492 protein-coding genes and 6 tRNA genes (2 of these 498 cut by a window edge) are annotated in these 436541 nt (G+C 64.3%); 255 read left to right on the forward strand and 243 right to left on the reverse strand.

The features are described 5' to 3' along the window. From ligA to NMP98_RS03690, 3 genes are all read right to left on the reverse strand, one after another. On the reverse strand, nt 1-1009 hold the 5' portion of the coding sequence (gene ligA / locus NMP98_RS03680; protein ID WP_254860207.1) for an ATP-dependent DNA ligase LigA. It extends 638 nt beyond the left edge of the window; only the first 1009 of its 1647 coding nucleotides appear in the window; the start codon lies at nt 1007-1009; the stop codon falls past the left edge of the window. 110 nt (nt 1010-1119) lie between these two features. After that, nucleotides 1120-1839 (reverse strand): archaeal proteasome endopeptidase complex subunit beta, encoded by a 720-nt coding sequence (psmB, locus tag NMP98_RS03685; protein WP_254860208.1) that lies wholly within the window; start codon nt 1837-1839, stop codon nt 1120-1122. 40 nt (nt 1840-1879) lie between these two features. Then, nucleotides 1880-2056, reverse strand: a complete 177-nt coding sequence (locus NMP98_RS03690; protein ID WP_254860209.1) for a hypothetical protein — start codon at nt 2054-2056, stop codon at nt 1880-1882. A gap of 305 nt (nt 2057-2361) precedes the next feature. Here NMP98_RS03690 and NMP98_RS03695 point away from each other — a divergent pair, with 305 nt between their 5' ends. After that, on the forward strand, nt 2362-2724 hold the full coding sequence (locus NMP98_RS03695) for a DUF555 domain-containing protein (protein WP_178917338.1): 363 nt from the start codon (nt 2362-2364) through the stop codon (nt 2722-2724). On the opposite strand, the gene NMP98_RS03700 is transcribed toward NMP98_RS03695, so the two are convergent. The 5 genes from NMP98_RS03700 to NMP98_RS03720 form a co-directional block, all read right to left on the reverse strand. Continuing rightward, the gene (locus NMP98_RS03700; protein ID WP_156708170.1) at nt 2721-3269 is read right to left on the reverse strand and encodes a CBS domain-containing protein; all 549 of its coding nucleotides are present in this window, start codon (nt 3267-3269) and stop codon (nt 2721-2723) included. The genes NMP98_RS03695 and NMP98_RS03700 overlap by 4 nt on opposite strands. A 173-nt stretch (nt 3270-3442) precedes the next feature. Beyond that, nucleotides 3443-4417 (reverse strand): phosphoribosylformylglycinamidine cyclo-ligase, encoded by a 975-nt coding sequence (purM, locus tag NMP98_RS03705; RefSeq protein WP_254860210.1) that lies wholly within the window; start codon nt 4415-4417, stop codon nt 3443-3445. A 43-nt stretch (nt 4418-4460) separates the two neighbouring features. Next, nucleotides 4461-5552 (reverse strand): sensor histidine kinase, encoded by a 1092-nt coding sequence (locus tag NMP98_RS03710; protein WP_254860211.1) that lies wholly within the window; start codon nt 5550-5552, stop codon nt 4461-4463. Between the two features lie 60 nt (nt 5553-5612). Beyond that, on the reverse strand, nt 5613-6260 hold the full coding sequence (locus NMP98_RS03715; RefSeq protein ID WP_254860212.1) for a zinc metalloprotease: 648 nt from the start codon (nt 6258-6260) through the stop codon (nt 5613-5615). Beyond that, nucleotides 6257-7759 carry a TraB/GumN family protein gene (locus NMP98_RS03720; protein WP_254860213.1) on the reverse strand — a complete coding sequence of 501 codons (1503 nt, stop codon included), beginning with the start codon at nt 7757-7759 and terminating at the stop codon, nt 6257-6259. Before NMP98_RS03720 ends, NMP98_RS03715 begins: the two co-directional genes overlap by 4 nt. Nucleotides 7760-7878: 119 nt before the next feature. On the opposite strand from NMP98_RS03720, the gene NMP98_RS03725 reads away from it, so the two are divergent. Next, the gene (locus NMP98_RS03725; RefSeq protein ID WP_254860214.1) at nt 7879-8319 is read left to right on the forward strand and encodes an acyl-CoA thioesterase; all 441 of its coding nucleotides are present in this window, start codon (nt 7879-7881) and stop codon (nt 8317-8319) included. Here NMP98_RS03725 and NMP98_RS03730 read toward each other — a convergent pair. Beyond that, nucleotides 8316-8741: a universal stress protein gene (locus NMP98_RS03730; RefSeq protein WP_254861291.1), complete on the reverse strand. Its 426-nt coding sequence runs from the start codon at nt 8739-8741 to the stop codon at nt 8316-8318. The two genes, NMP98_RS03725 and NMP98_RS03730, sit on opposite strands and share 4 nt — an antisense overlap. A 99-nt stretch (nt 8742-8840) precedes the next feature. Here NMP98_RS03730 and NMP98_RS03735 point away from each other — a divergent pair, with 99 nt between their 5' ends. Further along, nucleotides 8841-9293 carry a DUF7992 family protein gene (locus tag NMP98_RS03735; RefSeq protein ID WP_254860215.1) on the forward strand — a complete coding sequence of 151 codons (453 nt, stop codon included), beginning with the start codon at nt 8841-8843 and terminating at the stop codon, nt 9291-9293. Here the strand turns inward: NMP98_RS03735 and NMP98_RS03740 are convergent. Beyond that, nucleotides 9290-9847 carry a YbhB/YbcL family Raf kinase inhibitor-like protein gene (locus NMP98_RS03740; RefSeq protein ID WP_254860216.1) on the reverse strand — a complete coding sequence of 186 codons (558 nt, stop codon included), beginning with the start codon at nt 9845-9847 and terminating at the stop codon, nt 9290-9292. The genes NMP98_RS03735 and NMP98_RS03740 overlap by 4 nt on opposite strands. Nucleotides 9848-9945: 98 nt before the next feature. Here NMP98_RS03740 and NMP98_RS03745 point away from each other — a divergent pair, with 98 nt between their 5' ends. From NMP98_RS03745 to katG, 3 genes are all read left to right on the forward strand, one after another. Continuing rightward, nucleotides 9946-10152: an HEWD family protein gene (locus NMP98_RS03745; RefSeq protein ID WP_254860217.1), complete on the forward strand. Its 207-nt coding sequence runs from the start codon at nt 9946-9948 to the stop codon at nt 10150-10152. Continuing rightward, entirely contained in the window at nt 10152-10463 is a 312-nt protein-coding gene (cutA, locus tag NMP98_RS03750) for a divalent-cation tolerance protein CutA (protein ID WP_254860218.1), read from the forward strand. The genes NMP98_RS03745 and cutA overlap by 1 nt, the downstream gene beginning before the upstream one ends. Nucleotides 10464-10544: 81 nt before the next feature. After that, nucleotides 10545-12716: a catalase/peroxidase HPI gene (katG, locus tag NMP98_RS03755; RefSeq protein ID WP_254860219.1), complete on the forward strand. Its 2172-nt coding sequence runs from the start codon at nt 10545-10547 to the stop codon at nt 12714-12716. A 23-nt stretch (nt 12717-12739) separates the two neighbouring features. Here the strand turns inward: katG and NMP98_RS03760 are convergent, their stop codons facing one another. From NMP98_RS03760 to NMP98_RS03790, 7 genes are all read right to left on the reverse strand, one after another. Next, nucleotides 12740-13234 carry a FlaD/FlaE family flagellar protein gene (locus tag NMP98_RS03760; protein ID WP_254860220.1) on the reverse strand — a complete coding sequence of 165 codons (495 nt, stop codon included), beginning with the start codon at nt 13232-13234 and terminating at the stop codon, nt 12740-12742. Between the two features lie 63 nt (nt 13235-13297). Beyond that, complete coding sequence (gene arlJ, locus NMP98_RS03765; protein WP_254860221.1) at nt 13298-15019, reverse strand: archaellar assembly protein ArlJ/FlaJ; 1722 nt, start codon at nt 15017-15019, stop codon at nt 13298-13300. Between the two features lie 18 nt (nt 15020-15037). Then, the gene (flaI, locus tag NMP98_RS03770; RefSeq protein WP_254860222.1) at nt 15038-16723 is read right to left on the reverse strand and encodes an archaellum flagellar ATPase motor FlaI; all 1686 of its coding nucleotides are present in this window, start codon (nt 16721-16723) and stop codon (nt 15038-15040) included. Then, the gene (gene arlH / locus NMP98_RS03775) at nt 16720-17460 is read right to left on the reverse strand and encodes an archaellum protein ArlH (RefSeq protein ID WP_254860223.1); all 741 of its coding nucleotides are present in this window, start codon (nt 17458-17460) and stop codon (nt 16720-16722) included. The genes flaI and arlH overlap by 4 nt, the downstream gene beginning before the upstream one ends. Continuing rightward, nucleotides 17457-17921: an archaellum stator protein ArlG gene (arlG, locus tag NMP98_RS03780; RefSeq protein WP_254860224.1), complete on the reverse strand. Its 465-nt coding sequence runs from the start codon at nt 17919-17921 to the stop codon at nt 17457-17459. The genes arlH and arlG overlap by 4 nt, the downstream gene beginning before the upstream one ends. After that, complete coding sequence (gene arlF / locus NMP98_RS03785; RefSeq protein WP_254860225.1) at nt 17922-18365, reverse strand: archaellum stator protein ArlF; 444 nt, start codon at nt 18363-18365, stop codon at nt 17922-17924. Next, nucleotides 18365-19219 (reverse strand): FlaD/FlaE family flagellar protein, encoded by an 855-nt coding sequence (locus NMP98_RS03790; RefSeq protein WP_254860226.1) that lies wholly within the window; start codon nt 19217-19219, stop codon nt 18365-18367. Before NMP98_RS03790 ends, arlF begins: the two co-directional genes overlap by 1 nt. A gap of 214 nt (nt 19220-19433) precedes the next feature. Here NMP98_RS03790 and NMP98_RS03795 point away from each other — a divergent pair, with 214 nt between their 5' ends. The 5 genes from NMP98_RS03795 to NMP98_RS03815 are packed head-to-tail and all read left to right on the forward strand — an operon-like array spanning nt 19434 to nt 23559. Continuing rightward, entirely contained in the window at nt 19434-20108 is a 675-nt protein-coding gene (locus NMP98_RS03795; RefSeq protein ID WP_254860227.1) for a flagellin, read from the forward strand. A gap of 3 nt (nt 20109-20111) precedes the next feature. Further along, on the forward strand, nt 20112-20699 hold the full coding sequence (locus NMP98_RS03800; RefSeq protein ID WP_254860228.1) for a flagellin: 588 nt from the start codon (nt 20112-20114) through the stop codon (nt 20697-20699). Between the two features lie 6 nt (nt 20700-20705). Continuing rightward, nucleotides 20706-21158, forward strand: coding sequence for a hypothetical protein (locus NMP98_RS03805; RefSeq protein WP_254860229.1), 453 nt, complete (start codon nt 20706-20708; stop codon nt 21156-21158). Further along, a complete protein-coding gene (locus NMP98_RS03810) occupies nt 21155-23116 on the forward strand; it encodes a glycosyltransferase family protein (RefSeq protein WP_254860230.1) in 1962 nt (653 codons plus the stop codon). The genes NMP98_RS03805 and NMP98_RS03810 overlap by 4 nt, the downstream gene beginning before the upstream one ends. Continuing rightward, nucleotides 23113-23559 carry a DUF7500 family protein gene (locus tag NMP98_RS03815; RefSeq protein WP_254860231.1) on the forward strand — a complete coding sequence of 149 codons (447 nt, stop codon included), beginning with the start codon at nt 23113-23115 and terminating at the stop codon, nt 23557-23559. The genes NMP98_RS03810 and NMP98_RS03815 overlap by 4 nt, the downstream gene beginning before the upstream one ends. 16 nt (nt 23560-23575) lie before the next feature. Here the strand turns inward: NMP98_RS03815 and NMP98_RS03820 are convergent, their stop codons facing one another. Further along, nucleotides 23576-24040 carry a PadR family transcriptional regulator gene (locus NMP98_RS03820; protein ID WP_254860232.1) on the reverse strand — a complete coding sequence of 155 codons (465 nt, stop codon included), beginning with the start codon at nt 24038-24040 and terminating at the stop codon, nt 23576-23578. A gap of 135 nt (nt 24041-24175) precedes the next feature. Continuing rightward, complete coding sequence (locus NMP98_RS03825) at nt 24176-25072, reverse strand: NAD-dependent epimerase/dehydratase family protein (protein ID WP_254860233.1); 897 nt, start codon at nt 25070-25072, stop codon at nt 24176-24178. 134 nt (nt 25073-25206) lie between these two features. Between NMP98_RS03825 and NMP98_RS03830 the strand changes: the two genes are divergently transcribed. The 3 genes from NMP98_RS03830 to NMP98_RS03840 are packed head-to-tail and all read left to right on the forward strand — an operon-like array spanning nt 25207 to nt 26359. Next, nucleotides 25207-25365: a hypothetical protein gene (locus NMP98_RS03830; protein ID WP_254860234.1), complete on the forward strand. Its 159-nt coding sequence runs from the start codon at nt 25207-25209 to the stop codon at nt 25363-25365. A gap of 35 nt (nt 25366-25400) precedes the next feature. Further along, entirely contained in the window at nt 25401-26099 is a 699-nt protein-coding gene (locus tag NMP98_RS03835; RefSeq protein WP_254860235.1) for a sugar phosphate nucleotidyltransferase, read from the forward strand. Then, entirely contained in the window at nt 26096-26359 is a 264-nt protein-coding gene (locus NMP98_RS03840; protein WP_254860236.1) for a DUF8152 family protein, read from the forward strand. Before NMP98_RS03835 ends, NMP98_RS03840 begins: the two co-directional genes overlap by 4 nt. Here the strand turns inward: NMP98_RS03840 and NMP98_RS03845 are convergent. Continuing rightward, nucleotides 26331-27755: a M48 family metalloprotease gene (locus NMP98_RS03845; RefSeq protein ID WP_254860237.1), complete on the reverse strand. Its 1425-nt coding sequence runs from the start codon at nt 27753-27755 to the stop codon at nt 26331-26333. The genes NMP98_RS03840 and NMP98_RS03845 overlap by 29 nt on opposite strands. 3 nt (nt 27756-27758) lie before the next feature. Continuing rightward, nucleotides 27759-28220 carry a hypothetical protein gene (locus tag NMP98_RS03850; RefSeq protein ID WP_254860238.1) on the reverse strand — a complete coding sequence of 154 codons (462 nt, stop codon included), beginning with the start codon at nt 28218-28220 and terminating at the stop codon, nt 27759-27761. Between the two features lie 166 nt (nt 28221-28386). On the opposite strand from NMP98_RS03850, the gene NMP98_RS03855 reads away from it, so the two are divergent. Beyond that, a complete protein-coding gene (locus tag NMP98_RS03855) occupies nt 28387-28842 on the forward strand; it encodes a type IV pilin domain-containing protein (protein ID WP_254860239.1) in 456 nt (151 codons plus the stop codon). A 6-nt stretch (nt 28843-28848) separates the two neighbouring features. Here NMP98_RS03855 and NMP98_RS03860 read toward each other — a convergent pair whose 3' ends face one another. After that, on the reverse strand, nt 28849-29844 hold the full coding sequence (locus NMP98_RS03860) for a TIGR04024 family LLM class F420-dependent oxidoreductase (RefSeq protein ID WP_411911609.1): 996 nt from the start codon (nt 29842-29844) through the stop codon (nt 28849-28851). A gap of 79 nt (nt 29845-29923) precedes the next feature. On the opposite strand from NMP98_RS03860, the gene NMP98_RS03865 reads away from it, so the two are divergent. Beyond that, complete coding sequence (locus tag NMP98_RS03865) at nt 29924-30958, forward strand: saccharopine dehydrogenase family protein (protein ID WP_254860241.1); 1035 nt, start codon at nt 29924-29926, stop codon at nt 30956-30958. A gap of 54 nt (nt 30959-31012) precedes the next feature. Next, complete coding sequence (locus NMP98_RS03870) at nt 31013-31666, forward strand: winged helix-turn-helix transcriptional regulator (RefSeq protein ID WP_254860242.1); 654 nt, start codon at nt 31013-31015, stop codon at nt 31664-31666. Here the strand turns inward: NMP98_RS03870 and glpK are convergent, their stop codons facing one another. After that, entirely contained in the window at nt 31667-33184 is a 1518-nt protein-coding gene (glpK, locus tag NMP98_RS03875; protein ID WP_254860243.1) for a glycerol kinase GlpK, read from the reverse strand. A gap of 79 nt (nt 33185-33263) precedes the next feature. Here glpK and thiC point away from each other — a divergent pair, with 79 nt between their 5' ends. Further along, entirely contained in the window at nt 33264-34691 is a 1428-nt protein-coding gene (thiC, locus tag NMP98_RS03880; RefSeq protein WP_254860244.1) for a phosphomethylpyrimidine synthase ThiC, read from the forward strand. 40 nt (nt 34692-34731) lie between these two features. Then, nucleotides 34732-35601, forward strand: coding sequence for a pyridoxamine 5'-phosphate oxidase family protein (locus NMP98_RS03885; protein WP_254860245.1), 870 nt, complete (start codon nt 34732-34734; stop codon nt 35599-35601). Here NMP98_RS03885 and NMP98_RS03890 read toward each other — a convergent pair. Next, a complete protein-coding gene (locus NMP98_RS03890) occupies nt 35598-36095 on the reverse strand; it encodes a gamma carbonic anhydrase family protein (RefSeq protein ID WP_254860246.1) in 498 nt (165 codons plus the stop codon). The two genes, NMP98_RS03885 and NMP98_RS03890, sit on opposite strands and share 4 nt — an antisense overlap. 446 nt (nt 36096-36541) lie before the next feature. Here NMP98_RS03890 and NMP98_RS03895 point away from each other — a divergent pair, with 446 nt between their 5' ends. The 8 genes from NMP98_RS03895 to NMP98_RS03930 all read left to right on the forward strand — a co-directional run bounded on the left by NMP98_RS03895 (nt 36542) and on the right by NMP98_RS03930 (nt 44693). Then, on the forward strand, nt 36542-37741 hold the full coding sequence (locus NMP98_RS03895) for a LeuA family protein (protein WP_254861292.1): 1200 nt from the start codon (nt 36542-36544) through the stop codon (nt 37739-37741). Nucleotides 37742-38054: 313 nt separating this feature from the next. After that, on the forward strand, nt 38055-39800 hold the full coding sequence (gene ilvB / locus NMP98_RS03900) for a biosynthetic-type acetolactate synthase large subunit (protein WP_254860247.1): 1746 nt from the start codon (nt 38055-38057) through the stop codon (nt 39798-39800). Beyond that, nucleotides 39797-40429 carry an acetolactate synthase small subunit gene (gene ilvN, locus NMP98_RS03905; RefSeq protein WP_254860248.1) on the forward strand — a complete coding sequence of 211 codons (633 nt, stop codon included), beginning with the start codon at nt 39797-39799 and terminating at the stop codon, nt 40427-40429. Before ilvB ends, ilvN begins: the two co-directional genes overlap by 4 nt. Continuing rightward, entirely contained in the window at nt 40426-41421 is a 996-nt protein-coding gene (gene ilvC / locus NMP98_RS03910; RefSeq protein ID WP_254860249.1) for a ketol-acid reductoisomerase, read from the forward strand. The genes ilvN and ilvC overlap by 4 nt, the downstream gene beginning before the upstream one ends. Nucleotides 41422-41440: 19 nt before the next feature. Next, nucleotides 41441-41671 (forward strand): DUF7989 family protein, encoded by a 231-nt coding sequence (locus NMP98_RS03915; RefSeq protein WP_178917281.1) that lies wholly within the window; start codon nt 41441-41443, stop codon nt 41669-41671. Next, nucleotides 41664-43088 (forward strand): 3-isopropylmalate dehydratase large subunit, encoded by a 1425-nt coding sequence (gene leuC / locus NMP98_RS03920; RefSeq protein ID WP_254860250.1) that lies wholly within the window; start codon nt 41664-41666, stop codon nt 43086-43088. The genes NMP98_RS03915 and leuC overlap by 8 nt, the downstream gene beginning before the upstream one ends. Then, on the forward strand, nt 43085-43723 hold the full coding sequence (gene leuD, locus NMP98_RS03925) for a 3-isopropylmalate dehydratase small subunit (RefSeq protein ID WP_254860251.1): 639 nt from the start codon (nt 43085-43087) through the stop codon (nt 43721-43723). Before leuC ends, leuD begins: the two co-directional genes overlap by 4 nt. Beyond that, nucleotides 43716-44693 (forward strand): isocitrate/isopropylmalate family dehydrogenase, encoded by a 978-nt coding sequence (locus NMP98_RS03930; protein ID WP_254860252.1) that lies wholly within the window; start codon nt 43716-43718, stop codon nt 44691-44693. The genes leuD and NMP98_RS03930 overlap by 8 nt, the downstream gene beginning before the upstream one ends. On the opposite strand, the gene NMP98_RS03935 is transcribed toward NMP98_RS03930, so the two are convergent. Then, nucleotides 44694-45152, reverse strand: a complete 459-nt coding sequence (locus tag NMP98_RS03935; RefSeq protein WP_254860253.1) for a DUF5799 family protein — start codon at nt 45150-45152, stop codon at nt 44694-44696. It abuts the gene before it with no gap. 77 nt (nt 45153-45229) lie between these two features. Further along, nucleotides 45230-45634, reverse strand: a complete 405-nt coding sequence (locus tag NMP98_RS03940) for a translation initiation factor IF-2 subunit beta (RefSeq protein ID WP_254860254.1) — start codon at nt 45632-45634, stop codon at nt 45230-45232. Nucleotides 45635-45799: 165 nt separating this feature from the next. On the opposite strand from NMP98_RS03940, the gene NMP98_RS03945 reads away from it, so the two are divergent. Further along, nucleotides 45800-46036: a UPF0058 family protein gene (locus tag NMP98_RS03945; protein WP_156708981.1), complete on the forward strand. Its 237-nt coding sequence runs from the start codon at nt 45800-45802 to the stop codon at nt 46034-46036. A 52-nt stretch (nt 46037-46088) separates the two neighbouring features. On the opposite strand, the gene NMP98_RS03950 is transcribed toward NMP98_RS03945, so the two are convergent. After that, nucleotides 46089-46580, reverse strand: coding sequence for a DUF555 domain-containing protein (locus NMP98_RS03950; RefSeq protein WP_254860255.1), 492 nt, complete (start codon nt 46578-46580; stop codon nt 46089-46091). A 110-nt stretch (nt 46581-46690) separates the two neighbouring features. Here NMP98_RS03950 and NMP98_RS03955 point away from each other — a divergent pair, with 110 nt between their 5' ends. The 5 genes from NMP98_RS03955 to moaC are packed head-to-tail and all read left to right on the forward strand — an operon-like array spanning nt 46691 to nt 50315. Further along, nucleotides 46691-47608 carry a DNA-3-methyladenine glycosylase family protein gene (locus tag NMP98_RS03955; protein WP_254860256.1) on the forward strand — a complete coding sequence of 306 codons (918 nt, stop codon included), beginning with the start codon at nt 46691-46693 and terminating at the stop codon, nt 47606-47608. A gap of 42 nt (nt 47609-47650) precedes the next feature. Further along, entirely contained in the window at nt 47651-47992 is a 342-nt protein-coding gene (locus NMP98_RS03960) for a hypothetical protein (RefSeq protein ID WP_254860257.1), read from the forward strand. Nucleotides 47993-48028: 36 nt separating this feature from the next. Further along, entirely contained in the window at nt 48029-48307 is a 279-nt protein-coding gene (locus NMP98_RS03965) for an acylphosphatase (RefSeq protein ID WP_254860258.1), read from the forward strand. 40 nt (nt 48308-48347) lie between these two features. Next, on the forward strand, nt 48348-49781 hold the full coding sequence (locus NMP98_RS03970) for an NAD(P)H-hydrate dehydratase (RefSeq protein ID WP_254860259.1): 1434 nt from the start codon (nt 48348-48350) through the stop codon (nt 49779-49781). Between the two features lie 42 nt (nt 49782-49823). Further along, the gene (moaC, locus tag NMP98_RS03975) at nt 49824-50315 is read left to right on the forward strand and encodes a cyclic pyranopterin monophosphate synthase MoaC (RefSeq protein WP_254860260.1); all 492 of its coding nucleotides are present in this window, start codon (nt 49824-49826) and stop codon (nt 50313-50315) included. Between the two features lie 131 nt (nt 50316-50446). On the opposite strand, the gene hflX is transcribed toward moaC, so the two are convergent. The 4 genes from hflX to NMP98_RS03995 form a co-directional block, all read right to left on the reverse strand. Then, entirely contained in the window at nt 50447-51754 is a 1308-nt protein-coding gene (hflX, locus tag NMP98_RS03980) for a GTPase HflX (RefSeq protein WP_254860261.1), read from the reverse strand. Nucleotides 51755-51826: 72 nt separating this feature from the next. After that, nucleotides 51827-52552, reverse strand: a complete 726-nt coding sequence (locus tag NMP98_RS03985; protein WP_254860262.1) for a ribosome assembly factor SBDS — start codon at nt 52550-52552, stop codon at nt 51827-51829. An 81-nt stretch (nt 52553-52633) separates the two neighbouring features. Then, on the reverse strand, nt 52634-53386 hold the full coding sequence (psmA, locus tag NMP98_RS03990) for an archaeal proteasome endopeptidase complex subunit alpha (RefSeq protein WP_254860263.1): 753 nt from the start codon (nt 53384-53386) through the stop codon (nt 52634-52636). 2 nt (nt 53387-53388) lie between these two features. Further along, complete coding sequence (locus tag NMP98_RS03995) at nt 53389-53874, reverse strand: Rpp14/Pop5 family protein (protein WP_178917266.1); 486 nt, start codon at nt 53872-53874, stop codon at nt 53389-53391. A 168-nt stretch (nt 53875-54042) separates the two neighbouring features. On the opposite strand from NMP98_RS03995, the gene NMP98_RS04000 reads away from it, so the two are divergent. Then, the gene (locus NMP98_RS04000; RefSeq protein WP_254860264.1) at nt 54043-54411 is read left to right on the forward strand and encodes a HEPN domain-containing protein; all 369 of its coding nucleotides are present in this window, start codon (nt 54043-54045) and stop codon (nt 54409-54411) included. A 6-nt stretch (nt 54412-54417) separates the two neighbouring features. Here NMP98_RS04000 and NMP98_RS04005 read toward each other — a convergent pair whose 3' ends face one another. The 3 genes from NMP98_RS04005 to NMP98_RS04015 are packed head-to-tail and all read right to left on the reverse strand — an operon-like array spanning nt 54418 to nt 56736. Beyond that, nucleotides 54418-55023: a class I SAM-dependent methyltransferase gene (locus NMP98_RS04005; RefSeq protein ID WP_254860265.1), complete on the reverse strand. Its 606-nt coding sequence runs from the start codon at nt 55021-55023 to the stop codon at nt 54418-54420. Continuing rightward, a complete protein-coding gene (locus NMP98_RS04010) occupies nt 55007-55702 on the reverse strand; it encodes an RNase P subunit p30 family protein (protein WP_254860266.1) in 696 nt (231 codons plus the stop codon). Before NMP98_RS04010 ends, NMP98_RS04005 begins: the two co-directional genes overlap by 17 nt. 44 nt (nt 55703-55746) lie before the next feature. Beyond that, a complete protein-coding gene (locus tag NMP98_RS04015; RefSeq protein WP_254860267.1) occupies nt 55747-56736 on the reverse strand; it encodes a PLP-dependent cysteine synthase family protein in 990 nt (329 codons plus the stop codon). 78 nt (nt 56737-56814) lie between these two features. On the opposite strand from NMP98_RS04015, the gene NMP98_RS04020 reads away from it, so the two are divergent. Then, nucleotides 56815-58005 carry an FAD-dependent oxidoreductase gene (locus NMP98_RS04020; protein ID WP_254860268.1) on the forward strand — a complete coding sequence of 397 codons (1191 nt, stop codon included), beginning with the start codon at nt 56815-56817 and terminating at the stop codon, nt 58003-58005. A gap of 3 nt (nt 58006-58008) precedes the next feature. Here the strand turns inward: NMP98_RS04020 and NMP98_RS04025 are convergent, their stop codons facing one another. From NMP98_RS04025 to NMP98_RS04040, 4 genes are read right to left on the reverse strand one after another with little or no spacing between them, the layout of a single operon-like run. Continuing rightward, nucleotides 58009-58236 carry a DUF8028 family protein gene (locus NMP98_RS04025; RefSeq protein ID WP_254860269.1) on the reverse strand — a complete coding sequence of 76 codons (228 nt, stop codon included), beginning with the start codon at nt 58234-58236 and terminating at the stop codon, nt 58009-58011. Nucleotides 58237-58268: 32 nt separating this feature from the next. After that, the gene (locus NMP98_RS04030; RefSeq protein WP_254860270.1) at nt 58269-58856 is read right to left on the reverse strand and encodes a rhomboid family intramembrane serine protease; all 588 of its coding nucleotides are present in this window, start codon (nt 58854-58856) and stop codon (nt 58269-58271) included. 25 nt (nt 58857-58881) lie between these two features. Next, a complete protein-coding gene (locus NMP98_RS04035; protein ID WP_254860271.1) occupies nt 58882-59826 on the reverse strand; it encodes a DUF368 domain-containing protein in 945 nt (314 codons plus the stop codon). Beyond that, nucleotides 59827-62637: an oligosaccharyl transferase, archaeosortase A system-associated gene (locus tag NMP98_RS04040; protein WP_254860272.1), complete on the reverse strand. Its 2811-nt coding sequence runs from the start codon at nt 62635-62637 to the stop codon at nt 59827-59829. A gap of 119 nt (nt 62638-62756) precedes the next feature. Between NMP98_RS04040 and aglJ the strand changes: the two genes are divergently transcribed. Then, nucleotides 62757-63692, forward strand: coding sequence for an S-layer glycoprotein N-glycosyltransferase AglJ (gene aglJ / locus NMP98_RS04045; protein ID WP_254860273.1), 936 nt, complete (start codon nt 62757-62759; stop codon nt 63690-63692). Here the strand turns inward: aglJ and NMP98_RS04050 are convergent. Beyond that, nucleotides 63689-64018, reverse strand: coding sequence for a DUF5789 family protein (locus NMP98_RS04050; RefSeq protein WP_254860274.1), 330 nt, complete (start codon nt 64016-64018; stop codon nt 63689-63691). The two genes, aglJ and NMP98_RS04050, sit on opposite strands and share 4 nt — an antisense overlap. Before the next feature lie 95 nt (nt 64019-64113). On the opposite strand from NMP98_RS04050, the gene NMP98_RS04055 reads away from it, so the two are divergent. Beyond that, nucleotides 64114-64323 carry a ribbon-helix-helix domain-containing protein gene (locus NMP98_RS04055; RefSeq protein WP_254860275.1) on the forward strand — a complete coding sequence of 70 codons (210 nt, stop codon included), beginning with the start codon at nt 64114-64116 and terminating at the stop codon, nt 64321-64323. Here NMP98_RS04055 and NMP98_RS04060 read toward each other — a convergent pair. Further along, nucleotides 64311-64724, reverse strand: coding sequence for a JAB/MPN domain protein-containing protein (locus tag NMP98_RS04060; RefSeq protein WP_254860276.1), 414 nt, complete (start codon nt 64722-64724; stop codon nt 64311-64313). The genes NMP98_RS04055 and NMP98_RS04060 overlap by 13 nt on opposite strands. 234 nt (nt 64725-64958) lie before the next feature. Here NMP98_RS04060 and NMP98_RS04065 point away from each other — a divergent pair, with 234 nt between their 5' ends. Then, nucleotides 64959-65108, forward strand: a complete 150-nt coding sequence (locus NMP98_RS04065; RefSeq protein ID WP_254860277.1) for a DUF7503 family protein — start codon at nt 64959-64961, stop codon at nt 65106-65108. 8 nt (nt 65109-65116) lie between these two features. On the opposite strand, the gene NMP98_RS04070 is transcribed toward NMP98_RS04065, so the two are convergent. Next, a complete protein-coding gene (locus NMP98_RS04070) occupies nt 65117-67243 on the reverse strand; it encodes a CHAT domain-containing protein (protein WP_254860278.1) in 2127 nt (708 codons plus the stop codon). Between the two features lie 46 nt (nt 67244-67289). Next, the gene (locus tag NMP98_RS04075) at nt 67290-67955 is read right to left on the reverse strand and encodes a hypothetical protein (RefSeq protein WP_254860279.1); all 666 of its coding nucleotides are present in this window, start codon (nt 67953-67955) and stop codon (nt 67290-67292) included. 106 nt (nt 67956-68061) lie between these two features. Between NMP98_RS04075 and NMP98_RS04080 the strand changes: the two genes are divergently transcribed. Beyond that, nucleotides 68062-68760 (forward strand): VOC family protein, encoded by a 699-nt coding sequence (locus tag NMP98_RS04080; protein ID WP_254860280.1) that lies wholly within the window; start codon nt 68062-68064, stop codon nt 68758-68760. On the opposite strand, the gene NMP98_RS04085 is transcribed toward NMP98_RS04080, so the two are convergent. Continuing rightward, nucleotides 68753-69043, reverse strand: coding sequence for a DUF5779 family protein (locus NMP98_RS04085; protein ID WP_254860281.1), 291 nt, complete (start codon nt 69041-69043; stop codon nt 68753-68755). The two genes, NMP98_RS04080 and NMP98_RS04085, sit on opposite strands and share 8 nt — an antisense overlap. 57 nt (nt 69044-69100) lie before the next feature. Continuing rightward, nucleotides 69101-69364, reverse strand: coding sequence for a hypothetical protein (locus NMP98_RS04090; protein WP_254860282.1), 264 nt, complete (start codon nt 69362-69364; stop codon nt 69101-69103). Nucleotides 69365-69483: 119 nt separating this feature from the next. On the opposite strand from NMP98_RS04090, the gene NMP98_RS04095 reads away from it, so the two are divergent. Genes NMP98_RS04095 through NMP98_RS04105 form a run of 3 tightly spaced genes read left to right on the forward strand, consistent with a single transcriptional unit; the run spans nt 69484 to nt 72231 of the window. After that, entirely contained in the window at nt 69484-69729 is a 246-nt protein-coding gene (locus NMP98_RS04095; RefSeq protein WP_254860283.1) for an Rdx family protein, read from the forward strand. Nucleotides 69730-69788: 59 nt separating this feature from the next. Further along, entirely contained in the window at nt 69789-71675 is a 1887-nt protein-coding gene (locus NMP98_RS04100; RefSeq protein WP_254860284.1) for a DEAD/DEAH box helicase, read from the forward strand. A gap of 31 nt (nt 71676-71706) precedes the next feature. Further along, nucleotides 71707-72231, forward strand: a complete 525-nt coding sequence (locus NMP98_RS04105) for an acyltransferase (protein WP_254860285.1) — start codon at nt 71707-71709, stop codon at nt 72229-72231. A 16-nt stretch (nt 72232-72247) separates the two neighbouring features. On the opposite strand, the gene NMP98_RS04110 is transcribed toward NMP98_RS04105, so the two are convergent. The 3 genes from NMP98_RS04110 to dacZ are packed head-to-tail and all read right to left on the reverse strand — an operon-like array spanning nt 72248 to nt 74416. Continuing rightward, on the reverse strand, nt 72248-72754 hold the full coding sequence (locus NMP98_RS04110; RefSeq protein WP_254860286.1) for a redoxin domain-containing protein: 507 nt from the start codon (nt 72752-72754) through the stop codon (nt 72248-72250). A 58-nt stretch (nt 72755-72812) separates the two neighbouring features. Then, nucleotides 72813-73607: a mechanosensitive ion channel domain-containing protein gene (locus NMP98_RS04115; protein WP_254860287.1), complete on the reverse strand. Its 795-nt coding sequence runs from the start codon at nt 73605-73607 to the stop codon at nt 72813-72815. Then, nucleotides 73607-74416, reverse strand: coding sequence for a diadenylate cyclase DacZ (gene dacZ / locus NMP98_RS04120; protein ID WP_254860288.1), 810 nt, complete (start codon nt 74414-74416; stop codon nt 73607-73609). Before dacZ ends, NMP98_RS04115 begins: the two co-directional genes overlap by 1 nt. A gap of 138 nt (nt 74417-74554) precedes the next feature. Between dacZ and NMP98_RS04125 the strand changes: the two genes are divergently transcribed. Next, a complete protein-coding gene (locus NMP98_RS04125) occupies nt 74555-75367 on the forward strand; it encodes an alpha/beta fold hydrolase (protein ID WP_254860289.1) in 813 nt (270 codons plus the stop codon). Nucleotides 75368-75377: 10 nt separating this feature from the next. On the opposite strand, the gene NMP98_RS04130 is transcribed toward NMP98_RS04125, so the two are convergent. Further along, nucleotides 75378-76799 carry a DUF7289 family protein gene (locus NMP98_RS04130; protein WP_254860290.1) on the reverse strand — a complete coding sequence of 474 codons (1422 nt, stop codon included), beginning with the start codon at nt 76797-76799 and terminating at the stop codon, nt 75378-75380. 145 nt (nt 76800-76944) lie between these two features. Here NMP98_RS04130 and NMP98_RS04135 point away from each other — a divergent pair, with 145 nt between their 5' ends. Further along, nucleotides 76945-78366, forward strand: a complete 1422-nt coding sequence (locus NMP98_RS04135) for an NAD(P)/FAD-dependent oxidoreductase (protein WP_326494476.1) — start codon at nt 76945-76947, stop codon at nt 78364-78366. Between the two features lie 185 nt (nt 78367-78551). Here NMP98_RS04135 and NMP98_RS04140 read toward each other — a convergent pair whose 3' ends face one another. Beyond that, nucleotides 78552-79706, reverse strand: a complete 1155-nt coding sequence (locus NMP98_RS04140) for an acyl-CoA dehydrogenase family protein (RefSeq protein WP_254860291.1) — start codon at nt 79704-79706, stop codon at nt 78552-78554. A gap of 135 nt (nt 79707-79841) precedes the next feature. On the opposite strand from NMP98_RS04140, the gene NMP98_RS04145 reads away from it, so the two are divergent. Both NMP98_RS04145 and NMP98_RS04150 read left to right on the forward strand, forming a co-directional pair. Further along, complete coding sequence (locus NMP98_RS04145; RefSeq protein WP_254860292.1) at nt 79842-81809, forward strand: 3-hydroxyacyl-CoA dehydrogenase/enoyl-CoA hydratase family protein; 1968 nt, start codon at nt 79842-79844, stop codon at nt 81807-81809. Between the two features lie 90 nt (nt 81810-81899). Further along, nucleotides 81900-82166, forward strand: a complete 267-nt coding sequence (locus NMP98_RS04150; protein ID WP_254860293.1) for a hypothetical protein — start codon at nt 81900-81902, stop codon at nt 82164-82166. Here the strand turns inward: NMP98_RS04150 and NMP98_RS04155 are convergent. Beyond that, nucleotides 82160-83368, reverse strand: a complete 1209-nt coding sequence (locus tag NMP98_RS04155) for an AI-2E family transporter (protein WP_254860294.1) — start codon at nt 83366-83368, stop codon at nt 82160-82162. The two genes, NMP98_RS04150 and NMP98_RS04155, sit on opposite strands and share 7 nt — an antisense overlap. A gap of 76 nt (nt 83369-83444) precedes the next feature. Between NMP98_RS04155 and NMP98_RS04160 the strand changes: the two genes are divergently transcribed. Both NMP98_RS04160 and NMP98_RS04165 read left to right on the forward strand, forming a co-directional pair. Next, a complete protein-coding gene (locus NMP98_RS04160) occupies nt 83445-84707 on the forward strand; it encodes an MgtC/SapB family protein (protein ID WP_254860295.1) in 1263 nt (420 codons plus the stop codon). A 45-nt stretch (nt 84708-84752) separates the two neighbouring features. After that, nucleotides 84753-86087: a class-III pyridoxal-phosphate-dependent aminotransferase gene (locus NMP98_RS04165; protein WP_254860296.1), complete on the forward strand. Its 1335-nt coding sequence runs from the start codon at nt 84753-84755 to the stop codon at nt 86085-86087. A 9-nt stretch (nt 86088-86096) separates the two neighbouring features. Here NMP98_RS04165 and NMP98_RS04170 read toward each other — a convergent pair whose 3' ends face one another. Then, on the reverse strand, nt 86097-86438 hold the full coding sequence (locus tag NMP98_RS04170; protein WP_254860297.1) for a ribbon-helix-helix protein: 342 nt from the start codon (nt 86436-86438) through the stop codon (nt 86097-86099). A gap of 110 nt (nt 86439-86548) precedes the next feature. Between NMP98_RS04170 and NMP98_RS04175 the strand changes: the two genes are divergently transcribed. Then, the gene (locus NMP98_RS04175) at nt 86549-87466 is read left to right on the forward strand and encodes an HhH-GPD family protein (protein WP_254860298.1); all 918 of its coding nucleotides are present in this window, start codon (nt 86549-86551) and stop codon (nt 87464-87466) included. 37 nt (nt 87467-87503) lie between these two features. Continuing rightward, complete coding sequence (locus NMP98_RS04180) at nt 87504-88085, forward strand: NADPH-dependent FMN reductase (RefSeq protein WP_254860299.1); 582 nt, start codon at nt 87504-87506, stop codon at nt 88083-88085. Nucleotide 88086: 1 nt separating this feature from the next. On the opposite strand, the gene NMP98_RS04185 is transcribed toward NMP98_RS04180, so the two are convergent. Then, nucleotides 88087-88995 (reverse strand): type IV pilin domain-containing protein, encoded by a 909-nt coding sequence (locus NMP98_RS04185; RefSeq protein WP_254860300.1) that lies wholly within the window; start codon nt 88993-88995, stop codon nt 88087-88089. 97 nt (nt 88996-89092) lie between these two features. Here NMP98_RS04185 and NMP98_RS04190 point away from each other — a divergent pair, with 97 nt between their 5' ends. The 7 genes from NMP98_RS04190 (at nt 89093) to NMP98_RS04220 (ending at nt 97330) form a co-directional block, all read left to right on the forward strand. Beyond that, nucleotides 89093-89722 carry a YIP1 family protein gene (locus NMP98_RS04190; RefSeq protein WP_254860301.1) on the forward strand — a complete coding sequence of 210 codons (630 nt, stop codon included), beginning with the start codon at nt 89093-89095 and terminating at the stop codon, nt 89720-89722. 49 nt (nt 89723-89771) lie between these two features. Beyond that, entirely contained in the window at nt 89772-91922 is a 2151-nt protein-coding gene (locus NMP98_RS04195; protein WP_254860302.1) for an OB-fold nucleic acid binding domain-containing protein, read from the forward strand. Between the two features lie 82 nt (nt 91923-92004). Next, the gene (locus tag NMP98_RS04200) at nt 92005-92919 is read left to right on the forward strand and encodes a hypothetical protein (RefSeq protein ID WP_254860303.1); all 915 of its coding nucleotides are present in this window, start codon (nt 92005-92007) and stop codon (nt 92917-92919) included. A 35-nt stretch (nt 92920-92954) separates the two neighbouring features. Then, nucleotides 92955-94616, forward strand: coding sequence for a tRNA uridine(34) 5-carboxymethylaminomethyl modification radical SAM/GNAT enzyme Elp3 (locus tag NMP98_RS04205; RefSeq protein ID WP_254860304.1), 1662 nt, complete (start codon nt 92955-92957; stop codon nt 94614-94616). Between the two features lie 190 nt (nt 94617-94806). Then, entirely contained in the window at nt 94807-95505 is a 699-nt protein-coding gene (locus tag NMP98_RS04210; RefSeq protein ID WP_254860305.1) for a DUF4013 domain-containing protein, read from the forward strand. Between the two features lie 77 nt (nt 95506-95582). Continuing rightward, nucleotides 95583-96260, forward strand: coding sequence for an MBL fold metallo-hydrolase (locus NMP98_RS04215; RefSeq protein WP_254860306.1), 678 nt, complete (start codon nt 95583-95585; stop codon nt 96258-96260). A 41-nt stretch (nt 96261-96301) separates the two neighbouring features. Next, complete coding sequence (locus NMP98_RS04220; RefSeq protein ID WP_254860307.1) at nt 96302-97330, forward strand: NAD(P)/FAD-dependent oxidoreductase; 1029 nt, start codon at nt 96302-96304, stop codon at nt 97328-97330. Between the two features lie 12 nt (nt 97331-97342). Here the strand turns inward: NMP98_RS04220 and NMP98_RS04225 are convergent, their stop codons facing one another. The 4 genes from NMP98_RS04225 to NMP98_RS04240 all read right to left on the reverse strand — a co-directional run bounded on the left by NMP98_RS04225 (nt 97343) and on the right by NMP98_RS04240 (nt 100943). Then, nucleotides 97343-98371 carry a lysylphosphatidylglycerol synthase transmembrane domain-containing protein gene (locus NMP98_RS04225; RefSeq protein WP_254860308.1) on the reverse strand — a complete coding sequence of 343 codons (1029 nt, stop codon included), beginning with the start codon at nt 98369-98371 and terminating at the stop codon, nt 97343-97345. Nucleotides 98372-98482: 111 nt separating this feature from the next. Continuing rightward, complete coding sequence (locus NMP98_RS04230; protein WP_254860309.1) at nt 98483-99769, reverse strand: glycosyltransferase family 2 protein; 1287 nt, start codon at nt 99767-99769, stop codon at nt 98483-98485. Nucleotides 99770-99931: 162 nt separating this feature from the next. Then, nucleotides 99932-100540, reverse strand: coding sequence for an MBL fold metallo-hydrolase (locus NMP98_RS04235; RefSeq protein WP_254860310.1), 609 nt, complete (start codon nt 100538-100540; stop codon nt 99932-99934). Nucleotides 100541-100586: 46 nt separating this feature from the next. After that, nucleotides 100587-100943, reverse strand: coding sequence for a hypothetical protein (locus tag NMP98_RS04240; RefSeq protein ID WP_254860311.1), 357 nt, complete (start codon nt 100941-100943; stop codon nt 100587-100589). 94 nt (nt 100944-101037) lie between these two features. Here NMP98_RS04240 and rqcH point away from each other — a divergent pair, with 94 nt between their 5' ends. The 3 genes from rqcH (at nt 101038) to NMP98_RS04255 (ending at nt 105170) form a co-directional block, all read left to right on the forward strand. Continuing rightward, a complete protein-coding gene (gene rqcH, locus NMP98_RS04245; RefSeq protein WP_254860312.1) occupies nt 101038-103152 on the forward strand; it encodes a ribosome rescue protein RqcH in 2115 nt (704 codons plus the stop codon). 61 nt (nt 103153-103213) lie between these two features. Continuing rightward, a complete protein-coding gene (locus tag NMP98_RS04250) occupies nt 103214-104047 on the forward strand; it encodes a DUF4013 domain-containing protein (RefSeq protein WP_254860313.1) in 834 nt (277 codons plus the stop codon). 55 nt (nt 104048-104102) lie between these two features. After that, nucleotides 104103-105170 carry an mRNA surveillance protein pelota gene (locus NMP98_RS04255; protein ID WP_254860314.1) on the forward strand — a complete coding sequence of 356 codons (1068 nt, stop codon included), beginning with the start codon at nt 104103-104105 and terminating at the stop codon, nt 105168-105170. On the opposite strand, the gene NMP98_RS04260 is transcribed toward NMP98_RS04255, so the two are convergent. Then, entirely contained in the window at nt 105167-106693 is a 1527-nt protein-coding gene (locus tag NMP98_RS04260; protein WP_254860315.1) for an ATP-binding protein, read from the reverse strand. The two genes, NMP98_RS04255 and NMP98_RS04260, sit on opposite strands and share 4 nt — an antisense overlap. Before the next feature lie 61 nt (nt 106694-106754). After that, nucleotides 106755-107513 carry an MBL fold metallo-hydrolase gene (locus NMP98_RS04265; RefSeq protein WP_254860316.1) on the reverse strand — a complete coding sequence of 253 codons (759 nt, stop codon included), beginning with the start codon at nt 107511-107513 and terminating at the stop codon, nt 106755-106757. A 98-nt stretch (nt 107514-107611) separates the two neighbouring features. Between NMP98_RS04265 and NMP98_RS04270 the strand changes: the two genes are divergently transcribed. Continuing rightward, entirely contained in the window at nt 107612-110392 is a 2781-nt protein-coding gene (locus tag NMP98_RS04270; RefSeq protein WP_254860317.1) for an ATP-dependent helicase, read from the forward strand. 3 nt (nt 110393-110395) lie between these two features. Here NMP98_RS04270 and NMP98_RS04275 read toward each other — a convergent pair whose 3' ends face one another. Genes NMP98_RS04275 through NMP98_RS04285 form a run of 3 tightly spaced genes read right to left on the reverse strand, consistent with a single transcriptional unit; the run spans nt 110396 to nt 114102 of the window. After that, nucleotides 110396-111622, reverse strand: a complete 1227-nt coding sequence (locus NMP98_RS04275; protein WP_254860318.1) for a lactate racemase domain-containing protein — start codon at nt 111620-111622, stop codon at nt 110396-110398. Continuing rightward, nucleotides 111622-113079: an RtcB family protein gene (locus NMP98_RS04280; protein ID WP_254860319.1), complete on the reverse strand. Its 1458-nt coding sequence runs from the start codon at nt 113077-113079 to the stop codon at nt 111622-111624. The genes NMP98_RS04275 and NMP98_RS04280 overlap by 1 nt, the downstream gene beginning before the upstream one ends. A gap of 60 nt (nt 113080-113139) precedes the next feature. After that, nucleotides 113140-114102, reverse strand: coding sequence for a ferritin family protein (locus NMP98_RS04285; protein WP_254860320.1), 963 nt, complete (start codon nt 114100-114102; stop codon nt 113140-113142). A gap of 137 nt (nt 114103-114239) precedes the next feature. Between NMP98_RS04285 and NMP98_RS04290 the strand changes: the two genes are divergently transcribed. Together NMP98_RS04290 and NMP98_RS04295 are read left to right on the forward strand one after the other, a co-directional pair. After that, nucleotides 114240-115277, forward strand: coding sequence for an NAD(P)/FAD-dependent oxidoreductase (locus NMP98_RS04290; RefSeq protein ID WP_254860321.1), 1038 nt, complete (start codon nt 114240-114242; stop codon nt 115275-115277). A gap of 69 nt (nt 115278-115346) precedes the next feature. Further along, nucleotides 115347-115631, forward strand: a complete 285-nt coding sequence (locus NMP98_RS04295; RefSeq protein WP_156708551.1) for a DUF7545 family protein — start codon at nt 115347-115349, stop codon at nt 115629-115631. Between the two features lie 26 nt (nt 115632-115657). Here NMP98_RS04295 and NMP98_RS04300 read toward each other — a convergent pair whose 3' ends face one another. Then, nucleotides 115658-116317, reverse strand: coding sequence for a 2,5-diamino-6-(ribosylamino)-4(3H)-pyrimidinone 5'-phosphate reductase (locus NMP98_RS04300; RefSeq protein WP_254860322.1), 660 nt, complete (start codon nt 116315-116317; stop codon nt 115658-115660). Nucleotides 116318-116371: 54 nt separating this feature from the next. Further along, nucleotides 116372-118942, reverse strand: a complete 2571-nt coding sequence (locus NMP98_RS04305; protein ID WP_254860323.1) for a heavy metal translocating P-type ATPase — start codon at nt 118940-118942, stop codon at nt 116372-116374. Nucleotides 118943-119093: 151 nt separating this feature from the next. Here NMP98_RS04305 and NMP98_RS04310 point away from each other — a divergent pair, with 151 nt between their 5' ends. Next, a complete protein-coding gene (locus NMP98_RS04310) occupies nt 119094-119291 on the forward strand; it encodes a heavy-metal-associated domain-containing protein (protein WP_254860324.1) in 198 nt (65 codons plus the stop codon). Here NMP98_RS04310 and NMP98_RS04315 read toward each other — a convergent pair. The 3 genes from NMP98_RS04315 to NMP98_RS04325 are packed head-to-tail and all read right to left on the reverse strand — an operon-like array spanning nt 119288 to nt 120859. After that, entirely contained in the window at nt 119288-119878 is a 591-nt protein-coding gene (locus NMP98_RS04315; RefSeq protein ID WP_254860325.1) for an AsnC family transcriptional regulator, read from the reverse strand. The two genes, NMP98_RS04310 and NMP98_RS04315, sit on opposite strands and share 4 nt — an antisense overlap. A gap of 42 nt (nt 119879-119920) precedes the next feature. Further along, complete coding sequence (locus tag NMP98_RS04320; RefSeq protein WP_254860326.1) at nt 119921-120400, reverse strand: DUF309 domain-containing protein; 480 nt, start codon at nt 120398-120400, stop codon at nt 119921-119923. Between the two features lie 9 nt (nt 120401-120409). Continuing rightward, nucleotides 120410-120859, reverse strand: coding sequence for a hypothetical protein (locus NMP98_RS04325; RefSeq protein ID WP_254860327.1), 450 nt, complete (start codon nt 120857-120859; stop codon nt 120410-120412). Between the two features lie 91 nt (nt 120860-120950). On the opposite strand from NMP98_RS04325, the gene NMP98_RS04330 reads away from it, so the two are divergent. Continuing rightward, nucleotides 120951-121034 (forward strand) — tRNA-Leu (locus NMP98_RS04330). A 126-nt stretch (nt 121035-121160) separates the two neighbouring features. Here the strand turns inward: NMP98_RS04330 and NMP98_RS04335 are convergent. Both NMP98_RS04335 and NMP98_RS04340 read right to left on the reverse strand, forming a co-directional pair. Further along, entirely contained in the window at nt 121161-121475 is a 315-nt protein-coding gene (locus NMP98_RS04335) for a DUF3006 domain-containing protein (protein ID WP_254860328.1), read from the reverse strand. Nucleotides 121476-121515: 40 nt separating this feature from the next. Further along, nucleotides 121516-121779 carry a DUF8072 family protein gene (locus tag NMP98_RS04340; RefSeq protein ID WP_254860329.1) on the reverse strand — a complete coding sequence of 88 codons (264 nt, stop codon included), beginning with the start codon at nt 121777-121779 and terminating at the stop codon, nt 121516-121518. 65 nt (nt 121780-121844) lie between these two features. Between NMP98_RS04340 and NMP98_RS04345 the strand changes: the two genes are divergently transcribed. Next, nucleotides 121845-122636 (forward strand): inositol monophosphatase family protein, encoded by a 792-nt coding sequence (locus NMP98_RS04345; RefSeq protein WP_254860330.1) that lies wholly within the window; start codon nt 121845-121847, stop codon nt 122634-122636. 67 nt (nt 122637-122703) lie between these two features. Then, nucleotides 122704-123837 carry a DUF63 family protein gene (locus NMP98_RS04350; RefSeq protein WP_254860331.1) on the forward strand — a complete coding sequence of 378 codons (1134 nt, stop codon included), beginning with the start codon at nt 122704-122706 and terminating at the stop codon, nt 123835-123837. Between the two features lie 153 nt (nt 123838-123990). Here NMP98_RS04350 and NMP98_RS04355 read toward each other — a convergent pair. Then, nucleotides 123991-124075: transfer RNA gene (locus NMP98_RS04355), tRNA-Leu, on the reverse strand. 39 nt (nt 124076-124114) lie between these two features. Beyond that, entirely contained in the window at nt 124115-124624 is a 510-nt protein-coding gene (locus NMP98_RS04360; RefSeq protein WP_254860332.1) for an MOSC domain-containing protein, read from the reverse strand. Between the two features lie 53 nt (nt 124625-124677). Between NMP98_RS04360 and NMP98_RS04365 the strand changes: the two genes are divergently transcribed. Further along, nucleotides 124678-124986, forward strand: coding sequence for a transcription initiation factor IIB family protein (locus NMP98_RS04365; protein ID WP_254860333.1), 309 nt, complete (start codon nt 124678-124680; stop codon nt 124984-124986). On the opposite strand, the gene NMP98_RS04370 is transcribed toward NMP98_RS04365, so the two are convergent. From NMP98_RS04370 to NMP98_RS04395, 6 genes are all read right to left on the reverse strand, one after another. Then, nucleotides 124987-125478: a phosphopantetheine adenylyltransferase gene (locus NMP98_RS04370; RefSeq protein WP_254860334.1), complete on the reverse strand. Its 492-nt coding sequence runs from the start codon at nt 125476-125478 to the stop codon at nt 124987-124989. Between the two features lie 54 nt (nt 125479-125532). Further along, complete coding sequence (locus NMP98_RS04375; protein ID WP_254860335.1) at nt 125533-126069, reverse strand: winged helix-turn-helix domain-containing protein; 537 nt, start codon at nt 126067-126069, stop codon at nt 125533-125535. Between the two features lie 55 nt (nt 126070-126124). Continuing rightward, nucleotides 126125-127201 (reverse strand): glutamate--cysteine ligase, encoded by a 1077-nt coding sequence (locus tag NMP98_RS04380; protein WP_254860336.1) that lies wholly within the window; start codon nt 127199-127201, stop codon nt 126125-126127. Nucleotides 127202-127295: 94 nt separating this feature from the next. Next, nucleotides 127296-127733: a MaoC/PaaZ C-terminal domain-containing protein gene (locus tag NMP98_RS04385; protein WP_254860337.1), complete on the reverse strand. Its 438-nt coding sequence runs from the start codon at nt 127731-127733 to the stop codon at nt 127296-127298. A 51-nt stretch (nt 127734-127784) separates the two neighbouring features. After that, entirely contained in the window at nt 127785-128414 is a 630-nt protein-coding gene (locus NMP98_RS04390; RefSeq protein WP_254860338.1) for a fibrillarin-like rRNA/tRNA 2'-O-methyltransferase, read from the reverse strand. Further along, on the reverse strand, nt 128407-129246 hold the full coding sequence (locus NMP98_RS04395; RefSeq protein ID WP_254860339.1) for an NOP5/NOP56 family protein: 840 nt from the start codon (nt 129244-129246) through the stop codon (nt 128407-128409). The genes NMP98_RS04390 and NMP98_RS04395 overlap by 8 nt, the downstream gene beginning before the upstream one ends. A gap of 273 nt (nt 129247-129519) precedes the next feature. On the opposite strand from NMP98_RS04395, the gene NMP98_RS04400 reads away from it, so the two are divergent. After that, complete coding sequence (locus NMP98_RS04400; RefSeq protein ID WP_254860340.1) at nt 129520-129990, forward strand: FKBP-type peptidyl-prolyl cis-trans isomerase; 471 nt, start codon at nt 129520-129522, stop codon at nt 129988-129990. A gap of 88 nt (nt 129991-130078) precedes the next feature. Next, a complete protein-coding gene (locus NMP98_RS04405) occupies nt 130079-130477 on the forward strand; it encodes an alpha/beta fold hydrolase (protein WP_254860341.1) in 399 nt (132 codons plus the stop codon). 15 nt (nt 130478-130492) lie between these two features. Here NMP98_RS04405 and NMP98_RS19535 read toward each other — a convergent pair whose 3' ends face one another. Continuing rightward, nucleotides 130493-130624: a hypothetical protein gene (locus NMP98_RS19535; RefSeq protein ID WP_367997260.1), complete on the reverse strand. Its 132-nt coding sequence runs from the start codon at nt 130622-130624 to the stop codon at nt 130493-130495. A 220-nt stretch (nt 130625-130844) separates the two neighbouring features. Between NMP98_RS19535 and NMP98_RS04410 the strand changes: the two genes are divergently transcribed. Further along, on the forward strand, nt 130845-132089 hold the full coding sequence (locus NMP98_RS04410; protein ID WP_254860342.1) for an inorganic phosphate transporter: 1245 nt from the start codon (nt 130845-130847) through the stop codon (nt 132087-132089). A 114-nt stretch (nt 132090-132203) separates the two neighbouring features. Continuing rightward, a complete protein-coding gene (locus NMP98_RS04415; RefSeq protein WP_254860343.1) occupies nt 132204-132638 on the forward strand; it encodes a DUF1810 domain-containing protein in 435 nt (144 codons plus the stop codon). A 104-nt stretch (nt 132639-132742) separates the two neighbouring features. Here the strand turns inward: NMP98_RS04415 and NMP98_RS04420 are convergent, their stop codons facing one another. From NMP98_RS04420 to NMP98_RS04430, 3 genes are all read right to left on the reverse strand, one after another. Next, complete coding sequence (locus tag NMP98_RS04420) at nt 132743-133324, reverse strand: hypothetical protein (protein WP_254860344.1); 582 nt, start codon at nt 133322-133324, stop codon at nt 132743-132745. 145 nt (nt 133325-133469) lie between these two features. Further along, on the reverse strand, nt 133470-134096 hold the full coding sequence (locus NMP98_RS04425) for a ferritin family protein (RefSeq protein WP_254860345.1): 627 nt from the start codon (nt 134094-134096) through the stop codon (nt 133470-133472). A gap of 107 nt (nt 134097-134203) precedes the next feature. After that, nucleotides 134204-135064: a sulfurtransferase gene (locus NMP98_RS04430; RefSeq protein WP_254860346.1), complete on the reverse strand. Its 861-nt coding sequence runs from the start codon at nt 135062-135064 to the stop codon at nt 134204-134206. 252 nt (nt 135065-135316) lie between these two features. Between NMP98_RS04430 and NMP98_RS04435 the strand changes: the two genes are divergently transcribed. After that, the gene (locus tag NMP98_RS04435; RefSeq protein WP_254860347.1) at nt 135317-136102 is read left to right on the forward strand and encodes a sulfurtransferase; all 786 of its coding nucleotides are present in this window, start codon (nt 135317-135319) and stop codon (nt 136100-136102) included. 1 nt (nt 136103) lies between these two features. Here the strand turns inward: NMP98_RS04435 and NMP98_RS04440 are convergent, their stop codons facing one another. Beyond that, entirely contained in the window at nt 136104-136613 is a 510-nt protein-coding gene (locus NMP98_RS04440; protein WP_254860348.1) for a hypothetical protein, read from the reverse strand. Between the two features lie 133 nt (nt 136614-136746). Between NMP98_RS04440 and NMP98_RS04445 the strand changes: the two genes are divergently transcribed. Continuing rightward, nucleotides 136747-137676 (forward strand): twin-arginine translocation signal domain-containing protein, encoded by a 930-nt coding sequence (locus NMP98_RS04445; RefSeq protein ID WP_254860349.1) that lies wholly within the window; start codon nt 136747-136749, stop codon nt 137674-137676. Between the two features lie 19 nt (nt 137677-137695). Here the strand turns inward: NMP98_RS04445 and paaE are convergent, their stop codons facing one another. The 5 genes from paaE to paaA are packed head-to-tail and all read right to left on the reverse strand — an operon-like array spanning nt 137696 to nt 140396. Beyond that, a complete protein-coding gene (gene paaE / locus NMP98_RS04450; RefSeq protein ID WP_254860350.1) occupies nt 137696-137866 on the reverse strand; it encodes a 1,2-phenylacetyl-CoA epoxidase subunit PaaE in 171 nt (56 codons plus the stop codon). Then, on the reverse strand, nt 137863-138297 hold the full coding sequence (gene paaD, locus NMP98_RS04455) for a 1,2-phenylacetyl-CoA epoxidase subunit PaaD (RefSeq protein WP_254860351.1): 435 nt from the start codon (nt 138295-138297) through the stop codon (nt 137863-137865). The genes paaE and paaD overlap by 4 nt, the downstream gene beginning before the upstream one ends. Further along, nucleotides 138290-139123: a 1,2-phenylacetyl-CoA epoxidase subunit PaaC gene (gene paaC / locus NMP98_RS04460; protein WP_254860352.1), complete on the reverse strand. Its 834-nt coding sequence runs from the start codon at nt 139121-139123 to the stop codon at nt 138290-138292. Before paaC ends, paaD begins: the two co-directional genes overlap by 8 nt. Beyond that, a complete protein-coding gene (locus NMP98_RS04465; protein WP_254860353.1) occupies nt 139123-139452 on the reverse strand; it encodes a phenylacetic acid degradation protein PaaB in 330 nt (109 codons plus the stop codon). The genes paaC and NMP98_RS04465 overlap by 1 nt, the downstream gene beginning before the upstream one ends. Before the next feature lie 2 nt (nt 139453-139454). Beyond that, nucleotides 139455-140396: a 1,2-phenylacetyl-CoA epoxidase subunit PaaA gene (gene paaA / locus NMP98_RS04470; protein ID WP_254860354.1), complete on the reverse strand. Its 942-nt coding sequence runs from the start codon at nt 140394-140396 to the stop codon at nt 139455-139457. Between the two features lie 85 nt (nt 140397-140481). Between paaA and NMP98_RS04475 the strand changes: the two genes are divergently transcribed. The 3 genes from NMP98_RS04475 to NMP98_RS04485 all read left to right on the forward strand — a co-directional run bounded on the left by NMP98_RS04475 (nt 140482) and on the right by NMP98_RS04485 (nt 144739). Then, nucleotides 140482-141117: a helix-turn-helix domain-containing protein gene (locus NMP98_RS04475; RefSeq protein WP_254860355.1), complete on the forward strand. Its 636-nt coding sequence runs from the start codon at nt 140482-140484 to the stop codon at nt 141115-141117. Nucleotides 141118-141172: 55 nt separating this feature from the next. Next, nucleotides 141173-144214, forward strand: coding sequence for a sensor histidine kinase (locus tag NMP98_RS04480; protein ID WP_254860356.1), 3042 nt, complete (start codon nt 141173-141175; stop codon nt 144212-144214). Between the two features lie 135 nt (nt 144215-144349). Then, on the forward strand, nt 144350-144739 hold the full coding sequence (locus NMP98_RS04485) for a MaoC/PaaZ C-terminal domain-containing protein (RefSeq protein ID WP_254860357.1): 390 nt from the start codon (nt 144350-144352) through the stop codon (nt 144737-144739). A 17-nt stretch (nt 144740-144756) separates the two neighbouring features. On the opposite strand, the gene aroA is transcribed toward NMP98_RS04485, so the two are convergent. After that, complete coding sequence (gene aroA / locus NMP98_RS04490) at nt 144757-146067, reverse strand: 3-phosphoshikimate 1-carboxyvinyltransferase (RefSeq protein ID WP_254860358.1); 1311 nt, start codon at nt 146065-146067, stop codon at nt 144757-144759. A gap of 78 nt (nt 146068-146145) precedes the next feature. On the opposite strand from aroA, the gene NMP98_RS04495 reads away from it, so the two are divergent. From NMP98_RS04495 to NMP98_RS04535, 9 genes are all read left to right on the forward strand, one after another. Next, complete coding sequence (locus NMP98_RS04495; RefSeq protein WP_254860359.1) at nt 146146-147315, forward strand: M24 family metallopeptidase; 1170 nt, start codon at nt 146146-146148, stop codon at nt 147313-147315. A 183-nt stretch (nt 147316-147498) separates the two neighbouring features. Continuing rightward, entirely contained in the window at nt 147499-148230 is a 732-nt protein-coding gene (locus NMP98_RS04500) for a prephenate dehydrogenase (protein WP_254860360.1), read from the forward strand. Further along, entirely contained in the window at nt 148227-149648 is a 1422-nt protein-coding gene (locus NMP98_RS04505) for a small ribosomal subunit Rsm22 family protein (protein ID WP_254860361.1), read from the forward strand. The genes NMP98_RS04500 and NMP98_RS04505 overlap by 4 nt, the downstream gene beginning before the upstream one ends. A 56-nt stretch (nt 149649-149704) precedes the next feature. Further along, entirely contained in the window at nt 149705-150481 is a 777-nt protein-coding gene (surE, locus tag NMP98_RS04510; RefSeq protein WP_254860362.1) for a 5'/3'-nucleotidase SurE, read from the forward strand. A gap of 144 nt (nt 150482-150625) precedes the next feature. Further along, the gene (locus NMP98_RS04515) at nt 150626-151501 is read left to right on the forward strand and encodes a DUF4382 domain-containing protein (RefSeq protein WP_254860363.1); all 876 of its coding nucleotides are present in this window, start codon (nt 150626-150628) and stop codon (nt 151499-151501) included. 119 nt (nt 151502-151620) lie between these two features. Beyond that, the gene (locus NMP98_RS04520) at nt 151621-152550 is read left to right on the forward strand and encodes an ABC transporter substrate-binding protein (protein ID WP_254860364.1); all 930 of its coding nucleotides are present in this window, start codon (nt 151621-151623) and stop codon (nt 152548-152550) included. A gap of 2 nt (nt 152551-152552) precedes the next feature. Beyond that, on the forward strand, nt 152553-153263 hold the full coding sequence (locus NMP98_RS04525) for an ABC transporter permease (protein WP_254860365.1): 711 nt from the start codon (nt 152553-152555) through the stop codon (nt 153261-153263). Then, nucleotides 153263-154027, forward strand: coding sequence for an ABC transporter ATP-binding protein (locus NMP98_RS04530; protein WP_156708513.1), 765 nt, complete (start codon nt 153263-153265; stop codon nt 154025-154027). The genes NMP98_RS04525 and NMP98_RS04530 overlap by 1 nt, the downstream gene beginning before the upstream one ends. Before the next feature lie 37 nt (nt 154028-154064). Further along, the gene (locus NMP98_RS04535) at nt 154065-154754 is read left to right on the forward strand and encodes a TOBE domain-containing protein (RefSeq protein WP_254860366.1); all 690 of its coding nucleotides are present in this window, start codon (nt 154065-154067) and stop codon (nt 154752-154754) included. Nucleotides 154755-154757: 3 nt separating this feature from the next. Here the strand turns inward: NMP98_RS04535 and NMP98_RS04540 are convergent, their stop codons facing one another. After that, nucleotides 154758-155606, reverse strand: coding sequence for a hypothetical protein (locus tag NMP98_RS04540; protein ID WP_254860367.1), 849 nt, complete (start codon nt 155604-155606; stop codon nt 154758-154760). 139 nt (nt 155607-155745) lie between these two features. On the opposite strand from NMP98_RS04540, the gene NMP98_RS04545 reads away from it, so the two are divergent. The 5 genes from NMP98_RS04545 to NMP98_RS04565 all read left to right on the forward strand — a co-directional run bounded on the left by NMP98_RS04545 (nt 155746) and on the right by NMP98_RS04565 (nt 159672). Next, nucleotides 155746-156138 carry a CopG family ribbon-helix-helix protein gene (locus NMP98_RS04545; RefSeq protein ID WP_254860368.1) on the forward strand — a complete coding sequence of 131 codons (393 nt, stop codon included), beginning with the start codon at nt 155746-155748 and terminating at the stop codon, nt 156136-156138. 57 nt (nt 156139-156195) lie between these two features. Beyond that, nucleotides 156196-156876, forward strand: a complete 681-nt coding sequence (locus NMP98_RS04550; RefSeq protein WP_254860369.1) for a carbonic anhydrase — start codon at nt 156196-156198, stop codon at nt 156874-156876. 324 nt (nt 156877-157200) lie between these two features. Continuing rightward, on the forward strand, nt 157201-158886 hold the full coding sequence (locus NMP98_RS04555) for a hypothetical protein (RefSeq protein ID WP_254860370.1): 1686 nt from the start codon (nt 157201-157203) through the stop codon (nt 158884-158886). A gap of 196 nt (nt 158887-159082) precedes the next feature. Further along, nucleotides 159083-159322: a hypothetical protein gene (locus NMP98_RS04560; protein WP_156708507.1), complete on the forward strand. Its 240-nt coding sequence runs from the start codon at nt 159083-159085 to the stop codon at nt 159320-159322. Next, nucleotides 159319-159672, forward strand: coding sequence for a type II toxin-antitoxin system PemK/MazF family toxin (locus tag NMP98_RS04565; protein WP_254860371.1), 354 nt, complete (start codon nt 159319-159321; stop codon nt 159670-159672). Before NMP98_RS04560 ends, NMP98_RS04565 begins: the two co-directional genes overlap by 4 nt. An 82-nt stretch (nt 159673-159754) precedes the next feature. Here NMP98_RS04565 and NMP98_RS04570 read toward each other — a convergent pair whose 3' ends face one another. From NMP98_RS04570 to NMP98_RS04590, 5 genes are all read right to left on the reverse strand, one after another. Beyond that, on the reverse strand, nt 159755-160039 hold the full coding sequence (locus tag NMP98_RS04570; protein WP_254860372.1) for a ribbon-helix-helix domain-containing protein: 285 nt from the start codon (nt 160037-160039) through the stop codon (nt 159755-159757). Between the two features lie 153 nt (nt 160040-160192). Beyond that, nucleotides 160193-160588 carry a hypothetical protein gene (locus tag NMP98_RS04575; RefSeq protein WP_254860373.1) on the reverse strand — a complete coding sequence of 132 codons (396 nt, stop codon included), beginning with the start codon at nt 160586-160588 and terminating at the stop codon, nt 160193-160195. Nucleotides 160589-160830: 242 nt separating this feature from the next. After that, nucleotides 160831-161181, reverse strand: coding sequence for a chorismate mutase (locus NMP98_RS04580; protein ID WP_411911607.1), 351 nt, complete (start codon nt 161179-161181; stop codon nt 160831-160833). Beyond that, a complete protein-coding gene (locus tag NMP98_RS04585; RefSeq protein WP_254860374.1) occupies nt 161139-161981 on the reverse strand; it encodes a shikimate kinase in 843 nt (280 codons plus the stop codon). Before NMP98_RS04585 ends, NMP98_RS04580 begins: the two co-directional genes overlap by 43 nt. A gap of 55 nt (nt 161982-162036) precedes the next feature. Further along, entirely contained in the window at nt 162037-162453 is a 417-nt protein-coding gene (locus NMP98_RS04590) for a VOC family protein (RefSeq protein WP_254860375.1), read from the reverse strand. Nucleotides 162454-162531: 78 nt separating this feature from the next. Between NMP98_RS04590 and NMP98_RS04595 the strand changes: the two genes are divergently transcribed. From NMP98_RS04595 to NMP98_RS04605, 3 genes are all read left to right on the forward strand, one after another. Continuing rightward, complete coding sequence (locus NMP98_RS04595; RefSeq protein ID WP_254860376.1) at nt 162532-163326, forward strand: aldo/keto reductase; 795 nt, start codon at nt 162532-162534, stop codon at nt 163324-163326. Between the two features lie 119 nt (nt 163327-163445). Next, nucleotides 163446-163925 carry a DUF5796 family protein gene (locus NMP98_RS04600; RefSeq protein WP_254860377.1) on the forward strand — a complete coding sequence of 160 codons (480 nt, stop codon included), beginning with the start codon at nt 163446-163448 and terminating at the stop codon, nt 163923-163925. Further along, the gene (locus NMP98_RS04605) at nt 163925-164167 is read left to right on the forward strand and encodes a DUF7508 domain-containing protein (RefSeq protein WP_254860378.1); all 243 of its coding nucleotides are present in this window, start codon (nt 163925-163927) and stop codon (nt 164165-164167) included. The genes NMP98_RS04600 and NMP98_RS04605 overlap by 1 nt, the downstream gene beginning before the upstream one ends. A 9-nt stretch (nt 164168-164176) precedes the next feature. Here the strand turns inward: NMP98_RS04605 and NMP98_RS04610 are convergent, their stop codons facing one another. The 4 genes from NMP98_RS04610 to NMP98_RS04625 all read right to left on the reverse strand — a co-directional run bounded on the left by NMP98_RS04610 (nt 164177) and on the right by NMP98_RS04625 (nt 166413). Then, on the reverse strand, nt 164177-164521 hold the full coding sequence (locus tag NMP98_RS04610) for a hypothetical protein (protein ID WP_254860379.1): 345 nt from the start codon (nt 164519-164521) through the stop codon (nt 164177-164179). Between the two features lie 163 nt (nt 164522-164684). Then, the gene (locus NMP98_RS04615) at nt 164685-165845 is read right to left on the reverse strand and encodes a sensor histidine kinase (RefSeq protein ID WP_254860380.1); all 1161 of its coding nucleotides are present in this window, start codon (nt 165843-165845) and stop codon (nt 164685-164687) included. Between the two features lie 77 nt (nt 165846-165922). Further along, entirely contained in the window at nt 165923-166108 is a 186-nt protein-coding gene (locus tag NMP98_RS04620; protein ID WP_254860381.1) for a hypothetical protein, read from the reverse strand. Further along, nucleotides 166108-166413, reverse strand: coding sequence for a hypothetical protein (locus tag NMP98_RS04625; protein WP_254860382.1), 306 nt, complete (start codon nt 166411-166413; stop codon nt 166108-166110). The genes NMP98_RS04620 and NMP98_RS04625 overlap by 1 nt, the downstream gene beginning before the upstream one ends. A gap of 85 nt (nt 166414-166498) precedes the next feature. Here NMP98_RS04625 and NMP98_RS04630 point away from each other — a divergent pair, with 85 nt between their 5' ends. Both NMP98_RS04630 and NMP98_RS04635 read left to right on the forward strand, forming a co-directional pair. After that, nucleotides 166499-168118 carry an FAD-binding oxidoreductase gene (locus tag NMP98_RS04630; protein WP_254860383.1) on the forward strand — a complete coding sequence of 540 codons (1620 nt, stop codon included), beginning with the start codon at nt 166499-166501 and terminating at the stop codon, nt 168116-168118. A gap of 66 nt (nt 168119-168184) precedes the next feature. Further along, nucleotides 168185-168457, forward strand: a complete 273-nt coding sequence (locus NMP98_RS04635) for a hypothetical protein (RefSeq protein ID WP_254860384.1) — start codon at nt 168185-168187, stop codon at nt 168455-168457. Here the strand turns inward: NMP98_RS04635 and NMP98_RS04640 are convergent, their stop codons facing one another. After that, complete coding sequence (locus NMP98_RS04640) at nt 168458-169075, reverse strand: DUF2391 domain-containing protein (protein WP_254860385.1); 618 nt, start codon at nt 169073-169075, stop codon at nt 168458-168460. A gap of 299 nt (nt 169076-169374) precedes the next feature. On the opposite strand from NMP98_RS04640, the gene NMP98_RS04645 reads away from it, so the two are divergent. The 9 genes from NMP98_RS04645 (at nt 169375) to NMP98_RS04685 (ending at nt 177092) form a co-directional block, all read left to right on the forward strand. After that, on the forward strand, nt 169375-170460 hold the full coding sequence (locus tag NMP98_RS04645; protein ID WP_254860386.1) for an SMP-30/gluconolactonase/LRE family protein: 1086 nt from the start codon (nt 169375-169377) through the stop codon (nt 170458-170460). Nucleotides 170461-170523: 63 nt separating this feature from the next. Further along, nucleotides 170524-171738, forward strand: a complete 1215-nt coding sequence (gene dinB, locus NMP98_RS04650; RefSeq protein ID WP_254860387.1) for a DNA polymerase IV — start codon at nt 170524-170526, stop codon at nt 171736-171738. Nucleotides 171739-171777: 39 nt separating this feature from the next. Continuing rightward, nucleotides 171778-172053, forward strand: coding sequence for a hypothetical protein (locus NMP98_RS04655; RefSeq protein ID WP_178917133.1), 276 nt, complete (start codon nt 171778-171780; stop codon nt 172051-172053). Nucleotides 172054-172146: 93 nt separating this feature from the next. Continuing rightward, nucleotides 172147-173367 carry an outer membrane protein assembly factor BamB family protein gene (locus tag NMP98_RS04660; protein ID WP_254860388.1) on the forward strand — a complete coding sequence of 407 codons (1221 nt, stop codon included), beginning with the start codon at nt 172147-172149 and terminating at the stop codon, nt 173365-173367. Further along, on the forward strand, nt 173364-173798 hold the full coding sequence (locus tag NMP98_RS04665) for an acyltransferase (protein WP_254860389.1): 435 nt from the start codon (nt 173364-173366) through the stop codon (nt 173796-173798). Before NMP98_RS04660 ends, NMP98_RS04665 begins: the two co-directional genes overlap by 4 nt. 66 nt (nt 173799-173864) lie before the next feature. Beyond that, nucleotides 173865-175751, forward strand: a complete 1887-nt coding sequence (locus NMP98_RS04670) for a helicase HerA domain-containing protein (RefSeq protein ID WP_254860390.1) — start codon at nt 173865-173867, stop codon at nt 175749-175751. Between the two features lie 103 nt (nt 175752-175854). After that, nucleotides 175855-176469 (forward strand): HTH domain-containing protein, encoded by a 615-nt coding sequence (locus tag NMP98_RS04675; RefSeq protein WP_254860391.1) that lies wholly within the window; start codon nt 175855-175857, stop codon nt 176467-176469. A 145-nt stretch (nt 176470-176614) separates the two neighbouring features. Next, the gene (locus NMP98_RS04680; protein WP_254860392.1) at nt 176615-176779 is read left to right on the forward strand and encodes a hypothetical protein; all 165 of its coding nucleotides are present in this window, start codon (nt 176615-176617) and stop codon (nt 176777-176779) included. Then, nucleotides 176769-177092: an HTH domain-containing protein gene (locus NMP98_RS04685; RefSeq protein ID WP_254860393.1), complete on the forward strand. Its 324-nt coding sequence runs from the start codon at nt 176769-176771 to the stop codon at nt 177090-177092. Before NMP98_RS04680 ends, NMP98_RS04685 begins: the two co-directional genes overlap by 11 nt. Before the next feature lie 6 nt (nt 177093-177098). On the opposite strand, the gene tpiA is transcribed toward NMP98_RS04685, so the two are convergent. From tpiA to NMP98_RS04720, 7 genes are all read right to left on the reverse strand, one after another. Next, nucleotides 177099-177743 (reverse strand): triose-phosphate isomerase, encoded by a 645-nt coding sequence (tpiA, locus tag NMP98_RS04690; protein WP_254860394.1) that lies wholly within the window; start codon nt 177741-177743, stop codon nt 177099-177101. A gap of 48 nt (nt 177744-177791) precedes the next feature. Then, nucleotides 177792-178004: a DUF7511 domain-containing protein gene (locus NMP98_RS04695; protein ID WP_254860395.1), complete on the reverse strand. Its 213-nt coding sequence runs from the start codon at nt 178002-178004 to the stop codon at nt 177792-177794. A 73-nt stretch (nt 178005-178077) separates the two neighbouring features. Continuing rightward, nucleotides 178078-178749 carry a DUF47 family protein gene (locus tag NMP98_RS04700; protein ID WP_254860396.1) on the reverse strand — a complete coding sequence of 224 codons (672 nt, stop codon included), beginning with the start codon at nt 178747-178749 and terminating at the stop codon, nt 178078-178080. A 97-nt stretch (nt 178750-178846) separates the two neighbouring features. Further along, nucleotides 178847-179143, reverse strand: a complete 297-nt coding sequence (locus tag NMP98_RS04705; RefSeq protein WP_156708484.1) for a DUF8036 family membrane protein — start codon at nt 179141-179143, stop codon at nt 178847-178849. Nucleotides 179144-179145: 2 nt separating this feature from the next. Continuing rightward, nucleotides 179146-179424: a winged helix-turn-helix domain-containing protein gene (locus NMP98_RS04710; RefSeq protein ID WP_254860397.1), complete on the reverse strand. Its 279-nt coding sequence runs from the start codon at nt 179422-179424 to the stop codon at nt 179146-179148. Between the two features lie 46 nt (nt 179425-179470). Then, nucleotides 179471-180973, reverse strand: a complete 1503-nt coding sequence (locus NMP98_RS04715) for a molybdopterin-dependent oxidoreductase (RefSeq protein WP_254860398.1) — start codon at nt 180971-180973, stop codon at nt 179471-179473. Between the two features lie 24 nt (nt 180974-180997). Further along, a complete protein-coding gene (locus tag NMP98_RS04720) occupies nt 180998-181813 on the reverse strand; it encodes a spondin domain-containing protein (RefSeq protein WP_254860399.1) in 816 nt (271 codons plus the stop codon). A 171-nt stretch (nt 181814-181984) separates the two neighbouring features. Here NMP98_RS04720 and NMP98_RS04725 point away from each other — a divergent pair, with 171 nt between their 5' ends. Then, complete coding sequence (locus NMP98_RS04725) at nt 181985-182173, forward strand: hypothetical protein (RefSeq protein ID WP_254860400.1); 189 nt, start codon at nt 181985-181987, stop codon at nt 182171-182173. Nucleotide 182174: 1 nt separating this feature from the next. Continuing rightward, a complete protein-coding gene (locus NMP98_RS04730) occupies nt 182175-182981 on the forward strand; it encodes an alpha/beta fold hydrolase (RefSeq protein ID WP_254860401.1) in 807 nt (268 codons plus the stop codon). Here NMP98_RS04730 and NMP98_RS04735 read toward each other — a convergent pair. Genes NMP98_RS04735 through hisC form a run of 4 tightly spaced genes read right to left on the reverse strand, consistent with a single transcriptional unit; the run spans nt 182965 to nt 185733 of the window. Next, a complete protein-coding gene (locus NMP98_RS04735) occupies nt 182965-183498 on the reverse strand; it encodes a multiprotein bridging factor aMBF1 (protein WP_254860402.1) in 534 nt (177 codons plus the stop codon). The two genes, NMP98_RS04730 and NMP98_RS04735, sit on opposite strands and share 17 nt — an antisense overlap. A gap of 38 nt (nt 183499-183536) precedes the next feature. Beyond that, the gene (locus NMP98_RS04740) at nt 183537-184166 is read right to left on the reverse strand and encodes a CDP-alcohol phosphatidyltransferase family protein (RefSeq protein WP_254860403.1); all 630 of its coding nucleotides are present in this window, start codon (nt 184164-184166) and stop codon (nt 183537-183539) included. Beyond that, a complete protein-coding gene (locus NMP98_RS04745; protein WP_254860404.1) occupies nt 184163-184669 on the reverse strand; it encodes an adenylate kinase family protein in 507 nt (168 codons plus the stop codon). The genes NMP98_RS04740 and NMP98_RS04745 overlap by 4 nt, the downstream gene beginning before the upstream one ends. Then, complete coding sequence (gene hisC, locus NMP98_RS04750) at nt 184666-185733, reverse strand: histidinol-phosphate transaminase (RefSeq protein ID WP_254860405.1); 1068 nt, start codon at nt 185731-185733, stop codon at nt 184666-184668. Before hisC ends, NMP98_RS04745 begins: the two co-directional genes overlap by 4 nt. A gap of 99 nt (nt 185734-185832) precedes the next feature. Here hisC and NMP98_RS04755 point away from each other — a divergent pair, with 99 nt between their 5' ends. The 5 genes from NMP98_RS04755 to NMP98_RS04775 are packed head-to-tail and all read left to right on the forward strand — an operon-like array spanning nt 185833 to nt 192487. Beyond that, entirely contained in the window at nt 185833-187305 is a 1473-nt protein-coding gene (locus NMP98_RS04755) for an NADH-ubiquinone oxidoreductase-F iron-sulfur binding region domain-containing protein (protein WP_254860406.1), read from the forward strand. Further along, nucleotides 187302-190460 (forward strand): formate dehydrogenase subunit alpha, encoded by a 3159-nt coding sequence (gene fdhF / locus NMP98_RS04760; RefSeq protein ID WP_254860407.1) that lies wholly within the window; start codon nt 187302-187304, stop codon nt 190458-190460. Before NMP98_RS04755 ends, fdhF begins: the two co-directional genes overlap by 4 nt. Then, entirely contained in the window at nt 190453-191067 is a 615-nt protein-coding gene (gene mobA, locus NMP98_RS04765; RefSeq protein ID WP_254860408.1) for a molybdenum cofactor guanylyltransferase, read from the forward strand. The genes fdhF and mobA overlap by 8 nt, the downstream gene beginning before the upstream one ends. Nucleotides 191068-191104: 37 nt before the next feature. Beyond that, nucleotides 191105-191815 (forward strand): SDR family NAD(P)-dependent oxidoreductase, encoded by a 711-nt coding sequence (locus NMP98_RS04770; protein ID WP_254860409.1) that lies wholly within the window; start codon nt 191105-191107, stop codon nt 191813-191815. Between the two features lie 42 nt (nt 191816-191857). Continuing rightward, nucleotides 191858-192487 (forward strand): SIMPL domain-containing protein, encoded by a 630-nt coding sequence (locus NMP98_RS04775; protein WP_254860410.1) that lies wholly within the window; start codon nt 191858-191860, stop codon nt 192485-192487. Between the two features lies 1 nt (nt 192488). On the opposite strand, the gene yqeC is transcribed toward NMP98_RS04775, so the two are convergent. Then, entirely contained in the window at nt 192489-193220 is a 732-nt protein-coding gene (yqeC, locus tag NMP98_RS04780) for a selenium cofactor biosynthesis protein YqeC (RefSeq protein WP_254860411.1), read from the reverse strand. A gap of 79 nt (nt 193221-193299) precedes the next feature. On the opposite strand from yqeC, the gene NMP98_RS04785 reads away from it, so the two are divergent. Next, complete coding sequence (locus tag NMP98_RS04785) at nt 193300-193767, forward strand: transporter (protein ID WP_254860412.1); 468 nt, start codon at nt 193300-193302, stop codon at nt 193765-193767. Here NMP98_RS04785 and NMP98_RS04790 read toward each other — a convergent pair. Next, nucleotides 193764-194534 carry a fumarylacetoacetate hydrolase family protein gene (locus NMP98_RS04790; RefSeq protein ID WP_254860413.1) on the reverse strand — a complete coding sequence of 257 codons (771 nt, stop codon included), beginning with the start codon at nt 194532-194534 and terminating at the stop codon, nt 193764-193766. The two genes, NMP98_RS04785 and NMP98_RS04790, sit on opposite strands and share 4 nt — an antisense overlap. Nucleotides 194535-194621: 87 nt before the next feature. On the opposite strand from NMP98_RS04790, the gene NMP98_RS04795 reads away from it, so the two are divergent. Next, entirely contained in the window at nt 194622-195584 is a 963-nt protein-coding gene (locus NMP98_RS04795) for a TIGR03557 family F420-dependent LLM class oxidoreductase (protein WP_254860414.1), read from the forward strand. Between the two features lie 97 nt (nt 195585-195681). On the opposite strand, the gene NMP98_RS04800 is transcribed toward NMP98_RS04795, so the two are convergent. Next, complete coding sequence (locus NMP98_RS04800) at nt 195682-196107, reverse strand: GNAT family N-acetyltransferase (protein WP_254860415.1); 426 nt, start codon at nt 196105-196107, stop codon at nt 195682-195684. Between the two features lie 102 nt (nt 196108-196209). Between NMP98_RS04800 and NMP98_RS04805 the strand changes: the two genes are divergently transcribed. After that, nucleotides 196210-196929 (forward strand): metal-dependent hydrolase, encoded by a 720-nt coding sequence (locus NMP98_RS04805; protein WP_254860416.1) that lies wholly within the window; start codon nt 196210-196212, stop codon nt 196927-196929. 54 nt (nt 196930-196983) lie between these two features. Then, complete coding sequence (locus NMP98_RS04810; RefSeq protein WP_254860417.1) at nt 196984-197382, forward strand: OsmC family protein; 399 nt, start codon at nt 196984-196986, stop codon at nt 197380-197382. Nucleotides 197383-197403: 21 nt separating this feature from the next. Here the strand turns inward: NMP98_RS04810 and NMP98_RS04815 are convergent, their stop codons facing one another. The 9 genes from NMP98_RS04815 to NMP98_RS04855 all read right to left on the reverse strand — a co-directional run bounded on the left by NMP98_RS04815 (nt 197404) and on the right by NMP98_RS04855 (nt 205250). Next, entirely contained in the window at nt 197404-197577 is a 174-nt protein-coding gene (locus NMP98_RS04815; RefSeq protein ID WP_178917107.1) for a DUF7836 family putative zinc-binding protein, read from the reverse strand. Nucleotides 197578-197620: 43 nt separating this feature from the next. Continuing rightward, on the reverse strand, nt 197621-198025 hold the full coding sequence (locus NMP98_RS04820; protein WP_254860418.1) for a DUF8159 domain-containing protein: 405 nt from the start codon (nt 198023-198025) through the stop codon (nt 197621-197623). Nucleotides 198026-198103: 78 nt separating this feature from the next. Then, nucleotides 198104-199087 carry a transcription initiation factor IIB gene (locus NMP98_RS04825; protein WP_254860419.1) on the reverse strand — a complete coding sequence of 328 codons (984 nt, stop codon included), beginning with the start codon at nt 199085-199087 and terminating at the stop codon, nt 198104-198106. A 292-nt stretch (nt 199088-199379) separates the two neighbouring features. Continuing rightward, nucleotides 199380-201740 (reverse strand): DUF7282 domain-containing protein, encoded by a 2361-nt coding sequence (locus tag NMP98_RS04830; protein WP_254860420.1) that lies wholly within the window; start codon nt 201738-201740, stop codon nt 199380-199382. A 193-nt stretch (nt 201741-201933) separates the two neighbouring features. After that, entirely contained in the window at nt 201934-202239 is a 306-nt protein-coding gene (locus NMP98_RS04835) for a DUF8036 family membrane protein (RefSeq protein WP_254860421.1), read from the reverse strand. Between the two features lie 56 nt (nt 202240-202295). Next, a complete protein-coding gene (locus tag NMP98_RS04840; RefSeq protein ID WP_178917104.1) occupies nt 202296-202571 on the reverse strand; it encodes an ArsR/SmtB family transcription factor in 276 nt (91 codons plus the stop codon). A 53-nt stretch (nt 202572-202624) separates the two neighbouring features. Next, a complete protein-coding gene (locus NMP98_RS04845; protein ID WP_254860422.1) occupies nt 202625-202909 on the reverse strand; it encodes a DUF357 domain-containing protein in 285 nt (94 codons plus the stop codon). A 66-nt stretch (nt 202910-202975) separates the two neighbouring features. Next, entirely contained in the window at nt 202976-204649 is a 1674-nt protein-coding gene (locus NMP98_RS04850; RefSeq protein WP_254860423.1) for a class I adenylate-forming enzyme family protein, read from the reverse strand. A gap of 118 nt (nt 204650-204767) precedes the next feature. Further along, the gene (locus NMP98_RS04855; protein ID WP_254860424.1) at nt 204768-205250 is read right to left on the reverse strand and encodes a metal-dependent hydrolase; all 483 of its coding nucleotides are present in this window, start codon (nt 205248-205250) and stop codon (nt 204768-204770) included. A 59-nt stretch (nt 205251-205309) separates the two neighbouring features. Between NMP98_RS04855 and NMP98_RS19420 the strand changes: the two genes are divergently transcribed. The 3 genes from NMP98_RS19420 to NMP98_RS04865 are packed head-to-tail and all read left to right on the forward strand — an operon-like array spanning nt 205310 to nt 206958. Continuing rightward, a complete protein-coding gene (locus NMP98_RS19420) occupies nt 205310-205438 on the forward strand; it encodes a hypothetical protein (protein ID WP_268105255.1) in 129 nt (42 codons plus the stop codon). Nucleotides 205439-205489: 51 nt separating this feature from the next. Next, the gene (locus NMP98_RS04860) at nt 205490-206056 is read left to right on the forward strand and encodes a peroxidase-related enzyme (protein ID WP_254860425.1); all 567 of its coding nucleotides are present in this window, start codon (nt 205490-205492) and stop codon (nt 206054-206056) included. Nucleotides 206057-206106: 50 nt separating this feature from the next. Then, complete coding sequence (locus tag NMP98_RS04865; protein ID WP_254860426.1) at nt 206107-206958, forward strand: M14 family metallopeptidase; 852 nt, start codon at nt 206107-206109, stop codon at nt 206956-206958. On the opposite strand, the gene NMP98_RS04870 is transcribed toward NMP98_RS04865, so the two are convergent. From NMP98_RS04870 to NMP98_RS04880, 3 genes are read right to left on the reverse strand one after another with little or no spacing between them, the layout of a single operon-like run. After that, the gene (locus NMP98_RS04870) at nt 206959-207729 is read right to left on the reverse strand and encodes an SDR family NAD(P)-dependent oxidoreductase (RefSeq protein WP_254860427.1); all 771 of its coding nucleotides are present in this window, start codon (nt 207727-207729) and stop codon (nt 206959-206961) included. A 37-nt stretch (nt 207730-207766) separates the two neighbouring features. Beyond that, nucleotides 207767-208213: a UPF0179 family protein gene (locus NMP98_RS04875; protein WP_254860428.1), complete on the reverse strand. Its 447-nt coding sequence runs from the start codon at nt 208211-208213 to the stop codon at nt 207767-207769. A gap of 41 nt (nt 208214-208254) precedes the next feature. Further along, nucleotides 208255-208647 carry a DUF5820 family protein gene (locus tag NMP98_RS04880; protein WP_254860429.1) on the reverse strand — a complete coding sequence of 131 codons (393 nt, stop codon included), beginning with the start codon at nt 208645-208647 and terminating at the stop codon, nt 208255-208257. 356 nt (nt 208648-209003) lie between these two features. On the opposite strand from NMP98_RS04880, the gene NMP98_RS04885 reads away from it, so the two are divergent. Genes NMP98_RS04885 through NMP98_RS04900 form a run of 4 tightly spaced genes read left to right on the forward strand, consistent with a single transcriptional unit; the run spans nt 209004 to nt 216653 of the window. Further along, on the forward strand, nt 209004-211079 hold the full coding sequence (locus NMP98_RS04885) for a PrkA family serine protein kinase (RefSeq protein ID WP_254860430.1): 2076 nt from the start codon (nt 209004-209006) through the stop codon (nt 211077-211079). After that, nucleotides 211076-213352, forward strand: a complete 2277-nt coding sequence (locus NMP98_RS04890; protein ID WP_254860431.1) for a PrkA family serine protein kinase — start codon at nt 211076-211078, stop codon at nt 213350-213352. Before NMP98_RS04885 ends, NMP98_RS04890 begins: the two co-directional genes overlap by 4 nt. After that, entirely contained in the window at nt 213343-214671 is a 1329-nt protein-coding gene (locus tag NMP98_RS04895) for a YeaH/YhbH family protein (RefSeq protein WP_254860432.1), read from the forward strand. Before NMP98_RS04890 ends, NMP98_RS04895 begins: the two co-directional genes overlap by 10 nt. After that, on the forward strand, nt 214668-216653 hold the full coding sequence (locus tag NMP98_RS04900) for a SpoVR family protein (RefSeq protein WP_254860433.1): 1986 nt from the start codon (nt 214668-214670) through the stop codon (nt 216651-216653). Before NMP98_RS04895 ends, NMP98_RS04900 begins: the two co-directional genes overlap by 4 nt. Here the strand turns inward: NMP98_RS04900 and NMP98_RS04905 are convergent. Further along, nucleotides 216623-217873 (reverse strand): sensor histidine kinase, encoded by a 1251-nt coding sequence (locus NMP98_RS04905; RefSeq protein ID WP_254860434.1) that lies wholly within the window; start codon nt 217871-217873, stop codon nt 216623-216625. The two genes, NMP98_RS04900 and NMP98_RS04905, sit on opposite strands and share 31 nt — an antisense overlap. 113 nt (nt 217874-217986) lie before the next feature. Between NMP98_RS04905 and NMP98_RS04910 the strand changes: the two genes are divergently transcribed. The 4 genes from NMP98_RS04910 (at nt 217987) to NMP98_RS04925 (ending at nt 221157) form a co-directional block, all read left to right on the forward strand. Then, on the forward strand, nt 217987-218535 hold the full coding sequence (locus NMP98_RS04910) for a DUF7344 domain-containing protein (protein WP_254860435.1): 549 nt from the start codon (nt 217987-217989) through the stop codon (nt 218533-218535). Then, nucleotides 218532-218912, forward strand: a complete 381-nt coding sequence (locus tag NMP98_RS04915) for a secondary thiamine-phosphate synthase enzyme YjbQ (RefSeq protein WP_254860436.1) — start codon at nt 218532-218534, stop codon at nt 218910-218912. The genes NMP98_RS04910 and NMP98_RS04915 overlap by 4 nt, the downstream gene beginning before the upstream one ends. Nucleotides 218913-218963: 51 nt before the next feature. Further along, nucleotides 218964-220391, forward strand: a complete 1428-nt coding sequence (locus NMP98_RS04920; RefSeq protein ID WP_254860437.1) for a DASH family cryptochrome — start codon at nt 218964-218966, stop codon at nt 220389-220391. A 112-nt stretch (nt 220392-220503) separates the two neighbouring features. Beyond that, nucleotides 220504-221157: a helix-turn-helix domain-containing protein gene (locus NMP98_RS04925; protein WP_254860438.1), complete on the forward strand. Its 654-nt coding sequence runs from the start codon at nt 220504-220506 to the stop codon at nt 221155-221157. Nucleotides 221158-221347: 190 nt separating this feature from the next. Here NMP98_RS04925 and NMP98_RS04930 read toward each other — a convergent pair whose 3' ends face one another. Further along, entirely contained in the window at nt 221348-223045 is a 1698-nt protein-coding gene (locus NMP98_RS04930; RefSeq protein ID WP_254860439.1) for an acyl-CoA carboxylase subunit beta, read from the reverse strand. Nucleotides 223046-223228: 183 nt separating this feature from the next. Here NMP98_RS04930 and NMP98_RS04935 point away from each other — a divergent pair, with 183 nt between their 5' ends. Then, the gene (locus NMP98_RS04935; RefSeq protein WP_254860440.1) at nt 223229-224395 is read left to right on the forward strand and encodes an acyl-CoA dehydrogenase family protein; all 1167 of its coding nucleotides are present in this window, start codon (nt 223229-223231) and stop codon (nt 224393-224395) included. Between the two features lie 71 nt (nt 224396-224466). Further along, entirely contained in the window at nt 224467-224676 is a 210-nt protein-coding gene (locus NMP98_RS04940) for a hypothetical protein (RefSeq protein WP_254860441.1), read from the forward strand. Between the two features lie 10 nt (nt 224677-224686). Here the strand turns inward: NMP98_RS04940 and NMP98_RS04945 are convergent, their stop codons facing one another. Then, nucleotides 224687-224980 (reverse strand): DUF7969 family protein, encoded by a 294-nt coding sequence (locus NMP98_RS04945; protein ID WP_156709250.1) that lies wholly within the window; start codon nt 224978-224980, stop codon nt 224687-224689. Nucleotides 224981-225060: 80 nt separating this feature from the next. Between NMP98_RS04945 and NMP98_RS04950 the strand changes: the two genes are divergently transcribed. Beyond that, nucleotides 225061-225915 (forward strand): eIF2B alpha/beta/delta subunit family protein, encoded by an 855-nt coding sequence (locus NMP98_RS04950; RefSeq protein ID WP_254860442.1) that lies wholly within the window; start codon nt 225061-225063, stop codon nt 225913-225915. On the opposite strand, the gene NMP98_RS04955 is transcribed toward NMP98_RS04950, so the two are convergent. From NMP98_RS04955 to NMP98_RS04965, 3 genes are all read right to left on the reverse strand, one after another. Beyond that, a complete protein-coding gene (locus NMP98_RS04955; RefSeq protein ID WP_254860443.1) occupies nt 225871-226155 on the reverse strand; it encodes a DUF8106 domain-containing protein in 285 nt (94 codons plus the stop codon). The two genes, NMP98_RS04950 and NMP98_RS04955, sit on opposite strands and share 45 nt — an antisense overlap. Nucleotides 226156-226256: 101 nt before the next feature. Then, nucleotides 226257-228524 (reverse strand): CDC48 family AAA ATPase, encoded by a 2268-nt coding sequence (locus NMP98_RS04960; protein ID WP_254860444.1) that lies wholly within the window; start codon nt 228522-228524, stop codon nt 226257-226259. A gap of 3 nt (nt 228525-228527) precedes the next feature. Further along, a complete protein-coding gene (locus tag NMP98_RS04965; protein ID WP_254860445.1) occupies nt 228528-228764 on the reverse strand; it encodes a DUF7127 family protein in 237 nt (78 codons plus the stop codon). Between the two features lie 177 nt (nt 228765-228941). Between NMP98_RS04965 and NMP98_RS04970 the strand changes: the two genes are divergently transcribed. Beyond that, nucleotides 228942-229703: an alpha/beta fold hydrolase gene (locus NMP98_RS04970; protein WP_254860446.1), complete on the forward strand. Its 762-nt coding sequence runs from the start codon at nt 228942-228944 to the stop codon at nt 229701-229703. On the opposite strand, the gene NMP98_RS04975 is transcribed toward NMP98_RS04970, so the two are convergent. The 3 genes from NMP98_RS04975 to NMP98_RS04985 are packed head-to-tail and all read right to left on the reverse strand — an operon-like array spanning nt 229695 to nt 232391. Then, complete coding sequence (locus NMP98_RS04975) at nt 229695-230681, reverse strand: DNA replication complex subunit Gins51 (RefSeq protein ID WP_254860447.1); 987 nt, start codon at nt 230679-230681, stop codon at nt 229695-229697. The genes NMP98_RS04970 and NMP98_RS04975 overlap by 9 nt on opposite strands. Then, the gene (priS, locus tag NMP98_RS04980) at nt 230678-231862 is read right to left on the reverse strand and encodes a DNA primase small subunit PriS (protein ID WP_254860448.1); all 1185 of its coding nucleotides are present in this window, start codon (nt 231860-231862) and stop codon (nt 230678-230680) included. The genes NMP98_RS04975 and priS overlap by 4 nt, the downstream gene beginning before the upstream one ends. Before the next feature lie 40 nt (nt 231863-231902). Beyond that, nucleotides 231903-232391, reverse strand: coding sequence for a GNAT family N-acetyltransferase (locus NMP98_RS04985; protein WP_254860449.1), 489 nt, complete (start codon nt 232389-232391; stop codon nt 231903-231905). Nucleotides 232392-232510: 119 nt separating this feature from the next. On the opposite strand from NMP98_RS04985, the gene NMP98_RS04990 reads away from it, so the two are divergent. The 3 genes from NMP98_RS04990 to NMP98_RS05000 all read left to right on the forward strand — a co-directional run bounded on the left by NMP98_RS04990 (nt 232511) and on the right by NMP98_RS05000 (nt 233917). Next, the gene (locus NMP98_RS04990; RefSeq protein ID WP_254860450.1) at nt 232511-233302 is read left to right on the forward strand and encodes a DUF502 domain-containing protein; all 792 of its coding nucleotides are present in this window, start codon (nt 232511-232513) and stop codon (nt 233300-233302) included. Further along, a complete protein-coding gene (locus NMP98_RS04995; protein WP_254860451.1) occupies nt 233299-233709 on the forward strand; it encodes an archease in 411 nt (136 codons plus the stop codon). Before NMP98_RS04990 ends, NMP98_RS04995 begins: the two co-directional genes overlap by 4 nt. Nucleotides 233710-233807: 98 nt before the next feature. Then, nucleotides 233808-233917, forward strand: a tRNA-Glu gene (locus NMP98_RS05000). A gap of 14 nt (nt 233918-233931) precedes the next feature. Here NMP98_RS05000 and NMP98_RS05005 read toward each other — a convergent pair. Next, nucleotides 233932-234597: a hypothetical protein gene (locus tag NMP98_RS05005; RefSeq protein ID WP_254860452.1), complete on the reverse strand. Its 666-nt coding sequence runs from the start codon at nt 234595-234597 to the stop codon at nt 233932-233934. Nucleotides 234598-234637: 40 nt separating this feature from the next. After that, on the reverse strand, nt 234638-235237 hold the full coding sequence (locus NMP98_RS05010; protein WP_254860453.1) for a protein sorting system archaetidylserine decarboxylase: 600 nt from the start codon (nt 235235-235237) through the stop codon (nt 234638-234640). A gap of 129 nt (nt 235238-235366) precedes the next feature. On the opposite strand from NMP98_RS05010, the gene NMP98_RS05015 reads away from it, so the two are divergent. The 4 genes from NMP98_RS05015 (at nt 235367) to NMP98_RS05030 (ending at nt 239299) form a co-directional block, all read left to right on the forward strand. Further along, nucleotides 235367-235759 (forward strand): Hsp20/alpha crystallin family protein, encoded by a 393-nt coding sequence (locus tag NMP98_RS05015; protein WP_254860454.1) that lies wholly within the window; start codon nt 235367-235369, stop codon nt 235757-235759. Between the two features lie 173 nt (nt 235760-235932). Then, a complete protein-coding gene (locus tag NMP98_RS05020) occupies nt 235933-237888 on the forward strand; it encodes an AMP-dependent synthetase/ligase (protein ID WP_254860455.1) in 1956 nt (651 codons plus the stop codon). Nucleotides 237889-238105: 217 nt separating this feature from the next. Then, the gene (gene cysE / locus NMP98_RS05025) at nt 238106-238660 is read left to right on the forward strand and encodes a serine O-acetyltransferase (protein WP_254860456.1); all 555 of its coding nucleotides are present in this window, start codon (nt 238106-238108) and stop codon (nt 238658-238660) included. Nucleotides 238661-238690: 30 nt separating this feature from the next. Beyond that, on the forward strand, nt 238691-239299 hold the full coding sequence (locus NMP98_RS05030; protein ID WP_254860457.1) for a DNA-3-methyladenine glycosylase family protein: 609 nt from the start codon (nt 238691-238693) through the stop codon (nt 239297-239299). A 3-nt stretch (nt 239300-239302) separates the two neighbouring features. Here the strand turns inward: NMP98_RS05030 and NMP98_RS05035 are convergent, their stop codons facing one another. After that, complete coding sequence (locus NMP98_RS05035; protein ID WP_254860458.1) at nt 239303-240934, reverse strand: hypothetical protein; 1632 nt, start codon at nt 240932-240934, stop codon at nt 239303-239305. Between the two features lie 105 nt (nt 240935-241039). Between NMP98_RS05035 and NMP98_RS05040 the strand changes: the two genes are divergently transcribed. Next, nucleotides 241040-241243, forward strand: coding sequence for a XapX domain-containing protein (locus NMP98_RS05040; RefSeq protein WP_254860459.1), 204 nt, complete (start codon nt 241040-241042; stop codon nt 241241-241243). 28 nt (nt 241244-241271) lie between these two features. Here the strand turns inward: NMP98_RS05040 and NMP98_RS05045 are convergent, their stop codons facing one another. The 5 genes from NMP98_RS05045 to NMP98_RS05065 all read right to left on the reverse strand — a co-directional run bounded on the left by NMP98_RS05045 (nt 241272) and on the right by NMP98_RS05065 (nt 245868). Continuing rightward, a complete protein-coding gene (locus NMP98_RS05045; RefSeq protein ID WP_254860460.1) occupies nt 241272-243107 on the reverse strand; it encodes an FAD-binding protein in 1836 nt (611 codons plus the stop codon). A 37-nt stretch (nt 243108-243144) separates the two neighbouring features. Continuing rightward, nucleotides 243145-244008: a succinate dehydrogenase/fumarate reductase iron-sulfur subunit gene (locus NMP98_RS05050; protein WP_254860461.1), complete on the reverse strand. Its 864-nt coding sequence runs from the start codon at nt 244006-244008 to the stop codon at nt 243145-243147. 1 nt (nt 244009) lies between these two features. Then, entirely contained in the window at nt 244010-244375 is a 366-nt protein-coding gene (locus NMP98_RS05055) for a succinate dehydrogenase/fumarate reductase transmembrane subunit (RefSeq protein WP_254860462.1), read from the reverse strand. Between the two features lies 1 nt (nt 244376). After that, entirely contained in the window at nt 244377-244769 is a 393-nt protein-coding gene (sdhC, locus tag NMP98_RS05060) for a succinate dehydrogenase, cytochrome b556 subunit (protein ID WP_254860463.1), read from the reverse strand. An 88-nt stretch (nt 244770-244857) separates the two neighbouring features. After that, nucleotides 244858-245868 (reverse strand): succinylglutamate desuccinylase/aspartoacylase family protein, encoded by a 1011-nt coding sequence (locus tag NMP98_RS05065; RefSeq protein WP_254860464.1) that lies wholly within the window; start codon nt 245866-245868, stop codon nt 244858-244860. Between the two features lie 91 nt (nt 245869-245959). Between NMP98_RS05065 and NMP98_RS05070 the strand changes: the two genes are divergently transcribed. From NMP98_RS05070 to NMP98_RS05095, 6 genes are all read left to right on the forward strand, one after another. After that, nucleotides 245960-247306, forward strand: coding sequence for a RimK family alpha-L-glutamate ligase (locus tag NMP98_RS05070; RefSeq protein ID WP_254860465.1), 1347 nt, complete (start codon nt 245960-245962; stop codon nt 247304-247306). A gap of 50 nt (nt 247307-247356) precedes the next feature. After that, nucleotides 247357-248538: a bifunctional sugar-1-phosphate nucleotidylyltransferase/acetyltransferase gene (glmU, locus tag NMP98_RS05075; protein WP_254860466.1), complete on the forward strand. Its 1182-nt coding sequence runs from the start codon at nt 247357-247359 to the stop codon at nt 248536-248538. Between the two features lie 78 nt (nt 248539-248616). Further along, nucleotides 248617-249480 carry an SDR family oxidoreductase gene (locus NMP98_RS05080; RefSeq protein WP_254860467.1) on the forward strand — a complete coding sequence of 288 codons (864 nt, stop codon included), beginning with the start codon at nt 248617-248619 and terminating at the stop codon, nt 249478-249480. Between the two features lie 68 nt (nt 249481-249548). Continuing rightward, nucleotides 249549-249731 carry a DUF7576 family protein gene (locus tag NMP98_RS05085; protein WP_254860468.1) on the forward strand — a complete coding sequence of 61 codons (183 nt, stop codon included), beginning with the start codon at nt 249549-249551 and terminating at the stop codon, nt 249729-249731. 72 nt (nt 249732-249803) lie between these two features. Next, the gene (locus tag NMP98_RS05090) at nt 249804-250238 is read left to right on the forward strand and encodes a CBS domain-containing protein (RefSeq protein WP_254860469.1); all 435 of its coding nucleotides are present in this window, start codon (nt 249804-249806) and stop codon (nt 250236-250238) included. 57 nt (nt 250239-250295) lie between these two features. Further along, nucleotides 250296-251441, forward strand: coding sequence for an acyl-CoA dehydrogenase family protein (locus NMP98_RS05095; RefSeq protein WP_254860470.1), 1146 nt, complete (start codon nt 250296-250298; stop codon nt 251439-251441). Between the two features lie 139 nt (nt 251442-251580). On the opposite strand, the gene NMP98_RS05100 is transcribed toward NMP98_RS05095, so the two are convergent. Both NMP98_RS05100 and panB read right to left on the reverse strand, forming a co-directional pair. Further along, nucleotides 251581-252132, reverse strand: a complete 552-nt coding sequence (locus NMP98_RS05100; protein ID WP_254860471.1) for a hypothetical protein — start codon at nt 252130-252132, stop codon at nt 251581-251583. A 99-nt stretch (nt 252133-252231) separates the two neighbouring features. Then, the gene (gene panB / locus NMP98_RS05105) at nt 252232-253038 is read right to left on the reverse strand and encodes a 3-methyl-2-oxobutanoate hydroxymethyltransferase (RefSeq protein ID WP_254860472.1); all 807 of its coding nucleotides are present in this window, start codon (nt 253036-253038) and stop codon (nt 252232-252234) included. Nucleotides 253039-253130: 92 nt separating this feature from the next. On the opposite strand from panB, the gene NMP98_RS05110 reads away from it, so the two are divergent. Next, on the forward strand, nt 253131-253367 hold the full coding sequence (locus NMP98_RS05110) for a DUF5822 domain-containing protein (RefSeq protein ID WP_156708710.1): 237 nt from the start codon (nt 253131-253133) through the stop codon (nt 253365-253367). On the opposite strand, the gene NMP98_RS05115 is transcribed toward NMP98_RS05110, so the two are convergent. From NMP98_RS05115 to NMP98_RS05130, 4 genes are read right to left on the reverse strand one after another with little or no spacing between them, the layout of a single operon-like run. Continuing rightward, nucleotides 253340-253867 (reverse strand): HAD family hydrolase, encoded by a 528-nt coding sequence (locus tag NMP98_RS05115; protein ID WP_254860473.1) that lies wholly within the window; start codon nt 253865-253867, stop codon nt 253340-253342. The two genes, NMP98_RS05110 and NMP98_RS05115, sit on opposite strands and share 28 nt — an antisense overlap. Further along, the gene (locus tag NMP98_RS05120) at nt 253864-254991 is read right to left on the reverse strand and encodes an acyl-CoA dehydrogenase family protein (protein ID WP_254860474.1); all 1128 of its coding nucleotides are present in this window, start codon (nt 254989-254991) and stop codon (nt 253864-253866) included. The genes NMP98_RS05115 and NMP98_RS05120 overlap by 4 nt, the downstream gene beginning before the upstream one ends. Nucleotides 254992-255031: 40 nt before the next feature. Continuing rightward, nucleotides 255032-256204, reverse strand: coding sequence for an alanyl-tRNA editing protein (locus tag NMP98_RS05125; RefSeq protein ID WP_254860475.1), 1173 nt, complete (start codon nt 256202-256204; stop codon nt 255032-255034). A gap of 47 nt (nt 256205-256251) precedes the next feature. Then, nucleotides 256252-256752: a helix-turn-helix domain-containing protein gene (locus NMP98_RS05130; protein WP_254860476.1), complete on the reverse strand. Its 501-nt coding sequence runs from the start codon at nt 256750-256752 to the stop codon at nt 256252-256254. 124 nt (nt 256753-256876) lie between these two features. Here NMP98_RS05130 and NMP98_RS05135 point away from each other — a divergent pair. Beyond that, nucleotides 256877-256961 (forward strand) — tRNA-Leu (locus NMP98_RS05135). 108 nt (nt 256962-257069) lie between these two features. Here NMP98_RS05135 and NMP98_RS05140 read toward each other — a convergent pair. Further along, on the reverse strand, nt 257070-257204 hold the full coding sequence (locus NMP98_RS05140; RefSeq protein WP_254860477.1) for a rubrerythrin-like domain-containing protein: 135 nt from the start codon (nt 257202-257204) through the stop codon (nt 257070-257072). Nucleotides 257205-257298: 94 nt separating this feature from the next. On the opposite strand from NMP98_RS05140, the gene NMP98_RS05145 reads away from it, so the two are divergent. After that, a complete protein-coding gene (locus tag NMP98_RS05145; RefSeq protein ID WP_254860478.1) occupies nt 257299-257862 on the forward strand; it encodes a DUF420 domain-containing protein in 564 nt (187 codons plus the stop codon). 9 nt (nt 257863-257871) lie between these two features. Here NMP98_RS05145 and purF read toward each other — a convergent pair whose 3' ends face one another. From purF to NMP98_RS05170, 5 genes are all read right to left on the reverse strand, one after another. Then, on the reverse strand, nt 257872-259350 hold the full coding sequence (gene purF / locus NMP98_RS05150) for an amidophosphoribosyltransferase (protein WP_254860479.1): 1479 nt from the start codon (nt 259348-259350) through the stop codon (nt 257872-257874). A 236-nt stretch (nt 259351-259586) separates the two neighbouring features. Beyond that, nucleotides 259587-259760 (reverse strand): 50S ribosomal protein L37e, encoded by a 174-nt coding sequence (locus tag NMP98_RS05155; protein ID WP_254860480.1) that lies wholly within the window; start codon nt 259758-259760, stop codon nt 259587-259589. Further along, on the reverse strand, nt 259757-259942 hold the full coding sequence (locus NMP98_RS05160) for an LSM domain-containing protein (protein ID WP_156708702.1): 186 nt from the start codon (nt 259940-259942) through the stop codon (nt 259757-259759). Before NMP98_RS05160 ends, NMP98_RS05155 begins: the two co-directional genes overlap by 4 nt. A gap of 72 nt (nt 259943-260014) precedes the next feature. Then, a complete protein-coding gene (locus NMP98_RS05165) occupies nt 260015-260473 on the reverse strand; it encodes a hypothetical protein (protein ID WP_254860481.1) in 459 nt (152 codons plus the stop codon). A 59-nt stretch (nt 260474-260532) separates the two neighbouring features. Beyond that, nucleotides 260533-261597 (reverse strand): M20/M25/M40 family metallo-hydrolase, encoded by a 1065-nt coding sequence (locus NMP98_RS05170; protein ID WP_254860482.1) that lies wholly within the window; start codon nt 261595-261597, stop codon nt 260533-260535. A gap of 82 nt (nt 261598-261679) precedes the next feature. Here NMP98_RS05170 and NMP98_RS05175 point away from each other — a divergent pair, with 82 nt between their 5' ends. Next, nucleotides 261680-261949 carry a hypothetical protein gene (locus tag NMP98_RS05175; RefSeq protein ID WP_254860483.1) on the forward strand — a complete coding sequence of 90 codons (270 nt, stop codon included), beginning with the start codon at nt 261680-261682 and terminating at the stop codon, nt 261947-261949. A 4-nt stretch (nt 261950-261953) separates the two neighbouring features. On the opposite strand, the gene NMP98_RS05180 is transcribed toward NMP98_RS05175, so the two are convergent. The 4 genes from NMP98_RS05180 to NMP98_RS05195 all read right to left on the reverse strand — a co-directional run bounded on the left by NMP98_RS05180 (nt 261954) and on the right by NMP98_RS05195 (nt 265311). Further along, nucleotides 261954-262883, reverse strand: a complete 930-nt coding sequence (locus NMP98_RS05180) for a ring-cleaving dioxygenase (protein WP_254860484.1) — start codon at nt 262881-262883, stop codon at nt 261954-261956. Nucleotides 262884-262975: 92 nt separating this feature from the next. Beyond that, complete coding sequence (locus NMP98_RS05185) at nt 262976-263818, reverse strand: beta-keto acid cleavage family enzyme (RefSeq protein WP_254860485.1); 843 nt, start codon at nt 263816-263818, stop codon at nt 262976-262978. Next, nucleotides 263815-263994, reverse strand: a complete 180-nt coding sequence (locus NMP98_RS05190) for a hypothetical protein (protein WP_254860486.1) — start codon at nt 263992-263994, stop codon at nt 263815-263817. The genes NMP98_RS05185 and NMP98_RS05190 overlap by 4 nt, the downstream gene beginning before the upstream one ends. A 60-nt stretch (nt 263995-264054) precedes the next feature. Beyond that, nucleotides 264055-265311 carry a hypothetical protein gene (locus tag NMP98_RS05195; protein ID WP_254860487.1) on the reverse strand — a complete coding sequence of 419 codons (1257 nt, stop codon included), beginning with the start codon at nt 265309-265311 and terminating at the stop codon, nt 264055-264057. A gap of 147 nt (nt 265312-265458) precedes the next feature. Here NMP98_RS05195 and NMP98_RS05200 point away from each other — a divergent pair, with 147 nt between their 5' ends. The 3 genes from NMP98_RS05200 (at nt 265459) to NMP98_RS05210 (ending at nt 267497) form a co-directional block, all read left to right on the forward strand. After that, on the forward strand, nt 265459-266157 hold the full coding sequence (locus NMP98_RS05200) for a helix-turn-helix domain-containing protein (RefSeq protein ID WP_254860488.1): 699 nt from the start codon (nt 265459-265461) through the stop codon (nt 266155-266157). Nucleotides 266158-266195: 38 nt separating this feature from the next. Further along, entirely contained in the window at nt 266196-267140 is a 945-nt protein-coding gene (locus NMP98_RS05205; protein WP_254860489.1) for a zinc-dependent metalloprotease, read from the forward strand. A 66-nt stretch (nt 267141-267206) separates the two neighbouring features. Beyond that, a complete protein-coding gene (locus tag NMP98_RS05210; RefSeq protein WP_254860490.1) occupies nt 267207-267497 on the forward strand; it encodes a zinc ribbon domain-containing protein in 291 nt (96 codons plus the stop codon). Between the two features lie 6 nt (nt 267498-267503). Here the strand turns inward: NMP98_RS05210 and NMP98_RS05215 are convergent, their stop codons facing one another. The 4 genes from NMP98_RS05215 to NMP98_RS05230 are packed head-to-tail and all read right to left on the reverse strand — an operon-like array spanning nt 267504 to nt 269719. After that, nucleotides 267504-267872, reverse strand: a complete 369-nt coding sequence (locus NMP98_RS05215; RefSeq protein WP_254860491.1) for a Zn-ribbon domain-containing OB-fold protein — start codon at nt 267870-267872, stop codon at nt 267504-267506. Then, the gene (locus NMP98_RS05220; RefSeq protein ID WP_254860492.1) at nt 267869-269035 is read right to left on the reverse strand and encodes a thiolase C-terminal domain-containing protein; all 1167 of its coding nucleotides are present in this window, start codon (nt 269033-269035) and stop codon (nt 267869-267871) included. Before NMP98_RS05220 ends, NMP98_RS05215 begins: the two co-directional genes overlap by 4 nt. A 49-nt stretch (nt 269036-269084) precedes the next feature. Next, the gene (locus NMP98_RS05225) at nt 269085-269324 is read right to left on the reverse strand and encodes a DUF8527 family protein (RefSeq protein WP_254860493.1); all 240 of its coding nucleotides are present in this window, start codon (nt 269322-269324) and stop codon (nt 269085-269087) included. Further along, entirely contained in the window at nt 269324-269719 is a 396-nt protein-coding gene (locus NMP98_RS05230) for a nuclear transport factor 2 family protein (protein ID WP_254860494.1), read from the reverse strand. Before NMP98_RS05230 ends, NMP98_RS05225 begins: the two co-directional genes overlap by 1 nt. 306 nt (nt 269720-270025) lie before the next feature. Between NMP98_RS05230 and NMP98_RS19425 the strand changes: the two genes are divergently transcribed. Then, complete coding sequence (locus tag NMP98_RS19425) at nt 270026-270151, forward strand: hypothetical protein (protein WP_268105254.1); 126 nt, start codon at nt 270026-270028, stop codon at nt 270149-270151. A gap of 69 nt (nt 270152-270220) precedes the next feature. Here NMP98_RS19425 and NMP98_RS05235 read toward each other — a convergent pair whose 3' ends face one another. Beyond that, complete coding sequence (locus NMP98_RS05235; RefSeq protein WP_254860495.1) at nt 270221-271996, reverse strand: acyl-CoA dehydrogenase family protein; 1776 nt, start codon at nt 271994-271996, stop codon at nt 270221-270223. Nucleotides 271997-272139: 143 nt separating this feature from the next. Between NMP98_RS05235 and NMP98_RS05240 the strand changes: the two genes are divergently transcribed. The 4 genes from NMP98_RS05240 to NMP98_RS05255 are packed head-to-tail and all read left to right on the forward strand — an operon-like array spanning nt 272140 to nt 276256. Further along, nucleotides 272140-272958 (forward strand): enoyl-CoA hydratase/isomerase family protein, encoded by an 819-nt coding sequence (locus NMP98_RS05240; protein ID WP_254860496.1) that lies wholly within the window; start codon nt 272140-272142, stop codon nt 272956-272958. A 34-nt stretch (nt 272959-272992) separates the two neighbouring features. Beyond that, nucleotides 272993-273883, forward strand: coding sequence for a beta-keto acid cleavage family enzyme (locus NMP98_RS05245; RefSeq protein WP_254860497.1), 891 nt, complete (start codon nt 272993-272995; stop codon nt 273881-273883). A gap of 49 nt (nt 273884-273932) precedes the next feature. Continuing rightward, nucleotides 273933-274667 (forward strand): ABC transporter ATP-binding protein, encoded by a 735-nt coding sequence (locus NMP98_RS05250; RefSeq protein WP_254860498.1) that lies wholly within the window; start codon nt 273933-273935, stop codon nt 274665-274667. Then, on the forward strand, nt 274658-276256 hold the full coding sequence (locus NMP98_RS05255) for a hypothetical protein (protein WP_254860499.1): 1599 nt from the start codon (nt 274658-274660) through the stop codon (nt 276254-276256). The genes NMP98_RS05250 and NMP98_RS05255 overlap by 10 nt, the downstream gene beginning before the upstream one ends. Nucleotides 276257-276265: 9 nt before the next feature. On the opposite strand, the gene NMP98_RS05260 is transcribed toward NMP98_RS05255, so the two are convergent. Continuing rightward, a complete protein-coding gene (locus NMP98_RS05260; protein WP_254860500.1) occupies nt 276266-278920 on the reverse strand; it encodes an AAA domain-containing protein in 2655 nt (884 codons plus the stop codon). A gap of 84 nt (nt 278921-279004) precedes the next feature. Between NMP98_RS05260 and NMP98_RS05265 the strand changes: the two genes are divergently transcribed. Then, nucleotides 279005-279556, forward strand: coding sequence for a hypothetical protein (locus NMP98_RS05265; RefSeq protein ID WP_254860501.1), 552 nt, complete (start codon nt 279005-279007; stop codon nt 279554-279556). Nucleotides 279557-279572: 16 nt separating this feature from the next. Here the strand turns inward: NMP98_RS05265 and rbcL are convergent, their stop codons facing one another. Further along, nucleotides 279573-280826: a type III ribulose-bisphosphate carboxylase gene (gene rbcL / locus NMP98_RS05270; RefSeq protein ID WP_254860502.1), complete on the reverse strand. Its 1254-nt coding sequence runs from the start codon at nt 280824-280826 to the stop codon at nt 279573-279575. Nucleotides 280827-280994: 168 nt separating this feature from the next. Continuing rightward, nucleotides 280995-281150, reverse strand: coding sequence for a hypothetical protein (locus NMP98_RS05275; protein WP_254860503.1), 156 nt, complete (start codon nt 281148-281150; stop codon nt 280995-280997). A gap of 161 nt (nt 281151-281311) precedes the next feature. Here NMP98_RS05275 and NMP98_RS05280 point away from each other — a divergent pair, with 161 nt between their 5' ends. Both NMP98_RS05280 and NMP98_RS05285 read left to right on the forward strand, forming a co-directional pair. Next, nucleotides 281312-283288, forward strand: a complete 1977-nt coding sequence (locus tag NMP98_RS05280) for a penicillin acylase family protein (protein WP_254860504.1) — start codon at nt 281312-281314, stop codon at nt 283286-283288. Nucleotides 283289-283294: 6 nt separating this feature from the next. Further along, nucleotides 283295-284143: a hypothetical protein gene (locus NMP98_RS05285; protein ID WP_254860505.1), complete on the forward strand. Its 849-nt coding sequence runs from the start codon at nt 283295-283297 to the stop codon at nt 284141-284143. Between the two features lie 3 nt (nt 284144-284146). Here NMP98_RS05285 and NMP98_RS05290 read toward each other — a convergent pair whose 3' ends face one another. The 6 genes from NMP98_RS05290 to NMP98_RS05315 are packed head-to-tail and all read right to left on the reverse strand — an operon-like array spanning nt 284147 to nt 289740. After that, a complete protein-coding gene (locus tag NMP98_RS05290) occupies nt 284147-284929 on the reverse strand; it encodes an HAD-IIA family hydrolase (RefSeq protein ID WP_254860506.1) in 783 nt (260 codons plus the stop codon). Between the two features lie 24 nt (nt 284930-284953). Beyond that, entirely contained in the window at nt 284954-285310 is a 357-nt protein-coding gene (locus tag NMP98_RS05295; protein ID WP_254860507.1) for a hypothetical protein, read from the reverse strand. Beyond that, nucleotides 285307-287730, reverse strand: coding sequence for a penicillin acylase family protein (locus NMP98_RS05300; protein ID WP_254860508.1), 2424 nt, complete (start codon nt 287728-287730; stop codon nt 285307-285309). The genes NMP98_RS05295 and NMP98_RS05300 overlap by 4 nt, the downstream gene beginning before the upstream one ends. 40 nt (nt 287731-287770) lie before the next feature. Beyond that, nucleotides 287771-288001 carry a CDGSH iron-sulfur domain-containing protein gene (locus tag NMP98_RS05305; protein ID WP_254860509.1) on the reverse strand — a complete coding sequence of 77 codons (231 nt, stop codon included), beginning with the start codon at nt 287999-288001 and terminating at the stop codon, nt 287771-287773. After that, on the reverse strand, nt 287998-288903 hold the full coding sequence (locus tag NMP98_RS05310; protein ID WP_254860510.1) for a hypothetical protein: 906 nt from the start codon (nt 288901-288903) through the stop codon (nt 287998-288000). The genes NMP98_RS05305 and NMP98_RS05310 overlap by 4 nt, the downstream gene beginning before the upstream one ends. A gap of 42 nt (nt 288904-288945) precedes the next feature. After that, nucleotides 288946-289740, reverse strand: coding sequence for a DUF7537 family lipoprotein (locus NMP98_RS05315; RefSeq protein ID WP_254860511.1), 795 nt, complete (start codon nt 289738-289740; stop codon nt 288946-288948). 50 nt (nt 289741-289790) lie between these two features. Between NMP98_RS05315 and NMP98_RS05320 the strand changes: the two genes are divergently transcribed. Beyond that, complete coding sequence (locus tag NMP98_RS05320; protein WP_254860512.1) at nt 289791-290123, forward strand: VOC family protein; 333 nt, start codon at nt 289791-289793, stop codon at nt 290121-290123. Here NMP98_RS05320 and NMP98_RS05325 read toward each other — a convergent pair whose 3' ends face one another. The 4 genes from NMP98_RS05325 to NMP98_RS05340 form a co-directional block, all read right to left on the reverse strand. Then, entirely contained in the window at nt 290124-291596 is a 1473-nt protein-coding gene (locus tag NMP98_RS05325; RefSeq protein WP_254860513.1) for a PH domain-containing protein, read from the reverse strand. Further along, nucleotides 291596-292006, reverse strand: coding sequence for a PH domain-containing protein (locus tag NMP98_RS05330; RefSeq protein WP_411911608.1), 411 nt, complete (start codon nt 292004-292006; stop codon nt 291596-291598). Before NMP98_RS05330 ends, NMP98_RS05325 begins: the two co-directional genes overlap by 1 nt. A gap of 247 nt (nt 292007-292253) precedes the next feature. Continuing rightward, nucleotides 292254-292949: a YqjF family protein gene (locus NMP98_RS05335; RefSeq protein WP_254860515.1), complete on the reverse strand. Its 696-nt coding sequence runs from the start codon at nt 292947-292949 to the stop codon at nt 292254-292256. Nucleotides 292950-292996: 47 nt separating this feature from the next. Next, on the reverse strand, nt 292997-293401 hold the full coding sequence (locus NMP98_RS05340) for a DUF7522 family protein (protein ID WP_254860516.1): 405 nt from the start codon (nt 293399-293401) through the stop codon (nt 292997-292999). Between the two features lie 104 nt (nt 293402-293505). On the opposite strand from NMP98_RS05340, the gene NMP98_RS05345 reads away from it, so the two are divergent. Then, entirely contained in the window at nt 293506-294018 is a 513-nt protein-coding gene (locus NMP98_RS05345; protein ID WP_254860517.1) for a macro domain-containing protein, read from the forward strand. Nucleotides 294019-294092: 74 nt separating this feature from the next. Beyond that, nucleotides 294093-294641, forward strand: coding sequence for a hypothetical protein (locus NMP98_RS05350; RefSeq protein ID WP_254860518.1), 549 nt, complete (start codon nt 294093-294095; stop codon nt 294639-294641). Between the two features lie 13 nt (nt 294642-294654). Here the strand turns inward: NMP98_RS05350 and NMP98_RS05355 are convergent, their stop codons facing one another. Continuing rightward, on the reverse strand, nt 294655-295302 hold the full coding sequence (locus NMP98_RS05355; protein ID WP_254860519.1) for a helix-turn-helix domain-containing protein: 648 nt from the start codon (nt 295300-295302) through the stop codon (nt 294655-294657). Nucleotides 295303-295419: 117 nt separating this feature from the next. On the opposite strand from NMP98_RS05355, the gene NMP98_RS05360 reads away from it, so the two are divergent. Beyond that, entirely contained in the window at nt 295420-296379 is a 960-nt protein-coding gene (locus NMP98_RS05360; protein ID WP_254860520.1) for a PGF-CTERM sorting domain-containing protein, read from the forward strand. Nucleotides 296380-296387: 8 nt separating this feature from the next. On the opposite strand, the gene NMP98_RS05365 is transcribed toward NMP98_RS05360, so the two are convergent. Genes NMP98_RS05365 through NMP98_RS05380 form a run of 4 tightly spaced genes read right to left on the reverse strand, consistent with a single transcriptional unit; the run spans nt 296388 to nt 301164 of the window. Continuing rightward, on the reverse strand, nt 296388-297362 hold the full coding sequence (locus tag NMP98_RS05365) for an aldo/keto reductase (RefSeq protein WP_254860521.1): 975 nt from the start codon (nt 297360-297362) through the stop codon (nt 296388-296390). Nucleotides 297363-297393: 31 nt separating this feature from the next. Next, nucleotides 297394-298437 (reverse strand): ABC transporter permease, encoded by a 1044-nt coding sequence (locus tag NMP98_RS05370; protein WP_254860522.1) that lies wholly within the window; start codon nt 298435-298437, stop codon nt 297394-297396. Beyond that, on the reverse strand, nt 298430-300277 hold the full coding sequence (locus tag NMP98_RS05375; protein ID WP_254860523.1) for an ABC transporter permease: 1848 nt from the start codon (nt 300275-300277) through the stop codon (nt 298430-298432). Before NMP98_RS05375 ends, NMP98_RS05370 begins: the two co-directional genes overlap by 8 nt. Beyond that, entirely contained in the window at nt 300277-301164 is an 888-nt protein-coding gene (locus NMP98_RS05380) for an ABC transporter ATP-binding protein (protein WP_254860524.1), read from the reverse strand. The genes NMP98_RS05375 and NMP98_RS05380 overlap by 1 nt, the downstream gene beginning before the upstream one ends. Before the next feature lie 52 nt (nt 301165-301216). Between NMP98_RS05380 and NMP98_RS05385 the strand changes: the two genes are divergently transcribed. Then, nucleotides 301217-301621 carry an SRPBCC family protein gene (locus NMP98_RS05385; RefSeq protein ID WP_254860525.1) on the forward strand — a complete coding sequence of 135 codons (405 nt, stop codon included), beginning with the start codon at nt 301217-301219 and terminating at the stop codon, nt 301619-301621. A gap of 34 nt (nt 301622-301655) precedes the next feature. Here the strand turns inward: NMP98_RS05385 and NMP98_RS05390 are convergent, their stop codons facing one another. The 3 genes from NMP98_RS05390 to NMP98_RS05400 all read right to left on the reverse strand — a co-directional run bounded on the left by NMP98_RS05390 (nt 301656) and on the right by NMP98_RS05400 (nt 303074). Then, nucleotides 301656-301898: a transcriptional regulator gene (locus NMP98_RS05390; RefSeq protein ID WP_254860526.1), complete on the reverse strand. Its 243-nt coding sequence runs from the start codon at nt 301896-301898 to the stop codon at nt 301656-301658. Nucleotides 301899-302042: 144 nt separating this feature from the next. After that, nucleotides 302043-302612, reverse strand: a complete 570-nt coding sequence (locus tag NMP98_RS05395) for a flavin reductase family protein (RefSeq protein WP_254860527.1) — start codon at nt 302610-302612, stop codon at nt 302043-302045. A 48-nt stretch (nt 302613-302660) separates the two neighbouring features. Then, nucleotides 302661-303074 (reverse strand): DoxX family protein, encoded by a 414-nt coding sequence (locus NMP98_RS05400; protein WP_254860528.1) that lies wholly within the window; start codon nt 303072-303074, stop codon nt 302661-302663. Nucleotides 303075-303255: 181 nt separating this feature from the next. Here NMP98_RS05400 and NMP98_RS05405 point away from each other — a divergent pair, with 181 nt between their 5' ends. Further along, the gene (locus NMP98_RS05405) at nt 303256-304035 is read left to right on the forward strand and encodes a hypothetical protein (protein WP_254860529.1); all 780 of its coding nucleotides are present in this window, start codon (nt 303256-303258) and stop codon (nt 304033-304035) included. 88 nt (nt 304036-304123) lie between these two features. Next, nucleotides 304124-304459 (forward strand): winged helix-turn-helix transcriptional regulator, encoded by a 336-nt coding sequence (locus NMP98_RS05410; RefSeq protein ID WP_254860530.1) that lies wholly within the window; start codon nt 304124-304126, stop codon nt 304457-304459. Nucleotides 304460-304465: 6 nt separating this feature from the next. On the opposite strand, the gene NMP98_RS05415 is transcribed toward NMP98_RS05410, so the two are convergent. Next, a complete protein-coding gene (locus tag NMP98_RS05415) occupies nt 304466-305503 on the reverse strand; it encodes a tyrosine--tRNA ligase (protein ID WP_254860531.1) in 1038 nt (345 codons plus the stop codon). A gap of 140 nt (nt 305504-305643) precedes the next feature. Between NMP98_RS05415 and NMP98_RS05420 the strand changes: the two genes are divergently transcribed. The 5 genes from NMP98_RS05420 to NMP98_RS05440 all read left to right on the forward strand — a co-directional run bounded on the left by NMP98_RS05420 (nt 305644) and on the right by NMP98_RS05440 (nt 310200). Further along, the gene (locus NMP98_RS05420; RefSeq protein WP_254860532.1) at nt 305644-306099 is read left to right on the forward strand and encodes a DUF7960 family protein; all 456 of its coding nucleotides are present in this window, start codon (nt 305644-305646) and stop codon (nt 306097-306099) included. 70 nt (nt 306100-306169) lie between these two features. After that, a complete protein-coding gene (locus NMP98_RS05425; protein WP_254860533.1) occupies nt 306170-306754 on the forward strand; it encodes a response regulator in 585 nt (194 codons plus the stop codon). Between the two features lie 266 nt (nt 306755-307020). Continuing rightward, nucleotides 307021-308520, forward strand: coding sequence for a PKD domain-containing protein (locus NMP98_RS05430; protein ID WP_254860534.1), 1500 nt, complete (start codon nt 307021-307023; stop codon nt 308518-308520). Further along, entirely contained in the window at nt 308517-309539 is a 1023-nt protein-coding gene (locus tag NMP98_RS05435) for an SPX domain-containing protein (RefSeq protein ID WP_254860535.1), read from the forward strand. Before NMP98_RS05430 ends, NMP98_RS05435 begins: the two co-directional genes overlap by 4 nt. A gap of 55 nt (nt 309540-309594) precedes the next feature. Then, nucleotides 309595-310200, forward strand: a complete 606-nt coding sequence (locus NMP98_RS05440; RefSeq protein ID WP_254860536.1) for a CAP domain-containing protein — start codon at nt 309595-309597, stop codon at nt 310198-310200. Here NMP98_RS05440 and moaA read toward each other — a convergent pair. Beyond that, nucleotides 310197-311153, reverse strand: a complete 957-nt coding sequence (gene moaA, locus NMP98_RS05445; protein ID WP_254861293.1) for a GTP 3',8-cyclase MoaA — start codon at nt 311151-311153, stop codon at nt 310197-310199. The genes NMP98_RS05440 and moaA overlap by 4 nt on opposite strands. A gap of 156 nt (nt 311154-311309) precedes the next feature. Here moaA and NMP98_RS05450 point away from each other — a divergent pair, with 156 nt between their 5' ends. The 15 genes from NMP98_RS05450 to rpsB all read left to right on the forward strand — a co-directional run bounded on the left by NMP98_RS05450 (nt 311310) and on the right by rpsB (nt 318861). Then, complete coding sequence (locus tag NMP98_RS05450) at nt 311310-312353, forward strand: Mrp/NBP35 family ATP-binding protein (RefSeq protein ID WP_254860537.1); 1044 nt, start codon at nt 311310-311312, stop codon at nt 312351-312353. Nucleotides 312354-312355: 2 nt separating this feature from the next. Next, a complete protein-coding gene (locus tag NMP98_RS05455; protein WP_254860538.1) occupies nt 312356-312595 on the forward strand; it encodes a DUF7976 family protein in 240 nt (79 codons plus the stop codon). A 136-nt stretch (nt 312596-312731) separates the two neighbouring features. Next, a tRNA-Ser gene (locus NMP98_RS05460) sits at nt 312732-312816 on the forward strand. 16 nt (nt 312817-312832) lie between these two features. Beyond that, nucleotides 312833-313348, forward strand: coding sequence for a 30S ribosomal protein S13 (locus NMP98_RS05465; protein ID WP_254860539.1), 516 nt, complete (start codon nt 312833-312835; stop codon nt 313346-313348). After that, nucleotides 313348-313872, forward strand: a complete 525-nt coding sequence (locus tag NMP98_RS05470; protein ID WP_254860540.1) for a 30S ribosomal protein S4 — start codon at nt 313348-313350, stop codon at nt 313870-313872. The genes NMP98_RS05465 and NMP98_RS05470 overlap by 1 nt, the downstream gene beginning before the upstream one ends. Next, nucleotides 313873-314256 (forward strand): 30S ribosomal protein S11, encoded by a 384-nt coding sequence (locus NMP98_RS05475; RefSeq protein WP_156708647.1) that lies wholly within the window; start codon nt 313873-313875, stop codon nt 314254-314256. Between the two features lies 1 nt (nt 314257). Next, the gene (locus tag NMP98_RS05480) at nt 314258-315001 is read left to right on the forward strand and encodes a DNA-directed RNA polymerase subunit D (RefSeq protein WP_156708646.1); all 744 of its coding nucleotides are present in this window, start codon (nt 314258-314260) and stop codon (nt 314999-315001) included. 158 nt (nt 315002-315159) lie between these two features. Next, nucleotides 315160-315244, forward strand: a tRNA-Leu gene (locus NMP98_RS05485). A 24-nt stretch (nt 315245-315268) separates the two neighbouring features. Then, entirely contained in the window at nt 315269-315622 is a 354-nt protein-coding gene (locus NMP98_RS05490; RefSeq protein WP_156708645.1) for a 50S ribosomal protein L18e, read from the forward strand. Next, the gene (locus tag NMP98_RS05495) at nt 315619-316053 is read left to right on the forward strand and encodes a 50S ribosomal protein L13 (protein WP_178916997.1); all 435 of its coding nucleotides are present in this window, start codon (nt 315619-315621) and stop codon (nt 316051-316053) included. The genes NMP98_RS05490 and NMP98_RS05495 overlap by 4 nt, the downstream gene beginning before the upstream one ends. Beyond that, nucleotides 316047-316445 carry a 30S ribosomal protein S9 gene (locus NMP98_RS05500; protein WP_254860541.1) on the forward strand — a complete coding sequence of 133 codons (399 nt, stop codon included), beginning with the start codon at nt 316047-316049 and terminating at the stop codon, nt 316443-316445. Before NMP98_RS05495 ends, NMP98_RS05500 begins: the two co-directional genes overlap by 7 nt. Before the next feature lie 12 nt (nt 316446-316457). Next, on the forward strand, nt 316458-316652 hold the full coding sequence (locus NMP98_RS05505) for a DNA-directed RNA polymerase subunit N (RefSeq protein WP_156708642.1): 195 nt from the start codon (nt 316458-316460) through the stop codon (nt 316650-316652). Continuing rightward, nucleotides 316649-316822 carry a DNA-directed RNA polymerase subunit K gene (locus NMP98_RS05510; protein WP_156708641.1) on the forward strand — a complete coding sequence of 58 codons (174 nt, stop codon included), beginning with the start codon at nt 316649-316651 and terminating at the stop codon, nt 316820-316822. The genes NMP98_RS05505 and NMP98_RS05510 overlap by 4 nt, the downstream gene beginning before the upstream one ends. Beyond that, nucleotides 316823-318025: a phosphopyruvate hydratase gene (eno, locus tag NMP98_RS05515; RefSeq protein WP_254860542.1), complete on the forward strand. Its 1203-nt coding sequence runs from the start codon at nt 316823-316825 to the stop codon at nt 318023-318025. Further along, nucleotides 318022-318861: a 30S ribosomal protein S2 gene (rpsB, locus tag NMP98_RS05520; protein WP_254860543.1), complete on the forward strand. Its 840-nt coding sequence runs from the start codon at nt 318022-318024 to the stop codon at nt 318859-318861. The genes eno and rpsB overlap by 4 nt, the downstream gene beginning before the upstream one ends. 21 nt (nt 318862-318882) lie before the next feature. Here the strand turns inward: rpsB and NMP98_RS05525 are convergent, their stop codons facing one another. Beyond that, complete coding sequence (locus tag NMP98_RS05525; protein ID WP_254860544.1) at nt 318883-319410, reverse strand: NUDIX hydrolase; 528 nt, start codon at nt 319408-319410, stop codon at nt 318883-318885. Between the two features lie 102 nt (nt 319411-319512). Between NMP98_RS05525 and NMP98_RS05530 the strand changes: the two genes are divergently transcribed. The 3 genes from NMP98_RS05530 to NMP98_RS05540 all read left to right on the forward strand — a co-directional run bounded on the left by NMP98_RS05530 (nt 319513) and on the right by NMP98_RS05540 (nt 322188). After that, nucleotides 319513-320388: a hypothetical protein gene (locus tag NMP98_RS05530; RefSeq protein ID WP_254860545.1), complete on the forward strand. Its 876-nt coding sequence runs from the start codon at nt 319513-319515 to the stop codon at nt 320386-320388. 79 nt (nt 320389-320467) lie between these two features. Beyond that, nucleotides 320468-321463, forward strand: a complete 996-nt coding sequence (gene mvk / locus NMP98_RS05535; RefSeq protein WP_254860546.1) for a mevalonate kinase — start codon at nt 320468-320470, stop codon at nt 321461-321463. Continuing rightward, nucleotides 321460-322188, forward strand: a complete 729-nt coding sequence (locus tag NMP98_RS05540) for an isopentenyl phosphate kinase (RefSeq protein WP_254860547.1) — start codon at nt 321460-321462, stop codon at nt 322186-322188. Before mvk ends, NMP98_RS05540 begins: the two co-directional genes overlap by 4 nt. A 109-nt stretch (nt 322189-322297) precedes the next feature. Here the strand turns inward: NMP98_RS05540 and NMP98_RS05545 are convergent, their stop codons facing one another. Continuing rightward, nucleotides 322298-323797 (reverse strand): class I adenylate-forming enzyme family protein, encoded by a 1500-nt coding sequence (locus tag NMP98_RS05545; RefSeq protein WP_254860548.1) that lies wholly within the window; start codon nt 323795-323797, stop codon nt 322298-322300. An 83-nt stretch (nt 323798-323880) separates the two neighbouring features. Between NMP98_RS05545 and NMP98_RS05550 the strand changes: the two genes are divergently transcribed. After that, the gene (locus NMP98_RS05550; protein ID WP_254860549.1) at nt 323881-324786 is read left to right on the forward strand and encodes an MBL fold metallo-hydrolase; all 906 of its coding nucleotides are present in this window, start codon (nt 323881-323883) and stop codon (nt 324784-324786) included. Here NMP98_RS05550 and NMP98_RS05555 read toward each other — a convergent pair whose 3' ends face one another. Beyond that, the gene (locus NMP98_RS05555) at nt 324787-325923 is read right to left on the reverse strand and encodes an acyl-CoA dehydrogenase family protein (protein WP_254860550.1); all 1137 of its coding nucleotides are present in this window, start codon (nt 325921-325923) and stop codon (nt 324787-324789) included. Nucleotides 325924-326030: 107 nt separating this feature from the next. On the opposite strand from NMP98_RS05555, the gene NMP98_RS05560 reads away from it, so the two are divergent. The 14 genes from NMP98_RS05560 to arsN2 all read left to right on the forward strand — a co-directional run bounded on the left by NMP98_RS05560 (nt 326031) and on the right by arsN2 (nt 341916). Further along, nucleotides 326031-327533 (forward strand): class I adenylate-forming enzyme family protein, encoded by a 1503-nt coding sequence (locus NMP98_RS05560; RefSeq protein WP_254860551.1) that lies wholly within the window; start codon nt 326031-326033, stop codon nt 327531-327533. A gap of 68 nt (nt 327534-327601) precedes the next feature. Then, a complete protein-coding gene (locus NMP98_RS05565; RefSeq protein ID WP_254860552.1) occupies nt 327602-328411 on the forward strand; it encodes an SDR family oxidoreductase in 810 nt (269 codons plus the stop codon). A gap of 59 nt (nt 328412-328470) precedes the next feature. Beyond that, entirely contained in the window at nt 328471-329259 is a 789-nt protein-coding gene (locus NMP98_RS05570; RefSeq protein WP_254860553.1) for a GIDE domain-containing protein, read from the forward strand. A 296-nt stretch (nt 329260-329555) separates the two neighbouring features. Continuing rightward, a complete protein-coding gene (locus tag NMP98_RS05575) occupies nt 329556-330902 on the forward strand; it encodes a ribonuclease J (RefSeq protein WP_254860554.1) in 1347 nt (448 codons plus the stop codon). After that, the gene (idsA3, locus tag NMP98_RS05580; protein ID WP_254860555.1) at nt 330899-331924 is read left to right on the forward strand and encodes a geranylfarnesyl diphosphate synthase; all 1026 of its coding nucleotides are present in this window, start codon (nt 330899-330901) and stop codon (nt 331922-331924) included. The genes NMP98_RS05575 and idsA3 overlap by 4 nt, the downstream gene beginning before the upstream one ends. 256 nt (nt 331925-332180) lie before the next feature. Next, nucleotides 332181-333782 (forward strand): long-chain-fatty-acid--CoA ligase, encoded by a 1602-nt coding sequence (locus NMP98_RS05585; protein ID WP_254860556.1) that lies wholly within the window; start codon nt 332181-332183, stop codon nt 333780-333782. Between the two features lie 75 nt (nt 333783-333857). Then, complete coding sequence (locus NMP98_RS05590; RefSeq protein ID WP_254860557.1) at nt 333858-335573, forward strand: glutamate--tRNA ligase; 1716 nt, start codon at nt 333858-333860, stop codon at nt 335571-335573. A gap of 46 nt (nt 335574-335619) precedes the next feature. Next, nucleotides 335620-335949: a 4Fe-4S dicluster domain-containing protein gene (locus tag NMP98_RS05595; RefSeq protein ID WP_178916980.1), complete on the forward strand. Its 330-nt coding sequence runs from the start codon at nt 335620-335622 to the stop codon at nt 335947-335949. 123 nt (nt 335950-336072) lie between these two features. Next, nucleotides 336073-336927, forward strand: a complete 855-nt coding sequence (locus NMP98_RS05600; protein ID WP_254860558.1) for an electron transfer flavoprotein subunit beta/FixA family protein — start codon at nt 336073-336075, stop codon at nt 336925-336927. A gap of 2 nt (nt 336928-336929) precedes the next feature. Beyond that, a complete protein-coding gene (locus tag NMP98_RS05605) occupies nt 336930-338558 on the forward strand; it encodes an electron transfer flavoprotein subunit alpha/FixB family protein (protein ID WP_254860559.1) in 1629 nt (542 codons plus the stop codon). Next, a complete protein-coding gene (locus tag NMP98_RS05610; protein ID WP_254860560.1) occupies nt 338551-340212 on the forward strand; it encodes an FAD-dependent monooxygenase in 1662 nt (553 codons plus the stop codon). The genes NMP98_RS05605 and NMP98_RS05610 overlap by 8 nt, the downstream gene beginning before the upstream one ends. After that, entirely contained in the window at nt 340213-340617 is a 405-nt protein-coding gene (locus NMP98_RS05615) for a DUF8055 family protein (protein ID WP_254860561.1), read from the forward strand. It begins immediately after the preceding gene. Nucleotides 340618-340669: 52 nt separating this feature from the next. Further along, entirely contained in the window at nt 340670-341404 is a 735-nt protein-coding gene (locus tag NMP98_RS05620; RefSeq protein ID WP_254860562.1) for a GNAT family N-acetyltransferase, read from the forward strand. A gap of 68 nt (nt 341405-341472) precedes the next feature. Further along, nucleotides 341473-341916 carry an arsenic resistance N-acetyltransferase ArsN2 gene (arsN2, locus tag NMP98_RS05625; RefSeq protein ID WP_254860563.1) on the forward strand — a complete coding sequence of 148 codons (444 nt, stop codon included), beginning with the start codon at nt 341473-341475 and terminating at the stop codon, nt 341914-341916. A 15-nt stretch (nt 341917-341931) separates the two neighbouring features. Here arsN2 and NMP98_RS05630 read toward each other — a convergent pair whose 3' ends face one another. The 4 genes from NMP98_RS05630 to tmcA are packed head-to-tail and all read right to left on the reverse strand — an operon-like array spanning nt 341932 to nt 345360. Further along, the gene (locus tag NMP98_RS05630) at nt 341932-342093 is read right to left on the reverse strand and encodes a DUF8014 family protein (RefSeq protein ID WP_254860564.1); all 162 of its coding nucleotides are present in this window, start codon (nt 342091-342093) and stop codon (nt 341932-341934) included. A 37-nt stretch (nt 342094-342130) separates the two neighbouring features. Then, nucleotides 342131-342610 carry a DUF456 domain-containing protein gene (locus NMP98_RS05635; protein ID WP_254860565.1) on the reverse strand — a complete coding sequence of 160 codons (480 nt, stop codon included), beginning with the start codon at nt 342608-342610 and terminating at the stop codon, nt 342131-342133. 43 nt (nt 342611-342653) lie between these two features. Continuing rightward, nucleotides 342654-343067, reverse strand: coding sequence for a VOC family protein (locus tag NMP98_RS05640; RefSeq protein WP_254860566.1), 414 nt, complete (start codon nt 343065-343067; stop codon nt 342654-342656). A gap of 31 nt (nt 343068-343098) precedes the next feature. Further along, nucleotides 343099-345360, reverse strand: coding sequence for a tRNA(Met) cytidine acetyltransferase TmcA (tmcA, locus tag NMP98_RS05645; RefSeq protein ID WP_254861294.1), 2262 nt, complete (start codon nt 345358-345360; stop codon nt 343099-343101). Nucleotides 345361-345438: 78 nt separating this feature from the next. Between tmcA and NMP98_RS05650 the strand changes: the two genes are divergently transcribed. From NMP98_RS05650 to NMP98_RS05705, 12 genes are all read left to right on the forward strand, one after another. Then, nucleotides 345439-346452: an NADP-dependent oxidoreductase gene (locus NMP98_RS05650; protein ID WP_254860567.1), complete on the forward strand. Its 1014-nt coding sequence runs from the start codon at nt 345439-345441 to the stop codon at nt 346450-346452. A 1-nt stretch (nt 346453) separates the two neighbouring features. Continuing rightward, entirely contained in the window at nt 346454-347062 is a 609-nt protein-coding gene (locus NMP98_RS05655) for a class I SAM-dependent methyltransferase (protein ID WP_254860568.1), read from the forward strand. A 53-nt stretch (nt 347063-347115) separates the two neighbouring features. Then, the gene (locus tag NMP98_RS05660; RefSeq protein WP_156709403.1) at nt 347116-347298 is read left to right on the forward strand and encodes an HVO_2753 family zinc finger protein; all 183 of its coding nucleotides are present in this window, start codon (nt 347116-347118) and stop codon (nt 347296-347298) included. A gap of 2 nt (nt 347299-347300) precedes the next feature. Beyond that, nucleotides 347301-347567 carry an elongation factor 1-beta gene (locus NMP98_RS05665; protein WP_156709404.1) on the forward strand — a complete coding sequence of 89 codons (267 nt, stop codon included), beginning with the start codon at nt 347301-347303 and terminating at the stop codon, nt 347565-347567. A 120-nt stretch (nt 347568-347687) separates the two neighbouring features. Continuing rightward, on the forward strand, nt 347688-347981 hold the full coding sequence (locus NMP98_RS05670) for a 50S ribosomal protein L21e (RefSeq protein WP_254860569.1): 294 nt from the start codon (nt 347688-347690) through the stop codon (nt 347979-347981). Continuing rightward, on the forward strand, nt 347978-348334 hold the full coding sequence (locus NMP98_RS05675) for an RNA polymerase Rpb4 family protein (protein ID WP_254860570.1): 357 nt from the start codon (nt 347978-347980) through the stop codon (nt 348332-348334). The genes NMP98_RS05670 and NMP98_RS05675 overlap by 4 nt, the downstream gene beginning before the upstream one ends. Before the next feature lie 46 nt (nt 348335-348380). Then, a complete protein-coding gene (locus NMP98_RS05680; RefSeq protein ID WP_254860571.1) occupies nt 348381-348959 on the forward strand; it encodes a DUF655 domain-containing protein in 579 nt (192 codons plus the stop codon). 58 nt (nt 348960-349017) lie between these two features. Then, nucleotides 349018-349854, forward strand: a complete 837-nt coding sequence (locus tag NMP98_RS05685) for a 16S ribosomal RNA methyltransferase A (RefSeq protein WP_254860572.1) — start codon at nt 349018-349020, stop codon at nt 349852-349854. Continuing rightward, complete coding sequence (locus NMP98_RS05690; protein ID WP_254860573.1) at nt 349851-351293, forward strand: mechanosensitive ion channel family protein; 1443 nt, start codon at nt 349851-349853, stop codon at nt 351291-351293. Before NMP98_RS05685 ends, NMP98_RS05690 begins: the two co-directional genes overlap by 4 nt. After that, nucleotides 351290-351871, forward strand: coding sequence for a HemK2/MTQ2 family protein methyltransferase (locus tag NMP98_RS05695; RefSeq protein WP_254860574.1), 582 nt, complete (start codon nt 351290-351292; stop codon nt 351869-351871). The genes NMP98_RS05690 and NMP98_RS05695 overlap by 4 nt, the downstream gene beginning before the upstream one ends. Nucleotides 351872-351906: 35 nt before the next feature. After that, a complete protein-coding gene (locus tag NMP98_RS05700; RefSeq protein ID WP_254860575.1) occupies nt 351907-352884 on the forward strand; it encodes a methionine synthase in 978 nt (325 codons plus the stop codon). Continuing rightward, complete coding sequence (locus NMP98_RS05705; RefSeq protein WP_254860576.1) at nt 352881-353951, forward strand: methionine synthase; 1071 nt, start codon at nt 352881-352883, stop codon at nt 353949-353951. Before NMP98_RS05700 ends, NMP98_RS05705 begins: the two co-directional genes overlap by 4 nt. Here NMP98_RS05705 and NMP98_RS05710 read toward each other — a convergent pair. Further along, nucleotides 353948-354130 (reverse strand): hypothetical protein, encoded by a 183-nt coding sequence (locus NMP98_RS05710; protein ID WP_254860577.1) that lies wholly within the window; start codon nt 354128-354130, stop codon nt 353948-353950. The two genes, NMP98_RS05705 and NMP98_RS05710, sit on opposite strands and share 4 nt — an antisense overlap. Before the next feature lie 77 nt (nt 354131-354207). Here NMP98_RS05710 and NMP98_RS05715 point away from each other — a divergent pair, with 77 nt between their 5' ends. Beyond that, complete coding sequence (locus tag NMP98_RS05715) at nt 354208-354609, forward strand: hypothetical protein (RefSeq protein WP_156709414.1); 402 nt, start codon at nt 354208-354210, stop codon at nt 354607-354609. 17 nt (nt 354610-354626) lie between these two features. Here NMP98_RS05715 and NMP98_RS05720 read toward each other — a convergent pair whose 3' ends face one another. From NMP98_RS05720 to NMP98_RS05735, 4 genes are read right to left on the reverse strand one after another with little or no spacing between them, the layout of a single operon-like run. Further along, nucleotides 354627-355640: a cytochrome b/b6 domain-containing protein gene (locus tag NMP98_RS05720; protein WP_254860578.1), complete on the reverse strand. Its 1014-nt coding sequence runs from the start codon at nt 355638-355640 to the stop codon at nt 354627-354629. Beyond that, nucleotides 355637-356026 carry a hypothetical protein gene (locus tag NMP98_RS05725; RefSeq protein WP_254860579.1) on the reverse strand — a complete coding sequence of 130 codons (390 nt, stop codon included), beginning with the start codon at nt 356024-356026 and terminating at the stop codon, nt 355637-355639. The genes NMP98_RS05720 and NMP98_RS05725 overlap by 4 nt, the downstream gene beginning before the upstream one ends. After that, complete coding sequence (locus tag NMP98_RS05730; protein WP_254860580.1) at nt 356023-356679, reverse strand: 4Fe-4S dicluster domain-containing protein; 657 nt, start codon at nt 356677-356679, stop codon at nt 356023-356025. Before NMP98_RS05730 ends, NMP98_RS05725 begins: the two co-directional genes overlap by 4 nt. Before the next feature lie 11 nt (nt 356680-356690). Beyond that, entirely contained in the window at nt 356691-360080 is a 3390-nt protein-coding gene (locus tag NMP98_RS05735; RefSeq protein ID WP_254860581.1) for a molybdopterin-dependent oxidoreductase, read from the reverse strand. 200 nt (nt 360081-360280) lie between these two features. Between NMP98_RS05735 and NMP98_RS05740 the strand changes: the two genes are divergently transcribed. After that, complete coding sequence (locus tag NMP98_RS05740) at nt 360281-362428, forward strand: 4Fe-4S dicluster domain-containing protein (protein WP_254860582.1); 2148 nt, start codon at nt 360281-360283, stop codon at nt 362426-362428. After that, the gene (locus NMP98_RS05745) at nt 362428-363075 is read left to right on the forward strand and encodes a TorD/DmsD family molecular chaperone (protein ID WP_254860583.1); all 648 of its coding nucleotides are present in this window, start codon (nt 362428-362430) and stop codon (nt 363073-363075) included. Before NMP98_RS05740 ends, NMP98_RS05745 begins: the two co-directional genes overlap by 1 nt. Here NMP98_RS05745 and NMP98_RS05750 read toward each other — a convergent pair. From NMP98_RS05750 to NMP98_RS19430, 3 genes are read right to left on the reverse strand one after another with little or no spacing between them, the layout of a single operon-like run. After that, nucleotides 363068-363286 carry a hypothetical protein gene (locus NMP98_RS05750; protein WP_254860584.1) on the reverse strand — a complete coding sequence of 73 codons (219 nt, stop codon included), beginning with the start codon at nt 363284-363286 and terminating at the stop codon, nt 363068-363070. The two genes, NMP98_RS05745 and NMP98_RS05750, sit on opposite strands and share 8 nt — an antisense overlap. Next, complete coding sequence (locus NMP98_RS05755; RefSeq protein WP_254860585.1) at nt 363279-363557, reverse strand: hypothetical protein; 279 nt, start codon at nt 363555-363557, stop codon at nt 363279-363281. Before NMP98_RS05755 ends, NMP98_RS05750 begins: the two co-directional genes overlap by 8 nt. A gap of 2 nt (nt 363558-363559) precedes the next feature. Next, nucleotides 363560-363688, reverse strand: a complete 129-nt coding sequence (locus tag NMP98_RS19430; RefSeq protein WP_268105253.1) for a hypothetical protein — start codon at nt 363686-363688, stop codon at nt 363560-363562. A 124-nt stretch (nt 363689-363812) separates the two neighbouring features. Here NMP98_RS19430 and NMP98_RS05760 point away from each other — a divergent pair, with 124 nt between their 5' ends. After that, nucleotides 363813-365045 carry a DUF7405 family protein gene (locus tag NMP98_RS05760; RefSeq protein ID WP_254860586.1) on the forward strand — a complete coding sequence of 411 codons (1233 nt, stop codon included), beginning with the start codon at nt 363813-363815 and terminating at the stop codon, nt 365043-365045. A gap of 3 nt (nt 365046-365048) precedes the next feature. Here NMP98_RS05760 and NMP98_RS05765 read toward each other — a convergent pair whose 3' ends face one another. The 10 genes from NMP98_RS05765 to rpl7ae form a co-directional block, all read right to left on the reverse strand. Then, a complete protein-coding gene (locus NMP98_RS05765) occupies nt 365049-365186 on the reverse strand; it encodes a hypothetical protein (RefSeq protein ID WP_178916950.1) in 138 nt (45 codons plus the stop codon). Nucleotides 365187-365240: 54 nt separating this feature from the next. Beyond that, a complete protein-coding gene (locus NMP98_RS05770; RefSeq protein WP_156709422.1) occupies nt 365241-365576 on the reverse strand; it encodes a hypothetical protein in 336 nt (111 codons plus the stop codon). Beyond that, nucleotides 365573-365719, reverse strand: coding sequence for a hypothetical protein (locus tag NMP98_RS05775; protein WP_178916949.1), 147 nt, complete (start codon nt 365717-365719; stop codon nt 365573-365575). The genes NMP98_RS05770 and NMP98_RS05775 overlap by 4 nt, the downstream gene beginning before the upstream one ends. Beyond that, nucleotides 365716-365970, reverse strand: a complete 255-nt coding sequence (locus tag NMP98_RS05780; RefSeq protein WP_156709423.1) for a hypothetical protein — start codon at nt 365968-365970, stop codon at nt 365716-365718. Before NMP98_RS05780 ends, NMP98_RS05775 begins: the two co-directional genes overlap by 4 nt. A gap of 43 nt (nt 365971-366013) precedes the next feature. Continuing rightward, nucleotides 366014-366727 (reverse strand): DUF7124 domain-containing protein, encoded by a 714-nt coding sequence (locus NMP98_RS05785; protein ID WP_254860587.1) that lies wholly within the window; start codon nt 366725-366727, stop codon nt 366014-366016. Beyond that, nucleotides 366720-368459: an aldehyde ferredoxin oxidoreductase family protein gene (locus NMP98_RS05790; RefSeq protein WP_254860588.1), complete on the reverse strand. Its 1740-nt coding sequence runs from the start codon at nt 368457-368459 to the stop codon at nt 366720-366722. The genes NMP98_RS05785 and NMP98_RS05790 overlap by 8 nt, the downstream gene beginning before the upstream one ends. 156 nt (nt 368460-368615) lie before the next feature. Continuing rightward, the gene (gene ndk / locus NMP98_RS05795; RefSeq protein WP_156710289.1) at nt 368616-369077 is read right to left on the reverse strand and encodes a nucleoside-diphosphate kinase; all 462 of its coding nucleotides are present in this window, start codon (nt 369075-369077) and stop codon (nt 368616-368618) included. Beyond that, nucleotides 369078-369452, reverse strand: coding sequence for a 50S ribosomal protein L24e (locus tag NMP98_RS05800; RefSeq protein WP_254860589.1), 375 nt, complete (start codon nt 369450-369452; stop codon nt 369078-369080). It lies immediately after the preceding gene. A 3-nt stretch (nt 369453-369455) separates the two neighbouring features. Beyond that, nucleotides 369456-369680 (reverse strand): 30S ribosomal protein S28e, encoded by a 225-nt coding sequence (locus NMP98_RS05805; protein WP_156710291.1) that lies wholly within the window; start codon nt 369678-369680, stop codon nt 369456-369458. Between the two features lie 10 nt (nt 369681-369690). After that, on the reverse strand, nt 369691-370053 hold the full coding sequence (gene rpl7ae, locus NMP98_RS05810; RefSeq protein ID WP_156710292.1) for a 50S ribosomal protein L7Ae: 363 nt from the start codon (nt 370051-370053) through the stop codon (nt 369691-369693). Nucleotides 370054-370407: 354 nt separating this feature from the next. Here rpl7ae and dpsA point away from each other — a divergent pair, with 354 nt between their 5' ends. Continuing rightward, nucleotides 370408-370953, forward strand: a complete 546-nt coding sequence (gene dpsA / locus NMP98_RS05815) for a DNA starvation/stationary phase protection protein DpsA (protein WP_254860590.1) — start codon at nt 370408-370410, stop codon at nt 370951-370953. A 13-nt stretch (nt 370954-370966) separates the two neighbouring features. On the opposite strand, the gene NMP98_RS05820 is transcribed toward dpsA, so the two are convergent. From NMP98_RS05820 to NMP98_RS05830, 3 genes are all read right to left on the reverse strand, one after another. Then, on the reverse strand, nt 370967-371107 hold the full coding sequence (locus NMP98_RS05820; RefSeq protein WP_254860591.1) for a hypothetical protein: 141 nt from the start codon (nt 371105-371107) through the stop codon (nt 370967-370969). A gap of 49 nt (nt 371108-371156) precedes the next feature. Then, entirely contained in the window at nt 371157-371762 is a 606-nt protein-coding gene (locus NMP98_RS05825; protein ID WP_254860592.1) for a DUF7504 family protein, read from the reverse strand. A 65-nt stretch (nt 371763-371827) separates the two neighbouring features. Beyond that, nucleotides 371828-372463, reverse strand: a complete 636-nt coding sequence (locus tag NMP98_RS05830; protein ID WP_254859312.1) for an IS6 family transposase — start codon at nt 372461-372463, stop codon at nt 371828-371830. 149 nt (nt 372464-372612) lie between these two features. On the opposite strand from NMP98_RS05830, the gene NMP98_RS05835 reads away from it, so the two are divergent. Further along, nucleotides 372613-373242, forward strand: coding sequence for a DUF7547 family protein (locus tag NMP98_RS05835; protein WP_254860593.1), 630 nt, complete (start codon nt 372613-372615; stop codon nt 373240-373242). On the opposite strand, the gene NMP98_RS05840 is transcribed toward NMP98_RS05835, so the two are convergent. The 3 genes from NMP98_RS05840 to NMP98_RS05850 all read right to left on the reverse strand — a co-directional run bounded on the left by NMP98_RS05840 (nt 373221) and on the right by NMP98_RS05850 (nt 375547). Next, nucleotides 373221-373580, reverse strand: coding sequence for an OB-fold domain-containing protein (locus NMP98_RS05840; protein ID WP_254860594.1), 360 nt, complete (start codon nt 373578-373580; stop codon nt 373221-373223). The genes NMP98_RS05835 and NMP98_RS05840 overlap by 22 nt on opposite strands. Further along, entirely contained in the window at nt 373577-374731 is a 1155-nt protein-coding gene (locus NMP98_RS05845; protein ID WP_254860595.1) for a thiolase family protein, read from the reverse strand. Before NMP98_RS05845 ends, NMP98_RS05840 begins: the two co-directional genes overlap by 4 nt. Nucleotides 374732-374803: 72 nt before the next feature. Beyond that, entirely contained in the window at nt 374804-375547 is a 744-nt protein-coding gene (locus NMP98_RS05850; protein WP_254860596.1) for a beta-ketoacyl-ACP reductase, read from the reverse strand. Between the two features lie 300 nt (nt 375548-375847). On the opposite strand from NMP98_RS05850, the gene NMP98_RS05855 reads away from it, so the two are divergent. After that, nucleotides 375848-377008 carry an ABC transporter ATP-binding protein gene (locus tag NMP98_RS05855; RefSeq protein ID WP_254860597.1) on the forward strand — a complete coding sequence of 387 codons (1161 nt, stop codon included), beginning with the start codon at nt 375848-375850 and terminating at the stop codon, nt 377006-377008. A 67-nt stretch (nt 377009-377075) separates the two neighbouring features. Here the strand turns inward: NMP98_RS05855 and NMP98_RS05860 are convergent, their stop codons facing one another. Then, on the reverse strand, nt 377076-377270 hold the full coding sequence (locus NMP98_RS05860; RefSeq protein ID WP_254860598.1) for a hypothetical protein: 195 nt from the start codon (nt 377268-377270) through the stop codon (nt 377076-377078). A 186-nt stretch (nt 377271-377456) separates the two neighbouring features. Between NMP98_RS05860 and NMP98_RS05865 the strand changes: the two genes are divergently transcribed. The 3 genes from NMP98_RS05865 (at nt 377457) to NMP98_RS05875 (ending at nt 379913) form a co-directional block, all read left to right on the forward strand. Next, nucleotides 377457-377846, forward strand: coding sequence for a DUF7124 domain-containing protein (locus tag NMP98_RS05865; RefSeq protein ID WP_254860599.1), 390 nt, complete (start codon nt 377457-377459; stop codon nt 377844-377846). A gap of 617 nt (nt 377847-378463) precedes the next feature. Further along, nucleotides 378464-378883, forward strand: a complete 420-nt coding sequence (locus NMP98_RS05870; RefSeq protein WP_254860600.1) for a DUF5805 domain-containing protein — start codon at nt 378464-378466, stop codon at nt 378881-378883. Then, nucleotides 378873-379913 (forward strand): tyrosine-type recombinase/integrase, encoded by a 1041-nt coding sequence (locus NMP98_RS05875; protein WP_254860601.1) that lies wholly within the window; start codon nt 378873-378875, stop codon nt 379911-379913. Before NMP98_RS05870 ends, NMP98_RS05875 begins: the two co-directional genes overlap by 11 nt. Nucleotides 379914-380194: 281 nt before the next feature. Here NMP98_RS05875 and NMP98_RS05880 read toward each other — a convergent pair whose 3' ends face one another. Next, nucleotides 380195-382504, reverse strand: coding sequence for a DEAD/DEAH box helicase (locus tag NMP98_RS05880; protein ID WP_254860602.1), 2310 nt, complete (start codon nt 382502-382504; stop codon nt 380195-380197). 135 nt (nt 382505-382639) lie between these two features. Here NMP98_RS05880 and NMP98_RS05885 point away from each other — a divergent pair, with 135 nt between their 5' ends. After that, complete coding sequence (locus tag NMP98_RS05885; RefSeq protein ID WP_254860603.1) at nt 382640-383305, forward strand: helix-turn-helix domain-containing protein; 666 nt, start codon at nt 382640-382642, stop codon at nt 383303-383305. Nucleotides 383306-383310: 5 nt separating this feature from the next. On the opposite strand, the gene NMP98_RS05890 is transcribed toward NMP98_RS05885, so the two are convergent. From NMP98_RS05890 to NMP98_RS05905, 4 genes are all read right to left on the reverse strand, one after another. After that, complete coding sequence (locus NMP98_RS05890) at nt 383311-384180, reverse strand: phosphoribosyltransferase HisG-related protein (RefSeq protein WP_254860604.1); 870 nt, start codon at nt 384178-384180, stop codon at nt 383311-383313. Nucleotides 384181-384243: 63 nt separating this feature from the next. Next, entirely contained in the window at nt 384244-385437 is a 1194-nt protein-coding gene (locus NMP98_RS05895; RefSeq protein WP_254860605.1) for a hypothetical protein, read from the reverse strand. Between the two features lie 66 nt (nt 385438-385503). After that, nucleotides 385504-386331, reverse strand: coding sequence for an MBL fold metallo-hydrolase (locus NMP98_RS05900; RefSeq protein ID WP_254860606.1), 828 nt, complete (start codon nt 386329-386331; stop codon nt 385504-385506). A 169-nt stretch (nt 386332-386500) separates the two neighbouring features. After that, nucleotides 386501-386899, reverse strand: coding sequence for a YlbF/YmcA family competence regulator (locus tag NMP98_RS05905; protein WP_254860607.1), 399 nt, complete (start codon nt 386897-386899; stop codon nt 386501-386503). Between the two features lie 121 nt (nt 386900-387020). Here NMP98_RS05905 and dph2 point away from each other — a divergent pair, with 121 nt between their 5' ends. From dph2 to NMP98_RS05925, 4 genes are all read left to right on the forward strand, one after another. Beyond that, nucleotides 387021-388076 carry a diphthamide biosynthesis enzyme Dph2 gene (dph2, locus tag NMP98_RS05910; protein ID WP_254860608.1) on the forward strand — a complete coding sequence of 352 codons (1056 nt, stop codon included), beginning with the start codon at nt 387021-387023 and terminating at the stop codon, nt 388074-388076. Between the two features lie 78 nt (nt 388077-388154). Further along, nucleotides 388155-389009, forward strand: a complete 855-nt coding sequence (locus NMP98_RS05915) for a DUF8173 domain-containing protein (RefSeq protein WP_254860609.1) — start codon at nt 388155-388157, stop codon at nt 389007-389009. A 38-nt stretch (nt 389010-389047) separates the two neighbouring features. Then, on the forward strand, nt 389048-390382 hold the full coding sequence (locus NMP98_RS05920; protein WP_254860610.1) for a hypothetical protein: 1335 nt from the start codon (nt 389048-389050) through the stop codon (nt 390380-390382). Between the two features lie 72 nt (nt 390383-390454). Then, entirely contained in the window at nt 390455-391096 is a 642-nt protein-coding gene (locus NMP98_RS05925; protein ID WP_254860611.1) for an METTL5 family protein, read from the forward strand. A 9-nt stretch (nt 391097-391105) separates the two neighbouring features. On the opposite strand, the gene NMP98_RS05930 is transcribed toward NMP98_RS05925, so the two are convergent. The 5 genes from NMP98_RS05930 to NMP98_RS05950 all read right to left on the reverse strand — a co-directional run bounded on the left by NMP98_RS05930 (nt 391106) and on the right by NMP98_RS05950 (nt 396701). Then, nucleotides 391106-392740, reverse strand: a complete 1635-nt coding sequence (locus tag NMP98_RS05930) for a rhomboid family intramembrane serine protease (RefSeq protein ID WP_254860612.1) — start codon at nt 392738-392740, stop codon at nt 391106-391108. 64 nt (nt 392741-392804) lie between these two features. Continuing rightward, on the reverse strand, nt 392805-393815 hold the full coding sequence (locus tag NMP98_RS05935; protein ID WP_254860613.1) for an alcohol dehydrogenase catalytic domain-containing protein: 1011 nt from the start codon (nt 393813-393815) through the stop codon (nt 392805-392807). Nucleotides 393816-393867: 52 nt separating this feature from the next. Continuing rightward, a complete protein-coding gene (locus NMP98_RS05940; protein WP_254860614.1) occupies nt 393868-394824 on the reverse strand; it encodes a YndJ family protein in 957 nt (318 codons plus the stop codon). After that, nucleotides 394821-395492, reverse strand: coding sequence for a DUF4166 domain-containing protein (locus tag NMP98_RS05945; RefSeq protein ID WP_254860615.1), 672 nt, complete (start codon nt 395490-395492; stop codon nt 394821-394823). Before NMP98_RS05945 ends, NMP98_RS05940 begins: the two co-directional genes overlap by 4 nt. Nucleotides 395493-395618: 126 nt before the next feature. Next, nucleotides 395619-396701 (reverse strand): phosphotransferase family protein, encoded by a 1083-nt coding sequence (locus NMP98_RS05950; RefSeq protein WP_254860616.1) that lies wholly within the window; start codon nt 396699-396701, stop codon nt 395619-395621. Nucleotides 396702-396838: 137 nt separating this feature from the next. Here NMP98_RS05950 and NMP98_RS05955 point away from each other — a divergent pair, with 137 nt between their 5' ends. Beyond that, a complete protein-coding gene (locus NMP98_RS05955) occupies nt 396839-398053 on the forward strand; it encodes an acyl-CoA dehydrogenase family protein (RefSeq protein WP_254860617.1) in 1215 nt (404 codons plus the stop codon). 438 nt (nt 398054-398491) lie between these two features. On the opposite strand, the gene NMP98_RS05960 is transcribed toward NMP98_RS05955, so the two are convergent. The 3 genes from NMP98_RS05960 to NMP98_RS05970 form a co-directional block, all read right to left on the reverse strand. Further along, nucleotides 398492-399271 carry an SDR family NAD(P)-dependent oxidoreductase gene (locus NMP98_RS05960; RefSeq protein WP_254860618.1) on the reverse strand — a complete coding sequence of 260 codons (780 nt, stop codon included), beginning with the start codon at nt 399269-399271 and terminating at the stop codon, nt 398492-398494. A gap of 93 nt (nt 399272-399364) precedes the next feature. Continuing rightward, nucleotides 399365-400054, reverse strand: a complete 690-nt coding sequence (locus NMP98_RS05965; RefSeq protein WP_254860619.1) for an HAD family hydrolase — start codon at nt 400052-400054, stop codon at nt 399365-399367. Then, on the reverse strand, nt 400051-401013 hold the full coding sequence (locus NMP98_RS05970) for an MBL fold metallo-hydrolase (protein WP_254860620.1): 963 nt from the start codon (nt 401011-401013) through the stop codon (nt 400051-400053). Before NMP98_RS05970 ends, NMP98_RS05965 begins: the two co-directional genes overlap by 4 nt. A 174-nt stretch (nt 401014-401187) precedes the next feature. Here NMP98_RS05970 and NMP98_RS05975 point away from each other — a divergent pair, with 174 nt between their 5' ends. The 6 genes from NMP98_RS05975 (at nt 401188) to NMP98_RS06000 (ending at nt 409164) form a co-directional block, all read left to right on the forward strand. Further along, entirely contained in the window at nt 401188-401964 is a 777-nt protein-coding gene (locus NMP98_RS05975; protein ID WP_254860621.1) for an SDR family NAD(P)-dependent oxidoreductase, read from the forward strand. 7 nt (nt 401965-401971) lie between these two features. Then, entirely contained in the window at nt 401972-402973 is a 1002-nt protein-coding gene (locus tag NMP98_RS05980; RefSeq protein WP_254860622.1) for a TIGR04024 family LLM class F420-dependent oxidoreductase, read from the forward strand. A 159-nt stretch (nt 402974-403132) separates the two neighbouring features. Beyond that, the gene (locus NMP98_RS05985; protein ID WP_254860623.1) at nt 403133-404218 is read left to right on the forward strand and encodes a TAXI family TRAP transporter solute-binding subunit; all 1086 of its coding nucleotides are present in this window, start codon (nt 403133-403135) and stop codon (nt 404216-404218) included. Between the two features lie 3 nt (nt 404219-404221). Next, entirely contained in the window at nt 404222-406255 is a 2034-nt protein-coding gene (locus NMP98_RS05990; protein WP_254860624.1) for a TRAP transporter permease, read from the forward strand. An 82-nt stretch (nt 406256-406337) separates the two neighbouring features. Further along, nucleotides 406338-408032: a thiamine pyrophosphate-binding protein gene (locus NMP98_RS05995; protein ID WP_254860625.1), complete on the forward strand. Its 1695-nt coding sequence runs from the start codon at nt 406338-406340 to the stop codon at nt 408030-408032. Nucleotides 408033-408261: 229 nt separating this feature from the next. Further along, nucleotides 408262-409164, forward strand: coding sequence for a DMT family transporter (locus tag NMP98_RS06000; protein ID WP_254860626.1), 903 nt, complete (start codon nt 408262-408264; stop codon nt 409162-409164). Between the two features lie 24 nt (nt 409165-409188). On the opposite strand, the gene NMP98_RS06005 is transcribed toward NMP98_RS06000, so the two are convergent. The 3 genes from NMP98_RS06005 to NMP98_RS06015 are packed head-to-tail and all read right to left on the reverse strand — an operon-like array spanning nt 409189 to nt 410803. Beyond that, complete coding sequence (locus tag NMP98_RS06005) at nt 409189-409392, reverse strand: hypothetical protein (protein WP_178916907.1); 204 nt, start codon at nt 409390-409392, stop codon at nt 409189-409191. A 1-nt stretch (nt 409393) separates the two neighbouring features. Beyond that, nucleotides 409394-409582: a hypothetical protein gene (locus NMP98_RS06010; protein WP_178916906.1), complete on the reverse strand. Its 189-nt coding sequence runs from the start codon at nt 409580-409582 to the stop codon at nt 409394-409396. A gap of 51 nt (nt 409583-409633) precedes the next feature. Next, on the reverse strand, nt 409634-410803 hold the full coding sequence (locus NMP98_RS06015; protein ID WP_254860627.1) for a CaiB/BaiF CoA transferase family protein: 1170 nt from the start codon (nt 410801-410803) through the stop codon (nt 409634-409636). A 125-nt stretch (nt 410804-410928) separates the two neighbouring features. Between NMP98_RS06015 and NMP98_RS06020 the strand changes: the two genes are divergently transcribed. Next, entirely contained in the window at nt 410929-412152 is a 1224-nt protein-coding gene (locus tag NMP98_RS06020; protein ID WP_254860628.1) for an acyl-CoA dehydrogenase family protein, read from the forward strand. A gap of 177 nt (nt 412153-412329) precedes the next feature. Here the strand turns inward: NMP98_RS06020 and NMP98_RS06025 are convergent, their stop codons facing one another. Continuing rightward, nucleotides 412330-412806: a redoxin domain-containing protein gene (locus tag NMP98_RS06025; protein ID WP_254860629.1), complete on the reverse strand. Its 477-nt coding sequence runs from the start codon at nt 412804-412806 to the stop codon at nt 412330-412332. Nucleotides 412807-412895: 89 nt separating this feature from the next. Between NMP98_RS06025 and NMP98_RS06030 the strand changes: the two genes are divergently transcribed. Both NMP98_RS06030 and NMP98_RS06035 read left to right on the forward strand, forming a co-directional pair. Beyond that, nucleotides 412896-413171 carry a glutaredoxin family protein gene (locus NMP98_RS06030; protein WP_254860630.1) on the forward strand — a complete coding sequence of 92 codons (276 nt, stop codon included), beginning with the start codon at nt 412896-412898 and terminating at the stop codon, nt 413169-413171. Nucleotides 413172-413173: 2 nt separating this feature from the next. After that, nucleotides 413174-413530, forward strand: coding sequence for a hypothetical protein (locus NMP98_RS06035; RefSeq protein ID WP_254860631.1), 357 nt, complete (start codon nt 413174-413176; stop codon nt 413528-413530). Here the strand turns inward: NMP98_RS06035 and NMP98_RS06040 are convergent, their stop codons facing one another. The 3 genes from NMP98_RS06040 to NMP98_RS06050 are packed head-to-tail and all read right to left on the reverse strand — an operon-like array spanning nt 413531 to nt 415968. Then, entirely contained in the window at nt 413531-413932 is a 402-nt protein-coding gene (locus NMP98_RS06040) for a cupin domain-containing protein (RefSeq protein WP_254860632.1), read from the reverse strand. 48 nt (nt 413933-413980) lie between these two features. After that, on the reverse strand, nt 413981-414739 hold the full coding sequence (locus NMP98_RS06045) for an SIR2 family NAD-dependent protein deacylase (protein ID WP_254860633.1): 759 nt from the start codon (nt 414737-414739) through the stop codon (nt 413981-413983). 41 nt (nt 414740-414780) lie between these two features. Continuing rightward, the gene (locus tag NMP98_RS06050) at nt 414781-415968 is read right to left on the reverse strand and encodes an acyl-CoA dehydrogenase family protein (protein WP_254860634.1); all 1188 of its coding nucleotides are present in this window, start codon (nt 415966-415968) and stop codon (nt 414781-414783) included. Between the two features lie 218 nt (nt 415969-416186). On the opposite strand from NMP98_RS06050, the gene NMP98_RS06055 reads away from it, so the two are divergent. Next, the gene (locus NMP98_RS06055) at nt 416187-417251 is read left to right on the forward strand and encodes a PGF-CTERM sorting domain-containing protein (RefSeq protein WP_254860635.1); all 1065 of its coding nucleotides are present in this window, start codon (nt 416187-416189) and stop codon (nt 417249-417251) included. A 28-nt stretch (nt 417252-417279) separates the two neighbouring features. On the opposite strand, the gene NMP98_RS06060 is transcribed toward NMP98_RS06055, so the two are convergent. Continuing rightward, nucleotides 417280-418692, reverse strand: coding sequence for an FAD-binding oxidoreductase (locus tag NMP98_RS06060; protein ID WP_254860636.1), 1413 nt, complete (start codon nt 418690-418692; stop codon nt 417280-417282). Between the two features lie 278 nt (nt 418693-418970). On the opposite strand from NMP98_RS06060, the gene NMP98_RS06065 reads away from it, so the two are divergent. From NMP98_RS06065 to NMP98_RS06075, 3 genes are all read left to right on the forward strand, one after another. After that, the gene (locus NMP98_RS06065) at nt 418971-419843 is read left to right on the forward strand and encodes an NAD+ synthase (protein WP_254860637.1); all 873 of its coding nucleotides are present in this window, start codon (nt 418971-418973) and stop codon (nt 419841-419843) included. A 116-nt stretch (nt 419844-419959) separates the two neighbouring features. Beyond that, nucleotides 419960-420931, forward strand: coding sequence for a quinone oxidoreductase family protein (locus NMP98_RS06070; RefSeq protein ID WP_254860638.1), 972 nt, complete (start codon nt 419960-419962; stop codon nt 420929-420931). Between the two features lie 62 nt (nt 420932-420993). After that, the gene (locus NMP98_RS06075; protein ID WP_254860639.1) at nt 420994-421278 is read left to right on the forward strand and encodes an archaellin/type IV pilin N-terminal domain-containing protein; all 285 of its coding nucleotides are present in this window, start codon (nt 420994-420996) and stop codon (nt 421276-421278) included. A 293-nt stretch (nt 421279-421571) separates the two neighbouring features. Here NMP98_RS06075 and NMP98_RS06080 read toward each other — a convergent pair whose 3' ends face one another. Next, the gene (locus NMP98_RS06080) at nt 421572-422855 is read right to left on the reverse strand and encodes an RNA-guided endonuclease InsQ/TnpB family protein (protein WP_254860640.1); all 1284 of its coding nucleotides are present in this window, start codon (nt 422853-422855) and stop codon (nt 421572-421574) included. A 164-nt stretch (nt 422856-423019) separates the two neighbouring features. On the opposite strand from NMP98_RS06080, the gene NMP98_RS19435 reads away from it, so the two are divergent. Continuing rightward, nucleotides 423020-423154 (forward strand): hypothetical protein, encoded by a 135-nt coding sequence (locus NMP98_RS19435; protein WP_268105433.1) that lies wholly within the window; start codon nt 423020-423022, stop codon nt 423152-423154. A 35-nt stretch (nt 423155-423189) separates the two neighbouring features. Here NMP98_RS19435 and NMP98_RS06085 read toward each other — a convergent pair whose 3' ends face one another. After that, on the reverse strand, nt 423190-423426 hold the full coding sequence (locus NMP98_RS06085; protein WP_254860641.1) for a DUF7542 family protein: 237 nt from the start codon (nt 423424-423426) through the stop codon (nt 423190-423192). A 312-nt stretch (nt 423427-423738) separates the two neighbouring features. Between NMP98_RS06085 and NMP98_RS06090 the strand changes: the two genes are divergently transcribed. The 8 genes from NMP98_RS06090 to NMP98_RS06125 all read left to right on the forward strand — a co-directional run bounded on the left by NMP98_RS06090 (nt 423739) and on the right by NMP98_RS06125 (nt 434251). Further along, nucleotides 423739-424233, forward strand: a complete 495-nt coding sequence (locus NMP98_RS06090; RefSeq protein WP_254860642.1) for a ubiD operon protein — start codon at nt 423739-423741, stop codon at nt 424231-424233. Further along, a complete protein-coding gene (locus NMP98_RS06095; protein ID WP_254860644.1) occupies nt 424233-425735 on the forward strand; it encodes a UbiD family decarboxylase in 1503 nt (500 codons plus the stop codon). The genes NMP98_RS06090 and NMP98_RS06095 overlap by 1 nt, the downstream gene beginning before the upstream one ends. Then, a complete protein-coding gene (locus NMP98_RS06100; RefSeq protein WP_254860645.1) occupies nt 425732-427159 on the forward strand; it encodes a UbiD family decarboxylase in 1428 nt (475 codons plus the stop codon). Before NMP98_RS06095 ends, NMP98_RS06100 begins: the two co-directional genes overlap by 4 nt. Before the next feature lie 174 nt (nt 427160-427333). Then, the gene (locus tag NMP98_RS06105; protein WP_254860646.1) at nt 427334-429016 is read left to right on the forward strand and encodes an acetate--CoA ligase; all 1683 of its coding nucleotides are present in this window, start codon (nt 427334-427336) and stop codon (nt 429014-429016) included. A 78-nt stretch (nt 429017-429094) separates the two neighbouring features. Continuing rightward, a complete protein-coding gene (locus NMP98_RS06110; RefSeq protein ID WP_254860647.1) occupies nt 429095-430261 on the forward strand; it encodes an acyl-CoA dehydrogenase family protein in 1167 nt (388 codons plus the stop codon). Between the two features lie 2 nt (nt 430262-430263). Beyond that, nucleotides 430264-432039: an acetyl/propionyl/methylcrotonyl-CoA carboxylase subunit alpha gene (locus NMP98_RS06115; protein ID WP_254860648.1), complete on the forward strand. Its 1776-nt coding sequence runs from the start codon at nt 430264-430266 to the stop codon at nt 432037-432039. A 5-nt stretch (nt 432040-432044) separates the two neighbouring features. Beyond that, nucleotides 432045-433772, forward strand: a complete 1728-nt coding sequence (locus NMP98_RS06120) for an acyl-CoA carboxylase subunit beta (RefSeq protein ID WP_254860649.1) — start codon at nt 432045-432047, stop codon at nt 433770-433772. Nucleotides 433773-433774: 2 nt separating this feature from the next. Beyond that, nucleotides 433775-434251 carry a MaoC family dehydratase gene (locus NMP98_RS06125; protein ID WP_254860650.1) on the forward strand — a complete coding sequence of 159 codons (477 nt, stop codon included), beginning with the start codon at nt 433775-433777 and terminating at the stop codon, nt 434249-434251. A gap of 67 nt (nt 434252-434318) precedes the next feature. Here the strand turns inward: NMP98_RS06125 and NMP98_RS06130 are convergent, their stop codons facing one another. The 3 genes from NMP98_RS06130 to folP all read right to left on the reverse strand — a co-directional run. Beyond that, complete coding sequence (locus NMP98_RS06130) at nt 434319-435278, reverse strand: MBL fold metallo-hydrolase (RefSeq protein WP_254860651.1); 960 nt, start codon at nt 435276-435278, stop codon at nt 434319-434321. 58 nt (nt 435279-435336) lie between these two features. Next, nucleotides 435337-436032, reverse strand: coding sequence for a 6-hydroxymethylpterin diphosphokinase MptE-like protein (locus tag NMP98_RS06135; protein ID WP_254860652.1), 696 nt, complete (start codon nt 436030-436032; stop codon nt 435337-435339). Between the two features lie 145 nt (nt 436033-436177). Next, a protein-coding gene (folP, locus tag NMP98_RS06140; RefSeq protein ID WP_254860653.1) for a dihydropteroate synthase crosses the window boundary here: on the reverse strand, nt 436178-436541 show its end. Its footprint extends 764 nt past the window's final position; 364 of the gene's 1128 nt are visible here — the last part of the coding sequence; the start codon falls outside the window, past its right edge — the gene reads right to left on this strand; the stop codon is at nt 436178-436180.

Here is a 436541-nt window from a genome sequence, read left to right on the forward strand (position 1 = left end):
CGGCGACGCTCTCGCGTGTCGCGGCCACGTCGTGTTTGCGGCGGAACCGGCGGAGGACCTCTTGGAAGGGTAGGGGTTCGCCGGCCTCGTCGACGGCGACGACTTCGCCGTCGAGGATGGCCGGTACATCCAGTTGTTGGTCGACGGACTCGACGACCTCCGGCAGCGAGTCGGTCACGTCCTCGAGGTTTCGGGAGAACAGCCGCGTCGTCTCGCCGTCGTGGTGGACCTGCACCCGCGCTCCGTCGAACTTCGTCTCGACGGCCGCTCGTTCCCATTCGTCCAGTGCGTCGACGGCGGTGCCGGCCTGTGCGAGCATGGCTTTCACGGGGCGGCCGACTTGGAGGTGTACGTCCTCAAGGCCCGCCTTGCCATCTTCGCGGGCGGTTTCGGCGACGAGTCCGCAGTCGTTGGAGACCTGAATGGCGCGTGCGACCGCTTCGACGGGGACTTCGAATCCGTCGGCGATGGCGTCCCGGACGGTTCCCTCGCCGACGCCGATGCGCATCTCGCCCAACACGAGGCGAGCGAGAAAGCGCGCTTCGAGGTCGTCGGCGCGGTTGAACAGTCCGAACAGCGTGTCGAGTTTCGTGTCGGTACTGCCCGACCCTTCGGCGGCCGCAAGCGACCGGAGTTGGTCGTCCACCTCCGAAACGATGAGCGTATCGCCGCCACCGGCCCCGAACGCCGAAAGCCCCTGTTGGCCGCCCAAATCGAGGGTTTCGGCGACGGCGCCGATTTCGCCGACTTCTGCCAGTCGGTCCTCGATGTCGGCGACCGAAACGTTCGTTCCGGCGGCCTTCGCCAGCGCCGCGTAACACAGCGACGGCCCGATGTCGAGTTTCGTTCCGTCGTGGGCGGGGAACACACGGCCCTGCACGAAGCGAGCGACCGTGTCGAGTTCGTCGCCGGTCTCGGCGAACAACTCGGCCACGAGTGTGACCGTTTCGAGGTCCGCAGGCTCGGCTTCCATCTCGGCGGCGCGGTCGGCGAAGGCGGCGAACTCCATCGCTGTCGGCTTGGCAGGTGCCGGGATTAAATGATGTGACTCCGGTCGAACGTCGTAGGCTATGGACTGCCGGCAGACCGAAAAACAGCCGAAGAGTGAGAACTACGGCGTTACAGTACGTCGTCGAAGTCCTTGTGGCCCTTGATGTCGACACCCTCCTCGGTGACGGTGGCGAGGAAGACGCCGTTGCCGGAGCCGGTGTCGCGCTCGACGGCGGACTTGATACCCGAGGCGGCGACGCGCTTTGCCTCTTCGTTGCTCATTCCCTCCTCGTACTCGCGTTCGAGGGTCCCGTAGGCGACGGTCATCCCGGAGCCGGTGATGGTGTAGTCGTCGGCCATCACGCCGCCTGCGGGGTCAATGGAGTAGACGTGGTGGCCGTCGTCGTCGACGCCGCCCAGAATGGGATTGATGGCGAAGAACGGGCCGCCACGGGCGAAGTTCCCCGCGAGAGTGGCCAAAGCCTCGATGGAGATGTCCTCGCCGCGACGGGCCTCATAGAGGTTGACTTCCGCTCGGAGCGAGCGGATAAAGGACTGGGCGCCGCCGACCGAGCCGACGAGCGTCAGGGCAGCGGTCGGGTGAATCTGCTCGACCTTCTGGACGTCCTTGTTGGAGACGAATCGGCCGCCGAGGGAGGCGCGCATGTCGGTCGCGATGACGACGCCTTCGGATGTCGTGATGCCGATGGTGGTCGTTCCCGTCTTGTTGACGCCCTCCAAATCGTCCGCGGAGAGGTCGTTCGACGGCACCTCGCCGAGTTCGGGTTCGTACGGCGAGAGGGTGTGGTCCTGACCGGTGCGGGGCAGGGAGGTGTCTGGTTGTCGCATTGCACTGCGGTAGAAACCGACCGCAGATAAAACCTTCCGGTCAGGCCGCCGATTCCGCTTTCTCGTGGGCCTCACCGAGCCGCTCGACGAGTCGCCCGATGGGGAACGGGATACCCGCTCGCTTGGCTACGAGCGCGACGGGGAGCAGGGTGATGCCGAGGACGATGCTGAACTGGTACAGAGCGAACACGACCGCCCGGTACGCCTGGGATTCCATCTCGGTCGTGGCAATCAGGTAGGTGGGTATAAGCTTTCCTCTCGTGTCGGCGGGCCGGATGATAAATTATGCAGAACAACGGCGCCGCAGTAATGCGGTTCCAGTCGAATTGTATTTCGACGAACTGCGGTTGCGTAATCGTCGCCGTCGTCGGATTACCCGCGTATCCGGTCGGCGCCATCGCCATAACTTATGAGAACGATGGTGGTGACGTGCGCGGCGCGATTCGACGGTCGACTCACGGGAATGCGGGCCGGCGCTCGTGAAACAATAGGGCTATCCGTCGGGGGCCGCAGGGTTCGAGTATGAGCAACTACCTCGTCGCGATGGAGGCCGCGTGGCTGGTGCGTGATGTCGAGGAGATAGACGACGCCATCGGGGTGGCCGTCAGCGAAGCCGGCAAACGGCTCAACAGCGAAGAGATGGATTACGTCGAAGTCGAGGTCGGAGCGACGCCCTGTCCGGCCTGTGGCGAGGCGTTCGACTCGGCCTTCATCGCCGCCGACACCGCGTTGGTCGGGCTCTTACTCGAAATGAAAGTGTTCAACGCCGACAGCAAACAGCACGCCTCCCGCATCGCGAAGAGCGAAGTCGGCGGCGCGCTCCGAGACGTTCCGCTGAAAGTCATCGAAGTATTCGAAACCGACGACGCAGACGACGACAACTAGGACATGTGGGCCGCGACGTCGGCCTCGGTGATGATACCCTCCAGTTGCCCGTCTCTGACGACCATTACGGCGTCCTGGTGGTTGAGGTGGGCGTTGACCTCGTCGAGGGTGGCATCGGGTTCGACCGTCGTAATCGCCTCTCGCATCACGTCTGCGACGGGGAGTTCGCCGGCGTTTTCGTCGTCCAGTTGCCTGATATCCGAGTTCGAGATGATTCCCTGCGGTCGGCCGTCCCGGACGACTGGGAGTTGTGAGTAACCTTCCTTCACCATCAGGTCGATAGCCTCGCGGACGCTGTCGTCCGGTGCGACGCTGATGACGCCTTCGTGCATGATGTCGTCGGCGTGCATCACCGCGCTTTCGGCCTCGTCGAGCGCCCCCACGATGCGCCGGAGCGTCGAGAGTCGCGGGTCGACGTCGCCTCCCTCGATGCGTGCGATGAGCGGCTGTGACACGTCCGCGCGGTCGGCCAGTTCGCTCTGGGTCAACTCCAGACTCGTCCGCCGCTCACGGAGGTCCGCCGGCGTCGGCAGGTCGGTTCCCATACGAACCAATAACTAACAGTTATACAAAAAGCCACCGGCCCTGTTACGGTCGGTCCGAGGGTTCAAGTACCGAAACGGGACCACCCGGCGTATGCGCCGTGCATCGGCGGTCAGTCCCCAAGGCGGGAGCGTGGGGCAGGGCTGGCCGATACCGTCTCGCCCCGCCTGTTCGCCTACAACTCCAGACCGCGAATCTCGACGCTATCCCCGGATTCGACGCTGCCGATGATCCGTGCATCGTCGAGTTCGTTGACGACTGCGTCGGCGTCGTCTTCGGGCAACGCCGCGACGAAGCCGGTTCCCATATTGAACGTTCGGTGCATCTCCTCGTCGCTCACGTCTCCTTCCTCCTGAACGAACTCGAAGACCGGCTGGACCTCGAAGGGGTCGTCGATGTCGTAGCGGAACTCGCCCATCCGTGAGAGGTTCGTCCATCCGCCTCCCGTGACGTGGGCTGCCGCGTGTGTCTCGACGGCGTGGAGCGGTTCGAGCACCTCCCGATAGATACGCGTCGGTTCGAGCAACGCCTCGCCGACAGTTCGGTCATCGTAGGGGAACGGGTCGGTGTACTCGTGGTTCAGCGTCGCTGCTTCCCGTGCCAGCGTCAGCCCGTTGGAATGAATCCCCGAGGACGGAAGTCCGACGAGGGCGTCACCGGTCTGTGCCTCACCGTCGAACAGTTCCCCCTCGGTCGCCAGTCCAGCGCAGGCGCCGGCAAGGTCCAATCCCTTGATGACGTCGGGCATCACGGCCGTCTCGCCACCGACGAGAGCGATTTCGGCGCGTTCCGCACCCGCCGAGAGCCCCTCGCCGACCGCCTCGGAGGTGTCGTCATCGGGAGTGTCGACTGCAAGGTAGTCGACGAACGCGACGGGCGTCACTCCCGTCGCGATGAGGTCGTTGACGTTCATCGCGATGCAGTCGATGCCGATTGTCGAGTAGTCGTCGAGCGCCTCGGCGACGAGCAGTTTCGTCCCGACGCCGTCCGTCGCAAGGGCGAGATACCGGTCGCCGATGTCGACCAAGCCGGCATAGTCGCCCTCGAACTCGCCGACGGCACCGATGAGTGCCGCAGTAGCGGCCTCGCTCGCGTCGATGTCGACGCCCGTATCCGCGTAAGTGAGTCCCTCGTCGTTCTCGTCGGTCATATCCAATGGGCGGTCCGACCGGAGCAAAAGCGCGTCGGTTGGCTCACGCCGCTGGGAGTCGAACAGTCACGACAGTGCCACGTGGCTCGTTGTCCTCTATGGTCACCTCGCCGTTGTATCGGGAGACCAGAGTCCTGACGAGATACAGCCCAAACCCCTCGCCGTCGCTGTCCGGAGTTCGGGTTCCAGGCTGGAAGTAACTCTCCCGTTTCTCCGGCGGAATGCTCGGCCCGTCGTCCGCGATTCGCACGACGACTTCACCGACGGCGCGCTCTGCAGTCACCGTCACCGTCGGGGTTCCGTCGTGGTGCTCGACCGCATTCGACAGCAGGTTCTCGAATATCGTATCGATAAGGCTATCGGCGCGAACCGACAGTCCGTCCTCGATGTCGGTTCGAAACGTCGCATCCGGCGACGCCTCTGCTCTCGCCTCAACGACGCATCGCAAGGTCGCCGAAATGTCCGTCGACGTGAGGTACAACCCTCCGGAGAGCGATTCGGTCAGCGTCTGTGCTTCGTCAATGACCGTGTTGAGGTGGCGTGCCCGGTCGGCAATGAGTTCCGAGTGGCGGGCGACGGTGTCGTCGGCGGTTTCGTTCTCGACGAGGTCGGCGTACGACTGGATGACTTGAATGCTGTTTCGGACGTTATGTCGCAGCAGTCGGTTGACGAACACGAGTCCGTCACGCTGGCGTTCGGCTGCCTCGTCTGAGGTCATCGAATCGACGGTCGAAACGCCGATGAGCAAGCCGGCAACCGACCCGGCCGTCCCTGCGAGCAACAACTCGCCCAACATCACCGTCGGATTCATCGACTGATGCAGCGACCGCCACCCCTGGGCGAGGGCGACGACGGCGACGATGCCGGCGAACCCGAGCAGCGTCCAGAGACTGGCCCACCACCGCTTTTGCGTATCGAGTTGGGTTCGGGCGAGCCGCAGGCTCGCATAGAGAAGTGCTCCGGAAGCGACGACGACGAGCGCGAAGACGAACCCGATGACGACTGCCGTCGAGGGGACGGTGGGTTGATGCTGCCACAGGTAGAGTGCGGCTGCGACGAGCAGCGTCACCCCCAACCCACCGATAAGCACGACCGGGGTCGTCCTGACGACAGTCTCCCGATACGTGTAGCTCACGAGTTGAGATGCGGTGTTCCGGTATAAATACCCACCAACGGTTTCAAAGTTTGAAGGTGGTCAGTACGGGAAGCCGACGAAGAGGAACGCACCGACGGCGAGCAAAACGGTGCCGGCGAAGACGACCGCGAAGACGGCTTTGCTCCACGAGACCACCTTTTTGCCATCTAGGGGTCCGAACGGAATCATATTGAACGCCGCGAGGACGGCGTTTATCGTGACACCCAACTGCCCGAGTTCGCCGACAAACCCGCCGAAAAAGACCAACGGGAGGAACACGGCGACGAGTACGACGTTCGTCAGCGGGCCGGCAACCGAGACCAGTCCGTTCTGGCGTTCGGTGATTCGTCCACGGTGATACACCGCTCCCGGTGCGGCGAAGAGGAATCCGGCGAAGGCGGCTCCGACACACAGCGCGAGCATGGCGTAGTCGGCTTTGAACGCCGCAATTTGGCCGAACCTGACCGCGACGACCTTGTGGGCCAACTCGTGGAGGAGAAATCCGACCCCGACGGTCAGCACGCTGAGAGCGAACACGCGAACGAAAAGCGGCGACGTGACGGCACCCGCGATGTCGGGGAACACCTGCCGCCCGGTCGAAACGAAGATGAACAGCGTAAACGCCAGTCCCAATGCGCCCCACGCAATCGCCAAATCCCGGATTTCGTCCGGGTAGAACCGAACGTCCGCGAGCGTGAGGCCGCTCATGCGACCGCCCCCGTGAGCAGGTCGACGCTGTTTCGAGCGGCCTCGAGCATCAGCCGAGCGATGCCGTCGGCACCCTCGATACCCGACCCGGCGAACACGTACGGCAGGAACACCGTCGCGAAGAGTACGCTTCCGACGAAGCTCCCGACGTTCGTCAGCGCGACTATCATGATGAGCCGGAACAGCGGCACACCCCTGAGATTTCGCCAGAGGTCTCGAATCGGAGCATCCTCGTCTGAGAGGATTTCGTTGAGCGTCGAGATGTCGCTGACGTTCACGTCGAGATACCGCAGTTCGACGTAGCCGGCGAACCATCCCGGTGCGAGCAACGGGTTGACGCTCGTCAGCCACGCGATGCCGCCGCCGACGCCCGCAGAGCGCCAGTGGGCACCAGCGAGTTTGGCGAGGCCGAACGCCAACACACCGTTGACGAGGAACCATGCCGCGAACAGCCGGAACAGCAGTTCGCTCGAGGCGCCCTCGACGCCCGTGTACGTCGCGATGGCCAGCAGGACGAAGAAGACCAGAAAGCCGAGCGTGAACAGGTAGCCGAACAGTTTGTACAGCGAGAATCGACTGCCGGAGGTTCGGCCGCTCAACTCCGCCATCGGCGGCAACAGCGACGGTTTCTCGAGGTAGCGTTCGATTCCCTCGCGGTGGCCGGCGCCGACGATGGCGACGACGTGTTTACCCTGGTCGCGCAACGCGACGAGTTGGTGGGCAATGTAGGCGTCCCGCTCGTCGATGAGCGCTTCCGCACCGCCCGGAGAGAACCGCCGGAACTCCTCCATCATCGCACCGACAACGTCGGTGTCAGTCATCTGCTCGATGTCTATGTCGTCGATGTCTTCTTCGGGGACCATCCGTTCGAGGAGGACGGTCAGCACTATCCCGAGGCCGAGGCCGACCGCCAATGCCACGAGGAGCGTGTCCGCGATACCCACGAGGATGCCCGGTCCAACCCCGGCGGGCACGACGAACGGCCCCGCGAGGGCGCCGGCGAGTATCGAGATGACAAACCCGACCCCGATGCCGATGCCCATGCCGACTTCGACGGGCGTTCCGAACCCGATAGAGAGGCTCCCGACGAGTTTCAGTTTCTCCAGAAACGAGAGTCGTGCCCAGAAGCGCTGAATCGTCACTTGGATGTCCCGGTCGACGAGCGCCACGTCGATACCCAATCCCTCTGAGGTGTCGATGGCGGCTTTCATGTCGGCGCCGGGTTCGATGTCGAGACGGTCGCCGAGACGCGCCTGCACGTAGGAGAGCATCCAGTAGGCGAGGAACTGATAGACGGTGTTGCCGCGCAACAGGTCGCCGGCATCGAGGTCGTCGGGCGTTTCGCCTTTCATCTGGCGGTACCGACCCTCGTCGAGTTCGACGGCGACCACATCCGGTCGCTCCTCTTCGATGACGTCCTCGACCTCTTCGACACTCGCCTCGGAGACGTGCGCCGTCCCGACGACTTGGACGGAGCCCTCCTCGACGTCTTCGCTCATTGTCGGGTTCAGTCGGGCGAGCGGCTTACGTGTGTCGGGACGGACCCGAGGAGCGCCCCCGGCTGAGACTTCCAGCGAACCGACTGGTCTTTTCACGCCGGCCCTCGGATACACCGGAGATGCCGGACCTACTGGATACGCTCATCGAAAACAGGTGGATAGTCCAACCGAACCACGCGAACAACCTCGACACCGCCCATGGGGGGAACGTGATGAAGTGGATGGACGAAGCCGGTGCGATGAGCGCGATGCACTTCTCCGGGGAGACCTGCGTGACGGCCCACATGGACGAAGTGAATTTCAAGCGGCCAATCGAGGTCGGCGACGTCGCGCTCGTCAAGTCCTACGTCTACCGGGCGGGAACGAGCAGCATTCACATCAGAACTCGTGTGTTCCGGGAGAACCCCGGGCGGGACCCGACCGAACTCACCACCGAGTCCTACATGGTGTTCGTGGCGATAGACGAGAATCGAACGCCCATGACGGTGCCCGAACTGACCGTCTCCTCGGAGCGGGGCGAGGAACTTCTGGAGGAAGCGCTCGACGACGCACCCCGCTAGCGAACGACGGTAACGGGAACTGGCGACCGCCGGACAACCGTCTCCGCGACGCTGCCGAGAAGAACCCGGGAGACGCCGCTGCGGCCGTGACTTCCGATGACGACGGCGTCGACGGCGTTGTCCTCGACGTACTCGACGATTGCCCGCTCCGGGCGGCCGACGGCGGATTCGGTCTCAAGGTCGATGTCGACGCGTGCTTGGGCTTCTTCGAACAACTGTTCGGCTTCGGCTTGGGCGTCCTCGTACCACTCCTTCCAGTAGCCCGGCAGTGCCGCTCCGGGTGAGGCCTCGTACCCCGCCGCGACGAAGTCCTGAACGTACAGGAGGACGATTTCGCCGTCGCCGTAGCGCTCGACCGCGTGGTCGAGCGCCTTGCGAGCCTGCTCGGAGCCGTCGTATGGGACTACGACACGCATGTTCAGGAGTACTCCGTCATCGGTGTTAAACGTGGGTGGGGTGTGCCGACACCCCAGCCAGGACTCGTCGGAGGTGGTTTTACCCCTCGGCGACGTACGTCCACCATGGGACTGAACGTCGATACGCCCGCACCGCCCGAACTGCCGGAGGTCGACACCGGCGAGTACGACGACGTGGACGTACAGGGGACGGAGTACCGTCGCGAGGAACTCGAAGAGTTGCTCGCCGAGGGCGCCTGGGCCGACGCTTTCGAGAAGTGGGCGGCACACACCGACCTTGACGCCGAGGAGTTCGCCGTCGCCGAGGAACTCGGACTGTTCGCCGAATTCGATTTCTTCTGGGACGACTTCGCCGACCGGGTCGGCTACCACGCCCCCGGCATCCCCGAAGACTGGCGTGAACAGGAGCTTCACCCCGAACTGAACTCCTGGGAGACGGTGTCGGGTATCAACGCGGCGCTGGCTGAGTTCGGCGACACGGTCAGCCGGACGCTGAAAGAGGAATACATCGACTGGGAAGCCGAATACGAGGCCCCCGACGACCTTCCGGACTTCTAGAACCGCTCGTAAACCGCGGTGAGAGTCGTACTGGAGCGAACTGCTCCTTCGAGGGCCTCATCGAAGACGTCGCGGTCGGCGCCGCCCTCGATGGAGAGCGGTTCATCCAGGGCGTAGACGTTGAACCGGTACTCGTTTTGACCCGGTGTTTCGTGACACGGCGAGCGGTAGCCGACGAACCCCTCGTCGTTGGTTCCCTGTCTGGCCCCATCGACCACCTCGACGCGCGGACCGTTGGGGATGTCCGCCGGGAGTTCCAGCCGGCCCTCTACCGGGAGGTTCCACAGCAGCCAGATTGTGGCGGAACCGTAACTGCGGAGCCACTCGCCGACGATGGCGAGCGATTCAGAGCCGTCCGGAACGCCCTCGACGACCAGCGGCGGCGAGACGTCCTCACCATCGCAGGTGAACCGCTTGGGTATCCGTCCCTCATCGAAGGCCGGAGCGGACAGCGTCAGGTCGTCCGGTTCGGGGGGTTCACCACCGACGGTACAGCCGGCGACCGCCGAAAGCCCGACTGCCGGAAGTCCCGCCAGTAACTCGCGCCGTCGCATACCCGTCTTTCGTGCTCAGCGTTAATGACCCCACCGGGACGGATTCGCCGGACCGTTCGAGCGGTCCCTTGATTATGCAGGCCATCGTTCCTTCGAGTATGACGGACGAAATCGTTCCCCCGACGGAGCGCCAGTGTGAGTTGTGCGGCCGGACCGACCGTTGGGACGCCGACACGCAGAACTGGGTCATCGCCGTCGAGGACGGCGAGCGACAGGTCGGCAACAAACACTGCATTCACGAGTGGGACATCAACGGTCGGTACAACCCCATAGAGGGCAAGCCGAACGTCGACGCCGACGCCTGATGCCGACGGTTTACATCACGGCTCCGCCGGAGGCCGCCACCGAACTGGCCGAGGCGCTCGTCGAAGAACGCCTCGCAGCGTGTGTCAACCGATTCGACTGCCGCTCGACGTTCCGCTGGGATGGGGATGTCGTCTCCGAGGAGGAAGTCGTCCTCCTCGCGAAGACGACCGACGACGCCTACGACCGACTGGCGTCCCGCATCGAGGAACTGCACCCCTACGACGTTCCCTGCATCGAGCGGTTCGACGAGGAAGCCCTCTGGCCCTCGTTCGGTGAGTGGGTCGCCGAAAGCGTCGATTCGGAAAAATAATCTGTCTCTTTCGAAAGGGAACCTTTCCGTTTTACAATCCAAACTTTTGTATCCGCGTTCCTCCAAGAGGTACGTACCGCGATGAACGACGACACCCCTGCCTCCGAGATGGGTACAGGCCGAAAGTCTACCAAGGACTGGTGGCCGAACCAGTTGAACCTGAATATTCTCGACCAAAACGCACGAAGCGTCGGCCCGATGGACGAGGACTTCGACTACGCCGAAGCGTTCGAGTCACTCGATTTCGAAGCCGTCAAACAAGACCTCGAGGAGGTGATGACGACCTCCCAAGACTGGTGGCCCGCTGATTACGGTCACTACGGTCCGCTGTTCATTCGAATGGCGTGGCACAGCGCCGGTACCTACCGCACCACGGACGGCCGCGGCGGGGCCTCCGGCGGCACACAGCGCTTTGCACCCGTCAACAGCTGGCCCGACAACGCAAACCTCGACAAGGCGCGCCGACTCCTCTGGCCCGTCAAACAGAAGTACGGCCGCAAACTCTCGTGGGCCGACTTGATCGTCCTCGCTGGCAACGTCGCCATGGAGTCGATGGGCTTCGAGACCTACGGCTTCGCTGGCGGCCGAGAAGACGCCTGGGCGCCCGACAAGGGCGTCGACTGGGGGCCCGAAGAGGAGATGATGGCGGACAAGCGCCACGACGAAGAGGGCAACCTCGAGGGTGACCTCGCCGCCGACCACATGGGCCTCATCTACGTCAACCCCGAGGGGCCGGGCGGTGAACCCGACCCCGAAGAGTCCGCGAAGTACATCCGTCAGTCCTTCGACCGCATGGCGATGAACGACGAAGAGACCGTCGCGCTCATCGCCGGTGGCCACACGTTCGGTAAGGTCCACGGCGCCGACTCCGACGACCACCTCGGTCCGGAGCCCGAAGCGGCCCCCATCGAGAATCAGGGGCTCGGCTGGGAGAACGACTACGGCGAGGGCAAAGGTCCCGACACGATTACGAGCGGCATCGAGGGCCCATGGACGCAGTCGCCCACCGACTGGGACATGGACTTCCTCAACAACCTGCTCGACTACGAATGGGAACCCGAGAAGGGCCCCGGCGGTGCGTGGCAGTGGACGCCGGTCGACGAGGAACTCCACGAGTCTGCACAGGACGCCCACGACCCCTCCGAGAAGGTCACTCCCATGATGCTGACCACGGACGTCGCCCTCAAGCGAGACCCGGACTACCGGGAAATCGTCGAACGCTTCCAAGAGAACCCCATGGAGTTCGGGATGACCTTCGCGAAGGCCTGGTACAAGCTCATCCACCGCGACATGGGCCCGCCGGAGCGGTTCCTCGGGCCGGAGGTCCCCGACGAGGAGATGATTTGGCAGGACCCCGTCCCCGACGCAGATTACGGCCTGATCGGCGACGAGGAAATCGACGCGCTTAAAGAGGAAATTCTCGAGTCGGACCTGTCGGTCTCCCAGTTGGTCAAGACCGCCTGGGCGGCGGCGGCGACGTACCGCGACAGCGACAAGCGCGGTGGCGCCAATGGCGCGCGTATCCGGCTTGAACCCCAGCGGAGCTGGGAGGTGAACGAGCCCGAAGCGCTGGAGACGGTGCTGGGGACCCTCGAAGGGATTCAAGAGGAGTTCAACAGTTCCCGGTCCGACGGGACGAGAGTCTCGCTGGCCGACCTCATCGTTTTGGGCGGCAACGCGGCCGTTGAGCAGGCGGCCGCGGAGGCCGGATACGACGTGGAGGTCCCGTTCGAGCCCGGACGCACGGACGCCTCACAGGAGCAGACCGATGTCGAATCCTTCCAGGCGCTCCGACCCAAGGCAGACGGGTTCCGGAACTACATCGACGAGGAGGAAGCCGACCGCAAGCCAGAAGAGCTACTGGTCGACAGGGCGGACCTCCTGACACTGACGGCACCCGAGATGACGGTTCTGGTCGGCGGCATGCGCACGCTGGACGCGAACTATCAGGACACGGACCTCGGCGTCTTCACCGACCAGCCGGAGACGCTGACCAACGACTTCTTCGAGAACGTGCTCGACATGAGCTACGAGTGGGAGCAGGTCTCGGAGAACGTCTACGAGCTACGCGACCGTGACACGGGCGAAGTCGAGTGGAAGGGCTCCCGCGTGGACCTCGTCTTCGGTTCGAACTCGCGGCTTCGGGCCATCGCAGAGGCCTACGCGGCCGACGACGGCGAAGAGCAGTTCGTCCAGGACTTCGTCGACACCTGGAGCAAAGTGATGAAACTCGACCGCTTCGACCTCGAGTGAACTGACAATCGGGGTTCCCGACGCTATTTTTCGCCGTCGAACATCGAATCGTCGAACGGGACGCGCCGTTCGGTGTTACCGCCGTCGGCAACCGCATCGGTGTGTGCCGAGCTGGGTTGCCACCCCGACTTGCCGTCGGGTTTCGCGCGCTGTTCGGCCATCGATGCCAACAGAAGTTCGGCTTCGAGGTCGTCGCCCGCGATGGCGGCGACGTACTCCAGCGACCGGGCGTGGGCGCCGAACGGCGTCCCGGACAGTGACGCCAGCGGCCCTTCGAGCGTGCCGGGCTCGTCGTACTTCTTGTTGTGGAGTTCGTCCATGCCGAGACCACGCAGGTAATCGAGCAGTCCTTCGCGGGCTTGGGGCGTTATCCATCCGAGTCGTTCGTAGTACTCCAAGGCGTTGAGTGCGCCCGAGGTACCGAAGGTGGTTCCAAGGTACTCCATCCACTCGATGACCGCTTTCACCCGGCCGGGTTCGGGGTCGATAGTTTCGAGGTACGGCTTCTGTGGGCTCATGACCCGGCGTACGTCAGGGATTCGCTTTAAATGGCATACGGTTTCGAAGAGTGAGTTCTCGCCCTACGCGATGAGGCCACCGACAACGTACTCAGTGAGGACGCTGACGAGCGCGCCGACCCACGTCAGCAACACGAAGTGGAGGAACCCGGAGATGGGGTGGCCGCGGTCCATCAGCCGGATCATCAGCGACGACAGCAAGGCGTTCAGGAGGATGACGAACAGCAGCAGGAACTCGATGAGGTCGATGTCGTAGAGGTCGGGGTTGAACAGCATCGTCGCGATTTGGCTGTCGCTTTCGGTCAGTCCCTCCGCGATGGTGAGCATCTGCCCGGCAATTTCCAACCCGATGAACGACGAGAAGATGGCGGCTGCCGTGATGCCGTAGACGACGCCGATGAACGTCGTCGTCGCCTGCTCTCGCTGTTCGCGGACCCGCAACACTTCGTGGAAGTTCTTCGAGATGACCTGCCCGAGCTGTTTCGGGTCGCCACCCATCCGCCGGCCGACGACGTACATGTCGCCGAACTTCTGGATGAGATACGACCCCGATTCGATGGCGAACAGTCGCCACGACCGGGCGGTGTCGATGCGAGTGTTCAGCCGCTTGTAGAGGGCGTCGACGTTCGGTGTGAGCGCGCCGAAATCCTTGGTACGGAGCGTCCGAAGCACCGACGCCGTCGAGGACTGTTTGACGCTCTCGACGCTCCCGAGCGCACGGATGAAGGACGGAAACCCCTGGTCGCGGTCCTTTACGCGCTGTTCTTCCCGACGCATCGCCAGCCCCGGGATGGCAAGCGGGGTAACACAGACGCCCATCCAAATCGCCAGCGGTACGGTATCGCCCGCAAGCGGCCCGTATCCCAACGAGGAGAGCAACGCCACGGCGAGTGCAACGCCAGTTAACAGGAGGCCGACGCCGAGATACGGCCACGTTCGACGTATCGGCGACCGCCCCTCGTTGGCGTGAAACCAGACGGGGTCCTGTGGGGCCACGGTGTGGATGATGAAGAGGAACCCACCTTGGACGAAGACGAACATGACGATGACGCCGCCGACCAGAAGCGTCGGCGGCACGGCGATGAGCAACGGCAGCACCGTCGCGAAGACGAGGACGAACGTCGTCGATAGCATCATCGAGAGGTACAACTCCTTCAGTACGTCGAGTTTCTGGAGGTCCGATTCGTACCGAATGACGAACTGCTGGATGATGCTGTCCTGTTCGTCGACGAGGAACTCGCTCATGTTCTGTCCAGCGCCGACGGTGTAGGCCAACCGTTCGAAGAAGTCCTCCAGTAACTCCGAGGGGACCTGCTTCGAACGCCGCCGGCAGGCGTCGTCGAGGCTCTGATTCCACGTGTCGACCAACGCGACGACGCGGCCCATCTCCTCGGCGAGGGCGCCGTACTCCTCGACGTGTGAGAGTCGGCGGAACACCTCCACGCGGTCGATGTTCGTCATCGAAAGCACCGTGATGTGTGTCAGAAACAGGTGGAACCGCTCGCGAATCTGTTTGCGTTTGCGGTCCTGAACCACCTTCGGGTAGGCGACGGCGCCGAGAAACGACAACGCACCGAGCAGCGACAGCGGCAACGAAATGGCAAGCGGCGCACCGGCGATCACCGCTCCGATTGGGAGGCCGATGGCCAACACGGTAGCGGGGAGCAACACGAACAGCGCGTACTGCTCTAGGGGCATTTCCATGTACCGATAGGAGTCCGCCACCGAGAGGACGATGTCCCGAAAATCGACCTCGAAGGAGTCTTCGTCGTCAGCAGTCGCCACCGGTGTTCACCTCCCACATTAGGGTCTCGCCTCCTCTGAGAGGCCCGCGATGTCGATGGGTAGTGCCTCGACGCCGTCGCGCTGGAACGTCTCGATGGCGTCGTTGACCTCGTGATAGCCGAGGATGTCGGCGTCGATGAGCCGCCGGAGGACCTCTGCACGGCGCTCCAGTTCGTCGTAAATCTTTCTCGTATCGCGGTAGCCGAGCAGCGTCGCGATTTGCTCTTCGAGGACGTAGGAGTTGTTCTGTCCCTTGAATACGACTTCGTCGTCGCGGGGGTCCCAACCGAACGCCTCACGGGTGACGACGCCGCCCTCGTGGTCGGAGTAGCCCTCGATTTCCTGCACCGAGGTGACCCGTCGGAGGATGTCGTCGCCCTGTTTGACGCGGTTCTGGAACAGCGCCACGTCGCAGTTGTCCATGAACGTCTCGGGGACGTTGATAGGGTTGGACGTAAAGCGCTGAATCATCGAGACGATGTCGGAGGCGTGGAAGGTGATGAGGACGGGGTGGCCGGTCTGGGCGGCCTGAAACGCCATCTGTGCCTCTGCGCCTCGAACCTCCCCGACACAGATGTAATCGGGGCGGGAGCGCAGCGCCGCCGCCACCAAATCGAACATGTCCACGTCCGCGGAGCCGTCGCCCTGTCCTTCCCGGGTCAGCAGTTGCTGCCAGTTCTCGTGCGGTGGTTTCACTTCGGCGGTGTCCTCTGCCGTGTAGATTTTGTGGTCCCGTGGGATAAACGAGAACATCGAGTTCAGCGTCGTCGTCTTCCCGGAAGCCGTCTCGCCGACGACGAAGACAGTCTGTTCGTTCTCCATACAGAGCCACAGATACGCCGCCAGTTCCGGTGAGAGCGTCCCCCACTTCGTAATCTGGAGGATGGACAGCGGCACGTCCTCGCCCTGTCGGATGGTCAGAGAGGGCCCCTTGATGGAGACGTCGTCGGAGTAGATGATGTTGATACGCGAGCCGTTCGGGAGCGTCGAGTCGATGATTGGCTGGGAGTCGGAGACTGGGTGGTTCATCCGTTCGCCCATGTTGCGAATCCAGGACTCGAACTCCCGTGGGGTGCCGAAGTCGACAGTGGTTTCCAGCATACCGAAGGTGCCGTGGTCGACGTAGCAGTTCGAGGGACCGATGACGTGGATGTCCTCGTTTTCGGGGTCGGTCATCACGGGGTCCAGTGGGCCGAGTCCCGCGATGTCTCGCTGGAGGCGATAGCGGAGTCGGTCGTACGTCTCTTTGCCGACGGTCATGCGGTCGCCGACGAACTGCTCGCGGAGACCCGTCAGCGCCGTCGCATCGCCGTTGACGACCAGCGTCTCCTCGATGAGCGAATCGAGGAATTCGGTGAACTCGGCATCCGTCGACGGTGCCTGTCGGGTCACCGAGAGGTCCAACACCCGGCTTCGAAGCCGCTCGTAGCGCTGTTCGTCGGCCTCCCCGTCCAGCGCCGGTTCGATGCAGTAGTACATCGTCTCGACGCCGGTGTCGCCGTAAACGTGGGCGAAGACTGGCGGTTCGGTGGCGTAGATGATGTTCGGGCGCTGGGTGTCGTGTTCGTCGTCCGGTTCCTCGACGAGAAGCGGATACTCGCCGGTACGGTCGTTGAACGTCTCCAGGTGGTCGGCGAGGTGTGGGTACTCCTTGACGTACGCTCGCAGTTCGTCGCCCATCCGGAGTGTTCCGTGGTCGCTCATGCGATGGTCCTCGATTCGATGACGACGCCGCGGCCCTGCTGGACCGCGAAGCCGATGGTGTCGTCGACGGGATTTTTCATGCCGGCGAACCGTCGAACGACGGCTTTCTGTCTGATTTCCTGTCCGACTGTCGATGTTTCGAGTTGGAGGTACACGTCAGAGACGTCCCGGAGAGGCTGGAGGGCGCGGTCCGTGACTGTTGCCGGGTTGACCGTCAACACGACCGTCCGGTCGTCGGCGGTCCGCTGTCGGAGCGCGCTGACGATGCGCTGCATCGCGTGGTCCTCTTCGCCGCGTTCGGTGACGGCGTCGAAGCGCGGGTCGTTCCGCAACATCGCATCGAAGCCGTCGACGACGAGAACGTCGCCGGACCAGAGCGGACTCGGCGAGAACAGCCGCGAGATGAGTCTGCGCGTGCCACGTTCGCGGCCGCCGGCCTCGACGTGGGTGTCGACGTTCGCGTGGAAAAACAACAACCGGTCGGCAAGCAGGTGGTCGACCACGTCGTAGGACAGCGAGTTCATCTGTCCGATATACTCACTCGCCGTGAGTTCCGTCGAGACGACGGCGGTCGAGGTACCCTCTTCGACGAGTCCGTAGGCGATTCGTTGGGTGAGGACGCTTTTGCCGGCGCCGTCGCGCCCTTCGAGGAGACACACCGACCCCGATGGAAGTCCGCCGCCGATGGCGTGGTTCACCCGGTCGCGGTCGGTCAGTCCGATGGAGTAGTGACTCATACGTAGAAGCGCAACACCTCCTCGTCGCCGTCGACGATGACCGTCGCCCGGTGTTCGCCGGTAGCGAGACTCCCATCGAGATCGATGACGAGTTCGATTACCTCCCCTTCCTTCCACGTGCCGGTGTTGGTACTCACCACGTCGATAGTGGTCGACGACGGGACGACGTACTCGCCGTCGAACACCACGTCGACGAGGTCGGGGTCCGTCGGTAACGGGCGAGCGCCGGTGTTCTTCACGAGGACGGTCACCGTGTCGTTGGTGCCGTCGTAAATCGCGTCGCTCCCGGTGTCGCTGATAATCGTGATGTCCGTCTCGAGTTGCTCCTCGACGGAGTCGCCGTGGGTAGTTATCGACTCGGAGATGCCGCCGACGCTGTCGACCATGACGCCGGAGACGCCAGCGGCGATGCCAATCGCCGCGATGAACAGGATGAGACTAGACGCGGAGAGGCTCGCCATTCAGTTCACCCCCGTCACGGTCACGTTCGTCGCGACCTGGACACCCGGTCGCGTCGCGACATGGACGCGGTCCGGCGCCGTGGTCGTGTCGTGGGTAAATACGAGTCGCGTGCCGGGAGACCACAGCGACCGCGTGCCGTCGCCGTCGACGGTCGTGGAGGGGCCGACGTACTCACCGTCGACGAGGAGGTCCGTCTCCTCGGCGTCGAGCGTCGTCGTCCCGGTGTTGTCGAGGCGGACGACGAGTCTCTCTTCGGTGTCGTTGTACACGGCGTCCACGACCTCGATGTCGGTGTTGCGTTGTTCGAGCATCCTGTCGTCTCGTTCCGTCAGTCCGTCGCGCTGTGCCTCGCGTGCGTCCTGCACCGCCGGTACGAGCGTCGCGGCGCTCACCAACAGCCCGATGAATATCACCGCCGTCGCGCCGCTCGCACTGAACCCCATTAGATGTCCATCGCCGCCAGCGCCCCGAGTCGTCGAACGTAGCCGTGACTGTCGGCGTGGTCGCCCGCCGAGAGTTCGGAGGGCTCTCCGGGGTCGACGTGGGCATCGAGATGTGGCCCACTGAGAACCGCTTCGAGTTCACGCCGGACCGACGGGGATATCCAGCCGACGGACTCGTAGTAATCAAGCGCTTTCAGCGTGCTCGCGGGCCCGGACGCACACACGAGTTCCGAGAGCCACTCGAAGACCAGTAAGTCCGCTGCATACCCGCCCTCTATCTCGGAGAGTTCCGCGGTGGCCTCCGCTGGGACTGCCGTCCGTTCCTCGGAGCCTCGTTCTTCGGTGTACTCTTCGGCGTCGTGGTCGTCGACGGCCGACTGCTCCTCGTCCCACAGGAACTCCTCGTCGTCGACGGGGTCGATATTGGCGTCGGTTTCGCCGTCAGTCAGGTCCTCGAAGGTCACGACCTCCTCGTCGGCGTCTTGGTGAGGGTCCTCAGCGTGGGCGTCGTCAGTCGAAGCGTCAGTGTCACTGTCCTCGCCGTCGGGCGTCTCGACGACTCCGAATCCGTTTCCAGAACTTCCATCCTCGAAGGGGTTCGATTCGGCGGTCAACTGGTCGTACACTCCGAGCAACTGCCGGACGGTGTCGTTGACCTCCTCTATGTCCTCGGAGAGTTCAGACTGCTGGCTCCGAATCGCCTTCAGCGACGACTCCGTCTGTTCGAGACTCGACTCCAAATCGCCGACTCGGACATCGAGGTCACGAAGCGCTCGCTCGTCGTCGTGGGGCTCGGCGTCCGGCTCGGGTTGGTCGGTGTCGATAGTCGATTCCTCGGGTTCGGCATCGCTCATACTCCGTTCCCCTCCGCCGAACAGCTGTTCGAAGATGTCCATGGTTCGTCTCTCCTCACCCGCGGGTGACCCGCGCATGTTCGTGGCACGCGAGGGACTACTTCATCGACCCCCTTTACCCGCCGTTCGCTATCGGAGGGCGTTACGACGGGTGTATCGAATCTCGAAACGCAGGTCGATACGCCGTGTGAATCGTTGCCGACTTCTTTTTTATATGGAGTCTTCCGAGGCAGTAGGGGTTGTGCCCCGTTCGGCCCGTGCCGGAACGGCCGGCAACGGGTCGGGACACAGGAGACAACAAATGATACCAAAACCAACGGACGACGACCGCGGTCAGGTCGGTATCGGGACATTAATCATATTCATTGCGCTCGTTCTCGTGGCGGCAGTCGCGGCGGGCGTGCTCGTACAGACCTCCGGCCTGTTGCAGGCGCAAGCCGAAAACACCGGACAGGACGCACAGTCCGAAGTCGGAAATCAGATTTCAGTCGTGAGTGCAACGGGTCATGTCGATACCGGAAACACCCACGTTGAACAGGTTGACCTCGTTGTGAAGAAATCCGCGGGGTCGGACCCGCTTGACCTCAGCCAAGCCACCATCGAGTATACTAGTGCCAGTAACTCTGCGACGCTCACCCATACTTCTGCAGGAGGTGCCGAGACATTTAGCACGAGCGGGATATCGGGCGGTAGCGACACGGTTATGTCAAACAACGGTGACCGCATTCAGGTCACTATTGACACGTCATCCGTTGACACAGATGGTAACGGAATTCCGGCTGGGCAAGAGGCTACTCTCCGCATTGTCGACCAGTCGGGTGCGTCGACTATCTACGGCGTTAACGTCCCTGACTCGCTCGGCGACAGTAAAAAGTACGTCACGGTGTAATTAATGTTCGAGAAATTCACCTCTGAGGACGACCGCGGTCAGGTCGGTATCGGGACATTAATCATATTCATTGCGCTCGTACTCGTGGCGGCAGTTGCGGCGGGCGTACTCGTACAGACCTCTGGGCTCCTGCAAGCGCAGGCCGAGAACACCGGACAGGACGCACAGTCCGAAGTTGGCAACCAGATTTCGGTCGTGAGTGCAACGGGAACGGTCAACGATGGGGCTGTCGATCAGGTTGACTTGGTCGTCAAGAAGTCGGCCGGTTCAGACCCACTTGACCTCAGTGATGCGACCATAGAATACACAAGTGACACTGCGACCCAGACCCTGACCCAAGGTAGTGCTGGGTCCGATGCTTTCGGGACAAGTAGCGTCGGGAGCGGGAGCGATACGGTTATGTCGGACAATGGTGACCGAATTACAGTTACCATCGACACAAGCAACATTGAGGGCGATGGCACGGCCGGAAGTGGCCTCGCAGCTGGTGAGGAAGCCACCCTCCGAATTGTCGACCAGTCCGGTGCGACGACCATCTACGGCGTCAACGTCCCCGACTCCCTCGGTGGCCGCGACTACGTTACGGTCTAACACCGAATGAACGCGACGCGACTCTCGGTACTCGGCCTCTGTGTGCTTGTTGCCGCGACGGCGGTGGTCGCGGGCCCCTTCGTCCCGGGAGCCGCACTCGCCGAATCGGACGAACCGACCCAACTGTACACTGGCTTCGATGCGGGCACGGACGGCCTCGACGCCGACCGCCGCTTCTCGTCGGGCCCGATTTCGACGACGACCGAACGCGGAGACGGCTCCGCGACGGTCGTGGTTTCTTTTTCGGTCGAGACAGGTGACTCGCCAGCGACGCTGATCGCACGCCTCGACTCCGAGAACGCCACCGATTCGGTGGTCGTTTCACCCGGAGAGACGCGTTCGGTCGAGTTGTCACCGGCGGTCGCCCTCGATGGAGAAGAGACGGCGACGCTAGTCGTCGAAGCGACTGTTGACGGGGAGACGTACGTGCTGGACCGCAAAGAGGTGAACGTGGAGTGAGCACGAAAACGCCGAGAAAGCGGCTCCTCGCGGCTCGTGACCGTGGCTGGGAACGGCTGGATTCGGTGCGTGAGACCGTGTTTCGGGTGGCGTTCGGCGACCGAATCGGATGGACGCTGTTCCTCGGTTCGCTCGTGTTCTACGCGCTGTACTGGCGCGTCGACGTGTTCATCATCGACACGTTCGCCATCGTGAACGCACTCGTGAGTGTCGCCGATGGGAGCCTCGCCATCCAGACGGTTGCGTTCGGCCCCGACCACGGGGCGACGCCGGGCGTGTACGTCTCGGATGGGTCCCTCTATGGCCGGAACTACGGTCAAATCGTGCTGTCGTTGCCCGCGTTGGTGGTGCTGGAGGCCATCTCGGCGTTTGCGGATCTCCGAATCGCACTCACTGGACTGTGGTGTGTCGGGGTTGCTGGCGTCTCGCGAAACCTCGGCGGACTGCTCGGCCGTGAGCGAGTCGGGACGCTGGTCGGCTGTTCGATCGCGGCGCTGCTGTTCGTCGCCGGCGTTCTCTCGGCGACACAACTGCCGACGGGTGTCGAGCCGCTGTTGGCGCTGCAGTTCACGACGATGGTCGCTGCGGCGTTGTGCCCCGTTGTCGTCTACCGGCTGTTGACGCGGTTTCACGACCGACGAATCGGAGCGGCCGCAGGCGTGTCGACGCTAGGTCTCGCCACCGTGGCGTTCTGGGCGCCGATACCGAAACGACACGCCTTCGTTGCCCTGTTCGCGCTCGTCGCCGCGTACTGCTTCGCCCGGGCGCGGGAGAGGCCAGTGGGACTCGAACGACGCTGGCGCGCAGCGTCGTATGCTGCTGTTGGGGCATTGGCATGGGTGAGCGCTCCCGATGCGCTCGCTCTGTTCGTCGTACTGGCGCCACTGGATTTGCTGTTCGCGCGTCGGAACCGTCCCCTCGACCTCGCAGTCATCGGCGGCGTGTTCACGCTCTCGCTCGTCCCATTCTTCGTCACGAACGCCGTGATTTCGGGGAACCCGCTCGTGCCGCCGCGGATGCTCCAGTCGGCTGACGCGGCCGGCGTGACTGCTGATGCTGTCCTCGGTGGCGGAGAGGGTGGAAGCGCCGGTAGCGGAAGCGAGACGGTGGCGAGCGATTCCGGAGGAGGGTCGGGAACCGGCGGTTCAACGAGTGAGTCAAAGCAAGGGACGACCACCGGCGAATCGGCGCCGGACCGACTCGCAGTCGTCGTGCGTTTGGTTGCAGGTGTGGTGTCCTCTGTGACGGCGGCGTTCGGCGTTCTACTCGACCAGTTCACGAGAGCAGTCGAGACGTTGAACGCGGAGCGCCTCTGGCACGTGTTCGTTCGAAGCGGCACGATTCCGGGCGTCGACTACAGTCAGACCGGCGGCGAGACGGTCGAACTGACGCTGCTGGAATCGGCACCGCTGCTCGCGGCGTTGTTCGCGGCTCCAGTCGCGCTCGCGCGCCGTCTCGCTGCCGGCCTCGACCACCGAGGCCCACGGGCCGGTGTCGACTGCCTCGCAGTCGGGTTCGGCATTGTGCTGACGCTTCTGTACCTCCCTCGACTCCCGTTGCACTCGACGATTACCGTTCGGTATCTGGCACCCATGACGCCGCTGGCCGTATACGGCGTGTTCAGGTTGGCGGTCGTCAGACGGGCGGTATCGATGCACCCGGAGCGCTTCGTCGGAGGGCTCTCCGCCGGAACCGTCGGGGGACTCACCTTCGCAGCCGTCGGTCTCACAGGAGTGACGGCCGGAACTGGAATGCAGACCCACGCGGTGGTAAACCTCGCTGTGGCCGTCGCTCTTGGATGCTGGGCGCTTCTCGCAAGTAGCCACCCCGAGGGAGGCTACGACCGACACGGCGCGATACTTCTCGGCGTCGCCGTCGCCGCGATGGTCGTGTTGGTACTGACCTCCGGACTGGCGTACTTCGCGACCGAACGACTGTTCGTTCTACCATACAAATGACACGAAAGCGAAACAACACCGACGACCCGGAGCGAGAACCGGACGACGGACAGGCGGGCGACCGACTCGACGAGACTCCGGAAGGCGTTCTCAGCCCCGCCGAGTTGGGGCCACCCGATGAGGTGACGGAGTTGGCGGAAAACCGGTTCGTGGTCGCTCCCGACGGCGACTCTTCGCCGAACGCGGCCGGTGAGGAAGCGGCGATAGCCGCCACCTCGGAGAACGACGATACGGACGAAGCGCCGCTACCGAGCGGCGCCTACGCCGCGGCAGTAACGATGCGAACGCCGGAGGGGACTCGGGCAACCCAGGTGTCGACGAACGACGTTCGGGAACTGTTCGACGAACTGTTGGTGTGGTACGTCGAGGGGATGGCCCCGACCGCCGACCCGGAGGAGGCGCTGTCGGTTCTGGTGAGGGAGTCGTCGCTGTCGCTCGAGTAAGGGAGAAAGAGCCGAGTTACAGTTCGTCGAGCGCCGAGTAGAACACGAACCCGAGCGCGAGGTGCTGTCGCATCGCGGTTTCGATGTGCGAGCGTGCGTCGCTGTCGTCCTCGAGTCGGTACTCCTTGGTTCGGACCAGTTCGTGCATCTCGAGGAGGTTGTCCGCTTCGAGGTCGTGGAGCCGCGGGTAGACGGTTCCCGGACTCAGTCGTGCGTCGAAGACCTGCGAGAGGTCTTCCATCAGTCCTTTGCCGTGGGTGTCACCGTCTCGCAGCGCCACTAACACGAGGAGGAGTTCGTCGAGTGAGTTCTTGACGAGTCGCTCGTCGAAACTGAACGAGCGGCCGGGAAACAGTTGGTCGGTCACCGCACCGACGACTTCCCCCGACCGACTTCCTGAGGTATCGGCGACCGGGTCGGCATCCGTCAACTCACGGTACAGTTGCTCGACGGAGACGCCTTGCTGGCCGTTCGCGCTCATCGTCTCACCTTGGGTAGGATGACCATACTCCCCGTCATCCGGCTATCAATATAATTGGGGTTTAGTGTTTTCATCCGCTGAAAAAGCCCGGGCGGAAACGGATTGGAGTCGGCTTGGGGGTCGAAACGGGGGCGATTAGCGCCCGTCGACGAGCGTACGGAGGCCCGCTTCGAGGTCGACGGTCGGTTCGTAGCCGAGTGCCGAACGCGCGCGGCCGATATCGGCACAGCTGTGTTGGATGTCGCCGGGACGCGGGTCGGTGTGGACGATTTCGGAGTCGCTGCCGACGGCGTCGCGAATCAGTTCGGCGAGTTCACGAATCGTAACCGACTCTCCGGTGCCGACGTTGTAGGCCCGGCCGACTGCGTCGGTTTCGGCGGCCAGCAGGTTCGCACGAACAACGTCGTCGATGTGGACGAAATCTCGGGTTTGGGTGCCGTCGCCGTGGACCGTAATCGGCTCGCCGTTTCGGGCTTGCTGGAGGAACACGGTTATCACGCCGGCGTAGTCGCCGCCGGTCTGTCCCGGGCCGTAGACGTTGAAGTAGCGGAGAGCAACGGTATCGAGTCCGTAGAGGTCCTCGTACAGTCGGGCGTAATGGTCGGAGGCGAGTTTATCGAGGCCGTACGGCGAGGTCGGTTCGAGTCGCTGGCCTTCGTCGATTGGCGTCTCCTCGGGGTCGCCGTACACCGCAGCGCTGGAGGCGATGACCACTCGGGCGTCGTGTTTCCGTGCGGCCTCCAAGACGTTGAGTGTCCCCGTCGCGTTGATGGCGTGGCTCTCGGTCGGTCGTTCGACCGATTCGGCGACGCTGACGAGTGCGGCCTCGTGGAACACCACATCGACGCCCTCAACCGCGGCGTCGACAGTCGCTTCGTCGCGGATATCCCCGTGGATGGCTGTCACCCCGTTCGGGTGGTCGCCCGCGGCGGTGTCGAGAACCGCCACGTCGTTGTCTGCCGACAGTGTCTCGACGATGTGGCCGCCGATAAACCCCGACCCTCCGGTGACGAGAGCCGATTTGTCTTCCATCGTCCGTGATAGAGGCGGCCGAGGTGTTATAACGACCGGTGGCACCGTCGACGGCGCCGAGACGCCGTCCCACACTTTCACTTTCACTCCGGACTAGGCTGACCCCTTTATTGCTGTCGCCGGTAGGAATCTGTATGTCCACGAACACCCAGTCGACGGCTGAAACGACTCACAACGGCGTCTTGGAGGTCAGCGACCTGCCGGCGACGCGGGTCCAGCGGTACGCCCGCGAGGCCGACGACGTGTACTTCGAGCGGAAGGGCGGCCGGACGTTCCTCGTCGCCGAGCGGTAGGCGGACTTTTTCCCGCGGCGACCCCAACGGCCAGTATGCAAGGTGTCGTCCCCGCCGCCGGTCGTGGCACGCGGCTCCGTCCACACACCGACGACCGACCCAAGGCGCTCATCGATGTGGATGGGAAACCCCTGCTCACACACGTTTTCGGGACGCTGGCTCCATACGTCGAGGAGTACGTGGTCGTCGTCGGCTATCTCGGCAAGCAAATTCGGGACCACTACGGCTCAGTGTATCGCGGGACGCCGATAACGTACGTCGACCAACCGGAACGGGATGGACTCGCAGACGCAGTACTACGGGCCGAATCGGCGGTCGGTGGGCCCTTTCTCCAGTTGAACGGCGACAACGTACTTCGTGGGAACGTCGGCGCTGTCGCCCGACGGCATCGTGAGACGAACGCCGATGCGACGCTGCTCGTCGACCGCGTTTCACCGGAGCGAGCGCGACGTGGCGGCGTCCTCGAACTCGAAGACGACGAGGTGGTCGGCATCGTCGAAAAGCCGGACGACCCGCCGTCGCGGTTGGCGACTACGGGCTGTTTTGCGTTCTCCGAACGCGTCTTCGAGGCATGTCGCGCAATCGAGCCATCGGAGTGGGGCGAGTTCGAACTCGCAGACGCAATCGAGTGGCTCCTGGCCGACGGCGGCCGTGTCGAGACGGTTCGTCTCGACGGCTGGCGCGTCAATGTCAATACGGTCGAAGACATCGAGCGAGCGGAGGCGTCCTTGTGAGCGATACCACCGACCCCACGGCGCTGTACGAACATCTCGCCGCGACGGCGGAACTCCCCGTCGACCGAAGCGCCAGCCGACTCCTCGGCGAAGCAGAGGCGGTCGCCGACGACCTGCGGGACTGCAGCCCCGAGGTGCGAACACAACGTGCGGCCGTCGTCCTCGAACTGCTCGAAAAAATCGAGGAGACGGGCCACCCGGACGCCGACGACCACGTCGAGCGCGCCCGGGCTATCGCCGCCCGTCTGGCGGAGGAGTAACGGCCGCGATGCGGTCCTCTAGGGATCGATAGGTTGCGGTGTCGATTATCGGTCCATAGAATAGCGCGTACGGAGCGGTCAGTGGGTTGCGGTCCCGACCAGCGGTTTTACCCGAACTCGGACCGCCGAGTCGTCGAAGCGCCCGGACGAGCGGCCCCGGGCCGGCAGTGTCGGCGGCGTGTCGGTCGGCAGCCCGTTCGCGAGCTGGATAATCGAGAAATGCCGTCAGCGCGTTCCGACCGACGGGTGCTGCCACGAGTGTCGCCAGCGTTGCGGCCAGTCGGTCACGCGCCCGGAGATGGTGTCGTTCGTGGGCGATGACGGCCATGAGTTCTTCCCGGGAGAGCCTCTCGACGACTGACCGGGTGACGACCACACACTGTGGAAACGGTACTGCCCGGACGTGTGTCCCCGGAGCGTTGACGACGAGGAGTGTCACACCGTCGATGTCTCGACGGTCGCCGTGATGGAGTATCCGCGAGCGAGCGAGTAGGGTTCCACCGGTGTCGGCCAGCCATCCGCCGACCGGAAGCCCGAACGGCGACAGGGCCGTCACCACGACGGGCCACGGTGCCGTGGTGAGAACTCGGCCCGTCAACCGGAACGCGGTGAGACAGAGGACACCGACGACGAGCAAGTAGCCGAGGAACGCGACGGCCCGAAACCGCCCGGATGCGAAGGGTTCGAACGACGCCTCGGCGACGGCGTCGTAGACGAGCAGGCAGTAGGCGACGACCAGAAGGAACGAGAAGATCGCGAAGCCGACCGACGCGAGGACGGCGCCCATCGATGTGGCATCCCCGAACAACGCGGCGGCGACAGCGAGGTTCGATACCGACGCGACCGCCGGAAGGAGTCCGGCAACAGCCAGCCAGAGGGCGGACACCGATTCGATTCGCCAGCCCGCTGCAACCACGTAACAGCCGGTACCGATAGCCAACAGGGAACCACAGAGTACCGTCGCCACACCACCGAGTTCCGGGCGAATCCCTACCCAGAGCAGACCAACGATGGCGACGAACGCCGGTGCCGAAACTCCGGTGAGTCGTCGCGACCGGACGCGGCCGACCGACGGACGGGCGTCGAGCGGCGGCAAGAGGTGTGCCATCGGTCCCGCGACGGCGAGCGCACAAAACCACAGTACCGGGATTCTGATGGACGGGTAGAACACGGCGGCGATGGCCACCACCGCCGCGACGGCGGCGAGGACGCCGGCACCAGGTGTTCGAACCGTTGTCACGACCGCGCCGTCGGTTTCGTCGATTCGAATGTCGGTCCGAAAGAGGCCACGGCAGCGAGTCTCGGTCCGCTCGCGTCGCTCGCTGTCCTCGAACAATCGTCTCGCGACGATGTCCGGCGGCCACTCCAGCGGTCGACGCTCGCGGTAGACCCGCATCGTTCAGGCCGGCATGAAGCCGGGGGCCCGAAGCAACGCCGACGCGATGTCGTCTGTGCTTGCGCTCTCGCAGTCGGTCGACTCCGGCAGTAGGCCGAGTAACTGCCCGGCCGACAGCAGATAGACGGCCGGGTTCTCGCCGAGGGTTTCCTCGTGGGCGAGATACGTCACTCGTTCGTCGGGGAGAAAGCCGGACCGGACGACCTCGTCGAGCGCGTCCGGGGGACGAATACGCGCACGCTCCTCGTCGCCGTCGTACACCTTGTACCGCCCCACGTCGACGTAGTTGGGTTTCGACAACGGTTCCCCCGAGAGGATCGCGAAGTTCGAATGTCGCTCGTAGTTCCAGTGGACACACTCGCCGTCGAGTGGATGCTCCCGCGTGACAACTGCTCGCACCTCTGCCGGGAGCGGGACGTAACAGTTCTGTCCGACGGTCTCCTGAATCGCGAAGGTCCACTCCATATCACGAAAAATATCTTCCAGCTACGTAACAGTTCCCCGCCTCGGAAATCGGAAGCGATTCCGACAGCGGAACTGGTTTCGAACCGGTCGGCAGGTATCACGCCGGAACCGTCTCCAGTTCAGTAGAGAAATCGGTTCTAAAGGCACAGAGCGTCTGTCTTCGTGTATGGAGATACGACGGCTGGGAGACGAGCGCGCGGTCTCGCCCGTCATCGGTGTGATACTGATGGTCGCAATCACCGTCATCCTCGCGGCGGTCATCGGGACGTTCGTGCTCGGTTTGGGTGGCGAGATAGGAGAGTCACCACCGAACTCGAACATCGATTTCGCGTTCGACGGCGACGCGGCGGCCGTCGGTGGCGACTGTGATCTGACCGACGCCGGGAGTTCGGGCGTCCTCACCATCACACACGAAGGCGGCGACACCATCGATGCCGACCGTGTCGATTTGACGACTGCGGGCGGAACGGCCGATTGGCCGGACTGTTCGAGTGCGGGAACGACAATCAGCGCCGGCGACAGCGCCGAAGTCGATGTCGACGATGACGGAGCGCTTCGGGTCGTCTGGACCGCCAAAGGCGGTGGCCAGAGTTCAACACTCGCCACTTGGAACGGTGCCTGACGTCGGTTACGCCGACGGCGACAACACGTCGACGGTTCGGCGGCGCTGTTCGGGCGTCATCTCACCGAAGAAGCCGACTCGAACCGCATCGACACCGTCGACGGCCTCGAAGCGGGCGACCGTCTCTCGGACTTCTTGGGGTGTGCCGGCAGCGACCAACTCCTCGACCATCTCGTCGGTGACCGCGCCGACCGCCGCCCCGCGGTCGCCGTCGGTCCACGCCCCGTGTATCGCGTCGGTCTCGGCGTCGAAGCCCTGCCGGGAAATCGATTTTCGGTAGTAGGGGCCGTAGGCACCGACCATGAACGCGAGTTGTCGGCGTGCGATGTCTCGGGCGACCTCGCCATCGTCGAGCGCACACGACCGGACGGTTACTGAGACGCGGATGTCGGCGGGGTCCCGGTCACCGAGATCTGCCCCTCGGCGGAGGTCGTCCATCCGCTCTTCGAGGGCGTCGGTGGTGAACAACTGCGGGACCCACCCATCGCCGAAGCGGCCCGCCAACTCGACGGCTTTCGGGCCGAGGGCGGCCACGTCGATAGGGACTTCGGCGGGGTCGACACCGCGTAACTTCAGCCCGCCGCCGTCGAAGAACTCGCCGTCGTAATCGACGCGTTCGCCGCGAGACACCTGCTTGACGATATCGATGGTCTCTCTGAGTCGGCGGAGCGGTCGTTCGTAGGTTTCGAGGTGCCACTTCTCGGTGAGGTCCGGCGAGGAGGTGCTCAATCCCATCCGGTAGCGGCCGTCGCTTGCCTCCTGTAGCGTGACGCCGGTCTGTCCCAGCAGGGCCGGCGAGCGACCGTACGGCGAGAACACGTCGTTCGAGAGGCCGATATCGTCGGTTCGTTCGGCCAGCGTCGCCAGAAGCGTCACGCCGTCGCGTCCGGTCACCTCCGGCAGCGAGATGCGGTCGTAACCGCGCTGTTCGGCATGTGTTGCCACCTCGACGATGTCGTCTATGGATTCGAGACCGCCCGGTAGCACGATGTCGCGTGTCATGTTGGTCGCTGCGTCGGCGGAGGGCTTGTAGCCTGCGGCGTCAACGGGGTTTTTGGGTTCGCCCGTCGTCTCGGTCGATATGACGCTGCTCATCTACGGTGCCTACGGATATACGGGCGAACTCATCGCCGAGGAGGCCGTCGACCGCGGTATCGACACCGTCATCGCCGGTCGCAACGAGGTCAAAACCGACCATCTCGCAGTCCGGTTGGACTGTGAGGGCCGCTCCTTCGGCGTCGACACCGCCGAGGCGTATCTCGACGACGTCGACGTACTGCTCAACTGCGCCGGCCCGTTCGTCGACACCTACGAACCGCTCGTGGAGGCGTGTCTGGAGACCGAGACGGACTACCTCGACATCACCGGCGAGCTGTCCGTCTTCGAAGCCATCGCCGAACGCGACCGGGAAGCCGAGAAGGCGGGCGTCTGTCTGCTCCCCGGCGTCGGCTTCGACGTGGTGCCGACGGACTGTTTGGCCGGCCATCTCCACGACCGTCTCCCCGAAGCCAACGAACTCCGACTCGGCTTCGACCCCTCGGGAACCATCTCCCGAGGGACGCTCGCGTCCGTCATCGAACACCTCGACGAGGGCGGGAAAGTGCGACGGGGCGGCGAGGTGATTGATGTGCCGCCGGCCCACGCTAGCCGACGAATCGACTTCGGACGGGGGTCGCACAACGCCGTCACCATCCCGTGGGGCGACGTCTCGACCGCCTACTACACGACGGGCATCGAGAACATCGAGGTGTACACCGCGGTGCCGCCGATGACGGGTACCGCGATGAAGGTCGGCCGTTTCGCCACACCGGTTCTGGGTTTCCCGCCGGTCAAGAAGTCGCTGCAGACGCTCGTCCGTGCGACGATGACCGGGCCGAGCGAGCGCCAACGCGAGGCGGGCGCCTGTTACGTGTGGGGGGAGGCGACCGACGGCGAGACGACCGTGACCTCGCGACTCAAGACACCCGAAACGTACGCATTGACCGTCGACGCCGCGACGACGGCCGCTGAACGAACGATGGAGGAGGATCTCACAGGTTTCGAGACGCCAGCGGCGGCGTTCACCCCCGAGTTCGTTCTCGGCCTCGATGGTGTCGAGGGCTTCTTCGACGATTAACCCCTTCGACGCGCTCGCCAGAAAATATACACGTCGGGCAGGCCGACCCCCGGTATGGTTCGTCGGGTCCTCGCGACGGTTCTGGTCGCCGCGTTGTTCGTCGGGTTGGTGGCACCGGGAGCAGTGGGAACGGCGACACCGTCGGCCGACGGGACGACACTCTCCGTCGGTGACGGTGTCGATGCGCCGTTACTCGACCGTCTGCGACCGGCCGCGAGTTCGAGCGGCCTCAGCCGCGCCGACACCGACGGCGTCCTCGAGCAACCGACGCGGTCGGCCGTCTACGGCGCCATCGAGTCCTCGCCGGGGACCGACCTCGGAAGCATCGCCGCGAGCGTCGACGTCACGAAGTCGACCGTCCGGTATCACGTCGGCGTCCTTCGTGAGGCAGGCCTCGTCGACGCTTCCGAAGTCGCCGGGTCGTTACGGTTCGCCCCCGCGGAGGTCGACGCCGAACTCGCTGGCGTCCTCGGCGCCGACGGAACGGGGACGGTACTCGCCGCTGTCGCCGCGAACGAACCGGCATCGGTGACGGTCGTCGCCGAAGCGACCGACCGCGCGCCGTCGACGGTGTCGTATCACCTCTCGGCGCTCGAAGACCGCGGCTTCGTCGACCGCGAACGGACCGGCGAAGCGGTCGTGACGACGCTGACGGAGTCGACGCGGTCGGCGATAGCTGACGGCGCCCCGGAGCCGTCGAGTGACTGATTACTCCGTGGCCCAATCCAGCGACCGCTCGACGGCCTCGCTCCACCGGTCGTATCGTTGCTCGATGTCGACGTCGGCGTCCGGTTCGAACTCGCGGTCGATACGCCAGTTCTCTCGGAGTTCCGAAAGCGAGTCCCAGTAGCCGACGGCGAGTCCGGCGGCGTAGGCGGCGCCGAGTGCGGTCGTCTCGTCGACTTCCGGGCGGACGATTTCGGTGTCGAGGATGTCTGCCTGCAGTCCACAGAGGAAGTTGTTCTTGACGGCGCCGCCGTCGACGCGGAGGCTCTGTAACTCGAGGCCGCTGTCTTCGACCATCGCCTCGACGACGTCCCGCGTCTGGAAGGCGATGGCCTCCAGCGTCGCCCGGACGATGTGCTCCTTGCGGGTGCCACGGGTCACTCCGAGGAGGATCCCGCGGGCGCGCTGGTCCCAGTGGGGTGCGCCCAACCCGGTGAAGGCGGGGACGAAGTAGACGCCGTCGGTCGAGTCGACACCGCGGGCGAGGCGCTCGGTGTCGGCAGCGTCGTCGATGAGGTCGACGTCTGAGAGCCACTCTATCGCGGCGCCGGTGGCGAAAATCGAGCCTTCGAGTGCGTACTGCGGTGGTTCGCCGGAGCGCTGGAACCCCACCGTGGTCAACAAACCGTGGTCGGAATCGACCGGCTCCGGACCGGTGTTGAGAAGCAGAAACGACCCGGTGCCGTAGGTGTTCTTTGCGTCGCCGGACTCGAAGCAGGTCTGTCCGAACAGCGCGGCCTGCTGGTCGCCCAGCGCGCCCGCGACCGGTACTTCGGCACCCAGGGTTTCGGCGTCGGTGTAGCCGTACACGTTGGCATCACTGGAGGGTCGCACTTCCGGGAGGACGGCCTTCGGAACGGAGAACTCCGCGAGTAGTTCGTCGTCCCACGCCAGGTCGTGGATGTCGAACAGCAGCGTCCGGGAGGCGTTGGTCACGTCGGTGACGTGGGATTCGGTGAGGTTCCAGATGAGCCACGAATCGACGGTGCCGAACCGCAACTCGCCCGCCTCGGCGCGTTCCCACACGTCGCCGCTGCCGCCGCGGTCCGGCGCGATGGGGTCGGCGTTGTCCAACAGCCATTCCAGTTTCGTCGCCGAGAAGTACGCATCGGGCTGAAGTCCCGTCTTCCGACGGATTTCGGCGGCTTTCCCCTCGGCTTCCAGCCGTTCGATTCGGTCCGTGGTTCGGCGGTCCTGCCAGACGATGGCGTTGTGGACCGGTTCGCCCGTTTCAGCGTCCCACAGCACCGTCGTCTCCCGTTGGTTCGTCACGCCGATGGCTGCGAGGTCGCTCGCCTCGACATCCGCGTCGGAGAGCGCGTCTCGAAGCGTCCGCTTCGTGTTGTCCCATAGTTCATCGGGGTCGTGTTCGACCCACCCGGGCTCGGGGTAGTACTGCTCGTGGGTCTCGTAGGCAGCGCCGTGGACTCGGCCCTCACGGTCGAACACCATACTCCGGGTGCCCGTCGTCCCCTGGTCGATGGCCGCGACGTACTCCATGCGGACTCCCCGAGCGCTGGGGGCAAATACTGACCGGCGGGGGTAATGTTTATGACTTAGTTGTATTACTAGATTATACATGCCGACACAGCTACAGCGCGCACGGGACGGCGAGGTTACGCCGGCGATGGAGCGGGTCGCCGAACGGGAGAACCGAGACGCTGAATTCGTCCGCCAACAAATCGCAGAGGGGCAGGCCGTCATTCCGAGCAACCACGCCCACGAGAGCCTTGATCCGATGATAATCGGCCGAGAGTTCGCCACGAAGGTCAACGCCAACATCGGCAACAGTGAGACGACGAGCGGTCTCGAGGCGGAGTTAGAGAAGCTCCACACCGCGGTTCACTACGGCGCCGACACAGTGATGGACCTCTCGACGGGCGCGAACCTCGACGAGATCCGGGCAGCGAACGTCGGCCACTCACCGGTTCCCATCGGGACGGTACCCATCTACGAGGCTGTCACGAAGGTCGACGACGTGGCCGAGTTGACGCCGGAACTGCTGCTTTCGGTCATCGAGAAACAGGCCGAACAGGGCGTCGACTACATGACCATCCATGCAGGGGTGTTGGCCGAACATCTGCCGCTGACTGACGGCCGGACGACCGGTATCGTCTCCCGTGGCGGGTCGATTCTCGCCCAGTGGATGGAAGAACACGGGGAGCAGAACCCGCTTTTCACGCACTTCGAGGACATCTGTGAGATATTCGCCCGCCACGACGTGACGTTCAGCCTCGGCGACGGCCTCCGGCCGGGGTCGCTGGCGGACGCCTCCGACGACGCGCAGTTCGCCGAACTCGACACGCTCGGCGAACTGACACGGCTGGCGTGGGACCACGGCGTTCAGGTGATGGTCGAAGGGCCGGGCCACGTCCCACTAGACGAAATCGAGGCCAACATGGAGCGCCAACAGGAGGTCTGCGACGGCGCGCCGTTCTACGTGTTGGGACCGCTCGTCACGGACGTTGCGCCGGGGTACGACCACATCACGAGCGCCATCGGCGCGACGGAAGCCGCTCGCCACGGCGCTGCGATGTTGTGTTACGTCACGCCCAAGGAACACCTCGGACTGCCGGAGGCCGAGGATGTCCGCGAGGGACTGGCGGCGTACCGCATCGCCGCCCATTCCGCCGATGTGGCAAACGGACTGCCGGGCGCCCGCGACTGGGACGACGCGCTCTCGGAGGCCCGCTACAACTTCGATTGGCGCCGGCAGTTCGACCTGGCCCTGGACCCCGAACGCGCACAGTCGTATCACGACCAGACGCTTCCCGGTGACAACTACAAGGAAGCGCGATTCTGCTCGATGTGTGGTGTCGACTTCTGTTCGATGCGCATCGACCAAGACGCCCGCGACGCCGACGGCGAGATGGACAGCATCGACGGGAACACCGACCTCGAAACCTCGCCGGCCGCCGAGGTGAACCTGCCGCCGACCGGCACCCACGACGCCGACGGTCTCGAAGACGTGCCCGCTCCCGAGGGGACGGCCGCGGACGACGACTGACGGGGGATAGTATAAGTTACCAGCAGGCGCTGGAACTGCTATGACAGACCCCTCCCTCGCCGAGGGTGGCCTCTCGTCGTCCGAAGTGAAGCGAGTACGGCAAGCCGTCCACGATTCGGCGGCCGCGGAAGTCGCGACCGCCAACGGCGACCGCCCTCAGACATTCCCGCTGAGTCCGTTCTACGACGAGTCGACCGAATCCGTTATCGTCACCTCCCCGCCGGCGTTCGCCGGAAAGGTCGACGCGGTCCGGGAGAATCCGAAGCTCTCACTTCTGTTCTACGACGCCGAGGATCCGTTCGTCCTCTACGGACGCGGGACAGTTCGTGACGACGACCTCGAAGCCAACGCCGAGTACGTCAGCGAACTCATCGAGGACGAACCGCCGTCACCGAAGCGAGAGGGGTTCTCGAAGACGACCGACGTGTTGGAGTCACGCATCGGCCGGTTCCTACTCGGGTGGTACGCCCTCCGCATCGTCGTCGAAATCGAGCCGGTGCGCATCGAACCGGTCGAAACCGACGTCGGCGAGTTTCCGCCGTGGCCCGCAACCGACCTCGACGGAAACGAGGCGGAATCCTACGACCGGCTGGCGTTCACCGTCGTCGACGAGGACGGCTGGCCGACGACACGGTCGGTCGAGGGCGTCGAGATTCGGGACAAGGTGGCGCTCCTCGACGTGCCGCTGTCCGTCGAGGACGGCAGTCCGGCGTGTCTGCTGTGTCACTGGCATTCGTCGGGGTTGGACGAACTCGGACAGCGGCTGTACCGCGGACAGTGTCGAAACGAGGGCGACCGCGTGGTGTTCGACCCGGCGAGTTCGTTTTCGATGCGCAACGAGACGCTGTGGGACCGCCTGAAGTTCATCGTACAGGGAAAGTGGCGAACGCGGCAGTACTTCCGGGATTAATCCAGAATCTCGCTTTCCATGTGTTCGCGGGAGAGTTCGACGTAACGGTCGCCGGCGTAGGCCCACGGCGAGTCCTCGACCTCCTTGATTTTCTCGGCGGGCGTACCCGCGTACAGCGTGTTCGGCTCGATGTCGGTATCCTCGGTGACGAGGCTGTTCGCGCCGACCATCGCGCGCTCGCCGACCGTCGAGCGGTCGAGAACCGTCGCACTCATTCCAACGAGGGCGCGCTCCTCGACCGTCGAGTTGTGGACGATGGCGGTGTGACCGACAGTCGCGTACGGCCCGATTTCCGCGCCCTCGTGTAGCACTGCGTTGTCTTGGACGTTGGCGCCTTCCCGGAGCGTAATCGGACCGTGGTCGCCGCGCAACGTCACGTTCGGCCAGACGCTCGCTTCGGCTTCGATGGTCACGTCGCCGATGACGACCGCGGCGGGGTCGACGTAAGCGCTGTCGTGGATGTCGGGTTCCATCCCGTCGAAACTGCGTAGCATATCCGATTTTCCGCGGGCGGCGAGTTAAACGTACGCCTCCGGCGGAACGGCCTTCAGTTGTTGTCGGCCCGCCCTATCGTATCGGTCTGGAGAGTCCTACTGAAGGGAGGATACCACCGTCGAACACGACTGACTGATGTGGAGTGTACGACGGAACCGATGTGGATATCCGTCCGGTTACACGGCGCGCGCGAACTTGGTAATTGGTTGTTTCTTAAAATATATCTCGGAATAATCTACCACACGATTATTTAAACGCGGGTTTTCGACGATGCGGTGCTGAACGATGCAAGACGGGATAATCCCGTATTAGGCGTTTACATCCGGTGGTTTGGGAGTTCCGGAAGTCCGCGAGGGGGAATGACCGACACCGGCTATCGCCAGCCGCAAAGGTAGATTTAAATATCTGCAAGACACTCCATCAGTTGCTATGACACAGCACGAGGATACGTCGCCTTCGGCGGCGGATCGAGTTCTTCCAGGGCACGCTAGATAGTACCTCGGAGATAAGCGAGGCCCGAATTTTCGACACGACGCTGCGCGACGGCGAACAGTCCCCACGAACCTCGTTCAGTTACGAGGACAAACGCGAAATCGCAGCCATCCTCGACGACATGGGCACCCACGTCATCGAGGCTGGCTTCCCCGTGAACTCCGATGCGGAGTTCGAAGCGGTTCAGGACATCGCCGAAGCCACGTCGTCCACGGTTTGCGGGTTAGCCCGTGTCGTGGACAAAGACATCGACGCCGCACTGGAATCCGGCGTCGGCATGGTACACGTGTTCTGTTCGACGAGCGACGTACAACTGCAGGATTCGATGCACACCAGCCGAGAGGAGGCGCTGGAACGGTCCATCGAGGCCGTCGAGCGCGTCACAGACGCCGGTGTCACCTGCATGTACTCGCCGATGGACGCCACGCGTACCGACGAATCGTTCCTGATTGATGTCATCGAGGGCGTCTCCGACGCGGGGACGGACTGGATAAACATTCCCGACACGTGTGGGGTTGCGACGCCACGGCGGTTCTACGACATGGTCGAGACCGTCTGTGCGCACACGGACGCCGACATCGACGTCCACACCCACGACGACTTCGGACTGGCGGCGGCCAACGCGCTGTCCGGCTACGAAGCCGGGGCCAAGCAGGCGCAGGTGTCGGTCAACGGTATCGGCGAACGCGCCGGCAACGCGGCCTACGAAGAGGTCGTGATGGCGCTGGAGTCGCTGTACAATGTCGACACCGGCATCAAAACCGAGCGCATCACGGAACTGGCACGTCTCGTCGAGGGGAAAAGCGACATCGCCATCCCGGCGAACAAGCCCATCGTGGGCGACAACGCCTTCTCCCACGAGTCCGGTATCCACGCGGCCGGCATCATCGAGAACGCCGACACGTTCGAGCCGGGCGTGATGACGCCGCAGATGGTCGGTGCGACACGCGAGTTGGTGCTCGGCAAACACACCGGCACCCACTCCGTCCGCCAACGGCTGGAAGAAGCCGGGTTCGACCCGAGCGACGCCGAGGTCCGCGAAGTGACCCGGATGGTCAAGGACCGCGGCGCGGCCGACGAGAAGGTCACCTTCGAGACGCTCAAGGAGTTGGCCCGCGAGGTAGGCGTCCGACGCGAGGAGGTTCGCGCATAGGGATGCCCCCCGCGGACGGTTTCGCCCCGTGGCAGCGACCGGTGAGCGGCCGCGCCGGCGGACCGTCGGGCAACGCTCGCGCGACACGGAATCCTTATGTCGGTTCACGGCACAACATCGACTGTAATGAATGCGACCGCTGGAACCGGCACGCTCGCGCTTGCCCCCAGCGTCGCGACGATTATTGTAGGGGCGGCCTAGCCCCTACACACCCTTCTTCCCGACGCAGTTCGCATCGCTTTCAGCCGATTACAGACAGGACAATGTACACACGACACAGCAATCGACGGTATCGCACGCGAGGTGACGCCTCATGAGCGGTGAACAGGCACAGGCACCACAGGACATCGAGACGACCGATGCGGCCACCGAGGACATCGAAACGGGCGCGGATGCGGTCGTCCGTGCACTCGAAAACGCCGGGGTCGAACACCTCTTCGGCGTGCAGGGAGGGGCCATCATGCCCGTCTACGACGCCCTGTATCACTCCGAAATGGAGCACATCACGATGGCTCACGAACAGGGCGCCGCCCACGCTGCCGACGCCTACGGTATCGTCTCCGGCGACCCGGGCGTCTGCATGGCGACCTCGGGGCCGGGGGCGACGAACCTCGTCACCGGCATCGCCGACGCCAACATGGACTCTGACCCCCTCATCGCGCTGACCGGACAGGTCCCCACGGAGTTCGTCGGCAACGACGCCTTCCAAGAGACCGACACCATCGGCGTCACCAGCCCCATCACGAAGGCCAACGTCTTCGCCAACGATTCGGAGACGGTCGGCACCGATGTCGGAACCGCCTTCGCGCTCGCCAAACGCGGTCGACAGGGGCCGACGCTGGTCGACCTGCCGAAGGACGTGACGAAAGGCGTCGCAAGTGAGGACCCCGGCACACCGGAGACTCCGGACACGTACAACCCGCCGGAGACGGCCGACCCCGAGGCCGTCGCCGAAGCCGCCGATGTGCTCGCCGAGGCGGACCAACCCGTCATCCTCGCTGGCGGTGGCGTTATCAAGGCCGAAGCCTCCGAGGAAATCCGGGCGTTCGCGAAGGAACACGAGATTCCGGTCATCACGACCATGCCCGGCATCGGCTCGTTCCCTGAAGACCACGAACTCTCCCTGGAAATGGCCGGCATGCATGGAACCGGCTACGCGAACATGGCAATCACGCTGACTGACTGCATGCTCGCAGTCGGAACGCGCTTCGACGACCGCCTTACGGGCGGCTTGGAGACGTTCGCTCCCGACGCGGAGGTCATCCACGTCGAAATCGACCCCGCCGAGGTTTCGAAGAACGTCGAGGCTGACTACCCGCTCATCGGCGATGCCAAAGCCGTCACCAAGCAACTGGCTACCGCGATGCCGCGCTCGCCGGCCTGCGACGAGTGGCGCGAGCAAGTCCAGGTGTGGAAAGAGGAGTACCCGATGGACTACGCTGCGCCCGAAGACGACCCGGTCAAACCGCAGTACGTCGTCGAGGCATTCGACAACGCCACCGACGACGACGCCATCGTCACCACCGGCGTCGGCCAACACCAGATGTGGGCCTGCCAGTACTGGACGTACAAAGAGCCTCGCACGTGGGTGTCCTCTCATGGCCTCGGTGCGATGGGCTACGGCGTTCCCGCCACCATCGGCGCGAAACTGGCCGCTCCCGACAAGGACGTGGTCTGTTTCGACGGCGACGGGTCGTTCCTGATGACGTGTCAGGGGCTTTCGGTCGCGGTCCGGGAGAACCTCGATGTCACCATCGTCGTGCTGAACAACGCGGCGATCGGGATGGTCCGGCAGTGGCAGGACGCCTTCTTCGGCGAGCGCCACATGGCCTCGGAGTACCCCTGGATTCCGGACTTCGACACCCTCGCTGAGGCCTTCGGCGCCCGCGGCTTCCGCATCGACACCTACGACGAGGTCGAGGAGGTCGTCGAGGAGGCGTTGGACTACGACGGGCCGAGCGTCGTCGACGCCCACATCGACCCCGGCGAGAACGTCTACCCGATGGTTCCCAGCGGCGGCGACAACGGGCAGTTCGCACTCTCGGAGGACCAGCTATGAGCCGCAATCAGGACCTCCACCGGAACGGGCTGGAAGGCCCGGCCCCCGAAGAACGTACCCGACCGGTCGGGCGACGAAACAAACAGGGCATCCGCGTCGACCCCGACGTGGAGGCCGAACACGAGCCGCGGCGGACCATCATCTCGGCGTACGTCAAGGACGAACCCGGCGTGCTCGCACGCGTCTCGGGGTTGTTCCACCGCCGGCAGTTCAACATCGAGTCGCTGACTGTCGGGCCGACGCAAAACGAGGGCTACTCCCGCATCACGCTGGTCATCGAAGAACCCGAACCCGGCATCGATCAGGCGAAAAAGCAGTTGAACAAACTGCTGCCCGTGGTCCACGTCCGTGAGTTGGACGCCGAACCCGTCGCCCGCGAGTTGGTCATCCTGAAGGTCAACGGCGACGAGCCGGACAAGGTCCAGGCCATCACGGAGATGTACGGCGGCGAGACGCTCGACGCCGGCCCCCGAACGATTACGGTCCAGATTACCGGCGACGAGGGGAAGATAGACGACGCTATCGACGCCTACGAGCAGTTCGGAATCCGGGAAATCGCCCGGACCGGACAGGCGGCGCTGGCACGAGGCGAAGAGGAAACCGCACGAGTTGACGAGACCCATACATGACTGACGCAACTATCTACTACGACGACGACGCAGACAGCACCGTACTCGACGACAAGACCGTGGCCGTTCTCGGCTACGGCAGCCAAGGCCACGCCCACGCACAGAACCTCGACGAGTCCGGCGTGGACGTTGTGGTGGGCCTCCGTGAGGACTCGTCCTCCCGAAGCGCCGCCGAATCCGACGGCCTCGACGTGGCCACGCCGCGGAACGCGGCCGAACAGGCCGACCTCGTTTCGGTCCTCGTCCCCGACACGGTCCAGCCGGCCGTCTACGAGGAGATTCAGGACGTGCTGACGCCCGGCGATACGCTGCAGTTCGCCCACGGCTTCAACATCCATTACGGCCAAATCGAGCCGAAGGAGTCGGTCAACGTCACGATGGTCGCGCCGAAATCGCCCGGCCACCTCGTTCGGCGGAACTACGAGAACGACGAGGGGACCCCCGGACTGCTGGCCGTCTATCAGGACCCCACCGGCGAAGCCCACGACATCGGACTGGCCTACGCGAAGGCCATCGGCTGTACGCGGGCGGGCGTCGTCGAGACCTCCTTCCGCGAGGAGACCGAAACCGACCTCTTCGGCGAGCAGGCCGTCCTCTGTGGCGGCGTCACCTCCCTGGTCAAGCAGGGCTACGAGACGCTCGTCGAAGCCGGCTACTCCCGGGAGATGGCGTACTTCGAGTGCCTGAACGAACTGAAACTGATTGTCGACCTCATGTACGAGGGCGGCAACAGCGAGATGTGGGATTCGGTCTCCGACACCGCCGAGTACGGCGGGTTGACTCGCGGCGACCGCGTGGTCGACGAACACGCCCGCGAGCGGATGGAGGAGGTCCTCGAAGAGGTTCAGGACGGCACCTTCGCAAAGGAGTGGATTACCGAAAATCAGGCCGGCCGCCCGAGTTACAAGCAGTTGCGGGCCGCCGAGAAGAACCACGACATCGAGGACGTGGGCGAGGACCTGCGCGCGCTGTTCGCGTGGGGAGAGGAGTGAGATGATCGAGGACACCGACATGACAGACGACAATGACACACTGGGCGAAATGAGCCACACCAACCCCATCACGGGCGAGGTGTTCGGCAGCACACAGACGTACAGCCGTGGGCAGACCATTGCCGCCGACGGCGGCGCCGCGGAGGCAGTCCCCGAGAAAACCGAAACGCTGGGCGACGTGAGCCACACGCCGCCGGGCGATAGTGACGGCGCACAACGCGCCTACGACCGTGGTGTAAACGATGAGTGAAGGGACGCTGTACGATAAGGTCTGGGACAATCACAAGGTGACGACCCTGCCGAACGGCCAGGACCAACTGTTCGTCGGACTCCATCTCATCCACGAGGTGACCAGTCCGCAGGCCTTCGGGATGCTCCGAGAGCGCGACATCGAAGTCGCTCGACCGGACCTGACTCACGCCACCGTCGACCACATCGTCCCGACCGGCGACCAATCGCGGCCACTCGATAACGAGGCCGCAGAGGAGATGATGGCGGAACTCGAAGAGAACGTCCGCGAGGCGGGCATCGAGTTAGACGACCCGACGACCGGCGACCAAGGTATCGTCCACGTCATCGGGCCGGAGCAGGGACTGACCCAACCCGGCATGACAATCGTCTGTGGCGACAGCCACACCTCCACACACGGCGCTTTCGGTGCCTTAGCGTTCGGCATCGGAACCTCCCAAATTCGGGACGTGCTGGCGACCCAGACGGTCGCGATGGAGAAAAAGAAGGTCCGCAAAATCGAGGTCACCGGCGAACTCGGTGAGGGCGTCACCGCCAAGGACATCATCCTGACCATCATCCGACGGCTCGGCACCGACGGCGGCGTCGGCTACGTCTACGAGTACGCCGGCGAGGCAATCGAGAGCCTCGGCATGGAGGGTCGAATGAGCATCTGTAACATGTCCATCGAGGGCGGCGCTCGCGCGGGCTACGTCAACCCCGACGAGACCACCTACGAGTGGCTGGCGGAGACGGACGAGTTCAAGGACGACCCCGAGCGCTTCGAGGAACTGAAGTCCTACTGGGAGTCCATCACGTCCGACGACGACGCCGAATACGACGACGTGGTCACCATCGACGGCTCGGAAATCGAACCCGTCGTCACGTGGGGAACCACCCCCGGACAGGGCATCGGCATCTCCGAGGAGATTCCGGCACCGGAGGACCTGCCCGCCGACAAACAGGACACCGCACGACGCGCCCAAGAGCACATGCGCGTCGAACCCGGCAAGACGATGGAAGGGTACAACATCGACGTGGCGTTCCTCGGTTCCTGTACGAACGCCCGACTGCCTGACCTGCGAGCAGCAGCGGAAATCGTCAAAGGCCGAGAGGTCGACGACTCCGTCCGTGGGATGGTCGTCCCCGGCAGCCAGCGCGTGAAGGCCGCCGCCGAGGCCGAGGGTCTCGACGAGGTCTTCAAAGAGGCCGGCTTCGACTGGCGTGAAGCCGGCTGTTCGATGTGTCTCGGCATGAACGACGACCAACTGGAGGGCGACGAGGCGTGTGCCTCCTCCTCGAACCGGAACTTCGTCGGCCGACAGGGCTCGAAGGACGGCCGGACCGTCCTGATGAGTCCCGAGATGGTCGCCGCCGCGGCGGTCACCGGCGAAGTGACCGACGTGCGTGAACTGCCGAAGACGGAGGTGGAAGCATGAGCGAGGAGATTCCGAGCGTCGACTACGTCGAGGGAACCGGCATTCCGGTTCGCGGCAACGACATCGACACCGACCAGATAATCCCGGCGCGGTTCATGAAGGTCGTCACCTTCGACGGCCTCGGCGAGTTCGCCTTCTTCGACCAGCGCTTCGACGACGAGGACAACGAGAAGGACCACCCGTTCAACGAAGACCAGTATCAGGACGCCAACGTCTTGGTCGTCAACTCCAACTTCGGCTGTGGCTCCTCCCGTGAGCACGCCCCGCAGGCGCTGCAGCGGTGGGGCATCGACGCCATCATCGGCGAGTCCTTCGCCGAGATTTTCGCGGGCAACTGCCTCGCGTTGGGCGTTCCGACCGTCACTGCCGACACCGAGACCATCGAAGAACTGCAGGACTACGTCGAGAAATACCCCGACGCCGACATCGAAATCGATGTCGAAGCAGAAACCGTCTCCTACGACGACCGAGTCATCGAGGTGACCGTCGACGACGCCCAACGGAAGGCTCTCGTCGAGGGCATCTGGGACACGACGGCGCTGATGAAGTCCAACACGAACGCCATCGAGGAGACGGCGAAGTCGCTGCCGTACGTCGGGGACTCAGAACCCCGGAAAGGCCACGCCGATGACTGAGGAGATAGTCGTCATCCCCGGCGACGGCATCGGTCAAGAGGTCGTCCCCGCCGCCGTTGAGGTACTCGATGCGGTCGCGGATTTTGAGTTTATCCAGGCGGAAGCGGGCGACCACGTGTTAGAGTCGAGCGGCGAGGCGCTCCCCGAAGAGACCTACGACCTCGCGGCCGGCGCGGACGCGACGCTGTTCGGCGCCGCCGGCGAATCCGCCGCCGACGTGATTCTCCCGCTTCGGGAGGCCGTCGGCTCGTTCGCCAACATCCGCCCCGCCCGTGCGTATCCGGGCGTCGACGCGCTCCGGCCCGAGACGGACCTCGTGTTCGTCCGGGAGAACACCGAAGGCGTCTACTCCGGCATCGAGTCGGAAATCGCCGACGGCGTGACGACGCTCACCCGCGTCATCACCGAAGACGCCTCTCGGCGCATCGCCGAGTACGGCTTCGAGTACGCCGACGCGAACGGCTACGACGACGTGACGCTCGCCCACAAGGCGAACGTGATGCGGACGACCGACGGCCAGTTCCTCGACGCAGCGCGCGCGGTCGGTGACGAGCGCGGCGCCGACTACGACGAGGCGCTGATGGACGCCCTCGCCATGCACCTCCTGCTTCGGCCGGAGGAGTACGGCGTCGTCATCTGCCCGAACCTCGCGGGTGACATGCTCTCGGACCTCGCGGCGGGTCTCGTCGGCGGTCTCGGCTTGCTTCCGAGCGCCAACGTCGGCGACGACAACGCGCTGTTCGAGCCGGTTCACGGCTCGGCACCCGACATCGCCGGTGAGGGCATCGCAAACCCCGCAGCGACGGTTCTGTCGGGGGCGATGCTGTTGGAACACCTCGGCTACGGCGACGAGGCCGCGGCGGTACGCGGCGCAGTCGAAGGCGTGTTAGAATCCGGTCCGCGGACGCCGGACCTCGGTGGGTCGGCCTCCACCGAGGACGTCACCGCGGCTATCGTCGACGAACTGTAACTACTCCGTGCGTTCCGCGGCCGCGGTGGCCCGGACTTCTCCCCATCGCCCTTCGGCTTCGAGGTGGGCCTGCAGTTCTTCGGCGTAGGCCGCGACGAGTTCCTCTGCGGCCTGCAGCTTCTCCTCGTCGATTTCGTCGCCGTCGTCGCCTCCACTCCCAAGACCGATGGCGCCGAACACCGAATCGAGGAGTCCGCCACCGGTGTCGTCGCTCGGTTGCTGTCCCATTGGACCCATGTTCGCGACGTTCTCCAGTTCCGGCATCACCGTCGGAAGTTCGGAGGTGTCGGCGACGATTCGAGCGGCCGCCTCGTCGTCGGCGTTCTCGATTTCGAAGGACGTCGCCGTCATGATGAGACCCCACTCCTGTCGGGAGAAGGGAGAGTTATCGATTCGGGGGGCGAACTCGCTGTCGACGTTCATTCGGTCGCCGACGACCATATCGCGCCATTCGCTCATAGACTGCGGTACGGCCTCGGGGCTCTTAGGTGGCGTGGACGGGACGGCCCGACGCACCGCCGACCGGAGCGTCCGCGTCACTCCCCGGTCGCCGACCGGGCACCGCAGGCTTCACACCGCAGGATTTCCGCGCCGTTTTCCGTCTCGATGCGCGTGTCGGGGAGGCCACACTCCGAACAGAGAACGTAGTCGTCGGCGTACTCCTCCATCGCCTCCCGGACGCGCGTCTGGCGGAACTCACCTTTGAGGCGCAGGCGACCGCGGTCGTCGATGTTCGCACTCGTCCCGAGTTCGTTTTGGAGGTACTTCATCACGTGGTCGGCGTCGCGGTCGAGCGTGTTCAGCGTCGACTGGAAGTTCTCGTAGACGGACGCCGAACCCTCCTGTCGAATCTCCGGGTCTGGCAGCGAGAACCGACTCGACGTACCCTCGATGTCGGGAGTCTCCTCGATTGCGCGGTCGAGTTGCTTCTCGTAATCCATACCGGACGGTACGACCGCCGACCCGAAAAGTCTTACAGGTACATTCTCATTCGACCCAAAATCCGAAACCATTGGTAACGTTACGCACGGGGGCTGAGACGGCGGTGCGTGTTAACCAGTGTCAGGATAGTTCTATATGCCCCGAGTCGCTACCCGCAATTGACCATGAAGAAGCAGGAGCTCATTCATCTCCACGGCCTGCTTGCGGAGGTTTGTAACCACTACGAGCAGATGGTAGAGTGTGAAGTCGACCACGTCAAGTACAGCGAACTCGGTGTCCGACCGACATCGATTCACAAATCGAAAACCGACCACAAAGCAGCCGTCTTCGCGCTCGCGGACGGCATCACCGAAGAAATGGAGAGCGAAACCGAACAGCCCGTTTCTGCGACCGCGGATTAATTCGGCCAACGCGACGCGGATTCTCATATCCAGCCACCGGCAAGCGGCCGCGCTACTCGTCGATTAACTCCTCGAACTCCGGCAGTACGTCGTCGTCTTCGTCCGCCATCTCTTCGCTTTCGGTGTCGCGGCCCTCCGGTGAATCGTCCAATTCAGTTGTCTCGTTGTCGTCGGGTTCCTCTTCTTCGCCCGACTCTTCATCATCGGATTCGATGACCTCGACTTCGAGTACCTCAAGCGGGATGTTGTCGAGTCGTTGGCCGATTTCCTTGCGAGCGATGCGGGCGGCGTGTTGGTCGCGCTCGACGTTGAAGACAGTCATCTCCAACTCGAGGGCCACTAACCCCTCGTCGGCAGCGATGAACGCCGGTTCGAGTGACTCCTCGCAGTGCGGACAGGCGCGACTCCCCATGTTGATTTCGACGTAGTTGAGGTCGGGATTCAACATCGCGCCCGTCTTCGAGATGGCGATTCGCACCGCCTCGTCCGCCGTGGCTACGTCGTACACCGGCACTGCGGCTTCGACGACGACTCGGCAGTCCATGGTATGTTATTGCACCCCCATCGCAAAGAACCTTCGCCCACACCGGAATACGGGGGAGAGAACCGGCCGGGACTCGAAAGGTCGAAGCCCTCCCGTCGCGTGAAATGCACATGGACACGGGGGACATTTCCGTCGACGAACTCGACGGAGGTTTCGATTTACAGGCGACCGTCGAGAGCGGACAGTCGTACCTGTGGCGACGCGAGGACGGTCGGATGTACGACCGAACCGACGCCCACGGTGGCGATGCGTGGTACTACACTGTGCTTCCCTCGACGGAGACCGAAACGAACGAGCCGGAGGTCCTCCGCGCGCGACAGACCGACGGTCGACTCGAGTGGGTGGCCTCGACGCCGAACGCCTACGCACACCTCGAAGCACTCCTCCGGTTGGACGACGACCTCGACGCCATCATCGGGTCGACGCCGGAAGACGACCTCGTCGAACGCGCCTACGACGCCTACCGCGGAATGCGACTCGTCCGGGACCCCTCCTTTGCGTGTCTCGTCTCGTTCATCTGTTCGGCCCAGATGCGGGTCGCCCGCATCCACGGCATGCAGACGGCGCTGGCCGAAACCTACGGTGAGTCGGTGGCCTTCGACGGCGAGACCTACGCCGCCTTCCCGACCGCCGAGGCGTTGGCGGCGGCGACTGAAGCGGAACTCCGGGACATCTCGTTGGGGTACCGCGCACCCTACGTCCAGCGCACCGCCGAGATGGTCGCAAACGGCGAGGCCCTCCCCGAGGAGGCGCGTGGACTCGACTACGAGGCCGCCCGTGAGTCGTTGACTCGGTTCGTCGGCGTCGGCGATAAGGTCGCCGACTGCGTGTTGTTGTTCTCGCTGGAGTATCTGGAAGCCGTCCCCCTAGACACGTGGATTCGGACCGCCATCGAAGACCACTACCCGGACTGTGAGCAGGGCAACTACACCGATACATCGAGGGCCATCCGCGAACAGTTCGGCGGACAGTACGCCGGATACGCCCAAACGTACGTATTTCACTACCTCCGTGCTGGCGGGGAGTAACCGCCGAAGGTTTATCTACTGAAACGCGGGCAACCGTACTCGATGGACGCCCAATCCGACGACAGTTGGCCGGTTTCGCTGACCGTCGAACGCGACCTCGACGGAACCCATCGCGCACCGGTGGCCGACGACGCGGTCGTCGTCTGTCCCGACGATGACCTTCCGGGGTCGTTCGGAGCGACCGACGTGACTCTCGCCCCACTGTGTGCGACGAAGGCGCTCGGCCGTGGTCCGAACTATCTCGTCTGTCGGCGCGTGGATTCGACAGAGTCGGAAGGTACGGACGCAGGCGCTGATGCGAGTAACGACGGGACTGACCGTCTCGATGCGACCGAGCCATCCCGAATCGGACGGCGAAACGACCTCCTCGTGAGGCGACCGTGATGGACGTTTTTGACGGTCGGTCACGAATCGTCTCTCATGGACGACCGCACCCGAGCGCACGTCTTCGTCACCGGCAAGGTACAGGGCGTCTACTACCGGGCGACCACCCGCGACACCGCAAACGAGGTCGGCGTCGATGGCTGGGTCCGCAATCTCGACGACGGCCGCGTCGAAACGGTCTTCGAAGGCGAACAGGCGGCCGTCGAGGAGTTAGTCGAGTGGTGCCACACGGGCAGTCCGCGCGCCCGTGTCGACGATGTCGAGGTCGAGTACGAGAAGCCCGAGGGGCTCACAGGCTTCGAGGTTCGCTGGTAGCCCCACAACAGTTACCGCCGGAGCGGTCGAAGCGGAGAGTATGATTACCAGCGAGGAAATGGCCGTCGTCGACGCGAACGCGGAGGCGTTGGGGGTCCCCCGGAAACAGTTGATGGAATCGTCGGGCAACGCCGTCGCCCGCGTCGTCCGCGAAACGGCCGACTCCGACGACGAAGTGGCTCTCATCTGCGGCCGAGGCAACAACGGTGGCGACGCGTTCGTCGCCGCGCGGTTCCTTGACGACTACGACGTGTCGGTACACCTGTTCGGCCGTGCAGAGACGATTACGACCGACATCGCCGCGGAAAACTGGGCCGCTCTCAAGCGGGCCGAACTGAATGCCGAGGAAGTTCGAGACGCCGCCGACCTCGATTTCGGTTCTCCGGACGTCATCGTCGACGCGATGCTCGGGACAGGCGTGACCGGCGCGTTACGGGAACCGGAAGCGACCGCCGCCGAGACCATCAACGACGCTGACGCCACGGTCGTCACAGTCGACGTGCCCTCGGGCGTCGACGCCGACACTGGGGAGGCCGTCGGCACCGCAGTCGACGCCGACCACGTGGTCACCTTCCACGACGACAAACCCGGACTGTCAAACGTCGACGCGGAGGTGACCGTCGCCGACATCGGCATCCCCGATGCGGCCGAGCGGTTCGTCGAACGCGGTGACCTCCTCCGATTGTCGCGGGACCCGACCGCTCACAAGGGCGATTTCGGGAGCGTCCTCGTCGTCGGTGGCGGCCCCTACACCGGCGCGCCGGCGCTGGCCGCCCAGTCGTCGCTCCGTGCCGGCGCTGACCTCGCCTTTGTCGCCTGTCCCTCGGACGTCGCCCGCGAGATTCAGGGGTATAGCGAGAACCTCATCGTTCGCCCCTTCGACGGCGAGCATCTCACGCCCGAGCACGTCGATTCGCTGCTGGCGGAGGCCGAGGGACACGACACGGTCGTCTTCGGTCCCGGTCTCGGCAGTCACGACGAGACGCTTTCGGCCGTCGAATCGTTCCTCGAATCCTTCTCGGGAACCGCAGTCGTCGACGCCGATGCCCTGCAGGTCGTCCCGTCGGTCGACACCGACGCCACGCTCGTCTGTACGCCACATCAGGGCGAACTCGAGAAGATGGGCGGAGAGACGGCCGACGACTGGGACGAACGGGCCGACCTCGTCGAGTCCTTCGCCGACGACCTCGGCCACACGCTGCTCGTGAAAGGTGCCTACGACGTGATTTCCGACGGCGAGACGACGCGGGTCAACCGCACCGGCAACCCCGGCATGACCGTCGGCGGGACCGGCGACGTACTCGCGGGTGTCACGGGCGCGCTCGTCTGTGTTCTTGACCCGCTGTCGGCCGGCGCAGTCGGCGCCTACGCCAACGGTCGGTCCGGCGACATCGTCGTCGACGAACAGGGGTACGGCCTCGTGGCGACGGACCTACTCGATTCGCTCCCGCGGGCGCTGTGGCCCGACGCCTGATTCGTCGGTGGGTTCTTCGCCCTGCCGATTGGAAGGGAGGATATGAGCGACGGTTCGGACCTCACGCACGTCACCGACGACGGCGACGCACAGATGGTCGACGTGGGCGAAAAGCCCGACACGGCGCGTCGAGCGGTCGCGCGTGGACATATTCGTCTTCAAGAAACGACTATCGATGCGATTCGGGAGAACGGCATCGCGAAGGGCGACGTACTTGCTGTCGCTCGCGTCGGCGCGATTCAGGCGGTCAAGCACACCTGGGAGACGATTCCGATGTGTCACCAGATTCCGATTACGAACGTCGACACGTCCTTCGACGTAACCGACGACCGGGTAACGCTTGAGGTGGCCGTCGAGACCACGGGGAAAACCGGCTGTGAGATGGAGGCACTGGAGGGCGTCACGACGGGCCTCAACGTGGTCTGGGACATGGTGAAAGCCGCCGAAAAGGATGCCGAGGGACAGTACCCCGGAACACGGATTTCGGACGTAGAGGTGGTTTCGAAGGAGAAACGCAGGCTCGAAGACGCATAACGGCAGTCGCGTCGAGTTCCGAGGTTCGGTTTTCAGCCCGGATTGTGGCTGCCTGATACGACCGTCCGATTCGACGCACCAACGGCTGTGACGACGCCCCAATCATCCCCTGATGACAAAAATTAAAACGGTTACTCCGCCGGCGCGGCCGTGAGGTCGCTGGCCTTCGCACGGGCCTGTTCGATTATCGCCGGTCGAGCCTCGAAGTCGACGATTACCTCGTCGCCGTAATCGACCTCCTCGACGTGGGCGTGGTCGTGGACCCACGAGACGAGGCTCATCGTGTCGTCGGTCATCGGGACGACGAGTCGCTCACGGCGCCAGTCCGGCAGTTCGCGGTCGATGCGCTCCCGGAGTTCGTCGATGTTCTCGCCCTCCTTCGCGCTGATGGCGACCGGCGTCGGTGCCAGCGCTGACAGCGCCTCCTTCTTCCGTTCGAGTTCCTCCTCGTCGACCGCGTCGGTTTTGTTCAACACGGTGACGATGGGTGCCTCGTTGCGCTCATAGAGGGTGTCGTGACACGTCACCAGTTTCTCCCGTATCTCCTCGATTGGGTCGGATACGTCGACGACGAGCAACACGAGGTCGGCCCGGTACACCTCTGAGAGCGTCGATTTGAACGATTCGACGAGCCAGTGGGGCAAATCGGAGATGAACCCGACGGTGTCGGTGACGAGTACGTCGCGTCGGTCGAACTCCGCCCGTCGCGTCGTCGTCCCGAGCGTCGTGAACAGTCGGTTTTCCGATTCGGCGGTCGAATCGAGGTCCGGATGAAGCCCCTCGTTTTCGTCGATGTCGAGGTCCGCGGCCAGTCGGCGCAACAGCGTCGACTTCCCGGCGTTGGTGTAGCCCGCAAGCGCCACGAGGTCGAACCCCGACTCGCGGCGCTGTTCGCGCCGGTGCTGTTCGGTCTGTTCGATGCGCTCCAGTTCGTCGCTGATGCGGCTAATCTGGGCTTTGATGTCGCGTTCGCGCGACTCGTCGTACTCACCGAGTCCCATGAAGCCCGGCCGCTCGTCGCGTTTCGCGAGTGAGGCCTTCGCCTCCGCTCGTGGGAGTTCGTAGCGCAACTCCGCGAGTTCGACCTGCAGTTGGGCCTTCTTGGTCTGGGCACGCTGACCGAAGATGTCGAGGATGAGTTTGAATCGGTCGACCACCTCGACGCCCTCGGGCAGTTCGTTGCCGAGATTGTACGTCTGATACGGCCCGAGACGGTTGTCGAAGACGACCGTCGTCGCGTCGGTTTCCGCGACGAGAGCCGCCAACTCCTCGACTTTCCCCTCTCCGAGACAGAGCGCGGGGTCTTCGGTTCTCGTTTGGGTCACCTCACCGGCGACCGTGTAACCGGCCGCACGCGTGAGGTCCCGTATCTCCTCGGTGTCGGGTGTGCCGTCGTCGACTCGCTTCGCGACGATGGCCGTTCCGTTAGTCCCTGTCACTCACCGTGGTGTACGCGACGAGGATATTTAAGGGCCGGGTAATCGTGTTACTGGATGACAGACGAACGTGGTTTAGCGGGTTCCGATTTCATCTTCGTCTTTGACGATTCGGGTTTCGGCTTCCCCGCTGGTGTGTTCGTTGACGAGGTCATAGAAGTCGTTCTGGAGGCCGGCGGGGAACTTCAGGACGCCGACCCACGAGCCGTCGGATTGCCACTCTTCGCGTTGCAGTTCGCCGAACTGGCGAATCTGTGCCTGGGCGCTGCCGGCGTAGTCAGCCGGGACCTGTACGGCGACGATGACTTCGTCGAACCGAATCGGGATGACTGGTCGAAGTTCGTCGAGAGCGTCGTCGACCTGATTTTCCACCGGTTCCATCGGGTCGACCTGAAACCCCGCCTCCTCTAGGGCCCGTTCGATTCGCTCCGGTGGATGTGGAGCGTCGTCCATCTGCGGGTTGACCGCGTTGCGGGCGATTTGATTGATGAGCTGTTTGTGTTTCTGTTCCTGCATCTCCCGTCGCTGTTCGGCCGTAATCTGAATCTCACCGCGTTTGATGACTTCCGGGATGATTTCGAGGGGGTCCGTGGTTTCGAACACCTCTTCGAGGGAACTCTCCGGCGGCCGGTCGCCGGAAGCAGCGTCCTCGAAAACGTCTTCGGCGGCGATTACCTCCTCGAGTTCGCCGTCGAACTCGTCGCGTTTTATCTCCAGCGCCGCGTCGGGGTCGACGAGCACTTCGAACCGCTGGCCGTGGGATTCGAGCCGTGCGGTCACCGCCTCGTCAAGGGATATCATATGTCCCGGTACGCGCGGCCCGGGCTAAAAGGTGTTTGCTACGCCTGCCATCGAAAACGAGTGCGGTCGGTCCCGAGGGAGTTACTCTTCGTCGTCGTCTTCGGCGGCGAGCAGGCCGTGTTCGGAGAGGTGGACTTCGGTCTCCTCGTCGGAGAGTTCCTGGAACTGTTCGTCGCCGACCGAGATGGTCGCGACGCCGATCCCTTCCGGCGCCAATTCGCCGTCGTTGACCGACGCCAGCGCTTCCAACGCGAGGGCGACGCCGTCGTCGACGGACATCTCCTCGCTGTAGTGTTCTTCGAGGTAGTCCTCGATTTCGCCGCGGTCGGCACCGACCGCCAGCGCCTGCCACTCGTAGGGCGTCCCGGAGGGGTCCGTCTCGTAGAGGCGGGGTTCGCCGTCCTCGATGCCGCCGATGATGAGCGCGACGCCGAAGGGGCGGGCGCCGCCGACCTGCGTGTACTGCTGGATGTGGTCGGTGACGGCCTTCGTCAGCGTCTCGACGCCGATGGGTTCGCCGTATCGGAGCGTGTTCACCTGCGCCTGTCGGCGGGCGAAGTCGATGAGTTGGCGAGCGTCGGCGACGTGGCCGGCGCTCGCGATACCGATGTGGTCGTCGGCCTTGTGAATCTTCTCGACGCTCGTCCGCTCCATCAACGGACTGCGGATGCGCTTGTCGACCGCCAGCACGACCCCGTCGGCCGTCCGAATCCCGATGGACGCCGTGCCTCGTTTGACCGCCTCTCGCGCGTACTCGACTTGGTACAGGCGGCCGTCCGGGGAGAAGATGGTAATCCCCCGGTCGTACGCCTGCTGCTGCGATTGTCCCTGCATTGTTAGTTGTCGCGGATATCGAGTGCTGTCGCGCCCACGTTGCCGCCGGAGAGTTCCACGTCGACCCGGTCGTTCCGGACGACTGCGGGCCGGTCGGCGTCGGCGAACGCGACGGTTCTCTCTTCGATTTCTTCCCCCGGGCGTCCTATATACTTTTCCTCACACGCACGGACCGTCCCGCTGACGCCCCGGACGAACACCCCGAGCGGCTGGCCGTCGATTTCGTCGACGGTCGCCAACACCGCCCGGAGCTGTTCGACTTCGTCCCGTCGAGCCCGGATGACCGCTTCGCCGTCGCCGTCCTCGAAGTGGAAGTGCAGCACCGACCCATCGAGGTCGGCGCTTCCGGCGTCACCGATGAGGTTCTGGGCGGCGAACCACAGCTCCCGCTGGAACGACCGCCGGTCGAGGTCGGCCTCGGGCCACGACTCCAACCCGACCGCCAGATACCGCCACCGCGGACGCAGGTGCTTCGGGAGGTGTTTCACGGAATCACGTTCGTCACGGACCGACAAAGAGTCGGCGGTCACCGCCGACAACAACCGCGGGATTGATTACGGAAACTGTTCATCGAATACACATGTGTCACGAGACACGAACGAACGAGTCGGGACGTTCCGAACACGACACCGAGACCACGACGGACGGGGGAAGCCATGTCTGAACACGTCGACGCCGAACTGGAGAAAGCCCGCGAAGCACTCGCGGACGCCCGAATACTCAACGAGAACGACGGCTCGACTGCCGGCGTCGTCAACCGCGTCTACTACGCGGCGTTTCACGCTGCACAGGCCGTCCTCTCCGAGCGTGGGAACCTCCCCGAAGACGAAGACCACGTCCCCTCACACTTCGCCGAAGACGTGGTCATGGTCGAAGAGATTCCGATGGAGGAGGCCCAGTTCCTCAACAGCATGCGGGCCTACCGCAAGAAGGCCGACTACGAACACGAGACCGTCGAACTGGACCTCGATGCGAAAATCGTCCGGGCCGAGCGGTTCGTCGACGAGATGGCCGATTTCTGTTGAGTCGCCTTACGCGGTCCGTTCGGCGACCAGCACACCGACCTGTTCGTGGACCATCTCGACGGCCGTCAGCGAAAACCCGCTGTCGGTGAGTGCGTCCGCGAGGACACCGACAGTGGCAGGGTCGTCCACTTCGGGGCTGTAGAAGGGTTCCTCCGGGTCGGGTTCGCCGAAGAACATCACGTCGCCGAGGACGAACCGTCGCGGACCGAGGTCGGCGATGACCTCGATTGCCGCCCGTTTCTCCTCGTCGGAGAGGTGATGCATCGCGAAGTTCGAGACGACGATGTCGACCGACCCCTCGACGTTCGGCTCTCGGAACGTCCCCGCTTCGATAGAGACGTTGTCGAGGCCCCGTGCTGCGGCTTTCTCCCGGGCTTCTGCCATCATCCCCTCGCTGATGTCCCGCCCGAGAACGCGACGGGCATCCTCGGCGAGGGCCAACCCGATGGCGCCGGTTCCACAGCCCAAATCGAGAACGGTGTCCTCGGCAGTCGGGTCGGCGTACTCGACGACGAGCGAGACACAGGCGCGGTACTCCTCGGTCTTGTCGTCGTCGTACTCCGGTGCCACGTCGTCGAACCGCGCTGCGTGTTCCTCAAGCGTCTTCTTCATGCTCTTCGATACGGACGCCCGGCTCTATGAACGTCTCGGAGCGCCGCTGTCGGTTCGTTGTGACGATGTCGCCCCACGCGGACAGCCCGACTTCGATGGCCTCCCTGTCGAAGCCGACGGTCGCCCCGACCGCGAGTAACTCCCGCGGACCGCGCAGGCCGAGATGCGAGGAGGCGTCCGCGGAGACGACGTACGGCACGTCGTACTGGTCGACGAGTTCCCGGAGTTTTCGAAGCCCTTGAATCGCCTGTACCCGGGGACCGCCGTCGTCCCGAAGCACTCGCCCGAAGTTGAACTCGAGGTGGACGCCGTTCTCGGCGGCCGCCTTCGCGAGGACGTGGTTTACGTCGCCATCCCGCATCGGATGGGTGAGGACGTCGACTTTCGCCTGCTCGACGGCGAATCGGTTGAGGTCGCCGCCGTGGACACAGACGACATCGCGCTTCGAGCGATAGTTCCCGATGAGGCCGCTGGCCTGTCCGGCGTCGTCGGTCCGAATTTCGATGCCGGATGCCACGTCGATGCCGTAGGCCGATTCGATTCGGTCGGGGTCGTAGGTGGCCTGGGCGTCGCCGTGGTTCCGAACCACCACGCCGTCGTACCCGTACTCCGCGGCCGTCCGCGCGAGTCGCGCAACGGTCGCTTCGCCGTCCGGGTGTGCGTGGACGCCCTCGTACATACGACGAACTGTGACCGGCGCGCTCTTTGGTGTTGTGTCTTCCCTCAGAGGTACGCCGACCACAGCTCCCGGTCGGGGTAGCGGTCTCCACGGTCGGCGAGCGGAATCACGACGGTCTCGTCTGTGCCGATTACTCCCCGCCGCGTCAACCGCTCGACCAACGCGGCAGCCCCACCGCTGGAGGGACCGACGAGGAACTCGCCGTCGACGCGGAGGTACTCTCGAACGGCCTCGACCGACCACTGCCCGGTGTCGCGAATCGGTATCTCCGTCGCTTCGTGCCGTTCCCGAAGTCTCCGAGCGTACCCGTGGGCCGCATCGGTTTCGACGGCGTGTCGCGAATCGAGGGCCTCGAACTCGACTGTGTCGGGGACGAACGTTTCGGGTGAACTCATCCGCTTGAGACCGGCGATGTCGTGGTCAGTGCTGGCCGGTTCGAAGCCGTGGACCGAAACGCCGCGGTCGGCCAGCGCGTGTGCAACGCCCGTGATAGTTCCGCCGGTACCGGCGCCCGCAACGAAATGGTCTACCTCGCCGTCGGTACCGCGGTACAGTTCCGGCCCCGTCATCGCGGCGTGGACCGCCGGATTCGCGGGGTTTTGGTACTGGTTCGGCCAGTAATACCGACCAGGAGAGTCCTCGTACCGCCGGCGAGCGACTTCGACGAACCCGTCGTACCCACGGTCCCCGTCGACGAAATGAACCGAGGCGCCCGCGCCCCGAATCGCGTCGACCTTGCCACGGCCGGCGTGTTCCGGGACGACGATTTCGACATCGTACCCCCGTTCGGCACCGAATCGCGCGACTGCGGTACCGGTGTTGCCGCTCGAGGCCTCCAGTATCGTTTTCCCCTCGGCGATGCTGTCCGGTGACGCTTCCGCGGCGTCAAGCATTGCCCTCCCGATGCGGGTCTTTATCGACCCACCGCCGTGGTCTCGGCCCGCGGCGTTGAACCACTCGACTTTCCCGTACACGTCCGGCCCGATACCGAGGTCGAGTTCGACGAGCGGCGTCTCACCGACTGCGCCGTTCATACACCTCACGTCGCCAGCCAACAGGAAAAGCGGTGCGGCGACGAACACACTGAAGCAGCCACCCCTCGAAGCGACGATATGACCGAGACGGATGTCGTCGTCATCGGCGGTGGTGCGACAGGAGTCGGCATCGCCCGCGACCTCGCGATGCGCGGCGTCGATGTGGTGCTGTGTGAGCGCGGCGGCCTCGGGGCTGGAACGACTGGTCGGTCCCACGGGCTGTTGCACAGCGGCGCCCGGTACGCGACGGCCGACCCTGAGGGCGCTGCCGAGTGTATCCGTGAGAGTCGCGTGCTTCGAGATATCGCCGGGAAAGCGGTCGAACGAACCGACGGACTGTTCGTCCAACTGCCGGACGACGACCCCGCCGCGTTCGACGCTCGCATCGAGGCCTGCCACGACGTTGGAATACCGACGGAAACGCTATCTACCGACGCCGTCCGCGACATTGAGCCGGAACTCACTTCGGACGTGACGCGCGCCTTCCGCGTTCCCGACGGCGTCATCTACCCCTCCCGACTCCTCGCGGCGACTGCCGAAAGCGCCCGACAGCACGGCGCCGAAATACGGCCGAACGCCCCGGTGACCGACATCGTCGTCGCTGACGGAACTGTCACGGCCATCGAAACCGACGACGAACGAATCGCGGCCGACCACGTCGTCAACGCCGGGGGGGCGTGGGCTGGCCGCATCGCCGAACTCGCCGGCGTCGAAGTTCCGATGGCACCGACGACGGGCGTCATGGTCGCCGTCGACGTTGAGGGCGTCGACTCGGTTATCAACCGCTGTCGGCCGCCGGGCGACGGGGACATCGTCGTCCCACACGAGGACCGCGTCGTCCTCGGGACGACCAGCACGCCGGTCGAAGACCCCGACGACTTCCCGACCGACGAGGACGCCGTCGTGGCGATGCTGATGGAGGGTACCGCGATGGTTCCTTCCGTCGCCGCCGCCGACGTGGTCGACGTGTACTGGGGCGTCCGCCCACTGTATGGGGGCGACGACGGCGGACGCGGCCGGGACGCCTCTCGGGGGTTTCAGGTACACGACCACGACGTAGCGGGGCTGACGACGGTTACTGGCGGAAAACTGACGACGTATCGGCTGATGGCCGAAGCAGTCTCCGACGCCGTCTGTGAGCGATTGAGCGTCTCCGAACCGTGTCGGACCGCTGATGCGGAACTACCGGCCGAAGACGCCGAGGAACTCGATGCGCTCGTCGAGACGTTCGATGCTGTCGGGCCGGCAGATACCGACATCGTCGGCTGAACGTCACGACCGACCGTATCGGTGGCCGACCGCGAGGACGATGAGATGCAAGGCGACGAGCGACGTGAACAACCCGGCCCCTTGGAGGCCGCCGATGCCGTCGGCGAGCACCGGAACGTAGGCGACGGGAAGGAGGACGGCTGCCCAGAACGCAGTGGCTTCGATGGGTTTCCGAACTCGGGTGAGACCGTTCAGTGAGCCGTCTTCGCGATTCCGTCCCCATCTGACCATACGGGTGAGTTCCGTTAGGCCCATATCAGCGTTTACCCAATTTCGAGCCGACTGTGGCCCACGTGGAGCACTCGGAGTCGACCACAGAGGGACCCGAGAAGGAAGCCGACAAAGTGTGCGACCACGGCAACGCCGGGAGCAGCCGTCGCCAGCGTGACGCCGACCGCCAAGAGCAGAAACACCACGAGACGGCCACGGCGACCGAGAGGCACCCACGACAACACTCGCTCCGAAGCCCGGTTGCCGACGAGGAGGTAGCCGAACAGCGCAAAAATCGCACCGCTGGCGCCGAGTACTGCCGTTGGAGCGAACGCTGCAGTGACGACGACATGGGTGACGCCCGCTAACGCCCCTGCAGTGAGAAAGAACGCGTGAAAGCGTGGCGGTGTCGTCACACGTGCGACGAGCGGCCCCACGACTGCGAGTGCGACAGCGTTCACGGCGAGATGCATGAGGTCACCGTGGGCGTACACGCTCACGACGAGCGTCCACGGATGACGTTCGAGCGGCAACGCGAGGGTGAACGCCCACGACCCGACGCCGACCGCACCGGCGACAGTTTGGGTAACGAAGACGACCCCGAACAGAGATAGCGTCGTCAGCGTCGGACGGTCGGCCATGGACCGCCTTCGGACGCCGTGGTAATCAGTATTCGAGGTCGTCGGTGTGGCGGTCGAGGAAGAGCACCGCGACGATGCCGACGGCCGCCGGCACGACCACCGAGAGTACCGAGAGTGCCGTAATCTCGCCGACGTTCACGAGAACCTCCGTCGCCGGCAGTCGGAGGGCACCGACCATGAGACTGATGAGGAACGTCAGCGTCGCCTCGCGATACCGTCGGAGTGCCGCTCGCACGGCGTAAGCGACCGAGAACACGCCGACGATAGCACCGGCCATGAACGCCGCAAACGGTGCGAGCGCGTCGAGAAGCGGCGCGGTGTTGCCCCTGATGGCCTCTAGGATACCCGAGAGAATCGCCCGCGGGATGCCGCTGACGAACTCGTATTGGCCGAGCACCAACAGCAGGAACGCCCCGGAGACGCCCGGCAACACCATCGCGGAGATGGCGATGGCACCGGCGACGAACAGCACGGGCAGCGTCGACGGCGTCGACCCGCTCAGCGAGGGGTCGGTGACGAGAAACGCGAGGACGATGCCGATTGCGGCGACCACGATGCGGCGTGGTGTCCCCACGTCGACGTACCGGTAGAGAACGACCGCCGACGCAGCGATGAGGCCGAAAAAGAAGGCGTAGGTTGGCGCGCGGTACAGTTGAAGCGCGGCGTTCATCGCCGTCGCAATGGTCGCCGCCGCCGAAAGCAGGCCCGCCCCGAGGACGAGCAAAAAGGGAACGTCCATCCGGACGAGTTCCTCCGCGACCGCGGACCGTCCCTCCGCCGTGTGGATGCGGGCAAGAAGCCGAAGCGACGACGGGTCGAAGGAGGTCAGCGCCGTGATGAGCCGTTCGTAGATACCGACGATGACGGCGATGGTTCCCCCGGAGACGCCGGGGACAGTGTCTGCGGCACCCATACAGGCGCCCTTGAGGTACACCGCCAGCCATCCACGGAAGCCGGCGGAGTCCGACATCTATGCTGGCGGGGCGTACGCCGTCTGTTGGTTAGTCGTTTCGTTAGTACTCCCGTCACTGGTACCGTCCTGTTGGGCACCTTCGGGCTGTTGGGCCTGTTCGAGTTCGACCTGCACAGCCGTCTCGTCCTCGCCAAGTACCTGCCCTTCGGTCACGTCCGCCGTACCGGTCCAGCCGACGAGGTCATCCTCGCCGAAGCCGATGAACTGATACGAACTGTTCGCACGCACGGAGACGTTCGTATATCCGGCCTCGGTCCCGTATTCGTCGTATCCGGTCGTCGAGTAGGGAACCGTCATCTCGAAGTTTCCGTTCTCGTCGGTCTGGGCGAACTGGTTGTAGAAGAACGTCTCGCCGGTGCTCGGAACCACCATCTCGACGCTGGCTTCCACCTCGCTGTTCGCCGGGCCGGTACCCTCAATGGTGGCGCCGTCGACGCGCTCGAAGGTCTTGACCCACGAATCGGGCTGGGTCTGTTGGCCGGTCGCGCGCTCGAACGGCGAGCGCGCGGCGGCCTGACTGCCGTGGACCAGTCGGAAGTGTTCCAGCGCCTCGACGCGTTCACTCGGTTGGCCCATCACGCCGCCGTGAATCGCGTTGGGGTTCTGCTGGGCCGCCTCACGGGCCTCCTCGCTGCTGTTGTACGAGCGAATGAGTGACCCTTCTTCGGGCGGGGTCGCGACGCCGTTTTCGGGGTCGTACTGTCCGAACCGGGTGACGAACCGCGCCGGTTCGATGGCCGACCCGTGGTGTTGGTACAGCCGAACGCGCATGCTCTCGTAGGCGCGTTGAGTGTGGACGCCATAGATTGGCTGTCTGTTCTGGTTGATGACTGTCACGCCAACGTCACTCGATGAAACGTCGTGACGCGACTCGAAAGCCGTGGGGGCGTTGTACTTCGTCGTGCCCGCGTAGCCGAGTTGGTAGTCGACCATAACGTAGCGGACGCCCTCGGCCTCACCGCTGTCTTCTTCGAGGATGTTCAGCGACTCGGTCTCGTTGTCCGCCAGTAGGAAGTCGGCGGACTCGGTGGCGTGCTGCTGGAAGGGGTTCGCCACCGGCGCACGGTCGCCAGCGACGGTAATCCAGTGGCCGTAGTCCCACCACGCCAACACGCCGTACTCTCCGCTCTGGTACTCGAAGTCGTCCGTTCTGTCGTAGGTACCGTACGGTTCCAGTCGGGGCTCATCGCCCGTCGAGTACGACCCCATCTGGGGCGTCTCCTCGGAGAGCCAATCGAGGCTCCCCTCCCAGTTCTGTACCCCACCGGGGCCGACGTTCTCAGTTGCGGCGACCGGGGCCTGTATCACGAGGAGCGGCCCGGCGACGATGGCGAGCAGTGCAACCACGACGAGCACTTGGTACGGCTGGATGTTGGTGACGTCCTTTCGAACCGCTTTGAGGTCGACGAAGCCGAACACCCAGTGGACGACGTAGGCGTTGAGAACGGCCACCGAGATGACGAAGTAGTAGTCGAATCGTCGCTGGGTCAGCGTCGCCAGCAACATGAACACGGTAAACACTAGGATGAGGGAGTCCTCACCCTTCGGTCGCTCGGAGAACGCAAGCCGGTACGCGAGGAGTCCAAACCCGAACAGCGCAGTGAAGATGGCGAAGCCGTAGGAACTGTAGAAGAACTGTCCGGGGTTGGTTACGGCCTGTGCCTCGCCAACCGTCGCGGCCGTGTCGGAAGTCGTGAGCCCGGCGACACGGGTGAGTTGCGTGACCAGGAAATCGAAGACATCCGGAAGTACCACAGCGATGATGCCGAGTCCGACGACGCCGATGCCGACGATGGTAACCGGGTACAGCCGCGCCGAAAGGTCACGTCGGTCCCACTGCCGGGCGAGACCAGCCATGAACAGGACGCCGACACCGACGGTGAGTGCAATGAGCGGTTGGACAGGCGAGTAGTCCGTCGCCGAGAGCGATGTCGTCTGGATGAACAGCAGCATAAGCACCGCGACGACAACCATCGAGACGGCCGCCGGAATGGCGACGTGGTCGGGGCTGTGGCCCTTCAGGTACTCCAGCGTGAGATGAACGAGGAAGACGAACCCGAGGATACCAACGAGGAAGATGCCGGGCGACCAAACCAAGATGTAGGCGGTCATCGCGAGGCCGGCGACGATGGCCCATCCGAGCGGTCGTTTGAGTTCCTCGAACTCGCGGGCGGGAATGAACTCGTAGATGGGCTGGTCACGCTGAGCCGCCGTGAGCATCCCGATAATCGCCAACAGCGAGATGGAGATGAACAGGGTTTCGGCGACGTGGTGGTCGGTGAAGCCGGCGGTACTCCGTGAGAGGAAGGCTCCCGGCGTCAGTGCAAGGAGGGCGACGGCGACGATACCGCCGAAGCGACCGCCGAAGCGCTTTCCGAGGAAATACAGCGGAATCGCACACAGGACGCCAAAGACGGCCGGCGCGAGGATGAACACGGTATCGATGGTTCCCTGTGAGGGGTCACCCAGGCCGACGACGAGGATGGCCGTGGCGATGAGTTGGTCGTAGAGGGTCCCGAACTGTCCGGCTGCGGTACCGGTGTCGAACCCCGTCCACACGTCGTAGGGCATGGTGAACGGGTAGTTTTCGAGGACGTAGTTCGTCGACCGGTAGTGGTACCACGCGTCGTTGCCGGCGAACAGCGCGCCGTCGTCGGTGAGGAAGCGCTCCCAGTTGCGCACCCGGACCCACAACATGAACGCCATGAGGGCCACGATGACGGGGATGTGGTACAGCCGGTAGATGATGTCGAGTTGCGACTCGTACTCGTCGAGTCGCTCCTCTAGTTGGTCGAACCGCTGACTCATTGCCCTGACCCACTGTCAAAACGCGCATAAGCCTTTTCCATTGGTCCTCGAAAAGGTGGCTCACTCGGGGGGCGCCGAAAGCTTGGTCTTTTTATCCTTCGGTGTTCCAGACGGCGGTAATGCCCGACCTCGCGGACGTGTGTGTCCTCCTGCCGACGCTGAACGAGGCTGAGACCATCGGCGACGTCATCGATGGGTTCCGTGCCGAGGGGTTCGAACACGTTCTCGTCGTCGACGGCGACTCCACGGACGGAACGCGCGACATCGCTCGCGAGCACGGAGCGCGTGTCCTCACCCAGTCGGGGTCGGGGAAGGGACAGGCCGTCCGAGAGGGCGTCGAGCACGTCGAGGAACCGTACGTGTTGATGGCCGACGGCGACGGGACGTATCGGCCAGAAGACGCGGAAGCGATGCTCGAACCGCTGTTCGATGGACGGACCGAACACGTCATCGGGAATCGATTCGCCGACATGGAAGACGGCGCGATGAGTCGCCTGAACACCGTCGGCAACCGACTCATCAATCGGCTGTTCGCCGCCGTCCACGGCCGGAACCTCCGTGACATCCTCTCGGGGTATCGGGCCTTTACGCGGTCGTCGTTCGAGCGGTTCCAACTCGACGCCGACGGGTTCGGCATCGAGACGGAACTCGCCGTCGAATGCATCAGACAGGGCGTCTCGACGGAAGTCGTACCGATTCGCTACGAGGCCCGTCCCGGCGGTTCCGAGACGAACCTCCACCCGCTGAAGGACGGCGGCCGAATCGTCCTCACGCTGTACACGCTGACGAAGACGAACAATCCCATCTTCTATTTCGGGAGCGTCGCCGTCGCCGGAACCGCACTCGGGACTGTTCTGGCCGCCTACGTCGGCTACGACTACTTCGTCCGCGGCATTTCACACGAAGTTATCGCCCTGTTGTCGGTGTTCTTCATTCTCCTGTCGATGCAGTTGCTGATGTTCGGCGTACTATCGGACATCATCGTCTCGGTGAACCGAGAGCAGACGCGGCGGCTCGAAGAGATATCAGACCGGCTGCGGGAACTGGAAGATTAAAACGGCAACAGGGAGCGCAGTTGCCCGACGAGACTTCCGTTGGCCGCCTGTCGCCGGGCCTCGAAGACGGGATGCAGGGCGTTCATCAGGTTCTGTTTTGTCTCGAAGTTGCTGACGTGGGTGTTGTCGAGTGCCTCCGACAGGGACATCGTGTTGCCTGTCGCGTCGTAGGGGATTTCCGGGTCACCAAGCGCATCGAGCAGTTCCTGCTGGGTCGCAGGAAACTGAATCTCCGCCCGGTCGAGGTGCTCATCGAGCGCGGCGATACCGAAAGCGACTGTGTCGGGGGGTTCATCGTCCCCTTGCTGTGGTGGCCGGACTCCCATTACACCGAGGTTCGAGCCTCATCACTGTAAACCCTCACTTCTCGTGACAACACGGATGGACAACGCCTATCCGGTCCGGCGCCGTCTCGGGGGACATGACCGACTACACGACGGTTTCGATTCCGAAGGACCTCGCAGAGCGCATCGAGGAGACCATCGAGGGAACCAGCTTTTCGTCGACGAGCGACCTCGTTCGGTTTCTGCTCCGGAGTATCGTCATCCAGCACCAACAGCGCGGCGAACTCACCGAGGCTGAGTTCGAAGAGATAACCGACCAGCTACAGGACCTCGGTTACCTGGAGTAGTCCTCGAGTTCTCCGGGCGGCGGGGCGGCATCGACGACCTCGAGACCGTATTCGTCGCCGGAGCGGTCGAAGGCGGCGACGCAGTCCTCCTCGTACGGCGGCACCGCGACGAAGACGACTTCGTGTAGGTCGTCGGCTTTCGTCAGCGCCAACACGCCGTCCGGATGTGAGATGAACCGCCCGGCCGTGCCGGGCGTCGAGAGGTCCATCCCGAAGACTGCGGTGACAGACCCGCCGGTGTCGGGGAGGTACATGTCGGTGAACACCGACGCCTCGGACGGAAGTCCGGCATCGAGTTCCGACGCCGGTGTCACCGCTAAGGCGACGGTCACCGACGAGGGGTCGCGGTCCGTCGCCAACTCCAACAGCGCGGTCAGCAGTCCCTGCGTGATGTAGACCACGGGTGGAGTACGACGAACAGCGGTAAATGTCCGTCGGACGGTTGAATTTTCACGTTCTGAGACGGCCCGTCGGTAGAACTAACAGCTCATTAGCCGTATCGTGGGGGAAGTTAACACGTAATTATAAATAACCCGTGCGGGCGAGCGCTGAGACGGCAGACGGATGGCATACGTTAATTTTATCTTTAAATTGACAAAAACTTTATATATATGGCGCTCATCGGGTGAACTGTAATGTCCGCAAGCACCACCCCCGAGTCGGAGTCGAGTTCGATCAAGGCGTTCCTCGCAGAGCACCCCCGAATGGCCGGCGTCCTGTTCACCGCCCTGCTGCTGCTGAGCCAAGCTGGAATGGTCGCTGGTGGCGGGTACGCTGGACCGTAGAGACCCAGTTACAACAAGTCGCTCAACGAGAGCGTGTCAGACCAGCCGAACGTTCCATCGAACAGTACCGGGAGTACAGCCAACGAGAGGTATTCTTCGAGCACCTGCTCGGATACGTTGAACGTCGGTAACGTTCCGGGACACAGATAGACCTCTTTGATGCCCTGAATCGGCGGGCGGTATTGCGTTCCCATACCGAATCCGCTCGTGGCGTACGTCGTGAGCGTAACGTCGTACTCATCCGACTCCGCGTCAACTCTCGCAAGAACTGGCACGTTGCCCTGATGTTGGGCGATATCGGCGTTCCCATCGCCGATAACCAGATACTGGGTCCCGACGATGCTCCGTTCGCGCGCGATGTTCAGCGCCGACCGCAGCGGGAACCCGTAGTTGAGCAGTTTTGCCAGCGTCTTTCCGATTCGGACAGCACCGCTGTTTATCACGTCATCGAGCGTCACGACGCCCGAAATCGCACCTTTTTCGATGAGTCGCCGGCCCTGCCGATAGGAGCGACAGGCATTTAAAAAGAAGATGTCGAGGTTGATGTCGCCGACGGAATCGACATCGAGCAGGCCGTCGGAGCACTCGAATCCCCCCTCGTCGACGTGGCCGATGTAGTGAAAGAAGTCCACGTCGGATTCGAGGACGAGCGCGAGGCGGTCGGTGGTCAAATCCTCGTAGAACGTCACGTCGATGGGGAACTCCTCGCGAGAGCCGTACACCTCCGCGGCGACGTCGCGTTCCTCCAGCATCTCCTCGTCGTTGCAGACGACGACGATTTCGATATCGCCCTCACGGGGGTCTCGGTCCAGTCGGTTCCGGAACGCTTCCGGGATGGCCTTGCTGGCTCCGAGCGGCGTCCCCTCTCCAACCCAGGTCTGTTCGAGGGAATCCGCCTGGTCGGGTTGGACGTGTTGGGTCGGGGTCGCCGGGGACTCGGATGGAGAGCGAGTCGTCGAGCGGACGAACTCGCCGTCGTCGGGTGTCGACGCCTCGAAGGGGCCGTCGTTTTCGACGAACGGGTCGTCGTTCTCCACTGAGAGCTGTGACGGAGAGCGAACGACCGCGAGGTCGTCGACGAGGAACGGCAGCACCTCGAGGCTCGACCCGACTGGGTCGACGTGGGCAGTGAGTTTCCACGTCGGGACGAACGACGAAATCGAATCGTAATCGACGGTGTTGTACGCCGCAAGGCGCTCGGCGCCGGACCGTCCGTACAAGTCGCTCAGGTCGACATCGAGCGACGACGCGACGGCGCGGCGCTCGTACAGCGGGACTGACCGGGGACCTGCCGTCCGAACCACGCAGTCCAGAAAAAAGGTCCGCTTGAGCGTCCGCTCGACGGTCCGCTCGAAGCCCCCATCTCCTTCCAGGGAGAACGGTTCTCCGTCGACGACGAGTTGCGGTTCGGACCCCGGGACGACCTCGGCACCGAGATAGTACGCCAGCGGTGCGACGGCCAGCGGCTCGAACAGCGACTCCGGGACTTCGATGTGAACGTCCGTCTCGGGGGGCTGTAGGCCGTCGGGGACGGACAGCGACGACCCCCGCTGGAGCGCGGGCGGGTGCCCGCGGAGCGTCGGATACGACCGCTCGCTCGCGGTCGTCTTCATCGCACTGCCGAACGTCGACACCGCGGCCATCACGTCCGTCGGGTCGTCGGTCGTGGTGACAGTCGCCGCCGGTTGTTCGTGATACGAGCGCGCACCGATTCGGACAGAAGCGGCCTCCGAGAGTGTAACATCCATCTCGGAGACGGTCGTCTGAACGTCTATCGCGCCTTCGAGTTCGACGTAGAGTTTCACCGGACCCGACAGTTCGAGGGTGTAGTGGCCGTCGTCGAACGACACCGATTCGAAGTACTCCACCTCGGTAACGTCCGTGCCGTCGTGGACGAAGGTTCGCGAAAACCCTTCGAACGTAAGTCGCCCAGCCGTGAGTTCGACAGCCGTGTCGACGGGGTAGTTGAACTGACTGTCGTCGGCGGGCGTCGGGTCGGACGGACGGTCCGTCCGAATCTCACAGTGGCGCCGTTGGATACGGTCGTCGATGCGAATCCCGCACTCGCCGTCGAGGGAGCGTACCGATACACGGTTGATGTGTTTGCCCTCCTCTCCGCTCGTGCCGGAACCCATTCCTGCCGGGGGTTCTCCTGTCACGAGCAAAAGCCTATCGACGGTGTCAGAAACCCAAAAACTGCTTGAAGCTCTTGAGATACATACTGGGTGCCTTCGAGCGGGAGCCCTTGATTGCCGTCCTGATGTGTTCGTTCACGCCTTCGAAGACGCCGGGTCCGTGCCCGACGAGTAGTCGCTCGGCGTCGTACTCCCGTAGCGACCGCGGGGGAATCATCCGCAACATGGGGTGGACGCCGAGGGACTCACTGGATGCCCGGAAGTAGTCGACAGTGCCCAGCGCTTCGGGGACGACGAGCGTCTCGCCGTCGTACAGGACTGCTTCCTGCCAAAGTGGATTGTCGACGAGTGCGTCGACCCTGAAGTCGGCCAACTGGCCGCCGAACCGCTCGGTAGGTGCATCGAGGGCGTTGGCGACCCCGTTCATCCACTCGGGGACGAAGACGGGTACGTCGTGACGGTTGGCGATAGCTGCACAGTCCCGCTTGTGTCGGTCTAAGAGCGTGACGACGCCGGCCACCTCGCCGAACTCCGCCAGGAGTTCGTCGACACCCTCGGCGTCGACGGGGTCGAGGACCCACAACTCGTCGTCGCTGACGACGGCGTGGGAGGCACGCTGCATCGTCTCCTCGGGGTGGGCAATCCAGCCGACACCGTCGTCGAAGCGGTCTACGACTTCCATCTCCGCATCCCCAGATGCTTTAATCGGCATACCGACAGGAACGGCCCGACGCGGTATAAATCTCGGAGTGCCGGCAGTCGCCACCACCCCATCGACCGCCCCCGGGGTTTATCGACGTGGCGGCCACATCTCCTGTATGCTCGGTGCGTGTCGCTGGCTGACGTTGGAGGTCAAGTATCTCGACCCAATCGTCGAGTTCTACCGCACGCACCTCGACGTTCCGGTCGTGTCCGAATCCGACCGGGAAGTCACCCTCGGCGTCGGTGGCAACTCCGAACTCCGCCTGCGTCGTCCCGACGGCATCCCACGGGGCGGACTTCACACCCACTACGCCTTCGCCTGCCCGGAAGACGACTACGATGCGTGGTGGGACCGCCTCGAAGACGACTTCGAACTACAGGAGGTCGACTTCGGCGGGATGCGCTCGCTGTACTTCTACGACCCCGAGGGCAACTGCGTCGAAATCGGAACGGCGGGCGAGAGCACCGACGGCGACAGTCCGGCACTTTCGGGGATTTTCGAAGTCGTCTTCGAGGTCGAAGACCTCCCGAGCGCGGAGGCGTTCTACACCGACCTCGGGTTCGAAATCGTCGACCAAGGCGACAACAGACGACGGACGCGGCTGACGACGGGACCGTTCGACATCGAGTTGTGGGAGCCGCATCTGGGACTGGCCGACGCCCGTGGCGGCGTCCACGTCGACGTGGGGGTGGACTCACAGGACCCAGAACGCGTAGCCGATTCCGTGGCTGCACGCGTGACGAAACGGGAGTCGGTCGACGGCGGCGTCCGGGTTCGGGACCCCGACGGCCACTACCTGACGTTTCTCAGTTGAGGCGGTCGGTGTCGATGTCTCGGTCGGGCGGGGCGACGACGAGGAAGTCCCGGAAGTGCATCAACTCCCCGCCCATGTCCCGAATCTCGCGGGCGAACCCGGCTGCGAGTTCGTTGAGGTCACCATCGACGTTCAACACGAGCACGTCCCCGCTTTCGACGTGGGCAATCCACTCCTCGGGGTCCGTCGTTCCGTCGAGGACGCCGAGGACGACCTGCCCGCCCGTTTCGGGGTCGTCGAGTTCTCCCTCCGCCGTCTGCAAGTCCAGGTCGAAGTCGCTCATACCCGATGCATCGAGCGCTGAAGAAAAAGCCTGCCGGCCTCACTTGCGGGCCGGAGTTCACTCGAATACCGCGCTTTCCTCCCGAAGCGCGTCGATGTCGTCTGCCACCGCGGCGGCTTGCTCGGGGTCGAGAGCTATCTGTACCTCGTTGCCCTCCGCATCGGTGGCGACGATTTTCACCCGTCGGTCACCGAATGCACGCCCCTCGACGTCGGTGGCGTCGAACAGTTTGGCGGTCGCCGACTTGTCGGTTGGTCCGACGTTCTTGACGCTTCCGTCCTTGAACTCGACCATGAACGAATCGAGGTTGAGGTTGAGCATATCCTCGCTGGGCGTCGAGGAGGCATAACCGTTCTCCGTTCCGGGAGTCGAACGTGTGTCTTCTGGCAACGCCTGCCACCAACACCTGTCATTAAATTATCTGCGTGTTGTCCGTTGATATGGTACGAATCGCTATCGAGTACTGTGCCCCGTGTCGACTCGGGGCCGAGGCGGTCGCGACACAGCGGGTTCTCTCTGATTATCTCCGTGACTACGACGAAGTCGACGGTGTCACGCTGGACCCCAGCGGCGAGGAGGTGTTCTGCGTCCACGTCGACGACGAACCCGTGTGGTCGGTCGACCCCGACGGCCGCGTCGACCCGATGGAGGCTGTCGCCGCCGTCCGTTCTCGATTGGCCGTCTGACCCACTCGTCGCATCGGTGACACGGGCCGCTTTTGTCCACTCGACTCCTACGGCCGTCAGTGACCGACGAGTCCGCCACATCCGACGAACCAGACGACCCGGCGGTCGACGTTCGGACGTTCTTCGACGCCCTCGAACGCCACGAGCGGCCGGTCGTCACCGCCAGCGAGGTTGCCCGCCTCGTCGACTGTTCGCAGTCGGCCGCCGTCGATGCCCTCGAATCCCTCGTCGAGACCGGCGACCTCCAGCGACTCGACGTCGAGGCCGACCCGGTCGTCTGGTTCCCGAACGACTACCGTGAAACCGCCGCTCGCGAACGCATTACGGTGTTCCCGAAGCGCCGCGAAATCGTCGCGGACAACCCGACGCAGTTCACCCGCGCACGACTCTCCCAGTTCGCACATCTCCGGGATACGAACCGCGATCAGGGGTACATCTACGAAGTCCGCGAACAGGACATCTGGAACGTTCCACACGACGACTACGAGGACCTCCGAACGACCATCCGCACGGCGCTCGGTGGCCGCTACGACGCCTTAGAGGAATGGGTCGAGGGCCAATGGGTTCGTGCCCACAGGTTCCGACTGGCGACCCACGAGGACGGCTACGTCGTCCTCGAAGCACAGAGCGCGGACCTACTCGGCAACGTCGCCGAACAGCACCTCGACGACGGCGTCCTCCGGGCCCGCATCGGCGACGAGACGGCGTGGGTCGCTGAAGAGAAAACCGCCGACCTCAAGCGGACGCTGTACGAGGCCGGCTACCCGGTACAGGACGACCGCCAGCTCGATTTGGGCGACGACCTCCCACTCGAACTCGAACTCGACTTGCGGCCGTATCAGGCCGACTGGGTCGCTCGCTTTGCCGACGCGAAGTCGGGCGTCCTCGTCGGCCCGCCGGGGTCCGGCAAGACCGTCGCCGCCCTCGGCATCATGGCTGACATCGAGGGGGAAACCCTGATTTTGGTCCCCTCTCGGGAGTTGGCCGCCCAGTGGCGCGAGCGAATCCTCGAAGACACGTCCCTCACTCCCGAACAGGTCGGGGAGTACCACGGCGGCGAAAAGGAGATTCGTCCCGTCACCATCGCCACCTACCAGACGGCGGGGATGGACCGCCACCGAATGTTGTTCGACTCCCGGAAGTGGGGTCTCATCGTCTACGACGAGGTCCACCACATCCCGGCGCCGATAAGCCGGCGCAGCGCCGACTTGCAGACGAAACATCGACTCGGGCTGTCGGCGACGCCCATCCGGGAAGACGACAAGGAGCGAGACATCTACACGCTCGTCGGCCCGCCCATCGGCACCGACTGGGACGCGCTGTTCGACGCCGGCTACGTCGCCGAACCCGAAGTCGAGATACGATATCTACCGTGGGCCTCCGAGACCCACCGCAACGAGTACGGCTCCAGCGAGGGCCACGAAAAGCGGCAACTCGCGGCGACCAACCCCGCCAAGATACAGGAAATCGAGGCGATTCTCCGCGACCACCGCGGTTCGAAAGCCATCGTCTTCGTGGAGTTCATCGAACAGGGCGACGCGATAGCGGAGGCCCTCGGCGTGCCCTTCATCAGCGGCGAGACGCCACACGCCCGCCGAAGTCGGCTGTTCGACCGGTTCCGAACCGGCCCACTCGACACCATCGTCGTCTCCCGGGTCGGCGACGAAGGTATCGACTTGCCCGACACGGAGGTCGCTATCGCCGCCTCGGGACTCGGTGGGTCGCGCCGTCAGGGTGCCCAACGGGCCGGCCGGACGATGCGCCCCGTCGGCAAAGCGAGAATGTACGTCCTCGCGACGCGAGGAACGCGCGAGGAGGATTTCGCACGCAAGCGCACCCAACACCTCGCATCGCGGGGCGTCCGCGTTCGGGAGGCCGACCCCATCGCCTTCGGCGGCGGACGGGTGGCCGGCGACGATTCCTCGGCTCCCGCCGGCGAGGAGTAGGTTCAAATCGGTCCCCCGCGATTGTCGACTCGTGACAGACGGCTCCGAGGCGGACGGCCAGCCCCGCCACGAGCGACTCGCTCGCCACTCGACGCCCGGACCCCGGAACTCCTTACAATCGTGGACGGACGCGAAACACCCCTTCCGCGTCGCGTTCAACTACGCGTTCATCGTCGCGGCACGACACTCTCCGAGTCTGCGTCTGAAAAACTGGCTGCTGCGCCGTATCGGCGTCGACGTCGGAACCGGGGTCTCGTGGGGGTTGGAGTCGACGCCCGACGTGTTCTGGCCCGAACTCATCACCGTCGGCGACGACGCCATCATCGGCTACGACGCGACGCTGCTGTGCCACGAGTTCCTCCAAGAGGAGTACCGAACCGGAGAGGTACACGTCGGCGAGCGAGCGATGATAGGCGCCGGTACCGTCGTGTTGCCGGGCGTCGAAATCGGCGCCGGAGCGCAGGTCGCCGCCAACTCGCTTGTCGCCGACGACGTGCCACCGGGAGAGACGTGGGCCGGCGTTCCCGCCGAGCCAATTGACGGCAACGAGGAGTAAGTCGAGTCCCTGCCGTTCAGGAGCCTGCGGCGACCAATTCGTCGACAACCGCTTCGATGTCGGGGTCGACCCAGGGGTCATCCGATTGCCAGGCGTACTCGATAGTCAGGTCCGGTGCGAGGACGTACAGGGTCCGCTTGGCCAGTCCTGCTTCGACGCCGTCCCCCGCGTCCTCCTCGTGGATGGCGTCGTAGGCTGCACAGACGTCCCCTTCGACATCGCTCAAAAGCGGGAAATCGATGTCGTGGTCGTAGGCGAACGCCTCGTGCGTGAAGAGGCTGTCCCGGGAGATACCGTAGACATCTCGGGACGTGTCGATGGACGAAAGGGCGATATCGCGCAGCGAACAGAGTTCGTCGGTACAGACGGGGCTGAAATCGCCGGGGTAAAACGCGAGAAGTGTCGGAGAGCCGCGAGCGAACTCCTCGAGGTGGTATTCGGTCATCCCCCGTTCGTCGGCGTCGTTCGGCAGTCCGAGTCCAGAGAGTGTAAAGTCGGGCGCGGTCGTCCCTTCCGAGAGCATATGATCCCTTCGTCGGTTCGAGGCAAAATTCTGTGGGTCACCGAAGCCGCGAGCGCAATCAGGTCTCCCGAACCCGCATCGCGCCCTCTCGGAGTACCGTCCGGTTCGGTATCATGTACTCCTCGCCGTCGTCTTCGACGTAGGTGACGAACACGTCCATCTCCTGGACGATACCGCGGTTGTCCGCGATTTCGACCTCGTCACCGATGGTGTACGGTTCGGTCAAAAGCAGGTAGATGCCGGCTGCGGCCGAGGACAGAAGGTCCTTGAACGCCAATCCACCGAGAAAGAAGACGCCGAAGGCGTAGGCCGCGAGCAGGACCAACAGCGCACCGGTCGCGACGCCGAGTTGCGACAGCGCGATGAGCACCGCGACGTACAGCACCGACACCTTCACCAGCGTCGGAATCAGCGTCACTTCGGGCAGTTTGATGCTTCGGAGTTGTTCGCCGACGACGAGTTCGGCCTTGTCGGCGGCGATGAGTCCGACCATCACGACGAGCACCGCGATGAACACCCGTGGGAGGAAATCAACCAACTCCTGTATGAACAGTTCCGAGGGCAGCACTCCGAGCGTTCGGAGCGCGTACAGCGCCGCGACGGTGAAGACGAACAGACCACACAGTTGTGCGAGCAGGCGGACGCTGGAACTGCCGAGTTGCTGGGCGGTTCGCTCGAACGGCGTCCCCTCGACGGCATCGTCGACGCTGAGCGCGACGAGGACGCGATGAACGACCCACGCGGTCACCGCACCGAGTATCAGGCCACCGACGACGACTCCGACGGCGACGGCGAGGTTCTGTTCGGCCGCCGTGAGGTCGGCGTACCACCCGCGTGCGGTGACCAGTGCCATCAGTACTCCTCCGGGTCGAGTTCGAGGACGATTTCACCGCCGGAGAAGGCGCGAACCAGTCCGTCTGACTCCGAGAGGACGACCGCAACGGCGTTGGTGTCGCGGGTGATCGCGCCGGCGGCCATGTGTCGGGCGCCGAGTCCCTTCGGGATGTCGACCCCTTCGGCGGAGGGTTCGAGGTACCGGTACGCCGAAACGATTTTTCCGGCGTCGCTGATGACGAAGGCACCGTCGAGTCGAGAGAACTCCTTGAGCATCACGTCGACGATTGGGTCACCGACGTGGACGTGACTCTTCTCGAAGGGGTTGTAGGAGAGCGGACGGGATTTGTTCATCACCTTGCCGGCGTCGCCGACGACGAACAGCGCGCCGACGCGTTTGCCTTTCTGTCCTTTCTTCCCCAACTCGATTGCGACTTCGAGGACGTTCCGGATGACGTTGGGGTCGGCACGGCTGTTGACGAAGAGGTCGTACACTCCGGAATGTTCGAAGTCACCCGCGCGGACGCGAGAAATCGTGTCGATGTCGTCGGCGAACAGTTTCGTCGCACACGCGACCTGGTCGCCCTCTTCGAGGTACTCGTTGTCGAGGCCGCCCTCGATGCCGAACCGTATCCGCTCTCTGAGGTCCCGAAATTCCAAGGGAAGTTCGACGTAGTTGTCGGCGTCGACGTCGTTTTCCGGACCGACGACCACCAGCGGCGTCTCGGAGTCGGCGAACCGCTCGAAAAGCGATGCGCTCGGGGAAAACAGGAACACGCTATCCACGTCGGCTACGATATCATCCAACAGGTCCCCGAGTTCACTCATCATTTGCCTATCGAATCAGACAGGAAAAAAGATTGCGGGCAGTACGACGCCTGACTGACGAGCGTTACCACGCCATTACGTCGTAGGGACTCGTGGATTCGCACACAGTTATAAGTCCGTGGCACTCGCCCACGTGTCATGGCATCATCTGACGATCCCTCGGTCGAACGCTATCGGAGACGCCCGGAAACGGTCGCCACGGACCGCGGTGACGGACCACCGCTCGTGTTGTGTCACGGAACGCTCATGGACCGGACGATGTTTGCACCCCAAATCGAGGCCCTCGAAGACGACTACCGCGTCGTCGCCTACGACACCCGGGCGCGAACCGACCGCTACGACGGCCCCTACGACCTGTACGACCTCGCCGACGACTGCGCCGCGTTGATGGACGCGAAAGGTATCGACTCCTGTGTTCTCGGCGGCATGTCGATGGGTGGGTTCATGGCGCTGCGGTTCGCCGAGCGCTACCCCGACCGCGTCGACGGTCTCGTCATGATAGACACCACCGCCGGCACACACGACGACGACGAAATCGAGCGCTACACCGAAATGATAGAGACGGCCCGCCAGACGGGCGAGGTTCCCGAACAGTTGGCCGGGGTCATCCAGCACATCCTCTTCGGGGCGACGACAAACGCGGACAACGCCGACCTCGCCGAGAGGTGGGTCGACCGCTGGCGGACCTACCCCGGCGAATCGGTGTATCACGAGGTGAACTCGTGGCTCGAACGCCCCGACTTCACCGACGAACTCGACGACATCGACGTGCCTACGCTCGTCGTCCACGGCGAGGAGGACGTGGCGTTGGAACCCGAGCGCTCCGAGTCGCTCCTCAAGCGACTGGACGCCGAACGCGTGATGGTTCCCGAGGCCGGCCACTCCTCGAACCTCGAAAACCCCGACCCCGTCAACGACGCACTCGCCGCGTTCCTCGACGGCGTGTACTGACCGCTGCCCGCTAATCGGCTCGTTCGATGTCGATTCTGTTTTCCGAAACGTGGAGGAACGTAATCTGGTTCTCCGTGTTGTTCAACTCCAACTCGTGGGTCATCGGTTCGTAAGCGAGTTTTCCGTTCCCATCGGCCTCGAAGGACTCTGCGACGACGCCGCCGACGATGTTGTCGTCTACCGCCCCGCCGCCGTTGATTTCGATTGTCGACCCCGGCGCGTAGACTGCACCGGTGAACTGCGCTGTGCCGCTGAACGACAGAGTATTGCTCTGGTTCGTATGAATCAAGACGAGCAAATCAGATGGGTTCCCGTTCGTGTTCGTCAGCGGATTGCCAGTGGCATCCAGCGTCCCGTTTACGTACACCGTGACAGTGCCGCCGCCCGTTATCTCTTGGTCGACGCTGTGGGGTCCGCCCTGTCCTTTCAGGGTGAGGTCGCCGTCGACGACGATGTCGATGTCACCGTCGCTGGTGTCGAACGTCGTTCCGGAATCGATGGTGACCGACTCGTCGGCGTAGTGGACTCCGTTTTTGATGACTTCGTTCTCGACGGTTCCGTCGAGACTGGCGCAACTACCGGTTTCACAGTCGTCGATACGCGCTTCGATTTCGGAACTCGGAGAGGGTCGGTCGACGCCGTCGATGGTCGGCCCCTCGACCGCCCCCTCGTCGATTCCGCCGATGGTCGTCGCCGCGACGGCGTGGTCGAACGTCTCCTCGAAGGGGACGGTCAGGTCGGCGACGACCGTCCGATTGTCGGGGAAGTGCTGGACGTTACCCTCGGCACGACTCGCGAAGAACGTCGCCCATCCGTCGTGGTAGTCGCTTTGGACCTCCACGTACACCGTGCCGTTATCGAGCGGGTTCCCCAACCCCCCATCAGGAAACACGATTTCCGTTCCGTTGTCGCCCATCGTCCCCCGAACCGTCCCGGAGTCAGACCACGGCTGACCGGTCATTCGGACCAGCGGGAACGTCAGCGTCCGTCCACGATAGTGGTACTCCGGCGGCGAAACCATGACGCCACCGTCGGCATCGCCACGCCAGACGCCACCGCCCTGATAGGCCACTTCTTCATCGCCGACGGAGTAGACGAGGGAACCAAACGAGGCGTTGAGAATTTCTGTTTCACCGCTCCCGTAATCGTGATACACCCGGACTGACCCGGCGTTCGGCCGGAACGAAACGGTCCCGTCAGCCCCATCGAGACGGAACTGCTGCCGAGGGGACCCGCCCAAGCCGACCTGACTACCGCCTGCGCTTATTTGTGAGACGGCCTGTTCTGCGCTCTGCATCTGTGCGTCGGCTTTCGTGTCGACGAATGCAGCCCCACCGATGACCACGATAGTCGCCGCCGCAGTGAGTACGAAGCCCAAAATGAGCACGTTCCCGATGACCCCTGACTGCGCCCGCTCACCGACGGTTTTCATTGTCGTTCGTTTCGAACTCTTCGAAGCTTATTAATGGGAGAGGATATTCGAGTTTCGAAATCGAGACTGTTCAAAAAACCACAGAGCGAACGGAGGACGATGACACACCCAGAGGGACTATGAGTTCGCCGCGCCTACGAAGGGTATGCGCGTTGCTGTATTCGGCGCTGGTTACGCCGGTCTAACCGTCGCACGACGACTCGAACGGTGGCTCCCGGAGGCGGTCGACATAGTCGTCGTCGACGAGTCGCCCTCACATCTCGTCCAACACGAACTGCATCGAGCCATTCGCTACCCGGACCTCGCAGATACGATTACTGTGCCGCTGGAGGACGTACTCACTCGGGCAACGGTTCGGCAGGCACGTGTCACCCAACTCGACCCCGAGGCGGGCGTCGCGACGCTCGATGTAGACGGCGAGACGGAGTCCTTGGAGTACGACTTCGCCGCGGTGTGTCTCGGCGCTGAGACGGCGTTTTACGACTTACCGGGCGTCGAGGAGCACGCCACGCCCCTGAAACGGCTGAATCACGCCGAAACCATCCGCAGCGACGCGTTCGATTCCGCCGGCGGCAACGCAGTCGTCGGTGGCGCCGGCCTCTCCGGGATTCAGGTCGCCGGGGAACTCGCGGCGCTTTCCGATAGCGAGGGGCTCGACCTCGACGTGACCGTCGTCGAGATGGCCGACCGCGTCGCACCGTCGTTCGACGAGAGTTTCGCCCGCGCCGTCAGGCGGGAACTCGACGCCCGGGGGATAGCCGCCGAGACGGGAGCGACCGTCGAGCGCGCCGACGAAGACGGTATCGACCTCGCCGACGGCCGAACGCTCGCCGCCGACTTCCTCGTCTGGACCGGCGGCATCCGCGGCCCCGACGCCCTCGGCGGCGAGCGACGCCCCGTCAACGCCGACCTCGCAGTCGGTGACGGGACCTTCGTCGTCGGCGACGCCGGCGCAGTCACCGACGAGTGGGGCGACCCCGTTCCGGCAAGCGCCCAGACAGCCGTCCGTGAGGCGCGAATCGCCGCAAAGAACATCGACCGACTCGTCAGGGAACGCCGCGACGACGACGAACACGCCCGACTCGCGACGTACAGTTTCGACTCCCCCGGGTGGGTCGTGAGCATCGGCGACGGCGCAGTGGCTCAAATCGGTCCCGTCGTCTGCAGCGGCGACCCCGCGAAGGCAGCGAAAGCCGCCATCGGCGCCGGCCACCTCAGCTCGGTTGGAGCCATCGAACGCGCTTCGGAACTCGTCCACGAGGAGTTGGGATGGCCCGATGCATCCGCCTTCGATTTCTCAGCGGAGTTGGCCCGGCTCGTCGAGCGCTACGAATTCACCGCCCAAACCGACCCGGCGACGCCGAGTGAACTCGAAGTGCCGTTCCTCGACACCACGCTCGCCTTCGCTGAAACGATGGTCCCCGGCGGCACCGTAGACGTGACCCGGGCCACCAGACTGGCGGACCGTTCACATCCCGGAAGCCCCGCGAACGTCTTCGAAGACCTCGTCTTCGGGGCGTTGGGTGGCATGTTCGGTTCGAAGCGGACCGAGAACGACGAGGAGTAAAACAGCGTTCGCCGGGGAGGAAGACGGAATCGTAAGTATCCGCGGGCGCCGTAGGCGCTCGCGGTTCTCCGGACGCGACCGTAGGGAGCGTCCGCGTCGTTTTTCCCCAAGTTTTTGCGACCGAGTGGTGCCCGCAGCACGCCGGAGGCGCGCGAGGAAACCCCTCCTCGAAAAAGTGGGTGTTCCTAGAAGCCCTTACCCTGCAGTTCGCGGGCGATAATCATCTTCTGGATTTCGGTAGTACCCTCGTAGATTTGGGTGATTTTGGCGTCGCGGTAGAACCGTTCGGCGTCGAAGTCGTCGACGTACCCCGACCCACCGTGAATCTGGACGCACTCGTTGGCTGCGTCGACGGCGATACGGGAGGCGAACTCCTTGGCCATCGAGGCGAGCATCGTGTTCGGCTGGCCGCCGGAGTCGACTTCCCAGGCGGATTTGTAGGTGAGGTTGCGTGCGGCTTCGGTTTCGGTGTGCATGTCGGCGAGTTTGTGCTGGATAGCCTGGAAGTCGCCGATGGGACGGCCGAACTGCTCTCGTTCCTGTGCGTATTCGAGAGCGCGCTCGGCGGCACCTTTCGCAATCCCAATACCCTGTGCGGCGACGCCGGTTCGAGTGGCGTCGAAGAAGTTCATCTGCTGGAGGAAGCCGGCACCTTCCGCACCGACGAGGTTTTCCTCGGGGACACGCACGTTATCGAGGATGAGTTCGGCGGTGTCGGAGGCGCGGATGCCCATCTTGCCCGTGATTTTGTCGGCTTCGAAGCCGTCGCGGTCGGATTCGACGATAATCTGGGAGAAGCCGTTGTAGCGGCCGTCGGCATCCGGGTCCGTTTTACACAACACGACGAAGAAGTCACCAACGCTGCCGTTGGTAATCCACATCTTGTTGCCGTTGATAACCCACTCGTCGCCGTCCTTCTCCGCCCGCGTCGACACCGACGACACGTCAGACCCCGTGTCAGGCTCGGAGATTGCGGCTCCGGAGATGGCATCGCCCCTCGCGACGGGTTCGAGGTACTCCTCTTTCTGCTCTTCGGTGCCGTATTCGAGGATTGCCTCGGTGCCGAAACTCGTGGCGAGAATCGACAGCGCGATACCGGGGTCGGCCGCGAACAGTTCCTCGGCGATGAGAACCGAGTCGACGGCCCCGTAGCCGGCGCCACCGTACTCGATGGGAATCGTCGCTCCACAGAGACCCATCTCGGCGGCCTCGTCGACGATGTCGTGGGGGAACTTCTCTTCGCGGTCGTACTCCTGTGCGTTCGGTCGGACTTCGTTGTCGGCGAAGCGCTTGACCTCTTCTTTGAGTTGTTGTTGCTCGTCGGAGAGCCCAAAGTCCATGATTCTTCAACAGGATTGCCACCACATAACACTTCTCAATTGGCCCAACCGGTTGGGTGGCCGACGCTTCAGTACGAAAACAAGCCGAGAAGGAAACGTTGAAACACGTTCCGAGTGTGGTCTCGCCTGCTAACAATGGAATTCGACGATATCGAGACCATCGCGGTGCTCGGGGCCGGTAACATGGGCCACGGCATCGCGGAGGTCGCCGCCCTCGCGGGATACGACGTGAACCTGCGGGACATCAAAGAGGAGTTCGTCCAGAACGGCTACGAGCAGATAGAGTGGTCGCTTGAGAAACTCGCCGAGAAAGAACAGATTTCCGAGGAGGAATCCGAGAACGCCATCGACCGCGTGACGCCGTACGTCGACGTTGAAGACGCCGTCGGCGAGGCCGACTTCGTCATCGAGGCCGTCCCCGAGAAGATGGACATCAAGAAGGACGTCTACGGTGACGTCGAGGAACACCTCCCCGAAGACGCCATCATCACCTCCAACACGTCTTCGCTTTCGATTACGGACTTGTCGGAAGTCACCGAGCGGCCCGAGCAGTTCTGCGGGATGCACTTCTTCAACCCGCCGGTCCGGATGCAACTCGTCGAGGTCATATCCGGTGCACACACCGCCGATGAGACCCTCGATGCGACCGAGGAACTCGCCGAGGCGTTCGGCAAAACGCCCGTCCGCGTCCGCAAGGACTCCCCCGGCTTCATCGTCAACCGTATCCTCGTTCCCCTGATGAACGAGGCCTGCTGGATGGTCTCGGAGGACGCCGCCACGAAGGAGGAAATCGACTCGACGACGAAGTTCGACATGGGCCTGCCGATGGGGTCGTTCGAACTCGGCGACCAAGTCGGCAACGACGTGACCTACCACGTCCTGGAGTACATGCACGAGGTATTGGGCGAACCCTACGAGCCCGCACCGTACCTCGAGGAAATCGTCGAAGCGGAGCGCTTCGGCAAGAAGACCGGCAAGGGCTTCTACGACTACGAGGACGGCGACGGACCGGACATCCCGACCGACGCCGGTAGCGAGGACATCGCCAACCGACTGGTCGCCGTGATGGCCAACGAAGTCGGTAACCTCGTCGGCAACGACGTCTCGAACCCCGCCGACATCGACGAGGCAGTCATGCTCGGTGCCGGCTTCCCGGACGGCCCGGCGAAACTCGCCGACGACGTTGGCCTCGATACGCTCGTCGAGACGCTCGAAGAACTGGGCGAGGAGACGGGCCACCCGCGCTTCGAAGTCTCCGACGGTCTGCAGGAAGCCGCCGAGGCCGGCGGTTTCCACGGCGGCGACGACGACGGCGAAGTCGAGTTCACCAACATCGAGATTCGCCACCCCGGCGACATGGTCGGTCAAATCGTCCTCGACCGCGAGGCTCGGATGAACACCATCAACCCGGACCTTCTGGACGAACTCGCCGAAGCCATCGACCTGATGGAGGACGACGACGAGGTCCGTGCCCTCCTCATCACGGGCAAGGGCGACCGCGCGTTCTCCGCCGGCGCCGACGTGACCTCGATGGCCTCCAACGCCGAACCGCTGGAAGCCATCGAACTCTCCCGGAAGGGCCAACAGACCTTCGGCAAGCTCGAAGACTGCGACATGCCGGTCGTCGCCGGCATCGACGGCTTCGCGCTGGGCGGCGGCTTCGAGCTGTCGCTGTGCTGTGACTTCCGCATCGCCTCCGAGCGGTCGGAACTCGGCACGCCCGAGCACAACCTCGGTCTGCTCCCCGGCTGGGGTGGCACTCAGCGTCTCGGCCGTATCGCCGGCCTCGGCCGCGCCAAGGAAATCGTCTTCACCGCCGAGCGGTACGACCCCGAGACGATGTACGACTACGACGTGGTCAACGAAGTCGTCGAGAACGACGAGTTCGACGAGCGCGTCCACGAGTTCGCCGCCGACCTCGCCGCCGGTCCGCCGGTCTCCCAAAAACTGACCAAGCGCGCGATGCACCGTGGCTTCGAGGACGTCGAAGCCGGCCTCGAACTCGAAGCCCAGGCGTTCGGTCACCTCATCGGCACGGACGACCTCATGGAGGGCATCACGGCCTTCATGGGCGACACCGAACCCGAGTTCGAAGGCAAGTAACGTCGATTCCACCCGATTTTGATTTTTTCCGACGCCCGATAGCAGCCCGCTCCGAAACCGACAACCGACAGCCGCGTCTACCCGGACGTGATGGTCGGCTCCAGAACCCTGACGGCGCTGGTGGGACTCCTCGGCAGCCTCGCTGTCAGTGCAGCGCTGTACTGGTATACGGGGTCGGTGCTGTTCTTCCTGTTCGTCCCCTTCGTTCCGTTCCTGTTCGGCTCAGGCGGCCTCACCGACGAGTCGGGGCGACAGCCGAAACGATGTGGCAGGTGTGGGTTCAGGACGACCGAGGAATCCTACGACTACTGTCCGCGGGACGGAAGCCGACTGGTCGAGACGGACGGCGATTACTGAGTGTCCTCACGTTTGTCGTCTCCCGCATCCTCTTCGACCGGTTCGGACTCGGTGGAGTCAGTCACGTCGGACTCGGCCGCCACCGACTCCGCTGCAGTGGGACTGCTATGGTGTGACTGCCGCAGCGCGGCGGGTGAGACAACTATCGGCTGAATCGGCGTGCCGTCGAGCAGTTCCGGGAGGACGAAGCGGGCGAAGTGAAACACCAACACGAGCAACAGCGGTCCAAGGAACAGCCCGTACCAGCCGAACAACAGTGGTCCGAGGATGTAGGCCACCATCACGAGCCCGACGTGGAGATTCCGGCCGGAGACGTACGGGCGCAGGAGGAGGTCCGGAATGAAATCGATGAGAATCCCCGAGATGACGAAGAACACCACGGGAAACCACAGTGGGTCGCCCCGGAGCAGCGCCTGTCCGAACAGCAATCCGCCGACCGGGACGTACACCAGTTTCATTCCGACCACTGGAACGAGACTGGTGACGCCGACGAGAATGCCCAACAGCGCCGGGTATGGGACTGCGAGCCCGGGCGGGGCGACGAGGTTCAGCAGGCTGTAGGTGATGGTGCCGATGACGGCCGCGATGACGGCGTTGAGGATGTTACCGAAGTAGACGCTCTTGAGGTCGCGGTCGACCGCCGTGCCGTAGGCGTCGAGGACACCCGCCTCGTCGCCGAAAACGTCGCGCACCCAGCCGGCGAGTTTCGGCCCGTCACGGAGCAGGTAGAACGTGAGCGCGAGCGCGACGAACAGGTGCAGGAGCACCGAGACGACGAAGGGAAGGTAGTCGTAAATCCCGTCGAAGACGACGAGAAGTGCGTCGACGACGTCGGGGTTTTGGAACAGCGTCGCCGGGTCTTCGACGAGCGCCGACACGTCGAAGTACGGCGAGACGATGCTCTGGACCGGACCCAAGTCGACGGTTTGAGCGAGCGTTCTGAGTTCCTGTAGCGCGACCGCGGTCGTGTACGCCAACAGGAGAATGACTGGGACGGAAAGACAGAGGAGCGATGCTGCGGCGGCGAACGTCGGGCGGAGGTGTCCACGCAGGTGGCGGTACAGCGGCCGCGAGACGTAGTACAGAAACAGGGCCGTGACGACCGTCCCAACGAAGGCGTAGAACGTCGCGGCGACGACGATGGCGAAAGCGAGACCGACGCCCCACCACGCCAGTCGGCCACGGGAGGATTCGCTGACCATACCCCACCCCGGACCCCGACGATTAAAAATCCGACCCGCCGATGGCCTTACCACCTCCGCCCGCCAACGGCCGTCGATGAGTTCCCTGGGCCCGGTGGTGTTGGACGACAGCGTGGTCGCGCTCGTGTTGGCGGCGGCGCTGGGGCTGTTTCTCGGCCTCGAACGCGAGTGGTCCGAGAAGACCGCCGGCATCCGGACCTTCTCGCTCGTCAGCCTCTCTGCGGCGGTGTTCACCATCCTCGAGGAACCGCTGTTGCTCGTCGCCGGGGCGTTGCTGGTCGTCGCGTTGGGCGTCGTCCTCGGCGTGCAGGGACTGCTCGGACAGGTCGATACGCTCTCGCTTACGACCTCGGCGTCGCTGCTGGTCGCCTACGGCGTCGGCGCGTTGGTCGCCGCGGGGTTCGTCGTCGAGGGGGTGACGGTCGCGGTCGTCTCCTCGTTCGTCCTCGTGTTGCGAGAGGAACTGCACGGCATCGCCGAGGCCCTCTCGCGAGAGGAGGTCCGCTCCGGAACCGAGTTCGCCATCCTCGCGTTCGTCGTCTACCCCCTGTTGCCGACCGGCGAACAGAGCCTCTCGGTCGCCACACTCTCGGTGTCCTTCGAACCGCGGGTCGTCTGGTTGATGGTCGTGTTCGTCGCCGGTATCGGCATCGTTAACTACGCCATCGTCAGGATGTACGGCGGTCGCGGCATCGTCGTCACGGGGTTTTTCGGCGGGTTGGCCTCCTCGACGGCCGTCGTCGGGGCGATACTCGACCACGTCGGCCAGAGCCGGGAGGTGACCGACTACGGCGTGGCGGCGGTGCTGTTGGCGAACGCCTCGATGGCGCTCCGGAACCTCGCTATCGCCGTCGTGTTCACGCTCGGTGCTGGGGTTCTCTACGAACCACTGATTCCCCTCGGGGCGGTCATCGTGGGTGCGGTCGTCGTCGCGGCGACCACGGCCGACTGGTCTTCGACTATCGAAATGGAACTGGACACGCCGTTTACGCTTCGGTACGCCCTCGGTGTCGGCGCCCTGTTCCTCGCGGTGCTGTTGGGCGGCGGCTTCGCGGAAGCGCAGTTCGGCACCGGCGGACTGTACGTCGCCGCGCTGCTCGCCGGGTTGGTCTCCAGTGCGGGCGCGACCGCCTCTGCGGTCGTTCTCTACTCCAACGGGAGCGTCACTGCCCCGGAGGCGACGATTGCCATTCTGCTGGCGACGGCCGCCAGCATCGCCGTCAAGGCGGGGTTGAGCGCGATGTCGCCGAACCGGGCGTTCGCTCGGAGCGTTCTCCTCCGAAGCGCCGCGGTGCTGGGCGTCGCTGCCGTCGTGACTGCACTGGTCTTCATCGCCTGAACAGGCAGTGTGAACTATTAACACGCGACTCGACCAATATCGTGTATGGACCGCGAGACGACCTCGCCGCAGGTCGACGAGATACCCGGACCGAACGCCCGAGAGCGGGTCGATTTCCATCGGTCGCTTGCCGCCCCGAGTACGTACGTCTACGAGTTCGTCTGGGACGTGACCGAACCCGCAATCGGACCGTTCTGTACGGACGCCGATGGCAACGTCCTCATGGACTTCACCGGCCACGTCCCCGCCGCGCCGCTGGGGTACAACAACCCCGAACTGCTCGAACGGATGGACGCCTTCGACATGATAGACCCGGTGAAGATAGCCGGACAGGATTTTTACTCGACGGCCGGTGACCCCGCTGACGTGGATTTTCCGGGGCCGCCGGAGTTGATGGAGCGTCTAGTCGACGCCTCTCCGGAACGCTTCGATACGGTCTTTCTCTCGAACTCCGGCGCCGAAGCCGTCGAAAACGGCCTGAAAATCAGCTACGACCGGACCGGCGGGAAATACGCCATCACCTTCGAGGGGGCCTTCCACGGCCGGACGCTGGGGACGCTGTCGTTGAACCGCTCGAAGGAGATCTACCGCCGTGAGTTCCCCGAAATCGGCCCCGTCCACGACGTGCCGTTCTGTCGGGACGGGAGTTGTACGGCGGCGACGTGTGAGTGTGGGTTCTTCGCGGGCGACACCACGAAACTCCGGCGGATGTTGGACCCCGAGACGGGGTACGTCAACGCCGAGGAGGTGGCGTATCTCATCCTCGAACCGATACAGGGCGAAGGCGGGTACCACGTCCCCAGCGACGCGTTCATGCGAGAGGTCGCCGACATCTGTGAGCGCCACGACATCGTGCTCATCGCCGACGAAATCCAATCCGGGATGGGACGTACCGGCGACTTCTGGGCCTCCGACGGCTTCCCAATCGAACCCGACATCATCTGTGCGGCGAAGGGCGCCCGCGTCGGTGCGACCATCGCCAACGAGTCGATTTTTCCCGAGGAGGAGTCACGGCTCTCCTCGACGTGGGGGGCCGGTGACATCGTCGACTCCATGCAGGGCGCGCTCACCATCGACGTGATTCACGAGGAAAACTTACTCGACAACGCCGTCACTCGGGGCGAGCAGGCGACCGCGGAACTCGACGACGCGACCCTTCCGGGAGCCATCGACATCAGGGGTCGGGGGCTGATGCTCGCCGTCGAGTTCGACACCAAAGAACGCCGCGACGACGTACAGGACGAGGCGATGAAACGCGGCCTGTTGACGCTCGGCTGTGGCTACAAGACGCTCCGGCTACTGCCGCCGCTGGACGTTCGGGAACGCGAAATCACGATGGCAATCGGGTTGCTGTCGGACGCTGCGGAAGCGGCCGCCTGACCCCGTATCTCAGAACTGATATCGGCGTGCGTTGTCGTCCTGCGGTGGGTACTGCTCGCTCACGCCGCCGGCACCGCCGGTCATCTCCTCGAACGTCATCCCCGAGAGATACTCGTCGTAGGTCACGTCGTAGCCGCTCCGGAGGTGGAAATCGAGGTTTCCGGTCTCGACAGCACCCTGAAACAGGGTGTGAACCGCACGCCGGAGGAGTTCGTCCACGTCGTCGGGGTCGTACGCGCTGGCCAACATCGCGAGTTCGTTTCGCGTCTCGGCGTCCAACTCGACGGTGAGTTCCTCGCCCAACTCGGCGTAGGTCGCTTCGATGTCCTCCGAAAGGTCGTCCAATCCCATACTGGTCGGTCGGTCCGGGCCGGGGAAGTGGGTTTCGTTCGGCAAAACGTTCGACTCCGATACCGCCGGAACCGTCACACACAAACGCCGGGCGGGGAAATCGAGGGGTGATGACCGACGCCGCCGAGTTCCTCCCCGAAGACCCCGATGCGGTGCAGTCGGCGCTCGTCGAGTGGTACGAGGCCGACCACCGCGAGTACCCCTGGCGGCAGACGACGGACCCCTACGAGATTCTGGTCTCCGAGGTTATGAGCCAGCAGACCCAACTCGACCGCGTGGTCGATGCGTGGACCGATTTCCTCGAGGAGTGGCCCACCGTCGAGGCGCTGGCGGCCGCCGACCGCGCCGACGTGGTCGGCTTCTGGACCGACCACTCGCTGGGGTACAACAACCGCGCGAAGTACCTTCACGAGGCCGCAACCGAAGTCCTCGAAGAACACGGCGGCGAGTTTCCAGAAATACCGGAGGGACTACAGGAGTTGATGGGCGTCGGTCCCTACACCGCAAACGCCGTCGCCTCATTCGCGTTCAACAACGGCGACGCGGTGGTCGATACGAACGTCAAGCGCGTGCTGTATCGGGCCTTCGACGTGCCCGATGACGACGACGCCTTCGCTGTCGTGGCGTCGGAACTGCTGCCCGACGGAGCGTCGCGGGTCTGGAACAACGCGATAATGGAGTTGGGCGGCGTCGCCTGCGAAAAGCAGCCGAACTGCGACGAGGCCGGCTGTCCGTGGCGAGCGTGGTGTCACGCCTACGAGAGCGGCGACTTCACGGCACCCGACGTACCGACACAACCCGAATTCGAGGGGTCGCGTCGGCAGATGCGGGGTCGCGTCGTCGCGACGCTCCGGGAGTTCGATGAACTCACCCTCGACGAACTCGGGCCACGCGTCCGCGTCGACTACTCGCCAGACGGTGAGTACGGCCGTGAGTGGCTCCGTGGACTGCTCGAGGACCTCGAAGCCGACGGATTGGTCGAACTCGACGGCGAGGACGAAGAGCCAGTCGCAGGACTGCAGAAGTGACCACATCCCATTTATTCCCACCACGCCAACGCGCGGTATGACCGATGTACGAGTCGCCGCCCTCGTGGGCAGCCTCCGCGACGACAGTTACACGCGGTTGGCCTGCGAGGAGGCGCTTGACGCTGCCGGCGAGTTCGACGGCGTCGAGACGGACTGTATCGACCTTCGAACGTTCGACCTCCCGGTGTACGACGCCGACGAAGACGGCGCTGGTGATGCCGAAGTGCTCAGAGAGCGCGTGACGGCTGCGGACTCGGTGATTCTCGGCACACCCGTGTATCACGCCTCCTACTCCTCGGCGCTGAAGAACGCACTCGATTACTGCGGCTTCGACGAGTTCGACGAGACTACCGTCGGCTTGCTGTGTGTCGCCGGTGGGTCGTTCCCGACGACGACGCTGGACCACCTGCGGTCGGTCGGCCGGTCGGTCAACGCGTGGGTCGTCCCCCATCAGGTCGCACTTCCACGCGTCAAAAACGCCTTCGAGGACGGCGTACTGACCGACGACGACGCCCGAAAGCGCATCCACACTCTCGGCCGACGGATGGTCGAGTACGCCAACATCGAGCCAGACCCGCGGACGATGGAGGCCGAACAGAACGTCGGCGCCGACGATTGAGTCAGGCCTCGGGACCCTCCCATCTGGCGAGGACGGCACCGGAGTCGCCGCTTTCGGCCTCCCAGATGACCCTGACGACGGCGTTCGGTGGTGCGTCGACGGCAACGGAATCGCCGGCTGTCACTTCTCCCTCGAAGGGACTTGTCGTCGTCTTGTCGGCGGTGGTTACCACGACTTCGAGTTGGGCACCTCGGACGGTGTCACCGCCCTCGTGGGTGATGGTGACTTCTTCGGCGGCGCTGTCGTAGTCGAAGTCCCAAGCCACGTTCGGGGCGGGGGATGAGGTACCACCGCTGGAGCCGTTCGTGAGGATGACGCCAGTCAATTCCTCGCCTCCGTTTTGAGCCTCCTCAGGCGGGGCGTCGATGAGGCCGGCCGTCCCCGCGTCGATTGGCCCGATGATGAATCGTGAGACGCCGTTTTCGACGGGTTCGAACGACGCTCTTCCGGTTTCGGTCGGGTCGTTCGACGGCCCAGAGACGTAGTACCAGTCGGCGTATTCGAGAAACGCCTCGTTGGCGAAGACGTGATATTCGAACGCCTCGGCGTCGCCGTCGTAGACTGGGGCGATGAACGCCGCCATCGTCTCCCCGGAGAGGTCCCTGCTCACGCGGAGTTGGGAGGGGTCGTCGGTGTCACCCTCGTAGGCGTACTGGAACGTGAACGTCGCTTCGGGGTCCTGGTAGGTAATCTCGCGTTCGTCACCGGAGACCGAGGCGTTGCCGTCGACCATCCCGGGGTAGTCGACGACAGCGCCGTCTCGGAGCACGCCGGCGGCGTTGCTACCGCCGTTACCACCGTCACCGTTTCCGTCGGTCGGCAGAGAGGAGTCGTCAATACAGCCGGCAGCCGTGACCGCTGCGGTCGAACCGAGGAGTGCGAGCAAGCGTCGTCGTTGGAGGGCGGACATACGCCGGGGTGTGGTCGCCACTCACTAAATACCCCGGTGATAACGCGCCGTGTTCCGTCCCGGAACCCTCATACAGCGACCCCACCAACGTCGATGCGTGACGCAGTGGGTCGAAAACCCGAGCGGCGGGCGTGCCCGCGGGCCGCGCGGACTCGCGCGGGCGTGGGTAGAGGTACTACTTCGACCGAGACGGTTCTTCGAGAACGGGGTCGCACCCGGCGACCAAGCGCCGGGGTTGACCTTCGCCATCGCCGTCGCAATCGCCTACGTTGGCGGTCGACTCCTCGTAGCCCCCGAGACGCTGTCGGGGTACGGTCGCATCGCTGCGGCGACGGGAAGCGTCTACCTCTCGGCGGCGGTCGTCCTCGTTGCAGCCTGCTTTCTCGTCGCACCGCTGGTGTTGCACCTCGCGGCCGCTGTCGGAACGCTGGCGTTGATTCCCGTCGCGAAGAACCGCGGCGGCGTCAGCGAGACGGTTCAGGTTATCGCCTACGCGGCGGCCCCCGGCGCGTTCGTGGCGATTCCGGTCCCGGCGATACAGGCCCTCGCCGCGCTGTACGGCTGTATCCTGCTGGTCGTCGGAATCAGCGTCGTCCACGAGACGCCGATGCCGCGGGCAGTCCTCGCCGCCAGCGTGCCCGCCCTGTTCGTCTTTGGGTTCGCCTTCGGTGGCATCGGGGCGTTCGAAGCCGCCGTCGGCATCGACATCACGCCGGACCCGCGGTAGCGGATAGAATCCGACAACCGTTTTAAGCCCCGACTGTACGTTCACAGTAATGCCCGACTGTATCATTTGCGGCACGTCTTCCGACGGGCCGATTTGCGATGTCCACCAGGAGGACGTCGTCTTCGAGTTCAGAGGCGACCAGCCCTCCCAACTGACCCCGGGCCGTTTCTACCGGGGAACCGTCGACGGCTACGCCGAATTCGGCGTGTTCATCAACATCGGCAACGTCACCGGCCTGCTCCACCGGAGCAAACTCGACCGCCGACTCGAGAGCCTCGACTGGGAGGTCGGCGACGACGTGTTCGTGCAGGTGAACAACATCCGAGACAACGGCGACATCGACCTCGGTTGGTCCATTCGCCAGTCCGAACGAGAGTTCCGCGGCGTTCTCGTCGATTCGCCCGACGGCGACTACCTCGCCGACGAGTACGGCGAGAGCGACGAAGCGGAATCCGAGGAGAGCGACACCGACGCATCGACCGAGGAGTCCGCTGCCGAGCCGGAATCAGGACGGGAACCGGAGACGGCCACCGAGGAGGCGACGGAGGACGAGCCGGCCGAAGCGGAACCGACCGAGGCGAAAGCCGACGAACAGACCGGTGGCAATCCGAGCGACGAGGAACTCGCAGACATCGCAGCCGAAGACGAACCGGTCACCGAGGAGAGCGACACCGACGAAGCCGAATCGGACGCCGAGGAGCCGGTCGAAGGCGACATCGACCGCGTGCCGGTGGAGACGCTCCGAGAGCACGTCGGCGACGTGGTCCGACTCGAAGGCGAAGTCGTCTCTGCACGACAGACGTCCGGCCCCACGGTGTTCGAACTCCGCGATGAGACCGGCGTCGTCGACTGTGCGGCCTTCGTCGAGGCCGGCGTTCGCGCCTACCCCGACATCGAGGCCGACGACTACGTCCGCCTCGACGGCGAGGTTCGACTCCGACGCGACGAGATTCAGGTCGAAACCGAATCCCTCGTCGAACTGGAAGCCGACGCCAAAGCGGAGGTCGAACAGCGGATGGACGCCGCCCTCGACGACCAGGCCAGTGCGGACTCCGTCGAGTCGCTGGCCGACGACGACGCCATCGAAGCCATCACCGAGGACATCACCGACGCGGCGACGACCATCCGCCGTGCGGTGCTGGAATCCCGACCCGTTGTCGTCCGCCACGACGCGACGACCGACGGCTACGTCGCCGGCGCCGCCGTCGAGCGAGCGATTCTCCCGCTCGTCGAGGAACAGCACGCCACCGCCGACGCCGTCTACCACTACTTCGACCGGCGACCGCTCGAAGACGGCGTCTACGACATGAACGACGCGACGAAGGACGTGACCCGGATGCTCGGCGACCGCGAGCGCCACGACGAGAAACTCCCGCTTTTCGTCTTCGCCGCCGCCGGTTCGACCGCCGCCTCCACGGACGGTCTCGAGTTGCTCGACATCTACGGCGCCCCGCGGGTCGTCCTCGACGGTCGACCCGCCGACAGCGAAGTTGTCGACGAAATCGACTCGCTCGTCACCGTCGCCGAACGGACCGCGACGACCGTCGCGGCCAACGTCGCCGCTGCCGTCAACGGCGACGTTCGCGACGACCTCACTCACCTGCCGGCTATCAGCTACTGGGACGACACGCCCGAGGCGTACGTCGAGTTGGCCGCCGAGGCCGGTGTCAACGACGACACCGCCCGGCAACTCCGAGAGGCAATCGCGCTGGAGGCGTTCTATCAGTCCTACGAGGACAAGCGCGAACTCATCGTCGACCTCCTGTTCGAGAAGCGCACTGGTCTCGCAGAGCAGGTTTCCGAGCAGTTCGGCCGAAAACTGGAAGACGAACTCGAGACCGCGACCGCGAACCTCGACGAACGGAGCGTCGACGGTGCGACGGTGGCCGTCCTCGACACCGACGCCTACACCCACACCTACGACTTCCCGCCGACCCGACTCCTGTTGGACGAACTCGCCCGACGCCTCGACGTCGACGCCGTCGTCGGTGTGGCGACCGACGAACTCCACATCCGCTCCGACGCGGCGCTGGACTTGGAGGCCATCGTCGCCTCGCTGCAACTCGAAGCGCCGGAGGCCGGCGTCGCCAACCCCGGCGCACGCCAGCCAAAACTCGAGTTCCTCGCCGGCGAGCGTGACGCCGTCCTCGACGAACTCATCGACGCACTCGCCGAACAGGTCGTCACCGCCTCGGCCTGAGCGGCCGTCTCGTTTCTGCTGTTCGATACGAATCGACCAACAGCGTCGGTTGGGTTTTACCCCCGGCGTCCCAACGAGAGGTATGCGCCGACGGACCGTCCTCGCGGCTCTCGCGGCGGGACTCGCCGGCTGTAGCGGTGGCCGGGAGTCGGAGTCGACGCCGACAGTGACACCCGTAGGAGTTCCGGAGGACACCGGCGGCGACAACGGTCCGCTGTCGCCGACGGACTCGCGCTTCGACGCCGACACCCCGACGCCCGAGGGTGTTCGGTTGTTCCACCAACTGTCCGGCGACGAACGGATGGCCGTAGAGCCGAACAGAGAGCTGTTCACGGCCGAGCGGAGTAGCGCACAGATACGGCTGCGGAACGACCGTGATACGGCGCTGTACGTCTCGTCGGGGTGGGGCCTGCGGAAGTACACCGGCTCGCGGTGGGTCCGAATCCTCGCGCCACACATCAACCGCGGTGGACTCACGTCGGTCGACCCGAACAGCGTGTGGCGTCGCCGTCACAACATCACGAACGTGTTCAGCCTCCCGGTGTTGGGGCCGGGGCTGTACGCTCGCATCGAGGACGTTCGCGTCGATAACGGGGAAATCGGTGGCGAGAGCGTTCGGCTCGGCGCGCTGTTCGAGGTATCCGGAACCGACTACGAGGTGCGACCCGCCGGGTCGCCGCGAATCGACGGCGACGTAGCCACGCTGGTCCGGAGTCCACTCGCCGAACGGACGGTCGTCTTCGAGCGCGTCGACGACGACCCGGAGAGCGCGGTCCCCGTGGTTCCGGAGGTCATCGGCGCGATACCGATGTTCCGGGATACGATTCCGCTGCTGTCGGAGGTCCGTTCGGTTCGAATCAACACGGCGTCGGCGCCGCTGGTGTTTCAGTACCTCTCGGAGGCCCCCGTCAGAGCCGTCGACGTGGGACCGGAGACGCGACTCGAACACGACGGGACCGTCTTCACCGTCCGAACCGTCGACAGCGAGGACCGCTAGCCACTTACCGTCGCGCCCCGTTGTCCCGGCAACGAATGAGCGCGGACACGGAACCGGACCCTGCGGAGACGGAGGCCTTCGAGCGCGTCTGTGAGTCGCTGGTGGCTGACATCCTCGCCGGCGACATCGACCGCGAGAACCTCGAAGCCGCCAAGATGGACGCCTGCCGAGAGTACTCTTCTCCGAAGGTGCCGAAGAACACCGAGTTGCTCGATTACGCCCCCGACGAGCGCCGCGATGAGCTAGAGCCGATTCTCCAGCGCAAGCCCGTCCGCACGGCATCCGGCGTCTCGCCGGTCGCCATCATGACCTCCCCGCACACCTGCCCCCACGGGAAGTGTCTGTACTGCCCCGGCGGGCCGGCCTCGGAGTTCTCCTCCTCACAGAGCTACACGGGCGAGGAACCGGCCGCGGCCCGCGGCGTCCAGAACGACTACGACCCCTACGGACAGGTGACGCTTCGGCTCCACCAGCTCCGGAACATCGGCCACCCCGTCGACAAGGTCGAACTCATCCTGATGGGCGGGACGATGACCGCCCGCTCCCACGACTATCAGGAGTGGTTCGTCAAGCGGGCACTCGAAGCGATGAACGACTACGACCTCGACAGCGAGCCGAACCCGAGCGAGGAGGAGTCGTTCAAACCGGACCCCTCCGAAGTCGATTTCCAGTATCTAGAGGATGTCATCGCCGAAAACGAGACCGGCGAGATACGCAACATCGGCACCACCTTCGAGACCAAACCCGACTGGTGTGACCCCGAACAGATAGACCGCATGCTGGATTTGGGCGGCACGAAGGTCGAAGTCGGCGTCCAGACCACCTACGAGCGCGTCAACCGGGAGATGCACCGCGGCCACGGAGTGCAGGCCAGCCTCGACGCCAACCGTCGCCTCCGAGATTCGGCGTTCAAGGTCGGCTTCCATATGATGCCTGGCCAACCCGGCATGTCCAAAGAGATGTGTCTGGAGGACTTCCGGGAGTTGTTCGAGAGCCCCGACTGGCGGCCCGACTACCTGAAAATCTACCCGACGCTCGTCGTCCGCGACACCATCACCTACGACATGTGGCGCAACGAGGAGTACGACCCGCTCACGAACGAGGAAGCCGCCGAGTTGGTCGCCGAAATCAAGTCGATGATTCCGCGCTACACCCGCCTCCAGCGCGTCCAGCGCGACATCCCCGCGGACTTCATCGACGCCGGTGTCTGGAAGTCCAACCTCCGGCAGTTGGCCCGAAAACGGATGGAGGAACACGGCTGGGAGTGTGACTGCATCCGGTGTCGAGAAGTCGGCATGAACGACGAAGCCCCCGAAAACGTCGAGATGGACGTGTTGACCTACGAGGTCGCCGGCGGGACGGAACACTTCGTCTCTTTCGAGGACTTCGAGAAGGACCTGCTCGTGGGCTTTTGCCGGTTGCGGTTCCCGAACGACCCGGTTCGGCGCGAACTCGACAACGCCGCCCTCATCCGAGAACTGCACGTCTACGGCAACGAGGTCGGCGTCGGCCAACAGTCCGGTGACGACCACCAACACAAAGGCTACGGTCGCCGACTGCTGGAGAAAGCCGAACACATGGCCGCGGATGCCGGCTACGACAAACTCTCGGTCATCTCCGGCATCGGCGTCCGCGAGTACTACCGCGAGAAGTTGGACTACTATCAGGACGGGCCGTACGTCTCCACGCGCCTCTGAGCCGCTTTCGCCGTGTAATCCCTGCTTATTGGAGGATACGCTACGAATAGCTATATACCCGGACAGCGTATTCGATTCGACCGCAATGCGGTGTAATCATGTACTCAGAACGTCCGGAAGCACTGTCGTATCGTCGTAGAACCACCGGTAACGAGTCGACTCGGCTCGCGATAGCGGGGGGTGAGGACCGATGATAGAGGACGCGTTCAACTACCCACGGGAGAGCGACGATGTCGTCAAGACGGTCGTCATTGGTGGATTGTGTCTGCTGTTCGCGTGGCTCCTCGTGCCGGGGTTCCTCGCATTGGGCTACATCCTTCGGGTCATCGACCGCACCGCCGAGGGTGACGACGAACCGCCGGTGTTCGACGACCACGAGGCGATGATAGTCGACGGCGCGAAGGCGTTCGTGATTCTCTTCGCGTACAGCCTGCTGCCGGCCATCGTGGCGTTTCTCGCCATCGGCGTCGGCGCCCTCGGCGTCGCGGGTGGCGAGAACACGGCTGCACTCGGGGGGCTGGCACTCGCCGCCGGCCTCCTCGTGGCGTTCGCGCTCAACCTCGTCGTCGCGTACGTGACGCCGGCCGCCCTGGCGAACTACACCGAGACGCGCCGCATCGGTTCGGGGTTCGAGTTCAGCACGCTCCGAGGGGTCCTCTTCGACCGACGATACGCCGTCGGCTGGCTGACCGCCTTCGTGATGATTCTCATCGGCGGGGTCATCGCCGGCGTGTTGAACGTTGTTCCCGTGTTGGGTTCCATCGTCGGCGTGTTCGTGTCGTTTTACTTCGTGGTCTCGGCGTACTACGTCATCGGACACACCTGGAGCGACGTTCGGTCGAGTGACCCGCCGGAACCCGACGCCGTCGGTGGCGGCACCGAAGCCTGACTGTCCGACCCGCTGACGCCTTCCCTCCCCGCGCCCGACGCACTGGGTTGATACCGCCGGCGCTCCAACGTCCGAATATGGCGCGACCCGTTGCCGACGGCGTGTACCTGCTCGCGGTGAGTTGGCCCGAGCCGGTCGGCTCGAACGCCTACCTCGTCGACGACGGCGACGTGACGCTCGTCGACGCCGGGTTGCCGATACCGCGCCGCCCCCTCGAGGGCGAACTCCGCGACGCCGGCTACGAGGCCGCCGACCTCGACCGTATCTTGGTGACCCACTACGACATCGACCACGTGGGCGGTCTGGCCCGACTCGACGTCGACGCCCCCGTCTACATCGGGGCGGCCGACGCCGACCTCGTCCGCCGTCGGTGGTCGCCACCATGGAACCACCACAAGGGAGCGTTCCACCGCCTCGTCAGGCGACTGTACTCGCTCGGAAAACTCGACCTCCGGACCGTCGAAGACGGCGACCGAATCGGTGGGTTTCGGGCGGTTCACACGCCCGGTCACAACCCCGGCCACATCGTGTACCTCAACGACGCCCTCAACACTGGATTGCTCGGCGACCTCGTCTGGGAGACCGACGGTCGGTTCGTCGCCCCGCCGTGGCTGGATTCCTACGACACCGACTGCATCGACGAAAGCATCCGCCGGGTCGCAGGGGAGTCGTTCGAACACGCCTGCGTCGGCCACGGCCGGCCCGTCTCGCCGGGTGGGAGCGACAGGCTTCGGGAACTCGCGGCAGAGTTGTAGGGCGAGCGCGCGCTTTTGAGGGCGTCGGCCCTACCCGGAGTATGAACCTCGCTATCGTCGGCGCCGGCGCGTCGGGCGCGGCGGCCGCCTACCGCCTCCGGAGGACGGATTGGAACGTGACCGTCTTCGAGAAGTCCCGGGGCGTCTGTGGCCGTGCCGCGACCCGCCGGAAACACGGCTGTACCTACGACCACGGCGCCAACTACGTCAAATCAGGCTCCGACCGCGTGGACCGACTGCTCACCGAAACGTTGTCGTCCGATGGATTGGCCGACATCGAGGCGCCGGTCTGGACGTTCGGCGCCGACGGCGACATCGGCCCCGGCGAGGACCGGGACGAACACAAATGGACCTACGAGGCCGGCATCACACAACTCGCAAAGCGACTGTTCGCCGAGACCGACGCCGAGATACGATTCGAGACGCGGGTGGGCCGCCTCGACCGCGATGACACAATCTGGCGACTCAACGACACCGACGGTGAGGAACTCGGCGCCTTCGATGCGGTACTTCTCACGCCGCCGGCACCACAGACCGCCGACCTCCTCGCGGCGTCCTCGTGGGACGACGCCCGACTCGGTGAACTACACGACGCCGTCGATGCCGTCCCGTTCCGAACTATATACACGGTCGTGTTGAACTACGATTTCGAACTCGAATATCCCTGGTACGCGCTGCTCGACACCGACCGGGAACACGAGGTGGGGTGGCTCGCACGCGAGGAACTGAAGCCCGGCCACGTCCCCGCCGGCCAGACACTTTTGGTCGCACAGATGTCGCCGGCGTGGTCCAGCGAGCGCTACGACGACCCGAGTGAGGAGGTGAAGGCCGACGCCGCCCGTCTCGTCGCGGACCTCCTCGGGGACGACCGACTGGCCGACCCCGAATGGACCGACCGGCAGGGGTGGCGCTACGCGCTCCCTGACGACGGCGGGGACGCCGAGGTGCTTCGGGTTGCCGAGGGTGCCGGGCTGTACGTCGCCGGCGACTGGACCGTAGGCGAGGGCCGCGTCCACCGCGCGGTCGAAACCGGACTCGACGTGGCCGAGCGCATCGCAAATGTCGAGTGACGGCGCCGGCGCCTACACCCGAGCGAGCACCCAAAACGTCGCGATGCCGCCGACGCCGACGACGAACCAGTAGCTCGTCAGTCGATAGACGGTCGTCACGGCCAGCGCCTCGTCGGCGGTAAACGCCAACAGCGCCGTGAGGAGCACAACGAGCGAGCCCTCGATGGCCGCCAACCCGCCCGGGAGGGGCGTCGACCCCGCGATGACCGTCACGGGGACGAGAAACGCCACCAACAACAGCGATATCTCGAGTCCAAGCGCCAGCCCCGAGAAGTACAGCGGCAGCGCGAACAGCACCCATCCGACGTAGGCGAAGGCGACTGCGACGAGCAAATCCCACGGCGACTCCGCGATGAGGTCTATCGACTCGTACAGTCGGTCGATGCGCTTTCGAACTCCCTCGACGGTGAATCGGTCGGTGCGCGTTGCGAGTGGAGCGAACAGCCTCACGACCGCACGCTGGACGGCGTCTCGGTACCGCCACGCAAGGACGATACCGACCGGGAGGGTGATAGCGAGGCCGAGCAGTAGCGCCGCGAACTGTTCGGTCCCTTCCGGGAGTTGAGACTGAAGCAACAGGTAGCCGAGACCGACCAACCCGACGTTGAAGAACGGCAACATTCGCAACAGGTCGGCAGTGACGACGCTCGCGAGGCTCTGCTCGTAGTTCGCCTCGGTATCTCGCGAGAGGATGTACGCGATGAAGGGTTCACCTCCGGCCTGTCCCATCGGTGTGATGTAGTTGGCGAACGTCGCCGCGTAGAACGTCACGACGAGTTTGCGAAACGGGACGTTGACACCGGCGGCCCCCAACACGACCTGCCACGTCTTCGTCCACGCGAGGAGACACAGAAGCGTCGACACGCAGGCGACCCCGACCCAGTAGAGGTCGGCCGTTCGCAACCGCTCGATGGTTCGGTCCCAGCCGATGACGGCACCGAGGAGGTAGACGAGAACCAGAGCAACCGCGAACCCCACGAGGAGTTTCAGCGTGGTGCCGCGGTCCATCGGCCACGCCATCCCCCCATCGCTTCCGGTCACGACGCTCCCTCGTCGTCCTCGAAGGCCCGTGGCGAGGCCCCTGTGGGTCTGACGGTGGCTCGATTCCGAACTGGGGTCGTCATCTGGACGAAGTGTTCGTCATAGATGCCCTCACGCCTCGGTTTTCGTCACCTGATACCACTCCCCGTCCCACGTCAGGTAGTACTCGAGGAACGCTTTGACGGTGAGCACGCCGTGTCCGAGGTACACGAGCGGGACGAGAGAGACGGCCCACGTCGGGCGAACGACGCGACCCTCAAGGACGTCCTTGAGCCAGACGGAGCCGACGACGGCCAAAACGAGGCCGTACGGAACGAAGAAGGCGGATTCGACGTCTTGGGCGACGAGGAAGGGAATCTGTGCGACGACGATGAGCATTAGCGCACCGGCGACCATACTGCCGGCCGCCCGACCGATAGAGAGAACGTCGCTGAGTCCGAGGTCACCGTCGAGGGCTTCACGGGCGCGAGCGTCGGCGACTTCGACGTGGCCGATGCGCCAGCGTTTCCGCTGTCCCCAGAGGTCCCGAATCGTGTGCGGGGCCTCCATCGTCGTGGTGCAGCGTCGGTTCTGTCGGACGGTCAAATCCGCCCGATACACCTTATGCGAGAAGTCGATGTCCTCGGTGAGTTTGTCGTCGTACCCGCCGACGGTTTCGAACGCCTCGCGGGTGAACGCAGTCGAGGAACTCTGACAGTGGGTGAAGCCGCCCAACTCACCCAGGGCGTAGCCGGTCTGGACTGCGATGCGCTCGCAGTACGCCAGCGTCTCGACGACGCCGTTCGGACGGGGGATGCGTCGACCCTGAAACACGTCGGCGTCGCCGAGGAGTTCCGTCATCGCCAGCGGGACGAACTCCGGAGAGACGCGCTCGTCGGCGTCGAAGACGGTGAAGTAGTCTGCGTCGCTCCACTCGACAGCGTAGTTGATGGCGCCGGCCTTCGACCCGGGATTGCCGTTGACGAGGCAGGTGACCGACTCGTGTTCCTCTGCGAGTTCGCGGGCCTTCGCCCGCGTCCGGGGGTCGTCCGGCTCTGTGACGACGGCGACCGACAGGGTGTCGTACTCGCTGTCGAGGAGGCTCTCGACGCTGACACCGACGATTTCGGCGTCGTTGTACGCCGGCACGATGGCACACACGTCCGGTCCCGAGAGGACTTTCTCGTCGGTGTCGGGGTCGCGCCACACGTCACGGACGACGAAGGCGCCGCCAGTGACCATGATTGCGGTGGCGATGAACACCGAGACCGCCCCACCGAAGAAGTCGAAGGTGACCGAGAGGGACTCGATGGTGATGGTCACGAGTTCGACACCGAAGACGATTCCAAGGACCAGCAGTCCGCCGATCCCACAGACCGTTCCCGCGAGTTCGGAGACACGGCGTGGTGACGGAAGCATGTCGGTTACAACGAACGCATCGGATTATCAACGTTGTGTATTATTCTGACCATGAAAGACAACCGCAAAACAGGTCGCTGAGGGCCTTTCGGAGCGGTTTTCGGGAGAACTGATATGAAATACTATGAAAAACCGTCAGACATCTCGGGGTGATGTCCCGGCTCACCGATAGACGTACGCTGCTAGCTTTTCGCTCGCGCCCGACCGAACTGACGACCCGTGGTAGACGAGTCCGGCGTCGAACTCGTAGTCGAGCAGTCGCTTTAGGGACCGCTCGGCCTCGCCAAGGTCGTCGGTGAACGTCTCCGGCGGCAGGTGGAAGTACCCCTCCGGGAGGCCACGTTGGTCGGCCCCCGAGAGGGAATCGGCCAGCACCGCGACGCCGCGGTCCTCGTCGACGAGGGCGTGTTGGTGGTCGCGGTGTCCGGGGACGTGGACGGCCTCGAAGGGGCCGATTTCGTCGCCGTCGCCGTAACGGTGGTCGGGGTCAAACTCGGTGTCCAGTTCCGCACCTTCCGGGACGTAGGTTTCGACCCAGAGGTCACGAACGACGGCGTCGAAGCCGCCGACGTGGTCGGCGTCGGCGTGGGTGATGACGAGGCGTTCCACGTCGATTCCCGTCTGGGCGATGCCGTCCAGCAGCGTATCGGCCGTGTTCGGAAGCCCGCAGTCGACGAGCGTGCCGTCCTCGAAGCAGAACGCCCGTATCCGTCCGGACTCGGTCCGGGCACAGGTGATGTCGTAGACGCCGGGGAGGATTTCGATGGACATACACCGGCTACGACTGTGGGGAACCTAAATCTCAGCGTCCACGTAGTCACTTCGCGCGCGAGGCGACGACGGTTCGGTAGGCGCCGGTCCCCACAAGGGCGCAGGCGACCAACGCGAGCCAGAACACGCCGCCGAATCGCAGCGAACCCGGCGAGAACGCGGCTAAAAGTAACGTCACCGCACCGACGGCCGTCGCCGCCCGCAGCGCGAGGTGGTCGAGTCCCTTCGAAAGAGCGAGTCCACCCGCAGCAGTCAACAACACTCCGGTTACGACGACGAAGGCGCCCGTCGCGAAGGGGTCGAACGGCGGCGGCGCTCCGGCCGAGAGATACCGGACTGCGCCGAGGGCGGCGACGGAAACGCCGACGGCGACGGCGACGAGGGCAGTGAAACGGCTGTCCATACTCGCCGTCGGGCCACCGGCGGTTAATGGGTTGTGGACCACGCTGGGCGACCCAACCCGTCAGGCATTTCTCCGCGCCGACGGAGACGGGAGTATGGACAGAAAGCGGGCGATGACGAGCGTCGACCTCGCCGCGTTGGTCGGCGAGTTGCGCGGCTACACCGGTGCCATCGTCGACAAAGCCTACCTCTACGGCGACGACCTCGTGCGGTTGAAGATGCGAGACTACGACCGCGGCCGCATCGAACTCATCGTCGAGGTGGGCGACCCCAAACGCGCCCACGTCGCCGCGCCCGAACACGTCCCCGACGCGCCGGGACGACCGCCCAACTTCGCGATGATGATGCGCAACCGTATCGCCGGGGCGAACTTCGAGGGCGTCGAGCAGTACGGCTTCGACCGCATCCTCACGTTCCGCTTCGAGCGCGAGGACCAGACGACGCTGATAGTAGCCGAACTGTTCGGCGAGGGCAACGTCGCCGTCCTCAACGAGGACCACGAGGTCATCGACTGTCTCGACACCGTTCGCCTACGCTCTCGAACCGTCGCGCCCGGATCGCAGTACGGCTACCCCGACGAGCGATTCAGTCCGCTGGACTGTGATTACGACACCTTCGCCGCCCGAATGGCGGAATCCGACACCGACCTCGTCCGGACGCTCGCGACCCAGTTGAACTTCGGTGGACTGTACGCCGAGGAGCTGTGTACCCGCGCCGGCGTCGAGAAAACGCTCGCAATCGAAGAGTCGGACGAGGAGCAGTACGAAGCGCTGTTCGGCGCACTCGAACGCCTCCGGGAGCCGATACTGGAGGGTCGAACCGAGCCGCGACTGTACGAGAACGACGAGGGAGAGGTCGTCGACGCGACGCCGCTACCGCTCGAAGAACACGAGGCCGAGGGATACGTCGCGACGGCCTTTGACAGTTTCAACGGCGCCATCGACGAGTACTTCCGCCGGCTGGAACTGGAAGACGAGGAAGTCCACGAAGAACCGGGTAGCGACCGGCCGGACTTCGAAGGCGAGATAGCCAAATACGAACGCATCATCGAACAGCAGGAAGGCGCAATCGAGGACTTCGAGGCCCAAGCGGAGGCCGAACAGCAGAAGGCGGAACTGCTGTACGGCAACTACGACCTCGTCGACGACATCTGTTCTACGATTCGGGCGGCCCGCGAAGAAGGCGTCCCGTGGGCGGACATCGAGGAGACGTTCGCGGAGGGGGCCGAACGCGGCATCGACGAAGCCGAGGCCGTCGTCGGCATCAACGAAGCCGAAGGCACCGTCACCATCGAACTCGACGGCACCGACATCGAGGTCGACCCCTCGATGGGCGTCGAGAAGAACGCCGACCGACTGTACACCGAGGCAAAGCGAATCCGCGGAAAGAAGGAGGGCGCACAGGCGGCCATCGAGGACACCCGCGAGGACCTCGAAGCCGTCAAACAGCGCCGCGAACAGTGGGAGGAAGCCGACGAGTCGGACGACGACGAGGACGACGACGGTGAGCAGTTCGAACGCGACTACCTCTCGATGGGGTCGGTACCCGTTCGCTACGACGAGAAGTGGTACGAGCGGTTCCGGTGGTTCCGGACCAGCGACGGCTTTCTCGTGTTGGGCGGGCGCAACGCCGACCAAAACGAGGAGTTGGTCAAGAAGTACATGGAGCCCTCCGACCGGTTCTTCCACGCACAGGCCCACGGCGCGCCCGTCACGGTGCTGAAGGCGACCGAACCGGACGAGGCCGCCCGTGAGGTCGACATCCCCGAATCGAGCAAGGAGGAGGCGGCCCAGTTCGCCGTCTCCTACTCGTCGGTATGGAAGGACGGCAAGTTCGAGGGCGACGCCTACGAGGTCGACCCCGACCAGGTGTCGAAGACTCCCGAGAGCGGTGAGTACATCGAGAAAGGCAGTTTCGTCATCCGCGGTGACCGAACTTACCACCGGGACGTGCCCGTCGGCGTCTCAATCGGCATCAAATGCGAACCCGACACGCGCGTCGTCGGCGGTCCGCCGGCGGCCATCGAGTCCCGCGTCGAAACCTCGGTCCGTCTCGAACCCGGGCAGTACGCCCAAAACGACATCGCCAAGCGCATCTACCGGACGTTCCGAGAACGGTTCGAGGATACGAGTTTCGTCCGCAAAATCGCCAGTGCAGACCGGGTTCAGGAGTTCTGTCCGAACGGTGGCAGTCGGATGGTCGATAACTGACTGCCGACTGAGAACCCACCGCTTTCCCGAGATATAAAGCCGGTCCGTGCGTCTTTCAGGTATGTTCCGCGATGCGCTGGACTACCCGACCAGACCGCCGATAGGTGGCCGGTCGGTTCTGGTCGGCGGCGCGCTGTTGCTCTTCGTCGGCATCCCAATCGCAATCGCGGGAATCGGTATCGAATATGCGCCGGTCGGCCTCGTCGCCGTGCTGCCGTGGCTCCTCGTCCGCGGTTACTACGTCCGCGTGGTTCGGACGACCGCTGGGCGTACCTATCCGACGCCACCACGTTTCGGCGACGTCGACCGACTGTTCGCCGACGGTATCCGAGCGGTCGCCATCGCCGCCCTCTATCTGCTTCCGGGCGTCGTCGTCCTCGGGCCGCTCGTCGTCGCCCGGACGACAGGCGTCGAGTTGCCGACGCTGTTCGCCCGAGTCGGGCTTCCAGCGGCGCTTTCGAACGCTGCGCTCTCGGTGACGGGACTGCTTGCGCTGTTCGCACTGTTGTATCTCATCGGCGCGCTGTACGCCCTTCCCGTGGCTGTCGCCAACTTCGCTTACACCGACCGCTTCGCCGCGGCGTTCGACCTCCGGACGGTTCTCGGTGGCTCCCTCACCGAAGACTACGCCGTCGCGTGGGTCGTTTCGGTGGTGATTCAGGCGCTTTTGATTCCGGTCGCCTACCCACTCAGGGCGGTTCTCGTCGGGTTCTTCCTGCATTTCTTCGCTGCGGTCGCCGTCCGCTACTGTTACGGACAGGGCGTCGGCGCCGCCCTCGGGTGGGAACCGGTCGGCACCACGCCCGACGAGGAATCGCGGGACGGTGCTGGCGAGGTCACCGCCGCCATCAGGCACATCGACGGCGAGTGGGAGGAATCGAAGACACGACGCTGAGACGAAGCCACGGTCGAACAGTACGCACTTAGGGGCCCCGCCCGGAGGAGTCGGTATGCGCATCGCCGACCGGACACGCACGGAGGGCGGCCGCGAGCGGATTTCGGTGGTCCCCGAGAGCCTCGACGACCTCTGGCATCTCACCTACGTCTTGGAACCGGGCGACCACGTCGACGGCGACACGACGCGTCGCATCCAGCGGGACGACGACAAGACCCGCGACACCGGCGGCCAACGCGAACCGATGTGGGTGAAAATCGAGGTGTCGGACGTGGAGTTCGCGAAGTTCGCAAACCGCCTCCGGGTCGGCGGGGAGATAATCGAGTGTTCCCGAGAGGACCAACTCGGCTTCCACCACACGCTCAACATCGAGGAACACGACGAGTTGACAATCGAGAAGGTCTGGCAGGTCGACCAACTCGAACGGCTTCAGGAGGCCGTCGAGGCCGCCGAGAACCCGGAGGTCGCGATCGCGACCGTCGAGGAGGGAGAAGCCCACGTCCACACCGTCGCCCAGTACGGCGTCGACGAGCGGGCCTCGATTACCGGAACGACGGGAAAAGGCGAGTACGCCCGCGGCCGCGACGAACTGTTCGCGGAGTTGACCGAGGTGCTCAAGCGGATGGACGTTTCCGCCATCATCCTCGCGGGCCCCGGCTTCACGAAACAGGACGCCCTCGAATACATCGAAGACGAGACCCCGGAAGTCACGGAGAAGATACAGACCGTCGACACCGCATCCGTCGGTGACCGTGGTGTCCACGAAGTGCTGAAGCGCGGCGCCGTCGACCGCGTCCAGACGGAGACCCGAATCTCCAAGGAGGCCGAACTAATCGACGAGTTGATGACACAGATTGGGGAGGGCGCGAAAGCAGCCTACGGTATCGACGAAGTGATGAAGGCCGCAGACTACGGCGCCGTCGAGACCCTCCTGTTGCTCGACGAGCGTCTCCGTGAGGAACGGGCCGGCGAGGGCGAGTGGGACGTCGACGCCAACGAACTCGTCGAAACCGTCGAGCGGCAGGGCGGTGACGTGACCGTCTTCTCTCACGAGTTCGACCCCGGCAAGCAACTCTCGAATCTCGGTGGCGTCGCCGCGCTGTTGCGCTATCGTCTCGATTAAAACTGGGTCTGAAGCCGGATTTCGAACCGTGCGCCGCCGTCGGCACTCTCCATCACTTCGATTTCCCAGCCGTGAGCCCGGACGATTCGCTCGACGATGGCGAGGCCGAGGCCCGTCCCGCTTTCGCTTGTGGTGTACCCCTCCTGAAACACTGCTTCCCGAGTTTCGGCAGGGATTCCGACACCGTCGTCCTCGACGTAGAACCCTTTCTCGAGGGGCCCGACCTCGATGGTGAGTTCGGCGTCGTCGGACCCTATCCGACTGTCCGTGGAACCGTGTTCCACGCTGTCCTGACGAGTGTGCGAGTCAGGGCACGTCGGGCCGTGCTCGACGGCATTTCGAAAGAGGTTCTCAAGGAGCGTCTGTAGTCGGGTCTCGTCGGCCTGAAGCGTCGGCAGCGAGTCGATTGACAGCACCGCACCGTCGGTTCGGACGGACCGCCACGCGTCGTCGACGACCGACTCGAGGTCGACCCGTTCCGCATCGGTCACGAGTTCGCCCTGTCGTGCGGTTTCGAGCATGTTGTCGATGAGCCTCTCCTGGCGTTCCAGCGCCTCCAAAGCGGTGTCGATACGCTCGTCGTCGAGGTCCTCGGCCAGCAGTTCGAGGTTCCCGCTCGCGACGGTCAGGGGGTTCCGTAGGTCGTGGCTCACGGTCGACGTGAACTCCTCGAGTCGCTCGTTCTGCCGTCGGAGTCGCAGTTCCCGTTGCTTCCGTTCGATTTCGTAGCCCGCCCAGCGAGCCAGCAGGTCGACGATGGCCCGGTCCGTCTCGGTGAAGTTCCCTTCGCGGGGGTCGGTGTCGGCGAAACACAGGGTGCCGTAGGTGGAGTCGTCGACGTACACCTTCGAGCCGATGTAACAGCCGAGACCGAACGTCCGGTAAGCGATGTCGTCTTCCCACCCCTCTTCGAGGGCGTCTTCGACCACCATCGCGCCCTCGGTGTCGAGGGTTCGCCGGCAGTAGGTGGTGGCCAACGGCGCGGTCGCACCCTCGGTGAGACGGTCGTGGTCGCCGAGGGCGGCGACGACTTCGAAGGTGTCGTCTATCATCGAGAGGAAGGCGATTTCGAGGTCGAACCGCTCAAGGCCGACCGCAAGCATCGCCTCGATTTTTTCGTCCAACTCTCGGCTGCCGTCCGACGATATCTCGTGGAGTCGCCGGAGGTCACGCTGGGTTCTGAAGTGGTTGGTAACGTCGTACAGCGCGACCTGTCCCCAAGCCCTGTCGCCGTCGTGAGGGAGCCACTCGATGTCGACGTATCGCTCGGTGTCGAGAACGCGGAACGACTCCCCTCGCCGCGGCGCTTCACCGGTGAGGGCGGCCGCGAGACGTGTTCTGACTCCTTCCCGAGCGTCGGGAGCGAACAACTCGGCGAACTCTCGGCCGACGAGTGAGTCGGGGGCGGCGTCGAACAGCGTCGCGGCGGCGGCGTTACAGCGGGTGATGCACCCGTCGCTGTCGAAGACTACCGTCGGTGCCGGCAGTGAGTCAAACGAGACAGTGTCTCCCGCCGTAGTCATACCGTCCGTTATCGGTCAGAATAGATAAATAGCCGGGGAAAAGCGGTGTTGTATTCAAATATCACGTTCGCTCGACCGAGACGGTGAGACCGTCCCGTGCCATCCGCACGTCGCCGTCGAAGCGCTCACGAACCGACTCCAGCATCTCGTCGTGGTGGCCGTCCGTGTGGGGATAGAGGTGCGTCAGATACACCCGTCCAACGTCACGCCCGGCGAGGCTCTCGCCCAGTTGGGACGGCGTTGGGTGGTTGTCAACGTCGATGTCGTCGGGAAACGAGCAGTCGTGAGCGAGGATGGCCGACCCCTCGGCCAGCTCCGAGACGGCATCGCAGGCTTCGGTGTCCGCCGAGAACGTGAACGTCGCACCGGCACTCTCGAAGCGATAGGCGAGACAGTACATCGAGTGAATCGTCTCGACAGCCTCGATGTCGTAGCCAGCCACAGAGAACGTCCCCGGTTCGACCTCTCGGAACGTGAGTTCGAAGCGATCCTCCATGTAGTCGTGAGCCGTCAGCAGGTCCTCGACGAGGGCTTGGGTCCCCTCGGGACCGACGATTTCGAGGTCGGTTTCGCCGGCCAGCCAGCGGGCCTTCAACAGCGGTATGAGGTCGGAGACGTGGTCGAGGTGGTGGTGGGTCAGCAGGACGGTCCCGATATCGGCGTAGCCTACGTCGGTGCGGGCGAGGCCGTGAAGGGCGCCGCTGCCGCAGTCGACGAGAAGCGGGTCGGCCTCGCCGTCCGGGTCTTCCAGCAACAGGCCGGTCTGGAACCGCTCGCCGGTCGGCATCGCGGCGCCGGTTCCGAGGAAGGTCACGCGCATACCGACGCCTCGGCGGCGAGGGGCAAGTGCCCTGCGGTCGGTTCACTTTCACTCCGGTGTCGGAACCCACTTGCCGCTCGGAGACGTAGCCGGCGTCGATGGAGGGTGGCCCGTCGGAGGAAGCCGAGGCCGTCGCCCGGGAGGCACTCGACCACCACGGGATCGACGCGGCGTCGGTCGAGATAGACGATGCCGACGCGTTCGCCCGCCTCGACCCCGCCGTCCGGGAGTGGTGGGTCGAGCAGTTCGGCGCGTTCGTCCCCGACAACGGCGGGTTCTTCACCCCACCGCAGAAGGAGGCCGTCCCGCTCATCGACGAGGGTCGGAACTGTCTGGTCGCGGCACCGACGGGGTCGGGCAAGACCCTCGCCTCCTTCACCGCCATCATCGACGACCTCTTCGAGCGTGCGCGGACCGACGACGGTCTCGACAACAGCGTCTACTGTCTGTACGTCTCGCCGCTGAAATCGCTGGCCAACGACATCCACCGCAATCTCGCGGAGCCGCTGGACGGTATCACCGAGAAGCTCGACGCACGTGGGGAGTCCGTCGAGTTGCGGCACGCGATTCGGCACGGCGACACCTCCGATAGCGACCGACAGGCGATGCTTGAGGAGACGCCGCACATTCTCAACACGACGCCGGAGACGCTCGCAATCCTCCTCAACAGCCCGAAGTTCAAGGAGAAACTCGAAACCGTCGAGTACGTCGTCGTCGACGAGATTCACTCCCTCGCGGACAACAAACGCGGGACACACCTCTCGGTGTCGCTGGAGCGACTCGAACGCCTGTGTGAGACCTCGCCGACACGCATCGGCTGTTCGGCGACGGTCGAACCGCTCGATGCGATGGCCGATTTTCTGGTCGGTGGCGACCCCGACGATGACGGGACGTGGCACGCTCGCGACTGCCAAATCGTCGACGCGCGGTTCGTTCGCGAGTTCGACATGGAGCTTCGCTGTCCGACGGACGACCTCATCAACACGCCACACGGCGTGGTGACGGAGCGGTTCTACCGGGAACTAGACGAACTCGTCGCAGACCACACGAACACTTTGGTGTTCACGAACACGCGGTCGGGCGCCGAACGCGTTCTCAACAACCTCCGGGAACGTGGCGACTACGACGAGTCGAACTCCGGTTGTCACCACGGCTCGCTGTCGAAGGACCGGCGGCAGGAAATCGAGGCGGGGCTGAAATCGGGGACGCTCGACGTGGTGACGACCTCGACCTCACTGGAGTTGGGCATCGACATGCCGCACATCGACCTCGTGGTGCAGGTCGGGTCCCCGAAATCCGTCGCCTCGCTGCTCCAGCGGGTCGGACGGGCCGGCCACCAGTTGGGCGAGACGGTCAAGGGTCGGGTGTTCGCCTTGGACCGCGACGAACTCATCGAGTGTGCCGTGATGTTGAAGAAGGCCGAAGAGGGATTCGTCGACCGCGTGTTCGTCCCCGAGAACGCACACGACGTGGCCGTCCAACAGGTCTACGGAATGGCCATCAACGGGCCGCTTCCGGAATCCGAACTGCTGTCGACGCTCCAGTCTGCCTACCCGTTTCGGAACTACGACGAGGACGACATCGAGTCGCTGTTCCGGTATCTCACGGCCGACTACGAGGGGATGGAGGACAAGAACGTCTACGCGAAGGTGTGGCGCGACGAGAACGACCCACCCGGCGGCGAACACCACTACGAGGCGTTCGACCCCGGGACGCCGCTCGTCGGCAAACGCGGTCGTCTCGCCCGCGTCATCTACATGACGAACATCGGCACGATTCCGGACTCCTTCGATTGTGACGTGTTCACCCGGTCGAGCGAGGAGTGGGTCGGACAGTTGGACGAGTCGTATCTCGATACGCTCGAATCCGGCGACGTGTTCGTGTTGGGCGGACAGAACTACGAGTACAGTTACCGACGGGGGTCGAAGGTGTACGTCGACCCGACGAGCGCCCGAGCGACGGTTCCATCGTGGTACTCCGAGCGCCTGCCGCTGTCCTACGACCTCGGCCGAGAGGTGTTGACCTTCCAGCGAGAGTTGTGCGACCGGCTCGAATCCGGCGGGCCGCCCGAGGTCCGCCGGTGGCTCCGGGAGTTCCCGCTGGACGAAAGTACCGTCCGGGCGATAACGCGGATGTTCGACGCGCAAGTTCGCTACGCCGGCGTCGAGAGCGTCTCGACGGACCGACGACTCGCCGTCGAAATCGAACTCGACCGCGAGGCCTACCGCCGGAACTACCACGTCCACGCCAACTACGGCCGGCGGTTCAACGACGGACTCTCGCGACTGCTGGCCTACCGGTGTGCCCAGCAGGCCAACGCCAACGTGAAAGTCGCCGTCGCCGACCACGGGTTTACGCTGTCGATGCCGCTCAATCGCAAGGTCGACATCGACGGTATCATCGCCGACATCGAACCGTGGGAGGTGCGTGGCGACTTGCGGGCCGCACTGGACGGAACCGACCTCCTGAAGCGGTACTTCCGCATCAACGCCACCCGCGCGCTGATGATTCTGAAGCGCTACAAGGGCTACGAAAAGTCGGCGAGCCAACAGCAGGTTTCCAGTGAAATGCTCATCGGCTTCGCCCGCGAAAAGGAGGATTTCGCCGTGATGGAAGAGACCTATCGCGAGATACTGGCGGACAAACTCGACGTGGACGCCGTCGAGACGTTCGTCGCCGGGGTGGCCTCCGGCGACATCGACGTCTGCGTCCAGACGGTCGACTCACCGACACCACGGGCGTTCGGGCTGGCGACGTTGATGGCCAGCGACGTGGTGCTCGCCGAGGACGAATCCGCCGTCCTCCAGGAGTTCCACGACCGTGTGATGGCCGAAATCGGCGACGATGGCGACGGAGTCACCGTCGGGACTGACGATTGAGGGTTACACGAGAAGCGTGTTCAGGGCGTCCGGAACGACCAGCACGTCGCTTTCCGGTTCGATGGCCTCGTCGACGGAGTCGCAGGCGGACATCAGACACTCCTCGACGATGTCCGGTGATTCGCTGTTCGTGATGTACACGTCGTGGTCACGAAGCGCACGAGCGACGACGAAGGCCCGCTGGGCGCCGGCCTCGTACCCGCCCCGCATCGTCTCGTACAGTTCCTCGGCACTTTCGGCTCCCGAGAGCCACTCGTAGAAGCGTTGTTCGCCGCGCCCTTCGCCGGCACCCTCCTGAAGGAGGGCGGGGAGGACGACCCGCCCGTCGTCGCGGAGTGGGTTGTTCGCGCCCAACAGGATGTACGTCGCCGCCCGTGTCGTCTGATAGAGGTTGGCGTCCTTCGGCGCGCCGACGCCGCCGACGACGGCGTCGTACTCGCCGTCGACGCTCACCGATAGGGCCGTCTTTGCGCTGTCGGCCAGCGACCGCACGACGCGTTTCGGCTCGCCCGCCGCAACGTCGAGAATCCCCGGTGGGCCGTGGGTGACGTTGAGACAGAACTCGACGCCGCAGGCCTCACCGGCGGCGTCGATGGCGTCTCTGAAGGGGTTGCCATCGATGCTTCCGAGGCGGACGCCGTCCTCGGAGAGCATATCGGGGCCGTGGGTGTAGCCGATGAGCGATTCGCCGCCGGCACCGATGGCGACCGTCTTCCCGCCGCCCGAGAAGCCGGCGTACTGGTGGGGTTCGACCATCCCCGTCGCGAGCACGCGGTCGGCGCGGGCGACGGTGCGGTTGAGTTCGACGGGCGTTCCGTCGACCGACCCCACCTCGACGGTATCGTCTGGGTCGTGGTTGACCGCGAGGTCGGCGTGCTCACCGAGCATCTCCGTGAGTTCGTCGTCGGTCATCGGCCGGTGGAGGCCCAATCCGACGACGACGGTCACCTGCTCGCGGTAGACGCCGGCGCGTTCGAGTTCCGACAGCAGGATGTCGACGAGGACGCCGTCTGGGGTCGCACGGGTGATGTCGGTGACGACGACGGCGACGGTGTCGTCGGGGTCGACGAGCGTCGTAAGGTCGGGGCCGAGGGGGTCGGCGAGCGCCGCCTCCGCGGCCAGTCGGACCTCGACCGCCTTTCCACCGGCCGGTTCGGCGACGGTCACCGAACACTCCGGAAAGTCGACCGACACGGTTCCGTCGCCGAACGAGAGTTCGACGGCCGACATCAGCCCTTGATGTTGCAGACCGGGTAGACGCGGGCGACCTTGTCACCGATGCCGAGTTCGTCGCTGACGCGAACCACCTCGTCTACGTCCTTGTACACGCCCGGTGCCTCCTCGGCGATTGTCGCGCCGCTCTGGGCTTTAACGTACACTTGCTGGTCGCGGAGGTCGTCCTGTACGTCGCCGCCCCAGAACTCGCTTTTCGCCTGCGTCCGACTCATCAGGCGACCGGCGCCGTGGGCCGTCGAGCCGAAGGAGAGACCCATCGACTCCGACCCGCCACAGAGGACGTACGACCCAGCACCCATGCTGCCGGGAATGATGACCGGCTGTCCCACGTCGCGGTAGGCCTTCGGCACCTCGCTCCGGCCCGCCGGGAACGCCCGGGTTGCGCCCTTGCGGTGGACGAACAACTCACGGTCCTCGCCCTCGATTTCGTGGACTTCCTTCTTGGCGATGTTGTGGGAAACGTCGTACAGCAACTCCATATCCAACTCCTCCCACGGGCGGCCGAACACGTCGGCAAACACCTCCCGGGTCTGGTGGGTGATGAGTTGGCGGTTCACCCACGCGAAGTTGATGGCCGCACACATCGCGTCGTAGTAGTCCTCTGCGAGTTGGGACCCGGCGGGTGCCGCCGCGAGTTCCTTGTCGGGCAACTGTGACAGCAGGCCGCTGTGGGCCTGTTCGATGTCTCGGAGGTAGTCGTTGCATACCTGATGGCCTAGCCCCCGGGAACCACAGTGAATGAGGACGACGATTTGGTCCTCTTCGAGCCCGTAGGCGTCGGCTATCTCCTCGTCGAAGATGTCGGTGACGCGCTGGACTTCGAGGAAGTGATTCCCCGACCCCAGCGAGCCGAGTTGGTTGCGCCCGCGGTCCTTGGCTTTCTTCGAGACCGCGGCGGCGTCGGCATCGTGGCGGACGCCCTCGTCTTCGCAGTGGGCGAGGTCGTCGGCCGTGGCATACCCCTCCTCGTGGGCCCAGTCCATTCCGCGTTCGAGGACGGCTTCGACGGTGCCGGAATCGCCCTCGACGACGCCACCGCCGCCGAGTCCGGAGGGAACCGCCTCGAACAGCGCGTCGACGAGTTCCTCCTCGTTGCCTTCGAGGTCGTCGTAGGTGAGGTTCGTCTTCACCATTCGGACGCCGCAGTTGATGTCGTAGCCGACCGCTCCGGGGGATATACAGCCGTCTTCGGCGTCGATGGCGGCGACCCCACCCACCGGGAAGCCGTACCCCTGGTGGCCGTCGGGCATACAGAGGGCGTACTTTTGGACGCCCGGGAGATGCGTCGTGTTCTTCAGTTGTTCGAGGGTCTTGTCCTCCGAAATCTCTTCGAGGAGTTCCTCGCTGGCCAGCACCCGCGCCGGAACGCGCATGCCGCCCTCGGGTGGAATCTCCCAGACGTAGTCGCGGACCTTGTGCAGCGTCACGTCGCCCGCGTCGAACGTGGTCATACCCGGGGTTCGACGCGAGCGGCCCAATAAGTTACGACCGGTGGGCGTCTTGGGCGGCGCTCAGTCGTCGGCAGGTGCCGGGTCGTCGGCGCCTTCGATTTTCACGAGTTCCTCGACGGGTGGCAATTCGGCGTCGGCGTCGGTGATGATTTCGATGCGCTTCGAGAGTTTCTCTTGGGCGTACTCGATGAGCGGTGCGGGGTCGGCGCCGGTGTCGAACTCCGTCTGGACGGTGCCGGCGACGAGCGGCAGGAGGTCCGTGAGAATCCCCTGGACGATGTCGGGGTCGACGCCCTCCTCGGCGATGAGGTGCTGAACCTTGTGCATCCCGAAGCCGACGTGGCGGCCCTCATCGGAACGGATGCGCGTGATGCCCTCGATGAGGCCGTCGAGGTAGATGTCTTCGGTGTCGGCCTCCTCGCCCCAGTCGTCTGGGCCGGCGTCGCTGAACGTCGCCTGGAAGCCGTAGTAGCCGGTCTGAGCCAGTACGGACTCGACGACGAGGTGGTAGTGACAGAACGCCTTCGCCCGGTTTTCGGGAGTATCCTCCTCCAGCAGTCGGTGCATCGCTTCCTCGGTACGGTCGAACAACTCGACGTACTCCTCGGGGAAGTACCGCTGGTCGGTTGGCGGGGTGACTTCCCACCCCTTGGCCTCGGCGACTGGGTCGATGACGGTCCGCCAGTAGCGGTCGAAGAACTGGGTGTGTTTGGCCTCCTCGTAAATCTGGCTGGAGACGAACATCTGGTCGTTGATGTCCGAAAGCGTGAGCATCAGCGGCGCGAGGTCCTCCGTGACCGCCTCCTCCCCGGCGCCGAACTTCGCGACGCTTGCGCGGAACGCCTCGAACTGCTCGAAGTCCATATCGGAGTCGACGAGTCGCCGCCGGTCCTGCTGGAGCAACTCTTCGGCGATGTCCTCGTAGGGGTCCCAGTGTCGGTAGACGGCGTTCCGGAAGTAGCCGCCGGCGAAGGAGTCGGGGTCGATACGCATCTCACGACCGGTGTCTCGTATCTGAGTCATACCCCATGATAGATGCACACATACAAACCGCTTCCCCCTGCATACGACGCCAGTTTAACAAGCGGGCGACGGCGGGACGTGTGCGGTCGACACCCCACAGCACAACTTACATACCCCACGGAAGGCAACGTTCTGGCATGACCGAGGACGCCGAACACCGTCGACTCGTCATCGCTGGCTCCGGTATCGCAGGACTCACGGCGGCGATTTACGCCGCACGCTCGAACAACGACCCGCTCGTGTTGGAGGGGCCCGAACCCGGCGGTCAACTCACCCTGACGACCGACGTGGCGAACTACCCCGGCTTCCCCGACGGCATCGGCGGACCGGACCTCGTCAACAACATGAAAGAGCAGGCCGAGCAGTTCGGCACCGAAATCGACCACGGCGTCATCGTCGACGTAGAGCCCGGCCAACCCCACCGCATCGAAATGCGCGACGGCACCGTCTACACCGCCGACGCCTTCATCGCCGCCTCGGGCGCCTCCGCGCGCACTCTCGGCGTCCCCGGCGAAGACGAGTTGATGGGCTACGGCGTCTCCACCTGTGCCACCTGCGATGGCGCGTTCTTCCGCGGCGAGGACATGCTCGTCGTCGGGGGCGGCGACGCCGCCTGCGAGGAGGCCGCCTTCCTCACGAAGTTCGCCGACACCGTCTACATCGCCCACCGCCGCGAGGAGTTCCGAGCGGAAGACTACTGGACCGATCGCATCCGCGAACTCGAAGACGAGGGTGCCGTCGAGGTGATGACCAACACCGAACTCCTCGAAATCGAGGGCACCGCCGAGGAGGGCATCGAAAGCGTCCGCCTCGCGCGCAACCCCGAGGGGTACCCGAAGGAGAAACTCGACGACCCCGACACCGAGGAGTTCGACCTCCCCGTCGGCGCCGTGTTCATGGCCATCGGCCACACGCCGAACACCGACTACCTCGAAGACACCGGCGTCGAGATGGACGACACCGGCTACATCCAGACCGTCGGCGGTTCCGGCGGCGGGCAGACGAAGACGGACGTTTCCGGCATCTTCGGCGCCGGCGACGTGGTCGACTATCACTACCAGCAGGCCATCACGGCCGGTGGGATGGGATGTAAGGCCGCCATCGACGCCGACGAGTATCTCGAAGAACTGGAGCGCGCCGAGAAGACGGCTGACGCCGCGGCGGCCGACGACTGACGCGACCGCGCTGGCAGCAGCGACGCATCCGACCGGAAATTCCTTTTGTGGGCACGCGGTAAGTCACCTATGGCAGACGAAACCGTTACCCTACACATCGACGGCCCCGACGGCGACGACGAAGTGACCCTTCCCACCGAGATGCTGGATTTGATGCGCGAAAACGACGAGTCCAACGCCGAAATCGTCGGCGACCTCGCGCTGTTCTCCTGTGCCCAGCGCATCCACGCGACCGTCCACCACGCCGAGGGCGGCGACACCGAGGAGTACGAGGCCATCGAGGAACAGACGATGGACCTGTTCGAGGACCGCTTCGGCGCCTCCTACGCCGAGTTGACCGGCCACCAGCACTAAGCGGCTAACTGTACTTCTCGCGTAGACTACGGCACCGTCCAGTGGAGGACGACGCCGTCGTCGACTCGTTCCACTTCTTCGAGTTCCAACTCAGGGAAGTCGTCGACGAACCCCTCGCCGTCGGCCAGCGTCGGCGCCTCACGGCCGCCGATAACGAGGTTCCCGACGTACACCGAACACTCATCGACGAGGCCGGCCTCGAACAGCGAGAAGATGAGTTCACCGCCGCCTTCGACCATGAGGCGCTCGATGCCCTCGGCTTCGAGAGCGTCGAACGCTCGCGGAAGGTCGACCCGCTCCGTCCCCGCGACGACGAGGGTGGCGCCCGCGGCTTCGAGACAGTCACGTCGGTCGGTCGGCGCCGCCTCGCTCGTCAACACGTACGTCTCGCGGTCGCCATCGAGTACGGCAGCGTCAGCGGCCGTTCGGCATCGGGAATCCGCGACGACGCAAACAGGCGGGTCGGAATCGGCGCCCCGAACATCTCTGCGGTGGCTCTCGTCGTAGCGGACCAAGGAAGGGTCATCGGCCAACACGGTTCCGACGCCGACCATCACGGCATCGGCTTCCGCCCGCAGGCGGTCGACGCGTGCGAAATCGGCCTCGCCGCTGATGGCGATTTGCTCGCGCCGCCGAGAGGAGAGTTTGCCGTCGGCGCTGACCGCGGCGTTGACGAACACGTCCATACCACGTCTCCGATGGCCGACGACAAAAGGGCTGTAGTCCGACCCGGCGCCGACTTACCGTCGGAGCGCCGCGAGGGGCCGCAACGGCAGCGGGACGTAGTCGTGGTCGGGCGTGTATCGGGCGAACGCGAGGCTGTTGGACATCACCGAGACGCTGGAGGCGGCCATCGCCGCGCCCGCAAGCGCCGGGTTCAGCAGGCCGAGCGAGGCAACCGGAATGAGCGCCGCGTTGTAGCCGAGCGCCCAAAACAGGTTCTGCCACACCTTCGAGATGGTAGCCTGCGAAACCCGGATGGCCTTCAGAACGTCGGCGGGGTCCGACCGCATCAGTGTCACGTCTGCGGCCTCCATCGCCACGTCGGTTCCCGACCCGATGGCGACGCCGATGTGGGCGGTCGTCAGCGCGGGGGCGTCGTTGACGCCGTCACCGACCATCATCGCCCGGATGCCGTCCGACTGGATGGCCTCGATTTCGTCGGCCTTCTCCTCGGGGAGGACGCCCGCGTGGACGTTCTCGGCGAGGATACCGACCTCCTCGGCGACGGCACGGGCCGTCCGCTCGTTGTCACCGGTAATCATGTACACGTCGTAGTCGCGTTCGGTCAGCGCCGCGACCGTCTCCTTGGCGGTCGGGCGAACGGTGTCGGCGGTGGCGACGACGCCGACGACTGACCCGCCGACGGCCACCAACATCGCCGTCTTGCCCTCGCGTTCGAGCCGTTCCATCGCCTCGTCGGCGGGGTCGGTGTCGATGCCCGATTCGGCGAGTAGCGCCCGGTTGCCGACCAGCACCTCGCCGTACTCCGTGGTCGCTCGGACGCCCTTCCCGGGGACGTTCTCGAAGGACTCGACCGACTGGAGGTCGATGTCCCGTTCCTCGGCGCCGTCGACGATGGCCTCTCCGAGTGGGTGTTCCGACCCGGATTCGGCGCTGGCGGCGACTTCGAGGACGAACGACTCGTCGATTTCGGGTTCCAGCATCGCGCCACCGTCGGTTCGGGTGGCGTCGACTCCCTCAACGGCGACGACGTCGGTCAGAGACATCTCGCCCTCGGTGAGCGTGCCGGTCTTGTCGAAGACGACCGCGTCGACCTCCCGGACCTGTTCGAGCACGTCGCCGCCCTTGAACAGGACGCCGTTCTTCGCGGAGATGGTCGAACCGACCATCGTCGCCGCGGGGGTCGCAAGCCCCAGCGCACAGGGACAGGCGATGAGCACCGCCGAAGCGAACACAATCATCGAGAACTCGAACAGCGGGACGCCGCCCACGACCGGGCCACCGCCGACCTGCCCGAACGGGAGCAGTTCGACGAGTCCGTACAGTTGTCCGGGGAACAGATACCACAGCGTCGCCCAGAGGACGGCATTAGCCAACACCGCGGGGACGAAGTAGGCGCTGACGGTGTCCGCCACCCGCTGGATGTCGGGCTGTCGCGACTGGGCTTCCTTCACCCGACGGACGATTTGTTGGATGGTGGTGTCCGAACCCACTTTCGTCGCCTCGACGACGAGGGCGCCGTTTTCGTTGACCGTCGACCCGACGACCTCGTCTCCGGGCGATTTCTCGACAGGGACGGACTCGCCGGTGAGCATCGATTCGTCGACGGCCGATTGGCCGTCACGGACGACGCCGTCGGTCGGGATTCGCTCACCCGGACGGACCTTCATCCGGTCGCCGACCTCGACCTCGGACAGCGGGACGGTGACCTCCTTTCCATCGCGAATGACCGTCGCCTCCTCGGCTTCCATCTGCAACAGCTCTTTGAGGGCATCGGAAGCCTGGGCTTTCGAGCGGGCCTCCAGCCAGTTGCCGACGGTGATGAACCAGAGGATGAACGCGACCGCTTCGAAGTACAGGCCGGCGGGGAGTTCGAAGACGAGAACGGCCGTGCTGAACAGGTACCCCGAACTGGTGCCGACGGCGACCAGTGTGTCCATGTTCGCGGTACGATTGCGGGTGGCTTTGTAGGCGCCGACGAGGAATTCACGGCCCAGCGTCGCCATCAGCGCCGTCGCGATGGCGAACTCGACAATCCCGAAGTCGACGCCGAACAGCGATTCCGGCCGCGGAAGCGGCGTTACCATCGTCGCCATCAGGTAGATGAACGGCGCGGTGAGAACGGCCCCGCCGACCACGAGGCGGCGCTGTTTCCGGAGTTCTCGCTCGGCGGGCGACTCGCCGTCTTCATCCGTCGACCCTTCGTCGTCGGCCCGGACGGGTTCGTAGCCCGCATCCTCGATGGCCTCGTAGACGGCGTCCAGCGAGAACGATTCGGGGTTGTACTCGATGGTTGCCTCGTCGGTCGCGTAGTTCACGTCCGCACGGACGACCCCCGGAACCCCGTCGAGTGCGTTCTCGACGGTCTCCGAGCAGTTCGTACAGTGCATGCCGACGACTTCGACCGTTCGGCGTTCGATGGTGGGGTCGTAGCCCGCATCCTCGATGGCCTCGTAGATGGCCGACAGCGACACTTCTTCGGGGTCGTACTCGACGGTTGTATCGTCGGTCGCGTAGTTCGCCGACGCCGCAACGACTCCATCGAGTACTTCGACTGCGTCGGCGATGGTTTCCGAACACGTCGCACAGTGCATCCCGCCAACACCGATGCGTTCTCGTCTGGTCATGGAGATACATACGGGCCCCTCGTTGATGCGGTTTGTCCCTTGAACACCGACCACTACAACGTCGCAAACCTTCGAAACCAAACTCAAAAACCGGATCTGTTTGGGTTATAAAAGAGAAAACGGCAATAACGTGGGTCCCATATGAGTGAATATGCAAACGACACTGAACGTCGACGACATGGCGTGTGATGGGTGCGAAGCGAACGTCGAGGAAGCGATTCGTGGCGTCGCGGGCGTCACCGGCGTCGAAGCCGACCACGAGTCCGGGACCGTCGTCGTCGAGGGCGAGGCTGACACCGACGCGCTGGTCGCGGCCGTCGACGATGCCGGATACGAGGCGTCGGCCTAAGCCCCTTCTTTCAGTTCCTCGTAGCGCTCGACGAACCGCGCTTCACAGGAGCCACAGCAGAACTCGTAGCGTTCGCCGTCGAGCGTCGCGGTGACGCCCTCGCTGGTCACGGTGTTGCCGCACTCGGCACACTCCATGCCGAGCGTCGCCTCGCCCAACGCCGGGTGCCAGTCGGCGGCCACGAGCGGTGACGCCGACACCGCCTCGATTGCGCCGGTGTCGAACGCCGCCGCGAGGTGGCGCTCTACGTCGCCGTCGGGAACCGACGCGACGACGAACAGTCGGCTATCGGCGGTCGCAAAGACGTGTTCGACGCCGTCGACGGAGCCGAGCGCCTCCCGGGCCGTCGTCGTTTCGCCGGGCGTCACATCGAGCGTCACGGCGACACGAACCCCATCGCTGAGTCGGGACCGGTCGATGTCGACGGTAAAACGCTCGACGATTCCCAACTCCCGAAGTCGGTCGATGCGGTCGCTCACGGCCGGCGCCGACAGCCCCACCTCCTCGGCCAAGTCGCTGTACGGTCGTCGCCCGTCGTCGAGTAGCAATCGAAGCAATCGCCTGTCGGTTTCGTCGAGGTCGCGCATACCGGCGATTCGGTGGCGGGCCACAAACGGCTTGCGCCGCCGTCAGTCGACGCGTTCGGCGTAGCGGAAATCCGCTTCGCGTGCTTCGGGGAACGTCTCGTCGAAGCGTATCTGCCACCCCTCCAGTACGGTCGGGTCTCCAAGCGCGTTCGTCAACCGCGTCCGAACGTCAAGCACGTCGACGCCGTAGAAATCGTTCGGCACGCCCTGAAAGTACTGCAGTGCCGTCCGAAACAGCGAGCGCATCCCGTCGTCGTCCTCGAAGTCGAAGTGCTTGTAGGCGCCGGCGGCGACTTGGACCATCCCGTGAAGGAACTTGCTCTCGGTGGTGCCGCGACCGTAGTTGTACCACTCCGCCTCGAAACAGTCGTGTGACTCGTGGAACGCCGTCGAGTTGTACAGGCGGACGCCGTGTTCGGTCGCCCGGCGGAGCGTGGCGTGTTCCCACCGCCCGTCGGAGCGCCAGCCCGTCGGATTGCCGGCCGGCGGGTCGACGCTCGAATCACGGGTGTGGTCGTCCATCGTCGGAACCTACAGGTCCTTCGCGATGCCGCGCAGGTCGTTCATTCGCTCGCGTTTGCTTCGGATGTCTTCGGGCGACATGACCGTCGACAACGAGCTCTCGCGGACGTGTTCTTCGACGGTATCGACGGCGTGTTGGTCGATTTCGACGCTCGTGAGGTACTCCGCAAGTCGCTGGAGTTCCGCCTCCGAGGCGCGTTTGCCGCCATCGGCACCGGTTATCGACCACGCCAACTCCCGGGCGTCGGTCTTCTCGTCGTAGAGGTACGCGCCGCCGCCGAGGGCCAGCGTCTTCGTCGTGACCCACGGAACGACGTCGCGGTTGCCGTAGCCGAGGTCGTCGACGAGCATCGTCATCGCGCGATCCGACAGCGCGAACTGCCGGCGGCCGGACTGTCCGACCGAGACGTCGAGTTTCAGTTCGCCGTCTTCCTCGACGAGGTGTGGAGCGGTGGCCATACCGGACCTTGCGGCTCCGGGTACTTCGGTCGCGCGGTTCGACCGAAAGACGCAACGCTTTACCCGACGCCTCTCTCAGAAACGGTTGCGTGCGAGGGTAGCCAAGCCCGGAAACGGCGGCGGACTCAAGATCCGCTCCTGTAGAGGTCCGAGGGTTCAAATCCCTTCCCTCGCATGGCGAGGCGCCACGCGCCTCGGGAAGTCGAGCGGCCTCGTGCCGCGAGACGCAACATGCGGAAGACCGCTCTTGGAGCGGCCTTCCCTCGCAAGATTCCTCACGAAACCGCCCACATAGCCGCGGCTACAGGTCCTCGGACAGTTCGTCGAAGCGGTTCTGGGCGGCCTCGTATCGCCGCTCGGTCTCGGCGGCGTCGTAGGTCCACTCGCCGTCGACGCGCTGTAGGACGGCGTTTTCGTGGCGACCCTCTTCGGGCAGGTCGGTCGTCTCGACGAGTCGGCCCTCCTGTTGGCCGCCCTCTTCGACGAAAATCAGTGCGTACTCCTCGCCGACCTGGTCGACGACGGCGGTATCACCACCGTCGGCGGCGACCACCGACCCGGAAACGAGCGTCATCGAAAGCAGTGCGACCACCAACAGCGCAAGTATCGAGCGCATCGCGGCAAGGTGGCCGCGTTTCGGTACATAAACTCGAGGGTCAGTCTTCGGCCGCTTCGACGGCGGCGACTTCGCCGACCGAGGCCCACCCGTCGTCTGTCTCGCGGCCGGCGACGAGGGGGTCGTCCTCGCCGTCGGTGACTAGCCGGTAGGTCGTTCCCTCGCTATCGACGCCCTCGGCCTGAAACGCCTCTTGGAAGAACTCCGCCGAGCGCATCTTCAAGACGACCGTCGCATCGTCTTCGAACGTCAGTCGAACGTCACGGGGCGTGATGTTGTGGATGCGCTTTGCGAGGGTGTTCATATCGGATACAGCGAATTGGGTCGGCAAATCGGTGGCGCTTTCCGCGCCGCTTTCGGAGTTCCGGTATGAGCGAGCGTGCGGACTGTGCCTTGCGGGCGGCCGAGGCGGGCGCGGCGGTGGCCTCGGGGTCGTTCCGGGAAGGCATCGCCGTCGAGACGAAGGGACAGAAGACGGACGTGGTGACCCAAGCCGACCACGACGCTCAGGCGCAGGTCGTCTCGACGATTCGGGACCACTACGCCGACGACCCTATCGTCGGCGAAGAGGACGAAGAACTCGGTGCCGTTCCCGACAGGGGTTCGGCGTGGGTCGTCGACCCAATCGACGGGACGAACAACTTCGTTCGGGGGATACGGACGTGGGCGACGAGCGTCGCGGCGACGGTCGACGGCGAACCACACGCGGGGGCGACCGTCTGTCCCGCGCTGGAGGATACCTACCTGCTCGATTCGGGAACTGCACACCGAAACGGCGAGGAACTGTCGGTCAGCGACCGAACCGACCCCGAGGAGTTCGTCGTCGTGCCGACGGTGTGGTGGGAGTTCGACCGCCGCGAGGAGTACGCTGCCGCCTGTGCGGGCATCGTCGAACGGTTCGGCGACATGCGCCGGTTCGGCTCGGCCCAACTCGAACTCGCGCTGTGTGCGGCCGGTGCCATCGACGGCGTGATTACGAACGTCCGCGTGAGCCCGTGGGATAGCCTCGTCGGCGTCGGACTGGTCGAAGCCGCAGGCGGCGTCGTCACCGACATCGACGGTGACCCGTGGCGCCACGACAGCCGTGGACTGGTCGCCTCCAACGGCCAAGCCCACGACGCGGTGCTGGCGGCGGCCCGAGAAGCAGAGAGCGTTCGATAACCCCGGCCGTGTACGACCCTCGCCAGCGACCGGAAGGGTGAAAACACCACAAGCCGGGCATTCGGGCATGGAGTTGTCCGACGGACTCGACCTCGAACGCGCGTGGCTGGCGACGTTCCTCGGCGGCATCGCCGCCCTCGTCGTTGGCTCGCTGGCGTTTCCCCAACGCGTCTACGACGGGTTCCTGTGGCGGTACTTCTGGGGCCCGGTCGACGCGGACGCCCACGGCGCGACGTGTGCCGTCCGTGACGGCGGCGTGACCGAACGGCTGTACGGACAAACCGCTTGTGCCGGCGCCGACGGCATCGTCGCCACCCCAGGCTACACCACCGTTTCGACGGTGAGTTACGCTATCGTCCTCGTGTTCATGCTCGTGGGTGTGCTGCTGTTGCTCCGCCGACTCGACATTCGAATGTCCAAGCGGTTCTACTTCGCGCTGTTCCCGTTCATGCTGTTCGGCGGCGCACTTCGGGTCGTAGAGGACGTCAACGCCACGTTCGTCCGGGAGGGCGTCGGGATGCTTATCCCGTTTCCTACTGTCGGCCTCATTATCAGTCCGTTCATCTACTTCACGATGTTCGGCATCACGCTCGCCGCCCTCGTCGGTACCATCTCGCTGTCGAAGCGAGGCGTCATCGACGAGTTCGAAACCGTACTCGGTGGCGTCGGCGCAGTCGCACTCGCGGCCACCCTCGCCGTCCTTCTGTACGTCTCCGCGACCTCCGACATCGTCGGCTTCTACCCCGCCGTCGCCGTCATCGTTCTCGTCGGCGCGACGCTCACCGCGGCGGCGTTTTGGGTGCTCTCGGAGCGATACGCACCGCGAATCAACGCCGGCACCGGAGCGATGGGGCCACTCGTCGTCTGGGGGCACTCCGTCGACGGCATCGCCAACGTGTTGAGCCTCGATTGGCACGAGGAACTCGGTCTCCCCGTCGAGTACGGCTCGAAACACGTCGTCAATGCCGCTGTCGACCGCTACACCGGTATCATTCAACCCGAGTGGCTCACCGACGCCATCGGCACCGTCTGGCCGTTCCTCCTCATCAAAGTCTTCGCCGCGGTCGCCGTCGTCTGGGTGTTCGACCGGGAAATCTTCGAGGAAAGCCCCCGGTATGCCTACCTGCTCCTCATCGCCATCCTCGCGGTCGGACTCGGCCCCGGAACCCGAGACATGATTCGGGCGACGCTGGGTATCTGAGAGCCATCTCGTTGTCTTTCTTCAGTCGTAGCTCGTGATACAGTCAGTCGATAAATCCAGCTCTGCTCTTCCTCACGTTCGTTCAGTGCTCTCACGGCTCGCTTCGCTCGCCGTTCGAGTTCTCGAGGTGCTCACTCCGTTCGCACCTCGCTATGCGCGGGACCGGATTTGAACCGGCGGACCCCTACGGGACAGCGTCCTAAGCGCTGCGCCTTTGGCCTGGCTCGGCAACCCGCGCGCACGCTTCCGTACCGCCGTCACCCAAAAATACCTGTCGCTACCGCCCGACGCGGTCCCGGATGCTCGCAACCATCCCCTCGAAGTTGCCCATCTCCTCGATGCCCTCGATTTTGTCGCCGACGGCGATTTCGCCCGGCTCGTCGACCCGCGCACAGATACCACCGCGACCCTCACCAAGTGCGCGCATCAGCCCATCTTCGTCGTTCAACTGTTCGATATAGCGACAGGGCGGTCGGGGGCGCGTCCCTTCGAAGGTCGCCTCTCCGAGTCGGAACCGGCTGTTCAATAGGTCGTGGACATCGCCGCCCCGGACGACGAGATTGCGGCGGTGTTGACCGTCCGAGAGGTCGATGCCCGTGGTCCGTTCGATTTCTTCGAGCGCTTCGGCCTGTACGAACGTCACCTCACAGACGTCGAACGGCGAGTAGTGGCCGCGGCCGGTGCAGTAGCGGTCGTTGTCCAGTCCTCCCGCGACGGCGTCGATGCGCTGTCGGGACTGCATCGGTTCGCCTCCGGCCTCCGTGACGTAGATGTCCTCCAGACGCATGGCTTCGGTTAGAGCGGCAACCGTTTATATGCCTGCGTGCCGGAACTGGTCACATGTACCGGGCGCGGGACCACGTCGAAAACGAGGAGTGGCTGGCCGCCATCGACGACGCCGCCGAACGGCTGGACCTCGGCACGGCGGCCCGCTCGCGTGCGACGGACCTCTTTCTGTCGACGGTGCCGGAGGCTGACCGCTCGAAGCGGGCGACCGTCGCGGCGAGTCTGTACGCGGGCGCGCTCATCGCAGGTGAGCGTCGCTCCCAATCGGACGTGGCCGACGCCGCCGGTGTCTCGCGGTTGACCGTCCAGAAACGTTGGAAGGAGTTGATGGCCGAGGCGGGACTGGAACCACCGAAGTGGTAGTTACTCCCGAGCGGGCGGGCGGCCGTCGGAATCCGGCGTGAGGTTGCCGTGTTCGTCGATTTCTCCGGAGACCACTCGCGTCGAGGAGATGACCGCTCCGTCTTCGGCGTAGACGTGGTCGACGACTTCGATGTCGAGTTCGTCGAGACCCTTCTCTCGCCGGACCTCGTTGACGGCGTGGCCGCCGTCTTCGGTCTCCGGGGAGACGATGAGCACGTCGAAGCCGGGTTCGGTCGCGACGCCGGTCGGCTCTTCGAGCGTCCGGATGTGGAACTCGCGGTCGTACTCCTCGGCGAAGTTCGATAGTTCGGCTTCGAGGTCCGCCCGACGCTCCTCGAAGGAGCGGACGTAACGGTCGACGCTGCGCGTCCGGGGTGCGAGCTCGTCGCTGGTGAGGCCGACGGTCACGTCACCGAGTTCGAACGCTCGTTCGAACAGCGCCCGATGGCCGTCGTGAATCGGGTCGAAGGTCCCACCCAAAACGACGTTCATGACGACGGCAACGCAGGGACCGGGTTTAGTGGCTTCGATGCGAAAACGGGGTGGTCAGTCGTCCGTATCGTCGGCCCCGTCCGCCGACTCGGTGTCGTCGGAGTTCTCGGACCCGTCTTCGACGGTGATGTCGACGGGGTCGACGCTCTCTCGGTTGCCGATACCGAGGTGTGAATCGAGGTTGAACACGGTGTTCAACTCCTCTTGGAGGTCATCGACGATGGTGCCGACGAGGTCGCTCGGCGCCATCGCCGTGTACTCGTAGGGGTTGTTGCCCGCGCCGCTGGACTCCCGCTTGCTCCGGTCGAGTTTCTCCTCTTCATGGAGTGCGGCGAGTGCTTCCCGGACGGTACTCGGATACAGCCCAGTGCCCTCGGCGACCTCTTCGCTCGTGCTGCCGGGGTTCTGTCGGAGATACACGTAGATTCGCGCCCGGGTTTCGGTGTCGAGCACCCACGCCAACAGGTCGACGATGCCCTCATCGAACTGTTCGGCTGCCCGCTCGGCCTCCTGTTCGAGTTTCTCCCGGACGCCCTCTTCGCTCTCCCCAATCTCGGATTCCCCCTCCTTGGAACTGTCGTCAGTAGACATGCGTCGTAATCAATCGGACACAAGGAATACCCGTATATAAATCCAATGCTGAACGTCACTCGAGAAGCAGGTCCGCACAGACGGCATCGAGACCGTCGCTGTCGTGGAGTCGTCGCTGGCGCTCGGCGCCGCTTTCGGCGTCGTACATCTCGCGGATACCATCCACCCCGAGCCGACTGCTCTCGCGGTCGACGAGTTCGCCGAGCGGGAGAGCCTCCGAGAAGTCCTTCGAGAGCAGTTCGGCGTCGTGGCCGTAGCGCAAAGCCCGCCACTTGTTCTCGTCGAGCGGTTCCCGGCGGTGGCGGCGTCCATTCTCACCGTCCTCGTAGCGGGCGGCGAGGTCCTCGACGAGCGCCTTCGTGTACTCGACGAACGCCAACACCCGCTCGGGGTCGGCCTGGCCGTCCGGCGTCCGCACCTCGACGGTGCCGTGTTCGGAGTGAGGGCGCACGTCGTACCACAGTTCGCCACGGTCGTTTATCGACCCGTTTTCGACCATCATCCGCTCGAAGGACTGGAACGCCTCGAAGTCCTCGAAGGTGGTGGGCATCCCGGTGTTGGGAAGCGCTTCGAAAATCTTCGCACGAGCCGAGGCCAACCCGGTGTCGAACCCATTCCAGAACGGCGAGTTCGCCGAAAGCGCGAGCATAATCGGGAGATACCAGCGCATCTCGTTTGCGACCCAGACGGCCTTGTCGGCGTCGTCGACGCCGACGTGGACGTGGAGTCCGGCCGTCGTGTTTCGGTGCTGTGGGTACTGAATCCGGTCGAGTTGTGCGCGATACCGTGGCTTCTCTGCGTGTTCGAGTTCGCGCCACTTCGCCGCCGGGTGGAGGCCCGCCGCCGCGATGCCGAACCCCTGACCCTCGGCGTGGTCGACTACCGCCTCCCGAACGTTGGCGAGGGCATCACGGGCGGCCGACAGCGACCCGATGGTCGGCGTCTGGGTTTCGATGACACATTTGAACAGTTCGTGGTCGAGTCGCCCGTCCAGTATCTCCGGTGGGTCGGACTCGTAGACGAGTTCGTCCGTGCCGGCGGTGGGGCGCCCGGTCTCGTCGACGACGAAGAACTCCTCTTCGATGCCGAGCGTTCCCATCCGGTCGAAGGCATCCCGCGAGCCCAGTTCCATCGACGACACCTTGGCCGGGGCGGATTAAATACCATTTGACCTGCTGTGACCGGACCGCACAGCCGTCCCCGGCCCAGTCGCCGAATCGACGGACTCATCGCGTCCAAATCGTCCGATTCACGAGCGCGAACACCACCTCGCCGTCGACGGTCGCCTCCCGGTTGGTCGTGACGATGCCGCGTTGTTCGTTGCGCTTCGAGCGTCGCTTGTCCGCGATTTCGAGCGTGACAGCCATCGTGTCGCCGGGTCGGAGCGGCGCCGGCAGTCGCATCTCCTCGATGTGGCCGGCGGCGACGAGGTCCGAATCGCCGTAGAAGTGCTCGACGACCGGTCGCTGGGTCAGCGCGAAGGTGTGGATGCCGCTTGCGATGATGTCGCCGAACGGCGAGTCGGCGGCGGCCGCTTCGTCGGTGTGGATGCCGAGCGGGTCGTACTCCTCGGCGAAGGCGACGATTTCCTCGCGGCTCACCGACCGTGTCCCGCAGTCGATGGTTTCGCCGACAGTCAACCCCTCGAAGGTACGATGGCTCATTATCGAACGAAGAATCACCGAGCGCATAGTGATTGCGCCCGACGGTTGTCGTTACTCCGGTCGGGCGACGACCGCGAGGTGGTCGTCGTGGAACGGCTCCAGCGACCGCGTCTCAAGTATCTCGTAGCCGTCTTTCAGCGCCGTCAGCGTCTCCTCGAACACCGCATCGGGGTCCCGAGCCACGTCCTCACTTCGGGCCTTCACGGCCAACAGGAGTCGGCCGTCGTCGTCGAGGAACCGTCGATTCGCGAGCGCCACCTTCGCCTGTCCGCGCGTGGCCACGTCCTGAATCAGGACGTCGACCGGTTCGACGACGTGGGCGTACGTCTCCGGCTTTCGGGCGTCCTTCAACAGCGGGAAGAGGTTCTTTCGCGGTTCGGCGGCATCGAGTAAGTCCCTCGCCGGCCGCGCCGCGAACTCGACGGCGTAGGTCGGCCCCGAGAAGTCGGCGACGTGGCTAACCGTCGTCCCCGCCGCCGCGCCGAGATACAGCACCGTCTCGCCGCCGGCGAGGTTCGTGTCCATTCCCTTCTCCAACATCGCGCCGAGTTTCGAGCGACGAACGTCCCACTTCCGCCAGCCGTCGACGGTCGGCTCGCCGTACACCGACTCTCCCTCCGTCGCCAGCGACTCGCGGCCGTCGAAGGCGCGGCGCTCGACGCCCGCCGGCAGGTCACTCATCGACATCACGCGCCTGGATGCGCTCGATGCGTTCGGCGAGTTCGGCGTCGAGTTCCGGTTTCCGCTCCCCGGAGTAGTGGTCGACGCGAGCGGCGATGGAGAGTTTGCCCGCCAGCGCACGCGCCGCCGAGCCCCGGTTGTCGGGGTGAGTTCCCTGAACCGCCTCGTGGACGAAGATGACGCCGTGTTTCGGCGACGGCGCCCGCCCTCGGAGGTGGGCGAACAGCGCCTCCTCGGCGCCCAGCACCTGAACCGTCCCGGCGGGCTTGCGGGCGAGTTGCTTCAGTCCGCCGGCGAGTGCGATGAGTCGGGCCGCCAACACGGGCCCGGCCAGCGCCGAGAGGTTCGGCGCCACCTCCGGCGCCGTCCGCTCGACGTGTGCCCTGAGTGCGTCCGCCTCGTCGTCGAGGTCACGGACCCGACGCGAAAGCGAGACGAGCGGGTCATCGTCGTCGGTCTCTGCTAACTCTCGGGCGTATTCGACCCCCGTCTCCGCATCCTCGTGTCTGCTCCCGGCCCACTCGGCGACGCGTTCGGCGAGTTCGTTGGCAACGCGCTCACAGTCGTCCATCGCCCGAATGCTATGCATCAACTGTTTGTCATCGGAGCGTTCTGCCTCCTGTACGGCCTCTCGCGTCGCTCGCACCGTCGCATCGTGTAGAATTTCGTAGTACTCGTCTCGTTCGTCGGCAAACCCCGACTCGACTGCGCGCTCCGGCCACGCCGCCGGCGATTCGGCACTGCCCGTCCGAATCGCCTCGGTGACCGATTCGGCGTCCTCGCGGTCGACGTTCTCGAACCACCCCCCGGACGAGGGGTCGGCTTCGTTCATGGTATCCCGTTTCGGAGTCGGTCACATAGGTGTCCCGGTGTCACTCGTTTGTCGGCACCGAGGGCCGAGAAGCTCGGTTAGAGGTTCGCTACTGCTCTCTGTAACAGCTGTCCAGCTATCGCCCTGATGTCGGCGAAATGGACCTCATCGAAAACACCCTTCCGAGGAGGTTGTATTTCACCGCCACTCCGTGAGTCGGAGTCGAGTTCGGCAACGTCTTCGCTGTAATCTCTTGATGCAATGGCTTTTCCGCGTGTCGCTCCTCGATTACCCATGACGATTGCTACTGGCGATTCTGTAACGCTGGAATACACGGGTCGACTGGACGACGACACGGTCTTCGACACCTCACGGGAGGCCGTCGCCGAAGAAGCAGGACTGGCCGAAGCCCAACCGGACCGAGAGTACGCACCGCTGACCGTCGACGTCGGTGCCGAACAGGTCATCGAAGGCATGGAAGAGGGACTTATCGGGCTGGAAGCCGGCGAGACGACGACGCTGACGATTCCCCCGGAGAAGGCCTACGGCGAGCCGAGCGAGGAGAATATCCAGGAGTTCGAGACCGACGAACTTCGGGAGATGCTCGGCGGCCAGTTGCCCGAAGAAGGCGATTATCTCGAAGCACAGAACGGCCAACCCGGCGAGGTCATCCACGTCGGCGAGGATGTCGTCCGGGTGGACTTCAATCCGCGACTCGCCGGCGAAACGCTCACCTTCGAAATCGAGATTATCGACATCAACTAACCCCGACGCTGGGGTTTCTTGGCCTGATTGCGGACCCCCGAACGAAGTTTCAATACCGCCGCCGAACTGGAACTACGTACAAAAGACCATGAGCGACACTCGTTCAGCTACCGATGTCTTTCGACCTCGTGCTGACGATACTCGGGTCGCTATTCTTCGCGCTGTCGCTGTTGCCCAACACGACCTTGAACGGGTTGGGTCGGGGGCTACTGAGGACATCGCACGAATCAACCGTGCTATCGAGCAGTACAGTCTCCCGGACTCACTCGATATTGACGCGCCGGTGCTTTTGCTGACCAGGACTGAGGGGCCACCCCACCTCCAAGACGGTGTCCGTGCAGTGGATGCCGCCCTCTCGAACAGTCAACTGGTCGAGTTCGAGAGCGTCGGTCACGGCGGTCCGACAGAAGCGCCGGACCGCGTCATGGCTGCGGTGCGCGATTTCATCGACGAAACGGAGACGCCAGTTCCGGAGAGCGGCAACTGACTCCGCCTCAACTGATTATTTTGTAGCGGAACGATCGTTGTAATGCCGTACACGCCGTGGCTCTGTGTTTCGTGGATGATTTGCAGCAGTACTCTTCGAACAGCCTATTACCTCGACGATATCTCGGACGCTCGTTTGCCGAGGGATTTCGTAGTATCATGACTGCGCGTTCTCGTTTGCGAACGGTGACCGAAGTGTGCCGTGGGCAAGCGGAGGGCGGCAGCACCGAACGGAGCCGTAAGTCGAACACCAAACCTTCGATATGGGTATGTGTTGGTTCCGTCGTAAACCCTGACCAACACCAACTCGGGGCTGGCTCCCGGAGTTATATATGGAAGTCAGGCAATGTTGACTCAAGCTTGATACGATGGTGTTGGTACTAACCGTCGTTGGTATCGCTGTCGCCGTATTCGTGGGGTTCAATATCGGAGGCTCGTCGACGGGCGTAGCGTTCGGTCCGGCAGTCGGCTCACGCTTGATTCGGAAGCCGACTGCCGGCGCCTTGTTCGTCGGCTTCGGCTTTTTGGGTGCGTGGACCGTCGGCCGGAACGTCATCGAGACGATGAGCAGCAGTATCGTGCCTGCGGCTCAGTTCACGCCCATTGCAAGCGTCGCTGTCTTATTTTTCACAGGCGCGTCGTTGTTGATTTCGAATCTCTATGGCGTTCCAGCCTCGACCTCGATGACGGCTGTCGGTGCCATCGTCGGCTTGGGTCTTGCATCCGGCACCCTCAATCGGGCACTCATGTTCGTCATCGTCTCGGCGTGGATTGTCGCACCGCTTTTGTGCTTCGTCATCGGCGTCGTAGTCGGGCGGTACATCTACCCATATCTCGACCGCTACATCGCGTTCACGAAGTTCGACCTCCATTTCATCCAACTCGACCGCTCGGGGGCGATTCCACGCCCGTATCTAAATGTAAACGCATCACCACAGGACGTCGTCGGGTCTCTCTTGGTGATTCTCATCGCCTGCTATATGGCGTTCTCTGCGGGAGCGTCGAACGCGGCGAACGCTGTGGCTCCCCTCGTCGGCGAGGGGGGTTCGCTCACCGTCAATCAGGGCGTCCTGCTCGCGGTGGCGGCTTTCGGTTTGGGCAGTTTCACCATCGCCCGTCGCACGCTGGAGACGGTTGGTGACAATATTACGGAGCTGCCGATTCTCGCGTCACTGATTGTCTCCGTGGTCGGTGGTACAGTTATCACGATGCTCTCCTATTTCGGCATTCCCGCGAGTCTCGCGGTAAGTACGACATCGACGATTATTGGGCTCGGGTGGGGCCGGGCGAGTCGGGCAGCGACACTAGCGGAGTTAGCGACGCCAGCACCCGAGCGTCCGGATTTAGAAGTCGCGACAGGGGCATTGGTTACCTCACGCGTCGAGGAGGCCCCTGCTGGCCCGACCATCGGAGATATCGCTCGACAAGAGAAACCCGCAGAAAAGCCGGAGGAGATTCCGGACGTACCGGGCGTCGGCGCGGAGGGACCGGCCGACCTCGACGAGCGGAGTCTCTTTGACCCGAGAGCGGCCAAGCGTATCGTGACGATGTGGGTGTTGACGCCGTCGCTGGCGATTGTCACCTCTTACCCGGTGTTCGCGTTTCTGCTGTGAGTGCCGGCCACTCGAACGAATCCTACATCGACCACATCCAAGTCAAATATGCAATGTGAGTTCAATGGAGCCAACCAAGAGTATATCCGACAACCTAGCATACACTCCGTGGTAATGGCTGGCTCGGGTGGTCGGTACGATTTGCAGCGCTTCGTTGAGGCACAAAACCCGGTGATTTCGCAGGTGAAACAGGAACTCAACTCGGGCCAGAAGCGTACTCATTGGATGTGGTATATCTTCCCGCAAGTGGCTGGCCTCGGCAGTAGTCGGAAGGCACAGCGATATGGGATCTCCTCACGCGAAGAGGCCGAAGCCTATCTGGAGCATCCGATATTGGGTCCTCGGTTGCGCGAATGCACGGAAACCGTCAATGGCATCGATGGACGCTCTGCGAACGATGTTTTCGGGTCACCGGATGACCTGAAGTTTCAGTCATCCATGACGCTCTTCGAGACAGTCGCAGATGATGCAACCCCGTTCAGAACGGCTTTAGAGAAGTATTACGACGGTGAGCGCGACGAAAGAACCTTGGAGTTCATCTCGGAATAATCGCCCTCTGTTTCTGGATGCCGTGAGTGTGTCCGTCCACGGCGTCCCGCAGTGGCTCAGATTTGCGCGTCGGTGGGGGCTCGACGCAAGCCAGAACGGAACTTTCAGACGTTGCGAACGGCGTAAATCACCGCGCCGGGAACCGCGAGCAGCGCGAAAATCGCTGCCAGTTCCAGCCGGTGACCGAAGACGACGTAGGTGTCGCTCAATTTGCCCGCTTCGGTCCCGTAGACGAACAGCGTTCCACTCACGCCACCCAACCCGACGCCCCGCTTGCCGCCGACCGCGCGGGAGAGGCGCTCAAATCGGGACACGCCGAACCACGGGAGCCGTTCGGTAAATTCACGGTGCGGCAGGCGCTTGGCGAGGCGGCCGGCGAACGGTATCGATGCGACCGCTGGCAGCGCCGGCAGGCCGACGCCAAGCGAGAGGCCGCCGACGGCGAGGCCCTTCAGTACGGTTCGTTTGAGTTTGCGGAGTATGACGCGAACGAGCAACCGCCCGAGTGCAACCCCGAGAATCAGCAATCCGACCTCGAGAACCGACATGCGAACACCGGCGACCCCGAACCGCCACGCGAGCGTCTCGGTGAACAGTCCGGCCGCCAACACGAACAGGCCGGTGGAGACGAGGTACTTCCCGCTCGTGCCTTTCTGTCTGTCCCGACGGAGCCTATCGACGACCACCGGAAACCGACCTCCGTGTGCGACTCATTGGACGAGGGGACTCGATGAGTCGACAAAAACCAACTGGCCGATGAGCGTGCGATGGCAGCGCAAGAACAGTGGGTGGCCCTCACACGGGTGGCCCTCACACGCCGCTCCGTCTCTCTCAGCAGACCGGTTTGGGGTTGACGCCCATCGACTCCAGCCGTTCGGTGTACTCCTCGTAGGCCGTTTGAATCGCCTCGGAGGCGGCCTCCTCGGCGCGTTCCCAGCAGTCCTCGTCGTCGCCACAGTGGGCTTCGAGGAGCGTGATTGCGCGTTCGAGTTGCGCATCGAGGTCGTCTCCCATCCCGCGGAACAGACTCGCCGTCTGTGGGTCGGCCTTGCCGACGAAGAAGCCGGTCATCTGTTCTTTGGACTTTTCGGCCGCCAGCGTCCGGCCGACGAACCCACCGAGACGCTCGATGTCGTCGTCGAGGCCGCGGAGGTACGACTGGATGGCGGGCACCTCGCCGGGGTCGTGGTCATCCAGTTCGCCGACGACGGTGTCGTAGTGGTCCCGTTCCTCTTCGGCCGTCTCGGCGAAGGCATCGGCCACGTCCCCGTCGACGGTCTCGACCCACGTCTCGTAGGTCTCGGCGGCGTGATGTTCGGCCGTCGCGGCGGCCCGAAGCACCTCATCGATGTCCATCTCGCCCATCGTGTCGGCGTACAGCGACTTCGAGGAGCCGAGCCGCGAGAGCGCGGTGTTGTTTGCCTCCCGAACCGACTCGACGAACTCCGAATCTGTCATGTGCCGGTGTAAGTTCGGTGAGCGCTTGTAACCAGCGGTCCGAGGTAGGGTCGATACCGACGGCTGCGGGGCTATCGGCCGTGAAAAATGCGAGAACCGATGTCGGCTCAGTTGCCGGTCTCGATTTCGGCGCCGACGAGGTTGCCCCACTCCGTCCACGAACCGTCGTAGTTGGAGGTGTCCTCGTAGCCCAGCAGTTCGTGCAGCGCAAACCACGCAACCGACGAGCGCTCGGCGATACGGCAGTAGGCGATGGTCGTCTCGCCGCCGTCGATGCCGTACTCGGCGTAGAGCTCTTCGAGTTCGTCGCGGGTCTTGAACGTGCCGTCGTCGTTGGTCACGTCGGCCCACGAGATGTTCTCCGCGCCGGGGACGTGGCCGCCACGCTGGGCGGTCTCCTGCAGTCCCGGCGGCGCGAGAATCTCACCGGAGTACTCCTCGGGGGAGCGAACGTCGACGAGCGGCAGGCCCTTGTCGATGGCCTTCTCGACGTCCTCGCGGTAGGCACGGATGGATTCTTTGGGGCCGCTTGCGGCGTACTCAGTCGATGGGTACTCCGGCACCTCGTCGGTGAGCGGGTAGTCGTTTTCGACCCAGTAGTCGCGGCCGCCGTCCATCAGGCGCACGTCGTCGTGGCCGTAGTACTTGAACTCCCAGTAGGTGTAGGCCGCGAACCAGTTGGCGTTGTCACCGTAGAGAACGACGGTGGTGTCCTCGGTGATGCCGAGTCGTTCCATCAGGGCCTCGAAGTCCTCCTTCGAGAGCAGGTCCCGCTGGACCTGGTCGCGGAGGTCTCGCTCCCAGTCGAGGCCGATTGCGCCGGGAACGTGGCCCTCCTCGTCGTACACTTCCGTGTCAACGTCGACTTCGAGGATGCGATAGTCCGGGTCGTCGCTCTGGAAGGCGTCGAGGTGGTCCTCCACCCAGTCCGCCGAGACAAGTACGTCAGGATTCGCGTAGTCGCTCATGTTACAACCCCTATTACTCCAACCACGACCATAACAGTACGACTCTCGGCACGTTCAGCCACGCCTCCCATCTACCAGCAACAGTTGCCGCTACTGTCGCGCCGTTTCTCGACGACCCCCGACGCTGGAGAGTCGTCGGGAGACGGATCGGAGTGGCGAGTGGCCTGCGGGACACGTACCAGCAAAATAATCCGCTATCTCCGAGCGCCGCCGAGTGAACGGATTGAAGCCGTCGTAGCCGGAGAAACGGATATGAGCGACGTAGTGGTGTCGGCGGCGTGGTTGGCCGACCGACTCGAGGAGGTGCACGTGGTCGACGTTCGGGACGCCTGGGAGTACGACGGCATCGGTCACATCGCCGGGGCGGTGAACGTCCCCTTCGAGACGTTCCGGTCCGAAGACGACGGCGAGGCCGGCATGCTTCCCGGCGCCGAGGCCTTCGCCGAGTTGTTGGGCGATGTCGGTATCGGAACCGACGACGAAATCGTCGCCTACGACGACATGCACGGCGTCTTCGCCGCGCGGCTGCTCGTGACCGCCGAACTGTACGGCCACGACCCCGAGAGACTCCACCTGCTGGACGGCGATTACTCCGCGTGGAGCCTCGAACACCCCGTCAGCGAGACGACACCGCCAACCGAATCGGCCGACTACGAGGCGTCGTTCCGGACCGACGGCCCCCTCGTGGGACTCGACGCCGTCGAGTCAGCCATCGACGATGCCGACACCGTCATCGTCGACACCCGCGAGGAATGGGAGTACGAGGAGGGCCACATTCCCGGAGCGGTCCGCCTCGATTGGCGCGAACTCGTCGACGACGACAGTCGAGGAATCAACCCGGAATCCGAGATTCGGAGCCTCCTCGAAGAACGGGGCATCACGCCGGGAAAGCGCGTCCTCCTGTACTGCAACACCGCCCGTCGCATCAGCCACACCTACACAGTCCTCCGGCATCTCGGCTATCCGAACCTCGCCTTCTACGAGGGGAGCCTCACGGAGTGGGAAGCCGAGGGAGGCGAGTTGGAAACCGCCGACTAGCTCACCAACACTCCATCGTCTTCGCATCCTCCAGCGTCAGTTCGGCGTCGTGGCGCTCCCCCGCTGCCCGCAGGAGTCTGTCATCCGCGAGGAGATAGTGAACTCGGAAGTACGGACTGTCGGTGTGGACCTCCCCGCGGTCGGTATCCTCCTCGTAATAGAAGTTCGTCCGCATCTCGACGCGGTAGCCGCGTTCGACCTCCCGTATCGATTCGAGCGATTCGCTGTGGCCGTAGGCCGTCGTGTTCTCCGAGAGAATCAGGTGCTGACGGTACGCGCTCTCGTACGCCCGGAGATACGATTCGACGGTCTCGTCGGTCCTTTCTTCGGGACGCTCGGGGAGTTCTCGCGGCTCCATCTGGCCGCCGGGGTCGACGGGGGCTCTCCGGTCGACCGTACACGGGTCCGGTTTCTTCGAATCGCCGTAGTTCAACGGGTCGAGGCCGACGAGACAGCCGGAGAGGGCGACGGTACTCGAGCCGACGGCAGCGAGGAGGGCACGACGCTTCATGAGTCGAACTACTGGGCGTACCGATAAGGGCCTTCAGGAGACTCAAACGGACTTTTGAGTCACCCGTGTAGGTTTCGACGTACAGGATGGAACACCCGGCATATTTATTCGAACAAATGACGTGTTCTATGACATGAATACCCCTCCATCGGTTGCCGCTCCGGACCGACGCTGGAGTCGACGGTCCATACTCAAGGGGACGAGCGCACTCACAGCGACGGGGCTGACTGCCGCACTCGCCGGCTGTTCGATACTCGGCGCCGACCACGCCACCTACTGGTCCGACAGCGGACAGTTCGAGGTCGACTACGACGCCGTGATGGCGGCGGCTCGCGAAGCCGGCTACGACGTTGAGGAGCCGTACTACGTCAACGCCGAGGAACCCAGAGGAGTCCACCCCGACGGACTCACCGACCTCGACGAGCAGTTCGGCCCGGACTATCGGGTGTTTGGGTTCGCCCGCTACCACACCGAGACGGTGTTTCTGGAAGTCTCACTCACCGGCGAGCAGCCGTCGGCATCGCTGTTCGACGACCGAGGTACAGTCGAGGGGATTCCGGTCGATTCCGTGCCGCCGGAGACGTGGCTCACGAAGCAGTTCACGCTGGCGTTCGACGTTTCCGAGACGGATGCCCGGGAGTACGCCGCGGCGTTGCGCGAGCAGGCCGCCGAAGGGACTGACATCCCTCGAATCGAGGTGAGCGAGGCGCTCGATTTTCCCGCCTTCTACGGAGCGATCGAGTCGGAACGAACGGACGTTCTCGGCTCCGAGACAGGCGGCGACGGCTGGTACAACGAGACATCTCTCTTGGACGGCCAGCGGTTTGCAACCGTCTCTTTCATCGTCCAGAGTATGGCTATCGTCCACCGCGATGGCTCTCGGACGTACCGGCTCAAACTCGACCGACTCGGTGGATTCAATCTGGAGGTTCGGCTGCCGGTCGGTGAGGAGATTCCCGAAGAGGAGTATCGTGACGTGTTCCGACAGATGTTCGAAGACGTTGGCCTCCCGCCGGAGACGGTCGACGGCCTGACCTTCGAGTACTCGCCATCGGTGTGGTAGCGTCCCGCTCTCGTCGCAGTCAGCCGAACGCCTCGAAGGGTTCCCCACAGTCCCGACAGTAGTGCATCGACCGACACAGCGACGGCCCCTTCGGGTGTTCTCGGTCGGTGTTCTCCGACCCGCAGTAGGGGCAAGTCGCCGCCTCGCCGCCGGCATCGGTGTCCGTCGAGGGGTCCGGTCGCCGTCTCATACCGACACCCCGAACTCACGGAGGTCGGCTTTGCCGTCGTCGGTGACCATCTCGACGTTCCACTCGGGGCTCCAGACCAACTCGACGGTGGCCGTCTCGACGCCCTCCGCGGCCGCGGCCGCCCGCCGTACGTCCTCTTGAAGGTAATCACGCGCCGGACAGCCGGTGTATGTGAGCGTCATCGTCACCGTCGCGTGGCCCCCCTCGACGGTCAGGCCGTAGATGAGTCCCAAATCGACCACCGAGATCGGCATTTCGGGGTCTTCGACCTCGTGGAGTCGCCTCCAGACCGCCGCCTCGACGCCGGTGGCCCCCTCGCCGGTCGCCGGCAACCCGTCCGCGGCGTCGCCGGCCTCGTAGTCGGTGTACGCACAGTACTCCGGGCCGCCCTCGAAGAGGTCCGGGTCCGGTTGCTCGGGCGGCTCAGACATCGACATCGGCCTCCTCGGGGGCAGGCATCAGCGACGGCGCCTCGCTCCGCCCCAGTTGTCGGTAGGTGAACGTGAACTCGTCGTACAGCGACCGCCAGGCCTCGGTGTGGATGCCGTTTCGGCCGCGAGCCTCGGGAAGCAGTTCCTCGGCTGACTCGACCGGTACCTCGACACCGAGACCAGCGAGGAACCCGGAGACGATATCACGCCACTCCACTCGGAGGTCCGCGATTGGTTCCGGTCGAACACCGGTGTCGACGATGGCCTCCTCGTGGTCGGTCCGCTCGAACAGCGTTAGCGCGTGAGGGAACAGTCGGTCGACGGCCCCCTGGACACGCTCGCGTCCCTCTCGACTCTCGGCCAACCGTTCAAGCCAGTTTTGGGCGTGCTCGCGGTGGTAGTGTTCCTCGCCGCGGACCTTCCCCACTCGGTCGGCGATGGGTACGTAGGCACTGTCTTCGAGCGCCTGCAGACGCAGGTGTTCGTGGGTGTCGTAGAGGTAGCCGCGGACGACGCAGTCGGCCCAGTCACCGTCCTCGAACGGCAACTCGACGAGCGTCGTGTGACGAAAGTCGTCGGGGTCGCGCTCCCAGATGAGGTCGACCTGGTCGTAGCCGAACGCCTCCAGTAGGTCGTACCACAGGCGGGCGTGCCCCAACTCGTCTTGGGCGATGTTCGCGATGGCGATATCGGCCTCCAGCGTCGGCCCGCGAACCTGCCACTCGGTGTAGCGTTCGGCGACGACGAACTCGTCGTCGGCCAGCGTCCGGAGTTCCGCCTCGACGGCCGCCCGCTCGCGGTCGCTCAGTTCCTCGGTCGCGACCATCAGTTATCCGCCTCCGCGAGGTCGCGTTCGGCTTCCTCCTGTTCGCGTTGGCTGGCCTCGATTTCCTCGGCGAACGTCTCGTCGGTGTTGTAGTTCGTCGCCCAGCGGTACTGCTTTTGGGTGGTGCCGCCCATCTCGGTTCCAGGGTCGTCGGCGTGAACCGTCTCGATTTTCTCTTTCGGGACGACCCACAGGCTGTTGGCCGGCTTCCGGCGGGCGTGCATAATCTGGGCGTACTGTTTCGCCAACTCGGCGTCCGGCGCGTGGACGTTGCCGACGTGGGTGTGGTAGTCCTTCTCTTTTTCCTGTCTGAACACTTCCCAAATCATGGTCAATCGTCCGCTGTCGCAGGGGTTACCCCGCCCTGCTCGGGGGATTCGATGGCCTCACGAACCCACTCGACGGCCGCCTGCGTGCGTTCGCGTTTTTCGATTTGACCGACGCCGGTTGGGTGCTCGTTTTTCGCGACGGTGAAGAACTCCTCCCAGTCGAGGTCCTCCTCGTAGACCTCGTAGTAGTCGTCGGACTCGTGGTACTCGACGCGGGGGTACTCCGGCAGTTCGAGGCCGTACTTCTCCGCCTTCGGGACGTAGGCGTTGAGGAAGGCGTTCCGGAGGTCGTCGTTGCTCATCGTCTTCAGGCCGACCTCCATCGCGAACTCGCCGTGGGTCGATTGGTCGTCTGTCGGCCCGAAGAACTGCAGGATGCGCGGCCACCACTTCTCGAAGGCCGCCTGCAGACGCTCGCGGTCGCGTTTCGACCCCGTAGCGATGGTCCGCAGGATGTCCTCGCCGTGTTTGATGTGGAACCCCTCCTCGAAGCAAATCTTGTCGATGGCGTGGGCGTACGGTTCCCACGAGGTGCGCTTCAGCGTCGCCTGCCGGCGCATCGCCGCGCCGTCGACGAAGAACATTATCATCGGCAGTTCGTACCAGTCGTCCAACGGGTAGTGAAAGCAGTTGAGGAACTTCCCCTCGCCCGCTTCGAGTTCTTCCAGCATCTCCTCGCGCGTTTTGATGCCCAACTCCTCGGCGGCCCGGTACAGCAGTTGGCCGTGGCCGACCTCGTCTTGGACCTGCGCCGAGATGGCGAGTTTTCTGTCGAGACTCGGCGCCTGCCGGATGAACGGACGCTCGATGTAGGCGCCCATGATTTCGCTGTTGGCGTGGAACTGAATCATCCGCGTGGCGGCTTCCCGATACTCCCGTGGCATGTCGTCGCCGGGGCCGAACTCCCGCGGCCCGGCGCGCCGTTTCACTGTGTCGATGTCCATCCCACGCGAACTATTATCATGAATTAACATACTGTTTGACCAGCCTATGGACTGGTTTTAAATGTGAATCGTGCGAACAAGCCCCATGATTTCGGAGTGTCTCGTCGTCGAGTTCCGGGTTACCGGCGACGACTGCCCGCTTGCGGCGGCATCTCGGAGCGCCGAGGGACCCATCGAGGCCGCACCACCGCTCCGACGGGGAGACGGCAACACGCTGTTGCGGTTTTCGGCCGTCGACGCCGCCGTCGGTGACTCCCTCGATGCCGACGACCGCATCCGATATCTCCATCGGACGAGCGTCGACGGCCGCCACACCTTTCGCTGTCTCTCGAAGGACCGCTGTGTCATCCACGAACTCATCGACGAGGGGTTTCTCGTCGATTCGGTTCAGTACCGCGACGGCGTCGAGCGACACGTCGGCGCGGTCGTCGGCCAAGAGGTACTTCACGGCGTCCTCGAGGCGGCGGGAGAGGCCGTCGGCGTGAAACTCGAACGAATCTCGCCGCTGGGCGACGACGGCGAGACCGCCGTCGAGACGCGCTGGAATCTGACACCGGGACAGGCCCTCGCGTTGGAAACTGCCTACGAGATGGGCTACTTCGAGGTCCCGAAAGACGTGACCTCCGCGGAGGTCGCGGCGGAACTCGGCGTTTCGAAATCCGCGTTTCTGGAGCGGCTGCGGCGGGGACAGGCAAGGCTCCTTGGGGCCGTATTCTCCTAAACCGTCGGCAAGCCTACATACCCGTTTATTACCCTGAGGTACCTCTTGAGAGTGGGTGCCCAGCGAACACGTGCAGACCCCGACCGTAACCTACGTCAGTCCTCCCGAGGGGACCACAATCGAAGCCGAACTTCTCCCGGAGGTCCCGTTCGAACGAGTCACGTCTGCGGCGGCCGTCGACAGCACAACCAAGTGCGTCGTCATCTCCGCCCACGACGGCTGGACCGACACTACCGAGGGCCTCCGGCGACGAATCCCAGAGGTCCCGATTATCGTCACTGGAGCGGCCGACCCCGGCGTCGGAGCACTCGCCTCCAGACTCGGCGTCGAGTACGCACCGACGGAGCTGTTCACGAACGGCGACGAGACCCTCGCCGAACGGATACACGCGGTGGTCGACAGCAGCGACGCCCCGGCTGGGCGCAACGAACGGGCGTTGCGCGATTTACACTCGCTTTCGACCGGCGACGGTGACTTCGAGGCGAAACTCGAACGCATCCTCGAAGTCGGCCGGGAGTATCTGGACCTCGACATCGGCTTTGCCACCTCCATCGATACGGGCAAGAAGACGTTGGAGATGCTCGCCGTCGCTGGCGATGCCGCGTTCGACGCTGGCGACGTGTTTCCGCTTGAAGAAGCCTATTGCAAAGCGACCGTCCGCGGAAACGGGCTGTTGGCAATCGCCGACGCGACCGACGGCTGGCAGGATGACCCGGCCTATGAATCCGGTTTGCGGTGTTATCTCGGTGGCACGCTCAGTATCGACGGCGAGGCCTACGGGACGGTGTGTTTCGGTGGGACCGAACCGAGAGCGGCCTCGTTCACAGAGTCCGAGCGGACGTTCGTCGAGTTGCTCATCGACCGTGCAAGCTATGAACTCGAACGAGAACACCGGGAGGCGGAACTGCAGACGGCACGAGACGAGTTCGAGACCGTCTTAGAGCGCATCGACGACGGGTTCTTCGCGCTCGATACCGATTGGTGTATCACCTACGTTAACGACAGCGGATACGAGGTTCTCAGCGAGGCCGCGGCGGAGAGCTACGCAAAAAGCGACCTCCTGGGAGAAAACCTCTGGGCGGCCATCCCGGACGCCGTTGGTGGGCTCTTCGAAGAGCACTACCGACGGTCGATGGAGACTCAAAAACCGGAGTCGTTCGAAGCGTACTACGAGCCGCTCGGCGTTCACCTTGGCGTCGAAGCGTACCCCTCCGACGAGGGACTGTCAGTGTTCTTCCGAGACGTGACCGACGAAAAGCGTCGCAAACGAGCGCTCAACGACCTTCACTCGACGACCCGAGAGTTGATGAGTGCGACCGACCGGACGGAAATCGCAGAAATCGTCAGCAGGGCCGCCGGTGATATCCTCGGACTCTCGTTTAATGCCGTCCGGTTGTACGACGAGAAGGCCGACCGACTGGTCCCCACGGCCCTCAGCGAGAAGGCCACCGAGGAGATGGAGCCCCTCCCGGCGTACGTCCCCGGTGAGGGGTTGTCGGGGACGGCGTTCCAGCGACAACGGATTCTCGACACCGAAGAACACGACAGACCGATTCCGGACTCCTACGGCCCGATACGCGCGGCGGTCGCGATACCGCTCGGCCAGCACGGAACACTATCTATCGGCAGCGAAAATCCCGACGGAATCGACGACGGGGCACGGAGTCTCGCAAACATTCTCGCGACGAACGCGGAAGCCGCACTCGACCGCACCGAACGCGAAGCACAACTCAGACAGTACCGTGCGGTCCACGAGAGCGTCCGGGAATCGGTGTTTCTCATCGATGCAGATGGCGACTTTCGGTTGGTAACGGACCCCCTAGCCGAGACGCTCGGCGTCGACCCCGACTCGCTTATCGGGCGCTCCGTCAAGGGATTCCTCACCGAGACCGGTTACGAGACGGGTGAGTTGCTCTTGGCCGACCTCCACCGGATGGAGACAGCGGGAAGTCGAAGCTACGAGACGGCACTTCTGACCGTCGACGGCGAGGAACTGCCCGTCGAAATCGAACTCTCGCAGTACCCCGGCGAGGAGTTCCTCGGGAGCGTCGGCGTCGTCCGCGACCGGAGCGAACTCGAAGCCGAACGGGCGCGCTTCGAGAACCTCTTCGAGCAGTCGCCCGACGCCATCACCGACGCGACGCTGACCGACGACGGACCCATCATCCGGGACGTCAACCGCTCGTTCGAGGAGACCTTCGGCGTCGAGAAGGCCGAGGCGGTCGGCCAGTCGACAAACGACCTCATCGTCCCCGAGGGCGACCGACCGGAAGCCGAACGGCTCGACGAACTCGACCCTGAAGCGTTGACCGACCCTATCGAGGTGAGTCGGCAAACGCCGAACGGGGTACGGACGTTCCTCTTCCGCGGTGTCTCCTACGGCCGGGCGACCGAGGGGCCGCGCGCGTTCGGCATCTACACCGACATCAGCGACCGGAAGGCGGACCAACGGCGCATCAAGATGCTGAACCGGGTGTTGCGTCACAACCTCCGGAACACCATCGGCGTCGTTCAGGGGTATCTGGACCTTCTCAGAGACGACGCCGATGGTGAAACCCTCGAATACGTCGACAGCGCGAGCGACGCCGCCGAGCAAATCGCCGCCATCACCGAGAACGTCCGTGACATCGAACGGGCGTTCGACACCGCCGGGAACGACGTCGATCATCAGACTGTCGATCTCTCGTCGGTGGTCGAAGACGCCATCGAACGGGCACACACCCAAAACACCGAGGCGACGTTCAGAACCGACGTGGCGGGCGTCCCCGTCTACGGTGACGACCTGCTGCGGAAAGCCATCGTGGAACTCGTAGAGAACGCGGCGTTACACGGTGGCGACGCGCCCAACGTTACGGTCAGCGGGTCGGTCGACGACGAGACGGTCACCATCAGAATCGAGGACGACGGTCCCGGCGTCCCCGAACGCGAGCGGCAGGTCGTCTCCGGCGAGCGAGACATCACGCAACTCGACCACAGTCGGGGACTGGGACTGTGGCTCGCTCACTACGTCGTCGAATCTCTCGACGGCTCGCTGTCGTTCGACGATGACCACGACGGTGGCGCCGTCGTCCTGTCGCTGCCGCGCCCCGAGGCCTGACGGCGCACGACACTCGACGCCCCCGGCGCGTGAACGGAATCCGGCATGGCATACCGTGATATCCTCGCTCGATAGTCACAACATTTGCTCATAAACCGCTAAACGTTCAAGCGGATGCCCTTCGAGGGACGGCGTATGGTCGACCCGTACGCGCTCACCGAGGGCGAGACGTTCACGCACAGTCGGACGTTCACCCCTGCCGATGTCGAGCAGTTCGTCGAACTGTCGGAGGACGAAAACCCACATCACGTCGAACCCGACGACGAGGGCCGACTGGTCGTCCACGGCCTCCTGACGGGGACGCTCCCGACGAAAATCGGCGGCGATTTGAACTACATCGCCCGGGAGTTGAACTACACCTTCCACCGACCGGTGTACACCGGCGAGGAAATCCGCTGTGCGATGACTGTCACCTCCGTCACCGAACGCGATGACGGAGTCCGTCTCCAGACCGAGTACGTCTGCCGCAACGAAGACGACGAGGTGGTGTTGTCCGGCGACAGCGACGGCGTGGTCTACGAGTAGCGAACGCCGAGGGAGCCTTACTTCTCTACGTCCGCACCGAGGTCGTACAGCACCTCGAAGAACTCGGGGAACGACACGTCGACGTGTTCGGCGCCCTCGATTGTCGTCTCGCCGTCGGCGACGAGTGCAGCGACGGCCAGCGACATGACGATGCGGTGGTCCTCGTAGCCTTCGACGGTGGCGCCTTCGAGGCCGCCGCCGTGAACGACAAGTTCGTCCTCGTACTCCTCTACGTCGACGCCCATCTTCGTCAACTCCGTGGCCATCGCGGCGACCCGGTCGGTCTCCTTCAGACGGACGTGCTCGCAGTCCGTAATCCGGGTCGCCCCCTCGGCGGCGGCGCCGAGTACCGCGATGGTCGGCAGCAGGTCCGGCGTATCGGCGACGCCGACCTCGATACCCTCCAGTTCGGATTCCGCGACCGAAATCGCGCCGTTCGCGCGGTCCCACTCGATGTCCGCGCCCATTCGTTCGAGAATGGAGACGATGGCCGAATCTCCCTGTGCGCTGGGGTAGGCCCCCTCGACGAGCAACTCGCCGTCGGCGGCGAGAGCGCCCGCCGCCAGCAGATACGACATCGACGAGAAGTCACCGGGGACGTGGTACTCGCCGTCGGTCGGTTCGTAGGATTGCCCGCCCGGCACCCGGAAGCCCTCGGCACCCGAGGCCCGAACCTCGGAGTCGTCGCCGCCGATGACCTCGGCGTCGATGCCGAAGTCCGCGAGCACCTCCAGTGTGATGTCGACGTACGGCGCGGATTTGAGGTCGGTCGTGAGGTCGATTTCGAGTCCGCCCTCGGTGACTGCGCCGGCCATCAGCAGACCGGTGATGTACTGTGAGGACACGTCGCCGCGGATGGACACTGCATCGCTGTCGATGCCGTCGCCGACGACGAGCGGTGCCTGTCCGTTTCGGCGGGTCGACTCCGCTCGCGCACCGAGGTCACCGAGAGCATCGAGAAGTGGCCCCTGCGGTCGCGAGCGAAGCGACGCGTCGCCGGTCAACACCGCGAGGTCCTCGAGGAGGGCGCCGGCCGCGGCCGTCAGGCGCATCGTCGTCCCGCTGTTGGCACAGTCGACGACGTTTCCGGGCGTCTCAGGCGCTCCCTCGAAGCCGACGACTTCGAGGTCGTCGTCGACGCGTTCGGTCGACCCGCCGTAGGCTTCGACGGCGCGGGCCGTCGCCTTCGTGTCGGCGCTGAAAAGCGGGTTCTTCACGAGCGCCCCGCCACCGTAACCGGCGGCGAGGATAGCGCGATGGGTATAACTCTTCGACGGCGGCGCCCGGGCGCTCCCGCGGACCCGCGAGGGCGAGATGCGAACGTCCATATCGGCGGGTGGTGGGCCGCCGACAAAGGCCTGCCGACAAGGGGTAGGGCTTTACTCCTCCCGCCCCCGGCATCCGGTATGAACCCCGACCTCTCTGCGCTCGATGCGTTTCTCGAGGAGGCGGACCTCGACGGCTACCTCGTCGAGGCCGACGGCGAGGACTCCGACCAGCGGTACCTTTCCGGCTTCACCGCTCCCGACCCCTTCGTGACGCTGTACACCGGCGAGGCGCATCTCCTCGTCTCGGCGCTGGAGTACGGCCGCGCGAAGCGCAACGCACGCGCCGAAACCGTCGAACGCCACTCCGAGTACGACCACCGGAAGAACCTCGAAGAGTACGGCCAGACGGAGGGCGGCCACCGGACGCTCGCCGCGTTCCTCGACGCCCACGATGTCGAATCGGTCGCCACACCGGCCGACTTCCCGCTCGGTACCGCCGACGGCCTCCGCGAACTCGGCGTGACCGTCGAAGCCGACTACGACGACACCGTCGAATCCATTCGGGCGACGAAGACCGACGAGGAGGTCGAGCACATCCGGGCGGCACAGAAGGCAAACGAGGCCGCGATGGCCCGCGCCGAGGAACTGCTCGCCGAGGCCGACATCGAGGACGGAACGCTCGTTTTCGACGGCGAGGCGCTCACCTCCGAGCGCGTCAAACAGGAAATCGAAATCGAACTCCTGCGCCACGGCTGTGCGCTCGACGAGACCATCGTCGCCTGCGGGGCCGACGCCGCCGACCCCCACGACCGTGGGTCCGGCCCGCTTTCGGCCAACGAAGCCATCATCATCGACATCTTCCCGCGCTCGAAGGAGACGGGGTACTACGCCGACATGACCCGGACGTTCTGTGTTGGCGACCCCTCGGCGGAAATCGCCGAGTGGTACGACCTCACGCTGGAGGCACAGGAGGCCGCGCTGGATGCCATCGAAGCGGGCGTCACCGGCAGCGAGGTCCACGGCGCGGTGTGTGACGTCTACGAGGACGCCGGATTGCCGACCCTTCGAAGCGACGAGACGACCGAAACCGGCTTCATCCACACGACGGGCCACGGCGTCGGTCTCGATATCCACGAGTTCCCGCGGGTCTCCGAACAGGACAACGAACTCCAAGCCGGCCACGTCGTCACGGTCGAACCCGGCCTCTACGACCCTGCAGTTGGCGGCGTCCGCATCGAGGACCTCGTCGTCGTCACCGAAGACGGCCACGAGAACCTCACTGACTACGAGAAATCGCTCGTGTTGTAATCCGGTAAGCTACAAACCCCCGCCAGTCCTACCGGCACACGGCGGCGATGATGAGGCACCTACCCCCGCTCCGAGCCCCTTGTGACGACGCCTACTCCTGAGCCGCCATTCGACGCGACCACTGCGTACTATCGCTCGGGGCCAGACGAACGCCTTTTGACTGACGGGGAGCAATCCATCGCCATGCAACTGCTCGTCGTCGGCGCGGGAGAGATGGGCCGGTGGTTCGCCCGTCACAGCGGCGCCGACGCCGTCGCCTTCGCCGACCGCGACCCCGAGGTGGCCCGAGAGGCTGCCGACGAGACGGCCGACGCCACGACAGTCCCGCTGGACACCGACGAGCGATTCGAGGTCGTCTGTGTCGCCGTTCCGATGACCGCTGTTCCCGACGTTATCTCCGAATACGCCTCAAAAGCGACCGAGGCAGTCGTCGACGTATCCGGGGAGATGCGCGATTCGGTGGCGGCGCTGTCGACACACGCCGACGGCCGCGAGCGGGCGAGTTTTCACCCGCTGTTTTCGGCGTCGAACGCCCCCGGAAACCTCCCGGTCGTCGTCGATTCGGGCGGGCCGACGGTCGATGCCATCCGCGAATCGCTCTCGGCGGCCGGCAACAGGGTCTTCGAGACGACGCCCGAAGAACACGACCGAGCGATGGAGACGGTGCAGGCGAAAGCGCACACGGCGGTGTTAGCCTACGCGTTGGCCGCCGAGGAGGTCGACCCGCGGTTCCAGACCAACCTCTCGGAACCGCTCGATGAGTTGGTCGACAGAATCGCCGGCAACACGCCCGAGGTGTACGCCGAGATTCAGGAGCGCTTCGAGGGTGGCGACTCCGTCGCCGAGGCCGCACGCGCGCTCTCCGAGGCCGACCGCGAGTCGTTTCTGGACCTCTATGAGGAGGCGGGACGATGACCGACACCGACGCCATCCTCGACAACGCCCGGTATCTCCGGAACGTCCGACCCATCGACCCCGAGGAGATTTACGAGTACGTCGACGGCCAACCGCACCCGGCGGTCGTCCGCGAGACGCTGCGCGAACACGCCTTCGAGTTGGGGGTTCGCGAGCGCGAAGACGGCACGTTCGTCCCGGTCGAAGACGGCACGATAACCCCGGCGTTCGACGGCGTCGAGCGGTTCCCCGAGGCCTACGCCCGCCGCCTCGAAGACCTCCTCGTCGATCGATACGGCCCCGGTTGGCCGAAGGGTGACAGCGGCGCCGGCCTCCGGGAGCGCATCGACCGCCTGAAGGAGGCGTACTTCGCCGACGAGGCGGTCACCTACGACGAGGACACCGCCCTCGCCTACGCCATCTACCACCTGCCGGATTACTACGCGGCGATACAGTACGTCCTCGACGAGGTGGGTCGAGCAGGGCTGCTCGGTCGCCGTCTCCGGGTACTGGAGGTCGGCGCCGGCACGGGCGGGCCGGCGCTCGGCATCCATGACTACCTTCCCGAGGGGACCCTCGTCGAGTACGACGCCGTCGAACCGAGCGCTGCCGCGGACATCCTCGAAGCGATGCTCGAGGAGACGCGCCCGGGCTTTGCGACGATGGTCCACCGCGAACGCGCCGAATCGTTCGCCCCCGACGGCGAGTACGACCTCGTCGTCTTCGCCAACGTTCTCTCGGAGTTGGACGACCCCGTCTCGGTCGCCAAGCGATATCTGGAGTTCCTCACCGACGACGGAACGCTGGTGGCGCTGTCGCCCGCAGAGGAGCGAACGGCGACTCGGTTGCGGAACATCGAGCGTGGCCTTCTGACTCGCCGCGAGGACGCGACCGTGTACGCGCCGACGGTTCGACTCTGGCCCGAGGAGTCCCCGGAGGACCGCGGGTGGACGTTCGCCCGTCAGTCGGACCTCGAACCGCCGGCGTTCCAGAGCCGACTCGACCGGGCCGCAGTCGACGGGAACGACGACGGCCTCGCCGCCGGCGACGGGACGTATCTGAATACGGACGTTCAGTACGCCTATCTCCTGGTTCGGACCGACGGGAAACGGGCCATCGAATACACGCCGGACCCCGACGAGGTGGCGAAGATGGCCGAGATGGAGTCCCACGTCACCGACCGAATCGACCTCGACGCGCTGAAACTGTCGCCGAACCTCGCCGAGGAGGGCAATCCGCTGTTCAAAATCAGCGACGGTTCGGAGGCCGTCGACCACTACGCCGTCCTCACGCGGGAATCGGCGCTCAACGAATCCCTCCTCCGTGCGCCGTACGGCACGCTGCTTCACTTCGAGAACGTCCTCGTCCTGTGGAACGACGACGAGGAGGCGTACAATCTCGTCGTCGACGCCGAGACGGTCGTCGACCGGCTTAGCTGACCACTCCGAATCGGTCCGTGCGGTGAACTTTTGCGCCGCCGGTACCCACGGCTCGTATGGATATTCTGCTGACGAACGACGACGGCATCGACGCCGTCGGCATCCGGGCGCTGTACGACGCCTTGGAGTCGGTGGGCGACGTGACGGTGATGGCACCGAAGGTCGACCAGAGCGCGGTCGGGCGACAGCTCTCGCAAAACGTCGAACTGACCGAGCACGAACTCGGCTACGCCGTCCAGGGAACGCCGACGGACTGCGTCGTCGCCGCCCTCGGCGCGATGGATTTCGACCCCGACATCGTCGTCTCCGGCTGTAACCGCGGGGCGAACCTCGGAGAGTACGTCCTCGGCCGCTCGGGAACCGTCTCGGCAGCCGTCGAAGCCGCCTTCTTCGGCGTCCCGGCCATCGCCGCATCCGTGTACTTCCCGGCCGGTGACATCACGTTTCAGGAGTTCACCCCCCAACCGGAGCACTTCTCGGAGGCAACACGCGCGGTCCGGTACCTCATCGAACACGCCTTCGGTGCGGGCGTCTTCGACGACGCCGACTATCTGAACGTCAACGCGCCGCTGCCGCCCGAGGAGGGCCACGCCGACATGGAAATCACCCACCCCTCACACGTCTACGAGATGGACGCCGAAAACGAGCGCGGGACGGTGACGATTCGCGACCGCATCTGGGAGATGATGGCCGAGGGGTCCGTCCCCGACCCGCAGGGCAGCGACCGACGCGCGGTCGTCGAGGGCCGCGTCAGCGTCTCGCCGCTGACGGCACCGCACACGACCACCCGCCACGAGGCCCTCGACGGACTGGCGGAAGCCTACGACGGGTGAACCGAACGACGAGCGTCGGGTCAAGAGTTCACTGATGAACCTTCTGGCCCGCGTTCGGCCATCAACCGTTTATGTCGCTGTCGAGTACGAATCAACGATGCGACAGACACGGCAACGCAAACTGACGACGGAGGCCGATACGATATGAACCGACGACGATTCCTGACCGCCACGGCGGGCGCGGGAACAGCTCTCGTCGCTGGCTGTACGGGCAACGGCGGCTCCGAAAGTCCCAGTGGGAACGGCGGGAACGGTGGGTCCGCGATGGGGACGTTCCGACTGCTCATCAGCGACCAACCGGCCGACATCGGGGACTTCGAGTCGCTGGATGTCACCCTCTCGAAAGCACGAGTGTTCCGCGCTGCCGACGACGAGGAAGACGACGATGACGACGGAACGGAAACTCCCGAGGGAACCGAAACCGCCGAGCCGACCGAGACGGAGGAGCCGACTGAAACAGAGGAGGGGACCGAGACGGAGGAGACGGACACCGAAGACGAGGACGACGAAGACGATGACGAGGAGGACGACGAAGACGGTGAGGGCGGCTTCACCGAACTCGACCTCGAGGGCGAAACGGTCGACCTGACCGAGGTCGTCGGCGACAAGGCGATTTCCGTGCTGGAGGGCGAACTCGAAGCCGGCACCTACACGAAAATCGAGCTCCACGCCTCCGACGTGGTCGGCATCGTCGACGGCGAAGAAGTCGACGTGAAACTCCCCAGCGAGAAACTGCAAATTACCAAGACGTTCGAAGTCGAGGAGGGCGGGGAGGTGAGCTTCGTCTTCGACATCAACGTCGTCAAGCGAGGCCCCAACAACGGCTACATCCTCAAACCGGTCATCTCCGAGAGTGGGGTCGCCGGTGCGGATGTCGAAGTCGAGGAAGTCGACGACGATGACGACGAGGATGGGGAAGAGGACGAAGACGACGAAGACGACGGGACCGAAACCGCCGAACCGACCGAAACGCCGGAAGCAACCGACTCGCCCGAATCGGACGGCAACGAATCGGCGTAATCGACGTTCCGAAACGTAGCTACAATCGATTTTTGGACGCGAATTTTCGCGTAAATTGTAACGGTTAGTGGTTACTCCTCGGCGTAACTTACTTGATGGTCCCTGCCATCGATGTGTCTATGCCGATACAACGCCGTCGATTCATCACGGCACTCGGGACAGGTGCGGTTGCCGGACTGGCTGGCTGTGCACAATTGGGCGGCAGCGAAAACGACGACGCCCCCGGCGTCGCCGGGGAAACACTGACCCTCACGACGACGACGAGCACCGACGACACCGGACTGCTCGACGAGTTGAACGCCCCATTCGAGGAGATGTACGGCGTCACCGTCGACACCGTTGCACAGGGGACGGGTGCGGCGCTACAGACCGCCCGCGACGGCGACTCGGACGTGGTGATGGTCCACGCCCGGTCGCTGGAAGACGAGTTCATGCGCGACGGCATCGGTGTGAACCGCCGCGATTTGATGTTCAACGACTTCGTCATCGTCGGGCCGGAGAGCGACCCAGCGGGCATCGAGGGGATGGGTTCGGCGACGGAGGCGTTTGCGACCATCGCCGAATCGGAGTCCACGTTCGTCTCCCGCGGCGACAACTCGGGGACGCACACCAAGGAACTCATCATCTGGGAGGAAGCCGGCGTCGACCCCGCCGGCGACTGGTATCGCGAGACCGGACAGGGGATGGGGCAGGTGCTCAACATCGCCAACGAGCAGAGTGGGTACACGCTGTCGGACCGCGGGACGTACCTCTCCCAGCGGTCGGAAATCGACCTCACGATTCTCGTCCAGGGACCCATCGAGGACGGCCCGGAAATCCTCGCGAACCCCTACGGCGTCATCGCGGTCAACCCCGCCGTCCACGACAACGTCAACTACGACCTGGCGATGGCATACATCGGGTTCATCACCAGTCCCGAGGGACAGGATATCATCGACAGCTACGAGGCCAACGGCGAACAGTTGTTCTTCCCGCGGGCGCTGTCCGAGGACCCCGACTTCCAACAGTACGTTCCGGAAGGTTGGAGTAGCGACTCCGCAGAGAACTGACCGTGACCACCGGGCTGGCCTCACTCACGCTGTTGGCCGAGTTCCCCTTCGAGTCGGTGTACGTCCGCAGTATCATCTACGTCTCGCTGTACGTCAGCGTCATCGCCGTGGCGTTGAGTACGCTAGTGAGCGTCCCGATTGCGCTCGTGGTCGGCTTCACCGACCTCCCCGGAAAGCGGTTCATCAAGTCGGTCATCAACACCGGGATGGGGTTTCCGAGCGTCGTCGTCGGGTTGCTCGTGTTGTTCGCCGTCTCCAATCAGGGACCGCTCGGACCGCTCGAACTCGTCTTTACGAAGGAAGCGATGATTATGTCGCAGTTCGTGTTGGCGACACCCGCCATAACAGCGGTCAGTCTCGCCGCCGTCACGAGCGTCGAAGAGAACGTCCGCGACGCTGCCCGCAGTCTCGGCGGGACGCGACTCGACGTGGCGCTCGTCGTCATCAAGGAGGCCCGATACGGCATCGCGACGGCGATACTGGCCGGGTTCGGACGGGCGATTAGCGAGGTCGGGTCGGTCCTCATCGTCGGCGGCAACATCGCGGGGTCGGAGGGCGTCTCGAAGACGCGGACGCTGACGACCGCAATCCAACTGGAGGCCAGACAGGGCCGCTACGAGACGGCGATGGTCCTCGGCGGCGTCCTCGTCGCCATCGTTCTCTTGGTGAACGCCATCGTCGTCCGACTCGGCGACGACAAGGTGATGGGCTGATGTTGCGAGCCGACTCAGTGTCGTTGGCCTACGGCGACGAAACCGTCGTCGACGACCTCACGCTGTCGGTGGATTCCGGCGAGGTGGTTGCTGTCATCGGCCCCTCCGGAGTCGGGAAGACGACGCTGCTACGGTTGTTGTCGCTGTCTCTGGAACCCGATTCCGGCCGCGTGACCTTCGACGACACCGACGTGTGGGCCGTCGACGAGGACGAACGGCTTGCCCTCCGCCGACGGGTCGGGATGGTGTTTCAAGAAGCCAGCCTCTTCGACGCCTCCGTCGCCCGGAACGTCGAGTACGGCCTCCGAATCCGGCGACAGTGGCGCGAACGGTTTCGGGAGCAACTGCGGTCCGTGGTCCGGTTGAACGGCACCGCTGACGCGGTCGAAGACGCCTTGGAAGTCGTGGGGATGACAGAGAAAATCGACCAGGATGCCCGGTCGCTTTCGGGCGGCGAGGCCCAGCGCGTCTCCTTCGCACGGGCGCTCGCGTACGACCCCGACGTGCTCCTGTTGGACGAACCGACTTCGGACCTCGACCCCCGCAACACGGCGGTCATCGAATCGGCCATCGAGACGGCACGAAACAGCGGCATCGGGGTCGTCGTCGCGACACACGACATGAACCAAGCCGAACGTATCGCCGACCGCGTCGCCGTCCTTCTCGATTCTGACTTGACCGAGGTCGGCCCGGCAAAGGCGGTGTTCGAGAGTCCCGAAGACGAACGCACCCGGAAGTTTATTTCCGGGGAACTGGTGTACTGAACCCAATGTTGCCCATCGACGGGCCGCCGGAGAACACATGACGCTCGAAAAGGGATTCGAGCCACGACTCGCACGCGAGGGCGTGACCGTCACCGGCCGGGACATCGGGATGTTGCGGACGATAGACGAACAGGGGTCGATGTCCGGCGCGGCCGACGCCCTCGGCCGGTCATATCCTCACCTCCAGCGCCGCGTCGACGAAATCGAGGGCGCCTTCGGCCCGCTGACTACCAGAGTTCGCGGCGGGAGCGACGGCGGGGGTACCGCCCTCACCGACGACGCACGAGACCTCATCCGGCAGTTCGACCGCCTCCGGGTCGAACTGTCGGGCGTCACCTCGGTTACCGAGTCCATCGTGCCGGGAACCGTCCTCGACCGCGACGGCGAGTTGGCGACCGTCGAAACCGACGCCGGAGCCGTGACCGCCCGCGTTCCCGAGGGCTCCCGGGAGGTGGAGATAGCCATCCGTTCCGACGCCGTCGTTCTCATGGACCCCGAGACGGCCAATAAGGGTCATACCAGTCTTCGAAACCAACTCTCCGGGGCGGTTTCCCGAATCGAAACCGCAGACGCAGTCTCGACGGTGACGGTGACCGTCGCCGAGGGCGTCGACATCGAGGCAGTCGTGACCGAGGAGAGCAGGGAGCGACTCGGATTGCGGGAGGGTAGAGATGTCGTCGCGGCGTTCAAGACGACCGCCGCCCGGGCGATTGCGACCGATTCCTGACGGTTAGAGGACGCCGAGGACGAACCCGAGACCCATCCCGACGAGGACGACCGCCGAAAACACCGGAAGGTACGGCGCGAGGCGCTCGACGTCCTCCTCGAAGGACTCGTAGCCGGCGATGAGCAGCATCGTCAGCGTGACGATGCCGACGATGACCGTGAGGGCGTAGGCAGTCATCAGTTCCAGACAGTGTGCGGAACCGCTGCAAAGCGCGATGATTTCGAACTCCTCCTCGTGGGCGAAGCCGAGCAGGAACGCGAACCACGCGATTCCCAACAGGCCGCGCTCGTCGGCGCTGTCGGCGTCGTGGGCGTGGCTGTGACCGCCCACGAACGGAAGCCTCCGTTTCAGGCGTTCGAACAGGCTGTCGTGGTCATGTCTCTCCCCGTGGTCGTGTGTGTGGTCACGGCCACCGTGGCTGTGGCCGTGTTCGTGGTCATGGTGATGGACGTGTTCACCGTCGCCGTGGTCGTGGTTGTGCCCGTCGTCGGTCCCGATGCCGTGATTGTGGCCGTGGCGATACTCACGGATGCCCAGTGCGATGAGAAGAGCGCCCGCGACGAGACTCACTGGGCCGCCGATTTCGACGCCACCGAACAGTGCGATGGGGTCGTCAACCTGCGTGAGTTCGAAATATGCTTTCGCATAGAAGAACGCAACGACCATGGCGATGCTGCTCACGAGGTGGCCGATACCGAGCAGGAGGCTGGCGGCGAAGCCGTGGACCCACTTGTATCGCTGGTCAAGGGCGTAAGAGGCCGCGACCGGCCAGCCGTGACCCGGTTCGATGCCGTGAACCGCGCCGAGGGCGACCGCACCGAACAGCAGTCCGAGCGCCTCGCCGTGTAACATGTCGTCTCGTGTTCGGTGAAGGCCCGTCTTAGGGGTTGTTACTATCCAGACGGGGAAATCATCATACGATTCGCGGTTGACGCGGGCGCTATGTGGTTGACACGGACGCTATTTGTGGCCTTGATGCGATGATACCGACGTGCGAACGAGTTTCAACATCCCCGACGAGACCCTCGCGGAGTTCGACCGCGTCTGGCAGGCGGAAGGCATCGAGAACCGCTCGCGTGCCGTCCGGGAGGCGATGTCCGAGTACATCGAGTCCCACGCTCGCCTGGAAGACACCGGCGGCGAGGTCGTCGCACTATTGGGGTTCGACTACCGCCACCACGAGGTCATCGGCGAGCTCCACGCGATTCAACACGAGTATCAAGACGTCATCCTGAACACAAGTCACACCCACCAAGGCGAGTGGTGTCTGGAGTCGCTGTTCTGTCGGGGTACGTCGGAACGCGTTCGGCAGTTGACCTACCGTCTCCGGGACTTCGATGGCGTTCGGCGGGTGAAAACGATGATAATCCGTGACGAGGCGTAATCGTCTTGATTCCCTCCGAAACCGATTATTGGGTCGGGGTGTATCGTTCGCTTGGTAATGCACTCGACGCTCGTGGCGCTGTTGGAACACAACGCGACACACGCCTCGGAGTACGACACCGAATTCGACGACCTCCAGGACGGGCAACACCCCGAGGCGGTCACCGTCTGCTGTTCGGATTCCCGGGTCCTGCAGGACCAGATGTGGGGCAACGACGACCCCGGCTACCTCTTTACCTGTGGCAACATCGGGAACCGTGTCATCGACCGCGCCGAGGGCGAGGAGTTCGTTTCGGGTGACGTACTCTACCCCATCGCACACACCGGAACGGACCTCGCCGTCGTCGTCGGTCACACCGGTTGTGGCGCCGTCACGGCGACCTACGACGCACTCACCGATGGCGTCTCCGAACCGCCGGGTATCGAGCGCTGTCTCGACCTTCTGAAGCCGCGTCTCGAAGACGGCGTCGAGGCGCTGCCCGACGACATCGACCGGTCCGACGCTATCAACCGCCTCGTCGAGTGCAACGTCGACCGGCAAGTGCAGTTCCTGCGTGAGAGCGACGACGTTCCCGAGGGCGTCAGCGCCGTCGGTGCCGTCTATGACTTCCAAGACGTATACGGTGGCAAGCGCGGCGAGGTCCACGTCATCAACGTCGACGGCGAGCGCAGCGTCGAGACGCTCAGGGAGGAACACCCCGAGATAGCGGGGCGCATCGACCGACTCTGGGAGTACTGAGTGCAACTCACGGGCGTCGTCTGCAGCGGTAGGTCGATGAAAACAGCGACCGTTGCCGATATTTATTTGATATTTTATATAAGAATCCTTATTGTGTGTGGAAGTTATTACCACTCATAGATGAGTTCACGAAGAGTTTCTAGTTCGTCGCGAGATTTGTCGCCGTCGCCGGTTAGCCGTCGTCAGGTACTAGCGGGGAGTGGGCTAGTGGCGCTTGGTAGCCTGAGTGGCTGTCTCGGCAGCCTCGCGAGCGCGACGACTACCACGGGAGCATCGCCAGCGGCACCGTTCGCGGGCGTCGGTGAGTACACGGGACCGTCGCCAATGAACGAGCCAACCGTATACAAACTCACGCCAACAGTCTCCGCAGACATCGGGCCCGTCTCAGACGAACTCGAACTCGAAGCGTGGGTGTCCGCAACCGCTATCGGGGCCACCTGCTGCTTCGACTACAATGGAGATGAGAGTGGAAGCAACCGGGCCAACTACAATAACACTCGGAGCAACCGCTCGGTCATCCGCGGCCCGGGCGACGCAGACTCGGACGCCGACGGACTCGACGACACGGTCGAACTCCGCTCGAAAGCTCTGGACCTAGAGAACCAGCTGCTCTCCCAGACGAAAGCAGCAACCGACTCAATCAGCAAGCGCTCCGCACGCACGGGGCGGCGCGGCATCGCAGACATGGGCGACACCATCGAAGAGATTCAGGCGACCCTCGAACGCTGCTCCGATGACGTGTGCGTAACCGTCCGAGAGCACGCAGATGGTCGAAAGAAGCTGACTCAGCAGGCGGCCGCGCACATCGAAAACAGCGAGTGGGATGCCGCCGGCAAAGCCGTTCGAGACGTACGAGAAATCGTCGAGGGAGACATCGAGCTGCTGGAATCATCGTTGAAAGACACCTCTGAAGCGTCTCTCGGCACCCCTCGTCTACGAGAGTTGACCGGAGCGAGTGCCGAAGACATCGTTGCACTCTACGAGTACCTCGCTGGCGAACCCATACTCAGCGAGCAGTTCACCATCGCGGTCCCTGACGCTCGTCTCTCCGCTGGGAACGTCGCGCTTGTCGACGAACTCACGCCTCGTCGCCTCATCGAGTACGTGACCGGCCGGGCTGACGACGACGGGCACGTCTACGCGTGGGGGGACAATAGGGTCTCCAACGAGAACAACGATTCCAGTCCGCTTTACGAAGGCGACGCAGTCGGTGGGGAAAGCGCGCTCAACAGGGGCCTCATGACTGACGACAATACGCTGTACGCCTCGGACACGTTCCGCTCCGCAATCTCCGGGCCAGTCGACACGGGCATCCACCTCGAAACATCAGGCGACAACGGGACAATCACGGTTCACGTGAAGAACGACCCCCCACAGGCCACAGAGACGACACCGGCCCTCGCTGTCAGTACAGACGGGTCGTCTCCCGACCGCGCCGACTTCGACGAGTGGGGTCCTGAAAACGGTGAGAGCGCGGTCACGTCAACGCTGGTGTGCCCGATTATGGTCGCGCCACCGGACTGCCCCTCGCCATTCCCCGCGCTGTTGTACGTCCGACGATGTAAGAACGCGGACCAGTACATCTACACGGGTGGCTGGGTCATCGACGATGGCAGCCTCTACGGGAACACAATCACCACCTTGCCGGTGAGTGGTCCAACAGCAGTCATCGGCGTTGGGGGTGGTGATTTAGATGGCGATGGCTACGGTGACGTGATGGCCCGTCGACTGTCGGGAGACGGAGACCATCGAGGAGCGCGGCTGTTCGATGGGACGGTATCGGATGCGGTTGCCGAGGGTGTGCTTTCAGAAACAGAAGGTGAAGACATCATCCTTCGGAAGCGACCGGGGCGAACGAAGGCCCAAAGTGAAGCCGGTGGTGAGGCGGAGAACACGTTCGTCTGCCAACCTAACCACCTGTCGGCACCAATCGTCCACTTCACGGGGGCCAGCGCCGCTGACGACGTGAAGTTCAAAGCCGGCGCCGAACTCTCAAAGAGCGTGAACTGAACGACCTCCGGTCAGCGTGACTCACGCTGCTCAACCTTGTTCAAGTCATAGACTGATGTAACACGATTGCGTCTACTTTGCCGCTTTCTTCGGAGTGCAATCAGTCATCGTCGGCGGCGTACGCATGTTCACGGAAAAATAAGCTCGTGGGTAATAGTGGGTAAGTCTTATCCAACGGTAGGCCGTAGTAGATACCATGACGAAAGTGGACGCTCACGACCTGCGAACCAACGAAACCGACGACCGAGGTCGAATCTACCTCGGTACGGAGTACGCGAACAAGCGCGTGACCGTCGCGGTCGTCGAAGTCGAGTCTGAGTCACCCGACGAGGCCGAATTAGCCGCTGCGTACCGCGAGGCTTCCGAGAGCGCTGACCATCTCACTGAGGAGTGGACGGAGGCATCCGACGAGGCATGGAACGGACTCGATGAATGAACGATGATACAGAGATTCGGCGTGGCGATGTCGTAGTTGTTCGTCTCGACCCTGCTGAGGGCCGCGAGATGAAAAAGACTCGACCTGCGGTGATTGTGCAAAACGATATTGGAAATCGCAACTCCAGCACGACTATCGTAGCTCCGGCAACCGGTACCCATCAAGGCTATCCGTTCGAGGTGTTGGTCGAAGCGGATGGGTCACCGTTCGACAAGGACTCCTCAGTTCGTCTGGATCAGATTCGCGTCGTCTCTGTCGAAAAACGGATTCACTCGGTTCTCGGGAGTCTGAGCGAGCCGACCATGGCCGAGGTGGACGAAGCTCTAAAACTGAGCCTCGGGCTGGATTGAGACACGGGTTAAATACACCTGTTGCCGCCGTATATCGGTCTTCGCGCGGTGAGGATATTCTGTGTCTCACGTCCAGTCCTCGTCACTCATCGCCGTCCGTGCCGAACTGCTCCCGTGCCTCCTCGGCGCTCATGGTTCGCCCCTTGCGGATATCCTCTTCGGCTTCGAGGAGGGCAACGAGTTCGTCGCGGTCGAACGTCGGGAACTCGATTGCGTCACGCAGTGTATACCGGATGAACTCGCTCCGACTGTTGAAGCCGCGTCCCTGCCACGTCCCGTCTATCTCGTCGAGAAACGACTGGGTGACTTTGAAATTCACCGTGACGATTTCGTCCTCTCCGTCGTTTTCAGTGGTTGCTCCAGACATACGTCCGTATTACGCTCGTCTTGCTGAATTTGTTTCGCTGGCAGATACGACTCTTCGTGAGAGGAACGAATCGACGCCAGAATCGCCAAGCCGTTGTTGCCTGAACAGAGAGATGCAAATCGGTCGATGTAGGCAAAACAGCGAGCAATCGCTTCACTCACGCACGGTCACCGTGACTCTCTCAGGAGCATCTCCCTGTTCGTCAGTTACGCGGATAAATAGCGAGTGGACTGATACATCAGAGGGGGCGACTCCATCCGGTTCGACGACTTTTGCCTCGACGTGCAGGCCATAGTCCCGACGTTTGATATGTTCCAGTTCGAGTGAGGCACCGCTGGAAGCACCCATCCATTCGACCAAGATAAGATACCAACTGGCGAAATCCGTTTCCTCGATGAAATCTATCGGATCGTAGTCCTCTCGATTCGTTCGGAGTGTCAATACTGCGTCGGTTGCCTCAGAAGCGCTCGTTACAGCGATTGCAGATGGCCGTTCACGCCCTTTCGAATCAACGTGACCATCTCCCCAATGTTCCGTTTCGACAGTCATCCCGTCGGGCGTCTGTGGGGTATGTAACCCCCAGCCAGATACGCTCGAACACCCGGACAAGCCCCCAAAGACGGTTATACCGCCCAAAGCGACGAGACGACGCCGTTTCATACCATATACTGAAACTTCAATTTAAGAATATTTAGTGCCGGTTATAGATTGTTCTATAAGCAGACTCGACCCAGCGGCTAGTCAGGCCAATTTAACGTGAAAGAGAGGACTGCACAAAATCGTATTATGTGTTACCGAGACTCACGTTGCTCAACCTTGTTCAACTCGATGAGCAGCCGGAAAATCGCTTTCACGAGGTTGTCGTCAACGCCGAATCGCTGGGCGTTGTCGCCGGCGCGGTCCATGACGGCCTGTTCTTGGGACTCGTCGGTCGTCGGCAGTCCCTGTTCGCGCTTCACAGCGGCGATGCTCTCGGCGACGTAGGTCCGTTGGGCGATGAGTTCGACGATTTCGCGGTCGATGGTCTGTATCTCCTCGCGGAGTTCGTCGAGGTCCATTTCGGCGGGGTCGCCGCCCGTTCGAGCGGCGGCCTCGTCGTTCACTTCGTCGTCGCTCCCGTCAGTTGTGTCGTTGTCAGCCATGTGTGTCCGTCTCGTTGGTCCCAGATATCTTTCAGTCGTTCCAGTGCCTCGCGGTCGCCGACGGCGGTGTAGCTCGGTCCGGTTCCCGAAAGCGACGCGGCCGATTCCGGCATCGCCTCCACGATGGGTTCCGTCGGGTAGCCCAAGGCCGCACAGAAGGCGAGGCCGTTGACGCACATCGCTCGCTCGTAGTCGCCGTCGGACGCCAGCTCGTAAACCACGTCGGCCATCGGCGCGACGCGCTCACACCGGGCCACGTCGGCGTCGGCGGAAAACGAGCGCTCGTCGGGCGTGTAGACGAGTACGTCCCATTCGGGTTCGTCCCGTCGGATGAGCACGTCGTCGGTGTTGTCGGTGACGGTGACGCCGCCGAGCATCGACGCCGAGGCGTCGTCGAAGGCGCCCGTAATCGTCACGCCGGCGTCGCGGGCGGCCTCGACGCCGAGGCGGCAGGCGTCCTCGCGGTCCATCTCGGCGCCGAGGGCGTCCAGCGTCGCCAGCACCGTCGCGTTGGCGGCGGCGCTGGAAGATTTGAGTCCCGAGGCCATCGGAACCTCGCTTTCGGTGCGGACGTGGCCGCCCTCGCCGTCGCCGAAGCGCTCGACGACGCTCTCGACGCATCGCTCGATGAGGCGGGTGTCGGCGTCGGGCGCTTCGGCCACCTCGCCGGTGACCTCACCGGTGGCATCCAACTCGACGGTCGCCTCGGTGTAGGCGTCGATGGCGAAAGCCGAACCGTAGCCGTTCGCCAGAGCGTTGAGTACGGTGCCCGCTGCAGGGGCGACTGCGCGACCATCCATCGGCCGAACCTCGGCCGGGCGGCTACAAAGCGGTGGCGGTTAGCGCAACGGCGCATTATCCTCCGAGTAGTTCGATTCGATTCCCATCGGGGTCACGGAGGAAGACGAGTCGCGTCCCGCTTTCGGTCGTCCGTGGCTCGCTGACCGTCTCGATGTCGTCGGGCAGGCCGGCGACGAAGGCGTCGACGTCCTCGACGGCGAACCCGACGTGGCAAGCCCCCGGTTGGTTGAGCGCCGAGGTGGAAGCCGGTCCCTCGGGGTCGTACTCGACGAGTTCGATGCGGACGCCGTCGGCATCGAGGTGTGCGAACGTTCCGGAGGCGCCGTCGACGTCGACGGCGGTCGCGAACGCCTCGCCGCCGACTTCGAACCGGGAGAGGACTTCGAGACCGAGCGTGTCGCGATAGAAAGCGACTGCACGGTCGAGATTCGAGACTGTCAGGCCGACGTGGTGGGCCGTGAGGTCGGTCATGGGTGGCACCACTCGCCGAGCGAGGAAGGCACTTCCGACGGGCGAAGACAGTTGCTGCTCGACGCCGTGGGTCGGGGCATGTCACAACCGGAAATCCCAGCCCCGGGGTTCGGCACGTCGGGATTAGAGGGCGAAGAGTGCGTCGAAGCGGTCGGTGCGGCGCTCGAAGCGGGCTATCGGCACATCGACACCGCACAGATGTACGACAACGAAGCGGCGGTCGGCGAGGCGCTGGCCGAAAGCGACGTTGACCGCGAGGCGGTGTTTCTCGCGACGAAGGTACACCCCGACTCGCTCGCGCCCGATGACGTACGTCGGACGACCGAAGCGAGTCTCGACAGACTCGGCGTCGATGCGGTCGATTTGCTGTACGTCCACTGGCCGATTCGCGCCTACGACGCCGAGACGACGCTGGCGGCGTTCGACGGACTCCGTGAGGCGGGCCTGACACGCCACGTCGGCATCTCGAACTTCACGCCCGAACTCCTCAGGGAGGCCCGCGAACTGCTCGACTCGCCAATCCTCGCCCACCAACTGGAGTGTCATCCGCTGTTGCCCCAATCCGAGTTGGCAGATATCGCCCGCGAGACGGGCCATCGTCTCGTCGCGTACTCCCCGCTCGCACAGGGTGAGTTACTCGAACATTCCACCGTTCGGATGGTCGCCGACGACCTCGGCGTGACGCCCGCACAGGCGGTGTTGGCGTGGCACCTTGACCGAGACATCATCCCGATTCCGAAGGCTCGCGGCGAACACGTCCGGGAGAACATCGGTGCCAGAGAGGTCGCACTCACCGACGAAGCCCGGACCTGTCTCGACGGCATCGACGAACGACGACGCGTGGTCGACCCCGACGGCGCGCCGTGGAACTGACGGCGACAGACGCTCCGACGAAACACGGAACCGAATGCGACGGCCGATAGAGGCCGACGGCCGACCTCCGCCGTCGCCCAACCGCCCTGCTTTTGCCGTCGCCGGCCGAAGCCCCGTCAATGAGCCAGCGAAGCGACATCGCACCTGACACCCTCTCGGTCTCGCTGGAGCCGGAGGGCGTCGAGGTGGAGTACGTCGACGGGCGGTCGGTGTTCTACCACGGCGTGCCGGCAAAGCGGGAGGGGTCGGTCGTCTGTGGCCCCGGCAAGGACGTCCACGTCCTCGTCACCTCCCCCGACGAACGGGAGGGCGTCATGGTGTACGTCAACGACCGCAACACCCACGACGACATCCTCGAATCGACCGGCGTTGGGCGCGTCATCATCGAACGCGACGAGGAGACCTCGCTGTTTCCCGGCGTCGACGCCGAAAACCACGGCTACCGGGTCGAAGTGTCCGCAGACCCCGAAGCCGCCCGCGGGCGGGTGTTCGTCTTCGCCGAAGACGAGATGGGCGAGGCGTCCTACGAAATCGTCTCGGCGAGCAACGACGAGGGCGAACCCGTCACCGACGGAGACGATTCAGACGGGGACAAGTGATGCCGCTGAAGAAGGCGTGGCAACCGCTCGAACGGTCGACCGTCGGGACGGCACCGGACCGGTACGGCGTGTACGAACTCGGAGACGGCGACGGGAACGTCCTCGCAGTCGACCACGGACCGCTCCGTGACAGCCTGAAGGAGGCCCTCGCCTACGGCGACGGCGAAGAGGTCCGGTGGCAAACGACCCAGAACCGCCAACAGGCCGAGCGACTCACCGAAGAACACCGGAACCGGTTATAGCAGAGTTCATCACTCTGTTTCGACTTCCCGAATCCGCAGTTGGCCATCTGCGGCCGTGATCGCGAGGGTCGCCCCGGCCGTCTCGATTCGGAGCGCCTCGGCGTGGATGTCCTCGGCGCCGCGGGACCGCAACAGCGTCACGAGTTGGTCGAGTTCGCCGTCCGTCGCAGTGACCGTCCGGGCGTCGCCCGGACCCGAATCGAGCGTGTCCTCCGCCGCATCCGCGATACCGACGACGTTGCCGCAGTCGACACATTCCAAAAGCGTGACGCCGGGCGCCTCGCTCGGAACCGCAGCCCCACCGCAGCGCTCACACGTCCTCTCGCTGTCGGGTCGTGACTCCTCGGAACCCATCAAACGCGTCGCCGTCCCGATGGACAATAGAGGGTTCGGTTCCCGCGGTGACTGACCGTTACCCGATTTCCCGGGTAGTACGTCCATACCTCACGCGCCGAACCTACGACTGCACCGCTCGGCGGCGTTGGGTACCTGTCGGGACGGGGTCACCGTCACGCATCTAGGGTGTGACGTTCTCCCCGCCACTCCCCACTCCGCTTCCGTTCTCGAAGGGTCCGAGCGAACCGTCGCTCCCGCCCTCTGACCGCGGGAAGCGAACCGTGAACCGAGTACCGTCGTTGGTGTCGGCTACGTCGATGCCGGCGTCGTAGGAGTCGGCGAGTTTCCGGACGAGGTACAGCCCCAGTCCGTCCCCGTCGCTCGATTGTCCCCGAACTTCGGGGTCGAACATGTCGTCTCGAACCGACTCCGGAATCCCCTCGCCGTCGTCGTCGATTCGCACGACGATGGCCTCGCCGTCGGTGGTGCCATCGACCGTAACCGTGAGATTCTCGGTCGGGTTGTGCGAAACTGCGTTGTCGAGAAGGTTCTTGAACAACTCGACGACGAGGTCGTCAGCCTCGACGTACAGCGGGTCGTCGATATCGGTAACGACCGTCGCTTCGGGCGCCTTCGACTGTATCAACGAACTCTGTTCCCGAAGCACGGGGGCGAGGTCGATGGGTTCGAGGTCGCGGTTTCCGGTTTCGGATTCGATAATCGCGTCGGCGGTTTCGAGCAGTTGTCGCATCGACTCGGTGCGGCCCTCGATGTGTTCGAGGTACTCGCGGTTCTGTGCGGATTCGACCTCGCCTTCGAGGAGGTCGGCATAGCCGCCGATGGTCACGAGGTCGTGACGAACGTCGTGTCTGAGGAGTCGAAGCAGGAACAACAGCGTGTCTCGCTGGTCTTCCTTCTCCTCGACGAGCCGTCGGTTCTGGACGGCCTGGCCCCGGTTGAGGCCGATGAGGGCGCCCGCGGCGGCGCCGACCGACCCGACGACGACGAGTTCGTTGAGGATTTCGAGAGTGAACTGTCCCGCGAGGAGGTCCGGGGCCGACGCCCAGAGGACGAACAGCGCCATGAGTCCGAACCCGCCGGCACACCACTTCGCGGCGCTGAAACACTCTGCTGTGTCAAGGTCGCTCCGGTAGATGGTCAGCCCCGACATCACGACGATGTATCCGAAGACGACGTGGACGACGATTCCCAGTACCGCCTGATTGACCGACGACGTCCCCGGAAGTCCCCACGCGAACCAGAAGGTCAGTCCCGCGGCTGCGAGGGTCACGCCGAGGGAGATAAACACGAACCCCCACCGTCGACCGGGGCTTTCGAACATCGTCCCTTCTTCAGGCCCCATGTTGGTATACGTGTCGCCCGATTGTCTGAAGTCGTCCGACGGCGGCCCGCTGAGTCTCAGCGGTTGTCGAGAGCGATGACGACCACACAGCCGAGAAGACAGCCAACTGCGAGAACGTAGAGCCCCCGACCGACGGCCGCCGGTGCACTCAGTTGTGTGGCCCCGAAACGGGCAAGCAGGAGCACGAGCGCCACGACTAGGAGCGTGATTATTTGTTCGCGTGCGGTTCCGGGTACATCCATTATCCGTCGTCGAAGGTTATCGACGCGTCGGCGTCGAACAGCGCGTAGAACCCGGCAAGGGCGAGCAGCGCGAGCGCGCCGATTTCGAGACCGTGGCCGAGTACATGAAGCGGTCCGTGAACGGTAATATCGAACGCCTCGGCGATGATGGCTGCCGTGCCAGCCAGCGTCGCCGAGCCGACGAGTCCGCCGACACGGGCCCACCCCTCGCGGGTGAGCGCGAACGCAACTGCGACGACAACGACTGCGAGTGCAAGTATGAACGCCGATTCGCCTGCCGGGTGACCGGAGTGTAGCGGAAGCATACGCGTCCACTCGGAATCGTCCGACTCAACAGTTCCGGTCGAAGCCCGCGGGGGATTTATGCATGCGTCGCGTTCACACCACGCCATGACCGAGGACCGACAGCTGAGTTTCTGGGCGTGGGGCTACGAGGACCGCCTCCCCGACGACGACGAGCGCCGGGAGTTGGCTGCCCGAATCGAGGGGATGCTCGGGTTTCCCGAACGACCCGTCATGGAGTACCCGACGCTTGCCGACATCGACATGCCAGAACCCCGCATCGACGTGCCGGCGGAACTGGCCGACTTCGCGACGACCGACCGCCGAGCGCGGGCCAGCCACACCTACGGGAAGGGGTATCGCGACCTCGTTCGCGGTTTCCACGGCGACTTCTCGAAGGCCCCCGACGTGGTCGCAACGCCCCGAGACGAAAGCGACGTCGAGGCGGTCATCGAATGGGCGACCGCCGACGGCGTCGCCGTCGTGCCCTTCGGTGGCGGCACGAGCGTCGTCGCCGGCATCGAGTGCGGCGGCGACGGCTACGCCGGCGTCTGCTCGCTCGACATGCGAGAGATGGACGCGGTACTGGAAGTCGACGAACACTCCCGAAGTGCGAAGATTCAAGCCGGCGCGACTGGCCCCGAAATTCAGGACCAACTGCGGGAACACGGCCTGCAGTTGCGACACTACCCACAGTCCTACGAGTTCTCGACGTTCGGCGGGTGGGTCGCCACCCGCGCCGGCGGCCACTTCGCGACGCGATACACCCACATCGACGACTTCGTCGAGTCGGTCCGAGCGGTGACGCCCGCCGGAAACTTAGAGACGCGTCGACTGCCCACCTCCGGTGCCGGCCCCGATCCGAACCGCTTTCTTTTGGGCAGCGAGGGCGCCTTCGGCGTCATCACGGAGGGGTGGACCCGCGTCCAGCCCCGGCCGCCGCACCGTGCCCGGGCGACGATGTACTTCGACGACTACTGGGACGCCGTCGAGGCGACGCGGGACATCGTTCAGGCGCGACTGTACCCCGCCAACTGCCGACTCCTCGACAGCAACGAGGCGATGTTGAACGAACTCGCCTTCGACGGCAGCCACCTGCTCGTGTTGGGCTTCGAGTCGACTGACCACCCCGTCGACGACGACCTCGAACGCGCGATGGCGTTGGCCGAAGCCCACGGCGGCACCTGCCCCGAGGGACCGACGATAGAGGACCGCTCGGCCGATAGCGGCGAATCGGACAACGACCGCTCCGACTCCTCGGAGGGGTCGTGGCGCGACTCCTTCATCGAGGCGCCGTACATGTTCAACTCGCTGGTCTCGATGGGCGTCCTCGTCGACACCTTCGAGACGGCGGTGACCTGGGAGAAGTTCCCCGACCTCCACGAGGCGCTCCAGGAGAACGTCGTCGGCGCGATGGAGGACGAATGCGGCGCCGGGTTCCTCTCGTGTCGGTTCACGCACGTCTACGAGGACGGCCCCGCGCCGTACTACACCCTGCTCGCGCCGGCCGAGGTGGGCAGAGAGCTAGAGCAGTGGAACGTCATCAAGCAGGCCGCATCGGATACGCTGATGGAGTACGGCGCGACCATCACGCACCACCACGCCGTCGGCCGGGTCCACCGCGACCACTACCACGAGGAGGTGCCGGACGGCTACCTCGACGCCCTGCAGTCGATGAAGCGGACGCTGGACCCCGACGGCATCATGAACCCCGGCGCCCTGCTGTAGGCCGCATCGACACCTCGGTCCGGGGGCCATCGCTTTCTTACCACACCGTGTCGAACGTCCGACACCATGAGCAAACTGCTCCGTGTGCTGGGCGGCCTCGTCCAGACCGTCGTCACGTTCGTCGTGTTGATACTGCTCGCCATCGCCGCCTTCTACGTCACCGTCTTCGTCGTCTCGACGGGGGCGGGGCTGGCCGGCTACGACCCCAGCGGTGACTTCGTCGTGTTGGCGGCGGCACTGTTGGTCGTCGCGGCGCTGCTCGGCGGTGTCCCGTTCCGAGGCCTGACCGAAGCACCCGAAGAGGAGAACGCCCGCGACCCCACCACCGGCTTCGAATAGTTACGTTCCGCCGAAGAGGTCGCCGATTTCCTCGCCCTCGTTTTCGCCGGGGAGGATGTCCCCGAGACCGGCGCCGAACGCGCCGGCCGTCCAGACGACGCTGATTTGACACAGGCTGAGAAACGGCTCTGCGATGTCGAGCCGCCCCCATAGCGCCATCGTCGCCGTGGCAGTCAGAAACGCGATGGCGAGGACACCGACCAGCCGTTTCGGGACGAACCCGAAGGCGAGTTGTATCTCGACCTCCCGGAACTCCGCGTAGTACAGCAGGCCGGCCGTGATGGTGACCACGAAGACGGCGTTGGCCAAGAAGTACACCGGAACGCCGTACACCAGCGAGGTGGCGAAGTGGGAGCCGATTTCGAGGACGCCTCCCTCGACGACCAGCGGCAGCGAGAAGATGGTCGACCCGACGAACGCCTCCAGTACGTCTCTGGTGGTGTATCGCTGGATGTTCCGCTCGACGTTGTCGAACGTCCGCCGCTCGAATCGGTGCATTCCCTCGGCGAGGCGGCGGATTCGACGGGCACGGCGACGCTCCTCTCCGGCCGACACCGACTCCTCGAGGGACTCCAGTCGCTCGAGCACCTCGGCGGTCGTCGGGTCCTCGTCGGCCATAGAGGGGCCTCGTCCACAGTGGGCAAAGAGTTGTCGCCGGTTCGGGTGGTCGCCGCGTGGGCTTCGAGTCAGTTGGCGATGTGCTCAGAAACATCGATGCGGCGAGTCGCGTTCAGCGTCTCAAACGCACAGGTCGCAGTACTCTCGTGGACGGTGTAGGCGGTCTCAGTCTCCATGCGGTCGAGGCCAGAGAGGCCGCAACGGCTTCCGAAAATGAGTCGGCAGCGACGGGTGTCGAGGCGCTCGATTCGGTCCGTCGGAATCCAAACTTTTGACACGACGCCGAGTGAAACGACACCATGGCACTCGGATTCGTCCGACGGCATCCGCTCGCGACGGCAGGAATACTGGTCGGTGCTGTCGGCATCGCCGGCTCACGCGTCGAGTCACGACTGGACCCGGCGGGCTGGAACCCACCGGACCCCCCTGCAATGGTCGGCCCGCTGAACTCCAATCGGAGCCTCACCGGCCGGGAGACCGTCGTGGAGTGTGAGGGGCCAGAGGACGTAGCCTTCGACGACGAAGGACGGCTGTACACCGGTACCGAGGACGGCGCGGTCGTCCGGACGACGGAACCGGTCGACGACGGGACGACCAACGCCGAGTTGGAACCGTTCGCCGACACCGGCGGTCGCGCACTCGGCATGGAGTTCGACGGCGAAAACTTGCTCGTCGCCGCCGAAGGTGCGGGCCTGCTGTCTATCGACCCTACTGGCGAGGTGACGACCCTATCGAGTAGCGCGGACGGACGCGACATCGTCTTCGCCGACGACCTTCACGTCGCCGACGACGGCACCGTCTACTTCACCGATGCGACGGTCCACGAACTGTTCCAGGACGAACTGTTCGAACTACAGAACACCGGCCGTCTGCTGGCGTACCGTCCCGACTCCGGGGAGACGACCGTCGAACTGGCGGACCTCGGCTTCGCCAACGGCGTTTGTCCCCACGAAGACGGCGAGTCGTTGCTGATAACGGAGACCTCTCGCTATCGCATCACGCGGTACTACGTCGAGGGCGACCGCGCCGGCGAATCCGAGGTCTTCGCCGAGAACCTCCCCGGCTACCCGGACAACATCGAGGTCGCCGGCGACGGCGACCACTGGGTGGCGATTCCGAGCCTCCGGGACTCGACGCTGGACGGCCTCCATCGGGTGCCGTGGCTGAAGCGCCAACTCGGGAAGTTCCCCGAAGCCGTCTTAGAGCAGGTCAGCGGCGACGCCTACGGACCCGTGTTGCGGCTGGATTCCGAGGGCGATATCGTCGAGTCGCTACACGACCCCACAGGCGGCGTCTTCGGCGTCACCTCCGCGACGCCCCACGACGGCGCGCTGTATCTCGGATCGCTGTTCGGCTACCGGGTCGTGCGCTGTCCGCTGGAGTAGGTGGCCAGTTCAGTTTCACCGCGCTCTCACAAGGTTATAGACGACGTAGCGGCAAACCAGAATATGGCTCGGCTCCCGGGCGTATCGACGCCCGACCAGGTGGTGTGTCACGTCGATATGGACTGCTTTTATGCCGCCTGTGAGCGACTCAAGGAGCCAGGGCTGGCGGGCGAACCGGTCGTCGTCGGGATGGGCTACGAGTCGGGCGAGGCTCACGGCGCGGTCGCTACCGCCAGCTACGAAGCACGGGAGTACGGCGTGGAGTCGGCGATGGCCATCTCGGAGGCCTTAGAATTGCTCCCCCGCCGGGAAACCGCCGAGGACGACGAGGACACCGGCGTCTACCGGCCCGTCGACATGGCGTTCTACGAGTCAGTAAGCGCCGACGTGAAGGCAGTCCTCGACGACGACGCCGAGACTGTCCGGAACGTCTCCATCGACGAGGCGTACCTCGATTTGGGCGACCTCGCGTGGGAGGAGGCCCGCGAGTTCGGCCGCGAGTTGAAAGCCGACATCGAAGATGAGGCCGGTGTCGTCGCCTCGGTCGGCATCGCGCCGAACATGACGACGGCGAAACTCGCCTCCGATGCCGATAAACCGGACGGACTCGTCGTCGTCGAACCAAACGAAGTCAGGGACTTTCTCGCGCCGATGGCCGTCGAGGACCTCCACGGCGTCGGGCCAGTCACCGCCCGCGAACTGCGCAAGATGGATTTCGAGACGGCCGGCGACATCGCCGCCGCCGAGGAGACGGTGCTAGTCGACGCCTTCGGCGAACGCGGACGTGACCTCCACGCCCAAGCGCGCGGCGAAGACGACCGCGAGGTCGAACCGAAGGGCCGACCCAAGAGCCTCTCCAGCGAGTCGGCGTTCGTTGAGGCGACCGCCGACCCGGAGACGAAACGCGAGAAAGTGAGAGGGTTGGCCGAGGAGGTCGCCGACCGCGCGACTGCGAAGGGCGCGCTGTATCGCACCATCGGCATCAAGGTCGTCGAACCGCCGTTCGACGTGAACACTCGCGCTCGGTCGCTGTCGGGACCGGTCGACGACCCGGACCTCGTGGAAGCCGTCGCGCTCGATTTGCTCTCGGAGTTCGACGACGACCGGGTTCGGAAACTCGGCGTCCGCGTCTCGAATCTCTCCTTCGACGACCGCGAACAGGCGAGTCTGGACGCGTGGGAGGACTCCGACGACGAGGTCGAGACGGACCACGACATCCGAAAACGCCACCGGGAACGGACCCGAGGGGGACAGGTCGACCTCTCGGAGTTCCAGTAGGGTGGGCAGGCTTTTGGCTGTCGGGGGCGAAACGCGGGTATGAACCACCTCGCCGTCGCCGGCGACGAGACGTGGCATCTGCCCCGACACGCCCACGTCATCGTCCACGAGACGCCCGACGGCAACGAGTTCATCACCATCTACGACTGCGGGGCCGCTCAAAAGCCCCCGTCGGCACAACTCATCGGCAACCTCGTCCGCGTCGATGCCGACCACGAACTCCTGAATCAGCCGACCGGTTACATCGCCAAACTGCGCGAGGAGTCGACACTCGAACGGCAGGCCGAAGACCACTTCGTCATCCGGGCGGAGTGATATCGACTTGAGGCCTCACGACGGCCACGGCTAGCGAGAGACGCCCTTCGTCCTTCCAAAGTGTTATCTGACAGCCATCGGACGCACTCCCTGATGCGATATTGCAGACGAACGGTTCTGTCTGCGCTCGCGGCGGGGGCAGTGGGGGTCGCCGGCTGTTCAGGTGACCAGTCCCCCGACGGGAACGGCGGAACCGACGGCGGAACACCCGCGGAGAGTAGCCCTTCTATCGGCGGCGTCACCGGTACGTGGCAAACCGCTGGAGGACCGACGAATCAGGCAAACCGCATCGATGGCGTCTCGGGCCGTGGTCCCGAACCCCCGTTCACGCGGGTGTGGTCCGATGGGGACATCAATACCGGTTTCAACCTCATCGGGCCGGATGGACGGTTCTACAATCACGACTCGTCTTCGCAATCCGGGGGAATCACGGTCGTCGACGCAGCGACGGGAAGCGACGAATGGTCGACATCTATCGACGACGGCAGCGACGCCATCGGTCGCCCGCTGTGGGTCGACGAGGATGCAGTCATCTGTTCCTACGGCGCGGTTTCCCCTTCCGATGGCAGTCGTCTGTGGGAGCGCGTGAACACCGACCGCTTCCGTGGACAGTGTGCCGACGCGACGGGCCTGTACGGTCAGGGATTCGACGCCGGGCAGCCGAGACCGGTTCGGAAGCGCGGTGTCGATGACGGCAAACAGCGCTGGTCGTACGACCTCTCCGAGGTTCAGTCTGCTCGACCTAAGTTCGTCGCGGACGGTCGCCTCTTCGCTCGTGGGAGGGCCGACGGCGACGAGGTGACGCTCACGCTGGACGCCGAGACGGGCAGGGACTCCCGGATATTCGACAGTGGCGCTCCGGCAGCGGTCGATAACCGGTTCTACTACCTCCGCGGTGGTGGAAGCCTCAGCGCCGTCGACCCCGACTCCGGCGAGACGGCCTGGGACGTAGCCACCGAACCCTACAACTTCGTCGTCGGTGACGAGCGGTTCTATTATCTCGACCGGTCGGCCGGAAGCATCCTCGCCCGAGAGAAGGCAAGTGGTGACGAACTGTGGTCCGTCTCGCTCGGGGTTCGGACAGTAGCGTTCCTCTTCGGTGCCGGCGACCGAATCTACGTCAGCGGTGTCCAAGGTGGTGGAACATCCGAAGAGTCGTTAACGGCGCAGACAACGGCGCTTACGCCGAGTGGCGAGCAGGCGTGGTCGACAGACGGGTTCCTCGCTCAGTTCGTCACAGAACAGGCCGTCTACGGCAGTACCATCCAGTCGGATACGCCCGTCATGGGTGGGTACGTTCCACAGGCCGAATGAACATTGACGAGACGGCACGTATCGAGAATTCGACGCTCGGCGACGTAGAAATCCGAGAGTACGTGACCGTACACGACTCCGAAATCGCCACCGGGTGCCGAATCTACGAACGAACGTCCATCAAGAAATCCAACATCGACGGCCCGACAGACATCAACGCCAACGCCTACGTCGAGAACGCCCGAATCGGGACGGAGGTACAGGTCGGCCCAAACGCCGCCGTCGTCGGCGTGACTCACGACCGCGACGGCGACGGAATGACCTTCCGCGAGGACACCTTCGAGACGGTCGTACTGGAGGATGGCGCCTTCGTCGGTGCCGGCGCGGTCGTGTTGTCCGGCGTGACCGTCGGCGAGAACGCCGTCGTCGGGGCCGGCGTGACGGTGACGGAAGACGTCGCGGCCGGGACGGTCGTTCGGGACGGCCGATAGCCGTCGCTGACCGCATGACGGTCGTCTGACGGAGAACTATGTGCGGTGGGCGTCTTCGGTTCCCCAATGGGCGAGGAAACGATTACCGTCGGAGAAGTGAGTCGTGGCGACGACGCCGGGACGGGCGTCGAGTTGCCAATCGTCGATTTGCTCACCGGACGGGGATTCATCACCGGCAAGTCCGGTTCCGGGAAGTCGAACAGCGCGAGCGTCGTCGCCGAGAAACTGCTCGACCGCGGCTACAGCCTGCTCGCGGTCGACATCGACGGCGAGTACTACGGCCTCAAAGAGGAGTACGAAATCCTCCACGTCGGCGGCGACGACGAGTGTGACCTGCAGGTCAACGAGGAACACGCCGGCAAAATCGCCGAGTTGGCGCTCGAACAGAACGTCCCGATAATCCTCGACATCTCCAGCTTTTTAGACGAATCGGAGGCACGGGATTTGCTGACGGAGGTGACCAAACACCTCTTCGCCAAGGAGAAGAAACTGAAACAGCCCTTCATGATGCTCGTCGAGGAGGTTCACGAGTTCATCCCCGAGGGTGGCGGCATGGACGAGTGCGGTCGAATGCTCATCAAGGTGGGCAAACGCGGCCGCAAACACGGCCTCGGCATCGTCGGCATCAGCCAGCGCCCCGCCGACGTGAAGAAGGACTTCATCACTCAGTGTGACTGGCTCTGTTGGCACCGCCTGACGTGGAACAACGACACGAAAGTCGTCGGGCGCATCCTCGGCAGCGAGTACGCAGACCACATAGAGGAGATGGACGACGGGGAGTGTTTCCTGATGACCGACTGGTCGGAGGACATCCGCGTCGTCCAGTTCGAGCGCAAGCGAACTTTCGACGCCGGTGCGACACCCGGTCTCGACGATTTCGAGCGGCCCGAACTGAAGAGCGTCTCCGGCGACCTCGTCGAGGAACTTCAGGAGATAACCGAAACCCAACAGCAACGCGAGAACCGGATCGAGGAGCTACAGCGCGAACTGAAGCAGAAAGACGAGCGGATTCAGGACCTCGAACGCCAACTGTCGGAGGCCCAAGACCTCAAGCAGATGGCCGACCGCTTCTCGCGGGCGATGATGGAACAGGTGACCGGCCGGCCGCTGTCGGCCGCGCCAGGACGACAGAGCGAACTCGAAGAAGTCGCCCGAAAACCGGTTCGCCGCGACCCCGAACTCGAAGCGGAACTGGACGCCGTCCGAAGCGGCGAGCGAGAACCCGAGTCCGGACAGGTCCCAGACGCCGCCGAGGTAGATTCCGCCGACGCAACCGACGGCGAATCCACGAGTGGCGACGACTCCGACCGAGAGGTCGACACCTCGGAGCAAGCGGAACCGGAGGCCGACCCCGTCGACGACGCCGAGGGGCCGGCGAACTTCGGGGACGCCTTCGACGGAATCGATTCGGTCGGAGCCGAAGAGCCCACCGACGACGACACGGAACCAACCGTCGCCGAGGTCGCAGAGGGCAAACACCGCTCGCCGACGGCGACTGCGACGGAGACGGCCAGCGACCCGCTCGTCACCCGACTGCGGGACGAGATTTACTCTCTCGACGACATCGCCGTCGAGATGCTCCGACACTACCGGGATTACGGACCGACGACGCCACAGGAGGCCCACGCCGCCGCGGGCGGGTCCGGCGACAGAACCGAATCCTACGCTGCCAACCGCGCGCTGCGCCAGCGGGGGCTCGTCGCCCACGTCGGCCGCGGGAAACACGACTACGCCCTGCCGTCGCTGGTCGCCGAGGAGTCGGTCGACCCCTTCGAGCCGAACGAGCGACTGCCCGACGACGAACGCGATGAGTTGGTCCAAGCAATCGAGGCGGCGTTCGTGGAGGGTATCGAGCCACAGACAGCGGACGAAGGCAATGGAACCGCGGCCGCCGATGGCGGCGAAGTCGAATCCGACCACGCCGATGGCGTGACGCCCTGGCCCGAAGAGTAAGCCGCTCACACGCCAGCGAAATTTTTATTCTCGATTGCGACGTTGATTCAAACGAGTCGGAAGCGACGTGTGTGTCGGTACAACCGTTCGGAGGTGAAACCACATGCACGAAGGAGAAACTACCCTCGTTTGTCACGTCAGGGCGCCGCTCGTCGCGGACCCGGTTGAATCGCGCGTCGAAACGCTCCGTTCCCTCGAAGACGGCCCGCTCGTCGACACCGTCGTCGTCCGGAGTTGGCCAGACACCGTCCGCCTCGACGACGAAGGCGACCACGAGACCCGCGCACGATACGAGCGGTTCCGGTCGTGGGCCGACCGGCGCGGCGTCTCCATCCAGCCGCCGTTCGAGACGCGGACCCGGTCGTCGATAGTCGAAGAGGAGGGCATCGACGTGTTGGTCACGCCGACGCTGTGTCTCGCCGTCTACCGCGAAGAGCGGTTAGTGGGCGTCTTCCCCCACTCTTCGGACGGGGAGACCTACACCGTCGAGGAGGCCGTCGACGCGCTTCAGGACGGTGAACTGCCGCGCCCGCTCGGGTCTATCGAATCGAGTCCCACGGCCGAACCGCGACGCTGTCCGGACTGCGACGGCTCCCTCGTCAATGGACAGGGCGTGTTCATCTGTCCGGACTGTGCGTGGGTCGGTGCGGCCGCCTCCGACGGGTGGGAGCGGCTGTCGACGGCCGGCACCCAGGCCGCCGAAACGGCCTCGGATTGACGCGAAGACGGCTCTCGAACCGGGGGCGATTCCCTCATCCGCGCTAGGCGAACCACAACCACTTCGTAACTACCCTTATTTTCGATACTGGAGTAGCTTCTCTCGACGCCGGCAGCGGTGCCGGACGAACTGCGTGGGGAGAGACATGTCCAACGACACGAAAATCACGGTGCTCTGTTATGCACGAGAGCCAATCGTTTCGGAATCGGTCGAATCGAACATCGAACTGCTGAAGCGCTGTGAGGACGGCCCGCTCGCCGACCGGGTCGTTCTCCGAGGGGGGGCCAGGGAGCGTCCGGGTGGATGGTGAAGAGAACCCCACTCGCGAAGTCGTCCGCCAGTTCGAGCAGTTCGAAGCGTGGGGAGACCGACACGGGGTCAGCATCCGCCCGGCGTTCGAGAGACGGACACGCTGTTCTATCGCCGACGACGAACACAGCGTTCTCGTGACGCCGCTTCTGTGTCTCGTTGTCTACCGAAATCAAGAGTTGTCGGCGGTCTTCCCACACTCCGTCGACGGGGAGACCTACACGGTCAAAGCGGCCATCGAGACGCTTCTGTCAGGGGAACTCCCGGTCCCCTCGCGGTCGGGGCGACGACCGGACCGACTACTGTCGAAGTGACGGCGGTTACACCACCGGGTCGACGAGGGCTTCGAGCGCCGCCTTCGGGTCGTCTGCTTTGGCGACGCCCGAAGCGAGAAGGACGCCCTCTGCTCCGAGGCCAGCGGCTGCGTCGAGGTCTTCGCCGGTGGAGATGCCAGCACCACAGAGGACGGGCACGTCAGAGACCGAGGCGGCAGCATCGACCGAATCAGTGACGATGTCGGGGTCGGCTTTCGACACCGGCGTTCCGGTGCCGATGAGTTCCGGCGGTTCGACGGCGACGGCGTCGGGGTCGAGTGCGGCCGCGGCCGCTATCTGTCGGGGGTTGTTCGCACAGACAACGGTTTCGAGGTCGGCGCGCTCGGCGGCCCGGAGCGAGGCATCGATGTCGGCCAGTTTCAGGCGGTTCTCCGAGTGGTTCAGAAGGGTTCCGACAGCGCCGGCGTCGGCGGCGGCCTCCGCGAGCGTCGACCCCGTGTGAGAGCCGTACTCGACGGGCGAGACGTGTTGGGCCCACGTTTCGACACCCGTCTCGGCGACGCGGTCGAGGTGTGCGGCCTGCGGTGCGACGGCGATTCGGACGCCTGTGTCGTCGGCGACTTCGGCGGCCGCCTCCGCGACTTCGATGGGGTCACAGGGGTACGCCTTCAGGTTGACGAGGACGAACATAGCGGGAGGGCGGTTGCCGGCCAAAAATAGTTGTCCATGCCGGGCGCGTCAGCGGGCAGCGTCGAGGTCGACGAACGCGTCGGCGTCGGCGGTCAGCCACGTCGACATCCGGGCAACACCCGAGAGTCCCGGCGGATACACCGTCCGCCGGTCGGGCCGACCGTCGTACCGGACGAGGGCCGCCGTGAGGGTAATCGGCTGTGCTTGGTTTCGCGTTCGGTCCGTCCCGTCGAGTCCCTCGCCCATAGTCGTCATCGACATCTCGAAGGCTGGTCCACCGGACCAAAACGGCTGCTAATTGCCCTCCACAGCACTATTGAGCGTTCCAGAGACCTCATATTCGCGTCACACGCATCACGTCGAGTCGGTCGGCGGCCGTCTCGATGCCGTTGACGACGCCGTCGAGGTTGTAGACGACGGTCCGAAGCGCGAGCGCGTCGAGACTCGGCCCGTCCTCGAAGGCGATCCGAAGAGCTGCTTGTCGGTACTCGTCGCAGTCGCTTTCGATGGAGCGGACGCGCCCGACGGGGTCGACGACGGCACTTGGGTCGCCGTCAGCGACGAGGACATCGACGTAAGCTTTCGCCGCCGCCGACAGGGCCTCGATTGCCACGATGGCGCGTTCGGCAAGGCCGACCAAGGCCCCGCGACAGTTCTCGGGGAGCGCCGGCCGTATCGCTGCGAGTTCGGTTCCGACGGTTTCGGCCCTGTTGGCGACGGCTTCGATGAGCGTGTACAAAGACACGAGGTCACCCGCCATCAGGTACAGTCCGGTCGACTCCGGCGTCACCGACTGCCCGACGGCCAACCGGAGTTCGCGGGCGGTATCGTTACACACCGACTCACGCTCTCGGAGCGTCGAGACGGTGCAGTCGAACGGTTCGCGCGCGCGACCGTACTCATCCAGCAACTTCGGGAGTAACTCGACACACTGGCCCACTTCCGTCAGCAACGAGTCGGTGCGCTCCCTGACGACCGCAGTCATCTCGACATCGGTCTCTGACATACATCGAGAGGTCGCCCGAACCGACAAAGACGCCTGCTATGAGCGGTCAATGGCGGTTCGTGTGGTACTTTACGTCATCCCAAACGGAATTTGGCGGTCACTTCATCGTGACGTAGGTGAGGAAGGCGACGGCACAGAGTTGCAGTCCGCGGAGGGTCAACAGCGCTCGTTGTGCCAAGGGGTCGCCGGCATACAGCATGTTCGTGCTGAAAAAGAAGTACAGCGCGAGGACGTTCTCCACCAACAGCACGAGGCCGAACGCCAGCAGTCCCAGCGTCAGCGACGACTTGAACGTCCGGTAGTTGCGGAGCCACACGCCGACAAGGCCCAAAAGAAGCAGGATGCTCACACCGGACAGCGCACTCGCAATCGTTAGGGTCGTGTTCATTGCCATCGTCAGTCCTCTATTCGGTCCGTGATTCGGTCGAACTCCTCGCGGTGGCGCTCGAAGCGGTCCGTGAGGAAGTACAGTTCACCGTAGTCGTCGCCGCCGGTTTCGACGATGTCGTGGTCGACGAGTTTTTCCAGGTGATACCGGATGGTGTTGTATTCGAGGTCCAGCGACTCGCTGAGTTGGTTCGCGTTCCGCGGGCGCTCGGAGAGTGCGTCGACGAGGCGGGCGCGGTTCTTCCCGCCCCGCGTGCCGACGAACAGATACCAGAGAGCCTTCTCCATCCGAACTCGCCTACGGGTTCATCGAACAGTCGTATATCTGTGGCGGTCACGGGCGTACTATCCGTGAGACCCATCCAGAGGGGCCGCTCGGGAAGGCCTCGGACTCCGCTTTGGGTTGGAGAGTACCTTCGCCGTCGGTCGCCCGGACGACCACCTCGTGTTCGCCGTCGGGTGGGTCGTAGCTGTACGTCCACTGTCGCCACACGTCATCGCCGGGAAGCGGCTCCGAGAGGGTTGCCTCCGACCACGAACCGCCGCCGTCGGTCGACACCTCCACGCGTTCGATATCTCGCGTGCCAGCGTAGGCGTGGCCCGCGACCTCGATTGTATCTTCGCCGACGTTGACGACGTGCAGTTTCGCGACGGTGTTGACCGGGCCGGTACCGTGCCAGCCACGCTCTTCCCAGTAGCCGTCCTGTTCTTGCTCCAGCACCTCGATTTCGGTGAGCCACTTGACGTTGATTTCGCCCCAGTGGCCGGGGATGAGCGCCCGTGCCGGGTAGCCGTGGCCGCGCGGCAAGACGTCGCCGTTCATCCCGTAGGCGAGGAAGCCGTCCGACAGCGCCGGCAGTGGGAACTCCTCGTAGAACCCATCGGCCGCCCGCAGCATCACGCAACACTCCTCGGCGGGAACGGCGGGGTCGACGAGGTCCATGATGGGGACGCCGGTCCACAGCGCGTTGTCGAGTTTCTTCCCGTTGAGGCTCTCCCCGACGCAGCGAAGCGAGACGAAGCGGTTCTCCGCGGCCATCGCTCGTATCTCGTCGTAGGTGTAGGACACCTCCTCTTCGACGGCACCGGTGACCGAAACCGACCACCCCTCGGCATCGATTGTGGGGTCCGTCGCATTGATGTCGACCTCGTAGAACTCCTCGCTCACGAGCGGTTCCAGCCCCGACACCGCAAGCGAGTTCCCCTCGGCGTCATCGAGCAGGGAGTCGATTTCGGCCGTAATCGATTGGGAAACGTCTAGTTCGGACGTTTCCTCCGTCCCCCGAAGTCCCCCTTGCCGACCGAAAACGAAGCCGCCGACCGACAGTGCCAACGCGCTGGCGACACCGCCGAGGACCCGCCGACGGGCCGGCGAGACATCCGAATCAACTCCGGTAAACAGGTCGCTGGCGGCGAGGACGACCCCCACCGACACGCCGGCGGCTATCGACGGCAACGGCGCGGCCGTGAGGCCGAACGCGATGCCGACGCCGAAGGCTATCGAGAGAAGGACGCCGACCGGCGGTGCATCGAGACGCCGGCCGAGAGCCGAACAGCCCAGCGCAACGAGGGCGAACACGCCGACGGCGATGCCGATGGCTGCCACGACGTTGAGTTGGCTGCCGACCTCACCGAACTGGACGATGCCGAACGTGATGATTTCGCTCGGGAGCCGTCGTGCCATCGTGCCGGCGATAGGACCGACGACGAAGGAGGGCGTGAACCCGGCGACGGCGTAGGAGCCGGCGACGCCCGCGACACCGGCGAGTACCGAGACCAAAGCCCGCCCGGCGTCAGGGAGCCGTCGGTGGACCGTTCGGAGAGACGCGGCGTTCATGGTTTCTGTAGGTACGCCAAGGGTTTAGTTCTCCATGCCACCGGTGCTCACCGTCACGCGGACGACGTCGGCCGTCTCGGGGTAGTCGTAGCCGTCGTCGACCTCACTGATACGACGGACAGTCGTGTTCTCTTCGGGGCCGGCACCCGCTTCCATCTGTCTCGGTGCCTGATTTCCGCCGACGCCGGGTTCCTCGTTTTCCTCGGTGCCGGTATCCCACAACAGCAGGCGGTCGGTCACGTCGCCTTCGATTGGTTCTCCCATCTCGTACAGCGGCATGCCAGTCGGTTCGGGCGCGTAGAACAGGTCGTTTGATTGGACGAACATCGTCGCCAGCGAGAGGCGTTGCCCGTCGGCCGCCTCGACGGTGAACTCGTAGGCCTCGCCGGGACCGATAGGCGCGGGGCCCTCGCCATCGACGGGCGTCGTCGCGGCGCCGACCGTCGCCTCGCTCATCTCCAGTTCGTTCACCAACCCCGCGGGGGAACCGTCCTCCGCGAGTTGCTCGAGGCCGGCACTCGCGGACGCGCCCGACTCGAAGAGCGCCCCCTCGGACTCGTGAACCGCGTAGGCTGTCGGTGACAGCGGGACGGCAGCCGTCCCCTCGGAGGTTTCGAGCGTCTGGCCGGTCGATACGTTCTCGATTCGGACGGTGAAGGTGGTCGTCGCGTCGCCGTCCATCCCATCGTCGCTGGTCCCACCGTCGTCCATGCTCTCGTTGTTCATCCCGCCGTCGTTGCCGTCGTCCATCCCGCCAGCGCCGGCACAGCCGGCGACGAGGACGGCACCAGTCGTTCCCGCTGCGAGCAGTAGCTTCCGTCGAGTCGTGTCGTCCGTCATCACACTCGGGCGGAGAGGGTAGTGGATAAAGGAGATTTTTCAAGGTCCGTCGCAGGTTCGAGGTGAATCCGTTGGAACTCCCTCTAGAATTCGTCTCAAATCGTTATCCGGAACCGACGTCCAGATATCGAGAGCGACGGATACACGGTGGCGGAGTCGCTACGCAAACACATGAACGGACGCCGCGCGTGGGTGTCGGTCGACGGCGAACCGCGACTCGGGACGGTGGTCAGGTACTCGTATGCCCCGAAGACGGGGGCACCGCTTTTGGCCGTCGAGTTGGACGACCCGGTCGGCGACACCGACGAAGTGGTCGTAAACCCACAGATTGACGACGTACTGTTCGAAAGTGAGGCCTGAAATGAAGTCTGTTGCCCTCCCCGACGGCCGCACGCTCGCCTACGAGGAGTACGGTGATGCGGACGCGCCGCCAGTCGTCTTCTGTCACGGCACGCCCGGGTCACGGCGCTCGGCCGCTGTCTTCGATGACTGCCCAGTACACGTTATCGCCCCTGACCGCCCCGGTATCGGTGGTTCTGACCCCGACCCCGGACGCGACTTCGGTTCCTGGCGCGAGGACGTTGCCGCCCTCACGGAGAAACTCGACATCGAGGAGTTCGGCGTCGTCGGCTTCTCCGGCGGTGGCCCCTTTGCACTCGCCGCTGGGGACGCACCGGGAGCGACGGCAGTGGGACTCTTCGCCCCCAGCGGTCCACCCGAGGTGAGCCCAACCGACCCGCTCACAGTGGCCGGTCGGTACGCGCCGATACTGCTCCGGGGGCTCTTTGCGGTCCAGCGCCCAATCGTTCGCCGGAACCCGGATGCCGCACTATCGCTGTACACCGATGCTGACCCCTCCGAGTTATCGGTTCCAGAGGGCGTCGACCCGGTCGAAGTGTTCGCCGAGGACACCCTGACCGCAACCGAGCAGGGCGGCAAGTGGCCTGCACAGGAGTTAGCACTGCTTAGTGAATCGTGGTCGGTTCCGAACCCGGAGGTTCCCGTAACCGTCTGGTACGGCGAGAATGACGAGAACGTGCCGCCGTCGGTCGCGAAGGCTGTCGCCGACGAAACTGGCGCAGAAACCGTCGCGTTATCGACGGACCACCTCGAAACGCTGTGCGAAGCGCGAGCCGACTGCGTCTCGTTCGTCAGTCCTTCCGCTTGACGACGTCGCCGAGGGTCGTCCCACCCGTCGAGGACCCACCGGACCACTCGCTGTCGTCGGTCGACCCGCCCTCGGACAGCGTGATGTCGAGGGCCTTCTCGAGTTTGCGTTGAACCTTGTCGCTCGGCAGTACGTCACCGCGCTCCAGTTTCCGGATGAGGCTGGCCTTCTCGTTGAGCTGATTCGCCAGTTCCTCCTGGGTGAGGCCCTCGGATTCACGGGCGTCTCGGATTCGGTCGTCGTAGTCGGTGACGACCTCGTCCATCTCGTCGAACATGTCGCGGCGACGGCCGCCACCACCGCCGCCCGACGAGGACGACGTGGAACTGGACGACGACGAAGACGACGAGGAGGATGAAGACGACGTGGAGTACTTCGTCGACGACGAGGACGTGTCCTGTGTCTGGACTTCCGTGCCGAAGTCCGCGCAGTCGTCGCACACGTCGAGTTCGGCCCCCTCGACCTTGACGGTCTTCGGCGACGCCGTCTCGGCGCCGCACATCTCACATTGTACCATACTCGTCCTTACCGTCGGGGCGCAAAAGGGTTTTCCGCCTACTCCAGGGCGACCATCGAGTAGTAGAACCGCTGGAGTGCGGTGACGTGGCCGACGACGGCGAAGAAGACCAGCAGCCACCCGACCAGCGTCAACCCATACGGTTCGGCAGTGTAGAAGGCGGCGACGGCGGTGACGGCGCCGATGATGGCCAGTCGGTCCGCACGGCCGACCAGACCACCGTACACTCGGTCCAAGCCGACGGCTTGGGCCTGCGTCCCGAGATACGAGGTCATCAACACGCCGGTGACCGCGAGGAAGCCGAGTAAGTACTCTTCAGTTCCGGCGGCCAGTCCGGCGATGATGACGATGTCGGCGTACCGGTCAAGCACGTGGTCCAGGAGGTCGCCGGCTTTCGAGTCGGTCCCTTGCCGGCGGGCGAGAGCACCGTCTAAGAGGTCTAACCAGCCGTTGACGAACACGAAGGCCGCACCGAGGAGATACAGAAGCGGGTCGGGGCGCCAGATACCCGCCGCCGCTCCCGCCAATGCGTAGGCGGTGCCGGCGAAGACGGCGAACCCGAATGCGATAACGCTGACGCCGTCCGGCGACAGGCCGACGCGGTCGGCGGCAGTCACGAATGGGTCGAGCATACGGTCGGCCAGCGGCCGGAACTTATCGAGTGTCATAGGTAATCGATGAACTCCACATCTCCTGCCGACGGCGCTCGCTCGCCGGCGACGACGGCTTCGATGTCGGCGGCGACTTCTTCGGGCGTTCGGTCCGTCGTGTCGATTTCGTACACCGAATCGAGGCCGTGAGCATCGACTGCTTCGGAGAGGATTACGTCGAGTGCCTCGGCGTCGGCGTTCTCGCGAGCTTTCTCTGCGGATTCGCCCCGCTCGGAGAGCCGTTCGTGTAACACCTCGGGATGACAGCGCAACACGACGACCCGGTCGGCGTCGAGGTGGTGTGCGAGGTGGGATTCGACGAGTACGTCCTCGCGGTCGGCGAGTCGCTCGCGAAGCGCGTCGATGTCGGCGACGAGACTGCCGCGTTCGGGGTCCTCGCCGGTCGCCAGCCCCTCCTCGCGAATCAGGTCGTTGAGGTGAACCACATCGAGGTCAGCGTCGAGGAGGTCGGTCGCGGTCGTCTTGCCCGTTCCAGGGGTCCCGGTGACAGCGACCCTCATAGTAACTCGTTCAACACCTCTACGGCGCGTTTCGTTTCCTCGCGGGTACCGCAGGTGACGCGGACACACTCGGGGAGTCCGAAAGAGGTGGTGTCGCGGACGATGACGCCCTCGCGTTGGGCCGCCTCGGCGACCGCCGTTCCGTCGCCGACTTCACACAGCACGAAGTTCCCCGAACTCTCCCAGGTGTGACAGTCGAGTTCGTCGTACATGTACTGTCGCGCCCAGCGTGCTCCCTCGACGGTCTTCTCGACGTGGGCCGGGTCGTCCAGTGCGGCGAGGCCGGCCCGGCAGGCGATTTCCGACGCCGCAAATGGCGTGTTCACCCGGGCGTAGGCGTCGGCCCACTCCCCGGGGACGACGGCGTAGCCGAGGCGGACGCCAGCCAGTCCGTACGCCTTCGAGAACGTCCGGAGGACGGCCACGTCGTCGCGTTCCTCGGCGAGGGCGACCGCCGATGGGGAGTCGGAGAACTCGCCGTAAGCCTCGTCGACGACCACCAGCGTCCCCTCGTCGGCCGCGTCGGCGAGTTTCTCGACTTCCGACAGCGACATCTCGCTACCGGAGGGGTTGTGCGGACTGGTGATGTAGACGATGCGCTCGCCGTCGTAGTGTTGCAGGACGCCCGCTGCGGTCTGCTCGAAGTCGTCGGATTTCCGAATCGGATACTCCGAGACGGTGCCGTGGTGATACCGGGCACTCATCGCGTAGTAGGCGAAGCCGGGCCTGGAGACGAGGACGCCCTCGCCGGGGTCGAGCATGGCGCGGGCGAGGTAGTCCAGCGCTCCGTCGCCCCCGTTCGCGAGCCACACCTGTGAGGGCGTGACGGCCCACCGTTCGGCGAGCGCCTCCCGGAGGTCCGCCGCCGACGACTTCGGGTACGTGTGGACGTTCGGGGCGTACTCCCGAATCGCCTCGGCCGCTTTCGGCGCGGGTCCGTAGGCGTTCTCGTTGGAGGAGAGTTTCACGAGAGAGTCGGGGTCGAGACCCAACTCGCGGGCGACTTCCTCGACGCCGCGGCCGGCCTCGTAGGCGACGTGCGCCGACAGGTCCCGTGGTTCCATACCCGACACTCTGTGCGGCGGGCCATAAGTAGGCGTCCATCCGGTCCGGCCGAGGGGGTGCGACAACGCTTTTCACGGCGTCGTCCCACCGTCTACGGGATGACGGATTCAGCCGATGGACCGACGCTCCGCGTGACGGTCTCCGAGGCCACAGACCGGGACGGTCTGGACGCCGTTTGCGACCGCGCCGAGCGAACCACGGTCATCGAAACCGGACCGACGGGCGCGCCGAACGGGCCTTACGCTTACGCCACAGTCGACGGTCGAACGGCGCTGTACGCCGCCGTCACCGACTCGACGCTCGAACGACTGCTCGACGCCTGCGAGGAGGGGTCGCTCCCGACGGCGGAAGCCGAGGCGGTCACCGACGGCGACGACCCACCGCGTCCGACCGAGGGCGCGCTGTCGGTCGGCACGCGTCGCGTCGTCGCCGGCTGTGGCTGGCACACCCCCACGACGGTCTCCGACCCTGTCGCTCCCGAGGTTCGTGCCGACCTCGAGAGTGCATTTGAGGCGGTCGAAGGAATCGGCCTGCTGGGACGGGGGCGTGCCGACGCGGCCGCGGACGAACCGCTCGCCGAATCGTGGCGACGGATACGCGAAAGCGGCGACGACCCCGTTGTGGTCGTCAACACTGCCGACGCCGACCCTGAGGCCCGCGGAGACCGACTGCTGGCTGCGGCCGCCGCAGGCCGACTCCACGATGCGGCACGGGCCGTCGCCGCCGTCGTCGGCGCAGAAGACGTTATCGTGTTGGCTCCTGCCGAAGACCCCCTCGTTTCCGAGCGCCTCGAAGACGCCGGCGAGTGGCACGTCGTCGCCACAGAAGACGACTTCCGACTCGGCGAACCGACGATGGCGCTGGAGCGACTGGAGGGCAACGACCGAATCGAGGCGCGACGCCGCCCACCCGGCCCCGAGGAGTGGGGGCTGTACGGTCGGCCGACCGCCGTCCACACCCCGCGAACGCTGTTGCAGGCCGCCGAGTTGTGGCGAAATCCCGAGGCGTTCGACGCCGACGCCGCCGACCCCGGGACGCGTCTCGTCTCCGTCGGAGGGGACGTAGCCACCTCGGCGACCGTCGAGTTACAGACCGACGTGCCGCTGTCGAGGGCGCTTTCGGCGGTCGATTCGCCGGCTGACGCTCGCTTCACCGTCGGCGGCCGCTTCGGCGGCGTGACCCGTTCGCTGGACGTTCCCGTGGCTGCCCCCGCGTTGAGGGCCGCTGGGCTTGGGACCGAGGGCGTCGTCGAGGTGCTCGGTCCCGACCGCTGTATCGTCGCCAGCGTCGGCGAACGGGCGGCCTTCGCCCGCGAGGAGAACTGCGGCCGGTGTGTCCCCTGCCGGGAGGGGTCGAAACAACTCCACGAGGCGCTTCGGGCGGTGTACGACGGCGAGTTCGACGCCGCGGCGATTCGGGAGTTGAGTCGCGTGATGGCGACGACGAGCCTCTGTGAGTTCGGCGAGACCGCCGCTCGCCCCGTCCGGACCGCACTAGAGGACTTCGAGGGCGAGTTCCGCGCCCACGCCGACGGCAGGTGTCCGGCCGGCGCCTGCGGGGGGATGCAATGAGCGCCGACGAACCCGGACCGACGCCAGGGATACCGGACATCGAGGACCCCCGACCGTCGACGCCGCTGACCGAGGACTTCCGGACCGGAACCGCAAACGACCCGCCGAGGCAGGGGTTCGAAACCGACAGCGCCGCGACGCTCACCGTCGACGGCGAGACGGTGGTCGTCCCGCCCGAATCGACGCTTCTGGACGCCGTCGAAGCGGCCGGCGAGGAGGTCCCGGCGCTGTGTCACTACGACCGCGACACCGACGCAGGCGAGGAAATCGGCCCGCGCTCGACGTGTCGTACCTGCGTCGTCGAGTCCGACGGCGACCTCGTCGCCGCCTGCTCGACGCCCGCAGAGGACGGTCTCTCGGTCGAGACCACGGCTCCGGACGCCGAGGAGGCACGAAGCGTCAATCTCGATTTGGTGCTGTCGAATCACAACCTTAGATGTACGACCTGCGGGAAGAACGGCCGCTGTGAACTGCAGGACGCCTCAATCGAGGCGGGCGTCTCCCACCCCCGCTACGGCGTCTTCGACGAACGCGGCGAGTACGAACCGCTGGACGCCTCCTCACCCATCAACATCGACCGCAACAAGTGCATCCTCTGTAACCGCTGTGTCGAGGCCTGCAACGACGTGCAGGTCGAGGGCGTCCTCCGCGTGGAGGGCACCGGCGAGGACACCCGAATCGGCTTCCAGACCGGCGCCGAGACGATGGCCGACTCGACGTGTGTCTCCTGTGGCCACTGCGCGACGGTGTGTCCGACCGGCAGCCTCGTCGAGGAGGGACTGGTCGACGCGACGACGCTCCCGCTGCCGGGATTCTCCCAGCGGAACTCCGTTGGCGAGGTGCTGGAGCGGGACGAGGAGGATGCCCCGACTCGCGGAACGGAAGCCGAACCGGGCGTCGACGGCTTCATGCAGCGTGCAAAGCGGCAGGCGACCGACAGCACAAAGGACCTTCGCGCTCGCGTGATGAAGTTCGGCGAACACCTCGCCGAGGATATGGCGGCGACGGTCCTCTCGGAGGGACTGCTCTTCGGTATCGCAAAGCGCGTCGGCGACGCCCGACTGAAACGCGTCGACGAAACGGAGACGACCTGCGGTTACTGTGCCGTCGGCTGTCGGTTCGACGTGTACTCGAAGGACGACTCGATACTCGGGGTCCGGGCGACAGACTCCGAGGCCGCTCCCGCAAACGACTTCTCGACCTGTGTCAAGGGGAAGTTCGGCTACGGCTTCGTCGAACGGGATGACCGCCTGACGACGCCGCTGATTCGGGAAGACGGCGAACTTCGGGAGGCGTCGTGGGAAGAGGCCCTCGACCGCGTGGCATCGGAACTGGGCGACATCCGTGAGACGGGCGGCCCCGACTCCGTCGCGGCGTTTGCCTCCTCGAAGTGCACCAACGAGGACGACTACCTCCTCCAGAAGTTCGCCCGGACGGTACTGGAGACGCCGAACGTCGACAACTGCGCGCGACTGTGTCACTCTTCGACTGTCGCGGCGCTGCTCCAGACGGTCGGCTACGGCGCGATGTCCAACAGCATCGAGGACGTGGCCAACGCCGACGCCTACCTACTTTCGGGGACGAACACGACCGAATCCCACCCCGTACTGGCGACGAAAATCAAGCGGAACGTCCGGGACGGCGCCGACCTCGTCGTCGTCGACCCCCGGAAAGTCGACATCGCCGAACACGCAGACCAGTACCTCCGCTCGACCCCCGGCTACGACGTGGCGTGGCTCAACGGAATGGCCCGCTACATCATCGAAGAGGACCTCTACGACGCCGAGTTCGTCGCGGAGAACGTCCACGACTTCGAGGCGCTCCGGGAGAAGGTCGATCCCTTCACACCCGAGGAAGTCCAGCGGCTGGCGGGCATCGCTCCCGACGAACTGAAGCGGGCCGCCGAAACCATCGCCGAGGCCGAATCCGTCGTCTTCGGGTGGGCGATGGGACTCACTCAACACAGCCACGGGACGAACAACGTGCTCGCGATGGCGAACTTCGCGCTGTTGACCGGCAACGTCGGCAAACCCAACGCCGGCCTCTCGCCGTTCCGCGGCCACAACAACGTCCAGGGCGGAGGCGGCGACATGGGGACGCTGCCGAACAAACTGCCGGGCTACGGCGACGTGACTGACCCCGAGACGGTCGACCGCTACGAGGCCGAGTGGGGCGTCCGCCCGCCCGAAGAAATCGGGCTGAAGGTCACCGAGACCTTCGAGGCCATCCACGACGGTGACGTACGTGGCCTGTTCGTGATGGGCGAGAACCCGGCGCTGTCGGAACCCGACATCCGACACGCCGAGAGCGCCTTGGAGGAACTGGAGTTCCTCGCCGTGGTCGACATCTTCGAGACCGAAACCACCGACCACGCCGACGTGGTGTTGCCGGCCGCCTCCTTCGCCGAGAAGTCGGGGACGTTCACCAACACCGAGCGCCGGGTTCAGAAGGTCAATCCCGCCGTCGACCCGCCCGGTGAGGCCCGCCCCGACTGGCGTATCGTCCAGTCGCTGGCCAACCGGATGGGCGCGAACTGGAACTACGACGACCCCACCGAAATCATGGACGAAATCGCCCGCGTCGCACCCATTTACGGCGGCATCAGTCACGACCGACTCGAAGACGAGGGCGGCCTCCAGTGGCCGTGTAGAGACAGCGAGGACCCCGGAACGAAGTTCCTCTACGCCGACGGGTTCAACTTCGAAGACGGGACGGCACGATTCGTCCCCGCCGACATGGGCGAACCCGGCGAACTCCCCAGCGAGGAGTTCCCCCTGACGCTGACGACGGGGCGCGTGCTGTATCACTTCCATACGGGGACGCTCACCCGCCGTGTCGACGCGCTGACCGACCACGTCGGCGAGAGTTTCGTCGAAATCAACCCCGAGACGGCGCGTCGACTCGGCGTCACCGACGGCGAGACAGTCCGCGTCGAGTCCGAACGCGGTGACATCGAGGTCCGGGCGTGGGTAACGGACCGACCCGGCGACGGCGTCGTCTTCGTCCCGATGCACTTCGCCGACGGCGCGGCGAACGTCCTCACCGGCGAGCGCTACGACCCCACGAGCGGCATCCCCGAGTACAAGGTCGGGAGCGTCCGCGTGACGCCGCTCGGGAGCGACGGCGAGAGCGCGACGGCCTCCACCGATGACTGACGAGCGTACCGGCGTCGTCGTCGCCGGCGGTCGCTCAGTGCGGTTCGGGGCCCGCGACAAGACGGTCGCCGACCTCGCCGGAAAGCCGTTGATTCGTCACGCCGCCGAGGGACTCCTCGAAGCGACCGACCACCTCGTCGTCAACTGCCGGGCCGACCAGCGGGCGGCAATCGCCGAGGCGCTGTCGGGACTGGACCCGACGTTCGCCATCGACGGGGAACCCGACAGGGGGCCGGTCGGCGGCATCGAAACGGGGCTGAGAGCCGTCGAGACGCCCTACGCGGCCGTCGCCGCCGCCGACATGCCGCTGCTCGATTCCGGCCTCTTCGAGTATCTCTTCGAGCGTGCAGCGGGCCACGACGCCGCCGTCCCGCGGCCCGGCGACTGGTTCGAGCCGCTGCACGCCGTCTACCGGCCCGAACCGATGGCCGACGCCTGTGGGGCCGCCCTCGAAGAGGAGGACACCCGAATCATCGAACCGCTGTTTTCGCTGGACCACGTCGTCGTCGAGCGAAGCGACCTCACCGCCAACGGCAGTCTCGACAGTTTCGAGAGCGTCGACACGCCCGACGATTTGCAGTGGGCCGCCGAGCGACTCCACGAGTAGGGGCCACTCTCTTGTCACCGGAGGCCATCTGTCGGATATGTCACGAACCGCAGTTATCGCCGGTGTTGGACCCGGACTGGGTGCCTCTATCGCCGAACGATTCGCGGAGGAAGGCTGTTCGGTGGCCCTGCTGGCGCGCTCGGAGGCGTACCTCGACGGCCTCGCTACCAGACTCGACGAGCAGACAGCCGGCAAGGCGCTCGCCGTGCCGACGGACCTCGCCGAACCCACAGATATCGAGGCTGCCTTCGCAGAGACGCGCGAGGCATTCGGCGACGTTGACGTGCTCGTCAATCACGCCTCGGCCGCCTCGTGGGACGGCCTCTTGGAGCAATCGACGGATGATTTCCGGCGAGCGATGGCCGTCGGTCCGGAGGCGGCGTTCCGCTGTTCGCAGGAAGCCGTCTCCGACATGCTGGACGGCGACGGCGGAACGGTCATCTTCACGGGCGCGACGACCTCGGTCCGCGGGCGTGCGGGGTCGGTCGGCTTCAGCGCCGCGAAGTTCGCCTGTCGCGGCCTCGCACAGTCGATGGCACAGGAACTCGGCTCCGAAGGCGTCCACGTCGCCCACGTCGTTCTCGACGGCGTCATCCGACCGCCGGAGGGTGTCGAGGACGACGCCGAGTCGTATCTGGACCCCGACGCAATCGCCGAGCGATACTGGACGCTGGTCGAGCAGTCGACCGACACGATGGACTTCGAGGTTCATCTCACCAACGGCAACGGCACCGTCGAGTTCCTGTAACCCCGTCCGAGGAACTATGCGGCTCCGCCGTCACGAACACGTATGACCGAACGGACGGTCACCACGAGCGGGACGGGGAGCACAGCAGCACAACCGGACATCGCGGAAGTCCGGCTGTGGGTGGCGGGTCGAGACGATGTCGCCGAAATCGCCCACGAACGGGCCCGCAATACCGAAGCGTCGCTCCGAACTGCACTCTCTGCGGCCGACGTTCCGGAGGACTGCATCCGTCGGACCGACGCCCAACTCGAGGACAGAGACAACGGCTTCGAGATACACACCGACGACCCCGAGTACCGAGCGGAGTTTTCGATGGTCGTCGACTGTGTCCCAGAACAGGCCGACGATATCGTGGGCGCAGTCCTCGATGCTGGCGATGGGTCGGGTATCGAACGGATTAGTTTCGACGTCGGCGACGAAGCGCGGATGCGTCTCGGCGAGGAGGCCCTCGACGACGCGATGACAGTCGCTCGCCGCAAGGCGGAAGCTATCGCGGCCGCTGAAGGCCTCACTGTCGGCGAGGTTTTGGAAGTGACGACGGACAACATGCCCAGTGGGATGGAGAGCATCGTCGACGACGCGCTTGGCTCCTCCGAGTCGGGGTTCCACCCCAACCCTGTCGAAATCGAGGCGTCGGTCGAGGCTACCTTCGAACTCCAAGACGGCGACTGATTCAGGCCGTTACCACATCGACGACCCGTCGGAGGTCCATCCGGCCAAGAACGACCCGGTCGACCCGATGGTGTTCGAGCACGTCGGCAGCGATTTCTCGGGCAGTCGTCTCCAGCGACTCGTCGTCGACCATGTTCAAAAGCGGGACGACGCGGGCACCATCCGGGACTCCCTTTAGCCCGCCGTCGTCGTGCGTCAGGACGGTCACGATGTCGTTCGGATGTATCTCATCGCCGGTATCGAGGCCGGTCAGTTCGGCGACGCGTTCGGGGCGGTGGACGCGCTCGTCGGTCAGCGGTTCGCCGACCGCGCGGACGCTCGCGACGGGGACGACCACGTCGGCGGTGGCCGGTATCTGGGGTTCGTCGTCGGCCGGCGCTTTGAACCACCGGCGTCGCGCTCCGTCCGCCTTGATGAGTATCGGCACGTCCGTCGCCTCGGCCAGTTTCTCGACCGTCTCCGTCTCATAGCCGAGATACCGCTCTCGGTCGCCGTCGCGTCCCGGGACGACGCCGAGCGGCCAGTCGCCGGGGTCGGCAGCCTCGATGGCCCCGACCGGGTCGTCGGTGACGACGAGACGACCCACGTGGCCCTCGAACGGCGGGATGCGAACCGTCGCGGTGACGACGGCCTGGTCGAGAGCGGCCGAAAGCGCATACAGCGTCGACTTCTTGCCGCCGGCACCGACGACGGCAACCGCACCCTCCGGGTCGAACGCCTCGATGAGGTCCATACCGGACCGACGGCATCCTGGCACAAAACGGCTCTGCCGCTTCGGGTGTTTATTTGTGGTCGGCGGTCCGCCTTGGCGTATGGTCTTGGATACGATTATGTACACCCTCCACACGGCCTTCGCGTCGCTGTGGGCTGGGTCAGTCCTGTTCGTCGTCGCCGCCGTCCATCCGCTCGCGATGAACGGGGATATCTCCCCCGAGAACTTCGGCAGTATCGTCTCGAAACTCCAGTGGGTGACGCGACTCAGTGTCCTCGTGACGTTCCTCACGGGCGGCCACCTCGCGGGAACGCTGTACTCCGTCGAATCGCTGACCGGAAGCGGGAGCGGCCACCTCGTCCTCACGATGCTGGCGCTGTGGCTGGCGCTCGCTGCGGTCGTCGAAATCGGCAGCGCTCGCGCACAGCGCGGTATCGAGTCGGGGAAAATCCGCGAACCGGCCCGCGACGCCCGCCCGTTCTACCTCGCCGCCGCCGTCCTCGCCGCCGGTCTGCTCGTCGTCGCCGGTCTCTTGGGTGTGGCCAGCCGATACGGCCTCCCCTTCTAGGGAATCCGAACCTCGTTTTCCAGCGTTCCGACGCCCTCGACGGTCACCTCGACCGTGTCGCCGTCCTCCAACGGGCCGACGCCCTCGGGTGTCCCCGTCGAAATCACGTCGCCCGCTTCGAGCGTTATATACGTCGTAATCTCCTCGATGAGTTCCGGCACCGAGAAGATGAACTGCTCTCGGGAGGAGTCCTGTCGGAGTTCGCCGTTGACCCGACACTGGACGGCGGCGTCCTCCGGCACCTCGTCGGGCGAGGCCACCACCGGACCGATTGGTGCAGCGTCGTCGAAGGCCTTCCCTCGGACCCAGTTGGTCTCGACGGACTGGTCGTCGCGATTCGAGAGGTCGTTCACGCAGGTGTACCCCGCGATGACCGACTCGGCGTCGTCGGCGTCGACGTTCCGACAGCGATCGCCGATGACGACGCCCAACTCCGCCTCGTAGTCGAGTCGCTGCTTGTCGGGCAGCAACTCGACGGTCTGGCCGTGGCTGGCGACCGCGTTCGGCGGTTTGAGGAACAGAAGCGGACGGTCAGGGACCTCCTTGCCCTGTTCGGCCGCGTGGTCGGCGTAGTTGAGGCCGACGCAGACGATTTTCGAGGGGTCACACGGCGGCAGTATCTCGACCTCGTCGGCGGTGACCGTCTCCTCGCCGAGGTCGATTCGCCCCTCGTCGACGGGGTAGGCATCGATTTCACCGCCCTCGTCGTCGGTCCATTCGCCGCGGCGCACCGTCCCTTCGGAGTCGCGGAATCGGACGTATCTCATGTGGGCGTCCGACGGCCGGCCGTGGCTTAAGCGTTCGCGGTTCGAGCTCGGCCCCATGCTTTTGCGGGGCGGCAACGAACGCCAACCATGCGAGTCGGCCTGTTCGCGGCCCACGAACAGCACGCACCGACAACGCTGTTAGCGCACGCCAGCGCCGCCGAAGCAGTCGGCTTCGACAGCGTCTGGACGAGCGACCACTTTCACCCGTGGTGGCACACGGACGCCCACTGCGGGGCGGCATGGCCGTGGCTCGGGGCGGCACTGGAGCGCACCGACGAAGTGGCCTTCAGCACCGGCGTCACGCCGCCAATCGGGCGGTATCATCCCGGTCTAATCGCCCAGACGTTCGCCACCCTCGGCGCGATGTACCCCGGCCGAATCCGGCTGACGCTGGCGACGGGCGAGGCGATGAACGAGAAACCGCTCGGCTACGAGTGGCCCGACTACCCCGAGCGCAAGGCGCGACTCGTCGACGCCTGCGAAATAATCGACCGGCTGTGGGACGGTGGCTTCCACGACTACGACGGCCATCATTGGACGCTCGATTCCGCGCGACTGTACACCCTGCCCGATGAGCGCGTTCCGCTGTACGTCGCTGGGAACGGGCCACAAACCGCCGAAGTCGCCGGGCGCTACGCCGACGGGTTCCTCACCTTGGTCGACCCCGAGACGTACGAGTCCGAACTCCTGCCGGCGTTGGAACGCGGCGCGGCCGAGGCCGGTCGGGACCCCGATGACATCGACCGGATTCGGCAGTTCACGGTCGCATACGGCGACGACCCCGAAGCCTGCCGTGAGGCCGCCGGCTTTTGGCGCGGAACGGTCGCCGTCGACTTCGACGACGGCGTCGCGGACCCCAGGGAAATCGAACGACAGGGCCGTGAGGTACCCCTCTCGGAACTCGACGAGTGGGGACTGATTACGACAGATATCGAGGAGGTACTCGCGGAAATCGAACGGCACGAAGCGGCCGGCTTCGACGAAATCGAGTTCCTCTCGTCGTCGCCGGACCAAGAGGCGTTCATCGAGGCACTCGGCGAGTACCTGTGACCGTCCGTCTCCGACTCCGACATCACGTTTTTCTCGTCGGCAACTGCAAGCCCCGCTGTGTAGGAGCGTTCGCCGAGTTGCTGTGTCTGGCGTTAAATTACAGCGGCTTCCGCATCTCGCGGTGCGGGATACCCGCGTCTTCGAACTCCTCGCTTGTCACCTCGTAGCCGAGTCGCTCGTAGAACTCGACGACCGGGACTTGGGCATGGAGGACGACCTCCTCGTAGCCACGGTCGGCCGCCTCCGCTTCGAGTGTTTCCATCAGCGCCCGGCCGAGGCCGGTTCCGCGGTGTGATTCGACGACGGCGACCCGTTCGGCCTTCGCCGTCGTCTCGTCGTAGGCACGCATCCGTGCCGCCCCGACCGCCGTTCCCTCGTCGGTCGCGAGGAAGTGTATCGCCTCGTCGTCTTTGCCGTCGAGTTCCCTGTGTTCGGGGACGCCCTGTTCGTCGATGAACACTTCGCGACGGACAGCGAGGGCGTCGTCCAGTTCACTGTCGGTTTCGACCCGGCGAACGTCCATACGCGAGGCGTGTGTGCCGAGCGGCCTGACGTTTCCGGTCGCCGTCTGCGACCGCGGTGGACACCCATGCTTAATACGCTGACGGGAGTACTCCGAGGCGCAATGGAACTCACCTGGTACGGCCACTCGACGTGGCATGTTGCGGTCGACGGAACCGACCTGCTCATCGACCCGTTCTTCGAGAACCCGAAGACGGACACCGACCCCGAGGAGGTAGACGCCGATTACGTCCTGTTGACCCACGGCCACGCCGACCACATCGGCGACGCCGACCGCTTCTCGGGAGCGACGCTGGTCGCCGTGCCCGAACTCGTCAGTTATGCCGAGGACAACTTCGGCTACGAGGACGCCGTCGGGGGGATGGGGATGAACCTCGGAGGAACCGTCGAGTGCGGCGATGCGTGGGTGACGATGGTTCGGGCCGACCACACCAACGGCATCGAAACCGACTACGGTGCCTCGGCGGGGATGCCGGCCGGTTTCGTCATCAGCGACAAGAAGCCGACACAGGAGTCCGACCCCGACACCACCACGTTCTATCACGCCGGCGACACCAGTCTCATGGTCGAGATGCGCGAGGTCATCGCCCCGTTCCTCGAACCCGACTTCGCGGCACTTCCCGCCGGTGACCACTTCACGATGGGGCCGGCCCAAGCCGCCATCGCGGCCGACTGGCTCGATGTCGACTACGCCTGCCCGATGCACTACGACACGTTCCCGCCGATAGAAATCGATACGGAGGACTTCGAGCGTGAACTGAAGGCCACGGGTGCCGGCGCCGAGGCAGTCATCCTCGACGGCGACGAGTCCTACACGCTGTAGGCGGTCGAGCGCTACACCGACTTTTTATACTCGCCGTCCGATTGTTCGTCCGCAATGGCTGACATCGAGACCACTACCGTCAACGAGGAGAAGTTTCACGCACTGAGCCGAGCCGGCGATTTCGAGTTGAGCATCGACGCCACTGGGTCCGACGGCCCCACACCGAACGAGGTACTCGTCGCCGACTACGCTTCCTGTTTCAGTTTCGCCTGCCGCGCGGGCGCCCAGCGGGAACTCGACATCGACCTCGGTAAAATCGAAGCCGAGGCCGAAGCCGCCCTCGACGACGATGACGACCTCGAATCCATCGCCTTCCACCTCCACATCGAAGCGGACCTCGACGACGAGCAAGTCGAGAACGTCATCGAGTTGGGCGAGGAAATCTGTCACGTCCACGCGGCACTCCGAGAGGGACTCCGCGCCGATATCGACGTGACTGCCGACGCTTTCTAACGCGGCGTTCTCGGCCCCGTCTCAGAACTGCTTGAGATTCTGGAGGTCGTGTTCGGTTCGGGCGAACTCCGAGAGCCGTCTGCTCGCGTGACAGTTCGGGCAGTGGAACGTCCGGCCGGGGTCGGGCAACTCGCTCGGGGAATCCTGCCAATTCTTACCACACTCGGGACACAACAGTCGGACGTACGTTTCCATACCTCCGGGAACGGCGGGCAGGTATGAAAACCTTTGTCACGAATCAGTCGTCCACGACGACCGCCGGTGCGAGCGTCTCGTTGATTCGGCGGCCGTACTCGCTTGCGTCGATATCGCCGGAGACGTAGGCGCTTGCCCACGCTGCGTCGGCATACCACGTCAGCGTTCGGTCGGCGTAGGCGATGCTGTCGAGTTTCTCGACGTTCCACCCCTCACCGACCCGTTCGGCGAAGGCAACGGCGACGGCGCCGAGGTCGTCGCCGACGCTGTCACTGTCGTACTCCACCGAGACCACGCCCGAATCCAGCGCAAGTGCCTCGAGCGTGACACCGCGGGATTCGACGTCGTCACGGAACGCCGCCCTGTGGTCGACATCGTCGCCGAGACAGCCGGCGAGGGCCGCCGTCGCCGCAGTACCCGAACCGACGATGAACTCCCGTCGTCGCATACGCTACGCTAGGGACGGTTAGTAAAAGCGATTGAAAACGTTTCACGCCGCGAATCGAGCGATGAATCCGAACCGGGGTTAGGCCGTAACCACGTCGCCAGCCTCCAGCAACTCCTTGTATCGGTTTCGGATGGTGACCTCGGAGATATCGGCCACCTCGCTTACGTCGCTTTGTGTGACCTTCTCGTTGCAGAGCAGGGCGGCGGCGTACACCGAGGCGGCAGCCAGACCGACCGGCGACTTCCCCGAGAGGATGCCGTCCTCGCGGGCGGCCTCGATGAGTTCGCGGGCGCGACGTTCGACCTCGTCGGGGAGGTCGAGGTCGCTGACGAACCGCGGGATGTAGCTCTCGGGGTCCGCCGGCTTGACCTCGAGGTTCAACTCGCGGATGATGTAGCGATACGTCCGCGTGAGCTCCATCTTGTCGACGCGGGAGACGCGCTCTACCTCGTCGAGGCTGCGGGGGACGCCGGCCTGTCGGGCGGCGGCGTACAGCGACGCCGTGGCCACGCCCTCGATGGAGCGGCCGGGCAGGAGGTTGTCCTGCAGCGCTCGGCGGTAGATGACGCTGGCCGTCTCGCGGACATTCTCGGGGAGGCCAAGGGCGCTCGCCATGCGGTCGATTTCGCCGAGTGCCTGCTTGAGGTTGCGCTCCTTCGAATCCCGCGTGCGGAACCGCTCGTTCCAGGTGCGAAGTCGCTGCATCTTCTGGCGCTGACGACTCGACAGGGAGTTGCCGTAGGCGTCTTTGTCCTGCCAACCGATGTTCGTCGACAGGCCCTTGTCGTGCATCATCTTCGTCGTCGGCGCGCCGACACGGGATTTGCTGTCTTTTTCGGCCGAATCGAAGGCGCGCCACTCCGGTCCGCGGTCGATTTCGTCCTCCTCGACGACCAGTCCGCACTCGCTGCAGACTGTCTCGCCGTGTTCGGTGTCGGATTCGAGTCGGGCGCCACACTCCGGACACACTGTCGTGTCTTCGTGCTCGTGTTCGTCGGCTCGCTCGGTCGTCGTCTCGGTACTTCGCTCGTCGGTGTAGGTTCGGATGCTTGTATCGCTCATTGTGGATGGGTTACGCCCGTCTCCGGAGGTGGAAAACCCGAAGAAATCCGGTATCGGACTGTTGCTAACAGTATGTTAGTTCGAAAGGTACTTAAACCTTTCGCAGGTGTGTGGCTCGAATACACCGATATCGGGCAGTACAGGCAGTATTGTGTGTTACCGAATGTCGTGTGTTACACCTTGCCCAACGATTGTTAGTGATAAATGTTGCTACGAACGATGGGCTCCACATGAAATACGCCACGGCGGCCGGTCCGCCGTTTCCGAGTCGGACGCGGTGTCGCGTCCGTCGTCAGTTCAGTCGACGAGCGGCCAGCACCGAGCCGAGGATGGCCAACAGCGCGACGACTGCACCGAAGCCGGCGCCGTCGGCGCTGGAGTCGCCGTCGGTTTCGGTCATGTCGTCCATGCTGTCCGTCTCGCCCATGTCGTCGTCTTCGACCGTCAGCGAGGCGTCGTCGAGGACGATGTCACCGCCTTCCGTGGTGTAGGGACTGTCCTCACCGCCTTCGGTGTCGACGAAGTCGTACTCCTGATTGCCGTTCGTGTCGAGGTGCGGCATCGCGACGGCGGTGCCGTCCTCCTCGTACGGCGTATCCAGGCTGACCTCGATGTCGGAGTGGTCCCCGGATTCGAGGTACTCACTGGTGCCACGGACGCTGTCGAACGTCGCACCGTCTAGGAGCGTCCCGTCGTGAATCGTCACGAAGCCACCCTGCGAGAGGGAGGCGCTGTCGACCGTGACGGAGTTGCCGTCGGTCGTCTGGTCGGAGATGGAGACGCTCGCCTCCGGAACCGCCGTCACCGTCGCGGGAGCCACGTTAGCGCTTCCAGCGACAGTGTACGGGGCGTCGTCCGCGCCCTCACTGGTGACGAAGTCGTAGGCTTCGTTGCCGTTGGTGTCGAGGTGCGGCATCGCAACGAAGGTGTCCTCGCCGCCGGGTACCTCGTCGACGGGGACGCTGACGTTCTCGTGCGTGCCCGGACCGAGGTACTCGCTGGTGCCGCGGACGCTGTCGAAGACAGCGCCGTCGAGTACCGTCGAGTCGTGGAGCGTGACGAAGCCACCGTTGTGCAGCGTGACGCTGTCGACGGTGACGGTGTCGGAAACGTCCTCCTGACCGGTGAACGTCACCTGTGCCTGCACGCTCGCTCGGTAGGTGTCGATAACTGCGCCGCCGTTGGCAGTGTAGGGGCCGTCCTCGGCGCCTTCACTGCTCACGAAGTCGTACTCCTCGTTATCGTTGGTGTCCCGGTGGGCCATCGGGATGGCCGTCTGGGAGGTCTTCATCGGTTCGTCCAAGGTGACCTCCACGTCGGAGTGGAACCCGGCTTCGAGGTACTCGCTGGTGCCACGGACGCTGTCGAACGTCGCCCCGCCGAGCAGCGAGGGGTCGTGAATCGTCACGAAGCCGCCCTCCGAGAGGTCGACGTGGTGGACCGTCACGGTGTTGCCGTTGGATTCCTGCTGGGAACCGGAGACCAGCGCCGAAACCGTCGCGTTGGCGGTGTCGACGACGGCGTCACCGGAGTCGGTCGTGTACGGACCGTCCTGTTGGCCCTCACTGTCCGGGAAGTCGTACGCTTCGTTGTCGTTGGTGTCCTTGTGAGCCATCGGGACGAGCGTGTCGTCCTCTTCGAGCGGCTCGTCCAGCGTCACGTGGATGTCCTTGTGCGTGCCGGGTTCGAGGTACTCGCTCGTGCCGCGGATGCTGTCGAAGACATCGCCGTCGAGCACCGTCGAGTCGTGAACCGTCACGAACCCGCCGTTCGGCAGGAACGCTTCGTCGACAACGACGAAGTTCCCGCCCGTTGAGGTGTCGTTCATCGAGACGCTGGCCTCGTCCGTCGGCGTCACTGCCGCCGTGTCGACCACAATGTCGAAGTCGGAGTTGGGGTCTTCGAACGGCCCGTCCGCGTCGCCCTCGCTGGTGACGAAGTCGTACTCGCCGTTGTCGTTGGTGTCCTTGTGCGGCATCGGGATGATGGTGTCCTCGTTGTCGAGTTCATCGTCGAGTTCGACACGAACGTCCTCGTGGACGCCCGCAGAGAGAACGCCGCTGACGCCGCGGACGCTGTCGAAGGTGTTGCCGTCCAGAAGCGAACTGTCGTGAATCGCAACGAAGCCGCTCTCGGAGAGTTCGACGCGGTCGACGGAGACCGACGAGCCGCCGGTCGACTGGTCGGACATGGCCACCGTCGCGGTGGTGGTCACGTTCGCGCTATCGATGACGATGTCGCCGTCCTCGTTCGTCGAGGGGCCGTCTTCCTCGCCGCCGCTGGAGACGAACTCGTAGGTTCGGTCGCCGTCGGTGTCGAGGTGCGGCATCGCGATGAGCGTCTCGTCGTCTTCGAGCGGTTCGTCCAGCGTCACGGTGACGTTGCTGTGATTGCCTGCCTCGAGGTAGCCGGACGTGCCACGAACGCTCGTGAGCACCGCCTCGCCGCCGTCGTTAAGGCTGGAGTCGTGAATCGCGACGAACCCACCTTCGGGCAGGTACACGTCGTCGACGACGACCGTGTGGCCGCCGCTCGTCTGGTCTGAAATCGATGCTGAAGCCACGTGGTTTGCCGACACGACGCCCACTCCCGCGGTCGCGACGCTTGCGACCATGAGCAGAGTCATGACGACTGCACCTATGCGTCGATGCATATCACACCGTTCCGGGACGTATAAAAAGGCGTTTGCCGAACTGCCACCCAAATTCGACCCACAGCCGTCCGAATTGCGGGGTTCTGGGCCGGTTTTGATGGTGATGTGAGAACTCTCGTCGCGAGCGGGTTAGTAAAAACGTACTGGCCGAACAGCGCGAAACGTTAGATGGTCGGAGCAGGTCGGCAGTGGGTCAGTCCCACGTAACCCACGTGAGAAACGCGAGTCCGCCGAACTCGAAGACGCGGAGGGTTGCGAGTGCGAGTTGGGCGGGGTACGGAACCATGTTGGGGTCGTGAATCCACGCCGAGAGGCCGGCGTGGAAGATGAACAGGTACGCGGCCAGCGCGTTCTCGCCGAGGAGGAACACGCCGAACAGGACGAGTCCGAGGGTGTGTTTCGACCGGAGTTCCCACCAGTTGCCACCCCACACGTACAGCAGGGCACCCAACAGGAGGATGTTCAGGACGGCAAACACCTGTACGATACTGACGAGCACTATGAACCACCTAACTTATCGACGTACATATACTCTTACCCAAATTCCGCCCATACTCAGATTACCTTCCCGATTATCTCCTCGACGGTGTCCCAGTGGACGCGTGCGGACTCCGTCGGGAGATACACTTTCCCGTAGTCGTCGCCGCTGTCGGTGACGACGTTGTTCTCCTCGAGGACATCGAGATGGTGCCGAACCGTCTTGTAATCCAACTCGAGGTCCTCAGCCAACTGGTTGGCGTTTCGCGGCCGCTCGTCGAGTGCACGCAGAATACGGGCGCGATTGGCGCCGCCGCGCGTGCCCGAGAGTACGTACCAGAGGGCCGCCTCCATTAGCGACACCCACACATCCGAATGACGTAAAATAGGGGGGTATCACTTCGATGTCATACGGTGAAGAGATGTCCCTCGGTGGGGACCTCGAAGACGCCGATTCGGGCGCCGGCGTCCATCCAGCCGTGACCGTAGGAGAAGGAGGCCAAGGCGTTGACCAAATCGTCTTCTTCCCGGAAGTGCCGGCCGTCCTCCAGATACGACCGAGCCATCTCCTCGAACTCCTCGCCGGCCTCGTGTAGGGGCGTCCCCTCTTGGGCGGCGATGTCGGCGGCGTCCAGCGCCGCCGCCAGCAGTTCCTCGTAACGGTTCGTCTTCTCTTCGAGGTCTGCAGCCATACGGTGGCCGTCGCGGCGAAAGAACAAAAACGGCGAGGTCGAGGGCCGAACGTCGGTACTCGCCAGTTACAACTCCTCGCTTGAGCCGAGGGGGCCGCCGAGACGTTCTTCGACCTCCTCTTCGAGTTTGAACCGCTGGACCTTCTGGGTGGCCGACCGCGGCAGTTCGTCGACGAAGAATATCCGTCGTGGGTGGGCGTACGTCGCGACGTGGTCGAGGCTGAATTCGCGGAGTTCCTCCTCGCTGCGGTCGGCGCCCTCCTCAAGGACGACGAATGCGACCGGCGCTTCGCCTTTGATTTCGTGGGGAGCGCCGACGACGGCGGCCTCAGCTACGTCGGGGTGTTCGTAGAGAGCGTCCTCGACTTCCGCCGGGTAGATGTTCTCCCCGCCGGCGATTATCATGTCGTCGGCGCGGTCGACCATCCAGAAGTAGCCGTCCTGGTCGACGCGGGCGATGTCCTCGGTGTAGAAGAAGCCCTCGTCGTCGAAGACGGCGGCGGTCTTCTCGGGGCGGTTGTAGTAGCCCTCGAAGACGGTCGCCGACCGAATCGCGATTTCGCCGGTGACCTGCTCCTCATCGGAGAAGTCGATGGCGTCGTCGGGGTTCGGTTCGAGGTCGTCCGTCGAGATGCGTGTCTCGCGGGTGTCGGGGTCGACCAACTTGATTTCGATGTTCCGCAGCGCCGGGCCGATACAGCCGGCGGATTTCCGGACGCCGCGAGAGGGTTCGACACAGCCGGCCGGGCCTGTCTCGGTCATCCCCCAGCCTTCGGTCATCGGGACGCCCCACGCCTCCTCGATGGTGCGTCGGGTGTCGTCGGCCAGCGGTGCGGCCGCACAGATGACATCGGTCAGCGACTCCATGTCGTAGGCGTCGGGGTCCTGTCGGTACACCTGCCACATCATGTTGTACAGCGCGGGGACGCCGGCGAAGTTGGTGACGTCGTTGTCCGAGATGGTCTGCAGAATCATGTTCGGGTCCGGCCGCGGAATCATGTGCATCTCCGCGCCGTTGTAGAGGTAGGTTCCCTGAATGGCGTTGAGCGCGTAGATGTGGAACAGCGGCAACACGAGGACGATGCTGTCGTCGGGGTCGATTGGGAGTCCGCCCTTCGCGTAGGATTCGATGGTCGAAAGGAGGTTCTCGTGGGTCAGAAGCACCCCTTTCGGCTTGCCGGTCGTGCCGGAAGTGTAGGGTTGGCAGGCCACGTCGTCGAAATCACGGTCAACGGTGTCGAACTCGTCGTCGGCCTCGGCGACGGCCTGGGAGTAGTTGACGACGCCGTCGTCGCTCACACCGGAGACGTAGACGTTCGAGACGCCAGCGTTACCGGCGAGTTCCGTCGGACCGGTGATACGCCCGTCTTCGGTGTCCATTCCGCCGGCCAACAGCGGGGAACCAATCATATGGTCTACGTCCGCGTCCTGGAGGACGAACTCCAGGGTGTTCGGGTCCATCCGGAGGTTCAGCGGAACCGGAATCGCCCCCGCTTTGATGGAACCGAAGTACGACTCGGGGAACTGGTCGGTGTTGGGGATGTAGAGGCCGACGCGGTCGCCCGGTTCGACGCCGTTGTCGACGAGCACGTTCGCGACGCTGTTGGCCGAGGCCTCCAGTTCGTTGAAGGTGGTCTCCTGACCCATGAACGTGACAGCGGTCTTCTCGCCGTAACGGTCGGCGGCCATCGAAGGGAGGTCGCCCATATTCCGCAATGGTGCACCGTTATAGTGTTCCATGGTAGCGTCCGCAACTCCGAAGCACGCCTATTAAAGATACTCCCGGCTAAAATCGGTGGAATCCCGTACCTATCGGGCGTCTTCGGAGTGCCGTGTTCGGACCGCCGTGACGGGCGGGTTACAGCGTTCCCGCGACGTAGCCGACGGCCGCGGTCGCGGCGACGCCCAACACGAGCAGTCCGTAATTGGCTATCGGGTTCGACGCCCGCGCGATACTGACCGAGAAATCGGTGCCCGACAGCGGCCACAGGAGCGGAACGCCGGCGGGCGTGAGCGCGTCCGCAAGCAGGTGAGAGCCGACGCCGACGATGGCGACGACTGCCCCGAGTCCGGCCGCCAACACGGGGTCGACGCCGACCCGCTGTCCCACGAGGAACCCCGAACCGCCGAGGGTCGCCGTGACGGCACTCAGGAACAGCAGCGTGTGGGTGATGCCGCGGTGTTCCAGAAACGGCACGCGGAGGTCGTAGTCGGGGAGCCGCGAGAGTCCGACCGAGCCGATACAGCCGGCGATGGCGACACCGGGGTCGACCGACAGCAACAGGAACCCGACGGGCGCGTAGACAAGCAGTGCAGCGCCGTAGTGCCCCGTTTTGTACATACCCCCCGTTCGGCGCCGGGAGGGAAGAACCTGTATATCGGCCGCCCCACGAGAGGGGTATGGCACTCGATGTTTTCGGTCCGTTTCTGATTCCCGCCGGCCTGTTTTTTCTCGGCGTCGTCTTCTACGGCGTCGTCGTGCTGTTGGGACGGCTCCGCGACGATGACGACTACCGCACCGACGAGTAAACCCATCGACATCGGGGGATCAGTTTTACCGACGGGAGACGAGTGACAACTATGGGCGACGATGCGATGGGCCGGTTTCCGGTCCCCGACCACAAGGAGTTACCGGAAGACATCCGCGAGCGAATCGAAGAAGAGACCGAACAGGCCGGTTTCACGCCGAACGTCTTCGAGGGCTTCGCCTACAAGCCGAGTCACTTCCGGGCGTTCTTCGCATATCACGACGCGCTGACCGAGGACACGCCGCTGGAACGCGAAGAGATAGAGATGCTCATCGTCACCGTCTCGGGCGTCAACGACTGTCTGTACTGCGTCGTCGGCCACGGGGCCCTGCTTCGCATCTTTGCCAGCGCGCCGAAACTCGCCGACCAACTGGCGACGAACCACCGCACCGCCGACCTCTCGGAACAGCACCGCGAGATGCTCGACTTCGCGGTGAAACTGACCGAGGAACCAGGACGCGTCGACGACGACGACATCGAAGCGCTCCGGGACGTCGGGTTCTCCCAAGAGGAGATTTGGGACATCGGCAGCGTCGTCTCGGTGTTCAACCTCTCGAACCGGATGGCGACGTTCGCCGACATGCGCCCCAACGACGAATTCTACGGGATGGGTCGCTGACGGCACCGAAGCGCGGGGTTCATACTCCCGGCCCCGTTACGCCGAGGTAGATGCGCGTCGAGACGCTGGGAGACGGCGACCCCGAAGTTGCTATCGTCGGTGGAATACACGGCGACGAGCCGTGCGGCCCGAACGCCGTCGATGACCTCCTCGAAGCCGACCTCGAAATCCAGCGACCGGTGAAACTCATCGTCGCAAACGAAGAGGCGCTCGAAGAGGGCGTCCGCTACCTCGAAGAGGACCTCAACCGCGCCTTCCCCGGCGACCCCGACGCCGACACCCACGAAGGGCGACTGGCACACGAACTACTACGGGAGATTCGCGGCTGTGACATCCTTTCGCTGCACTCGACGCAATCGTACGCCGCCCCCTTCGCACTCGTCGACGAGATGGACGGCTACGCCCGGTCGGTGTGTCCGTACCTCTCCGTCGAGGCCGTCGTCGAAACCGCCGGCTACAGCACCGGCCGGCTCATCGCCTACCCGAACGTCGTCGAGTTAGAGTGTGGCATCCAGCGGTCGGCGGCCGCCACCGAGAACGCCAAACAACTCGCCCGGGAGTTCCTCGTCGCGACGGGCGTCCTCTCGGGAGAGACCGGAAACGGCCGACACCACCCGCTTCCGGTGTTCAGACTGGAACGGCAGATTCCGAAACCCGCCGGCGAACGCTACGAGGTGTTCGTCGAGAACTTCGAGCGCGTCGCGGAGGACGAGGCAATCGCCGCCGTCGACGGCGAGGAGCTGTTCTCCGAGACGCCGTTTTACCCCATTCTCCTGTCGGCCTACGGCTACGAGAACGAGTTCGGCTACGCCGGCGACCTAGTGGGTCGACTCGACGGCGACGAACCCGCGGTTCCGGCCCGAGAGAGCGCCTCGGCCCGCGCCGACGGCCGGAACCGGTAGCTAGTACCACGTCCCGCCGGCGTCGACGGCGATTTCCTGTGCGGTCACCTTCCGAGCGTTCGGCCCCGCGAGGTAGGCCACCTGTTCGGCCACGTCTGATTTCGGAATGTAGAACTCCGGCAGTGCGAAGTCGTCGGGGCCGATGCTCGCCGGTTCGGCGTTCTCGACGGAGGCGAGTTCGGCCTGTTTTGCGACGACTTCCTCGATGCGGTCGCCCTCGACTGGTCCCGGGAGGACGCTGTTTACCGTCACGTCGTCGCGGCCGAGTTCGTAGGCGAGCGTCCGTGTCAGTCCGATGAGGCCCATCTTCGAGGCGGCGTACGGCGAGCGGTTCGGGTACGGCCGCTTTCCGCCGATAGAGGCGATGTTGACGACGCTTCCCTGCTTGCTGTCGCGGAGATGCGGTGCGGCGTGTTTCACACAACTCAGCGCGCCGGCGACGTTGACCGCCTGTACATCGAGGAACTCCTCGGTGTCGACGCGGTCGAAGGGTTCGACCGGGCCGGCGACGCCGGCATTGTTGACCACGCAATCGAGGCCGCCGAACCGCTCGACGGTCGCCTCGATTGCGGCTTCGACGCTGTCTTCCTCGGTTACGTCGCACTCCACAGCCAGCGCCTGTTCCTCGCCGATGGTCTCGGCGGTTTCGTAGATGCCGTCGCTCCGTGCGGCGACGGCGACGTTCGCGCCGCAGTCGGCGAACGTTTCGGCGATTTCGCGTCCAATTCCCCCGCTTGCACCCGTGACAAAGGCAGTGACGTTCGATAGCACACGGCGGCACGCGGCGCCGTCGAACAAAAACGTTCGGCTACTCCTCGTCGGCGGCGAACTCCACGAGGGTCAACTCGCGGTCGAGCATGCAGTAGTCGTGGGGCGGGTCCCCGACGACTTCGGTAATCTGGTACTCCTCGTCGAACTCCGCGCCGGCGGGTTCACAGAACTCGTGGCTCGGACATTCGGTGTATGGGCAGGGGCCGGCGAGTTCGGCCTTGCTGCCGGCGTAGGCGGCGTTCGTGGGGACGTTCGCCAACACAGGCGCCGGTTCGACCTCGACGGCGGTGACGCCGGTGTCGTGGACGGCACACTCAAGCGTCCCCGAATCCCGGACGCCGGTCACGCGGTAGCGGCGCCCCTCGGTGAGGTTGAGACACTGCTCGCGGTAGGGACAGCCCTCACAGGCTGTGGATTCGCCGCCGTAGACGAACTCGGTGCCCACCTCCGCGAGCCGTTCGCCGATGAGCGTGACCTTCGACATGTGTCGTCCTTTCCCCGGTGACGTGTTAAGGCCGTCGGCGGCTACGTATCGCGTCCGGTCAACTCGTCGAGTTTCTCGAAGTACCGCTCCCGCGGCACCTGATACAGTCCCCGGTAGTCGATGTCGCCGTCGGCGAACCGATGGGTCAGTTCGACGGCGCCGTCCAGCGCCGCCGAGCGGGTGTCGTAGGCGTCGGGGTCGCGGTTCACCTCGGGTTCCAGATACAGCGTCACCATCCACGGCGCGTTCGGCGGGAGGTTGCGGTTGCCCTCCGGCCGGCGGTTCCGTCGACCGCGCGTAACGTAGACCGTCGGCAGACACGCTGCGGGGAACTCGCTGCCATTGAACACGTCGGGGCGGTAGGCGAGGATGACCCGAGCGTCCTCGGCGTTCCACACCTGCCAGCCGTCGCCGAGCGCCGCCTCCTCGAGCATACCGTCACTTCGAACTCGGCCCCTATCAGCCCCTCGGTTTATAAACCGCGTCAGTCGCTCGTCTGACGAAGGGTGAATCGAATCCAAGGATTCCGGTGTCTGTTGCTGGTTTTACGGCGCCGGTTCGACCGTGTCGTGTGTCAACTCCAGACAAGATTTATGTGTTAGCAGCACTCATATATAAGATAGTATCGGTGGCGCCGTCGCCACATGCCGCTCCGACCGTGTCGTTGTGCTCCGAGGCCGCCGACCGGAATCGGGTCGTGGTATGTGGTGACGTACCGAGCCATCGAGACGACGGCCAGACGGCCAGCCCGGCCCCGCCGGGTGGGATGCGTGAGCGTCCCCGTGATAGAATGAGCGATATGGAAACACTCGAGGAACTCAGCAAGGAGTACAGAAGCTCGATTCCATCGGACCTCCGCGAGACGCGGTCGTTCGACTGGTATCTCGAAGAACTGTACGACAGCCCGAAAATCGCCCGCAACGCCCACCAGCGGGTCGCGGACATGTTCGACTACTACGGCACGTCGTACGACGAGGACGCCGGCGTCGTCGAGTACGAACTCGCCTCCGAGGACCCGCTCGGTAACGGCGAGAACACCTTCTACGGCCGCGTCATTCACGAGGCCATCCACGAGTTCGTCAACAAGGTGAAATCGGGGGCCCGCGGACTCGGGCCGGAGAAACGCATCAAACTGCTGCTCGGCCCCGTCGGCTCCGGGAAGTCCGACTTCGACCGACAGGTCCGACAGTACTACGAGGACTACACCACCCGCGAGGAGGGGCGGCTGTACACCTTCCGGTGGACCGGGCTCTGTGACGTACTCAGAGACCAAGACCCCGCAGACGACGTGGTTCGCTCGCCGATGAATCAGGACCCGGTCGTGTTGCTCCCGCTGGAACAGCGCGAGGGCGTCATCGAGGACGTAAACGACAGACTCGACGCACCCTACACCATCCGCAACGAGCAGGCGCTGGACCCGGCGAGCGAGTTCTACATGGACAAACTGCTGGAGTACTACGACGACGACCTCCAGTCGGTGTTGGAGAACCACATCGAAATCGTCCGTCTCATCGCCGACGAGAACAAACGGCAGGCCATCGAGACGTTCGAACCGAAAGACAAGAAGAACCAGGACGAAACCGAGTTGACCGGGGACGTCAACTACTCGAAAATCGCCGTCTACGGCGAGTCCGACCCCCGTGCCTTCGACTACTCGGGGGCGTTCTGTAACGCCAACCGCGGCATCTTCTCCGGGGAGGAGTTGCTCAAACTCCAGCGGGAGTTCCTCTATGATTTCCTGCACGCCACACAGGAACAGACCATCAAGCCGAAGAACAACCCCCGAATCGACATCGACCAGGTCATCGTCGGTCGGACGAACATGCCCGAGTACCGCGACAAGAAGGGCGACGAGAAGATGGAGGCGTTCAACGACCGGACGAAGCGAATCGACTTCCCCTACGTCCTCCAGTACGAGGAGGAGGCGAAAATCTACCGCAAGATGCTGAAGAACGCCGACGTGCCCGATATGCACGTCGAGCCACACACCTTGGAGATGGCGGGGTTGTTCGGCGTCCTCACCCGCATCGAGGAACCCGACGGCGGCACCGTCTCGGTCGTCCAGAAGGCGAAAGCCTACAACGGCGAAATCGACGAAGCCGAGGACATCGACGTGAAGAAACTGCGGGACGAGGCCGAAAACGTCGCCGACATCGGCGAGGGGATGGACGGCGTCTCGCCGCGGTTCATCGGCGACGAAATCGCCGAGGCGCTGATGGACTCGATGCACAGAAATCGGATGTTCCTCTCGCCGTTGACGACGTTCAACCACTTAGAGGAGAACCTCGAAAACCACGGCTCCATCCCTGCGGAGAACTTCGAGACCTACTACCGCTATCTCGAAGTGGTGCGCGAGGAGTACAAAGAACGCGCCATCGAGGACGTCCGACACGCCCTGGCCTACGACTTAGACGAAATCCAGCGGCAGGGCGAGAAGTACATGGACCACGTGATGGCCTACATCGACGACGACACCGTCGAAGACGAAATCACGGGCCGTGAGCAGGAACCAGACGAGAAGTTCCTGCGGGACGTCGAGGAGAAACTCAACGTCCCCGAGGACCGCAAGGACGACTTCCGACAGGAAGTCTCCAACTGGGTCTCCCGGCGCGCCCGTGAGGGTGACACGTTCAATCCGCAGGACAACGACCGCCTCCGCCGTGCGCTGGAGCGAAAACTCTGGGAGGACAAGAAACACAACATCAACTTCTCGGCGCTGGTCTCCAGCGGCGACTTAGACGACGAGGAGCGCAACGCCTGGGTCGACGCCCTCGAAGAACAGGGGTACAGCACCGAGGGCGCAAAGGAAGTCCTCGAGTTCGCCGGCGCGGAGGTGGCCAAAGCCGAGATGGAAGGCGAGGAATGACCGGACGGGAGTACATCGACCGCGCCGACGACGCCCTCCGGGAGACGTACGAACCGCCGATGTCGCTTTCGGAGTACGTCGAGACGGTCTTCGAGAATCCACGAACGGCGGCCCACGCCTCGAAGTACCTGCTCGAAGCCATCGAGGCCGCCGGTACCCGAACCGTCGTCGAGGAGGGCGAACGCAAAGAGCGGTATCGCTTCTTCGACGACCCGCACAACGACGGCGAACACGCCATCCTCGGCAACACCGAGGTGTTGAACGCCTTCGTCGACGACCTCCGGTCCATCGCGGCCCGTCGAGGCAAAGACGAGAAGATACTGTGGCTCGACGGCCCGACGGCGACCGGCAAGTCCGAACTCAAACGCTGTCTCGTCAACGGACTCCGGGAGTACTCCAAGACCGAAGCCGGCCGGCGCTACACCGTCGAGTGGAACGTCTCCGGGGCCGACAGTTCCCCGGGGATGACCTACGGCGACACGCCCGCGCCCGACGAGGACGACTGGTACCCCTCGCCCGTGCAGGCCCACCCGCTGTCGGTGTTTCCCGAGTCTGTGCGGGAGGAACTGCTCGCCGACCTCAACGACGCCTTGGACGACCACATCCCCGTCCACCTCGACGCCCGCTTGGACCCCTTCAGTCGGGAGGCCTACGACCACCTCGAAGAGCAGTACCGCCGACAGGACACCGAGGACCTGTTCTCGGCGGTGGCTGACGAGAATCACCTCCGGGTGAAGAACTTCGTCGTCGACGTGGGACAGGGAATTGGCGTCCTCCACAGCGAGGACGACGGCACCCCGAAGGAGCGCCTCGTCGGCTCGTGGATGGCCGGCATGCTCCAGCGACTCGACTCACGCGGCCGGAAGAACCCGCAGGCGTTCAGTTACGACGGCGTCCTCTCACAGGGCAACGGCCTGCTGACCATCGTCGAGGACGCCGCCCAACACGCCGACCTGTTGCAGAAACTGCTGAACGTCCCCGACGAAGGGACCGTGAAACTCGACAAGGGAATCGGGATGGACATCGACACCCAGATGATTATCATCTCGAATCCCGACCTCGAAGCGCAGTTGAACCAACACGCCGAACGTGAGGGACAGGACCCACTGAAGGCGCTGAAGCGCCGCCTCGACAAACACGAGTTCAGCTACCTGACGAACCTCTCGCTGGAGGCCGAACTCCTCCAGCGTGAGTTGACGAACGAGACCGACATCTGGGAAGCCGACAGCTACGAGCGACTGGAAGAGCGGATTCGCCAGCCCGTCACGATTTCGGTGCGGAACAGCGCCGGCGAGGTGCGGGAGCGCGAACTCGCACCGCACGCCATCGAGGCCGCGGCGCTGTATGCGGTCGTCTCGCGACTCGACGCCGAGTCGCTGCCGCCCGGCCTCGATTTGGTCGACAAGGCGCTCGTCTACGACCGCGGCTACCTCCAGGACGGCGACGAGCGCCGCTACAAAGAGGAGTTGGACTTCGGCACGCCCGACGACGGCGACGGCGGTATTCCGGTGACGTACACCCGCGACATCGTCGCGGATTTGCTGTACGAGGACACCGAGCGCTTCCACGCCGAGTTGCCGGTCGAGGACGTCATCATGCCGCGTGACCTGTTGAACGCGATGGCGGGGCGCTTCGAGGATGCCCCCGTCTTTTCGAGCAGCGAGCGCACGGAGTACGAGAACCGCCTCGTCCCGGTCAAGAACCACGTCTTCGGCCGGCAGGAACAGGACGTCATCGACGCCATCATGCGCGAAAAGCGCGTCGACGAGGCGACCGTCGAGGAGTACATCGAACACGTCTACGCGTGGGTCGAAGACGAACAGATAGAGAACGACCGCGGAGAACTCGAAGAACCCGACCCGCTGAAGATGAAGGTGTTCGAAATCGAGCACCTCGGCCGGTTCGACGAGGCGGATTACGACGGCGCCGAACCGACCGAGGGCGTCGAGCGGTTCCGCGCCGAGAAGATAATCACGGCGTTGAACCGCCACGCGTGGCGGAACCGCGACGACGAGTTCCGCGTCTCCGACGTGGACCCCCGAGAGATTCCCGTCATCGAGACGGTGCTGGGGAGCCACGACTGGGATGACGTGCGACGCACCCACGAGGACCTCGACCCCAGCCAGTGGGACGACCCGCCGTCGGGCACCGACACGGAGACGGTCAAGGAGGAGACGATTCGGAACCTCCAGGAGATGTTCGGCTACTCGCCGGCCTCCGCGGAGTTGACCAGCAGACACGTCATGGGACAGGTGAGTTACCGATGGGACTGAGGGACGACCTCGACCGCTTCCGTGAGGTCGGCGAGGCCAAGCGACAGGACCTCTCGGAGTTCATCCAGTACGGCGATTTGGGACAGTCCCGCCCCGACGAGGTGAAGATACCAATCAAAATCGTCGACCTCCCGGAGTTCGTCTACGACCCTCGCGAGCAGGGTGGCGTCGGCAAGGGCCAGGGCGGGACGCCCGACGTGGGCGACCCCGTCGGACAGCCCGAACCGCAACCCGGAGACGGCGACGACGATGGCGACGGTGACGAACCAGGCGAGGAGGGCGGTGAACACGAATACTACGAGATGGACCCCGAGGAGTTCGCCCAGGAACTCGACGAGGAACTCGGCTTGGACCTCGAACCGAAGGGCAAGAAGGTCATCGAGGAGAAGGAGGGCGACTTCACGGACATGACCCGAACCGGACCCGCCTCGACGCTGGACTTCGAGCGACTGTTCAAAGAGGGTTTGAAGCGGAAACTCGCGATGGACTTCGACGGCGAGTACGTCACTGAGGCCCTCCGCGTCGACGGTTGGGGGCCGGCGAAGGTCTTCGAGTGGGCCAGAGCCAACCACATCCCCGTCTCGCGGCCGTGGATAGCCGACGCCTACGAGTCGATTCCGGCCGACGAGCGGGACCGCTGGTCGTCCATCGAGGAGATGGAGCAAAACGTCGACGAGGAGTCGACTGCCGCCCGCATCCGACGGGAGGGGGTCAAAGAAATCCCGTTCCGACGCGAGGACGAACGCTACCGCTACCCGGAAATCATCGAGGAACGGGAGAAGAACGTCGTCGTCGTGAACATCCGCGACGTGTCGGGGTCGATGCGCCAATCGAAGCGCGAACTCGTCGAACGGACGTTCACGCCGCTGGACTGGTATCTGACGGGCAAGTACGACAACGCCGAGTTCGTCTACATCGCCCACGACGCCGACGCCTGGGAGGTCGAACGCGAGGAGTTCTTCGGCATCCGGTCGGGCGGCGGGACCCGCATCTCCAGTGCCTACGAACTCGCGGCGGCGGTTCTCGAAGAGCGCTACCCCTGGAGCGAGTGGAACCGCTACGTCTTCGCCGCGGGCGACTCGGAGAACTCCTCGAACGACACCGAACAGAACGTGATTCCGCTGATGGAGGAGATTCCGGCGAACCTCCACGCCTACGTCGAGACCCAACCCTCGGGCAACGCCATCAACGCGACCCATGCCCAAGAGGTCGAGAGCCACTTCGAGGACTCGGACAACGTCGCCGTCGCCTACGTCCAGAGTCCCGACGACGTGGTCGACGCCATCTACACCATCCTCAGCACGGAGGCAAACGAATGAGCACCGACGACCGACTCGAAAAGCAGCGTATCGCCGATGACCTCGAAGAGCCGGCCCGAGAGGCCAACCGCCTCGCGCGGAAACTCGGCTTGGACCCCTTCGACGTGAACTACTGGGTCGTCGACTACGACGAGATGAACGAACTCATCGCCTACGGCGGCTTCCAGTCGCGATACCCACACTGGCGGTGGGGGATGGGTTACGACCGCCAGCGGAAACAGCGGCAGTTCCTCGGCGGGAAGGCCTTCGAAATCGTCAACAACGACGACCCCTCGAACGCCTTCCTGCAGGAGTCCAACGAGATGGCAGACCAGAAGGCCGTCATCACCCACGTTGAGGCCCACGCGGACTTCTTCAAGAACAACGAGTGGTTCCGGCTGTTCGGCACCTCGCCCGACGCCGCGGCGATGCTTGAACGGCACGGCGAAACCGTCGCCGAGTACATGGAGGACCCCGACATCTCCCGGGAGGCCGTCGAGGAGTGGATAGACCACGTCCTCTGTCTGGAGGACAACATCGACCAGCATCGGGCGTTCACGACGGCCGAGGGGTGGACCGAAGACGGCGAGATGCCCGAGGACCTCGCGGAGAACCTCGAGGAACTCGACCTCTCCGAGGAGGTCCGCAAACAGGTGTTCTCCGAGGAGTGGCTCGACGCGATGGCCGACGACGGCGACGGCCCGACGTTCCCCGCCGAACCCGAAAAGGACATCCTCGCGTTCCTGCGTGCCCACGGGAAGGCCTACGACGACGACGCCGAGAAGGCCACCGACTACGAGGAGTGGCAACGGGAGATACTCGAGTTGCTGCGGAAGGAATCGTACTACTTCGCCCCCCAGAAGATGACGAAGGTCATGAACGAAGGATGGGCCTCCTACTGGGAGTCGAAGATGATGGCCGGCGAGCGCTTCGCCGCCGCCGACGAGTTCGTCTCCTACGCCGACCACATGGCACAGGTGTTGGGCTCGCCGGGACTGAATCCCTACAAACTCGGCTTGGAGCTGTGGCAGTACATCGAGAACCGACGGAACCGACGAGAGGTCGTCGAACACCTGCTCCGCGTCGAGGGCGTGACCTGGCGGAACTTCGCCGACACCGTCGACCTCGATGCGATTCTGGAGTCACTGGAACCGGACGAACTCGTCGCCGACCCGGTCGCACACCTCGATTCCCTCGACCCCGAGGACCCACGCATCGACGCCGGCGCGCTCGAAGCGGCGCGAGCGGGTGACATCGACGCCGAGACGTACCCCTGGAAACTGCTCTCCTACGAGGGATTGGCCGAGCGTCACTACTCGCTCGTCCGACCGCAGAGTCGCGGGTTCCTCAAGCGGATTTCTCAGGAGGAACTGGAACGCACCTCGCGATACCTCTTCGACACCGATCGGTACGCCACGGTCGAGGAAGCCGTCGAAGCGGTCGACCGCGCCGCCGGCTGGGACCGGATGCGCGAGGTCCGGGAGAGTCACAACGACGTGACCTTCCTCGACGAGTTCCTCACCGACGAGTTCGTCGACGACAACGACTACTTCACCTACGAGTACACCCACACGACGCGGGATTTCCGTGTGACCTCGACCGACGCCGAGGACGTAAAAAAGAAGCTCATGCTGCAGTTCACGAACTTCGGGAAGCCGACCATCGCGGTCCACGACGGCAACTACCGGAACCGCAACGAACTGCTCCTCGCCCACCACTACAACGGCGTCGGGCTGGAGTTGACCGAGGCCAAACAGACGCTCGAACGCGTCTTCGAGTTGTGGGGCCGGCCCGTCGCGCTGAAGACCATCGTGAAGGAAATCGACGAACACGACATTGAGGTCGCTCGCCGTCGGGACCGCGAACCCGAACCGACCGAACAGGGGAAACTCATCCGCTTCGACGGCGACTCCTTCGAGGAGGAGGAACTGGACGACGAGGAGATAGCCGACATCAGGGCGACCGAAGTGGACTACAACACCAAACCCGACGAGTGGCTCTGAGCGACGCCCGGTCGTCTACAGTCAGGGTTGCTCGGCATCGGTGAGGGTAAACGCCGTCGGGACGCCTTCCCCCGACCCCGATTCTCGGGTGATACGCGTGGGAGTTCCACGGTGAAGACGCTCCCATTGGAGTCACTCGCCGTGAGTTCGATGCGCCCCCGGTAGTTCTCGACGAGTTTTCCGACGAGATACAGTCCGATGCCGTGGTCCGGTTGACCCGTCTCGGGGCGGGTGAAAAGCGTTTCAGCCGCAGTATCGGGAATACCCGACCCGTTGTCGGCAATCTCGATTCGGACCGTCTCCGAAGTCGTCGTCACGGTGACCGTGACGACCGGTATCTCGCTGTCGTTGTGTTCGACGGCGTTCGACAGCAGATTCCCGAACACACGACGGAGAAGGCGGTCTGCCGGAACGAAGACGTCGTCCGGAATCGAGGCGTCTATTTCAGCAGTGTCGTACGTCCGGTCGGCCTTTTTTACTTCCTCTCGAAGTATCTCCGAGAGGTTCACCGGGTCGAAAGTCGCGGTGCCGTGGGTCGCATCGAGCAAGACCCGAACGTCCTGTATGACTTGGGACATATCCTGGCTCTGTTCCTGTATCGTCTCGCCGTACTCGTGTGAACGGCTCTCGGATGGGTGTTCTTCCTGAAGCAGTGACGCGTAGCCACTGATGACGTTAACTGAGTTCAACACTTCGTGTCGGAGCAGACTGTTGAGGTATTCGAGAAGGTCACGCTGGGCTTCGAGGTGTTCTGCCTGCAGTTCTGCCCGTTCGGCCTCTATCGCGCTGTCGACTGCTCGTGCTTCGCTGATACCGATTGCGACGCCGATGCCGAGTCCGATTGCCACCGCCCACCGGAGCCAACCGACGAGCAACCACGTGGCGTCGACAGTGAAGACAACAATCATCGCGCCGTTGATAACAAGGGACGCCACGAGACCGGCGACGCCCCATATCCCGACGCGACGGTATCTTCGCGGGGATATCGAACTTTTCGTGAGCCAGTAACCGGCATACCCGACGCCGATGACGAATGGAAGCGAGGTGGCCACCCCAACGAGGTACTCACCGGTGAAGATTATCGGGTCCACGCCAGTGAGGGACTCGATGTATCGGAACCGACCGAGCGCCTCCAAGATGACGACAAACAGGAGGGCCCCGCTGGCCGCAACGAGTGCCTGTGGCACCCGGCTCTCGGACAGCGAAGACTCCTCATCCATTGGGTCCGTTTTTCACGACGGGTGTGGTAAAGTGTATCGGCCGTGACGTGAACTGAACCGATTCGGGGTTACACAGGAGGTAACTTCTTAGGAGCGCGTTCGTTACTCGAACTGTGTCAGAGAGCGCTGGGTCCGCCTCGGCCAACGGGGCGCTGGAAGAGGGGGAAATCCACGACGTTCTGCGGAACGGTCGTCGTCGGCTCGCCATCCGGTCACTCCGGGAGGGCGAGGGGGAGATGGACGTCCGTGAACTCTCCGAGGAGGTCGCGGCTCGCGAGACGGGTGAGGACCCGCCGCCGCGGGACAAACGCCAATCCGTCTACGTCTCGTTGCACCAGACCCATCTCCCGAAACTCGACGACCTCGGCATCGTCGACTACGACAACGACAGCAAGCGCGTGGCGCTACGGGACCGCGTCCGCGAAATCGAGGTGTACATGGAGGTCGTCCCGCAGTACGGCCTATCGTGGGGAGAGTTCTACTTCGGCCTCGGATTGCTCGGCCTGCTGACCACGATTGCGGTTCTCGTCGGCGTCCCGGCCATCTCGGAGGTCGGGATGACCGTGGTTTCCGGCGTCTTCTTCGTCGGATTGATGGCCGCTTCGGCGTATCACGTGTACAGCCAGCAGGACCGCATCATCTTTCAGCGACTCCGAGGATGACGACGCTCACCGTCGACACCGGCCGCCGCCTCGAAGTCCTCGACATCACGGACCGCGTCGAGGCCGCCGTTCCGGACGACGCTGACGGAACCGCGACGGTGTTCGTCCGGCATACGACCGCCGGTATCGCCGTCAACGAGGCCGAATCGAGGCTGCTGGGTGATTTCGAGGCGTTCCTCGCCGACGCCGTCGACGACGACGCCTGGGACCACGACCGACTGGACGGCAACGCCGATGCCCACCTCCGGGCGCTTTTGATTGGCGCCTCCGAGACCCTTCCCGTCAGCGACGGTACGCTGGACCTCGGGACATGGCAGTCGGTGTTGTTCGTCGAGTGCGACGGCCCGCGCTCGCGGACGGTCGACGTCCGAGTGTGAGCGGGTTTCCGGCTTCCGCCGACTTTTGCGCCGAGGGGACCAATGGTGGGTATGGACACCGCCGTCGTTTGGTTCCGCGACGACCTCCGTGTGACCGACAACCCGACGCTTTCCGACGCCGTCTCGACCGCCGACCAGGTGGTGCCCGTCTACACGTTCGACCCCCAATGGCGCGGCCAGACGCGATACGGGCCACCGAAGATGGCACCCCATCGCGGTCGCTTTCGTCAGGAAGCGGTCGCCGATTTGCGGGCCTCGCTTCGTGACCGCGGCGGCGAGTTAGTTGTCCGAAAGGGGTCGGCGGAGACGGTCGTCCCCGAGTTCGCCGAGGCGGTGGGGGCGGCGGCCGTCTACGCACAGACGAAGCCGGCGACCGAGGAGCGAGCAGTCGAGGAAGCCGTCGGAAAAGCCCTCGCAGAGCGAGACATCGACCTCGAACGACGGTGGACCCACACCTTGCACCATCCCGACTCGTTGCCGACGCCACCGGAGAACATCGACGACACGTTCACGCCATGGCGGCAGTCAATCGAGGAGACCATCGAACCGGACCCCCCGCGGGCGGCCCCCGATTCGGTTTCCGTCCCCGAGAGCGTCGACCCGGGTGCCCTACCGGGACTGGACGACCTCGGAATCGAACACCCGACCGACGACGGCCGAGCAGTGTTGCGGTTCGAGGGCGGCGAGACGGCCGGGAAACGGCGCGTCGAATCGTACCTCTGGGAGGGCGACCACCTCCGGGAGTACAAGGAGACCCGAAACGGCCTGCTGGGGGCGAACTACTCCTCGAAGTTCTCGCCGTGGCTTGCGGCAGGGTGTCTCTCGCCGCGGTGGATTCACCGCGAAGTCCAACGCTACGAGGACGAACGCGTCGAAAACGAGGACACCTACTGGCTCGTCTTCGAGTTGCTGTGGCGAGACTTCTTTCAGTTCCAGTTCCGGAAACACGGCGCCCGGTTCTTCACTCCGGGTGGGATTCGCGGCGTCGACACCGACTGGCGCCACGACCGCTCAGCCTTTCGACAGTGGGCCGACGGCCGGACGGGTGTCCCCTTCGTCGACGCGAACATGCGGGAGTTGAACCGGACCGGCTACATGTCGAACCGTGGCCGACAGAACGTCGCGTCGTTTCTCGTCGACGCCCTCGGCATCGACTGGCGGTGGGGGGCAGCGTACTTCGAGTCACGACTGGTCGACTACGACGTGGCCTCCAACTGGGGAAACTGGGCGTATCAAGCCGGCGTCGGGAACGACTCGCGGGACGACCACTTCGACGTGCTCTCACAGGGAGAGTACTACGATGCCGACGCCACCTACATCGGGACGTGGCTTCCGGAGTTGGCGTCGCTCCCGTCGGAGTACGCACATCGTCCGTGGCGGCTCTCTCCGGAAGAACAGGCCGACTTCGGCGTCGAGTTGGGCATCGATTATCCCCAACCCATGCTCGATATAGAGGCCCGATATCGGGAGTTAGAATGAGAGGCGAGCCGTCCGTGGCGGGGGGTTTCGGTACACTCGAAACGTGGACCAGCCGAAAGGTCTAAACCCGCAAAACCGGTTTAATAGGCTGACAGGCCCCCGCCAGTCGACTATGCGATACTTCGATTTCACGTTGACCCCGGAGGACGGCGCGATTCATCCCGTAGACCGGGCTATCGCGGAGACAGGGGCCATCTCGCGCATCTCGCTCATGCACATCGACGCCCTCGGCGACGGGACGGGCGTGTTGCTTTACCGTCTCAAGGGCAATCCCGAGGTGTTGGTTCCCGATATCGGCGACCATCCGGACGTGATTTCCTACGACCTCCTTGAGGCCGACGACGAGGAGTTCCACCTGTATCTCCACATCGAACCCGGGAACCCCGCCGGGGCGTTGATGATGCTCGCGGAAAAGTACGCGCTGATGATTGACACCCCAATCGACTTCACTCGGCGCGGGGCTCTCCGATTGACCGTCATCGGCGCCCACGACATGGTGAAAGGGGCGATCGAGGAGCTCCCGGACGACATCTCGGTCAACATCGAGCAGGTCGGCTCCTACACGCCGGACCGACAGGACACCCTCTCGGAACTCACCGAGCGACAACTGGAGGTGTTCCGAAAGGCCGTCGAGTTGGGGTACTACGAGATTCCGCGCAAGGCGACCCACGAGGACATCGCCGACCGACTGGAGTGTGCGCCCTCGACGGTCGACGAACACCTCCGGAAGGCCGAGTCGCGGGTGCTGCGGACGCTGGTGGGGTAGTGTATTTTAACTGAACGTGACAAGCGACCTAGAGTAGTCGATTAGCATCCGCGAGCGAACGAAGTGAGCGAGCGGTTCACTGCGCGCCGCAGGCGCGCAGGACCGAGGGCCGACTGGAAGGAGGCCCGACGTGTCTTTTTCATCGACGTTTTTGCCGGCGGGCCTGCGGCCCGCCGTGGAAAAAGGTCGCCTAGAAGAAAACCGTCCCGTGGTGCCGCGGCCGGTCGTCCCGCTGTTTCGTTTTGTAGGTGTCGAGGCGCACTTCGAGTTGTTCCCGAAGGTCGCCGGCGGGAATCAGTTCGTCGACCTGCATCTTGCCGGCCTGCTTTTTGATGTCGATGTACTTGTCGAACTCCTGTTTGGCGGATTCGATGAAGGCGTCCTTGGCGTCCCCGTCCATGTCCTCGATTTGGCCGCCGAACAGTGCGTGGACGGCGGCGTCGGGCCCCATTACCGAGATTTCGGCGGAGGGCAGCGCCAGCGTCGCGTCGGGGCCGAACGAGGGGCCGGCCATCGCGTAGATGCCGGCGCCGTAGGCCTTGCGAGTGATGACACAGAACTTCGGCACCTGGGCGTTGGAGGTGGCGTAGATGAACTTCCGGCCGCGCCGGAGGACGCCCTCCTTTTCGACCTGTGAGCCGATCATGAATCCGGGCGTATCACAGAGGTACACGAGCGGGATGTTGTATGCGTCACACGTCCAGACGAACCCGGCACCCTTGTCGGCGGAATCCGGGAAGATGGCGCCGGAGATGTGGTCGGGTTGGTTGGCGACGATGCCGACGACTTGACCGTCGATGCGTCCGAGTCCGGTGACGAGTTCGGGCGCGAAATCCGGCTTCATCTCGACGAACGAATCCCGGTCGACAACGCGGTCGATGACCTCCATCACGTCGTAGGCCTTGTTTGGCTCTTCGGGGATGATGTCGTCGAGGCTGTAGGGGTTCTTCTTCGGCGGTTTCGGCGTCTCTTCGGGCGGCGACTCCGAGTAGTTCTGCGGGAGGAATCGGAGGATATCCCGAGCCCTCTCGGCGGCGGTCTCCTCGTCGGGCACGACGAGATCGGCGCTGCCGGAGTGTTCGGCATGGACTTGTGGGCCGCCCAACTGCTGCATGTCGGTTTTCTCGCCGGTCATCGCCTCGACGATGCGCGGCGAGGCGATGGCCATGCCGGCGATGTCCTCGACCATGATGAGGTAATCACAGAAGACCGGCGTGTAGGCGGAACCGGCCACGTCGGGGCCGTAGAGGACGCCGATTTGTGGGATTTCGCCGGACATCCGACACTGGTTGTAGAACATCTTGCCGCCGCGATAGCGGTCCATGTGAGTGTCGCCGGGCTCTCGCTCTTCGGCGTTGAGGCGTGCGCCCGTGGAGTCGACGAGTCGCAGCATCGGGATACCGAGGTCCAGCGCGCGCTCCTGAATCCGGATGACCTTCTCGACGCCCATCTGTCCCAGCGAACCGGCTTTGACGGTGTAGTCGTTGGCGGTGAAGGCCACCTTTCGGCCGTCGATGGTACCGATGCCGGTGATGAGGCCGTCTGCCGGGAGTTCGTCGTCATCGCCGAAGCGGGCGAAGGAACCGTCCTCGTACTCGATTTCGTCGAAAATCATGTCGAGGCGGTCACGGACGAACACCTTGCCGAGGTCATCGATTTTGTCGAAGCCGCGTTCGGGGCCGCCGGACAGGATGTTCTCGATGTCCTCCCGGATGGCCTCCTCGCGCTCTGTGACGACGGCGCCCTCCTCGCTCCAGTTTTCGCCGGCTTCGGCGAGGGTTCCGTCGTCGCCGACCAACTCGACGCCGCGTCCCAGATGTTCGGAGACTGCCGTTGCGATTGCCTGTGCGATTTCTTCGTCGGTGTCGTTGTCGATTTTGATTTCCATGGTGCCCTCGGAAACTCACCGAATGTTCAGAGTTTCCAGTGTGTGCGTATGCCGTGATATACCAACGCGAGGTAAAAACATTGTGGGTACACGAGTCAATCAGCCGGTAGGTTCCCGCCGGCCGATGGATGGTCCTCTCAAAGGCGGCAGAAACCATAAGTATGGTAACTGGGTACGGGCACCATGGCACTCGGAGAATCCGAACTCCACGACCTGATTCGAGAGTCGGTCCGCGGCATCGCAGACGACTTCGGCCGGGAGTACTGGCAACAGCACATCGACGACAAGGAGTTCCCCGAGGAGTACTGGCAGGCGCTGGCAGACGACGGCTGGCTCGGAGTCACCATCCCCGAAGAGTACGGCGGCGAGGGACTCGGGATGTTGGAGATGTCCATCATCATCGAGGAGTTGTCCCGGGGCGGCGGACAGGGCGGAATCATCTTCGTTCTCACGCCCGTCTTCGGCGGCATCGGTATCCAGCGGCACGGGAACGAACAGCAGAAGGAGGAGTACCTCCCGAAAATCGCCGACGGGGACATGAAGTTCTGCATGGCGCTGACCGAACCCGAAGCGGGGACGAACACGCTCAACATCTCGACGCACGCAGAGAAGACCGACGGCGAGTTCAGCGTCAACGGACAGAAGACGTTCATCAGCGGCGTCGAGAACGCCGACACGATGTTGCTGGTCGCCCGAACCTCCGAGTTCGACAAATCCAATCCGACTCACGGTGTGACGCTGTTTCTCGTCGACGACCCCGCCGAACGCGATGGCATCTCTCTGTCGGAACTCGACACAACCGTCCCGTGGTTCGAACGGCAGTATCAGGTGCAGTTCGACGACCTCCGTGTGACCGAAGACGACATCCTCGGCACGGAAGACGGTGGCCTCTATCTGCTGTGGGACACCCTCAACACCGAACGTCTCGGCGGCGCGGCGTCGGCACTCGGCGGCGGCCTCCGAGCGGTCGACCTCGCCGTCGAGTACACACAGGACCGGGAGGTGTTCGGCCAACCTATTGGCGCCCACCAGGGCATCCAACACCCCATCGCCGAATCCTACGCGAAACTGATGGCGGCCCGCGAAATCCTCTACAAGGGCGCCAAGAAGTGGGACGACGACGAGGACTGCGGACTCGAGGCCAACGTCGCCAAACTGCTCACCTCCCGGGCCGGCACGGAGGCCGCCGACCGCGCCATCCAGGCCCACGGCGGCAACGGCTTCACCCGGGAGTACGAAGTCTACGACATCTGGCAGAACCTCCGCCTCACCCAGACCGCACCGGTCTCCAACGAGATGGTGTTGAACTTCATCGGCGAACACCAACTCGGGATGCCGCGCAGTTACTGACCGCCTCGGCCGCGTTCCGCTGTGCCGGGCGGACCGCATCTTTATGCAACCGCCGACTGAAGTTTCGAAGTATGCGAAAACAAATCAAACGGGTGCTGGGCCGTGCCCGGTACGCAGCCATCGGCGGTGCAATCGGTGCGGGTATCGGCGGGTTAATCAGCCGGAACGCGGCGAGTACCGGCGGTGCCATCGGCGGACTCATGGGTGCCACGCTGGGCGAGACGAGCGTCTCCGCCCGCTCGGCAATCGACGAGGTCAAACGCCGCGGCGACGACGACTGATTGCTCGGAACTATCGCAGGAAGTCGAACCGGACCTCGTCGGCAGGCACCCGCGGGTCGATTTCCTCGCCGTTTTCGAACTTCACGAAACTGAGATAGTAGGGTTCGCCACACCCTTCACCGTCGGTTTCCTCCGCACCGCAGACGATGACAACCCCTTCTCCGTCTTCGAAGTCCTCGTAGGCGTCCTCGTAGGTCCATCCCTCCAGCGGCTCGGCGGTGACGCATTTGTCCTCGAGGTAGGCGTCGCGTTCGAGTTCGGCGACAGCCCCACACCGCGGGCAGTAATACGAGACGTCGACCATACCGCTTGTAGGGGCCGAACCGCCATAGGGCCGTCGGACATCCCCGAAGGCCTATGGGCTCGCCGCACGACGGTACCGGCATGATAGACGAGACTGCAAACGAGATTCGGGAGATGCAAACCCACTCCTCGTCGACCGTCGCAATCAAGGCCGCCGAGGCGTTGCGGGAGCTCCTCGACCGCGAGTACGCGACCGTCGAGGAGTACGTCCGTTCGCTGGACCGCAACAGCAGCGCCCTCCGGCGCGCCCAACCCTCCCACGCGTCGCTGCACAGCACCCAACGCGAAATCGTCGCCCGCGTCGAGGACGGCGACCCCGACACCGTCGAGGAAGCGAAGGACCTCACCGAGTCGGCCATCGAGGCCATCGTCGACGACGTCGAAACGGCGAAACACGAGGCCGCCCAACACGCCGTCGAACTGCTACCAGACGGCGCGACGGTGTTGACTCACGACTACTCCTCGACGGTGCTCGAGGCCATCGAACTCGCGGCCCAGAAGGGACACCACATCGAGGTGTACGTCACCGAAGCACGCCCCCGGTTTCTCGGTCGGAAGACCGCTCGGACGCTGGCGGAGGTCGACCGCGTCGACGTAACGCTCATCGTCGACAGCGCCGCCGGCCACTTCCTCGACGAGTGCGACCGCGTCGTCCTCGGAATGGACTGTATAGTCGACGACACGCTGTACAACCGCGTCGGGACGTTCCCCATCGCCGCGTCTGCGGCGGAGTTGGCCGTTCCCGTCTCGGTGTTCGGCGCGAGCGCGAAGCTCATCGACGAGGGGTTCGCCTTCGAGAACGACTTCCGCTCTCCGAGCGAGGTAATGCGAGAACCGGCGGAGGGCTTCGCCATCGAGAACCCGGCGTACGACGCGACGCCGACGCACCTCCTAGAGAACGTCGTGACGGACGACGGAATTCACAAACCCGAGTAGCGGCCGGACTACATCGAGGGAGTGCCACGACGGACGTGCCGCCGAGGGCTCGAACTGCGGCTGGCTCAAAACCACGTCGCCACACTCCGGACATTCGGTGACGGTACGCTCGCCGTCGACGTCGTGGCGGTGTCGGACCGACCACTCGCCGTCGATTGGCGCCTCGTGGCCGCACGCGGGACAGAACAGGACCGTCTTCCTGTCTGCCGGAGCGTCGGCGCATCGTCCTGTGGTGGTCATCGCACCGGTCTAGGCGGTCGGGAGATAAACCCTTTGTGCCTCAAATGCCCCCATTCACCAATAGATGGGTTCAAAAGAAATAGAGTGGTGGAGAGCGGTGTTTACTGGAACGTCCGGCTGATTTCGGGTTCGTCGGGTTCGCTGCCGTGGGTGAACTGTTCTTCGAGTTCCTCGTAGCGCTCACGGACGTCCTCGTCGACGCTGGCGCCGACCTCGTCGAGAGCCTCCTCGAAGTGTTCGCGGGTCACCCGGACGTTTTCGACGCTGGTAGCGGCCTCCTCGCGGGAGACGCTGTTGATGAACTCCCGGGTCGCAGCCATCGAAGCTTCACGACAGACGGCCTCGATGTCGGCGCCGACGTAGCCGTCGGTGTCGGCGGCCAACTCATCGAGGTCCACGTCGTCGGCCAGCGGCTTGTTGCGGGTGTGGACCTCGAAGATGGCCTTCCGTGCATCCTCGTCGGGGACCGGAACGTGGACGTGACGGTCCAGTCGACCGGGGCGCAACAGCGCCGAGTCGATGAGGTCCGGCCGGTTCGTCGTCGCGATGACGACCACGTCTTCGAGCTGTTCGAGGCCGTCCAACTCCGTCAGCAGTTGGGAGACGACCCGCTCGCCGACGCCGGAGTCGCCCATGCGGGCACCGCGTTCACCGGCGATGGAGTCGATTTCGTCGAAGAAGACGACGGTCGGCGCGTTCGACCGCGCCTTCTCGAACACTTCCCGGACGCCCTTCTCGGACTCGCCGACGTACTTGTTGAGCAGTTCCGGACCCTTGATGGAGATGAAGTTCGACTGGGCCTCGTTGGCGATGGCCTTCGCCATCAGGGTCTTACCCGTTCCGGGCGGGCCGTACAGCAGGACGCCCTTTGCGGCCTGCATGTCCATCTGCTCGAACACCTCGGGGTACTCAAGCGGCCACTGGATGGTCTCACGGAGGCGTTCTTTGGTGTCCTCGAGTCCGCCAACGGACTCCCAAGTGGTGTCGGGAACCTCGACGAACACCTCCCGCATCGCACTCGGCGTCACGTCCTTCAGGGCGTCCTTGAAGTCGCCCTCGGTGACCTGCATCGCCTCGAGTATCTCGGCGTCGATTTCGTCGGCTTCGAGGTCGAGTTCGGGACGGATACGCCGTAGGGCGTTCATCGCGGCCTCCTTCGTCAGGCTCTCGATGTCGGCGCCGACGAATCCGTGGGTGCTGTCGGCGTAGCGGTCGAGGTCGATACCGTCGACGAGGGGCATCCCGCGGGTGTGGACCTGCAGGATTTCCTTGCGACCCTCCTTGTCCGGGACCCCGATTTCGATTTCGCGGTCGAAGCGGCCGCCCCGACGAAGCGCGGGGTCGAGGGCGTCGACGCGGTTGGTCGCACCGATGACGATTACATCGCCGCGCTCGTCGAGACCGTCCATCAGGCTGAGCAGTTGGGCGACGACGCGGCGCTCGACGTCGCCGCTGGTCTCGCCGCGCTTCGGCGCGATGGAGTCGAGTTCGTCGATAAAGACGATGGCGGGGGCGTTCTCGGAGGCCTCCTCGAACACCTCACGGAGTTGCTCCTCGCTTTCCCCGTAGTACTTCGACATGATTTCGGGGCCGGAGATGTTCGTGAAGTGGGCGTCTATCTCGTTGGCGACGGCCTTCGCCATCAGGGTCTTGCCCGTCCCTGGCGGACCGTGCAGCAACACGCCTTTCGGCGGTTCGATGCCGAGCTGTTGGAACAACTCGGGGTGCCGCATCGGGAGCTCTATCATCTCCCGGACCTGCTCGAGTTCGTTATCGAGACCGCCGATGTCCTCGTATCGCACCGAGGGAGTCCCGTCGCCCCCTGCGGCCGTGCTATCGCCGGTGTCGGCGATTTGTTCAGCGGGCTTTTCGCTCACCTGGATGTCCGTCGAATCGGTGACGACGACCGTCCCGTCGGGGTCGGTGTCGGCGATTTTCAGCGGAATGCGCTGTCCGCTCTGTGAGGACAGCGGCCCGAGGCCGAGCGAGAAGGGAACGTTTTGTCCCTTCGTGACGGCCTGTCCGCTGAGTTTGTCGCGGATGTGCGGACCGATGTTCCCGCGGATGCGGAGGTTCTGCGGTAGCGCGACCGTCACCTGCTTTGCCGGGTTGACGTCGGCGGCCTCGACCGTCACGCGGTCGTCGATGCCGACGTTGGCCTCCTGTCGGAGGCGACCGTCGATGCGGATGACGCCCTGACCTTCATCCTCGGGGTAGCCGGGCCACACCCGGGCGACGGCGCGGCCGTCACCCTCGATGAGGATGTAGTCGCCGTTCTCGAGGCCGAGTTCGGCCATCGCCGCGCGGTCTATCGCCGCCAGTCCGCGACCGGCGTCTTTCTGTTTGAGGGGTTTGACCGTCAGTTTCATCGGTTATCGCTCCACCTCGATAGTAACGATTCCGTTGTTCATAATAGCACGGGAGGCCCCCTCGGGGACCTCGTACTCGTACTGCTCATCGTCGACGACCACGATGGCCGTCCCGTCGACGACATCAACACCCCCTTCGACGGGGCCAAAGTCCGCGACGAGGACCGCGCCGTCGTCGTACTCGTAGTGACGAACGATGCCGTCCGCGTCGCCGCGAATCGACTGCGTGTATTCAGTCATACTAACTCAGAGTTAGTTAGCATAGTATTTAAATCTTTCTCTAAAAATGGCAGTACGGGGTCGTGTAGCGAAGCAACAGTGGAATTGCGGTTCACACTTATCGAAGCGAGGTCTGAACCGAGAAACTGACGACGAGCGGTCGTCGCGTTTATCGGGTAACGCCGTGAGGACGGACGTATGGAAACCGTCACTCACGACGGGCGGACGACAGCCTACCGCGAGACCGGCTTCGGCGACGGGCCGACGGTCTGTTACGTACACGGCGCCGGCGGCGACCACGGCGTCTGGGTCGAACAGTACGGCGACCGCGAGGGACCGCCGGCCGTCGCCGTCGACCTCTCGGGTCACGGCGACAGCGACGACGTGACGACCGAACCCGGGATGGAGACGATAGCGGCCTACGCCGACGATGTGGCGGCCGTCTGTGAGGCAACCGACGCGTCGGTCATCTGCGGTAACTCGATGGGCGGCGCCGTCGCGCTGTGGGTCGCCCTCGAAGGTGACCTAGACCTCGACGCGCTCGTTCTCTCGGACACCGGCGCGAAACTCGGCGTCGACCCCGGCTTTCTCGAATCGCTCGCCCGGAACTTCGAGGCCGCAGTTGCGTCGCTACACGTCCCCGACACCCTGTTTCACGACCCTGACGACGAACTCATCGAGGTCTCGAAGGCCGGGCTCCTCGAATCAGGACAGGCGGTCACCGTCCGGGACTTCGAGAGCTGTGACACCTTCGACGTTCGCGACCGCCTCGACGAAATCGACGTGCCAACGCTGGCGCTGTGTGGCGAACACGACCCGCTGACTCCACCGTCGTTCCACGAGTACCTCGAAGCCGAGCTTTCGAGCTGCGAGTACGTCGAGATAGCCGACGCCGCGCACATGCCGATGCTGGAGAAACCCGAGGTGTTCAACGAGTCGGTCCGGTCGTTCCTACTCTAACGGCTCTGCGGCACCGTTTTCGACGAGCGCCTCGGCGGTCCCCTCTGGGAGCGTGACCACGTCCTCCGAACCGAGGTCGTAATCGCGGTTGTCCGTCCCGACCATCTCGCCAACGTCGGCCGTAATCCGGACCGTCGTCCGCGGGATACCGGGGATGTCGCTGTGACCGGCGTCTGTCGAAGATTGTGAGTCATCCGTCTCTGCAGCGTCCTTCGGTGGTCGGTCGCCCTCGGACTCGGATGGGTGGGACTCCGAGGAGGTCTCCGGCGGTTTGGGGTCGGGTTGGACCTCGGTCGGTCCCGAGGGCTCCGAGACCAGCGGGTCCTCAGAGGGTGATTCGGGGTCGGTCGCCGGTTCGCTTTCGGCGCCAGCCGCCGGCGGCGTCTCGGCGGCTTCCGCCGGGGCGTCACTCGGACCGCTCCCCATCAAATCCGCCGCGCTGACACCGTCGGTGTCGGGGGCGGTTGAGGTGTCCTGAGGCGGTTTCTCACCTCTGTCGGGAGAAGAGGCCGTTTCCGTGTCGGTCTGAGCGGGGTTCGTCGGCGCCATCTCGGAGGCCCCCTCGTCTATCGAACACGACACCGAGGGTGCGTCGCCGTCCAGCACCGACAGGACAGCCTCGCGGTTGTTCTCGATGCGGGCGACGAGGTCGTCGAACAGCGCCTCCTCCTCGTCGGTGAGGCCGTCGTCGTCGACCGGCATGCCGGCGGCGGCGATGGAGGCCTTCTTGACGACCTTGCCGACACGGCGCTCGTAGATGGCCTCGACGGTCCCCTCTGCGGTTTCGATGTCGTCGGAGAGCCGCCGGACCTCCGGCGAGGAGAACGGGTCGTCCACCTGTTCGACCTTCCGCGCGCGCTCCTCGGTGAGTTCGTGGATGTACTCACCGACCTCCCGATAAAACGACGAGCGCAGGTGCTGGAGGTCGCTGGATTGCCGCTCGCGGGCCTGCACTGATTGAAGTTCGTCGAGATTCATTCTGCGGCTTTGGTGGCGTGGCCACGAGTCATCGCGAACACGCCGACGTACTCTGGCATCGAATGCACTCCCTCGGAGAGCCTAAAGCTTTCCCCCCCGAGTCGCACCGTCGTCTCCTCGCGGACGTACACCGAGATGTCGTTTCCGACGAAGGTCTCCGGGACGGCGTCGACGAGCGGGTCGAAGGAATCGAGTTCGTCCCGCGGGATGTGTTGGACTTCGAGGCCGCTCCCACCGTGGAGGCTGCCAGGCAGTCGGATGAGTCGGTTGATGTCCGTCGTCACCGGTTCGTCAATTGGTGCGGTCTGTTCTTCGAGCACTCGGGTCAACAGCGTCTCGGCAATCGTCTTGAGCGCGTTGTGAACGTCGATGTTCCCCGCCTCGATGGCGTCGCGCTGTTTCCGAATCGCTCCGAGCATCGTGGTGGCTTTCCCCTCCCCGATGCGGTCGAAGGCCGTGAGCCGCTCCATCGCCTCGTCGTCGCTCAGACCGTCGAGTTCCTCGACGAACGCGTTCAGTTCGGTCTGGAGCCGCCGGCCCCACCCGCCGTCGTTCTGAAGCGTCCGTTTGTCCGCCGGTGTCTTCCGGCCGGAACTGCCGGAGACCTTCTCCGTCTCGATGAGCGCCTCGATGTCGACGCCCTCCCCAAGGACGTAATCGACGATTTCCCGGCGGGCACTGCGACTCAACTCCAAGACGCCGGAATCGCGGACGTGGACGTGATAGCCGCGGCCGCCGGAGAAGACGACTGTCAGGTCATCGAAGTCGAAGTCGTGCTCCAGCAAATCGAGCAGTCTGAGCAGCGCCTCCTTGCATTCGGCGAGCATCTCGGCGTAACTGTCGGCCTCGGGGTCGACGCCCGGAAGGTGGTCGGCGTCGAGGTCGAAGACGAGGTCCGACCCGCGCCATCCCTTCTTCCCCATGCTGGATGCGCCGGGGTCGTCGTAGCGGCCCGCCGAGAAGTAGACGTGACGCGGGCGCTCGCCCGCAAGGAAGTCGCCCAAATCGCCGCCGCCGACCAAATCCAGGTGTGAGTGATGTCGAACCATCGTGGTCCCGCCCGAACTCCACGTGATGTACCCCCACTCCCGTTCGTTGGCCGCCGGGGGCGGGGAGATGTCGCTCCGACGGTAGTGGTCGCCGAAGCGACCCTGCAGGTACTCACGAGTGCGACCGTCCATGGACTCGGCTTCGAGAGAGGTGCGAAAAAGCGTTGCCCTCTCAACCGCCACGGACGAACTTGGATATCTTCGAGGCGAGGCCGCCCTCTCCGAGTCGCAGGTAGTAGGCGTCGCCGTGGTCCTCGTAGTAGTTGTCGACCCGGCGTTGAATCTCGAAGCCGAGTCGTTCGTAGAAGTCCAACGCGGCGTCGTTGGACGCGCGGGCGTGACACGTCACGGAGTTGTGGTCCTCTGCGACCGCGGCGACGAGGCGGCGGCCGAAACCCTTGCGTCGGTACTCGGGGTCGACGGCGAGAAAGAGGATGTACCCGTCGCGCCGGGTGGCGGCGAACCCGAGCAGTTCCTCGCTGTCGTAGCCGGGGTCGACGAGCGCGTACACCCGCGAGCGCTTGTAGGCATCGGTGAAAAAGCCCCGCCGCTGTTTGAGGACGCCCTCCGTTCGACGGATGCGCTCTTTCAGTTCCCACGCCTCCTCGACGAACGCGTCGTCACCCGTCCCGAACACCCGAATATCGACGGTGACACTCACTAACATGACATAGGAACGGGTTGAATATAACTCCACCGCCACCGTTCGACCCTTCCGGGTTCGAGCGGAGGCGCTCCATGCCACAAGGCTTTCAACGTGTCAACGAGTTCGATTTCCCAATGCCTTCCGCGCCGGCCGACATCGAGGCCGCCGAAGAGCTCATTTCCGAGCGTCCGGACGCAAAAGACGTCCTTCGGCAGTCGTTCATCAAGGGACTGGCCATCCTCCTGCCGCTTCTCGTCACGCTGTTCGTGCTCTCGTTCATGTTGGGATTCGTCTTCCAACAGCTCAACCCGGTGGTCACCGCCGTCATTCAGGTGACGCCGTTTCAGAGCGAAATCGTCGTCGCGGCATCGACCGTCGTCTTCTTTCTGTTGCTCGTCGTCGGCGTTGGCTCCGTCGCGGAGTACGGTACCGAAAACGACCGACTCAGCGCCCAGTTCAACGAGTTCATGGCCTCGATTCCCGGACTCGGCTCGGTCTACACCAGTTTCAGCGAGATGAGCGAACTCCTCCTCGATTCCGACACCGACAGTTTCCAGGACGTGAAACTGGTAGAGTATCCCGGCAAGGATTCCTACGTCGTCGCGTTCAAAACGGCCGAAACCCCCGAAGTCATCGCGGAGGACACCGGCAACGAGGAGATGATTACACTGTTCATGCCGATGGCGCCGAACCCTGTCATGGGCGGGTTCGTCATCCACGTCTCCACCGACCGCGTCGTCGACGTTGACCTCACCGTCGAGCAGGGCATCCGCTCTATCGTCACCAGCGGCGTCGCCTTCGGCGAGGACGGCGACGCCCCGAGCGGCCTCAGCGAACAGCAGTTACGCAAACTCAACGCCGCCGACATCGAAGGTGACTCACCGCTTGTCGACGACGGCGACACCGACTCCGGAGACGACCGATGAGCTACGAACTCCGCGAACACACCGCCGACGTGGCCGTCGAAGCCACCGGCGCGGACATCGACGAGGTGTTCGTCGGCGCTGCAGACGGGCTTTCCGCCGCCCACTGTGAGTCCATACCGGACGGCGTTGGCGAACGCTTCCCGGTGGTCGCCCACGCCGAGTCGAAGGACGCCCTCCTCTTCGAGTACCTCGACGAACTCATCTACCAGCGCGACGTTCGCTCGGTGCTCCCGGCCGACCACGAGGCCCAGGTCCACTGGAACGGGGAGTGGGTACTGGAGGGCTCCGCCCGCGGCGTCCCCTTCGGCGCAATCGATGCCCGAGAAATCAAGGCCGTCACCTACTCCGAGATGAAACTCGAGGAAACCGAAGACGGTTGGCGGGCCTACGTCGTCTTCGACGTGTGACGCTGAGGGAACCGACAGAACGCACCGTGGTGACTACTCACAGAACCCACCGCAAAGAGCAGGATTTATACAACGGCGTCTCCCAGAGTCGGGTACGCGCTCGCTTGGTGTAGCCCGGCCAATCATATCGGCCTTTCGGCCTCGGGAAGGGTGTTCCCCTTCCGAGGGAGGACAGCCGATGACAGGGGTTCAAATCCCCTAGCGAGCATCCTGCGGTCGGTTCTACCGTCCACCGAACAACCGTACCAGCGGGTGTCGACTCCCGTAGGTCGTCACCGACCACTCGCGGTTTTCCAGTTCTTTTCGGATGGCCTCTCGGTGTGAGTCCCCACAGAGAACCGCCACGCGGTCGTAGGCCTGCCGGTCTGCGACAGCCGTGATTCGCTCGGCCATGTGGGAGGCTCGGCCACCACCGGCGACCGCGACGAGAACCACCGAAAACGTGGCGTAGAGGTACGGGACCGAAAGAGCGAAGACGACGAGGACGACGCGGTTGACGCCTAGGAGAATCGAGACGGCGAGCGCGGCGACGAGCCAACTTCCGAGGAGGTACTTCCCCCAGCGGGGGACCATCTCGTAGACGGTCGCAGTGTCGGCATCGATGCGGTCGTGGTAGTCGACGCCCGCCGCCTCGACGGCCGCTCGTAACGACGTTCGTCCGGCGACACGGGCCCGCGCTCGCGCGACGACCCCTTGTAGCCACATTAGCGTCACGTACCCCATGAGGAAGGCGGCATAGCCGACGGTCAACTTCCGAACGACGAGCGTCGGTGAGCGCCCCTCGACCAACACCGCGTCGTACTCCTCGAGGCCGCGCTCCAAGAGAGCCTGCTTGTCGCTTTCGGCGGCGTGGACTTCCCCTTGAACGGTCGCTTCCCGCTGTGACACGGCCGTCCCTACGGACTCCGACGGCTAAAAACTCGCGGCGCTACGCGGCGATGACGGTCTCACCGGCGCGGACCCGCTGTCCTTTCGAGACGCGAATGTCCTCGATGTCGTACGCCGACGACAGCAACACGTCTGCTCGCGACCCGAACGAGATGTGACCGACCTTCTGGCCGCGTTCGAGGCGCTCGCCGTCCTCGACGTAAGGATGGATGCGCCGGGCGACGGCACCGGCGATGAGCGACAGTTCGTACTCCGCACAGACGATGTCGACGCGCTCGTTGCGGTCGGACTCTTTGGTGAACGCCGGCAGGTGTTTGCCGGGAGTGTGCGTGACCGACTCGACGGTCCCGGGTGCGGGCGCGCGATTGACGTGGACGTCGGTGACGTTCATGAACACGGCGACGCGGACGCGATCGCCTTCCTCACGGACGACGGAGACGCGTCCGTCGGCGGGCGCGACGATACCCGACGGCGGCGGCGACCGCTCGGGGTCTCGGTGGAACCACAGTGCGCCGAGACCGGCGAGCAGACAGACGACACCGACGGGAAAGGCGAGTATCAAAAGCGGGACGGCGAGCGCGAGTGGAACGGCAGCGTAGCGCCACCCGCCGGGCGCGGTGTCGGGAAGCGAGGGAAACACAGGTGAAACGAGCGCGTGAGGGGCCTTGGCCGTTTTGCAACTCGCTTTCGGAGTCGTGCTATCACGTATTATCACGTATTTATCCCCTCAGCGCGCCATAATACAGGTCGAACAGAGGTGAAATTCAACATGCGAGTGACACCGTTCGACGAAATGGACCGCCTGCTGGGAGGAATGCGACGCTCGATGATGGGCGAAGGCGGTTACGACTTCGGCCGGGACATCAACGTGCGCCTGGACACCGATTCCGAGGGGTACGTCCTCCACGCGGACCTGCCGGGGTTCGAGAAGGAAGAAATCGACCTCCGATACGACGACGAGCGACTCACAATCCGCGCCGTCCACGAGATGAGCGACGACTACGAAACGAGTAGCCGCCGCGTCCACGAGACGGTCCGCATCCCCGGTGACCTCACCGTCGATGGCATTGAGGCCCGCTACCACAACGGCGTCCTCGAAGTTCACCTGCCCACCGAATCCGACACCGAATCCGAAGGCGGCCACCGAATCGACATCGACTGACCCCTCTGGCATCCGATACGATACGCCAGAACTGCGATTCCGTTTCTTTCCGTTTCATCACCGCATTCGGCGACATATCCGCTCGACGAGGGCGTGAATTTGTTCGCTAGTAGACACTCGAGGCGAAGCGCCCCCATTAATATGGATGGCTCATTACCCAACAATCACCTAAGATGTCTAGCAACACTCCCGTTTGGATGCAGGCGGAGGCGGAGTACGAAGACGAGGTGATAGGTGACACCACCCTCCCTCGGATGTTCGAGGAGGCCGCGGCGCGTCACGCCAGTCGCGACGCACAGTGGTACAAAGGCGGCGTCTACGACCGTTCGCTGACGCCGGACGTGGTTCCGGCCGCCCCGACCGGCCAGTACGCGGCGCTCACCTACGCAGAGATGCAGAACACCGTCCACAACCTCACCGCCGGGTTCCGCGAACTCGGCGTCGAGGGCGGTACCCGCGTCGGCATCTTCGCCAACACCCGCATGGAGTGGGCCCAATCCGACTTCGCGCTGTTGGCTGCCGGTGGCGTCGTCACCACGGTGTACACCGAATCCGCGCCCCCACAGGTGCAGTATCTCCTCGACGACCCCGGCGCCGAGGGCGTCGTCGTCGAGAACGCCGAGTTGCTCGAACGCGTCCTCGAAGTCGAAGACGACCTCAATCTCTCCTTTATCGCTGTCATCGACGAGTTCGACGGCTACGACGACCGCGACGACATCCTCTCTCTGGCGGAGGTGTACGAACTCGGCGCCGAACACTTCGACGGCGACGCCTACGAGGAGTGGCTGGGCGAACGTGACCTCGATGACCTCGCCAGCCTCATCTACACCTCGGGGACGACCGGCAAACCGAAGGGCGTCCAGTTGACCCACGGCAACTTCCGAGCGAACGTCAACGGCATCCGAAAGCGAGTCGGACCGCGGCCCGACAAGGACCCCGACATCCCAGTCTTCGACGAGAACGACCGGATGCTTTCGTTCCTGCCGCTCGCACACGTCTTCGAACGCGTCGCCGGACACTTCCTGCAGTTCGGCTCCGGCTCGACCGTCGCCTACGCCGAATCCACCGACACCGTCGCCGACGACATCAAGTTGGTCGGGCCGACGGGCGCCTCCTCGGTCCCCCGCGTCTACGAGCGCATCTACGACAACATCCGCGAAGAGGCTCCGGATGCCGTCTTCGGCCGCGCCGTCTCCGTCGCCCGCGAGTGGGCAACGACCGAAAATCCCGGCGTCGTCCTGCGGATGAAACACGCCCTCTTCGACAAACTGGTCTACTCAAACGTCCGCGAACAGATGGGCGGCAACATCGAGGCGTTCATCAGCGGCGGTGGCAGCCTCTCGAAGCGACTCTCACAGCTGTTCCAGGGGATGGGCCTGCCCATCTACGAGGGGTACGGCCTGACCGAGACCTCGCCGGTCGTCTCCGTGAATCCGCCGGAAGATTCCCGTGCCGGTACGCTTGGCCCGCCGCTTTCCAACGTCGACGTGCGACTCGACGAATCCGTCGTCGGCGACGACCGGCGTGCGGAAGTCGACGGCGACATCGGCGAACTCCACGTGAAAGGGCCGAACGTCACGCAGGGCTACTGGAACCGCCCCGGGTCGACCGAGGAGGCGTTCACCGAGGATGGCTGGTTCCGAACCGGCGACATCATCGAACAGAGCGACGATGGCTACCTCATCTACCACGACCGACTCAAGCAACTCATCGTGTTGGACACGGGCAAGAACATCGCGCCTCAACCCATCGAAGACGAGTTCGCCACCTCCGACCGCATCGACCAGGCGATGGTCATCGGTGACAACCAGAAGTTCATCGCGGCGCTGTTCGTGCCGAACTTCGAGGCCGTCCGCCGCTGGGCGGAAAACGAGGGTATCGACCTCCCCGACGACGAGACGGCCATCTGTGCCGACGACCGCGTCCACGAGTTCATCGAAAAGGAGGTCGAAGCCGTCAACAAAAAGCTCTCGAAATCGGAGAAAATCAAGGAGTTCCGGCTGGTTTCCGTCGAGTGGACCGCCGACAACGATCTGCTGACGCCGTCGATGAAAATCAAGCGCCGGAACGTCCTCGACGAGTTCGATGAGCAAGTCCGGGACATCTACGGCGAATACTACGACGAGTAGAACAGCACCACTCCTCTGACCGACAGTTTTTATATCGTCGTCGCGGGATACGTAGACAGGATGGCACACAACCACGCCGATTCGCGTTCCCGCGCCGCTGTCCCGCTTGCAACGTCGGCGTGTCGGTGTTGCTGTTGAGCCTCTTTTCCGGCCGTCGCTCCCAGTGACGGCCGCTTCGCTCTCGCCCCGCCTGCTTCCCACCCGACACGACTCAGATATGGTACTCGACCGACTCAGAGAGGACGTTCGCACCGCACTCGCAAAGGACCCCGCCGCCACCAGCGCCATCTCCGTCGCGCTGTTGTATCCCGGCCTACACGCCGTCTGGGGCTACCGAATCGCCCACTGGCTGTGGGGCCGCGACAACACCTTCGCCGCACGTGCGCTCTCGCAGTTCGTCCGACTGCTCACCGGCGTCGAAATCCACCCCGCTGCCGACATCGGTCGGCGGCTGTTCATCGACCACGGAGCGGCCGTCGTCGTCGGTGAAACTGCCGACATCGGCGACGACGTGTTGATGTATCACGGCGTCACATTGGGCGGCGACTCGATGCGCCGCGAGAAGCGCCACCCGACGCTGGAAGACGGCGTCACCCTCGGCGCCAACGCTACGCTGCTCGGTGCTATCACCGTCGGCGAGAACGCCTCCGTCGGCGCCGGTAGCGTCGTCGTCGACGACGTGCCTCCCGAAACCACCGTCGCGGGGTCGCCCGCGAAACCGGTCTCCGGAACCGGGTCCGACCGGGTCACCGAGGACTGTTCGCCCGAGTGAGTTTTATTCTCGCCGTGCCGAGGACCGCCCGTGCAGTCGCCACACGAGTACCTCCGCGACGACGCCTACGTCGGACCGCTCATCGAGGAACACGGCGTCCTCGAACTCGACACCGCCGACGACATGTTTGAGCGATTGGTCGTCTCCATCCTCCGCCAGCAGGTGTCGATGGCCTCGGCCGCAGCGACCCGAAATCGACTGTTCGAGTCGGTCAAGGTGACACCCGAGGGAATCCTCGCCGCCGACCCCGAGACGCTTCGGGACGCCGGTCTCTCCCGACAGAAGACCCGCTACGTCCGCAACGTCGCCGAGGCGTTCCGCGAGGAGTACAGTAAAGCCCACTTCGAAGCACTCGACGACGACGAGGTCGTTTCCGAACTCACGTCCATCACGGGCGTCGGCGAGTGGACCGCGAACATGCAGTTGCTGTTCTCGCTCGGCCGGCCCGACGTGTTCCCAGTCGGCGACCTCGGCGTTCGGAAGGGAATGCGGACGCTCTACGGCGACGAGGAGATGACTCGCGAAGGGATGGTCGCGGAAGCCGAGCGCTGGGCGCCGTATCGGAGCTACGCGACACTGTATCTGTGGCGTATCGAAGAGGACATCGCGGAGTCGGTGGCGGAGGTAATCGGGAAGTAACGGTTACTCCTCGTACCGCTTGGTGACGCTTGCGTAACCGAAAAGCGGGACGAGGGCAACGAAGAACGCTGCCACGCGCCAGTCGAACGGAACCATCGGAAACCAGAACAACGAGAGCGGAACCAGTGGAACGAACAGCAAGAGTGCATTCGAAACACGGGACAGCGAAACGCCGAACTCGACGGCGTTCTTGAAGTAGTATCCGAAGATGGAGATGGCTGGGATGAAAACGACGAGTCCGCTACTGGACACGCCAATCGCGGACCCGACGACGTAGACGCCCGCACAACTCACCGAGAGTGCGGCCATCGTCACGACGCCGTCCCGAGTCGGGTACCGCCGTGGGGTTTCGAGCGACCGTCGAACTCCGACTCCCAGCGTCGCGAGCAAAACCGGGCCGGCGACCGCCAGCAGCGTCTCACCGACCCACTGGTCGATGCCGAACGCGTACCAACGGTCGTACACCATCGAGAGGACGAACAGAAGCGTCGCCGGAACCAACACGAACGGTGGCCGGCCGACCGGTGGGAGGTTTCGGTCGGTCAGCGACACCGCCTCGGCGTATCGGAGCGCCGCCGGCATCCGCCGTAGTTGTCGATACCAGTACCACGAGTAATAGCCGGTAAGAAGCGGAAGCGAGACGAAGAAGACGGTCGTCGCGACGGCGTCGGCGAGGAACCGTGGAAGCACGGTAGGCGAGACGCCACCCGACAGCGCGTTCACGCCGACTGCGACGACGACCGTCCACTCGTGGACGGCGTTGTTCGCGAACTGCCCGTATCCGCCGTAGCCGACGACGAGCGGGAGCGAACCAAAGATGAGACCGAACAGACAGGTGGTGTATCCCGCGATGCCGCGGCCGTGTCTGATGCTCGCCGAGAGGCTATCGTAGGCACGCGTCTCGACCGACCGGCCGTTACGGAGGCGACGGCGGAGCGATGTCGGCAAAACGGAGTCGAACCGCGCCGAGACGATGCCGACCACCAAGAGGAGTTCGAGCGCCGGAAAGAAGGTTCCCAGAACACCTCCGAGTATGCCCGCCAGATACGCCGGCGCACCGACTATCAAGACTCCCGCGAGGAGTTCGACGCGTTCGTGGGCCTCGTCGAGCCACGGTGGAAGGGCGTCATCGTCGGGTGATTCAGCGGATTCGGCGACGAGGGTTCGAGCGAAGAGGTCCGACACCGACGCGATTCCGACATCCCGACGGTCCCAGTCCCAGAAGACGACCACCGACAGGACGGCAGCGGCGACGACGCCGAGCGCCGGCGGCCAGTTCAACGGCGGCATCACATTCGAAAGCGCGTAATAAATCGGTATCGCGGTAATCGCGCCTATCGTACCGACCGACAGGCGAAACACGACCGTCTCCCGGGCGGAACCCATCGAATCCGGGTAGAGTTCCGGAACGAGCGTCGTGAACACTGCAAAGAAAAATGCGGCGTTCAGCAGAAACGCCAGCACCGGCCCGAACGACCCCGTGTTCACCACCGCAGAGAAGACGACAGGAACCAGTTCCTCGACGGCGGCGACGCCCGTCTCCGGGAGCACGCTCCGAACCCCCGCCAGCGTGAGGGCGCTGCCCGCACTGACGCGTCTTGCGATTGTGCCGCTCCAGCGAAACCGACCCCCCATCAGGCGGGGCATCGACCCCATCTAGATTAATACCTTCGCTTGACGCCAGACGGGCCGTGTCGCTGTGAACCAAACGGCTTTGTCGCGTCCGGTTCCCTCGGAGGTATGGTCGACGGGAGCCTCGTCATCGCGGTGTTGGCACTGTTCACTGGAATTCTCGCGGGGGCAACGTTCGCCCTCGTCGGTGTCCCGATTCCCGCGCCACCGAACGTCGCGGGCATCCTCGGCATCGTCGGCATCTATCTGGGCTTCAAATTCGTCGAGTACGTCGGCTGGGGCTACGACCTGCTGGGAGCGTTGGGGCTGTAGCGTCGAAGGAAGTGACGAAAAACCGAACTCAGTACGAGCGGACCTTCGGCTCGTACTCCTTGTTCTCGCCTTCGAGGATGACCGGCTTGTAGTAGAGGTCCGGCGAGCCGCCGTTCCAGGAAATCATCGTGTGCTTCAGCCACTCGTCGTCCTTTCGCTCCTGGTGTTCCTGCCGCCAGTGGGCGCCGCGGAACTCCTCGCGGGCGAGCGCACCGAGGGTGATGGTCTCGGCGATGTCGATGAGGTTGCGCGTCTCGATGGTGTGGATGAGGTCGGTGTTGAACGTCCGCGAGGGGTCGGCGACGGCGACGTCCTGATACCGCTCGCGGCACTCTCGAATGACCTCCAGTGCCTTCTTGAGGCCATCCTCGTTGCGGAAGACGTTGACGTTCTCGGTCATCGCCTTCTGAAGGTCCTCGCGGATTTCTGCGTGGTTGGTGCCGTCGCGTTCCAGCAGTTCCTCGATGCGTTGGCGTTCGCGCTCGACGGCGTTCTCGACGACGGCCTTCGGGTCGGCGATGGCGCCACCGTCGGCGGCGACGTCGTCGTCGACACCGATTTCGCCCGGCGTGACCGGCGTTTCCAGCGACGTTTCGTCCTCGCTCTTCGCGGAGGGGCCGGTCGGCACCTGTGCGACCTCCATGTCCTTGCCGGCGGCGTGGTGGCCGGCGCGGGCACCCAGAACGATGAGTTCCGGGAGGGCGTTGCCGCCGAGACGGTTCGAACCGTGGACCGACGCACACGCACACTCGCCGGCGGCATAGAGGCCGTCGATGCACGTCTGGCCGTTCTCGTTGGTCTCGATGCCGCCCATGTGGTAGTGCTGGCCGGGCTTGACCGGCATGGGCTCCTCGACGGGGTTGACGCCCTCGAAGTCCTCCGCAAGGTGGATGATGTTCTCGAGGCGGTCGTAGATGCGCTCGTCGCCGAGATGTCGCATGTCGAGGTGGACGTACTCGTCGTTGATGCCGCGGCCGTTGTTGACTTCGGTCAACTCGGCGCGGGCGACCACGTCGCGGGAGGCGAGTTCGCCGGCGTTGCTCGCGTAGCCGTACTCGAACATGAACCGCTCGCCCTCGTCGTTGTAGAGGATACCACCTTCGCCACGGACCCCCTCGGAGATGAGGACGCCCGTCGACGGTAGCGTCGTCGGGTGGAACTGGACGAACTCCATGTCCTCAACGGGGACGCCGGCGCGGTAGGCCATCGCCGGACCGTCGCCGGTGTTGGCGACGGCGTTCGTCGTGTGGTCGAACACCTGCCCGTCGCCACCGGTGGCGAGAACGACGCCCTGAGTGGCTCGGAAGCCGGTGACCTCGCCGGATTTGATGTCGTAGGCGACGACGCCGTGGCACTCGCGGTCCTCGGGGTCGTCGTGGTCGGTGACGGCGAGTTCGGAGACGTAAAACTCGTCGTACACCTGGATGCCTCGTTTGACCACCTGCTCGTACATCGTGTGCAGGAGGTGGTGGCCGGTTTCGGCACCGGCGTAGGTCGTCCGCGGGAACGACAACCCGCCGAACGGTCGCTGGGAGACGCGGCCGTCGTCCTCTCGGGAGAACGGCATTCCCCAGTGTTCGAGTTGGATGACCTCCTCGGGGGCGTCCTGTGCCAGCGTCTCGATGGCTGGGGCGTCGCCGAGGTAGTCCGACCCCTTCATCGTGTCGTAGGCGTGCAGTTCCCAGTCGTCGCCGTCGCGCAAGGCGGCGTTGATGCCACCCTCCGCGGCGCCCGTGTGGGAGCGAACCGGATGGAGTTTCGTGACCATGGCCACGTCGGCGCCCTCCTCGTGGGCCGCGATGGCCGCACGGAGTCCGGCGCCGCCGGCCCCGACCACGATAACGTCGTGTTCGTGTAATGTCATAGTGTGTAGTTAGGATTCGGTGGACTTCAGCCTGCGGTTACCAGAACTTCAGGTTGCTCTTGACGGCTTCCCGTTTCAGTTCCTGGATGTGTTCGGTCAGCGGGATGTCCTTCGGACACACCTCGGTACAGGAGAACTGCGTCTGACACCGCCAGACACCGTGTTCCTGCTCGATGATGTTGAGTCGGTGTTCCTTCATCGCCTCGCCCTCGCGTTTGTCCATCGCAAAGCGGTATGCCTTGTTGATGGCCGCGGGACCGAGGTACTCGTTGTCCCCGGCGGCGATGTTACAGGAGGACATACACGCGCTACACCAGATACAGCGCGTGGACATCTTCACCTTCTCGCGGTTCTCGCGGGTCTGTTTCTGTTCTTCGCCAGACGGCAGTTCGTCGGTCTGGAAGTACGGCTCGACGGACTCCATCTGGTCGTAGAAGTGCTCCATGTCGACGACGAGGTCCTTGACGACCTCGGCGTGTGGGAGCGGTTCGATGCGGACGGGCCACTCCAACTCGGACATCTGGGTCTTACAGCCGAGGCGCTGTCGTCCGTTGACGAACAGCGCGTCGGAGCCACAGATGGCCTGCCGACAGGAGTGACGGAACGTAAGACTGGAGTCGAAGTGGTCCCGTGCGAAGATGAGCGCGTCCAGCACCGTCATCCCCTTCTTGAACGGCACGCGGAACGTGTCGAATCGCGGGTCCTTCTTGCCCTCGACTTCGGGGTCGTACCGGAACACCTTCAGCTTCACCGTCTCCTCGGCGTCCTTCAGGTTCGCCTCGGCACGCTCGCGCATGTCGGCGCGGTCGTGTTTCTCGGTGAGTCGCCGCTCCTGGTGAGTGGATTCCTCTTTTTCCTGCGGTTCGGTCTCGGTTTCTTGTTCGGTTACTTGCGTGCTCATATCAGATGAGGTTCGTCATGGCGATTGCGACGCGGATGCCCTGCACGACGAGCATGACACCTGCGACGGCGAGCAGCCACTTGACGGCCGTCTTCGGGGTCCCCTCGAGGCCCTGATTGACGAGGGCGTTGTACACGCCGTTGACGCCGTGGAACGCCCCGGCGGCGAGGAACGACACCATCGTGATGAAGTAGCCGACCTGACTCATCCGGGCCGTCGTTCCGGCGATGGTCACTTCCGCTGCGTGGTTGACGAAGTGCAGCAGCATGAAGTGATACGCCAGTACGACGACGAGGAACGCCGCGGTAAGCCGCTGGAGCAGCCACCGCGTTCCCTTCGGTTCGAACGAGGAGTAGTAGTCAGCCATCTCAGAATGCCCCCACGAGGAACGTCGGAATGCTCGCGACCGTGATGGCCGCGGAAACTATCAGTGCGGCGTAGAACGCCTTGTCCTGCGATTCCAGGCCGACACCCAAATCGACAAACAGCAGGCGGACGCCGTTGAGGATGTGGAACACGGCGACCGCGAGCAGGCCGACCTCGAGGATTCGGACCACCAGCAGACTCTCCAGCCCCTGGAGCGTCGTGGTGTAGGTGGCTCCATCCACCGTGGCGGTGCTCAACACGGCGATGTGCGTAAACAGGTAGCCGATGAGCACCCAGCCAGTGAACTTGTGGAAAATCCAAGCCCACATGCCGGCGGAGAACTCCTGCCACCGCCCGAAGTCCTCTATCAGACCTCGGTCGTACGATTGACTCATGCACGGTAGGGTCGGGTCCGCGGTGGTATAGTAGTTACCTTCTGCGAACGTCTACCACCGTACTGAACCGGCAACTCGTCGACACCATTCAGGCTCGGTCGGCAAGCTTTCGTCCGCGAATCGCCCGAAGGGTCACCCCGTCGAGTTTGACCAGGTGACACAGGGGATTGCCGGGGTACACCAACGGGTTCTCCAGAACGCCGACGAGCAGGCCGGTAAACGGCGCCTCGATGACCGCTGAGTCGGTCTTGAACGGGTTCGTGATGGTACAGACTCGGTCGCCTTCCTCGACGAGCGACCCTCGGTCGTGGTGCATCTCGACGAGTCCGCCAGCGTCGGCCCGGAGCCACGTCTTCTCGTCGGAGCCGTCGATGACCGTCCGCCATCCGGGCCACTTCACCGTCTCGGTGTTCCGCATTCCGAACTCTGCCATCACCGACAGAACACCCTCCAGCGCCTCGTCGATGAGCGGGCGCTGGAATCGGTGGGCCTCGCCCAACTCGACGGTGATGGTTGGCGTTCCCGCGTCAGCGGCCTCCCGACGGAGCGTTCCTTCCGGGCCTTGCGTCGAGATGATGACGTTCGAGGCGAAGGCGTTTGCGAGGCGTGCGACGGCGTCGTTGTCCATATCCGCGCGGGCATGGAGCATGTTCGTCCGCCCACGCGTCGAGGTGTGGAAGTCCAACCCGAAATCGCAGGGTTCGATGAAGTTCCGGAAGATGCGTGCGGCGATGCGTTTCGCGCTCGTCGAGGCGTCGTCGCCCGGGAACGACCGGTTGAGGTCGCGGTCGTAAATCGGGAGATACCGCTGTTGGGCGATAAACGCCGGGACGTTGAGGACGGGCAGACAGACGAGGGTGCCGTGGAGGTCGGAATGGTCCCACTCGTGGGCGACCTCCCGGACGATTTCGATGCCGTTGAGTTCGTCGCCGTGGGCGGCCGCCGAGAGGAACAGGGTCGGCCCTTCGGCTTCGCCGTTGACGATGGTGACGGGGACGCGGACCGGGTCGCCGAGGTACGTTTCGCTGACGGTGTAGCGGACGTTGGCCGTCTCACCGGGCGCGACCGACCCACCGTCGTACGTGAACGGGTCCGACATACGGGTCACAGGACGTAGGGATACAAAAAGGAACACACATCGTTGCCTCATCGACCGTCAGTATTTTGCCGAGACCTACCGGAGTGTGAGTATGTCTTCTGACCTCACTGTTGGCGTTCTCAGCCTTCACAGTTCGAAGGAGTCGAAAGCGATTCTCAATGCGGTCGAACAGCTCGGATACGACACCGAGTGGCTCCGCGAGCAGAACACCGCCGTCGAAATCGAAAACGGCGAAGTGACGCTGGAGCCGGAGGTGGACATCGTCGTCAATCGGCTCCTGCTGTCGAAGGAAGAACAGCCCGCGGAGGCGCTCGGACTGGCGACGATGCTCGACCGGATGCGGCCGATGTTGAACACGCCGACATCGACGATGACGGCAATCCACAAGTTCGCGACGGGGACGGCGTTGGCCGAAGCCGGTATCCAGGTTCCCGACGCGCTGTTGGCGCTGTCGGGTGACACACTCAACGACCGCCGCGAAAAGTTCGGCGACGAAGTCGTCTACAAAACCGCCATCGGCACCCACGGCGGCGGGACGTGGAAACTCGACACCGACGACCCCGTCAACCCGATGGTGGGGTCCCGGCAGGCATTCCTGCAGGAACTCATCGAACACGACGAGAAACGACACCACGACCTCCGCATCTACACCGTCGGCGGTCGCGTCGTTGGGGCGATGAACCGCTACGCCCCGGAGGGTGAGTGGCGGACGAACGTGGCGTTGGGCGGGGCCGTCGAGGACGCGACCGACGACCTTCCCGAGGAAGTCGTCACCATCGCCGAACGAGCCACGGACGTGGTGGGACTCGACTACGCCGGCGTCGACATCGTACAGGGCGAGGACGGCTACTACGTCCTCGAGGTCAATCCCACTGCCGGGTTCAAGGGACTGTTCGAGGCGACCGGTCGTTCGCCGGCCCCTCACATCGCCCGCCTCGCAATCGAGCGCGCCGGCGGCGAGGTCGACGAAGAGCGGGTGTACGAACTATCGGCGAACCTCGACGACTCCCGACCGGCGTGTATGCCGCGAAAGAAATCCCCCGAACCGGCGAAGACGGTCGTCATCGGCTACATCGAGGAGGTCGTTGCGATGGGAACCAGCGGTTCGAAGACGGTGCTCGCCAAATCCGACACCGGGGCGACGCGAACGAGCATCGACGCGCGTCTGGCCGCCGATATCGGGACCGGACCAATCAAAGACATCGTGAAAATCAAATCGGGCAGCGTCAAGAGCGGCCGCTCGCGTCCGGTCGTCGACCTCGTGGTCGGTATCGGCGGGACTCAACACACCGTCACGGCGAGCATCGAGGACCGCAGTCACATGGATTACCCGCTGTTGCTCGGTCGGGACATCCTCCAGCACTACCAAGTCGACGTGATGCGTCGTGCGGACGACGATGAACCGGAATCGCTCGACGAGGACCTCCTAGAGGAGTAAGCCGCGCGGCAACCGTCCGGTTTTTCCCCGTCGCCGTCGACCCACTCGCCATGCAAACCGTCATTCTCGCTGCGGGCGAGGGGACCAGAATGCGTCCGCTGACCGAGACGGTACCGAAACCGATGTTACCGGTGGCTGACCGGCCGCTGTGTGCCCACACCGCCGACGCGGCGGTTCAGGCGGGTGCCGAAGAACTGGTTTTCGTCGTTGGCTACGAAGCCGACGCCGTCCGGGAGTACTTCGGCGACGAATACCGCGGCGTCGACGTTTCCTTCGCCGTCCAAGAGAAACAGCGCGGAACCGCCGACGCAGTCCGGGCGGCGCGGGAACACCTCGACGGCGCCTTTGCGGTGCTGAACGGCGACAATCTCTACGACCCCGCGAGCGTGGCGGCGCTGTTCGAGGTCGCCCCCGCCGTCGCCGCCATCGAGGTCGAGGACCCACGCAACTACGGCGTCCTCTCTGTCGACGGCGACCGAGTGACCGACATCGTGGAAAAGCCCGAAGAGCCGCGGACGAACCTCGCCAACGCCGGCGCCTACGCGTTTCCAGAGGCGGCACTCTCACACCTCGACGTACCTCAGAGCGACCGCGGCGAGTACGAGATAACCGACGTTGTGGCACGAGTCATCGACGACGCCGATGTGACGGCGGTGACGCTGTCGCGGTGGCTCGATGTGGGCCGACCCTGGGAGTTGCTCGAAGCAAACGAGTGGAAACTCGGCGAACTCGACCGACGCGTCGAGGGCGACGTACGCGGCGATGCCGAACTCCGCGGAGAGGTGGTCGTCGAGGCGGGGGCGACGATAGAGCCTGGTGTCGTCATCGAGGGGCCCGCACTCGTCCGGTCGGGGGCCGAGGTGGGGCCGAACGCCTACATACGCGGGGCGACGCTGGTCGGTGAGGGGTGTCACGTCGGCCACGGCGTCGAGTTGAAGAACTCGGTCGTGATGGCCGACTCGAACGTGCCGCATCTCTCCTACGTCGGCGACAGTCTGCTCGCGCCGGGCGTGAACTTCGGCGCCGGAACGCAGGTCGCCAACCTCAGACACGACGGTGAGGACGTGAAACAGACCGTGAAGGGTGACCGCGTCTCGACCGGTCGCCGGAAGTACGGCGTCGTCGCCGGCCCGAACGTGAAGACGGCCATCAACACCAGCCTCGCACCCGGCGTCGTGCTGTCGGCGAACGCCCGAACCGACCCCGGGGAGTCGGTCACTCGGGACCGGTGAGGCGCCGAGACTGCCTCGGCGCCCGAATCGTTGCCGGACTAATCGGGTTTTAAGTTCACTGCCGCGAACGTGCGGGGTATGACGCTCGAAAAGCCCGACCTCTCGGGACAGACCGCCTTCATCACGGGAACGACCCGCGGAATCGGCAAGTCCATCGCGCTCGCATTGGCCGAACAGGGCTGTAACATCGTCTCGACGGGCAAGACAAGCGAAAACGACGACTACGGCGAGGAGAAGGACCTCGAAGGAACCATCGAACAGACCGCCCGGGAGTGCCGCGAGAAGGGCGTCGAGGCCCACCCCATTCAGTTGAACGTCCGCGAGGAGGAGGCCGTCGAGGCCGCCGCAGAGGAGGCCATCGAGGAGTTCGGCGAGGTCAACATCGTCATCAACAACGCCAGTGCAATCCAAATCGCGAACGTCGAGGACCTGCCGGCGAACCGCTTCGATTTGATGACCGATGTGAACGTCCGCGGGACGTATCTCACCTCGCGTGCCTTCCTCGACCACCTCAAGGAGGTCGACAACGCGTGGCTGTTGACGAACGCGCCGCCGGTCACGGTCGACCGCGCACCGGGAGAAGCACCGTATGCGTGGTCGAAGATGGGAATGTCGTTCCTCACGCTGTCGCTATCGACGGAGCTCAGCGGACACGACGTGGGCTGTAACTCCTTTTGGCCCGTCACCGCCATCGACACTCGGGCGACCCGATACTTCGGGATGGGCACCGAAGACGACTGGCGGACGCCCGAAATCGTCTCCGACACCGTTCTGGAGATACTCAGCCGCGACCCCGCCTCGTATACGGGTAACGCCGTCTACGACGAGGACCTGCTCCGGGAGGTCGGCGTCGAGGACTTCTCGAAGTACAACCTCACCGAGGGTGACCCGTCCCCGATGTCGGCCCAGATGTTCGACCCGAGCTACGAGCGCCCGGAGTGACGAAAACCCGTGGCACCGCCTGCGTGAACATAATCGTTCATATGGGTGCCAACTAACGGTACGACAAGATGGTCGACCCGACTTCGGACCTCGGTGAGGATGTCACCGAGGACGATGCGCCGAGATGTGAGGTGTGCGACGAGCCAATAGTGAGCGAACCAACCCACCGCGTCATCACGTGGGTCGAGGACGACCGCGTCCACACCGCTCATTTCTGTGACGACGACTGTCGGGAAGCGTGGTCCTCCTGAGTCGAGGACGTGCTGACTGCTCCGTATTTCTGTAGGCCGTAGGCTTATGGCCATCCGCTCGGAGTACAAAACATGGCCGAGCAAGACACGAACGTCGAGGAGTTAATGACTTCACCCGTCGAGACGGTTTCGCCCGATGCGATTATCGCCGAGGCGGCCCGCATCCTCGACGAGAAGGGAATCGGTTCGCTCATCGTCGGCGAGGGCCGACTCGAAGGCATCGTCACCGAGATGGACATCGTCGCCGCCGTCGGGCAGGAACGGGACCCGTCGACGCCCGTCTCGGAACTCATGTCCGACCCCGTCGTCACCGCCCGCCCAACGGAAACGCTGAAAATCGCCGCCGAACGGATGGGACACAACGGCGTCAAGAAGCTTCCTGTCGTCGAGAACGGCAAGGCCATCGGCATCATCACCACGACCGACCTCGCGCTGTACCTCCCGAACTACCAGGTGAAGATGGCCAAACAGGCCGAAACCGACCTGGTCGACGGCGAGTGGGAGTAGCACTAACACTGTAAACCTAGTGCGGAGTTTTATCATACATCGGTCACACAGTACGGTATGGACTTCGAACTCTCCGAGGAGCAGCGACAGATTCGCGAGGAGGTCCGCCGCTTTGCCGACAACGAGATTCGACCCGTCGCAAAGGAGTACGATCGCGAGGAGAAGGCGCCGTTCGACCTCATCGAGAAAGGCGCCGAGATGGGACTGTGTGGCGCACAGATTCCCATCGAGTACGGCGGCGCCGGCTACGAGATGCTCGACGTGGCGCTCATCGTCGAAGAGTTGTACGCCGCAGACCCCGGCATCGGTGGCAGCATCCTCGGCACCGCCTTCGGAAGCGAGGCCATCATCGCCTTCGGCACCGAAGACCAGAAAGAGCGGTGGCTGCCGGACCTCGCCTCCGGTGACGCCATCTGTGGGTCGGCCATCTCCGAGCCTGACACGGGGTCTGACGTGTCGTCGGTGTCGACGCGGGCGGAGAAGGACGGCGACGAGTGGGTTATCAACGGCAACAAGATGTGGATTACCAACGGCTCCATCGGCGATTTCTTCGTCGTGCTGTGTAAAACGGACCCGGATGCCGACGGCCGCTACAACGGCTTCTCCCAGATTATCGTCGAATCCGACCGCGACGGCTTCGAAGCCGACAAAATCACGGGCAAGATGGGCATCCGCGCCTCCGACACCGCCGAACTCATCCTTGACGACGTTCGCGTCCCCGAGGAAAACCTCGTCGGGACCCGCGGCGCTGGCTTCCTCCAGCAGATGCAGTTCTTCGACGAGACGCGGACGCAGGTGGCCGCACAGGGCGTCGGCATCGCAAAGGGCGCCGCCGAACGAGCACTCGAATACGCCCAAGAGCGCGAACAGTTCGGCCGTCCCATCGGTGACTTCCAGGCCATCCAGCACAAACTCGCCGACATGCACACCGAGGCCGAAGCCGCACGACAGTTGACCTACAAGTCCGCGTGGTCCGTCGACCACAAGGACGAACAACTCACCACGCTGGCGTCGATGGCCAAGGAGTTCGCCTCCCGCACCGCCGTCAAGAACGCAAACGAGTGCGTCCAGATTCACGGTGGGTCGGGGTACGTCGACGACTTCGACGCCGAACGGTTCTACCGCGACGCCAAAATCACCCAAATCTACGAGGGAACCACCGAAATCCAAAAGAACATCATCGCCCGCGAACTGCAGGAGTAATCCGGGACAGGAGATACGGTTTTATCTCGGGCGATGTCTGAACTCGCGGTCGGCACAGGCGCGTATCTCACAGAACGTATTAACTAAGTGGGTGAATTTCCCTTCGTTGAGGGATCGTGGACCTCCACGGCTGCTACGCTTACCTCTCGTGTCCGACGAATCTTACTTCAATCTCGTTTTCTTTGATGTGGACATTATGCTCTGGACCAATCCCTTTATCCTCACTCGGTTCCGCGTCCCACGCGCTCTGTGGTACGTCGAAGGTCTTCTGAAGGTTCACGTCATCTCCACGTACCTCAAGTTTGTTGATGTACGTTGCGGGGCTCGAAATAGCAACCGCCATATATCTGTCAATTGAAATCGTTCCCTCGCCCTCGAATACCAGCGTTCGTTCATTCCCCTCTCTATTGACTGTTAGCGATATCTCAACCGGATTCTCATAATCGTTATATATCTCCACCCCATGCAAATTGTCGGAAGTTTTTGACTTCTCACCGAAAACGACCTCGGTAAAGGGCTCTTGGCCGGGGTACGAGCGAGCGAATTCGCTTGTACGTTTTTCAACTGACGTTTCACCCGTCGTCGTCAACGTAAACGCTGATTCCGGCTCTGTTCCTCCTATCGAAGCACAGCCAGCAAGTGGGACAGTTAGTGCAAGACCACCGAGTCGGAGTGCCTGACGGCGCCTCATACGTCACGATTTGTGCAGGATAGCAAAAACCCGTAGGAAAGTCAAAAAACTGTTTTAGTGATTAGCTTACCAGCGATTAGACCGGACGAAATCGATATCTCAGTACACGTCCTCGATTTCGTCCTCGTAGTGACTGTGTTCCTCGGCGGGGAACGACCCGCTTTCGACGGCCTCGGCGTACGAGGAAATCGCCGTCTGCATCTCGCCGCGTACGTCGCCGAAAGCCTTCGAGAACGGTGCCGTCCGCTCGGAAAGGCCGATGACTTCGTCGACGACCAGCACCTGCCCGTCACAGTGCGGACCGGCACCGATCCCGATGGTCGGAATCGAGATGGCGTCGGTGACTGCTTCCGCGAGGTTCGCTGGGACGTGTTCCAAGACCAGCGAGAACGCGCCCGCCGCCTCGTGTTCGCGGGCCAAATCGAGAATCCGTCGGGCCGACTCCTCGTCCGTCCCCTGTCGGAACAGTCCCGTCTCGTTTTCGCGTTGCGGCGTCAATCCGAGATGTGCCTGTACCGGGATACCGAGGCGGGTGAGTCGGCGGGTCAAATCGACCGTGTGCGGACCGGATTCCAGTTTGACGGCGTCGGCGTCGGCCTCTTTGAGCATCCGGCCGCAGTTCTCGATGGCGTCGGCTTCGTCAGCGCCGTAGGAGAGAAACGGCATATCCGCGATAACGAGCGCATCGTCGGTCGCGCGGGCGACAGCCGCGGTGTGGCTGGCTATCTCGTCGACGGTGACCGGCAACGTCGAGTCATAGCCCAGTTGGGTGTTGCCGACGGAGTCTCCGACGAGCGTCATGTCGATGCCCGCCTCGTCGACCAGTCGGGCGGTGGGGGCGTCGTAGGCCGTCAGCATCGTGATGGGTTCCTCGCCGGCCTTCGCGCGGATATCCTTCGCTCGCATACCTCCGAATCCATCGCGGTGGCGGTTAAACGCTACCATCGAACGAGGCCGGAACCGTAACGGCTTACCCGCCGAGACACCGATTCGGTTCTATGCCGACCCAGGTGGAGACGACGGACCCCGAGGGCGTCGACTACGGCTGGGTGATGCAGGTGACCTTCGTGCTCACCATCGTCGTTGGCGCGCCGGTCGTCGCTGCGCTGTCGGTGTTCGTCGGGTTGGACACGTGGACTCAGCGGGCGAATTTCGCGATTCGTGTCGGTGCCGTCGTGTGGCTCTGTATCGGGATTCCCGTCTTCCTCTACGCCCGAAGCCACTCGGAGACGTAACTGAACGAACAGCCGGCCCGCTGTGCGGTTCGCTCGTCACGAACCGTATCGCCGACGAACAGCGTCGATTCGGGGGTGCCGTCGAGTCGACGAACCGTCTCCAACAGCGGTTCCGGGTCGGGTTTCTCGGTGCCGACCGTGTCGCGGCCGACGACAGCGCCGACGCCGTCGATTCCGTGTTCCTCGATAGCGATGTGGCAGGCGTCTTCGCAGTTGAGCGAGCAGACGCCGACCGGTTGCTCCGGGACGGCATCGGCCGCCGGTAGTCGCTCGGAAGCACGGGCACCGTCCCGTTCGTACCCTGCGATGACCGCTTCGACTGCCGGCCTGTGCCCTGTCTCGTTTGCCGTTTCCAACATCCCCCAGAGGCTCTCGGGCGGGACCACGCCGCGCTCTCGGAGCGTCTCAGCCACGTCGCTGGCGACAGCCTCCCAGTCGACGGTGAGGCGGACCAGGGTTCCGTCGAGGTCGAAGACGACCGTCTCGTGGTCGGTGTTCATTCCAGCAGTTCGCGGGCGATGACCTTCTTCTGAACCTGGGTCGTCCCCTCGTAGATGGTCGTAATCTTCGCATCGCGGTACAGTCGCTCGACTGGGAAGTCCGTGGTGTAGCCGTAGCCGCCGTGAATCTGGATGGCCTCGTTGGTCACGTCCATCGCGTTCTCGCTTGCAACGTACTTCGCGGTGCTGGCGGCCATCGACGGCGGTTCATCGTCGTCGAGTTTCCGGGCCGCCTCGTAGGTCAACAGCCGACCTGCCTGCGTCTTCGCGTGCATGTCGGCGAGTTTGTGCCGAATCGATTGGATGTCGGCGATGGGGCCGTCGAACTGTTCGCGCTCGTGGGCGTAGTCGATGGCGAGGTCCAGTGCGGATTGGGCGAGGCCGACCGACTGGGCGGCGATGCCGACCCGGCCACCGGTGAGAATCGACAGCGCTGCAGATAGGCCACGACCCTCGGGCGTGAGGCGGTTCTCGACGGGAATGCGAACGTCCTCGAAGACGAGCGTCGTCGTGTCGCTGCCCCGCAGTCCGAGTTTCTCCTCTTTTTTGCCGACTTCGAGACCGTCGGCGTCCTTCGGGACGATGAACTGCGTGACCGTTCGGGGGTCCTCGGGGTCGGTCTTCGCGAAGAGCACGACAACGTCGCTCCGCACGCCGTTGGTTATCCACTGTTTCGTCCCGTTGATGACGTACTCGTCGCCCTCGCGTCGGGCCTCCGTCGACATCTCGGCGGGATTCGACCCGGCGTGTGGCTCCGAGAGCGCGAACGCGCCGACGGGTCGGCCCTCGACCATATCCGGGAGCCACCGCTCCTTCTGGTCTTCGTCTCCGAACTCGGCGATACAGGAGGTCACGAGAGTCTGCACCGACAGCGCCGTCGCGACGGCCAGTTGGCCGTAGGCGACTTCCTCGTTGACGATGGCGTAGGTGAGGCCGTCGACATCGAGGCCACCGTACTCCTCGGGAATCGTCATCGCGGTGAGTTCCATCTCGGCGAGGCCGTCCCAGACCTCCTCGGGGAACGTCTCCGTTTCGTCGGCCTCACGAGCAGTCGGTCGTATCTCCTCGACTGCGAACTCGCGGACGGTGTCCCGGATGGCTTGCTGTTCGGGCGAGAGGTCCATGCCACCACGTAGGCCGCGAGGGGCAAAAGTAGTCCGCCCGTCAGGCGTCCCGAAGGGAATCGACGACCGTCGACCCGTCGGCGTCGAGGCCGCCGGCCTGTGCCACCTCCGAGGAGCCGCCACCGCCGCCGCCGAAGCGGTCGGTGAGTGACGCGACGATATCGCCCGCATCACACCCTTCGCCCGCCCCGACCGCGAGCTGTCCAGAGGGCGTCGCCAAGACGAGTACCTCGATGCCGTCCGGACGGTCTCGGACCCGCTCTGCGAGGGCGTTCGCGTCGGCGTCAACGACGCCCGCCGCCCACGTCCGACCGTCTCGCTCGAAGCACTCGGCGGCGATGTCGGCGACGCTGGCGTCGATGAGGCGCTCACGAAGCGCGTCGCGTTCGGCGGCAACCGTCTCGCGTTCCTCCTGGAGTCGGTCGACGGCCTCTGGAAGGTCGGTCGCCGCCGTCTCCAGCGTTTCTGCGGCATCGAGTGCAGCGGCTTTCTCCGCCGTCCGGCGGTCGATTCCCTCGGGACCGACAGCGAACTCCACCCGAGTCAGTCCCTCGCCGGGATTGGACCGCCCCAGCACGGTCACGGGGCCGATTTCCCGAGTATTCGAGACGTGCGTCCCGCCGCAGGCGGCGGCGTCCCAACCGTCGATTTCGACGACTCGGACCGTCTCGCCGGTGAGACCCTCTTCGGTTTGGGTGTTGAACGCCACATCCTCGCGGTCGAGTGCCTCCGCTTGCGGCTGTCGGCTCCACGTCACGTCCCGGGAGTCCCAGACACAGCGGTTGACCAGCCGTTCGAGTTCGACGAGCGTCTCGTCGTCGATGTCGGTCGACGTGCTGAAGTCCACGCGCACTTTCTCCGGGGTGATGCCGAACCCGCCGTAGCCCAATTCGTCGAAGAGGCGGCGGCCGGCGCCGTACAGCACGTGACTCGCGGTGTGGGCGCGCATGCAGTACCGCCGAAACTCGGGGTCGATAGCACCGTGAACGATTTCTCCCGTCTCCAACGTCCCGTCGACGACGTGGACGATGTCGTCGCCGCGCTGCTGTACGTCGAGCACCGTCAGTCCGCCGAGCGTTCCACGGTCGGCCGGCTGGCCGCCCCCCTCGGGGTAGAAGTACGTCTCTTCGAGAACGACCTCGCTCCCGCCGTCCCGAACGGTCGTCTCGAAGGCGAGCGTTTCCGGGTCCGCTGCTGCGGTCGCGGGTGCCATAGCTACCGACAGAACGCTCGAAGACAAAAAGCCGGTCGGAAGTCGAGTTACTCCTCTGCGAGTTCGATGCCGAGGCGTTCTTCGAGCGCTTCGATGACCGACCCGCCGACGTTGGCACGGGCGGCCCGCCCCTGTTCGACGGCGACGATGTCGTCTTCCTCTATTTCCAACTCCGCGGCGAGTTCGTCGGTTTGCAGGCCGGCGTCCTGTCGGGCGTCTTCCAGCACGTCGCCATAGCCCCGGACGAGATACGGGAGGGGGTCGTCCTCGTAGTCGGTCCCCTCTTCCCAGTCGTGGTCGACCTTCTGTGCGTCGCTGAGTTTGGCGACGTTCTGTGCGGCCTTCTTTTTGCGGTTCGGTTCGTCCTCGCGGGACTGCCCGCTCGTCCCGCCACGGTTGGGCTCCTCTCCGTGTTGGGCGCACTCGCTGCAAACTTCGAGTCGCGCGCCGGCGACGGTCGCCGTCTGGAGGTCGCGGTCCTCGGCCCCGCAGAGTTCGCAGGCGCCGCTGGAGTCACCCCCGACTCCGCCGGTCGAGTATTTCGCCATGCCCTATGTGCTGCTGGAACGTACTTGAACCCGACGCTCCGTGGCGTGGGCGACCGCGCGCAGTCCAAAGGAAAGCCCTTTTATCGTACCCCGGTTTACGAGGAATTGCAGCAAGACACGCCGTGCGTGGGTAGCCAAGCTAGGCCAACGGCGCAGCGTTGAGGGCGCTGTCCTGTAGAGGTCCGCCGGTTCAAATCCGGTCCCACGCACTGCTGGTGGCCCACAGCCACCCTACACAGTGCGGGTGCTCGCAGACAGCACCCACGCATCATCCTACCGACGCTACACCGGCCAGCAGCGGTGGTATCGAAGAATAGTTAGAGGCCGCGGCTGACGCCGATGTTCTTGAGGTAGCCGCCGCACGAACAGAGCCGCCCCTCCGGGTCCGTCTGGCGGTCACCGCAGTCGATACACTCGTACAGCGCATCCTCGTCCGGTTGTGCCCCTCGCATGCCGGTGTTTCGTTAGGTCCGTTTTGTGTTAAGTGTTACCACACCTCGTAGAAAACCACCAACATCTATCCGCAGGACCGACGTAATTCGACGCATGCAAACCCAGACGTGGGCCCGGGAACACGTCCCCGCCCTGACGGCCCTGTTGACGGCGGTGTCGCTGGCGCTCGTGTTCGGGGCCGTCCTCCAGTTGTTACCCGTTGAGGCGCTCCCGCAGCCGAACGCGTTTCTCACGGCGATTCCACACGTCAACGCAGTGATTAGCCTTCTCGCAATCGGCACCATCGCCCTCGGCGTCCGTTCGATTCGACGGGGGAACGTCGAGCGACACCGACGACTCATGGTGAGTAGTTTCGGACTGTTCGCACTGTTTCTCGCGCTGTATCTCTACCGGGTCGCGCTCCTCGGCCCCAGCGAGTTCGCCGGGCCGGAGGTCGTCTACACCTACGTGTATCTGCCGATACTCTTCGTCCACATCGCGCTGGCTATCGTCTGTGTCCCGTTCGTCTTCTATGCGCTTCTCGTCGCCGGCACCCGCCCAGTCGCCGACATCTACGAAACCGCCCACCGCAAGGCCGGCCGAATCGCCGCGAGCCTGTGGCTGATTTCGTTCAGCATGGGTCTGATAATCTACGCACTACTGTATCACGTGTACTGACGGGCGGCGTCAGTCGTCGTCGCTGGCGACACCGGCCTGTGCGCCGTCGATGGTTGGACGAACGACATCGCGGTCTGTCGACTCCCCGTCGATGTCGTAGGGGTATTCACCCGTCACACAGCCGAGACAGAGGTCCGCGCGGGATTCATCGAGCGCCTCGGCGATGGCGTCGATGGAGAGATACGACAGTGATGCTGCATCGATTTCCTCGCGGATGTCGTCGGTGTCCTTCCCCGCGGCGATGAGCTCCTCACGGGAGGCCATGTCGATTCCCATGTAACACGGGGCGACGATAGCCGGTGCGCCGATGCGCATGTGGACCGCCTCGGCGCCCACGTCGTTGAGCAACTCGACCAACTGCGTCGAGGTGGTCCCGCGGACGATGGAGTCGTCGATGACGGTGACGGTTTTCCCCTCGACCACGTCGCGGATGGGGTTGAGTTTGAGCCGGACCGCCCGTTCGCGGGCGTCCTGTGTCGGCATGATGAACGTCCGGCCGACGTAGCGGTTCTTCATCAGCCCCTCGGCGAACTCCACGTCGGCGTCGTCCTCTTGGGCAGCCTCGGCGTACCCGGAGGCGAAGGCCCGCCCGGAGTCCGGCACCGGGAGCACCACGTCCGTCTCGACACCGCTTTCTTCCCAGAGTTTGCGGCCGAGTTCGCGCCGAACGTCGTAGACGAGGTTGCCGTCGATGCGGGAGTCCGGACGCGCGAAGTAGACGTGTTCGAAGAAGCAGTGTGCCGTGTTTTCCTGTTCGACGAGTTGATAGGAGTCGAAGCCGTCGCCGTCGGGACCCAACACGACGAGTTCGCCCGGTCGGACGTCCCGGACCAAATCGCCGTCGAGAACGTCGATGGCGGCCGATTCGGAGGTGATGATGTAGCCGTCGTCGAGTTTTCCGATACAGAGGGGTCGATTGCCCTGTGGGTCACGCAGGCCCAACACGGTGTCGTCGTGGGTAATCGTCAGCGCATACGAGCCGTGGATGCGGCTCATCGTCCGCTTGACGGCCCGAACAAGGTCCGCTTCGAGGAGGTTCCGCGCGAGGTCGTGGGCGATGACCTCCGTGTCGCCGTCGCTGGTAAAGGCGTGGCCGCTTTCGGCGAGTTCCGTCCGGACCTCGTCGGCGTTGACGAGGTTCCCGTTGTGGCTCAAGCCGAGCGACCCGGATTTGAACGACACCGAGAACGGCTGTGCGCAACTGGAGTCGACGCTGCCGGCCGTCGGATAGCGGACGTGGCCGATACCCGTCGACCCGTTCAACGAATCGAGGTCGCCCTCCTCGAAGGCGTCACCGACCAGCCCCATCTCGACGTGGCTGTGCTGTTGGAAGCCGTCGTGGGTGACGATACCCGCCGATTCCTGGCCCCGGTGTTGGAGCGCGTACAGTGCGTAGTACAGCGGTCGCGCCGCGTCTCGCCCGTCCAGCGAGACGCCGACCACGCCGCATTTCTCCGTCGGCCCCTCCGTGTGCCGCCCGTCTGGCATAGACGATTCTCTGACGGCCACGCGTAAAAACCCACTCCATCGTGCGTGATATACGGGTAAACACGGACGTGTGTATACATGTTCGTGAATAACAGTGCCACATCGTGGGTCCCTCGACACACCCCGAGTCGAGTGGCTAACGAAAGTTCGACGGACGGTACTGCCTCAGGAGGACGAGCGGGGAGACTGAAGCCGCGGCTGCCGGGGAAACGAAAGCGGAAAACGTCGGTCGTTCGTTACTCGTTCTGCTTGGACTGCCACGCGTAATCGCGACGCTTGGCGGACTTTCCGAAGCCACAGGAGGCACAGACTTTCTTCTGTTTGTGGTAGGACTTCTCGCCGCAGCGTCGGCACTTCACGTGGGTCGTCTTGTTCTTCTTCCCCTGACTCGGGGTCCCGGCTCCAGTCATGGTTGTATCGAGACGAGGTTATCGCCGCGGATAATGGTTACGTTGTCGCCCTCCTCCAAGACGAGATTCATGTGCTGGTCGTAGCCGGCGAGGACACCGTCGTACACCTCGCCACCTTTCAGCGTCACACTCACTTCCGAGCCAAGGGTCTCCTCGAGCACATCGAGCGGTCGGTCGGTCATACTGGACGGCGCACACCCCGACAGTATAAACGCACCGGGTACGGTCACGCTATAGGCCGTACTCACTCACCTTCACTCGTCATCGTCCTCCTCGTCGGTGCTGTCGAGACGGTTCGTCGCGTACCGACCGACGCTGCGAAGCCGACGCACCTGCGGCAGCCGTCTGACCGTCACCGCAAGCGAGGAGACCCCGAGCAATCCCATGAACAGCAGTCCGGCCGCCAAGAGTGGGTCGTCAGCCGTCCACCGGTCGATAGCGAAAAAGAAGAAACCGATGGAGAAGGCCGCCTCGATTTTCGCTTCGAGCAGCGATATCATCTCGTCGAACTGCTCGAGGCGGTCGTCGACAGCATCGAGGGCTGCCTCCGCATCCCGGACCGCCCGTTCGGCATCGTTCTCCACCTGTTCGACGTGTTCCAGTCGCTCGTCGACGTCGGCGACCAGACGCTCGACGTCGGTCAGCGCGTCGACGAAACCCTCGTCTCGAAGCACCTGTAGTATCCGGAGCATGTTCCCCAAATCTGAGCTCATACCCCGACCCAACGGCGCCCAACGTATCGTGGTTTGGGTCACGTCCACATCCCCCGTGACTACACGTCGGCAGTGAACGGGGCGAAAGCCCCGACCCGGACGGCGACGGCCGCGAGCAACTCGGCGGCGGCCTCGAGGTCCGCGAGGTCGACCACCTCGACGGGCGTGTGCATGTAGCGGTTCGGCAGGCCGACGTTCAGCGAGGGGATGCCCCCGCGCGTGGTGTAGAAGGCGTCCGCGTCGGTGCCGCTGAAACTGCCCGACGCCTGTAGTTGCACGTCGATGCCCTCGTCTTCAGCCACCGTTCGGGTCGCCTCCACGAGTTTCGGGTGGTTAGCGCTACCACGAGCGACGACGGGGCCCGCCCCCAACTCGACGCCGGTCGAACGGTTGCCCGGTGATTCCGGCTGGTCGGTAGCGTGGGTCACGTCCGTCGCCACGACGGCGTCTGGTTCGAGGTCGAATCCGACCATCTTCGCGCCCTTGAGGCCGAGTTCTTCTTGAACGGTCGAGACGGCGTACACCGTCGATTCGTGGTCCGTCTCGGCCACCCGACGGAACGCCTCGGCCGCAGTCCAGATGCCGACGCGGTTGTCCATCCCGCGGGCTGCGAGTCGGTCGCCCTCCAGTTCGGCGATGTTCGTGTCGAAGGTCACGGGGTCGCCAACCTCAACCAACTCCCGGGCAGCATCGCTGTCCTCGACGCCGATGTCGACGTACTGTTCGTTGATTTCGTCGTACTCGTCGCTCGCGGTGTCACGGAGGTGAATCGCCACCTGTCCGATGACGCCGTTGACGGTTCCGTCGGCGGTGTGAACTCGGACGTGTTGGCCACGAGTGACCGTCTTGTCCGACCCGCCGATACTGGAGAGTTTCAGGAACCCCCCGTCGGTGATGTCCCGGACCATCAGCCCGATTTCGTCGCCGTGGCCGGCAATCGCAATCGACGGCCCGTCGCCGGCGCCCTCGGAAACGGCGACCGCGTTCCCGTAGGCGTCGACGTGTGTTTCGTCGGCGACGGGGTCGACGTAGTCGAGCCACCGTCGCTGTCCTGTCTCCTCGAATCCCGAGGGGGTCGCCGTCGACAGCAACGCCTCGAGAAACGCTCGCCGTTCGTCGTCCATACCCACGGACCGACGGGCAGACACAAGAACGTCTCGACCGGCCGTATCAACCTATAAGTCCCTCTCCGGCGAACCCTATGGTATGGCCAAATTCACCTTTCTCGAAGTCCACTTCACGGACTCCGAGTTGAGCGCGACGAAGGGGTACGACAGCGGCGAAAAGGAGGTTTCCGCCGCCGACGAACCGCTCGAAGAGTCCTCCGGGTCGAAGAAAGGTGGCGCCATCGCCGCCATTGTCGGGCTCGTCTTCCTCGTCGCCGTCGCCTACGTGGTCAAGACGAAGGTTCTCGACGACGAGTCGACGTTCGAGTTCGAGGACGACGCTGACGAACTCGACGATATCGACGCCTGAGCCGTTACTCCGCCGACAGCGGCGGGAGACTGCGCTCGATGGTTTCTCGGTCCGCCTCGAGCCACGGTGGGAGTTTCAACTCCGACCCCAGCTCCGCGACCGGTTCGTCGGCGTCGAATCCGGGACCGTCCGTCGCGAACTCGAACAGCACGCCACCGGGTTCCCGAAAGTAAATCGACCGGAAGTACCGTCGGTCCTTCTGTGGCGTCACGCGCAGTCCCCTCTCGGCGAGTTCCTCGCGCCACGCCATCTGGGCGTCGTCGTCGGGAACTCGAAACGCCACGTGGTGGACGGTACCCGCGCCCTGCATCCCCGCCGACGCCTCCGGGTCGTCGAGTACGTCGACGAACGACGCGCGGTCGCCCGCACCGACGAATCGGGTTCGATGGCCGGTCTCCTTGAGGCGTTCGTACCCCATCGTCTCCAGTACGTCGGCGGTCGCCTCGGCGTCGGCCGACAGCAGCGTGACGCCGTGGAACCCACGGATTGCGTGTTCGACCGGCACGTCGCTGCCGTCCCACGGGTCGATGTCGACGGCGCCGGTGACCAACTCCAGCGGTTGGCCGTCGTGGTCGTAGAACGGGAGGACGCGCTCCTCGAAGCGCTCCTCGACGGCGTCGTACTCGACCCCGTGGTCGTCGAGGCGGTCCGCCCAGTACTTGAGGCTCCCCTCGGGGACGACGAACGCCGTTGCGGAGGTCTGTCCGCGGCCGACCGACCCGCGGTGGCCAGCGCCGAACGGGAAGAACGTCAGAATCGTCCCGGGCGAGCCGACCTCGTCGCCGTAGTAGAGATGATACGTCGTCACGTCGTCGAAATTGACCGTTTTCTTCACCAGCCGGAGCCCGAGTACGTCGGTGTAAAAATCGACGTTCTCCTCGGGGTCGCTGGCGATGGCCGTCACGTGGTGAAGTCCGGATATCGGCTCGGGCATACTGTATCTATGTTACCGGGTTACGAGTTGTGAGGTTAAATCGGTTCGCGCACACCGACGCAATCAGGTGACGGCGGTGTTACTGGTGGGGCTCAGATATCGAGTATCTCCCGGGCGTCGTCGGGCGTCGCGACGGGGCGTTCGAGGGTTTCCGCGAGCGTTGCCGCCCGCTCGACCAGTTGGGCGTTCGTCGCGAGTTCACCCCGCCGGAAGTAGCGGTTGTCCTCCAAGCCGACGCGGACGTGGCCCCCGAAGACGATTCCCAAGGCGGCAAACGGGAGTTGATGTTGGCCGAAGCCGAGGGTGTTGAACTGTGTGCCCTCTGGGAGGTGATTGACGAGCGACCGGAAGGTGTCGGGCGTCGGCATCGCTGTCGTGCCGCCGCCGAAGATGAGCGTCGTGTAAATCGGCTCCTCGATGAGGTCCGGACGCCGGTCGAGCAGTTCGTGGACCTCGTTGAGGTGGCCGCCGTTGAACACCTCCATCTCGGGTTTGATTCCACGCTCACGCATTTCCTCGGCCAGCGATTCGACGAGGCCGCGGGTGTTCTCGGAAGTGAGGTGCTGATAGCGGTTGAGCGGCCCCATGTCGAGAGAGGCCATGTCGGGGGCGGGGTCAGTCCGAAGCGGTTCGTGTCGGATGTCGTCGGGCGCACCCGTCCCGCCGGTGGAGTGCTGGACGACGAGGTCCGTCCGCTCCCGAACTGCCTCGGTGAGTTCCTGAAATCGCTCACGCGAAAACGAGCGTTCGCCGTTCTCTCGGCGAGCGTGGAGGTGGACGACCGAGGCGCCGGCGGCTTCACACGCCTCGGCGGCGTCGGCTATCTCTTCGGGCGTCTCCGGGAGATGGGGACTGGCCTCCTTGCCGTGAACGCCGCCTGTCAGCGCCGCAGTGATGACGACTGGGTCGCCGGCGAGGTAGTCGTCGTAACTCATCGCTCGGCGTTTCGGTAGAACTCACAATCGGTCGTGTGGTCCAACTCGTAACGGTCGTTGCAGATGTCGGCACGCATCGGCTGTACGAACGCATCGACGGCGGTACAGTAGGCGCGTGCAGTCTCGAAGGTTCGCTCCTCGTTGGCCTCGCGATACTCCAGATGCGGACAGGCCATACCCGACCGACGGCCGGGGTTCACATAGTCGTTCGCTGACACCGGGGTTACCGGTATCGGCTACAGACCGCTTCCGTTCGGGAGTTGGGCGGCGTCGAGGACATCGGACACGTCTACGGACCCGAGGCCGTCCAACTGGGACCCAACCGGTCCGAGGCGGTCGTCCATCAGCGTCTCGAGTTCGACAATCGGCGTCGTCATCAGGTACTCCCGCGGGAGGTCGTCGATTATGTCCAACTCTGCCGCCAACCGCTCCGGCATCGCCGCCTCCTGAACTGCCTCCGGAAGCACTTCCAGCGAAAGGTCGGTGTCGGCTGGGTCGACGGGCGTGGAATACCCCGGTTGGTTCGGCGGCCCGCCCGGACGGAACTTCTGGGGCGGCGCACCTGAGGTAGCCCCGTGGGGGCCGTCCGGCGTCGGGTAAATCCACGAGTGCATCATTGGCGCCGTGTAACAGGGCAACATCACGTCGCCCTCGGCGGCGTCCTGCTTGTGGACCTGCCGGTAGTACCACCACGCGAACCGGCCCGCAACGCCATCGTGGGGGTGATACGGGAAGCACTCCCCGCAGTCGTTTTCGTACCCCCAGGCGTCTCGGACCTCCATGAGTTCGTCCTCCTCGCTCCGCCAGTGTACCTCTCCCTCCTCGGCGGCGACGTACATCGGGCCGATTGGCTTCCACCACTCGTTGTCGAGGATAATCGAGTCGGGGCGAAGCGGGTTCGGCTCGTAGTGGTTGTCGCCGATGTACCCCGGATTCAGCCAGTGGGAGACGCCACCGGTCGCACCGGGCGTGACGACGTCGAAGTAGGGAATGTATCCCCGAGCGATGAGCGTTCCCACGTCGTTGTACACCTGTGTGAGCGACTCGCGGGAGGCCTTGACGATGGCCTTCGTCGGTTCGGGCCACTCGGTGCACTCCGGCCACACCTCGTTGATTCGCTCGATGTCCGGGTCGTCGGTGTCTACGTCACAGTGTTCCAGCCCGGTTCCACCGGGACAGCCCCCCATCGCCGCGTTGACGTGATGCATCGTATGTCCCGATGGGAACTCGGTGTGGGGATGGTCCGGACAGAGGAGGTACTGATTCAGCGGGTCGCTGTGTTCTTCGTCGTCGTGGTCCCCACCGCCGTGGTGTCCGCCGACAGTCTCGTAGGCACACTCGTCGTGGTCGTCGCCGTGGCCGCCGTGGCCGCGTCCGTTTCCGTTGTCGTGTTCTCCGGCCGCCGTCCCGACGAGGGCGACGCCCGCGGCCGTCCCGCCGCTCAGACGCAACACCTGCCGCCTCGAAAGCCCGTCTTTGTGGTTCGGTGACATACGCCTCGTTTGTTACCAAGCGGGTGGATAACTCTTCAGTCGCATATCTGCAGTCGGGACGACGGAAGTGTGATTCTCGGTATCGAACCACGTTCCCCGGGCATGTCCGCCAGAAGCCCCTTTCGGTGAGAAAAGCACCGTGCCACCATGCGAGCCGTTACTCTCCGGGTATCCTCCGAACAGGGGTGGTTCGGGCCGTTCCATCGCGGCGTCGTCGAGTCACCGGACGTGTCGCTGCAGGCTCTGCACGAACTCCGGTTGCTCGACGACGGGTCGACGGTACTCCTCTACGAGTACGTCGGGAGCCGAGAGGCTGCCGAGCGACTGGCCGAGGAGTCCATTGACGGGGACGACGCGTGGCAGACCGGCCGCATCGACGGCAACGAGTGGATGTTCGCCCACGCCGAACCCAGCGGCCTCCTGCGGAGCCTTCTGGGTCTCCTCGGCACACGTCGAATCGCCGTCGACTGGCCCGTCACGTTCCGGAGCGACGAGACGGCAGAGGTGACGCTCATCGGCGACGACGAGGAACTGCGCCGGAGCCTCGGCGACGTTCCCGAGACCGTCTCGTTCAGTGTCGAACGAACCGGGGAGTACCGCTCGGAATCCGAGCGGTTGCTCGCAAGGTTGACCGACCGAGAGCGACACACCCTCGGCGTGGCCGTCGAGTTGGGATACTACCGGAACCCCCGTGGAGCGAACTACACGGACATCGCAGCAGCACTGGACTGCTCGACGGGTACCGTCGGGACACACCTGCGGAACGCCGAATCGAAGGTGATGCAGGCGCTCGCTGGCCGAGGGGAGTGTCGAGACACCGATTCGGCTCTCCCGGCATCCCGCTGACCCGGAAACTCTTTGCCGTGTCGCCGGCTAGCAGTCCTGTGAGTCTCTTTCGCGCCGTCCGTGCCGTCGCCGACGCCGAGGGCGAGGGACCGGTGGACTGGAGCGCCGTCGGGAACGCCGCCCGTGCAGCGACCGAACCGGGCGATTTGACCCTCTCAGAGGCCGAACATCAGGGGTACGCCGACGACGTGGCGGACGCCCGCGACGGCATCCGAGAGGCCGCCGGCGTCGACTTCGACCTCCCCTACAGCGTACAGGTCCAGAACCGCCACCACTGGATAGACGCCAACCTCGCCACGTTCGAGCGCCTGCTCGGCCCGCTCGAGGAACAGGCCTCGCTGGCGCCGTCGTTGGCACGCTCTGCGAACACGGGGTCGATGGCGCTGACGCTCGGGTTCCTCGCGAACAACGTCCTCGGACAGTACGACCCGCTGTTGCTCGGCGACGGCGACCACGAACTCTACTTCGTCCATCCGAACATCGAGTCGGTCGCGACGGTGCTGGACGTCGACCGCGACCGGTTCCGTCGGTGGATTGCCTTCCACGAGGTCGCCCACGCCGCGGAGTTCGGGGCCGCCCCGTGGCTCGCGCCGCATCTCGAAGACGCGATGGAAGAAACCGTCTCGAAACTCGCCACCGGCGAGTTCGACCGCGAGGCATTGGGCGAACTCAACGTCACCATGACCGCCGTCGAGGGGTACGCCGAACTCATCATGGACCGCGCCTTCGACCGCGAGTACGAGGACCTCAGGCGGAAACTCGACGACCGTCGACGGAACGTTGGCCCCGTTTCGGCGCTGATTCGTCGCCTGCTCGGCTTCGGAATGAAACGCGAACAGTACGAACGCGGGAAGGAATTCTTCGATGCCATCGCCGACGCGCGTGGCGTCGCCGGCGCCGCAGTCGTCTGGGAGGACCCCGCGAACCTCCCGACCGACGCGGAGTTGGACGACCCCGACGCGTGGCTCGCACGCGTCGCCTGACGAGCGGCGGCGACCGTCGCCCCCGCCGAACGAATAAGTACTCCGACGGCGTAGGTCGTGCTAACGATGAACACACTCGTGTGGCTCCTGCTCGGAGTCGCCGCGCTCATCACCGTCCACATGGGCATCCTCCTGTACCTGTATCGGGAGACGGCGACCGACTCCGGCGGCCAGACCACCGAGGCCGCCCCCGACCACGAGCGGGGGCCACGGGAACAGCCCGATAGGACGGTGTGTCCGGCCTGTGGTGCCCCGAACGACCCCGCCTATCGCTTCTGTCGACGCTGTATCAGTGACCTCTCGGCCGGAAAAACGACCGCGAGCGGTGACGGACCGACCGAGCGCTTGGGGAGTTGAAGGGGATTACCGCGGTTCGAACGCCGGAGCGACGTAGCCGTCGTCGTCCTCGGTGAACCCCGACAGTTCGACGGGGTCTCCGATTTCTACCTCGCCGTCGGAGAGTCGCCCCATCACGCGCGCCTCGCCGAGGTCAACGACGGCGACCTGATAGCCGCGTTCCTCGATGCCGACCGGCGGGACGTTGATGGTCGTCTCGGTGTAGACGACGCCATCGGTCGGGAGTTCGACCGTTTCGAGGGCTCTGGAGCCGCAGTGCGGACAGGCGGCTTTCGGTGTCCCCTGAGTCTTCCCGCAATCCGAACACGTCTGTCCGAGGAGGTCGCCGGACTCGACCGCGTCGCTCCACTCGCCGTGTGTGAGTCGGTCGCTCATCGGCGGGCCTCCATGACGGTGACGACGGTAGTGGCAGCGTCCCCGCCGAGGTTGTGTGCGACGGCACTGTCGGCGCCGTCTATCTGTCGCTCCCCCGCCGTTCCGCGGAGTTGCTCGGTCAACTCGACGAGTTGGGCGGTGCCCGTCGCGCCGATGGGGTGGCCCTTGGCCTTCAGACCGCCGGAGGGGTTGATTGGCACGTCGCCGTCCCGTGCCGTCCGGCCCGCCTCGGCGGCGGGGCCGCCCTCGCCGTCCTCAACGAGGCCGAGCGCCTCGCTGGCGAGGATTTCCGCACCGGTGAAGCAGTCGTGTACTTCGGCGAAATCCATCTCCGCCGCCGAGGTGTCGGCCTGTTCGTAGGCTTGGGCGGCCGCATCGCGTGCGGCCTGGGTGACGTGGGGAGTCTCCTTGTCGCCGATGGGCACCACGTCGGTCGCGTGGCCGACGCCCGACACGTCGACGGGGGCGTCGTAGGAGTCGGCCAGTTCCTCGCTGACGACGACGACCGCGCTGGCGCCGTCGGAGAACGGACAGCAGTCCATGAGTCGGAACGGATCGGCGACGATGGGGCCGTCGAGGGCCTCCTCGACGGTCGTCTCCTTGCCGAAGTGGGCGTTGGGGTTCAACGCGCCGTTGCCGTGGTTCTTGACGGCGACTTCCGCGAGTTGCTCCTCGGTCGTGCCGTACTCGTGCATGTGGCGTTTGGTGAACAGCGCGAAGACGCCGGGGAAGGTAAGCCCCGTCGGCTGTTCGTACTGTCGGTGAGATGCCGAGGCGAAGATGCGGGTCATCGCCGCGGTGTCCTTTCCGGTTTCGGGGGTGCAGCGTTCGACCCCGCCGACCAAGACAACGTCGTGAACTCCGGCGTCGACGGCCTCGACGGCGTTCTTGAACGCGTTCGAAGAGGTCGCACAGGCGTCCTCGAAGCGCTGGACCGGAACGCCGGCCATCCCGACGTGGGAGGCGAGTTTCGGGCCGAGGTGCGTGTCGTTTTCGGCCTGTCCACTCATCGCGTTGCCGAAGTAGAAGGCGTCTATTTCGGACGGTTCGACGCCCGCATCGTCGAGTGCGGGGAGCGCCGCCTCGCCGAACAGCTCCTGTAGTGGTTTGTCGTGGACGCCGAACTTCGTCATGCCGGCGCCGACGACTGCTGCGCGTGCCATACCACACCGTGGGGGAGTGTGACTTATAACGAATGCGGAACTGAACCTGTCATTTACGACGGTACTCCTGGTTCGACGCGGGCGACAACGCCTCCGTGTCGGGGAACAGATACCACACGAGTGCCATCCCGACGAGCAGGCCAATCGCGACCGCTCCGGCGACGACTTCGAGGGAGGCGTCGCCCTGTAGGGTGATGAGACCCGCCGACGCGCCGACGAGCAGGACGGACCCAATCTTTATTCTGCGCATCGTCCGCTCGCGGTCCTCGTTCGAGATGGGTCCGACCATCAGTTCGTTCCCCCCTCGGTCGAAACGTGCATTCCGACGAACCGCCAGTCGGTGCCGAGGTCGGCGTCGTCGCCACGCCGTTCCAGCGTGCCGCTCCAGCGGGTTTCGAACTCATAACGGATACCGCGTTCGAGGCTGTTCCAGGCCATGAACACGTCGTCGGAGAACCACGCGTGGTCGTCGCGTTCGGTGACGACGAGTCGGTCGCTGTCGACGACCCAGCCATCGGTCGTCTCGGTTTGCTCGCGGAGGCCGGCCTCGACCTCCTCGTACCCCGTCAGTCGCTCGCCGATGCCGAACTTGACGGTCGACTCCTCGCGGGCGAAGAACGGATACAGCGGCTCGCCCGCCCGGAGCGAATCGTAGTACCCCCGAATCGTCGACTCGGCGTCCATGTCCGCGCTTCGACTGGCGGGGACTTACTCCTACTGATTGCGAACCGGGACTTGCGGGAGAAGCCGAGGTGATAACCGCAAATCGGCCGAATTGACAGGGAGTATACTGATTTACAAACCACCACCTATTCGCCCATCTATCGGGATGGAATTGCCATTTCGTGGTATTTGAGATAGATATAGATTCAGGCGTTCAAATATCATTACATCCTTAAGGTCATGAGGGTGTTTTAACATTATCGTTCATTAACTTTATTATCCCTCACTGTTGTTCATGGAGTACAGCGCGAAAGCGTTCGACGACACATGACCCGCTACACCGACGAAACCAACACCGGCGCGCCGATGGTCCCGATTAAGACCGACAAGTCCACTCCCTCGACCCTCGAAGCGGAGACCCTCGAAGAGACCGTATTCAGCCACCGCCTCTGAGCAGTCGGTTCGGTATTCTACCGTTTTCACGCCGTCCAGCGACGGCCGACTTCGAAACCGCGAAAGCCGTCAGTCGTCCGCCGGCGCCGCCTCGACTAGCGACTCCGGTTCGACGCTGGCGTAGTGGGCGACGGCGGCGAAGTTCTCCTCGTCCATCGCGAAGCGGTCCCCGGAGGCGACGCCGTAGGCTTCGTCGTCGCCGAAGCGCGTCTCGACGAACCGCTGGGCGACGAGGGCCTTTCGGCCGTCGTCTTCCTCGTCGATTTGCCACTGTGCCTCCTCCAACAGGAGTGCCGCACTGACCACGTCGAAGATGAAATCCGCCAGTCGCTTCGCGTGATACTGCGCGTAGTCGCCGTCTTCGGTCGCCATCGTCGCCAGAGCGTTCTGGAGTTCGAGGAACTCGGCTTCGACATCGTCGGCTAGCTCCTCGAGGAGCGGGTGTTCGACGCCATCGAGTTTCCCCTGAACGTACGGAAGTAGCGCCTCGTGGGCGTTTTCGCTGTTGAGCGCGCGCAGCACGTCCAATGCGAGGATGTTCGAGGGGCCTTCCCAGATGGGCAGCACCTGTGCGTCCCGCAACAGTCGTTCGGTGGTGTGTTCCCGCACGTAGCCGTTGCCACCGAGAATCTCCATCGCGTACGACGCCGTATCGACGGACATCCGGGCCGTCTTGTACTTCGCGATGGGGATGAACAGCCGCATCAGTTTGTACGCATCGGAGTCGTCGCCCTGCCGTTCCCGTTCGTCCAGCAGGCGCGCGCCCTCGAATGAGAAGACGGTTCCCGCCTCGTAGTCGACGGACATGTCCACGAGGTCCCGGCGCATCAAAGGGTACTCGTCGATGGGGTTGCCGAAGGCCTCGCGGTCCGCAGCGCGAACCTTCGCCTCCAGCAGCGCCCGGCCCATGATACCGATTGCGCCCGTCGCGTTCGTCAGGCGCTCGAAGTTCATCATCTCGGCCATGTATTTGAATCCCTCACCCTCCTCGCCGACGAGGTATGCTTCGGCGCCCTCGAACTCGATTTCACCGGTCGGCACCGAGATGGTGCCGAGTTTGTCCTTCAGACGCCGGAAGTGGGATTCGTTGACCTCGCCGTTCGGTTTCGTCCGCGGGACGAGGAACAACGACAGCCCCTCGGTTCCCTCGGGAGCGTCGGGCGTCCGCGCCAACGCGAGTGCGCCCTCGGCGTCGATGTTCGAACAGAACCACTTCTCGCCGTACAGCCGGTAGGTGCCGTCGTCCTGTGGCTCCGCCCGGACCTCGTTTGCACCCACGTCGGAGCCGCCCTGCTCTTCGGTGAGGAACATCGCACCCTCAATGTGTTCTTCGAGGTCACGGCTGGTGAGTCCCTGGAAGTACTCATCGAGTTCGCCGTCGTCGAACTTATCGAGGACGATGGCCGCGCCGGTCGTCATCGACACCGGACAGCAGAACCCGCCGTCGACGTAGGAGAGAAGCGCCTGCATCATCAGGGTGTGGCTCAACCCGACCGGCTCGTCGCGGCCCGGCGGCGCGTGGAAGGCGTCGTGGGTGACGCCGAACTCCTCGTAGGTGAGTTGCTCCTGTTCTTCGATGAGGGGGTGGTACTCCACCTCGTTGCGTCGGTTGCCGAACTTGTCGAACGACTGCAGTTCGTGGCCCTCCTTATCGATTCGGTCGGCGGTGTCGGCCATTCGCTCGCCGAGTACTTCGCCGTAACCCGACAGCACGTCCTCGGCCCACTCGTACTCGTCGTCGGGATAGATGCGCCGGGCCTCGAACTGCAGCGTCGGGTCCAACTCCCAGTAGTTGCAGTACCGGCCTTCGTCGTAGTCGCCGTACCGTATCGGGTCGGTCGTCATATCGGAGCGTTTCGAGTCCCGAAGTATAAACCCACGCCGGAACACCGAAAGAAACCGCTATTCCCCATTTCACGGTTAAACTAATTGTTCGTTTATACCTGTCCGAAATCATCATACCGGCGCCACCGCATTCCTTCGACAGGATGGCCACGAGCGACGAACTCTCGAACGAGGATTTGGACGTGACGGTCGACGACGACGACCTCGTCGTCCGAGCGACCATCGACCGCCCAGACCAGCGCAACGCATTAAACGACAACGTCATCGACGGCCTCTCGGCCGTCCTCGATTTCGCCGACGACGGCCCCGCACGCGTGGTCGTCATCCGCGGCGCAGAGGGTTCCTTCTGTGCCGGCGGCGACATCAAGTCGATGGCGAGCGCCGTCGGACAGGGGTCGAAAGCCTACCGCGAGGGCTTCGCCGGCATGAAACAACTCATCGAGAAGGCCGTCGACACTGCCGCCCTGACCGTCGCCGCCGTCGAGGGGTACTGTCTGGCCGGCGGGATGGGCTTGGCCGCCGCCTGCGACGTCATCGTCGCAAGCGAGGAAGCCACCTTCGGCACCCCCGAGGTCGACATCGGCATCTTCCCCGCACAGGCACTCGTCCCCATCATGCGAACGGTCAACGAGAAACAGGCGTTCAAATACCTCTTCACCGGGGAACACTTCGACGCCGAGACGGCCCAGGACATCGGCTTCGTCACCGACCTCGTTCCCGAGGCGGCGTTCGACGAGGAACTGAACGGCTTAGTCGACGACCTCGTGACGCCGTCGTCGTTCATGATAGAAATCGGCAAGGAGTCGTTCTACAACCAACGGGAGATGAACTTCGACGAGGCGCTGGACTACATGCGAGAGATGGTGACGATGCTCGCGATGAGCGACGACGCCGAGGAGGGGTTCAACTCCTTCCTCACCGACGGCGAACCCGACTGGAAGGGCCGCCCCGACGAGGAATAGCCCGCTAACCAAACCCGAAACCACACCACAACCAATGACCATCGAACAAGACTCAGTCAAAGGCAACGACCCGGACAAAGCAGTAATCAGTGCGTCCCTCACGGGCGCACTCACCACTCGCGACCAGTGTGAGGCGATTCCCTACACGCCCGAGGAAATCGCCGAAGACGCCGCCGCCGCCCGCGAGAACGGCGCGGCCATCGCACACATCCACGCCCGCACCGACAACGGTTCGCCAACCTTCGACGAGGAGACGTATCAGGAAATCTACGACGAGGTTCGCGCACGCACCGACATCCTCATCAACTTCTCGACGGGCGCGCTGCACGAACCCGTCGACACCCGCGTCAAATACGTCGAGGGCGTCCGGCCCGACATCGCGGCGCTGAACATGGGGTCGATGAACTACGCGAAGTACTCCGAATCCCGCGATGACTTCGTCTTCGATATGGTGTTCGAGAACCCCTTCAACGAGATTCGGGAGTTCCTGCAGGCGATGAACGGCTCGGGAGTCAAACCCGAACTGGAGTGTTTCGACACCGGCCACATCGGCAACATCCGACCGTTCGTCGAGTCGGGCGACCTCGAACACCCAATCAACTTCTCGCTCGTGATGGGCGTCCTCGGCGGCATCCCGCCGACCGTCGAGAACCTCGCCCACCAAGTCCGACAGTTGCCCGACAGCGCCAACTGGCAGGTCATCGGCATCTCCCGAGAGCAGTGGCAGCTCGTCGCCGCCGCCCTCGCGATGGGCGGCAACGTTCGTGTCGGCCTCGAAGACAACTTCTATCTCCCGAACGGCGAGATGTCGACGAATCCCGAACTCGTCGCGAAAGCCGCCGAAATGACCCGCAACGTCGGTCGAGAACCTGCCACGCCCGAGGAAGCCGCCGACATCATGGAAATCGACGCCGACCACTTCTGAGTCCCCGCTTTCGACGGTATTTTGCTACCGTGGGCCACAATCCCGAGACGTGTCCTCCACCCCCGCTATCGCCGCCGACGGCCTGACGAAACGCTACGGCACGACTCCGGCCGTCGACGGCCTCGACCTCTCGATTCCGCGCGGCAGCGTCTACGGCTTCCTCGGTCCCAACGGCGCCGGCAAGACGACCACGATGCGACTGCTGACGACGCTAACGCGGCCGACCGAGGGGACCGCGTCCGTCTGTGGCGACCCCGTGACCGACCGCGAAGCCGTCATCGAACACGTCGGCTACCTCCCAGAAGTGCCGCCCGTCTACGACGAACTCACCGCCAGAGAGGGGCTACGCTACGTCGCTGACCTCCGACGCCTCGGCGACATCGAAGAGCACATCGACGCCTACCTCGAACGATTCGGTCTCGCCGAGGACGCCGACCGCCGAATCGGCACCTACTCGAAGGGGATGCGACAGAAGACGGCGCTCATCGCGACCGTACTGCACGACCCCGACGTGGTGTTCCTCGACGAACCAACCAGCGGCCTCGACCCCCGGGCGGCCAGGACCGTCCGTGACCTCATCGCCGACCTCGCCGCCGAAGACGTGACGGTGTTTCTCTCGACGCACATCCTCCCGGTCGTCGAGGAGCTCGCCGACACCGTGGGCGTCCTCTCCGATGGTCGCCTACTGGCTGAGGGGTCGCCCGAGTCACTCCGGCAGCGTGTCGAGGGTGGCGAGGGGACGCTCGAAGACGCCTTCCTCGACATCACCGACGAATGGGACTGAAAACCGACGCCGCCGTCGCGTGGACGATTGCTCGGACAGAGACCCGACGCAGTCTCCGGGCGCTCCTGTCGGACCGACGGCAACTCGCCGCACTCGGGTTCGCCTTCCTCGGTATGGCACCCATCCTCGTCGGCGCCCTGCCGTCGCTGTATCTGACCGGAAACGCGGTCGCCAGCGGCGAGGTGACGCTGTCGACGACGGTCGTCCGTGGACAGTTCGTCACGACCTTCGCCGGCCTCGTCGGGTTGGGCGTCATCCGGGCGCTCGAACGCGCCTCGACGGTCGACCACGCCGACTACCTCCTGACGGCCGTCTCACCGCGTTCGCTCACCGTCGGCCTCATCGGCGCCGAGTTCCTTCGCACTCTCGGCGTCCTCGGTCCCGTCTTCCTCGTGGTTTACGGACCGTTCCTCCTCGGACTTGGGACGCCGGCGCTGGGGGCCGTCGCCGTTCTCGCCACCGTTCCCGCACTGGCCGCTACGCTCACCCTCGGGTACGCCCTCGGTCTGCTCGTTCGACTGGCGGGGCGACGATTTAGAGTAACCCGACGGCGCGGCCAACTGCTCGGCGTCCTCGGCGCGATTGTGCTGGTCGGCGGAACGTTCGTCGCCACCACCGAAGTCATCGCTTTCGTCCAGTCGCCGCCGTCGGTGCTCGCTGCCGTCCCACTGGCGCCGTACGCCGACCTGTTCGTCCTCGGGACACCGACTGCACCGCCAGTCGGCGTCGAGACGGGCCTCGGCATCGCGGTGGTGTGTTCGCTTACCGCCGTCGGTGTCGCGGCGTCGATACCCCTGTCGGTCCGACTGTGGTTCGGCGACGCCAACCGCCGAACCGACACGGCTGACAGCAGAGAAACAGTCAGCATGCCGGGATTCCTGTCGGGACGGCCTCTCGGGCGGGCGGTGTTCTGGCTGTGGCTCCGCGGCGTTCGTGCGCCGACCGGGTTCGTCCACCTGCTGTACGTCGTCTTCGCGACGTTTCCGGCGCTTGGGTCGCTCGCGGGGGCCGAAGAACCGCTGTTGTGGCTTCCACCCGTCGCCCTCGGCGTTGGTGCGTTGTTCGCCGGTGCGGCCTTCGGGCTGAATTCCCTCGGCGACGAGGGGGCGGCGCTGCCGGCCGTCGTTCTCGCGAGGGCGGCCGGCCGGACGCTGGTCCGTGCGCGCATGATGGCCGGTATCGCGCTGCTGTTGCCGCCGGCGCTGATACTCGCCGTCGTTGCGGGCGTCGTCGGTCCGATGACGCTCACGACCGCCGCACTCGTCGTCGCCTTCGGGGTCGTCCTGACGGGGTTCAGCGCCGCCCTCGCCGTCGGTCTCGGGACACTCATCCCGAACTTCGAGTCCCAGCGCGTCTTCGGCGTTGAGGCGGTTCAGCCGACACCGTGGGCCGTCTTCGGCCACCTCTTCAGCGTCGGCGTCGCCGCACTCGTCGGCTTTCTCGCCATCGCCGTCCCGCACCTCCTCGATACGTCCTCGGTCGCCATCCGAATCCTGCCGGTCGGGGCCGTTTCGGCGCTCCTCGCAGTTGTCGGATTCGTGTGCTATCGATACGCAATCCGGCGCGTCGAGACGTTCACCTACGAGTGACGAGGGGGATCAGGCCGCCCACTCTAACATTCGCGCGTAGAAGGGGTCCGTCGACAACGCCCCACGGTCGCCGACCAACACCAGGGCCTTCTTCGCCCGCGTCAGCGCGACGTTCATCCGACGGCTGTCCTCGAAGATGGGACTCGTGAGGTCTTCGGTGGCGACGAAGGAGATGACGATGACCTCCTTCGAGGACCCCTGAAACCGGTCGACGGTGTCGACGGCCACGTCGGGCAGTCGGCGCGAAATCTCGGCGACCTGTGCCCGGTACGGCGCGATGACGCCGATATCATCGGGGTCGACACCCGCTCGCCGGAACGATGCGACGACTTCGGCGACGCGGTCGGCCTCGATGGAGTTCGTGTTGCCGTCGGCGACGCCGTCGGGATCGACAAAGGAGACGGGGTCACGAAGTTCGGACGGCAAGGCGTCCGTCGAGACGCCCGGCAAATCGTCGAGTCGCTGGGCCGCGACCTCGCCGGTCGCCGGACGGAGCGCTCCGTCGTAGAACTCCCGACTCGAAAAGTATTGCACCCGCTGGCTCATCCGATACTGCTTGTCGAGCATCACGCCCGCCTCCGGATACGCCTCGATGAGCCGCTGGAACAGCGACTCCTGGAGGTCGTTTTCGGCCCGAACGACCGGCGGCAACTGCTGGTGGTCGCCGACCAACACGAACCGGTCTGCGAGGTTCGCCGCGAGGAACGTCCCCGGTTCGGTCAACTGTCCGGCCTCGTCGACGACGGCGGCGTCGAACTGTTGTTCCTTCAGGACGCGCGACCCGCAAGCGGCCGTCGTCGCCGCGACGACGCTGGCGTCCCGAAGCGCCGCGGCACGCTCTCGGGGGTCTCCGGACCGTTCGAGTCGGTACTCTTGCATGTCCTCTCGAACTCCAGTCTCCGACCCCCAGCGGACGATGTCTGTAAAGCCCTGCTCTTCGAGCGCCTCGATGGCGTTGTCGACGGCACGGTTCGTAAACGCCGACAGCAACACGCGCTCGCCGCGGTCGACGAGGGCGCGAATCGTCCGGGCCAGCGTGTAGGTCTTGCCCGTCCCCGGAGGGCCGTGAACGAGCGCGAAGTCCTCGGCGGTGACCGCGAGGTTCACCGCCTCGTCTTGGGCCGCGTTGTTGTCGATGTAGGTCCGCTTGCCGTCGCTGAACGACGGGTCGCGGCGGCCGAACAACACGTCCTTGCGGTCGGGGTCGCCACGGAGGATGGCGTCGTGAAGCGCCGTCAACTGCCTGTCGACGCCGATTTCGGAGGGGTACACGTCGAGTCGACGGAGTTCGAGCGGTTCGTCAGCGGTGACGACGATTTCGTCACCCAACTCCTCGACGGTCGCCAACTCCGCTGTCCCGCGTGTCGGATGCCCGTCGCTGGCCAGCACCCGGTCGCCTTCGCGTATCTTCGACACCGCCTCGGGGGTTCGTCGGGCCCGCAGTCGCCAGCGGCCGCCCGAAACCGGTTCTCGACCGAGCGGTTCGAGGTCCAGCAGTGCCCGGTCGTCGTCGGCGCGTTCCTCGGCGGATTGCTCCCACAGTTTTCGGTACTCGCGGTGGACCTCCCGGCGTTCCTCCTCGATGGCGCGATAGAACCGCTCGAAGTACGTCCGCTCTTCTTCGGGGAGCGGTTGGCCGATTTGGCCGGCCTTCGACTCCTGGTCGAGGCGGCCGGCGACGACCATGCAGGTGTCCTGTTCGAAGCAGTACTCGCATTTCGCGTCGGCCTCGTAGCCCGTCGGCACCGTCAGGTCGTACTCGGCGGCGGCGATTTCGTTGCGCTGGCGCAGGACGAACTTCAGGAAACCGGGGCCGATGGCGAACTCCTTGGCCGGCGAGAGGTCCCCGGATTCCTCGTTGCGGTCGAGTGCGGTGTTCTTGGTGTACAACAGCGTCCCCGTATCGGGTGCGTCCGCGACGCTATCGGCCAACAGAAGCGCATAACAGGCCGCCTGCACCTTGTCCTGAAATCGGGGGTCTCGCGTCGTGTTCTTGCCGGTCTTCAACTCGACGGGCATCCCGCGTCGGACGGCGTCTGCCCGACCCTTGATGCCGAAGCGCTCGGAGATGAGCGTCTGCTCGGAGCGCCAGGAATCCTCATCGGAGAGGGTACCCTGCTGGAGCCACCCCTGAATCGCGGCGGCGTTCTGCCGTACGTCGTCAGCGACCGAATCGGCCGTCTCCCCGAGCAACCCCAAATCGAGTGCGGCCTCGGCGACCCGCTCGTCGATGCTGTCCTCAAGGTCCCGGCCCCTGAGTAGGTCGCCGAACACTTCGTGGACGACGGTCCCCTTGATGACCGGATACTTCAGCGGAATCCCGCTCAGTTTGTTCAGGTAGTAGACGCGAGGACACTGCACCCACCCGCGGATGTCGGTCACGTCGACGAGGAAATCCGGTTCGACGACCACGAGCGAGTCGCCGGTCGTCGAGTACTGGGTCTCCCCGCGGAACTCCCTCTCTTCGGCGTCGGTGACGAGGAAATCCATTCCCTCTTCGAGGAGTTCGGCGGTTTCGGTCCACTTCCCCCACAGCGTCACCTGCACCGCCTCGGCGGCCTCCCGGTCGGGGCGAAGGAGTACTTCGGCGAGTTCGGAGGTCCCGCGACTCGTCTCGACGGTTCGGGGGTCGCGTGCCTCGACGATGGGGCCTCGAAGGTTCACATATTCCCCTGCGTCCTCGGCGGAAAAACGCTATCGGTCGTCGAAGCCGACACCTTCTTTCCGTTGCCGCACCGAGAACGCGGTATGCGCGTCCGTGACTGGCAGGACATCCTCGAAGACGTGGTCGATTCGGGAGCGGACCCGGGCGACTGGCGAGCGGTGGCCGGCGACCGTCGCGGCGGCGTCGGTGAGGACATGTTCCTCGGCCACCCCTCCGTCGGCGTCTATCAACTGAAGACCTACGCGAAGAACCCCTTCGAGGTGCAGGGCGTCGGCTCCCGCGTCGCCCGGAAAATCGACGACGAACTCGACCCGCTGTTCCCCGGCCAAGACAGCGGTGGTCGATTCGGCGTCAATCAGGGCATCGAGGACGAAGACGAGGCCAAACAGCGCGCGAAGGAACTCGAAACCGTCATCGAGACCCACGCGGAAGCGCCGACGACCGGCGACGCGCTGTTCGAGGACGTGATGGACGCCCTCGACAGCCCCGCCCACGGCCCGATGGCCTACGACATGTACGACCGTCCCGAAGGACTCGATGACCTCTCGGAGACGTTCGAGGAAGCCGAGGAACTGCTGACGAACGAACTGGATGACCTCATCGGGGAGAGCGACGTGGGCCGCGGGTTCCAGTAGCGTTTTTTGTGGCGTGTTATCGCGGTGTCTCGGTGCCCCACTTCTCCAGCGCCGTGGCGAGTTCGGGGGTTGACTCGGCGCGCGACTGGAGTGACTCACCCTCGACGGAGGCGTCGACGGCCGCCCGCAGTGCGCGAGCGCCCGCTTCGGTCCCGTCGGGGTGGCCGTGAATGCCGCCGCCGGCCTGTACCATGACGTTTGTCCCCAAGGCGTCGAGCAGTTGGTCGACGATACCCGGATGGAGGCCACCGCTTGCGACCGGCAGCACGTCGTTGTGACCGTGGAGGTCCGAGCGGAGCCACTCGTTGATGCCGGCGGTGTCTTCGTTTTCCAGTTTGCCGAGGCCCGCCGTCCCGGTGTGGATGTGGTCGACGCCACAGAGGCGCGCGAACTGTGCGAGACAGCGCATCGAGACGCCGTGTTGGGGCAGGCGGTCGAAGGCCGCATGCATCGCGCGGTGGGCGTGAATCGCCAAATCGAGGTCCTCGGTCCGACGGCGGACCGTCTGGAGGCCGCTCCACCCGGCCGTGATGATGTCGACCATCACGAACGACCCGCCCTGGTCGGCGACGTAGTCGGCGCGGCGGACCATCTCGTCGGTTTCGGCGGTGATGTTGACGAGGTAGTCCTTCCGTTCGCCAGTTTCCTCCTCGGCGCGGTCCCGCGCTTCCAGGGAATCGGCAACGCGCGTCTCGAAGGGGTTGAAATCCTGGTCGGTGAGGTTCTCGTCGTCCTTCAGCAAGTCGACGCCACCGACCCACGCGTCGTAGCCGACCTGGACGTGCTCTTCTGTCGACAGTCCGACTTTCGGCTTGGGGACGGTCGCAAGCGGCGGTCGGTCCCCGGCATCCAGGATTTCGGTTCGGACTGCCGAACCGTACTGCGGCCCGGGGAACGAGGCGGCAAGTCCCTCGGGCCACTCACAGTCGAGCAGTCGGATTGTATCGACGGCTTTCATCCCCATGATGTTGCCGGCGATACAGGACAACACCTGCGCCATACTGCCGTCCTCGAACAGGGCCTCGGGGTAGGCGACGGTTACCTCGGTGCCGTGTTCGCCGTCGTCGCCGATGTCGCAGGCCAGAGCCGAGTACTGCCGCACGTCGGATTCCGGCGAGAGCGCCGCCCACGTGCCGTTGGAACTCTCCGATGCGACGCGAGCGGCCGCCGCTTCGACCGACAGCCCTTCTCCCGGCACGAGTCGGAACGTACAGACGAGGTCGTCGGGTTGGGGGTCGTAGCTCTCGTCGAGGAAATCGGCGTACTCCATACCGAGAACCTTCGTCGCCTGGTGACTTAATAGGGGTTGCCGGTCGCCCACTCCCGAACGAAGCGCGGCGCTCACGAGAACGTCGAAGTCAGTCGAGAACAGTGTTCGCCGTACCGGACCGGCCGTCGGCAGCGACCGGTCGGTGGCCGAGTTCCTCGGCCCGAGGGGTCACTCCGGCTCTTCGCTGGTGTAGCTCCTGTAGCTCATCACTGACCCGTCGACGATGACCGTGTCGGCACCGTGTTGGCGTTCGTGCGGCGGGTCCTCGCCCAGCGCTTCCGTCTCAGCGTCGCCGTACTCGTATGGTGTGTGGTGCTTAACCATACCAGTGTTTCAGCACCCATCGTATATAAATCCTTGTCAGACGTTACCACTCGTATCCGGCCCGTTCGTCGTCGCCGCTTCCCTCTACGGAATCAGTATAAGTAACCCACTATCGACGGCGATTAACCTAATATTGGAAACACGAAACGAGATGTACGTTCATGAAGCGACGCACGTTTCTCGGGGCGACGGGGGCGACAGCCGCTGGGCTACTGGGAACCGGAACGACCACCGCACAGGTAGAGAGTCCGATCGAGAACGTGGAGATACTGACCGACTCGTTCGGGGTCAGCCACATCTACGCCGACGACGTGTACTCACTGAGTTTCGGCAACGGCTATGTACAGGCCAGAGACCGTCTCTTTCAGATGGACGCCGTCCGACTGCTCGGCCGCGGCGAGAGCGCCAAGTGGCTCGGTCCCGCACAGTTGCCGTCCGACATCGAGGTTCGCCGCGACCTCTACAGTCGCGAAGAGATAAACCAACAGTGGGAGCAGGCCAGCGAGACGACTCGTGAGGCCCTCCGTGGGTACGCCGACGGCGTCAACCGACGCATCAGCGAACTGGCGGCGAAGGGGAACCTCCCCGGGGAGTTCGCGGCGCTGGGGCGGGTCCCCGAACCGTGGAAACCCGAGGACTCCATCGCGTTCATCAACTACGCTATCGGCTTCTTCGGCGTCAACGGCGGGAGCGAACTGTCGAACGCGAAGACTCTCGCCGAGATGTTCGAGAACTTCGACAGCGAACGCGAGGCGTGGGAGGCCTACGGCGACCACAACCGCGTCGTCGTCCCCGACGAGCACTACGGCTCCGTCGACGAAGACGAAATCGAGAAAACCGACGAACAAGCCCTCGCATACGGCGACCTCTCCGAGGAGCAACTGGAAGCGATTCGGGCCGCCAAAGGCGTCGAACCGTGGGGCGTGAGCAGCGCCATCGAAATCCCGGACGGCGTCACCGAGGGACTTCGACAGTCCCGCGGGATGATGGAAGGGTTCAAGTTCGGTTCCAACGCCATCATCGTCGGCAGCGAACTCAGCGCCGCAGACAAACCGATTCTCGGGGCCGGCCCACAGATGGGGCTGTTCAAGCCGCCGATACCCTACGAGGTCGGTCTCCACGGCGCCGGCTTCGACGTGGTCGGGATGGGCGTCGTCGGCGCCCCGGCACTGGTCATCGGCCGGACGCCCGAAATCGCGTGGACGGTCACCACCTCCGGCGACGACATGATAGACACCATCGCTGTCGAACTCGACCCCAATGACCGTCACCGATACAAGTGGGACGGCGAGTTCCACGAGATGGCCACCGAGCAGGTGACCCACTACACCAGTCCGGTCGGCGGTGTGGCGCAGGGAGAAACCGACCCACAGAGTTACGACGTGGTTCAACAGGAAGTCGCCCGCGTCGAACAGGAAGGGACCTCGATGCCGGTCATCGCGTGGAACCCCGAAGAGAACATCGCCTACTGCCAGCGCGTGACGACCCGGATGGGCGAACTCGACGGCGCCTTCCAGTGGGCCGAAGTCGGCCGCGCCAACAGCATCGACGAGTTCGAGTCGTACCTCTCGGAGTTTCCCTTCGGCTTCAACTTCCACGTCGTCTCCGACGATGAAATCGCGTTCTTCCGCACCGGCAAACTCCCCGACCGCCGCGGTGACGGCGACCCCCGAATGCCGAAACCCGTCTCCGAACACGACTGGGGCGGCACCAAACAGGGAACCAACATCGGCGCCAGCGTCCGCAACCCCGACCGCGGCTACGTCGTCAACTGGAACAACGCCCCGGCGCCGGGGTGGCGCGAGGGTGACTCAGAACAGCAGTGGGGCACCGTCCACCGCGTCGACGTGATGGAGCGACTCATCGGCGAGGCCATCGAGCGCACCGACGGCAGTCTCACCAGACAGGACGTGGCGGACATCGTCGAGGACTGCGGGGTCGAACACCCCTTCGCGCCGCGCTCGGCGCCCGCGATGATAGATGCCACTCGGCCGGGTTTCGTCGACTCTCAACTGAAGGCGATGGCCGAGGAACTGGAGACGTGGCAAAGCGAGGACTACTCCTTCCGGCCCGGTTCGAACGGCACCTACGACAACGGCGGCATGGCAATCTGGGAGGAAGTCCGCAAAGAACTCTAGGAGTTGGTGTTCGAAGACGAGTTGGGCGAGCAGATGCCGACGCTGAACTACGACCCGACTGCGGTCGACGGACAGGGTGGCGGCGACCCCCACGCCGCCGACCACGGCGCGACGGTCAACAAAGACGTAACGCTCGTCAGCGCCATCGACGGCGACACCGACCATCGGTGGTTCGACGACATCGACGGCGAGAACAAGGTCTCCCGAGTTCAACAGCGAAACGCCGTCATCCGGAAGGCGATGCAGCGGGCCGCCGACACGCTGTCGGAGCGCTACGGCAGCGACGACCCCGCCGACTGGCTGTTGGAGAACCGCCAAAGCGAGTTCGCACCGCTCGGCGCCGCCAACCCCAGTCGCATCCCGATGTCGAACCGTTCGAGTTTCCAGCAGTCCATCGTCATCGGCGAGGGACTGGACGACTCGAAGTCTGTGTTGCCGCCGAGTAACTCCGGACACCAGAGCATCGACGAACTGCCCCTGACGTTGGCCGGCGACGAACCCGACCGACTGACCAACCAACTCGACCTCTACGTGAACTTCGACTACAAACCCCACCCGATTACCCGCGAGCAGGTCGAGTCCCAAGCCGTCGAACAGAAGACGGTTCGGACGGGGAGTTACGACACCGTCGACGTCGGGCGTCCCGTGACGGACCTCGCGGTCAAACTACTCTCGGTGCCCGGCGGCGGCATCCGCGCAGTCCGGAACGTGCCGGTGGGACTGCAACGCAGCATCAACGGCATCCTCGACCGTGCGACGGAGTTGCCCGCCAAGGCCGGCGACGCAGAGATGCCCGAGACGCCCGAAGCGCCGACTGAGGAACTATCCGGTGGTCTCGGTGACCTACTGGAGTGAGCGTCAGCCGTCCAGTACGGTCCCCAACTCGGCCAGCGAGTCGATGACGTAATCCGGCCGAACGTCGCTTTCTTCGACGTCCTCGTCCGTCGAGACGCCGGACCGAACCAGTATCGTCGTCATTCCCGCTTGCTCCCCCATGGCGATGTCGGTGTTCAGTCGGTCGCCGACGACGAGACACCGCTCCGGGGAGGCGTCGAGGACATCGAGTGCCGCGCGTTGGGCTTCCGCGGATGGCTTGCCGAGGATTCGTTCGGGGTCGCGTTCGATGATGCCGCCGACAGCGTTGATGACCGCGCCAGACCCCGGAATCATCCCGTCGTGGTGTGGGACGAGCAGGTCGGGGTCGGTCCCGTAGAACGTCGCGCCGGACTCCAGCGCCCGGTAGCCCGCGAGCATATCCCCGTAGTCGAACTCGCGGTCGTAGGAGGCGACGAGCACGTCGGTCTGGGTGGCATCGGCGACGAGGTCGATGCCGGCGGCTTCGAACTGCTCGCGGAGGCCCTCCGAGCCGACGAGGAACACCGAATCGTCGCCGTGTTCGGCCGCGAGGAACCGCGTCGTGACGGTGCCGGCCGAGAGTACCCACTCGGGGTCGACGTCGATGCCGAGGTTGCGCAATCGGTCGCTGTATGCTGCCCGTGACTTGGTGGGGTTGTTCGAGAAGAACAGCGTCCGCGTTCCGTCCGCGCGGAGGCGGTCGATGGCCGCCGCCGCGCCGGCAATCAGTTCGTCGCCGCGGTACACCGTCCCGTCGAGGTCCAGTACCGCGCCCTCGTATGCCATACCCGGGGTAGGTGTCGGTCGGTGTTAACCCTCGGTATCGAGGCGAGTTCCGAACCGAACAATCGTCGCCGCCGCCGTCGGGAGGACGACCGAGACGGCGAGTAATCCGAGCGACAGCGGAAACGCCGTCGTGACGGCGCCGAGAGTGCCGTACCACGCCAACACGACGCCGTAGGCCACGAGGACGAACGCGCCGAAGTATACCCCGAGGACGAACGCCCGGCCGGTCGAGACGGCGACGAGGCCCAACAGCGCGCCGGCGAGTATCAACCCGGCCCAGTGGACGACGCTCGCGAGGACGCCGACGACGAAGACGACGAGAATGGCCGCCTCGGCGCGAGGTCCCTCGCGGACGCCGCGAAGGCGTTCTGCGGCGCTCATTGTTCCCCCTCGAATCGGATGATGACCGGACCGCGCTGTTCGAACGGGAGCGGGTCGGTGTCGCCGGCCGCCCACGTATCGAGGCGGTCGTCGTAGTGCGGCGACAGCGGATTCCCCGACTGCCCGCCCGGCAGCGACCCGACGCCGCCGTCGCCGTCGACGACCATCCGGAAGGAGGCGCCGACCTGCGTCGAGCGGTCCGAGCGGAAGTTGAACACCGTATCGGGCGACCCATCCATCGCGCGCTCCTCGTAATCGAGGAAGGCAAGCGGGAACGGGTGGTTCAAATCCAGTTGGTTGTAGTCGCCGTAGGTTTCATACCCCGAACGCTCGATTCTATCGAGCGTCCGGTTCAACGCCCGTGCGGCGATGTCGGCACGCGTCTCGGTTTCGCGGGTGCGTGGGTCGTCGAACCACCTGCTTTCGGCCGGAAGCGTCTCCAGAGTCCGATCGGCCGGGAAGTACGACTCGTCGAGACCGTTGGCGCGGAACTGCGGCCCCCAGGTCGCGTTGCGGTAGGCGTCGAGCCACAGTCGGAACACGAGCGCCGCCTCCGAATCGGCGTCCATCCGGCGGTCCCACGCTTCGAGGTCGTCGACCGCGGCGCGCTGTTCCGGCGTCATCTCCTCGCGAGCGCCGGTCAGGTGCGGCAGGAACGCCTCGGCCGCCTTCGAGTAGGTGTCGCCCTGCAGGTCGGTGTGGAACGACCGGTTCATCGGCTCGCCCGAGGCGGCCCGTTCGTCCAGTCGCTGGTAGATGCGCTCGCCGCGGTAGCCGTCGGCGTAGCGCGTACTCCGAGCGATGTAGAACGGCGGGTCGTCCGTGGTCCGCTGATTCGCCGTGGCGACGTACGGTGCGTTTCGCACCTCGGGGTACTCCTCGAAGGCCGCGAACCCGGGGCCGTCGAAGTCGCTGACGCCGTAGGGTTCGAAGCCGGCCCACTCGCCGTGTCCGGCCGAGCCATCGAACACCCGGTCGCCGGCGACCGTCTCGTTGTCTACTGTCCGAATCGGGTACTGGCCGGTGATTCGGAACAGCGTCTCGCCGTCGCGGTCGGCGGCGACGATGTTCTGTGTCGGCAAATCGAACCGTCGGAGGGCCTCACGAACGTCGTCGACGCTGTCGGCGTGGTTGAGGTCGTAGACGGCTTCGGCCTCCCGCGTTCCCGTGAGGCCGAGCCACGCCACCGCGACGCGCTGGCCCTCACGTTCCAGCAGCGGCCCGTGGACGGTCTTCTGTACCTCGACCGTCCGGTTTTCGCCGCCGGAGACTGCGATGGTCTCCGTTCGAGATTCGACAGTTCGCGTCTCGCCCTCGTAGCGGTAGGTCTCCTCGCCGGCCCACTCGTAGGTGTATGTGTCAAGTACGTCCGCGCCGACGTTGGTGAAGCCCCACGCCACCTCGTCGGTCGCGCCGATGACGACCACGGGAAGGCCGGGGAAGGCGACGCCGCGAACGCTCGTCTCGGGCGATTGGAGGTGCATCTCGTACCACGTCGGTGGGACGGTGAGCTGGAGGTGGGGGTCGTTGGCGACGACCGGCGTGCCGTCCTCGGTCATATTGCCGGAGACGACCCAACTGTTCGAGCCGATACCGCGTTCGGGTTCGTAAGGTGCGACGGCATCGTGTATCGCACCGAAGTCGGTTTTTTCGGGGGCGGGGCGGGCGACGGAGGCTTGGGAGTCGGTAACGGCCGTCCCGTTGCGGACGATGGGCGTGTCGTGGTCGAGGCGGTCGGGGTACAGTTCGCCCGAACCGTCGACTCGCTCGCGAACCGTCGCCTCCTCGATGTCGGCGAACGAACCGGTCAGCCCCCACGAGACGAGTTTGCCGACGAGGAGCGTGTCCTGTGGCGTCCATCGGTCGGGTTCGTAGCCAGCGACCTGGAACTCCACGGGCAGCGGTCGGTCGTCCATGTAGCGGTTGACGCCGTCGGCGTAGGCCTCGACGCCGGCACGGGTCTCCTCGTCTTCGATGGCCTCCCACGAGGCGTTGGCGGCGGCCGCGAAGTCCATCTGCCGGTGGAAGCGGTCGGATTCGACCTGTCCGGGGCCGAACGCCTCGGCGAGTTCCCCCCGCATCAGTCGACGCTGTAAGTCGAGTTGGAACAGTCGGTCCCGAGCCTGCACGTAGCCGACGGCGTAGGCCAAAGCCCGGTCGTTTTCGGCCTCGACGTGTGGAACGCCGCGGTCGTCGTACCGGACCGTCGCCTCACCGTACGGGCTCTCGACGGTCGTCGGCCCGGTCGCCGCCCGGGAGAGTTGGCTGCCGGCCGAATCGGGGTTCGCTTCGTCGGCCAGCGCCCACGCGTCGCCGCTGAAGGGCGCAACGAGGGCGATTGGGCCACTGGCGACGACGAGGCTACCGACGAGGACCGCCGCGAGGAGGACTGCGAGAAGTCGCTGTCGAGTCGGGCGCATACCCTCCGGACACGGCCGAGGGTCAAAAATCTACGTCGCGTTACTCCTCCGAGAGTTCGATGGCCTCGACGATGCGACGACCTTCGCCGTCGGCGTCGTACCGGTAGACGACATCCTCGGTCTCGTCTTCGGTCGCCCGATGGGAGCCGTCACACAGCGGTCGCTCCGAGGAGAGCCCACACTGACAGATGAACAGTTTGCCGTCGTCTGCGAGGTCTGACTCGTCGAATACGGCCGGTGTCGTCGCCTCGTGACGGACTTCGCGTGTCATACAACGTCCCTGGGTCGCGGGCAGAAAAAGGTTGACGCGGCAGTCTCAGGAGTCGTTGGCCTGCTCGAACCAGTCGGGGCGGTCGACGCTCGTGTCGTTGATTTCGCCGAACCCATCTGGACGGAGACCGTCCGGTCGGACTCGACGACGAACGCCGCCCGCCGGATGGTTCCCCGCTCGTCGACGACGATGCTCGTCTCGAAACTGTCGATTTCGCTTTCGTCGACATCGCTCCGAAGGATTGCGGCGGGATTCGTCACGTTCTCGCTGGCGTAGCTGTAGAACGTTCCCTCGTCGGTTTCGTGGACCGTCGCGTTGCCGTACTCGACGTTGGCCAACAGCGGGCCGACGAACTGGATGCCGCTGAACTCCGACATGTTGTACGCACGGTCGGAGTCGTTGTACCGGACCTCGTCACCGGATTCGACCCGGATGTAGACGCGGTCATCCTCGAAGTACGACACCTGCGATGCTTCGCCGGTGTCCTGAATGACGTAGGCGCGTTCGTCGTCGCGGTCGACGATTTGCTGGTAGGTGAACGTCGTGTTCGCCTCCCCTTCCTGGATGAGGCTGTCGTAGCTGAAGATGTAGCCGTCGTATCCGGTGAGGGCGTCGAGATGCGTCGCAGCGGCCGTTCCGGCGTCGGTGACGCCACTGGGACCGTAGCCGTCGGGGTATGCGGCGTCGGCCGGGGCCTCACCGGGGTCGGCGTCGGGGTCCGCCGACGGGACGCTGTCGCTTGATTCGCCGGCCGGCGTCGGTGTTGCTGTCGGCGTCGGTGTCGCACCGTCCGCCTCAGGCGTCGTGTCAGTGCCACCTTCGTCCCACACTGGAAGCGCAGAACAGCCGGCGAGCGACACGAACAACACGAGGGCGGCGAGAACTCCGAGTCGGCGGTTCATGCCAATTCCTGTCACCGAGAATGTAAAAACGCTGTGTTCGGTTCAACTACTGTCGACCCACGATGGGCGTTCGACGGTCGTCTCTCCGAGCGACGAGAGTTCGAAGGACATGTCGACGGTCCGCTCGGAGCCGTCGACGGTGTAGGTGATTTCGTACTCCGCGGTGTGGATGACCCCCTCGCTGTCGACGACGAAGCTCGCGTCGAACGAGGAGACGTTCTCGGCACTGTCGACGCCGAGGAAGCTTCCCGCGCCCGCGATGTCGCTGGATTCGTAGACGACGACGGTTTCTCCGTCGCGCTGTTCGACGCTCGCGTCGTACTGGGAGGCGTTGAGCAGGAACGGCTCGACGGCCTCCGAGGCCGTCAATTCCGAGGTCGGGAACGTCTCGTTCGAGGACGCCACGTCTCCGTACTGGCCGTTGTAGGAGCTTCGGTTGTACTGCTGGCCGTCGCCGTAGTAGGTCTCACTCGTCCCGTTGGCGCTGTCGGTTTCGACCGCGACGGTTCGCAGCGCCTGTTCGTTCTCGAAGTCGACGCGGTAGTCCCCCTCGACGAGGGTTTCGCCATCCGCGGTGTCGATTGTGTACTGGTAGTCACCGGTGTAGCTTCCCTGGGATTGGACGGCCGCCTCGTAGCTATCGACGGCCTGTTGACCGTCAGTGATGCCGTCGGAACCGAATCCATCGGCGTAGTCGAACTCCGAGGGGTCTTCTGGGACCGGCGTCCCCTCTGGTTCGGGCGTTCCGTCGCCGCCGTTGTCACCGACGAGTCCGGAACACCCGGCGAGTAACACGACGACCACGACCGAGACGGCTAGTGCCGAACGGGATACCATATCCGAGGCTGTTGCGTACCACGTATAAGGGTAGTGGCCATAGCGCGAATATGGACGGTATCGTCTTCTTTCGAACGCAGCGACTCGGAGAAGTAGTCGACTTCTACACCGAGGGTCTCGGCGCCGACGTGTGGCGCGAACAGCCCGATTGCACCATCCTCGAAGTCGGAGAGTTCCGATTCGGGTTCTGTGAGCGCGAGACGGCCGAAACCGACGGCATCCTCACCTTCGTCGTCGATTCCAGAGCGGCAGTCGACGAGTACTACGCCGAACTGGAGGCCGTCGGGGAGTCGCCGCCGACGTACAACGAACGCTACGGGATTTACCAGTGTTTCCTCACGGACCCGGAGGGACGGACCGTCGAGATACAGGTCTTCGAGTAGTCACGCCGCCGCTTCCATGGAGCCGAGTCGCTCATGGCGCCGCTGTTCGCGGCGCTTGACGAGTTCTTCTTGGAGTCGGTCGGCGACGATTTCTCGGAGTTCACTCGCCTTCGCTTCGTCGATGTCGAGCGCTCGGGTGGCCCCACTCGTCAGGCCGCTGGTTCCGGCGGTGTCGACGACGAGCGTCGCCAGTCGACGGCGCCGCTGGAAAATCGTCTGTGAGTCGACGACGGTCTGAACCCGGTAGTAGGGAACGACCGAAATCGTTCGCGTCCAGAAGCCCTCCCGGAGGACGATGTACTCCGACTGGAGGTCGTAGCCGAGGTTGCGCCATTTCAGGTGTGCGGCCACCGGCGCCGCGGCGACCAACACGGCCGTCGCGTACCACGCGAACGTGAGTCCCGTGAACCGGTCGACGGCGAAGGCGGCGGCGACGACGACGGCGGCGACGATGCCGTATCTGACGACGTACCGCTGGCGGGCGCGTTTCGGCGGGCGCTCGAATGCCACGTCCTCGAATTCCTCGACGGATTGGGCGAGGTCGAACACCCGTCGGCGGTCGGCGAGCGGCACCGCCGACTGCGAACCGGCGTCGTTCGGGGAGTAGCCGGCCGTCTCGACGGCCAAGGAGGCATAGCCGAGGCGTCGGGCGATGACGTTCTCCGAGATGGAGAGCGTCTGGACCTTCTCCAGCGGGATGGTGCCGCTGAACCGCTGAAGGAGTCCCCGCTCGTAGTGGAGTTCGTCGGTCACCCGCGATAGCCGGAACCCGTAGTAGTTCGTCACCGCCAGTGCGCCGCTTATCGCCGCGGTCACGGCGACGATTGCGACGGCCGCAAGCGGCGCCGTCACAGCGAGACCGACTAACGGGTCGCCGAACTGCCCGGTGAGCGACGGTGCGACGACCGGCAACAGCACCGTCACGAACGACAGCAACCGGAGGTCGATGCCGACGACGCCGAGCAACACGAGTTCCTTCGGCGTGATGGCGAACAGTTCGCGTTCCGCCGGCGCTTCGGCGGTCGTCTCGTCCGTCGAGGTGTCGCCTCGTTTGAGACGGCCGATTTCCGACTGGAGTCGCTTCGCCTCCTCGAAACTGACGTACTTCAGGGACCCCTCCGTCGAGGAACCGCCGGCGGTTTCGAGGTCAATTTGGGCGATGCCAAGCAGTCGGTGGACGACGTTCCGCGAGATGTCGACGTTCTGGACCCGTCGAACCGGAATCTCGCGGTTCCGGCGAGAGACGACCCCCGAGGCGATGTCGAGGGTGTCCTCGGTGAGTTCGTACTCGAAGCGCTGGTAGTAGACGAGTTGGTACGCCAGCGTGACGAGGAACCACGCGACGACGACCAACCCGACCCCCGTGAACCCGCCGAACGTCTGATTGCCGAAGACGAGGAAGACGAGCACCCACGCGAGCCTGAGGACCGATTCGCCGGCGCGGTACGGAACTGACAGTGGGTCGAGGTTCATTACACTGCGTCCTCGCCCTCGGCGGCGATGGCCAACTGTTTCAGCCGAGTCTGGAGGTCCTCAGCGCGCTCCGGCGTCAACCCGGGTATCGACACGTCGGCGCCGCGTGAGCCGGCAGTGTAGACGACGGTCGTCGCCAGCCCGAACGTCCGTTCTAGGGGGCCGCGGCTAGCGTCGACGTGCTGGATGCGGACGTAGGGGACGACGGTTTTTACGCGCGTCACGACGCCGCGTTCGAGATACAGCGAATCCTCGCGGACCTCATAGGTCCACGACCGATACCGGAGCACCGACAGCGCCGCGCCCAGAAGGAACACGGCGCCGAAGACGACGCCGCCGAGCCGTGGGGTACCGGGGGAGAAAAACGCGAACGCGACGGCGGCGATGACGCCGAGAACCGCCGCCGAGATGCCACTCTGCAGTATCCAGACGGCCTGAATAGCCGGTTCGAGCGTCTGCTGGGGACCGGTGAGGGCTTCGATGTCGGGAACGTTTCTCCCAGGAGACTCCTCCGTGTCGGCGTCGGTGTCGGCCGCTACCCGCCGAACAGCCGGCGCCAACTCGGAGCCGAAGGGACCGTCGCCTGCTGAGTCCGTATCGTCCATTGGGTTTCGTTGTGTACGGGTCGTATATAGTAGGCCGTGTCCGGTCGCCGTCTCACTCGCGGTGGATGCGACCAGCGGTCACGTCTATCGGGGCGGCAAACCGCAGTCGTGGGTCGCCATCGGGGCGCTCGAAGCCGTTGGCCGAAAACAGCGTGTTCGACCGGATGTCGGCGGTGGCCGGCGCCAGCGACCACGGTTCGTGGTCGATATCGCCGTAGTACAGTCGGCCGCCGTCGTCGGTCGTGTAGAACCGGTAGCGTTCGGTGAGAAACGCGTCGAGCGAGTCGGGAGCGGGCGTCTCGAAGCCTCCCGCCGGGGCGTACGTCGCGTCGAACTCCGCCGGGGTGGCGTCGGTTCCTCGACGGTGGCTCCTGAACGTGACCTCGCGGTTGGTTCCCTCTCCTTGCGTCCGGATGTCCATCTCGGCGCGGTAGTACGGCAACTGGAACAGCGCCCGCGCGAGGCCGACGCCGACGCGGTCGTCGGCATCGAGGTTGAAGAAGTACACGCCAGGCCGACCGTCGACGTTACCGTACGTCCGGAGGTTGAGTTCGCCGAATCGGAGTCCGACGGGGACGCCTCTGGGACGAATGTCGGCCATCACGAACGGGACGACCCCGAGGTAGGCGTCGCCGTCGTAGGTGTCGACGGAGACGCCGTCCGGGAGGCGTCGAGCGACGATGTCGGCGTTCACCGGCCAGTGGGCGAACAGCAGGTCCCGCCACGTCATCGAGAGCAGTGCCCGCATGGTTGAAAGTACGACCGCCGTCGGTTTCGGCGTGACGGTCCCGGAAGTTACAGCAGGTGCCCATCGACGATGTCGACGAGCGAAACGACCGGTTCCTCGGGATGAAGTGCGAGGAAGACGCCGCTGTGGCCGGCGTAGACGCGGAGAATCTTCACGCCGTCCATCGCGGTCGTCACGTAGTTCACCGACCCTGCTGCGGGGAGAAGTTCCTCCGAGAACAGCGCGATTTCCGCGAAGTCGACGTTGACGTAGTCGTGGAGTTCCGAGAAGTGTTTCTCCATCGACACCTCGTCGGGGTACATCGCCCGCGTCTCGGGGGCGACGTACAGCGGTTCGAACCCATCGGAGTCGAACCGAACGACGCTGTACACCGTTTCCTTCGCGTGGGCTCGAATCAATTCGACGGCGTCCGTCACCCCGCCGTCCGTTCCGGAGGCGCCGGTCGATGCCATACGTATTGACAACTGTTGTCACGATAAAAAGCCATTGGCGGAATCGAGCCTAGAAACGCCCGATGCGCCGAGTGCTTTTGTCTCGGCTCTCCGAACGGTCACACATGGAGTTCCGCGTCGTACAGGGCGATATCGCTGCACAGTCGGCGGACGCACTCGTCAACGCCGCCGGAACCAGCCTTCAGATGGGGTCGGGCGTCGCGGGCGCGCTCAGGCGAGCGGCCGGTCGTGGCCTCAGCGAGGCCGCCGTCGCGGAAGGGCCGGTCGACCTCGGAGCGGCGGCCGTCACCGACGCCTTCGACCTCGATGCCGACTACGTGATTCACGCGGCCGCGATGCCGCACTACGGCGACGGACAGGCGACCGCTGAGAGCATCCGCGATGCGACTCACAACGCACTCGCCGCCGCCGACCGACGCGGCTGTGAGTCACTCGTGATTCCCGCCCTCGGCTGTGGCGTCGCCGGCTTCGACCTCGCAAAAGGCGCCCACATCATCGCCGAAACCATCGACGCCTACGACCCCGAGTCGCTGTCGGACGTGCGATTCATCGCCTACAGCGACGAGGCGTTCGAAACGGTTCGAGCGGTCGCCGAGTCGGTGCGAACTCCAGAGTGACCGCGGACGTATTTAACGAACCGTTGTATCGCGGCAACACGCACACCCGTTTCGGCGTGTTGGATGGAGACAACATGAGACGGCTGTTCACGTACGCGCTGGCCGTGGTAGGCACGTTCGGCGTCCTCGGCGTCGGGTTGGGTCTGGCCGGAAACTTCACGCTCAGTTTCTTCATCGAGCAGTTCGTCGACCCTGGAACCAACCCCCTCGACGTGACACAGGTCGCGCTCATGTTCCTCGTCGTCATCGTCATCATTTATTCGACCGGTCCGATAGCCTCGGTGGTCGCCGGCGTCGTCATCGGCCAAGTGCTTCCCGACAGAGAGGGCGCTGCGTCAGTCGTCGTCGGCATCAGTGCGTTCCTCGGGTTCTACCTGTTCGTCGCGCTGTCGTTGTTCTTCACCTTCTCCGTCCTCTCGGAGTACGGCGCCTTGAGCGGTGGCGGCGGACCACTCGACCCCGCCGGCCTCGTCACGCTGACAGTACAGGTGAGTCTCCCGGTCGGACTGGTCGGCTTGGTGAGCGCCTACATCACGAGTCGGGTAAGCGAAGGCGAGAAAGCGGCGGCCGTTCCGGCGCCGGAGGAACCGACCGAAACAGAGAACGACGAGTCAATCCAGTAGTTCGAAACCGGTCTCAGTGAGCGATTTCCGAGAGCATCCGCGCCTCGATTTTCCGGAGGTGTTCACCGACGGTCGTCGTCGACACGTCGAGTTCGTCGGCGATGTCCTGGTGGGTCGCTCTGCGGGGCACCTCGTAGTATCCGAGGTCGGAGGCGGTGTTGAGAATCTCCTGTTGGCGGTCGGTGAGCAGCGAGGAGAGTTCCCGGAGTTCCGGGTCGTAATCCGAGAGCTGTTCGAGTTCGAGACGGATGCTGTCGGGAACGTCGTCGATGGCACGGCGAACGGTCTCTTCTTTGCCGATGATGGCGACCCGGAAGCCGTCACCGCCGTACTCGATGGGGGTGTCGACGACGAACTCGTGTTCCTCGGTGAGGTCGAAGAGTGCGGCGCCGGCCTCCGTCGGTTCCGTGTGCACGTACGCCTGAAGGCCGTCTCGAACCGACGAGACGTTGTACGAGAGAATCTCGTCGCAGTTTTCGAATATCTCCTCGAGTCGCTCGCGGCTCCCCCGGAGTTGTGTGAGAAGGACGGCAGTGCCGTCGTTGAGGCGGTTGAAATGTAAGATTGACTCCCGCGTCAGCGAAGGGTCGGCCTCGATTTCCTCTCCCACGGGGTCGATATCGCCGTCCGTGGGCATGAGAGAGACTTTGACGTACCGCATCAACCCGTCGTTGGCAGGCGGGCTATATATCTTCCCCGCTCGGGTCGGATCGCGTGGAACCGGTCATTGCCGGCAGTAGCCGTAACCCGATGGCACCCGTTTGACCCAATAGAGACGATGAACCGGGGAGTGACCGTCGGGTTCGTGACCGTCCTGACGCTGGCGCTGTTCGTCGGCGCCGTACCCGGCGGTGTCGGCGTCGCGGCCGCGAGTCACGAACCCGAGAGTGCGGATTTCACCGTCAAGCCGATGGGCGACCGCTCGCCCGGCGCGACCGACGTGAAGTACGGCCAGTTCGTCGTCGGTGAAGCCGGAACGGACTTCGAGACGCTCGAAACGCTGTTGGCCGTCTACGAGGAGGGAAGCTTCGAGGGCTGTGGGCCGTCGAACTCCGATACGTTTGGTATCGACCGCGGGAGCACCTACGACGGCCAGCAGGTCGACGAGAGCCTCGAAAGCAACGTCAAGAGTTTCTCTGCCGGCGAGGACCGCTTCGAAATCGAGTTCTACGGCGAAAGCGACTTCGGCGGTTCGACGACCCACCTCGACGACGGCGACGAAATAGTTTCGGTTGCCACGTGTTACACCAACCCCGACGAACCCGGTTGGTACCAACTCACCGGAAGCACGACAGGCGTGACCGCAAGCGGCGAGCGAAAGACCGTCGAGGCCGAATCCCACTACTTCTGGATTTGTGACTGCGAGAGCGAAGCCGAAGCCAGAGAGCAACTCGGACCGCCGCCGTCGGAACCGGAGCCGACGCCGACGCGGACACCGACGCCGGAATCGACGCCCGAGTCTTCGGGCGACAGCACGCCTGAAGACGACACGACGAGTGAGGACACCTCCACGACCGAATCGACGCCGACTCCCGACGACACCCCCGTCGCGACGACGCCCGAACCGACCACGACACCGGAGCCGACGGCGCGACCGGAACCGACGCCCACGCCGACGGAGGCACAGTGGGAACGTGAAGTCGTCCAGTCACCGACGGCCGGCGACGGCGCTGGCTTCGGCGGCGGCGTCGCCGTCGTAGCGTTGGTCGGTGCGGTGTTGCTCGCTCGTCGGCGCTGAGGGCCGTTTTATTCGTGACCCGAGATGGGGACGGGTTCGTACGGCTCTTCGAGGTAGGCGATGTCGCTGGCCGAGAGGTCGATTTCCAGCGCTTCGACGGCGTCTTCGAGGTGTTGAATCTTCGAGGCGCCGATGATGGGAGCGTCGACCCAATCCTTGTGTAGCAGCCACGACAGCGACAACTGCGCCATCGAGACGCCCTTATCAGCGGCTAACTCCTGGACGCGCTCGTTGATTTCCTTCCCGCCGTTGTCGGCGTAGGGGTGCTCCTGGGCATAGTCGTCGGTTTCGGCGCGCTTCGTCGACATGTACTCCTCGTGGGGGCGAGTGAGGTACCCCCGAGCCATCGGGCTCCACGGGACGACGCCGAGTCCCTCCTTTTCACACAGCGGGAGCGTCTCGCGTTCCTCCTCCCGGTAGACGAGGTTGTAGTGGTTCTGCATCGTCGCGAACCGCTCTAACCCCTCCCTGTCGCTCGTATGCAACGACTCGGCGAGTTGGTGGGCCCACATCGAGGAGGCACCGATGTGACGGACCTTCCCGCGGCGGACGGCGTCGGTCATCGCCCGGAGCGTCTGTTCGATGGGCGTGTCGTAATCCCAGCGGTGAATCTGATACAGGTCGATGGTGTCCATTCCGAGGCGGTCCAAGGAGGCGTCGAGTTCCTGCTCTATGGCCTTCCGGGAGAGTCCTCCCGAGTTCGGGTCGTCGTCGCGCATTCGGAAGAAACACTTCGTCGCGACGACGCTCTCCTCGCGGTGGCCTTCGAGGGCGTCCCCGAGGATGCGCTCGCTCTCGCCGCGAGAGTACATGTTGGCGGTGTCGAAGAAGTTGATGCCGAGGTCCCGCGCCCGCTCGACGAGTTCGTGGCCGAACTCCTCTCCCTTGACCCACTCACGCCAGTCGGAGTCGCCGAAACTCATACAGCCGAGACAGAGTCGTGACACTTCGATACCGGTCGAACCCAGCGTGGTGTACTCCATACGGACAGTCCCACGTGCCGTGCGCAAAAAGCTACCCGAGGCGTTCGGCATCGATTCGGTCGAGTCCGAACCGGAGTGCGACGGCTGCAACGGCTGCGACGGCGACGTATCCCGCGACGTGGGCGTAGGTCGTGAGCGTCGGACTGTCGATGGCGAGGAGTGCGACGGTCGTTCCCGGGTGTTCTGGAAGCGCCGTTGCGGCGGCGAAGGCCGCGAGCGCGCCGAAGGAATAGGTCAACTGGGCGCGCTGACGGACGGGAATCGTGACCGCCAAGCCGGCGGCGAAGACGACGGCGACGACCGCTACCGCCATCGTGAGCACGACGAGCGCGACGACGTTGGAAATAGCGATGCCGTTGAACCCCAGGAGGACGACCCAGAGCAGCAATTGTAACGGCGCGAGCACCGCCATGACGCCGGCTTTCCCCTCGACGATTTCGACGAGCGAGGCCGGCGTGACCCGAAGCAGTTCGAGCGTCCCGCGTTCGACCTCCTCGGTTACCGAATCGACGACGACGGCGCCGCTTATGAACACCGGTAGGAAGACGAGCAACGGAACGAGGATGGTGTAGGTAAAGCCGAAGTACGGGCTGGCGTCGACCGACGGCGGCAGCGGGATGGGGTCGAAATCGAGATGTGCCGCACGGTCGCGTCGTTCGCTACGTTCGAGTTGCTCCAGCGCCGCCCGGAGGCGGACGACGACGAGCGTCTTCTGGAGACTCGACTGCGGTGCCTCCACCGACACGTCGATGCGGCCGTCTCGATGTTCGGCGATGGCGATGGCCGCCGCATCACCCCTGTCGAAGCCGTCGCGGGCGTTGGAACGGTCCCGATACTCGACGGGGTTCAGTCCCTCAACTTCGTTGCCCGCCGCAATCAGTTCGTCTGCGGCCTCGCCCGTGACGGCGACCTGTATCTCCTCACCGCCTCCACCGGGGTCGTACAGCGACGTGAGCCCGACGACGAGGAACGACGAAAAGCCCGCGATAATCAGTTGGATGAGAATCGCGAGGACGATGGTCTTCTCGCGGGACAGCGAGCCGAGTTCCCGTCTGGCGATGGTCGTTCTAGACAAGGCGGCTCACCACCGCGAGGTTGTAGACGAGATGAACCGCGATTGCCCCAACGAGTCCGACTGCGAACCCGGTCCGGTCACGGCTCGCGCCGAGTGCCGACAGCGTCGACGTGACGACGTGCAGCGCCAGCGGTGCGACCGCGAGGAGGGCGATAATCGCTGGGTCCCGAGTGCCGAGGCCGGTCTGGAAGGCGGCATCGGCCACCTCCAACCCCGGAAGCCCGACGAGTTGGACGGCGAGCGAGACCTTCTCGGCGAGGAAGAAGCCGACGCCAGCGGCCGCGCCGACGACGACGGCGACGGCCATCGAGCGGTCGTAGCGGCCGTGGACGTACCCCGCATAAATCGGCAACCCCTTCGCCAACTCCTCGATGACGGCGATGATGGCGAAGACGAGCGGCACCGAGACGGCGACCGGAAGGGCAAACAGCAGCGCGACGGCGAGCAACTCGGCGACGAAGACGAACGGGACGAGCAGCGCCACGACCAAGAGGAGACTCCGGGGACGCCGGATACGGCCCGCCAGCGCGTCCAGTGCCTTCAGGTGGACCGGTCGCTGGGTGAAGAGGTCCTCCTCGCGGTAGACGCCCAACCCCAGCAGAAAACAGACCCCGGCGACGAGCGTGACGGGGCCGGTCGCGAAGACGAACTCGCCTGCGGTGACGCCCGCCCCGGTGAGGTCCCGAACCGCGACGGTGAGCGGCGAGACGAGCGCGACTGGGCTGGTCTGGGTGAAGATGGCGGGGACGAACGCATACGAGGTCAACACCGTACTCGCGGTGACGGTGACGAAGGTGAGTTCCTTGAACGAGCGGGCGAACATCGAACCGAGGAACGTCGTCGCGAGGAACAGCAGTGCCAGCGGCAGGACTGCCAACACCGACAGCGGGCCAGCTTCACCGCCCAACGCCCACAGACCGGCGACGACAGCAGCAGTAATGGCCAGCGCCGCCGCAAGATACGGGAGCGTCTTCCCGAAGACGATTTCGGCGGGGCTGACGGGCGCGACGAGAAGCAGTTCGCCGCGGCGGTTCAGTCGCTCCGAGAGCATCGAACTGCCATAGGCTTGGATGACGAAGTTCAGCGGCAACACGAAGAGGAACGCCAACACGAGCGACTGGAAGGGAAACGGCGGCGAGATGTCCGATGGTGACCCCGTCGATTCGGTCGTGCCGAACAAATCGAAGGCACCCAGCGACGGTGCACCGATGGAATCGTCGTCGGTCGTCTCCCCGGAGTCGCCGACACTCCCACCGCCGGTACTTCCGCCGTCGGTGCCGCCGGTTCCAGTACCACCGGAGTCGCCCCCATCGTCGGAGCCACCGCCGCCCCCGTCACCCCCCGCATCGAAGCCCCGTTCGACGTACCGAATCGTCACCGTCACGGGGAAGGCGGCCGTTTCGTTGTCCTCCTCGTACATCCGCCGGTCGTTGTAGCGGTCGACGGACTCCCGCAACGTCGCGACGGCCGCCCGACTCTTGTCGGTCGGCGCTCCCCCTTCGGCTGCCAGATACAGCGTCGTCTCGTCGCCACGCTCCTCGATGTAGAGGTCGTATTGGCTGTCGGCCGGCAGCGTGCCGCTCTCGATGACTGTGGGGTCCGGTTCGACGACGGCAAAGGAGGAATCCGCCGCGATGGGGTCGTGAAGCCGACTATCCTCGGAGACGCCGACACGATAGATGCCGTCTTCGAGAGCGACGCCGCCCCCGGCGACGGCGACGCTGACCGCGAGGACGAACGCAGTAGCGGCGACGGCAACCGCAACCGCCCCGCGGTCGAGGCCGCCGACGCCCTTGGTCGCCTCCCAGCGGGCGATGCGGAGGAGTTTTCGGGGGCGCATCAGGCCTCCGTCTCCCGCGCGTCGTCGGCCTCGGCGAGGTCGAGAAACAGCCGTTCGAGGCTCGGTTCGACGGTTCGGATATCGTCGATTTCGCCGCCGCGGTCACTCGCAGTCTCCCGGAGTTCTTCGACCGACTCCATGTCATCGACGACGCTGCGATAGCGACCGTTCTCCGCGACTGCGTCGGGGACCTCGACGGTCGTGAACACGTGGTACTCGGTGTCGCCGTAGCGGTCCCGGAGGTCCTGGAGTGGGCCCTTCGCGACGATGCGGCCCTCGTTCATGATGGCGACGCGGTCACAGACCTCCTCGACGTGATAGAGGTTGTGCGCCGAGAAGACGACGGTTCGGCCCTCCTCGGCCAACTCGCGGGTGAACTCGATGATGTAGTTGGTCGTCAGCGGGTCCAGCCCCGAGGCCGGTTCGTCGTAGACGAGTACGTCGGGGTCGTTGACGAGCGACCGGGCGATGGCGACCTTCCGCTTCATCCCCTTCGACATGTCGCCGAGGGCACGGTCGCGGTGGTCGAGTTCGAGGCGGTCGAGGGCGTCGTGAATCCGGTCGTCGGCGGTCGACCGGGGAACGTCGTAGAGGTCGGCGAAAAAGCGGAGGTACGACAGCGGCGTCATCTCCTCGTACAGCGGCGACTCCTCGGGGAGGAAGCCGAGGTTTCGACGCGTCTCGCGGGCGCCAGCGGGAGCGCCGTCGATTTCGACCCGGCCGCTCGTCGGTTCCAACAACCCGGCCAGCGTCTTCAGCGTGGTCGTCTTCCCGGCACCGTTCGGCCCGATGACGCCGAACACCTCCCCCGAATCGACGGCGAAGGAACTGCCCTCGACGGCGACGAACCCACCGTACTCTTTCCGGAGGTCGCGTACGTCTATCACGGCCGAGGGGTAGAGCGGCGGTTACAAAAATCCGGCCCGCGAATCGGTAGGTATGGACCTCGAACGGACGCCCGACGGCCGCCGGTGGGTCGTCGGTCGCGATATAGATGCCGACCCCGAGGCCGTCTGGAGTGTGCTGTGCGACACCGCGCGGTGGCCCGAGTGGGGCGTCTCCATTACCGACGTGGAGGCTTCCGAGCGACACGTCCAAGCGGGAACGACGGGACGTGTTCGAATCCGAGGGGTCGGCGCGTGGATTCCCTTCGAGGTGACGACGGTCGACGACGCTATCCGCCGCTGGAGTTGGGACGTGGCGCGGATACCGGCGACGGGCCACCGCGTCGAAGAACGTGTCGGTGGCTGTCGGGTCGTCTTCGAAATACCGCTTGCAGCCGTTGGTTACGCGCCGGTGTGTCGGGCGGCGTGTCGGTCAATCGCGGCGCTCACCGAACAGTAAGAGCGGCTTACGCGGGTAGGTGGGTCGGTTGTCGTTACTGGACGCTCTTTTCGAGGCTGAAATCGCCGACGGAGTGGAGGTCCTCGCCGAGTCCGTTCCCGTCGCAGTCCTCGTTGGGGCAGGCGTAGTGCCACCCGTCGCGGGTGGCACGGCGCTCGGAGAACTGCTCGCCGCAGGCCTCACAGATGAGCGCCTCCGAGGAGCATACGTCCCGGTGGAGTTCGTACTGCAGTTTACTTGTGAACGTCCGTTTGCAGTTACGGCACGTGTGGGTCATATCCGAACGTCTGACGTGAAGGGTAATAGAAGTGCCCCTTCGTTCGTTGGTGGCTGAGAGGGCCGCAAATCGGCGTTAGAGACGCTTCGGAGGGTTAGTGGACGTTCGTCCACTCCGAGACGAAGCGACGTTCTGTACCGACGGTCAGTCGGGTCGTTCGAGGCCGAACCGCTCGCGCGTGTAGGTGTACTGACTTCCCGCGAGTCGGCCGAGAGCGTCGAACTTCTCGACGTCGAGTTTGCCGTCGGTGAGCAACTCGTCGTCGACGTGGGCGTAGACGACTTCGCCAAGCACCATCGTCGACGTGCCGACCTCAACGGTGTCGTAGAGGACACACTCGAAGCTAATCGGAGAGGCCGCAACGCGGGGTGCGTCGACGGCTACCGACGGCGCACGCTCGACGCCCGCGTGGTCGAACTCGCTTGCGTCCGACGAGAGCGTCGCCGAAGAGGCGTTCATCGATTCTGCGAGGTCGGGCGTGACGACGTTGACGACGAACTCGCCGGTCTCGACGGCGTTTCGCGGCGTGTCCTTCATCGACGCCGGCGCGAACATCACGACCGGTGGGTCGATACCGACGACGTTGAAGAAACTGTAGGGTGCGAGGTTGTCGGTCTCGCCGTCCGTCGAGGACACCCACGCGATGGGGCGGGGAACCACGGCGGTCGAGAGGGTGCGATACATCGAATCGACGGAATCCGGGTCGAGTTCCATGGAGTAAGGTAGGTGTACCGTGGCGTCGAGTACCTAAAAGGGGCGCTCTTAGAGGCCGACGTTGACGGCGTAGGGCCACGGGGCGCTCGCGAGCGCGAGGAACACGAGGGCGCCAGCGGCACCGTAGAGGTTCTTCAGGAAGCCGGTCATCTCGTTTTGGGCGTCTTCACCCTCCATGTTCCAGAAGTCGTGCATCGTCACCGCGGAGACGACGAGGAACACGGCGAGGGCACCCGCTCCGATGGTGGGAAGAATCCCGGCGGCAATCGAGATGCCGCCGAAGACGAGCAGGCCACCGCTGAGGAGGACCGAGACCTTCGGCGCGGGCAGTCCTTTGAACTCAGCGTAGCCGGTCATTCCGTCTGTGTCCATGAAGTGGTTCAAGCCCATGAACGCGAGGACGCCGCCGAAGAGCACTCGAGCGACGAGAAACGCGATTTCGGCACCGACGCTTTCCAGCATTAGTTCTCCTCCGTAACTGCGGGCATTCGAGGGTCGATGCGGTCGGGCCGCGAATTTAGTAACATTACACAACCACGTACGCTTTCGAACTGTTATATCATTTCGCGAACACTGGTGTCACCGGGTAACACCGATGTTAGGTGCCACGAAACTTATGTAGACAGAAAAACATTTGCTACCAATGTCACGGGAGCAAAGCCGTCTATCCCGAGCGAAGCGACTGTTTGCGGCCGGAAGCGTCAGTCTGGTGGGTCTGTTTCTCCTTGCCGTTCCCGGCTACGACGTCTACAGCGATGCCTGGCTCGAAGGGAAGTCGCTGTGGTCGACGCTGCTCGAAAACTCCATCCTTATCGCGCTCGGACTCGTCGTCGTCGCCACGGGCCTCTGGCTCTACACGCGAGAGTGGACCGACGCACGCGTGGTGCGAACCGCGAGCTGGTGTGTCGGTGGAACCGCTATTTTCTCGGTAGCGCTGGCATGGATTCTCGGCATCCAGCAGTACGTACAGGGCGAATACAAACCGCTCGTCATCGCCGGTGGTGCGGTCATCATCGGGTCGATGGGAACCTTTGCGGCCGGCATCTACGACTCCGGCCAGCGGGAGAGTCGCGCCAAACTCCAGATGGAGCGCGACCGGTTTTCGGCGCTGTTCAGGAACACGACCGACGCCATCGGGTCGGTCGCCTTCGCCGGAAACAGCGTGACGCTGTTGGAGACCAACCGCGAGTTCGACCGCGTCGTCGACGACGTCGACCGCATCATCGAACGCATCGGAGAGGCCCACGATGATGTCCGAGGGTACCGTGCGGTCCACGAAACCGTCGCCCGCGGAGAATCCTTCGAAGTCGACCGCCAGTTGTCCGTCGACGGCGAGGACTGCGAGTTCATCGTCCAAGTAGTCCCCTACGGCGACAGCGGTGCCGAGGCGTTCCTCGTGTTGACCGACGTAACCGACCAGTAGTGCTCGACATCCACGTTCCGAGTTCGAGTGCCACCCACTACCACACTATCGGCGTGAATATTTATTGGAGGGCCTCGTACAGAGCGATATGTCGAACGTTCCCCAAGCGCCAGTCGAGGCGGCCTGTCCGGTCGTCGAGTCGATGGAGCAAATCGGCTCGAAGTGGCGCCTGCTCGTCTTACACGATTTACAGGACGGAGAAAAGCGGTTCAACGAACTGAAGCGCTCGACGGAGGCCAACGCGCGGACGCTCTCTCGCGTGCTCGACGACCTCCAGGAGACCGACTTCGTCGAACGCCGACTCGAAGAGGACGCCCCCGTGGCGACGTACTACTCGCTGACCGACAAAGGGCAGTCGCTGTGCCCAGTGTTCGACGAAATCGAGGCGTGGGCCGACAACTGGCTCGAAGCCGAAGCGGAGTAAGAGCCCTCAGGCGTACTTTTCGGGGTAGGCGTCTTCCAGGAGTTCCGGATTATCGAGCAGTTGCTCTCGAACCGGGTCGATGACCGCCGAAATCGCGGCGGCCGCAGCGGGTTTGAGGTCCGCGGGATGGAGTTCGCCGGAGACGAAGTCCTCCTCGACCGCTTCGTAGTCATCGTAGACGAGGTCGCCGCCGTACTCCTCGGGCCGTTCGACGACGAACTGCTCGCCGCGTTCGTCGAGAACCGGGAACACGAGGAATCGGAGGTACTCGAGGACGCCGTTGTCCTCGACCTCTCCCGCGGGGCAGTACGCACCGTTGATTTTCTCTTCGACGGCGGCGTCGTCGTCGGTGAGATTGACTTTCGAGGACTCCTCGGAGGCGGACATCTTCCCGCCGGAGAGCCCCGACAGCAGCGGTGCGAACACACACGCCGGCTTGTCGTAGCCGGAATCGGGCAACTGCTCGCGGGCGAGCATGTAGATGCCGCGCTGGTCGATACCGCCGTAGGCGATGTCCGCGTCGAGTGCGGCCACATCGAGCGCCTGCATCAGCGTGTAGACGAGTCCACCCAACTTCGGGTTCTCGGACTGTCGAACGACTTCACTGCCAGCGCGTTGGGCGCGTGAGAGCGTCGTCTCCGCAAGCATCCGGTAGAGGTCGAGCGTGTAGGGTTCCTCGAGTTGGTACTCGGTGCCGCGGACGAAGGAGACCGAATCGGGGTCGGCACCCGCGGCTTCTATCATTCCCACGATGGCCGCCTCGTAGTACGCCGAGCGGGCTTCGAGCAACTCGAAGGGGCTCTTGGCGTCGTCGAGGTGGGCGTGGAGGTCCGCGACCAACACCGTCACGTCGAGACCGGCATCGATGAAGTCGGCGAGTTTGCGCATCGTCGTGAAGTGGCCGATGTGCATCTCGCCGGTCGGAGCGTAGCCGATGTAGGCGGTGGGGTTCTCGCGTTCCTCGAACAGCGCCTCGATTTCGTCGACCTCTACGACCTCTTCGGTGAATCGCGTGACCAGTTCGGTCCGCTCGGCCGTGTCCATGCGTTCGCTACCGTGAGACGGCCGATAAAACGTTCGGGTACGTCCAGTAGCGGTACCGACCCACACGGACATCGGCACCCAACACGAGTACGGATAACCGGTTACCGTACATCCAAACGTCTTCCCACCCAACTTCGAATATGTACACCGGGCGAACGGAGAAACCCTGCTGTCTCTGCGGCCGACCGGAAACCGCCCACCGAATCGACATCCCGCCGCGTGCGGTCCAGTTGTTGAAACACTCCGGGCCAATCGCTTGGCAGGACATCGAAGGCGAGGTGTCGCTGCACTTCTGTGCCGACGATTGGCACACTGTCCGGGACCTCGTTCTCGAAACGGGGATGAGTCCCCTCTCGCGGTGTAACGCCGCCCGGGCGTCTTTCGTCCTCCGAGAGGACTTCGAGGCACTGTTGAACGCGACCCGGGAGGAACCCGACCAGCGACCGCTGGAAGCCGAAATGCTCGACGACGCTCGCGAAACGCTGGAGCGCTTCGAGGCCGGGGACGAACTCGTCGAGACACGCGACATCGTCGAAGCCCGCATCGTCTCGTGGGCACTCGAAGATCTCGGCTCGCCGAAACGTCCTGTTTCCTAACCGACTATTGTCTGACGAAAGACATATCCTGACGGGTGGATATTGGTGTGTAACCAAGGGGCACACCGAGATGGGAGAACACGAAACGGCGACGATACTCATCGTAGACGACGAACCCGGGCTCGCGGATGGGTACGCGGCCCGACTGCAGGGACACGACGTGCGGACGACCTACGATGGTCAAGAGGCACTCGACGCCCTCGATGAGGAGGTCGATATCGTGTTTCTCGACCGGCGGATGCCGGGGCTTTCCGGCGACGAAGTGCTCGAAACCGCACGCGAGCAGGGCTTCGATTGCCGCATCGTAATGCTCACCGCCATCGAGCCATCCGTCGATATCGTCTCGATGGGCTTCGACGAGTACCTCAGAAAACCCGTAGACAGAGACGAACTCCGGGGGACAGTCCAGCGGATGCTCGAACGCGCCGCCTACGACGAGAAGCTTCAGGAGTACTTCTCGCTGTCTGCCAAGCGAGCGACGCTGGAAACCGAATCGGATGGCGACGTCGAAGGGACTCCGGCGTACGAGGAACTGTGTCGCCGCCTGGAGGCCGTCGAGCGAGAACTCGACGAGGCGCTCGAAGACCTGCCGGACGACGACGGCTACGTGGTCGCTACCGACGACCGAACGCGCGCCGACAGCGCGACCGACTGACGCCCGCTCACGATGTGGACCCATTACAAATCGATAGAGACATCTCTCTCAATATATCGACACGTCGGTTGGGAATTATAAAAGGATACTTTCGAGGACGAGCGCTGTATTTTGGGAAGGTTCATCCATTCGATTCCGATGCGAAACCTTTTGAATAAAACCAATATTAATCCGATTCACTTCGAATGAAACGATTGGTGTTGTTCCTCGCCGTTTCGCTCGCTTTCTGTGGGATTGTGGGTGCCGCTGCCGCCGCCGATAGACCGATGGCTGACGGAGGGCTCGACCAAACGGTGACCGTCGACACGACGGTCCAACTCGATGCGACCGGTTCGACGTACCCCTCCGGAGACATCGCGTCGTACCGATGGAAAATCGACACGCCCGGTGGCCGTCGGATGACGCCCAACTGTGCGGACTGCAGTCGGACGTCGTTCGTCCCGACGACGCCCGGCCGATACGAGGTGAATCTCACGGTTATCGGCACCGACGGAGCGCGGAGTTCCGACACGCTGTACGTCTACGTCAACGATGCCGGACCGACAGTCTCGGTTACCGGCGCGACGACACCGAAAACCACAACCCCAACCGAGTACGTCGCCACCGCGGAGAGTCCGGATGCCGAACTTGAGGAAATCGCGTGGGCGGTCGACGACGAAATCGTCGGGAGACAGTCGCTCGACGGAACGGCCGCCACCGACGACCTTCGAATCTCGTTTCCGGGGGAGGGCCCGTACCGCGTACAGGCGGTCGTAGTGGACACGAACGGTCGGACGGCGTACGACGATATCGTCGTCTACCCCGGACGAGAATCGACACCGGACACCGAGTGGGACGATGTCGACTCAGGTCCATCTTCCCCGGACTGCGGCGACCCGGATTACCTCGCCTCGAACACCGATGATTGCCTTTCGAACGAATCGCCACCGGGCGGTCCACCGACGCCGACACCGGCCGCGGCGACGACCGACGCCGAAACGCCCGAACCAACGCCACAGCCTCCGAAAGACGAAGAAATATTCTACGACAGCGACGGGTACGACTCGACACTCCGTGTCGGGTCGCGAATCGCCGACTCGTCGTATCTCGGAACTACGACCGACGCTGTCGGCCTCGACGGGGGCGAAAATGCCCCGTGGAAACAGGACCTGGGCGAGCAAATTTACGAGGATACCGTCGGAGCAGCCTCGACGTTCGTCTTCGGACAGGAGCAGAAAACCGTGACGTGTGAGACGACCGGTGGTGAGTGGAGCAGTTGTGACGAGAAGATACGACAACTCGAAGACGAGGGCGGAACCACGAACGCGTACTCTTCCTCAAACGGGGGAGCCTACCATCAGTACGGATTAGAAAATGCGGAGCGAATTGCAGGCCCAGACCCAACGAACCTTGAGAAGGGGCAGGACGCTAATGTTACCGTTGTCGTTCAAGAGGGCAAAGACAACATCGTAGAAAGAGGAATCGATGTGGTCAAGGCCGTCAGTGATATCGGTCAATCATCTACCTCTGGAGACGAGTCAAGCGACGACGCCAAACCGGACAGTTGGAGCGAGCCCACTACACCGGTTGCGTCCGGCGATGGCCCATCTGATGGGGAATCCTCCGAATCAGCAACCGCTTCGTCTGACCTCCACTCCCGGTTACCCGAGACCGACCTTGGTGGAACTGACGACGATACAGCGGGTGGAGCTGACGACGAGTCCGAACCGACCTTGCCGGACGATATGGGTGGACCGAGCGGTATCGGAGGGGGGTTGGTAGAATGAGTCAACGCGGTTCCGAACGTCGAAAATGGACGCGCCGTGGAGTCGTCTCGGCGGCAGCGGCGGTCAGTTGCGGACTCGCGGGATGCGGTGACGACCAACCATCGGAGACTGACGGGGACGGGACACCGGAGTGGTCACAGAAGGAAGAACGGCGCCCCGAACAACTGTTGAGTGTCGAATCTCGGTTAGAACGCGTGTACGAACGCCTCACAGCACTCCCCATCGTCGACGGCGGCGATTTCGTCTTCGATATCGATACCTTCGAAGACGAGTTCGACCACCGAGCGATTTCCGACACGACTGACGAAATCCGTGCAGATGTAGCGGAACTGGAGGACGGGGGCGACGTTTCCACGAGTCGAGCTGAAACGCTGTCTACACTGGCACGGTTGGCTGACGACCGCGCCTCACAGCGATACCTGCTCCATCAGACCATCGCGGCCTCGTTCGCCTACGACAAACGGGTTCGTGACGCGAGATACGATGCAGCAATGGAACCCGTAGCGTTCGCGGGCGAAACGCTCGAAGAGCTATCCACGGTCGGACAACGAGTCGAGACTGCCCAACAGCAACTTGACGAGACGAGCGTGACGATAGACAGCTACAGTCACGAGGCAGTGAAGAGGGAGCAATCGATGTTGCTCAACGTCGCGACTTGGCTCTCCCCAATCAACGGAGCGTTACACGAGATGGCTCGTGGTTACGTACTGCTCAGCGATGCGAATCGGTCGCTCGAAGACGACGACCCTGCGACAGCCATAGAGCAGTATCGAGCCGCCAACGTCCGATTCGAGAGTGCGAGCGACTCTTTCGAGGAGGCACGAGGTCGAGGACAGCGAGTCGGCTACGTCATCCCAATCGTCGAGCAATCTCGCTGTTCGTTGTCGGGGCTGCTGGACGGAACGGATACGCTCGCCGAGGCAATCGAGGAAATCGAAGCCGGAAACGAACAGGAAGGCGAGTCGCTCGCCCGGGAGGCAATCCAACGAATGAAACAGCAGCGAAACCGGTGTAACTGAACCACAACCGATTTGAATAAACGGAGTATTTATCATCCCGAACCACTCGTGAAAAATGGTGTGGAAGCGAGCACTCAACGTCGTTTCGTCGATTATTTTGCTCGCCCTCGCTGGGACGGTACTCGTGGCTCTGGCGGTCTCATTTGGTCCAATCGACAGGGCGGCCGAACCCGATGTCGACGCCCCAGAAAACACCACGGGCGTACCGGATGTCGAGGCGTCGGCACATCCAGATATCGACGGTGAGCGACTAGAGATGGACATCTTCGAGGCGGTAAACGAACGACGGTCGGCGTACGGTCGCGAGCCGTTCGTCCACTCCGAGCGAGTCCGGTTAATCGCACGCCTTCACAGCAAGGACATGGCCGACCGGGACTTCTACGACCACCGGAATCCGGATGGACAGGGTTCCGAAGAGCGCCACGAAGAGTACGGTGGATGCGACAGCACCAACGAGAACATCGCGTATCTAACGCCACGTCAGGTGAACGAGACGGACGACGTCGCAGCGAAGTTCGTCGATATGTGGGCGAACTCACCGGGGCATAATAGGACAATGACTAGTAAATATTACCATATAAGCGCCGTCGGCGTCTACGTCACTCGAAAGGGCGAAATCTACGCGACGCAGAACTTCTGTCGGGAGCATCCGAACGCTTAGGCGCCGATGTACTCCTCGTTGAACACCCATTCGCCGTCCTCTTGGACCATGTACTCGCCGTAGTACGGCACCCGTTCGGCGACGGTGTCGCGGAACGCCTCACGAATTTCGGGTTTGGACATCTCGCCCATCGATTTGAGGTCGTCGTTTCGGTTGAGACAGCCCTTGAGGTAGCCCTCGTGGGTGACGCGAACGCGGTGGCAGTTGGCACAGAAGTCCGCATTGCCGACGGGGTCGACGATTTCGACCATCCCGCCGTCGACGAAGTAGCGGTTTCGGCCGTGCATCTCCCGGCGCTCGACACGGTCGGCCTGCTCTTCGAGCCAGCCGTGGACGCGTTCGATGTCGACGGCCCAGTCGGGGCGGCCCGCGAGTTCGGGCATGTACTCGATGAGTTGGAGTTGGAGGCCGTCGTTCTCGGCGACGTGATCGACCATCTCGGGGACGTATCCGGCGGTCTGCTCGAAGACGACCATGTTGAGTTTGACCGGTGCAAGGCCGGCGTCGAGGGCCGCATCGACCCCTTCGAGAACGTCCTCGTAGGCGGTGCTCTTTGTCACTTCCGCGAAAGCCTCCGGGGAGAGGGCGTCCTGGGAGACGTTGACGCGTTCGAGTCCGGCGTCTGCGAGGGCGTCGGCGCGCTCGGGCAGGAAGGTGCCGTTGGTCGTGAGCGACGTTTCCATCGAATCCGGCGTCCGGTGGACGATTTCCTCGAGGTCCTCTCGAAGCATCGGCTCGCCGCCGGTGAACTTCACCGAATCGACGTCGAACTCCGCGGCGACCTCGAGGAAGCGGACCACGTCGTCGGTGGACATCTCGTCGTCGGCGGGCTCCATCGGCCCCCGCGTGTCGCCGAGCCCCTCGTTGTGACAGTAGACACAGTCGAAGTTACACCGGTCGGTGAGGGAGACGCGAACGCCGGTGACTTCTCGTCCGAACCCGTCTTCGAGCATGCGCGAGAGTTCGGTCACACGTGCTTAAATTCGACGCTAGATTGCGTCGTTACGTAACCGATTGTGGTTCCCTAGGTTGCGACGAATACCCGACGTGCTTCAGACCGTGGGTATCGGTGCACAACTCTTATCGGAACCACGGGGCCTACCGAAGGTATGGACGAAGACGCTATCCTCGACCGCCTGTCGGCAGTCGAAGACCCCGAACTCGGAGACGATATCGTCTCGCTCGGATTGGTCAACGACGTGACTGTCGACGGCGATACGGTCAGCATTGACCTCGCACTCGGAGCACCCTACTCGTCGACGGAAACCGCCATCGCGGGCGAGGTTCGAGAGGTCCTCGCCGACACGGGGTTGGAAATCGACCTCTCGGCGAGTATCGACACCGGGCTGGGCGACGACGAGCAGGTGTTGCCGGGCGTCGAGAACATCATCGCCGTCGCCTCGGGAAAGGGCGGCGTCGGAAAGTCGACGGTCGCGGTCAACCTCGCTGCGGGCCTTTCGGAGATGGGCGCCCGCGTCGGCCTGTTCGACGCCGACATCTACGGTCCCAACGTCCCACGGATGGTCGAAACCGACGAGCGGCCCAAGGCGACCCACGAAGAGACCATCATCCCGCCGGAGAAATACGGGATGAAACTGATGAGCATGGACTTTCTCGTCGGCGAGGACGACCCCGTCATCTGGCGGGGGCCGATGGTCCACAAGGTGTTGACACAGTTGTGGGAGGACGTGGAGTGGGGGACGCTGGACTACATGGTCGTCGACCTGCCGCCGGGGACCGGCGACACGCAGTTGACGCTGTTGCAGTCGGTGCCGGTGTCGGGAGCGGTCATCGTGACGACGCCACAGGAGGTGGCGCTGGACGACGCCCGGAAGGGTCTTCGGATGTTCGGCAAACACGACACGCCGGTGCTTGGAATCGTCGAGAACATGTCCGGGTTCGTCTGTCCGGATTGTGGCAACGAACACGATATCTTCGGAAGCGGCGGCGGTCGAGAGTTCGCCGACGAGGTAGAGATGCCGTTCCTCGGCGAGATACCGCTGGACCCCGCCGTACGGGAGGGCGGTGACTCGGGCGCTCCAATCGTCCTCGACGAGGACAGCGAGACGGGGGAGGCGTTCCGGTCGTTCGCCGACGAGACGGCGAAGATGCAGGGAATCGTCCGCCGCCGACAGGCGAGTAGCCAGCGGTAGTCATGCCGGGCGACGCCGACAGCGAGCGCGAGGGAAACACCGACCGTGTCGCCCAGTTACGCGACATCGCCGAGGACGTTCGGGGCGACTCCTCGGAGAGCGAACAGCTCGCCGCCATCCTGTATCGCGTGTCGGACCTCTACGACCCCGACGAGGAGACGACGGTGCCGGAAATCCATCGGAACGTCCAGAACATCCTCGAAATCAAAGCACGCGGCGGGTTACCCGAACGGGACGACTGATTTCTCAGCCTACGCGAGTCGCTCGCATGCAGGGCAACTATCGTTGTGCTTAAGTACGGTGGTCGGTTAGCGGAGAACGCAATCGATGTAGGGGCACAGGCCCCGAGTCCGAGAGGGCGAAGATACACGCACGCGAGTCGTGGTAGCCAAGCATGGCCCAAGGCGCAGGGTTGCTAACTCTGTGGCGTACAGCCTCCGGGGTTCAAATCCCCGCCACGACGCTAACACAACCCACATATGAGTGCAGAAGAACCCCCGGCGGACGAGGAAGACGAGGACATCCAGTACTTCGTCCGCATCGGACAGACAGACCTCGACGGGACGAAAAGCGTCGAGCGAGCGTTGACCGACATGAACGGTATCGGTCGACGCGTCGCTCGCATCATCGCCGAGAAAGCCGACGTGGACCGAACCGCGATTCTCGGTAAACTCGACGAAGACACCATCGACACCGTCGTCGAACATGTCGAGGGGTACGCCGACGAAGTGCCCGCCTGGCTGACGAACCACCAGGACGACTTCTTCACCGGCGAGACCACCCACGAAATCGGCAATGACCTCAACATGAGTCGCCGACAGGACATCAACCGGATGAAGATGATTGACTCCTACAAGGGCGTTCGCCACAACCGTGGACAGAAGGTTCGCGGCCAGCGAACGAAATCCACCGGCCGAACGGAAGGCACCATCGGTGTCAACGTCGAGGCCATCAAGGAGGACATGGCCGAAGATGAGGGAGGTGACGAGGAATAATGGCACTCGGTAACAACACGAAGTTCTACGAGACGCCGAATCACCCCTTCCAGGGCGAGCGAATCGCCGATGAGGGAGACCTCGTCTCCCGGTACGGTCTCGCCACGAAAGAAGAACTGTGGCGTGCCCAATCGGAGCTTCGCGACTACCGGCGAGAGGCCCGCCGACTGCTCGGCGAGGCACAGGGTGACGCCGAGGCCGCCGCGGAAGCCGGAAGCGAGTTCCTCGCACGGCTGAAGCGAATCGGCGTCCTCGACGACGAGGAGAGCCTCGACGACATCCTGTCGCTCGACGTGACCGACATCCTCGAGCGCCGCCTGCAGACGGTTGCCTACCGCAACGGCGTGGGCAACACCGCAAAGCAGGCTCGACAGTTCATCGTCCACGGACACGTCACCATCGAGGGCGCCCGCGTGTCGGCGCCGTCGTACAAGGTCGACGTGGCCAAAGAGGACAGCATCGAGTTCGACGAGACGAGTCCACTCGCGGACGACCTTCACCCCGAACGCGCGGAGGGACAGTAAATGGCAGACGACAACACCTGGGGCGTCGCACACGTGTACGCCTCATTCAACAACACGATAATCACGGTAACGGACCTGACCGGCGCCGAGACGATTACGAAGTCCTCCGGCGGGACGGTCGTGAAACAGAACCGCGACGAGGCGTCGCCGTACGCCGCCATGCAGATGGCGGAAGTCGTCGCCGAGGAAGTGCAGGCCGCCGGCATCGACGGCGTGCACGTCCGCGTTCGCGGCCCAGGCGGAAACCAACAGAAGAACCCCGGTCCGGGCGCCCAGGCGACGATTCGCGCGCTTGCCCGTGCCGGACTCGAAATCGGTCGTATCGAGGACGTGACTCCCATCCCGCACGACGGCACCCGCGGGCCGAAGAACGCAGGGTTCTGAGATGAGCGAGGAGTACGAGGTAACGTTCATCGACCGCGACGACCGGAGCGCGAGGTTCCTCGTTCGCGGCGTCACGCCCGCCTTCGCCAACGGCATCCGCCGTGCGATGCTCGCCGACGTGGAGACGCTGTCGATAGACACGCTGCGCGTCATCGAGAACTCGTCGGTGATGTTCGACGAGCAAATCGCACTCCGACTCGGACTCGTCCCGCTGACGACGCCGGACGACTACGAACCGGGCGATACGGTCACGCTCGCTATCGACGTCGAGGGTCCCGCGACCGCGTATTCGGGCGACCTCGTCTCCAGCGACGAACAGGTCCAGCCGGCCGAGGAGAACGTCCCCATCATCGAACTCAAGGAGGGCCAACGGCTCGAACTCGAAGCCGACGCCGTCCTCGGGCGCGGCAAGGACCACGCCAAACACCAGGGTGGCGTCGCCGTCGGCTATCGACACCTCCAGCGTGTCGAGGTCGTCGGAGAGAAAGGCGAGTTCGAGGACGACGAACCGGAAATCATCCGGGGCGTCATCGAGGAAGATGGCGAACTCGTCCCCACCGAGGAGTTCGACAACGACCTCAGCCAGCGGTACCCCGGCAAGGAGGTCGAAATCGAGGAAGTTCCGAACGCGTTCGTCTTCAGCGTCGAAAGCGACGGGTCGTTGCCCGTCGACGAACTCGTCCTCGCGGCCGTCGAGAGCATCGAGGCCCGCGCGGAAGAACTCGAAGAAGCGGTCCAACTGTAAGCAGATGACACCCCACACCCCTACCACGACGCTCGCCACGACGGAGAGCGTCGCCACCCGACCGACGAGCGGCGGTGCGGCCGCGCGTTCCTCGGTTGGGACCGGCATCCGCCGGACCGAAAGGGGCTTTAGTGGGGGCGAAGAACACGAAAACGCGCGCAGGGATAGCCAAGTCAGGCCAACGGCGCAGCGTTCAGGGCGCTGTCCTGTAGAGGTCCGCAGGTTCAAATCCTGCTCCCTGCATTCGTTTCTCAGGAGAGATAACCGATGAGTAGCAAAACGAACCCGAGGCTTTCCAGTCTCATCGCTGACCTGAAGTCGACCGCCCGCAACGGCGGTGGCGAGGTCTGGAACGATGTGGCCGAGCGCCTCGAGAAACCCCGGCGCACGCACGCGGAGGTCAACTTGGGACGCATCGAGCGATACGCCCAAGAAGACGAGACCGTCATCGTGCCCGGCAAGGTGCTCGGGTCCGGTGCCCTCCGCAAGGAGGTCACCGTCGCAGCTGTCGACTTCTCGTCGACAGCCCAGACGAAAATCGACACGGTCGGCGAAGCGATCGAACTCGAACAGGCACTCGAAGACAACCCCGACGGCTCCAACGTACGGGTGATTCGATGAGTTACGCTGAATTCGACGCCGATGTCGTCGTCGATGCCCGTGACTGTATCATGGGTCGTGTCGCCTCGCAGGTCGCCCAGCGCGCCCTCGACGGCGAGACGGTCGCCGTGGTCAACGCCGAACGCGCGGTCATCACCGGCAGCGAAGACGACGTGATGAGCGTCTACCGCCAGCGTGCGGAAGTCGGCTCCGACCGCGGGCCGAACTACCCGAAGCGACCCGACCGCATCTTCAAACGCGCCATCCGCGGGATGGTGCCGTACAAGGAGACTCGCGGCCGGGAAGCGTTCGAGAACGTCCGCGTCTACCTGGGCAACCCCTACGACGACGCGGAAGTCCTCGACGACACTTCGCTGGACCGACTGTCGAACATCAAGTTCATCTCGCTCGGCGAAGTCAGCGAGAACTTGGGTGCTAACGTCACATGGTAACTAACACGTCCGGTAAGAAGAAGACAGCTGTCGCCCGTGCGACGGTTCGTGACGGCTCCGGTCGGGTTCGGGTCGACTCCAAACCCGTCGAGCTGGTCGAACCCGAGCAGGCGCGACTGAAGATGCTCGAGCCGTTCCGTATCGCTGAAGAGGACCTCCGAGACAGCGTCGACATCGACGTGGTCGTCTCCGGTGGCGGGTTCTCCGGGCAGGCCGACGCGGTTCGTACGGCCATCGCCCGCGGACTCGTCGAGCACACCAACGACGCCGAACTGCGCGATGCGTTCATGTCGTTCGACCGGTCGCTGCTCGTCAACGACGTGCGGCAGTCCGAACCGAAGAAGTGGGGCGGCCCCGGCGCTCGGGCCCGTTACCAGAAGTCCTACCGCTGAGGTGATTCACAAATGATGGTACCGGTCCGGTGTTTCACGTGCGGTAAAGTCGTCGGCGAGCACTGGGAAGAGTTCAAAGCTCGCGCCCGCGAGGGCGACGAAGACCCTGCCGAGGTGCTCGACGAGCTCGGCGTCGACCGCGCGTGCTGTCGTCGCATGCTCGTCTCACATAAAGACCTCGTCGACATCGTATCCCCCTACCAATGAGAGGCGCAAACCGCTACGAGAAGGCGCGTATCCTCGGGGCACGAGCCCTGCAGGTGTCCTACGGAGCGCCGGTGCTCATCGACACCGAACAGACCGAACCGATTCTCGTGGCCGCAGAGGAGTACGACGCCGGCGTGTTGCCGTTTACCGTCCGGCGGGGTGACGAGTAGATGACGCTCATCACGGAGGTTCGGCTGCGCCGGATTCTCGACAGTCGCGGTAATCCGACCGTCGAGGCCGAGGTCCGCACCGAAAGCGGCGGCTTCGGCCGCGGTGCGGCTCCCTCCGGTGCGTCCACCGGCGAGTACGAGGCCGTCGAGCGGCCGGCCGAGGAGGCCATCGCGGCAGCCCGCGAACTCGCCGTCCCGCGACTCGAAGGGCAGGTGTACGCCGGCGACCAACGCGGCGTCGACCGGACACTCCGCGGCGCCGACGGCACCGACGACTTCTCGGAAATCGGCGCCAACAGCGCCGTCGCCATCTCGATGGCAGCGGGCAAGGCCGCCGCCGACGTGCTTGGTGCGCCGCTGTATCAGCATCTGGGTGGCGCCTTCCGTGGCCGTGACTTCCCGACGCCGCTCGGCAACGTCATCGGCGGCGGCGAACACGCCGCCGACGCGACCCACATCCAGGAGTTCCTCGCCGCGCCAATCGGAGCGCCGTCGGTCGCCGACGCCGTCTTCGCCAACGCGGCGGTCCACGGCGAGGTCGGCGACATCCTGAGCGAGCGGGGCGTCCCAGCCGCGAAGGGCGACGAGGGCGCGTGGGCGCCCTCCATCGACGACAGCGAGGCGTTCGAAATCGTCGAGGAAGCCGTCGAGACGGTTGCAGACGACGTGGGATTCGACATCAAGTTCGGACTCGACGTTGCCGGTGCGGAACTGTACGACGCCGAGGAAGGCGTCTACCGCTACGGCGACGACACCCGAACGCCCGCAGAGCAAATCGACTACATCGCCGAGTTGGTCGATGAATACGACCTCGCGTACGTCGAGGACCCCCTCGACGAGGACGACTACGAGGGCTTCGCCGAGTTGACCGACCGCGTCGGTTCGGAGACGCTCATCTGTGGTGACGACCTGTTCGTCACGAACACCGAGCGACTCGCCGAGGGCATCGAGCAGGGTGCGGCCAACAGCATCCTCGTCAAGCCCAACCAAATCGGCACGCTGTCTGACGCCTTCGACGCAATCGAGTTGGCCGTCGAGAACGGCTACGATCCCGTCGTCTCCCACCGTAGCGGCGAGACGGAGGACACGACCATCGCACACCTCGCTGTCGCGACCGATGCCCCGTTCATCAAGACAGGCGCGGTCGGTGGCGAGCGCACCGCAAAGCTGAACGAACTCATTCGAATCGAGGCAAACGCATGAGCGACAACGACGAGGGGCTCGACGCCTCCGAACTGGACGAGGAACTCGACGAGCTCGAAGACGAGCTCGAGGAGGAACTCGACACAGAGGCCGAGGAGGCCGACCCCACCGATGACGAACAGCCCGCCCCCGAGGCCGAGGAGGCCGAGGAGGCAGAACCAGACGACACGGAGGACGCCACCGAGGCGGCCGACGAGGATTCGGAGGAGGCCGAGGAGGCCCCCGTCCTCGACGAGGACGTCATGCCCGACGACGAGGCTGACCTCCTCATCCCGGTTGAGGACTACCTCGCGGCGGGTGTCCACATCGGGACCCAACAGAAGACGAAGTCCATGGAGCGGTTCATCCACCGCGTCCGGACCGACGGCCTGTACGTGCTGGACGTTTCCCAGACCGACAGCCGAATCCGGACGGCGGCGTCGTTCCTCGCGAACTACAACCCCGAGCAGATTCTGGTCGCATCTAGCCGCCAGTACGGTCGGTTCCCGGCCGAGAAGTTCGCCGACGCCGTGGGCGCCCGCGCCCGCACCGGCCGGTTCATCCCCGGCACGCTGACCAACCCCGACTACGAGGGTTACATCGAACCCGACGTCGTGGTCGTCACCGACCCCATCGGTGACTCCCAGGCGGTCAAGGAGGCCATCACGGTCGGTATCCCGGTCATCGCGATGTGTGACTCCAACAACACCACGTCGAACGTCGATTTGGTGGTGCCGACGAACAACAAGGGTCGGAAGGCCCTGTCGGTTATCTACTGGCTGCTCGCAAACGAGACCCTCGACCGCCGCGGCGCCGAACCCGCCTACGCACTCGAGGACTTCGAGACCGAACTGTAACGGCTTTCGTTTTCGTGTTTCTCAACCGTCCAGTGACAACTCCGCGAGTTCGTCGTACAGCAAGTCTTCGGGGACCGAATCGGCCCATCTGAGTGCCGCAACGTCGTCACCGGGAGTCGTTTCGAGTTCCCCATCGACCGGCCGACCGTCGAAGCAGACGTAGGGGTTGGGTACGGGCTGGCGGTCGGTCCAGTCGTCCATATAGAGGAGGTGAACCTGTGCGAGGCCAGCGATGTCGGCGCCGATGCCGGCCACCTCCTCAAGCGCGCGTCGGGCACACTCCCGATAGGACTCTCCCGGAAGTCGGCCGTCGCCTGGGTCGACCCACCCCTCAGTTCCCTCGAAGCGGACGAGCAGGACGCGACCGTCGTCGTCGCGGACCCGGACCCCGGCCCCGCCGACGACGCCGAAAGAGTCGAACGTCTCTACCAAGGCGTCGCGGGCGTCCGGGTCACAGTCCACGCGGCGACCCACGAGGTCGACCTCGCCGTGTTCGGCCGCGAGGTCCGCAACGAGCGCGTTGACGTGCCGGTGGAGTTCGGCGGACACACCGTCGAAACGGGACCGAGCGGTTTGTGCATTACTGATTTCGGGGCAGCCATGGGGACGGCAAAAGAACTATTCGTGCCGTCGTCGTCGGCATCGGCGTGAATGCTGATCGCGTTCGTCGGTGGCTGGCTTGGCGACATCCTCGGTGAACTCGCCCTGTGGAGCGGCGTCCTCCTGGTGTTCGCGAGCGTTCTCGCACTGTACTCCGCCTGGAAGCAAAGGGAAATGGCCACACTCGTCGACGAGACGCCGCGTGTCGACATCGGCGACATCGAATCACCGGGACTCGTTCGCGTCCGTGGGACGGTCGCTCAGTCGGCAGAGGGGACGTTTATTTCGCCCATCGCCGGCGACCGGGAGTGTGTGCTGTCGGCGTGGGAAATCGAAGAGCAGTACGACACCCCCAAGACGAACAGTTGGGAATCCGCCGCGTGGGGCGTCCGCTCGGAGCCGTTCGGTATCGAGGACGCGACGGGAACGCTGTCGGTGGCCATCGACGACCGGACGGTCGGAAACGAGACCGGCGACGTGTTTACCCCGGAAAAGTTGCTCGTCTCCGATGGTGTCGCAGTCGACGGATTGCAGTGTGCGTTCGGCACCTTCGAGACGGAAGTCGAAACCGGCTACGAGGAGTTGCCACCGAAGCGAATACGAGACTTCCTCGCTGCTACCCCGGGCGTATCGGTCGACCCGATGGCGACGGACCTCGTCGTCGATGCGAGCAAGCGGCGCTACAGCGAGGCGACACTCCAACCGGGCGACGAGGTCAGTCTCCTCGGACACGTGAGCAAGCGGAGCGATTCGGTGGCACCGCAAGGCGAATCCGAGCGCTTCGTCATCACCCACTCAGAGGAGTCGACTTTGTATCTGTCGACGGAGCCGTTCGACGACGTGCCCGATGGGAGTGGCGCTGTGTTGTTCGGAGTGCTCGTCGGTGCGGTCGGCGTTGGTCTCTTGGTGGCCTCGCAGTTACTGTAACCGGGTGTTAGTCGAGCGGGGACGACGAGGGGTCGACCGGTTCGGATACGCTTTTTATCGGCCGGCCTGAGGTTCGGGTATGACCACTTCGAGCGCGCCCGGGAAGGTGTATCTCTTCGGCGAGCACGCCGTCGTCTACGGCGAGCCGGCCGTCCCGTGTGCCATCGAACGGCGCGCGCGGGTGACCGTCGAACCCCGCGACGACGACCGCCTCCGCGTGCAGGCCAAGGACCTGACGCTCGATGGCTTCACGGTGACGTGGGGCGGCGACGCCGACGACCGTCCCGACGTGAACGTTCCGACGCCGCTGGTCGAGGCGGCGATGGGCTACATCGACGGCGCCGTCGAACAGGCTCGAGACGCCGCCGACGCGGCCGAAGCGGGCTTCGACATTACCGTCGAGAGCGACATTCCGTTAGGGGCGGGCTTGGGGTCCTCCGCCGCCGTCGTCGTCGCGGGCATCGACGCTGCGACACGGGCGCTGGGGGCCGACCTCGCGCCCGAGGAACTCGCCGACCGCGCCTATCAGGTGGAACGGGAGGTACAGGACGGCGAAGCCTCCCGTGCCGACACGTTCTGTTCGGCGATGGGCGGGGCCGTCCGCGTGCAGGGCGACGACTGCCGACGGCTGGAGGACCCACCCAATCTCCCCTTCGTCATCGGCTACGACGGCGGAACCGGCGACACCGGCGAACTCGTCGCTGGCGTCCGAGCGCTCAAAGACGAGTACGACTTCGCCGCCGACACCGTCGAAGCCATCGGCGACATCGTTCGAAACGGCGAGGGCGCGCTACGGAACGGCGACATCGAGGAACTCGGGCGACTGATGGACTTCAACCATGGCCTGCTGTCGGCGCTCGGTGTCTCGGCACGGACGCTGGACACGATGGTGTGGGCCGCACGGGAAGCCGACGCCCTCGGAGCGAAACTCACGGGCGCCGGTGGTGGTGGCTGTATCGTCGCCTTAGACCGGACCGAACAGACCCACACCGCCCTCGAGTACACACCCGGCTGTGAGGAGGCGTTCCGGGCGGAGTTGGACACCGAAGGCGTCAGAGCGGAGCCAGATTCATGACCACGGTACTGAAACTCGGCGGGAGCGTCATCACCGAGAAGGACCGGACGGAGACCGTCGACGTGGCGAATCTCGGCGCCGCCGTCGAGGCCCTCGCGGGCCGCGAGGACGTCGTCGTCATCCACGGCGGGGGAAGTTTCGGCCACCACCACGCCGCCGAACACGGCGTCTCGACGACCGAGGGAACGCACGACGACGAAGCGGTTCGAGCCATCCACGAGGCGATGAAGCGACTGAACGCGGCCGTCGTGGAAGGGCTCTCGGGTGAGGGGACGCCCGCACTACCAGTGCATCCACTGTCGGTCGCCTCACGGGACGCCAACGGGCGCCTTGATGCACCCACGGCCCACGTCGAGACGATGCTCGCGGAAGGGTTCGTCCCGGTTCTCCACGGCGACGTCATCGCCCATGACGAGAAAGGGGCGACCATCCTCTCGGGTGACGAACTGGTCGTCGCTCTTGCCTCTGCGCTCGATGCCGACCGCGTCGGGGTCTGTTCGGCGGTGCCGGGCGTCTACGACGAATCCGGCGAGGTCATTTCACACATCGACTCGTTCGAAGCCGTTGCCGACGCCCTCGGCGGGAGCGACGAGACGGACGTGACCGGCGGTATGGCCGGGAAAGTCCGCCAACTGCTCGAACTCGACGCCGAAGCCTACGTCTTCGGCATCGACGGTCTCGATGCGTTCCTCGACGGACGGCAACCGGGCACGCGAATCGACTGAAGGTTTTTATTCGAAGCCGGGACCAGACGCCCCGTGCCCGAGTGAACTGTCCCGGCGCCGTCGGATACCGTGCGGTGTGGCGTCGGGGAGCGGCGACACCGCCTGTCAGCTATTCAAACTGTTCGACCAGTTCCGTCTTGTCGATTTTCTGGCTTCCGGTCCGCGGGAAGGAGTCGACGAACTCGATTCGTCGTGGCTTCTCGTAGCCGGCGAGCCCCGCATGGTCGTCACAGAAAGCCTCGACGGCATCGGCTGTCAGGTCGGCGTCGCCGACGATTGCCGCAGTGACGGCTTCACCGAGACGCTCGTCCGGCGTGCCGAACACCGCAACGGCCTCGATACCGTCCATTTCGGTGAGAACGCTCTCGACCCGCGAGGGAGCGACCTTCTCTCCACCCGAGAGGACGATGTCGTCGAGGCGGTCGACGAAGTACAACACCTCGTCTTTGCGGCGAACCACGTCACCGGTTCGGAACCACTCCCCATCGAAGGCGCGGTCGGTTCGGTCGGGGGCCTCCCAGTAGCGGGCCATGACGCTATCGCCGCGGAGCCACAACTCGCCGTTCTCGCCGTCGACACAGTCCGCACCGGTGTCCGGGTCGACGACGCGTGCCTCCACTGTCGGGACGGGCCGTCCGAGTGCCCCTTCCGTCCGGGGCGTCTCGGGTGTCCCTGCGACGGTCAGGCCCGCGGCCTCGGTCTGGCCGTAGTAGTTCAGCAGTTCGTCGACGCCGAAGGCCGATTCGAACTCTTGGAGCGTCGATTCGGTGGCCGGACTCCCGCCGTAGAAACACATCCGGAGCGAGGAGGTGTCGTGTTCCCGGGCGGATTCGTCGCCGAGTGCGTCGACCATCATCGCCGGTACCAGTCCCGAGATGGTCGCTTCGCTTTCGGCGACAAGTCGTGCCCACTCGGCGGCGCCCCACGCCGGATGGATGACGACGGACCCACCGGTGAACAGCCCCATCAGCGTCGCGCCGTGGAACCCACCGACGTGGAACAGCGGGACGGAAACGACGGCGGTGTCCTCGGCCGTCACGTCGTACGTCGAGATGCCCGCCTCGACCTGCGCGCCGACGTTTCGGTGGGTCTGGACGACACCCTTGGGGTCGCCCGTCGTCCCCGAGGTGTGCATGACGATTGCGGTGTCGTCATCCAACCGCTTCGCCGGGTCGGGGGCGTCTTCGGGGTCACCGAAGGCCTCGGAGCGGAACTGGCCGGCGTGGCCCTGCAGAACCGTCGGCTCGACGGTGGCGGCTTCCAGAGCGTCCTCGGCCGTGCTGGCGAAGACGGCGTCGTGGACGACGATTTCCGGAGCCACGTCATCGAGCACGTACGCCACTTCCTCCGCCCCGAAGCGGTAGTTGACCGGTGTGAACACACAGCCGGCGCGCCACGCACCCAACGCCGTGGCGACGACCGTCGGATTGTCGAGCATGTAGGCCGCTACGCGGTCGCCAGGTTCCGTCCGGCTGTCGAGAAACGCGGCGACGGCCCTGGCCCGCTCGTCGAGAGCGGCGTAGGTGATATCCTCACCGTCGGGGTCGACGACTGCGGAGGCGTCGGGGTTGCTTCGTGCCTGTCGTGCGAAGCGCTCGTAGATGTTCATAGCCGTTGCTGTACGCGCCTCGATATAAGTGTGGGTCCCGCTATCAGGGAGCACTTTTCAGCCCCAGCGCCGTTGAGCGGACGATGGAGTACGACCGCTTCGAGTTCACGCAACCGATGTACGGCGGCGTTAACGTTCTCCGAATCGGCGATACGCTCGTCGACACCGGCCACGTCGCCTCCGTCTCGCGAGAGGCCGTCGCCGCCGCCCTTGACGACGAACTGGCCAGCATCGAGCGCGTGTTGATTACACATCCCCACATCGACCACGTCGGTGGGTCCCAGACCATCGACGCGCTGGCGGAGTTGCCCCACATCGTTCCCGAAGGGTCGGTCGACATCCTCTACGACTACGCCGGGTATCTCCAGCGGGCTCGCGAGGAGATGACGCGACTGCTCGGTGGGTTCGATGCCGACGATTCGACGTGGGACGTGTACTTCCCCGTCCGCGACGACTACGCCGAGGAACGGATTCGCGTCGAACGACAACTGAGTGATGCCGACACGGTACGCTGTGGTGACTACGAACTGACGGCCGTCTCGACGCCGGGCCACGCCGACCCACATCTCGTCTTCTACCACGAGCAGAGCGGAACGCTGCTGTCGGGTGACCTCGTCGACCGCGACGGCCGCTTCCAGTACGGACCGCTGTTGGGAGATGTGGGCGACTACAAGCAGTCGCTACGGCGGATTCGGGACCTTGACCCCGAAACGCTGGTGCCGATGCACGGCCCACCGATGGACGACCCGGTGGCGCGAATCGAAGCCTCGCTTTCGAACGCCGAGACGACCGAGCGGCGACTGCTCGATTTTCTCGACCGACGTGGTCCGTGTTACGCACGGGAGTTCGTCGCCGAGGAACTCGGAGTCGGCGGGGCACGGGCGCCGTTTTTGACGCTCGTCGTCTACGAGTACTTGCGACACCTGGAAGCGGAGGGGCGAGTGACAATCGACGTGACGGCGGAGGGAATCGAAATGTCTGCCGCGTGACTACAAGTCGAGCAGTTCCTTGGCGATGATGTTGCGCTGGATTTCGCTCGCGCCCTCGCCGATTTGATAGATTTTCGTGTGGCGGTAGTGGCGTTCGACCGGATAGTCGGTCGTGTAGCCGTTGCCGCCGTGGAGTTGGATGGCGTCGCTGGCGACTTCCTCGGCGATTTCGCTGGCGTACAGTTTCGCCATCGAGGCGAGTTTGGTCGGCTTCTCCCCGTCGTCGACGCGCTGGGCGGCGTCGTAGACGAGTCGGCGTGCGAGTTCGACTTTCATCCCCATGTCCGCGACCTTGTGCTGGACAGCCTGGAACTCCCGGAGTTCGCGGTCGAACTGCTCGCGTTGGGAGACGTAATCGATTGTCTCCTCCAGACAGCCCTGTGCGATGCCGAGCGCTTGGGCGGCAATGCCGACACGCTCTTCCTCGAAGAACTCCATGAGTTGGTAGAACCCGGCGTCCTCGTAGCCGACGAGGTTCTCCTCGGGGACGCGAACGCCGTCATAGCGGAGTTGCGCCGTCTCGCTTGCGTTCCAGCCGAGTTTGTGAATCTCGCTTTCGACCTCGAAGCCGTCGCGGTCGGTCTCGACGATGAACGCCGAGATGCCGCCGTGGCTCTCACCACCAGTGCGGGCCATCGTCAACACGTAGTCCGCGATGGTGCCGTGGGTGATGAACGTCTTCACGCCGTCGATGACGTACTCGTCGCCGTCTTTCTCGGCGGTCGTCTCGATGCCGGCGGCGTTCGAGCCGTGGTTCGGTTCGGTGTTGCCGAGCGCGCCGATGAGTTCCCCCTCGGCGATGCCGCGGAGAATCCACTCCTTCTGTTCGTCGGTGCCGTACTCCCGAATCATTCGGGTGCCGAACTCCGTGCCGATGGCGGCAAGCATGCCTGCATCGACGCGACAAATCTCCTCCATGAACAGACACGTCTCGACCTGCGTGAGGCCGGCACCGCCGTACTCCTCGGGGATGGTGCCGCCGACGAGTCCCGCATCGACGGCCTTCTCCCAGACCTCCTCGGGCCACTCGCCGGTCTCCTCGTGGTGACGTGCGACGGGAGCGATTTCGTTCTCGGCGAACTCGCGGGCGGTCTGTCGAATTGCGCGCTCCTCTTCGGAGAAGCCGAAGTGTACCATGAAACTACAAACAAGTGTGTCAGTTTAATCCTGCCGGCGCTCGCAGGTACTGCCGGAACATGTGGTGGCGTAACACTAATCAATAATGATGTATACTAGCACACAGCATGAATTTTGCCACCCACGTCGACGCGATAGCTCGCAGTGCACCCGACCGTCTGGCGATGACCAACCACACACGGGAGGTCACCTACGCGGAGTTGGCCGGGGAGACGAACGCCTTCGCCAACGCCTTAGAGTCCCTCGACGTCGAGGCCGGCGACCGGGTCGCGCTGTACCTGCCGAATAGTATCGGCTTTATGACCGCGTATCTGGGCGCGATGAAACGCGGTGCGATTCCGTTTCCCATCAACATGCGGTTCCAAGGGGAGGAGATACAGTACGTACTGGAGGATTCGGGAGCGGTCGCAGCGGTGACTCACGGGCAGTTCGAGGACGTACTCGCCGGACTCGACGTGCCGTCGTTGGAGCATCTCGTCGTCGCCGACGGCGAGAAGGGACACAGCTACCGCGAACTCGTCGGGACCGCCGACACCGACTACGACGCCTACCCGCGAAAGGAAGACGAACTCGCGGAGTTGATGTACACAAGCGGAACGACGGGCCGGCCGAAGGGCGTCAAACACACTCACCGAAACCTCGGGACGAACGCTCGCGGCCTCGTCGAGGCGATGGGGTGGTCGAAGGATACGACGACGCTGACGGTGTGTCCGCTGTTCCACGTCTCGGGACTGAACGTCTCGACGACGCCACTTTTGACCGTCGGCGCGGAGAACCACTTCCTACCAGAGTGGGACCCCGACGCCGCACTGGCGACGATGGCCGAACACGACGCCACCTACGCCTTCTTCATCCCGACGATGGTCATCGACTTACTGGAGCGTGATGTGTCCGACCACGACCTCTCTTCGCTGGAATTGATTGGTGTCGGCGGGTCGCCGATGCCGAAAGAGCGCATCGAGACCGTCGAGGAGACCTTCGGCGTGACGCTCCTGGAGGGGTACGGCATGACCGAAACGACGCCGCTCGCTGCCATCAACCGCCCGGGGCAGGACGTTCGGAAGGCCGGCAGCATCGGCCCGCCGGCGACGGAAGTCGTCGACGTACGCATCGAGAACCCCGAGACCGGCGAGGCCGCCGATACCGACGAGAAAGGCGAACTGCTGTGGCACGGCGACACCGTCACGCCGGGGTACTTCCGGATGCCCGAAAAGAACGAGGAGGCCTTCGTTCAGCGAGAGGGCAAACGGTGGCTCCGCTCGGGCGACATCGCCCGGATGGACGAGGACGGTCACCTGTTCGTCGAGGACCGCATCGACGACATGATAATCACCGGCGGGGAGAACGTCTACCCCCGTGAAATCGAGGACGTAATCTACGAACTCGATGGCGTCGTCGAGGTGGCCGTCATCGGGACACCACACGATCGACTCGGTGAGACGGTCACCGCCGTCGTCGTCGGTGATGGACTCTCGGCCGACGATGTCGAACAGCACTGCCGTGGCCGGTTGACCGATTACAAGATTCCCCGTCGCATCGAGTTCGTCGAGGAGTTACCGAAGACCTCCACGCGGAAAATCGACAAGGTGTCGCTTCGGGACGATTTCTGACGCCCGTATTAATCCCCCGGTAGTGGGAGACGACGGATTAATACTGGCTCCCTGCGGGGGTTGTTCGCATGCCGAACGATTGGCCGGAGACGCCACCGAGTACCGACATATTCGCCGACGACTTGCTGGACGGAGAGACCGCGCTCATCACGGGCGGCGGGACCGGTATCGGCGAGGAGATGGCGCTGGCCTTCGCCGACCACGGTGCCGACGTTGCCGTCGCTTCCCGCAACATGGACCACCTCGAACCCGTCGCCGAAGCCATCGAGGAGAAGGGCCAAAACGCCTGTGCGACCACCGTCGACATCCGCGAGAAGGAAGAGGTCGACGCGATGCGCGATACGGTTCTCGACGAGTTGGGCGACATCTCGATTCTCGTCAACAACGCCGGTGCGAACTTCCTGACGCCGCTTGAGGACCTCTCGGCGAACGGCTGGCGGGCCGTCGTCGGCACCATCCTCGACGGCACGGCCTACTGTACGATGAGCGTCGGCGATTACATGATAGACAACGGCGGCGGCTCCATCATCGCGATGGGTGCGACGAACTCCGTCCACGGTGCGCCGTTCCACGGCCACTCCGGGGCGGGGAAGGCCGGCGTCCACAATCTGATGCAGACGGTCGCAAGCGAATGGGCGAAGTACAACGTCCGCGCGAACACTATCGCACCGGGCATCATCGAAACCGAAGGCGTCACCGAAGCGGCAGGCGGTGCCCTCCCGGAGCAGATACTCGACACCGTCCCGGCCGACCGCTTCGGAACGGCCGACGACTGCGTGCCGCTTGCGGTGTTTCTCGCCAGCGACGCCTCGGCGTACGTCACCGGCAGTTACTACGTCGTCGACGGCGGCCACCTGCTGTTGCCGTCGCCGTACTAGGGTTTGATTTCCCTCCCGCTCCGAGCGCCGTCTATGCCCTCCATTCGTGGTGGTTCGACGTGAGCGTCGTCGTCGGTGTTCTCGGCTTGCTGTTGTTCACCGTGGGCGTTCTCGGCGTCGGATACGGCTGGCGCCGACGCCGACACCGAAGCGTCATCGCCAGCACCGAAACGACCGACGTGTTACGACTGACCCCCGGACCGGCCGAAGTGGTCGGGACCGCCGAACGGAGCGACGACGGGCCGCTCCCGGCGCCCTTTTCAGAGGAGTCGTGTCTCCTCGCCGAGTGGGAAATCGAGGAGTGGGAGGAGTCGGGAAAACACTCCAGTTGGCGAACCGAAGGGAAAGGAACGGTGACGACGCCGTTCTACGTCGACGACGGCACCGACCGGGTGTTGGTACGGCCGAGCGAGGCGACGGTCGACCTCGCCGGTTCACGGGAGACGACTCACGTTGGCGTCGACGAGGAACCGCCGGAGTCGATACGCCGGTTTCTCGACCTCGATTCGACGCCGGGAGACCCCAACGAGGCGCTCATCAAGGCCCTCGACTGGGGAACGCAGGTCGGCGACCGGAAGTATCATCAACGACTCCTGAAACCCGGCGATGAGGTGTACGTCCACGGAACCGCGACCCGAGTCGGCGCGGAGACGTTCGGGAGCAACGACTTCGAGTTGATCGAGTCGGCCGACGACGGCCATCCCGACGCGGAGTTGTTCCTCGTCGCCGACAGCACCGAGTCGGAACTCATCGCTGACAGACGCGACTGGCTGCTGTACGCCGGGGCGGGAAGTCTCGCCGCCCTCGCCGGTCTCGGGGTGGTGGCAGCGACGGTTCTCCCACCGTAATCGCCGGCGGAGAGGCGCTACGGCGTGAGTTCGTCCGACCCACGTACTTTTTAACCCCGGAGGTAGAAGCTTCGGATAACCGAGCAACGGTCGCCCCGGACACGCATGGGCGACCGGCAGACGCTGGCGGGAGACGGCCGATTGGGCAGGAACGTGGCGGCGTTGCCGCGACGGTTGCCTCGTCGGTTCCGACCGCCGGCCCACCGAATCGGTCGGTGTCGCGTCCGTCATAGACGGCCCTGCGGAAGCCGGTCGCTCGTTCGTGAGTCCGGAGAGCGGTCTCTCGGCTCTCAACTATGGAAGTAGAAATCGCGACAATCGGCGGCTACGAGGAAGTCGGACGACAGATGACAGCGGTACGGGCAGGCGACAACGTGGTCATCTTCGACATGGGATTGAACCTCTCGAAGGTGCTCATCCACGACAACGTCGAAACCGAACGGATGCACAGCCTGGACCTCATCGACATGGGGGCCATTCCGGACGACCGCGTGATGAGCGACATCGAGGGCGACGTACAGGCCATCGTTCCGACGCACGGCCACCTCGACCACATCGGCGCCATCTCGAAACTCGCCCACCGCTACGACGCACCCATCGTCGCCACGCCGTTCACCCTCGCGTTGGTCGAACAGCAAATCGAGAGCGAAGAGAAGTTCGGCGTCCAAAACGACCTCGTCGAGATGGAAGCCGGCGGCACGATGCCCATCGGCGAGAAGTGCGAACTCGAGTTCGTCAACGTCACCCACTCAATTATCGACGCTATCAACCCCGTCCTCCACACGCCGGAGGGCGCCGTCGTCTACGGCCTCGACAAGCGAATGGACCACTCGCCGGTGCTGGGCGACCCCATCGATATGAAGCGGTTCCGGGAAATCGGCCGCGAAGGCGAGGGCGTTCTCTGTTACATCGAGGACTGCACCAACGCCAGCAAGAAGGGCAAAACACCCTCGGAGTCGGTCGCCCGCGAGCAACTGAAGGACGTGCTGTACTCGCTTGAAGACTACGACGGCGGCATCGTCGCCACCACGTTCAGTTCCCACATCGCACGCGTGAAATCGCTCGTCGAGTTCGCCGAGGACATCGGCCGCCAGCCCGTCCTGCTGGGCCGCTCGATGGAGAAGTACTCCGGCACCGCAGAGCGACTGGACTTCGTCGACTTCCCGAGTGACCTCGGGATGTACGGCCACCGCAAATCCGTCGACCGCACGTTCAAGCGCATCATGAACGAGGGCAAAGAGGACTACCTCCCGGTCGTGACGGGCCACCAGGGCGAGCCGCGAGCGATGCTCACCCGGATGGCCCGCGGCGAGACGCCGTACGAACTCGAAGACGGCGACAAGGTCGTCTTCTCGGCACGAGTCATCCCCGAACCGACCAACGAGGGGCAGCGCTACCAGGCCGAAAAACTGCTCGGCATGCAGGGCGCCCGCATCTACGACGACATCCACGTCTCCGGGCACCTCAACACTGAGGGCCACTACCAGATGCTGGAGGCACTCCAGCCGCAGAACCTCATCCCGGCCCACCAGGACATGAAGGGCTTCTCGCCGTACGTCGACCTCGCGCGGAATCAGGGCTATCAGCTCGGTCGTGACCTCCACGTCACCGAGAACGGGAACACGATACAGCTGACGGAATGAGCTCATCAGACCGCGTCGAATCGGCGATTGCGGAGCGACGAGAAATCGTCAACGAGGCGATTACCGAGCAGTTGCCGGTCCAGAAACCCGAGCGACTGTACGCCGCCTCCCGCTACCTTCTGGACGCGGGCGGAAAGCGACTCCGACCGACTATCTTACTGCTCACTGCCGAGGCCATCTCCGGCGTGGAGCCGTTCGACGCCGAGTACCGCGAGTTCCCGTCGCCCGCCGGTGAGGAGGTTGACGTGCTCTCCGCGGCCGTATCCATCGAGGTCATCCAGTCGTTCACCCTCATCCACGACGACATCATGGACGACGACGACCTTCGGCGCGGTGTCCCCGCGGTCCACCGCGAGTACGACCTCGAAACCGCAATCCTCGCCGGGGACACGCTGTACTCGAAGGCTTTCGAATACATGCTCGACACCGGTGCACCGGCCGAGCGGAGCGTCGAGGCGCTCGACGAACTCGCCACCACCTGTACCGAAATCTGTGAGGGGCAGGCGCTGGACGTGGACTTCGAGAACCGCGGGGACGTGACGACAGAGGAGTACCTCGAGATGGTGGAGTTCAAAACCGCCGTCCTCTATGCGGCGGCGGCGTCAATACCCGCCATCCTGTTGGGTTCCGACGACGAGACTGTCGACGCGCTCCACGGCTACGGCCTCGACATCGGGCGTGCGTTCCAGATTCAGGACGACCTCCTCGATTTGACCGTCTCCAGCGACACGCTGGGCAAACAGCGCGGATCGGATCTCATCGAGGGGAAACGGACGATTATCACGCTGCACGCCCGCGACCAGGGCATCGACGTGGAGAGTCTCGTCCCCGAGGACCCGACCGAGGCCGAAATCGAAGCCGCCGTCGAGACGCTGGAAGACGCCGGCAGCATCGACTTCGCACGCGAGATGGCACAGGACCTCGTCGAGAGCGGCAAGGAGCGACTCGAAGTGCTTCCCGACGGTGAGTCCCGTCGACTGCTCGAATCCATCGCGGATTACCTCGTCGAGCGCGGGTACTAAGACCCCTTTTTGCACGGTTGCTCACCGACGGTGACTCTCGAACCACCTCGATGAAAAAGACACTCCGCCCGGCTTTTTATAAATGATAGCGCGGCCAGAGGGCCCATGCCCTGACGATTCGCCGGCTATCCGCCGAGACGGGAGTGTGGAATACGGATAGTCGAAAAGGTGAGGTTCGTTCCGCCTGTTCGCCATCTGCCGACAGGTTCGTGACAAGAGCTTTGAGGTTCGTGATAGATATTGACCGACAAGGCTCATGAAGCGAGAGATGCGCACCACGGACTTCCTCGACCGGGCCGTCGATATCTACGACGACGTGACTGGAGTCGTCGCTCACGACGGGAGCGAATACACCTACGCGGAGGTCAACGACCGCGTCAACCGGTTGGCCCACGCCCTCGAGGAGCGCGGGGTCGAAAAGGGCGACCGCGTGGCGCTTTTGGCGCCGAACACCCACTACTTCATCGAGACGCTCTACGCGACGAACAAACTCGGCGGCGTCTTCGTCCCGATGAACTACCGGCTGACCGCCGGCGAACTGGAGTACATCCTCAACGACTGTGCGGCCGACGTCGTCATCGCGGATTACGACTTCGCCGAGGAGGTCGAACCCATCCGTGAGGACGTAGCCGCCGACCACTTCATCGGCTACGAGGCCGGCCGCATCGACGGGGAGTGGGACGACTACGAGGACCAACTCTCGGAGCAACCGACCGCCGAACCCGACCGCCCGGACATCGCCGAGGACGACGACGCGAGCATCAACTACACCTCGGGGACGACAGGCGACCCGAAGGGCGTCGTTCGGACCCACCGGACCGAACACTGGCATGCACTGGTCCTCAACCAGCACATGGAGATTCGCGACGACGACACCTACCTGTGGACGCTGCCGATGTTCCACTGCAACGGCTGGGGCCACACCTACGCAATCACGGGTACCGGCGGGACCCACGTCTGCCAGCGCACCTTCGACGCCGCCGACACCTTCCGGCGCATCCAGGAGTACGACGTTAGCTTCCTCTGTGGGGCGCCGACGGTGCTGAACAACCTCATCCAGTTTCACGAGGACAACGACGGGGATGTCGTGACGACCGGCGACCGCGACGTGCGCATCGCGACGGCCGGGAGCGCCCCCGCGACGGCGACCATAGAGACCGTCGAAGATGAGTTCGGCTGGCGCATCATCCACATCTACGGCCTCACCGAGACCGCGCCCATCATCACGACCAGCAACTCGCCCCGACGGCTGGCCGAACGCGGTCGTGACCTGAAGGTCAAACAGGGCTCGGAGACACTCTGTACCGATGTTCGGGTCGTCGACGAGGACGGCAACGACGTCCCCCGAGACGGGACGACCATCGGCGAAATCGTCGTCAACGGCAACCAGGTCATGGACCGCTATCTCAACAAGCCCGAAGCGACGGAGCAGGCGTTCAGCGACCGAATCGAGGGGTATTTCCACACCGGCGACCTCGCGACCATCGACGAGGACGGCATGGTCGCCATCCAGGACCGCCGCAAGGACATAATCATCTCCGGCGGCGAGAACATCTCCTCCATCGAAGTCGAGGACGCCCTCTACGACCACGAGGACGTGATGAAGGCCGCCGTCATCCCCGTTCCCAGCGAGAAGTGGGGCGAGACGCCGAAGGCCATCGTCGTCGAACGACCCGGAGCCGACCTAGCCGAAGACGGGCTCATCGATTTCGTCAAGGAGCGGTTGGCGAACTACAAGGCGCCGACCAGCGTCGATTTCGTCGACGACTTCCCGGAGACGGCGACCGGCAAGGTCCAGAAGTACGAACTCCGAGAGCGGTACTGGGACGACGAGGAGCGTCGGGTCGGCCAGGAGTAGTCGACGGCCTGCCCCGACCGCTCCCCCCGGTCGGAATCCACGATGTTTTGGTGCTCCCCGGGGAAGTCGTCGTCAATGGACGACGACCTCCGAGAGCGGGTCGAACGCGAGGCCGAGACGGCCGCGCTGTTCAACGCGCTCAAACACGAAAGCGACGCACAGGTCGGCGCGATAATGGGACCGATGATGGGTGAAAACCCGGAATTCCGCGAACACGGCGACGAGATTCCCGGCGCCATCGCACCCGTCATCGAGCGGGTCAACGGCCGCTCGACCGAGGAGCAACGCGAGCGACTCGAAGAACTGGCCCCCGAGTTAGTCGAAGAACTCGACGCCGACGACGAGGAGGACGACCAGCCGTTGCCGGACCTGCCGAACGTCGAGGAGTACGACGAAGTCAGGATGCGGCTGGCACCGAACCCGAACGGTCCGTGGCACCTCGGAAGCGCCCGAATGCCCGCCGTCATCGGGACGTACAAGGAGATGTACGACGGCTGGATGCTGTGTCGCTTCGACGACACCGACCCCGAAACGAAACGCCCGGACCTCGACGCCTACGGCGAGATTCTCGACGCCATCGACTATCTCGGCTTCGACCCCAACGAGGTCGTCAAGGCATCCGACCGCGTCGAGACCTACTACGAGTACGCTCGGGACCTCATCGACGAAGGGGGAGCCTACACGTGTAGCTGTAGCGGCGAGGAGTTCTCCGAATTGAAGAACAACGCCGAGGCCTGTCCCCACCGCGAGAAGGACGCCGAGACCACCCACGAGGAGTTCGATGCGATGATAGACGGCGAATACGGCGCCGGCGAGATGGTTCTCCGCGTTCGGACCGACATCGAACACAAGAACCCGGCGCTGCGCGACTGGGTCGCCTTCCGGATGGTCGACACGCCCCATCCACGGGAGGAGGCAGCGGAGTATCGCTGTTGGCCGATGTTGGACTTCCAGTCGGGTATCGACGACCACCTCTTCGGCATCACCCACATCATCCGCGGTATTGACCTACAGGACTCGGCGAAACGACAGGCGTTCGTCTACGACTACTTCGGCTGGGAGTACCCCGAGGTGCTCCACTGGGGACACGTTCAAATCGACGCCTACGACGTACAGATGTCGACATCGACCATCAAGGAACTCGTCGAGTCGGGCAAACTCGACGGCTGGGACGACCCCCGTGCGCCGACGGTCGCGAGTTTGCGGCGACGCGGCATCCGCGGTGAGGCCATCGTCGAAGCGATGGCGGAACTCGGCACGTCGACCTCGAACGTCGACCTCGCGATGTCGTCGGTGTACGCGAAGAATCGCGAGTTGATAGACGACGAATCCGACCGCGCCTTCTTCGTCCGCGACGGCGTCGAGAAGACCGTCCTCGGTGCTCCCGAAGTCGGTGAACCGCCGGTTCACCCCGACCACGAGGACCGCGGAACCCGGTCGATTCCGGTCGGCGGCGCCGTCCTCGTCGAACCGGAGGACGTGCCGCCGAACGGCAAGCGAATCTGGCTGAAGGGACTCGGCCCCGTCCGTCACACCCGCGACGCCTTCGAGTTCACCGGCGAAGACCTCGACATCGTCCGCGAGGAGGGCGTCGACGTGGTCCACTGGGTGCCCGCCGACGAGAACGTCCCGCTCCGTCTCCGGACGATGGACGGCGACGAGGCCGGCTACGCCGAACCCGGTCTCGCCGACTACGACCCGGACGATGTCGTCCAGTTCGAGCGCATCGGCTTCGCACGGGTGGACGAACATGCCGAGGAGGAGTCCGTCGCCTACTTCGGCCATCCCTGAGCGTCGGGAACGTTTAAGTCCCGCCCAGTATTGGTGATAGGTAGCAATGGCCATCGACCCGAACTTCGAGCAAAACCGCGAAAACGAGGGGCAGGAACACGGCGTCGACGTGTGGGGGCCGACCGACCCACCTGAGCAGTTGGGGATTCGGGGCACGCATGTCGCTGTCGATTTCGACATCTGCATCGCCGACGGCGCCTGCCTCGAAGACTGCCCGGTCGACGTCTTCGAGTGGGTTGACTCACCGGACCACCCCGAAAGCGAAATCAAGGCCAACCCGACCAACGAGGACCAGTGTATCGATTGTATGCTGTGTGTTGATGTCTGTCCCGTCGACGCCATCGACGTCGACCCCGGTCGTGCAGGCCGGACCTAACAGCCTCGTCGTACTCCTCGGCTAGCCCCTCGATACAGCCTTTTATCGCGATTTTCACTTTTGTTCCGCACTAACAACTATTAGGGAGCGGTAGCAGTATTTGCCACAGGTGATGAGGTACCAATGAACACACTCGTGTTGACGAAAGGCGTTCCCGACTTCCGAGAGGGGAAGGTCTCCTTCGACGAGGACGGCCACCTCGAACGTGGGAAGACGCCGACGGTGATGAATCCGAACGACAAGTTCGCGCTCCGGGCGGCGCTACAGACGAAGGTCCGTCACGGCGGAACGGTTTCGTTGATGAGCATGGGTCCGCCCGGCTACAAGGAGGTCCTTCAGGAGGGAATGCGGGACGTCTACGCCGACGAGTTGTATCTGCTCTCCGACCGGGAGATGGGCGCGGCGGACACGTGGGCGACGGCGATGACCGTCGCGACCGGCATCGAAAAAATGGAGGAGACGCCGGATTTGGTGTTCGCGGGGTTCAAGAGTGCCGACGGGGAGACCGGCCACACCGGCCCACAGACGAACTGGTGTCTCGACTGGCCGCTTGTCACCCACGTCATTGCTCTGGACATCGACGAGGAGGCCGGCCGACTCCGAGCGAAGCGACTCGTCAAGGGAGACGTCGAGGAGATAGAGACCGTCGAGGCCGATCTCCCGGCGTTCGTCGTCACCGACCCGGAGTTCGAGCCGACCTATCGGAAGGCCAAACACCGGCTCAAACACAAGGAACTCCGCGAAGAGACCCAACAGCGCGCGGAGAACTACGAGGACATCGTGACGGTATGGGACCACGAGGACCTCAACCTCGACCCCGATTACATCGGACTCGACGGTTCGCCGACTATCGTCTCCGGCGTCGACCCGATTCCGAAGGCGCCCTCCGAGCGCGAGGCGACGACGGTCACGCCGGATGACGAGGAGGGAATGCGAAACGTACTCGAGGAGATGGAGCCGTTCGCGGCAGGTGACTGATTATGGTATCCGTAGACCCAACCGAACACGAAATCGCGGAGTTGGGACCGAAAATCAAGGACATCGAGGACCTCGACGAGTTAGAGGAGATGCTCGAACTCGAAGAGGACGGGGAGGACCGCGACCCGGTAAAGACGCTTATCGAGGGACGAATCGAGAAGCTCTCGGCGGACGACGAGGAACCCGACCCGAGCGAGGCGGATTTGACCGAACTGACCGTCGCGGACATCGCGAACCTCGTTCGAGGCATCGAAGACGTCGACGTTCTCGAGGACATCTTGGAGCGCGAACGCGACGGGAAGGAACGGAAATCCGCCATCTCTCAAATCGAGAATCGAATCGAGGACCTGACACAGGCCGACGACGGCGAGGAGGCGGAAGTCGAGTACGTCCCGCCGGAGGAGAAGTACCCCGAACTCGACCATCCGACCTCCGAGAAGCGGTGGGTCGAGGGAACGGTCGACGGCGACTACCGAGATATGTGGGTGTACTGTGAGACCCAACAGGGCGAGTTGCTAGACGCCTCCAAGGAGATTCTCGGAAAGGCCAGCGAACTGATGGCCGACTACAACGAGGAGTACGACGAAGAGGAGGTAGTCGTCGCGGTGCTCATCGGCGACGGCGTCTCGGAGTTGGCCGAAGAGGCCGTCTCCTACGGCGCCGACCGCGTCGTCTATCAAGAGGACGAACGTCTCGGACGGTTCCGACACAAGCCCTACACCGAGATTTTCTGTTCGATGTGTCGGGACAGCGACTTCGAGTGGCGCGATTACCACGAACCGCGGTACACCGTCTTCCCGGCGACGAACAACGGCCGTGACCTCTCGGCGTTGGTACAGGCGGAACTCGATTCGGGGCTGGCGTCGGACTGTTCGGACCTCTACATCGATTCGGCCACCATCTCGAACCCCGCGAAGACGGGGACGCCGGGCGACAACAAGGTGTTCGAGCGAGTCCTTCACATGCCGCGACCGGACTTCTCGGGCTTCGAGTACTCGACGATTCTCTGTATCGACAAACCCCACCGGGACTTCCACCCACAGGGTGCGAGCGTCATTCCCGGAACGTTCGATTTGCCCGACCCGGACCCGGAACGCGAGGGCGAAATCGTCGAACACGAACTCGAGTTGCCCGAGGAGTGGTTCCAAGTCGAGGTGACCGACTACGACCAACTCGAAGGTGGCGTCGATTTGACGGGCAACGAAGTCGTCGTCGCGCTCGGCCGTGGCATCGGCGAGAACCCGACGAAGGGAATGGAGTTGGGTCTCGAACTCACCGACGCCTTCGAGGAGGCCGACCTCGGTCTCTCCCGGGGCGTCATCACGGCCTCCTATCAGTTCGACGGCCACGTCGAGGACTACGTCGCCGAGGAGCGGCAAATCGGCGAGTCCGGACAGGTCGTCGAACCCGACCTCTACATCGCCGCCGGCATCTCCGGGGCAGTCCAGCACAAGGTCGGCATGGACGAGTCCGACACCATCGTGGCCATCAACACTGACCCCGACGCCGACATCCGTGGGTTCTCCGATTACTACATCGAGGGCGACCTCTTCGAGGTGTTACCGCGGCTGACGGAGGCGCTGAAGGAAGGCGAGTTCTCCCGTGCGGTCGCGGAGGTGAGCGATGACTGACGACTACGAACACTTCGAGGCGGTCGTCGTCGGTGCCGGCCCCGGCGGGGCGGCGGCAGCGGCGACGCTGGCCGAACAGGGCGTCGAAACGCTCGTCCTCGAACGCGGCGTCGACGCCGGGTCAAAGAACGTCTCGGGCGGCCTCATCTACGCCGAGGAATCGGCGCCCTACACCATCGACAGTATCTTCGATGGGTTCCGCGAGGCGGCTTCCGAACGGCCCATCTCGGAGTACTACATCCACAACCTCGCCGGCGAGAAGGTCAAGACGTTCGACCTCTCGGAGGTCCACCACAACGATACCGAGTGGTGTGATTCGGTACTCCGACGACAGATGGACTCGTGGCTTGCCGAGCGCGTCCACGAGAAGTGCCGAGACACCGGTGGTGGACTGTTAACCGAAGTGCGGGTCAACGGGCTACTCCGTGAGGACGGGGAGATAGTCGGCGTCACCTGCGACGAAATCGACCCGATTACGGCCGACGTCATCATCGCCGCCGACGGCGTCAACTCCGAGTTGGCACGCGACGCCGGGTTGATGGATTGGGAGGAACCCGACGAGTGGTTCCAGGGCGTCAAGGCCGTCGTGGATATGGACCCCGGAGCCGTCAACGAGCGGTTCGGTGTCGAATCGGACGACGGCGTCGCCCACCTGTTTTCGGGGGACCTCTTCGAGGGCGTCCGCGGCGGCGGCTTCCTCTATACGAACGAGGATTCGCTGTCCATCGGGACGGTGTTCCATCTCGATTCGCTAACCGAAGAGGAGGCCGAACCGCACGAACTGCTCGATTCGCTGCTCACCCATCCGCTGTTGGACCAGTGGTTCGACGGCGAGTACCAAGAGCGGGAATACTCGGCGAAACTGGTCCCCGACTCGAAGAAGGCGGCCAACCCCTCGCCACATCGGGGCCGGCTACTGCTCGTCGGCGACGCCGCCGGACAGATGCAGGCACAGGGACCGATAATCAAGGGGATGAACCACGCGGTCACCGCCGGCGGACTGGCCGCCGAAGCGTTCGCGGAGGCGAAATCCCGTGGCAACCCCGACAGTGCGGGCGATCTCTACGAGAAGAAACTCGTCGACGAGGGCGTGATGGCCAAACTCCGCCCCCAGCGGTACCGGATGACCCGAACCCTCTCGGAGAGCGACCTGGTGACGAAAGTAGCCGGCGGAGTCCTCAACTCGGCGGTCGGCCGGGCCGGCGTGAAACTCTTCGACGGAACCATCGAGCGGGCGTTCAACTCCCCGTTCCTGCTGGGGATGATACCCGACACCCGGACCTCATACGTGACGATTCCACGAGTCGTCGGTGAGGTACTTGGCGAGGAAATCGACGCCGAAAACACCATCGAACCGCCGGAACTCGACGACCGAATCGGCGAGTTGACTTACGACGTTGGGGACCCCCACATCGAGTTGGTCGACAACAGTTTCGCAGCCAGCGGCGCCGCCGTGGCCGCCTGTCCGGTCAGCGCGAAGGACTTCGGCGGCGGCTGTTACCGCGAAGAGACCGTCAAGACCAACGGCAGCGAGGAGAAGGTCGTCAGCCTCGACACCCAACCTTGCGTCGAGTGCGGCACCTGTGCGGTCGTCGCCGACACCGACTGGGAACACCCGGCCGGTGGCAAGGGCGTGGAGTTCAGGGACGGGTAGATGGACGACCTCAGCGACCGCATCGCCGAACTGTCGGAGCGTGCCCGTCGGGACCGAGAGGCCTTCGAGCCGCCAGTGGACCCGCCCGACGAGGAGGCCGCACTCGAGTACCTCGTCGATGGCGTCGGTGATGTCGTCGGGCTGTACATCGAAGCGCGGACCGGCGAACTGGTCCGGTTCGACGACGCCGAGTTCGCCATGCTGGAGCGGGCGCTCAACGACTGGCTCGACCTGTATGCGGCATGCTACGGCGTTGACCTCGAGGCGTCGTTCACCGTTCGGGAGGCCGCAGAGCTGGTCGTCGACACCCACAGCATCCGCGAAACCGCGATACTGCTGACGAACGTCCCCGACAGGGACCGCAGAAAGCCGTGGTCACAGAGCGTTTCGAAAACTGACATATAACTAGTTCGGCTCCGGCAACAATTTTATATGTTGGTTCGTGCTACCAATCCTCATGCAGTTCTCCGACGAGCTCGAATTCAGCCACCGGGACCGCAAGGACATCTACGAGTACGTCGAGCGGTACGGGACGGCCGACTACGACGAGACGCGTCGGGCACTGAACATGAGTCCGGAGGCGTTCGGTCACCACATCGCCGTCCTTCGGCGTGACGGCATCGTCACCAGAGATGAGGACGAACTCCGCATCGCTTTCGAGGACGACAGCGAGGAGACGTACGTCGACGACGGCCTCGAAGTCACCATCCGGGCAGCCCGCGAGGACGACCTAACCGGGTTGGTCGGCGCGATTCGGGAGGCGCTTGGCGATAAGACCTACATCGAGGGTGAGACGGTCGCCGACGTGGTCGAAAGCGAGAACGTCCTGTTGCGACACAACGAACTGCAAAAACGGATGTTCTTCGTCGCGACGGTCCACGGCGACGTGGTCGGATGGGTCCACCTCAACGCGCCGGAGTTGGAGAAACTCGAACACACTGCACAGTTGACCGTCGGCGTCATCGACGAGTACCGCGGCCACGGCATCGGGACGAAACTGCTCGACCACGGCGTCGACTGGGCGCTCGACAACGGCTTCGAGAAACTGTACAACAGCGTCCCCTCCTCGAACGAGGCGGCCATCGAGTTCCTCGAAGCCCGTGGCTGGGAGACCGAGGCCGTCCGGAAAAAGCACTACAAAATCGACGACGAGTATCTCGACGAAGTGATGATGGCGAAACTGCTGGCGTAACGATACCAAAACCACCACGGCCCGTTTTTGCCGACACCGTATTACACCCCCTGCTTAAACAATCGCGTATGAGCGAGAGTAGTCTCCGACTTCGGGGCGCCGACTTCGAGGCACTCGAGTACGTCGAAACCCTGCTGGCAGCGGCGGACCTCCCTGTCGAGGACGTTCGGTCGAACCCGGAGTGGTTCTACGTCGCTTTCGACGGCGACGACCGAGTCGGAATCGGCGGCATCGAACCCGCCGGTGACGACGCCCTCCTTCGGTCGGTCGTCGTCGAAGAGTGCGTTCGAGGACGGGGCTACGGCGGAGCGCTTCGGGCGGCGCTGGATGCAAAAGCCCGTTCCGACGGCGTCGACACGCTGTACCTGCTTACGACGACCGCCGCTGATTTCTTCGCCGAGGGAGGTTACGCGGTCATCGACCGCGAAGAGGCTCCCGATGCTGTCCGAGAGACCCGCGAATTCGCGGAGTTCTGTCCGTCGACGGCCACCTGCATGAAGAAGTCGCTGTAGCTGCAGCAATCGGGTTCAGGACCACTCGTCGCCAGCGTCCGTCAGTGGGTCGGCGACGATGCCGTCCTGCCGGGCGAAAACCCGGGCATGTCCCGAACACACCACCCTGTTTTCGGCCCACGGGATGTGGAGTTCGACGGCCGCCGTCTCCTCACAGTCCGGTTCTGTACACTCCATGTCAGCCGTAGGACCCCCCGGCTAACAGCCGTTGTGGTCAGACGAACACAGCGAGGAGAAATCCGACCAACACGACCCCGGACAACAGCGCCTGCATCACCGACGAGGCGAGCATCCCGACCGTCGCGTACGCCGCCGTTCGAAGCCCCCGTTCGACATCGCCGTGGCGATAGTACTCGGCGGCGAAGACGGTGCCGCCGACGCCCACGACGACGCCGAGCGGGCCGAGGACGAACAACAACAGGAACCCAGCGACAGCGGCGATGGCCGTCGTCCGAAGTGAGGCGCCGCCATATCGGGCCGACAGCGCCCCCGCAAGCCAGTCGACGACGAGCGTCAACAGGCCGACCGAGACGAGAAGTGCGACGACCAATAGACTCGGTTCGCCGGTGGCATACCAGTAGTAGCCGACGCCGGCGATGGAGAGCGCACCGCCAGGGACGAAGGGGACGAAACTGGCGACGACGGCCGCGACGAGCAACGCGAGGGCGACGTACAGCGGGTCGACGGGGAGCACGTTCGGATGTTCGGCGGCGAGTGGATAACGCTACTGGGCCTGACTACTCGGGGGCGACGACTTCGAGCTTTACGCCCTCCGGTCCCTCACAGTACAGCGCGTAGTAGCCGCCGGCGAAGGGGTGACGGTCCTCGTACAGCACCGTCGCGTCCTCGCGGTCCCGAACGGCCTCGGTGAGTGCATCGACCCGCTCGCGGGAGGCGGCATGGAAGGCGAGGTGATTCAGTCCGGGCGCAGTCCGGTCGAAAGGGTGGTCGTCGGTGTCCGCCGACACGAGAACGATGTACGTCGGGTTGTTTTTCCACGAACGGCCGTCCGCCCAGTCGTTCTTCAGTTCGTAGCCGAGTTCGCCAAGGAACCACTCCCAGAAACCGACGGCAGCGTCGAAATCGGCCGCGTACAGTTCGATGTGGTGGAGTTGGCCTGCGCTGTCGGGGTCCGCGTGGTCGTGCTCCATCGGTCGAGTGTCGATTCGCCCGTTGAAAAAGTCACCCCCGGTAGCGGTCGGCCTCCTCGCGGGCCGCCGCAGTCCCGTAGCGATCGACGAGCGGCCGGTAGGCGTCACCCAACGAGCGCATACACTCCCGGCGGGAGACGTAGCCGAGGCGGTCGGCGGTCTCCTCCCACGGCGTCGCCTGCAGGACCTTTACGACGAGGAGTCGCTCTGCGTCGGGGTCGTCAAGCGCCCCGTCGACGAGCGCCCGGAGCGCCACCTGTCGGAAGGGGCCGGGAGCCACGTCGTACAGTCCCGGGCCGTAGGCGGCGCTTGCGAGGACGCGCCACTCGGTGTCGGTCAGGTCCAATCGAACGGGGCCGGACGCCGCGGCGAGGGCGCCGCGGACGACATCCGGGTCGGCATCGTCGAGTGCGTCCGCGAGGACGTCCGGGATTCGCCGTCGGAACCACGCAGCGTGCCGGTCTGCGAGGTCGGTGCCAGCATCCGACAGCGGACGAACCATCAGCGCCGAGTACTCGCCGCTCGTGTCGTTGCGGGTCGTCGAGAGATGGACCGTCCTGTAGCCGTTATCGTCCCAGAACGACAGTAAATCCGGCGTCGCGCCGTAGCCGACGCCGAGGTAGTCGACGGCGTCGAATCGGCCCGAGAGAGGCCGGTCGCCGTCGGCGTCGAACTCGGCCTCGATTGCCGACAGCAGCCGTGAACCGAACCCACGGGAGCGGACGGCGTGATGTGTCGCGATGCGCATCACGCGCAATCCGACCGGGCGGGCGGCCTCGATGTCCCGGAGTTGGCTCGTCAGCACGTCGGGGAGCATGTTCCCCCGAACTCGGGCGCCCTCGTACATCTCGCGTCGCCTCGACTCGGAGAGGCCACCCTCACGGGCGAGCAGGGCGACCGCGAGGACGTGGCCGTCGACGGTCAGCGCCCGCAACGCGATGTTCGGCGCGTCGAGCAGGCGAGCGAGGTCGTCGGGTTCGGTGCGGTAGTGGGCGTTGACGAGGAGGCCGAACGTTTCCCGGAGCCGGTTCTCGTTGCCGACTAACGCCGTCGGGTCGAGGCGTTCGTAGGTCGCGTCGTCGGGCGTCGCCTCGGCGACGAGCGGTTCGACCGCGGGGCGGGCGTCAAGCAGCAGCGCCCGGAACAGCCACACTTCGATTGGGTCGGCCGCGGCGTAGCGAATCGGGTCGTCGAGCGTCACGGTGTCGACCGCCCGCTCGTCGTCGAGAGTGTCCCGAAATCGAACGTCGAAACCACGACCTGCACCTTCGTAGCCGTGGACCGTCGTCGCGAAGCAGACGCTCGGGGCGACCGACAGCAGCGACTGGAGGACGCGAACCGGGAGCGCGGCGGCTTCGTCGATGACGAGTACGTCGGCGGTTTCGGCTTCGGCGTCAGTCGGTCGGCAGAAGCGAACCCGGCCGCCGCCCTCGGCTCGGAGTTCGTGAGCGGCATCGGTGTCCCGCTCGTCGGAGACGAGAGCGTCGAGTTCTCCCAGAGTCTCGGCGGCGCGGTCGAACAGTTCGGCGGCGTTGCGGTAGTTCGGCGCCGCCACGAGTACGTCCCGGCCGTCGGCGGCGAGGGCGGCGGCCGCCAGTCCCGCGGCGCTGGATTTCCCGCGGCCCCGGTCGGCTTCGAGGACGACAGCGTTGCCGGGGTCGGCGAGCGCCTCACAGGCGAGGACGGCGTCGCGCTGGTCGGCGGTGAGACAGGCCTCGTAAACGGACTTCGGGAAGGCGGCGTCATCGGGTGGCGAAAACGGGACCTCGGCAAACTTCGGCGAGGGGTCGGTTCGCCCGTCGGCTTCGACAGTTCCGGCGTCGACATCGACGATAGCGATACCGCGGTGTTCGCGGAGCGTCCGGACGAGTCGACGACGGAACGTTCCAGCCACATCGTCGAGGCCGAACGGGGGGACCGCGAGGGTTTCGTCGAACCCGTCGCGTTCGTCCGGCCAGCGGTCGAGCGGCGGCGCCACGAGGACGAGCAGACCGCCGCCGTCGACGGCGCCGACGGCACGACCGAGTGCGTTCGGCCGACAGGCGTCGTGGCAGTCGACGACGACGCAGTCGTGGGTTTCCCCGAGGAGTTCGTCGGCACGGGCGGGAGCGAGTCGTCGACCGACGATGTCGCGTTCCGACAGCGCGATGGCATCGAGGTCGGCCGCTTCACAAGCGGCCCGAGCGGCGGCGTAGCCATCATCGTGGCTGCCGGCACAGACGAGGAGCCGTCGCTCGTTGGTCGCTTCGGCCTCCGAGCGCAGGGCGAGTGCCGTCTCGCGAACCGCGTCCATGCCCGGCGGAAGGAGTCGGTACCGGAAGGCTCCACCGGTTGGGCGAAGCCCTTTCACCGATGGGGCTGACCTCCGAGCATGGCAACCGCAACCAGACAGTGGATACTCGACAGCCGACCCGTCGGCGAGCCGACGATGGAGAACTTCGAGTTGGTCGAAACGGAACTCCCCGACCCGGAGCGGGGCGAAGTGCTCGTCCGGACGCTGTATATGTCAGTCGACCCCTACATGCGTGGGCGGATGCGGGACGCCGAATCCTACGCCGAACCGTGGGATGTGGGCGACCCGATGCAGGCGGGCGTCGTCGGCGAGGTCGAAGCCTCCGAACACCCCGACTTCGAAGTCGGCGACGTGGTGACCGGTGACCTCCAGTGGGCCGACTACGCAATCGCCGACGGTCGGGACCTCCGGCGTGTCAACCCGGAACACGGGCCCATCTCGACGGCGCTCGGCGTGTTGGGTATGCCCGGCGTCACCGCCTACTTCGGGACGACGGACGTAGCCGAACCGACGCCCGGCGACACCGTCGTCGTCAGCGCCGCCGCCGGCGCCGTCGGTAGCGTCGTCGGCCAACTCGCCGACCTCACCGGCTGTCACGTCGTCGGCATCGCGGGCGCCGAGGGGAAACTCGAGTGGCTCGAATCCGTCGGCTTCGACGAGGGCATCAACTACAAAGAAGAGGACGTGAGCGCGGCGCTCCGGAAAGCCTGTCCCGACGGCATCGACGTGTACTTCGACAACGTCGGTGGACCGGTCACCGACGCCGTCTGGCCGCTGTTGAACGTCCGGGCACGGGTGGCCGTCTGTGGACAGATAGCGCTGTACAACGCCACTGAGGTGCCGACGGGGCCGCGGAAACTCGGCAAACTCATCGAGTCACGCGCCCGCGTCGAGGGACTGCTCGTCCGCGACTACGAGGACCGCTGGGGGGAGGCGCTGAAGCGGCTCTCCGAGTGGGTCGCCTCGGGCGAGGTCGAGTACCGCGAGAACGTCGTCGATGGACTGGAGAACGCACCCGACGCCTTCCTCGGGCTGTTCGAGGGGACGAAAATCGGGAAACAGCTCGTGCAGGTGGGCCAACGGGAGGCCTGAGATGCCCACGTGGGACGAACGGTTCGCCGCCGGCGAGTATCCCCAAAACCCAGAGCCATCGCCGGTGTTGTGTGATTACGTCGAGTCGTTTCCCGACGGACGGGCCCTCGACGTAGCGACCGGAACGGGTCGCAACGCGGTGTTCCTCGCCGAATCCGGATACGAGGTCGACGCCCTCGACCAGTCCCGCGAGGGCCTGAAAATCACCCGCGAAAACGCCGCCGAGGCGGGCGTCGAAGAGCGAATCGAACCGATTCAGGACGACGTGGGGACCTACGAGTTCCCCGAGGACCGATACGCAGCCATCACTATCAGCTACTACCGCGCTGTCGACCGATTTCCCGACATCAAAGAGGCGCTGGTCGACGGGGGCGTCCTGTTCATCGAACACCACCTTCGGTCGACTGACGGCCCGCTGTCCGGGCCGAGTACGGACCGCCATCGGTTCGCTTCGAACGAACTCCTCCACGCCTGTCTCGACATGACGGTGCTGTACTACGACGAGACGACGACGCCTCACGAGGGAAAACACAGCGCGACGGCCCGAATCGTCGCCCGGAACACGACGGGAGCCAGCCAATCCTATCCCGCCGTCGAACGGGGGGCCTGACGGGACGAACGCGCTTGATAAGGGTTAAATGTCGCCGCGCCGGACCAGTTGATATGAGTAGCGAGAGTACCCAACGGAGGGAACGGAAGTGCATCTCCTGTGGGATAAACATCTCCGGGACGAGCGCGGCGAAGTTCGACTGCCCCGACTGTGGGCACCAGATTTACCGCTGCTCGAAGTGTCGCAAGCAGAGCAACCTCTACGAATGCCCGGATTGCGGGTTCATGGGGCCGTAACGATGGGGAAAGTCGCAGCCAAGATGAAGGTCATGCCGCAGAGCCCCGAGGTGGACCTCGACGAACTGCAGGACCGCCTCGAGAACTCCCTACCCGAGGGTGCGAAAATCAGCCGCGTCGACCGCGAGGACGTGGCGTTCGGACTCATCGCGCTGTTCCCGACCGTGCTCATCCCCGACGAGGCCGGCGGCACCGACGCCGTCGAGGAGGCCTTCGGCGGCGTTGAGGGCGTCGAGAGCGTCGACGTCGACGAAGTCGGCCGAATATAGTCGGTCGTTTCTTTCCTCTTTCGACGCATCACCGAGAGGAATCGCCGACCGTCGGGCGGCCGACGGGGCGTCGCCGGAACGCACGTTTTATGTGTCGGAGTTGATTAGGACTCATCAACAATGCCGAGTTCCAACGGTCCGCGGAAGGCGACCCGAAACAAGCTGAAGAACAAACCCCGAGAGCGCGGAGCATCCCCGCCGCAGCGCTCGGTCGAAGAGTACGAAAACGGCGAGAAAGTCCACCTCAAGGTCGACCCCTCGGTTCCGAAAGGCCAGTTCCACCCCCGATTCAACGGCCGAACCGGAACGGTCGCCGGCAAGCAGGGCCGTGCGTTCAAGGTCGAAATCAAGGACGGCGGCGTCACGAAGACGCTCATCGTCGCGCCTGCCCACCTCCGACGCCAGCAGGAATGACGATATTCAAGGAGGTCGTCGACGAGGAGTTCCTCACCGTTTCCGAGGCGAAGGAACTGCTCGCCGACATCGAAGCCGAGCGCGCACTCGACGAGGACCGCGAGATGCGCTATGAGTTGGCGCGCGCCATCGAGCACGTCAACCGCTTTGCAGTCCTCGACGCCGAGGAGTCTCACGAACTCGTCGCGGAACTGACCGAACTGGAGAAGGTCGACGAGGCGACGGCGTACAAAATCGCCGACCTCCTGCCGCAGGACCGCAACGAACTCCGCTCGGTGTTCTCACAGGGGCGGTACTCGATGTCCGGTGACGAACTCGACGACGTTCTCGACATCGTCGTCAAGTACGCCTGACTCGGACCGGCACCTGTTTTAAATATCGCCTCCCCGTACCGTAGGTATGAGCGACAGCGACGCCGGAAACCCTACTACCGCAGTCGTGCTGGATTTCTTGCCTCGGGGCCGCCCCGACGACGACCGGCCACAGTATCAGAAGTCACCGGTCGCCTACGCCCTCGGCGAGTCGGATTTCCGACTCGTCGAACTCGCCCTCACCGACGACGCGGGCGTCAACATCGGCGACCGGGTCGAAATCGACCCGCCCGGCGAGAACGTCAAGGACTGTCGAGCGATAGCCTACGGTGACCTCTCCAGTACGGCCGAGTCCGAACTGGAGTACGCGCTCAACGAAATCATCGACGCAAACGAGAAGCGCTTCGTCGACTTCTACAACGACGCCCAGCCGATTACGACCCGACTGCACGTGCTCAATCTACTGCCCGGTATCGGGAAGAAACTCCGCAACAACATCCTCGATGCGCGCAAGCGCAAGCCCTTCGAGAGCTTCGAGGACATCGAAGGGCGCGTGTCGGGACTCCACGACCCCCGGGGCGTCCTCCTGGAGCGAATCGAGGAGGAACTCGGCGAGGAGGACCTCAAGTACCGTATCTTCGCCCGCCGGGAGAGCGACGAGGAGTAATCACTCGCGACACCAAAGGGTGAACGATATACGGGGTGCGGGCATACGGCGGGACAACATGCGGGACCCCGACGCGCTCATCGCTCGTGCTGGCGTCCGTGGCGACCCAGACCACGACCAGCACTTCCTCGTCGACGACCGCGTCCTCGATAGACTTCCCGGCTACCTCCCCGAGGACGCCGACACGACCCACGTTCTGGAGGTCGGCGGCGGGACGGGCGCGCTCACCGACCGCCTCCTCGCCATCGCAGACCGCGTGACGGTCATCGAGCGCGACCCGGAACTCGCGTCGTTTCTGCGCGAGGAGTTCGAGTCCGAAATCGCCGACGGTGACCTCACCGTCGTCGAGGGCGACGCCCTGGAGGTCGCGTTACCCGACTTCACCGCCTCGGTGTCAAACCTCCCCTACGGCGTTTCCTCGGAAATCACGTTCCGGCTCCTCCCGGAGAAGCGGCCGACGGTGTTGATGTTTCAAAAGGAGTTCGCCGAGCGGATGGCCGCGGAACCGGGGACCGACGCCTACGGTCGACTGTCGGTGACTGCAGGTCACTACGCCGAAATCGAAGTCGTCGAACCCGTTCCGAAGGAGGCGTTTTCGCCAGCGCCGGCCGTCGAAAGCGCCGTCGTCCGGACGACGCCGCGGGACCCGACCTACGAGGTGCCCGACGACGAGCAGTTCATGTCGTTGGTTCGAGCAGTCTTCACCCAGCGTCGGAAGACGATGCGGAACGCGGTTCGGAACACGACACACATCTCGGGTATCGACGATGCAGATGCCGTCGTCGAGGCGGCCGGTGAGGAGTTAATGGGCAAGCGGGCCGGGAACGTGCCGCCAGAGGAGTTCGCCCGACTGGCCCGAATCGCGAGTGAAGTCGGCGGAGGTGACGGCGGGTGAAATCGGTCGTCCTTCAGGGCCTTCCGTGGTGGACTGACCTCCAGTTCGAGTTCTACCGGACGTTCTCGTCGACCGAGCGGTACTACCTGACGGCGCTCGCACTCGCTGTGTTCGGTCTCCTGATGGCGATTGCATACTTCAGTGGAAAGCTCCTGAAGCGACGGGTCCGGAGCGACGCGGTGCGGGCCATACAGGGCGTGTTCGTGACAATCGGAAGCATCGTCCTCAGCGGGTTTCTCGTCGTCGTTTGGGGACTCACCGGAACGGTCGTACAGTCGCTGTCGTTTCTCGCATTCGGCCCCGAAGTCGGGGTGAAAGTCCTGTTGACGTTCATCGTCTTCGTGGGTGCGTTCACCGTCTCGCGCCTGACGAAACGCTCCATCAAATACGGCGCGGGCCGGAACGTCATCACGGCCCACCAGCGGGAGGTGGCCCACCACATCATCCAAATCGTCGTCTTCGCGCCGGCGATACTGTTCACCATCGCGCTGTGGGGGGTGCCGGTCCAGAGTCTCTTTCTCGGTGCCGGTGCCCTCGGAATCATCCTCGGTTTCGCCGCGAGACAGACGCTGTCCGGTGCGCTGTCGGGCTTCGTCATCCTCTTCGCTCGACCCTTCGAGGTCGGCGACTGGATTTCGGTCCACGACCGACAGGGCATCGTCACCGACATCACGCTGTACAACACCCAGATACGGACGTTCGACGAAGAGCACGTCCTCGTCCCAAACGACCAGGTGACCGGCAGCGAGATAATCAACTACTCGAAGACCGACCGGCTTCGCATCACGACCGATGTGGGCATCGACTATGACGTGGACGTGGCAACGGCAGCGAACGTCGCCAGGGAAGCGATGGAACGCTGTGAGTCGGTGTCCGACTCGCCGTCACCCGACGTTGTCCGGACGGCCTTCGACGATTCGGCCGTCGCCCTCCGGCTTCGCTACTGGATAGACAAGCCGACCATCCAGCACAAATGGCGCGCGAAAAACGAGGTCATCGAGGCAGTGAAGGGTGCCTTCGAATCCGAGGGCATCAAGATACCGTTCCCACAGCGGGAGTTGATGGGCCGAGAGGAGACCGGCGGCCTCCAGGTCGCCGAAGCCGAGCGGAAACAGCTCTCCGCCGACGAACGGACCGTCGCGGACCAACACACGGACGACCGAGATAGCCGTTCTCAGGGGAGTTCCGCGACCGACGTGTCCGAACCGGTCGAGGAGGATTACGGCGGCGACCCCTCCGGAGACCCCGTCGACGAGGACGAAGCCGACGACGAGTACGAAGAGAAAGGAGGCGAGGACCCGAACGACGTAAGCGAACCCGTCAGCGAGGAACACAGCCACGACCCCGACGACCCGATGGCAGTCGACGGCTTCGAGCGCGACCCCGACCCGGTGCGTGAAAGCCCCGAAGACGAGGACGAGCGGGGCGACGACGAATGACGCTTTCGGACCACCGGGAGATGCCGACGGTGTACGAGGCCGCCGAGGACTCCCGACTGTTGGCCAAAACGGCCGCCGAGACTGTGGACGGTGCGGATTTCGTCCTCGAAGTCGGAACCGGGTCGGGCCACGTTGCCGAGTACGTCGGCGAGGAGACGGGCGCCCGGGTCGTCGGCAGCGACATCAACCCCGAGGCCTGCCGGCAGACCCGCGAGCGCGGCGTGCCGGCCGTCCGCGGGAACCTGACCGACCCCTTCGGCGCCGACACCTTCGATTGGGTGCTGTTCAATCCGCCCTACCTCCCGACGCCCCCCGAACGGGAGTGGGACGACCCGCTAGAACACGCGCTGTCGGGTGGTGAAGACGGCCGCCGCGTGATTCGACCGTTCCTCGCGGACGTTGCCCGAGTGCTCGCTCCCGACGGCGGAGTCCTGCTGTTGGTCTCCTCGCTGACCGACATCGAGGCCGTAGCCGACCTCGCCGCCGACGCTGGACTCACCGCACGCGAACTCGCCGAGGAGACGTTTCCCTTCGAGCGGTTGGTCGTTCTGGAATTACTCCCAGACATTCGTGAGTAGGAAATATTAAACGCCGTCATTACGTAGCGCCGGTAATGACGGAGGTAATCGCTACGACACCGGGACTGTTCCCGCTGCCCGACTGGGCGAAGGACGACCTCTCGGATTTGAAAGGTCACCAGAAGGACGACCTCATTTCCGGCGACGAGGGCGACGACGTCGTCGCGGCCTACGAGCGCGCACGGACGGAAGTCATCGAGCGCCAACTCGAGGCCGGACTCGACGGCGTCGTCGAGGGGCAACTCCGGTGGGACGACATGCTCGCTCACCCACTGTGCGTCCACGACAGCGTCGACACCCGCGGTATCGTCCGCTACTACGACAACAACAACTTCTATCGAGAGCCGGTCGTCACCGGCGACCTCGACTTCGACGGCGACGTGGCCGAGGAGTTGGCCGGCCAGTCGGACGTGACGCAAGCCGTCCTGCCCGGCCCCTACTCGCTTGCTGACCTCGCGACCGACGAACACTACGGCGACGACGCCGCGTTCCTCGATGCCATCGCCGAGTTCCTCGCCGGCGAAGCCGCCGAATTCGACACCGAGACGCTGTTCCTCTTGGAACCGTCGCTCGTCGAGAACGCTCCCGACGATGGCGAAGACGAACGCGCAAGCGAGGCCATCGACCGCGTGGCGACGGCAGTCGACGCCGATGTCGTCGTCCACACGTACTGGGGTGCGATTCCGGAGAAACCCTACGCGCATCTGATGGACGCCCAAATCGACGCAATCGGCTTCGACTTCGTCGCCGACCACGAGCAGAACGTCTACAACATCCAAGAGTACGGCACGAAAGACAGCATCGCCCTCGGCGTCGTCGACGGCCAGAACACCCTCGTCGAGACGGCTGACGAAATCGCCGAGCGCATCGAGTGGGTCGACGACAGCGTCCCCGCTCAGACGTTCGACACCGTCTACGCGACGAGCAACACCGAACTGTTCTACCTCCCACAGAACAAGTTCGAGGCTAAACTGGATGCGCTGGCCGACGGCGCCGCGGAGGTGACACTATGAGCCCCACGAACCAGACCAACACCCGCGAGCAGTTCCGTCCCGAGGACCACCCGACCGAACACTTCCTGCTGACGACCGTCGTCGGCTCGTATCCCAAGCCCAAGTGGCTCAACCGCGCGAAGGAACTCCACGAGGACGACGACCGCGATTTCGACGAGGAGAACCTCCAGGAGGCCCTCGACGACGCCGCCCGCCTCATCACCCACGAACACGAGCGTTCGGGTCTCGACGTGGTGTGTGACGGCGAGATGCGGCGCAACGAGATGGTCGAGTACTTCGCCGACCGCATCGACGGCTACGAGTTCAACGGCCCCGTGAAAGTGTGGGGCCACAACTACTTCGATAAGCCCTCGGTCGCCGACGAGGTGGCCTACGACGAACCGTGGCTCGTCGACGAGTTCGAGTTCACCGCCGGCGCGACGACCCGACCCGTGAAGGTTCCCATCACCGGCCCCTACACGCTGGCGTCGTGGTCGTTCAACGAACACTACGATAGCGAGGCGGAGTTGGCCTACGAACTCGCCGGCCTCGTCAACGAGGAAATCGAACGGCTCGTCGACGCGGGCTGTCGGTACATCCAAATCGACGAACCCGCCCTCGCGACGACGCCCGACGACCACGCCATCGTCGGCGAGTGTCTCGAACACATCGCCGAGGGGATTCCGGAAGACGTCCGACTCGGCCTCCACGTCTGCTACGGCGACTACTCGCGCATCTATCCCGAAATCCTCGACATGCCGGTCCACGAGTACGACCTCGAACTCGCAAACGGCGACTACGAGCAGTTGGACGTGTTCACCGCAGACGAGTTCACCAAGGACCTCGCGTTGGGCGTCGTCGACGTCCACACGACGGATGTCGAATCCGTCACGGAAATCAAGGAGAACATCAAGAAGGGCCTCGAAATCGTTCCGCCGGAGCGTCTGACCGTCTCGCCGGACTGTGGCGTCAAACTACTGCCCCGTGAAGTGGCCTACCAGAAGATGGAGAACATGGTGCAGGCCGCCCGCGAGGTCGAGGCCGAACTCGACGCGGGCGAAGTCGACGCGGCCTACGTCGGCGACTAAAGCACGGTCGTCCACAACAGCCCGACCACGAACAACGCGACGGCCGCTATCGTGCCCCAGTCGCTCCACCGTGTCTCTTTGCCCGTGCCGTCGTCAGACTGGGTCAGCACGTAGGCGTAGCCGCCGATTGCGACCACTGCGACGATGACCCCGTAGACGATGTTCAATGCTCCTGCCATATGTTACCATACTTCTCGGCCGCATAAAAACGTTGGCGGCACAACCGTCTTTACCGGTCCAGTCGATACAGTGACCCATGCGAATCGAGTTGCGGGTGTGCAAGCACTGCCACGAGGGAGACCATGGGAACCAACAGAAGACGGCGGTGACGAGGGACATGGTGGACTGCGCCGAGCGCGTCCGCGAGTACAAGGACCTCATCGGTCTCGACTCCGTCTACATCACCAAAGTCGAAGAGGGCGACCCCGGGGGCGCCGAGGCGCTTCCGGCCATCGTCGCCAGCATCGAAAACGACCAAGTGACCCTCTCGGACACCCAGTTGGTCATGGAGGACGAAGACGGCAACATGCTGGTGTATCCGGAGCCGAAGGACATCCTCGAAGTGCTCACGCGTAACATCGACCAGATTCAAGAGCAGACTCGACAGGACGTCACCGTCGAGTTATCCGAGGAAGGAGCAAAACTGCTAACGGCCTGAATACGAAATCGGAAGCCTCAGTCGTCGGTCTGTGGCTCCCCGCCGTCAGCGACCGTCTCGCCCTCGCGTTGTCGCTGTTGCATCTCTTTCTCCCAGCGGACTCGCATGACGTTGCCGTACATCGAGAGGACGATACCGACGAACAGCACGAACATCCCGATGTTGATGCCGATGGTGAGAAGCAGGTTGGTCACGTCGCCGCTGACGACCAGTTCCCTCGGGACGGGATACCCCTCCCGAACGATGCTTCCCATCAGCACCGACACGATGCCGACGACGACGAGCGAGCCGAAAATCGTCGACACGGAGTGCCAACTCGGCGCGAGTTCCAGCGCCTCGATGCCGGTTCCCTCGTGGTCGTCGTCTTCGTCGTGGGACTCCGGAATCATGCTCCGTGGGATGAACGCCTTCGTCTCCACCGGGTAGAACGCGGGGTGCATCCCGTGTTCGAAGATGTGGAACATCACTCCCATGACCATGATGACGCCCAACAGGCCGTGGAAGATGACGAACGCCATCGCCGCGGTCCGCGTCGCGAAGTACTGCATCAGTCCGGTTTTCGACCAGATGAGCAGCCCCGAGATGGTGAGCAACAGCAGTTCGATGGCGAAGATGAAGACGACCCCCTTGCCGACGTAGGACAGAAGCGGCACCTCGTCGGCCTCGTAGCCGGCGAACTGCCGGGCGTGCGGGTGGCGTTCGTCCGTCCGCCCGAGCATGAACTGGACGTCCTGCAGGAACGCGTCGACGTCCGCTTTCCGCGGGAGGATTTCACGGAAGTTGCTTCGGCCGGTCGGACTGATGACCATCAGCACCATCCAGAAGACGATGAGCGCAATGAGTCCGAGTCCCGCGGCGCGGTGGAGTGCGGTGACCCCGGTCGCACCGCCCATCAGCGTCACCATCCACCACAACTCCGAGTTGAACATGATGGCATAGCCGGTGAAGAACAACAGGAACACGTCGAGCGCCAAAAGCGAGTGGAACAGCGTCGTCACCCGCGTGAACTTCCCGTGGTCGAGGTTGGTCATTCCGTCTCACCTCCCGAACCGGAGCCGTCGGCCATCACGGCATCACCCGACTCGCTCTCATTGGGGTGACGCATTCGGGCAGCGATTCGACGGAAACTCGCCCAGTGGAGGAACACCATAAACAGGATGAACACCCCCATGATGACGTCTGCGGCGTGAACCAGCGCGATGAGGAAATCCAGCGAGGGGATGGTGTTGCCCGCGACCCAGTCGCTACCGACGCCGCCGCCCTCGACGGTTGGGCTGACCCGGAACAGCGTCTCGTAGAACGGCCCGAAGCCGCTGGCCCACCACACCGACAGGAGCGCGACGGCGACCCCGACGACTGCCGAAACGAGGACGGAAATCGGAGAGTAACCGTCGACGTCCGGCGTCTCGTAACTCATCGGAACTCACCGGCGTCCTCGCCGAAGACGATGTCCATCGCCACGTCGTTGAAGAACGTACCCTCGTCGCGTTTATCGAGTTCGTCCGCGATTTGGGAGGGTTGCCCGACGAGGATGGCGTCGGTCGAACACTCCTCGGCACAGGCCGGCCCCTTTCCGATGTCCTGGCGTTCCTCGCACATCGTACACTTGTCCATCTTGCCACCGGTGCCGAACACCTGTGCGGCGCCGTCGTCGGATTCGGGGAACTGCGGCGCGCCGAACGGACACGCCGACAGACAGTACTGACAGCCGACACAGAGGTCTTCTCGCACGTCGACGAACTCCTCGTCGGTCTTGATGAGGGAATCGGTCGGACACACCGAAACGCAGGGTGCGTTCTCGCAGTGGTAACACTGCATCGGGATGGCCGTCTCGCCGGGGGATTCCCCCTGTGCGAGCGCGGCCGCACCGGACATCTCGGACCCCTCTTGGCCCTCCAGCATCGTCGAGATGCTGATTCGCTGTTCGTCTCGTGGGACGTCCCACGTGCGTTTGCAGGCGACGACACAGCCGCCACAGTCGATGCAGGCGCCGACGTCCGGGAAGATTCGCGTCCCCTCCCCGACGCTCATCACGCCATCGCCCATTACCTCTTTGTTCGATTGGGACATGGATTATCACCTCATTGAACTGTTTCGCTGTCACGGACATCGAAGTTCTTCTGTGAACCGATGTCGTTGCGGTCCTGCGGGAACTCGAGGTCCGCGTCCATCCCGAGCTCCTCGAGTAGCTCCTGTGTCGCCGGTCGGACGGCGACCATCGACACCTTCGTCTCCTGCATCTGCGTCTCGACGTCGTAGCCGCGCGACGTAATCGCGTTCGCGGAGTCGCCGATGGCGTAGGGGACGGTCCCCTCCGGGTATTTGTCTTCCTGACTGTTCCCCTTGAACACGCCACCCCAGTGGAACGGCAGGAACACCTCGCCGTCGTTCGGCCGGTCGGTCACGCGTGCCTTCACCAACACCGACCCCCGGTCCGTCGAGGAGACGACGACGAGGTCGCCGCCGTCGACGCCGATTTCCTCGGCCTTCGCGGGCGTAATCTCGGCGTACATGTGGGGTTGGAGGTCGGCCGTGTGAATGTTCGACCGCGTCTCCGAGCCACCACCCTGGTGTTCGACCTGTCGGCCGGTCGTCATGATGGTATCCAGTTCCGGCCCGTCGCTTTCGCCGTGGATGATGTCCATCGCTTCCTGCTGTTCGACGGCGTTGTTCTGGTCGAGTCGGTAGAAGTTCTGCTGTTGGCCGTTGGCCGGCCACTCCTCGACGAGGTCCGGCCGCGGACTCTCAATGGGTTCGCGGTGAACCGGAACCTTGTCGAGGAAGCTCCAGACCACCGCCCGCGCCCGCCCGCGACCGGTCGGGGCGTCGGGCTGGCTGTAGTCGTACTGCTCGTAGAACGACGGGTCGACGTCTTTTGTGCGTTCGAGATACTCGTCGAACGTCACGCTCCCAGTATCCGGGGAGTCAATCGCCTGTGCGGCGGTGTACACCGACTCTTGGCTGTCGAGTGCGTACTGCTGTGGAATCGTCAGTTCGTCGGATTGGGTCGACTGCGTCGGGTCGATGAGACTCTTCGGCGGCGTCGTTTTCCAGCCCGGATACTCGGGGACGCCGTGAATCTGGCCGTCGGCGGCCAACTCCCTGTCGCTGGCCCAGCCGGGGACGTAGGGGTCCCGAATCAGACTCAGCGCGTCCGCTTGGCTGTCGTACCTGTCGCCGACGGCGTCGACGGTCTCCTGAAGTGGGTAGTCGGCGTCGGTCGGCATCGCGTCCCACTCCTCCGGCGTCGGCGCTTGGACGCCCCACCGCGTCCGGAAGTCCTGTCCCCCGTCGTTGGGGTTCATATCGTCGTTCCAGATGATGGGCGTCCCTGGATGGCCTTCGCCCCAGCAGGGCCACGGCAGCATCCAGTACTCGCCCTCGACGGGCGTTCCCTCGGCGCCTTTGAGGTCCTCACTGGAGAAGGCGTAGTCGTACTCCAAGTGCTGTTGGAGCCGTTCGGGCGTCTGCCGGTAGCCGATGGTGTTCGTCCCGAGGTTGAACTCCCGAATGACGTTCTCGTATGTCGATTTCCCGTTGTAGATTTCGGGACCTGACCCCCAATCGAAGTGTTCGCCGAAGCCGAGCGCGTCGGCGAGCTCCTGCATGATTCGCAGGTCGGGTCGGGAGTTGTGTGCGGGCTTTGCGACCGGTTCCGACCACTGCACCGACCGGTTCGTGTTCGTCAGCGAGCGGTAGTGCTCGTACTGACTCGACGCCGGCAACAACAGAACCGGCGGGCCGTCCTCGTAGTCCGGAAGGACGCTCGCGACCGACGGGAACACGTCGATGACGACGAGCAAATCGAGGTTCTCCATGCCCTCTTTCATCTGCTCCATCTCGCTGATGGAGTTCGCCGAGTGGCCCCAGAACACCGCGATTTTCACCTGGTCGGGTTGGTAAATCGGCGTCTCCTGATAGCGGTCTTCCTGGTCGAGGGCCCCCTCGAACCAGCGGGCTACCGTGAGCCCGTTTTGGAACATCATCGAGTTCTCGGCGGGTTCCTCGGGACTGTGTCCGGGGTCGTCCCGATTCGCCGGGAGGTCCGCCTCGTCGTTGCCCTCGTACACCGGGTGTTGACGGACGTACTTATCGGGAGGCATCAACTCGAAGCGGTCGTACATGTCCCCAAAGGACGTCGAACCGCTGGTGTAGGGGTTTTTGTCCCAGATTTCGGCCCACCACGACCAGCCGCCGGGCGTGAGGCCGTAATAGCCCGGCAGGATGTGACTCGCCACCGCGAGGTCGGTCGCACCTTGGACGTTGGCGTGGCCACGCATGACCTGCAGGCCGCCGCCGCTTCGGGCGGAACTCCCGGAGGCGAGGCTCAGCGCGGCGTACGAACGGATGTTCTGGGTGCCGTTGTTGTGCTGGGTGCCGCCCATCGCCCACTCGATTTGGACCTGTGGGCGGTTCTCGTGGACGAGTTCGGCGATTAGCTCTATGTCCTCCTCGGCGACCCACGTGATGTCCGACACCGTCTCCTTGTCGTACTGGTCGAGTTCCGCGTCGACGTCCTCCCAGCCCTGGACGCGGTCCGTGAGCATGTTCTGGCCCGTGTCGTCGGCGGTCGGGTCCATCGCCAGCCCGTACTCGTCGCGGAGTTCCTTGATGACGCCCATCATCAACGCCACGTCGGTGCCGGGCCGGAACCGGACGAACTCGTCGGCGTGGGCCGCGGTCTTGGTGAACCGGGGGTCTAAAACGAGTATCGTCCCGCCACGTTTCTGGCCCTCCAAGATGTGCTGCATCGCGATGGGGTGGGCTTCGGCTGGGTTCTGCCCGACGATGATGTTCAAATCGAAGTTCCGGTAGTCCGGAACCGTGTTCGTCATCGCACCGTAGCCCCAGGTGTTCGCCAGTCCTGCAACCGTCGTCGAGTGACAGATGCGCGCCTGATGGTCGATGTTGTTCGTCCCCATGAACGCCGCGAGCTTTCGGATGGCGTAGGACTCCTCGTTGGAATGGTGGGCACTCCCGAGTAACATTACGCTCTCGCGGCTGTGCTCTTCGTCGACGTCGACCGCATCGCTCGGCGATACGTCCGAGTCGGGCCACAGCGCCCGGATGTCGGTGGCGAGGCGGTCGTAGGCGGTGTCCCACGAGAGCTTCTGCCACTCGCCGTCCTCCCGAATCATCGGGTGTTTGAGGCGCTTTTCGGAGTGTTCGGTCTCGTAGATGCCCGCCCCTTTCGAGCAGAGCGAGCCGTTGTTTATCGGGTGATCTTCCCACGGCTCCATGCCGACGAAGGAGTCGCCCTTCCGCTCGCCGTGGAAGCCACAGCCAACCGAACAGTAGTTACAGATGGTCTTTGTCAACTCTCCTTCCGTGTCCTGTCCGTCGACCTCGTCGTCGTTTTGGGCGAGTACCTGCCCGGCCGTACCGCCACCGAGTGCCGCCACGCCCGCCAGCGCGCTCGCCTTCATGAACGACCGCCGGTCGAGGTCGAGGGAGACTGGTTCCGTGCTCATTCCATTAGTTGGCTCTCTGCCTCGTCTTTGCTTGCGATTCCCTAGCACGTTAGGAATCATCCTATATTAAAATACGGGGCTAGCCGTGGACATATTTTTAAACCAGTGGTCAAAAGCCGTGAGTATTCAACCATTTATCGTTTCTTTTCTGAAAGAAACCGTCGCAAGGCATATATCCGTGGTAGCATTGAACACACTCGATGAATGTAGGGGCGTTCGTCTGCGGCTGTGGTGGAACGTGTAGTGTCGACCTCGAGGGCGTCCGCGAGGGCGTCCGCGACGTCGACGTCGTCGCGTCCTCGGAGTTGCTCTGTGAGGGCGGCCTCGACGGCGTCGAGCACGTCATCGACGAGTACGACCTCGACCAACTCATCGTGACGGCCCCCGACGACCGGTGTCAAGAGACGTTCCGGAAGGTACTCGACCGGAAGGGGCTGCACCCGAAGGCCGCGGCGTTCGTCGACCACAGGGAACGCAACGCGTGGGTCCACGACGACGCGGCTGCCACCGACAAGACCGCACGCCTGCTCAACGCGACCCACGCCGGTCTACAGGAAGAGGCCGTCTCCCGGACGGTGTCCCGAGAAGCCAGCGACGAGGTCGCCGTCGTCGGCGACGCCGAAGCGGCGGCGGCCCTCGCCGACTCCGCGGACGTGACCCTCGTCGCCGACGGCAAGGAGTTCGAAAACGCGGACATCGACCTCGAAGCCGTCGATATCGCTCGCGGGGAGGTCGTCGGCGTCGATGGGTCGTTCGGCGAGTTCGAACTCACGCTCGAGTCGCGAGTCACCGACGCCTGTATCGACTGCATGGAGTGTGTTCGGGAGGGACCCGACAGCGTCACGGCCAGACCCGTACAGATTCCCGCCGACGCCCCCGACGGCGGGTGGACCGACCTGTGTCCCACCGACGCCATCGAGATGGAGGGAACGACCCGGCGAATCGTCGTCGACCAGGTAGTCTACCCCGACGCCGACTCCGACACCCGCGGCGGCCGCGTCGGCTACTACACCGGACCCGTCGACGCCGCCACGATAGCGGCCGTCGAAACCCATCTCGGCGGCATCGAGAAGCCAGCCTTCCTCAACCTCGAGATGGACGTGTGTGCCGCGGGGGAGTCCTCCCAACAGGGTTGTACCGCCTGTACAGACGCCTGCCCGCACGACGCGGTCCAGCGACCCACCATCGACTCCGTCGAGTTCGACGAGGTAGCCTGTCAGAACTGCGGGGCCTGCACCTCGGCGTGTCCCACGGGTGCGACGAAGCTTCGTGACCCATCCAACCGACGCATCGCCCGCGAAGTCGAGGCGCTTCTCACCGCCGAGAACGACGACGGTGGCTGGCTGTTTGCCCGCGGGACCGACGGCATCGAACGACCAGTCGTCGCCTTCGTCTGCTCGGAGCGGGCCGCCGACCGCCTGCGGGAGTACGGCCGTCAGGCCGCACTCGATGAAGGCGTTTCCTACCCGCCGGTGTTGCCCGCGGAGGTCAACTGCACCGACACGGTCGGCGAGGCCCACGCCCTCCACGCACTGGCCGCCGGCGCCGACGGCGTCGCGGTCGTCGGCTGTGGGGATTCCTGTCTCCACTCCGGCCCCGACCCGAAGGCCGAACTCGTCGAGCGACTGAACCGCGCCTGCTCGGATCTCGGATTGGGCGAGCGCGTAACGTTCCTCGCACCGGGTGCCAATCCCGAGACGTTCTGTGCGGAACTGGAGTCGTTCGTCGACGGCCTCGACGAGTCGCCGGTTCCCACCGGCGAACACGAGGCGACGGGCACCATCGACGGCGACATCGACCGTCCGTCCTTCGCCTCCCACGCGTGGACCCTCGAATCCGTTCGCGTGCTCCTCGAACACGTCGACCCCGACCGAGAAATCGTTCGTGGGCTGAAGGACTTCGGTCGGATGGAGGTGTCGGACGCCTGCAACCTGACGCCGACGTGTACGAACCTCTGTCCGACCGACGCCATTCAGCGGACCGACGGCGGTGACCTGCTTTTCAACCACGAGCGCTGTGTCAACTGCGGCCTCTGTGAGGAGGGCTGTCCGGAGACGGCGATTACGATGCAGGAGGGCTTGGAACTGTCGCTGTTGCCGGAAAACCGCGAGGAACCGACCGATGGCGTCCCGGAGGAACTCGGGACCGCGTGGACCCGCGTCTACGACGGCGAGATGCAGGAGTGTGTCCGCTGTGGCAAACCGTTTGCCTCCGCCGGCACCATCGAGACGGTTCGTGGGGAAGTCGGCGACGCCGTCGAAGGTATCGCCCCAGACTCTCCACACTCGGTGTTCGAGTACTGTGGTGACTGCCGGACGCACCTGCTGTTCGAACGAGGTGAGAACTGATGGACGATAACCGAATCTACGAGGCCCGACTGGAAGTGATAGATTTCCTCATCGAGGTGTTCTACGACGCCCCGAGCGAGGAGTTCCTCGGACGGCTGTTCTCCGGCGACGTAGCCGTTCCCGACGACGAAATCAACGAGCGAATGGACCGCGGCTTCGAGCGACTCGAGGCGTTCATCGAGGCCAACCGGTCCCGTCCGGTCGAGGCGGTAGCGGACGAACTCCGAACGGAGTACACCCGGCTGTTCGTGGGGCCGCGACCGCCGGCGTTGCCCCACGAGACGTACTTCCGTGAGGACACCGAACTCATCGGTGAGGGTCTCACGACGGTCGAAGCCGCCTACTCGGCGGCCGGGTGGACACCACCGGAGAACTACCCAGAGGAAAACGACCACGTCGCCGTCGAACTCGCGTTCCTCCGGAACCTCGTCGACCGCCAGCGACGCGGCGAGGAGGCCGCCTTCGATTACGAGCGCGTGCTCATCGATGAGCACCTCCAGACGTGGCACGAACCGTTCCTCGAAACTATCGAATCGGAGCTGGATGAGGGCGACGCAGAGACGAACCTCTTTCTCGCTGGCGCGGAGGTACTCGTCGGGTTCGTCGAGTTCGAGGACGAACTCGTCGCCCAGCAGGTTCCTACGTAGCCCCGTAGACGACGACGAACCCCGACAGTAACGCGAGCACCGCGAGGGCGGCCGCGAGAGGTGCACCAGCCGCAATCGTCCGTTCCATCAGGAAATAGCTACTCCAGACGCCGCGCCACTCGGCGAACAGCGAGACGACGCCGACGCCGGCGACCACCGCAAGCAGGGCGCCGACCGCGGCCGTCAGCGCCGCGGTACTCATCTCACCCATCGTACCACCGCCCAACGACGAGGATGCCGAACAGCGGAACGAGCGCCGTGAGCAGATAGCTCACCAGCGTCGACATGTATCTGATGGTCGATTCGAGGTGGATAGACCAGTGCCACGTTCCCTTCAGCCCGGCGATGATGGCGACGGTACCGACGACCAGAAGCGACAGTCCGATGAGCGCCGCGACTACGTAGACGGCCGCGCGAACGTAGCTCAAAACACGGTCGGCGCCGAAGTCGGTCGGCGCGTCGGAGTCCGTTTCGACGGCCATCTTCAACACCAGTGTTCCCTGTAGGCGTCGTAGACGACGACGGCGACGGCGACGAACCCGAGACCGAGAACGACGAACGAGGTCAACGACGCCTGTGGTGTCGTCCCAAGATGTGCGATACCATGGACCATGGTCATAGTTGTGAATCGCCAGTCTAAACCCTTGTGGACCCCAATCGATTCTGTCACGAATGAAAATCGAACAGTTCACCGAGCCGCGAAAAACGCTTTTGACTGTTCAGACGTACTCCAGCGCATGCCATCGCGACGCGGCCTCCTCGGACGGCTGGTGGCGCTCGGTGCCGCGACGATTCCGGGGTGTTCGGCGGTGCTTTCGCGGCGCCGTAACTCGCCGGTGTCGCTCCCGCCGAACCCCCACGAGGTGCCCGACCGCCAGCACGCGTGGGACGCCGTGTTGCACACCGACGAACATGACAACCGCCAGCCACCGCGTCACCACCGGGTGCTCCTGTTGGAGTTGGATGCCGAGCCGTCAGTCGAGGCAGCCGACACCGTCGAGACGGCGATGCGAGAGGTGGAAGCCACCTACGAGTGGTCGCCGGAAGGACTCCTCCACGCGCTGGCGTGGGGGACCGACTACTTCGAGCGAATCGGCGAGTTGAGCGCCTCGCCTATTCGCAAGCCGGAGGTGCTGTCCCGAACCGACGACCCCGACCTCCTCTCCTACGACGCGGCCCTCGTCCTCGCCGCCGACGTGCCCTCACATCTGGTCCGCACGGAGACGGCGCTGTTCTCGGAGTCCGACTCCCTCGAAGGACGTGACCTCGACGCCCGACTCGGCGAGGTGTTCTCGATTGCCGGCCGTCGAACCGGGTTCCACGGGGCGGGCCTTCCAGCAGAACACACCGACGCCGAAGGCGTCCCGAACGACATTCCCCAGGACGCACCCATGTTTACCGGCTTTATGTCGATGCGCCGGGGCACACAGCCGAGCGAGGACCGCGTTACCATCGACGACGGAGCCCTCGACGACAGCCGCTTCGACGGCGGCACGACGATGCATCTCTCGCATCTCTCGGAGTCACTCGACGACTGGTGGGCGATGGCCGACGAAGAGCGCGTCGCTCGGATGTTCTCACCCGACTTCTCCCCCTCGGACATCGACGCGCTGACCGACACCGTACCGTTTGCCGACAGCGCCTTCGACCACGCCGCGGAGTTCGGCGTCGTCGGCCACCACGAGAAGGTGGCTCGGGCGCGCGAGGATGGCAAACCGGTCATCCTGCGTCGGGACTTCAACACCACAGACGGCGGCCGAGCGGGCGTCCACTTCCTGTCGTTTCAGGCGTCCCTCGACGACTTCGTCGCCACGCGGAAGGCGATGAACGGGTGGTTCCTGCGCAACGAGCACGAACAAGTGACCGACAGGAAGAACAACGGCCTGCTGAACTTCATCGAGGTGGAGTCGCGGGCGAACTTCTACGTGCCGCCGCGTTCCGACCGAGCGTTTCCGGCGTTCTCGCCGTAGCTCTTACTCTTCGAGGGAAACGTCGCCGTCGACTTCGCCGGTTGGGAGTTCGTTCGGCCAGACCCCGTGGTCCCACACCTCGAAGCCGTCGAACGTCTCGGTTGCGCCTTTGGGACGCCATTCGCCGTCCTTGTGTGCCATATAGTGACATACTCCCGAGACGGTATTAAGTTTTGTGCGGTGTCCTGTCAAGGGCTACCCGGTCGGCGGTGCGTTGGACGGTCGGTCGGCCTCGTCGAGGAACACCCGCGCGAACAGGTCGACGTACATCGCGAGTACGTCCGAGGCCTCGATGTCGGCCGAGGCGGCCTGCGTTTCGAGGAACGCCGCCAACTCGTCGGTCGGTTCGTGGTGGACGGTTCTACCCTCGAGTTCGAACGTCACCTCGTGGGCTCCGGAGACGAGGTGTTCGACCTCTAACAGCGCCTGTTCGACCTTGGTCTCGAGTGCGTCGTCGATGTCCTCCAGACGCGCCTCACCCCACTGCTCGGCGGCGTCGTACAGCCGGTCGCTGACCTCGAAGGATATCAAAACGACGCTCCCTCCTCGGCTTCGAAGGCGGTCGTCCAGACGGTTTCCTCCTCACACACCGGACACTGCTGGCGGAGTTCCGACCGCTCCATCCGGGCGAAGTTGCCCATCTGTCCGCAGTCGGTGCACTCGAAGTACGTCATTCGGGTGGCCAACTCTCCGGCGACGGCTCTTCTTCGCCCAGTTCGCCGAACAGGGCGACGAGCAACGCGAGGAAGGCCGCGAGGACGACCAACCCGACGACCCCACTGGGGGCAGACCGGCCGATGTAGTCCATCGACGCCCACTGTATCGACCCGAACACCTCGAACCAGACGACGACCGACCAAATCGCGACTGCGAGCGCCGCGAACGTTATCCACCGCGTCCGTTGAAGCGCAGTTCTGAGACCCATGGTAACTTACCACACGACTGTTGTGGGGCCGAGGATGAAAAGGTTACTCCACCTGCCACTCTGCTTTCTCCGCGGCGTCCTCCAGCGGGAGGAACTCCCAGCCATCCGGTGTCCACCCCGCCTCCTCGGGGACGCCGACGAGGACGAACCGCTCGGCGTAGAACATCGAGTGGCGGTTGATTTCCGCGAGGCGTTCGGTGGGACCGGTGCCGCTTCCGCTGAAGAAATCCACGTCTATGGTGTGCTCTCGCTGGAATCGGTTGATGACGTGGGCCGGTACGTCGCCGACCAACCCGAGCCAGTCGGCCCACTCTGCCGCGTCCGCGAAGACGTAGGCGGGATTTTCCAGCCGTTTTGCGGCTTCGTAGGTGAGCGCGAGCGTCATGTCGTCGGCGTCCCCGCCGTGTGGACCGGACGCCTGCTGGCTGTCGGCCTCCGACGCCTCCGGTTGCGCGGCTTCGGGGTCCGCACTCCGGCCGGCACCGCCCCCGGAACCGCCGCCTTCGACGGGAATACCTGCCGGCCTGTCTTTGTTCTCGTGGGGGACGTGGGGGACCGCCCCGGAGCCACCGTCTTCGTCGGTGGTGCTTCCACCCCCTGGGTCCGCGTTCCGAGCGGCCCTTGTTTCGGCTTCCGGGGAGTCGGATTGCTCCGGCTGCGATTGGTCGGCATCATCGCGCCAGAGCCAGTCACCGTCGTTTCCGGTCTCCGATTCGGATTCGGTCTCGATGTCGTCGAGATCGATTTCGTCAGTCATCGTCGAGTGTCAGGGAGTTCGACGCCACGGGCGTCTCCTCGTCGACCGCTTCGAGCAGGTCCAGCCGGTCAAGCGTCTCTTGGGCCGGGATGCCGGCTTCGCTCCAGCCGCGGGCCGCGTAGTAGCGGTCGAGCGTCGCCTCGAACTCAACCGACAACTCCTCGGGGTCGACGACGGCAGGGAGCGCGTCGTCGGCTCGGTCGAACCCCTCCCGGACGTTGAACAGCCGAACGAGGTTCCAGATGCGCTCGCCGGTCCGGCCGAGGTCGTCGTAGGGGGCGCCGACCGAATCGAGCCACTCGGCGCCGTCGTCGGCCAGTACCTCGCCGACGAAGTCGTCGGCGACGAGCGACCACCGCACCGAGCGGGTGTCCTGTGCGGCGGCGACCGACCGGACCGCTCGGTCGGGGCTCCACGGCCCGTCGAACGCCTCTTCCTCGACCGGGCGGGCCCGGCGGTGACACCCACCTCGGTCGCTCGTCGCGTAGGCCAGCGCCATGCTCGCGGCGCCGCGGGGGTCGTATGCTGGAAGTTCCATCTCCTTGACCGTCGGCACCAACTCGCCGCCACCGTACTCCCGAGCCGCGGCGTCGACGCCGTCTGCCAGGGCGTCACCGAGCGGCGTCGAACGGGTCGCCACGGCTTCCAGTAGCTCTCGGGCGCCCGCCGCATCGCCGAAACGAACGTTGACCTCTACCAACCCCGCCTCGCTGGCGCGGGCCGCCCACGCCACCGCATTGCCCGCGGAAATGAGGTCGAGCCCGAGCCGGTTACAGCGCTCGCCCAACTCGGCGACGGCGTCGAAATCGTCCAACGCGAGGCCGGCACCGAGCGTCATGGCGGTCGCACCTCGTGGCACCGAGTCGCCGGCCTCAGTCTTGATGCGAAAGCCGCCCGGAATCGGTCCGTCGTGCTCCCGCTCGATTGTGCGTGCCCGGACGGCACCGACGCCGACGCTTTCGGCGCTGTCGAACCCGCGCTCGGTCCACCCGCGCGCAGCGAGCACGCCGGTTTCGTCGGCGAACTCCACCGTCTCGACGGTGCCAGAGGCGGCTTGCCACTTGCCGGTATCGTCGCGCCGATACCGCTCGGCGTAGCGCCGACGGAGGTCCGAAAACCCCTCCGGAGAGTCACCCCGGGCGACGACCGCCTTCAGCGATTTCGAGCCCATCACCGCGCCGGCACCGCCGCGCCCGGCGTGGTGTTCGGCGCCGTCGGAGGCTATCGTCGCGTACGCCACCTCGGCCTCTCCGGCCGGGCCGATACATGCCACCGCGCCGTCGTGGGCCTCGGCCGTCTCGGCGGCGTCGAGGCCCGCAGTCTCTGCTGGCTCGATGCGTGCGTCACCGTCTTCGACGACGAGGCGGACGAACTCCTCGGCCGCACCGGTCACGAGAACGCCGAGGTGGTCACCGAGCGCACCGGCGAGCGTCGTCGGGAACGAACCACCGGCATAGGAGTCGAGGAACGTCCCCGTCAGCGGCGATTTCGTCACCGCGGCGTAGCGGTCCTCGCCGGGGAGAAGCCCCGAAACCGGACCCAGCATGAACAGCAAGGCGTTGTCGGGCCCCAGCGGGTCCACGCCCGGAGACAGTTCCTCGTAGAGATACCGAGCGCCCAGTCCCTTCCCGCCGACGTACTTCCGTCGCCACGCCTCCGGAACGCGTTCGCTCTCGACGGTGCCCGAAGAGAGGTCCACGCGCAACAGCCGATTCGGGGCAGGGCGTGCCATCTGCTAGCACGTAGACGGAGACGAGGTTAAGTTTTCCGCCGGTCGCCGCTCTTGATTTTCTACCGCCACGGGTCGATAGTCATCGATGGCACAGTCGGTGCTGGTGGACCGAATCAGTCTGAAGAAACGAAAACGCGGACCGTCGCGATGACGCCGTTACTCGTACAGCCAGGCTTCGTCGTTGCGCTCGTAATCAATGAGTTCCTCGTCGTCGAAGAACAGCTCGATTTCGCGCTCGGCGGAGCCGGGTTCGGTGTCCGAACCGTGGATGACGTTCCGACCCAAATCGATGCCGTAGTCGCCACGGATGCTGCCCGGCGGCGATTCGGCGGGGTCAGTCTCGCCCATCATGTTCCGAACCTGGGCGACCGCGTCCTGTCCCTCCCACACCATCGCGAAGACGGGGCCGGAGGTGATGAACTCGACGAGACCCTCGAAGAACGGCTCCTCGGAGAGGTCCGCGTAGTGTTCGCGGGCGTGGTCGTCGCTCAACTGCATGAACTTGCCCGCGACCATCTTGAGTCCGCGGTCCTCGAAGCGGGAGACGATTTCGCCGATGAGTCCGCGGTGGACGCCGTCGGGCTTGACCATGACGAACGTGCGCTCGTGGTCGCTCATCTACGCTTCAGCCTCCTCTTCGTCGGCTTCTTCGTCGCTAGAGGCGTCCTCAGCCTCGTCGGCCTCGTCAGTTTCCGCCGACTCCTCGTCGGCTGCCGATTCGCTCTCGGCGGCTTCGAGGTCGGGGGTCGTTGCCTCGGTGTCCTCCTCGGGTTCCGCGTCCGGTTCGGCTTCGGGTTCGGCCTCCGCCGCTTGTCCCTCCGCGCGTGCCGTCTCGGTCCACTCGAGGTCTCGCGGTTCGCGGCCGAGGTCGGCGTTCTTTTCGCACTTTCCGGAACAGTAGTGCGTGACCGAACCGTCGACGCGGACGAACATCGTTCCCGAACCGGGTTCAATGTCCGCACCGCAGTAGTCACATTCTCGGGTCTGTGGCATTGGTTACTGGCCTCCGATGGAGTCGGCTTCACGAGCCGTCTCGCGAAGCTGTAGGATGTCGCCGACACGCACCGGTCCGAGGACGTTCCGAGCGATGATTCGGCCCTGGTTTTCGCCCTCCTGAATCCGGCACTTGACCTGCATGGCTTCACCGTGCATGCCGGTTTTGCCGACGACTTCGATTACTTCGGCAGGGGTTGCGCCGTCCCCTTCGTTTTCAGCACTCATCTTCGGTCACCTACCGGAGTTCCTCGACTTTCTCGGCGATGTCTTCGACGTCACCTTCGGCGTCGCCGGCATCGACGATGGCGGCGGCGGCACTGCCGACTTCCAGACCCGCCGCGTGGCCGACATCGTCCTGCGTGCCGACGAAAACGTAGGGAATCTCCTTTTCGGCGGAGAGTTCGGGGAGGTGCATGACGACCTCCTCGGGGCTGACGTCCTCGGCGACGAAGACGAGTTGGGCGTTCCCGCGCTCGACTGCCTTGGTGGTCTCGTTCGTTCCTTTCTTTACCGAACCTGTGTCCCGGGCGACCTCGAGGGCCTCAAGGGCGTCCTCTTCGAGGTCTGCCGGCACGTCGAAATCTACGTACACTGACATTGTTTGTATTGGCTCCTCCCACGCGCAGGCTCGCGCTCCCCCGCCGTCGAACCGAGTCATCCCGAGTCGGGACGCGGTTCTCGCACCCGCGACGGGCGCGCTTGTCCTTGTCCGGCTAGGAGCATCACAACCCCGCGTAGGCTGTACACTCCCGTACTGCATCACCGCATAAAAGCGCTTATGAACTCACTCGGGCGTGCGAACAGGACGCAGACCGCCCGTTCCGGAGCGGCTGTCAATCGCTCTCTCCACCTTCGACACAGAAGTCGGGAGAACAATATTTTTGAAATCGTAAAATATCCTTTCTTCAATAGAAAGGGTTTAAGAGAGATGCGTCCCAATTTGTAGGTACCCATGAGCACCCAAGAGACAGTTCGTCGTCAGGCAGGAAGCGTCGAAGAGACCGCACTCCGCATCGAACCGGAGAAGGCCGAACAACTCGTCGACGCGCTGAACACCGACCTCGCGGCGACGTACGTGCTGTATCACCAAACCAAGAAACACCACTGGAACGTCGAGGGCGCGGAGTTCCTCGACGTACACGAGTACCTCGGCGAAGTCGCCGAAGACCTCGAAGCGGGCGCCGACGAACTGGCCGAACGCGCACAGGCCATCGGTGGCGTTCCGCTGGCCAGCGGTGGGACCTTCGAAGAGCACGCACCCATCGAGCCCGAAGGTGAGGACGTCTACGACGTCCGGACTTCACTGGAAAACGACATCGAGGCCTTCGGCATCATCATCGAGTCCCTCCGCGACCACATCGAATTGGCCAACGACCTCGGTGATTACACGACCGAGGAACTGCTCCGCGATATCTTAGAGGACGTAGAGGAGCACGCCCACCACCTCGAACATTACCTCGAAGACGATACGCTGGTCGTCGCGTCGGCGACGAAGTAACTCGGCCGCCGAACTATCGTTCTATGTCGACGGTGTAGTCGGTCGCTATCCAGCCATCGTGGTTTTCCGGTTCGATGAAAACCGTCCGGTCGGGTGAGGTACAGTGTGCCTTGAGTCCGACCGGCGAGTCCTCGTCGTCGGAGGTAACTGCCATTACCGACTCTCGTTGCCCAGGTGGGTAAAATGTTTTGGTCGGCCTAAATCTAGACCCACTCCGTCTTCGGTTCCTCCGAACTCAACTGCCAGCGCTGGTACGTGGCGTCGCCCTGACGACGTACCTCGACGACCAAATCGACGGCATCGAACAGTGTCGACGGCACCGCTTTCGGCATCGCCGGGAGGTGGAAGTGGACCACAGCATCCGTCTCGCGGGCAGTCGAGCGAATCGCTTCGAGTGCGTCGGCGAGTCGTCGGTCCGCCCCCGAGTCGACGAACGGCCGAAGCGAGTCGAAACACACCCGCAACGACGACGCTTCTCCGGCGGCATCGCGCATCTCGACCCGGAGGTCCTCGCTGACCGACTCGATGTCGACGCTCGTCGACGACTGCCCCCTCGCAGTCCGACTCGCCGACGCACTCCGCGTCGGAATCGTCCGCTCGATGACTCTATCGACGGTGTTGTCACCCGAGGCGGAGCGCTCGGTCCGGACGGCGATTTCCTCGGCGTCGCCGTCAAGGAAGCGTCGACAGATGTCGGTGTGGGACACTTCGGAGGGCCCCACGACGAGCACCGAACCGCCTCGCTGTTTCACCGCCGAGAGCGTCTCTGCGACGGCGGCGTCGAACGGCGGGGGCGATTCGAATTTCATTGACTAATCCTTTGATAAAAAGTCCGCGAGAGGCATAAACGTTCGGACGGGTTCGGCGGTAGTGTTCAGATAAGCTGATTCCATGCGAAGGCGAAGGATCGAAGCCAATCGTCGGCGGTGTCTGCTTCGGCGTTGCTGAAACAGTTTGAGAAGCTGGTAGTTCGTCGTTTTATCTCACGAAAGACACGTTCGACGCTGTTCCGATTTCCGTGTTTTTCGTATCTGAAATCGAGGCCGTGACGACGGCAGGCGTCTTTCAACGAGTGCGAGCCGTCGATGAGAAAGACAGCGTCCTCGACGTTGTGTTTTTTGCGGAGTTCAGCAAAGAATGCTTGAGCAAGAACGCTGTTTGTGGTCGGTTCAAGCGCTGTCTGGAGTACTTCGTTCGTCGTCGGATCGACTGCGGCATACAGCCAGTACTGCTCGTTATTGAGTCGAATCACGGTTTCATCGACTGCAACGTGATTCGGGTTCTGATCAGACTCGGGCTGTAGATCGGCTTTATGAACCCAGTTGTGGACGGTAGATCGCGCCCGATTGACACCGAATATCTCAAGAATAGAAACGGTATTCGAAAGTGATAATCCAGCCAAATGGAGGTGAATACCGAGCTTCATTAGCAGTCGCGGTGTCGCTTCGCGCTCCACAAAACCTAACTCAATCTCGTCCAAACATCCGCTGAGGCGTGTGTTTTCGGGCATGAACCACTCAGAAAACACACCGCCTCACTCTTCATCCTTATCTGAACACCGCCGGTTCGGCCGACATAGCCCTCGGGAGCGTACCCCATATGCGTCCTGAATCGACAGCCACCCCCGAGGTTTTGGTCGTCGGCCACCGACACACGCGTATGAACGACCGTGAACGGGAGCTCACAGCCGCCACGGAGGACCTCACTGACACGCTCGAGGCGCTTCGGGAGGAACTACAGTCGCCGCCGCGCGGCCCGGGGGGCCTCCCCCGACCGCCGACGCCCGGGGAACTGTTCCGGTTCACCGAACAGTACACTATTCCGGCGCTGATTTCGCTGCTGGAGACGAGCATTCGCGTTCTCGAGTTGCTCGGCGGCGCCATCAGGCTGGCCGAAGGACGAGCCTTCGACGACTCGAACGAACGCACCGACCGCCTCGCCGAGGTGAGTCGGTCGACGCTTCGAAAACTCGACGACGCACTCGCGGAGGTTCAAAACGCCGCTGCGGGTGGCCAGCCCGACGACCCCGAGGTTCGGCGATTACTCGGGGAAGCCCGTTCGCTCCGCGAAGAGGTCGACGACCGACTGGCGGCGGCGACCGACCGACCCGAATCGGACCGTAAACGCGTCGACGACAGCGTCGGCATCACCGTTCGGGACGCGTCAGAAGACGACGCCATCGGCATCGACGTGGACGCGGAACTGGAATCGATAAAACGAGAAGTCGATGGCGAGGAAAGCGACGAGTCGACTGACGGGGGCGACGGTCAGACGGGGTCGAACCGGTAGCCGTCCCATGCTTGGCTGTCCGGTTCGCGGATGCCGGTCTCGGGGTCGCGTAGCTCCTCGCAGTAGACGGGTTCGACTTCGTCGCCGATGTCGACATCGCCGGTCGTGAGTTGTCCGAGCGCACGCACGGGCGTGCCTTCGATATCGAACTCCACGATTGCGAGGTGGTTCGGTTCGCGGACGCCCGGCGGCGTCGCGTTTGATGTCGTCCACGTCACGACTTCGGCGGTGTACTCCGAGAGGTCGACGGTGTCGACCGGTTCGCTGCCGTCCGGGCCGATGGGGTGTCCCGGATACGTTATCGAGCCATCCTCGTAGCGGTAGGCTTCCATCGTCATCGTCGGCCCTCCATAATCGCGGTGGTGACACAGTTTCCGAAGCCACCGACGTTGCAGGCCAGCCCCACGTCGGCGTCGACCTGCCGGTCGCCGGCCGAATCGGTGACCTGTTTGTATATCTCGTACCCCTGTGCGACGCCGGAGGCGCCGAGCGGGTGGCCCTTCGATTTCAGACCACCGGAGGTGTTGATGGGTAATTCCCCGTCCAGTTCGGTCGTCCCGCGGTCCATCTCTTTCCACGCCTCTCCTTTGGGCGCGAAATCGAGACCCTCCATCTGGAGGAACTCGAGGATGGTGAACATGTCGTGGAGTTCCGCCACGTCGATGTCGTCGGGGCCGACTCCGGCCATCTCGTAGGCTTCTCGACCGGATTCGACGACGGCGCCCATCGTCGTCGGGTCGGCGCGCTCGTGGACGACGTGGGTGTCGGTCGCGCCGCCGATGCCGGAGACGACGGCGTACTCGTCGGTGTACTCGCTGGCCTTCTCTACGGGACAGAACAGAAGCGCCGCCGACCCGTCCGTGATTGGACAGAAATCGTACAGTCGCAGCGGGTCGGCGACTATCGGGGACTCCATGGCCGTCTCGACGTCGATTTCCTTCTGGAACTGCGCGTGTGGATTCCGGGCGCCGTTGGCGTGGTTCTTCACCGCCACCTTCGCGAGGCTCTCTCTGGGCGCGTCGAACTGCGAGAGGTACAGTCGGGCCGTGAGCCCGGCGAAAGATGGCAGCGTGACGCCGTGTTTGTACTCGACTGGGTGGGTGAGCGAGGCGATAACGTCGGTCGCTTCGCCGGTCGTGCGGTGGGTCATCTTCTCGCCGCCGACGAGCAGTGTCATGTCGCTGGCTCCGCTGGCGATGGACTGCCAGGCGGCGTAGATGCCGGCGCCACCGGATGACGAGGTCTGGTCGATGCGCGCCGTGTACGCCGGGACGGCCGCGAGGTCGTGAGCGAGGGCGTTCGGGACGCCGGTCTGTCCCTCGAACTCGCCGCTGGCCATGTTCGAGACATAGAGGTGTTCGACCGCGTCGGGTGCGACACCCGCGTCGTCGAGGCAGGCTTCGCCCGCCTCGGCGAGCAGTTCACGCACCCACGTCTCGCGCTGTCCGAACTTCGTCATCGAGGCGCCGATGACAGCAACGTCGGGCATGGTTCCGACTCACGGCGGAACTGCCCTAAGCGTTCGGGAGCGAAAACGCCGACGCGAACGTCGGTTGGCGACCTACCACTCCATGCCGCCGTTGACGGCGAGGATTTGGCCGGTCATGTAGCCGGCGTCCTCGCTGGCGACGAAGCGGACGATGCCCGCCACGTCCTCCGGCGTCGCAAACCGGTCGAGGGGGACCCGCTGGAGGATTTTCTCCTGGACCCGTTCGGGAACCGTCTCTAACATGTCCGTCTTCACGAACCCGGGGGCGACGCAGTTCGCCGTCGACCCAGTGGACGCCAACTCGAGCGCGAGCGTCCGGGTGAAGCCGAACAATCCTGACTTCGTCGTCGCGTAGTTCGCCTGCCCGTAGTTGCCCTGCTGGCCAACCACCGACGAAATGTTGATGAGGCGGCCGTCCTCCGCCGACTTGATGTCATCGAAGTAAGCGTTCGTCGCGTTGAACACCCCACCGAGGTTCACCTCCACGACCCGTTTCCAATCCTCCCGACTCATGTTCTCGAACTTCTTGTCGACGGTGACGCCGGCGTTGTTCACGAGGATATCCGCCGGTCCGAACGCCTCCCGTGTTGTCTCGGCCATCGCCTCGATTTCGGCTTCGTCGGCCACATCGGCTTGTACCGGCAGCGCAGCGCCCCCCGAGTCCTCGATAGCCTCGGCAACCTCGTGTGCCTCCCCCTCGGAAGAGCGGTAGTTGACGACAACGTTCGCGCCGTAGTCACCGAACTCCTCGGCAATTGCCCGCCCGATACCCCGCGATGCGCCCGTGACGACGCAGGTTCGGTTTTCGAGTGTCATGGCTTCGAATTGTCCCCAGTAGTTTATCGTTACAGCCTCTATTACACGGCTTCTTCAATACAACACTACCACGGATTCGTATAACGGTTACCCTACGAGACATTATACACCACCCAAAGGTACCCAAGGCTGCCAAGAGGTTCCGTATCGGAACATGTGGTTTATCCGTATCGCCTCGTGCGATACAAAGTGGTTTTCACCCAACACTTAGTACGGTCAGAGCGGAAAGTATTTTTGGCTTGCCTAAACAATACGATGTAATGAGTCCATACGCGCCGATGACGAGGGGAGGTGTCTCCGATGTCTAGCGGAACGGCGGAGTTCACGGGCGGCGCGGCAGACGTCACCACCGACCTATCGAGGGAACGCCCCACGGTGCTCGAACTCGATGGAGTTCGGAAGTCCTACAGCGGAACCCAGGTGATTCACGACCTCTCGCTTACGGTTCGGGAGGGAGAACTGCTCACCCTCTTGGGGCCATCCGGCTGTGGAAAGACGACGACGCTCCGGCTTATCGCCGGTCTCGAACGCCCCGACGGCGGGGCCGTCCGACTCGATGGGGCTACCGTCTCCGGAGAGCGGTTCGTCGCTCCGGAGGACCGAGACGTCGGCGTGGTCTTCCAGGAGTTCGCGCTGTTTCCGCACCTGAACGCCCGCGAAAACATCGCCTTCGGAATACAGGACCGCTCCGAGACGGAACGCGAGCAGCGCATCGACGAACTGCTGGAACTCGTCGGACTAACCGAACACGGCGAAAAAACGCCCGAAGAGCTCTCCGGCGGCCAACAGCAGCGCGTTGCCCTGGCTCGGTCGCTGGCACCCGAGCCGAGTCTCCTCCTTCTGGACGAGCCGTTCTCGAATCTCGACGTCGACCTCCGCGTCGAGATGCGCGAAGAGGTCCGGGAAATCCTCAAGGAGGCCGGCGTCACGGCAATCTCCGTCACACACGACCAAGAGGAGGCGATGTCCATCTCCGACCGCGTCGCCGTGATGAGCGAAGGCGGGCTCGAACAGGTCGGAACCCCCGAAAAGGTGTTCCAACAGCCCCGCTCGCGATTCGTAGCTGGCTTTCTCGGCCACGCGTCGTTCGTCTCCGGGCGCGTGCGCGAGGACTGTGTCGACACCGGCGTCGGCTGTATCCCCTTCGAGCAGGTCAACGGCCTCACCGAGGAGTACGTCGGCTCCGATATCGACCTCATGGTCCGGCCGGACGACGTTCGCTCACGCGGTGCGGAACCCGGAACGGCCAACGGCGAAGTGGTCCACCGCCGATATCTCGGCCCGACAGTGCTGTACCGGGTGGAACTCGACTCCGGTGACGTCGTCGGCTGTATGCACAACCACGCCGACGAGGTGTCGCTGGACGACCCCGTCTTCGTCAGCCTCGACGCCGACCACGAACTCGCGTGGTTCCCCCGTGGAGAGCGGAAGATGGCCGACGGCGGAACCGTCGAAGAGTAACCTACCAGTTTTCGAAGTCGGACGAACCTGTCGATAATAGTTTCTCCGAGACCGAGCCCCACCGACACTACCGGAGGTCGGCGACAAACGGTTCGATTTCTTCGTCGTCACGAGTGTACGGCGTTGCGTGGTCGGTCTTCGGTGGACGGTCGAACGGTGGTGATAGCTCGCACCCGGACCCGTCAGTTCGGACTGTTTCGTCGGTCGAGCGGTCGGGTGTGTACGGAACGAGTGGTGCGTCGTCGGTGTCAGGTGACTGCATGGTTTGTGGTGTGTAGACGGTCGAGTGGCGATGCAACTCTCGAAGAAGCAGGATTACGTGGGTACGGGTTTGGGGTGCATCGCGTATCCCACCGTTCGAGAGTATACATAATAAATGTTCATGATAGTTGTGCTTTGCCGCGGGCGGAGCCGAACACTCAATTCCCTCGAAGGGCGAAAGTCATCCATGAGTTTGACCCTCGCCTTCGAGCTTTCGGCGCTCCGTTGCCTCGCTGACCCCGAGGGAGCCGTCCGCGAAGCGCGCCAATGGAGCGAACACGTCGGCGTCGTTACCGACCGGCCGCCGCACGTCCTGACGAAGTTCACTCGCGATAACCACATCCGAAACGACTTCGAGCCCGCCGTCGAGTCGGCTGACAAGACGCTCGAACATCTGCTGGCGCACTTCGACACCGACAGGTTCGTCTTCGTAGCCGAGTCGGGAACCGACGCACCGGACGGGTGGGAACTCCAGTCGACGACCGACGCCGCCGACCGTGCTGGCTGGGAACTCGCCGACGAAACACCGTCGACGCCACCGCAGTCGAGCACACACGAACGCGACGACTGGCCGTAACGCCAACAGTGTGCCCGAAATCCGACATCGAATGAGTGCATCGATGAGAGGGCGTTGTGTATAGCACCATACGATTTATGAGTTTGCCACAACACAGTTAGAGATGGCAATAACCCACTATCCAACCACTGAAGATACGAAAACGGGACTCGAACACCCATTACGAGCCCAAGGGCCTCAACCGACAGAGCTACTCAGAAGATCCATACGACCCACCACCAGGCAGAACCACAACGACACGAACACGCCATACAGCAGCTCGTGTGGCCCAAAGATACCAAAGAGCCGGAGGAGGCCACGAATTAGAAACACACCCGACAACACCACCGACTCAGTTTCCGATGCCCGTCAAAGGTTCGAGTAACGCGCGCCCGACCACACTCCGAGGTGTAGCACTCGAAACGAGTCACGCCGAGAAACCACCACATATCCTGTCTCCCAGAACACCACAAATTTAGAATCGGTTATCGTCTTTTCTAAATCGGACCGGTAATATCTAAATCAGATTGGCCGATAAGCGCCCACAACACCACCAGGCTGGAGCTCACATTCGTTGATAAAGACCCTTATCGGCGTGTCTGACGTACTTTGATGTGGGAGGGGTTCGTGACTCCACTATGAGCAGCGAGGGCGAACGCGTCTCGGTGCAGACCTACGTGTCGTCGACCCAACGGGAGCGTTGGCGTGAGGAAGCCGACGAACTCGACATGAGTCAGGCCGAGTACGTTCGAACGATGATTCAGGCCGGCCGACGGAGCTTCGATTTAAATACGGAAGCGAGTTCTTTAAGTAGTGATTCGAGCAACTCCGTCGAAGCCCGTTCTCCGGACGCTACCCCTAGGGGAGAGGGCTTGAAAGACCGTGTTCTCGAGGTGCTTCGCGCCGAAGAGTTCGCTGACTGGGAGTTGTTGCTCGCCGGCGTCACCGACGACATAGAAGAGCGACTCGAAGAGACGCTCGACGAGCTTCAGTCGGAGGACCGAATTCGATACAGTGGTCGCCACGGCGGATACACGGTGGTGGACGATGGGCGTTGACGACCGCAGTGGAACGACGACACCGGAGGACCCCGTCGCGTACTTTCTCCAGGACATGACCTTCCACGGCCGGACCGACCGGACGAAGGCGGCCTACAAGCGCGTCTTGCGGGATTTCGAGTCGTTCGTCGCCGACGAACGGGGGACGACGCTTCCGACCGCGACACAGCGGGAGTGTATGGCGTGGGTCCACTCGCTTCGGGGCGAACACGCCGACAGCACCGTGGCGTCGTACGCCTCCTACGTCCACCGGTTTTACGCCTACATGACGCAGGTCGGCGCCTTCGATTCGAACCCGATGGCGCTTGTCACCGAGGAGATGGACGAATCAATCGACACAGACCCCGCCCGCCGGGAAATATCCATCCCCCAGATGCGGTCGTTCTTCGCGGACATCTGCCATCCCTACGAGCGCGCTCTCGTCGGCACGCTTCTGAAGACCGGAATCCGAGTTGGGGAGTGCTGCAATCTCGATTTACGCGACGTACACCTCGACGATTCGGAGGTTCAGACGGCCTACCAAATCGAACATCGCGGCGCGTTAGACGGCCGTCCGGACTCCCTATACATCGCCAGCGACCCCGCGAAAGGGGAAGTCTACAACGGCGAGGAACGGACGGCATCGAACAAACGGAAGCGAGACACCGTCATCCCAATTGACGGGGGGCTAAAGCGCCTCCTGAAGGCGTGGCTGGCGATTCGTCCGGACACACAGTCGTCGGCGGAGCCGCTTTTCTGTTCGACGAGCGAGTGGGGAAAGCGGGCGACACCGTCGATGGTCCGGACTATCGTGGCCGAACAGGCCGGTAAACGCGGCTGGTATCGGGAGGGTGGCGACGCCTCGGAGAACGTCACGCCACACTACTTTCGGCACTTCTTCACCACGCATCTTCGCGATAGAACCGGCGACAGAGGCGTCGTAAAGTACCTCCGCGGCGACGTGGCCACGGATATCATCGACACTTACACCCACAACTGGGGCGACCGCGTCCGGGAGGTGTACGAAGCCAACGTCTACGACCTCCTGTAGTCGTTTTTCCTCGTAGACCCCGAATTTTGACCAGCGTCGACGACAGAACCGTGTCCGACACCCAGCTCATAAATCATATAATGCTATATCAAATCGAGTTGGATTTTACACGCACAACGCACCCAAATTCCGCCAGCGCAGTAGTTAACCAGCGGAATCAGTCGCTGGACCGTCCCAGAATCATCGTCTTCTGCGGCTGTCGGGGGGCGACAAGTTGACTCCCTCAGGATCGAGCCCTTCGTGATGCGGCGACGACCGTCCTCGGTCTCGACACCGACCCCCTATTCGAGCAATCCCTCAAGCAGTCGCTTCGCGAGAGCTTTGTCGAGCGGGTCGTTGGCATTGCCACAGTGTGGCGACTGAACACAGCCCGGACAGCCATCCTCACAGGGACAGCCCGCAATCATCTTCCGAGTCGTTTCCAACAGTTCGCCAATGTCCTCGTAGCCAGTTTTCGCCAGGGCGACCCCGCCGGGGTAGCCGTCGTAGACGAATATCGTCGGCGCGTCGGTCCGTGGATGCAGCGGCGTCGACAACCCGCCCACGTCTCGACGGTCACACAGCACCGTCGTCGGAAACATCGATATCATCGCGTGTTCGGCGGCGTGGATGCCACCCGGGAGGTCGCCACCCTCGACGAGTGCCGTCTCGAGGTCCGGCGGTACCGCGAAGTACAACGCCTGCGTCCGGAGGCTCGTCTCCGGGAGGTCGAGCTCCTCACTCCCCATCGGTTCGCCACTCGAAGCGTCGAAGCGCTGAAAGCCGGTTATCTGCTTGCGCATCTCCACCTCGGCGAACCGGACGGTCACGTCATCGCGTGCGGTAAGCGTCCGTTCGTCGATGTCTCGCTCGACGGTAATGGCCTTCTCGTGGAGCACGCGCGTGAAGTAATCGGCCCACGTCGGCTGGAGCTGCGCCACGTTCGCCCGCAAATCCAGGTCGGTTACTTCGTAACTGCGACCCTGATGGTGGTAGATGGCTCCGGGGTGTGCGTCCCGGAGTGCGTCGTCGAAGGCCAACTCGGCTAACGTCTCGCCATCGGAGCCACGCAGTTGCACCTGCCGGTCGTCGATGGCCCGGAGACTGGTGTCGTATTGGGGGCTGGAGCCGTCGTTCAGCCACCGGACGCCCTCACTCGTCTCGCGGCGCGAAAGCACCCCCTCGTCGGTGAGGTCGGCGACCACCTCGGGAAACCGCGGCCCGAAGTACCGGTCGTCGTCGAGTCGGAGCCACGACTCGTCGGCCGCAGACCGGACGTGGGCGGGCATGATTCGGTCGTTTTCGGGGTTGGTGACCGCCTTCTCCGGGTCGCCCTCGAAGAACGACTCGGGGTTCGACATCAGGTACTGGTCGAGTTGGTCCTCGCCGGCCACCAAGGCGACGAGAGAGGGGTCGGTTCCCCGGCCGGCACGGCCACCCTGCTGGAACGCCGCCATCCGCGTCCCCGGATAGCCGTCGAGAATGACGGCGTCGAGACCGCCGATATCGACGCCCAACTCGAGGGCGTTCGTACTCCAGACGCCGCGTATCTCCCCGGAGTCGAGTCCACTCTCTATCTCGCGGCGCCGGTCGTCCGACAGCGCCGCCTGATACGCTGCGACGCCGTCGGCGAGGTCGTACGCCCCGCGGTCGCGAAGCATGCTCGCGCTTTCGGTGGCGTAGCGTTCGGCGGTCTGTCTGGAGCCGGTGAACACAAGCGTCTGATGTCCCTTCGAGACGAGGTCACAGAACAGCCGTTCGGCCTCGGTGTGACTCGACTTGCGCCGCCCGCTCCCCCAGCCATCGCCGTCGCCGTACTCCGGCGGGTTCCACAACAGCCAGTGGGACGGCCCCGACTCGCTGTCGTCGCTGTCGACCAGTCGGATGCCGTCGGGGTCCCGGCCGGTCACCGTCGCCGCGTGCTCGATTGGGTTGCCGATGGTCGCCGAACAGCAGACGAACTCCGGGTCAGAACCAAACTCCGAACACAGGCGAGCGAGCCGTCGGAACACCAAGGAGACGTGACTGCCGAAGACGCCGCGATACTCGTGGACTTCATCGACGACGACGGTTTCGAGGCGCTCGAAGAACCACCTCCACAGCCGACGGGCGTGTGGGAGGAGTCCGTAGTGCAGCATATCCGGCGTACAGCAAAGTACGGTCGGCTGGCGCTCCCGAATCGCGGCCTTTTCGCTTCGTGACTGCCGGCCCGTGTACTGTTCGACGGTGACGCCGCTGGCGAACCCGAGTTCGTCGGCCAGCGCCGACAGCGACTCGGTCTGGTCGTTGATGAGTGCGACCTGCGGGGCGAGATACAGCGTCGTCGCGCGGTCGTCCATCGCCCGCTCGAAGGCCGGAACGGTGTAGGCGAGGCTCTTGCCGCTCGCCGTCTCCGTCGCGAGGACGACGTCGTCGCCGTCTCGGGCCGCCTCGATTGCCCTCGCCTGATGGCCGTAGAGGTGGTCGATACCGCTGGCTTCCAGCGCCTTTCGGAGACGAGCAGGAAGGTCGATATCCGTGAAGATTGCCTCGGAGGGGTCGAGAGTCTCGTGGGCGCGTATCTGTCCCTCGTAGTACGGACGCTCCCGAAGCCACGCGACGGTTTCCTCCACAGGGTCGGTTCCGTCGGCGCCGCTCCTAACCGTTCCGACAGCGGCGAAAGGGATCGAGTGACGTTCAACATAAAACATGGGGAATATCCGGAGGCAGGCACTTTACGAAGAGATTACTGTACTGAAACAACCCATATGGAGTACGTCGAACTGAAGATTCGGCCCGGCGACAGGTGGTTCCACGAGTTCGACGAACTGGTCGCCGCGGACCCCGAGTTGTGCCACGGGCCGATACACCACATCAACCTCCTGTCGGACGACACGATGGTCGTCCTCTACGAGATATACGGCTCCAAAGAGCGTGTCGACGCCCTACACGCCGAACACGACCACCCCGCCGAAACCGCACACCTCGGGGACGACACCCTCGTCTACACCCACCACGACCCGAGCGACGTGGCCTACGACCTACTCACCGTCGCAAACGAACACAGCGTCGTCGTCGACACGCCCATCGAGTTCAGCGATGACGACGAACTACAGGTCCGACTCATCGGCACCGCCGAGTCCCTCCAGTCGGCGTTCGGTGCCGCCCCCGAGGGCGCACAGGTGACCGTCGAAAAGACCGGCGAGTACCGCCCCGGGACCGAACGGCTGTTCACCGACCTCACCGACCGACAGCGGGAAACCCTGCTGACGGCCCTGGAGATGGGCTACTACGACAACCCTCGTCGAGCGACCTACAGCGACATCGCGGGCGAACTCGACTGTACGGCCACGACCGTCGGCGAACACCTGCGGAAAATCGAGGGGTATGTCCTCCGGGAAATCGCCCCGAGACACTGGGGGCCGACCCGATAACGGCCCTAAACGACCGTCTCGGCACCGCCGACGAGCTGTTTTGCGACGGTCTCGCTTTCAGCGACCGTCTCAGCCGGATTCCGCAACAGGACCGTCTCGCTGGGGAACAGTTCCTCTCCGAGGCGGAGACCGTGGTCGCGGGCGGTCGACCCCGTGACGGTAAGATAGACGCCGAGGCCGACCGAGGAGATGGCGGCCTCCTCCTCGCGGTCGCCCGGATACCGGAACTCGATACCCTCCATCGCACGCGTGCCCAACACGGCCTCGACCAACCGCTCGTATCGCGGGGAGATACACAGCGGTCCCTCGTAGGACTCGACGAATTCACGCGTCGCGGTCTCTGCGATGTCCGGCGTCGACAACAGCGTGTGATACACCGTATCGCCGAGGCCACCGACGACGCGAACGTCGGTGTCGTGAGGGTCGATGCGGTCGTTGAGTTCCGAAAGCGTCGAGAGGGGTTCGGGGGTGAGTTGGACGACCTCCTCTAAGACGAGGTCCGCACTGTCGAATCCGAGTGCGAACTCGTGTTTCCGGAGGGCGCGAAACGGCTCCTCGCGGCCGACCAACTGGAGGTCGTCGTCGCCCAAATCGACCATCAGGCTGTCGAAGACGACCCGTCGTGGCATCCCGGGGCGGCTATCGCGGAACAGCGTGTACTCGGGTGCGTAGCGGTCGGTGTCGCTGTAGGATTTGAGACGGTCGTACACGCCGGCCTCGGCGGTCTGGGTTCCCTTCGTGACCGCCTTCTCGTAGCGGAGTGTCGAGGCGATTTCGTCGGCGGCGTCTTCGATGCCCGCGAAGCCGGCGACCCGTTCGAGGACGGCCTCCAGCGGGCGCCCCTTTCGCGGGACGGCAACACGGATAGTCGTCATTGTCGGCGTGAAGAACTCGACCGATAAAACGGAACCGAAAGCGAAATCGGCCGGTCGCGGCGGCTACTCGTCGTCGCTGGGTGCGCCGAACGCCGCGGTCAGTCGCTCGCGCATCTCCGAGACGTCGGAGAGTTCGTCCTCGATGTCGGAGATGTCGCTCTCGATGGCGTCGAGGCGCTCGTCGTCGACGCCGTCTTCGACCTGCTGTTCGAGCGCTTCGATGTCCGAACGGAGTTCCTCGATGTGGTCGGCGACTCGCTCCTCGATTGTCTCCTCGATTTCGTCGGTGGCCTCCTCGACCCGCGTTTCGACCTTTTGGAGCGTCGAATCGACGCGGTCGTCGACGCCGTCAACCCGCTCGACGGCCTCATCGAGTTCCGTCCGGAACTCCTCGATGAGCGTCTGTGCGTCGCCGTTCTCGTCGAGGAACGATTCCAACGCGTCGGTGTACGCCTGCAGGTCTGCAACCTCCGACTGGAGGCGCTCGATTCTGGCGTCGACGGCACCACCCGAATCCGTGGCCCCACCGGCATCGATCTCGACGCCGAGTGCGTCACGAAGTTCCTCGAGGTCATCGTCGTCGACCTCGCCGTCCCGAATCTCGGCGGCGAGTGCGGCGGCGAGGCTTCCCCCGGCGACGGCCGCGGCGGTACCGTCGTCGTGGGCCGATTCGGATTCCGGCTGCGTCGGTTCCGAAGACTCCTCGGCCTCGGTATCGGCGGATGCCCCGTCGGTGTCCGCTTCGCGGATGGCGCTTTCGATGTCGTCGTGGGCTTCGGTGTCGGTCTCGGGACTCGACTCCGCGTCGTCTGCGGATTCTGTGTCGTCTTCGGGCTCCTCTTCGCCCTCGATAACGTCACGGACGACGTCTTCTGAGTCCTCACCCTCCTCCAACGGCGGGTGGACCGTCTCCAACACCGGGTCGGTCATGTACTTCTCTACGTCGTCGGAGTCACCGCCACGGAGGCCGTACACGGTAGTGTACTCCTCGCCCAGTTCGAACTCCCGCTCGAAGACGATTGCATCGCCGTCGACGCCCCAGAACTCGGCCCCGTATTTGGGGTGGAAGCCGATGTCCTCCGGCGTGACGTGTTCGGGAACGGAGTCGACCATCCGAACGGCGACGGTCTCCTCTCGCTCCGAACGAACGACGAAAGCGATAGCCGGCACTGGGAAATCGTCCGGCTCGAAGGATTTCTCGACCGTGACGCCGTCGCTCGACGCCGTGACGCGTTCTTCTGGTTCGGCGTTGCTCATATCTCGTACTGTACCTTGCCATCAATAAACTTATTCGTGAAGTCGAATTTATCGCCGGCCACAGCCTCAAAGCGTGGTTTCGTCACCGATCTCCAGCACCTCGAGCGTCCGCGGGAACGCGAACGAGCGAACGTGGTGCCGGAGTGCCTCGGGGTCGGCGGTCAGCCCCTTCCACATGTCCCAGTGGGTCGGCAGCAGGCGGTCGAGTTGGAGTTGCGCCGCCGCCTCGGCGGCCATGTTCTCGTCTGAGTACCACTTCGTATACTTCGGCTCGCGGGTCTGTTTGTCGGGAATCATGCCGGCGGAGCCGAAGGCGAGCACCCCGAGGTCGATGTCGTAGCGCTCGCCGACCGATTCGAAGGCCTCGCTCGGTCGGGCGTCGCCACCGTGGAAGAACGTCCCCGCCTTGTGGCGGATGACGTACGACACAGGGTGGTCGGCGTCGGGGTCGTGAGCCGGTTCGACTGCGATTTCCAGCGAGCCGACTTCGACGGTGTCGCCCTCCTCGATTTCGGTGAAATCGTCGTCGGTGAGGTCGTAGTCGGTCGTCCACTCGCGGGCCGTCTCGACGGAGGCCGACGGGCCGTAGAACGTCGCGTCGGTGTTTTCGAGTATCGGCGCCTGCGAGGGGCCGTGGACGTGGTCGGTGTGTTCGTGGGTTGCCAACACGGCGTCGGCCTCGACGACATCGGTCGGGTCGAAGGGAACTGGTATCATCCGAACCGTCCGCGGTGGGTCGCCCAATCCCAGATACGGGTCAATGAAGACGGTCGTTCCGTCGTCGGCCTTCAGCACGAAGCCGTTACAGCCCAGATACCACAGTTGGACGCCGTCGGGTTCGGCATCGGCGACGGCGGTGGGCAGCCAATCGCCCCAGTCGGAGTGGACGGTCATACTCGTGACTGCACGGGGAGTGGACAAAAAGTCGGTCGGTCCTCGACCGACACATAAACCGAACTCCGTGATAGGAAACCGTCGCCTGTAGGGACGGGACTACAACCGGGAGTTCTAACTCGGGAGGCGTGGCTCGACGGGTGAGAAAACCGCAGAATCGCCGTCGCAATCAGTCCTGACAGCAGCCGCCGGCCTTCTCGCCGAAGTCGACTTCCAGCGGTTCGGAGATGGTGACGTTGAGCTCCTGCAGCGTCAGTTCGATTTCGGATTGGGCCTGCAGGTACTTCGCCATCTTCGGCTTCTCGTGGAGTTCCTGCTGGGCGCTCTGGAGTTCCCGGAGGTCGTCGTTGGTCGCGTCGCCGGTCTGACGCGCCATCATGAACTCCTCACGGATGCGCTCGAACTCCCGGATTTCATCCTGAAGTTCCTCGTCGTTCTCGACGGCAGCCTTCGCCTCGACGAACTCCTGATACGCCGGGAGTTCGGTGATGGCCTCGCCGAGCGACTCGGCGAGTTCGGTCACATCGTCGTCGGTCACGTCGCCCTCGGGGGTGGTCTCGACGCTCATTGTCGGCGTTTCGGTCCGGCGACGTATAGGCGTGCCGGATGGGGAACGGAGCCGTCTACGGCCCGCGACAGGGGCGTTTGGAAGCACGCACGTTTTACGCGGCGACATCCAACTGCGAGTAATGAGTCAGGAATCGGAATCCGAGTACACGGAGGGAGACCTCCGGAATACGGGGATGTCGCTGAAGCACGACCGGACGTGGGATTACGAGTTGGACCGCATCGTCGAGGCGGTCGAGGAACGCGACGCCACGACGGTCGGCCTGCAGTTCCCGGAGGGACTCAAGCGACGCGCACCCCGCGTCGTCGACGACCTGCGAGACTTGCTTCCCGACGAGGTCAACGTAATGACCTCCGGAAAGCCCTGTTACGGCGCCTGCGACCTCGACACCTACATGATGCGCCGGACGGACGTGTTCGTCCACTTCGGGCACTCACCGATGAAGGAGTCGGAGAAAATCCTCTACGTGCCGCTGTTCTCGAACGTCGACGTGTTGCCCATCATGGAGGAGTCCCTCGAGGAGTTGGCCGACCCCGATGACGACGAGAACGTCGGACTGGTGACGACCGCCCAGCACATGAACAAGTTCGACGAGATGCGGACGTGGCTGGAGGAGCGCGGCTACACCGTCGAGACCCGTCGCGGTGACGAGCGACTCACCCACGAAGGGCAAGTGTTGGGCTGTAACTACGCCTCCGCGGACGTCGACGCCGACCAAATCCTGTACGTCGGCGGCGGGAAGTTCCACCCCCTCGGGCTGGCGATGGAACACCCCGAGAAGAAAGTCGTCATCGCCGACCCGGTCAACAACGTCGTCACCATCGCCGACACCGAGCAGTTCATGAAACAGCGCTACGCCTCGGTCCACAAGGCGATGGACGCCGAGGAGTGGGGCGTCATCTTCTGTACGAAAATCGGGCAGGGGCGCTGGGAGACCGCCGAAGAAATCGTTGCGGAAAACGACAACGCCTACCTCATCACGATGGACGAGGTGACGCCGGACCGCCTGACGAACTTCGGCTTCGACGCCTACGTCAACACCGGGTGTCCGCGCATCACGACCGACGACGGCCCGCAGTTCAAACAGCCGATGTTGACGCCCGGCGAGTACAAAATCGCCATCGGTGAGGAACCCCTCGACAGCCTGGAGTTCGATACGTTCCACGGTACGTGGTAGTCCCCGAACACCTCGCCCGACGTTATTCTCGGGGGTTCGAACAGTAAGAGTAACGTCGGTCGGCAGTAACACCCCACTATGTCAGGCCCTCCAGCCCGACGACGGTTGTCGATAGTCGGGAGTATCGTCGCACTCACAGCGCTCGCTGTCGCCGTGCCGGTCGCCGCACAGACTCAACCGGGAGTCGATTCCGGAGCCGAACTGGCGTTTTCGTTCCTCACGAACGTCGTCGGCGCCGTCATTGGCACCCTGATTCTCGGCGGCGGACTGATACTGTTGGCCCCGGAGTACACCGAACGGACGACCGACCGAATCGAAAACGAACCCCTCGAAACGTTTCTCTACGGCCTCGGCATCTCGATTGCGGCCGTTGTCGTGATGTTCCTGCTCGCCATCACCATCATCGGCATTCTCGCCGTGATTCCGATGGCCATCGCCCTCGCCATCGTCGGTCAGTTGGGCTACCTCGCGGTCGGCCGGTCGGTGAGCGACGAGTGGGCCGTCGTCCTCCTCGTCGCGCTGGTCGTCGCGGCCGTCGCCGGCGGAGTCCCGATTCTCGGTGGGCTCCTCGGGTTCGTCCTCTCCAGTATGGGCGTTGGCGCCGCGTACTTCGATTACAAGGAAGACGGCGGTACTGGCGGGTCGTCGACCTCGTCCACCTCACCGCCGGGCAGTCGTGGCGGCATCGACACGTCCGGAAGCCACCGCGACAGTGAGAGACAGCAGGAAGTCGACGAGGCGTGGGGAAGCAGTAACGATGAATGGGGCAGCGACGCCGCCGACGATTCCGGGTGGAGCAGCGACGAGACGGACGACTCGGCGTGGGAAAGCGACGAAACCGCCGACGAAAGCCAGTGGGACACCCGCGATGACACCGACACGAGCGACGAACCGAGTTGGAGCGTCGACGAAGAGGACGACACCGACCGCTGACCCGAAGAGGTTTACCGCCGGATAGAAAACCTCGAACGATGCCTGCTCCCTCCACTCGCCGCCGTTTCCTGACCGGAGCGGCCGGGGCGCTCGCGGTCTTGGCCGGCTGTAACGAACAGTCGAGTCCCTCCAGACGGGGGACCGTCACGCCGGTCGACGTTCCCCGGACCGACGAGGAACTACTGCAGGAAGCCGCCAACATCGACGTTCCGTCGGTCCCGAAGGCCGTCATCGTCAGCGAATCCCACCTCCAAGCGGCCATCGACCACATCGAATCGGTGCGTTCGACGGTCAAATCGGTGCTCGCAGACAGCGATATCGAGCCGGAGAATTATGATGGGATTCGATACGGGACGCCGAAATCGATACTCGACGACACCGAACAGCGACTCGAAGACGTTCGTGAGTTGGGACGGACCGAGCAAGCGCTCAGCATCGCCTCGAATACACTCCGGGAACTCAGCCGTCTGCTCGGGGTTTTGCAGGCGGAGACCGGAGCGGCCGACGGTGAGTCACTTCGAAAAGAGATAGAAGCCGAGCGTGATGCCATCGACGCACTCCCCAGTCAGTTCGACTACCGCGTCGCCACCCCCGTCGAACGGTACCTGCCGACGCTGTACACCGCCGAATCGAAGCTAGAAAACCTGACTCAAGGGCCGTTCCCGGCCCGGGCCGAGACGGAGGAGGCGGACGACGAAACGGTTCCGCCGAGTCGAATCGGTGAACTTCGGCTGCACCTCGAACACCTCCGTCGGCAGCGCGATGATGTCGAACGGTTCCACGCGACGGCAACCGACGAGAGTGCGCCCCCGGTTCGCGACGGAATCGACGATGCCTTGACGCAACTGGAGGCAGAAGTCCGCCAGATTGCCGAGGAGTACGGTGCCGAACCCTCCGGACAGCGAGAGGACCTAGGCGAGACAGCCGAAGGGCGAATTCGGGGCGTCCGCCGGTCGGTCGGCGCCCGGAGTCGGCGGTGGACCGAGGGGTTCGAGGAGTTTCGACAGGACGGACGCCGGATGGTGGGATTGCTAGAGGTCACGGAGTGGCTGTTGCTGTTCGAGGGCGTCGACGCCGCGGTCGACCGGACACTCACCCGTCTCGGCCCGGACGACTTCCCCACCGAGTCGGTCGTCACGGAAAAACGTCGAGCGGTCGAAGCGCTCGAGGCGGTAGCCGATGGGACGGCACTCCAGCGGCGGTTCGCCGAGCGTTCCCACGGACTGCTCCGAAGCGCCGACAGCCGCGCGGAGCGGGGCATCGGAAACACCGAGGAGGTCGCGTTCGTCCACCTGCTCTACGTCTCCGCGAAGGAGTGTGCCAATCGGGCGGCGGCTCGAAGCGAGACGGTCAGCGAAGCACTCGGTGGGTGAGAGTGAGCGGCCCGGCGATTACCTCCAAACATACACCAATCTATAAGAATATCTGGCAAGTATTGAACGTCGATGACCGACGGGACTCCCGGGGCGACGCGACGGCGGTTAGCACAGGAACTGGCGGTCGTCGCCGGCTTCGAGGACCCGCGGGCGCCGCTGGAGCAGTACCACACGCCGCCGGATTTGGCGGCTCACATCGTCCACGTCGCTGACTTACAGGGCGACATCGAGGGCGAAACCGTCGTCGACCTCGGCTGTGGGACGGGGATGTTGGCGCTCGGGGCGGCGCTTCGGGGACCGAAGCGCGTCGTCGGCGTCGACATCGACCCGGCACCGCTGTCGACGGCGCTGGAAAACGAGCGCCGCGTCGGCGCGACGGCCGACGTGTCGTGGCTTCGCGCCGACGCCACCGAAGCGCCGCTGTGTCCCGACGAGGGGGTGACCGTGCTGATGAATCCGCCGTTCGGCGCCCAAACCGGCAACGAGGGCGCCGACCGCGCCTTTCTGGAAACCGCTGTCGATATCGCCGCCGTCTCCTACTCCGTCCACAACGCCGGCAGCGAGTCGTTCGTCGAATCCTTCGCCGACGACAACGCCGGCGAGGTGACCCACGCCTTCGCCGCGGAGTTCGACCTCCCGCGACAGTTCGACCACCACGAGGAGTCGACCCGAAGTATCGATACGGAAGTGTTCCGTATCGAGTGGACGTAGCGGGGTAGGTTACCTCGAGCGCTGGGCGATACGGACCCGCGTCTCGCCGCGTTCGACGAAGAGGTCACGCTCGTCGCGTTCGACGGTGAGGCCACCGACGGTCGTCTCCGTTCCGTTTGTGGGGACGGCCGCCCGTCCGAGCGTGTCGTTGTTCCGTGAGACGACGACATCGAACCGCGACTCCACTGGCTGAATAGAGACGTTCCGGCCGCCGATGCGGGCATCGGCCGTGGCTCGTTCGGCCCGGTAGACGACCGACCGCTCGTCAGCCGCGGCGGGTCCGAGACGGACGTTGTACGTCTGGTTGCCACCTGCGAGTCGCCACGTCGTCCGGTTGGCACGAACGTCTTCGTTCCACGTGAGGCCGCCGAGTCGAACCGTCGCCGTCCCGCGAGAAGCGAGTCGGCTCTTCGAGACCTCCTCCCACCAGATGTTTCGATCCTCGGAGACGACGATGACGCCGCTGGCGTTGACCCGGTCCGTCGAGTTACCGCCGGGGAGCGGAACGGCCGGGATGAACTGGTTTTCGACGTCTTCGGCGTAGAAGACGGTGTAGTCGCCGACCTCGGTCGGTTCGGCGTCGTCGATACCGGCGCTGGCGTCGTCGACGGCGAAGAGATTGAGCGGGACGGCGACGAGCGCGAGGGCGAAAAGCGACGCGAGGACGAGACCGTACGCCGCCTCGCGGCGCGAGAGGTCGATGCTGGCTATCAGGTCACGCGTCGAGGCCGCCGCACCGCTTGCGATTAGCGCGGCCAAAAGGAAGACGAGTGCCGTCCCGAGCGCACGGAACAGCCGGAACGTCTCGGAGCCTTCGATGATGTAGACGGCCCACAACCCTCGGTCGACGGCGAAGACGAGCGCGGCGAGCCACAGATGCGTCGGGTTCGGTCGGACGTTCCGGCGATAGCACAGCGCGATAGCCAGCGTGACACCGACGAACAGCCCCAGCGCGTGGCCCTGGATGGCGACGTTGGCCCACCACGGTCGGGAGAACGATTCGGCCGCTGTCTGTTGGAGCGTCGGCGACCGAAGCGAATTGTAAACGAGGGTGACGACGCCGCTGACCAGCACCGCCACGAGCGTCGACAGCGGGTACCGAATCAGCGCGAACCCGACGAAGGCGAAGACGACGCCGGAGAAGCCGATGACAGGGCCGAGGGCGAACAGCGACGTGAGGACGGTCACCGCGAACACGCCACCGGCCCACGCGAGGATGCGGGCGAAGGGGTTCGTCCGGAACGACGAAAACGAAGAGCGGCCGCGCTCTCGGGGGAAGTGACTCCAGGCGTACTCCGCGAGCGTCCCGAAGACGAGCGTTCCGAGCAGATTACCGGTGACGTGACCCAGCCCCGAGTGGGCAAACCCCGCCGTGAGCACCCCGGTCGGATAGAAGTACCCCCACGCGCGAAACGGGATGGTAACCGGATTGTAGGGGTTCGCGAGGCCGTCTTGGACGAACAGATAGAACGCCGCGACGACCGCGACGACGAGGAGCGTTCCCCACGGGACGCCCAACACGAGTCGCTTCCGGGCGAGTCGCCCCCAGCGTCCGCCGGGACGGGCGAGTGCGACGAGCGTCGAAAGCGAGACGAGGATGCCGACCGCGAGCACGACGTACCAGGCGACGGCCGGTGCTGCCATACCCCCAACGAGAAGCGGGGGCGTCAAATAACTCGGCGGTTCGACGGGACGGGACGGGACGGGACTACGGTTCGACGACCAGTTTTCCGAAGGCGTCCCGTTCGAGCATATCGTCGAATGCGTCACCGGTTTCGGAGAGCGTGTAAGTATCGCCGACCGGCGGTTCGAAGGCGCCGTCGGCGAGCAGTTCGACGAGCGTCTCCAACTCCGGTTGGGTGCCCATCGTCGAGCCGACGATGCGGTGGTGGTTGAGGAAGAAGGGCGCGGGCTTGAACTGCGAGGAGCCGGCAGTCCGACCGCAGATGACCATCGTCCCGCCGCGGCGGAGGGCTTCGAGGCCGACCTGCGTGTACTCCCCCGAGAGGTGATTGACCACGGCGTCGACGGGGCCGAGCGAACGGACCTCCCGGGTGAGTTCCTCGGGGTCCGCCGAGTGAATCGTGTGCTCACAGCCGAGGTCACGCAAGCGTTCGAGTTTCCGCTCGGAAGTGGACGTGCCGATTGCCGTTCCGCCGAGGACACCGGTGAGTTGGACGGCAGCGACGCCGACGCCACCGGTCGCACCGGGGACGAACACGAGGTCCGTCGGTCCCACGTCGGCCTCCTGTAGCATGTGCCACGCCGTGAGATAGGCGGTCGGAAGCGCCGCCGCCTCGCGGAATCCGACTGATTCGGGGAGGGGAATCAGGCGACTGGCGTCGACGGCGGCCTGTTCGGCGAGGGCGCCGTGAAACAGCATGAACTGCTCACACAGCGTCTCGGGGCCCTCCCGACAGAACTCACAGGACCCACAGGTCTGGTTCGGACACAGAAGTACGCGGTCGCCCGTCTCCAATCCATGTACGTCGTCGCCGACTTCGCTGACGACGCCCGCGGCGTCGAGGCCGGAGACGAACGGCAGCGCACCCTCCGGAACCATCGCGGAATCACCCTGTAGAATCCAGAGGTCGTGGCGGTTGATAGAGCAGGCACGAACGTCGACGACGGCTTCGTCGGCGGCCGGCGTCGGGTCCGGGCGCTCCTGTAGTTCGACTTCGTCTCCGTCGCCGAAAGCGGTGAACACGGCGGCTTGCATGGACGGGACTGTTCTGCCGAGAGGTTAGGTGTTCGGGATGCGGTGACAGTCGTCACTCCCGAGTCGGCACCGAAAGCCGCCACCCGACCGTCGCCAGTAAGCCGAACCCGAAGGCGTTCAGCGTGCCGTGAAGCGACACCATTCGGGAGATGCTCAACCCCGCGAACCCGCGTCCGGTGAACGCCGTGACCCCGTAGGCGAGCGCCAAGAGCATCGAGACGGGAAGCGCCAGCGCCGACGCCGCGAGCAGGAACCCCTGCAGTCGCGGCCGCGTCGGGGCGACCCGGAGGGCGATGTACCCGCCGAGCACCGCGACCGCGGCAGTGAAAACGCCGACTGCGAGGAGTTCGACGGCCGGGGAAAACGAGATGCCGACGGCGATTATCGCCGGGCCGACCGCGACGACGCCAGCGAGAGGTCGGTACAGGACGCCGTCGGCGTCGGCGACGGCACACCGGCCGACGAGGCCAGCCGTCACCGGAAGGACGAACCCGGCGTAGTGAAAGTGAACCGCCGTGAGGAGGACGATGACTGGCGAAAACCACAGCGTTACGCCGAGGTGATACAGGACGAGGGCGGCCGCACCGACCACGGTGTAGGCCGATCCGGCGTCGATGACCGTCTCCGCGAGCGGCCACGGCCCACGGTCGGCGGTCCGGACGGTGGCGACGAGCGCCAACAGGATGGCAACGACCAACCAAGCCGACGCCATCGCGGCGGCCACGGCGTCGGATTCGACGACGAGCGAACCGGCCAACAGCGCCGCGCCGACCGGCTGACAAACGGCAGCGGCCGCGTACAACTGTCCCGTGAGACCATCGAACGCCGGCGTCGCGGCGAAGTCGATGCCGAGTGGAACCAACACGAGCGGTGCGAGCGCGAGTGCTCGCTCGATGGGGCCAAGACCCAATCCGACGGCGAGGCCGACCCACAGTACCGCGCCGGCTATCGCGCTCAAATCGGTCAACGCGACGCCTCGAACCGACGGAGCGGTTCGATGCCGGGTCATTCCGGCGGGAGCGTCCAGAGGCCACGGGTCGGGCGGAGGTCCGCCGGCACGTCCGTCATTGATTCGCGCTCCTGTGTGAACGACCCGCGATACGACAGCACCTGTCCTGCGAGCGTTTCCACGACCGCGTCGACGTGATAACACTCCTCGGTCTCGTCGTAGCGGTCCCGGACTTCGACCGTCGCCGCCAGCGGTCCCGGCATCGGGAGATAGCGCCCCCGAACGCGGAGCCACTGGCGGCCCCCTTCGACGACGAGTGTGCCGTCCTCGACGCGGGGGTGGAGTTCGGAGACGATGTGGCCGCCCAATCCGAGAAAGTCGAGGAGTCGCCCGGCATCTTCGTCCCAGACGGTCAGTGAATCGAACCGTCGGCGTGTCGATTCGAACTCGAACTCACGACGGGTCGTCATTACCTCGTGGCCGGCCTCGTCGCGATAGGCGACGGTCGTCACCGAGAAGGGAACGTCGTCGCCGGATTCGGGAAAGAGGAGGTTCCGGGTCGGCATGGCGTACAACACCGGGAGGAACTGAACACCGCGACGGATGTCCATCTCGCCGCGACCGACAGTTGCGAACCCGTCTTCGGGGCCGATGCTGTAGCGTTGTCGCACCTTCGGGTGGAGGTCCTCGGCCTCGGAACCGAGGGCGTGTTCGTAAACACCAGTCATTGGTTCGCGGTCGTGAGTCGCCGAGGGAGAGCAGGCGGTTCGAGGCGTCGGGAGTGAGTCGATGGAGATACGTCCATAGTGGCCCTTCGCGCGGCCACGTCAAGAGGATTCCCCGAAGTCGGTGGCTTAGAGTTCCATCTCGCCGTCGATTATCATCTGGGCCTGTTCGGCGAGTGCGGGGACGCCCTCGCGCATCTTCGGATACATCGGGTCGTCGGAGTTGCCCTCCAGATACCGCCGGAAGAACATCTCTCCGAGGCCGGCGAGTTTGTAGACGGCGAGCACCCAGTAGAACTTCCAGTTATCGAACTCGAAGCCGGTCTTCCGCTCGTAGCGCTCGACGAGGTCACGGCGGGTTGGGTAGCCCTCGTTGGTCATGAACGTCGAGGCCAGCGTCGGCGTGGGCGGTTCGGGGTCTTTCTCCTCGCGCCAATACGAGAGCATCCATCCGAGGTCGGTGAAGGGGTCCCCGAGCGTCGACATCTCCCAGTCGAAGATGGCGGCGATTTCGGGATCGTCCGAGGGCGCGAACATCACGTTGTCGAGTTTGTAGTCGCCGTGGACGAGCGTCGATGGGTACTCGTCGTCGTCGGGGGCGTTCTCGGTGAGCCACGACATCACGTCGTACAGCGTCTCGACTTCGCGTTCCTCGGCGGTGACCTCGAAGGCCCACGTCAACTGCTCGGACCACCGACGGACCTGCCGTTCGGTAAAGCCCGGCGGATAGCCGAAGTCGCCGTGTTCGAGGCCGACCGATTCGTAATCGACCTCGTGAATCTCGACGAGTCGGTCGACGAGTTCGTGGCCGATGGCTTCCCGTGCCTCGGGGTTGGCGAAACGCTCCGGTTCGGTGTCCCGGAGCACGTCACCTTCGGCCTTCTCCATCCCGTAGAAGTCACACCCGAGAATCGAGTGGTCGTCGGTGGCGAACACCGTCGTCGGGACCCGAACCTCGGTGTCTTGGAGGGCGTCGATGACGCGATACTCTCTGAGTACGTCGTGGGCGTTCTCGGCGATGTCGCCCGGCGGCGGCCGACGGATGACGAGTTCCTGCTCGCCCCACGTGACGAACAGCGTCTCGTTGGAGTGGCCCTCTTGGTGGTGGGAGACCTCGAAGGTTTCGGCGGGACCGAGTTCCGATTCGAGGTACGCCTTCAGTTTCTCCCGGTCGACGATGCGGTCGAAGTAGTCGGAGCTAGTGTCCGTCACCGTCCGACACCCTCCGAATTCGCTAACATTGTAAGGAGTTGTGTGCGACCCTGCCCCAAATAACTGCCGCCGTCGCGACGACAACGGGTCCGAAGTTCGCCGGTTCTTTTACAATGTTGTGCCCTAAACGCTCCGCCATGGAGTACCACGACTCCCCGGAAGCGAAGGAACTCGCCGAGCGCGCACGCGAGTTCGTCGACGATGTCGTCATCCCGACCGAACGCGAACACCTCGGCGGTGGACCGGTCGGCGAGGAGGTCATCGAGGACCTCCGGGCGGAGGCCCGCGAGCGGGACATCTACTGTCCACAAATTGACGAGGAACACGGCGGAATGGGGTATGACCTCGCCGACGTGTTGCCGCTGTTCGAGGAAGCCGGTCGCTCGCTTCTGGGCGCTTCCGCGATGCGCGTCGACGCGCCCGACGAGGGGAACATGCACACTATCGAACTGGTCGGCACCGAGGCCCAGAAAGAGGAGTGGCTCGAGCCGCTTGTCGCCGGCGACATCCGGTCGGCCTTCGGGATGACCGAACCCCGGGCCGGCGCCGGCTCGGACCCCAAGATGCTCAAGACCACCGCCGAAAAGGACGGCGACGAGTGGGTCATCAACGGCCACAAGTGGTGGACGACGCAGGGCAGTCACGCCGACGTCATCCTCGTGATGGCCGTCACCGACCCCGACGTCCACCCCTACAAGGGCGCCTCCATCATCCTCGTCCCCACCGACGCCGACGGCGTCGATTTCGTCCGCGACATCCCGCATCTCGGACCCGACCTTGATGGCCACGGCCACGCCGAATTCGAGTTCAACGACGTGCGGGTTCCCGAGGAGAACCTGCTCGGACAGGAGAACATGGGCTTTGCCATCGCCCAACAGCGTCTCGGCCCCGCCCGCCTCACTCACTGCATGCGCTTCTCGGGGATGGCGACGCGGGCGCTCACCATCGCGAAGGCGTACATGAGCGAACGGGAGGCCTTCGGTTCGTCGCTGTCCGACAAGCAGTCGCTGCGCTACGACATCGCCGACAAGGAGACGGAACTCCACGCGGCCCGGACGATGGTCCGCCACGCCGCCGAGGAAATCGCCCGCGGCGAAGAGGCCCGCATCCCCGTCTCGATGTCGAAAGTGTTCACCGCGAACGTCGCCCAGGAGACAATCGACCTCGCGATTCAATGCTGTGGCGGCGCCGGCATCTCCCGTGACCTCCCGCTTGCGGACTTCTACGAGGGCGTTCGGGCCTTCCGTATCGTCGACGGCGCCGACGAGGTCCACCAGCGCGTTATCGCCCGCGACGCCTTCGAGGGCGCCGAGGAGAACGCCCACGAACTGGAGCGGACGCCCACGTTCTAAAACCACTTTTTGCACGCTCCGGCGGTCGCGCGCCGCTCGGCGCGCGACACGCCTCCGCGGCAAAAACTTGGGGAAAATATGCGCGAGAGCCTCCAGTCGCGCGCCTTCGGCGCGCGGTAGTCGGCTCTCGCTACGGCGACTCACTTCGTTCGTCGCCGCGAACCGCGCTCGCTTCGCTCGCACGGACACTCAGAAAAAAGAAAACATCAGAAGCATCCACGAGCGTTTTAAGCCCGAAACAAATTATTTGGCTATCATCCGCCTCGGGGGCGTCCGTCAGGTCGCCCCCGAGGCGGTTCTCCGAGCGCGAACGGAGTGAGCGCTCGGTAGCGCGCGCGGACTGGCGCGAGCGAAGCGAGCGGAAGGAGCACGCGCTATTTTTCCCCAAGTTTTTGCCGCGAGGCGCGGCTCCGCCGCGCCGAGCGTGCAAAAAGTGGGTTAGAAGGAGAAAAGGTCGATACCGCCGGTGACGCCGATGACCTGTCCGGTGATGTAGTTGGATTGCTCCGAGGAGAGGTAGGCGACGAGGTTCGAGACGTCCTCTTCCTTGCCGAGTTTCCGCATCGGGGTTGCCTTGGCGATGCGGGCGAAGTGCTCGTCGACCTGTTCGAGTTGGTCGATGGGGAGGTCCGCGAGTTGGCCAACGACGATGCTGGGGGCAATGATGTTCGAGGTGACGCCGTGTTGGGCACCTTCGAGTGCGAGCGTCTTGCCGAAGCCGATGAGCGCCGCCTTCGTCGCCGAGTAGGAGAGCTGGCCGAAGCCGCCCTGCCAACCGGCCATCGAGGACATCGAGATGATGCGACCGAAGCCGCGTTCCTTCATCCCGGGATAGACGGCCTGTGTGATGTTGTAGGCGCCGGTGAGGTTGACGGCGATGTCACGGTCCCAGATTTCGTCGTCGAAGTCCTCGACCTTGTCGCGGGCGTCGACCATCCCGGCGTTGTTGACGAGGATGTCGATGCCGCCGGTCTCCTCTTCGAGGGCGGCGACGGTGTTGGCGACGTCCTCTCGGTCGGTGAGGTCACACTCGACGGCGTGGGCGGTGCCGTCGTAGTCCTCCTCGATTTCGTCGGCGATGTTTTCGGCGGCTTCGTAGTTCACGTCGAGGACGACCACTTCGGCGCCCTCCTCGGCGAGTACGCGGCAGTCTTCGCTTCCGATACGTCCGGCACCGCCAGTGACGAGAGCGGTTTTGTCGTCGAGTCCTAGGTCCATTGCAACACAGGTGTCTCCGGGTTTCGCTATAAGGATTTGGACGGTGATACGAGGGGCGTTTAGTAGGGGACGTGTGAACGGGCGACGAACGCCTCAGTCCGAGACGCCGACGACCGCGAGTAACTCCCGGAGGGCTTCGAGTTCGTGGTCGGCTTTCGGGCCCCAGCCTTCCTCGCCGTAGCCGGCTGCGGCGATTCCGAGCGCCGACGCGCCGGCAACGTCGTGAGAGTGGCGGTCCCCGACCATTACCGTTCGTTCGGGGTCGGATTGGATTGCTCCGAGGGCATCACGGAACATTCGCTCGTCGGGTTTCGTGTAGCCGACGGCTTCGGAGGTGGTGACGTGGGCGAAACACTCGTGGATGCCGAACGAGTCGAGCATGTTCTCGGCTTCGTGGGTGTCGATATCGGAGACGATGGCCTGCTCGATGCCGGCGTCGGCCAGCGTCTCGATGGTCTCGATTGCACCGTCTTCGGCGCGCAGCGTCGCCGCGGTACAGCGGTCGAAGGTTGCTCGCCACCCCTCCGGTGGGTCGCCGTCGAACAGCGCGGCCGTCGCCTTCCGGTATCCCTCCTTTGCGGTTCGGTATTCGGTTCCCTCCCGGCCACGGAAGTGCTCGCCGAGGACGGATTTCCAGTCGTCGAGGGCCGTCTCGGGGTCGAGGCCGTGTGTATCGGCGAGTTCGGCGACGAAGGCTGCGTACCCCTCCCGGACCGATGCGAGTTCGACGATGACGCCGCCGATATCCCAGAAGACGGTGTCGTAGCGGTGGCCGTCGCTCACGGTTCGTAGTGCCGAACGCCGTCGCGCAGTTCGCTGTCGAGTTCGCCGGTCGCATCGAGGTGGGCGAGCGCACTCATCGTCTCTGGGATGAGGTACTTCACGTCGCGGTCACCGGCGATGGCCATCGCGACGCCCGGGACGGTGGAGTAGCCGTCGGCGACGAGGTCGCTGACGCGTTCGAGACGATTGTCGAGGCTGCCGCGGTCGCGTTCGACGGCGCCGGCGAGGTCGGTGTGGACGGCGCCGTGGCCGGGGTAGACGCGGTCGACATCGAGTTCGGCGAGGCGGTCGAGGGCGGTGTAGAAGGCGTCAAAGGCTTCGACGTGGCCGTCATCGAGGCCGTCGTGCATGACGACTGGGCGGAACGGCTGGATTCCCATGTCGCCGCCGAGAAGCACCGACTCGCCGTCGATTTCGGCGGGATAGCTCAGGTGGTCGGCCTGATGGCCGGGGACGTGGACGGCGCCGACTTCGATGTCGCCGATTTCGGTTCGGTCGCCGGGCGCTATCCACACGTCGACTGCCGCCGGTGGGAGGAGTTCTCGGTTTCGCTCCAGTGACTCGACGGCCATGTCGACGGCCATCTCCAGTTGTTCCTCGGGGAATCCGGCCTCAGTGCAGTTCTCGCGGACGCGGGCTTCGAGGGCGCCGAGGTCGCGGTCGAAACGTTCTTCGACGCTCGCGGGCGCGTAGACGGTCGGGTCGCCCTCCTCAAGCACTGCCGGGACGAGACCGATGTGGTCGACGTGAGGGTGGGTGATGAGGACGTGTTCGATATCGCCCGGCTCGTATCCCAACTCGGCGAGCTGTGAGCGAAACGCCGCTTCGTGGTCCGGGAGCGCGGCGTCGACGAGAATCGGCTCCGACCCCTCGATGAGGTAGCAGGCGACGTGGCCCGGTGGCCAGTCCACGTCGAACTCCAGTCGGCGGACGCTCCCCTGTTTGCTCCGTGTTTCCATTCAGCGGTAGAATGCGACCGTTCGGTATAAGAGTTTGTTTTGGTACGTCGGTAGTGTACCTTCCATTGTTCAATATACGGCGGCCGGACTTACCTTTATTAACGCTCCCTCGAAACGGGTCAGGCGTCACATGACAGCAGCCAACCGTTGCACCCCCGCGGTGCGTGAGTATCAATGTTAGAGCAGTTCAGCGTCGACGGCAACACGGCAGTCATCACCGGGTCGAGTCAGGGTATCGGTGCCGTCACCGCAAAGCGATTCGCCGACGACGGCGCGAACGTCGTCGTCACCTCCCGGACACAGGAGAAAATCGACGAGGTCGCCGCCGAAATCAACGACAGCGACCGGCCCGGCGAGGCCATCGCCGTCGAGTGTGACGTTCGCGACCGCGACAGCGTCGAGGCACTCATCGAGGCCACCGTCGAGGAGTTCGGCGCCGTCGACTGCATGGTGAACAACGCTGGAGCCTCCTTCATGGCCGGCTTCGACGACATCTCCGAGAACGGCTGGAAGACCATCGTCGATATCAACCTCCACGGTACTTTCCACGGCGCACAGGTCGCCGGCCAGCAGATGCAACAACAGGAGTCGGGAGGAACCATCATCAACTTCGCGAGCGTCGCGGGGACGATGGGCTCTCAGTACATGAGCCACTACGGCGCCGCCAAGGCCGCCGTCGTCAACCTCACCACGTCGCTGTCGGCGAACTACGCCGACCACGACATCCGGGTCAACTGCATCGCCCCCGGCCTCGTCGGCACGGCAGGAGTCGCCTCCCAGATGGGTCTCGACCCCGCCGACGTCGACCGCAGCGACATCGCCAAGGAGATGGGCCTACCCGAGGAGATAGCCGACATCGTCCAGTTCCTCGCCAGCGACGCCTCCTCCTACATCGTCGGCGAAACCATTACGGCACAGGGCGTCCCGCCGTTAGAGGACTCCCAACTGTGATTCCCCAATGACCGAACGCGACGTGTTCCTCCCGGTCGCCGCACAGCCGAGCGTCGACGCGCTCGTCGAACAGGCCCAACTCGGCGAGGAGTTGGGCTACGACACCGCGTGGCTCCCCGAGACGTGGGGGCGCGACGCCGTGACGACGCTGACCTGTATCGCCCGCGAAACCGAGACCGTCGACATCGGCACCTCGATTATGCCGGTGTACTCCCGTTCGCCAGCGCTCATCGGACAGAGCGCGGCGACGCTACAGGAAGTCTCGGAGGGTCGATTCCGACTCGGTCTCGGTCCCTCCGGCCCCATCGTCATCGAGAACTGGCACGGCGCGGAGTTCGGCAATCCCCTGCGTCGGACGCGGGAGACCGTCGACATCGTCAAGCAGGTCCTCTCCGGCGAGGAAGTCGAGTACGACGGGGAGTACTTCGACCTTGAAGGCTTCCGGCTGCGGTGTGAAGCCCCCGACCCAGTTCCGCCCGTCGAGACCGCCGGGATGGGTCCGAAGGCGGTCGAACTCGCTGGCCGGTTCGCCGACGGCTGGCACGCACTGATGTTGACGCGGGATGGCCTCCGAGAGCGACTGGAGGACTTCGAACGCGGGTCGGAGATGGGTGACCGCGACCGCTCCGAACAGCGCGTCACGCTGTCGTTGACCTGCTGTGCCCTGGAGGACGAAGCGGAGGCGAAACGGCTCGCCAAACAGCACGCCGTCTTCTATCTCGGCGGCATGGGAACGTACTACCGCGACAACCTCGCCCGACAGGGCCACGAGGAAGTCGCCCACGCAATCTACGACAACTACCAGGACGGCGACAGAGAGGCCGCGATGGCAGCACTGCCCGACGACCTCTTAGAGCAGTTGGTCGTCTGGGGCACTCCCGAGGGGGCCCGCGAACACTTCGAGCGATTCACCGACGTCGAGGGCGTCGAAGCCGTCTCGGTGTCGTTCCCCCGGGCGGCGGACCTCGAACAAATCGACTCGACGATGCGGGCGCTACAGCCGCGTTGACGACTGCCCCGTTCGGCTTTTCCTTACCGCTGTTTCCCATATCGCTCCAGAGCCTACCATTGTTCTCCAGTGAGGCCATCGGACCCAGAACTGTTAGGAACTTTTTGATAGTTGAAGATTCACGCGGGGTTCTTAACCCCGGGGTCGTTTTGCGACTGTATGGCAGACCAAAAGCCACGACAATCGACACGTCGACGTTTTCTCGCAACGACCGGGCTCAGCGCCGGAGCGTTCGCCCTCGCCGGGTGTACCGGTGGAAACGGAGGAAACGGCGGCAACGGTGGTAACGGCGGCAACGGCAGCAACGACGGGCCTGCGCCCGGCTCTGACGGCAACCTCGTGATGACGACGTCGGGGTCGAGTACGACCGCCTACGCCGCGAGTCAGGGCCTCTCGGCCGCCGTCGAGGAACACAGCGACTCCGTCAGCATCGACGCCCGCCCCAGCAACGGGACCGACGCCAACGTCGCCCGACTCGATCGAGAGGAGAGCGACATCGCCTACATCCAGAACTGGACGGCCGCGCGACTCCGACAGGGAGAAGCGCCGTTCGACGACCTGAACTACGACCCCGTACAGGTGTTCCACCTGTACAACCTTCCGTGGATTTTCGCCACGGCCAACGCCGACTGGACCTCGGTGACCGACATCGAATCCGACAGTCGCGTCGTCCCGACACCGCGCGGTTCCGGGACCGCCCCGGCGCTGGAGCACGGCCTCGAGTACGCCGTCGACGACTACGAGCGCGTCAGCGTCGGCTACGGTGAGTTGGGCGGTGCGTTCAGCGAGGGCCGCATCGACGCCGCCGCGATTACCATCCTCAACGGCGACATCGAGCCCGGCTGGGTCCAGGAGATGAAAGGCAGCGTCGACCTCCGACTGCTCGATTGGCCCGAGGATGCTGTCCAGTCGATGCGCGACGACGACAGCCTGCTGGTTCAGGACGTGGACATGACTTCCTTCGAGGGCTACGACTACGCCTCCGACAGCATCCCCTCGATTACGTTCGCCTACAACTTCATCAGCCGACACGACCTCGATTACGACGCCGTCTACTCGCTGCTGGAGACGCTGTACGAGAACCGCGAGGGGCTCTCGGAGTTCAACGCCCTGCTGGGCTATCACGAGGAACCGGAGTACTGGGTCAGCGACATGTACGAGGGTATCCCGTTCCACCCGGCCGCCGCCGACTTCTACCAGGAAATCGGCGTCTGGCGAGACGAGTTCGAGCGGTACGAGGAGTAGGCCATGGAGCGTGAGGCTCCACTCGGCGTCCGTGAGCGACTCGACCGACCGCCGGTCGAGTTGGGGCTGCGGAGCATCATCTACGCCTTCGCCGTCTTCCTGACGCTGTACACCATCTACTACGCCTACACCCTGTTTTGGGTTCGCGTTCGCTTCGCGAACATCTTCCTCGGGGTCGGCGTCGCGCTGTTTTACCTCGTCCAACTGCTGGAGAAACACGTCGCCGAACGGGACGTAGACGACCTCGAAGCCGAAACCGCCGACGAAGGGTCCTCGTTGTCCGACTACAGACTGTGGGAGGTCGCTGACGTTGTCATGCTTCTCGCCGGTGCCGTCGTGGCACTCGCTGTGGCGGGGTACGTCGAACTCCACTTCGCACGACTGCTGGAGGACGCACCCATCTTCGGCTGGACGACGACCGACTACTACGTCGGCGTCGCCGCGATGTTGCTCGTCACCGACGCGACGCGGCGGGCCTACGGCAACGTCATCGCTGGCGTCGTCGTCGCCGGCATCGCCTACGCCTTCGTCGGTCCCTACCTGCCGGGCGTGCTGTATCACACCGGCATGGACTGGCAGCAGGTCGCCCGCAACGGCGCCATCGGTCTCTCAGGCGTCTACGGATTCATCCTCGAAGTGGGGACCACCGCAGTCGCCATCTTCCTGATGTTCGCCGGCATGGCGAAAGCCTACGGCCTGATGGACCTCGTGTTGAACCTCAGCCGCGAGGTGCGGAACGTTCTCGAAACCGGCGTCGTCCAAGTCGCCGTCGTCGGCAGCATGATAATGGGTTCCATCACGGGCAGCGCCGCGGCCAACACCGCGACGACCGGGAGCTTCACGATTCCGATGATAAAAGATCAGGGCGTCCGCGAGGACTTCGCGTGTGCCATCGAGTCGGTGGCCTCCAGCGGTGGCCAGATGCTGCCGCCGATTATGGGCGTCGCCGCCTTCCTGATGGCCGACATCCTCGGTATCCCCTACCTCGAAGTCGTCAAAGCCGGACTGTTCCCGGCGCTTTTGTTCTACTTCAGCGTCGGCGCCGCGGTTCATCTCATCATCCACAAGTTCGACTGGACGACCGACGCCGAGGGAACCTTCGACAAGAGCATCCTGCTGGACGGCATCCACTACGTCATCCCGCTTGGCATCCTGTTGTACACGCTCGTCGTGTTGCGGTTCTCGCCGCTGAGCGCGGGGTTCTACACCATCGTCGCGCTCGTTCCCTCGGCGCTTCTCAAGCGACTCATCGACGCCTACCGCGAGGACGATTCCCCGGCCGAGGTCGCGGTCGATTTTACCGTCACGACCTTCGACGGTCTCCGACAGGGTGCCGTCGACATGGCACCGCTGGTCGGCATCCTCGCCTCGCTCGGCATCGTCATCACGATGGTCGAACAGACCGGCCTCGGCGCTCGTATCAGTTTCCGGATGCTCGCGTTAGCCGGCGGGGTTCTCGTCGTCCTCCTGCTGTTGGCGATGGCGACGAGCATCCTCTTCGGACTGGGGATGCCGACACCCGCCGCCTACATCGTCGTGGCAGCACTCGTCGCGCCGGCACTGACCACGAGCGAGACGTTCACCATCCAACCGCTGACCGCACACATGTTCGTGTTCTACTTCGCGATGCTGTCGGCGATTACGCCGCCGGTGGCTGTCGCAGTCGCCGTCGGGGCCCGCATCGCCGACTCGGACTTCCTGCAGTCGTGTAAGCAGGCGCTCCGCATCGGTGCCCCCGGGTTCGTCATCCCCTTCGCGTTCGTCGCCAACGACGGCATCATCATCTGGTCGTCGACCACGCCTATCGACCTGTTCGTCGTGTTGGCCGGCACCGTCGCCGTCGTCGTCGCGACGGTCGGCTACGACGGAGCGAGCGACCTCGGGTGGCCACACCGCATCGTCTACCTCGCCATCGCCGGCGGGGCGATGTTCGGCCCACGGATGGTGCAGGTCGGCACGGCCGGACTGCTCGTCCTCACGCTTGCACTCGCGAACACCGGTCGAATGCCGGCCGTCGTCACCCCCTCTCGACAATGACACGAACCACCCACGAACCCACTAAAAGCGGCCGACTTCCGACGGAATCAACTATTTACCGACGGCCGCGACAGGTAGAGCCATGACCGACTCCTACACGGGAGCCGACCTGTTCGTCGACGCGCTCGAGCAGTACGGCGTCGAGCACGTCTTCGGCAACCCCGGAACGACCGAGTTGCCCATCATGAACGCGCTGTCCGAAAGCGACGTCGAGTACGCACTCGGACTGCAGGAGGACGTGGCGACGGGGATGGCCGCCGGCTACGCCTCGACCCGACGCTACCACGCCGACGACGACCCCGAGGTCTGTCCGGTCGGCGTCGCCAACCTTCACGTCACCCCCGGACTCGCACACGGCCTCGGCAACGTCTTCGGTGCGATGTACGGCGGCGTCCCGATGGTCGTCACCGCCGGTAACCACGAACTCGACTTCCGCCACGAGGAACCCATCCTCACCGGCGACTTAGAACAGATGGTCGAGCAGTTCTGTAAATACTCCGCGGAGGTGACTCACATCGACGCCTTGCCGATGCTCGTCCGCCGGGCGTTCCGCGTCGCGATGACGCCCCCGACCGGCCCCGTCTTCCTCGCGCTGCCGGCCGACGTGATGATGACCGAGACGGAGGCCGACCCCGAGCGACTCGGTCCGATTCCCGACGCCGGTGCGGGCGACCCGGCCCAAATCGAGGCCGCCGCCGACCAACTCCTCGAGGCCGACCAACCCGTCCTCGTGTTGGGCGACCACGTCGCCCGCGCGGGCAAGGACGCAATCGACGCCGCCGTCCGACTCGCCGAGGCGACCGGCGCACGCGTCCACGGCGAAATCCTCGCGAGCGAAGTGAACTACCCGACCGACCACCCGCAGTGGATTTCCTTCATCGGTCCCGACGAGGGCATCGCCTCGATGCTGATGGACACCGACACGCTGGCGCTCGTGGGCTGTTCGACCAACACGACGCTGTTGCACCACGATAACCCGCTCGTCTCCGAGGACACCACGACGATTCAAGTCTCCAGTGACCCCTGGGAGGTCGGCAAGAACCACCCCGCTGATTCCGCCGTCGTCGGCGACCCCGGCCGGGTGATGGACGCCATCGCAGAGCGCGTCGAAGACCGCCTCGACGAGGAGGAGCGACAGTCCCGAATCGACTACGTCGAGACGATGAAGGCCAGTCTCGAAGCGACGATGGAGGACCTCGGCGAAGACGAAACACCGGAGGGCGACACCCGGTCGTCGAAGGCCGAACTCGTCGACAACATGAAAGCCGTCGACTCCGACACCTACATCGTCGACGAGGGCGTCACCTCGAAGTTCGCGCTACTGACCCGGTTCCCGATGGAACCCGAACAGTACCTCTCGAACAAGGGTGGCGGCCTCGGCTACGGCTTGCCCGCCGCCGTCGGTGCGGCCTTCGCCGAATCCCTGCAGGACGACCCCCGAAACGTCGTCGGCTACATCGGCGACGGCTCGTATCTGTACTACCCCAACTCGATGTACACGGCGGCCCGTCACAACCTCGATATGACCGTCGTCGTCCCCGACAACCGCAACTACCGCATCCTCAAGGACAACACCGTGAAGATGATGGGCGGCGAGGAAGACGACTACGAGTTCGTCGGTATGGACTTCGAGCCCCACGTCGACATCCCGAAAAACGCCGAGAGCCACGGTGCTCGTGGCCACCTCGTCGAGACACCCGAGGAGTTCCCCGAGGTGTACGAGGAGGCGCTCGAAAGCGAGGGACCGGACGTTATCGACGTGTTGGTCCACGACTGATCGAATCCGTTCACCCCCGTTTTCGTCTTCCGCGGCCCACGGTTCGAGTGTTCGATACTCGACGGCCGAAGGTTCAAGTATCGAAACGCGACCAGACGACCCCGTGCGCTGAACGTCGCTGACGAGTCGCCGAGGCGGTCGCGCGACCCACGGCTCGTCAGTACGCCGGGTCGCCTGTTCGCTACACCGAAACGGCAGCGATTTCACTCGACAGCCGTTACTCGACATCGTGTCACGGTTCTACGCAACGGCCCTCTTCGTCGCACTCGCGACGATGTGGGGGCTGTCGTTTCCCGCAATCAGCGTCGGTCTCGAATTCATCCCGCCGCTGCTGTTCGCCGCCTTCCGCTACGACGTGGCCGCCGTCCTGCTGCTCGGCTACGCAATCCTGACGACCGACAGTTGGCGGCCAGTCGGCCGCAACAACGCCGAGGCCATCGTCGGTGGCGGCCTCTTTCTGGTCGCCGGCAACGGCTTGCTGTTCGTCGGCCAACAGACCGTCCCGAGCGGCGTCGCCGCCATTTTGCAGGCACTGGTCCCTATCGCCACCGCGCTGTGGGCCCTCGGGGTACTCGACGAGCGCCTCACCGGGGCAGGCGCAGCCGGCGTCGTGTTGGGCTTTCTCGGTATCGGACTCATCGTTCGTCCGGACCCGTCGAACCTGTTGGCCGGCGACACGGTGGGACGACTCCTCATCGTCGGACAGGTCGTAAGCGTCGCCTTGGGCGGCGTGTTGGTCCAGCGTGCCGGCCCGACGATGGAACGGGTCGCACTCACCGGCTGGTCGATGCTCCTCGGCGGCGTGACGCTACATCTCGTCAGCCTCGGTGCAGGTGAAGTTCCGACGGCAACGATTATCGCCCCCACGGCCCTCGGCGCAGTCGTCTATCTCGGCGTGTTCTCGACGGCCATCGCCTTCGTCATCTACTTCACCTTGCTCGAAGAGCGCGGCGCCTTCGAGACGAGTCTCGTCGCCTACCTCGTCCCCGTGGTCGCCACCGTCGCCGGCGTCGTCCTCCTCGGTGAGACCATCAGTCCGCTCTCTGTCGTGGGATTCACCGTCGTGTTCTTCGGCTTCGTACTGCTGAAACGGCGGGCGCTCGCCGACCTAATCGATTCGACCGGCAGTTGATGCCCCTCGAAGAGGAATCGGGCGTCAGTAGTATCCGCGGACGTTGCTGGAGCCGATAGCCGCCGCAGAGCCGAGATACCCCAACACCGCGCCGCACTCCCGACACTCAAGTTGGGTGTGCTGTTGGGCGCCGGCGTCGACGTCGACGTTGCCGTCGAATATCTCTTCGAGGAGTATCTGCTTGCCGGCAGGGGTATCGTTGTCCGCCCCGCAGTCGAGACACTTCATCTCAGCCCCCCGCCGCCGCGCCGACGGCCAGATAGCCGAGGACGGCCTCGCAGTTGGGACACTCCAACTGGACGTGCTCCTGGGCACTAACGTCGATGTCGCCGGCCTCCTCGCTGAAGAACTCGTCGACGCGAATCGTGGCCGCGTTCGGTACCTCCATCTCCTCCTTGCAGTGCGGGCAGTGTGTCACGCCCGGGGGAACGAACGCGGTGAGTATAGTGGTTGTGCCGACTTCGGTCGGTCAGCGGACGGCGCCGTCCTCGCGGAGATGTTCGATGTCTCCCTCCGAGAGTCCCGCCGATTCGAGGAGTTCGCCGGTGTGTTCGCCGTGGCCCGGCGTGTCGACGGTCGCCGAGTGCTCGATATCTGAGCCACGAAGCGGGAATCCGACGCGGGGAGAGCCGTCGTCGGGGCGTTCGACGTATCCCCGTGCCTCTATTTGGGGATGGTCGAAGGCCTCGGCCGGCGAGTAGACGCCGTCGACGGCGGCGTCCACGTCGGCCATCGTCTCGGCCCACTCATCGCGCGTTCGTTCGGCGAAGATGGCTTCGAGTTCCTCCCGAACAGCCTGCCGTTCGGCGGGGTCGTTGGTCATGTGCTTGCCTATCAGTTCGGGTCGGTCGACGGCCTCACAGAACGCACTCCAGAACTGCGGTTCGAGCGCGCCCAAGGTCACGTAGTTGCCGTCGGCGGCCTCGTAGACGTCGTACCACGGATACTCCCCGGTCAGCGGTGTCTCGCTCGGGCGCGGGTCGTCGCCGGCGAGTGCCTGCGGCGCCAGCGCCTGCGAGAAGGAGACGACGGCGTCGGTGAGCGCCACGTCGAGGTACTCGCCACCCGTGTTGCCGAGTTCACGCGACAAAAGCGCCGAACACACCGAGTAGGCGGCGAGCAGTCCCCCCGCCATATCGGCGATTTGATACCCCGGCATCCGCGGTTTCTCATCGCTGTCCTCGCGGGTCATATCGAGCAGTCCCGCCAGTCCGATGTAGTTGAGGTCGTGGCCGGCGCGGTCGGAGTGAGGCCCTTCCTGTCCGTACCCCGTCAGCGAGCAGTACACGAGGTCCTCGCGGTACTCGGTGAGCGTCTCGTAGTCGACGCCGAGGCGTTCGGTGACGCCCGGGCGGAAACTCTCGATGACCACGTCGGCGTCTTCGACGAGCGCGTAGAACGCCTCGCGGCCGCCCTCGCTTTTGAGGTCGAGGGCGACGCTTCGTTTGCCACGGTTGACGGCGTCGAAGACGGCACCGACGCCGGCCTCCGTCGTCGGCGGCATGTGCCGTGCGTAGTCGCCCGAGCCGGTGTCCTCTATCTTCACCACGTCGGCGCCGGAGTCGGCGAGCAGTTGCGTCGCATACGGGCCGGGGAGCAGTCGCGTGAGGTCGAGCACGCGAACGCCATCGAGTTGCATGGATTTGGGTGGGAGCCTCGTCACATAAGCCTGCCGTCGGCCGGGAACCGTCCGTGCGTGGTTTGTTTAAATGCCCCTGCCAGACGGCGCGCAGGGTTCAAGAGGCGGCCGTCGTATGTGGTGGTATGGCAACACAGGAAGCCCAACCGACGGGCGTCAGTTTCGAGACCGACGAGGAGACGAGTCTCATCCTCTCCAGTCTGGAAGATTTCATCGAACAGGAGGTCGAACCCATCGAGAGCGAGTTGGGCGAGACGTGGTCGAACCCACGAAAGCGCCACGAGGACGACGGCCGACTCGTTCCCGACGTTCAGGAGGCGGTACAGGAGGTCCGCAAGAAGAGCGCCGATGCCGGCTTCTACGCGATGAATCTCCCCGAAGACGTCGGCGGCGAGGGCGTCTCCAACGTCACGTGGTATCGCGCCATCAAACACGTCGCCTCGACCGGGCCGGGGCTCTCGGAGTACGTGCTGGCCGGACCCGAGGGGCCGAAGCCGCTGCTCGCACAGGCGGAGGGCGACCAAATCGAGGAGTACCTCCTGCCCTGCGTCCGCGGCGAGAAGTCCACCGCCTTCGCCCAGACGGAACCCGGTGTCGGTTCCGACTCGCCGAACATGTCGACGACCGCCGAGAAGGACGGCGACGAGTGGGTCATCAACGGCTCCAAGCAGTGGATTACGAACGCCCCCTACGCCGACTTCGTGCAGGTGTTCGCCCGCACCTCCCCCATCGAGGAGATGGGCCGCTACGGCGGCATCACCTGCTTCATCGTCGAGGCCGACGAGTACGAGGTCACGTCGATGAACAACGCCGTCGGCATGACGGGCATGCAGGGTGAACTCTCCTTCGACGACACGCGCGTCCCCGAAGACCGCGTCCTCGGTACCGAGGACGGCGCCTTCTACGACGCCATGGAGTTCCTCTCGCTGGGCCGTCTCGAAATCGGCGGCCGGGCACTGGGCCACTCGGAGTTCCTCCTCGAGAAGGGAACCGAGTACGCCAACGAACGGGAGGCCTTCGGCCGCTCAATCGGGAAGTTCCAAGGCATCTCGCACAAACTCGCCCGCGGGAAGGCCAACGCCTTCGCCGCCGACACCACCGCGCTCCGACTCGCGTGGCTGATGGACAACGGCGAGCAGGCGATTCAGGAGTCGTCCATCGTCAAGTACCTCGCCTCGAACGTCATGTTCGACATCGCCGACGACGTGGTGCAGGTCCACGGCGGCAACGGCCTCTCGGAGGACAACCCATTCATGAGCGAACTCCAGACCGCCCGCGTTCTACGCATCGTCGAAGGGACCGACGAGATTCAGTTGAACACCATCGCCAAAGAGTTGGGCGTCAACTGACGCCGTCGCCGCTCGTTACAACTCCTCGACAGCCTCCTCGACCTCTTCCCGCGGAACTGGGTGAATCCACTACTTCCGACCTTTTTCTTCGTCGGGTGTGCTCGCTCCGCTCGCACACCTCTCCTCGAAAAACGTCGATGAAAAAGCGCTCGCTCGGCCCGGTGGCCCTCGCTCGCGTTACAACTCCTCGACGGCTTCCTCGACTTCCTCCCGCGGAACTGGGTGAATCCACTCTTCGGTGTCCCAGGCGTACTGTACTTCCCCGTCGCCGTCGATGACGAAGACGGCCCGACGTGGCGTTTTCGTCCCGGCCATCCCCTGCCGTTCGACGAGCAGGTCGAAGGCTTCGGCGGCGTCGCCGTTGAGGTCCGAAAAGATGGAGAACGGACTGTCGAGTTGTCTGAGGAACTCGTTTATCGAGTAGGGGCCGTCGCGGACGACGCCGTAAACGGGGACGGGAAACTCGTCCCAGTCGGCGTCGTCGTAGCGACGCCACCAGTTCTGTGCGATGGCCGAGAAGACGAAGCCGTCGAAGATGAGGACCACGCCGTCGTCGTCGTCGAGGGCGTCGTCGAGTGTTCGAGGACGGAACGTCTCGCCGTCACACAGTAGTGCCTCGAAACCGGGGGCATCGTCGCCGACAGCTGGTGGCATACCACGTCAACCGACGCCGGACCCTTAAACACGCCGCCGTCGACACCCGTCGCCGTCGGGTTTTTGCCCTCCCGCGACGAGGTGTGTGTATGACAATCACGCTGTACCGGCTTGAGGGCTGTCCGTACTGTGAGTTCGTCGTCGACAAACTCGAGGAGTTGGACGTACCGTTCGACAGCGTCTGGGTCGAAGGGCCACACTCCAAACGCGACGAGGTGAAGACGATAACGGGACAGCGGCAGGTTCCCGTCGTCGTCGACGACGACTACGGCGTCTCAATGAGCCAATCGGCGCGTATCTTCGAGTTCCTCGAAACGACCTACGGCGACGCCGAGTCACCGGCCGAAGTCGACACCGATTTCTGAGCGTGTCCCTCGGGGTGACCCACTTCGCCGTCGGCGCGACGTTTACGACGCTGCTCGTGACGCTTTTCGTTCCGAACGTCGCCTATCCGCGGGTGTGGACGCTACTCGGTGGCGGGTGGGGGATGGTTCCCGACATCGGAAAGGTGTATTCTCACCCAGCGGTGTCGGCGTTTCACAGCAGTCAGTGGGCGGACGTCTTCTGGTTTCACCGGACGCTCGACGTGGTCGACGCCAGCGATTCCGCGTTGGTCGGGGCGGTCGCAATCGCCGTGTTCATCGTCGCCACCGCTGTCGCCGAGCGGCAGTCGTATCACGCACTCGATGCGATTCGAGACCGGGTGGAGTCGTCGGACGACTGATTACTCGTCCAGCGAGTGGGGGTCGAGTCCGGGGTCCTCCACGGGCGGGGCGCCGAGGGAGAGGACGACGCCCTCGTCGTCGCCGACGTAGCGGTGGCCGTGGCCGATTTTCGGCTCGGCGACCCAGAACGTTCCCGGGCCGGCGTCGACGTACTCCTCCTCGCCGGACTTGCCGAGTTTCAGCGAGAACTCCCCCTCCATGACGAAGTACAGTTCCTCCTGTTCGCGGTGGGCGTGGTACTGAATCTCCTCGCCGGGTTCGAAGTACCAGACGGTCGCCCGCATCTGGGTGAGGCCGAGCTGGTCGCCGATGGGCTTGATGTCAAGCGTCGGCGGAATCCCGTCGATTTCCGAGAGGTCGGTTATCGGTACGTCATCGAGGTCAACGACCTTGTAGTCCATACCGACTGTCCGCTGGTCGGCCGAGGGCAAAAAGGTACGCCGCCGGCGTCACTCCGCGAGCACTTCCTCGACGAGTCGCGGCAAGGCCTCGGTCACATCGGCCCGGAAGTCGTATTCGGCCTGCCCGGATAGCTTCGTGCGGTCGAGGTTGACGATGACGAGCGTCGCGCCGTTGTTTTGGGCCACCCGAGGGAGCGACGCCGCGGGCTCGACTGTGAGCGACGACCCGACCGCGAGGAAGGCGTCTGCGCTTTCTGTGAGCGACTGTGCTCGAAACAGGGCGTGTTCGGGGAGTTGTTCGCCGAACAGCACCACGTCGGGTTTCAACACGTCATCGCAGTCGTCACACGTCGGCGGCGCCTCGCCGTCCCGGACTCGCTCGAAGACGGGGTCGGCTTCGAAGCGCCGCTTACAGCCGGTACAGACGACCCGCCGGCCGTTGCCGTGAATCTCGATGGGGTCGTCGCTGCCGGCGTCCTGATGGAGTCCGTCGACGTTCTGTGTGATGAGGCCATTGAGGTGGCCCGCCGACTCCAACTCCGCGAGGGCCTCGTGGGCCGGGTTCGGGTCGACCGCGTCGCCGAAGAGGTCCTCGACGAGCGTGAGGCGGTCGCGCCAAAACCCCTCGGGGTCGGCACGGAACCGCCGGACGTGAAAGTCGTTGGGGTCGTACTCCGTCCAGAGGCCGTCCTCGGAGCGGAAGTCGGGGATGCCGGAGGCCGTCGAGACGCCAGCGCCGGTCAGCGCGGCGACGGAGTCGGCGTCCCGAATCGCCGCTGCTGCGAACTCGGTTTCCCGCTCGTTCATACCGTCGATTCACACCTGAGCGGCAAAAAACCGCTCGGCGGCTACTTGTAAGCGCGGATGCCCGTCAGTTCCTTGCCGACGACCAACTGCTGGATGTCGGTCGTCCCGTCGGGGATGGTCATCGTGCGGGCGTCGCGGTAGTATCGCTCGAGGGGATAGTCCTTCGAGAGGCCGTTGCCGCCGTGGACCTGCAGCGCCTCGTCGGCCACGTCGACGGATTTCTCACACACCCACCCCTTCGCCAGCGAGGAGTACATCCGGGCCTCGGGGTCACCCTCGGCGACTTTCCGGGCGGCCTCGTAAGTGAGCAGTCGGCCGGTTTCGAGGCCGGCACGGATGTTGTAGAGGTGTTCTTGGACGAGTTGGTGACCGGCGATGGGACCGCCGAAGACCTCTCGCTCCTTGGAGTAGTCGAGGGCGGCTTCGTAGGCGGCCTGCATGATGCCGACGGACATCGCCGCCATCCCCGTCCGCATGTAGGCGAACATGGCGTTGAGCGGGTCGCCGGTCTGGAACATTTCGTTGTCCGCGAGGTCGGATTCTCCCGAGGCGAGCATGTTCATCACGGCGTTCATCAGTTTGTTGTCCTCGGGGACGCGCACGTCGTCGAAGAAAATCTGGCCGGTCGGAGAGCCCTTCCAGCCGAGTTTGTCGAGTTCGCGCGTCTCGATGTCGTTTGTGACCGTATCGACGATGAAGAAGTCCCGCTGGCCGGCCTCGGTGTCCTGTGCGACGACCAGGGCCATGTCGGCGATGGGCGCGTTCGACACCCACGTCTTCTCGCCGTTGATGACGTACTCGTCGCCGTCCTTCTCGGCGGTGGTTCCGGGGTTTGCCGTGTCGCTACCGCCGTCGGGTTCGGTGACGGCCATACAGCCGATACAGGAACCGTCGTCGAGTTTGTCTTCGAGCGCGTCGGCCGTCTCCTCGCCCGCATAGGGCGCGAAAATCGTCGGGAACGACATGTTCAGCGTGACGTTCAGCGACGGCCACACCCGCGATATCTCCTCGGATGTGACGGTGTAGGTCATCGGGTCAGCAAAGCCGCCGCTTTCGGTGTCGCCGGGGCCGATACCGAGTTCACCCAGCATCTGTTGATACTCGATGGCCTGGTCTTTGCTCATCGGCTTTCGGTCGGCCTCCGGGAGGTCCGGTTCGATTTCGGCTTCGAGGAACTCCCGCGTGGAGTTCCGAATCATCTCGTGTTCGTCGTCTAAGTGTGCGCTCATCGCTGTCACACCGTCGTGGTGTCACCATCAAAGCGGTTTACCGTGCCATAGGAGGGTATTCAAGAGGCGACTCGGCCGGCGGATGCGATGCCGCATGACGGAGCCAACGTTTCTAGACTCGCTGTTATAAATTGCCTCGTATGGGACACAGAGTAGTCGTAGTCGTTTGTGTGGACTGTCACGCTATGCCAGCCACTCGACGACGCAGTTCGGTGAGAATGAGCCTGTTGGTGGTGGCCGCGGCGGTTGCGGTCGTCGCCGTCTTCGCCACCTTCACGGCGCCCGTTGCCGCCGACGGCCACACGAAGGCAGAGGCCGACGACTACACCGAGGAGGCGAACTTCTCGGTCAACTTCCCGCACGCGACGGACCACTATCCCGGCGACCAGAACGAGCAGAACGGCAGCATCGAGTACTTCGCGACCGGCGCGGACGCGGTTCGTGCGGAAACCGACGAGGAAGGCGTCTACATGGATTTCGTCATCATCGACGCCGACTGGATAGACTACTCCGCCTGCGACATCCCGAACACGGCCGTCTTCGGCATCGACCGCGGTAACAACCTCTCGGGAACACAAATCGACGAGGACCTCGTCCAGAAACAGAAGAACACCGATTTCCGGGACGACGGCATCACCATCGACTTCTACGATTGGAGCGACTTCGCGGGAGATCCACCCTACGCGACCCCCCAGAGCCAAATCGTCGCCGCCCAAGGCGCCGGGTCACAGGACGGCACCTGCCTGACGGTGACGAGCGAACCCGGATGGTATCAGGTACAGGGGTTCATCAACGGCACCGCCGCCGACAACGGTCGCGGGACGGAACCTTCCGAGGACGCGACACGGGCGGGCATCAACGCCAAGTCGAACTACCTCTACGTCTGTGAGTGCGACAGTCGCGCCGAGGCCGAAGAACAACTCGGCCCCGCACCGGGAAGCGGCGACGACAGCGGGACCGAACCAACGCCGACTCCGGAACCGACCGCAACGCCGGAGTCCACGCCGACGCCGACCGAGGCACCCGAGGAGACACCGACTCCCACCGAACCGCCCGAGGAGACGCCACCACCAACCGATGCAAACGACATGCCGACACCCACTGAACCACCCGAAGAGACGGCTGCACCCACCGCAACGGATGCCAACAACGGGGGCGGAGGCGGAGGTGGTAACGCGAACACCGGCATGACGCCGACTGCAGGCCCCGGTTCCGGGTTCGGCTCGCTGGCCGCACTGCTGTCGCTGCTGGCGAGCGCGCTCTACCTCCAGCGTCGACAGTAAAATCGGAACGGACGGTTTCTCGGAGCGTTCAGAGGTTCACGCGAACACCCTCGTCTTCGGTTTCGGGGAACATCTTTCCGGGGTTGAGGATGTCCTTCGGGTCGAGGGCGCGTTTAATCGCGCGCATCGCCTCGACGCCGCCCTCGCCGTGTTCCAACTCGAGGAACTTCCGTTTCCCCATGCCGATTCCGTGTTCGCCGGTGGCGGTGCCGCCCCACTCGATGGCCTTCTCGACGATGGCACCGTAGATTTCTTCGGCATCTTCGACCATCTCCTCGTCGTCGGGGTCGACGAGCGCCGCATAGTGGACGTTGCCGTCGCCGGCGTGACCGAAACACGGCAGCAGGATGTCGTACTCCTCGCCGAGTTCCTTCGCATAGCGGATGATGTCGGGGTACTTGCTGATGGGGACGGTCACGTCGCCGGGGTGGCGCGGCGAGAGGTCGGGGTCGTACTGCTGGACGGCGAAGGCGAGTTCGTTTCGGGCGCGCCACAGTTCGTCCATCCGTTCCTCTTCGGCTATCTCGAACCGTTCGACGTCGTGGGATTCGAAGATGGCCCGACAGAACTCGATTTCCTCGTCGATGCCGTGGTTGGCGTGGAACTCGACGAAAATCATCGGCGCGTCCGGGAGGCCGGTGTCGAAGTAAGCGTTGGCCATCTCGCCGGCCAGCGGGTCGATGAGTTCGATTTTCGCCACGTCGACGCCCGACCGGACGGCGTCGAAGACGGCTTCGGCGGCGTCGTCCATCTCCTCGAACACCGCGCGACCGCCCTTGATTTGCTCGGGGATGCCCTCCAACTCCAGCGTCGCGCGCGTGACGACGCCGAGAGTTCCCTCGCTGCCGATGATGAGGTTCTTGAGGTTGTACCCGGAGGAGGTCTTGACGGCCTTGCTTCCGGTTTCGATGACCGTTCCGTCCGCGAGGACGACTTCGAGTTCCAGCACCCAGTCTGCGACCTCGCCGTACTTGACGGTCTTCTGTCCGGAGGCGTCGTTGATTATCATGCCGCCGATGGTCGAGAGGTTCGCCGAGGAAGGCATCGGCGGGAAGAACAGGCCGTGTTCGGCGACCGTCTCGTCGACGACGTTGCCCATCACGCCAGGTTCCACGTCGATTTGGAAGTCATCGGGGCGGACATCGAGTACGTCGTTCATCTTCGTCATGTCCATGCTGATACCCTTGAACAGCGGGACGGCGTTGCCCTCCAGCGACGTGCCGGCGGCATACGGCGTCACCGGTATCTCCTGTTCGTGGGCAGCCTCGAGGATGGCCGAGACATCGGCGGTCGATTCGGGCCAGACCACGGCGTCGGGGGTGACGCCGATGCCGGCCTCCTGTGCTACCCAGTCGGCGGCGTGGTTCTCCCGTGCCGAGTCCTCGAACGACACTGCCCCCTCCAGGGAAAGTTCCGAGAGGAACGAACAGTCGTACGTCATACCCTGACGGGATGGCCGTATCCGCTTAAACCTATTTGCGTCCGACGGAGGTGCTTTATCCGCGAGGCCGGAGCCGTTTATCATCGCACCCTAATACAGTATCAGGTGTACGAACACCCACGTGGAAAGGTTTTAGTTGGTCGTATCGAGTTCGTATAGCGTGAATAGCAAACGAGCGTCACTAGATGGAAGATATATCAAAACAAAGACAGAGTTATCGCCACAGAGAGCCGTGAACGGAAACTTCAGTCGGAGAGTGTTCTCGGGGGTGACGGCGGATGATAGCCGCCGTCGACGGAATGCCGGACGTGACGTTCCGAACAGAAGAGTCCGAACTCGAGTCACTCCGGGCGGATATAGTCGACTTCCTTCGCGAAACTGTCGCTGACGCCGGCGCCGACGGTGTCATCGTTTGTCTGAGCGGCGGTATCGACTCGACGCTGACCGCCCACCTCTGTGTCGAAGCACTCGGCCCGGAGCGCGTCACCGCGTTGGTGTTGCCCTGTCACCTCACCGACGCGGTGGACACGCTGGACGCTCACTCCATCGCACAAAACCTCGGCGTCGACCCGACGATGGTGCAACTGCAGCCGTTGCTCGATATGTTCGAGGACAGCGTGGCGCCGGCCATCGAGGAGGAAGTTGACCGGGTCGCGCTGGGCAACGCCATCGCCCGCCTTCGGATGAGCGTCGCCTACTACGCCGCCAATATGACCGGTCGACTCGTCTGTGGAACCTCCAACCGGACGGAACTCCTGTTGGGGTATTTCACGAAACACGGCGATGGGGCTGCCGACCTCAGGCCGCTTGCGGACCTCTACAAGACGGAGGTGAAGGCGCTCGCCCGGCACGTCGGCGTTCCCCGCACCATCATCCAGAAACCCCCGACTGCGGGTCTGTGGGATGGACAGACCGACGAGGAGGAACTCGGCGCGCCGTACGGACTCCTCGACGTGTTACTGTACGGCCTCGTCGACGAGAACCTCGGTGTCGAGGGGACCGCCGATGAACTGGGCATCGACCCGGGAATCGTCCGCGAGTACGCCGAACTGTATCTGGATACCGCACACAAACGGCAGCGCGCGTCAAAACCCGAAACCGACCGAACCGACTCGGAGGGCCTGTTCTGTGAACTCGAAGGGCGGCTCTGAGCCCCGTCTCTGCTTCACCCCGAGGTGTTTCGGTTGCCAAGTGTTTTAACACTATTCCACTAATCGTACCCTTCGGTTAACATTGATAAGGCCAGGGCGCGCATGTGGACAGTACGATGCGAGCAATCGAAATCACCGAGTTCGGCGACGCTGACACGCTGGAACTGGCCGAGACCGACGCACCCGAACCCCGGGAGGGGCAGGTCCGAATCGACGTGAAAGCCGCCGGCATCAACTTCGCCGACATCATGCAGCGGCGCGGACACTATCAGGGCGGCCCCGAACCGCCGTACACCCCCGGCATGGAGGTGGCAGGCGTTGTCGACGCGGTCGGCGATGGTGTCGGCCGCGAGGTCGGCGACGAGGTCGTCTCGCTGGTCAACGGCGGCGGCTACGCCGACTACGCGGTCGCCGACGCTCGCGGCCTGCTGGACATTCCGGGCGAGATGAGTTTCGAGGAGGCCGCCGGCTTCCCGGTCCAGTGGCTCACCGCCCACAACTGCCTCCACGAGTGGGGTGGCCTCGAGGAGGGCGAGTCGGTCCTGATTCACGCCGCCGCGGGCGGCGTCGGCAGCGCCGCCGTGCAGTTGGCCGACGAGGCCGGCGCCGAGGTGTTCGGTACCGCCTCGACCCCCGAGAAACTCTCGATGGCCGAGGACCTCGGGATGGACCACGCGATTCAGTACACCGAGGAGGACTTCGTCGACTGCGTGAACGACCTCACCGACGGCGAAGGCGTCGACCTCGTGTTGGACGGTATCGGCGGCGAAACCTCCGACGATAGCCTCGACGCATTGACCGACTTCGGACGCATGGTCTCCTACGGCGCCGCCGCGGGCGAACCCGGCCGACCCAACACCGCCGACCTCCTGTTCGGCAACAAGACCGTCATCGGCTACCACCTCGGACGCGCCATCGAACAGCAGCCGATGAAGGTGATGGGCGCCGTCCCCGAACTGACACAGCTGCTCGGCGACGGCACGCTCGAAGTGCAGGTCGGCCACACCTTCGACCTCGAAGACGCCGCCGACGCCCACCGATTCATCGAGGACCGCAAATCCAGCGGCAAGGTCGTCCTGCAACCGTAACTCCGGGTTCGGCACGGTGAGTTGCTACTAACCCATTTATATTTTTTGCCCAAACGTGGGGCGTGGACTCCGAGCGCCGCCCACTCCAGCGGTTGTACGCCGCCGACAGCGGCATGTCGCCAGTCGTCGGTGTGGCGCTCATGATTGCGATTACCGTCGCGCTGGCGGCCGTCATCGTGGCGATGTTACTCGGCGTCGCCGACCCCGGCATCGCGCCGACACAGGATACGGCTGTAAGTCTCGACTCGACCAACGCCGGGACGGCGTTGGTGCCCGAGGTCACCGGAAGCAACGCCGTCGACGTACGGCTCAACGGCGAGTCGATTCGACCGTCGACGGCAACGTGACCGGCCGCGAGATATTCCTCCCGACGGCACCGGGCGACGAAGTGATGCTCGTCACGGAAAGCGAGGACGCGACCGTCCTCGTCCGCGAGCAGTTCGAGGCCGGCGAAGCCGGCGACTTCGTCGCGTATTATCCATTCACTGGGGGCGGCACGACAGTAGAAGACCACTCGCGGAACGGCAACGATGGGACGTTTCAGAACTCCCCACAGAGGGTTGAGGCCGGACAAGGGTCCGCACTGGAGTTCGACGGAACCGACGACTACGTAACGGTCGACGACGTAAACTACCCCACCCTACTCGCTCACGGCTTTGCCGTTCGCTTCGTTGAGGGTGGGGCTTTCGCGTGGACTCCCGTTCTGGCCACTGCTGGCAGGCTCATAATCGCCGTTCACGTTCAACATCCCGCGATTCAAGCGCACGTTTACGGGTGCGCCTCCGCCCGACGACGTTTGCGCCGAGCGGAGATGCTTCAGACCGATGTTCTTCGCCGCGTTGTAGTCCGCGTGCGGTGAGTACCCGCACTTCAGACACTCGAATACGTCCTGTCCGTCCGATGTCGGGCGGCTGTTCTCGTGAGTGAACCCACACTTAGAACACCGCTGGCTCGTGTACGCGGGACTCACCTGCTCGACCGAGATACCCTCTACTTCGGCCTTATACTCGACGTAGTCGTACAGTCGACGGAACGCCCATGCGTGGAACTTCTTGGCACGAGGCATCCGCTCACGAATCCCCGTCAGGTTCTCAAACGCGATTACGTCACAGTCGTGTTCGACGGCTTCCGCGACGAGTTCCTTCGAGACAGTGTGTAAGAAGTGGTCGTAGCGGCCTGTCTCCGTGCGTCCGACCGATTTCATAGTTTCGTGAGCGGCTCGCGTTCCACGCTGTTGAAGCGACCCGCGCCGCTTCTCAAACTCGCGGTGCCAGTGGTTCACCTCCGACCCGTTCCAGAACTCGCCGGTTGAGGTGACAGCGACGTTTTCGATGCCAAGGTCAACGCCGAGGACTGTGCTGTGCTCGTCGTTGCCGTCGTCGGCAGTCTCGAACTCCACGTCCGCCTTTGTTCGGACGTGAAGGTAGAACTCACCATCTCGGTAGTGGAGTTCTGCGCCCGTCACTTCGTAGTCGTCGTTGAATAGGTACTCCGAGTGGGGCGTCTCGCGGCCCTCGTCGGGAAGAACGTACTCGGCAGTGATGCGTCCTTCGACGGTTGAGAGCGTTGCGTGGTCGTCGTTGAACGTCGCACATCGCTTGTCATAGACGAGCGTCGGGGCGGTGAAGTTCGGTTTCCCCGCGTAGTCACCGTGCTTCCACCGAGCGACGACGCTCTGGACGGCGTCGGCGGCCTTGTTGCGGGCGTTCTGGACGAGATTCGCTTGGAGTCTCGTTTCGGCCCGCACGTCGTCGTAGGTTTCGCGTTGAAGTTCGGCTTTGCTCGTAGTCTTGTACTCGCCTTGCCATGCGTGGTCGACGACGTAGTTGGCGGCCCACAGGAACTCGGAGATGGTTTCGTGGAGGAGGTCGGCGTCGCTGTCGGCCACGTCAAGTTTGACGGGGACGGTGCGACGTACCTCCATCCGTGTTTCAGCTGTAGTGCCATGCCTTTATACTACCAACGATTTGGTGGGGGAGTCGGCCAGTCATCGAGCGTGGTTGGTGTAGTACCATGTCGGTTTCCTCTCCGACCTACTCGCTCGCTACGCTCTTGAGGTCGGAGGCTCCACCTCGAACGACGGTGAACATGGGAGAAATGCAGTTGGGGAAGAACGACCCTTCCGACATCCAGTACTTCCACGGCCGCATGTACGAGTTCCGACTGTACTACACCGCCTTCGACGACCACCAAGTCGAGATGCTGACGCGCGTTTTGGAGTGATTTCCCCTCGCCACCGGGCAAGTATATCCTTCTCCCTACTCCTCGCCCCGATGGAGTGGGGACTCCGCCGTCGTACACTCCGGACGGCCACAGACACCGGCATCGTCGCCGGCGCGCTCGACGCCGGACGCAAGCGAGGGTAGTTCCCACGTCGCTTCGTGGCCCGTCTCCGTTCGGTGTGTCTCGATGAACTCCCGGGCCGTCCCGAGCGTTTCGAACGTCTCCGTTCGGTCACACGCCCGACAGGAGACTGTGACGTGCTTTTCTGCCATTGGCCACGCTAGCGGTGGCAGGCATTTACCCCTAGCGCTTCCTGAACTCCAGCCAGCGCGTTCGGAGGGACCGCTCCCCTCCTGCCCGTGGCGCTTGCGGTCGGCGCTGGATTGAACCCGCCGAGGCGCTCCTTCGTCAGACAGCGGGTTCTGGACGCCGGCGGTGGACACACCTGACCGGCCAGACCAAGCGCTCTTGGTTGTGGCGTCCGCCTGTCTACGTATCCACATCGCGGTGGCCGCCTCATCGACGACGACGGCGACCTCGACGGAGACGCGGCCCACGGATGACCACCGGATACACGCCCACGCATGTCGAACCACTATCTCACCTCCGAGGAACATCTTCCCGAGGAGCCAGGGACCGAGACGACCCTCCAGATAACCGACGCCGAGACGAAACGCATCTTCGAGGCGCGGGTGCGCATCGCCCGCGAACCGGACGAGCTCACCGACCCGTCTCGGTTGACGGTCGTCGCGGGACCACACGAGAGCGTCCGAAAGGAGTGGTACGTGGAACTGCTCGACGAGGTCGATGCGGCCGGCATCAACGAGGACCTGCTCCGCCGGCTTGCCGACGAGCAGGCCTCGACCTCGAACATCATCAACACGCGCTCGAACGACCTGAAGGTGGTGCTGCGGTATCTCGTCGAGTCGGGTCAGTACGAGTCGACTGCGGCCGCACTCCGAAAAATCGCCTTCGAACAACTCGCAACCGAACGGCCAGCCTTGCTGGAGGCCTACGAGAGCGTTCGGACCGAGTTCGAGAGCGACCCGCTCCGGGATGCGCTCTCGGAGCGTGAGTGATGGCGGTCGATTCGTTCCGTGCGTACCTCGACCGGTTGGCCGACGCCGGTGATCTCGCCGAGTTCGAGGCGGGCGTCTCCTGGGACTTGGAGGCGAGTGCGATTACGATGCTCGCCAACCAACGCGACGGTCCAATTCCGGCGTTTCGGTCGATAGCGGAATCGGAGACCGACGCTGTCCTCGTGGGAGACCCCTACCGCGGCTCCCGCGAACGACCGTGGGACCGTATCGCCCGCTCCCTCGGGATGGCGAGTGACCTGAGCGGCGCCGACTACTACGCGGCTGTCATCGACCGGCTCTCCTCGCCTCGGGAGCCACGCGTCGTCGACCGTCCGGCCGCACCCTGCAAGGAGGTCGTCAAGACCGGCGGCGACGTCGACCTCCTGTCGTTCCCGTGGCCCTACATCCATCAAGGCGACGGCGGCCGCTACTCGAACCTCCAGACGCTTGTCGCGCCGGCACCCGACAGCGAGTGGGGCCGCTGGTCGAGCCATCGCATGATGCTCCACGACGAGACGCAGGCGAGTCTGCTCCTGTTGGCCGGCGAGCAGGTGCCGAACCTCTATTACTACCAGTACGAGCGTTGCGACCAGCCGATGCCGGTCGCCGCGGTCATCGGCGCCGAACCCGCCGTCGAGTACAGCGCCGACATGTGGATTCCCAGCGGGCGGAGCGAGGCGACGTTCGCGGGCGGGCTGAAAGAAGAGCCCGTCGACCTCGTTCCCTGTGAGACGAGCGACCTCTTGGTGCCGGCGTCGGCGGAACTCGTCATCGAGGGGCGCGTACTGCCCGGCGAACGCCTCGACGAGGGGCCGTTCGGCGATTACTTCGGCTACATGAACGGGCCGCGCCGGTCGATGCCGACCTTCGAAATCGACGCGATTACCCACCGGAGGGCGCCGCGTGTCCCCTTCTGTGTCGAAGGGTCGGGCGTGGGCTACGACCGGAACTCCAGTAGCACGCTGGAAGTCACCGCTGCCGGCCCCGACGCGACGCTGGGGCTCCGTGCGGCGGGGTTCGATGTCGAGTTCGCGGTGCCGTGGCGGTTCACCTCTCGGACGGTCTGGGTCATCGCCACCGACTGCCCCTATCCGGGCTATCTCCACGAACTCGCCAACTTCATCTTCACGACGTGGGGGATGCTCCACATCGACTTTTTCGTCTTCGTGGACGCCGATGTCGACCCCTTCGACCCTCGGGCAGTCCTGACGGCGTTCGCCCTTGAGGCTGACCCCGACGAGGATTTCCACCAGTTCGGCGTCGAGCGCATGCCGAAGGTCCCGCTCAACATCTATCAGACGCCCGATGAGAAGGAGGGCGCCGACGTGGGGACGTCAAAGGCCAAGACGGCGAAGGCCTACGTCGACGCGACGACCGACGGCGAGCGGATACGGCGTCACGCCGACGAAGAGCTACGGAAACGGGCACGGGCGGTTCTCCGGGAGGCAGGCGTCTCAGGGGCCGAGTTCGGCTCCGACGAGTCGAGGGGTGAGACCGAGTGATTCCATTTGCGGATTATCTGCGCGGCCTGCGGCGCGACGACGACTTGGTGGCCATCACCGACGGTCAACGGGACGACGTTCCGGTGGACGTCCTCGCGGCGGAGGCGCTGGATGGAAACGGTCCGGCACTCCGGTTCGAGCGAGACGACGGCGTCGACCTGGCAAGCGGCGTCTTCAGCGGCCCGGACCAGATGCACTGCCGTGAGTCCGCCCCGTGGTCGCGTCTGTCGCTCGGCCTCGGCCTCGATGTCGAGGCGCCGCTCGTGGACCTGCTGGATACCGTCGTCTGTCTCGGGCCGACCGGAACCCCCGAGAAAACCACCTACACCCCACAGGCGGCCTCGCGGACACTGGAGGACCTACAGGCGCTTTCGTTCCCGCGTGGTGTCGACGACACGTGGCCGGTCATCTCCCTCGGTGTCGCCTCGATTACGACCGACGACGGCACACACTGGGCGCCGGTCTACGGTGTCGTCGTGAGTACCGACACCCTCCGGGTGCGGGTGCCCGCGTCGCTGGCGTCGCTGTCCGACGACGGCGACACCGTCGCCATCGCGCTCGGTGTTCCCCCCGCCGCCATCACTGCGGCGTACCTGCTGGCGGTCGCCGACCGGGTCGAAACTCCCATCCGAGAGACCGGTGTCGAGGGGGCGGTACCGCTCGTGCCGACCAACGGCGGTCGCGTCCCGAGCGCGACGGAGGTCGTCGTCGAGGCGACCGTCGCCGATTCCCAGCCCGATTTCGAACCCGACCGGCGGGAGGCCTGGGAGCATGCCGTCGCGGGAGCATCACTCGCTCTCGATGTGACCCGCGTCGTCGCGACCGACGACCCGGTCGTCCCCATTTCGCCGGTCGGACAGCCGATGGCGGACGACCTCCAGTTGACCGGGCTGACGACGGCGGCCCACCTCTATCATCGCGTCAACAACTACTGGGGCATCTCCCCGGTCGAGTGGCTCCTGCTCCCGCCGTCGACGGAACTCGGGGTCTGTTTCGTGGCAAGCGACGTACTTTACGCCGGCTTCGAGTGGCAACTCGCCAACATCCTGTTTTCCTTCTCGTCGCTGTTCGATACGGTCGTCATCGTCGACGACGACGTCCCATCGTGGGATTTCGGCCGCGTGTTGAGCGATATCTGGGTGAAGGCCCACCCCTCTCGGGACTGGCTTTTCAGCGAACCGGACGCGCCTGCGGCGAAACGCCCCAACTACCGACAGGACGGGACGACCGGTGCCAGACTGTACGTGGACGCGACGTGGGACCCCCGTTGGGACGACTCCTATCTCGCCCCGCGGGTCACATTCGGGAAGTCCTTCCCCGAATCGGTTCGTGAACTGGCCCGGGAGTTCTGGTCGGCCCGAGGGTTGGAACCGGCCGACTGCGACCCGATAGCCGATGACCTCGATGGCGATTCTACGGGGTGAACCACGCCCTCGAAGAAACGATATAAAATCGTATGTTTTGAAAACGATAGCGTTTACGCACCACGGTAGCCTTAAACTTCTCTTGTTCTTCTCGTTTATATACTCTATCAAATATTTTCTGATGGGAAATAATAGGGAGCGTTTATATATTGGTCTGCTATCCGAGCGGACTGTATGGTCGAAAGCCACAATCTCCCGGACTACGAGTCAGTGCGTGAAGAGTTCTCGTGGGACGACATCTACGCGGAGGCGGATTGGGATGCACCCGAGGAACTGAACGTTGGACACGAGGTGGCCGACCGCCACGCTACCGACCGCGAGAAGGTGGCGCTGTATCAGGTCGGCACCGACGGCGAACTGAACAAACTGACGTTCTGGGAACTGGCCAACCGGTCGAGCCAGTTCGCGAACGTCCTCGAAGACCTCGGTGTCGAGGAGGGCGACCGGGTTTTCTCGTATATGCCGCGGATTCCCGAACACTACGTCGCCCTCGTGGGAACCCTCAAGCGCGGCGCCGTCTGGGGGAGCGTCAACGAGCGGTTCGGCCCCGACGGCATCTCCTATCGGCTTGACGACTGTGACGCGAAAGTCGTCGTCACGACCACCGACAACCGCGACACCGTCGCCGACGCCTTAGACGACGCGCCGACGGTCGAACACGTCATCACCGTCGACCGCGGCACGGGCGCCCCCGCCGAAGACGTCGTCTTCAACACGGCACTGGACGACGCGAGCACCGAGTACGACGCCGCCGAGACCGGCGGCGAAGACGACGCAATGTTGTACTACACCTCCGGGACGACCGGACTGGCGAAGGGCGTCCTGCATAAACACCGCTGGATTGCGGGCGTCGCCGCTACCCAGCGGTACACCGTCGACCTCCAGGAGGGTGACCTCTACTGGTCGACCGGCGACCTCGGCTGGCTGACCGGGGCCATCAACACCCTCGGTGCGTGGTTCTGGGGGAGTTCGCTGTTCACCTACGAGGGCGAGTTCGATCCCGAGGAGTGGGCCGACCTCCTCGACGAATACCCCATTACCGTCCTGTTTTCGGTGCCGACGGCCTACCGGATGCTCCGCGAACACGAGGAGGTCCTCGAAGGCGTCGACCTCGACCTCCGACATGCGCTGTCCATCGGCGAACCCCTCTCTGCGGGCGTCGTCGAGTGGGGCGAGGAGTCGCTGGGCGTCACCATCCTCGACACCTACGGCCAGACCGAGACGGGCAACATGATTATCAACAACTACCCGACGATGGAACTCCGTCCCGGCTCGATGGGCAAACCCCTCCCGGGCATCGAGGCGGACATCGTCGACCCCGAGACGGGCGAGGTGCTCGAACCGGGCGAGACCGGCGAAATCGCCGAGCGCGGTGAGTACCCCTGCTTCTTCGACGAATACTGGCAAAAGCCCGAGAAGACCGCCGACTGCTTCATCGACGGGCCAGACGGCGAGTGGTATCTCTCCGGTGACCTCGCACACAAAGACGAGGACGGCTACTTCTGGTTCGAAGGACGGGCCGACGACGTGATTCTCTCCTCGGGCTACCGCATCGGCCCCTTCGAGGTCGAGAGTTCACTCGGCGAGCACGAAGCCGTCGCCGAGACCGCGGTCGTCCCCAAGCCTCACCCCGAGCGGGGCAACATCGTCAAGGCCTACGTCGTGCCCAGCGAGGGCGCTACCCCCTCCGAGGACCTGAAGGAGACCGTCAAGACCCACGTGAAGGAGGAACTGTCCGCCCACGAGTACCCCCGCGAAATCGAGTTCGTCGAGGAACTACCCAAGACGGTGACCGGGAAGATTCGACGGACCGAACTGCAAGACGAGGCCGAAGAAGAGGCCGACGTGAGCGCCTGAGCGTTCTTTCGGCCGACGTGGCGCGACGGCTACCCGCCGTCGAACCGCTGTTCGCTGTTTCCATCCACACTACAACCCATGAATTTCGAAACTACACAGGAGCGTTCGATGATACGCTCGACCGCCGAGGATATCGCGGGCGAGTACGGACCGGAGTACTGGCGTGAGAAAGAAGAAGACGGCGAGTTCGCCCAGGCGTTCTGGGACGAACTCGGCGAGGCCGGCTTCCACGGCCTGCTGGTGCCCGAGGAGTACGAGGGCGCCGGCATGGGCATGCAGGAGATGGGCCTTGCCATGGAGACGCTGTGTGCGGAAGGCTGTGGCATGGCCGGCACCTGGTATCTGGTGTTGACCGCCGGGATGGCCGCCGTCGGCATCCGCGAGCACGGCACCGACGAACAGAAGGAACGGTACCTGCCCGATATCGCGGCCGGCGACCGGAACTTCTCGATCGGCATCACCGAACCAGAGGCGGGCACGAACACGCTCAACGTCGCGACCCGCGCCGAGAAGGACGGCGACGAGTACGTCCTCAACGGGAACAAGGCGTGGATTACCTTCTCCGACCGGGCCGACAACATGATTCTCGTCACACGGACGACGCCGCGTGAGGAGGTCGACCGCGGCGTCGACGGCATCAGCCTGTTCATCGTCGACATGGACGACCCCGGTATCGACGTTTCGCCCATCCCCAAACACGGCATCAACTACTCGAAGTCCTGTGAGGTCTTCATCGAGGACGTCCGCGTCCCCGAGGAGAACCTGCTTGGCGAGAAAGACGGCGGCTGGTGGACGCTGGTCGACATGCTCAACCCCGAGCGTATCGGCTTTGCCGCCGCTGGGACCGGAATCGGCAAACTCGCGGCGGATACCGCCATCGAGTACGCCAACGACCGCGAGGTGTTCGACGCACCCGTCGGGAGCCATCAGGGCGTCTCCTTCCCCATCACCCAGGCCTACGCGGAGATGGAGACGGCGACGCTGATGCGCGAGAAGGCCGCCTGGCTCTACGACCAAGGCGAGGACTGCGGCTACGAGACCAACGTCGCGAAGGCGACGGCCGTCAACGCCGGCATCGAGGCGGTCAAACAGTCGATGCAGGCCTTCGGCGGCTGGGGCTACGCCAAGGAGTACGACGTCGAGCGCTGGTGGCGGGAAATCAACCTCACGCGACTGGCGCCGGTCTCCCAGCAGATGGCGTACAACCACATCAGCCAGCAACTCGGCTTCCCGAAGTCCTACTGACCATGTTCGAGAAAGTACTCGTCGCGAACCGCGGCGAAATCGCCGTCCGCGTGATGGCCGCCTGTGAGGAACTCGGCATCGACACCGTCGCCGTCTACAGCGACGCCGACCGCAGCGCTGGCCACGTCGACTACGCCGACGAGGCCTACAACGTCGGCCCCGCGCCGGCCAGCGACTCGTATCTCGACCAGGAGACCATCATCGAGACGGCCCAGCAGGCGGGTGCCGACGCCATCCACCCCGGCTACGGCTTCCTCGCTGAGAACGCCGAGTTCGCCCGCCGGGTCGAGGAGACCGACGACATCACGTGGGTCGGCCCGCCGAGCGACGCCATGCGGACCCTCGGCGAGAAGACGAAGGCTCGAACGGTCATGCAGGAGGCTGGCGTGCCGGTCGTCCCGGGAACGACCGACCCGGTCGAAGACGCCGAGGCCGTCCGAGAGTTGGGCGAGGAGTACGGCTACCCCCTCGCAATCAAGGCCGAAGGCGGTGGCGGCGGCCGCGGCATGAAAATCGTCCGGAGCGCCGAGGAAGTCGACGACGCTCTCGAAAGCGCCAAACGCGAGGGCGAAGCCTACTTCGACAACGACTCGGTGTACGTCGAGAAGTACCTCGAAGCACCGAAACACATCGAGGTGCAAATCATCGCCGACGAACACGGCAACGTCCGGCATCTCGGCGAGCGTGACTGCTCGCTGCAGCGCCGCCACCAGAAGGTCATCGAGGAGGCACCCAGTCCGGCCCTCGATGCCGATCTCCGGGCGGAAATCGGTGAGGCTGCCCGCCAGGGCGTCCGCGAAGCCGGCTACACGAACGCCGGCACCGTCGAGTTCCTCGTCGAGGACGGCGAGTTCTACTTCATGGAGGTCAACACCCGCATCCAAGTCGAGCACACGGCCACCGAGGAGGTGACCGGCATCGACCTGGTCCGGTGGCAGTTGCGCGTCGCCGCCGGCGAGGCGTTGGCCTTCACACAGGACGAGGTCGACATCGACGGCCACGCCATCGAGTTCCGCATCAACGCGGAGAACCCGGCCGAGGAGTTCGCTCCCACGCCCGGTGCGTTGGAGACGTACGACCCGCCGACCAGCATCGGCGTCCGACTGGACGACGCGGTCACACAGGGCGACGAAATCGGCGGCGACTACGATTCGATGATTGCGAAACTCATCGTCCACGCCGAGGACCGCGAGCGCTGTCTCGCGCGGTCGAAGCGCGCCCTCGAACACTTCGACGTCGAGGGTGTCGCGACGACGATTCCGTTCCACCGGCTCATGCTCGACGACGAGGTGTTCGTCTCCGGGAGCCACACCACGAAATACCTCGACGAAGAACTCGACGGGGCGGCCATTGCCGACGCCGTCGACCGGTGGGGCACCGACAGCACCGCCGGCGGCGACGGCCAGCCACGGACAGCCGAACTCGCCGTCGAGGTCGACGGACAGCGGTTCGACGTCGTCGTGGAGGAGGGCCTCACGCCGGCAGCCGACAGTTCCAGCGGAACCGGCGGTGGCGGAAGCGCCGGCGGCGATGCTGGGGGTGGCGGTGGCGCCGCGGCCGCGACGGCCGGTGGCGTCACTGCCGAAATGCAGGGAACCGTCCTCTCGGTCGACGTCGCGGAAGGCGACGACGTGACAGAGGGCGATGTCATCTGCGTGCTCGAAGCGATGAAGATGGAAAACGACGTGGTCGCCTCCACGAGCGGGACCGTCGCGTCCGTTCCGGTTGCGGAAGGCGACTCCGTCGACATGGGCGATACGCTCGTCGTACTGGAGTGATACCAATGCGCATCAGAGTCTCCGACGACACGACCGACGTACAGGCACGGGCGATAGCCGAGGCGATGGCAACCCATTACGGAGACGACGTGACGGTCGTCGACGACGACGGCGCGGTACTCGGCGAGGCGACCTACGACGGCGGCGATGCCGGAAGGTCGGCCGACACCGAACCCATCGACGACGACCTCGGGCCGACCGAACGCGAAGAGACACTCCTCGAGCAAATCGAGGAAATCGAATCGGGAGGCAAAGAGAAGTACAAGGAGCAACTGCCCGAGGAGGGCAAACTGTTCGTCCGGGACCGCATCGACCTGTGGTTCGGCGACGACGGCTTTCTCTTCGAGGATGGCACGTTCGCGGAGTTCGACGCCGACGACGTGCTGCCGGCGGACGGTCTCATCACCGGCGGCGCGGAGTTCGAAGACCGCGATGTCCATTTCATGGCCAACGACTACACCGTCAAACGCGGGAGCATGGCCGCCAAGGGCGTCGAGAAGTTCCTCCGCATGCAGCAACGCGCCCTCAAAACGGGGCAACCGGTGTTGTACCTGATGGACTCTTCGGGCGGTCGCATCGACCAGCAGACCGGCTTTTTCGCCAACCGCGAGGGAATCGGGAAGTACTACTACAACCACTCCCGACTTTCGGGCCGCGTTCCACAGATTTGCGTCCTGTATGGCCCCTGTATCGCCGGCGCCGCGTACACGCCGGTCTTCGCGGATTTCACCGTCATGGTCCGCGGGATGAGCGCGATGGCTATCGCCTCTCCTCGGATGGTCGAGATGGTCACCGGCGAGGACATCGGACTGCAGGAACTCGGCGGCCCGGACGTACACGCGAAACACTCCGGTAGCGCCGACCTCATCGCCGAAGACGAGGAACACGCCCGGGAGCTGGTCGCCCAACTCATCAGTTACCTGCCGGACAACAGCGACGAGGACCCGCCGCGGGCAACGCCGAAGCCGCCGAAGTACGCTCCGAAGGGCATCGACTCGGTGATTCCACAGGAACCCAACAAGGGCTACGACATGTTCGACGTCATCGACCGCGTGGTCGATGCGGGGTCGGTGCTGGAGCTCCGTCCGGAGTACGGCAAGGAGATTATCACGTCGTTCGCCCGAATCGACGGGCGGCCGGTCGGTATCGTCGCCAACCAACCCAACCACCGGGCCGGGGCCATCTTCCCCGATGCCGCCGAGAAAGCCGCCGAGTTCATCTGGACCTGCGACGCCTACAACATCCCGCTTCTGTATCTGTCGGACACGCCGGGCTTCATGGCCGGTTCACAGGTCGAAAAGGACGGGATTCTGGAGCAGGGCAAGAAGATGATTTACGCTACCTCCAGCGCGACGGTGCCGAAGCAGTGTGTCGTCGTCCGGAAGGCCTACGGCGCCGGCATCTACGCGATGTCGGGGCCGGCCTACGACCCCGAATCGACCATCGCACTCCCCTCCGGCGAAATCGGCATCATGGGACCGGAAGCGGCCATCAACGCGGTCTACGCCCGCAAACTCGCCGAAATCGACGACCCCGAAGAGCGCGAGCGGAAAGAACAGGAACTCCGCGAGGAGTACCGCGAGGACATCGACGTTCGCCGGATGGCCAGCGAAGTCGTCATCGACGACGTGATTCCGCCGTCGAGTCTGCGCGAGCAACTCGAACGACGGTTCGCGTTCTACGAGGGCATCGAGAAGGACCTGCCAGACAAGAAACACGGGACCGTTCTCTGAGTATGGCGGGCAAGTACTTCGAGGAGTTCGAGGTCGGCGAGACCATCGAACACGACAAGCGGCGTACCATCAGCGAAAGCGACAACCAGCAGTTTTGCGATATGACGATGAACCAGCAACCGCTCCATCTGGACGCGGAGTTCGCCGCCGACACCCAGTTCGGCGACCGACTGGTCAACGGACTCTACACGATGAGCCTCGCCGTCGGCCTCACGATTCCGGATACGACCGACGGCACCATCGTCGCGAACCTCTCGTATGACAACGTCGAACACCCCAATCCCGTCTTTCACGGGGATACCGTCCGGGTGCAATCGACGGTGACGGATAAACGCGAGACCTCCGACGGCGAACGCGGCATCGTCACGATGCACGTCGAGGTGTTCGCGGTCAACCGCGAAACAGAGGACGGCGAGGAAGTGCTGGTCTGTGCGTTCGACCGAACGGCGCTGTCGCTGAAGAAGGCAAACGTCGAGTAAAGGCACGCACTCCGTCGACGCTCGTAGCGTCGTCAACGCTGGCGTCGACGTTCGCCTGTATTGGGCCTCATCCTTCGAGACGGTAGCGTCGCACGCCGTCGTCGGTCGTCGACTCGATGTTACCCCGCCGTTCCAGTCGTGCGAGCGCGCCGACCGACTCGAAGAGCGTGTACGGGCGTTTTTCGAGGTTCTCGATGCGGGCGTCGGTCACCTCGTAAGCCGTCGCCTCCCCGAGGACTTCCAGCGTACGCCGGCAGTCCGTGGCGAGGGTCTCCAACGACTCGCGGTCCCGCTCGACGACGGCTTGGAGGCCCTCGAAGACGGGGCCGTGGCCGGGATAGACGCAGTCGATGTCCGGCGCAACGGCTTCGAGGGCGTCCAATCCCCGATGGAAGGCGTCTATCGCCTCACGGCAGCCGTCGTCGAGGCCGACGTGAAGCGCAGCGGGGCGGAACGGCTCGACGGCTGTATCACCGGCGAAGAGTCGGTCGCCGTGTCGGAACGCCGCCTGATTCTCCTGGTGGCCCGGCACGTGTATCGCTTCGAACGTGAGACCGCCCACCTCGATGGGCTCGCCCGGGGCGAGTTCGGTGTCGATGTGTTCGGGCGGCAGACAGTTCCGATTCCGCCGGAGCGAATCGACCGCTCGGTCGACCTCTTTTTCGAGGTCGGGAATGCCGACCTCGACCGCGTTCCGACGGACGGCGGCCGCGAGGTCGTCGGAGTCGCGTGTGAGGCGCTCGCGGACGCCCGAAAGCGTGTACACGGTGGGGTCGGCCGCCTCGACGATAGTAGCGACCTGCCCACCGTGGTCGGTGTGTGGATGCGTTATCAGGAGGTGGTCGACATCGGACAGTTCGTAACCCGCCTCGGCGAGCTCCTCTCGGAGCGTCTCGGTGGCTGTCTCCCCGGGTGCGCCAGCGTCGACGAGTATCAGCTCGTCGGCGTCGAGGAGGTAGGCGTAGGCGGTGTCGGGCGGCCACGGGATGTCGAACTCGATACGGTGGACCGGCGGGTCGGCCGTCATCGGACCCGCTTCGCCGGAGGCGGAAATAAAAGGTCCGACTGCCCCCGATACTGCCGGCTCACACGCCGTCGAGCCACGGGAGGTCGATGCCGTCCCGGCGGCCGTCGAGAACCCCGAAGCGCTCACCACGGCGCAGTTCCAGCCACCGGAGCAGCCGTTCGGCCCACAGCAGTTTCCGGGCTTTCGTCGGGTCGACCGTCGGGTCCTCGAAGTCCCATCCCGCGAAGACGAGAGCATCGGCGCCACAGGCGTCCGCGAGGAACGCCGCCCGGTCGCCGTCGGTGAATCCACCGGGGTTGACGACGGGGACGCGTGGCTCGGCTTGCGTCGTCGGCAGCACCGCCGTGGCCTCGAACGTAGGCACCAACTCCCGGAGTGCCTCGACGTTGTCGCCGTGGGCGTGGGCCGCAACCGGTGTCCCCGCCGTGGTCAACTCACGTGCGGTCTCCGGGTTCTTGTCGAGGTCGGTCACCATGCAGTCGACGGCGACACCGGCGTCACGAAGCACGTCGACGGCCGTCGAGGCGGCGACGACGCTATCTGCTCGGCGGGCACGCGAGAGGTCACCGGCCAGCGATGGCCCGGCGCCACAGACTGCGACCGTCCCCGAGAGGTCGAGGTCATCGAGAGCGAGCGGCCGTTCGTCCGCCAATAACTCGACGAGCAGGTCTCTGGCGTGTTCGTCGGCCGCCCGGTCGAACCCGAAATCGGACAGTATCGCCTCGTATGCGGGATTCCACTCCTGATATAGCATCGCCACTACGGGACGTAAAGACTGGGCCCAGAGCGCACCAAGGTACCCCTACCCAGATGTGCCCTCCGGGCTTCCAGTCGGTCATTCCGGTCGGTCTGGCATAAGCTTTCTTGTACTGAATGCCAAGCGTCCGACATACGTCAGACTACTCCAGAGACGCCGATATCTCCATTAAAGCGTTTTGGGCAGATTTCGGTCCCGAGCGAACGACCGCCCGGAGCGACCGGAGTTCCGCCGCGGTTCCGACGAGTAAAAGGCCGTCACCACGGAAGACACGGACTCCCTCGGTCGAAGCGCGTCTGGCGACGTAACGTTCGGCGTCCTCCGGTAGCCGGAGTTCGAAGGCGCGAGTCGTAACTGCGGGTTCCTCTTCGGAGTCGGTCACGCGGTCGAGGTGTCGGGCGAACTCCCCATCCGTTGTCACGTCTAACTCCTCGACGGCGATTTCGGGGTCCCGGAGCCGGTCGCGTCGGAACTCGTAACCGACGAGGGCGGCGTCGCGTGTCTCG

The sequence above is a fragment of the Natronomonas gomsonensis genome (genome assembly GCF_024300825.1).
In the GTDB taxonomy this organism is placed as follows: Archaea; Halobacteriota; Halobacteria; order Halobacteriales; family Haloarculaceae; genus Natronomonas; species Natronomonas gomsonensis.

Bases quoted from the DNA above. Each gene is read 5' to 3' on its own strand.
- NMP98_RS05095 (WP_254860470.1), top strand. From the start codon at position 250,296: ATGGACTTCGAACTCTCCGAGGAGCAGCGACAGATTCGCGAGGAGGTC.
- NMP98_RS03870 (WP_254860242.1), top strand. From the start codon at position 31,013: ATGGTTCGTCGGGTCCTCGCGACGGTTCTGGTCGCCGCGTTGTTCGTC.
- NMP98_RS04065 (WP_254860277.1), top strand. From the start codon at position 64,959: ATGTCCGCAAGCACCACCCCCGAGTCGGAGTCGAGTTCGATCAAGGCG.
- NMP98_RS04445 (WP_254860349.1), top strand. From the start codon at position 136,747: ATGAATACCCCTCCATCGGTTGCCGCTCCGGACCGACGCTGGAGTCGA.
- NMP98_RS04895 (WP_254860432.1), top strand. From the start codon at position 213,343: ATGGGACTGAGGGACGACCTCGACCGCTTCCGTGAGGTCGGCGAGGCC.
- NMP98_RS05775 (WP_178916949.1), bottom strand. From the start codon at position 365,719: ATGACGTACTTCGAGTGCACCGACTGCGGACAGATGGGCAACTTCGCC.
- ilvB (WP_254860247.1), top strand. From the start codon at position 38,055: ATGAGCGGTGAACAGGCACAGGCACCACAGGACATCGAGACGACCGAT.
- NMP98_RS05560 (WP_254860551.1), top strand. From the start codon at position 326,031: ATGAATTTTGCCACCCACGTCGACGCGATAGCTCGCAGTGCACCCGAC.
- paaA (WP_254860354.1), bottom strand. From the start codon at position 140,396: ATGGACATCGACACAGTGAAACGGCGCGCCGGGCCGCGGGAGTTCGGC.
- NMP98_RS04360 (WP_254860332.1), bottom strand. From the start codon at position 124,624: ATGCGTCTGGAGGACATCTACGTCACGGAGGCCGGAGGCGAACCGATG.
- NMP98_RS05935 (WP_254860613.1), bottom strand. From the start codon at position 393,815: ATGCAAGCCGCCGTGTTCACCGCTTTCGGCGACGGAGACGAAGTCGAA.
- NMP98_RS04625 (WP_254860382.1), bottom strand. From the start codon at position 166,413: ATGCTTCCGCTACACTCCGGTCACCCGGCAGGCGAATCGGCGTTCATA.
- NMP98_RS04000 (WP_254860264.1), top strand. From the start codon at position 54,043: ATGTCTGAACACGTCGACGCCGAACTGGAGAAAGCCCGCGAAGCACTC.
- NMP98_RS04365 (WP_254860333.1), top strand. From the start codon at position 124,678: ATGTACCGGGCGCGGGACCACGTCGAAAACGAGGAGTGGCTGGCCGCC.
- NMP98_RS04875 (WP_254860428.1), bottom strand. From the start codon at position 208,213: ATGTCGAAGGTCACGCTCATCGGCGAACGGCTCGCGGAGGTGGGCACC.
- NMP98_RS04185 (WP_254860300.1), bottom strand. From the start codon at position 88,995: ATGTCCGCCCTCCAACGACGACGCTTGCTCGCACTCCTCGGTTCGACC.
- leuD (WP_254860251.1), top strand. From the start codon at position 43,085: ATGAGCGAGGAGATTCCGAGCGTCGACTACGTCGAGGGAACCGGCATT.
- thiC (WP_254860244.1), top strand. From the start codon at position 33,264: ATGCCGACACAGCTACAGCGCGCACGGGACGGCGAGGTTACGCCGGCG.
- NMP98_RS04070 (WP_254860278.1), bottom strand. From the start codon at position 67,243: ATGGGTTCCGGCACGAGCGGAGAGGAGGGCAAACACATCAACCGTGTA.
- NMP98_RS04150 (WP_254860293.1), top strand. From the start codon at position 81,900: ATGGTCGGCTCCAGAACCCTGACGGCGCTGGTGGGACTCCTCGGCAGC.
- NMP98_RS04595 (WP_254860376.1), top strand. From the start codon at position 162,532: ATGTCACAACCGGAAATCCCAGCCCCGGGGTTCGGCACGTCGGGATTA.
- NMP98_RS05990 (WP_254860624.1), top strand. From the start codon at position 404,222: ATGGAGCGTGAGGCTCCACTCGGCGTCCGTGAGCGACTCGACCGACCG.
- NMP98_RS04805 (WP_254860416.1), top strand. From the start codon at position 196,210: ATGGAACTCACCTGGTACGGCCACTCGACGTGGCATGTTGCGGTCGAC.
- NMP98_RS05385 (WP_254860525.1), top strand. From the start codon at position 301,217: ATGGACCTCGAACGGACGCCCGACGGCCGCCGGTGGGTCGTCGGTCGC.
- rqcH (WP_254860312.1), top strand. From the start codon at position 101,038: ATGGACAGAAAGCGGGCGATGACGAGCGTCGACCTCGCCGCGTTGGTC.
- NMP98_RS04305 (WP_254860323.1), bottom strand. From the start codon at position 118,942: ATGACCAGACGAGAACGCATCGGTGTTGGCGGGATGCACTGTGCGACG.
- NMP98_RS05190 (WP_254860486.1), bottom strand. From the start codon at position 263,994: ATGGCCTGTCCGCATCTGGAGTATCGCGAGGCCAACGAGGAGCGAACC.
- NMP98_RS04335 (WP_254860328.1), bottom strand. From the start codon at position 121,475: ATGCGCTCGATACTTGCGCTGTTGGTGGTCGCACTGCTTTCGATGACG.
- NMP98_RS06095 (WP_254860644.1), top strand. From the start codon at position 424,233: ATGGCGGTCGATTCGTTCCGTGCGTACCTCGACCGGTTGGCCGACGCC.
- NMP98_RS06135 (WP_254860652.1), bottom strand. From the start codon at position 436,032: ATGCTATATCAGGAGTGGAATCCCGCATACGAGGCGATACTGTCCGAT.
- NMP98_RS06070 (WP_254860638.1), top strand. From the start codon at position 419,960: ATGCGAGCAATCGAAATCACCGAGTTCGGCGACGCTGACACGCTGGAA.
- NMP98_RS04945 (WP_156709250.1), bottom strand. From the start codon at position 224,980: ATGGTCGACGTCTCGTATTACTGCCCGCGGTGTGGGGCTGTCGCCGAA.
- NMP98_RS05180 (WP_254860484.1), bottom strand. From the start codon at position 262,883: ATGCCCGAGCCGATATCCGGACTTCACCACGTGACGGCCATCGCCAGC.
- NMP98_RS05110 (WP_156708710.1), top strand. From the start codon at position 253,131: ATGCCGACCCAGGTGGAGACGACGGACCCCGAGGGCGTCGACTACGGC.
- NMP98_RS04755 (WP_254860406.1), top strand. From the start codon at position 185,833: ATGACGGATTCAGCCGATGGACCGACGCTCCGCGTGACGGTCTCCGAG.
- NMP98_RS04290 (WP_254860321.1), top strand. From the start codon at position 114,240: ATGACCGAGGACGCCGAACACCGTCGACTCGTCATCGCTGGCTCCGGT.
- NMP98_RS04300 (WP_254860322.1), bottom strand. From the start codon at position 116,317: ATGGACGTGTTCGTCAACGCCGCGGTCAGCGCCGACGGCAAACTCTCC.
- NMP98_RS03725 (WP_254860214.1), top strand. From the start codon at position 7,879: ATGCCGGACCTACTGGATACGCTCATCGAAAACAGGTGGATAGTCCAA.
- NMP98_RS05605 (WP_254860559.1), top strand. From the start codon at position 336,930: ATGGTATCCGTAGACCCAACCGAACACGAAATCGCGGAGTTGGGACCG.
- NMP98_RS05660 (WP_156709403.1), top strand. From the start codon at position 347,116: ATGAGTAGCGAGAGTACCCAACGGAGGGAACGGAAGTGCATCTCCTGT.
- idsA3 (WP_254860555.1), top strand. From the start codon at position 330,899: ATGAGCTCATCAGACCGCGTCGAATCGGCGATTGCGGAGCGACGAGAA.
- NMP98_RS04430 (WP_254860346.1), bottom strand. From the start codon at position 135,064: ATGAGCGACTACGCGAATCCTGACGTACTTGTCTCGGCGGACTGGGTG.
- NMP98_RS04570 (WP_254860372.1), bottom strand. From the start codon at position 160,039: ATGTCTGGAGCAACCACTGAAAACGACGGAGAGGACGAAATCGTCACG.
- NMP98_RS05860 (WP_254860598.1), bottom strand. From the start codon at position 377,270: ATGCAGTCACCTGACACCGACGACGCACCACTCGTTCCGTACACACCC.
- cutA (WP_254860218.1), top strand. From the start codon at position 10,152: ATGCCGACGGTTTACATCACGGCTCCGCCGGAGGCCGCCACCGAACTG.
- NMP98_RS05500 (WP_254860541.1), top strand. From the start codon at position 316,047: ATGGTAACTAACACGTCCGGTAAGAAGAAGACAGCTGTCGCCCGTGCG.
- NMP98_RS04560 (WP_156708507.1), top strand. From the start codon at position 159,083: ATGACGAAAGTGGACGCTCACGACCTGCGAACCAACGAAACCGACGAC.
- NMP98_RS03890 (WP_254860246.1), bottom strand. From the start codon at position 36,095: ATGCTACGCAGTTTCGACGGGATGGAACCCGACATCCACGACAGCGCT.
- NMP98_RS05585 (WP_254860556.1), top strand. From the start codon at position 332,181: ATGAAGCGAGAGATGCGCACCACGGACTTCCTCGACCGGGCCGTCGAT.
- arlG (WP_254860224.1), bottom strand. From the start codon at position 17,921: ATGGCGAGCCTCTCCGCGTCTAGTCTCATCCTGTTCATCGCGGCGATT.
- dph2 (WP_254860608.1), top strand. From the start codon at position 387,021: ATGAGTCAGGAATCGGAATCCGAGTACACGGAGGGAGACCTCCGGAAT.
- arlF (WP_254860225.1), bottom strand. From the start codon at position 18,365: ATGGGGTTCAGTGCGAGCGGCGCGACGGCGGTGATATTCATCGGGCTG.
- NMP98_RS19420 (WP_268105255.1), top strand. From the start codon at position 205,310: ATGGCACTCGATGTTTTCGGTCCGTTTCTGATTCCCGCCGGCCTGTTT.
- NMP98_RS04270 (WP_254860317.1), top strand. From the start codon at position 107,612: ATGGAGGGTGGCCCGTCGGAGGAAGCCGAGGCCGTCGCCCGGGAGGCA.
- NMP98_RS04255 (WP_254860314.1), top strand. From the start codon at position 104,103: ATGCGCATCGCCGACCGGACACGCACGGAGGGCGGCCGCGAGCGGATT.
- NMP98_RS19425 (WP_268105254.1), top strand. From the start codon at position 270,026: ATGACCCGCTACACCGACGAAACCAACACCGGCGCGCCGATGGTCCCG.
- NMP98_RS04500 (WP_254860360.1), top strand. From the start codon at position 147,499: ATGCAACTGCTCGTCGTCGGCGCGGGAGAGATGGGCCGGTGGTTCGCC.
- NMP98_RS04680 (WP_254860392.1), top strand. From the start codon at position 176,615: ATGTCCAACGACACGAAAATCACGGTGCTCTGTTATGCACGAGAGCCA.
- NMP98_RS05985 (WP_254860623.1), top strand. From the start codon at position 403,133: ATGGCAGACCAAAAGCCACGACAATCGACACGTCGACGTTTTCTCGCA.
- NMP98_RS04865 (WP_254860426.1), top strand. From the start codon at position 206,107: ATGCGCGTCGAGACGCTGGGAGACGGCGACCCCGAAGTTGCTATCGTC.
- NMP98_RS05875 (WP_254860601.1), top strand. From the start codon at position 378,873: ATGGGCGTTGACGACCGCAGTGGAACGACGACACCGGAGGACCCCGTC.
- NMP98_RS04955 (WP_254860443.1), bottom strand. From the start codon at position 226,155: ATGACCACCACAGGACGATGCGCCGACGCTCCGGCAGACAGGAAGACG.
- NMP98_RS04475 (WP_254860355.1), top strand. From the start codon at position 140,482: ATGATTTCGGAGTGTCTCGTCGTCGAGTTCCGGGTTACCGGCGACGAC.
- NMP98_RS05070 (WP_254860465.1), top strand. From the start codon at position 245,960: ATGTCTTCTGACCTCACTGTTGGCGTTCTCAGCCTTCACAGTTCGAAG.
- NMP98_RS05465 (WP_254860539.1), top strand. From the start codon at position 312,833: ATGAGTGCAGAAGAACCCCCGGCGGACGAGGAAGACGAGGACATCCAG.
- glmU (WP_254860466.1), top strand. From the start codon at position 247,357: ATGCAAACCGTCATTCTCGCTGCGGGCGAGGGGACCAGAATGCGTCCG.
- NMP98_RS05265 (WP_254860501.1), top strand. From the start codon at position 279,005: ATGCGCGTCCGTGACTGGCAGGACATCCTCGAAGACGTGGTCGATTCG.
- NMP98_RS04215 (WP_254860306.1), top strand. From the start codon at position 95,583: ATGGCGCGACCCGTTGCCGACGGCGTGTACCTGCTCGCGGTGAGTTGG.
- panB (WP_254860472.1), bottom strand. From the start codon at position 253,038: ATGCGAGCGAAGGATATCCGCGCGAAGGCCGGCGAGGAACCCATCACG.
- NMP98_RS04775 (WP_254860410.1), top strand. From the start codon at position 191,858: ATGACCGAACGGACGGTCACCACGAGCGGGACGGGGAGCACAGCAGCA.
- NMP98_RS04965 (WP_254860445.1), bottom strand. From the start codon at position 228,764: ATGACTGAATACACGCAGTCGATTCGCGGCGACGCGGACGGCATCGTT.
- NMP98_RS05055 (WP_254860462.1), bottom strand. From the start codon at position 244,375: ATGGCTGACTACTACTCCTCGTTCGAACCGAAGGGAACGCGGTGGCTG.
- dinB (WP_254860387.1), top strand. From the start codon at position 170,524: ATGGCTCGGCTCCCGGGCGTATCGACGCCCGACCAGGTGGTGTGTCAC.
- NMP98_RS04275 (WP_254860318.1), bottom strand. From the start codon at position 111,622: ATGTCGGCCGTCGAACTCTCGTTCGGCGACGGAACCGTGTCGGTCGAC.
- NMP98_RS05765 (WP_178916950.1), bottom strand. From the start codon at position 365,186: ATGGCACACAAGGACGGCGAATGGCGTCCCAAAGGCGCAACCGAGACG.
- NMP98_RS04115 (WP_254860287.1), bottom strand. From the start codon at position 73,607: ATGGCACTGGTCACCGCACGCGGGTGGTACGCCGACCTCACGGCGGCC.
- NMP98_RS05920 (WP_254860610.1), top strand. From the start codon at position 389,048: ATGCCTGCTCCCTCCACTCGCCGCCGTTTCCTGACCGGAGCGGCCGGG.
- mvk (WP_254860546.1), top strand. From the start codon at position 320,468: ATGACCACTTCGAGCGCGCCCGGGAAGGTGTATCTCTTCGGCGAGCAC.
- NMP98_RS03885 (WP_254860245.1), top strand. From the start codon at position 34,732: ATGACAGACCCCTCCCTCGCCGAGGGTGGCCTCTCGTCGTCCGAAGTG.
- NMP98_RS04620 (WP_254860381.1), bottom strand. From the start codon at position 166,108: ATGGATGTACCCGGAACCGCACGCGAACAAATAATCACGCTCCTAGTC.
- NMP98_RS04725 (WP_254860400.1), top strand. From the start codon at position 181,985: ATGAACGGACGCCGCGCGTGGGTGTCGGTCGACGGCGAACCGCGACTC.
- NMP98_RS04800 (WP_254860415.1), bottom strand. From the start codon at position 196,107: ATGGACGTTCGCCGGGTCGAAACCGACAGTGAACTGGACGACGCCCTC.
- NMP98_RS05360 (WP_254860520.1), top strand. From the start codon at position 295,420: ATGAACCGGGGAGTGACCGTCGGGTTCGTGACCGTCCTGACGCTGGCG.
- NMP98_RS04940 (WP_254860441.1), top strand. From the start codon at position 224,467: ATGCGAAAACAAATCAAACGGGTGCTGGGCCGTGCCCGGTACGCAGCC.
- NMP98_RS04235 (WP_254860310.1), bottom strand. From the start codon at position 100,540: ATGTCCATCGAAATCCTCCCCGGCGTCTACGACATCACCTGTGCCCGG.
- NMP98_RS04145 (WP_254860292.1), top strand. From the start codon at position 79,842: ATGGAATTCGACGATATCGAGACCATCGCGGTGCTCGGGGCCGGTAAC.
- NMP98_RS03735 (WP_254860215.1), top strand. From the start codon at position 8,841: ATGGGACTGAACGTCGATACGCCCGCACCGCCCGAACTGCCGGAGGTC.
- NMP98_RS04265 (WP_254860316.1), bottom strand. From the start codon at position 107,513: ATGCGCGTGACCTTCCTCGGAACCGGCGCCGCGATGCCGACCGGCGAG.
- NMP98_RS04220 (WP_254860307.1), top strand. From the start codon at position 96,302: ATGAACCTCGCTATCGTCGGCGCCGGCGCGTCGGGCGCGGCGGCCGCC.
- NMP98_RS03860 (WP_411911609.1), bottom strand. From the start codon at position 29,844: ATGACACGCGACATCGTGCTACCGGGCGGTCTCGAATCCATAGACGAC.
- ilvC (WP_254860249.1), top strand. From the start codon at position 40,426: ATGACTGACGCAACTATCTACTACGACGACGACGCAGACAGCACCGTA.
- priS (WP_254860448.1), bottom strand. From the start codon at position 231,862: ATGGACGGTCGCACTCGTGAGTACCTGCAGGGTCGCTTCGGCGACCAC.
- NMP98_RS05885 (WP_254860603.1), top strand. From the start codon at position 382,640: ATGGAGTACGTCGAACTGAAGATTCGGCCCGGCGACAGGTGGTTCCAC.
- arlH (WP_254860223.1), bottom strand. From the start codon at position 17,460: ATGAGTCACTACTCCATCGGACTGACCGACCGCGACCGGGTGAACCAC.
- NMP98_RS04425 (WP_254860345.1), bottom strand. From the start codon at position 134,096: ATGACAGATTCGGAGTTCGTCGAGTCGGTTCGGGAGGCAAACAACACC.
- NMP98_RS05395 (WP_254860527.1), bottom strand. From the start codon at position 302,612: ATGGAACTCGACCCGGATTCCGTCGATTCGATGTATCGCACCCTCTCG.
- NMP98_RS04175 (WP_254860298.1), top strand. From the start codon at position 86,549: ATGACCGACGCCGCCGAGTTCCTCCCCGAAGACCCCGATGCGGTGCAG.
- NMP98_RS03930 (WP_254860252.1), top strand. From the start codon at position 43,716: ATGACTGAGGAGATAGTCGTCATCCCCGGCGACGGCATCGGTCAAGAG.
- NMP98_RS03985 (WP_254860262.1), bottom strand. From the start codon at position 52,552: ATGATATCCCTTGACGAGGCGGTGACCGCACGGCTCGAATCCCACGGC.
- NMP98_RS04155 (WP_254860294.1), bottom strand. From the start codon at position 83,368: ATGGTCAGCGAATCCTCCCGTGGCCGACTGGCGTGGTGGGGCGTCGGT.
- NMP98_RS05720 (WP_254860578.1), bottom strand. From the start codon at position 355,640: ATGACCAACCTCGACCACGGGAAGTTCACGCGGGTGACGACGCTGTTC.
- purM (WP_254860210.1), bottom strand. From the start codon at position 4,417: ATGACCGACGAGAACGACGAGGGACTCACTTACGCGGATACGGGCGTC.
- NMP98_RS04655 (WP_178917133.1), top strand. From the start codon at position 171,778: ATGAACCACCTCGCCGTCGCCGGCGACGAGACGTGGCATCTGCCCCGA.
- NMP98_RS04230 (WP_254860309.1), bottom strand. From the start codon at position 99,769: ATGCTTCCGTCACCACGCCGTGTCTCCGAACTCGCGGGAACGGTCTGT.
- NMP98_RS05275 (WP_254860503.1), bottom strand. From the start codon at position 281,150: ATGGTTAAGCACCACACACCATACGAGTACGGCGACGCTGAGACGGAA.
- katG (WP_254860219.1), top strand. From the start codon at position 10,545: ATGAACGACGACACCCCTGCCTCCGAGATGGGTACAGGCCGAAAGTCT.
- dacZ (WP_254860288.1), bottom strand. From the start codon at position 74,416: ATGAGTGAACTCGGGGACCTGTTGGATGATATCGTAGCCGACGTGGAT.
- NMP98_RS06040 (WP_254860632.1), bottom strand. From the start codon at position 413,932: ATGGACTACAAGGTCGTTGACCTCGATGACGTACCGATAACCGACCTC.
- NMP98_RS05090 (WP_254860469.1), top strand. From the start codon at position 249,804: ATGGCCGAGCAAGACACGAACGTCGAGGAGTTAATGACTTCACCCGTC.
- NMP98_RS04240 (WP_254860311.1), bottom strand. From the start codon at position 100,943: ATGGACAGCCGTTTCACTGCCCTCGTCGCCGTCGCCGTCGGCGTTTCC.
- NMP98_RS04695 (WP_254860395.1), bottom strand. From the start codon at position 178,004: ATGTCGATGACGACTATGGGCGAGGGACTCGACGGGACGGACCGAACG.
- NMP98_RS05200 (WP_254860488.1), top strand. From the start codon at position 265,459: ATGCGAGCCGTTACTCTCCGGGTATCCTCCGAACAGGGGTGGTTCGGG.
- NMP98_RS05040 (WP_254860459.1), top strand. From the start codon at position 241,040: ATGGTCGACGGGAGCCTCGTCATCGCGGTGTTGGCACTGTTCACTGGA.
- NMP98_RS04395 (WP_254860339.1), bottom strand. From the start codon at position 129,246: ATGAACGAAGCCGACCCCTCGTCCGGGGGGTGGTTCGAGAACGTCGAC.
- NMP98_RS05925 (WP_254860611.1), top strand. From the start codon at position 390,455: ATGACCGACGGGACTCCCGGGGCGACGCGACGGCGGTTAGCACAGGAA.
- NMP98_RS05505 (WP_156708642.1), top strand. From the start codon at position 316,458: ATGATGGTACCGGTCCGGTGTTTCACGTGCGGTAAAGTCGTCGGCGAG.
- NMP98_RS05680 (WP_254860571.1), top strand. From the start codon at position 348,381: ATGAGCGACAGCGACGCCGGAAACCCTACTACCGCAGTCGTGCTGGAT.
- NMP98_RS05175 (WP_254860483.1), top strand. From the start codon at position 261,680: ATGGCCAAATTCACCTTTCTCGAAGTCCACTTCACGGACTCCGAGTTG.
- NMP98_RS05760 (WP_254860586.1), top strand. From the start codon at position 363,813: ATGCCATCGCGACGCGGCCTCCTCGGACGGCTGGTGGCGCTCGGTGCC.
- NMP98_RS04040 (WP_254860272.1), bottom strand. From the start codon at position 62,637: ATGAGTCAGCGGTTCGACCAACTAGAGGAGCGACTCGACGAGTACGAG.
- NMP98_RS05640 (WP_254860566.1), bottom strand. From the start codon at position 343,067: ATGGAGCACGACCACGCGGACCCCGACAGCGCAGGCCAACTCCACCAC.
- NMP98_RS04610 (WP_254860379.1), bottom strand. From the start codon at position 164,521: ATGGGTTCCGAGGAGTCACGACCCGACAGCGAGAGGACGTGTGAGCGC.
- NMP98_RS05510 (WP_156708641.1), top strand. From the start codon at position 316,649: ATGAGAGGCGCAAACCGCTACGAGAAGGCGCGTATCCTCGGGGCACGA.
- NMP98_RS03800 (WP_254860228.1), top strand. From the start codon at position 20,112: ATGTTCGAGAAATTCACCTCTGAGGACGACCGCGGTCAGGTCGGTATC.
- NMP98_RS04880 (WP_254860429.1), bottom strand. From the start codon at position 208,647: ATGCTCGAGGAGGCGGCGCTCGGCGACGGCTGGCAGGTGTGGAACGCC.
- tpiA (WP_254860394.1), bottom strand. From the start codon at position 177,743: ATGTTCGTCCTCGTCAACCTGAAGGCGTACCCCTGTGACCCCATCGAA.
- NMP98_RS05050 (WP_254860461.1), bottom strand. From the start codon at position 244,008: ATGAGCACGCAAGTAACCGAACAAGAAACCGAGACCGAACCGCAGGAA.
- NMP98_RS03795 (WP_254860227.1), top strand. From the start codon at position 19,434: ATGGAGTCTTCCGAGGCAGTAGGGGTTGTGCCCCGTTCGGCCCGTGCC.
- NMP98_RS06110 (WP_254860647.1), top strand. From the start codon at position 429,095: ATGAATTTCGAAACTACACAGGAGCGTTCGATGATACGCTCGACCGCC.
- NMP98_RS04840 (WP_178917104.1), bottom strand. From the start codon at position 202,571: ATGGAGGCGGCCCTCTGGTACGTACTCTCGGGCACGCGCGGCGGCGCC.
- NMP98_RS03970 (WP_254860259.1), top strand. From the start codon at position 48,348: ATGATTACCAGCGAGGAAATGGCCGTCGTCGACGCGAACGCGGAGGCG.
- NMP98_RS05450 (WP_254860537.1), top strand. From the start codon at position 311,310: ATGGACGAAGACGCTATCCTCGACCGCCTGTCGGCAGTCGAAGACCCC.
- NMP98_RS05575 (WP_254860554.1), top strand. From the start codon at position 329,556: ATGGAAGTAGAAATCGCGACAATCGGCGGCTACGAGGAAGTCGGACGA.
- NMP98_RS05725 (WP_254860579.1), bottom strand. From the start codon at position 356,026: ATGAGTTACGAGACGCCGGACGTCGACGGTTACTCTCCGATTTCCGTC.
- NMP98_RS04790 (WP_254860413.1), bottom strand. From the start codon at position 194,534: ATGAGATACGTCCGATTCCGCGACTCCGAAGGGACGGTGCGCCGCGGC.
- NMP98_RS05830 (WP_254859312.1), bottom strand. From the start codon at position 372,463: ATGCCCGAAAACACACGCCTCAGCGGATGTTTGGACGAGATTGAGTTA.
- NMP98_RS05155 (WP_254860480.1), bottom strand. From the start codon at position 259,760: ATGACTGGAGCCGGGACCCCGAGTCAGGGGAAGAAGAACAAGACGACC.
- cysE (WP_254860456.1), top strand. From the start codon at position 238,106: ATGGTACTCGACCGACTCAGAGAGGACGTTCGCACCGCACTCGCAAAG.
- NMP98_RS05235 (WP_254860495.1), bottom strand. From the start codon at position 271,996: ATGACGACCGACCCGATACGGTACGGCGACTACGACGAAGGCCGGTAC.
- NMP98_RS04935 (WP_254860440.1), top strand. From the start codon at position 223,229: ATGGCACTCGGAGAATCCGAACTCCACGACCTGATTCGAGAGTCGGTC.
- NMP98_RS05100 (WP_254860471.1), bottom strand. From the start codon at position 252,132: ATGAGGCGCCGTCAGGCACTCCGACTCGGTGGTCTTGCACTAACTGTC.
- NMP98_RS05020 (WP_254860455.1), top strand. From the start codon at position 235,933: ATGTCTAGCAACACTCCCGTTTGGATGCAGGCGGAGGCGGAGTACGAA.
- NMP98_RS05895 (WP_254860605.1), bottom strand. From the start codon at position 385,437: ATGAGCAACGCCGAACCAGAAGAACGCGTCACGGCGTCGAGCGACGGC.
- NMP98_RS05845 (WP_254860595.1), bottom strand. From the start codon at position 374,731: ATGCCCGACGTTGCTGTCATCGGCGCCTCGATGACGAAGTTCGGACAG.
- NMP98_RS05555 (WP_254860550.1), bottom strand. From the start codon at position 325,923: ATGGTACACTTCGGCTTCTCCGAAGAGGAGCGCGCAATTCGACAGACC.
- flaI (WP_254860222.1), bottom strand. From the start codon at position 16,723: ATGAGCGACCACGGAACACTCCGGATGGGCGACGAACTGCGAGCGTAC.
- NMP98_RS03690 (WP_254860209.1), bottom strand. From the start codon at position 2,056: ATGGAATCCCAGGCGTACCGGGCGGTCGTGTTCGCTCTGTACCAGTTC.
- NMP98_RS05125 (WP_254860475.1), bottom strand. From the start codon at position 256,204: ATGGCACCCGCGACCGCAGCAGCGGACCCGGAAACGCTCGCCTTCGAG.
- NMP98_RS05080 (WP_254860467.1), top strand. From the start codon at position 248,617: ATGACGCTCGAAAAGCCCGACCTCTCGGGACAGACCGCCTTCATCACG.
- NMP98_RS04170 (WP_254860297.1), bottom strand. From the start codon at position 86,438: ATGGGATTGGACGACCTTTCGGAGGACATCGAAGCGACCTACGCCGAG.
- NMP98_RS04415 (WP_254860343.1), top strand. From the start codon at position 132,204: ATGGCTGGCTCGGGTGGTCGGTACGATTTGCAGCGCTTCGTTGAGGCA.
- NMP98_RS06060 (WP_254860636.1), bottom strand. From the start codon at position 418,692: ATGACGTACGACTGTTCGTTCCTCTCGGAACTTTCCCTGGAGGGGGCA.
- NMP98_RS03915 (WP_178917281.1), top strand. From the start codon at position 41,441: ATGACAGACGACAATGACACACTGGGCGAAATGAGCCACACCAACCCC.
- NMP98_RS04700 (WP_254860396.1), bottom strand. From the start codon at position 178,749: ATGTCAGAGACCGATGTCGAGATGACTGCGGTCGTCAGGGAGCGCACC.
- NMP98_RS04640 (WP_254860385.1), bottom strand. From the start codon at position 169,075: ATGGCCGACGAGGACCCGACGACCGCCGAGGTGCTCGAGCGACTGGAG.
- NMP98_RS05490 (WP_156708645.1), top strand. From the start codon at position 315,269: ATGAGTAGCAAAACGAACCCGAGGCTTTCCAGTCTCATCGCTGACCTG.
- NMP98_RS04735 (WP_254860402.1), bottom strand. From the start codon at position 183,498: ATGGTACAATGTGAGATGTGCGGCGCCGAGACGGCGTCGCCGAAGACC.
- NMP98_RS05165 (WP_254860481.1), bottom strand. From the start codon at position 260,473: ATGAGCTCAGATTTGGGGAACATGCTCCGGATACTACAGGTGCTTCGA.
- NMP98_RS05440 (WP_254860536.1), top strand. From the start codon at position 309,595: ATGGTGTGGAAGCGAGCACTCAACGTCGTTTCGTCGATTATTTTGCTC.
- NMP98_RS05115 (WP_254860473.1), bottom strand. From the start codon at position 253,867: ATGAACACCGACCACGAGACGGTCGTCTTCGACCTCGACGGAACCCTG.
- NMP98_RS05390 (WP_254860526.1), bottom strand. From the start codon at position 301,898: ATGACCCACACGTGCCGTAACTGCAAACGGACGTTCACAAGTAAACTG.
- NMP98_RS05300 (WP_254860508.1), bottom strand. From the start codon at position 287,730: ATGCGCCCGACTCGACAGCGACTTCTCGCAGTCCTCCTCGCGGCGGTC.
- NMP98_RS04495 (WP_254860359.1), top strand. From the start codon at position 146,146: ATGAACCCCGACCTCTCTGCGCTCGATGCGTTTCTCGAGGAGGCGGAC.
- NMP98_RS04675 (WP_254860391.1), top strand. From the start codon at position 175,855: ATGCACGAAGGAGAAACTACCCTCGTTTGTCACGTCAGGGCGCCGCTC.
- NMP98_RS04515 (WP_254860363.1), top strand. From the start codon at position 150,626: ATGAACCGACGACGATTCCTGACCGCCACGGCGGGCGCGGGAACAGCT.
- NMP98_RS05930 (WP_254860612.1), bottom strand. From the start codon at position 392,740: ATGGCAGCACCGGCCGTCGCCTGGTACGTCGTGCTCGCGGTCGGCATC.
- NMP98_RS05425 (WP_254860533.1), top strand. From the start codon at position 306,170: ATGGGAGAACACGAAACGGCGACGATACTCATCGTAGACGACGAACCC.
- hisC (WP_254860405.1), bottom strand. From the start codon at position 185,733: ATGGAACCACGGGACCTGTCGGCGCACGTCGCCTACGAGGCCGGCCGC.
- NMP98_RS04375 (WP_254860335.1), bottom strand. From the start codon at position 126,069: ATGTCTACTGACGACAGTTCCAAGGAGGGGGAATCCGAGATTGGGGAG.
- NMP98_RS03825 (WP_254860233.1), bottom strand. From the start codon at position 25,072: ATGGAAGACAAATCGGCTCTCGTCACCGGAGGGTCGGGGTTTATCGGC.
- paaC (WP_254860352.1), bottom strand. From the start codon at position 139,123: ATGGTCGCGACCGAGGAACTGAGCGACCGCGAGCGGGCGGCCGTCGAG.
- NMP98_RS04795 (WP_254860414.1), top strand. From the start codon at position 194,622: ATGCGAGTCGGCCTGTTCGCGGCCCACGAACAGCACGCACCGACAACG.
- NMP98_RS05595 (WP_178916980.1), top strand. From the start codon at position 335,620: ATGGCCATCGACCCGAACTTCGAGCAAAACCGCGAAAACGAGGGGCAG.
- NMP98_RS03805 (WP_254860229.1), top strand. From the start codon at position 20,706: ATGAACGCGACGCGACTCTCGGTACTCGGCCTCTGTGTGCTTGTTGCC.
- NMP98_RS05290 (WP_254860506.1), bottom strand. From the start codon at position 284,929: ATGGCATACGAGGGCGCGGTACTGGACCTCGACGGGACGGTGTACCGC.
- NMP98_RS05220 (WP_254860492.1), bottom strand. From the start codon at position 269,035: ATGGCACGCGCAGCAGTCGTCGGCGCCGGCATGACGAAGTTCGGCGTC.
- NMP98_RS03760 (WP_254860220.1), bottom strand. From the start codon at position 13,234: ATGAGCCCACAGAAGCCGTACCTCGAAACTATCGACCCCGAACCCGGC.
- NMP98_RS05785 (WP_254860587.1), bottom strand. From the start codon at position 366,727: ATGACTGACGAAATCGATCTCGACGACATCGAGACCGAATCCGAATCG.
- NMP98_RS05665 (WP_156709404.1), top strand. From the start codon at position 347,301: ATGGGGAAAGTCGCAGCCAAGATGAAGGTCATGCCGCAGAGCCCCGAG.
- NMP98_RS05170 (WP_254860482.1), bottom strand. From the start codon at position 261,597: ATGGACGACGAACGGCGAGCGTTTCTCGAGGCGTTGCTGTCGACGGCG.
- NMP98_RS04915 (WP_254860436.1), top strand. From the start codon at position 218,532: ATGACGACGCTCACCGTCGACACCGGCCGCCGCCTCGAAGTCCTCGAC.
- NMP98_RS04920 (WP_254860437.1), top strand. From the start codon at position 218,964: ATGGACACCGCCGTCGTTTGGTTCCGCGACGACCTCCGTGTGACCGAC.
- NMP98_RS05120 (WP_254860474.1), bottom strand. From the start codon at position 254,991: ATGGACCTCTCGCCCGAACAGCAAGCCATCCGGGACACCGTCCGCGAG.
- NMP98_RS04825 (WP_254860419.1), bottom strand. From the start codon at position 199,087: ATGAGCGATACAAGCATCCGAACCTACACCGACGAGCGAAGTACCGAG.
- NMP98_RS05620 (WP_254860562.1), top strand. From the start codon at position 340,670: ATGCAGTTCTCCGACGAGCTCGAATTCAGCCACCGGGACCGCAAGGAC.
- NMP98_RS04260 (WP_254860315.1), bottom strand. From the start codon at position 106,693: ATGACTACGGCGGGAGACACTGTCTCGTTTGACTCACTGCCGGCACCG.
- NMP98_RS05695 (WP_254860574.1), top strand. From the start codon at position 351,290: ATGACGCTTTCGGACCACCGGGAGATGCCGACGGTGTACGAGGCCGCC.
- NMP98_RS03815 (WP_254860231.1), top strand. From the start codon at position 23,113: ATGACACGAAAGCGAAACAACACCGACGACCCGGAGCGAGAACCGGAC.
- NMP98_RS06050 (WP_254860634.1), bottom strand. From the start codon at position 415,968: ATGAGCGCACACTTAGACGACGAACACGAGATGATTCGGAACTCCACG.
- NMP98_RS04645 (WP_254860386.1), top strand. From the start codon at position 169,375: ATGGCACTCGGATTCGTCCGACGGCATCCGCTCGCGACGGCAGGAATA.
- moaA (WP_254861293.1), bottom strand. From the start codon at position 311,153: ATGCTCGAAGACGGGTTCGGACGAGAAGTCACCGGCGTTCGCGTCTCC.
- NMP98_RS03715 (WP_254860212.1), bottom strand. From the start codon at position 6,260: ATGAGCGGCCTCACGCTCGCGGACGTTCGGTTCTACCCGGACGAAATC.
- NMP98_RS05835 (WP_254860593.1), top strand. From the start codon at position 372,613: ATGAACGACCGTGAACGGGAGCTCACAGCCGCCACGGAGGACCTCACT.
- NMP98_RS03955 (WP_254860256.1), top strand. From the start codon at position 46,691: ATGGACACGGGGGACATTTCCGTCGACGAACTCGACGGAGGTTTCGAT.
- psmA (WP_254860263.1), bottom strand. From the start codon at position 53,386: ATGCAGGGACAATCGCAGCAGCAGGCGTACGACCGGGGGATTACCATC.
- NMP98_RS05470 (WP_254860540.1), top strand. From the start codon at position 313,348: ATGGCACTCGGTAACAACACGAAGTTCTACGAGACGCCGAATCACCCC.
- NMP98_RS04080 (WP_254860280.1), top strand. From the start codon at position 68,062: ATGCTCGGTGCGTGTCGCTGGCTGACGTTGGAGGTCAAGTATCTCGAC.
- NMP98_RS04715 (WP_254860398.1), bottom strand. From the start codon at position 180,973: ATGAACGCCGCGTCTCTCCGAACGGTCCACCGACGGCTCCCTGACGCC.
- NMP98_RS05455 (WP_254860538.1), top strand. From the start codon at position 312,356: ATGCCGGGCGACGCCGACAGCGAGCGCGAGGGAAACACCGACCGTGTC.
- NMP98_RS05225 (WP_254860493.1), bottom strand. From the start codon at position 269,324: ATGGTCGGACCCATCTCGAACGAGGACCGCGAGCGGACGATGCGCAGA.
- NMP98_RS05670 (WP_254860569.1), top strand. From the start codon at position 347,688: ATGCCGAGTTCCAACGGTCCGCGGAAGGCGACCCGAAACAAGCTGAAG.
- NMP98_RS06020 (WP_254860628.1), top strand. From the start codon at position 410,929: ATGGCAACACAGGAAGCCCAACCGACGGGCGTCAGTTTCGAGACCGAC.
- NMP98_RS04950 (WP_254860442.1), top strand. From the start codon at position 225,061: ATGATAGACGAGACTGCAAACGAGATTCGGGAGATGCAAACCCACTCC.
- aroA (WP_254860358.1), bottom strand. From the start codon at position 146,067: ATGGACGTTCGCATCTCGCCCTCGCGGGTCCGCGGGAGCGCCCGGGCG.
- NMP98_RS05745 (WP_254860583.1), top strand. From the start codon at position 362,428: ATGGACGATAACCGAATCTACGAGGCCCGACTGGAAGTGATAGATTTC.
- NMP98_RS05715 (WP_156709414.1), top strand. From the start codon at position 354,208: ATGCGAATCGAGTTGCGGGTGTGCAAGCACTGCCACGAGGGAGACCAT.
- NMP98_RS04590 (WP_254860375.1), bottom strand. From the start codon at position 162,453: ATGACCGACCTCACGGCCCACCACGTCGGCCTGACAGTCTCGAATCTC.
- NMP98_RS05970 (WP_254860620.1), bottom strand. From the start codon at position 401,013: ATGGAAACACGGAGCAAACAGGGGAGCGTCCGCCGACTGGAGTTCGAC.
- NMP98_RS03965 (WP_254860258.1), top strand. From the start codon at position 48,029: ATGGACGACCGCACCCGAGCGCACGTCTTCGTCACCGGCAAGGTACAG.
- NMP98_RS04180 (WP_254860299.1), top strand. From the start codon at position 87,504: ATGACCGATGTACGAGTCGCCGCCCTCGTGGGCAGCCTCCGCGACGAC.
- NMP98_RS03720 (WP_254860213.1), bottom strand. From the start codon at position 7,759: ATGAGCGAAGACGTCGAGGAGGGCTCCGTCCAAGTCGTCGGGACGGCG.
- leuC (WP_254860250.1), top strand. From the start codon at position 41,664: ATGAGTGAAGGGACGCTGTACGATAAGGTCTGGGACAATCACAAGGTG.
- NMP98_RS05240 (WP_254860496.1), top strand. From the start codon at position 272,140: ATGGCCACGAGCGACGAACTCTCGAACGAGGATTTGGACGTGACGGTC.
- NMP98_RS04745 (WP_254860404.1), bottom strand. From the start codon at position 184,669: ATGAGGGTCGCTGTCACCGGGACCCCTGGAACGGGCAAGACGACCGCG.
- NMP98_RS04975 (WP_254860447.1), bottom strand. From the start codon at position 230,681: ATGAATCTCGACGAACTTCAATCAGTGCAGGCCCGCGAGCGGCAATCC.
- NMP98_RS03960 (WP_254860257.1), top strand. From the start codon at position 47,651: ATGGACGCCCAATCCGACGACAGTTGGCCGGTTTCGCTGACCGTCGAA.
- aglJ (WP_254860273.1), top strand. From the start codon at position 62,757: ATGCCCGACCTCGCGGACGTGTGTGTCCTCCTGCCGACGCTGAACGAG.
- NMP98_RS05345 (WP_254860517.1), top strand. From the start codon at position 293,506: ATGGAGTTCCGCGTCGTACAGGGCGATATCGCTGCACAGTCGGCGGAC.
- NMP98_RS05955 (WP_254860617.1), top strand. From the start codon at position 396,839: ATGGAGTACCACGACTCCCCGGAAGCGAAGGAACTCGCCGAGCGCGCA.
- NMP98_RS05980 (WP_254860622.1), top strand. From the start codon at position 401,972: ATGACCGAACGCGACGTGTTCCTCCCGGTCGCCGCACAGCCGAGCGTC.
- NMP98_RS04585 (WP_254860374.1), bottom strand. From the start codon at position 161,981: ATGGATGGTCGCGCAGTCGCCCCTGCAGCGGGCACCGTACTCAACGCT.
- NMP98_RS04350 (WP_254860331.1), top strand. From the start codon at position 122,704: ATGGAGTTGTCCGACGGACTCGACCTCGAACGCGCGTGGCTGGCGACG.
- NMP98_RS04925 (WP_254860438.1), top strand. From the start codon at position 220,504: ATGCGATACTTCGATTTCACGTTGACCCCGGAGGACGGCGCGATTCAT.
- NMP98_RS05870 (WP_254860600.1), top strand. From the start codon at position 378,464: ATGAGCAGCGAGGGCGAACGCGTCTCGGTGCAGACCTACGTGTCGTCG.
- NMP98_RS03695 (WP_178917338.1), top strand. From the start codon at position 2,362: ATGAGCAACTACCTCGTCGCGATGGAGGCCGCGTGGCTGGTGCGTGAT.
- NMP98_RS03865 (WP_254860241.1), top strand. From the start codon at position 29,924: ATGACGCTGCTCATCTACGGTGCCTACGGATATACGGGCGAACTCATC.
- NMP98_RS05495 (WP_178916997.1), top strand. From the start codon at position 315,619: ATGAGTTACGCTGAATTCGACGCCGATGTCGTCGTCGATGCCCGTGAC.
- dpsA (WP_254860590.1), top strand. From the start codon at position 370,408: ATGAGCACCCAAGAGACAGTTCGTCGTCAGGCAGGAAGCGTCGAAGAG.
- surE (WP_254860362.1), top strand. From the start codon at position 149,705: ATGGATATTCTGCTGACGAACGACGACGGCATCGACGCCGTCGGCATC.
- NMP98_RS06085 (WP_254860641.1), bottom strand. From the start codon at position 423,426: ATGGCAGAAAAGCACGTCACAGTCTCCTGTCGGGCGTGTGACCGAACG.
- NMP98_RS06105 (WP_254860646.1), top strand. From the start codon at position 427,334: ATGGTCGAAAGCCACAATCTCCCGGACTACGAGTCAGTGCGTGAAGAG.
- NMP98_RS05325 (WP_254860513.1), bottom strand. From the start codon at position 291,596: ATGAACCTCGACCCACTGTCAGTTCCGTACCGCGCCGGCGAATCGGTC.
- NMP98_RS04210 (WP_254860305.1), top strand. From the start codon at position 94,807: ATGATAGAGGACGCGTTCAACTACCCACGGGAGAGCGACGATGTCGTC.
- NMP98_RS04860 (WP_254860425.1), top strand. From the start codon at position 205,490: ATGGGCGACGATGCGATGGGCCGGTTTCCGGTCCCCGACCACAAGGAG.
- rbcL (WP_254860502.1), bottom strand. From the start codon at position 280,826: ATGGAGTACGCCGATTTCCTCGACGAGAGCTACGACCCCCAACCCGAC.
- NMP98_RS06065 (WP_254860637.1), top strand. From the start codon at position 418,971: ATGATAGCCGCCGTCGACGGAATGCCGGACGTGACGTTCCGAACAGAA.
- NMP98_RS05185 (WP_254860485.1), bottom strand. From the start codon at position 263,818: ATGAGTTACGACGACTACCTCGCCGGCGACCCAGTCGTCATCACTGCG.
- ndk (WP_156710289.1), bottom strand. From the start codon at position 369,077: ATGAGCGACCACGAGCGCACGTTCGTCATGGTCAAGCCCGACGGCGTC.
- NMP98_RS04010 (WP_254860266.1), bottom strand. From the start codon at position 55,702: ATGTACGAGGGCGTCCACGCACACCCGGACGGCGAAGCGACCGTTGCG.
- NMP98_RS06120 (WP_254860649.1), top strand. From the start codon at position 432,045: ATGCGCATCAGAGTCTCCGACGACACGACCGACGTACAGGCACGGGCG.
- NMP98_RS06045 (WP_254860633.1), bottom strand. From the start codon at position 414,739: ATGAACGAGCGGGAAACCGAGTTCGCAGCAGCGGCGATTCGGGACGCC.
- NMP98_RS05735 (WP_254860581.1), bottom strand. From the start codon at position 360,080: ATGAGCACGGAACCAGTCTCCCTCGACCTCGACCGGCGGTCGTTCATG.
- NMP98_RS06030 (WP_254860630.1), top strand. From the start codon at position 412,896: ATGACAATCACGCTGTACCGGCTTGAGGGCTGTCCGTACTGTGAGTTC.
- NMP98_RS04615 (WP_254860380.1), bottom strand. From the start codon at position 165,845: ATGTTCGAAAGCCCCGGTCGACGGTGGGGGTTCGTGTTTATCTCCCTC.
- NMP98_RS04465 (WP_254860353.1), bottom strand. From the start codon at position 139,452: ATGATTTGGGAAGTGTTCAGACAGGAAAAAGAGAAGGACTACCACACC.
- NMP98_RS04855 (WP_254860424.1), bottom strand. From the start codon at position 205,250: ATGTACAAAACGGGGCACTACGGCGCTGCACTGCTTGTCTACGCGCCC.
- NMP98_RS04310 (WP_254860324.1), top strand. From the start codon at position 119,094: ATGCAAACGACACTGAACGTCGACGACATGGCGTGTGATGGGTGCGAA.
- NMP98_RS04380 (WP_254860336.1), bottom strand. From the start codon at position 127,201: ATGGAACTGGGCTCGCGGGATGCCTTCGACCGGATGGGAACGCTCGGC.
- NMP98_RS04205 (WP_254860304.1), top strand. From the start codon at position 92,955: ATGAGCGCGGACACGGAACCGGACCCTGCGGAGACGGAGGCCTTCGAG.
- NMP98_RS05655 (WP_254860568.1), top strand. From the start codon at position 346,454: ATGCCCACGTGGGACGAACGGTTCGCCGCCGGCGAGTATCCCCAAAAC.
- NMP98_RS05475 (WP_156708647.1), top strand. From the start codon at position 313,873: ATGGCAGACGACAACACCTGGGGCGTCGCACACGTGTACGCCTCATTC.
- NMP98_RS05400 (WP_254860528.1), bottom strand. From the start codon at position 303,074: ATGCTGGAAAGCGTCGGTGCCGAAATCGCGTTTCTCGTCGCTCGAGTG.
- NMP98_RS04635 (WP_254860384.1), top strand. From the start codon at position 168,185: ATGAGCAAACTGCTCCGTGTGCTGGGCGGCCTCGTCCAGACCGTCGTC.
- NMP98_RS03940 (WP_254860254.1), bottom strand. From the start codon at position 45,634: ATGGATTACGAGAAGCAACTCGACCGCGCAATCGAGGAGACTCCCGAC.
- NMP98_RS05730 (WP_254860580.1), bottom strand. From the start codon at position 356,679: ATGTCCCAATCGAACAAAGAGGTAATGGGCGATGGCGTGATGAGCGTC.
- NMP98_RS04110 (WP_254860286.1), bottom strand. From the start codon at position 72,754: ATGCTCTCGGAAGGGACGACCGCGCCCGACTTTACACTCTCTGGACTC.
- fdhF (WP_254860407.1), top strand. From the start codon at position 187,302: ATGAGCGCCGACGAACCCGGACCGACGCCAGGGATACCGGACATCGAG.
- rpsB (WP_254860543.1), top strand. From the start codon at position 318,022: ATGAGCGACAACGACGAGGGGCTCGACGCCTCCGAACTGGACGAGGAA.
- NMP98_RS04540 (WP_254860367.1), bottom strand. From the start codon at position 155,606: ATGTTACACGGCGAGGCGCTCGGACTGCTGTTCGGTGCGGTCGCCCTC.
- NMP98_RS05430 (WP_254860534.1), top strand. From the start codon at position 307,021: ATGGCTGACGGAGGGCTCGACCAAACGGTGACCGTCGACACGACGGTC.
- rpl7ae (WP_156710292.1), bottom strand. From the start codon at position 370,053: ATGTCAGTGTACGTAGATTTCGACGTGCCGGCAGACCTCGAAGAGGAC.
- NMP98_RS05230 (WP_254860494.1), bottom strand. From the start codon at position 269,719: ATGGACGCCGAGTCGACGATTCGGGGGTACTACGATTCGCTCCGGGCG.
- NMP98_RS04785 (WP_254860412.1), top strand. From the start codon at position 193,300: ATGGTCTTGGATACGATTATGTACACCCTCCACACGGCCTTCGCGTCG.
- NMP98_RS05865 (WP_254860599.1), top strand. From the start codon at position 377,457: ATGAGTTTGACCCTCGCCTTCGAGCTTTCGGCGCTCCGTTGCCTCGCT.
- NMP98_RS05255 (WP_254860499.1), top strand. From the start codon at position 274,658: ATGGGACTGAAAACCGACGCCGCCGTCGCGTGGACGATTGCTCGGACA.
- NMP98_RS05710 (WP_254860577.1), bottom strand. From the start codon at position 354,130: ATGGCAGGAGCATTGAACATCGTCTACGGGGTCATCGTCGCAGTGGTC.
- NMP98_RS04090 (WP_254860282.1), bottom strand. From the start codon at position 69,364: ATGCTCAACCTCAACCTCGATTCGTTCATGGTCGAGTTCAAGGACGGA.
- NMP98_RS05160 (WP_156708702.1), bottom strand. From the start codon at position 259,942: ATGACCGACCGACCGCTCGATGTGCTCGAGGAGACCCTTGGCTCGGAA.
- NMP98_RS05245 (WP_254860497.1), top strand. From the start codon at position 272,993: ATGACCATCGAACAAGACTCAGTCAAAGGCAACGACCCGGACAAAGCA.
- NMP98_RS04015 (WP_254860267.1), bottom strand. From the start codon at position 56,736: ATGAACGGCGCAGTCGGTGAGACGCCGCTCGTCGAACTCGACCTCGGT.
- NMP98_RS03835 (WP_254860235.1), top strand. From the start codon at position 25,401: ATGCAAGGTGTCGTCCCCGCCGCCGGTCGTGGCACGCGGCTCCGTCCA.
- NMP98_RS03745 (WP_254860217.1), top strand. From the start codon at position 9,946: ATGACGGACGAAATCGTTCCCCCGACGGAGCGCCAGTGTGAGTTGTGC.
- NMP98_RS03700 (WP_156708170.1), bottom strand. From the start codon at position 3,269: ATGGGAACCGACCTGCCGACGCCGGCGGACCTCCGTGAGCGGCGGACG.
- NMP98_RS04830 (WP_254860420.1), bottom strand. From the start codon at position 201,740: ATGCATCGACGCATAGGTGCAGTCGTCATGACTCTGCTCATGGTCGCA.
- NMP98_RS05320 (WP_254860512.1), top strand. From the start codon at position 289,791: ATGGACGGTATCGTCTTCTTTCGAACGCAGCGACTCGGAGAAGTAGTC.
- NMP98_RS03820 (WP_254860232.1), bottom strand. From the start codon at position 24,040: ATGAGCGCGAACGGCCAGCAAGGCGTCTCCGTCGAGCAACTGTACCGT.
- NMP98_RS03935 (WP_254860253.1), bottom strand. From the start codon at position 45,152: ATGAGCGAATGGCGCGATATGGTCGTCGGCGACCGAATGAACGTCGAC.
- NMP98_RS05350 (WP_254860518.1), top strand. From the start codon at position 294,093: ATGAGACGGCTGTTCACGTACGCGCTGGCCGTGGTAGGCACGTTCGGC.
- NMP98_RS06055 (WP_254860635.1), top strand. From the start codon at position 416,187: ATGAGCCTGTTGGTGGTGGCCGCGGCGGTTGCGGTCGTCGCCGTCTTC.
- NMP98_RS04555 (WP_254860370.1), top strand. From the start codon at position 157,201: ATGAACGAGCCAACCGTATACAAACTCACGCCAACAGTCTCCGCAGAC.
- NMP98_RS03855 (WP_254860239.1), top strand. From the start codon at position 28,387: ATGGAGATACGACGGCTGGGAGACGAGCGCGCGGTCTCGCCCGTCATC.
- NMP98_RS06125 (WP_254860650.1), top strand. From the start codon at position 433,775: ATGGCGGGCAAGTACTTCGAGGAGTTCGAGGTCGGCGAGACCATCGAA.
- NMP98_RS04520 (WP_254860364.1), top strand. From the start codon at position 151,621: ATGCCGATACAACGCCGTCGATTCATCACGGCACTCGGGACAGGTGCG.
- NMP98_RS05065 (WP_254860464.1), bottom strand. From the start codon at position 245,868: ATGTCGGACCCGTTCACGTACGACGGTGGGTCGGTCGCGCCCGGTGAG.
- NMP98_RS04195 (WP_254860302.1), top strand. From the start codon at position 89,772: ATGCCCGACTGTATCATTTGCGGCACGTCTTCCGACGGGCCGATTTGC.
- NMP98_RS04630 (WP_254860383.1), top strand. From the start codon at position 166,499: ATGACCGAGGACCGACAGCTGAGTTTCTGGGCGTGGGGCTACGAGGAC.
- NMP98_RS04440 (WP_254860348.1), bottom strand. From the start codon at position 136,613: ATGAAGCGTCGTGCCCTCCTCGCTGCCGTCGGCTCGAGTACCGTCGCC.
- NMP98_RS04810 (WP_254860417.1), top strand. From the start codon at position 196,984: ATGGCTGACATCGAGACCACTACCGTCAACGAGGAGAAGTTTCACGCA.
- NMP98_RS05790 (WP_254860588.1), bottom strand. From the start codon at position 368,459: ATGGCACGCCCTGCCCCGAATCGGCTGTTGCGCGTGGACCTCTCTTCG.
- eno (WP_254860542.1), top strand. From the start codon at position 316,823: ATGACGCTCATCACGGAGGTTCGGCTGCGCCGGATTCTCGACAGTCGC.
- NMP98_RS04550 (WP_254860369.1), top strand. From the start codon at position 156,196: ATGCACTCGACGCTCGTGGCGCTGTTGGAACACAACGCGACACACGCC.
- moaC (WP_254860260.1), top strand. From the start codon at position 49,824: ATGAGCGACGGTTCGGACCTCACGCACGTCACCGACGACGGCGACGCA.
- NMP98_RS05315 (WP_254860511.1), bottom strand. From the start codon at position 289,740: ATGGTATCCCGTTCGGCACTAGCCGTCTCGGTCGTGGTCGTCGTGTTA.
- NMP98_RS05210 (WP_254860490.1), top strand. From the start codon at position 267,207: ATGAACACACTCGTGTGGCTCCTGCTCGGAGTCGCCGCGCTCATCACC.
- NMP98_RS04535 (WP_254860366.1), top strand. From the start codon at position 154,065: ATGACGCTCGAAAAGGGATTCGAGCCACGACTCGCACGCGAGGGCGTG.
- NMP98_RS04670 (WP_254860390.1), top strand. From the start codon at position 173,865: ATGGGCGAGGAAACGATTACCGTCGGAGAAGTGAGTCGTGGCGACGAC.
- NMP98_RS04820 (WP_254860418.1), bottom strand. From the start codon at position 198,025: ATGCGACGACGGGAGTTCATCGTCGGTTCGGGTACTGCGGCGACGGCG.
- NMP98_RS05375 (WP_254860523.1), bottom strand. From the start codon at position 300,277: ATGCGCCCCCGAAAACTCCTCCGCATCGCCCGCTGGGAGGCGACCAAG.
- NMP98_RS04530 (WP_156708513.1), top strand. From the start codon at position 153,263: ATGTTGCGAGCCGACTCAGTGTCGTTGGCCTACGGCGACGAAACCGTC.
- NMP98_RS19430 (WP_268105253.1), bottom strand. From the start codon at position 363,688: ATGGTCCATGGTATCGCACATCTTGGGACGACACCACAGGCGTCGTTG.
- NMP98_RS05405 (WP_254860529.1), top strand. From the start codon at position 303,256: ATGTCACGGGAGCAAAGCCGTCTATCCCGAGCGAAGCGACTGTTTGCG.
- NMP98_RS05355 (WP_254860519.1), bottom strand. From the start codon at position 295,302: ATGCGGTACGTCAAAGTCTCTCTCATGCCCACGGACGGCGATATCGAC.
- NMP98_RS04405 (WP_254860341.1), top strand. From the start codon at position 130,079: ATGAGCGACACTCGTTCAGCTACCGATGTCTTTCGACCTCGTGCTGAC.
- NMP98_RS04030 (WP_254860270.1), bottom strand. From the start codon at position 58,856: ATGGCCGACCGTCCGACGCTGACGACGCTATCTCTGTTCGGGGTCGTC.
- NMP98_RS05740 (WP_254860582.1), top strand. From the start codon at position 360,281: ATGAATGTAGGGGCGTTCGTCTGCGGCTGTGGTGGAACGTGTAGTGTC.
- NMP98_RS04160 (WP_254860295.1), top strand. From the start codon at position 83,445: ATGAGTTCCCTGGGCCCGGTGGTGTTGGACGACAGCGTGGTCGCGCTC.
- NMP98_RS04320 (WP_254860326.1), bottom strand. From the start codon at position 120,400: ATGGACGACCACACCCGTGATTCGAGCGTCGACCCGCCGGCCGGCAAT.
- NMP98_RS05840 (WP_254860594.1), bottom strand. From the start codon at position 373,580: ATGACGATGGAAGCCTACCGCTACGAGGATGGCTCGATAACGTATCCG.
- tmcA (WP_254861294.1), bottom strand. From the start codon at position 345,360: ATGGACGCGGTTCGCGAGACGGCACTCGCCCTGCGCTCGGAGGCCGAA.
- NMP98_RS05975 (WP_254860621.1), top strand. From the start codon at position 401,188: ATGTTAGAGCAGTTCAGCGTCGACGGCAACACGGCAGTCATCACCGGG.
- NMP98_RS04730 (WP_254860401.1), top strand. From the start codon at position 182,175: ATGAAGTCTGTTGCCCTCCCCGACGGCCGCACGCTCGCCTACGAGGAG.
- NMP98_RS04660 (WP_254860388.1), top strand. From the start codon at position 172,147: ATGCGATATTGCAGACGAACGGTTCTGTCTGCGCTCGCGGCGGGGGCA.
- NMP98_RS04600 (WP_254860377.1), top strand. From the start codon at position 163,446: ATGAGCCAGCGAAGCGACATCGCACCTGACACCCTCTCGGTCTCGCTG.
- NMP98_RS04705 (WP_156708484.1), bottom strand. From the start codon at position 179,143: ATGGCAATGAACACGACCCTAACGATTGCGAGTGCGCTGTCCGGTGTG.
- paaD (WP_254860351.1), bottom strand. From the start codon at position 138,297: ATGTCTGAGCCGCCCGAGCAACCGGACCCGGACCTCTTCGAGGGCGGC.
- NMP98_RS04710 (WP_254860397.1), bottom strand. From the start codon at position 179,424: ATGGAGAAGGCTCTCTGGTATCTGTTCGTCGGCACGCGGGGCGGGAAG.
- NMP98_RS05780 (WP_156709423.1), bottom strand. From the start codon at position 365,970: ATGGGTCTCAGAACTGCGCTTCAACGGACGCGGTGGATAACGTTCGCG.
- psmB (WP_254860208.1), bottom strand. From the start codon at position 1,839: ATGCGACAACCAGACACCTCCCTGCCCCGCACCGGTCAGGACCACACC.
- NMP98_RS04280 (WP_254860319.1), bottom strand. From the start codon at position 113,079: ATGACCACGTTCGACGCGGGCGACGTGACGCTGCACAAGGTCCGCGAC.
- NMP98_RS05915 (WP_254860609.1), top strand. From the start codon at position 388,155: ATGTCAGGCCCTCCAGCCCGACGACGGTTGTCGATAGTCGGGAGTATC.
- NMP98_RS03740 (WP_254860216.1), bottom strand. From the start codon at position 9,847: ATGCGACGGCGCGAGTTACTGGCGGGACTTCCGGCAGTCGGGCTTTCG.
- NMP98_RS04295 (WP_156708551.1), top strand. From the start codon at position 115,347: ATGGCAGACGAAACCGTTACCCTACACATCGACGGCCCCGACGGCGAC.
- NMP98_RS03830 (WP_254860234.1), top strand. From the start codon at position 25,207: ATGTCCACGAACACCCAGTCGACGGCTGAAACGACTCACAACGGCGTC.
- NMP98_RS05530 (WP_254860545.1), top strand. From the start codon at position 319,513: ATGCTGATCGCGTTCGTCGGTGGCTGGCTTGGCGACATCCTCGGTGAA.
- NMP98_RS04485 (WP_254860357.1), top strand. From the start codon at position 144,350: ATGGTCGACCCGTACGCGCTCACCGAGGGCGAGACGTTCACGCACAGT.
- NMP98_RS05565 (WP_254860552.1), top strand. From the start codon at position 327,602: ATGCCGAACGATTGGCCGGAGACGCCACCGAGTACCGACATATTCGCC.
- NMP98_RS05365 (WP_254860521.1), bottom strand. From the start codon at position 297,362: ATGGAGTACACCACGCTGGGTTCGACCGGTATCGAAGTGTCACGACTC.
- paaE (WP_254860350.1), bottom strand. From the start codon at position 137,866: ATGAGACGGCGACCGGACCCCTCGACGGACACCGATGCCGGCGGCGAG.
- NMP98_RS04815 (WP_178917107.1), bottom strand. From the start codon at position 197,577: ATGGAAACGTACGTCCGACTGTTGTGTCCCGAGTGTGGTAAGAATTGG.
- NMP98_RS04085 (WP_254860281.1), bottom strand. From the start codon at position 69,043: ATGAGCGACTTCGACCTGGACTTGCAGACGGCGGAGGGAGAACTCGAC.
- NMP98_RS04325 (WP_254860327.1), bottom strand. From the start codon at position 120,859: ATGGCCACCGCTCCACACCTCGTCGAGGAAGACGGCGAACTGAAACTC.
- NMP98_RS06025 (WP_254860629.1), bottom strand. From the start codon at position 412,806: ATGCCACCAGCTGTCGGCGACGATGCCCCCGGTTTCGAGGCACTACTG.
- NMP98_RS04770 (WP_254860409.1), top strand. From the start codon at position 191,105: ATGTCACGAACCGCAGTTATCGCCGGTGTTGGACCCGGACTGGGTGCC.
- NMP98_RS05295 (WP_254860507.1), bottom strand. From the start codon at position 285,310: ATGAGCGCCGCAGAACGCCTTCGCGGCGTCCGCGAGGGACCTCGCGCC.
- NMP98_RS05480 (WP_156708646.1), top strand. From the start codon at position 314,258: ATGAGCGAGGAGTACGAGGTAACGTTCATCGACCGCGACGACCGGAGC.
- NMP98_RS05195 (WP_254860487.1), bottom strand. From the start codon at position 265,311: ATGTCACCGAACCACAAAGACGGGCTTTCGAGGCGGCAGGTGTTGCGT.
- NMP98_RS06090 (WP_254860642.1), top strand. From the start codon at position 423,739: ATGTCGAACCACTATCTCACCTCCGAGGAACATCTTCCCGAGGAGCCA.
- NMP98_RS04125 (WP_254860289.1), top strand. From the start codon at position 74,555: ATGGCATCATCTGACGATCCCTCGGTCGAACGCTATCGGAGACGCCCG.
- NMP98_RS04410 (WP_254860342.1), top strand. From the start codon at position 130,845: ATGGTGTTGGTACTAACCGTCGTTGGTATCGCTGTCGCCGTATTCGTG.
- NMP98_RS05705 (WP_254860576.1), top strand. From the start codon at position 352,881: ATGAGCCCCACGAACCAGACCAACACCCGCGAGCAGTTCCGTCCCGAG.
- NMP98_RS04340 (WP_254860329.1), bottom strand. From the start codon at position 121,779: ATGAACACCCTCGCAAAGCGCATCCACAACATCACGCCCCGTGACGTT.
- NMP98_RS05630 (WP_254860564.1), bottom strand. From the start codon at position 342,093: ATGGAGTGTACAGAACCGGACTGTGAGGAGACGGCGGCCGTCGAACTC.
- NMP98_RS04250 (WP_254860313.1), top strand. From the start codon at position 103,214: ATGTTCCGCGATGCGCTGGACTACCCGACCAGACCGCCGATAGGTGGC.
- NMP98_RS04385 (WP_254860337.1), bottom strand. From the start codon at position 127,733: ATGAGCCATCGTACCTTCGAGGGGTTGACTGTCGGCGAAACCATCGAC.
- NMP98_RS06005 (WP_178916907.1), bottom strand. From the start codon at position 409,392: ATGAAGTGTCTCGACTGCGGGGCGGACAACGATACCCCTGCCGGCAAG.
- NMP98_RS04390 (WP_254860338.1), bottom strand. From the start codon at position 128,414: ATGAGTGACCTGCCGGCGGGCGTCGAGCGCCGCGCCTTCGACGGCCGC.
- NMP98_RS05085 (WP_254860468.1), top strand. From the start codon at position 249,549: ATGGTCGACCCGACTTCGGACCTCGGTGAGGATGTCACCGAGGACGAT.
- NMP98_RS05130 (WP_254860476.1), bottom strand. From the start codon at position 256,752: ATGGCGAAATACTCGACCGGCGGAGTCGGGGGTGACTCCAGCGGCGCC.
- NMP98_RS05890 (WP_254860604.1), bottom strand. From the start codon at position 384,180: ATGACGACTATCCGTGTTGCCGTCCCGCGAAAGGGGCGCCCGCTGGAG.
- NMP98_RS04995 (WP_254860451.1), top strand. From the start codon at position 233,299: ATGAGCTACGAACTCCGCGAACACACCGCCGACGTGGCCGTCGAAGCC.
- NMP98_RS03950 (WP_254860255.1), bottom strand. From the start codon at position 46,580: ATGGACTGCCGAGTCGTCGTCGAAGCCGCAGTGCCGGTGTACGACGTA.
- NMP98_RS05850 (WP_254860596.1), bottom strand. From the start codon at position 375,547: ATGACACTCGAAAACCGAACCTGCGTCGTCACGGGCGCATCGCGGGGT.
- NMP98_RS06130 (WP_254860651.1), bottom strand. From the start codon at position 435,278: ATGACGGCCGACCCGCCGGTCCACCGTATCGAGTTCGACATCCCGTGG.
- NMP98_RS05700 (WP_254860575.1), top strand. From the start codon at position 351,907: ATGACGGAGGTAATCGCTACGACACCGGGACTGTTCCCGCTGCCCGAC.
- NMP98_RS04850 (WP_254860423.1), bottom strand. From the start codon at position 204,649: ATGGAACACTATAACGGTGCACCATTGCGGAATATGGGCGACCTCCCT.
- NMP98_RS04035 (WP_254860271.1), bottom strand. From the start codon at position 59,826: ATGTCGGACTCCGCCGGCTTCCGTGGATGGCTGGCGGTGTACCTCAAG.
- NMP98_RS05750 (WP_254860584.1), bottom strand. From the start codon at position 363,286: ATGGGTGAGATGAGTACCGCGGCGCTGACGGCCGCGGTCGGCGCCCTG.
- NMP98_RS04960 (WP_254860444.1), bottom strand. From the start codon at position 228,524: ATGAAACTGACGGTCAAACCCCTCAAACAGAAAGACGCCGGTCGCGGA.
- NMP98_RS04665 (WP_254860389.1), top strand. From the start codon at position 173,364: ATGAACATTGACGAGACGGCACGTATCGAGAATTCGACGCTCGGCGAC.
- NMP98_RS05335 (WP_254860515.1), bottom strand. From the start codon at position 292,949: ATGCGGGCACTGCTCTCGATGACGTGGCGGGACCTGCTGTTCGCCCAC.
- NMP98_RS05960 (WP_254860618.1), bottom strand. From the start codon at position 399,271: ATGGACCTAGGACTCGACGACAAAACCGCTCTCGTCACTGGCGGTGCC.
- NMP98_RS05215 (WP_254860491.1), bottom strand. From the start codon at position 267,872: ATGAGCGACCGACTCACACACGGCGAGTGGAGCGACGCGGTCGAGTCC.
- NMP98_RS04930 (WP_254860439.1), bottom strand. From the start codon at position 223,045: ATGGAAATCAAAATCGACAACGACACCGACGAAGAAATCGCACAGGCA.
- NMP98_RS04605 (WP_254860378.1), top strand. From the start codon at position 163,925: ATGCCGCTGAAGAAGGCGTGGCAACCGCTCGAACGGTCGACCGTCGGG.
- NMP98_RS05310 (WP_254860510.1), bottom strand. From the start codon at position 288,903: ATGAACCGCCGACTCGGAGTTCTCGCCGCCCTCGTGTTGTTCGTGTCG.
- NMP98_RS04900 (WP_254860433.1), top strand. From the start codon at position 214,668: ATGAGCACCGACGACCGACTCGAAAAGCAGCGTATCGCCGATGACCTC.
- NMP98_RS04970 (WP_254860446.1), top strand. From the start codon at position 228,942: ATGGAAACCGTCACTCACGACGGGCGGACGACAGCCTACCGCGAGACC.
- NMP98_RS05140 (WP_254860477.1), bottom strand. From the start codon at position 257,204: ATGCGAGGGGCACAACCGGACGAGGATGCGCTGTACGAGTGTATCGAC.
- NMP98_RS05415 (WP_254860531.1), bottom strand. From the start codon at position 305,503: ATGGACACGGCCGAGCGGACCGAACTGGTCACGCGATTCACCGAAGAG.
- NMP98_RS04050 (WP_254860274.1), bottom strand. From the start codon at position 64,018: ATGGGAGTCCGGCCACCACAGCAAGGGGACGATGAACCCCCCGACACA.
- NMP98_RS05855 (WP_254860597.1), top strand. From the start codon at position 375,848: ATGTCTAGCGGAACGGCGGAGTTCACGGGCGGCGCGGCAGACGTCACC.
- NMP98_RS05145 (WP_254860478.1), top strand. From the start codon at position 257,299: ATGCAAACCCAGACGTGGGCCCGGGAACACGTCCCCGCCCTGACGGCC.
- NMP98_RS05545 (WP_254860548.1), bottom strand. From the start codon at position 323,797: ATGAACATCTACGAGCGCTTCGCACGACAGGCACGAAGCAACCCCGAC.
- NMP98_RS04095 (WP_254860283.1), top strand. From the start codon at position 69,484: ATGGTACGAATCGCTATCGAGTACTGTGCCCCGTGTCGACTCGGGGCC.
- NMP98_RS05045 (WP_254860460.1), bottom strand. From the start codon at position 243,107: ATGACATTACACGAACACGACGTTATCGTGGTCGGGGCCGGCGGCGCC.
- NMP98_RS05340 (WP_254860516.1), bottom strand. From the start codon at position 293,401: ATGGCATCGACCGGCGCCTCCGGAACGGACGGCGGGGTGACGGACGCC.
- NMP98_RS05820 (WP_254860591.1), bottom strand. From the start codon at position 371,107: ATGGCAGTTACCTCCGACGACGAGGACTCGCCGGTCGGACTCAAGGCA.
- NMP98_RS04435 (WP_254860347.1), top strand. From the start codon at position 135,317: ATGAGCGACGTAGTGGTGTCGGCGGCGTGGTTGGCCGACCGACTCGAG.
- NMP98_RS04315 (WP_254860325.1), bottom strand. From the start codon at position 119,878: ATGCGCGACCTCGACGAAACCGACAGGCGATTGCTTCGATTGCTACTC.
- NMP98_RS19435 (WP_268105433.1), top strand. From the start codon at position 423,020: ATGGGAGAAATGCAGTTGGGGAAGAACGACCCTTCCGACATCCAGTAC.
- NMP98_RS04165 (WP_254860296.1), top strand. From the start codon at position 84,753: ATGGACCGCGAGACGACCTCGCCGCAGGTCGACGAGATACCCGGACCG.
- NMP98_RS04075 (WP_254860279.1), bottom strand. From the start codon at position 67,955: ATGCCGATTAAAGCATCTGGGGATGCGGAGATGGAAGTCGTAGACCGC.
- NMP98_RS04345 (WP_254860330.1), top strand. From the start codon at position 121,845: ATGAGCGAGCGTGCGGACTGTGCCTTGCGGGCGGCCGAGGCGGGCGCG.
- NMP98_RS04905 (WP_254860434.1), bottom strand. From the start codon at position 217,873: ATGGATGAGGAGTCTTCGCTGTCCGAGAGCCGGGTGCCACAGGCACTC.
- NMP98_RS05805 (WP_156710291.1), bottom strand. From the start codon at position 369,680: ATGAGTGCTGAAAACGAAGGGGACGGCGCAACCCCTGCCGAAGTAATC.
- NMP98_RS05900 (WP_254860606.1), bottom strand. From the start codon at position 386,331: ATGACCGTCCACTCCGACTGGGGCGATTGGCTGCCCACCGCCGTCGCC.
- NMP98_RS05905 (WP_254860607.1), bottom strand. From the start codon at position 386,899: ATGAGCGTCGAGACCACCCCCGAGGGCGACGTGACCGACGACGATGTG.
- NMP98_RS03850 (WP_254860238.1), bottom strand. From the start codon at position 28,220: ATGGAGTGGACCTTCGCGATTCAGGAGACCGTCGGACAGAACTGTTAC.
- NMP98_RS05615 (WP_254860561.1), top strand. From the start codon at position 340,213: ATGGACGACCTCAGCGACCGCATCGCCGAACTGTCGGAGCGTGCCCGT.
- NMP98_RS04990 (WP_254860450.1), top strand. From the start codon at position 232,511: ATGCCTTCCGCGCCGGCCGACATCGAGGCCGCCGAAGAGCTCATTTCC.
- NMP98_RS05035 (WP_254860458.1), bottom strand. From the start codon at position 240,934: ATGGGGGGTCGGTTTCGCTGGAGCGGCACAATCGCAAGACGCGTCAGT.
- NMP98_RS04400 (WP_254860340.1), top strand. From the start codon at position 129,520: ATGACGATTGCTACTGGCGATTCTGTAACGCTGGAATACACGGGTCGA.
- NMP98_RS05435 (WP_254860535.1), top strand. From the start codon at position 308,517: ATGAGTCAACGCGGTTCCGAACGTCGAAAATGGACGCGCCGTGGAGTC.
- NMP98_RS03845 (WP_254860237.1), bottom strand. From the start codon at position 27,755: ATGCGGGTCTACCGCGAGCGTCGACCGCTGGAGTGGCCGCCGGACATC.
- NMP98_RS05280 (WP_254860504.1), top strand. From the start codon at position 281,312: ATGAAGCGACGCACGTTTCTCGGGGCGACGGGGGCGACAGCCGCTGGG.
- NMP98_RS05800 (WP_254860589.1), bottom strand. From the start codon at position 369,452: ATGCCACAGACCCGAGAATGTGACTACTGCGGTGCGGACATTGAACCC.
- NMP98_RS05410 (WP_254860530.1), top strand. From the start codon at position 304,124: ATGTCGAACGTTCCCCAAGCGCCAGTCGAGGCGGCCTGTCCGGTCGTC.
- NMP98_RS05940 (WP_254860614.1), bottom strand. From the start codon at position 394,824: ATGACCCGGCATCGAACCGCTCCGTCGGTTCGAGGCGTCGCGTTGACC.
- NMP98_RS05540 (WP_254860547.1), top strand. From the start codon at position 321,460: ATGACCACGGTACTGAAACTCGGCGGGAGCGTCATCACCGAGAAGGAC.
- NMP98_RS04140 (WP_254860291.1), bottom strand. From the start codon at position 79,706: ATGGACTTTGGGCTCTCCGACGAGCAACAACAACTCAAAGAAGAGGTC.
- NMP98_RS05610 (WP_254860560.1), top strand. From the start codon at position 338,551: ATGACTGACGACTACGAACACTTCGAGGCGGTCGTCGTCGGTGCCGGC.
- NMP98_RS04845 (WP_254860422.1), bottom strand. From the start codon at position 202,909: ATGGCTGCAGACCTCGAAGAGAAGACGAACCGTTACGAGGAACTGCTG.
- NMP98_RS04505 (WP_254860361.1), top strand. From the start codon at position 148,227: ATGACCGACACCGACGCCATCCTCGACAACGCCCGGTATCTCCGGAAC.
- NMP98_RS05995 (WP_254860625.1), top strand. From the start codon at position 406,338: ATGACCGACTCCTACACGGGAGCCGACCTGTTCGTCGACGCGCTCGAG.
- NMP98_RS05650 (WP_254860567.1), top strand. From the start codon at position 345,439: ATGGCAACCGCAACCAGACAGTGGATACTCGACAGCCGACCCGTCGGC.
- NMP98_RS04575 (WP_254860373.1), bottom strand. From the start codon at position 160,588: ATGACTGTCGAAACGGAACATTGGGGAGATGGTCACGTTGATTCGAAA.
- NMP98_RS04890 (WP_254860431.1), top strand. From the start codon at position 211,076: ATGACCGGACGGGAGTACATCGACCGCGCCGACGACGCCCTCCGGGAG.
- NMP98_RS04580 (WP_411911607.1), bottom strand. From the start codon at position 161,181: ATGGCTGACAACGACACAACTGACGGGAGCGACGACGAAGTGAACGAC.
- NMP98_RS04720 (WP_254860399.1), bottom strand. From the start codon at position 181,813: ATGACGGACGACACGACTCGACGGAAGCTACTGCTCGCAGCGGGAACG.
- NMP98_RS05550 (WP_254860549.1), top strand. From the start codon at position 323,881: ATGGAGTACGACCGCTTCGAGTTCACGCAACCGATGTACGGCGGCGTT.
- NMP98_RS04885 (WP_254860430.1), top strand. From the start codon at position 209,004: ATGAGCGATATGGAAACACTCGAGGAACTCAGCAAGGAGTACAGAAGC.
- NMP98_RS05015 (WP_254860454.1), top strand. From the start codon at position 235,367: ATGCGAGTGACACCGTTCGACGAAATGGACCGCCTGCTGGGAGGAATG.
- NMP98_RS04020 (WP_254860268.1), top strand. From the start codon at position 56,815: ATGACCGAGACGGATGTCGTCGTCATCGGCGGTGGTGCGACAGGAGTC.
- NMP98_RS06015 (WP_254860627.1), bottom strand. From the start codon at position 410,803: ATGCAACTCGATGGCGTTCGCGTGCTCGACCTCACGCGACTGCTCCCC.
- NMP98_RS05755 (WP_254860585.1), bottom strand. From the start codon at position 363,557: ATGGCCGTCGAAACGGACTCCGACGCGCCGACCGACTTCGGCGCCGAC.
- NMP98_RS04025 (WP_254860269.1), bottom strand. From the start codon at position 58,236: ATGGTCAGATGGGGACGGAATCGCGAAGACGGCTCACTGAACGGTCTC.
- NMP98_RS04005 (WP_254860265.1), bottom strand. From the start codon at position 55,023: ATGAAGAAGACGCTTGAGGAACACGCAGCGCGGTTCGACGACGTGGCA.
- NMP98_RS05420 (WP_254860532.1), top strand. From the start codon at position 305,644: ATGTACACCGGGCGAACGGAGAAACCCTGCTGTCTCTGCGGCCGACCG.
- NMP98_RS04200 (WP_254860303.1), top strand. From the start codon at position 92,005: ATGCGCCGACGGACCGTCCTCGCGGCTCTCGCGGCGGGACTCGCCGGC.
- NMP98_RS04370 (WP_254860334.1), bottom strand. From the start codon at position 125,478: ATGAACGTCGTTTTGGGTGGGACCTTCGACCCGATTCACGACGGCCAT.
- sdhC (WP_254860463.1), bottom strand. From the start codon at position 244,769: ATGAGTCAATCGTACGACCGAGGTCTGATAGAGGACTTCGGGCGGTGG.
- NMP98_RS04130 (WP_254860290.1), bottom strand. From the start codon at position 76,799: ATGAAAACCGTCGGTGAGCGGGCGCAGTCAGGGGTCATCGGGAACGTG.
- NMP98_RS04135 (WP_326494476.1), top strand. From the start codon at position 76,945: ATGCGCGTTGCTGTATTCGGCGCTGGTTACGCCGGTCTAACCGTCGCA.
- NMP98_RS03945 (WP_156708981.1), top strand. From the start codon at position 45,800: ATGAAGAAGCAGGAGCTCATTCATCTCCACGGCCTGCTTGCGGAGGTT.
- NMP98_RS05305 (WP_254860509.1), bottom strand. From the start codon at position 288,001: ATGACACGCGAAGTCCGTCACGAGGCGACGACACCGGCCGTATTCGAC.
- NMP98_RS04565 (WP_254860371.1), top strand. From the start codon at position 159,319: ATGAACGATGATACAGAGATTCGGCGTGGCGATGTCGTAGTTGTTCGT.
- NMP98_RS04285 (WP_254860320.1), bottom strand. From the start codon at position 114,102: ATGACTCAGATACGAGACACCGGTCGTGAGATGCGTATCGACCCCGAC.
- NMP98_RS05825 (WP_254860592.1), bottom strand. From the start codon at position 371,762: ATGAAATTCGAATCGCCCCCGCCGTTCGACGCCGCCGTCGCAGAGACG.
- ilvN (WP_254860248.1), top strand. From the start codon at position 39,797: ATGAGCCGCAATCAGGACCTCCACCGGAACGGGCTGGAAGGCCCGGCC.
- NMP98_RS05685 (WP_254860572.1), top strand. From the start codon at position 349,018: ATGCGGGACCCCGACGCGCTCATCGCTCGTGCTGGCGTCCGTGGCGAC.
- arsN2 (WP_254860563.1), top strand. From the start codon at position 341,473: ATGAGCGAGAGTAGTCTCCGACTTCGGGGCGCCGACTTCGAGGCACTC.
- NMP98_RS05600 (WP_254860558.1), top strand. From the start codon at position 336,073: ATGAACACACTCGTGTTGACGAAAGGCGTTCCCGACTTCCGAGAGGGG.
- NMP98_RS03790 (WP_254860226.1), bottom strand. From the start codon at position 19,219: ATGAGCGATGCCGAACCCGAGGAATCGACTATCGACACCGACCAACCC.
- NMP98_RS06080 (WP_254860640.1), bottom strand. From the start codon at position 422,855: ATGGAGGTACGTCGCACCGTCCCCGTCAAACTTGACGTGGCCGACAGC.
- NMP98_RS05945 (WP_254860615.1), bottom strand. From the start codon at position 395,492: ATGACTGGTGTTTACGAACACGCCCTCGGTTCCGAGGCCGAGGACCTC.
- glpK (WP_254860243.1), bottom strand. From the start codon at position 33,184: ATGGAGTACGTCGCGGCCATCGACCAGGGGACGACGGGCACCCGGAGT.
- NMP98_RS06115 (WP_254860648.1), top strand. From the start codon at position 430,264: ATGTTCGAGAAAGTACTCGTCGCGAACCGCGGCGAAATCGCCGTCCGC.
- yqeC (WP_254860411.1), bottom strand. From the start codon at position 193,220: ATGGACCTCATCGAGGCGTTCGACCCGGAGGGTGCGGTTGCCGTCGTC.
- mobA (WP_254860408.1), top strand. From the start codon at position 190,453: ATGACTGACGAGCGTACCGGCGTCGTCGTCGCCGGCGGTCGCTCAGTG.
- NMP98_RS05590 (WP_254860557.1), top strand. From the start codon at position 333,858: ATGGACGACGACCTCCGAGAGCGGGTCGAACGCGAGGCCGAGACGGCC.
- purF (WP_254860479.1), bottom strand. From the start codon at position 259,350: ATGCCAGACGGGCGGCACACGGAGGGGCCGACGGAGAAATGCGGCGTG.
- NMP98_RS04055 (WP_254860275.1), top strand. From the start codon at position 64,114: ATGACCGACTACACGACGGTTTCGATTCCGAAGGACCTCGCAGAGCGC.
- NMP98_RS04740 (WP_254860403.1), bottom strand. From the start codon at position 184,166: ATGACACTCGATAAGTTCCGGCCGCTGGCCGACCGTATGCTCGACCCA.
- NMP98_RS05675 (WP_254860570.1), top strand. From the start codon at position 347,978: ATGACGATATTCAAGGAGGTCGTCGACGAGGAGTTCCTCACCGTTTCC.